Consider the following 458,998-nt stretch of genomic DNA (forward strand, 5'->3'; position numbering starts at 1 on the left):
GGTGGCCGCACTGTGGCTGCAGCATTGCTGCAAGTCGCCCGGCGACCGCACGGACGATCCCGACGAACCGCAGGGTCTGCCGGAATAGCGCAGGGATCTTCAGAATCGCCGAAGCGCGCCGACACGCGCAGTGACCTCGCACAGGTACAGTCGGCGCATGACCGTTCTGTCCCGCGGCGCGCAGAGTCGGCGCAGCGGCCGCAGGCCGGGGTGGCTGCTCTTGACGGTGTTGCTGGTCCTCGCCATTGCGGCGAGTTCCGCGTTGGTGTTCACCAACCGTGTCGAACTGCTCAAGCTCGCCGTCATCCTGGCGTTGTGGGCCGCCGTCGTCGCGGCCTTCGTCTCGGTCATCTATCGAAGGCAGAGCGACGCCGACCAGGCCAAGGTGCGCGACCTGAAGCTCGTGTACGACCTGCAGCTGGATCGCGAGATCTCGGCGCGCCGCGAGTACGAGCTGACCGTCGAGACACACCTGCGTCGCGAGATCTCGTCTGAACTGCGCCTGCAGTCCGCCGACGAGGTGGCCGCACTGCGCGCTGAACTGGCGGCGCTTCGGACCAATCTGGAGATCCTGTTCGACACCGACCTGGCGCACCGACCCGCCATCGAGACCGACCGCACGCGCGGTGAATGGCTGCGCGCACCGGAACCGGTCAAGGCCGACCGGGTGATCGCCAGCAGGGTCCCGCCCGCGGACGAGGACGACACCACCCGCACCGCCGAGAGTCCGATCATCGACGTGCCCGAGGAACCGCTGCTGCCGCCACAGCCGCCGGTGTCGGAGCCGCGGCCACGGCGGCGCCGCCGCGTCGAGGAGCCCGACTACCGGGGTTCGCACCGCCGGGCGTCGGAGGAGACCAGTTGGGTGATGCCCCCGGTGCCGGCCCAGCCGTCTGCGCCCACACCCCCACCACCGACCCAGACTTCAGCGCCGATACCTGCGCCACCGGCCCCGCCGCCTCCGCAACCCACCCCGCCGCCGCGGCAGGCCCCGCCCCCGCCGCCTCGCGTCCAGCGCTCCGAGCCGGTGCCTAGCCCGGAACCGCGGTTCGAGGCACCTCGGGGGCAGGAACCGCGGTTCGAGCCCGAATCCCGGCCGGAAGCACCCCGTTTCGAAGAGCCTCGGTTCGAACAGCCCCGGCCGGAAGCACCCCGTCTCGAAGAGCCCCGTTTCGAGCCCGCACCCCGGCATGCGCCCCCGCCGCCGCCGGTCGATCCCGACTGGCAGCCGCTCAACACCTGGATTCCCGGATCGCCGGCACCGGCGACCGCCAACGGTCACGGCGTCGAACCTGTGCAGACGCCCGTGCCGCCCGTTGTTCCGCCCGCACCGGCACCCGAAGTCCCCGAAGAACCGCGCGGTCGGCATTACCGTCCGGCCGACGCGCAGCCCCCGTCGTTCACCGAGTCCGAGCGCCGCGGCCGCCATTCCGTGCCGGGATCAGGGCCCGCCGTCCCCCCGGCACCGCCCGAGCCCACGCCGGCGGCCCGGCACCGCAACGCCGAGGACGACACCGAGGACACCCCGCCGCCGGCGGGTCAGTCGGCCGCGGAACTGCTGGCCCGCTTCCAGGCCACGCCCAGCGGCGGCGGACGACGCCGGCGCCGCGAGGACTGACTTACTAGGCGGGTTCCGGGGCTCGGGATGAGCCTCGGCTAGAGTCTTGGTGACCGTCCGGTACCTGCCCGGCAGGACTGGAACGAAAACCAGGACATTTTGCGAAGGAACGTCTGCGATGCTGCAGTCGGAATTTCCCGATGGATCAGAGGGCCACGTCGAGGGGCTGCGCCCAGCTCGGCTGAAGGTCGGCATCGTCTCGGCCGGCCGGGTCGGAACGGCGCTCGGCGTCGCGCTTGAGCGCGCCGAGCACGTCGTCGTCGCATGCAGCGCGATCTCGAATGCGTCCGTGCAGCGTGCCGCGCGCAGGCTGCCCGACACCCCGATCAGCCCGGTGCCCGAGGTGGCGGCCGCGTCCGAATTGCTGCTGCTGGCGGTTCCCGATGCTGAACTGCCCGCGCTGATTTCGGGGCTCGCGGCCACCGGCGAGGTCCGCCGCGGGACTATCGTCGCCCACACCTCGGGGGCGAACGGGATCGGTGTCCTAGCCCCGCTGACCGAACAGGGCTGCCTGCCCCTGGCCATCCATCCGGCCATGACGTTCACCGGGGCCGACGAGGACATCACTCGACTGTCCGAGGCGTGCTTCGGGGTCACGGCCGCCGACGAGATCGGGTACGCCATCGCCCAGTCGCTGGTGCTCGAGATCGGCGGTGAACCCGTGCGCGTGCGCGAGGACGCCCGAACGCTGTATCACGCGGCATTGGCGCACGCCAGCAATCACGTGGTGACCGTCATCGCCGACGCCTTGGAGGCCCTGCGCGCGGCCCTGGCCGGTCAGGAGCTCCTGGGACAGGAATTGGTGGTGGCCGAACCCGGCGGCGTCGCCGAACGGGTACTCGCGCCATTGGCGCGTGCGGCCCTGGAGAACACGCTGCAGCGCGGTCAGGCGGCCCTGACGGGCCCGGTTGCGCGCGGGGACGCCGCCGCCATCGCGGGACACTTGGCGGCCCTGCAGGAGGTCGACCCGTCCCTGGCCGAGGCCTATCGAACCGCGTCGTTGCGAACCGCGCAGCGCGCCCGGGCATCCGCGGAGGTTATCAAGGTGCTGACACGATGACGCTGGGCAAGCCGGCCTACACGCACGGCGAGTTGAACGTCTACACGACGCCCGCCGAGGTCTCGGCAGTGACGAGGGCGCTGCGCCGGACGGGTCGGCGGGTGATGCTCGTCCCGACGATGGGCGCGCTGCACGAGGGACACCTGAGCCTGGTGCGCGAGGCCAAGCGCGTGCCCGGCGCGGTGACCGTCGTGTCGATCTTCGTCAACCCGCTGCAGTTCGGGCCGGGAGAGGATCTGGACGCCTACCCGCGCACGCTGGAGTCGGATCTGGCGCTGCTGCGTGAAGAGGGCGTCGACATCGCGTTCACCCCGAACGCCGCGGCGATGTACCCCACGGGTCCGCGCACCACGGTGCACCCCGGAGTGCTGGGCGCCGACCTCGAGGGCGGTTCGCGTCCCACGCACTTCGCGGGGATGCTGACCGTGGTGCTCAAACTGCTGAACATCGTGTCCCCGGATCGGGCCTTCTTCGGCGAAAAGGATTACCAGCAGCTGGTTCTCATCCGCCAGATGGCCGACGACCTCAACCTGGACGTGCGGATCGTCGGCGTGCCGATCATGCGCGAGGAGGACGGCCTGGCGATGTCCTCGCGGAACCGCTACCTCAGCCCCGAGCACCGCGAACAGGCCAGTGCGCTGTCGGCGTCCCTGTTGGCGGGCAAGTTTGCCGCGGCCTCGGGCGGGGCCACCGCCGCGGTCGCCGCCGTACGCGCGGTCCTCGACGAGGTGCCGGACTTCGACGTCGACTACATCGAGGTCAGGGGTCCCTGGCTCGAGGCCGCGCCCGCCCACGGCAAGGGACGACTGCTGGTCGCCGCACGCCTGGGATCCACCCGCCTGCTGGACAACATCGCCATCGAACTGGGCGCAGCGGCCACCGATGGTTCCTACGCCGGCCGCGGCGAACACCAAGAAATGCCTTGGAGGAACTGATGTTACGGACGATGCTCAAGTCGAAGATCCACCGAGCCACGGTGACGCACGCCGATCTGCACTACGTCGGATCGGTCACCATCGACGCCGACTTGATGGACGCGGCCGACCTCCTCGAAGGCGAGCAGGTGACGATCGTCGACATCGACAACGGGGCTCGGCTCGTCACCTACGCCATCACGGGTGAACGCGGCAGCGGTGTCATCGGAATCAATGGGGCCGCAGCACATCTGGTTCATCCCGGAGATGTCGTCATCCTGATCGCCTACGGCACCATGGAGGACGCCGAGGCCAGGCGGTACCAGCCTCGCGTCGTTTTCGTCGACTCCGACAACCGTCAGATCGACCTCGGCGCGCACGCGTCCGATCCCGCCTACGTGCCCGACGACGCAGGCGAACTCCTCTCCCCGCGAGGGCTGCGCTAGTGCTGCTGGCCATCGACGTCCGCAACACGCACACCGTCGTCGGACTGATCTCCGGGACCGGCGACAACGCACGTGTGGTGCAGCAGTGGCGAATTCGCACAGAACCGGAGGTCACCGCCGACGAACTGGCGCTGACCATCGACGGGCTCATCGGTGAGGACTCGGAGCGCCTCACGGGTGCGGCCGCGCTGTCCACCGTGCCGTCGGTTCTGCACGAGGTCCGGGTCATGCTCGAGCAGTACTGGGAGTCGGTGCCGCACGTGCTGATCGAACCCGGCGTGCGAACCGGCATCCCGCTTTTGGTCGACAATCCGAAGGAGGTTGGTGCGGACCGAATCGTCAACGCACTGGCGGCCTTCCACAGATACGGCCAACCTGCCATCGTGGTCGATTTCGGGTCCTCGATCTGCGTCGATGTGGTTTCGGCGAAGGGGGAGTTCCTCGGTGGGGCCATCGCGCCCGGCGTGCAGGTGTCCTCCGATGCGGCGGCCGCCAGGTCGGCGGCGCTGCGCCGGGTTGAGCTGACCCGGCCCCGGTCGGTGGTCGGCAAGAACACCGTCGAGTGCATGCAGGCCGGGGCCGTGTTCGGGTTCGCGGGTCTTGTCGAAGGCGTGATCCGGCGCATCCGCGAGGACGTCGACGGGTTCGACGGCGACGACGTCGTCATCGTCGCGACCGGACACACCGCGCCACTTCTGTTGCCGGAGTTGCGGATTACGGCCCATCACGACCCGCACCTGACATTGGACGGTCTGCGGCTGGTCTTCGAGCGGAACCGGGACAACTCCCGGGGCAGGCTGCGGCAGGCCCGCTGAGGCTTTCAGAAGAACGTGCGGATCAACTGCACGACCCGGCGCTGCGAGTCCAGGACCGGGATCATCGGCCACTTGTCGAACACCGTGCACGGATGCGAGATGCCGAACTCCAGCCACTCGCCCAGCTCGACCGACTCGTCGGCCAGCCTCAGATAGGCGTGCTGGTCGTTGAGCTTGAACACCTGGGCACCCGGCAGGTCGCGAGGCTGTGGCAGATCCTGGTCGAACGAGACGTCGCGACGCCCCATCGACAGGAGGGCCAGATCGTCCTCGGGGCGGGAGCTGACCTGTGCCCACACGCTCAACGCGGGCCGCAGCGCCTGCTCGGCGTCGGCGCCGGCATCCGGACGGGTCAGCGGCGACGTCCGGCGGTACAGACCATCGTCATGGGTCAGGTAACACCCACTGCGCACGACCACCCGCACTGCGCGGTTCAGCGGCCAGTCGAGCGTCAGGACCTCGGCCACCAGGTCGAAGTGCGTGCTGCCGCCCGCGGTCACGACGATGTCGTCGGTCTCCACCAGGCCGGCCAGTCGCACCGTGGCCTCCCGCAGCGTGGACAGGTAGTCGAGGATGACCGCTCGGCCGGCCGGAGACACGTCATGGCCCAGTGCGGCTTCGTAACCGGCCACGCCGACCAGGCGCAGTTGGGGCGAGGCGGCCGCCGCAGCGGCGACGTCGTCGACCGTGTGCGGTTCGCGCGCACCGGTGCGTCCGCCGGTGGCGCCGACCTCGACGCAGACGTCCAGGGGGCGGGGCGCCCCCGCGCGTCGCAGTTCCTCAGACATCATTGCGACGCCGCGCACCGAGTCCACCCAGCACATCACCTCAAGCTCGGGGTCCGCCAGTGCCGTTGCCAGCCAACGCAGCCCGCCCGCCTCCAGGACCTGGTTCGCGATCACGAAGTTGCGCACTCCGAACGCCCGGTACACGCGCATCTGGCTGACGGTCGCGACGGTGATGGCCACCGCCCCGGCCTCGATCTGGGCAGCGGCCAACTGTGGCGCCATGTGGGTTTTGCCGTGCGGGGCCAACTCGACGCCGTGCTGCTGCAACCAGCGGCCCATGACGGCCAGGTTGTGCCGCAGTGCGTCGGCGCTGAGCACGCAGATCGACCCGAGCGGGGCCGCCTCGAACAACCCGGGGGTCTCGGCGCAGATCTCGGCCGGACTGCGCCCCGACCATGCCGCTGGGAGGCCCTTGAACCGCCAATCCACGGGCTGGTGATCGAGTGCGGTCAGCGCCGCCGCGTCGATGGTCGCGGCCATTGATTCAATCTAATCGGGCCTCGTCATTTAGGCTGGCCCGACGTGAGTGAGGCCGACCTTCCCGAACAGTTCCGCATCCGGCAGGCAAAGAGAGACCGCCTGCTGGCTCAAGGCCGTGATCCCTACCCCGTTGTGGTGCCGCGCACACACACGCTGGCAGAGGTTCGCGACGCCCATCCGGACCTGCCCGCGGACACCCAGACCGGTGAGGTCGTCGGGGTGGCCGGGCGGGTGGTCTTCTCCCGGAACTCGGGCAAACTCTGCTTTGCGACCCTGCAGGACGGCGACGGCACCCAACTTCAGGCGATGATCAGCCTCGCGGGCGTCGGCCAGGAGTCGCTGGACGCCTGGAAGGCCGACGTCGACCTCGGAGACATCGTGTTCGTCCACGGCGAAGTGATCAGTTCGCGTCGCGGTGAACTCTCGGTGCTCGCGGACTCGTGGCAGATGGCCGCCAAGGCCCTGCGCCCGCTGCCGGTCGCGCACAAGGAGATGAGCGAGGAGTCGCGGGTTCGGCAACGCTATGTGGATCTGATCGTGCGCCCCCAGGCCCGCGACGTCGCACGGCAGCGCATTGCGGTGGTCCGCGCGCTCCGCTCGGCATTGGAGCGCCGGGAATTCCTCGAAGTCGAGACTCCGATGCTGCAGACTCAGGCCGGCGGTGCCGCGGCGCGGCCCTTCGTGACACATTCCAATGCCCTCGACACCGATCTCTACCTGCGCATCGCCCCGGAACTGTTCCTGAAACGGTGTGTCGTCGGCGGGTTGGACAGGGTCTTCGAGTTGAATCGCAACTTCAGAAACGAAGGCGCGGATTCAACGCATTCTCCGGAATTCTCGATGCTGGAGACTTACCAGGCGTATGGCGACTACAACGATTCCGCGTTGGTCACCCGTGAAGTTATTCAAGAAGTCGCCGATGAGGCGATAGGCACACGGCAGGTGCCACTGCCGGATGGATCACTCTACGACCTCGACGGCGAATGGCAGTCGTTGGAAATGTATCCGTCTTTGTCGGAGGCCCTGGGCGAGGAGATCACCCCGGACACCTCCGCGCAGCGGTTGTGGGACATTGCGGGCCGGCTTGAGCTCGAAATCCCCAAGGACCGGGGCTTCGGGCACGGCAAGCTGGTCGAGGAACTCTGGGAGCACCTGGTCGGCGACAAGTTGTGGGCGCCCACGTTCGTCAAGGACTTCCCGGTCGAGACAACGCCGTTGACTCGTCAGCACCGCAGCATCAACGGTGTGACGGAGAAGTGGGACCTCTACGTCCGCGGGTTCGAGCTGGCCACCGGATACTCCGAGTTGATCGATCCCGTCGTGCAACGGGAACGGTTCGCTGCCCAGGCTCTCGCCGCCGCGGCCGGAGACGACGAGGCGATGGAACTCGACGAGGATTTCCTCGCGGCCATGGAATATGGGATGCCGCCGACCACTGGAACGGGAATGGGAGTGGACCGGTTGTTGATGGCACTGACTGGGTTGTCAATTCGCGAGACCGTTTTGTTTCCGATTGTCAAGCGCGCCAGATTGTCGACGGGAGAGTCCACGGATCCGTCGTGACCTGCGCGTTGTTGAACGCAAGGGGCTCGTGTGGCACATTGGTAAGCGGTGGGTCGGTTGCATACCGCAATTAACCCGAAATTCGCGTTTCCAGAAGGGTCGTTCAACTCATGGCGAGGAAAGTTACCGTCACCCTGGTCGATGATTTCGATGGTGAGGGTTCCGCTGATGAAACTGTTGAATTCGGGCTTGACGGCGTGACGTATGAGATCGACCTTTCGACCAAGAACGCTGCGAAATTGCGTGCTGATCTGAAGAAGTGGGTCGAGGCCAGCCGCCGGGTCGGCGGTCGCCGCCGTGGCCGCGCCAGCACGGGCCGCGGACGCGGCGCCATCGACCGCGAGCAGAGTGCGGCGATCCGTGAGTGGGCCCGTAAGAACGGTCACAACGTGTCGACTCGCGGACGCATCCCCGCCGACGTCATCGAGGCGTTCCACGCGGCCACCTGAGCCGCTTTCGGCCCTCCCGGTCCGGCTTTCGCTAGAGGCGAACTGAACAGGAAACGAATCCGTAGTTCCCGGCGTTGCTCTTATGCACTGCAGTTATCGCGAGTTCGGCTCGTGCCGGTCCGCGGTGGACCGGGCACCAAGGTAAAGCACCTCGGACCGTCGCCCACTACAGTGGAATGACAGGCAATGTGCTCTGCCCAGGCGAGAGTGCGGTTGCCCTATCAAGGAGAGCAGGTAACCACGGATGTTCGAACGATTTACCGACCGAGCACGTCGGGTCGTCGTCCTGGCTCAAGAAGAAGCCCGGATGCTGAACCACAACTACATCGGCACCGAGCACATCCTGCTGGGCCTCATTCATGAGGGTGAAGGCGTAGCGGCCAAGTCGCTCGAGTCACTGGGCATCTCGCTGGAAGGCGTGCGCAGCCAGGTCGAGGAGATCATCGGGCAGGGCCAGCAGGCCCCCTCGGGTCACATCCCCTTCACCCCCCGCGCCAAGAAGGTGCTCGAACTCAGCCTGCGTGAGGCGCTCCAGCTCGGCCACAACTACATCGGCACCGAGCACATCCTGCTCGGCCTGATCCGCGAGGGTGAGGGCGTCGCCGCGCAGGTTCTGGTCAAGCTCGGCGCTGAGCTGACACGCGTGCGCCAGCAGGTGATCCAGCTGCTGAGCGGCTACCAGGGCAAGGAGACGGCCGAGGCCGGCACGGGAGGCCGTGGCGGCGAGTCCGGCAACCCCTCGACCTCGCTGGTGCTCGACCAGTTCGGTCGCAACCTGACGGCCGCCGCGATGGAGGGCAAGCTCGATCCGGTCATCGGCCGAGAGAAAGAGATCGAGCGGGTCATGCAGGTGCTGAGCCGCCGCACCAAGAACAACCCGGTGCTGATCGGTGAGCCCGGCGTCGGCAAGACCGCCGTCGTCGAGGGTCTCGCGCAGGCCATCGTGCATGGGGACGTGCCGGAGACGCTCAAGGACAAGCAGCTCTACACGCTTGATCTGGGCTCGCTGGTCGCCGGCAGCCGCTACCGCGGTGACTTCGAGGAGCGCCTCAAGAAGGTGCTCAAGGAGATCAACACCCGCGGCGACATCATCCTGTTCATCGACGAGCTGCACACGCTCGTGGGTGCGGGTGCCGCCGAGGGCGCCATCGACGCGGCCTCGATCCTGAAGCCCAAGCTGGCCCGCGGCGAGCTGCAGACCATCGGCGCCACCACGCTCGACGAGTACCGCAAGTACATCGAGAAGGACGCCGCCCTGGAACGCCGATTCCAGCCGGTCCAGGTGGGTGAGCCCACCGTCGCGCACACCGTCGAGATCCTCAAGGGTCTGCGTGATCGGTACGAGGCGCACCACCGCGTCTCGATCACTGACGGCGCGATCGTCGCGGCCGCGACGCTGGCCGACCGCTACATCAACGACCGATTCCTGCCGGACAAGGCCATCGACCTGATCGACGAGGCCGGCGCCCGGATGCGAATCCGCCGGATGACCGCTCCGCCAGACCTGCGCGAGTTCGACGAGAAGATCGCCGACGCCCGTCGCGAGAAGGAGTCCGCGATCGACGCGCAGGACTTCGAGAAGGCCGCGAGCCTGCGGGATCGGGAGAAGCAGCTCGTCGCACAGCGGGCCGAGCGTGAGAAGCAGTGGCGCTCGGGCGATCTCGACGTGGTTGCCGAGGTCGACGACGAGCAGATCGCCGAGGTGCTGGGCAACTGGACCGGCATCCCCGTGTTCAAGCTGACCGAGGAGGAAACCACTCGGCTGCTGCGCATGGAGGACGAGCTGCACAAGCGGATCATCGGCCAAGAGGACGCCGTCAAGGCCGTCAGCAAGGCCATCCGCCGCACCCGCGCCGGTCTGAAGGACCCCAAGCGCCCCTCGGGCTCGTTCATCTTCGCCGGCCCGTCCGGTGTCGGTAAGACCGAGCTGTCCAAGGCGCTGGCCAACTTCCTGTTCGGCGACGACGACGCGCTCATCCAGATCGACATGGGCGAGTTCCACGACCGCTTCACCGCGTCGCGGCTGTTCGGTGCCCCTCCGGGGTACGTCGGCTACGAAGAGGGCGGCCAGCTCACCGAGAAGGTGCGCCGGAAGCCGTTCTCGGTCGTGTTGTTCGACGAGATCGAGAAGGCCCACCAGGAGATCTACAACACGCTGTTGCAGGTCCTCGAGGACGGCCGCCTGACCGACGGTCAGGGTCGCACCGTGGACTTCAAGAACACCGTGCTGATCTTCACGTCGAACCTGGGCACGTCGGACATCAGCAAGGCCGTCGGCCTCGGGTTCACCCAGGGTGGTGGTGAGAACAACTACGAGCGGATGAAGCTCAAGGTCAACGACGAGCTCAAGAAGCACTTCCGTCCGGAGTTCCTCAACCGCATCGACGACATCATCGTGTTCCACCAGTTGACGCAGGACGAGATCATCAAGATGGTCGACCTGATGGCGGGCCGCGTGTCCAAGCAGCTGGCGGCCAAGGACATGGAGATGGTGCTGAGCGACAAGGCCAAGTCCCTGTTGGCCAAGCGCGGGTTCGACCCGGTGCTCGGTGCCCGACCGCTGCGTCGGACCATCCAGCGCGAGATCGAGGACGCCCTGAGCGAGAAGATCCTGTTCGACGAGGTCGGACCGGGTCAGGTCGTCACGGTCGACGTCGAGAACTGGGACGGCGAGGGCGCAGGCGAGGATGCCCGGTTCACCTTCTCAGGTGCGCCGAAGGCCCCGGCTTCGACCGAAGCGGACCTGGCGGGCGCGGGTGCTTCCGGCACCCCGGCAGGCACAACCGCCGAATAGCGGATCGCTGACCGAACGGGCGGCCACCCTTCACGGGTGGTCGCCCGTTCGCGCGTTGGTGACGAAACACAGGTTGCGGTGCGACGGCGGGAACGACCAGCTTAAGATGCTCGGTGTAACCGACGGGCCGAGGAATCTGGTGAGAGTCCAGAACGGTCGCGCCACTGTCCACAGTCAGACCCTAAGTCCGTCACCCCCACCGAACCGGGACGCGAGATCCCCGAAAGGAACGCCATGACCTATCCACAGACGTCCAAGACTCGGGCCGGCGCCATCGACCTCTCGGCCACCAAGGCCGCCGTGTGGTTGACCGCGACGGTCCTGCTGGCTCTGCTGGCTATCTACTTCGTGGGCATGGACCAGGGGGCCACTTCGGTCTTCGGCAACAACACCTACGTGCATGAGTTCGTGCACGACGCCCGGCACCTTCTCGGCTTCCCCTGCCACTGATACGGGCAGCGGACAGGAGCCAATCGAATATGGAAAAGCACGTCATCTGGCGCGGCATTCTGGCCGGCGCCCTTGCCGGTGTGCTCGCATTCATCTGGTCGTGGGTGTTCATCGAACCCGTGATCGATAGGGCCATCGATTTTGAAGACGGTGTGGGCGCCGCGCATGAGGCGCTTGAGCATGCGCACGAACACGGTCACTCGCACGCCGAAGGTGGATTCGAGATCACCCGTACCGTGCAGTCGACCGTCGGGTTGGGCTTCGGTCTCCTGGCGTTCGGCGTCGCAATGGGTGCACTCTTGGCCGTCGTGTTCTGCGTGGTCTACAACCGCACCAACATGTCGGCTCGCGCGTTGGCCGCGCTGACAGCGGGCGGCATGCTGGTGTCGCTGTGGATTGTGCCGTCGTTGAAGTACCCGCCGAACCCGCCGGCCGTCAGCGCCGACGAGACCCTCAATCAGCGCACGCTGCTCTACGTGCTGATCGTGGGAGTATCGATCGCTCTGATGGTCGCCGCGGTGTTCTTCGGAAGGCGGTTGGCGCCCAAGCTGGGCACCTGGAACGCGGCCCTGGCCGCGGCCGGCGCATACATCGTGGCGGTGGCCGTGGTGTACCTCGTGCTCCCGGCCGTCGACGAGACCCCCGGGCCGTTGCTTGACGAGTCGGGCGCCATCGTGTTCCCGGGCTTCCCCGCTGACGACCTCTACGAGTTCCGGCTGTATTCGCTGGGCGCGCAGGTGGTTCTGTGGGCGACGATCGGGCTGGTGTTCGGGGTCCTGGTGTCCCGACTGCTCGAGAATAAGCGCGAGTCAGTCTCTGCGTGAGTGAAGTCGTCCGGCTGACACTGGTGTCGCATGCGATGACCGATGCCATGTCAGCCGGACGGTTTCCCACTGACGAACCACTGAGTGAACTCGGCAGCCGTCAGCTCTTCGACGTTGTTGTCGAGTCCCAGACCGCGCTCTGCGGCCCCGAGGTGCGTGCCCGGCAGACGGCTGCGGCACTGGGCTTGACCGCCACCCCCGAGCCTGGGCTCGCCGATCTCGACGTCGGCGCGTGGGCCGGATCGGCACTGGATGCGATCGACCCCGGTCAGCTGGCCGCCTGGTTGACCGATTCCTCCGCGTCGCCGCACGGCGGCGAGTCGATCGTCGCGCTCGTGCAGCGGGTCGGCCGCTGGATGGACTCGCTGGCGCCGACGCCGTCGAGGCTGGTGGCCGTCACGCATCCGGCGGTGATCCGGGCCGCGATCCTGATCGCGCTCGACGCGCCGCCGAAGTCCTTCTGGCGCATCGACATCGCGCCGGCGTCGCGGACTGTGCTGCACCGCCGCGGCCCCGGTTGGACGCTGCGCCTCTAGCCCTTCCCCGCGGCGCGCTGGGGTCCCCTTCCCCGCGAGCGCGCTGGGGTCCCCTTCCCCGCGAGCGGGCGCGTTGGTACGCCGACACGCCGCCGCAGCCGTACAAAGTGGGCCGCTCGTGGGCACCGAAGTGGACGCTCGCCGACGGGAAGTGGTCAGCCCACAGGGATCAGGTCGAACATCTGCTTGATGATCGACATCAGGTATCCACCAGTCTGGTTGCTGTGGAAGCGATCCCAGTTGGTCTGCAGGCTCAGCACCCACGGCTGGCCGGTGCGGTCGACGGCATACCAGCTGAAGGTCAGCTCGCCCGGCAGGTTGCCGGCCTTGGCGCCGATGTACGGCCACTTCTGCCGGTCCAGGTCGATGCCCGGAATCTCGGACATGATGTCCTTCACCGGAGCAGCCGCGCCCGTGGCGCCGGTCTGGAGTGCGGCGTGCACACGACAAATGTCCTCGGCGCTGCCGTACCACTCGGCGCCATACGCCGACGCCGGCTCGTGTGAGCGCAGCGGGTCGGGTTCATACGGCCGAGCCTTGGTCTCGCGCAACAGTTCCGCTCGCGCCTGCGGGCTGCCGTTCTTCCACTTGTCCCGCAGATCCGGCTCACCCCAGCCGATCGAGAACAGCTCGTGCATGGTCGGGAACGGGGTCATGCTGCCCGGATCGTGATGACCCGCGTCGGCCAGCGCCTGCTCGACGGCACGGGTGCCGACGTGATTGATGAGCAGATCGGTGGCCATGTTGTCGCTGTTGGCGATCATCTTGCCTGCGGCCGTCCGCACCGAGATCCTGCTGCCCTCGGGCATGGTGTCGAACGCCGAGGAGCCGACGGTCTTACCCTCCTCGGTGATGGTCAGCTCGTCGTCCCAGGAGACCTCGCCCGCGCGAACGGACTCGGCCACCGCGTAGAGCACGTAAAGCTTGAAGATCGAGGCCAGCGGCAGGGAGGCCGCGGTATTGCTGCCCGCCAACTGCTCGCACTGGCCGTCGACGATCTTGGAGACCCGGTACGAGTACCGCGCACCCGAGGTCTTCAACGCCGCGTCGACGTCGGCCCAAGTCCGGATCTGCGGAGTCTGGGTGGTGACGATGAACTTGTCCACCAGCGTCGAGTCGGAGGTGTGCAGTTCGATCTGCTGTTTGGCGCCGTAGGACGTGATGACGTGCAGTGTTGCGGTGCCCGCGCCGACGTCGACGCCCGTCAGCGTGTACGGCCGCTCCCACCACATGCCGTCCATCACGTGCGCGACGTAGTCGACGGCGTCCGGCACGGCAAGGGTCTTCACCCCGGGAGTCCCGATTGGCCAGTCGGAGTTCAGCATGTCCATCACCTGTTTGGCGCGGACACCCTGGGGTGTGTTGGTGGTGATGTGCACACCGGAGTTGCCGGCATGCGCCGTCGGCGTGTCAGCGGGCGCGCAGCTACCGACGACGGGGACAACCAGAACGGCACCAAGGGTCAGTGCCGCAGCCGTTCTAACTCTTCGCGTCAGGCCCTGCAACGTCCAACACAACCTCGAACTCGAGCAGCGATGCGCCGGTGGCCACGGGATTGGCGGCCTGACCCTTGTGCGCCTCGATGGCCGGTCCAGTGGCCCAGGCCTGGAAGGCCTCGTCGGACTCCCACTGCGTCACGACGAAATAGCGGGTCTCGCCATTCACCGGGCGCAGCAGCTGAAACCCGAGGAAGCCGGGCTGATTGTCGACGGCGTGTGCGCGGTGCGCGAACCGCTTCTCCAGCTCCGGACCTGCGTCGGCGGGAACTTCGATTGCATTGATCTTCACCACAGCCATGGGGTTAGGCTACCGGTTCTCATGTCGAGTGATCCTTTGACGTACCGAGGCGGGCGGGGCATCCCGTTGGTGCTGGTGCACGGATTGATGGGTCGTGGCAGCACGTGGTCGCGACAGTTGCCGTGGCTGACGCAGATGGGTGCGGTCTACACCTACGACGCGCCCTGGCACCGCGGACGCGACGTGCTCGACCCGCACCCGATCAGCACCGAGCGGTTCGTGGCCGACCTTGGAGAGGCGATCGAGCGATTCGGGCGTCCCGTCCCGTTGGTCGCGCACTCGATGGGTGGCCTGCATTCGTGGTGCCTGGCCGCTGAGCGGCCCGAACTGGTGGCCTCGGTGGTGGTCGAGGACATGGCGCCGGACTTCCGGGGCCGCACCACGGGTCCGTGGGAGCCGTGGGTGCACGCTCTGCCCGTCGAGTTCCCCAGCGCACAGGCGGTCTTCGACGCCTTCGGTCCGGTGGCCGGCCAGTACTTCCTCGACGCCTTCGACCGCACTCCGACCGGATGGCGCCTCCACGGACTCCCCGAGAAGTGGGTGGAGATCGCCGCGGAATGGGGCACCCGCGACTACTGGGAGCAGTGGCGCGCGGTCCAGGTGCCCGCGCTGCTCATCGAGGCCGGTGACTCGGTCGCACCGCCCGGGCAGATGGCCCGGATGCACGATATCGGGATCAACTCCACCTACGTCCGCGTGCCCGGCGCGGGGCATCTGGTGCACGACGACGCGCCCGATGCGTATCGAGTCGCGGTCCAGGAGTTCCTGAAGTCCCCGACGGGCTAGCGGTCAGCGGCGTTCGCCCAGGACGCCCGGGGACGGCCAGGACGGTGACTGCTCGAACCGGGTGCGGATGGCGTCGAGGTCATGGCCTACGCGCCGCGCGTCGGCGTTGTCCTCGAAGAGCGGCCCCACGAGAGGCGCCGCGAAGCGGAATTGGTCGAAGTGCATCCGCAGGTGGCCGTTGCGGTGTGAGACGGCGGCCAACGTCGCGACCAGGCCGAACGGTGCCAGCAGGACGGCCAACAGCAGGATCAGTGTCAGTGCAGTGCTCATGGCAGTAAGTCTTCAAAAAATAATATCCGGCCAACAGTGGCAGCACTGCCCTATTGCGATAAAATGCTGCCATGTTGCAAACGGTCTCGGCACTGGCTCTCGACCGCCTCGCGGTTTTCGAGTTCGGGGTCATCTGCGAGGTGTTCGGCATCGATCGCTCCAACGACGGCGTTCCGAACTTCAATTTCAAGGTGTGCGGACTGGAGGCTGGGAAGCCGATCCGCACCACGGTGGGCGCCACCCTGACGCCCGACTGCGGCCTCGAGGGGCTGCGCGGCGCCGACCTGGTCGCCGTGCCGGCGATCGCCGCCAAGGAGTATCCGCCGGAGGCACTGCAGGCCCTGCGGGATGCCGCCGACGCCGGGTCGATCATCCTCACGGTGTGCTCGGGCGCCTTTGTCGCGGGGGCGGCAGGCCTGCTCGACGGCCGACCGTGCACCACCCACTGGATGCACGCCGACGAGCTGGCGCGACGCTTTCCCACCGCGCGGGTGGATCGCAACGTGCTCTTCGTCGACGACGGCAACCTGATCACGAGCGCAGGTACGGCTGCCGGAATCGACGCCTGCCTGCATCTGGTGCGCCGTGAACTGGGCAGTGCGGTGACCAACGTGATCGCCCGCCGGATGGTCGTGCCACCGCAGCGAGACGGCGGCCAGCGTCAGTACATCGACCAGCCGATTCCCGTGCACTGCTCCGATGGCTTTGCGCCGCACCTGGATTGGATACTCGAAAACCTGCACCTACCGCATTCGGTGGCGAGCCTGGCTCAGAGGACCAACATGTCGGCCCGCACATTCGCGCGCCGCTTCGTGGAGGAGACAGGCACCACCCCGATGCAGTGGGTGACGGACCAGCGAGTGCTCTACGCGCGGCGGCTGCTAGAGGAGTCCACCCTGGACATCGACCAGATCGCCGACCGTGTCGGGTTCGGCACGGCAACCCTTCTGCGGCACCACTTCCGGCGCATCATCGGTGTCACGCCGTCGCGCTACCGGCGCAGCTTCGCCTGCGACGATGAGTGCGCCGACACCGCCTGATCAGTTCGGCGGTGCAGCGAAACCGCGTACGCGCCACCCTCGTACGGTGCGCGGTCCCAGGTGGCCCAGCGCGCCACCGCCTGCAGGCCCGCCGACTGCGCGTACTCGTCGTAATCTGCCAGTGAGACGCGGTCGGGCTTGATCTGAAACCCCGCCAGCAGCAGGCCACCTGGCATCAGGCGCGCACTCAGTTGTCTGAGCACCGTCGGCTCGGTGTGGGGTGCGACGAAGATCATCACGTTGCCCGCGAGCAGCACCAGATCGAACAGCTCGTCCAGGTGACCGTCCAGGCCGGCCAGATCGGCCTCCAACCAGGGCAGGTCCGGCGCCTTCTCGCGAGCCCCGGCCAGCATGCCCGGGTCGGCGTCGACGCCGACCGTGGAGAACCCGCGACGGGCCAATTCGATTGCCACCCGGCCGGTTCCGCAACCGGCGTCCAACACCCGACTGCCGCCGTACTCCCGCAGGAGGGACTCGACGAGGTCGGCTTCACCGTGCACGTTCTGGCCCGAGGCGGCCAGTGACCGCCAGCGCGCGTCATAGTCGTCGCCGCGGGGGGCGTCAGTGCCCTGCCAGCGTGTCATGCGCGAATCCTCCCCACGCTCCGCGTGCATCGTCGCCTTCGGTTCCCATTGCTCGGCTCCTCCTCACGCTCCGCAGGCTCCGCGTGCATCGTCGCCTTCGCCACAGAGGGCGAATCGACCGTCCTCCGTCTGCTCCACCAGCCCATCCACCAGCAGCGAATCCAAGGCGCGATCACGCTGGGCCGGATCGGTCAGCCACACCACATCCAGGGCATTCCGCTGCACCGGAGTTGTGCTGTCGCGCAGCACATCGAGCAGCCTGCCCCGGACCTGCCGGTCGGTGCCCGCGTATTTCTGCACCCGTTTGGGCACCGCCTCGCCCGCCGGGAAACCCGCCGACCGCCAAGCGCATGAACTCAGCGGACAGATGCCGCACCGCGGCGAGCGCGCGGTGCACACCACCGCGCCCAGTTCCATCAGAGCAGCCGAAAAGGTCGGTGTGCTCTCATCATTGGGCAGCAGGGCCGCGACGGCGGCCTCATCCCGGGTCGCGGACGGGGCGCCGGCGTCGGCCAGTCCCTGGACCGCGCGAGCCACCACCCGCCGCACATTGGTGTCGACCACGGGGACCCACTGGCCGTAGGCGAAACACGCGATCGCGCGGGCGGTGTAGCTGCCCACACCCGGCAGCGTCAGCAGCGTCTGCACATCGTCGGGGACGACGTCGCCGTGTTCGGTGGCGATCACCGCGGCGCACTCATGCAACCGCTTGGCGCGGCGCGGATAGCCGAGCTTGCCCCACGCTCGGAGAATGTCGGCCGGACTCGCCGCCGCGGTCGCCGACGGGGTCGGCCATCGGTCCACCCACTCCAGCCAGCGGGGGAGCACCCGGACCACAGGGGTCTGCTGCAGCATGAACTCGCTGACCAGGATCTGCCACGCGCTCACCGACGGATCACGCCAGGGAAGGTCGCGCCGTTCGCGTTCGTACCAGGCGACCAGTTCGGCAGAATTCATGCTCATCGCCACCGCACGACCTGTTGGGTGCAGAATGGCTGATATGCCGAACTCCAGTCCCGTGACCGCTTGGAAGGCACTCAGAGAGGGTAACGAGCGCTTCGTTGCGGGTAAGCCCGAGCACCCCAGCCAGAGCATCGAGTACCGAGCCAGCCTGGCTGCGGAGCAGAAACCGACCGCGGTGGTGTTCGGATGCGCCGACAGCCGAGTGGCCGCCGAGATCATTTTCGATCAGGGCCTCGGCGACATGTTCGTGGTGCGCACGGCGGGTCACGTCATCGACTCAGCGGTGCTCGGGTCGATCGAGTACGCGGTCGCGGTGCTGGACGTGCCGCTGATCGTCGTCCTCGGACACGACAGCTGCGGCGCGGTGAAGGCCACTCTGTCGGCGCTCGACGGGGGCGCCGTTCCCGGCGGATACGTGCGCGACGTCGTCGAGCGCGTGACCCCCTCGATCCTGCTGGGCCGCCGCGACGGCCTGGCTCGTGTCGACGAGTTCGAGGCGCGCCACGTCATCGAGACCGGCACCCAGTTGGTGGCCAGGTCGTCGCTGATCAAGGACCGCATCGACGGCGGAAGCCTGGCGATCGTCGGGCTCACCTACCACCTGGCTGACGGGAAGGTGGCGCTGCGCGCGAACCTGGGCGACATCGGAGAGGCGGCCCTCGAACCTGCCTGATCGCTCACAACCGCCGGTGGTTGTGAGCGCCAATACCGCGTGGTGGGCGGGCTAGGGCGGCGACACGCCGACGCAGGTCGAACACGTTGCACTGACCTGCCCTTACCGTGAGTAACGTGTTGGAACTGGAACCGCATGGCCCCCTGCCGCCGGAGATCTACCGGCGCCGCCGAGCGTTGGCGATCGGCGTTGCGGCTCTGGTCGTAGTGGTCGTCATCGCGATCGTGGTGCTGGTGGCAAGCAGTGGCGGGTCCCCTGAGACCAAGCCGGCCGGCAACTCCGAACCGAACACCGCGCAGGGGCCGCTGGCGGAGACGCCGACTCCCGAAGTGAAGACGCCCGTGGTGCCGCCCGCCGATGCCAGCCCCGCGCAGACACCCACGCCGACGGCTGCTGTTGAGCCCCCGCCGGTGCTCAAAGAGGGCGACGACTGCCCGGACTCCACGCTGGCGGTCAAGGGCATCACCAACGAGCCTCGCTACACCATCGGGGATCAGCCGAAATTCACCATGGTCGTGACCAACATCGGTCTGGTCGGCTGCCAGCGTGACGTGGGAGCCGCGGTGCTGTCGGCCTACGTGTACTCGCTGGAGAACAAGCGGCTGTGGTCCAACCTCGACTGCGCGCCGTCGAACGAGACCCTGGTCAAGACGTTCAACCCGGGTGAGCAGGTGACCACCGAGGTGACCTGGACGGGGATGGGCTCCGAACCGGAGTGCCCGCTGCCCCGTCAGCCGATCGGCCCCGGGACGTACAACCTTGTCGTGCAGTTGGGCAATCTGAGATCGGCCACCGTGCCGTTCATCCTCGCGGAACCATCGGCCGAGCCGCCCGCCGAGGCCCCCGCCGACGCGCCTGCGCCGCCACCGGGCGGCTAAGCCAAGCGGTCGGCGATCGTCGACTCGGCCAACTGCGACAGGCCCTCTCGGACGTGGCGGGCCCACATCGCGCCGATGCCCTCGACCGACTGCAGGTCGGTTGCGCTGGCCGCCAGCAGGCCCTGCAGTGAGCCGAAGTTGCGCACCAGCAGGTCGACGTGGGCGAACTGCAGCCGCGGAATCTCGGCCATCGCGCGGTAACCCCGCGAACTGAGCGCCGAGTCCTGCGCCTCGACCGTCGGGGGATAGCCGAACACCCTTGCCAGGGCAGTGAAGTCGAGCAGTTCGGTGTCCGACAGGGTGTCGAGTTCCTCGAGCGTGCCCGCGATCTGCGCCTTCGAGGGCGGGTCGGGGTTGGCGTGGTAGTCGCGCACGATGAGCTCCCGCGCGGTGTCGTTGCCGCCGAGCAGTTCCTCCAACTGCAGACGCAGCTGCCGGCCATCAGTGCCGAGTTCCACGACGTCGCTGTCGATTTCTAGCCCGATGCGACGGACCATCTCGAGCCGCTGCACCACCGTCATGACGTCGCGCAGCGTCACGAAGTCCTCGATCTCGGCGGCCGACAGCTGCCGGCTCACCTCGTCGAGGCGGGCCTTGTAGCGCTCCAGCGTCGCGATCGCCTGGTTGGCTCTCGACAGGATGGTTGCCGAATCGGCCACCACATGCCGCTCGCCCGCGACGTACACCGTCACGATGCTCATCGAATGGCTGACCGAGATCACCGGGAAACCGGTCTGGATCGCGGTGCGCTCCGCGGAGCGGTGCCGAGTACCGGACTCGTCGGTGGGGATCGACGGATCGGGAACCAACTGGACGTTGGCCCGTACGATGCGATCGCCCTCGGTCGACAGCACCACGGCGCCGTCCATCTTCGACAGTTCGCGCAACCGCGTCGGGGCGTAGCGGACATCGAGCGAGAAGCCACCGTCGCAGATGGCCTCGACGCTGTCGTCATAGCCCAGCATGATCAGGGCGCCCGTACGGCCGCGCAGGATGCGCTCCAGGCCGTCGCGCAGCGGTGTGCCGGGCGCCAGGCGTGCGACGGTCTCACGCAGCGTGGGACGCTGCGTGCTCGCGTTGTCGACTGGCCTCTTGGCTGGCGTCACGGTTAACCATTGTCCCCCGTGCCCGGACGCTTCGGGCGGCCGTCCACCACTTTGAGTTCAGGTCGCGGCGCGGGTGTGACCACAGTGGGCTTACGGCGGGGGTTGGTGGCGATGCTGAGCAGCTCCTGCAGCGCCGCCCCGATGGTGGCCACCTCGATGACCCGCATGCCCGACGGAGCCGCTTTCACACCGACGGGCACCAGTGCCGTGGTGAACCCGAGCCGGGCGGCCTCGGACAACCGCCGGTCGATGCCCGTAACCCGGCGCAGATCACCGGCCAGACCCACCTCGCCGATCACCACGGCCGACGACGGCAGGCACAGGTCGGCGAACGCCGACGCGATCGCGAGTGCCACGGCAAGGTCCGATGACGGGTCAGTGAGCCGCATGCCGCCCACGGTCGACAGGTAGATGTCACGTTCCCCGAGGCGAACCCCCGCGCGGTTCTCCAGGACGGCCGCGGTCATGGCCGCCCGGGACTGGTCCAGGCCGCTGACCGTTCGCCGCGGTGACGTGACGTTGGACAGCCCCACCAGCGCCTGGATTTCGCCGATCAGCGGGCGCTTGCCGTCGAGCGTGACCGTGACCGCGGTGCCGGAGACAGGTTCCGGCCGCTGGTCCATGAACAGCCCGGACGGGTCGGCCACGCACTCGATGCCGCTCTCCTGCAGCATGAAGCAGCCGACCTCGTCCGCAGCGCCGAACCGATTCTTGACCCCGCGCACCATCCGCAGTGAGCTGCTTCGGTCTCCCTCGAAGTGCAGCACGACGTCCACGAGGTGCTCAAGCGAGCGCGGACCAGCGATCGCGCCGTCCTTGGTGACGTGCCCGACGAGCACCATCGCCACCGCGGGTTTGCTCGCGGTCTTGGCGTAGCTGGTCAGGGCCGTCGTGATGGCCCGAACCTGGGTGACACCACCGGTGACGCCGTCGCTGTCGGCGCTCGACAACGTCTGCACCGAGTCGACGATCACCAGGGTGGGTTTGACCGCCTCGAGATGCGCCAGCACTGCGTCGAGATCGGATTCGGCCACCAGATACACCTCGTCGTGCGTGCATCCCGTGCGTTCGGCACGCATCCGGATCTGGCCGGCCGACTCCTCGCCGGACACGTAGAGGGCACGGCGGCCGGTCTCGGCCCAGCGGTGTGCCACCTCGAGCAGCAGCGTCGATTTCCCGACGCCGGGCTCACCGGCCAGCAGCGTGACGGAACCGGGCACGATGCCGCCACCTAGGACACGGTCGAGCTCACTGACGCCTGTGGCGTAATGCCGGGTCTGATCGGGTTCGATCGAACTGATGGACACCGCGGCCGACGACGGCGCGATGGCCCGATGCGCACGGCCGCCCATCGAGGACAGCACCGCGGCCTGTTCGACCGTTCCCCAGGTGCCGCACTCAGCGCAGCGGCCAACCCATTTCGCGGTGACGTGCTCGCACTCGGTGCAGCGGTACTGCGTCCGCGCCTTGGTTCCTGACCTGCCCACGCGGTGACGGTATCGGCCGGGTGTGACAGATCTGGTCAGGCTCGCGGATCAGTGAAGCGGGGCTTCCTGCCGCGGGGCGTTGCCCGCCGAGATCGGGACTGCGACGGTGTGCTCGCCGGCCTTCTCGAACTTGAAGGTGAAGTCGTAGGTCAGCCCGTTGCGGATCGGCTTGCTCAGCGCGACGGTGGCCTTCGCGACGTCGGCCTCTTCGATCTTGGACAGTTCCTCGACGCCGTCGGGCGAACCGATGACCAGGACGCCGTTGGCGGGCAGTTCCTTCTCGCCCGTGACGGTGACCTCGCCGATGTCGGTGGTGATGCCGACGAGTCGATCGGCGCGGTCGGGGGACAGGTTGGCCGCGGTGAAGACCAGGTCCACGTCCTGACCGGGTTCCAGCGCGTCACCCTTCTCGACAGCCTGGATGTGGATGTTGCGCAGCGCGACGTTGTCGAACGTTGCCAGGGTGCCGTTGACTGCGGGCTCCTGGGTGGCGACCTGCGACACCTGCCCAGCGCTACAGCCGACCACGGCCGACGCGATGAGCAGCGCGCAGGCGGCGACTCCGGTGCGCTTCCGGGTGCGCACGGTGAATGCCCGGGGGGCATCGAAAGAGATCACGGAAAGCCTCCTGCTCGCGAACGCCACAAGTTCGACTATGCAGAGTAGTAGGTGCTGCAACCGCGCGGTAGCCGAGGTCCACTGCGGCCCCGCTGAGCCGCCTCAGGTGTGCTCTGGCGCACGCCCAGCGGGGCCGAGCCACAGCCGAAATCACGCTTGATGGAACAGGTTCCAGCCCTGGTGTGCCCCCGCTCACATTGCATGGAATCGCAATGGTGTCAACCCCCTGCATTCATCCGCACGGCCCCTGACCTGCATCGTTGATCCGCGCCGGTTCGAGCACCGTGGTACCCTGAGGGAGTGAAAGGGGCTCGAAACTGATGATTTTTAAGGTCGGAGACACCGTCGTCTATCCACACCACGGTGCTGCGTTGATCGAGGCGATCGAAACCCGGACCATCAAAGGCGAGCAGAAGGAATATCTCGTCTTGAAGGTTGCCCAGGGCGATCTCACTGTTCGAGTTCCCGCTGATAACGCTGAGTATGTCGGCGTCCGCGATGTGGTGGGGCAGGAGGGTCTGGACAAGGTGTTCCAGGTCCTGCGCGCGCCGCACACGGAGGAGCCGACGAACTGGTCGCGCCGTTACAAGGCGAACCTCGAGAAGCTCGCTTCCGGGGACGTGAACAAGGTGGCCGAGGTCGTCCGCGACCTGTGGCGTCGTGACCAGGAGCGTGGTCTCTCGGCGGGCGAGAAGCGGATGCTGGCCAAGGCCCGGCAGATTCTGGTCGGCGAGCTGGCGCTGGCGGAGAACACCGACGACGCCAAGGCTGAGATCATCCTTGACGAGGTTCTGGCTGCCGCCTCCTAGCGTTTACGCAGATGGGGCGCACAATCGCCATCGTTCCCGCCGCGGGGTCGGGTCAGCGTCTTGGGGCAGGTATTCCCAAGGCGTTCGCCAAGCTGGCGGGCAAACCACTCGTCGAACTCGCGCTTGAGGGGCTCGCCGCTTCTGGTGTCGTGGACGGCGCCGTCGTAGCGGTGCCCGCCGAGCGCACCGACGAAGCCAAGTTGATTCTGGGTGGATCGAAGCTGCCGGTGACCGTGGTCGCCGGCGGCGACGACCGCACCGAATCGGTTCGCAATGCGCTGGCCGCCGCCGAGGACGCGGAGTTCGTCCTCATTCACGACGCGGCCCGCCCGCTCACTCCGCCCTCCCTGATCGCACGCGTCGTCGAGACACTGCGTGCGGGGCACAGTGCGGTGGTCCCAGTGCTCCCGCTGGTCGACACGGTGAAGGCCGTTGACGCCAACGGTGTCGTGCTGGGCACACCGGAGCGGGACGGACTGCGTGCAGTCCAGACCCCGCAGGGTTTCGCGACGGAGACGCTGGCCCGCGCGTATGCGCGAGCGGGTGAATCGGCGTTCACCGACGACGCATCGATTGTCGAGAACATCGGCGGTCAGGTGCAGACCGTCGCGGGGGACCCGTTGGCATTCAAAATCACCACGCCGCTGGATCTGCGGCTCGCTCAGGCAGTGCTGGCCGGTGACTGAGCTGCCCAGGGTCGGCCTGGGCACAGACGTGCATCCGATCGAGCCGGGCCGGCCATGTCATCTGCTGGGTCTGCTGTTCCCCGACGCAGACGGATGCGCGGGCCACTCCGACGGTGACGTCGCCGTGCACGCCCTGTGCGATGCGCTTTTATCCGCCGCGGGACTCGGAGACATCGGCGGCGTGTTCGGGGTCGGGGATCCGCGCTGGGCCGGAGTGACGGGGGCCGCGATGCTCACGCATGTCCGTGGACTGCTCGAGGAGAACGGCTTCCGGGTCGGCAACGCCGCGGTGCAGGTGATCGGCAACCGACCCAAGGTCGGGCCGCGACGCGTCGAGGCGCAGGAGACGCTGTCGGGCCTGCTGGGCGCCCCGGTGTCGGTGTCCGCAACCACCACCGACGGCCTGGGATTAACCGGCCGTGGTGAGGGTCTGGCGGCCGTTGCGACGGCCCTCGTGGTCACCGATGCCGATTCTGGCCGCTCAGGGCGGTAAGCTGGCCCGTCGTGACCGATCGCGTGGGCCATCCCGGGGGCCTGAGACTGCACGACACCATGACTGGTGCCGTGCGTGACTTCGTCCCGGTTCAAGCTGGTCACGCATCGATCTATCTGTGCGGTGCCACGGTGCAGGGCCTGCCGCACATCGGTCACGTCCGCAGCGGTGTCGCGTTCGACGTGCTGCGCCGCTGGCTGGTCGCCAAGGGCTACGACGTCGCGTTCATCCGCAATGTCACCGATATCGACGACAAGATCCTGAACAAGGCCGCCGCGGCGGGCCGGCCGTGGTGGGAGTGGGCCGCGACCCACGAGCGTGCCTTCACGGCCGCCTATGACGCCCTCGGGGTGCTTCCCCCGTCGGCCGAACCCCGCGCCACCGGGCACATCACGCAGATCGTCGAGTTGATCGAGCGACTCATCGACGGTGGACACGCCTACGCAGGTGGCGGCGACGTCTACTTCGACGTGCTGAGCTATCCGGAGTACGGCGCACTGTCCGGGCATCGCATCGACGACGTGCACCAGGGCGAGGGCGCTGCCACCGGCAAGCGTGACCAGCGCGACTTCACCCTGTGGAAGGGCGCCAAGCCTGGCGAACCGTCATGGCCCACCCCGTGGGGCCGGGGCCGGCCTGGTTGGCACTCCGAATGCGTCGCGATGGCGCACGAGTACCTCGGCGGAACCTTCGACATCCATTGCGGCGGAATGGATCTGGTGTTCCCGCACCATGAGAACGAGATCGCCCAGGCCAAGGCCGCGGGTGACGGGTTCGCGCAGTTCTGGCTGCACAACGGCTGGGTCACCATGGGTGGCGAGAAGATGAGCAAATCGCTGGGCAATGTGCTCGCGATTCCGGCTGTGCTGCAACGTGTTCGGGCCGCAGAACTGCGGTACTACCTGGGCAGCGCGCACTACCGGTCCATGCTGGAGTTCTCCGAGACCGCACTGCAGGACGCGGTGAAGGCCTACACCGGCATCGAAGAATTTCTGCACCGAGTGCGCACCCGCGTCGGTGGCGTCGTGCCCGGTGAGGTCACCGAGAAGTTCGCGGCGGCCCTCGACGACGATCTGTCGGTTCCGATCGCGCTTGCCGAGGTGCACACCATCCGCGCCGACGGCAACCGCGCCCTCGACGCCGGAGACCATGCCGGGGCCATGGCCCACGCATCGGCGATCCGCGCCATGATGGGCATCCTGGGCTGCGACCCCCTCGACGAACGCTGGGAGACCCGCGACGAGACGTCCGCGGCACTGGCCGCCGTCGATCATCTGGTGCACTGGGCACTGGAGGGTCGCGCGCAGGCGCGGGCCAACCGGGACTGGGCACAGGCCGACCAGATCCGCGATCGTCTCAAAGAGGCCGGGATAGACGTGACCGACACCGCTGACGGTCCACAGTGGTCACTGCTGGACGGAGATGCCAAGTAATGGCTGGAAATTCACAGCGTCGCGGCGCAATTCGCAAGGCTGGCACCAAGAAGGGCCCGACTGTGGGCTCAGGTGGAAACCGGCGTCGTGGAGTCGAGGGTCGGGGCGCGACACCGCCCGCCCACATGCGGCCCCACCACCCCGCCGCCAAGCGCGCCAACAAGGCCGCCCGGCAGCAGCAGGGTCGGCCGAAGAAGACGGACGACACCGAGATCGTCCTCGGCCGCAACCCGGTGGTGGAGTGCCTGCGCGCGGGTGTCCCCGCGACCGCGCTCTACGTGGCGTTGGGCACCGAGAACGACGAGCGCCTGACGGAGTCGGTGACCCGGGCCGCCGACGCGGGCATTCCGATCCTGGAGGTGGCCCGCGTCGACCTCGACCGGATGAGCACCAACGGACTGCATCAGGGCATCGCCCTGCAGGTGCCGCCGTACAACTATGCGCATCCCGACGACCTGCTTCGGGCCGCCGCCAACGACCATGAGCCCGCCCTGGTGGTGGCGCTGGACAACATCTCCGATCCGCGCAACCTGGGCGCGATCGTGCGGTCCGTCGCAGCCTTCGGTGGGCACGGAGTGCTCATCCCGCAGCGCCGGTCGGCTTCGGTCACCGCGGTGGCGTGGCGGACCAGTGCGGGTGCTGCGGCCCGTATTCCCGTCGCCCGCGCGACGAATCTCAACCGGTCGCTCAAGGATTGGGCCGACTCCGGGGTGCAGGTCGTGGGCCTCGACGCCGAGGGTGACACCAACCTCGACGATCTGGACGGCATCGGACCGGTGGTCGTCGTGGTCGGTTCGGAGGGTAAGGGCCTGTCCCGACTGGTCCGGCAGAACTGCGACGCGATCGTGTCGATTCCGATGGCCGGGGAGACCGAGTCGCTCAACGCGTCGGTGGCCGCAGGCGTGGTGCTTGCCGAGATCGCGCGCCAGCGTCGTCGCCGCTGATCGTCAGATTCCCAACACTCGCGTCCCAAACCACAGCGCGACGACGGCCAGAACCAGCGTCACCGGTACGGTGACCACCCCAAGCGCACTGAATTCCCTTGCGCTGGTGGGAACTTCTCTGCTCTGCAGCACGCGGCGCCACAGCAGATTGGCCAGCGATCCGACGTAGGTCAGGTTCGGGCCGATGTTGACCCCGATGAGCAGCGCCAGGATGGCCGCGGGGCCACTCGCGGTGACCAGCGGCAGCAGCACCAACACCGCGGGCAGATTGTTGACCAGGTTGGCCAGCACCGCCGCCGCGGCCGCGATCCCGAGCAGGGCCAGCAGGCTTGTGCCGTCGGGGATCAGCCGTCCCAGCCACGTCGCCAACCCGTTGTCCATGACGGCCTGCACCACGATGCCCAGCGCCAGGACGAAGACCAGGAACGGTACGTGCACCGAGCGCACCAGACCCGCGACGGTGCTGCGCCTGCGCGCGAGGCTGCGCACGGTCAGCACGGCGGCCCCCGCCAGCGCCGCCCACACCGGGTCCAGGCCGATCAGCGACGTCGCGGCGAAGCCGGCCAGCGTCAGGCCGAGCACCGCCAGGACGAACTTGGGCAGGTGCGGGACGTCCGCGGGCGCGACGACGGGGACGGGCACAAGCTCACGGGCGAAGAAGCGCCGGAACACGACGTACTCCGCGGCGATCGCCACGAGCCACGGCCCGGCCATCAGCAGCGTGAAGTCGGTGAACGACAACCCCGCCGCCGCGACCGCGGAGAAGGCCAACAGATTGGTCAGGTTGGACACCGGCAGCAGCAGCGACGCCGTGTTCGACAGGTGCGCGGTGGCGTAGGCGTGCGGTCGGACCGGCGCGTCCAGGGTGCGGGCGGTGACGAGCACCACCGGTGTCAGCAGCACGATCGTGGCGTCGAGCGACAGCACGGCCGTGGTCGCCGAGGCGAGGACGAACACCTGACCCAGCAGCGTGGCGGGCCTGCCCGCACTCGCGCGGGCCATCATCGCACCGAACGCCCGGAACAGGCCCTCGTCGTCGCACAGCTTGGCCAGCAGCAGGACTGCGGCCAGGAAGGCCACGACGGGGAACAGTCGCCGCACCTCGGCCGCCGCGGCATCGAGCGTCAGCGCGCCGACCAGGACCAGGACCGACGCCGCGGGCACCGCGACCGCGGCCTCGGGCCAGCCCTCGGGACGCGCGATCGCGAAGATCAGTACCAGGGCCAGCAGGGCGAACGACAGGATCAGGGTGAAGGTCAACTCCACGGATCCTCGCGTCGCCACACCGTCGGAAGGTGCAGCGCCACACCGTCGTGGGCCGCGAGGTCGCGCAGCACGCGCAGGGTGAAGTCCAGGTCGTCGGCTGCGTAGGGCAGTGCGCGCAGTGGTGCCGACAGGGGGCGGAAGAAGTCGTCCCAGTGGATGCCGATCACGGTCCTCGCGCCTACCGCGCGCACTGTCTCGGTCCAGTACTGCCGCAGGTAATCGGCGGACTGCAGGCCCAGTTGTCCCAGGCCGAGGTAGGCCACCTCGGCCCGGTGCCCGGCCAGCGCGCCCGCGACGAACCCCGCGCTGCCCTGCACCAGGCAGCGCCGCCCGGACGGGATGTGCGTGATGAGGGTGGACCAGGCCTCGCCGCACCGGTATGCGCCGACCTTGACCGGCGGTCGCACGAGTGCGGAGATGGTGCCGGGGTAGCGGTCGGGTGGGCAGTGGTGGGACTCGATCAGGGTCACCTCGAATGCGCCGAAGGTCATCGGTTCACCCGGCGTGCTGACGAGGATCTGCGCATCCGGCAGGCCGTGCCCGCGTCCGACGTTGGCCGTCGACTCGCCGCCGACCAGGACCGCGCTCATGCGTTCGGCGACCAGTGCCGAGTCCAGCACGTGGTCGTAGTGGCTGTGCACGGGCAGGACCGCGTCCAGGCGCTGCCTGGACAGGCGCGCCAGGCACCCGTCGACGCGGGGTGTGGACGGCGCGATCCGGCCCAGTCCGACTCGGGCCAACGACGGGCGGGAGAAGAACCCGTCGGTCAGCACGGCCGAGTCGCCGTCGTCGAACAGCAGGGTCGAGACGCCCAGCCAGGTGACCGCCAGCGCTGAGTCGGACGCGGCGGTGGACACCGTGAACATGTCGCCGTAGCGCGCCAGGTCTGGTCGGCCGGGTTTGAGGCGCATCAGCTGACGATAATCGCGGTCACCCGGCTCACGCGAAGGCACGCAACGTGATGCCCTCGGCCAGCAGGCGGTCGCGCACGGCCCGGGCGATCTGCACGGCGTCGGGTGAATCGCCGTGCACGCAGATCGATTCGGCCTCCACCGCAACGTCGGATCCGGCCACCGACCGCACCATGCCGGTGGCCACCATCGTGGCGACCCGTTCGGCGATCTCGACCGGGTCGTGCAGCACGGCACCGGGTTCTCGCCGCGACACCAGCTGGCCGTCGGGGCGGTAGGCGCGGTCGGCGAACACTTCGGCCACCGTTCGAAGACCCAGCCGCCGGCATTCGTCGAAGAACACCGATCCGGGCAGGCCGAGCACCGGCAGTGCCGGATCGACCGCATGTACGGCCTCGGCGACCGCGCGCGCCTGCTCCTGGTGCGTGACGATCGTGTTGTACAGCGCCCCATGGGGTTTGACGTAGGTGACGCGCGACCCCGCGATCCGGGCCAGGGCCTGCAGGGCGCCGATCTGATAAACCACCTCGGCGGTGAGGTCGGTGGGTTCGACGTCGATGAAGCGACGGCCGAACCCGTGAAGGTCGCGATACCCCACCTGGGCGCCGATCCCGATGCCACGGGTGGCCGCGGCCGCGCAGGTGCGCGCCAGCCCGGCGGGATCTCCAGCATGGAAACCGCACGCGATGTTCGCGCTCGTGACGACGTCGAGCATGGCCTCGTCGTCGGCCACCTGCCACACTCCAAAGCCCTCGCCGAGGTCGGCGTTCAGATCGACCGTGCGCATACCTCCAGCCTATTGCGGACGGCGGGGTTGAGGCCGATTGGCCGCGCTTGTTGAAAACGGTTATCGTTATCGGGTGAATCTCTCGCGCCCAATCTCCGCCCTCACCGTCGCCGCGCTCGCGCTCGGATTGACCTCGTGCTCTGACCAGCGACCGGCGGAGACCGAGGCCACGGGCGACACCGCATGCCCCACGACCCCGGTCAACGTCGTGGTCAGCGTCGACCAGTGGGGTGACATCGTGTCCCAACTCGGCGGTGCCTGCGCAAACGTGACGACCGTCGTGGCCGCGACGTCGGTCGACCCGCATGATTTCGAGCCCTCGCCGGCCGACGCGGCGAAGTTCCGCGACGCCCAACTCGTCGTCCTCAACGGTGGCCACTACGACGAGTGGGCCGCGAAACTCGCGCAGACTTCCGCTCCGACCGCTGCGGTCGTGAATGCGGTCGCCATCGAACACGCCGACCACTCCGATCATGCGGACCATTCCGATCATGCGGATCACCCCGCGGACGCGCATGCCTGGTATGACCCGGCCGCCGTGGTCGGCGTCGCCGATGCGGTCACCGCGAAACTCACCGAACTCGCGCCCGCGGCGCGGGACCACTTCGCTGATCGCCGAGCGGACTTCGCCGAGGCGCTGCGCCCCTACGAGGCCGCCATCGCGGCGATCAAGGCCGGTGCCTCGGGCCGCGGTTACGCAGCCACCGAGGGCGTCTTCAACCCGATGGGCCAGGCCCTCGGGCTGCAGAACCGCACCCCCGCGGGCTATCAGGCCGCGACGAACAACGACGGCGACCCAACGCCCGCCGATCTGGGTGCGTTCCTTACGCTGCTTGGCGACAAGGGTGTCGACGTGCTGATCTTCAACACCCAGACGGAGGGTTCGGTGCCCGCCCAACTGCGCGCCGCGGCCGAGGCGGCCGGAATCCCGGTGGTGAACGTGACCGAAACGGTGGCGCCCGGGTCGGATTCGTTCGAGGCTTGGCAGGTGGACCAACTCACCGCACTGGCCGAGGCCCTTGGTGTCTCACTCTGAGGCCGATCCCGACGTCACACCCGCGCTGTCCTTCGACGACGTCAGCGTCGTCCGCGGGGGTCGGCTGATCTGGTCGGAGGGCACGTTCGACGTGCCCGCCGGCGGCATCACCGCGGTCATCGGATCCAATGGGTCGGGCAAGACCACGCTGCTCAAGGTCGTGCTGGGCCTGACCCGGGTGGCCTCAGGCGAGGTCCGGGTACTGGGCCGGGCGCCCGGGCAGGCCACCGACCTCATCGGCTACGTACCGCAGAACTACGCCGCGGCCGCGGGCCACGCCATTCGCGCCACCGATGCGGTGATGCTCGGCCTGATCGGGAATCGCTGGGGCTTCGCGTGGCCGCGACCGGAGGAGCGGCACCGAGTGATGGAGACGCTGGCCGCCGTCGGGGCCAGCGACTTCGCCCGGCGCAGGCTGTCCGAACTGTCGGGCGGTCAGCGCCAGCGGGTGGCGATCGCGGAGGCACTGGTGAGCCGGCCCCGCCTGCTGATCCTCGATGAGCCGTTGACGGCCCTGGACCTGCGGCACCAGCGTGAGATCGTCACCCTGCTCGGCCGCATCCGCGACGAGTTCGGCGTGACGATCCTGGTGGTGGCCCACGACCTCAACCCGCTGCTCGGCGTCCTCGACAGTGCGATCTACCTCCTCGACGGCCACGCGCACTTCGCGCTCATGAACGAGGTCGTCGACGGCGAACTGCTCAGCCACCTGTACGGCACCTCGATCCAGGTCGTCCACACTCCGCAGGGCGACCTGTACATGCGGAGCGTGTGATGACCACTGAACTGATCGCGATGGGCTACCAGCACAACTGGTGGCAGATCCTGACCTCGGGTTTCATGCGCAACGCCCTGATCGGCGGCACGCTGGTCGCGCTGGCCGCGGGACTGATCGGCTACTTCATCGTGGTGCGCAACACCGCGTTCGCCGCACACGCATTGGCGCACATCGGATTTCCCGGTGCGACGGGAGCCGTACTGGTCGGCGTCCCGGTGACGCTGGGACTCGGGGTGTTCTGCATCGGCGGTGCGCTTGTGATCGGAGCGCTCGGCAAGAAGGCCGACGACCGTGAGATCGCCACCGGCACGGTCCTGGCCGCTGCCACCGGCCTGGGCCTGTTCTTCAGCTCATTGGCCACCAAGAGCACCAGCACCGTGACCAACGTGCTGTTCGGAAATCTGTTGGCCGTCACGCACGCGCAGTTGGTCACCTTCGGGGTGCTGGTGCTGGTGTTGGCGGTCGCCATCACCGCACTGTTCCGCCCTCTGCTGTTCTCCTCGGTCAACGCTGACGTCGCCGAGGCCAAAGGTGTGCCGGTGCGGGCACTGTCGGTGGTCTTCATGGCCCTGCTCGGTCTGGCCGTCACGATGGCGGTCCAGGCGGTCGGCACGCTGCTGCTGTTCGCGCTCGTGGTGACGCCCGCGGCGACCGCGATCATGCTGACCGCGCGCCCGATCGCGGCCATGGCGACCTCGACTGTGCTGTCGCTGCTGGCGGTCTGGGGTGGTCTGGTCGTCTCCGCGATCCTCAATCTGCCGCCGAGTTTCGCGATTGTCACGTTGGTCTGTGCGGTCTGGCTGGCCGTGTGGGCATTCAATCAGCGCGCCGCGGCGGTGCCGAAGGGCGACTCCCGCGCCCGGATGAACTAGCCTCCCAGAGCATGCCCAGAAGTCCCACGCCCCGGCGTCGGGCCACGCTGGCTTCTTTGGCCGCCGAACTGAAGGTTTCGCGCACCACGATCTCCAATGCGTACAACCGGCCAGACCAGTTGTCCCCCGATCTTCGCGAACGCATTCTGGCGACGGCCAAGCAGATGGGCTACGCCGGACCGGATCCCGTCGCGCGCTCACTGCGCACGCGCAAGGCGGGTGCGGTGGGCCTCGTCATCACCGAACCGCTGACGTACTCCTTCAGCGACCCCGCGGCCCTGAACTTCGTGGCGGGCCTGGCCGAGACCTGCGAGCAGGCCGGACAGGGGTTGCTGCTGGTGGCGGTCGGGCCAAGTCGCTCGGTCGAGGAGGGTTCGAGTGCGGTGCTGTCGGCGGGCGTCGACGGTTTCGTGGTCTACGCGGCCCCCGATGAGGACCCCTACCTGCAGTTGGTGCGGGAGCGCGGTCTGCCACTCGTGGTGGTGGACCAACCCAGTGACGTGCCCGGTGCCTCGTTCGTCGGCATCGCGGACCGCGCCGCGATGCGTGAACTCGCCGACTATGTGGTGGGTCTGGGGCATCGCGAGATCGGCCTGCTGACACTGCGTTTGGGCAACCGTGACGACGCCGATGCCGACGGGCGTGCGCAGGCCGCGCTGGTGTCTTCGGAGCGATTGCGGGACACGCCCTTTCGCGCGCAGTCCGAACGCATCGCGGGCGTGCGCGACGCGATGTCCGCGGCAGGGCTTGGCGACGACGCGCTGACCATTGTGGAGAGCTTCGAGCACGACGCCGTCTCCGGCGGCGCCGCAGCGGAATTGGCGTTGACCGCCAACCCCCGGATCACGGCGCTGATGTGCACGGCCGACGTGTTGGCGCTGGCGGCGATGGACCATCTGCGGGCGCGCGGCATCTACGTACCGGGTCAGATGACCGTCACCGGATTCGACGGGGTTCCCGAAGCCGTCAAACGAGGACTGACGACGGTGTCGCAACCCAGCCTGGAGAAGGGCAGGCGCGCAGGCAGTCTGCTGCACCAACCGCCCCGGTCGGGACTGCCGGTCGTCGACATTCTGCCGACCGAACTGATTCGTGGGCGGACGGCGGGCCCGCCCGGTTAATCGCCGCGGCGCAACTGCACCAGGAACTCGAGTGCCGCCGCGACGTCCTCGGGGGTCTCGACGCGGTGGGTGGCCAGGGTTTCGCCCGGGCCGACCTTGACGGCGACATCGCTGTCACGCAGGCGACGGAACGCCTTCTCGTCGGTCACGTCGTCCCCGAAGTACACCACCGCATCCGCGTCGGCGCCCTCCCGCAGGATGTCGATGGCCTCACCCTTGTCGGTTGTGATCACCGCGAACTCCAGGACGGCCTTGCCCGCGGTGGACTCGGCATTCCAGGACTTTCCGGCGGCGACCGCCGCGGCCAGCGCCGCCTCGCCGTCCTCGGGGGAGGCATTGCGCACATGAAGGGCCACGCTCGCGCGTTTGGGCTCGACGGTGACACCTGGGTGGCGGTCGGCGATCGCGGTCAACTCCGCGGTGATGGTCGCGAGCAGGCCCTCGTCGATCTCGTGGGCGAAGCCGTGCGCGAATTCGGCGCCGTGGCTGCCGACCAACTGCACGGTCTCAGACATCCCCGACAGTGCGGCCAGGTCGGTGAGGCCCCGGCCCGAGATCAGCGCAACCGTGATTCCCGGTTGTTCGGCGAGCGCGTGCAGCGCGTCGGCGGCGTGGGGCAGCGGACGGGCGTCGGCCGGATGGTTGACGATCGGCGCCAGCGTGCCGTCGAAGTCGGAGGTGACCAGCAGTCGCGGCAGGGCCGCCACAGTCCGCAGCGCGGACGTCAGATCCGCTGGCAGTGGACGCACCGGGTCAGGGGTTGGTCGCGCCGGACTCGACCCCAGCGCCGTCGCCGATCAGCAGGCGCACAGCAAGGTCCAGGCGCTTGCTGACGTCGGTGGCCGAGGCCCGCCGGGTGAGCCAGGCCAGCAGATTCGACAGCCACACGTCGGAGATCACGCGGGCGATGTGGTACTGGTCCTCGCTCGGTTCGCCGTCGGCCATGGCGCGGGCGAACATCGAGTCGATGATCTTCTCGACGTGGTCGACCTCACCGGCCGCGGAGGCGTCGGCGAAGACGTAGGCGCGTGTCATCGCCTCGGTCAGCAACGGGTTCCGCTGCATGGCGCGGTTCAGCTTGCTCACCATGAAGTTCAGTCGCTGGTAGGGCGTGCCGCCGGCGATCACCGTGCGGTCCGTCTTGGCGTCGATCCGCTCGAACTCCCGGCCCAGCGCCGACACCAGCAGGTGCACCTTGGACGGGAAGTAGCGGTAGAGCGTTCCGACGGCGACGTCGGCGCGGTCGGCCACGGCGCGCATCTGGACGGCCTCGTAACCGCCCTTGGAGGCGATGGCCATGGTGGCGTCGAGGATGCGCTTGCGCCGCTCGCGCTGGGCATCGGATCCGAGTTCGGACTCGGCGAGGACGGGCACGGTCATGACCTGACGCGGTTGTGTACCGGTGGTTGCTGACCGTGTGTTCGTCGCCATTCCGCCCTCGACTCCTCACCTTGGCGTGTCTGAGCGAAACGATACGCATGGTCGCCGCTAATCTCGTACCTCCGCCAATCCCCTGTGGCCGGAAACACGCCCGCTGAGCGTCCCCCGCCTCGTTTGCGCACATTCGACTTGACTGCCGAACACTGGCAATATTAGAACACGTTCTAGTGGGCCGCACCGGTCTTATTCCGCCGAACCGAGGACTGAGTGGTTTCCGTGACTTCCAACACCAGCATCTCCGAGGAGATCGCCGCCCGTGACCTGGTCCGCAGTTGGGCCTCGGGGTCCGGCGGCATCGCCGCCGCACGAGATGTCGAACAGGGTGAGCCCGGGGCCTGGCGGCCCGTCTACGAGGGCCTGGCCGAACTAGGGCTGTTCGGTGTCGCGGTCGACGAGGAGGCCGGCGGCGCAGGCGCGTCGGTGACCGACCTGTGCGCCATGCTCGACGAGGCCGCCTACGCCCTGGTGCCCGGCCCGGTCGCCTCCACCGCACTGGCCACACTGCTGCTCGACGACGCCGAGGCCCTCGGCGCGCTCATCTCCGGTGAGCGGGTCGCCGCGGTGGCGCTTGCCGCCGACGTGCGCCTCGACGGTGACACGGTGTCGGGTAGGGCCGACCACGTGCTCGGCGCCGAACCGGGTGCCCTGCTGCTGCTCCCGGCGGGGGACCAGTGGGTGCTGGTCGACGGTGCCGCGGCGGGCGTGACGATCTCGGCGTTGCCGGCCACCGACTTCTCCCGTCCGCTGGGGCGCGTCGATCTGGACTCGGCGCCGGCGAGCGTGTTGGCGGTGTCACCGCAGCGGGTGGCGGATCTGGCCGCGACGGTGCTGGCCGCCGAGGCCGCGGGCGTGGCGCGCTGGGCGCTGCACACCGCGGTCTCCTACGCCAAGGTCCGAGAGCAGTTCGGCAAGCCGATCGGCAGCTTCCAGGCCATCAAGCACATGTGCGCGGAGATGCTGCTGCGCTCCGAGCAGGCCTCGGTGGCCGCCGCGGATGCGGCCCGCGCCGCCGCGGAGTCGGCCGGATCCGACGACGACCAGCTGTCGATCGCCGCCGCGGTCGCCGCCGCCGCGGGCATTGCCGCGGCGGGCATTGCCGCGGCCAAGGCCAACGCCAAGGACTGCATCCAGGTGCTCGGTGGCATCGGCATCACCTGGGAGCACGACGCGCACCTTTACCTGCGTCGCGCTTATGGCATCGAGGCGGCGCTGGGCGGGCGGCGTCACTGGCTGCGCCGCGTGGCTCAGCTGACCGCCGACGGCGTGCGGCGCACCCTCGACATCGACCTCAGTTCCGTCGAGCAGTTGCGGCCCGAGATCGCCGCGACCGTGGCCGAGGTGGCCGCGCGCCCAGCCGAGGAGCGGCAGCGCGCGCTGGCCGACGCCGGGTTGCAGGCGCCGCACTGGCCGCGGCCGTACGGCCGGGACTCCTCGCCGGCCGAGCAGCTTCTCATCGATCAGGAACTCGAGGCCGGTGGCGTCGAGCGGCCGGATCTGGTCATCGGATGGTGGGCCGCACCCACGATCCTCGAGCACGGCAGTCCGGAGCAGGTGCAGCGGTTCGTGCCCGCGACGTTGCGCGGTGACGTCATCTGGTGCCAGCTGTTCAGCGAGCCGGGCGCGGGATCCGACCTGGCCGCGCTGCGCATGAAAGCCGTTCGCGCCGAAGGTGGTTGGCGACTCACCGGACAGAAGGTGTGGACCTCGGCCGCGCAGAAGGCGCACTGGGGTGTCTGCCTGGCGCGCACCAATCCCGACGTCGCCAAGCACAAGGGCATCACGTACTTCCTGATCGACATGACGTCACCGGGCATCGTGATCCGTCCGCTGCGTGAGATCACCGGCGATGAACTGTTCAACGAGGTGTTCTTCGACGACGTCTTCGTGCCCGACGAGATGGTGGTCGGCACGGTCGACGACGGCTGGCGCCTGGCCCGCACCACTCTGGCCAACGAGCGTGTCGCGATGGCGCAGGGCACGGCCCTGGGCAATCCGATGGAGGAACTGCTCGGCACGGTCCGCGACGGTGGACTCGACCCGGCCGATCTCGATCGCCTCGCCGAGTTGATCGTCTCGGCCCAGGTGGGGTCGCTGCTGGATCAGCGGATCGCCCAGCTCGCCGTCGGCGGTGGGGATCCGGGACCACAGGCCAGTGCGCGCAAGCTGATCGGGGTTCGGTACCGGCAGGGGCTGGCGGAGTTCCGGATGGAACTGTCCGAGGGTGCGGGCGCGGTCATCGGCCCGCGCGTGCACGACTTCCTCAACACCCGCTGCCTGACCATCGCGGGCGGTTCCGAGCAGATCCTGCTGAACCTGGCCGGCGAGCGCCTGCTCGGCCTGCCCCGCTGACCTGGTTCAGAACCGGGTGTGGCTGCAGGCGCTGGGTGACGTGAGGTTCACGCCGGAGTAGACCACCTGGATGTTCGTGCAGACGATGAAGTCGGAGTCGGTGGCCGGCCTGCCGGTGTTCCAGTCCGTGGGCACCGAACTGCCGGCGACGGTGAACCGCTCGAGTGGTCCGCCGCCGTAGTAGACGTTGGTGATCTCGACGTTGGTCGGCGAGCGGAACATCTTCGACAGGACACCGTCGTAGTTGCCGCCCTTGGTCTCTCGGGGGGCCCACGACGGAGAGCTGTAGTCGACCTCCTGCCAGACGTTGCGGGCCATGCTGCGCACGGTGACCGTCTGCCGCGCCCACAGGTCGTTGGGGAACGTGATCGGACCGTCGGGTGTCATCAGGTTGGCCCGCGCCGTGAAGTGGCACCGGTTCTCGCCGGGGATGCAGTCGGCGGTGGTGTGGACCTCGAGTTGGGTGATTCCGTCCACGGGGATGGACGCGTCGCCGCTGTCGAAGGCCGCGCCCGCCAGAGCGGGTTGGGTCATGGCGGCCAGCACCGCGAGTCCGCCGGTCAGCACTGCAAGTCGCCGCATGATCATCGAAAGTATCCCGTCAGCTATTCGTCGTAGGTCACTTCGACCGAATCGGACACCGGTGTGGCCTGGCAGCCCAGGATCAGGCCCTCCTCGAGGTCCGAGGGCTCCAGCACGTCGTTGATCTCCATATCGACCGCGCCGTTCTTCATCAGCACCGCGCACGCGCCGCAGTGGCCCTCGCGGCACGAGAACGGCGCGTCGAGGCCCTTGTCGAGCAGCACGTCGAGCAGCTTGGCCTTGCGCGGCCAGTTGATCTCGTGGGTCGTCCCGTCCAGGGTGACGACGGCAGTCGCCGGCCCCTGATCGTCGTCGTCGCTGTCGTCGATCACGACTTTGGCGAACGGGTCGCTGTCCAGCGACTTGAACACCTCGACGTGCACCTGGTCGGCGGGCACGGACAGCGAGCCCAGTGCGTCCTGTGCGGCGGCCATGAACGGGCCGGGGCCGCAGATGAACACCTGCCGGTCGGTGAAGGGTGCGGCCAGGCGGGCCAGTGCGGGTGCACTCGGCAGGCCCTGCACGGACTCCAGCCAGTGCACCACCGAAAGACGGTCGGGGTGCTTGGCGGTCAGTTCGCGCAGTGCGTCCGCGAAGATCACCGAGCCCTCGTCGCGGTTGGCGTAGATCAGCGTCACCTGACCGGAGCCCTCCGAGAGCGCCGACTTACAGATCGCCATCATCGGTGTGATGCCGCTGCCGCCCGCCACCAGGAGGAAGTCGGTGTCGAGGTCCTTCGGCACGAAGGTTCCCGAGGGCGCCAGCACGTGGATGCGCATGCCGGGATGGGCGTTGTCGCACAACCAGTTCGACGCGTAGCCGCCCGCCGTGCGCTTGACGGTGACCGCCAGCGCGTCGTCACTGAACGGGGACGTGCACAGCGAGTAGCAGCGGGCGACCGATCCCGTCCGGTCGGAGGGGATCCGCAGGGTCAGGAACTGCCCGGGGGAGTAGCGGAGTCGTTCAGCGGGGATCTCGGCACCGTCCGGCACCGCGAAGACCAGCGACCGTGCGTCGTCGGTCTCGGCGATGACGTCCGCCACCTGCAGTTCCAGCACGTGGCTGCCCAGAGGCTCGTCGGTCACCGGTACACCCTTTCTCAGTACTCGATCACTACACAACTAGAACAGGTTACAAAAACGAACCTCTGCAGGTCCAGCGGCTGTATGAGGACGCTGCTCGACACAAATCGTAACGTGTTCTAGTCTGGCTTCAGCATTTCTGATGTACGCGATCAGCCCGCCCGTGGGAGGCAATCCAGTGACGTCCATTCAACAGCTCGATGCGCAGACGGTGTTGGCCGGCATCGACGAACTTCTGCCGAAGCTGCGCGAGCGGGCTCAGGCCACCGAGGATCTGCGCCGTCTGCCCGACGAGAACGTGCAGGACCTCCAGGACGTCGGGTTCTTCCGACTGATCCAGCCCGAGCAGTGGGGCGGCCTGCAGTGCGACCCGACGGTCTTCTACGAAGCGGTTCGCCGGTTGGCCAGCGCCTGCGGTTCGACCGGGTGGGTGGCCGGCATCCTCGGCATCCACAACTGGCACCTGGCGCTGTTCGACCAGAAGGCCCAGGAGGACGTCTGGGGCGCGGACAGCACTGTCCGGGTGTCGTCGTCGTACGCACCGATGGGTGTGGGCGTGGTGACCGAGACCGGCGACGGTTACCTGGTCAACGGCGCTTGGAACTGGTCCTCGGGTTGTGACCACGCCAGTTGGGCGTTCCTCGGCGGGCCGGTCATCAAGGACGGCAAGCCGGTCGACTTCGGCAGCTTCCTGATCCCGCGGACGGACTACACGATCGACGACGTGTGGCATGTGGTGGGCCTGCGCGGTACCGGCAGCAACACCGTGGTGGTCAAGGACGTGTTCGTGCCCCGGCACCGCTTCCTGTCCTACCGCGCCATGAACGACGGCACCGCAGGCGGTTACCAGACCAACTCCGCGCCGGTCTACAAGATGCCGTGGGGCACAATCCATCCCACCACCATCTCGACCCCCATCGTGGGCATGGCCTATGGCGCGTACGACGCGCACGTCGAGCATCAGGGCAAGCGGGTGCGCGCGGCCTACGCCGGCGAGAAGGCCAAGGACGATCCGTTCGCCAAGATCCGCATCGCGGAAGCCGCGAGCGACATCGACGCGGCCTGGCGTCAGCTGATCGGCAACGTCGGCGACGAGTACGCGCTGCTGGTGGAGGGCAAGGAGATTCCGTTCGAGCTGCGGGCCCGCGCCCGCCGCGACCAGGTGCGCGCCACAGGCCGCGCCATCGCGTCCATCGACCGCCTGTTCGAGGCCGCGGGTGCCACCGCACTCATGAACGACGCTCCGGTGCAGCGGTTCTGGCGTGATGCGCATGCGGGTCGCGTGCACGCGGCCAACGATCCCGAGCGTGCGTACATGATCTTCGGCAACAACGAGTTCGGCCTGCCGCCGGCCGACACGATGGTCTGATGACGGACTTCGCCGTCGAAGCTGCCCAGCAGCAGGAGGTCACGTTCGAGTCGACGTCGCGGTTCGCGCAGGTGCGCGACGACATGCGGCTGCACTACCACGAGGCCGGCGATCCGTCGGCGCCGACGGTGGTGCTGCTGCACGGCGGCGGACCGGGCGCCTCGAGCTGGTCGAACTTCAGCCGCAACATCGGCGTGCTGGCCAGCCGGTTCCATGTGCTGGCCGTTGACCAGCCCGGGTACGGGCACTCGGACAAGCACACCGAGCACGAGCAGTACAACCGGTACAGTGCCACCGCGCTGCTGAACCTGTTCGATCACCTGGGCATCGAACGCGCCGCGCTGGTGGGCAATTCGCTCGGCGGTGGCACCGCTGTGCGTTTCGCGCTGGACAATCCGAAGCGCGCGGGCCGGCTGGTGCTGATGGGTCCGGGCGGGCTCTCGGTCAACCTGTTCGCGCCTGACCCCACCGAGGGCGTCAAGCTGCTGGGCAGGTTCGCCGCCGAACCCACGCGCGAGAACATCGAGAAGTTCCTGCGGATCATGGTCTTCGACCAGAGCCTGATCACGCCGGAACTGGTCGAGGAGCGCTTCCAGATCGCCAGCACACCGGAGTCGCTGGCCGCGACCAAGGCGATGGGCCGCTCGTTCGCCGGCGCGGACTTCGAGCTCGGCATGATGTGGCGCGACGCCTACAAGCTGCGTCAGCGCGTGCTGCTGATCTGGGGCCGCGAGGACCGGGTCAATCCGCTCGACGGGGCGCTTGTCGCGCTCAAACAGATTCCGCGTGTACAGCTGCACGTTTTCGGGCAGTGTGGACATTGGGCACAGCTGGAGAAGTTCGATGAGTTCAACAAGCTCACCATCGACTTCCTGGACGGACAGTAGGGAGGCACCGCGATGAGCATCCGGTCACTGGGTTATCTGCGCATCGAGGCCACCGACATGGCCGCGTGGCGCGAATACGGGCTGAAGGTCCTCGGCATGGTCGAGGGTTCGGGTACCACCGAGGGTGCGCTGTACCTGCGGATGGACGAGTTCCCCGCGCGCCTGGTCATCATCCCGGGCGATCACGACCGGCTGCTGCAGTCGGGCTGGGAGACCGCCAACGCCGGTGAGCTGCAGGAGATTCGGAATCGTCTCGACGCCGACGGCACGCCGTACAAGGAGGCCACCGCGGCCGAACTTGCGGACCGCCGCGTCGACGAGATGATCACGTTCGATGATCCGTCGGGCAACACCCTGGAGGTGTTCCACGGTGTCGCGCTCGAGCATCGCCGGCTGGTCAGCCCCTACGGGCACCGCTTCGTCACCGAGGAGCAGGGCCTGGGCCACGTGGTGCTGACCACGAAGGACGACGCCGAGTCCACCCGCTTCTACCGCGACGTGCTGGGCTTCAAACTGCGGGACTCGATGCGGCTGCCTCCGCAGTTGGTGGGACGGCCCGCTGACGGTCCGCCGGCCTGGCTGCGGTTCTTCGGGGTCAACCCGCGGCATCACAGCCTGGCGTTCATGCCCGGCGAGACGCCCAGCGGCATCGTCCACCTGATGGTCGAGGTCGAGAACAGCGACGACGTGGGCCTGTGCCTGGACCGCGCACTGCGGCGCAAGGTGCCGATGTCGGCCACGCTTGGTCGCCATGTCAACGACAAGATGCTGTCGTTCTACATGAAGACCCCCGGCGGCTTCGACGTCGAATTCGGCTGCGAGGGACTCGAAGTCGACGACCACGGCTGGATCGCGCGGGAGAGCACCGCGGTCAGCCTGTGGGGCCACGACTTCAGCATCGGGTTCAAGTAGGCGGGACTGAAGATGAGCGGTGCACCCGGTGCAGGCATCGACCCGCGCACATTTCGCACTGTGCTCGGTCAGTTCTGCACCGGCGTCACGATCATCACGACCGTGCACGAGGACAAGCCGGTGGGATTCGCCTGTCAGTCGTTTGCGGCGTTGTCACTGGACCCGCCCCTGGTGCTGTTCTGCCCCACGAAGGTGTCGCGATCGTGGACCGCGATCGAGGCCAGCGGGCGATTCTGCGTCAACATCCTGCATGAGAAGCAGAAGGACGTGTCGGCGCGGTTCGGGTCCAAGGAACCGGACAAGTTCGCGGGCATCGACTGGACACCGTCACCGCTCGGGTCGCCGGTGATCGACGGCACGCTGGCGCACATCGACTGCACGGTCGCTTCGGTGCACGACGGCGGTGATCACAACGTGGTCTTCGGGAAGGTGCACTCGCTGTCGGAGGTGCCCAAGAAGAAGCCGCGACCGCTGCTGTTCTATCGGGGTGAATACACCGGCATCGAACCGGACAAGAACACCCCGGCGCAGTGGCGCGACGATCTTGAGGCGTTCATCACCGCCACGACGCCCGACACCTGGCTCTGACCCCAACACAGGTTGCGCCGGAGCCCGCCACCCGTCGCCGAAAGTTGACTTGCTGACCCGTTTTCCCAGGAAGAGGCGCGAAGAGCCAACTCGGGGCGCAGAGAAAGGGCTAGACGCAGCCCATGGCGCACGCGTCAGCCGGCACCGAGTTCTCGGTGTCGATCGTGGCGGGCGGCTGATTCTGCGTGAGATCGAGGTCGTGATCCAACTCGGGCATCATCGGCAACATATTGCAGACGAAGCCCAAGGGGCCGCAGGGCGGCGGGCCGCCGGGATCCGCGCTGGCAGTGCCCGCGAATGCGACCGCAGCAGCGGTGCCGGTGGCGGCCGCAAATGTCGCTATCGCTGCTCGTCTCAACACAAGGAGTCACCCTAGTGGGTGGCCTCTACGCCAGCGGCCGTCCCGGCCAAATAACACGCGTGTGATTCATTCACATTGTGGATAATCCCTGTGGATAACTACAGGTGTGCGTCGATGAACTCCACGATCGCGGCCGCCACTTCGCGGTGCTCGATGTCGTTGAGCACGTCGTGGCGGGAATCCGTGAACTCACGCAGTTGCAACGCCTCGATCTGCTCGGCATAGGCGCGCACCGCGCCGACGGGGCCGATCGGGTCCCCACTGCCGTGGACCGCGAGCGTGGGGGTCGTCAACGTGGGCAATTCCGATCCCATGCGGTCCCAGGCAGCGTCGAGTTCGCGGCCCAGTGCGGCCCCGTCGGCGTCGACGAACGCCAGCGGATCATGTTGCAACGAGTCGAGATAGAACGGGTCCCGCGAGAGCCAGGACGGGTCGAGGTTGAAAGAGGTGTCTGCGTCGAGCATCTCGCGCAGCGGGACCAGCGGTGCACCGGAGATCACGCCCGCGCGATACCGATCCGGTTCCGCGAGCAGCCGAAACAGGGTCACCACCGATCCGAACGAATGCCCCTGCGCCACCAGCGGTAATCCAGGGTGTTCTCGGGCGACGTGCTCGGTCAGTTGATCGGCGAGCGCCGAACTCGCGGCGGCGGAGACGAAGTCGCCGCGCGCACCGGGACTCAGACCGTGGCCGTACTGATCAACGGCCCACAGGTCGAATCCGGCGGCGTTCAACGCGAAGCCGTAGCGGTGATACAGGCCTGTGTGCTCGCCGAAACCGTGCAGAAAGACGATTGCCGCGCGAGGTTCGGGCGCGGCCCAGTGTCGGTAGTAGACCGGACCGCGGTCGGTGTCGAAGACGGGCATGGCGTCGACTGCACCACGCGCGGACACTGTGCCGCAAGCATTCTGCGCATTCGCGTTGGGTCGTTGCCGGGCCAGGGAATGTGGGGAACACTCCGGAGCGCAGGCGATGCCAGCCGGCCATCATGTCCGAGATGTTTCCGACCCGGATGAGGTATTCCGGTGTCTCCCTTGGCTATCAGGTCACTGCGATCGCCGCGGGTTCGGTCGCTCCGAGCATCGCGACCGGGCTGCTCAAGAAGTACGACTCCTCGTATACCGCTGAGGTGATTCCTTGACGTGTGGGACCCCACGTGTGGACCACTGGGCAGCTGTCGGGAGCGGCGCGAGGCTCGGATTGTCCGCAGCGGAGGGCCTCCAGCTGGAGATTTGCGGGTTCGGCCACATCGGCAAGGGGTGTCCGAGGGCTATGAGCGGACGTCGCGAACGGAGCCCTCCACAGAAAAGGTCAACCGACTAACATTCTGCGCGACCCCCTTTGTGGAAGCCAATTGAGCCTACCCTAAAGTAGGTAAGGCAAACCTATTGTGACTAAGGTAAATTTCAGGTAATTTTCAGCCGTTCCTCAGTTAACCCCCTAACCACCAGGGAGATCTACGTGCAACATCCTGGCTTTTCCGCCATCGCCGCTACGCCGGTCGTGACCCGCAAGGACAAGCTCGCGCTTGCCACGGTCGCAGTGCTGGGCGCCAGCGCCATTGCCGTCACGCCGGTCGTGGCGCCGAACGCCACGACGGCTCTTCCGCAGGTCCAGAGCCATGCGTACGACCTGACGGCTGCGCTGAACGCCACCGCCTCGCCGCTGGAGATCTACGGCTCCGTTTTCAACGAAACGTTCAACAACCTGAGCCTTCTCGGCTCTGCGGTGGTGAACGACCCGGCCCCGCTGCTGAGCCAGGTGCTGGAGAACCAGAAGGGCTACCTGGAGAAGATCTTCGGGGCGTTCGGGTCCATCCCCACCAGCGTGGAGACCTGGTGGGAGGGCAGCAACGGCAAGGCCCGTCTGGACATGGCCAGGGTCGCGCTGGAAGCCGGCGACCTCGGCGAGGCCTACCGCTGGTTCAACCACTCCATGCTGTACGCGTTCAACGCAGCCTTCGGTCCGCTCATCGCACCGGGTGTCTTCCTGTCGGGCATCCCGCGCGGCGGGACCGAGTACTTCGCGGGCATCCCGGAGCAGATCGCGCAGAACTTCACGAACCTGGTCGCGGCCACCTTCACCCGTGCCGTCGTCGTCACCGGCCTGTTCCAGGGCGTGTTCGGCACCATCAGCGGCGCGGTGTTCGAGCTCACGCGCGTCGTAGGGGCGACGGTCGAAGCGATCAGCAAGGGCGACATCGTGGGCGCCCTCAACGCCGTGATCAACACCCCGGCGATCCTCGCCAACGCGGTGCTCAATGGCTTCGACTACGCCGATGAGGATCCGGAGACCGGCACCGGTGGCTACGCCGAGTGGCCGGCCCTGCTCACCTTCGCCGAGCCGGGCGAGACGGGCGCCGTCGCCGGTCTGTTCCAGACCCTGCTCATCAACATCCCCAAGCAGCTGGCCGCCGCCATCGCGCCGCCCGCCCCGACCACGACGACCGCCCTGGTCTCCGAGGTCCCAGCCGGCGTGCTCGACGCGCCCGCGCTCGAGACCGTGGACCCGGAGCCCACGGTGGAGCTCGACAAGGTTGAGCCGGCCGTCGAGAAGGCCGCACCGGTCGTTGAGCTCGTGAAGGTCGAATCCCCTGCGCCGGTCTCGACCGATGTCGAGGAGGGCACCGCTTCCGAGGGTGGCGCGGCCAGCCTCGAGGGTGACACCGAGGGCAAGACCACCGCGGCGGATCGAATCAAGGCCAAGATCAGCGAGGCCAAGGAGGCCCGCGAGGCTCGCGCCCAGGTCGTCAAGGAGCGGGTCGAGGCCGCCAAGGAGAAGGCTGCCGCCGCCCGTGAGGCTCGCGCCGAGAAGAGGGCCGGTGCCGCCAAGGAGAGCAAGTCGAGCGACTCGACCGACTCCGGCAGCAGCTCCAGCAGCTCCAGCGGCGGTTCGGATTCCGACTCCTGACGCATGATGCATCGAACGCGAACGCGCTGAGACGCATATGAGGCGGGCCCCCTTCGACACTGTCGAAGGGGGCCCGTTCGCATGTCAGGATCCCAAATCACCGCAGCCAGGCGCCTATTCGTTCGACTGCGGCGTCGATGTCGGAGGTCGGTCCGGCGAACGACAGGCGCACATACGATCCACCGCGAGTGGTGTCGAAGTCCACACCGGGAGCGATCGCGAGACCGGTGTCGGCCAGCAGGCGCTCGCAGAAGGACAGTGAGTCATCGGTGTACTTCGAGACGTCGGCGTAGACGTAGAACGCCCCGTCGGTGGGCGCCAACCTGTCGAGTCCGATGCCCCGCAGGCCGTCCAGCAGACGGGTCCGGTTGGCGCCGTAGTGCTCCAGATGGCCCTCGGCCTCGGCCACCGACTCCGGTGTGAACGCGGCGACGGCGGCCACCTGCGACAGCGTCGGCGGGCAGATGGTGAAGTTCCCGGTCAGGCAGTCCACGGTGCGCCGCAGCGACTCAGGCACCAGCAGCCAGCCCAGGCGCCACCCGGTCATGGCGAAATACTTCGAGAAGCTGTTGACCACGAACGCGTCGCGGGACGTGCTCCATGCGCAACTGGTCTGCGGCGCACCGGGATACACCAGCCCGTGGTAGACCTCATCGCTGATCAGCCGAATCCCGGACTCCGCGCACCAGGACGCGATCGCGGCCAGTTCGGCCGGCTCGATCACGGTCCCGGTGGGGTTGGCCGGACTTGCCACGATCACCCCGTCCAGCGGCCGTTCGGCATGAGCCTGCGCCAGCATCTCGGCCGTCGGCTGGAACCGCGTGTCGGGCCCGCACGGCAGTTCGACGACCTCGCATCCGAGCGCCGAGAGGATGTTGCGGTAGCACGGGTAGCCCGGGCTGGTGACCACGACGCGGTCCCCGACGTCGAAGCACGCGAGGAAGGCCAGCAGGAAACCACCCGAGGATCCAGTCGTGATCACGACGTCGTCGCGGTCGACGTTCACGCCGTGGTTGGCGGCGTAGGACGCCGCGATCGCATCACGCAGTTCCGGAATGCCCAATGCGACGGTGTAGCCGAGTTGATTGGCCTCCAAGGCGGCGGCCGCCGCGGCGCGGACGGGTTCGGTCGCCCCGACGCTGGGTTGGCCCGCCGACAGATTGACCAGGTCACCGTGGGTGCGTTGGCGTTCGGCGGCGGCCAGCCAGACGTCCATGACGTAGAACGGCGGGATGCCCGCCCGCAGCGCGGTCTTCACGCTACGAGGCTACGTCAGCGCCTCAGCCTCGAGATTGCGCAGGACCTCGGCCGGCTGGCCCAGCAGTTGCGCGGTGCCGTGCGCGCGCTTGAAGTACAGCTGGATGTCGTGCTCCCAGGTGATGGCGATGCCGCCGTGGATCTGGACGGCTTCTGCGACGACGTCGGTGAAGGCCTCCGACGCGGTGATGTGGGCCAGCGCCGCGGTGGTCGGGGTCAGGTCGGCCACGGCCTCCTCGACGACGGCCCCGGCGGTCTGCACCTTGACGTACAGGTCGGCCATCCGGTGCTTGAGGGCCTGGAAGCTGCCGATGGGCCGGCCGAACTGCACGCGTTCCTTGGCGTAGGCCACGGTCAGGTCCAGGCAGCGGGACGCCGCACCGACCGATTCGGCGGCGAGCAGCACGGCCGCGGTGTCGGCCAGCCCGGGATCGGCGCCCAGCGGTTCACTGCTGCTGGGGGCGAGCTTGGCCAGCCGACGGGTGCGATCCATCGTCGGGTGGGCCTCACCGCTGAACTCGGTCCACCGGATCAGGGCACCTTCGGCAACCCCGATGACCACGTCGGCGACGTCGCCATGGATGACGTAGTCGGGATCGAACGCGACCGCACCGATCGCGGCGCCGGCGGCCAGTTGTTCGAGGGTCTCGGTGTCGGGTTCGTCGGCGGCCAGCAGGGCCAACTCGACGAGCGTTGTGCCGAGCAGGGGAGTGGGGACCAGCGCACGGCCCAGTTCGGTGAACACCGCGGCGGCGTCGGCCAACTCGCCGCCCGCACCGCCGAACTCCTCCGGGACCACCAGGGCGGCGACGCCGACCTGTTCACACAGCATCTGCCAGAGCTTGGCGTCGTAGCCGAGCTCAGAGTCCATCGCCGCTCGAACCTGTTCGGGTCCAGCGTGTTTGGCGACGAGGTCGCGGACCGTCTGGGTGAGCAGGTTTCGTTCGTCAGACATCTACAGTGCCTCCAACAGCCGTCGACGGTGTGCGGTCGGGGTACCCCAGGCTGAGCGCAGCGCCTGCACGCGCAGCAGGAGCAGTCCCAGGTCATGTTCCTGGGTGAAGCCGATCGCCCCGTGTGTCTGCAGCGCCGACCGCGCGGCGAGCAGGCCGGCGTCGGCGGCGGCGACCTTGGCCGCGCTGACGTCACGCGCGGTGTCCGGCGTCCGGTCCGCCAGCGACAGTGCCGCACCGTAGACCAGCGGACGGGCCAGTTCGAGGGCGATGTGCACATCGGCGAGCTTGTGCTTGATGGCCTGATATGAGCCGATCACGCGGCCGAACTGCGTGCGCTGCTTGGCATATTCGACCGAGGCGTCCAACAGGGCTTGGCCCGCGCCCACCAACTGCGCGGCGACCGCCAGTGCGCCGAACTCGCTCGCCAGCGCGACGTCGGCGGCCCAACCGTCTCCGGTGGCCGTGACGTCGAACAGCTTCCGGCTCGGATCCACCGAATCGTGGGCCTCGCCTGCGCTGCCCTCCCGGACCTCCTGACCGTCGGACACCAGGATCAGGCCGGCGAAGTCTGCGTTGACTGCGCGTGGCTGTGCCGATGCGCTGACGGTGGCGACCAGTTCACCGGCGGCCAGCGCGGCGCTACGCTCGTCGGAGGACAGCAGGATCGGGGAGACCGCAACGGATTCGGTGACCGGTCCCGGGACGCACCAGTAGCCCAACCGTTCCAAAGCCACCACGAGGTCCACGGGGGATGCCCCGATGCCGTCGTGCTCCTCGGCGACGTTGAGCGCGGTCACACCGAGATCGGCCAGCGTCGACCACACCTTGCGGCCAGGTCCAGTGTCACCGTCGGCCCACGCTCGCACGGCCGCGGGCAGATCGGCGGCACCGAGGGCGGCGTCGATGCTGGACGCGAAGTCCCGCTGCTGATCATCCAGGTCGAATTTCATTTCGCTTTGGCCTCTCGGGGCAGTCCCAGCAGTCGCTCGGCGATGATGTTGCGCTGAATCTCGTTGGTGCCCGCATAGATCGGTCCGCCGAGCGCGAACAGGTGGGCGTCGCTCCAGGGGTCCGCGAGCTCACCGTCGGCACCCTGGAGATCCAGTGCGGTCTGGTGGATGTCGACGTCCAGGTCGGACCAGAACACTTTGGTCACCGAGGACTCCGCGCCCAGTTCGCCGCCTGCGGCCAGTCTGGTCACGGTGCCGAAGGTCTGCAGTCGGTAGGCCTGGGCCTTGATCCAGGCGTCGGCGACGCGGTCGGTGAAGATGTCACGAACCGCGCTGTCCGGCTGCTCTTTCCAGAGACGGACCAGCCGTTCCGCGGCGGCGGTGAACCGGGCGGGGCTGCGCAGCGACATGCCGCGCTCGTTGCTTGAGGTGCTCATCGCCGCGCGCCAACCCTCGCCCGCCACACCGATGACGTCCTCGTCGGGGACGAACACGTCGTCGAGGAAGATCTCGCCGAATCCGGTGTCACCGCCGAGTTGGGCGATGGGCCGCACCGTGATCCCGTCGGCCTTGAGGTCGAACATGAAGTACGTCAGGCCGTGGTGGCGCTGGGCGGTTGGGTCGGAGCGGAAGAGGCCGAAGGCGCGGTCGCCGAACGGGGCCCGCGAACTCCAGATCTTCTGCCCGTTGAGCTTCCAGCCGCCGTCCACCTTGGTGGCGGTGGAGCGGAGCGAGGCCAGGTCGCTGCCGGACTCGGGCTCGGACCAGGCCTGCGCCCAGATCTCTTCGCCGCTGGCCATTTTCGGCAGCACGCGGGCCAGCTGTTCCTCGGTGCCGTGGGCGAAGAGGGTGGGGGCCAACATCGAGGTGCCGTTCGCACTCGCCCGGCCGGGCGCACCGGCGTGGAAGTACTCCTCCTCGTAGGCCACCCACTGCAGCAGTGTGGCGTCGCGTCCGCCGTACTCCTTCGGCCAGGTGATCACCGAGAGTCCGGCGTCGAAGAGGATCTTGTCCCAGCGCCGGTGCTGCTCGAATCCCGCCGCGGTGTCATAGGACTCGGTGGGGAAGTCGGCGCGATGGCTCTCCAGGAAGTCGCGCACCTCGGTGCGGAACGCTGCCGTCTCGTCGTCGAAGTCGAGGTCCATCAGACCCTTTCCCTTAGCTGTGGTTTGACCACCTTGCCGCCGGGGTTGCGCGGCAGAGTGTCCAGGAACTCCACGAAACGTGGCACCTTGAAGTTGGCCAGGTGTTCACGCGTGTGCGCGATGACAGCCTGTTCGTCGAGGTCGGCGTCCGGAAGACGGACGATGAAAGCCTTGCCGACCTCGCCGAGTCGTTCGTCGGGGACGCCGATCACCGCGGCCTCGGCGACGCCCGGAAGGCGCGCCAGCACCTGTTCGATCTCGGCGGGATACACGTTGAACCCACCACAGATGTACATGTCCTTGAGTCTGTCCGTGATGCGCAGATTGCCGCATCCGTCCACGGTTCCGATGTCACCGGTGTGCAGCCAACCGTCCGCGTCGATGGTCGCTGCGGTGGCCTCGGGGTCATCGAGGTAGCCGAGCATCACATTGGGCCCACGCAGCAGCACCTCGCCGGTGGAGTCGATGCGCAGTTCGAAGTCGGCGATCGGGCGTCCACATGTCGTGGCCACCGTCACGGCGTCGTCCTCGGCGCGGCACATCGTGCCGAACCCGGCCGCCTCGGTCAGGCCATAAGCCGTCAACACCGTGTCGATGTCGAGTTCGGACTGCATGCGTTCGATCAGCACCACGGGGACAACGGCGGCGCCGGTCACCGCGAAACGCAGTGAACTCAGGTTGAATTCAGCGCGTTTGGGGTGGTCGAGCAGCGTCTGGTAGATGGTCGGCGGACCGGGCAGCACCGTGGCGTGGTGCTCGGCCACCGCCCGCATGGCCTGCTCGGGATTGAAGGTCAACTGCGGGATCAGCGTCGCCCCGGTCTGAAGGCAGGCAAGGATCCCAGCCTTGTAGCCGAAGTTGTGGAAGAACGGGTTGATGCACAGGTAGCGATCCCTGCTGGTGACCTGCCCGCAGGCCGCCCATGCCGCCGATCCGGCCAGCGATTGTCGGTGTGCGCACAGCACTCCCTTGCTGCGACCCGTGGTCCCGGAGGTGAACAGGATGTCCGAGACGTCGTCGGGGCGGACGGCGGCCGCGCGCGCGTCGGCGATGGCCAGTGCAGCGTCGTCGTCACCGGCGGCCACGAACTGGTCCCAGGTGCCGTCGTCGGTGTCGATCGGGACGCGCACGATGTGGCGCAGCTCCGGCAGTCGCGTGCGATCGAGATCGGCGGCGCGGTCCGCGCCGAGGAACACCCCCGACGCGATGAGCAGCGGTGCCTGCGTGCGGGCCAGGATGTCTTCTGCTTCAGCCGCGGTGTAGCGCGTGTTCAGCGGCACGACGACGGCGCCGGCCCAGTGCGTGGCAAGACATGCGACCACCCAGTGCCATGTGTTCGGTGACCAGATAGCGACCCGGTCTCCGGCGGCGACGCCGTGCTCCACCAGTGCGGCGGCTGCCCGACGCACCTCCTCGCGGAGTTCGGCGTAGGTGAGTGTGCGGTCAGCGGTGATCACGGCTTCGTGGTCGGGCAGTGTTCGGGAGATCCGGTCCAGCACCGCAGGCGTGGTCTGCGGGACGCTCGTCATCGGTGGCTCCTTACCCGTATTGCCTGCTCGTTCCGCGCGCGCCGGCGCTCTCCGGCGGGGATCGTCACCGGGCTAACAAAGCAAGTGCTTGGTAGGTTAGCCTACAGGGATGGAGGAGGTCCAGAAGTTCCGGGCAGAGGTCCGCGAGTGGCTTGCCGACAACTTGGTCGGTGAATTCGCCGCACTCAAAGGCCTCGGCGGACCCGGTCGTGAGCACGAGGCGTTCGAAGAACGGCGCGCCTGGAACCAGCATCTGGCCAAGGCGGGTCTGACCTGTCTGGGTTGGCCGACCGAACACGGCGGACGGGGCCTGTCGGTCGCGCACCGCGTCGCGTTCTACGAGGAGTACGCCCGCGCCGACGCGCCCGACAAGGTCAATCACTTCGGTGAGGAACTGCTCGGGCCGACGCTCATCGCCTTCGGCACGCCCGAGCAGCAGCAGCGGTTCCTGCCCCGCATCCTCGACGTCACCGAACTGTGGAGCCAGGGTTACTCCGAACCCGGCGCGGGCAGCGACCTCGCCAATGTGTCGACCACCGCCGAACTGGATGCGGCGGGTGAGCAGTGGCTCATCAATGGCCAGAAGGTGTGGACGTCGCTGGCGCACTGGGCGCAGTGGTGCTTCGTGGTGGCCCGCACCGAGAAGGGGTCCAAGCGGCATTCAGGGCTGTCCTACCTCCTGGTGCCTCTGGACCAACCCGGGGTCGAGGTCCGTCCGATCGTGCAGTTGACCGGTGACTCCGAGTTCAACGAGGTCTTCTTCGACGACGCGCGCACCGACGCCTCACTGGTGGTCGGCGAACCCGGCGACGGGTGGCGCGTGGCCATGGGCACCCTGACCTTCGAGCGGGGCGTCTCGACGCTGGGCCAGCAGATCCGTTATGCCCGTGAGCTCTCCGGCATCGTCGCACTGGCGCGCAGCAACGGCACCATCGACGACCCGCTGATCCGCGAGCGGCTGACCCGGGCCTGGGTCGGGCTGCGGTCCATGCGGTCGTATGCGCTGGCGACGATGGACGTGGAACGGCCTGGGCAGGACAACGTCTCGAAGCTGTTGTGGGCCAACTGGCATCGCGGCCTCGGGGAACTGGCCATGGACGTCGCGGGTAAGGAAGGTCTGGTGCTCAAGCAGGCCGGCGATTCGGTCGACTTCGACGAATGGCAGCGGCTTTACCTGTTCTCCCGCGCCGACACCATCTACGGCGGCTCCAACGAAATTCAGCGCAACATCATCGCCGAGCGTGTGCTCGGCCTGCCGAGGGAAGTCAAAGGATGACGCTTTCGATCGCACCCAAAGAGATCGACGGACACGGCCTGCTCACCGGAAAGGTCGTGGTGATCACCGCCGCGGCCGGCACCGGCATCGGGTCGGCGGCGGCCCGCCGCGCGCTCGCCGAGGGTGCGGACGTCCTGATCTCCGACTTCCACGAGCGCCGCCTGGGCGAGACCAGGGACGAACTCGCCGCACTGGGGCTTGGCCGGGTGGACTCCGTGGTCTGCGACGTGACGTCGTCGGAGGCCGTGGACGCGCTGATCGCGTCGGCCGCGGAGAAGATGGGCCGCATCGACGTCCTGATCAACAACGCCGGCCTCGGTGGGCAGACACCCGTGATCGACATGACCGACGACGAGTGGGACCGCGTCCTCAACGTCACGCTCACCTCGGTGATGCGCGCGACCCGCTCGGCGCTGCGCTACTTCCGCGACGCCGGTCACGGTGGCGTGATCATCAACAATGCCAGCGTATTGGGTTGGCGCGCACAGCATTCCCAGTCGCACTACGCCGCGGCCAAGGCCGGTGTGATGGCGTTGACCCGGTGCAGCGCGATCGAGGCGGTCGAATACGGCGTGCGGATCAACGCGGTGTCGCCGAGCATCGCGCGGCACAAGTTCCTGGAGAAGACCAGCTCGGCCGACCTCCTGGACCGGCTGGCCTCCGACGAGGCCTTCGGCCGCGCGGCCGAACCCTGGGAGATCGCAGCGACCATGGCCTTCCTGGCCAGCGACTACTCGAGCTACCTCACCGGTGAGGTCATCTCGGTGTCGTCGCAGCGTGCTTGACCTGCTGATCAGGCTCGATATCGGGTAGGGCGCGGCGGCACACTTCGGCGGCGTCTTCGTCGGACAGTCCGAACAGGCGCAGCACCCGTCGGGTGACGTCGTCGGCAGTGGCGGCGTCATCGCGTTCGGGCTGGCGAGTGAGCAGGTTTCCCATTCCCAGAAGGGCTCCACCTGCCAGCGCCAGCGCCAGGTCGGGATCGTCGAGATGGAAGCGGCCCGCGGCCAAGGCCAGCGCGATGTCGCGTTTGGCGCGAGGTGCCAGGCCGCGGTCCGAGGACAGCAGGTCCGTACCGTTGGCCAGTAGGATCCGGCTCTCCTGTGGGCGACGGCGAAAGAGTCGACCGGTCAGGCGAAAGCTCGCCGCGAAGGTCTCGGCGGGATCATCGATGGCGGCGGTCAACTGGTCCAGCAGCGCGCCGTGGGCGTCGAGAACCTCGGCGACCGCGGCCTCGAAAAGCTGTTCCTTGCTGTCGAAGTGGTTGTAGAAAGACCCCATCCCCACGTCGGCGGCCTGGGTGATGTCGAGGATCGGCACGGTGAGGTTGCCTGCGGCGATGAAGGACTGCGCAGCCTTGATCAGGGCGGCGCGGGTGCGCTGCTTGCGGCGCTGCAACCGATTGACGGAGGCGTCGGACAGTTCTGTCATGTCGTCTTTCGATCAGGTGCCGCCAACCTATCAGACGTCAGTACTGACGAAACCCTCAGAACTGCTTGACTGATCATATCGTCGGATGTGAGGATTCCGTCAGTAACGAGAGGCTGGCGATGAGCACCCTTCACGACCTGCACAGCGAGCACCCCTCGCGGCGCGGCGAGCACCCCGGGCGGGCCCGCAATCCGTTGATCAAGGTCGCGGACATCGCGTGGCTGGAGTTTGAGAAGCCCGACCTGACGCTGACAGAGGCCTTCGCGCGCGCCTTCGGATTTCAAGTGGCGCTGCGAACGCCGCATGAGTTACACCTGCGTGGAACTGACCCCGGCGGGCCATGCGTGATCCTCCGGCGGGCTCCACGGAGTCGCTTCGTGGGAACGGCGTTCCGTGCCCACGACGAGACTGACGTGCTGCGACTGGCCGCCAAGGCGGGTGCCCCGACGCGGGCACTGCCCGAATCCATCGGAGGGCTGTCGGTCGACCTCGTCGACCCGAGCGGAATTCCAGTGCATGTGGTGGCCGGGGTGGACCGCCTTCCAGCGTTGCCGCAGCAGGCGTCGCAGGTGTTCAACATCGGAAGCGAGAGGACCCGCGTCAACGCCACTCAACGGCCGCCGCGGGTCCCTGCGCGCATCCAACGTCTCGGCCACGTGGTGCTGCAGTCCACGACGTACCGGGCGACCCTGGACTGGTACTTGGAGCATCTCGGGATGATCGTCAGTGACTTCCTGTACTTACCCGGCCAGCGCGACCGCGGTCCGACGATGAGCTTCATCCGGTGTGACCGCGGGACGACACCCACCGACCACCACACGTTGGCGCTGGCGCTCGGACCGGGCAACCGCTACGTGCACTCCGCGTACCAGGTCACCGACCTCGACGCGCTGGCCGCGGGCGGTGAGTACCTGGCGGAGCGGGGATATCGGCGATCCTGGGGCATTGGCCGACACATCCAGGGCAGCCAGCTGTTCGACTACTGGCGCGACCCCGACGGCTTTCTGGTCGAGCACTTCGCCGACGGCGACCTCTTCGACAACACCGTCGAACCCGGCTGGGCGCCGTTCGCGGCGTCAGGGCTGTCGCAGTGGGGGCCACCGGTGTCCAAGGACTTCCTCGGCGTCGACCCGAAATCTGCTCGAGCTGAGGCGATTTCGATCCTCTCTGCGCTGCGTCAACGAAACGAATTCGATGTCCGTCGCCTCATCGGCCTACTGAAAGTACCCACCTCATGACCATCTCCGTCCTTCGTACCGCCGATGCCTGGTGGGTCAAGACGCCCACTGGTGCCGCCAAGATCGACACCACCGCCGCCACGACGGGCGAACTCATCGCCGACTCGGCCGCCGTCCATGCGGCAGCCGCACGCACCGAAACGGTCGCGCTCGACACCCTTGAACTGCTCTCCCCGGTGACCCGGCCGTGCCGTGTGGTGGCGCAGATGACCAACTTCGAATCCCATGTCAGAGACGCCGGTATGGACCCGCGGACGGTGCCGTTGACGTTCTTCCGGAAAGCTTCCGCGTCGATCAGCGGACCCTTCGACGATGTCGTCAAGCCCCGCCATGTGCAACTGCTCGATTATGAGGTGGAGATCGGACTGGTGATCGGCCGCAGCCTCCCGGTGGGCACGGCGGTGACCGACGCCAACCTCGCGGAATACGTTGCGGGACTAGTGATCACCAACGATGTCTCAGCGCGGGACATCCAGCTGCCGCAGACGCAGTTCTACGAGGCCAAGTCGTATCCCACGTTCACCCCCGTGGGGCCCGAACTGGTGCTGCTTGACTTCGACGAACTGGCGCGGTTCGGTGAGCTCCGGCTGCGGCTGAGTGTCAACGGCGAAGAGCGGCAGAACGCCTTGGTCGAGGGGGACATGCTGTACCGACCGCTGCAGGCGCTACAGGCGCTGAGCCGCTTCCAGGACCTCTCGGCTGGTGACCTCATCCTGACCGGCACGCCGGTTGGCACCGCTCTGAGTGCACCGCCCAAGCCCATCGAGATCATCGGCAACCTACTGCCCCCGGCGGTGAAGTGGAAGGCCTTCTTCAAGCGTCAGGCCAGCAACCCGAAGTACCTGCGGGATGGTGACCTGATCGAGGCCGGAGTCGCCACTGACGACGGAGCCATCGACCTCGGCACGCAACGGATGAGGGTGCGTCACACATGAGTGCGGACGGGGTCGACTACGCGCCGGTGGTGATCGTCGGCGCCGGTCCCACCGGAATCACGGCCGCCACCCTGTTGGCCCAGTACGGTGTGGCCACCGTGACCCTTGATCGGTGGTCGGAGGTGTATCCGCAGCCACGCGCGGTGCACGTCGACGACGAGGTATGCCGCATCTTGGCCCGCCTGGGGCTCGCCGAGTCCTTCGCCGCCGTATCCCGGCCGGCCCACGGTCTTCAACTGCGCGATCGCAGCCAGAGGGTGCTCGCCGAATTTCGGCGCGACACCAGACCCGGGCGGAATGGCTTCCCGCAGGCCAACATGTTCGACCAGCCCGTACTCGAGGCCCTGCTGCGGGCGAATCTGCAGCGGCATCCGCTGGCCGAACTGCGCGGCAATGTCGAGGTTGTTAATGTCGACGTTGCGCCACCGGGGCGGGCCCGGGTCACCTACCTCGACCGCAACACAGGGCGTGAACGGGACATCGAGGCGGACTACGTCCTCGGCTGTGACGGCGCCAACAGTGTGGTGCGGGCCCGGATCGGCGCTGCGATGAAGGATCTGTGCTTCAACCAGCGCTGGCTGGTCATCGACGTCGGCACCGCCGTGGATCTGCGGCAGTGGGATGGTGTGCACCAGATCTGCGATCCCCGGCGGGCCGGCACGTTCATGCGCATCGGCGCGACGAGGTACAGGTGGGAGTTCCGGCTGTTACCCGGCGAATCGGTCCAGGACTTCGCCACCCTCGACGCCCTGCGCCCCCTCCTTTCGCCTTGGATCGGTGCGGCAGCAGATTCGGATCTCGAACTGATCCGGGTGGCGGAATACACGTTCCGCGCGCAGGTCGCAGACAGATGGCGACGGGGAGCGGTGTTACTACTCGGCGACGCGGCGCACCTCACTCCGCCATTTGTGGGCCAGGGTATGGGTGCGGGTCTGCGGGACGCGATGAACCTGTGCTGGAAGCTGGCTGGAGTTCTCGCTGGGGATCTCACTGACTGCGTCCTGGACACCTACGAGCAGGAGCGGAAACCGCACACCACCTTCATGATCGGGATGGCGTTGGCCATCGGTTGGGCCATGACTGCGGGCGGTGACTTCGGTAGCGCGATCCGTCGCTTGGTGGTGCCCTGGCTGCATCGGCTGCCTGGTGTGCGCCGCCGCGTCGTGGACTCCACCACGCCTCAACTGCGTCGATCAGCCCTCGTCTGCCGTAAACCCCTGCGGCGCAGCCTTGTAGGTGGTCTGTGCCCGAATCCACCGCTACCCGAGGGGGGCTCGCTCGACGACGAACTCGGCCGCGGATTCAGTGTCGTCACCGCAGTCGCGCTCAGCGAGTCTGATCGGCGGATCGTCGAAGAACGTGGCGCTCGGGTTCACCACGCCACTGCGGGAAGTGTGACCGCCGACTGGCTTCGGCGGGGACGAGTGACGGCGGCAGTCGTGCGGCCAGATCGCACGGTCATGGTCGCCAGCCGCGACCTCGGTGTGGTGTGTGACCGGGTGCCCAGTTTCCACTGCGGAGCACGCCATCATGACAAGGGGCGCCTCCGCTGACCAGCCGCGCGTGACCTAACAAGTGCTTGGTTGGTAGGATTGCCCAATGGCGCCGGATACGCCCAGCCCTCCCGTCAGTCGACGCGACGAACTGCTCGCGCTGGCTGCGTCGATGATGGCTGAGCGAGGTCTGAAGGCCACCACGGTGCGGGATATCGCCGACGCCGCGGGCATTCTGTCCGGGAGTCTGTATCACCACTTCTCCTCGAAGGAGGAGATGGTCGACGAGGTGCTGCGCAGTTTCCTGGACTGGCTGTTCGCGCGCTACCAGGAGATCATCGACAGCGAGCCCAACCCCCTGGAGAGGCTCAAGGGCCTGTTCATGGCGTCGTTCGAGGCCATCGAGGACCGACACGCGCAGGTCGTCATCTATCAGGACGAGGCCAAGCGACTGTCGTCGCAACCCCGGTTCTCCTACGTCGACACCCGAAATCGCGAGCAGCGCAAGATGTGGGTCGACGTGCTCAACCAGGGCATCGCGGAGGGGTACTTCCGGCCCGACCTCGACGTCGATCTGGTCTACCGATTCATCCGTGACACCACCTGGGTGTCCGTGCGCTGGTATCAACCCGACCGTGGGCTGACGGCCGAACAGGTCGGACGACAATACCTGTCCATCGTCCTCGGTGGAATCACGAACAACTCTGCAGTGCAATCCAATTCGAAGGAGAAATCAGATGGCTGAGGCGTACGTCATCGACGCTGTGCGCACCGCGGTGGGTAAGCGCAACGGTTCGTTGGCCGGGGTGCACCCGGTGGACCTCGGGGCCCTCGGCTGGCGTGCGCTGCTCGACCGCGTCGACGTCGACCCGGCCGCGGTGAACGACGTGATCGCCGGCTGCCTGGACACCATCGGTGGTCAGGCCGGCAACATCGGCCGGCTGTCGTGGCTGGCCGCGGGCTTCCCCGAAGAGGTTCCCGGCGTCACCGTCGACCGGCAGTGCGGCTCCAGCCAGCAGGCCATCTCCTTTGGTGCGCAGGCGATCATGTCCGGCACCGCCGATCTGATCGTGGCCGGCGGCATGCAGAACATGAGCCAGATCCCGATCAGCTCGGCGATGACGGTGGCCGAACCGTTCGGTTTCACCTCGCCGACCAACGAGTCCAAGTCGTGGCTGCACCGCTACGGCGAACAGGAGATCTCGCAGTTCCGCGGCTCGGAACTGATCGCCGAGAAGTGGAACATCTCCCGCGAGGAGATGGAGCAGTTCGCGCTGACCAGCCACGAGCGGGCCTTCGCGGCGATCCGCGCCGGGCACTTCGACAACGAGATCGTGACGGTGGAGACCGAGAACGGACCGTTCCGGGTCGACGAGGGCCCGCGTGAGTCCTCGCTGGAGAAGATGGCCGGCCTCAAGACGCTGGTCGAGGGTGGCCGCATCACGGCAGCCATGGCCAGCCAGATCTCCGACGGCGCCAGCGCCGTGCTGCTGGCCTCCGAGCAGGCGGTCAAAGATCACGGCCTCAAGCCGCGCGCCCGCATCCACCACATCAGCGCCCGCGGCGCCGACCCGGTGTTCATGCTCACCGGTCCCATCCCGGCGACGCGCTACGCGCTGGAGAAGACGGGTCTGTCGATCGACGACATCGACACCGTCGAGATCAACGAAGCCTTTGCGCCCGTGGTGATCTCGTGGCTCAAGGAGATCAAGGCCGACCCCGAGAAGGTCAACCCCAGCGGCGGCGCGATCGCGCTCGGGCATCCCCTCGGTGCCACCGGGGCCAAGCTGTTCACGACCATGCTGAACACGCTGGAGCGCACCGGCGGCCGCTACGGTCTGCAGACCATGTGTGAGGGCGGCGGCACCGCCAACGTCACCATCATCGAACGCCTCTGATTTCTTTACCCGCGAGCGGGCTGGGGTCCCCGCTTGCGGGGCGTCTGTACGCAACACTCCGGTGAAATGCGTACAACTCCGGCCGCTCGTCGGGCTTTCGGGGCTAGTGCTCGTGCAGGATCACGCCGCGGATGTTGCGACCCGCCCGCATGTCCTCATACCCGAGGTTGACCTCGCCGAGCTTGTATTCGTGGGTGACGGCCTCATCGAGCAGCAGCTTGCCCTCGCGATACAGGTTGAGCAGCCGCGGGATGTCGGCGCGCGGGTTGGCCTCGCCATAGAGGCTGCCCAGCAGGCGTTTCTGGAACAACGTGAACATCGTCATCGACAGCGTCGGGGTCACATCGCCGATCGAAGCGATCGCGGTCATCACCACCGCGCCACCCTTGCGGATGATGTTGGCGGCCTCCTCGAGCATCGCGCCCTCGAGCAGGCCCATGGTCAGGATCACCGAGTCGGCCATCACGCCCCGGGTCAGGTCCGCCACCAGGGCCGTGGCTTCCGGCATCGAGGTGACGAAGTGCGTCGCCCCGAACTCAATTGCCTTGTCACGCTTGGACCCGACGATGTCGACGACAACGATGTGTTCGGCGCCGGCGAGTCGGGCGCCCTGGATCGCGCCGCTGCCGATGCCGCCGCAGCCGATCACGACGACGGTGTCACCCGGCCTGACGTCGGCGGTGTTGACCGCCGAACCCCAACCGGTGGTGATCCCGCAGCCGAGCAGGCAGGCCCGCGACAGCGGCAGGTCGTCCTCGATCTTGACCACCGACGCCTCGGGCACGGTGCCGTACTGCGAGAAGGTGCCCACCAGCGCGATCACGCCGATGTCCTGCCCCTTGGCGCGGCGTCGATAACTGCCGTCGAGTTGGGTGCCAGCCATGATGAAAGCGCCCAGATCGCAGAGGTTCTGGTGTCCGGTGGAACAGAACCGGCAACGTCCGCAAGCCGGCAGGAAGGACGCGACGACGTGGTCGCCGGGCTTGAGGCCCTGTACACCCGGGCCGACCTCCTGCACGATGCCCGCGCCTTCGTGCCCGCCGATCAGGGGCAGCGGTGCGGGCAGGTCACCCGTGCGGACGTGCTCATCGGAGTGACACAGGCCAGTGGCCTCCCACGACACCAGCACTTCGCCGTCCTTCGGCGGGTCCAGGTCGATCTCCTCGATGGTCCAGTCACCGCCGAACTCCCAGAGAATCGCAGCATTCGTCTTCATAGCCAACCTCCGGGTAGCGCGATGTTCTTGCGCCCCGAGTTTAGGAACGCGGCGGTAACCGCGGAGGCGGATTTGAACAACGCGGATTCGTCAAGTCAGGGCAGGGCCAGCACCAGGCCCGCCATGGCGATCAGCCAACTGGCGAAACTGCCGACCAGAAAGTACTCGGTGACCGCATCAATGCCGGAGCCGTTCTCCTCTTTGCGTTGGGCGTTCAGCTCAGGGAACCGGATGATGCCCTTGGCCGCGACCACCGCGGACGCCGCCCCGAGTTGCCCGCCCAGGCCCAGGCCGACGATGAGCAGGCGCTCCATGGGCCCGAGCAGCCTGCCGCCCTTGAGTCGGTCTGAAGGCTGAGGTTCACCGGCTGGCCGCACTGCGCCGACGGCGCCAAGAATCAAGCGCACCAACTGATTCGCCGTGACGAGTTGCAGCAGCACCACGCCGACGATCATCAGTGCGCGGTCCGGGTCGAGGTCGCCGACACCCACCCAGTGCAGCCAGCGGGCGATCAGCCCACCGACGGGCGACGTCCACCCGGCGAGGATGAGCGGCAGTCCAACGCCGAGGCCGAATGTCGTCAGCGCCGAACCCTGGTGAGTGCCCGTCCGTTCGGCACGGGCCGACAGGAGAACCCAGAGCACCGACAACACTGCGGTCGCGGTGAGTAGAACGATGTCCCCGAGACGCCACAACCCACCGAGCAGAGCACACGCCAGCACTGCGACGGGCCCCGTGGCCAACGGCACCCAACGCACGCCGGTGAGTCTGCGGCAGATGTCCGCGGCGCCGACGGCGATCAGGAACACCGCGAGTGTGCTCATCGGATCTCTCGAAGCTGCTCGGCAGCGGTCAGCAGCAGATCGAGACCGTCCCGGCCGGCGCGCTGTGACACCGCCGACGCGCTGATGTCCTCGCTCACCGCCAACTCCTTCTTGGATCGTCCCTCGCGCAGCCCCGTCAGGATTCGCAGGGATCGCTGGTCCAGCGATCCAAGCAGATGGTCCCGACACATCAGGGCGGCGTTGACGGCACCCGGGTCGGGACCGTCGGCGGGGGCCAGGCGGTAGGCCGTCCGGACGTGGGACAGGCCCGACTGCTGTTGGGCCGCTGCGGTCCATTCGATCGCTTCGCGCGCGGCCCACCATCCCGGACCGTCCTGGATCCCGGACTCCGCATCGAGTCGAGCGACGCCACCCCAGCCGATGCCGAATCGGATATCGACGTCGGGGGCGACAGCCAGGCGTATCCACAGTGCGGCGTCGATCGCGTGGCCGACCGTGTCGTAGCTGCCCTGGAACTCGTCGCCGACGGTCAGGGCGGGTGCGTCCACGGCGTGCTCGGTCACCGAGGTCAGGGCCAAGGCCGTCGACAGTCGCCGATGCAGTGCCTGACGGTCGGGGTGGCTGCGTGATCCGACGACATCGCCGATCAGCGGCGCCAGGACCAATGAAGTGCCAGCCTTCACTGAAGACATATGAAGATTATAGCTTCATTATGTCAAAATGAAGCCCTCTGCTTCAGTCGGAAATTTTGGCGGCCGCCGACCGCAGGTGACGGATCGCGTCGTCGACGATCGTGTCGATCAACTCAGCGCACGACGGCAAGTCATCGAGGATGCCCGCGACCTGGCCCGATGCCAGCACGCCCGCGTCTGTATTGCCCTCGACCAGACCCGCCTTGAGCAGCATCGGAGTGTTGGCCGCCATCACGACCTGCGACCAGGTCAGGTCCTTGCCGTGCCGCATCGCCAGACCGTCGCTGACCATCGAACGCCAGCTCATACCCGTCATCTTCTTGAACTTCTGCGCGTTGCCGATCGCGGCGCTGAACCCGCGCACACGAGATCCGCTCTCGAGCTTCTCGACCAGGCCGGTACGAAGCACCCGGTGCGGCATCCCGTCGACGCGGGTGGACACCACGGTGCCGTCCAGGCCGGACTCGAGGTATCGACGCTTCACGTCGTCGGGGACGGTGGAGTCCGACGTGAGGAGGAACCGCGTGCCCATCGCGACGCCTGCCGCGCCGTAGGACAACGCCGCGGCCAATCCGCGCCCGTCGAAGAACCCGCCCGCGGCCACGACCGGCATGCCGGTGTCGGCGACGGCGTCGAGCACCGAGGGCAGCAGCAGGGTGGTGGCGACCGGTCCGGTGTGGCCTCCGCCTTCACCGCCCTGAACGATCACGGCGTCGGCGCCCCAGCCGGCGACCTTCTTGGCGTGTTTGGCCGCACCCACAGACGGGATCACCACGACGCCGGCCTCTTTGAGCTTGGCGATGAGATCCGGTTTGGGAGCTAAGGCGAAGGAGGCGACTTTGACTCCTTCGCGGATCAGGAGGTCGACGCGCTCGTTGGCGTCGCCGGCGTCGGCACGGATGTTGATGCCGAAGGGTTTGTCGGTGGCCGCCTTGACCTTGCTCACGGCGGCCTGCAGTTCCGCGAGCGTCATCGTCGCCGACGCGAGGATGCCGAGTCCGCCCGCGTTCGACGTCGCCGACACAAGCCGTGCACCGGCCACCCAGCCCATGCCGGTCTGCACCACCGGATGTTCGATTCCGACGAGTTCAGTCAGCGCGGTCTTGAGCTTGGTCATGCGCGCACTTCTTTGTCGCGCAACGCCTTCGGATCGAGTTCGGCGATCAGCTCCTGCTCGCGCTCAGACGGAAGCCTTGTCGTTTCGGCCTCGTCGAGACCGTGCACCTCGAATGAGGTGTTCTCGGCGACCTGATCCGGCTCGACGCCGGGATGCAGGGACACCGCGCGCATGGTGTGGTCGGGCCCGTTGAAGTCGAACACGCCGAGGTTGGACACCACGCGGTGGATGTTCGCGAACCGGTAGGCCGGATTCTCCGAATCCACCTTGTCCCAGCCGATGCCGGACACGATGTCGACCGAGTCGCAGAACACACGCGTGGAATGGTTGCCCACAAAGTAGCTGGTGGCGTGGTTGATCGTGTTGCCCGGGGCGCCGCGCACGCCGAACATCTGCCGGGTGGGGTGCTGGATCGGGCCGAAGGCCGACAGGTTCTGATTGCCGAACCGGTCGATCTGGTTGGCGCCCATGACGACGTGGCGCCGCCCCCACGACAACGTCTCGAAGACCCGCCCGAACGGCATCCACCCCTCGATCGCGGCGGAGGCACCGATCGCCGGGGTGTCGGCGATCAGTCGGGCCTCACCGTCGGTGAGCACGATGTCGGGGGAGAAGGTCAACCGGGCCAGCCTGGCGCCGATCGACACGATGGTCGTCATCGGGCTGACCATGATCTCGCCCGCATCGCGGAACAGTTCGGCGCACGCGACGGTGCACACCTCAGCACGACTGGCGGAAATCACTTCGAAGCCTCCTGAGCAGCCTTGAAATCCCGGACAGCGGCCTGGTAGTCGGCCTCGCTGCCGGACAGGTAGGTCTTGACGAACTCGGCCCAGCCCGTCTCGGAACCGGCCGCCTCGGCGTAATGCCGCTGGAACTTCTCGTCGCGGCGGTAGTCGGGTTCGGCGGTGGTGAAGTGGGCACCGCCCGGCGCCTCGACCACGGTGTCGACCATCATCCGGTTGATCAGCAGTGCCTGTGGCGGAACGGCTTTCACCAGTTCCTCGGTGGAGACCACCTTCTCGACCGAAAGCACGCGCCGCTCGGCGGCCATCAGGAACAGATCGTCGAAGTACGGGTCGATCCCGGTGTAGGCCGCATTCCCGCGGACGTCACCGATGTTCAGGTGCGCGAACGCCACATCCAGGTTCAACGCGGGCATGGCGATCAGTTCCTCGTATCCGTCGCCGGTGGGGTAGGGCGAGCGCACGGTCTTGAGCTCGTCACCCCAGAAGCGCCGCACATCGCTGCCGAGGCCGGCACGGATCGGCAGGAACGGCAACCGCTGTGCGGCGGCCTGCAGCCCACAGCGCAGCATGCCCTCGTCCATCTCGCGCGCCTCGATCGCGCCCGACGTGCGGGCCTTGGCGAACCACGGGTCGTAGAACGGCGGCGAATCCAGTGAGACGAAGCCGTAGTACACGCGCTTGACCTTCCCGGCCGAGCACAGCAGGCCGAGATCCGGTCCGCCATAAGTGACTACGGTCAGGTCGGTGACGTCGGTGCGCAGCAGTGCCCGCACCAGGGCCATCGGCTTGCGTCGAGACCCCCAGCCGCCGATGCCGATCGTCATGCCGCTCTCGATCGAGGCGACTGCCTCATCGAGCGTCGTGCGTTTGTCCGTCATGCTTTGTCGCCCTTCGTGGTTCCGGCGAAGGCGTCGCGGTGCTCGTCGGAGACACCGGACAGGTTGAGTTCGAATGTGAAGCCCTGCTCCATGCGGTATCTCGCATTGACGGGCTGGACGTCGATGAAGTTCAGCGCCTCCTTGGCGGCACGGATCACGCGGGTGTCCTTGCTGGCGATGTCGCGGGCCACGCGCAGTGCGGACTCGTCGAGTTCGGAGCGCGGCACCACCTCGTGCACCGACCCGAAGTGGTGCAGGGTCGCGGCGTCCACGGTCGCGGCGGTGAAGAACAGTCGACGCATGAGGTGCTGGGGGACCAGGCGGGACAGGTGCGTGGCAGCGCCGAGGGCGCCTCGTTCCACCTCGGGCAGACCGAATTTGGCGTCATCGGACGCGACGATCACGTCAGCGTTTCCGACAAGACCGATGCCGCCTCCGACGCAGAAGCCGTTGACGGCGGCGACCACCGGGACCTCGCACTCGTAGACCGCCTTGAAGGCCGCGTAACAGCCGCGGTTGGCGTCGATGAGCGCGGTGAAGCCCTCGGTGTTCTGCATCTCCTTGATGTCCACACCCGCGTTGAAGCCACGGCCCTCGGCCCGCAGGATCACCACGTGGGTGCTGCGGTCGCGGCCCGCTGCGGTGATGGCGTCGGCGAGTTCGAACCAGCCGGCCGACGGGATGGCGTTGACCGGCGGGTAGTTGACGGTGACCGAGACGATGCCCGGTTCGACTGTCGTGGTGGTGATCGTCATCGAGTCACTTCCTGGAGGGGTCGCTACCTAAGCAAGCACTTGCTTGGTACGCTAGCACAGTGACTGACGCGGCTGGAATCAATCTGCAACTGGACGGTCGGGTGGTTCTGATCACCGGCGGCGTCCGCGGGGTCGGGGCCGGCATCAGCGCCGTCTTCGCCGGTCAGGGTGCCACCGTGGTGACGTGTGCACGTCGTCCGGTCGAGGGCCTGCCGTATGAATTCCACTCCTGCGACGTGCGCGACGACGATTCGGTCGCGGCGTTGATCGAGACCGTCGTGGCGACGCACGGCCGACTGGACGTCGTGGTGAACAATGCCGGCGGGTCGCCGTATGTGGCCGCATCCGAGGCGTCGGCCAAGTTCAGCACCAAGATCATCGAACTCAACCTGCTCGGTCCGCTCTCGGTTGCCCGGCACGCCAACGAGGTGATGCAGAAGCAGGACACCGGTGGGTCGATCATCAACATCTCGAGCGTCAGTGGTCGCAGGCCCACCCCCGGCACCGCGGCCTACGGTGCCGCCAAGGCCGGGGTGGACAGCCTCACCAGCACACTGGCCGTCGAATGGGCTCCCAAGGTCCGGGTGAACTCCGTCGTGGTCGGCATGGTCGAGACCGAGCAGTCCGAACTGTTCTACGGCGACGCCGACTCGATCGCCGCGATCTCCAAGAATGTGCCGCTCGGCAGGCTGGCCACGCCGGCCGACGTCGGTTGGGCCGCAGCATTTCTCGCCTCGGGCGCGGCGTCCTACATCAGCGGTGCATCCCTCGAGGTGCACGGTGGCGGCGAACCGCCGCACTACCTTGCGACGACAACCGCAGACATCAAGTAAGGAGACACACTCACATGGGACTTCTCGACGGCCGCGTGGTCATCGTCACGGGCGCCGGTGGCGGCATCGGGCGCGCGCACGCGCTCGCGTTCGCCGCTGAAGGTGCCCGAGTCGTGGTCAACGACATCGGCGTGGGCCTGGACGGGTCGCCCGCGGGCGGCGGCAGCGCCGCGCAGGGTGTTGTGGACGAGATCGTCGCTGCGGGTGGTGAAGCCGTCGCCAACGGTTCTAACGTCGCCGACTGGGGGCAGGCCGAGGCGTTGATTCAGACCGCGGTGGACACCTTCGGTGGATTGGACGTTCTGGTCAACAACGCAGGCATCGTGCGGGACCGGATGTTCGCCAACACCTCCGAGGAGGAGTTCGACGCCGTCACCGCTGTGCACCTCAAGGGGCACTTCGCCACCATGAAGCACGCCGCGGCCTACTGGCGCGCTCAGTCGAAGGCGGGCCACACCGTTGACGCCCGAATCATCAACACCAGTTCGGGCGCGGGCCTGCAGGGCAGCGTCGGACAGGCGAACTACAGCGCGGCCAAGGCCGGCATCGCGGCTCTGACTCTGGTGGCCGCGGCCGAGATGGGGCGCTACGGCGTCAGCGTCAACGCCATCGCGCCGTCGGCGCGCACCCGCATGACGGAGACGGTCTTCGCCGACATGATGGCGACGCAGGGTGCGGATTTCGATGCCATGGCGCCGGAGAATGTCTCGCCGCTCGTGGTGTGGCTCGGCAGCGTCGAATCTCGTGATGTCACCGGCCAGGTGTTCGAGGTCGAGGGCGGCAAGATCCGAGTGGCCGAGGGTTGGGCGCACGGCCCGCAGATCGACAAGGGTGCCCGCTGGGATCCGGCCGAACTGGGTCCGGTGGTCACCGATCTGCTGGCCAAGGCGAGGCCCGCGGTCCCCGTGTACGGCGCATAACTCGCTCGGCACTCCTCAACGACGAAGCCATCGGCCCCCTTGTCATCAAGGGGGCCGAGGCTTTTCTGCGACGCATAGGTCAGCAGGCGCGCTCTAGGTGATCATGCGATCATGTCAAGTGACCAACTTTGGGATTGGTGGAGAACAGGCCGTCCCAGGGGGTGGGTGCGGTCCGCTTGCACCCATCTCACCAGCAGAAATGGAGCACCAAGTTGTTTGAAGACCTCGCCAACAAAACAGCCCTGATCTCCGGCGGCGCCCGCGGGCAGGGCGCGTCCCATGCGCGCGAACTCGCTGCGCTCGGGGTCAACGTCGTGATCACCGACATCCGTGACGAGCTCGGCGCGGCCGTGGCCGAGGAGATCGTGAGCGCAGGCCAGAAGGCGACGTACCTCCACCTCGATGTTCGTTCGAGTGCGGACTGGGCGAGCGCGGTCGAGGCGGCGGAGAAGCAGTACGGTTCCGTGGACATCCTGGTCAACAACGCAGGTGTGGTGCAGTGCGCCCCCGTCGATCTGCTCAGCGACGAGGACTGGGACGAGGTCATCGGCATCAACCTGGCCGGCGTGTTCCGCGGTATGCGGGCGGTCATCCCGGCAATGCGGCGTGCTGGCGGCGGCGCGATCGTCAACATCTCGTCGGTGTTCGGCGTCAAGGGAACCTGGGGTTACGCCGGCTATGTCGCCAGCAAGGCGGGCGTTGCCGGAATCACCAAGTCCGCGGCGCTGACGTACGCCGCGGACAACATTCGTGTCAACGCCATCGCCCCCTCCTCCGTCGACACGCCGATGCTCGACGAAGAGAAGGTGATCATGGCCGAGAATCCGTACTTCGACTTCGACGAATGGATGGCCAGCCAGCCGATCCCACGGATCGCGCAGCCGCAGGAGGTCACCGACCTGCTGGTCTACCTGGTCTCAGACCGCTCCCGTTACTGCACCGGCGGCATCTACCCGATCGACGGCGGGATCCTCGCGGGCTGAGAGACTCACGCGAGCCGGAAAGGCAATCGGCCCCCTCGATGACGAGGGGGCCGACGCGCTTCGTGGTGGCTTACGTCCTCAGGCGGCGTCCCTGGCAGAGGCGTCGCCGCCGTTGCTGCCGGAGTTGGCCGTCTTGTCGAGGTTCCTGCTGATGCCGTCGCGCGCGTCCGTGAGCGACTGCTTGACGTTGTCGCGAATCTCGTTGACCGAGGCGCGAATCCGATCCCGCTGGGCGGTCCGCTTCGCGTCGGCCTCGGCCTTGCGCTCGGCGCGCTTGGCCGCGAACTCCGACCGTGCGGCATCCAACTCCTTGGCGATGCTGGTCCGGGCTTCTCTGGCAGTGGTCAGCGTATCCTCCACGGGCGCAGTCGATCTGGTGGTCAGGGTGGCTGCCGGCGACTGCGGGACGAAGTGCCTGCGGATCTCGTCGAGGGTGTCGGTGATCGAATCCTTGACGAACTTCACTGTCGCATCGCCGACGTCGCGGACGCCTTGGGCCGCGGTCTCGGCGATTGCCTTGCCGTCGAGATCGAACACCGGCTGGCGCATGTTGTAGAGCGCGGTCTGTGGGGCGACGATCAGATCCCGCACGTTGACCAGCATCTTGGTCAGGTAATTGGCCTCGCCGACCTCCTGCCCCGCCCAGCTCTTCAGCGTCCAGCCACCTTCGCCGTTCTTCTCAACCACGACGATGTCGGTGTTCTTCAGCGAGTGTGTGAAGAACAGACCCAGGTTGGGATTGTCGACGTTCATCAGGGTCCAGGCCATGATCGTCAGGCCGTGGGAGAAGGCCGCGGCGTTGATCTGGCCGTCGTTGTTGACGTCGCCGTCTTCGCCCATCTGCTCGAGTGCGGCGTCGACGCGGGCGTCGAACTCGTTGCCGTCCTCGGCGCCCGGGATGCGCAGGAACCGCAGGCCCAGGGCCCAGCCCAGGGGCATGAGACCGTAGACCACGCGGCCGATGCCGCTCACCTGCGAGGTGTTCTCGAAGATTCCGGCGTAGATCTCCTGGATTCCCGCCGGTGATTGCGGATCGAGAGGATTGAATCGGCCGATCATGACGGGGGTCTTACCCAGCTCGTCCGCCAGGGGAGCCGCGGTCTGCTGGGTGCGAATCATGGTGGAGACGTAGAGATTGTCGAAGGTCAGCGGATTGATGCCCTGTCCTTGGAGCTTGTCCGACACGGCTAGAGCCTGCTCCTGGCCCGTCGGAGTCAGTCCCGGGCCCGGAACGGTGGTGCTGATGTAGTCCGAGACGTTGCCCTCTGATTCGCCGTGCCTGATGAACGTCACGGTCATGGCACCTGCCGGGATTGCCGCCAGGACCACCAGGGTAATCGCCGTCAGCGTCGCCAATACGGCTGTACGGGCAGTGCGACGGCCCGGTTTCGGCTGGTCGTGCATCAATTCTCCATCCACTACGTCCCCCGATATGCGTCAGCTCACACAGGCCTGCTGGGTGTGCGCTGGATCACTGTACAAGATCGGAGAAGTGTCCTGTATCGGGGTGGTGAATCGGCGCCCATCGACCGGCTAAGTGGGAGGAGCTGCCACAAAAGAACGGTCCCCCTTGATGTTTCACCAAGGGGGACCGGAAAGCGGGATGTGACTCAGGCAGGATCGCAGATGACGATCGGAATCCTGCGGTCCGTGTAGGACCGGTAGTTGACGAAGTCGGGGTACATCGCGTCCAGCTTGGGCCAGTACTCGTCGCGTTCGGCGTCGGTGGCGTCGCGGGCCACAAGTTCGAGCTTGTCGCTCTTCGTCTGGAACGTGATGTTGGGGTTGGCCTGGAGGTTGAGGTACCACATCGGATTGGTGGCCCGGCCACCCTGGGATGCGACCAGGACGATGCGCCGGCCCTCCTGCAGGAACAGCAGTGGACTGTCGCGCGGTTCGCCGGACTTGCGTCCGATCGTGGTGAGGATTCCGACCTCGGCCCCGCGCAGGAACTTGTTCGCGAACTTGCCGTTGGTTTTCTTGAACAGGAAGGTCTGGATGCGTGACATCCATTTGATGGCCGTGCCTGTGGATTTCGCGTTCAGACGCTCGACCTGCTTGGCGCTGAGCGGGCGGGGTGTATCGGCCATGGCGAAACCTAACGTGTGATGAACGGGCGGACTTTCGCGCGGATGTGGTGGATCTGTGCCGCCTCGCCCGAGGCAGGGATCAAGAACACCTCGTCGACCCGCGCGCCCACCTTACGTCCGGCGAGCGACGGTTTGGTCTTCAATTCGAATTTCGCGCGCACCTCGTCACCGGACACCGTGAACTCCGGCGCGCTCACGGATTCGATCACCCGGTACTGCGGGCCGCCGTTCAGGCTGCGGCGTAGGTGACTCCCCGAGAATCCGGTCTTGACGCCGAACTCGATGCGTTCGCAACCGGGCGCGAACGGCACATCGTCTGCCTGGTGACTGGCCAGAGCTTCGATGTACGAGCGCGCCGCGGCAATGCGTTCGGCATCGGAAACGGCGGCGGACATGTCAGATCCGCTCGATGATGGTGCCGGTTGACAGGGCGCCGCCGGCGCACATCGTGATCAGCGCGGTGCTCTTATCGCTGCGCTCAAGCTCATGCAGGGCCGTGGTGATCAGGCGCGCACCCGTCGAACCGACCGGGTGGCCCAGCGCGATGGCGCCGCCGTTGACGTTGACCCGATCCATGTCGGCCTCATGCACCCGCGCCCACGACAGCACGACCGACGCGAAGGCCTCGTTGATCTCGACCAGGTCGATGTCGCCGATCTTCATGCCGGCCTTCTCGAGCACCTTGGCCGTCGACTGGACCGGGCCGTCGAGGTGGTAATACGTCTCGGCGCCGACGTTGGCCTGCGCGACGATGCGGGCGCGGGGCTTCAAGCCCAAGGCCTTGGCCTTGTCTTCGTCCATCCACAGCACCGCCGCGGCGCCGTCAGAGATCTGCGATGACGTGCCCGCGGTGTGCAGGCCGCCCTCGAACACCGGCTTGAGCGACGAGAGTCCCTCGAGGGTGGTGTCCCGCAGTCCCTGATCGCGGCTCACGGTGCCGAGTTCGGAGGTGGGCTGCTTGTTCTCGTCGAGCACGGGCGCTTCGAGGGGGGAGATCTCTCGATCGAAGCGGCCCTCGGCCCACGCCTGCTTGGCCTTGAGCTGGGACGCGAGCCCAAAGGCGTCGAGGTCGGCGCGGGTGATGCCGCGACGCGCGGCGATGCGCTCGGCGGCCTCGAACTGGTTGGGCATGTCGATGTCCCACGACGATGCGCGGATCAGCGATCGGTCCGGCCCGGCGTTCGCGCCCAGGCCGACCCGGCTCATGGCCTCGACGCCGCACGCGATGCCGATGTCGATCGCGCCCGTGGCGATCAGGCCGGCGATCAGGTGATTGGCCTGCTGCGCACTGCCGCACTGGCAGTCGATCGTCGTCGCACCGACGTGCTCCGGGAGACCCGCCGTCAGCCAGGCCACACGGGAGATGTTGTTGGACTGTTCGCCGTACTGGGTGACGCACCCGCCGATGACCTGTTCGACAGCGCCGGCGTCGATCCCGGCCTTCTCGACCACCGCTTTCTGGATCCCGCCCAGCAGTTCCGTGGCGTGCAGGCCCGACAACCAGCCGTTGCGCTTGCCGATCGGGCTGCGGGTGGCTTCGACGATGACAGGATTACCCATGACGTCAGGCTAGAACACGTTTCATTACTCTGACAAGCGACGATGCGACACTGCCTTTGATCTGCGGTCGAGCCGTGTTTCAATGGTCGCAATCGGAACTAGACCACGTCGTATCAGGTGGCATCGGCCGCAGAGACGGCCCTTTCACGCCACCAGCGGACACGAGGAGTGCACATGGCCAGCCCGAACATCCCCAGCGACTTCGACCCACTCGACGCCAACCTCAACCTTGAGCGCCTGCCGGTCGAGGAACTCGCCGAACTGCGTAAGTCTGAGCCTGTCCACTGGGTCGACGTGCCCGGCGGAACCGGCGGCTTCGGCGACCCGGGCTACTGGATCGTCACCAGGCATGCCGACGTCAAAGAGGTGTCCAAGAACAGCGAGGTCTTCGGCAGCTCGCCCGACGGTGCCATCCCGGTGTGGCCGCAGGAGATGACGCGCGAGGCCATCGACCTGCAGAAGGCCGTGCTGCTGAACATGGACGCCCCGCAGCACACCCGGCTGCGCAAGATCATCTCCCGTGGGTTCACCCCGCGCGCAGTCGGACGCATCGAGGACGAACTGCGGGCCCGCGCCCGCAGGATCGCCGAAACCGCCCTGGCTCAGGGCTCCGGCGACTTCGTCGAGCAGGTCGCCAGCGAACTGCCGCTGCAGGCCATCGCCGACCTGCTCGGGGTGCCGCAGGAGGACCGCGACAAGCTGTTCCGCTGGTCCAACGAGATGACGGCCGGCGAGGATCCCGAGTACGCCGACATCGATCCGGCCATGTCGTCGTTTGAGCTCATCACCTATGCCATGAAGATGGCCGAGGAACGGGCCAAGAACCCGACCGAGGACATCGTCACCAAGCTCATCGAGGCCGACATCGACGGTGAGAAGCTCTCCGACGACGAATTCGGCTTCTTCGTCATCATGCTGGCGGTCGCCGGTAATGAGACGACCCGCAACTCGACCACCCACGGCATGATCGCCTTCATGGAGAACCCGGACCAGTGGGAGCTCTACAAGAAGGAACGGCCGACCACCGCGGCCGACGAGATCGTCCGCTGGGCCACCCCGGTCTCGGCATTCCAGCGCACCGCCCTGGAGGACACTGAACTCGGTGGCGTGCAGATCAAGAAGGGGCAGCGTGTGGTGCTGTCCTACCGGTCGGCCAACTTCGACGAAGAGGTCTTCGAGGACCCGCACACCTTCAACATCCTGCGTGACCCGAATCCGCATGTCGGATTCGGTGGCACGGGCGCGCACTACTGCATCGGCGCCAACCTGGCCCGGATGACGATCAACCTGATCTTCAATGCGATCGCCGACGTGATGCCCGACCTCACGCCGATCGGGGACCCTGAGCGACTGAAGTCCGGCTGGCTCAACGGGATCAAGCACTGGCAGATGGATTACACGGGCAAGACTGCCGCCGCGCAGTAATCTCTGCACCGGCGAACGAATCAAGGAGGATTCGGGTGGATTTCACTCCAGACCCGGCGCAGCAGGCAGTCGCCGACGTGGTCACGTCTGTGTTGGGACGTGACAACACGTGGGAGGCCCTCGTCGACGGCGGCGTGACCGCCCTCGGGGCGCCCGAGCGCCTCGGTGGCGACGACGTCGGACTGCCCGGCGTGGCCACGGCGCTGACCGAGATCGGCAGGCACGGAACCGTCAGCCCTGCCCTGGCCACCCTCGGCCTCGGATTGATCCCGCTGTTGGATCTGGCCACCGAGCAGCAGCAGGACCGGTACCTGGCAAACGTCGCCAAGGGTGCCGTGTTGACCGCGGCCCTCAACGAACCGGGTGCCCCGCTGCCGGACGAGCCGGCGACCACCCTGAGCGGTGGACGGCTCAACGGCACCAAAATCGGTGTGCCGTATGCGGATAAAGCCCAATGGATTCTGGTCACCGCCGACACCGGTGTGGTGGTCGTCGCCGGGGATGCCGACGGACTGTCGATCACCAAGACGCCGACGTCCAACGGTTCCGACGAGTTCGTGCTCACCTTCACCGACGTCGCGGTGCCGGACGAGGACGTCCTCGCTGAGGCCACCCCCGCACGCGTCAACCAGTTGGCCCTGGCGGCCGTCGGCGCCTTCGCCGCGGGTCTGGTGGCCGGCGCGCTGCGCCTGACGGCGGACTACGTCGCCACCCGCGAGCAGTTCGGCAGGCCGCTGTCGACATTCCAGACGGTGGCCGCGCAACTGTCCGAGGTGTACATCGCGTCCCGCACGATCTCGCTGTTGTCGACCTCGACGGTGTGGCGGTTGTCCGAAGGACTTGACGCCGCTGAAGATCTGACCATCCTCGGGTACTGGCTCACCTCGCAGGCCGCGCCCGCGATGCGGCTGTGCCACCACCTGCACGGCGGTATGGGCATGGACATCACGTACCCGATGGACCGCTACTTCTCCTCTATCAAGGACCTGACCCGACTGCTGGGCGGCCCCGTTCATCGTCTCGATCTGGTGGGAGCCTGATGTTCATCGACCTGACGGCGGAGCAGCGCGCGCTGCAAGCCGAACTGCGGGAGTACTTCTCGACGCTCGTCACGCCCGAAGAGGCCAAGGCGATGGAGTCGGACCGGCACAACGAGGCCTACCGCACCGTCATCAAGCGCATGGGTTCCGACGGCAAGCTCGGTGTCGGGTGGCCCAAGGAGTACGGCGGCCTGGGCTTCGGCCCGATCGAGCAGCAGATCTTCATCAACGAGGCCAACCGCGCCGACATCCCGTTGCCGATGGTCACGCTGCAGACCGTGGGACCCACCCTGCAGGTGCACGGCACGGAGGAGCAGAAGAAGAAGTTCCTGCCCGGAATCCTCTCCGGTGAAGTCCATTTCGCAATCGGGTACTCCGAGCCAGAGGCCGGCACCGACCTGGCTTCCCTGCGCACCACGGCCGTCCGGCACGGTGACGAGTACATCGTCAACGGGCAGAAGATGTGGACCACAGGCGCGCATGACGCGGACTACATCTGGCTGGCCTGCCGCACGGACCCGAGTGCCGCCAAGCACAAGGGCATCTCGATCCTGATCGTGGACACCAAGGATCCCGGCTACTCATGGACTCCGATCATCCTGTCCGACGGTGCCCATCACACGAATGCGTCCTACTACAACGACGTTCGGGTGCCCGCCGACATGCTGGTCGGCGAGGAGAACGGCGGCTGGAGGCTCATCACCACGCAACTCAACCACGAGCGCGTCGGGCTGGGCCCCGCCGGCCGGATGGCCGGCATCTACGACCAGGTGCACGAATGGGCGGCCACGCCAGGCTCGAACGGTGTCACCCCCCTTGACCAGCCGGACGTGCAGCGCCTGCTGGGACAGATCAAGTCCATCTGGCGGATCAACGAACTGCTCAACTGGCAGGTCGCCGCGTCGGGGGAGACCATCGCCGTCGCAGACGCCGCGGCCACGAAAGTCTTCTCCACCGAGCGGATTCAGGAAGTCGGCCGACTCGCGGAGGAGATCGTCGGCGGGCACGGCAACCCGGCTGACCCACACACCGCCGAGCTGCTCGAATGGCTCGACAAGATGACCAAACGCAACCTCGTCATCACCTTCGGTGGCGGAGTCAACGAGGTCATGCGCGAGATGATCGCCGCCTCTGGGCTCAAGGTTCCGAGGGTGCCGCGGTGAGCGAGGATCTGCAGGCAGGGATCGAACGGGTCAAGGCCGACAACAGGAGTGAGCCGCGCGCCGGTCGAGACCCGGTGAATCAGCCGATGATTCACCACTGGGTCGACGCGATCGGCGACAGGAACCCCATCTACGTCGACCAGGAGGCCGCGAAGGCCGCTGGACATCCGGGCATCGTGGCACCGCCCGCGATGATCCAGGTGTGGACCATGGGCGGCCTCGGTCAGGGCCGCTCGGAGGATGATCCGCTGTCGCAGGCAATGAAGCTCTTCGACGACGCCGGGTTTGTCGGCGTGGTCGCCACCAACTGCGAGCAGACCTACCACCGGTACCTGCAACCGGGCGAAGAGCTCACGATCAACGCCGAGATCACCGACATCGTGGGTCCCAAGCAGACCGCGCTCGGGGAGAGCTATTTCATCAACCAGCTCATCACGTGGACGACGGCCGACGACGAGACCGTCGCCGAGATGAACTGGCGCATCATGAAGTTCAGGCCCCAGGAGGACAAGAAGCCCTCCGGCGGGCAGGAGCGCAGCGACCGGGGAATCAACTCGGTTCCGGAGGATCTCGATCCCGACAAGCTCATGCGCCCCTCGTCGTCGAGGGACTCGCAGTTCTTCTGGGACGGCGTGAACGCCCACGAACTGCGCATCCAGCGTCGCCCAGACGGCACGCTGCAGCACCCGCCGGTTCCTGCCGTCTGGCAGGACAAGGATCAGGCGATCGACTACGTCGTCGCCTCCGGGAACGGCACGGTGTTCAGCTACGTCGTGCACCATGCGCCGAAGGTGCCGGGTCGCAGCCTGCCGTTCGTCATCGCACTCGTCGAACTCGAGGAGGGTGTGCGGATGCTCGGCGAACTGCGCAACGTCGAGGCCGACAAGGTCTCGATCGGAATGCCGGTGCGCGCCACCTACATCGACTTCCCGGACAGTGATGTGAGTCCGGCCTGGACGCTGTACGCATGGGAGCCCAAGGCATGACCACGATCGAAGTCGGCACCACACTGCCCGAACTGGCCATTTACGGCGACCCGACGTTCATCGTCTCCACCGCGATCGCCACCCGCGACTACCAGGACGTGCACCACGACCGGGACAAGGCGCAGGCCAAGGGGTCCAAGGACATCTTCGTCAACATCCTCACCGACACCGGCCTGGTGCAGCGCTACCTGACCGACTGGGCGGGCGCGTCGGCGCGGATCAAGTCGATCGGTCTTCGCCTCGGTGTGCCTTGGTACGCCTACGACACCGTGACGTTCCGCGGGGAGGTCACGGCCGTCGACGCTGATCTGGTGACGGTCAAGGTGACCGGCTCGAACAGCCTTGGTGACCATGTCATCGCCACCGCCGCACTGACTTTGGGGGACAACTGATGCTCTCCGGCAAGGCTGCCATCGCCGGTATCGGGGCCACCGACTTCTCGAAGAACTCCGGGCGCAGCGAGTTGCGCCTGGCCGCCGAAGCCGTGCTCGACGCACTCGACGACGCGGGCCTGAAGCCGTCGGACGTCGACGGCCTGGTGACGTTCACGATGGACTCCAACCTGGAGACCGCCGTCGCGCGATCGACCGGCATCGGCGAACTGAAGTTCTTCAGCCAGATCGGTTACGGCGGAGGCGCCGCCGCGGCGACCGTGCAGCAGGCCGCGCTCGCGGTCGCCACCGGCGTGGCGGAGGTCGTCGTCGCCTACCGCGCGTTCAACGAACGCTCGGAGTTCCGCTTCGGCCAGGTGATGACGGGTCTGACGGTCAACGCGGACTCGCGCGGCGTGGAGTACAGCTGGTCGTACCCGCACGGGCTCAGCACGCCGGCGGCGTCGGTCGCGATGATCGCTCGGCGGTACATGCACGAATACGGCGCCACGAGTGCGGATTTCGGCGCGGTGTCGGTGGCGGATCGCAAGCATGCGGCCACCAACCCCAAGGCGCACTTCTACGGCAAGCCGATCACCATCGAGGACCACCAGAACTCGCGCTGGATCGCCGAACCGCTGCGCCTGCTCGACTGCTGCCAGGAGACCGACGGCGGGGTGGCGATCGTTGTCACCACCCCCGAGCGGGCCAAGGACCTCAGGCACCGACCGGCGATCATCGAGGCCGCCGCTCAGGGCGCCGGTACCGACCAGTTCACGATGTACTCCTACTACCGCGACGAACTGGGCCTGCCCGAGATGGGTCTCGTCGGCCGGCAGTTGTGGCAGCAGAGCGGACTTTCGCCTGCCGACATCCAAACTGCCGTCCTCTACGACCATTTCACGCCGTACACGCTGATCCAGCTCGAAGAGCTCGGCTTCTGCGGCAAGGGTGAGGCCAAGGACTTCATCGCCGGCGGTGCCATCGAGATCGGTGGTCGACTGCCGATCAACACCCATGGCGGCCAACTCGGTGAGGCCTACATCCACGGCATGAACGGCATCGCCGAAGGTGTGCGTCAGCTGCGTGGGACGTCGGTGAACCAAGTCGAGAACGTCGAGCATGTCCTTGTCACTGCGGGCACAGGGGTGCCGACGTCGGGTCTGATTCTGGGCTGACGTTCGCGGGTCCTCTTCTCGCCGAGCGTGAACCCAGCTTCACGCTCGGCGTCCAGAGTGCGTCCAGCTTCACGTTCGGCGGCGATGCCACGGGTGTGTCGGTGGGCGGCGGCACACTGCCGACATGACCGGACCCTTCATCGGCAGCACCGCCGTGGCGAGCGGCCAGATGTCGAAGTATCAACTGGCAAGTCGGTACGTCCGACTGTTCCCCGACGTGTACGTGCCTGCCGATCTCGCGGTGACGGCGTCGGTGCGGGCCATCGCAGCCTGGCTGTGGTCTGGCCAGATTGGAGTCGTCGCGGGATTCGCGGCGGCGGCACTGCACGGCAGCAGATGGGTGGACGCGGCACGGCCCGTCGACCTGATCCACGACAACCGGCATCGGCAGGCCGGAGTGGTCGTCCGTGGCGACCGCGTGGATGACGACGATGTCGCCGACATCGACGGCGTTTCGGTGACCACTCCCGCGCGCACCGCGCTCGATCTCTCATGCTGGTATCCGCGCTCCACCGCAGTGGCGGCCGTGGATGCGCTCGCGCGGGCCACCGATCTCAATGTCGCCGACGCGGAACTGCTCGCCGAACGGGCGACGGGGCGGCGAGGCATTCGCCGGGCCCGCAGGGTATTGAGACTGGTCGACGCGGGTGCCCAGTCGCCCAAGGAGACGTGGCTGCGCCTGCTGGTCCTCGACGCGGGATTTCCGCCCGTGCAGACGCAGATCCCGGTGTTCGACGAGTTCGGCGACGCCATCGCGTATCTCGACATGGGTTGGGAGGAGCTGAAGATCGCGCTCGAGTACGACGGTGACCACCACCGCACGTCGCGCTCGCAGTTCAGCTACGACCGGCGGCGCCTGGAGATGCTGCGCCGGCGGCATTGGGTCGTCGTCGTGGTCACGGCCGACGACAAACCCGAGGACATCCTGCGTCGGGTGCGCGACGCGATCGCGTCCCGTCGCGCCCGCGCAGTCCACGCCGCATAAAAAGACGCCGAGCGTGAAACCAGCTTCACGCTCACGCGCGAAAGTTCGGCTGGTTTCACGCTCGGCGCGAAAACGAACGGGAGCAGTGCGTCAGCGCGGCGTGAACTCCACGCCGGCCAGCACGATGGCATTGTCGCGACTGGGCGCGGTGACCGCCCCCACGTAGGCCCCGTCCTGCTTCCAGGCGTTGACCCGCAGGGTCTCGCCCGGGAACACGACGCCGGCCATCCGCGCGCCGTACGACGCCACCTCGGCCGCATCGCCGTCGAGGATCGCGTCCACCAGCGTCTTGCAGGTCATCCCGTAGGTGCACAGGCCGTGCAGGATCGGCTTGGGAAAGCCTGCAGCCGAGGCGAACTCGGGATCCGAATGCAGCGGGTTGCGATCGCCGCAGAGCCGGTACAGCAGCGCCTGCTGCGGAAGGGTGACGATGTCGAGTTCGAGGTCGGGCGCGCGATCGGGCAGCGCATCGGAGGTCGACGGTCCGCGGTCGCCGCCGAAGCCGCCCTCGCCGCGCGCGAAGATCGAGCGCTTCTGCGTCCACAGCAGCGTTCCGTCGGGAGCCGTCGCGGTGGTCTCCGACCAGATGACGGCCGCCTTGCCCTTATCCCAGATCTCGGTGAACTTCGTGACGGCGGTCGCGGTGCCCGACGGCGGGATGGGTCCGGGCGCCGAGATGCCCTCGCTGGCGTGCAGCACCCGGCTCAGCTCGATGTCGATGCCGGGGAAGTTGACCGCAGGCGGGTCGGTCATGTGGAAACTCTGCGCGACATTGCCGAAGGTGGGCAGCACCTGCGGGGTGTTGTCGACCAGGTAGCGCAGTTCCCGCGGGTCGAGCGGGTCGGCGCCTGCACCCAGGCCCAGGTGGTACAGCTGGATGTCGCTGCTGGTCCACGAGAACTCGACCGGATCGAGTTCCGCTCCGAGGGCTTCGTCGAGGTTGATGGGCATGTCAGGCCTTTCCGGCGATGTTCAACGCCGCGAGGTATCCGAAGGTCATCGCGGGTCCGATCGTCCCACCGGGGCCCGGGTAGGTGTGCCCCATGACCGGCGAGCTGACGTTACCCGCCGCGTAGAGGCCATCGATCACCGAGTTGTCGTCGCGGAGGGCGCGGCCATGCACGTCGGTGCGCACGCCACCCTTGGTGCCCAGGTCGCCCGGCACCATCTTGGCCGCGTAGTACGGGCCGTGGTTGATCTCGCCGAGGTTGGGATTGGGCTTGTTGGTCGGGTCGCCGTAGTACCGGTCGTAGGCGCTCTCGCCACGGTGGAAGTCTTCGTCGACACCGGCTCTCGCGAAGCCGTTGAACCGCTCGACCGTCGCCTTGAACTCGTCGGCGGGCAGGCCCGCCTTGACGGCCAGTTCGTCGAGGGTCGGGGCCGTGACGATCACTCCGGACTCCAGCCACTTCTTCGGGATCCGTTGCCCCGGCTGCAGTCCGGCGAAGATGTAGCGGTCGCGGTACTGCTGATCGAAGACCAGCCAGGCCGGGATGTTCTCACCGGGCCCCGAGCCCTGGCCGTACTGTCCGCCGTACATGTGGTGGCAGGCCTCGACGTAGGGCATCGACTCGTTCATGAAGCGCTTGCCCGACATGTTGACGATGATCGACCCGGGCGAGTTGCGCTCCGACAGAGCGAACCACGGCGCGTCGACCAGGGGGACGGTGGGCCCCCACCAGGCGTCCTCCATCAGTTCCAGTGCGGCACCCAGTTTCTCGGCGGCCAGGATTCCGTCGCCGGTGTTGGCCGCCGCACCCACGGTCCACTCGGTGGTGATGGGTGCACGCTGGTACTTGACCCGCATCTGCTCGTTGTGCTCGAAACCGCCGCTGGCCAGAATCACCCCGCGGCGAGCGCGAATCAACTCCGGCTCCGCAGATTCCGGAGCAGTGGTGTCGCGGACGTAGATGCCGCGCACCGCTCCGTCCTCGACGTAGAGGTCGGTCAGGGCGGTGTTGAGCCTGACCGGCACGCCAGCGTCCTGAAGGCCGATCCGCAGGGGTGCGATCAACGCGCGGCCCATCCCGACGAGGTTCTTGCCGGTGGCGTTGGCCCATACCGAGCGCACGCCCACCTTGAGGCTGCGCAGCACACCGCGCGGGTGGCGCTTGAGCTGATTGAGCCTGACGTAGTCCTGCTGCAGCACGACCATGTTCATCGGCACCTTGCCGTACGGCGGCTCCAGGCCCTTCTCGTCGGGGCCGAGCTTCTTGGCGTTGAACGGCTTGGGTTCCACGGACCGGCCGCTGGCCTTACCGCCCGGGGTCTCCGGGTAGTAGTCGGAGTAGCCGGGAACCCAGCACAGCTTCAGTGGTGAGTGCTTGAGAACGAAGTCCAGCATCTCGGGACCGCGTTCGAGATAGGTGTCGATCTTCTCGGCCGGCACCACGTCACCGATGATGGCGTGCAGATATCTGCGCGCATCCTCGGCGGTGTCCTTGACCCCGTCGCGCTTGAGGACCGGGTTGTTCGGGATCCAGACGCCACCACCTGACCGCGCAGTGGAACCTCCATAGTGCGGGGCCTTCTCAACGACTACCGTTGAGAGGCCCTGGTGGGCGGCGGTGAGTGCGGCGACCATACCGGCGCCGCCGCTGCCGACCACGACGACGTCGTACTCCTGAACAGTCATGTAGAACACGTTATAGAATTGCCCAGGCTGGGGACAACTGGCCCGGTCAAAGATGTGAGGGGAATTCACAGAAGATGCTCGATGCTCAGACGCGTGCCGAGTTGGCCGCAGCGCTCGCCGAGGCGGAGCGCTCCAAGGTCGCGATAGACCCGCTGACCGCGGGCAACCCGGATATCGACGTCGTCGACGCCTACGAGATCCAGCTGATCAACATCCGCCAGCGGGTCGCCGACGGCGCCAAGGTGGTCGGGCACAAAGTGGGCCTGTCCAGCGAGGCGATGCAGAAGATGATGAACGTGGATGAGCCCGACTACGGGCATCTCCTCGACGAGATGGAGGTCTACCAGGACGTCCCGGTCGAGGCGGGCAGGTTCCTGTATCCGCGGGTCGAGGTCGAGGTCGGCTTCATTCTGGCCGATGACCTGCCCGGCGAGGGCTGCACCGAGGACGACGTGCTGGCCGCCACGGCCGCGTTCGTGCCCTCGATCGAACTGATCGACACCCGCATCAAGAACTGGCAGATCAAACTGTGCGACACGATCGCCGACAACGCGTCGTCGGCGGGTTGGGTGCTGGGCGCCGAGCGAGTGTCGCCGAAAGACATCGACATCACCGCAATCGACGCCGTGCTCACGTGCAACGGCGAGGTGGTGGCCGAAGGCCGCAGCGATGCGGTGCTCGGAAATCCGGTCACCGCGGTGGCCTGGTTGGCCCGCAAGGTGGACAGTTTCGGCGTCCGTCTCAAAGCCGGTGACGTGGTTCTCCCGGGGTCCTGCACTCGTGCGATAGATGCACGTCCTGGCGACAATTTCGTCGCCGAGTTCACTGGTTTAGGTTCTGTCCGACTGAGTTTCGAGTAGGGGGCCGTTTATATGGCTGCGAAGGCATCTGTCGCGATCGTCGGATCCGGCAACATCAGTACCGATCTTCTGTACAAGCTTCTGCGCTCCGAGTGGCTTGAGCCGCGGTGGATGATCGGCATCGACCCGGAGTCCGAGGGGTTGGCGCGGGCCCGCAAGCTGGGTTTGGAGACCAGCCACGAGGGCGTGGACTGGCTTCTGGCGCAGAGTGAGCTGCCGGATCTGGTCTTCGAGGCCACCAGCGCGTATGTGCATCGGGATGCCGCACCCCGGTACGCCGAGGCGGGCATCCGGGCCATCGACCTGACGCCGGCCGCCGTGGGTCCGGGCGTGATCCCGCCGGCGAACCTGCGGGCTCATCTGGACGCCCCGAACGTCAACATGGTGACGTGCGGTGGGCAGGCGACGATTCCGATCGTCTACGCCGTCAGCCGTGTCGTCGACGTGCCGTATGCCGAGATCGTCGCGTCGGTGTCGTCGGCCTCGGCAGGCCCGGGCACGCGCGCCAACATCGACGAGTTCACCAAGACCACCAGCGCCGGCGTGCAGAACATCGGTGGGGCGGCCCGGGGCAAGGCGATCATCATCCTCAACCCGGCGGACCCGCCGATGATCATGCGCGACACGATCTTCGCCGCGATCCCCGAGGACGCCGACCACGCCGCGATCACCCAGTCCATCAAGGATGTCGTGGCCGAGGTGCAGACCTACGTGCCGGGATACCGGCTGCTCAACGAACCGCAGTTCGACGAACCGTCGGTGGTCAACGGCGGCAATCACGTCGTCACGACCTTCATCGAAGTGGAGGGTGCCGGTGACTACCTGCCGCCGTACGCTGGAAATCTGGACATCATGACCGCCGCGGCGACCAAGGTGGGCGAAGAAATAGCCAGGGAACGTGCTTCGATTTCGGAAGGGGCGCAGGCATGAGCGCCGACGGGGTTTACTTCAACCCGATGTGGGACGTCCGGATGACGGATACGTCTCTGCGTGACGGGTCGCATCACAAACGGCACCAGTTCACCAAGGATGAGATCGGTGCCATCGTGGCGGCCCTGGACACCGCGGGTGTGCCGGTCATCGAGGTCACCCACGGTGACGGCCTGGGCGGGTCGAGCTTCAACTACGGGTTCTCCAAGACCCCGGAGCAGGAGTTGATCAAGCTGGCGGCCGAGACCGCCAAGGAGGCCAAGATCGCCTTCCTGATGCTGCCCGGAGTGGGCACCAAGGAGGACATCAAGGAGGCCCAGAACAATGGCGGATCGATCTGCCGCATCGCGACGCACTGCACCGAGGCCGACGTCTCGATCCAGCACTTCGGGCTCGCCCGTGAGCTGGGCCTCGAGACCGTCGGGTTCCTGATGATGAGCCACACCATCTCGCCGGAGAAGCTGGCCAAGCAGGCCCGCATCATGGCCGACGCCGGCTGCCAGTGCGTCTATGTCGTGGACTCCGCGGGTGCGCTGGTGCTCGAAGGTGTCGCCGACCGGGTGTCGGCTCTGGTCGCCGAACTCGGTGACGACGCGCAGGTGGGCTTCCACGGTCACGAGAATCTCGGTCTGGGCGTGGCGAATTCGATCGAGGCCGTCCGTGCGGGAGCGAAGCAGATCGACGGATCGTGCCGTCGGTTCGGAGCAGGGGCGGGCAATGCACCGGTCGAGGCGTTGATCGGCGTGTTCGACAAGATCGGCGTCAAGACCGGCATCGACTTCTTCGACATCGCGGATGCCGCCGAAGAGGTCGTCGCCCCGGCGATGCCCGCCGAGTGCCTGCTCGACCGCAACGCGCTGATCATGGGGTACTCGGGTGTGTACTCGAGCTTCCTCAAGCACGCGATCCGCCAGTCCGAGCGCTATGGCGTGCCCGCGCACCAACTGCTGCACCGCGCGGGTCAGCGCAAGCTCATCGGCGGCCAGGAGGATCAGCTGATCGACATCGCGCTGGAGATCAAGCGCGAGCAGGACGAGGCCGCCGCCGCGCACTGAGCCCTCACCGCGTCAACATCCCGTCAGCGCGCATTGACGTACGGTTTCCGGCACGAAACCTGTACGTCAGTGCGCGCTCGGCGGTAGGGGGACGGTGCACGGTTCGCCATGTCCGAGTCACCCGGCAGGATGGGTCTCATGGCCACCCGTGAACACGCCCAGTCGATACTCGAACAACTGGCCGGTCCCACCGCGACACTGCGCGATGACCAGTGGAGTGCTATCGAGGCACTGGTGGTCCAGCGGCGTCAGGCCCTGGTCGTGCAGCGCACGGGATGGGGCAAATCTGCGGTGTACTTCATCGCGGCCAAACTGCTGCGCAGCGCGGGTCTGGGCCCCACAGTGATCGTGTCGCCCCTGCTTGCGCTGATGCGCAACCAGGTGGCCGCCGCCGAGCGTGCTGGCGTCCGGGCAGCCACGATCAACTCCGGCAACGTCACCGAGTGGGATGCGATCCATCAGCAGGTTGCCGACGGCGGACTCGATGTTCTGCTGGTCAGCCCGGAACGGTTGAACAACCCGGACTTCCGTGACAACGTGCTGCCCGCCCTGGCATCCGACGCCGGTCTCGTGGTGGTGGACGAGGCGCACTGTGTGTCGGACTGGGGCCATGACTTCCGTCCCGATTATCGACGCATCAGGACTCTGATCTCCGAATTGGGTTCCAACATACCGGTTCTCGCCACCACCGCGACGGCCAACGATCGCGTCGTCACCGACGTGGCGGCCCAACTTGGGGTGGGTGGTCGCGACACCCTGGTGCTGCGCGGCGGCCTGGACCGTGAGTCACTGCGGCTGTCGGTGGTCAAAGCGGGCAATCCAGCCCAGCGGTCGGCATGGCTTGCCGCCCAACTGGATTCACTGCCCGGGTCGGGCATCATCTACACACTCACGGTGGCGCAGGCGAACGACGTCGCGGCCCTGCTGGCCGAACAGGGACACAAGGTGGCGGCCTACACCGGGTCCACCGACACCACGGAACGCGAACAGCTCGAATCCGACCTGCTCGGCAACAGGGTTAAGGCGCTGGTCGAGACGTCTGCCCTCGGTATGGGCTTCGACAAGCCCGACCTCGGTTTCGTGGTGCACCTCGGCGCACCGTCGTCGCCCATCGCCTACTACCAGCAGGTGGGCCGCGCGGGTCGTGCCACCGACAGTGCCGAGGTGATTCTGCTTCCTGGGACCGAGGACCAGGACGTGTGGCGCTATTTTGCTTCGGTGGCGTTTCCGTCAGAAACCCTGGTGCGCAGTGTACTTCACGCCCTGGACACTGACAGGCCGCAGTCCACGCCGGCGCTGGAGAGTCAGGTTGACCTGAACCGGTCGAGGCTCGAGATGGTGCTCAAGGTGCTCGACGTCGATGGTGCGGTGCGCCGGGTCAAAGGCGGCTGGGTCGCCACGGGCGAACCCTGGACGTATGACGAGGAGCGGTACCGAGCGCTCGACGCGGCCCGCCGCCGCGAACAGCAGGCCATGCTCGACTATCAGAACACCGACGGCTGCCGGATGGCGTTTCTGCGCGGCCAACTCGACGACCCCGAGCTGGCACCTGGCGATCGGTGCGGGCGCTGCGACAACTGCACGGGTGCGCGCTACCAGGGTGCGGTCGATGAGGCGACGCTGGCCGCGACGGTCGAACGCCTGCAACGTCCCGGTGTCGAGGTGGCGCCCCGCAAGCAGTGGCCGACGGGGCTCGCGGCGCTGGGGCTGGAGTGGTCGGGGCGGATCACCGACGGGGCTGCCCCCGGCCGAGCCATCGGCAGGCTGACCGACCTGGGCTGGGGTGCGAGGCTGCGCAAGCTGCTGGCCGAACCCGACCGCGAGGTGCCCGACGACATCGTGCAGGCGGCGATCGCGGTGCTCAAGGCCTGGAACTGGTCCACCCGCCCGGTCGCGGTCATCGGACTGGATTCGCAGACCCATCCGCTGCTCATCTCGTCGACGGTGCAGCGCCTTGCGCAGGTGGGCAGGCTGGCTGATCTGGGCACGCTGCGCTATCGGCCGGACCGGCGACCGGTCACCGCGGCGAATTCGGCGTATCGGGTGGCGGCCTTGAACGGGTCCTGGGAGTGCCCTGACCTGGATGTTCACGGTCCGGTCCTGCTGGTCGACGATATGACGGACACCGGCTGGACACTGACGATGGCGGCCCGCCAACTGCGCCGGGCCGGGGTGCCGGAGGTGCTGCCGCTGGTGCTGGCCAGCACCAGCTGAGCCCTTCCGAGGTCAGCGTGTGCGGATCCGGGCCGGAACTGCGCTGCATCCGCACACGCGCCATCACGGAACCGACGCTGACCTGCGAGGTGTTTGGCGCTGCGGTGTTCGGGTAGGCGTGGAGTCGGGTCGGGGAAGTGGCTTGGACCAATCGAGTCACGAAACGACAAGGAGCATCCCATGCGAGCAACCAAGACGACTGTGTACCGCGGCCTGGCCGGCATCTTCGCCGGCGGCCTGCTCGGAGCAGCCGCCAGCGCCACCATCGCGCTGCCCGCGGCTGGTGCGGCCCCGGACACCACCGCGACAGACGCCAACTGCAACGCGAGTGCCGTTGCGACCACCGTGAGCTCGGTGTCGCAGTCGGTCGGCAACTACCTCGCCTCCAACCCGGAGGCGGATAAGGCGTTGACTGACATCGCGAAGCAGCCCGCCGACCAGGCGGAGACCGCGTATGAGGCGTATTTCGAGAAGAACCCGGCCGTGGCCGACGAACTGCGGATCATCCAGCAGCCGGTCCGTGACCTGAACGCGCAGTGCGACATTCAGGTGATGCCGTCGACGGCCATCGAGGCCCTCGAGTCGATCTGATGCCCGTGTGCCCCCACCCGCAGTGCGGGTGGGGGCACACTTGCGTCAATCCCTAGAGGACCGACGGGGTCGTCGTGAACACCGCGTTGTAGCCCGTGTCCTCGCCCGGTGTGGAGATTGTCTGCTTCGTTCCACCACCGTTTGACCAATTGCCGTATACCACTTGGCCGTTGATCGTCTGCGGTGACGGGATGTCGATCTCGCGCACCACACCGACGACCGCGGTCTCGGTGTAGGTGCCCTTATGCGGCACCCCGTCGATCGTGTAGACCGCGTCCGGGTTGTTGCTGCCGAACGTCAACTCCACCAGGTTCGGGTAGATGAACGTGCTCTTGGTGGTCGACAGGCCCTCACTGTCGGTGACGGTGAGCTTGATCTCGTAATAGGTGGTGTCGACGTTGTGATTACTGGTCGACAGGTACACCGAACCGTTGGGGCCGACGATGTTGTCCTGGTATGGGTGGACGTGATCGGCGTGATGGAAGATCACGGTCCACTTGTAGGCGCTGTCAGGAAGAGTGTCGTCCTCGGCGTCGGTCGCCGTGGCTCCGAACGTGACGGTCTGGCCCGCGTTGTACTTGCCGTCGCCGACGGACGTCGTGATGTCGACGTCGGGCGGGGTGTTGCCGACGTGAACGATCTGCGTTGCCGTGCCGGTCTTCTCACCATCGGTGACCGTCAGGATGACGGTGTACTTGTCCTTGGTGGTGTAGGTGTGCGTCGGGTTGGCATCGGTCGACGTGTTGCCGTCACCGAAGTCCCAGCTGTAGCTCAGCGGCTGGCCCTCAGGATCCTTCGACCCGCCTGACGAGAACTGGACTTCCAGGGGCGTCGCACCGTAGTTTGGCGTGGCCGTGATGACCGCGGTCGGAGCTCGGTTGCCGCCCGACGGCGTGATCTTGTACAGCTCACCGGGATAGATGTTGAGCTGGTACAGGCTCTCGTCGCTGCCGGGACCCTGCAGCAGCTGGATGGCCGTGCCTGCCTCGGAATCGAAAGTCTCCACGCTGAGCAGGTTGTGGTAGGTCGAATCGAAGGTCAGCACCTTGATCCAGTGCAGCGTGTAGTCCGCCACGAACACCTTGTTGGTGTACTCGTCGCCGATGGCTGATCCCGTGTAGACCATCACTCCGGTGATCGAGCCGGCGCGGGCGGGCTCAGGGGTGTGCGGGTAGGCCCAGATCGGGTCGACGTAGTTGCAGGAGTCGCAGTCGCTGACACCCTCGGCGCCGGGCCAACCGTAGTTCTTACCGGCCTCGACGAGATTCAGTTCCTCCCAGGCGAAGTCACCCACGTCGGCGACCAGCAGTTGGCCGGTCGGGGTGAACACCATTCGGAAGGGGTTGCGGAACCCGAGGGCATAGATCTCGCTGCGAGCGCCTTCCAGATCGACGAAGGGGTTGTCGTCGGGGATGGTGCCGTCGGGGTTGATCCGGAGGATCTTGCCGTACAGCTTGGTCATGTCCTGCGCGCTGCCGTTTTCGCTGTTGTCGCCGATGGCCCAGTAGATCTTGCCGTCAGGCCCGAACAGCACCGCGTTGCCGTGGTGCATAGCACCCGACCCGGGGATGACGATCAGGTCGAAGGGGGCATTCTCACCGGAGGTGACGAATGCGTCGTTGGCGATCGTGTACCGAGTGAGCTTGTCCTCCAACGCAGGAGTGGTGTACGCGACGTAGACGTAGCCGTTGTTCGCGTAATCCGGGTCCAACTCGATCGCGTTCAGTTCGCGACTGGGCGACGTCGGCACCATGCCGACCAGAATCGCCGAGCCCGGGTTGTTCGGGTCGACGATCTTCACCGCGCCGGCCTTCTCGGTGATGATGATCCGGCCGTCGGGCAGGAACCGGAAGTCGGTCGGCTGGTCGAGACCGGCGGCGATCACGATCCGCTCGAGATCCTCCGGGAGGGGGGAGTGCTCAGACGGGTTGGCGCACAGGATGACCTCCTGCAGCGCGATCGTGACACGGTCGGTCACCTCTTGAACGAATCGCGCGACCTGCGGGATCGCCATGATGCGGTCGAGCTCGCGGCGCACCCATCCGGCCACGGCTGCCAGCAGGGGGTTCTGGTCGACGGGCGGCAGGCCGCCGTTCCCGGCACCTTCGCCGCTGTTGCCGGTGACGCCGGAGATGACGTCGACGGCTTTCAGAACCAGCTTGCAGACACAGACCTTGAGATCCTCGAACGCCTTCGCCGCGGCCTCTTGGAAGGCCTTGGCCTGGGAGTTGATGTGGCTGATGGCATTGTTCAGGGCCGGCGGCAGTGCCGGTGACGTGGTCAGCGTCGCCAGGGCCGGAGCCACGGCACCTGAATCCAGTTCGTTCTCGACGGCCTGGTGCGCCTCTGGGGCCAACTGGCTGGTGAACCGCTCACGGGCAGCGGCCGCGGCGGCCTGAACGCGTTCTGCGAGGGTTCGACGGGCCTCAGGGGCGACGTCCGAGGTCGATCCACCGGGGACACTCGAGCCCGGGACGATGACGGGCGCCTCCGCGGGCACCTCGGGATCGGTGTCGCCGCCGATGACCGGGACTGACTCGGTGGGCGTGGCGCCGGAAGGCTGTGCGGCAGCCAGGGCCTTGGCGCGGATGGCGTCCAGCCGCTCGCGCAGCGCGGCCTTCAACTCGGCTCTCTTGAGTGCCGGCCTGGGTCCGGTGCCCGTCTGCGCGGGTGCGCCGGTCTCGCCGATGTCGGATTCCGGAGCTGCGGCCTCGGCCTGGGTGTTCTCGATCGCGCGCTGAAGGGGCGTCTTGGTCCACGGCGGCAGTGACGAGATCGAATCCGGCCGCAGTCGCGGTGACCGTCGTGGTGTCTCGCCTGCGGTGGAACCATTTGAACCCGAGCCGGCCGAGTCCGTCCTGGAGCCGGACACCGAACCACTGGTGCCGTCGTCGGCCCACGCCGCGCCGGGGTTGACGCCGACCGCCACACCGACGCCGAGGGCGACCGCGAGTCCGCCGACCCTGCCGATGAACTTGGCATAGCTTCCGGGGTCTCCGGAGTGCTGCTGCCGATGGATTGCCGACGCCATAGACCTGTCCTGCCGTTTGCCTTGATGTGGAAATTTCCGCATGCGAAAACTAGGTCATCATCCGGCGCCGTGCGGCATGATCTTGAACCAGCTAAGCCTCGGTATTTGAGCTTTCAAGCACTTCTACTACGGCTGCGGCGGTGTGGCAAACAAGCGGGCATTCGTCGCGACGGCCCACACGTCCCGATTCGCCCACGATGGCGTAGGTGAAGTTCCGCGAGGCCCGACCCGCGGGCGTAATCGCAGTTATGGCAAGGCTGACGGTGGATGAGGCCAAAATCGCGGTCGATCCGTGTGGCGTGATCCGGGCCCTGCACTGGCGTCAGAAGTTGTCTGCAATCCAGCTGGTGGTGAAGTCCTGCAGGATGGAGATGCTCTGGATCAGTGAACGGCCCATCAGGTTCTCGATCTGGCCGCCGATCAGAGGAACCTTGAACTCGACCGTGGCCTTGCACTTCATGCGGGAGCCGTCCGGCGTCGGCACGACTACAGCGGTGCCCGATCCTCCACCCGGTGCCCCATGGGAGACAGTGCTGATTCTGCCCCGAAACTCGCTGCCATTCACTGGGCTCCACGTCTCCTCCTGCACGACTCGCCACTCCCGGGGGAAGATCTTGGCGACGGGTCGAGGAAGGCCTTCCGGGCGCAGGTCATTGGCAACCACCGTGAGCACCAGGCCGTTGGAGTCCACGGCGAACTTCTCAAGTCTGGCGGTGCCGCCAAACTCTGCGATCCGCGCTAGCCAGTAGTCACGTGTAGCAAATGCGCCATAGATTTGCTCGATACTGGCCGCGGATTCCACTGAGAAGTCGAATGAACGTGGCACCACCCCAGGTTATGGCGAGATTTTTGAATCCGGCGTCGTTTGGCTTGAAAAGTGGCTAGGCTGTTTCACTGCAACATGGAAATTAGTAGCTGGAGGGGTTCCGAAAGCGGGGGTGGACCGAAGGCGGTCGCGGGGGATGCGGTCTGTTTTTCGGCGCTGTCGAGCGAGGTTTGCGGACCGGCTCCAGGCCTGATCTGGCGGGGGGCCGTGAGTGAGTTCAAATCCGTTTGATGATGACGATGGCAGTTTCTTCGTGCTGGTGAACAGCGAAGAACAACACAGTCTCTGGCCAGTCTTCGCCGAGATTCCCACTGGGTGGCGCGTCGTTCATGGTGCGGCCAGTCGGGCCGAATGCCTGGAGTGCATCGAAAACAGCTGGCCGGACATCCGGCCACGGAGTCTTCGCGAGCGACTCGCAGAGGCTTGATGTCCGGTCGATCGGTGATCGGCATCCGTGATTGCCCGGGGGGGCCTAGTTAATCCTGTGTGGGGGAACAATGGAGTTTGATGAACTGTCCCTGCCCATCACACACCCACAACTTGATATCTGGCTTGCGGGGGCTGCCGGCCACTCCGGTGCTGAGGAGTGGCAACTCGGTCTGTTTGCCAAGATCGAGGGTGCGGTTGAACGTTATGCCCTTGAGTGGTCGATAGGCAGAGTGCTGCAGGAGGCCGAACCGTTGCGTGCGGCCTTCGTCGAGGCCAATGGACAAATCTTCCAAAAGCCGCTCGATCACCCTGATTTCACGCTTCAGTTCTATGACCTGACTGATTCTCAAGACTCGGCGGAGAAAGCTCGCGAGATCGCGTCGTCCATCCAGCGAACCCCGATGCCTCTCGCCGGATCGTTGTTCAGATTTGCTCTGTTCCAGACGCGGGACGACGAGTACTTCCTGTTCGGCGCCTGCCACCACATCGTCCTGGATGGAACGGGTGTCGCGCTGATCGGTCAGCGGATCGCGTCGGTGTACTCGGCCATCGTCACTGGCGCTGCCGTTCCGCCAACGCTTTTCGGCACACTGGCTGACCTGGTCAGCTTGGAATCGGAATACGAGGCGTCACGCGAATACCTGGAGGATGAGGCCTACTGGACGGGCAACATCCCGGTAGATGGCGATCAGGACCTTCAACGTTCCCCGACTGTCGTCGACCCCAACTCGCATTGGCCCACTGAACCGGTGGCGTTGGACCAGACGGTCATGGAAATGGTCGAGAAATGTTGCGAGGTGTGGACTTTCCCTCGCTCCTCCGTCATTACGGCGGCATGTGCACTGTTGGCGCGAGGATACGACTGCAGGGGATCAAATGTGGTTCTCGAACTCCCGGTCACTCGACGTGTGCGCCCAGAATCGAAGACACTTCCCGGGATGGTCGCGGGGGTTGTGCCTCTGGTATTGGAGGCATCGCCCGAGGCATCGGTGTCTCGCTTCTGCGAGCATGTCGATCAACGCATGCGGGAAGCGTTGCAGCACCAAAGATTTCCGGTACAGGCACTTGAGCGAAAACTCAGACCACGGGGTGCGGGCCAACCACCGCAGAGGCTGAGCATCAATTTCCTTCCAGCCAGTTTCACGTTGGACTTCGGCGGCGTGCCGGCCACCGCCTCGTTGATAAACGTCGGCGTAGTGGGTGGATTCGGACTGGTCTTCTCCGACGTCGGTGGCGAGGTGCTGCTCAGCACGATGGGACAAGGACATCCGCTCTCGGATCTGACGACCGCCGAACTGGTGAATCGTTTGAACCGCGTGCTTGTCGCGATGACCGCTGACACATCGCAGCTGCTGTCGTCCCTCGATCTTCTTGACGTGCGTGAGCGGCGCAGCCTTGACGTATTCGGTCGTCGAGACGTGTTGGCGGGGTCGGTGTCGGAGTCGTCGATTCCGGCGGTGTTCGCGCAGCAGGTGCTCGTTTCTCCGAACGCGATCGCGGTTCGTTGCGACGGCCGGTCCTGGACGTATCAGGAGCTCGACGAGGCGTCGAATCGGATGGCGCACTTGTTGATTTCACATGGCGCAGGACCCGGAGAGTGCGTCGGGCTGGTGTTGGGGCGGTCGGCTGAGGCCATCGTGTCGATTCTGGCGGTGTTGAAGTCGGGGGCGGCGTACCTGCCGATCGATCCGGTGGTGCCGGATTCCCGGCTCGAGTTCATGCTCGCCGACGCCGCGCCGGTGGCAGTGGTGAGCGGCGCCGGGTCAGCCGACCGGCTGACCGGGTGCGGGGTGCTGGTGGTCGATGTGAGTGATCCCCACATCGACCACCAGTCCCGTACTGCACCGGTGGGATATCCGGCGCCGGACGACGTCGCGCACATCATTTACACCTCGGGGACGACGGGTGTGCCGAAGGGGGTGGCGGTCACGCATGGCAATGTGACGCGGTTGTTCGACGGGCTTGATGTGGGTGTGGAGATGGGCCCGGGGCAGGTGTGGGCGCAGTGTTCGTCGTTGGCGTTTGACTTTTCGGTGTGGGAGATCTGGGGTGCGCTGCTCCATGGTGGGCGGTTGGTGGTGGTTCCGGATTCGGTGACTCGGTCTGCCGATGAACTGCAGGCGTTGTTGGTGGCGGAGAAGGTGACGGTGCTCAGTCAGACGCCGTCGGCGGTGGGGGTGCTGTCTCCGGAGGGTTTGGCAGCGGCGTCGTTGATGGTTGCTGCTGAGCCGTGCCCGGGTGATGTGGTGGATCGGTGGGCGTCGGGTCGGGTGATGATCAATGGTTACGGTCCGACGGAGACGACGGTGTATGCCACGATCAGTGCTCCGTTGCAGGCGGGTTCGGGTGTGGTGCCGATCGGGTTCCCGGTGCCGGGGGTCGGCGTTGTTCGTGCTGGATGCGCGGTTGCATTCGGTGGCGGTGGGTGTGGTCGGTGAGTTGTATGTGGCTGGTCGTGGTGTGGGTGTCGGTTATGTGCGTCGGGCGGGGTTGACGGCGTCGCGGTTTGTGGCCTGCCCATTCGCGACGGGAGCTCGGATGTATCGGACCGGGGATTTGGTGTCCTGGGGTGCTGATGGGCAGTTGCGGTATCACGGTCGGGCTGATGAGCAGGTCAAGATCCGTGGGTATCGGATCGAGTTGGGTGAGATCCAGGCGGTTTTGGCGCAGTTGGAGGGTGTGGCGCAGTCGGTGGTGATCGTTCGGGAGGACCGTCCCGGCGACAAGCGCCTGGTGGGGTACATCACCGGAACCGCGGATCCAGTCGAAGTGCGAACCATGTTGTCGGACAGGTTGCCCGCCTACATGGTCCCTGCCGCGATCGTGCGTCTTGAGGTGTTGCCGTTGACGGTCAACGGCAAGCTCGACAAACGGGCGCTGCCGGCCCCGGAGTACAGCGACACCAGTGATCGCTACCGCGCGCCGAGCACACCCACCGAGGAGATCCTGGCCGGCATCTACGCCAACATCCTGGGACTGGACAAAGTCGGCGTCGACGACTCCTTCTTCGACCTCGGTGGCGACTCACTCTCCGCGATGCGGTTGATCGCTGCAATCAACACCACGCTTGACACCGGACTGGCCGTACGGACCCTCTTCGACGCACCCACCATCGCCGCACTCGCACCTAATATCGGGAACGGCAGCGCTCGTGCCCGGTTGGTGGCGAAGCCCCGGCAAACACTGATCCCGTTGTCCTACGCCCAGAGTCGACTCTGGTTCCTTAATCGGTTCGAGGGCGGTGTGGCCACCTACAACATGCCCACCGCATTCCGGATCAACGGTGCGCTGGACGTGGAAGCGTTGGCCGCCGCACTCGATGACGTGATCGCACGGCACGAGGCGCTGCGCACCGTCTTCCCGGATGTCGACGGAGTGCCGTCGCAGCACATTCTGCCTGCCGAGGAGGGCATGTGGCGGCGCGGTGGACCGGCGGTGAGATCGTGCTCGGAACGTGAGATCGCTGCTGAGTTGTTCGCGCTGTCAGAGCATCGATTTGACCTGTCGGTCGAGGTGCCGATCTATGCTCAGATCTTCGATGTGGGCCCAGCGGAATGCATTCTGGGTATTGTACTGCACCACATCGCGTTTGACGGATGGTCGCTGGCACCCATGGTGCGTGATGTCAGTCAGGCTTACGCTGCACGGTGCGCGGTCGGCGCTCCCGATTGGGCTCCACTGCCCGTGCAGTATGTCGATTACACGCTGTGGCAGCAGGATTGGCTGGGATCCGAAGATGATCCGGACAGTGTGATCGCCGCACAGTTGGCGTATTGGCGGCAGGAGTTGGCTGGTCTGCCTGAGGTGGTGTCGCTGCCGACGGATCGTCCGCGGCCCCCGGTGCCCAGGTACCGCGGTGACGAGGTGGAGATCCGGATCGATCCCCAGACTTGGTCAGCACTCAAAGTGGTGGCCGCTGAGCATAATGCGACGGCGTCGATGGTTCTGCAGGCCGTGATGGCTGTGGTGCTGCACCGCGCTGGTGTCGGTGACGATTTGGCGCTGGGTGCCCCGATCGCGGGGCGGGCGGACGTCGCACTCGATGAGTTGGTCGGGTTCTTTGTCAACACGTGGGTGCTGCGGGTGGGGATTGGCCCTCAGCAGAGTTTCAGTGAGGTGCTTGATCAGGTGCGGCACAAGGCGTTAGAGGCTTATGCGAATCAGGATGTGCCGTTTGAAATGCTTGTTGAGCGGTTGAATCCGGCGCGTTCGGCCTCTCATCACCCGCTGTTCCAGGTCGCGATGGTCTATCAGAACAATGTGCGCCCACAGGTGGTGCTTGACGGGGCGGGTGTCGAATCGGTGGCGGTGGGCACCCGCACCGCCAAGTTCGATCTCGACATCCAGCTGAGGGAGATGGCGGTCGAAAACTCCTCCGCTCCTTTCGCATTGCGGGAGATGTCGAGCCGGGGCAGTGGTGTGCCGATGTGTGCTGGTGTGGTGACCTATGCGACGGACCTGTTCGATCGGTCGACGGTTGAGCGGTTGGTGGGATGGTTTGGTCGTGTGGTCTCGGCGGTGGTGGCTGATCCGTCGGTGCGGGTCGGTGAGGTGGAGCTGCTTGCGGCCGGTGAGCGGGAACTGGTGCTGCAGAGATGGTCTGGTGCGGATGTTGCTGCGCCGGTGGGTCTCGCGGATGAGTTGTTGGCCGGTGCGGTGGCTGCTGCGCCGGATGCGCTGGCCCTGGTCGACGGTGATCGATCGTGGACGTATCGCGACCTTGATGAGGCATCGAACCGGCTTGCTCGCCGATTGATCGAGGAGGGGGTGGGTCCGGAGCGAGCGGTTGCGGTGGCGATGGATCGGTGTGCGGAGTTGGTGTTGGCGTGGTGGGCGGTGCTCAAGGCTGGTGGGGTGTATGTGCCGGTGGATCGGGGGCATCCGGCCGAACGCGTCGCGACGGTGCTTGATGCCGCCGGGGCGGTGTGTGTGACGTGTGGGGTTGAGGTGGTTGGTGGCGCCGGGGATCGTCCGGTGATGCGCATTGATGAGTTGGATCTTTCGGGGTGCAGCGCCGAACGGGTCACTGATGGTGATCGGTTGGCGCCGTTGATGGTTGATGGTGCTGCGTATGTGATCTTCACGTCGGGTTCGACTGGGACTCCGAAGGGAGTGGCGGTCAGCCATGCTGGTGTGTTGGGTGAGGCGGCTGCTCATCGTGGTGTGTTTGGGGTGGGTGCGGGTGCGCGGATCCTGATGGTGGCTTCCCCGACGTTCGATGCTTCGGTGTTTGAGTGGTTGTGGGCGACGGCGTCTGGGGCGACGTTGGTGGTGGCGGCGCCGGATTCGTATGCCGGTGAGGCGTTGACGGGGTTGGTGGAGCAGCAGCGGGTGGATGCGGCGTTGTTGACTCCGACGGTGTTGGCGACGTTGGATCGGGACCGGTTGGTGGGCCGGTTGTCGACGTTGGTCACCGGCGGTGAGGCCTGTCCCGCGGAGTTGGTGGCGGCCTGGGCGCCGGGTCGGGCGATGTTCAATGCGTATGGTCCGACCGAGGCGACGATCTGGGTCACCTGGAGTGCGTTGGTGGCTGGTGAGGCGGTGGGGATCGGTGTTCCGATCGCTGGCGTCACTGCGCTGGTGCTTGATGGGCGGCTCAATCCGGTGCCGGTGGGGGTGGTCGGTGAGTTGTATCTGGCTGGTCCTGGGGTGGCGCGGGGGTATGTGGGACGTCCGGATCTGACTGCGGATCGGTTTGTGGCCAATCCCTTTGGGGATTCGTGCGCGCGGATGTATCGCACGGGTGATCTGGTGCGGTGGACTTCGGTGGGTGGCCTGGAGTATTTGGGGCGTGCGGATGCCCAGATCAAGCTGCGGGGACAGCGGCTGGAGTTGGGGGAGATCGAGAACGTCCTGTTGGCCTGCCCGCAGGTGGCACGGGCTGCGGTGGCGGTGCACCGGGGTGAGGCTGCTGATCATCTGGTGGGCTATGTGGCGTTGGATCGCTCCAGTACGGCTGATCATGAGGCTGAGGCCGTTGATCAGTGGCAGCAGATCTATGACGAGTTGTATGACGCTGAGCTCGACGACGCTGCGGAGTTCGGCAGCGATTTCCGCGGGTGGAACAGCAGTTACACCGGTGAGCCGATTCCGTTGCCGCAGATGCAGGAATGGCGTTCCTGCGCTGTGCAGCGGATTGTGGAGCTGGGTCCGCAGCGGGTGCTCGAGATCGGTGTGGGCTCGGGTTTGGTGCTGGCTCAGGTGGCTCCTGGATGTGCGGAGTACTGGGGTACGGACTTCTCGGCGCCGACGATTCACAAACTGCGGGCAGCTGTGGCCGGGCAGCCCTGGGGCGACCGAGTGCGGTTGCAGACCCAACCGGCGCATGTCACGGATGGGTTGGCCCGGGTACTTCGACACCATCATCCTCAACTCGGTGGTGCAGTACTTCCCGAGCGCCGATTATCTGACCGAGGTGATCGACAAAGCTGTCGGTCTGTTGGCTCCTGGTGGGGCGCTGTTCGTCGGGGATGTGCGCAATCACAGTCTGCAGTCGGCATTTCAGACCGGTATCGCACTGGCTCGCGCCGACAGTGCTGATGCCGATGAGGTCCGGCAGCGGGTGCAGCACGCGATGCTTGGTGAACCCGAGTTGTTGCTGGCTCCGGAGTTCTTCACGACCTGGGTCGGTGAGCACACCGAGGTCGGGGGGATCGACATTCAGGTCAAGCGCGGGCAGGCCGACAACGAGTTGACTCGCTACCGCTACGACGTGACGATTCACAAGTCACCCACGCCGGTGTGTTCGGTGGGGGGTGCACCGGTGCTGGAGTGGGCCGAATGTGCCGGCCTTGAAGGGCTCTACGCCGAGTTGTCCTCCCAGAGCCCCGAGGTCGTCCGCGTCACCGGGATCCCGCATTATGCAGTGATCACCGAGGTCAGCCTCGATCAGTCCCTGGTCGAGGGACTGTCGGTCGCTGAAGCCCGCGACATCGCTTTCGCCAGGACGGACGCCGTCACGCCCGAACAGTCCCTGGTCGATGGACTGTCGGTCGCTGAAGCCCGCGACATCGCTTTCGCCAGGACGGACGCCGTCACTCCCGATCAGTCCCTGGTCGATGGACTGTCGGTCGCTGAAGCCCGCGACATCGCTTTCGCCGGGACGGACGCCGTCACGCCCGAACAGTTGTATCTACTCGGTGAGGGTGCGGGTTATCGGGTCGCGGTCACGTGGGGTGCTCGTCCCGGCACTGTGGACGCGGTCTTCATTGCTCCTGGCGTGCTGGGATCGGATCGTGTGCTGAGCGATGTCTATCTGCCTCAGGCCGATCTGCGGCAACGCGGTGCCTGTGCCAGCGCGCCGGACACCAACAGCAAGCTCAGCGAGTTGCGGCAGTGGCTGGCTGAGCGGTTGCCGGACTATATGGTCCCGACGCACATCATGGTGCTCGATGAGTTCCCGTTGAGCTCTTCGGGCAAGATTGATCGACGGGCGCTGCCCGCGCCGGTGTTGGTTGCCAAGGTGTTTCGGGCGCCGCAAACCCTGACTGAGAAGACCATCGCCGAGGCGTTCACCGAGGTGCTCGGGCTTGACCGGGTCGGTCTGGACGATGACTTCTTCGCCCTGGGCGGCGATTCGTTGATCGCGATCCGGGTGAGTGCGCGGTTGCAGGCCGCGTTGGGCGTGGAGGTTCCGGTGCGGTACCTGTTCGATGCGCCGACGGTCGGAGGGTTGGCCGTGCACCTCGACCTGAATCAGGCAGGTGTGGTCCGCCCGCCGCTGCAGGTGATGCCGCGACCCGCGCATATTCCGTTGTCGTTCGCCCAGCAGCGGTTGTGGTTCCTGGATCAATTGCAGGGCCCGTCGCCGATCTACAACATGGCGGTCGCGTTGAGGTTGAGTGGACCATTGGACACTGACGCGTTGGGTCTGGCCCTGGCTGATGTGGTGGGTCGTCATGAGAGCCTGCGCACGGTGTTCGGCTCAGTCGAGGGCGTTGCCGAACAGGTGGTGCTGCCGGTCGATGAGGCGGATTTCGGATGGCGGGTCGTGGAGGCGGGGGGCTGGTCGGTCGAGCAGCTTCACGAAGCCGTCGGGGCGGCGACCTGTCACAGTTTTGATCTCTCGTCTGAGATCCCCTTGCGGGCAACCCTGCTGCACACCGGCATCGATGAGCATGTGTTGGTGGCGGTGGTGCACCACATCGCAGCCGATGGTTGGTCGGTGGCGCCGTTGGTGGCTGACCTGGGTGCGGCATATGCGGCTCGATCCAGTGATCGGATGCCGGACTGGGCGCCGTTGCCGGTGCAGTACGTGGATTACTCGCTGTGGCAGAGGGAGTGGTTGGGCGAGGAGTCTGACCCCGACAGTGTGATCACGCGGCAGCTGTCCTATTGGGAGCAGGAGTTGGCGGGGCTGCCGGAGCGTTTGGAGTTGCCCACGGATCGGCCCTACCCACAGGTGGCCGACTACCAGGGTGCCAGTGTGGCGGTGGCGTGGCCGGCGCAGTTGCAGCAGCAGGTGACGCGGGTGGCGCGGGAGCACAATGCGACCAGTTCCATGGTGGTGCAGGCCGCACTGGCGGTGCTGTTGGGCAATCTCAGCGCGAGCACCGATGTGGCGATCGGCGTCGCGACCGCCGGGCGAGGTGAAGCGGCACTTGATGATCTGGTGGGCTTTTTCGTCAACACGCTGGTGTTGCGGGTGAACCTGGACGACGACCCCTCTGTGGCGGAGTTGCTGGGTCAGGTGCGGCGGCGCAGTCTGGCGGCGTTCGAGCATCAAGATGTGCCATTCGAAATGGTCGTAGAACGGCTCAACCCTACGCGCAGCCTCACCCACCACCCACTGATCCAGACCATGCTGACATGGCAGAACCTGTCCTGGGGTGGCGCTGGCACGGCCGCTGGACTCACTCTGGGTGACGTGCAGGCTGATCCCCTCGCGGCCGAAACACTATCTGCTCGTATGGATCTGGTGTTCACTCTCGGAGAGCGGTTCAACGAAGCCGGTTTGCCTGCCGGGATCGGTGGGTCGGTGGAGTTTCGCACTGACGTGTTCGATGCGGCCAGTGTTGAGGTGCTGGTTGGGCGGTTGGAGCGGGTGCTGGCGGCGATGTCTGCTGATCCGGCTCAGCCGGTGTCGGCGGTGGATGTCATTGACGGGGCCGAGCGCGCGCGTCTGAATGAGGTCGGCAATCGGTCAGTGTTGGCACGCTCATCGGTGGCCGCGACGTTGCCGGAGTTGTTCGTGCAGCAAGTCGCGTGTTCTCCGGATTCGGTGGCGTTGTCGTGTGGCGGTCGGTCATGGACGTATCGAGAGTTGGATGAATCGTCGAACCGATTGGCGCGCCTGCTGACTTCTTATGGCGCCGGCCCCGGCCAGTTTGTGGCACTGCTGTTTCCGCGATGTGCTGAGGCGATCGTGTCGATTCTTGCGGTGCTCAAATCGGGCGCGGCGTATGTGCCGATTGATCCGGCGTTGCCCGATGCGCGGGTGGGGTTCATGCTCGCCGATGCCTCACCGGTGGTGGCGGTCAGCACTGCGGGGTTGGCGCCTCGATTGACCGCGTCGACTGTGCCGGTGGTCAACGTCGCGGATCGGCGCATCGGCACGTTCCCCGTCGCTGCGCTGCCGATGCCGTCCGCCGACGATATCGCCTATCTGATCTACACCTCCGGGACCACGGGTGTGCCGAAGGGGGTGGCGATCACGCACGGCAACGTTACGCAGTTGATCACCTCGGTGGATCCGTCGCTGGTGGGACCGAATCAGATGCGTTCGCAGTGGCATTCGTATGTGTTCGACGTGTCGGTGTGGGACATCTTCGGTGCGCTGCTGCATGGCGGCCAGGTGTTGGTGGTCCCTGAGGAGGTTGCGGCGTCACCGGATCAGCTGCATGCACTGTTGGTCGCCGAGGGCGTCGATGTGCTCAGTCAGACGCCGTCGGCGCTGGCGATGCTGTCTGCTGACGGGTTGGAATCGACGGTGTCGGTCGTGGCCGGTGAGGCGTGCCCGCCGGAGGTGGTGGCTCGGTGGGCGGACTCGGGTCGGATGATGGTCAACGCCTACGGTCCGACCGAGACCACGGTGTACGCGGCCATCAGTGCGCCGTTGGAGCCGGGATCATCGGTGGTGCCGATCGGTGTCCCAGTTGCCGGAGCGGCGTTGTTCGTGCTGAATTCTCGTCTGCACCAGGTGCCGATCGGGGTGGTCGGTGAGTTGTATGTGGCTGGCCGCGGTGTCGGGTTGGGCTATCTACGTCGGGCGGGGTTGACCGGGTCGCGGTTTGTGGCGTGTCCGTTCGGTGGTGTGGGGTCTCGGATGTACCGGACTGGGGATCTGGTGCGCTGGGGCGCTGACGGGCAGTTGCAGTATCTGGGCCGCGCGGACGAACAGGTCAAGGTCCGCGGGTATCGGATCGAGTTGGGGGAGATCCAGTCGGCGCTGGCTGATCTCGACGGCGTGGATCAGGCTGTGGTGATCGCCCGAGAGGACCGTCCCGGTGACAAACGTCTGGTCGGGTACGTCGTGGGTGGTGCCGATCCGGCCCTGTTGCGTCATCGGCTTGCCGAGCGCCTTCCCGCGTATATGGTGCCGTCGGCGGTCGTGGTCCTCGAAGTCCTGCCGTTGACGGTCAACGGCAAGCTCGACAAACGAGCCCTGCCGGCCCCGGAGTACACCGACACCGACCGCTACCGGGCCCCGTCGAATCCGACTGAGGAGATCCTGGCCGGCATCTACGCCCGGATCCTCGATCTGGACCTCGTCGGCGCGGACGACTCCTTCTTCGACCTCGGCGGCGACTCGCTCTCCGCGATGCGATTGGTCGCTGCGATCAACACCACGCTTGACACCGGACTGGCCGTGCGCACGCTGTTCGACGCGCCCACCGTCGCCCAGCTCGCTCCGCGCATCGGTGAGGATTTCTTCGGGCGTGATCCGTTGACGGAACAGCCGCGCCCGCAGCATATTCCGCTGTCGTATGCCCAGCAGAGACTGTGGTTCCTGGAACAGATTCAGGGACCGTCACCCATCTACAACATGGCCGTGGCTCTCCAGTTGGCTGGCAACCTGGATACCGATTCCCTGGGGTGTGCGTTCGCGGATGTGGTTGGGCGTCACGAGAGTCTGCGCACGGTGTTCTCGGCGCCTGATGGTGTTCCTGAACAGGTGGTGTTGCCCACTGAGCGAGCAGATTTCGGGTGGCAGGTTGTCGATGCCAAGGGGTGGTCGGTTCAGCGGGTGACCGAGGCCGTGGAGGCTGAGATACGGCACTGCTTCGATCTGGCCGTAGAGATCCCCGTGCGGGCGAGGTTGTTCCGCGTCGGTGAGGACGAGCATGTGTTGGTGGCGGTGGTGCACCATATCGCCGCGGATGGCGTCTCGGTTGCACCGCTGGTGCGTGACCTGAGCGTGGCGTACACCGCTCGGTGTGGTGGTGGCGCCCCGGATTGGATGCCGCTGCCCGTGCAGTACGTCGATTACACGTTGTGGCAGCGTGATTGGCTCGGTGTTGAGTCTGACTCCGACAGTGAGGTCACTGGGCAGTTGGCGTACTGGGAGCAGGTATTGGCGGGCCTGCCGGAGCGGCTGGAGTTGCCGACGGATCGACCGTATCCGGCTGTCGCCGACTACCAGGGTGCCAGTGTGGCGGTGGCGTGGCCGGCGCAGTTGCAGCAGCAGGTGGCGCGGGTCGCGCGGGAGCACAATGCGACCAGCTTCATGGTGGTGCAGGCTGCCATCGCGGTACTGCTGGGCAATCTGAGTGCGAGCACCGATGTGGCGGTGGGCTTTGCGATCGCGGGTCGCAATGATCCGGCGCTCGATGATCTGGTGGGCTTCTTCGTCAACACGTTGGTGCTGCGGGTGGACCTGTCGGGTGATCCGAGTATTGCCGAGTTGTTGGGTCAGGTCCGGCAGCGCAGTCTGGCGGCATTCGAGCATCAGGATGTGCCGTTCGAGTTGTTGGTGGAGCGGCTCAATCCAACCCGCAGCCTGACCCACCATCCGCTTGTCCAAGTCATGCTGACATGGCAACGCGGTGTCGACGCTGCCGACGCTTTGAGACTCGGCGATGTCGAGGCGCGACCGCTTTCAGCAGACACCCACACCGCGCGAATGGATTTGGCGTTCTCATTGGAGGAGCGGTTCACCGCATCCGGTGAATATGCCGGAATCGGTGGAATGGTCGAGTTCCGCACCGATGTGTTCGATCCGGGCAGCATCGAGATGCTGGTCGAGCGCTTGGACCGGGTGTTGGGGGCCATGACTGCCGACCCGTCGCGGGCGCTGTCCACGGTGAGCGCGCTCGACGCCAGCGAGCAGTCATGGCTGGATCAGGTCGGGAACCGGGAGATCTTGACTCAGACGGTCGCGGACCAGTTGGTTCCGGGCTTGTTCGCGCAGCGTGTGGCGTGTGCACCGGATGCAGTTGCGATCAGCTTCGCAGGTCGGTCATGCACTTATCGAGAGTTGGATCAGGCGTCGAACCGGTTGGCGCACCTGTTGATCGAGCAGGGTGCTGGACCCGGCCAGTATGTGGCATTGCTGTTCAACCGGTGTCCTGAGGCGATCGTCGCGATGCTGGCGGTCCTCAAGACCGGGGCGGGCTATCTGGGTATCGACCCGGCGTTGCCGGATACCCGGGTTGAGTTCATGCTCATCGACGCTGCCCCCGCTGTGGCGGTGAGCAGTACTGGGTTGGCCGACAGGCTGGCCCAGTACGGGGTGCTGGTGGTCGATGCGGGTGATCCCCGCATCGACCGCCAGTCCGACACTGCACCGGCGGTGGACCTGACGACTGCCGACGAGATCGCGTATCTGATCTACACCTCGGGCACGACGGGTGTTCCGAAGGGGGTGGCGATCAGTCACCGCAACCTGGTGCATCTCGCGGCGTCGATGCCGCCAGGCCTGCCTCTGGATCAGGTGTGGACGCAGTGCCATTCGTATGCGTTTGACTTCTCGGTGTGGGAGATCTGGGCAGCGCTGCTCGGTGGTGGGCGCCTGGTGGTGGTGCCCGAAGAGGTGGCGGCCTCGCCGAAGGATCTTCAGGCTCTGATCGTTGAGGAGCGGATCAACGTATTGACGCAGACTCCCTCGGCGGCGGCAGCGCTCTCGCCGGATGAGCTGGGAGACGTGGCTCTGCTGCTCGGTGGTGAACCGTGTCCGCCGGAACTGGTCGATCGGTGGGCGGCTGGCCGCGTGGTGATGAATGCCTATGGCCCGACTGAGGCCACGGTGTATGCCGCAATCAGTGCCCCGCTGCGGGCGGGCCTCGAAGTGGTGCCGATCGGCGCGGCGGTGCCGACGGCGGCGTTGTTCGTACTCGATCAGTGGCTGCGTCCGGCTCCGGCCGGGGTGGTCGGTGAGTTGTATGTGGCCGGCCCCGGAGTCGGAGTCGGCTATCTGCGTCGGGCGGGTTTGACCGCAGCACGGTTCGTGGCCTGCCCATTCGCGCCGGGAGCACGGATGTATCGCACCGGGGACGTCGTGTCCTGGGGTGCTGACGGGCAGCTGCGATACCACGGGCGTGCTGATGAGCAGGTCAAGATCCGTGGTTACCGCCTTGAGCTCGGCGAAATCCAAACGGCTCTGCTGAAACTCGAGGGTGTGGAGCATGCGGTGGTGATCGTTCGGGAGGACCGTCCCGGCGACAAGCGCCTGGTCGGGTATATCACCGGCCCCGCGGATCCGACGCAGGTGCGCAGCCGGCTCGCGGATGGGCTGCCGGCATACATGGTGCCGGCGGCGGTGGTTGTGCTCGAGGCTTTGCCGTTGACGGTGAGCGGCAAACTCGACAGGCGGGCGTTGCCGGTCCCGGAGTACGTCGACACCGACCGTTACCGGGCTCCGTCGAATCCGACGGAGGAGATCCTGGCCGGCATCTACGCCAACATCCTGGGACTGGACAAAGTCGGCGTCGACGACTCCTTCTTCGACCTCGGCGGAGACTCCCTGTCCGCCATGCGCCTCATCGCCGCGATCAACAGCGGAATGGCCGCCGACTTGGCTGTGCGCACTCTGTTCGAAGCTCCGACGGTGGCTCAGCTGGCACCCCGACTCGGGGAAGGGTCTGGTGGACGTCCCCCACTGTCAGTTCAGCAGCGCCCAGAGCGCATCCCGTTGTCGTTCGCGCAGCAGCGGCTGTGGTTCCTCAATCGGTTCGAGGGCGGTGTGGCCACTTACAACATCCCGATCGCGTTGCGGATCAGTGGGCCGTTGGACATCGACGCGCTGGATACCGCGCTCGACGATGTGATCGCCCGGCACGAGTCACTGCGCACCGTGTTCCCCGACGCGGACGGGGCGGCGCTGCAACGGGTGCTGCCTGCGCAACCAGGGATGTGGCGACGCGGAGGGGCGGCGGTGACGTCTGTGCCGGAGGCCGATGTCGAAGCTCAACTGTTGGCGCTGGTTGGGTACAGATTTGATCTGTCGGCCGAGATTCCGATCTGGGTGAAGATCATGCAGGTGGACACCGAACAGTATGTGGTGGGGATTGCGGTGCACCACATCGCGTTTGACGGATGGTCGCTGGCACCCATGGTGCGTGATGTCAGTCAGGCTTACGCTGCACGGTGCGCGGTCGGCGCTCCCGATTGGGCTCCACTGCCCGTGCAGTATGTCGATTACACGCTGTGGCAGCAGGATTGGCTGGGATCCGAAGATGATCCGGACAGTGTGATCGCCGCACAGTTGGCGTATTGGCGGCAGGAGTTGGCTGGTCTGCCTGAGGTGGTGTCGCTGCCGACGGATCGTCCGCGGCCCCCGGTGCCCAGGTACCGCGGTGACGAGGTGGAGATCCGGATCGATCCCCAGACTTGGTCAGCACTCAAAGTGGTGGCCGCTGAGCATAATGCGACGGCGTCGATGGTTCTGCAGGCCGTGATGGCTGTGGTGCTGCACCGCGCTGGTGTCGGTGACGATTTGGCGCTGGGTGCCCCGATCGCGGGGCGGGCGGACGTCGCACTCGATGAGTTGGTCGGGTTCTTTGTCAACACGTGGGTGCTGCGGGTGGGGATTGGCCCTCAGCAGAGTTTCAGTGAGGTGCTTGATCAGGTGCGGCACAAGGCATTAGAGGCTTATGCGAATCAGGATGTGCCGTTTGAAATGCTTGTTGAGCGGTTGAATCCGGCGCGTTCGGCCTCTCATCACCCGCTGTTCCAGGTCGCGATGGTCTATCAGAACAATGTGCGTCCGGAGATGGTGCTTGACGGGGCGGGTGTCGAATCGGTGGCGGTGGGCACCCGCACCGCCAAGTTCGATCTCGACATCCAGCTGAGGGAGGTTCCTGCCGAAGAGTCGACGGCGATTGGTGTGCCGATGTGTGCTGGTGTGGTGACCTATGCGACGGACCTGTTCGATCGGTCGACGGTTGAGCGGTTGGTGGGATGGTTTGGTCGTGTGGTCTCGGCGGTGGTGGCTGATCCGTCGGTGCGGGTCGGTGAGGTGGAGCTGCTTGCGGCCGGTGAGCGGGAACTGGTGCTGCAGAGATGGTCTGGTGCGGATGTTGCTGCGCCGGTGGGTCTCGCGGATGAGTTGTTGGCCGGTGCGGTGGCTGCTGCGCCGGATGCGCTGGCCCTGGTCGACGGTGATCGATCGTGGACGTATCGCGACCTTGATGAGGCATCGAACCGGCTTGCTCGCCGATTGATCGAGGAGGGGGTGGGTCCGGAGCGAGCGGTTGCGGTGGCGATGGATCGGTGTGCGGAGTTGGTGTTGGCGTGGTGGGCGGTGCTCAAGGCTGGTGGGGTGTATGTGCCGGTGGATCGGGGGCATCCGGCCGAACGCGTCGCGACGGTGCTTGATGCCGCCGGGGCGGTGTGTGTGTTGACGTGTGGGGTTGAGGTGGTTGGTGGCGCCGGGGATCGTCCGGTGATGCGCATTGATGAGTTGGATCTTTCGGGGTGCAGCGCCGAACGGGTCACTGATGGTGATCGGTTGGCGCCGTTGATGGTTGATGGTGCTGCGTATGTGATCTTCACGTCGGGTTCGACTGGGACTCCGAAGGGAGTGGCGGTCAGCCATGCTGGTGTGTTGGGTGAGGCGGCTGCTCATCGTGGTGTGTTTGGGGTGGGTGCGGGTGCGCGGATCCTGATGGTGGCTTCCCCGACGTTCGATGCTTCGGTGTTTGAGTGGTTGTGGGCGACGGCGTCTGGGGCGACGTTGGTGGTGGCGGCGCCGGATTCGTATGCCGGTGAGGCGTTGACGGGTTGGTGGAGCAGCAGCGGGTGGATGCGGCGTTGTTGACTCCGACGGTGTTGGCGACGTTGGATCGGGACCGGTTGGTGGGCCGGTTGTCGACGTTGGTCACCGGCGGTGAGGCCTGTCCCGCGGAGTTGGTGGCGGCCTGGGCGCCGGGTCGGGCGATGTTCAATGCGTATGGTCCGACCGAGGCGACGATCTGGGTCACCTGGAGTGCGTTGGTGGCTGGTGAGGCGGTGGGGATCGGTGTTCCGATCGCTGGCGTCACTGCGCTGGTGCTTGATGGGCGGCTCAATCCGGTGCCGGTGGGGGTGGTCGGTGAGTTGTATCTGGCTGGTCCTGGGGTGGCGCGGGGGTATGTGGGACGTCCGGATCTGACTGCGGATCGGTTTGTGGCCAATCCCTTTGGGGATTCGTGCGCGCGGATGTATCGCACGGGTGATCTGGTGCGGTGGACTTCGGTGGGTGGCCTGGAGTATTTGGGGCGTGCGGATGCCCAGATCAAGCTGCGGGGACAGCGGCTGGAGTTGGGGGAGATCGAGAACGTCCTGTTGGCCTGCCCGCAGGTGGCACGGGCTGCGGTGGCGGTGCACCGGGGTGAGGCTGCTGATCATCTGGTGGGCTATGTGGCGTTGGATCGCTCCAGTACGGCTGATCATGAGGCTGAGGCCGTTGATCAGTGGCAGCAGATCTATGACGAGTTGTATGACGCTGAGCTCGACGACGCTGCGGAGTTCGGCAGCGATTTCCGCGGGTGGAACAGCAGTTACACCGGTGAGCCGATTCCGTTGCCGCAGATGCAGGAATGGCGTTCCTGCGCTGTGCAGCGGATTGTGGAGCTGGGTCCGCAGCGGGTGCTCGAGATCGGTGTGGGCTCGGGTTTGGTGCTGGCTCAGGTGGCTCCTGGATGTGCGGAGTACTGGGGTACGGACTTCTCGGCGCCGACGATTCACAAACTGCGGGCAGCTGTGGCCGGGCAGCCCTGGGGCGACCGAGTGCGGTTGCAGACCCAACCGGCGCATGTCACGGATGGGTTGGCCCCGGGGTACTTCGACACCATCATCCTCAACTCGGTGGTGCAGTACTTCCCGAGCGCCGATTATCTGACCGAGGTGATCGACAAAGCTGTCGGTCTGTTGGCTCCTGGTGGGGCGCTGTTCGTCGGGGATGTGCGCAATCACAGTCTGCAGTCGGCATTTCAGACCGGTATCGCACTGGCTCGCGCCGACAGTGCTGATGCCGATGAGGTCCGGCAGCGGGTGCAGCACGCGATGCTTGGTGAACCCGAGTTGTTGCTGGCTCCGGAGTTCTTCACGACCTGGGTCGGTGAGCACACCGAGGTCGGGGGGATCGACATTCAGGTCAAGCGCGGGCAGGCCGACAACGAGTTGACTCGCTACCGCTACGACGTGACGATTCACAAGTCACCCACGCCGGTGTGTTCGGTGGGGGGTGCACCGGTGCTGGAGTGGGCCGAATGTGCCGGCCTTGAAGGGCTCTACGCCGAGTTGTCCTCCCAGAGCCCCGAGGTCGTCCGCGTCACCGGGATCCCGCATTATGCAGTGATCACCGAGGTCAGCCTCGATCAGTCCCTGGTCGAGGGACTGTCGGTCGCTGAAGCCCGCGACATCGCTTTCGCCAGGACGGACGCCGTCACGCCCGAACAGTCCCTGGTCGATGGACTGTCGGTCGCTGAAGCCCGCGACATCGCTTTCGCCAGGACGGACGCCGTCACTCCCGATCAGTCCCTGGTCGATGGACTGTCGGTCGCTGAAGCCCGCGACATCGCTTTCGCCGGGACGGACGCCGTCACGGCCGAACAGTTGTATCTACTCGGTGAGGGTGCGGGTTATCGGGTCGCGGTCACGTGGGGTGCTCGTCCCGGCACTGTGGACGCGGTCTTCATTGCTCCTGGCGTGCTGGGATCGGATCGTGTGCTGAGCGATGTCTATCTGCCTCAGGCCGATCTGCGGCAACGCGGTGCCTGTGCCAGCGCGCCGGACACCAACAGCAAGCTCAGCGAGTTGCGGCAGTGGCTGGCTGAGCGGTTGCCGGACTATATGGTCCCGACGCACATCATGGTGCTCGATGAGTTCCCGTTGAGCTCTTCGGGCAAGATTGATCGACGGGCGCTGCCCGCGCCGGTGTTGGTTGCCAAGGTGTTTCGGGCGCCGCAAACCCTGACTGAGAAGACCATCGCCGAGGCGTTCACCGAGGTGCTCGGGCTTGACCGGGTCGGTCTGGACGATGACTTCTTCGCCCTGGGCGGCGATTCGTTGATCGCGATCCGGGTGAGTGCGCGGTTGCAGGCCGCGTTGGGCGTGGAGGTTCCGGTGCGGTACCTGTTCGATGCGCCGACGGTCGGAGGGTTGGCCGTGCACCTCGACCTGAATCAGGCAGGTGTGGTCCGCCCGCCGCTGCAGGTGATGCCGCGACCCGCGCATATTCCGTTGTCGTTCGCCCAGCAGCGGTTGTGGTTCCTGGATCAATTGCAGGGCCCGTCGCCGATCTACAACATGGCGGTCGCGTTGAGGTTGAGTGGACCATTGGACACTGACGCGTTGGGTCTGGCCCTGGCTGATGTGGTGGGTCGTCATGAGAGCCTGCGCACGGTGTTCGGCTCAGTCGAGGGCGTTGCCGAACAGGTGGTGCTGCCGGTCGATGAGGCGGATTTCGGATGGCGGGTCGTGGAGGCGGGGGGTTGGTCGGTCGAGCAGCTTCACGAAGCCGTCGGGGCGGCGACCTGTCACAGTTTTGATCTCTCGTCTGAGATCCCCTTGCGGGCAACCCTGCTGCACACCGGCATCGATGAGCATGTGTTGGTGGCGGTGGTGCACCACATCGCGGCCGATGGTTGGTCGGTGGCGCCGTTGGTGGCTGACCTGGGTGCGGCATATGCGGCTCGATCCAGTGATCGGATGCCGGACTGGGCGCCGTTGCCGGTGCAGTACGTGGATTACTCGCTGTGGCAGAGGGAGTGGTTGGGCGAGGAGTCTGACCCCGACAGTGTGATCACGCGGCAGCTGTCCTATTGGGAGCAGGAGTTGGCGGGGCTGCCGGAGCGTTTGGAGTTGCCCACGGATCGGCCTTACCCGCCGGTGGCCGATTATCGGGGTGCCAGTGTGGCGGTGGCGTGGCCGGCGCAGTTGCAGCAGCAGGTGACGCGGGTGGCGCGGGAGCACAATGCGACCAGTTCCATGGTGGTGCAGGCCGCACTGGCGGTGCTGTTGGGCAATCTCAGCGCGAGCACCGATGTGGCGATCGGCGTCGCGACCGCCGGGCGAGGTGAAGCGGCACTTGATGATCTGGTGGGCTTTTTCGTCAACACGTTGGTGTTGCGGGTGAACCTGGACGACGACCCCTCTGTGGCGGAGTTGCTGGGTCAGGTGCGGCGGCGCAGTCTGGCGGCGTTCGAGCATCAAGATGTGCCATTCGAAATGGTCGTAGAACGGCTCAACCCTACGCGCAGCCTCACCCACCACCCACTGATCCAGACCATGCTGACATGGCAGAACCTGCCCTGGCAGCACAGCGGTGATTCTGCCGCGGGCTTGGGCCTGGGCGATTTGCAGATCAGCCCACTGTCGGCCGAAACCCGCACCTCGCGAATGGATCTGGTGTTCTCGTTGGCCGAGCAGTTCGACGAGACCGGCGCACCCGCCGGGATTGGGGGAACCGTGGAGTTTCGTACGGATGTGTTCGACGCGAGAACCGTGGAACGGCTGACCGAGCGACTACGGCGGGTGCTGGTGGCGCTGTCCGCCGAGGGGGAGGGCGACCATGACCGCTGAGCAGGTCCGCCGGTTGTCGTCGATGAACCTCCTCGATGAGGAGGAACTCAGCGAACTCGACGAGTTCGGACATCGGGCGGTATTGACCCAGCCCGCGGACGAGGTGTCGATTCCCGAGATGTTCGCCGAACAGGTGGCCCGTGCTCCACAGTCGGTGGCGGTCAGTTTCGTGGACAGTTCGATGACCTACCTGGAGTTGGACGAGGCATCGAATCGGTTGGCGCACCTGCTGGTTGAGATGGGAGCGATCCCCGGTGAGTGTGTGGCGTTGCTGTTGGGGCGGTCGGCGCACGCAATCGTGGCGATCTTGGCGGTGCTCAAGACCGGCGCGGCGTATCTGCCGATCGATCCGGGGCTGCCGGATGTGCGTGTCGAGTTCATGCTCGCTGATGCCGCGCCTGTGGTGGCGGTGAGCAGTGCTGGGCTGGCTGACCGAGTGGCCCGGTGTGGGGTGCAGGTGGTCGATGTGGAGGACGGCCGTGTCGACGCGCAGTTGTGCGAGCCGGTGCCGGTGGGACCGCTGGCTGGGGATGTTGCGCACATCATTTACACCTCGGGGACGACGGGTGTGCCGAAGGGGGTGGCGGTCACGCATGGCAATGTGACGCGGTTGTTCGACGGGCTTGATGTGGGTGTGGAGATGGGCCCGGGGCAGGTGTGGGCGCAGTGTTCGTCGTTGGCGTTTGACTATTCGGTGTGGGAGATCTGGGGTGCGCTGCTCCATGGTGGGCGGTTGGTGGTGGTTCCGGATTCGGTGACTCGGTCTGCCGATGAACTGCAGGCGTTGTTGGTGGCGGAGAAGGTGACGGTGCTCAGTCAGACGCCGTCGGCGGTGGGGGTGCTGTCTCCGGAGGGTTTGGCAGCGGCGTCGTTGATGGTTGCTGCTGAGCCGTGCCCGGGTGATGTGGTGGATCGGTGGGCGTCGGGTCGGGTGATGATCAATGGTTACGGTCCGACGGAGACGACGGTGTATGCCACGATCAGTGCTCCGTTGCAGGCGGGTTCGGGTGTGGTGCCGATCGGGTTCCCGGTGCCGGGGGCGGCGTTGTTCGTGCTGGATGCGCGGTTGCATTCGGTGGCGGTGGGTGTGGTCGGTGAGTTGTATGTGGCTGGTCGTGGTGTGGGTGTCGGTTATGTGCGTCGGGCGGGGTTGACGGCGTCGCGGTTTGTGGCCTGCCCATTCGCGACGGGAGCTCGGATGTATCGGACCGGGGATTTGGTGTCCTGGGGTGCTGATGGGCAGTTGCGGTATCACGGTCGGGCTGATGAGCAGGTCAAGATCCGTGGGTATCGGATCGAGTTGGGTGAGATCCAGGCGGTTTTGGCGCAGTTGGAGGGTGTGGCGCAGTCGGCGGTGATCGCCCGGGAGGACCGTCCCGGCGACAAGCGCCTGGTGGGGTACATCACCGGGTCCGCGGATCCCGAGGAGTTGCGCCGCAGACTGGGTGAGCGGTTGCCCGCCTACATGGTTCCCGCCGCGATCGTGCGTCTTGAGGTGTTGCCGTTGACGGTCAACGGCAAGCTCGACAAACGAGCCCTGCCGGCCCCGGAGTACAGCGACACCAGTGATCGCTACCGGGCTCCGTCGAATCCGACGGAGGAGATCCTGGCCGGCATCTACGCCAACATCCTGGGACTGGACAAAGTCGGCGTCGATGACTCCTTCTTCGACCTCGGTGGCGACTCACTCTCCGCGATGCGGTTGATCGCTGCAATCAACACCACGCTTGACACCGGACTGGCCGTACGGGCCCTCTTCGACGCACCCACCATCGCCGCACTGGCGCCGCGCCTCGCTGAGGACTTCGTCGGGCGTGAGCCGTTGACGGAACAACCTCGCCCGCAGCATATTCCGCTGTCGTATGCCCAGCAGCGACTGTGGTTCCTGGAACAGATGCATGGTCCGTCGCCGATCTACAACATGCCCACCGCGTATCGGATCAACGGCGCGTTGGACGTGGAGGCGCTCGGAGCGGCGCTGGCTGATGTGGTTGGGCGCCACGAGAGTCTGCGCACGGTGTTCACCGCGGTCGACGGAGTGCCCGAACAGGTGGTGGTACCGGCTGAGCGGGCAGGCTTCGGGTGGCAGGTGGTGGACGCCGAGGGGTGGCCGGCTGTGCGGTTGGCCGAGGCCGTGGAGGCTGAGATACGGCACTGCTTCGATCTGGCCGTGGAGATCCCCGTGCGGGCGAGGTTGTTCCGGCGGGGCACCGACGAGTACGTGTTGGTGGCGGTGTTGCATCACATCGCCGCCGACGGTGCGTCGGTTGTTCCGCTGGTGCGTGACCTTGGGGCCGCCTATCTGGCTCGGTGCCGCGGGGGTGCCCCGGATTGGATGCCGCTTCCGGTGCATTACGCCGATTACACGTTGTGGCAGCGTGAGTGGCTCGGTGTTGAGTCTGACTCCGACAGCGTGATCGCTGGGCAACTGGCGTACTGGGAACAGGCGTTGGCGGGCCTGCCGGAGCGGCTGGAGTTGCCGACGGATCGACCGTATCCGGCGGTGGCCGACTACCAGGGTGCCAGTGTGGCGGTGGCGTGGCCGGCGCAGTTGCAGCAGCAGGTGGCGCGGGTGGCGCGGGAGCACAATGCGACCAGCTTCATGGTGGTGCAGGCTGCCATCGCGGTACTGCTGGGCAATCTGAGTGCGAGCACCGATGTGGCGGTGGGCTTTGCGATCGCGGGTCGCAACGATCCGACGCTCGATGATCTGGTGGGCTTCTTCGTCAACACGTTGGTGCTGCGGGTGGACCTGTCGGGTGATCCGAGTGTTGCCGAGTTGTTGGGTCAGGTCCGGCAGCGCAGTCTGGCGGCGTTCGAGCATCAGGATGTGCCGTTCGAGTTGTTGGTGGAGCGGCTCAATCCGACCCGCAGCCTGACCCATCACCCACTGGTCCAGGTCATGTTGGCCTGGCAGAACTTCGCCGGGAACCCTGCAGCCGAATCCCTCATCGGAGAGCTCAAGATCGACCCGCTGTCGGCCGATACCCGCACCGCACGAATGGATTTGGCGTTCTCATTGGAGGAGCGGTTCACTGCCTCCGGTGAGGATGCCGGTATCGGCGGGATTGTGGAGTTCCGCACTGATGTGTTCGACGCCGCCGGCATCGAGGCTCTGGTTGATCGGTTGCAGCGGGTGCTGGCGGCGATGACCGCTGATCCCTCGCAGGTGTTGTCGTCGGTTGGTCTGCTGGACGAGACCGAACAGTCCTGGCTGGACGAGGTCGGCAATCGAGCCGTTCTGGATCTGCCGGCGACTGCACCGTTGACGGTTCCGGGGGTGTTCGCCGAACAGGTGGCCCGGGCCCCAGAGGCCACAGCCGTCAGCTGTGGTGACCGGGTCATGACCTACCGTGGCCTGGACGAGGCGTCAAATCGGTTGGCGCACGCGCTGATCGACCAGGGCGCAGGACCAGGACAGTGCGTGGCACTGCTGTTCACCCGGTGCGCAGAAGCGATCGTGGCGATCCTGGGAGTGCTCAAGTCTGGGGCGGCCTACCTGCCCATCGACCCCCTGCATCCCGACGCGCGAATCAAGTTTATGCTCGAGGACGCGATGCCGATCGCCGCGATCACCAGGGCCGGACTGCGGTCGAGGTTCGACGGGTATGGCCTGACCGTCATCGATGTCGACGATCCCGACATGTCGCGCTGGCCGGAGACAGGCCTGCCGGAGCCCTTGTTCGACGATCTCGCCCACGTCATCTACACATCAGGCACCACTGGTGTCCCCAAAGGCGTCACGGTGACGCACTACAACGTCATCCAACTCTACGAATCCCTGGAGATCGGTCTGGAGCTCACACCGGACCAGGTGTGGACGCAGTTCCACTCCTACGCCTTTGACTTCTCTGTGTGGGAGATCTGGGGTGCCCTGCTGCACGGTGGACACCTTGTGGTGGTGCCTGAAGATGTGGCGGTCGCCCCGCAGAGTTTCCACGACCTTCTGGTCCGTCGGCGTGTGACCGTGCTGACCCAGACGCCGTCGGCGGCCGGGGTGCTCTCCACCGATCGGCTGGAATCGGCGGCATTGGTGATCGGCGCTGAGCCGTGCCCACCCGAACTGGTGGATCGATGGGCACCGGGACGAGTCATGGTGAACGTCTACGGACCGACAGAGACCACCATGTGGGCATCCAAGAGTCTGCCGTTGGCGCCCGGGTCCGGTGCCCCGCCCATCGGCTCGCCCATCACCGGAGCTGCATTCTTCGTACTGGACCAGTGGCTGCGCCAGGTGCCGCCCGGAGTGGTCGGTGAACTGTATCTGGCCGGCCGCGGGGTCGGGGTCGGTTACCTGCGGCGCCCAGGGCTGACATCCTCACGGTTCATGGCGTGCCCCTTCGGCGCCCCGGGCTCACGTATGTACCGGACAGGTGATCTCGTCCGCTGGGGCGTCGACGGCCAGCTGCAGTATCTGGGTCGAACTGATGAGCAGGTCAAGATTCGCGGCTACCGGATCGAGCTGGGCGAGATTCAATCAGCGCTGATGGATCTGCCCGGGGTGGTGCAGGCGGCCGTGATCGCCCGCGAGGACCGGCCGGGCGATAAGCGTCTCGTCGGCTACGTCGTGGGCACCGCGGATCCGATACAGGCTCGCGCTGCAGTGAGTTCGCGGTTGCCCGCCTACATGGTGCCGGCTGCAGTGCTGACGGTGCCCGCACTGCCTGTGACGCCGAACGGCAAACTCGACAAGCGCGCGCTCCCCGCCCCGGAATACGCCGATGTCGACCGATACCGGGCCCCGAGCACTCCCACCGAGGAGATTCTGACCGGTATCTACGAAGGCGTGCTGGGCCTCGACCGCGTCGGCGTCGACGACTCCTTCTTCGACCTCGGTGGCGACTCCCTCTCGGCGATGCGGGTGATCGCCGCAGTGAGCACCGGATTGAACGTCGACCTTGCAGTCCGCACGCTGTTTGATGCCCCGACCATCGCGCAGCTGGCACCTCGAATCGATGAGGGGCCCAAGGCCCTTCCACCACTCGTGCCGGTCGATCGCCCCGAGCTGATTCAGTTGTCGTACGCCCAGAGCCGGCTCTGGTTCCTCAGCCAGTTCGAAGGTGAGGTCGCCACCTACAACATGCCGACCGCATACCGGATCACCGGCAGATTGGATGTGGATGCACTCAGCGCTGCGCTCGTCGATGTCGTGGCGCGTCACGAGAGCCTGCGCACGGTGTTCGCCGCACCCGACGGGGTGCCACGACAAGTGGTGATACCCGTTGAGCGGGCCGACGTAGGGTGGCAGGTCATCGATGCCGGTGGCTGGTCAGCAGAGCGGCTGGGCGAGGCCGTCGCCGCAGCCATCGGCCACAACTTCGATCTGCAGTATCAGATCCCGCTGCGCACCTGGCTGTTCCGCATGAACCCCGAGGAACATGTCCTGGTGGCCGTGGTGCACCACATCGCCGCAGACGGCGCGTCGGTCGCCCCCCTGGTGCGTGATCTGGGTATGGCGTATGCAGCGCGGAGTGTCGGTCACGCGCCGACGTGGGCCCCGCTGCCGGTGCAGTACGTGGACTACGCGTTGTGGCAGCGCGAGTACCTCGGAGATCTGGCTGACGAAGACAGCCGCATCTCCTCCCAGGTGGCTTACTGGGAGCAGATGCTCGCGGGATTGCCTGAGCGGTTGGAGCTGCCGACCGACCGCCCATATCCGCCGGTGGCGGACTACCGCGGCGCCAGCGTCGTCGTGGATTGGCCCGCGCAGTTGCAGCAAGAGGTGGCCGAGGTGGCGCGACAACACAATGCCACCAGCTTCATGGTGATGCAGGCCGCGCTCGCGGTGCTGTTGTCGAACCTGACGACCAGCAGTGATGTGGCGGTGGGATTTCCGATAGCTGGTCGACGCGATGCGGCACTCGATGACCTGGTCGGGTTCTTTGTCAACACGCTGGTGCTGCGAGTCGACCTCGCCGAGGACCTCACCGTGGCAGAACTGCTTGGGCAGGTGCGCCAACGCAGTCTCGCCGCCTTTGAGCATCAGGACGTTCCGTTCGAAGTGTTGGTGGAGCGCCTCAATCCCGCCCGCAGCCTGACCCATCACCCGCTGATCCAGGTCATGTTCGCCTGGCAGAACTTCGCCTGGCAGAGCGACGGACCCACTGCCGCGCTCAGTCTGGGTGATGTCGAGGTGGAACCGCTGTGGGCTGAAACCCACACCGCCCGAATGGATATGGCGTTCTTTCTGCGTGAGCGGTGGACGCAGGACGGGCAGCCCGCAGGGATCGGCGGCACGGTGGAGTTCCGTACCGATGTGTTCGATGCGGCCAGCATCGAGACGCTGGTTGAACGGCTGCAACGTGTGCTGGCGGCAATGAGCGCAGACCCGGCACGAGCGTTGTCGTCGCTGGACGTGTTGGACGCCGCTGAGTTCGCGGACCTCGACGAGCTCGGCAACCGCGGCGTCCTCGCCCGGCCATGGGCCGGCCAGTCGATTCCGACGGTGTTCACGGAACAGGTCGTGCGTGATCCGCACGCGGTGGCGATTCGCTGCGACGGTCGTTCCATGACCTACCGCGAGTTGGATGACGCGTCCAACCGGTTGGCCCACCAGCTCGTCGACCATGGCGTGGGGCCCGGACAGTGTGCGGCGCTGCTGTTCAACCGGTGTGCAGAGGCGATCGTGGCGATCTTCGCGGTGCTCAAGACCGGCGCGGCCTACTTGCCGATCGACCCGGTGCACCCCGCTGCACGAATTCGATTCATGCTTAAGGATGCCGAGCCCAAGGTGGTGGTGACCAGCGCGGCGCTGCTTGATCGATTGGACGACCACGATGTGCCGGTCATCGCCGTCGAGAATCCCGCGGCAGCCGCCTACGAGTGTGGCGGCCTTCCGGCGCCGGCTCCAGATGACCTCGCCTACATCATCTACACCTCGGGGACGACCGGTACTCCGAAGGGAGTGGCGATCTCTCACCGCAACGTCACTCAGCTGTTGGACTCCCTTGACCCCAGGTTCACCACGCCCGATCAGGTGTGGACGCAGTGGCACTCCTACAGCTTCGACATCTCCGGGTGGGAGATCTTCAACGTACTTCTCCACGGCGGAAGACTGGTCATTGTTCCGGAGTCGGTTGCACTGTCGCCGAAGGAATTCCACGATCTTCTGGTCACCGAGCAGGTCCGCGTGCTGAGTCAGACACCATCTGCGGCCGGTGCGCTGTCGCCGGACGGGTTGGATTCGGTCGACCTGCTGGTCGGTGGTGAGGCATGTGCGCCTGACGTCGTGGACCGATGGGCGCCTGGCCGACTCATGGTCAACCAGTACGGGCCCACCGAGACCACGATGTGGGTGGCCATCAGCGCACCGCTGCAGCCGGGCTCAGGAGTCGTACCGATCGGCTACCCGATGCCCGGATCAGCGTTGTTCGTGTTGGACAGATGGCTGCGGCCGGCACCGGTGGGCGTCGTCGGCGAACTGTATGTCGCCGGTAGAGGCGTTGGTGTCGGGTACTGGCGGAGGCCGGGATTGACAGCCTCGCGATTTGTCGCCTGTCCGTTTGGAGATGCCGCAACATTCGGCACCCGGATGTATCGGACCGGAGACCTCGTCCGCTGGGGCGCTGATGCGCAGTTGCAGTATGTGGGACGCGCCGACGAGCAGGTCAAGATCCGAGGATTCCGCATCGAGTTGGGGGAGATCGAAGCGGAGTTGGCCGCCCACCCGCGGGTGGCGCAGGCGGCCGTCGTTGCTCGGAAACTCACCGCGACCGCTGGAAGTGTGGATTCCGGTGACAAGCTGCTGAGCGGCTACGTCGTGTTGGACTCCGAGATGAAGCTGGTTCGGGAGCCGGAGCGGGAAGCACAGATCGTCGAGCAGTGGCAGGACATATGGGGCGGCGTGTATTCGGGCGAATCCTCCGCGCCGACCACCGAGGGGACTGCGCCGCTGGGCGAGGATTTCGGCGGGTGGGTCAGCAGCTACACCGGCGAACCGATCCCCCTGGAGCAGATGCAGGAATGGCGGTCAGCCACGGTGGACCGGGTCCTGTCCCTTCAACCGCGGCGAGTGTTGGAGATCGGCGTCGGGTCGGGTCTGCTGTTGTCGAGGGTGGCGCCGGAATGTGTTGAGTACTGGGGCACAGACATCGCCGCGCCGACCATTCACAAGCTGCAGGCGGCGGTGGCCTCGCAGTCGTGGGCCGACCGGGTGCACCTGCAGGCACTCCCGGCGGATGTGACCGATGGGTTGCCGACGGGACATTTCGATGTGGTGATACTCAACTCGGTCATCCAGTACTTCCCCAGCGCCGGGTACCTGCTGGATGTTCTGGATACCGCGATGCGACTGCTGGCTCCCGGCGGCGCTGTCTTCATCGGGGACGTGCGCAACCTGTCTCTGCTGCGTTCCTTCACCACAGCAAAAGTGTGTTCCGCCTCCGCCGGAGACGACGAAACCGCGGGGTCAGTACGCGAGCGGGTGACCCGGGAGATGCTCGCCGAGCAGGAACTGCTCTTGGCTCCCGAATTCTTTGCACTGTTGCCGCAGCGGATCCCGACTGTCGCGGGTGTGGGCGTACAGCTGAAACAGATGACGGCGGTCAACGAACTCAGCAGCTACCGATACGACGCGGTGCTCCGGAAAGCACCGGCATCTGTGCACTCGAACGACGGGCCGCCGATGATGGCGTGGCAGACATTCGGGAGTCTCACCCGGTTGGGTGAACATCTGCGGTCGCAGCAGGCGTCGAGCCTGCGCATAACTGGAGTGCCGAACGCCGGAGTGTTGCCGGACCTGACGCTGGCGCAGGCTTTGATCGACAGTGCAAATGCGGTGCGACTCGGCGACGTGCGTGCAGGCCTACAGATGCCCGACGCGCTGTACCCGCACGAATTGCATTCCCTGGGTGCCGATCTCGGATATGTCACGGTGGTGACGTGCTCGACGGATCCCGATCTGATGGATGTCGTTTTCGCTCGCGTCGGCAACCCGGCACTGCTGGCGTCAGAACTGTGGCCGTCCGTGACACACGTGGGATCTCTGGCCGACTGCGTCAACGACCCGGCGGCGATCGATCGGATGACTGCGCTTCGGCGACATCTGGCGGAACGATTGCCCGAATACATGGTGCCGGTGTCCATCATGATCCTGGACGCCCTGCCGCTGACGGTCAACGGCAAACTCGATCGCCGTGCGCTGCCGACTCCAGAGTTCCACAGTGGAGTCGAATACCGGGCGCCGCGTAATCAGTGCGAGCGCGACCTGGCGGAGTTGTTCAGCGACGTACTCGGAGGCACACGCGTAGGCATCGATGATTCGTTCTTTGATCTGGGCGGTCATTCGCTGTCGGCGACACGACTGATCGCTCGGGTCCGAGCAGAGCGCGGCGTCGACGTACCGATTCGCGTGTTGTTCGAAGTGCCGACCGTGGCAGGGTTGGCGGACTGGATCGACACCCACGCAGCAGAACGTTCTGTGGCAGCGTTGACCCGGAGGCAACGGCCCGCAACCGTACCGTTGTCCTACGCCCAGCAACGGCTTTGGTTCCTCCACGAACTGCACGGCTCGTCACCGATCTACAACATGGCTGTGGCGTTGCAGTTGGACGGTGAGTTGGACGCTGATGCCCTGGGCGAGGCACTCACGGATGTGGTTGCGCGGCATGAGAGCCTGCGGACGGTCTTCTCCGCTCCCGAGGGGGTGCCGTGTCAGGTGGTGTTGCCCACCGATCAGGTGGACTTGGGATGGCGGGTTGTCGACGCCAGGCGGTGGTCGGCGGAGAGATTCGGAGAGGCGATCGGGGAGGAGGTTGGACATCACTTCGATTTGAAGACCGAGGTCCCACTCCATGCAGTACTGCTTCGCCGGGATTCGCACCACCACGTGCTTGTGGTGGTGGTGCATCACATTGCTGCCGACGGATGGTCAGTGGCGCCGCTGATTCGCGACTTGAGCACCGGCTATGCGGCGCGACATCGCCACGTGGCGCCAGAATGGACGCCGTTGCCGGTGCAGTATGTGGATTACGCACTGTGGCAACGGGATTGCCTGGGCGACTTGGCGGATTCGCAGAGCCGCATCGCTGCGCAGGTGGCGTATTGGGAGCAGGAACTGGCGGGGTTGCCGGACCAGTTGGAGTTGCCGACGGATCGGCCTTACCCGCCGGTGGCCGATTATCGGGGTGCCAGTGTTGAGGTGGCGTGGCCGGCGGAGCTGCAGCAGCAGGTGGCGCGGGTGGCGCGGGAGCACAATGCCACGAGTTTCATGGTGGTGCAGGCGGCCTTGGCGGTGTTGCTGGGCAGAGTGAGTGCCAGCAGTGACGTGCCGGTGGGTTTTGCCATTGCGGGGCGCAATGATCCGGCGCTGGATGATCTGGTGGGGTTCTTTGTCAACACTTTGGTGTTGCGGGTGGATCTGTCTGGTGATCCGACCGTGACGGAGTTGTTGGGACAGGTGCGGCAACGCAGCCTGGCGGCGTTCGAGCATCAGGATGTGCCGTTCGAGGTGTTGGTGGAACGCCTCAATCCGGCTCGCAGCCTGACCCATCACCCGCTGGTCCAAGTCATGCTGACCTGGCTCAATCTTCCCGGACTGGACACCGCTGGTGCCGAGTCCGAGGCGGTGGCGGGCGACGTGCGCGTCAGTCCCCTGAAGGCCGAAACACACACGGCACGTACTGATCTGGCCCTCTCGCTTGAGGAACGATTCAAGGTCGACGGCACGCCGGAGGGAATCACCGGATTGGTGGAGTTCCGCACCGATGTGTTCGACCCAGCCAGCATCGCAGTGTTGATCGAGCGTTTGGAACGGGTGCTTTCGGCGATGACCGCTGACCCGTCGCGAAGAGTGTCCTCGGTCGACGTGCTGGGTACGGGTGAGCGTGCGCGCTTGGATGAGTTTGGTTGTCGGGGGGTGTTGAGCCAGTCGGTTGTTGAGGTGTCGATTCCTGAAGTGTTTGCGCGGCAGGTGGTGCGGGCTCCGCATGCGGTGGCGGTGTCGTGTGCGGGTCGTTCGATGACTTATCGGGAGTTGGATGATTCGGCGAATCGCCTGGCGCGGTTGTTGATTGACTCCGGCGCTGGTCCAGGCCAGTGCGTGGCAATGCTGTTGGAACGGTCGGCTGAGGCGATTGTGGCGGTCCTGGCGGTGCTCAAGACCGGCGCGGCGTATCTGCCGATCGATCCGGGGCTGCCGGATGTGCGTGTCGAGTTCATGCTCGCTGATGCCGCGCCTGTGGTGGCGGTGAGCAGTGCTGGGCTGGCTGACCGAGTGGCCCGGTGTGGGGTGCAGGTGGTCGATGTGGAGGACGGCCGTGTCGACGCGCAGTTGTGCGAGCCGGTGCCGGTGGGACCGCTGGCTGGGGATGTTGCGCACATCATTTACACCTCGGGGACGACGGGTGTGCCGAAGGGGGTGGCGGTCACGCATGGCAATGTGACGCGGTTGTTCGACGGGCTTGATGTGGGTGTGGAGATGGGCCCGGGGCAGGTGTGGGCGCAGTGTTCGTCGTTGGCGTTTGACTTTTCGGTGTGGGAGATCTGGGGTGCGCTGCTCCATGGTGGGCGGTTGGTGGTGGTTCCGGATTCGGTGACTCGGTCTGCCGATGAACTGCAGGCGTTGTTGGTGGCGGAGAAGGTGACGGTGCTCAGTCAGACGCCGTCGGCGGTGGGGGTGCTGTCTCCGGAGGGTTTGGCAGCGGCGTCGTTGATGGTTGCTGCTGAGCCGTGCCCGGGTGATGTGGTGGATCGGTGGGCGTCGGGTCGGGTGATGATCAATGGTTACGGTCCGACGGAGACGACGGTGTATGCCATGATCAGTGCTCCGTTGCAGGCGGGTTCGGGTGTGGTGCCGATCGGGTTCCCGGTGCCGGGGGCGGCGTTGTTCGTGCTGGATGCGCGGTTGCATTCGGTGGCGGTGGGTGTGGTCGGTGAGTTGTATGTGGCTGGTCGTGGTGTGGGTGTCGGTTATGTGCGTCGGGCGGGGTTGACGGCGTCGCGGTTTGTGGCCTGCCCATTCGCGACGGGAGCTCGGATGTATCGGACCGGGGATTTGGTGTCCTGGGGTGCTGATGGGCAGTTGCGGTATCACGGTCGGGCTGATGAGCAGGTCAAGATCCGTGGGTATCGGATCGAGTTGGGTGAGATCCAGGCGGTTTTGGCGCAGTTGGAGGGTGTGGCGCAGTCGGTGGTGATCGTTCGGGAGGACCGTCCCGGCGACAAGCGCCTGGTGGGGTACATCACCGGAACCGCGGATCCAGTCGAAGTGCGAACCATGTTGTCGGACAGGTTGCCCGCCTACATGGTTCCCGCCGCGATCGTGCGTCTTGAGGTGTTGCCGTTGACGGTCAACGGCAAGCTCGACAAACGAGCCCTGCCGGCCCCGGAGTACAGCGACACCAGTGATCGCTACCGGGCTCCGTCGAATCCGACGGAGGAGATCCTGGCCGGCATCTACGGTCAGATTCTTGGCCTTGACCGCGTTGGGGTCGACGACTCGTTCTTCGACCTCGGCGGCGACTCACTCTCCGCCATGCAGACCGTGGCCAAGATCAATGCTGCCTTCGGCATCGACATCGCGGTGCGCACACTCTTCGAAGCACCGTCGATCCGGCTGTTGCACGAGCAGTTCGAGCGCGATGCCACCGGGCCCACCTGCGCGTCGGTGCACGGCCGAAACCCCAGCGAGTTGTACGCCAGCGACCTCACTTTGGACAAGTTCATCGACGAAGCGACGCTGGCTGCCGCTCCGGCCCTGCCCCGCGCAACCGCACAGGTGCGCACGGTCCTGCTGACGGGGGCAACCGGATTCCTGGGGCGGTACCTGGCCCTCGAATGGCTGGAGCGGATGGCGGAGGTCGGCGGCAAGGTGGTCTGCCTGGTACGAGCCGAGTCGGACAGGGCAGCACAGGCACGACTGCACAAGGTCTTCGACAGCGGGGATCTGCAACTGCTGCGGCACTTCGAGGAGATGGCCACCAACCATCTTGAGGTCCTCGCCGGAGACAAGAGTGACGTCGGACTGGGCCTGAAGCCGCAGACCTGGCGCCGTCTTGCCGACACCGTCGATCTGATCGTTGATCCCGCCGCACTGGTCAACGGTGTCCTGCCGTACAGCGAACTGTTCGGGCCCAACGTCGCGGGCACCGCCGAACTGATTCGGCTCGCAGTGACCACGAAACTCAAGTCGTACAGCTATGTGTCGACGGGCAACGTCGGTGACCAGATCGAGGTGTCGAAGTTCACCGAGTACGCCGACATCCGAGAGGTCTGCCCGGTTCGAAAGAACGAGCACAGCTACGTCAACGGCTACGGCAACAGTAAGTGGGCCGGCGAGGTGCTGCTGCGGGAGGCGTACGACCTCTGTGGACTTCCAGTGGGCGTGTTCCGGTGCGACATGATCCTTGCCGATACCAGCTACCAGGGCCAGCTCAATCTGACAGACATGTTCACCCGGATGGTGTTCAGCGTGGTGGCCACCGGGATCGCGCCACGCTCGTTCTTCCAGTTCGATGATCAGGGGAATCGGCAACGCTCGCACTTCGACGGGCTGCCCGTCGAGTTCATCGCCGAGGCGGTCGCCACGCTGGGAGCCGAGAACATCGACGACTTCGAGACTTACCACGTGATGAATCCCCACGAGGACGGGGTTGGTTTCGATGAGTGTGTGGATTGGCTGATCGAGGCCGGCTGCGAGATAGAACGCATTGACGACTTCGGTGACTGGCTGCGGCAGTTCGAAGTCGAACTGTGCGCCCTGCCGCATCGACAGCGCCAGCAGTCGGTTCTCGAGGTGCTGCAGTTCCAGCTGAAGTTGGCGGACCGCAACGACCTGAGGGCCCCTGAACCCATCAATGGTTCCTTCGGGCCGACGGAGAGATTCCGCGCGGCTGTCCGGAAGTTGAAGATCGGCCCGCGCCAAGACATCCCGCACATCACGGGCGCCATCCTCGCCAAGTACGTGTCCGACCTGCGGCTGCTGGGCCTGATCTAGGCACGGTTGAAGCTGGGTGCTCAGCGGTGCTGTGGGCCGAGAGTCTGCGACTGATACCACTTGGTGTTGAGGATCTTTCGGGGCGTCACCGCAACGCGTGACACCGCGGTGCTGAGGCTCGGCACCGCCCTCACATCCCAGGGGTCACAGACCGCCCATGCCCTGAAACACCAGCGAGGCTCCGACGACCGCCAGGATCGCAGCCATGAACCTGCGATGGTAAGCCAGGGCCCAATCGTGAAGTCGTTGCAACGCCGATTCCGTCCTCTCAGGGAAGGCCCGATTGCTGATGAGGATGATCTCCTCCACGGCGAGCACCCCGATGACAAACGCGGCCCCGGCTGCGAGTTGCACTCCGACCGCCGTCCCGGAAGCGACAATCAGCGCCAGAGCCAACAGGACTCCGTCCGCTGGCATCACCATGAGCCCGATGACAAACGAAATCCACGGTGACCCGGTGCGCCACGCCTGTCGTGCCTGACGCAGGAGCCGCCGGACCCACGAGTCGTCTTCGACCGCCTCCTCGGTCGCAGGGCGCACCAGCCTTGAAATCACCGGCAGGGTCGCTGGATCCAGAGTCCTAGTGGCAGTTCCTGTCTCCCTACGGTGCCGCCCGCCCGACACAGGAGCATCGTCACTGGGTGTCGTTGCCGTGGTGCCGCGCATCACCATCAGGATCGCGACCAACACCAGGAATGCACCGAACCCGATCATGGTGCGTTGAAACAGCGGACTGGGCGCCGAGTCGACAAGACCATTCGCGAAGGTCGGCGAGACATTGGTCAGGTGCAGCACGATCAGCGGAAAGAGCAGAAATACCAAGCCGGCCAGCAGGGTGCCGGCCCAATAGGCCAACAGATTCTGCATGGGCCGCGGTCGTGACAGCACAAGGAGTATGAGGCCGAGGCGTACTGGGTTGATGGTCAACACCAGTGCCAACACCAGTAATGGACCCCACATGGTCGATCAACTGACTTTCGCGCGCAGCGGCGGGCGATCGGGTGCGAACAGAATTCCGGATGATGACATGTGCCCCCCTCGAGTTGCGCCCAGCGGCGGGCAGGCGTGGCTGGCGTTCCCCAACGCGAACCGGGCACCTGAGCTGAAGTCGCTCGGCAGCTTCTCCAACCCCCAGCCGCAGCCAATGCGCAGTTACGATTCCCACGGTAGTTTCAGGCTGGCGAACTGTCTCGGAAACCAGTGGATTCGGCGGCGGCAGTTGGTCGAATGCGTCCCGTGCCGCGCGCCACCCTGTCACCCCAGGCGAGCACCAGTGGATCGCTTTGCCAACTCGGTGTCACGGCCACCGGCCATCTGGGCGAATACCTGTCAGTTCCCGAGCGCTACAGTTTGCTGCGATGCTCGGTTGGCGCGTCGGCAGCCTCGCGTGTGCCCAGACGACTCCATGTCTCGGCATCCGGTTCGGAACGTGCCATCGAGGCGCCGCCCCGATCCTGGGTTGCGTCAATGTGACGGTGGTCTGCAGATTCGGCAAACCTCGGGGGCGTCCCAGGTGGGGCGAGTAGAGTCCAGAGATCGGGGGAGGAGTAAACACATGAGATCACTGTTTTCGGTGGGGCTGGCCGCTGCGGTGGGCGGGGCGGGCCTATTGATGGGCGCCGGGATCGCCTCCGCGGCCCCAGATCTCGGTCCAGCCGTCAACACCACCTGCAACTATCCACAGGTGATGGCGGCGCTGAACTCCGCGGATCCGGCGGCTGCGGCACAGTTCAATGCGTCCGGGTCGGGCGCATATCTGGGCCAATTCCTGGCTGCCCCAGTGGGTGAGCGACAGATGATGGCCCAGATGATTGTCAACATGCCGGGAAACCAGCAGTACATCGGGTTGCTGCAACAGGTGTTCACCACCTGCAACAACTTCTGAGCGAGATCACGGACCAGTCCGCTTCGGTACGCCTCCGCCGAGTTGCTCGGTGATCGCGTCGGCAGTTGTCATGAGAGCCTGTGCGCGCTCGGTGATCTCGTTGTCGGTCAAGGCTTTACCGATGTGCAGCGAGACGACCATCACCTGACGCCTGTGGTGATCGAAGACCGGCGCGGAGATGACGCTGATGTCGTGTGAACCGTCAGGCGTGGCCTCGTCCCGCAGGTACACCCGTTCGCCGATATCGGACACCAACTCACCGAGCAGGGCGCGCAGTTCGTCCGGCAGTTCGGTCGACATACCCGCCATCAGCGCGTAGAGGCGCCGGCCGCCGGGCGTCAGTCGCTCCACCAGATACCCGGCGGTGCGGCAGGTTTCAATCACCCGGTGCAGCCGAGCGGTCTTGGTGCGCAGCGGCAGCGTCGGCTCCTTGGACAGCCATTCACGCAGCGCCTCGTCGTCCCACAACACGAACATCAGTCCGATCGGGGGCGCGAAGGGGTAGCTCTGTCCGACCTCGACGCCCGACCGGGCACCGGGAGGCGCCACCAGTTCGATCAGCGTGATGCGGTCATCGATGACCCCGGACAGCGCGGCGGTGGCGCCGAACCGCGCAGACAGCCGACTCAGTTCGTCACGTGCTCCGGGGCTCACACGCAGCGACTCCTGGGTCCGGTGCCCCAGCCTGATCAGGGCTGGGCCCAGGCGGTATGTCTTGTCGACGTCGTCGCGCAGCACATATCCCGCATCGGCCAGTGCGGTGACGATGCCCAGGCACGTCGGCTTGCTCAGGCCGAGGCGGCGGGCCAGTTCGGAGACGCCGAACCGCTGGTCAGGGTGGTCGGCGAGGAAGTTGAGGATCTGGACCACCCGTTCGGTGGGCGGCGACGTGCGGCCTGAGGACCCGGGGGTGGACACGGCGCCAGGCTACCCCAACGGTTCATATATGTACCGCAATGGTCGAAATATTGACTCCTATTGGAACGGGTTCTAGTTTCGAAGTGTGTACTCCAAGGCATTGACGGATGCGATCGCTGAGGCCGAGCACCTGGTGACGACGGCCCCGTTCATCGAATCGGACGCCGATCTCCTGGAAGGGCTGCAGTACCTGGCGGGTTGTATCGCCGGGTGCCTTCACCTGGCCTTCGACTACGAACGTGACCACCCCTTCTTCCAGTCGGGTACGGGCCCGTTCACCAAGATGGCGCTGGACAACCCGGACACGCTCTACTTCGGCACGCGGGTCCAGCCTGGCCACGAGTACGTCGTGACCGGTAAGCGCGGCAGCACCACGGACCTGAGTTTCCAACTCCTCGGAGGCGAGTACACCGACGACAACGTGCCGGCCAGTCAGGCTGCGTTCGACGACCGCGAACTCGACATCGCCGAGGACGGCACGTTCGAATGGCGTATCACGCCGAACTCCCCATCCCAGCTGTTGGTGCGGGAGGTCTACAACGACTGGTCGGCCCAGCGCGGCCACATCAGCATCGCCCGGACGGACACCGCGGGCACTGCGCCGGCTCAGCTCTCCCGCGAGCTCGTCGAGAAGAGGTATGCGGTCGCCGCCAAGCAGTTGGTGCAGCGGGTCAAGACCTGGTTGCAGTTCCCGCAGTGGTTCTACAACACCCTTCCGGTCAACACGATGGTCGCGCCTCGGCTCACGCCGGGCGGTCTGGCGACACAGTATTCGTCGGTGGGGCACTTCGACCTCAAGCCCGATGAGGCGATGATCATCACCGTTCCGGTGTCCGACGCGCCCTATATGGGATTCCAGCTGGGCAGCCTCTGGTACATCTCGCTGGACTACATCAACCACCAGACATCGCTGAACGGCACGCAGGCTCAAGCGGATCCGGACGGCAGGATCCGAATCGTGGTCTCGGACGCCAATCCCGGTGTGGCCAACTGGTGTGAAACGCTCGGGCACCGCAAGGGCTACCTGCAGTTCCGCTGGCAGCGCCTGTCCCGCGAGCTGACCGAGGCCGACGGCCCGACGGTCGAGGTGGTCGGCATCGACAAGGTCGCGGAGGTGCTGCCGCACTACGCGCACAACAAGATCTCCGGAGCGGACTGGCGCCAGCGGATTGCGCTGCGCCAGAAGCAGATCGCTGACAGGATGGTGGGCTGAAGATGACGGGTTCGTACGGACTTCTCGAAGGGAAGGTCGTGGTGATCAGCGGTGTCGGGCCTGCGCTGGGCACGACGCTGGCGCGGCGCTGCGCAGAGAACGGCGCCGACCTGGTGCTCGCCGCACGCACCGTGGAACGCCTCGAGGACGTGGCCAAACAGGTCACCGATCTGGGGCGACGGGCGATCTCGGTGGGAACCGACATCACCGACGACGCTCAGGTCGAGAACCTGGTGAAGGCCACCCTCGATGCGTACGGCAGGGTCGATGTGTTGATCAACAACGCATTTCGGGTGCCCTCGATGAAGCCGTTCGCCAACACCACCTACGAGCACATGCGCGACGCCATCGAACTGACCGTGTTCGGCGCACTTCGAATGGTCCAGGGCTTCACCCCGGCGTTGGCAGAGTCCAAGGGCGCGGTGGTCAACGTCAACTCGATGGTGGTGCGGCATTCGCAGGCCAAGTACGGCGCCTACAAGATGGCGAAGTCCGCACTGCTCGCGATGTCGCAGACCCTGGCCACCGAGTTGGGGGAACAGGGGATCCGGGTCAATTCCGTGCTGCCGGGCTACATCTGGGGCGGAACCCTGGAGTCCTACTTTTCGCATCAGGCCGGCAAGTACGGCACCTCGGTCGAGGAGATCTACAAGGCCGCCGCGGCCGCGTCCGACCTGAAACGCCTGCCCACCGAGGATGAGGTGGCTTCGGCGATCCTGTTCATGGCCAGCGACCTGTCCAGTGGAATAACCGGGCAGGCGCTCGACGTCAACTGTGGGGAGTTCAAGGCATGACGCGAGCGGGGAAACAGCGAGGACCGGAGCTTGTCGGAGTCGAGGCATGAGCCCCATACGCACCGATGTCGGTACGGTTGAGGATCTGCACGCCTCGGCGGTAAAAGCCTGCGGTCTCGACGATTTCGGCTCCGATGACGACAACTACCGGGAGGCCCTCGGGGTGCTCCTCGAGTCGTACGCCCGTGATGCGGAACTGACCGAGTTCGGCAGCAAGATGCAGCGGTTCTTCGCCCGCAACGCCCTGGTGGCGCGACTGCTGAGCGAGGCGTCGTGGAAGCAGCATCCGCAGCACGCGGACGTCGCCATCGAACGCCCCATCTTCGTCACCGGATTGCCGCGCACCGGCACCACGGCCCTGCACCGACTGCTGACCGCCGACCCGGACCACCAGGGCCTGGAACTGTGGCTCGCGGAGTTCCCGCAGCCACGCCCGCCACGCGAAAGCTGGCCGCAGAACCCGGTGTTCGCTGAACTCGATGCCCGCTTCAAGAAGGCCCACGAGGAGAACCCGGACTACACCGGTCTGCATTACATGACCGCCGACGAGGTCGAGGAATGCTGGCAGCTTCTGCGGCAGTCCCTGCACTCGGTGTCCTATGAGACGTTGGCTCATGTGCCCACCTACTCGCAGTGGCTGTCGCAGCAGGACTGGAGCCTGCCGTATCAGCGGCACCGCCGCAACCTGCAGCTGATCGGCCTCAACGAGCCCGAAAAGCGTTGGGTGCTCAAGAATCCCAGCCACCTGTTCGCCCTCGACGCTCTGATGGCCACCTATCCCGACGCGTTGGTCATCCAATGCCATCGCCCAGCCGAGACCATCATGGCCTCGATGTGCTCACTGGCCGCGCACACCACCGCGGGCTGGTCCACCAAGTTCGTCGGCGCTCAGATCGGAGCGGATTCGCTCGAGACCTGGTCACGCGGCTTGGAGAAGTTCGACGCCGAACGCGCGAAACACAATCCGGCGCAGTTCTGCGACATCGACTACTTCGACTTCGTCGGCGACCCAGTCTCCTGCGTCGAGGGCATCTACCGCCACTTCGGCCTCGACCTGACCGATGCCGCCCGGAAGGCCATACGGGATATGCACACCGAAAGCCAGGAGGGTCCGCGTGCCCCAAAGCACACCTACTCGCTGGACGACTACGGTCTGACCGCCGAACAGGTCAAGGAGCGCTTCGCAGGACTGTGACGTCCGTCAGGGCTGCAGGAACGGGTTGGTGCGGCGTTCCATCCCGATGGTCGTCGGGTCACCATGGCCGGGCAGCACCAGCGTGCGATCGTCGAGCACCAGCAGCTTCGAAATGATCGATCCCAGAAGGTGGTTGCCGCTGCCGCCGCCCAGATCGGTGCGCCCGACGGTGCCGCTGAAAAGCGTGTCGCCGGTGAACACGATGTCGGGGTGCCGTTCATCGGCGATGCGGAACGTCACCGATCCTGGGGTGTGCCCGGGAGTGTGATCGACATGCACCGGGATGCCGGCCACTGAGATTCGGTCCCCGTCGGCCATCTCGATGACCTGCTCGGGTTCGCGGCACAGGAGGCCGACGAGTCGCTGGGTGACAGCTGGGCCGACTCCTCGCAGTGGACTCCGCAGCATCGGGCGGTCCGCACCGTGGATGTAGCAGGGCACATTGTGTTGGTCGCTGAACCGTTGTGCGGTCCAGATGTGGTCGAGGTGACCATGGGTGACCAGCGTGGCGCGCGGGGCCAGGCGGTGTTCCCGCAGCAGTTGGCGGAGACGAGGCAGCGCACCGTCTCCGGGATCGATCACGAGAGCTTCGCGGTCGCCGCTGCGGAACACCACGTAGCAGTTGGTGGAGACCCAACCGGTGCGGAAGCTGACGATCTCCAGGGGTCCGACGCGTTGGTGGACTGTCACGGCCTGAATGGGTCAGCCGTCGCCGGGGGACGGCGCCGTGGACACCGCCTCGAGGCACCCTTCGGCGATCGCGTGCTTGATGCTGTCGCTCAACCGGGGGCAGGCCCGCAGCTGGGAACTCTGCTTGCCCTCGGCGCGGGCCTCGGCGAACACCGCACACCGCTGCGTGGCGTCGGAATTCCACTGCACGGCAGTGTGTTCGGGGCCCAGCTTCTTCACTGCGACGGTCGCGTGGCAGAACCGGCAGTCCACCGGCGTCAGGCCCGATGTGAGGTACCGGTCTCGGTCCGCCTGAGAGGCGGCACGGATCGCCGCGGCTCGGTCCGGGTCGGAGGCGTAATCGGGTGCCTTACGCCAACTCCCCGAACTCGGCCGCGACGGCTCGTGGTGCTCATCGTCGTCGTCGTGTCCGCCGTGCAGGAGCACCATCGATCGGGAGAGCCGATCGATGTCCGGTGCCTCCTTGCGCTGGTTCATCAGGACACTTCGGTCGGCTGCTCAGCTTCGAGTTCGGCCTTCCGGCGCAGGTTCTCCTCGACCTCCACGTGCCACTTCTCGTTGGCGGCGCTGGTGTCGACCTCCATCTCGAACCGGTCCGTCATATCCGGAGTGATGTCGGCGACGTCGACGTAGAACTGCTGGTACCAGCGGCGCATCTGATATACCGCGCCGTCCTCCTCGACCAGCAGAGGGTTGTCGATGCGCGTCTTGTGCTTCCAGATCTCGACGTCCTGCAGGAAGCCCTTGCTCACCCCGTCAGTGAACGCGTCCGCAAGCTTCTCGGTGGTGGCGTCGTCCAGGCCCTGCGGCTTCTCGACGATGACGCCCCACTGCAGAACGAAGCTGTCCTGGCTCACGGGGTAGTGGCAGTTGATCAGGATCGACTCGGCCTTGAAGTCGCCGTAGGTGTTGTGCAGCCAGTTGATCATGAACGACGGGCCGAAGTACGAGGCCTCGGAGTCCAGCTTGGCGTCGCCATACGCCGTGCCCATGTCATTGATGTCAGGCCGGCCGACATTGTGCAGGTACTGGCTGGCGATGTGGCCTTCGAAGACGTTCTTGAAGTACGTCGGCAGGCCGAAGTGGATGTAGAAGAAGTGCGCCATGTCGGTGACGTTGTCGATGATCTCGCGGCAGTTGCTGCCCTCGATCAACAGCGTGTTCCACTTCCAGTCGGTCCACTCGCCGCTGGCCCATTCCGGGATGTCCGGGATGCGGACCTCGGGCTGGGGCGGATTGCCCTCGTGGTCATGCCAGACGAACAGCAGGCCACCGCGCACATCGGTGTGCCACGCCCGGGTGCGCGCCAGTCGCGGCGTGCGCTTGGCGTAGGGCACCAGCTTGCACTTGCCGTCGCCACCCCAGCGCCAGTCGTGGAACGGGCAGGCGATCTCGTCACCCTTGATCGTGCCCTGCGAGAGATCTCCACCCATGTGGCGGCAGTACGCATCGAGGATCTTCAGTTCACCCGACGAATCCGCGAACACCACAAGCTTGGTGCCGAACGCGGTGATCGGGTGCGGCTTGCCATCCAGGAAATCCTTCACCGGGCCCAGGCAGTGCCAGCCCCGGGCGTACCGGTCCGGCAGCGCGCCGGTATCGATCTCGCGAATGCCGCCGCGGGCTGTTTCAGTCGTCACTTCGCGCCTCCAGTTGATGCCTTCTAACTAGAACACGTTACAGTTTTACCCGGTTTAAACGCAATGCAACCCAGGTCTAGCTGGAAAAACGGTGACTAAAGTCCCACCGGATTCAGCTTTGCTCGGCCAATCCCACCCGCAGGGCGATCTGCTGCATCCTGCCGATGCTGGTCACGAACTCGTCGGTGGTGGCGTCGCCGGTGGCGCTCTGGAACTCAAGACGCACCAGCGCGGGTCCCTGCGTGAAGAACAGCAGCGTGACGGCCTTCGCGCCGTCAGGTGCATCGCCCCGGATCACGGTGCCGTCCGTCCCCACCCGGGACGGCTGCGGCGTACCGCCGACGACCACCGAATCGACCGTGGTCAGGGCCTGTCGCAGCGTCGCGGTCGCGGTCGCGGGGTCGGGGTAGATCGCGAACGTCGCCGAGATGGCCCGGGTGTCGTCGGAGTTGACGAACAGCGCGCTGGCGCCCGGAAGGCCGCTGGGGTTCGGCGTCGACGACCGCGCCGCGAACGTGTCCTCCCCATCGGACAGGTCGTCGGCGGTCAGGAGAAGGGCGCTGTAGTCGACAGCGGCGTCGTCCTTCTTGGTGCTGGTCGTCGTCGGGGATGTGGTCGACGGGACGACGCTGGTCGACGGTGACAACTCGTTGAGATCCGAGGTGGTACTGCATCCGACGACGGACAGCGCCATGGTCACAGCGGTGACTGCGACGAGGCGACGGCGATTGATGAGGGGCATGGGAAATTTCGACACAGGGGAGAAGTCTTTGCGGTGGCAGGGCGCACTGAACGGACATGAAGAGTGGGGATCAACCCCACCGTACCTGGGTGCGGTCGCGGCGTTGAGCCGCGACGGGGCCGCCCGCCACGGCGGTCCCGCGAAGGTGCAGGTCATGCGAGACACCCGACCGTCGGGCCCTGGTGAAACTCTCCTGGACGCGGAGGCGCGCGACGCGGGCTCAGCGCCTCAGATCTTCCGTGCCGACGCGGTCGCGCGGTCGACTTCCCAGTACGCGCGCAGTGCGGTGAGCTTTCCGGCGTCGTTGACTCGGTACGTGAACACTCCCTCGGCGACGACGCGGTAGCCGGCGGTCTCGATCACGATGTGCCCGACGTTCGCCTCCTCGTCGCCGCACTGGTACGTCTTCTCAAAATGAAAAGTCAGGGCGCTCGGCGCGATGGCCATATCGTAGAAGCGCGAGATCGCGTCCAAGCCGCGGTGGCCCCTGCCCTCGGGATCGAAATGCGAGGGGCCGATCGGATCCTCGACGATCGCGTCGTCATCGAACAGCGCCAGCCATGCTTCCTTGTCGTGCGCGGTGGCCGCCGCACGGGAGCGTTCGCCGGCCAGGTGCACCGCGGATGCGGTCATGCCTGCCAGCCCGAGTGGATGTAGGTGTCGGCGAACCGCTTGAGCGAGTCCTTCTTCTTCTCCACCGGAGCATCGAAGCTCAGCCCGTCGAAGATCCAGGGGATGACGATGTTGTCGGTGACGCCGGCTTCGGCGAGTTCGCGATGACCGTCGACGCCGAACTTGTCGATGCACACGGCCTGATACTCGAACGGTTGGTCCGCGCGGCCGTACTCGGCGCGCAGCGCCTCCAGCTTGCCGATGGTCTCCGCGAGTTGGTCGCAGGTCATCATGGCGCTGGTCCATCCGTCGCCGACTCGGGCGGCCCGTTTGAGGGCCACGTCGGTGTGTCCACCGACATAGAACGGCACAGGTTCGCTCGGCGCCGGGCTCATCTGCAGTCGGTCGAAGTCGAAGAACCTGCCGTGGAATTCGACCATGCCGCCCGCGAGCACCAGCTTGATGATTTCGATCATCTCGTCGACACGGGCGCCGCGTTTGGCGTACGGCACGCCGCACCACTCGAACTCCTCAGGAGCCCATCCGATCCCGACGCCGAAACCGAACCGGTTGTTGGTGAGGTTGGCGACCGAGCCGACCTGACGCGCCAACAGCAGCGGATTGCGGGAACCCAACTTCAGGACGTTGGTGTAGAACCGCAGCGTCGACGTCACGGCACCCATCGCGCCCGCGGCGATCAGCGGATCCACCCAGGGGGTGTCTTCGTTCCACATCCGGGAGCCGTCGGCCGTGTAGGGGTAGTCGGTCGACTGCTCCTCCATGTAGAAGAGCGAGTCGGGCAGTGCGATGGCGTCGAACCCGACCTCCTCTGCGGTGCGGGCGATGTCAATCAGCTGATCGATGGGCCCCATCGCCACACTGCAGGTGTACTTCATCCGCGTCACGCCTTGTCGGCGGGCTTGTCGCTGGCGACCACCCACATCGAGAAGTACTGGGAGCCACCGCCGTAGGCGTGTCCGAGAGCTTTGCGCGCTCCGGCCACCTGGTGGTCTCCGGCCTTGCCCATCACCTGGATCGCCGACTCGGCGAACCGGATCATGCCCGACGCACCGATCGGGTTGGACGACAGCACGCCGCCGGACGGGTTGAACGGGATGCGCCCGCCGATCGCCGTCTCACCGGACTCGGTCAGCTTCCAGCCCTCGCCCTCCTGCGCGAAGCCGAGGTTCTCCAGCCACATCGGCTCGAACCACGAGAACGGCACATACACCTCGGCGACGTCGATCTCGTCGATGGGGCTGCTGATTCCGGCCGCGGCCCACAGCGCCTTCGCGGCGTCGCGTCCGGCCTGGGGATTGACCTGATCACGCCCGGCGTAGGCCAGGGGTTCGGTGCGCAGCGCCGTGGCGTGGATCCATGCGACGGGGTGGCCGTCGGCGACCCGGGCGTCGGCCGTTGCCTCGTCGCCGATCACCAGCGCGCAGGCGCCGTCGGACGACGGGCAGGTCTCGTCGAACCGGATGGGGTCCCACAGCATCTGCGAGGACATCACCTTCTCCAGCGTGATGTCGGGCTGATGCAGGTGTGCCAGCGGATTCTTCGCGCCGTTGAGGCGGTCCTTGACGGCGACCATGGCGCCGATGTGGTTCGGTGCCCCGGAACGCCGGATGTAGGCCCGCACGTGCGGTGCGAAGTAGCCGCCCGCGCCCGCGCCGACCGGCTTGGTGAACGGCACCGGAATGCTCAAGGCCCACATGGCATTCGACTCGGACTGCTTCTCCCAGGCCATCGCCAGCACGCGCCGGTACTTGCCGGACTGCACCAGACTGGCCGCCACGATGGCGGTGGACCCGCCGACGGATCCGGCGGTGTGTACCCGGATCAGGGGCTTGCCCGTCGCGCCCACGGCGTCGGCCAGGAACAGCTCGGGCATCATGACGCCCTCGAAGAAGTCCGGCGCCTTTCCGACCACCACAGCGTCGATGTCGGCCATGGTCTGGCCCGAGTCCGCCAGCGCGCGGTCGATGGCCTCACGCACCAGGCCGGCCATCGAGACGTCGGTGCGCTTGGCGACGTACTTGGTCTGTCCGGTGCCCAGCACCGCAGCTTTGCGACCCGCCATCAGTTCTTACCGTCCCTTCCCTCGAGCACGGCGACGAGATTCTGCTGGAGCGCCGGACCGCTGGTCGCATGCGCCAGCACGCGCTGGGCCGACCCGTTGAAGATGTGCTGTGCGGCGAAGCCGATTCGTTCGAGACCCGCGGAGAACATCGGGTTGGCGGCCAGAGGCCCGCCCGACGGGTTCACCTTCGTCGACCCGCTCAGCCCGATGGCCTCGGTGAGGATCAGGTGCTGGTGCGTGAACGGCGCGTGGATCTCCGCGACCTCGATCGAACCCGCGTCACCACCGGTGGCCGCAGCCGCAGCCGCGGCCGTCGACACCGACGTCGTCAGATCCCGCGCGCCCAGCACGGGTGTCTCGATCCGATGCTCGATCCCGGCGATCCAGGCGGGGTTCTCCCGCAGTTCGCGCGCACGATCTCCGGAGGCCAGCACGATCGCTGCGGCGCCGTCGGTGATCGGGGCGATGTCGTGGCGGCGCAGTGGGTCTGCGAAGAACGGCCGGGACAGCAGTTCGTCCACGCTGTTGGCGGACTTCTCCGAGTCGGTGCGGTCGGTGACCGCGAAGGAGTCGAGCGCGACCTGCGCCATCTGCTCGGCGGTCCACTTGCCTGCGTCGAGGCCGAACCGCGCCTGAAGACCCGCGATCGACACCGAGTCGGGCCACAGCGGTGCGACCGAATACGGATCGGTCTGCAGGGCGAGCACGCGGCGCAGGGTCCCGGCGCTGGACTTGCCGAACCCATACACGAGCGCGGTGTCGATCTCTCCGGTCAACAGCTTGATGTAGGCCTCGTACAGCGCCCAAGCGGCGTCCATCTCGACGTGGGACTCGTTGATCGGCGGCACTGCGCCGATCGAGTCGATCGCCGAGATGAACGAGAACGCGCGCCCGGCAAGGTAATCCGAGGATCCGGAGCACCAGAACCCGATGTCGGTCTGCTTGATCCCGAGTTCCTCATAGATCGAGGCGAAGCACGGCATGAGCATCTCGACACCGTTGGTGGTGCCGTCGGTGCGGCGGACGTGCGGGGCGTGGGCGAAACCCACGACGGCTACGTCTGGAAAGTCTTGCGTCACAGTGTCCCTTAGAGGTGATGCTTGTAGGTGTCGTAGTCGGCGTCGGGTTCGCCGGTCGGCCGGAAGTGATCGATGTTGTCGATGCCCAGGCCCCATTCCTCCTGCGGCCTCCACACCGCCTCCACGCGCATCCCCATCCGGACCTCGGCCGCGTCGATCTCGGTGACCAGGTGCAGGAACGGGATATCGGCGCCGTCGAGCAGCACGTAGGCCGCCACGTACGGCGGTTTGATGCGCTGTCCGGCGAACGGGATGTTGATGATCGCGAACGTGGTCACGGTGCCCTTGTCGGGCAGTTCGAGGAACTGGTCGAGTTCGCGACCCGTCGCCGGGTCGGCCTCCTTGGGCGGGAAATACACCTTGCCGTCGTCGCCCGTGCGGCCGCCCAGCAGCTTGCCCTGTTCGAGGGCGCGCAGGAACCTGCTCTCCGGGCGGGACGCGGTGTGCTGGATCTCGATCGTGCTGGGCACCACGAGCATGGTCACCGGATCGCGGTCGTCGCCGGTCTCGGGGACGTCCTCGGCCTGGTCGCCGAGCGCGAAGTACGCGATGTCGGTGATCGCGCCGACCGGCTCGTCGACCCAGTGCACGTGCACGCGCGCCCCGGTGCTGATGCCCGAAGGGCCAGCAGCTCCGACATCGACGGCGTGCAGCAGCGCGGTGTCGGCGCCGTCCAGCTTGATCAGGGCCCACGCGAATGCGCGGTCCAGCGGCTGGCCCTCGAGAGGCTCGGGCTGCCACGTCCACGACACCACGGTGCCGACGCTGGCCACCGGTACGATCTCGGTCAGCTGTTCGTAGGTGACGGGGTCGTATTCGGCCGGGGGGACGTGCACCCGGCCGTCGGATCCCCGGGTGCCCACGACGCGGCGCTCACGAAGTGCGGTGAAGAACTGGCTGAGGATCGGCCCGACCGAACGGGTGTAGTCGAAGGACAGTTTCAACGGTGCGGACAGCGGAGGCTCATGGTCCGCGATCTGCGCCGGGCTGCTCTGGCTGGCGGTCACAGCATCGAGTAGAACAGGTTCTAACCTTCGTTCGCAAGGACGGGTCGCAACACGAAAGGCAATCTCATGAAGCTGGGCCTGCAGTTGGGTTACTGGGGTGCGCACGCACCCTCCAATCACGCCGAACTGGTGGCGGCCGCCGAGGACGCCGGGTTCGACACCGTCTTCACCGCCGAGGCCTGGGGATCGGACGCCTACACGCCGCTGGCGTGGTGGGGCCGCGAGACCAGCCGGCTGCGTCTGGGCACGTCCGTCGTGCAGTTGTCGGCGCGCACGCCCACGGCCTGTGCGATGGCCGCGCTGACGCTGGACCACCTCTCGGGCGGGCGGCACATCCTGGGTCTGGGCGTCTCGGGCCCGCAGGTGGTGGAGGGCTGGTACGGCCAGAAGTTCCCGAAGCCGTTGGCCCGCACGCGTGAGTACATCGACATCATCCGCCAGGTCTGGGCCCGCGAAGCGCCCGTGACGAGCGCGGGTCCGCACTATCCGCTCCCGCTGTCGGGGGAGGGCACCACCGGTCTGGGCAAGGCGCTCAAGCCGATCACGCATCCGCTTCGCGCCGACATTCCGATCATGCTGGGCGCTGAGGGGCCCAAGAACGTGGCGTTGGCCGCGGAGATCTGCGACGGGTGGCTGCCGATCTTCTACTCGCCGCGGTTGGCGCCGATGTACAACGAATGGCTCGACGAGGGCTTCGCCCGCCCGGGCGCGCGTCGTTCGCGTGAGGACTTCGAGATCTGCGCGACGGCCCAGGTGGTCGTCACCGAGGACCGTCCGGCCGTGTTGGAGCTGATCAAGCCGCACCTGGCGCTCTACATGGGCGGTATGGGCGCCGAAGACACCAACTTCCACGCCGACGTCTACCGCCGGATGGGCTACTCCGAGGTGGTCGACGACGTCACCAAGCTCTTCCGGGCGGGCCGCAAGGACGAGGCGGCCAAGGTCATCCCCGACGAACTCGTCGACGACGCCGCGATCGTCGGCGATGTGGACTACGTCCGTAAGCAGATCGCCGCCTGGGAAGCCGCTGGAGTGACCATGATGGTGGTCGGGGCTCGCTCAACCGAGCAGATCCGCGACCTCGTCGCGTTGATGTAACGACAGACTGGACACTTGTTGCGCACTGTCTAGAACGCGTTCTAGATTGGCGTGATGCCGGACACATCGCAACACACGATCCAGGGCACCGTGCTGACGATGCCGGTGCGGATCCGCAGGGCCGACAACCACGTGGCGGTGTTCACCGTGCCGTTGGAGGCCGCGCAGAAGATGATCGATTACAGCGGGCTGGAGGCGTACCCGTTTCTGCCCGGCAAGGCCGTCGTGATGCTGATGCTGGTGCGCTACCACGACGGAGACCTCGGTAAGTACCACGAGTTCGGCACCGCCGTGATGGTCAATCCGCGCGGTGCGCGCCTCAAGGGACCCGCGGCGTTCGGGTCCGCGGCCGCGTTCATCCACCATCTGCCGGTGAATCAGGGGTTCACGCTCGAGGCCGGTCGGTCGATCTGGGGATTCCCGAAGATCATGGCCGACTTCACGGTGCGTGAGGACCGCGGGTTCGACTTCGACGTCTCGGAGAACGGCCAGCTGATCGCCGGGATCGAGTTTGGGGCCGGACTGCCGCTGCCGTCGCGGTTGACGTCCGCGCCGCGGACCATGACGCAGTACAGCCACCTCGACGGTGTCACGCGCGAAATCGTTTCGGAGATGCGTAATTCCGGTATGCGGGTGCGCCTCGGTGGAGCGCGGCTGCGGCTCGGCAGCCACCCCTACGCAGACGAACTCCGCGCGCTTGGCCTGCCCAAGCGCGCGTTCGCCACGCAATCGTCGGCCAACGTCGAGATGACCTTCGGCGACGCCACCGAGATCACGAGGGAGTCCAACAACTCATGACGGTAACCGTTCTCGATGTGGACCTGACCGACGGAAACTTCTATGCCAGCGGTGAGGCACGCGACGCCTACAAGTGGATGCGGGCCAACCAGCCGGTGTTCCGGGATCGCAACGGATTGGCCGCGGCCGCCAGCTATCAAGCCGTTCTCGACGCCGAGCGCAACCCCGAACTGTTCTCCAGCACAGGCGGTATCCGGCCGGATCAGCCCGGTATGCCCTACATGATCGACATGGACGACCCCGCGCACGTGCTGCGGCGCAAGCTGGTCAACGCCGGGTTCACCCGCAAGCGCGTCATGGACCGGTTGCCGTCGATCGAGCAGTTGTGCGACACCCTGATCGACGGGGTGATCGAACGGGGCGAATGCGACTATGTCCGCAGCATCGCCGCACCGCTGCCCATGGCCGTGATCGGAGACATGCTCGGGGTGCGGCCCGAGGAACGCGACATGCTGCTCAAGTGGTCCGACGATCTGGTGTGCGGGCTGAGTTCGCACCTCGACGAGTCGGCTGTGCAGTCGCTCATGGAGACCTTCGCGGCCTACACGGCGTTCACCATGGACGTCATCGCCAAGCGGCGCGCCGAGCCCACCGACGACCTCTTCTCGGTGCTGGTGAACTCTGAGGTCGAGGGTTCGCGGATGTCCGACGACGAGATCGTCATGGAGACCCTGCTGCTCCTGATCGGCGGCGACGAGACCACGCGGCACACCCTGTCCGGTGGCACCGAACAGCTTCTGCGGCACCGCGATCAGTGGGACAGCCTGGTGGCCGATCCGTCCCTGCTCCCCGGCGCGATCGAGGAGATGCTGCGCTGGACCTCGCCCGTGAAGAACATGTGCCGGACCCTGACCGCCGACACCGAGTTCCACGGCACGTCGCTGAAGGCCGGCGAGAAGATCATGCTGATGTTCGAGTCGGCGAACTTCGACGAGTCGGTGTTCGGTGATCCCGACGAGTTCCGCATCGATCGGAATCCGAACAGCCACTTGGCCTTCGGCTTCGGAACGCATTTCTGTCTGGGCAACCAGCTGGCCCGGCTGGAGCTGCGGATCATGCTCGAGCATGTGCTGCGGCGGATGCCGGACCTGCGGCTGGTCGATGAGGATCGCCTGCCGCTGCGGCCCGCGAACTTCGTCAGCGGGCTTGAGGAGATGCCGGTGGTCTTCACCCCGGGGGTTCTTTCTTAGCTCTCCCGTCGCCTTAGCTCTCCCGTCGCCACGGGTCGTCCCCGGCTGGCCCCCTCCCGTCGCTTGGCAACCCTCCCGGCGTCAAACTGTGCGAAATTGCAGGCCTTTCAACGAAAAAGCCTACAATTCCGCACATTTCACCACGTCTTGGGGCATCCCCGCGAGATCAGCGCCGCACCCACGCGATCGTAGAGCCACTCCACGCGGTTGTGCAGGATCCCGGCATTGACTCGGACGTCGATCCAGCCGAGCTCCGGCAGATACCCGTACCTCTCGATGTCCCTGCGGCGCTGCCGGGGGTCGGTCCAGTGGTGCGCACCGTCGAAGTCGACCCCCACCTGGTACTCACGCCAGCCCATGTCGAGGACCGCGAAGATCTCGCCGTGCTCATCGAGCACCACGATCTGCGTCTCCGGTTTGGGAAAGCCGCGCTGCACCAGCAGGTACCGAGTCAGCGACTCATAGGGTGACTCGGCGCCGCCGTCGACCAGCGGCAGGGTCGTACACAGTTTGCCCAAGCCCCATGCGCGGGGGTGCGCGGCGATCAGCGGTTCGATGTCCTCGGCCTTGACCTGCGTGGCGTTCATGAGGGCGTCGATCCGCTGCACAGCGGCGACCCCCTTGAGGCGACGGCCGAGGTCGAATACGGTGCGCTCTGGCGTGGTGAGTCGCATGCCGGCCCTCCGGGCGACCTCGCCCGGCAGCAGAGTGTCGGTGTGCACCACCAGTCCTGCGGGTGCGCGACGGTTGGTGTGTGCGAGTTCGGCGGGTTCGGATGCGTCGATCCACTTGGCGCCGTGCATCGCGGAGGCGGACAGGCCCGCGAGTACGCCTTTTCGGCGCGACCACTGCCACGCTGCTTCGGCTCGCAGTCATTGCGACGTCGCGGCCCACCCACACGCCCGGGTACACCGGCACGTGCCGTCGGTGCAGGCCGTCACGGTTGACAAGGCCAGCGGCCACGGCCTCGGAGGCGCGAAAGGGCCGATTGAACTGCTGCATGCCCGCACTGTGTCAGCCCCGGCGGAATCCGGCCGACCGCCATCCACAGGCGGGCAAAATGTGCGGAATTGCAGGCTTTTTCGACGAAAAGCCTGCAATTCCGCACAAGACTGGGGGTGGCAGGGAAAGCCCCTACTTCATCTTGAAGTTCGGCGCCCGCTTCTCCTTGAACGCCAACGGGCCCTCCTTGGCGTCATCGGACAGGAACACCGGGATGCCGTTGGCGGTGTCGGGCTTGAACGCCTCGTTCTCGTGCATGCCCTCGGTCTCGCGAATGGTCTTCAGGATCGCCTGCACGGCCAGCGGACCGTTGTTGTTGATCACCTCGGCGATCTCCAGCGCCTTGTCCAACGCCGAACCGTCGGGCACCACATAGCCGATCAGGCCGTACGACAGCGCCTCGGCCGCGGTGATGTGCCGTCCGGTGAGCAGCAGATCGCACGCGATCGTGTAGGGAATCTGACGCACCAGGCGCACCGCCGACCCGCCCATCGGGTACAGGCTCCACTTGGCTTCGGAGATGCCGAACTTGGCGCTCTCACCGGCGATGCGGATGTCGGTGCCCTGCAGGATCTCGGTGCCGCCTGCGATCGCCGGACCCTCGACGGCCGCGATCAGCGGCTTGGTCAGGCGCCGGCCCTTGAGCAGACCGTCGATGCGCGACGGGTCGTAGCTGCCGTCCTTGAACGAATCTCCCGGCGGCTTCTTGGTCGCGGACTTGAGGTCCATGCCCGCGCAGAAGTAGCCGCCGGCCCCGGTCAGGATGCAGGTCCGGATGTCCGGATCGTTGTCGACGCGGTCCCACGCCTCGACCATGATCGAGAGCATCTCAGTCGAGAGAGCGTTACGGGCCTCCGGCCGGTTCAACGTGACGATCAGGGTGTGTCCACGCTGTTCAACGAGGGCGTCGGGTCCTTTTTCAGGCTCGCTCACCGGGGCCCACCTTCCTGCATCATTGCCAGAAACTTGTCACGAAATGTAACACGTTCTAGTTTAGGGCCATGGCCTTGAACATCGCGGATCTCGCCGAGCATGCCATCGATGCCGTGCCGGACCGTGTCGCACTCATCTGCGGCGACCAGAAGCTGACCTATGCCGAACTCGAGGAGAAAGCCAACCGCCTGGCGCACTACCTCATCGACCAGGGCGTCAAGAAGGACGACAAAGTCGGCCTGTACTGCCGAAACCGCATCGAGATCGTCGTCGCGATGCTCGGCATCGTCAAAGCCGGCGCGATCCTCGTCAACGTCAACTTCCGCTACGTCGAGGGCGAGCTGAAGTACCTGTTCGAGAACTCCGACATGGTCGCGCTGGTGCATGAGCGGCGCTACGCCGACCGCGTGACCAACGTGCTCCCGGAGACTCCGAACATCAAGACCGTCCTGGTGGTCGAGGACGGCTCCGACGACGACTACCAGCGCTACGGCGGTGTCGAGTTCGAGGCCGCGCTGGCGCAGGCCTCGCCGGACCGCGACTTCGGCCCGCGCAGCGAGGACGACATCTACCTGCTCTACACCGGTGGCACCACGGGCTTCCCCAAGGGCGTCATGTGGCGCCATGAGGACATCTACCGAGTCCTGTTCGGCGGCACCGACTTTGCGACGGGCGAGCCGATCGCCGACGAGTACGGACTGGCCAAGCAGGCCAAGGAGAACGCGCCGATGGTGCGTCTGCCGATCCCGCCGATGATCCACGGTGCCACGCAGTCGGCCACCTGGATGGCGCTGTTCTCCGGCCAGACCGTCGTGCTCGCACCGGAGTTCGACGCCGATCAGGTGTGGCGGATGATCCACGAGCACAAGGTGAACCTGCTGTTCTTCACCGGTGACGCGATGGCCCGCCCGCTTCTGGACGCCCTTCTGGCACATCAGGACGCCGGTAACGAGTACGACCTGTCGTCGCTGTTCCTGCTCGCCAGCACGGCCGCGCTGTTCTCCACGAGCCTCAAGGAGAAGTTCCTCGAACTGCTGCCCAACCGCATCATCACCGACTCGATCGGATCGTCGGAGACGGGATTCGGCGGCACCAGCATCGTGGCCAAGGGCGAGTCGCACACCGGCGGTCCCCGTGTCACGATCGACAAGAACACCGTCGTGCTCGACGAGGACGGCAACGAGGTCAAGCCTGGTTCCGGGGTGCGCGGCATCATCGCCAAGCGCGGCCACATTCCCGTCGGCTACTACAAGGACGAGAAGAAGACCGCCGAGACGTTCCAGACGATCAACGGCGTGCGCTACGCGATCCCGGGCGACTACGCCGAGGTCGAGGCCGACGGCAGCGTGACGATGCTCGGCCGCGGATCGGTGTCGATCAACAGCGGCGGCGAGAAGATCTACCCCGAAGAGGTCGAGGCCGCGCTCAAGGGCCACCCCGACGTGTTCGACGCACTGGTCGTCGGCGTGCCCGACGAGCGGTTCGGCCAACATGTCGCCGCCGTCGTGCAACCGCGTGAGGGCACCCGCCCGACGCTCGCCGAACTCGATGCCTTCGCCCGTACTCAGATCGCGGGATACAAAGTGCCGCGCAGCCTTTGGCTGGTCGACGAGGTCAAGCGGTCACCCGCGGGCAAGCCCGACTACCGATGGGCCAAGGACACCACCGAGGAGCGGACCGCAGACGAAGTGCATGCCAACCACGTGGGAGCCAAAGCCTGATGAAAACAGAACTGACGGAAAGGTTCGGGATCGAATACCCGATCTTCGTCTTCACGCCGTCGGAGAAGGTCGCGGCCGCGGTCAGCAAGGCCGGTGGACTGGGCGTGCTCGGCTGCGTCCGGTTCAACGACGCGGACGACCTCGAAGAGGTCCTGCAGTGGATGGACGCCAACACCGACGGTAAGCCGTACGGCGTCGACATCGTGATGCCCGCCAAGGTGCCCACCGAGGGCACGGCCGTCGACATCAACAAGCTGGTCCCGCAGACTCACCGCGACTTCGTCGCCAAGACGCTCGCCGACCTCGGTGTGCCACCCCTGGCCGAGGACGAGGCCCGCAACGAGGGCGTCCTGGGCTGGCTGCACTCGGTGGCGCGCAGCCACGTCGACGTCGCGCTCAAGCACCCGATCAAGCTCATCGCCAACGCGCTGGGTTCACCGCCCAAGGACGTCATCGACCAGGCACACCAGGCCGGTGTCCCGGTGGCGGCGCTCGCGGGCAGCGCCAAACACGCTCTGCGCCATGTGGAGAACGGTGTCGACATCGTCGTCGCGCAGGGGCATGAGGCCGGCGGACACACTGGCGAGATCGGTTCCATGGTGCTGTGGCCCGAGATCGTCGACGCGCTCGACGGCAAGGCCCCCGTGCTGGCCGCGGGTGGCATCGGCACGGGCCGCCAGGTCGCCGCGGCGCTCGCGCTGGGCGCGCAGGGCGTCTGGATGGGCTCGGCGTTCCTGACGTCGGCCGAGTACGACCTGGGCGTGCGGTTGGACTCCGGTCGCTCGGTGGTGCAGGAGGCCATGCTCAACGCCACGTCGGCCGACACCGTGCGCCGTCGCATCTACACCGGCAAGCCCGCGCGCCTGCTCAAGAGTCGCTGGACCGACGCGTGGGACGCCGAGGGCGCACCCGAACCGCTGCCCATGCCGCTGCAGAACATCCTGGTCAGCGAGGCCCATCAGCGGATGAGCGAGTCGAAGGACCCGACCGCGGTGGCCATGCCGGTCGGACAGATCGTCGGCCGGATGAACGAGATTCGCCCCGTCGCCGACATCATCGCCGAACTGGTGAGCGGTTTCGAGGACGCCACCAAGCGCCTCGACGGCATCCGCGAGAGCTGACCCGCCTCCTGCGCTCCGCCGAGACTGCTGTGAATGCGAAATAACTCTCGGAATTTCGCATTCGCAGCAGTTTCGCGGCCAGGGGAGGGTGGTGAGGGGACAGGATGGGGACTGTGAACGGTGCCCAAGCCCTCCTCGCCAGTCTGCTGAACCACGACGTCGACGTCTGCTTCGCCAATCCGGGCACCTCGGAGATGCACTTCGTGGCCGCCCTCGACCGGGTGCCCGCGATGCGCGGTGTGCTCGGCCTCTTCGAGGGCGTGGCCACCGGCGCCGCCGACGGCTACGCGCGGATGGCCGACAAACCCGCGGCGGTCCTGCTGCATCTCGGCCCAGGACTCGGCAACGGCCTGGCCAACCTGCACAACGCGCGGCGCGCGCACGTCCCGATGGTCGTAGTCGTCGGAGACCACGCGACCCACCACAAGAAGTACGACGCACCACTGGAATCCGACATTGACGCAGTGGCGGGCACGGTTTCGGGCTGGGTCCGTCGAACGCAACGCGTCGCCGACGTCGGCGTCGACGCTGCGGCCGCCATCGAGGCCAGCCGCAATGGAGAGATCGCCACGCTGATCCTGCCCGCCGACGTGTCGTGGTCCGAGGGCGGCGACCCCGCAGAACCCGGCCCGGTCTCGTCGGATCCGCAGGTCGACACCGATGCCGTGCGCGCCGCCGCGAAGGCGCTTCGGTCTGGGGATCCCACAGTCATCCTGATCGGCGGCGACGCCACGCGCGCGTCAGGTCTGTCGGCCGCGGTGCGCATCGCCGAGCGCACCGGTGCCCGTGTGCTGTGCGAGACATTCCCGACGAGGCTGGAGCGCGGCGCGGGTGTGCCGGCCGTCGACCGGCTCGCCTACTTCGCCGAGGCTGCCGAGGCGCAACTGGCGGGCACACAGCATCTGATCCTGGCCGGCGCCCGATCGCCGGTGTCCTTCTTCGCCTATCCGGGTAAGCGCAGCGACCTGGTGCCCGACGGCTGCGCCCCGCTCACCCTGGCAGGCCACCGGGGCGCCGCCGAGGCACTCGAACTCCTCGCCGACGAACTCGCTCCAGACACCACCGCCGCCCTCGCGCCTGCGGCGCGCCCGGAGCTGCCGACGGGACCGTTGACCGCGGTGTCCGTGGCCGCGGCTGTGGGTGCGATGCTGCCGGAGGGGACGGTCATCGTCGACGAATCCAACACCGCGGGTGTGATGTTGGCGGCCAGCACTGCCGGGGCGCCGGCGCACGACGTGCTGACGCTGACCGGTGGCGCCATCGGCTACGGAATGCCCGCGGCCATCGGCGCCGCGATCGCCGCCCCGGACCGGCCCATCCTGTCGCTGCAGGCCGACGGTTCGGCGATGTACACGGTGTCGGCGCTGTGGACCCAGGCCCGGGAGAACCTGAACGTGACGACCGTGATCCTCAACAACGGCGCCTATGACATCCTGCGCATCGAACTGCAGCGCGTGGGCGCCGAGAATGCCGACACACCCGGCCCGCGCGCACTCGATCTTCTCGACTTGGGCCGTCCGGCAATTGATTTCGTCAAGATCGCCGAGGGCATGGGAGTCCCGGCCCGGCGCGTCACCACGGCCGAGGACCTGACCGCTGCGCTCGCCGAGGCCTTCGCCGAAACCGGACCGCACCTGATCGAGGCCGTCATCCCGTCGATCGTCGGGTGAAACCCAGCACCTGATTGACGCGATGGGCCGAAACTACTCGGCCTTCTGGACAAGCCTTGTTCTGGGCGCCACCGAGAAGCGCGTCATCTCCGTCGGGTGATCGGGTACACCGGGTCGGGACATGAGGTGGCCTCGGCCGCCAACTGTCGTTTGAGCACCTTGAAGGTTTCGGTGCGGGGCAGTGCGGAGCTGACCCTGACGAACGACGGCCACTGCTTGGGGCCGAGATCGGTCTGCGCACTGAGGAACTCGTGGAACTCGCCGATGTCGAAGGGTGCCCCGTCGGCCAGCACGAGGGCCGCCATCACCTGATCACCCACGGCCGGATCGGGGATCGGGTACACGGCCACTTCGGTCACCCCGGAGAACCGCAGCAGGATGCGTTCGATGGGCGCGGTGCCGAGGTTCTCGCCGTCTACGCGCATCCAATCACCAAGGCGGCCCGCGAAGTGGGCGAACCCGTTCTCGTCGCGGTAGGCCAGGTCGCCGCTGTGGTACACGCCGCCGCGAAGGCGCTCGGCCTCGGCGTCGGGATCGTTGTAGTAGCCGCGGAACTGGCCACGCCCCGTGGTGTTCACCAGTTCACCGACCAGGCCGGGCGGGCAGGGCTTCCCCGTGTCGACGTCGATGATGTCGACACCGTTAACCAGTGGGCCGAGCGCACCCTCCGGGGTGTCTGGTGTGCGCGCGATCGCGACGCCACCCTCGCTGGATCCGAAGCCGTCGACCACCTGGACTCCGAAGCGTTCGGCGAACCGGGTCAAATCACGCGGCGCACCCTCGTTGCCGTACGCGACGCGCAGGGGGTTGTCGGCGTCATCGGGTTGTGGCGGGGTCGCCAGAACGTAGGACAGCGGCTTGCCGACATAGTTGGCATACGTCGCACCGAAGCGACGAACATCGGGGAAGAACTGCGATGCGGAGAATCTGCGCCGCAGGGCAATTGACGCGCCAGCCGCCACGGCTGGACCCCAGCCGGCCATGATCGCGTTGGAGTGGAACAGCGGCATCGACAGGTAACAGGTGTCGGCCGGGCCCAGACCGAATCTCTCCGCCAGCATGATTCCGGGGAACGCCACCTTCTCGTGCGTGCACCGCACGGCCTTCGGGTCGCCGCTCGTGCCGGAGGTGAAGATCAGCATGAACAGGTCGTCAGGATCGGCGGTGCGGAACGTGACGTCGGCGTCTCGGTGGCGGGCGAGTTCGGCGGCGAACGCGTCGGATTCCACATCCACCGTGTCGATCCCGACACCCGCCTCGGGCGCGCTGCTGTCGGCGAGCACCAGTTGGCAGTCGGCCAAGTCGGCGTCACGCTGCAGTGCGGCACCGCGGCGGGTGGGGTTCAGGCCCACCGGCACGATGCCCGACAACGCTGCAGCGACCAGCACGGTGCTGAAGAACGGTGTGTTGCCGAGCAGCACTCCCACATGCGGGGGTTGGGCGGGGTCGAGTCGATCCCGCAGCGTCGCCGCAAGTGCGGCGCCGTCCCGAATGTGGTTGCGCCAACTGACGAACGAGGTGCCGGCCTGCGGATCGTCCCCGGAGTACACGCCGCGGTCGTCGACCTCGGCCAGTGCGGACAGCAGGCGTGAGACGGTCGGGTCAGCCACAGGTCAGACGGGTGTGTCGGCCAGGTCGCGGCCGATGGCCAGCAGTTGACCAGTCGCGCTGCCGAGCGCGAACTCGGTCTGCTTGGCGGCCAGGAAGTACCGGTGGATCGGGTGGTCCATGTCGATTCCCACGCCGCCGTGCACGTGCACTGCGGTGTGAGCGACCCGATGCCCGGCCTCGGCGGCCCAGAACGCGGCGGTCCGCACGTCGACGTCGGCAGGCAGGTCCTCCGAGAGTCGCCAGGCGGCCTGGGTGAGAGTCAGTCGCAGGCCCTTGATGTCGATGTAACCGTCGGCCAGGCGTGCGGACACGGCCTGGAAGCTGCCGATGGGACGGTCGAACTGTTCGCGCTCCCGGGCGTAGATCGAGGTGAGTTCGAGTGCGCGGTCCAAGACTCCGAGTTGGCGGGCCGACAGCGCGAGCAGGTGCCGGGTGGTCAGCCACGCCAGCACCGCGCCGCCCTGCTCGACGGAGCCCACCAGGCGGTCGGGCCCGACGGCCACGTCCTGCAGTTCCACATGACCGACGCTGCCGTGTCCTGTGGTGTCCAAGGTGGACACCGTGACCCCGGCATCGTCCTTGGTCACCACGAACACCGCTGTCCCCGAACCGGTCTCGGCGGGCACCAGGAACGCGTCGGCGAGGGGTGCGAACGCGACCTGGGTGCGGCTCCCGGTCAGGCGGTGGCCGGTACCGTCTTCAGCGGCCCGCACGGGCCCCTCGCCCATCACCCCGACGAGCGCGGGGGTCAACACTTTGGTTCCGGCGACCGCGGGTTTGCCCCAGTCCTCCTGCAGCGCCTGCGCACCGAATTCGGCCAGCGCGCCCGCCGCGACCACCACGGACTCGAGGTAGGGGACGGCGCCCAGTTGACGGCCCAGTGCCTCGAGCACCGCGGTCTGCTCCAGCACTCCGTAACCGCCTCCGCCGAGCACCTCCGGCGCTGCGGCCGACAGCACGTCGGCGTCGATCAGCTTGCTCCACAGTGTCTCGTCGAAACGCTGTGGGAGTCCGTCGAGTTCACGCTGGCGCTCAGGTGTGCACACCGACTCGGTGATGGTGCGGACCAGTCCGCCGAGGTCGCCGGACGCTTCAGTGGTTGAAAAATCCATGAAAGTTCCCGTCTCCCTCAGCGGTTCACGCGGGGCAGGCCGAGTGCGACCATGCCGATGATGTCTCGTTGGATCTCGTTGGTGCCGCCGCCGAAGGTGAGGATCAGGCACGACCGGTGCATGCGCTCGATGCGGCCGCGCAGGAGTGCTCCGGGCGAGTTGGGACGCAGTGTGGCGGCGGTGCCCAGCACCTCCATCAGCAGCCGGTAGGCCTCAGTCGCCAGTTCGGTGCCGAACACCTTGGCGGCCGAGGCGTCGGCCGGCGAGGGAGCGGTGTGCTCCGCAGAGGCGAGTTCCCAGTTGATCAGCTTGAGCACTTCGGCCTTGGCGTGCACCCGCGCCAGGTTCAGCTGCACCCACTCGGAGTCGATGAGCCGATTGCCGTGTGCGTCCTTGGTGTTCTGTGCCCAGTCGCGGACACCGTCCAGCGCAACGAAGATCGGCTGCGCCGACACCAGCGCGACGCGCTCGTGGTTCAACTGGTTCGTGACGAGCTTCCAGCCCGCGTTCTCCTCGCCCACGAGGTTGGTCACGGGCACGCGCACGTCCTGGTAGTAGGTGGCGCTGGTGTCGACACCGGACATGGTGTGCACCGGAGTCCAGGAGAAGCCCTCGGCCGTGGTGGGCACGATCAGCATCGAGATGCCGCGGTGCTTCTTGGCTTCGGGATTGGTGCGGACGGCCAGCCATACGTAGTCGGCGTAGGCGATCAGGCTGGTCCACATCTTCTGGCCATTGATGACGTAGTCGTCGCCGTCGCGGACGGCCGTCGTGCGCAGCGCCGCCAAGTCGGTGCCCGCGCCGGGCTCCGAGTATCCAATGGAGAAGTGCAGGTCACCCGCGGCGATCTTGGGCAGGAAGAACTTCTTCTGTTCGTCGGTGCCGTACGCCATGATCGTGGGCGCCACGCTGTTGATGGTCAGGAAGGGCACCGGCACATTGGCGATCGCGGCCTCGTCGTTGAAGATCAGCCCGTCCATCGGGGGACGAGCCTGTCCGCCGAACTCCTTGGGCCACGACAGGGTCAGCCAGCCGTCCTTGCCCATCTGGGCAACGGTCTCGCGATAGACGTTGCCGCGCCCGACTTCGCCGTCGTTGGAGGCCAGCGCCTCGGCCCGCTCCGGAGTCATGAGCTTGGTGAAGTAGGCGCGCAGCTCGCGGCGCAGCTCCTCCTGCTCTGGGGTGTAGCCGATCCGCATCGAACGTCCTCACTTCTCCGGTGCTGTTCTGCGATCTGTGCGGGACTCTGCTCGCCCCATGCACCAACCTCGTTGTAACACGTTCTAGTCTTGGGGTCCAGAACGGTGCAACACTGGCTTGACACGGCAGACGTCCTATTCTGTTGGCCAGCCCTGTCGGCGGCTGGTCCGTCGGCGCCGTGAAGTGCGGGAGGAGAGTGCTCATGCGAGTCGAAGTTGACCGCGATCGCTGTGAAGGCAACGCGGTATGCGTGGGAATCGCGCCAGACCTGTTCGACCTCGACGACGACGATTACGCCGTGATGAAGGTCGATGTCGTGCCCGCCGATCAGGAGGGCCTGGCCGAGCAGGCGATCGCCGAATGCCCCCGCGCCGCCCTGAACCGCCGAGACTAGAGGTATTCATAAGTGACATCGAATGTAAAGCAGGATCAGGGTGCCCTCGATCTGTCGGGGAAGGTCGCGGTCGTCACCGGCGCCGCGGCAGGCCTGGGTCGGGCTGAGGCCGTCGGCCTTGCCCGCGCCGGCGCGACGGTGGTGGTCAACGACATCGCCAAGGCACTCGACGCCTCCGACGTGATCGACGAGATCATCGCCGCGGGAGGCAAGGGTGTGGCCGTCGCCGGCGACATCAGTGCGCGCTCGACGGCCGACGAACTGGTCGCCACCGCCGACGGACTCGGCGGTCTGCACATCGTCGTGAACAACGCGGGCATCACCCGGGACCGGATGCTGTTCAACATGTCCGACGAGGACTTCGACTCGGTCATCGCGGTGCATCTGCGCGGTCACTTCCTGCTGACGCGCAACGCCGCGACCTACTGGCGGGACAAGGCCAAAGAGGGCGACGGGACCGTCTACGGACGTCTGGTCAACACGTCGTCTGAGGCGGGACTGGGTGGCCCGCCCGGTCAGGCCAACTACGGCGCAGCCAAGGCCGGCATCACGGCTCTCACGGTGTCGGCCGCCCGCGGGCTCGCCCGCTACGGCGTGCGGGCGAATGCGATCTGCCCTCGGGCGCGCACGCCCATGACCGCAGAGACGTTCGGGTCGGCTCCGGAACTGGCCGAGGGTGAGGTGGACAGCCTGTCACCCGAGCATGTCGTGACGCTGGTGCACTACCTGGCCTCTCCTGCGGCCGAGGCCGTCAACGGCCAGGTGTTCATCGTCTATGGGCCGTCGGTGGCGCTGGTGGCGCCGCCGGTAGTCGAGGAGAGGTTCGACGCCGAGGGCGGCGCGTGGGACCCCGCAGCGTTGGGTTCGGCCGTGGGCTCCTACTTTGCCGATCGGGATCCGTCGCGGATGTTTTCCGCAGTCGGGCTTCTCGATAATTGACGGCTCCTAAAGGGGTTGCGGGCGCCCGGCGAGACTAGAACACGTTCTAAGGTGATCTAGGTCACACATGCCTTGACCTGGACAGATATATCGTTCCTGTCTCATCTCTGCGTTCTTTGACACTGGGAACGTGTTCTAGTTTAATATGGGCGATCTCACAGGTTCGAAGGTCGAATCGGGTGAGAAAGCACCGCGAGCAGCAGTCAGCAAATACTTCGCCAAGGCAACAATTACGCGGCAAGAGTTCGTACATCTGCACTACGCCGGACGAGAAGGGGACCGAGGTTGATCGAACAGCTCGCGGTTCCGGCTCGGGCCGTGGGCGGCTTCTTCGAGATGTCGATCGACACCTTCCGGGCGATGTTCGCGCGACCCTTTCAGTTTCGCGAGTTCCTCGACCAGACCTGGATGATTGCCCGCGTCTCGCTGATCCCGACGCTGCTGGTCTCGATTCCGTTCACCGTGCTGGTCGCATTCACGCTGAACATCCTGTTGCGCGAGATCGGCGCCGCCGACCTGTCCGGCGCGGGCACCGCATTCGGCACCGTCACCCAGTTGGGCCCCGTGGTCACGGTGCTCGTGGTGGCCGGCGCCGGCGCGACGGCCATCTGTGCCGATCTGGGCGCCCGCACCATCCGCGAAGAGATCGACGCGTTGCGCGTGCTCGGCATCGATCCGATCCAGCGACTCGTCGTGCCCCGGGTGCTCGCCTCGACGTTCGTCGCGCTGCTCCTCAACGGCCTGGTGTGCGCAATCGGCATCGCCGGTGGCTACGTGTTCTCAGTCTTCCTGCAGGGCGTCAACCCCGGCGCATTCATCAACGGCCTCACCGTGCTCACCGGCCTGCCGGAACTGCTGCTCGCTGAGGTCAAGGCCCTGCTGTTCGGTGTGGTCGCCGGCCTCGTCGGCTGCTATCGCGGGCTGACCGTGCAGGGTGGCCCCAAGGGTGTGGGCGTGGCGGTCAACGAAACCGTGGTCTACGCCTTTATCTGCCTGTTCGTCATCAACGTCATCATGACCGCGATCGGCGTGAGGGTGTTGGAGCGATGAGCGGCTTCAGCAGTTACGACGCCACACTGCGCCTGCGCCGTTTCGTCGCGGGGCTGCCCCGGGTGGTCGACGGGTTCGGCGAGCAGGCGCTGTTCTACGGCGAGTCGGTGCGCTACATCCCGAACGCGCTGAGGAAGTACCGCCGCGAGACCGTCCGCCTCATCGCCGAGATGACCATGGGCACCGGCGCGCTGGCGATCATCGGTGGCACCGTGGGTGTCGCGGCGTTCCTGACGCTGGCCTCCGGTGGTGTCATCGCGGTGCAGGGTTACTCGTCGCTGGGCAACATCGGCATCGAGGCCCTGACCGGATTCCTCTCAGCGTTCCTGAACGTGCGTGTGGTTGCGCCGATCGTCGCCGGGATCGCCCTGGCCGCCACGATCGGTGCCGGAACCACGGCCCAGTTGGGCGCGATGCGAGTGGCCGAGGAGATCGACGCAGTCGAGTCGATGGCCGTGCACTCGGTGTCCTATCTGGTGTCCACGCGCCTGATGGCCGGCCTGATCGCGATCATCCCGCTGTACTCGCTGTCGGTGCTGGCGGCGTTCTTCGCGGCCCGGTTCACCACAGTCTTCATCAACGGTCAGTCGGCGGGCCTCTACGACCACTACTTCAACACCTTCCTGGTGCCCAGTGACCTGCTGTGGTCGTTCCTGCAGGCGATCGTGATGTCTATCGCGGTCATGCTCGTGCACACCTACTACGGCTACAACGCCTCCGGCGGACCGGTCGGCGTGGGCATCGCGGTCGGCAACGCGGTGCGCACCTCGTTGATCGTGGTCGTCGTCATCACGCTGTTCATCTCACTCGCCGTGTACGGCGGGTCCGGCAACTTCAACCTCTCCGGGTAGCGCGACATGGCAGAAGGCGAAGCGAAACGCACGCATGTGAGGGTGGCCGCGGCCATCCTCGGTTCGATCATCGCGGCTGCCGCGGTGTTCACCTACCTCGGCTACACCGCCGCGTTCACCTCGACCGACGCGATCACCGTGATCTCACCCCGCGCGGGCCTGGTCATGGAGCAGGACGCCAAGGTGAAATACCGCGGCATCCAGGTCGGCAAGGTCAAGAAGATCGAGTACGAGGGCGATCGCGCCAAGCTGACCCTCGCCGTCGACAGCAGCCAACTGCGCCACATCCCGGCCAACGCGGATGTGCAGATCGCCGGCAACACGGTGTTCGGCGCCAAGTCGGTCGAGTTCCTCACGCCCACGGACCCCGAAGGCCGGATGCAACCCGGCGCGAGGATCGACGACGCCAGCGTGCAACTCGAGGTCAACACGCTGTTCCAGACGCTCACCGACGTGCTCCACAAAATCGACCCGATCCACCTCAACGCCACCCTGACCGCACTCGGTGACGGGTTGCGCGGCAACGGTGACAACTTGGGTGCGGCGCTGGCCGGTCTGAACGGCTACCTGGACCAGATCAACCCCAAGCTGCCCACGCTGCAGTCCGACTTTCAGCAGGCCGCGGTCGTGGCCAACATCTACGCCGACGCCGCGCCAGATCTGGCGCGGGTGTTCGACAGCGCACCGGCGCTGAGTCAGACCATCATCGACGAGCAGGACAACCTCAACGCGACCCTGCTCGCGGCGACGGGGTTGGCCAACAACGCCCACGACACGCTTGCGCCCGCCGCCGAGGACTACATCGCGGCGATCCAGAGGGCCCGGGCCCCGGCCAAGGTGCTGGGCGACTACTCACCGGTGTTCGGCTGCCTGCTGGAGGCCATGGTGGACGCGGCCTCCAAGTTCGGCCCCATCATCGGTGGCACCCGACCGGGCCTGTTCGTGTCGTCGAACTTCCTGCCCGGCTCGCCTGCGTACACCTACCCGGAGAGCCTGCCGATCGTGAACGCCACCGGTGGCCCCAACTGCCGTGGCCTGCCTGATATCCCGAGCAAGCAGTTCGGTGGCTCCTGGTACCGGGCGCCGTTCCTGGTGACCGACAACGCCTACGTGCCCTTCCAGCCCAACACCGAGTTGCAGTTCGACGCACCGTCGACTCTGCAGTTCCTGTTCAACGGTGCCTTTGCCGAGCGAGATGACTTCTGATGGGCGAGAACGGAACCCTGGTCAAGGTCGGCGTGTTCACCACCGTCATGCTGCTGGTGGCCGCCAGCCTGGTGGTGGTGTTCGGCGAGTTCCGGTTCGCGGCGGGCAACACTTATCACGCGATCTTCGAGAACGCCTCCCGGCTCAAGAGCGGTCAGGACGTGCGCATCGCCGGTGTGCCGGTCGGCACGGTCAAGTCGATCAAGCTGGCCGAGGACAACACCGTCGACGTGACGTTCGACGTGAACAAGAAGTATCAGCTCTACACCTCGACTCGGGCGCTGATCCGTTACGAGAACCTGGTGGGGGATCGGTACCTCGAAATCACTTCCGGCCAAGGCGAACTGAGGAAGCTCCCCGGCGGCGGCACGATCGGCCTGGACAACACCGAGCCCGCACTCGACCTCGACGCGCTGCTGGGTGGCCTGCGTCCTGTGCTCAAGGGCCTGGACGGCAACAAGGTGAACGAGGTCAGCAACGCGGTCATCGAGATGCTCCAGGGCCAGGGTGGCGCGCTTGCCGAGACACTGTCGAGCACAAGTGCTTTCACCACCGACCTGGCCGCGCGTGACCAACTGATCGGTGACGTCATCAGCAACCTCAACACGGTGATCAAGACCGTCGACGACAAGGGTGCGCAGTTCGACAAGAGTGTCGATCAGCTGCAGCAGCTGATCACCGGCCTCGCGCAGAACGCGGATCCGATCGCCAACGCCATTCCGCCGCTCGCGGCGGCCGAGGCGGACCTCACCGACATGCTGGCCAAGAGTCGCCGGCCGGTCCAGGGTGTCATCGAGAATCTGCGTCCGCTGGCCGCAAAGCTCGACGAGCGCAAGCAGGACGTCAACGACACCCTCGACCCATTGGCCGAGAACTACCTGCGCCTCAACGCACTCGGCGCCTACGGCTCGTTCTTCAACATCTATTACTGCTCGGTCCGACTGAAGATCAACGGACCCGCGGGCAGTGACATCCTGATCCCGTTCGGCGGACCGCCGGACCCGTCTCAGGGGAGGTGCTCTCCTGCCAAGGACAACTGACGGGTCCAATCCCGTCCGGACCGGTGTCTTCGGCATCGTGGTGGTCGTGTGCCTGATCCTCGTGTCGTTCGGCTACACCAAGCTGCCGTTCTGGCCCCAGGGCAAGACCTACGAGGCCTACTTCAGCGATGCCGGCGGCATCTCGCCGGGCAACGACGTCAACATCTCCGGCATCAAGGTCGGTCATGTCGAATCGATCGGCCTGGCGGGCAACGCCGCAAAGGTCAGCTTCACGGTCGACCGCGGAATCCAGGTTGGGGACCAGACCCTGGTCGCCATCAAGACCGACACGGTGCTCGGGCAGAAGTCGCTCGACGTCAAACCGGCCGGTGGCGGCGAGGCGACCACAATCCCGTTGGGGCGCACCACGACCCCGTACACCCTTAACGCCGCCCTGCAGGACCTCGGCGCCAACACCGCGGCACTCGACAAGCCCCAGTTGGAGCAGGCGCTGCGCACGCTGACCGACTCGTTGCGTGAGGCGACACCGCAGTTGCGGGGTGCCCTCGACGGCATCGCCGACCTGTCGCGCAGCATCAACGCGCGCGACGAGGCCCTCGGTGAGCTGTTGGCGCACAGCAGGTCCGTCACCAACACGCTCGGACAGCGCGCCAAGCAGGTCAACCAGCTGATCGTCGACGGCAACCAACTCTTCGCCGCGCTCGACGAACGCCGCGCCGCACTGTCCTCGCTGATTGCCGGAATCGACGATGTGTCCCAGCAGATCTCGGGATTCGTCGCCGACAACCGCAAGGAGTTCGGTCCGGCGCTGACCAAGCTCAATCTGGTCCTGGACAACCTCAACAGCCGCCGTGAGCAGATCAGCCAGGCCCTCAAGCGCCTGCCCGGTTACGCCACCGCGCTCGGTGAGGTGGTGGGCTCGGCGCCCGGCTTCCAGATCAACCTGTACGGCCTGCCGCCGGCGACGATCTCAGAAGTCCTGCTGGACAGCTACTTCCAACCCGGCAAGCTTCCTGACAGCCTCTCCGACTACCTGAAGGGCATGATCGCCGAACGTCTCATCCTGAGGCCGAAGTCACCATGACCGATACCCAGACTGCCACGCCCTGGCACCGCAATCGTGGGCTGCTGATCGCCCTGGTCACCGCGTTGGTGGCCGCGCTGGCCGTCGGCCTGTACGTGCTGTGGCCGGGTCGGTCCACCTACAAGGTCATCGGCTACTTCTCGTCCGCGGTGGGTCTGTACCCGGGCGACGAGGTGCGGGTGGTCGGTGTCCCCGTCGGCACCATCGACTCGATCGAACCGCGGGTCTCCGACGTCAAGATCACGATGTCGGTCTCCGGCGACGTCGTGGTGCCCGCCGACGCTCAGGCCATCGTCGTGTCACCGAATCTGGTGGCGGCGCGCTTCATTCAGCTCACCCCGGCCTACGAGCCGGGCTCGAACGCCCAGGTGCTCGCCGACGGCGCGACCATCGGCCTGGACCGCACGGGTGTGCCGGTGGAGTGGGACGAGGTCAAAACCGAACTCTCCAAGCTGTCGGAGACACTGGGCCCCGAGCAGGGCAGCCTGCAGGGGCCACTGACCGAGTTCGTCGACCAGGCCGCCACCACGTTCGACGGGAACGGCGACTCGTTCCGAGACGTGCTGCGGGAGTTGTCGCAGACCGCGGGCCGACTCGGTGACTCGCGCACGGACCTGTTCGGGACGGTCAAGAACCTGCAGCTTCTGGTGAACGCGCTGTCGCAGAGCAACGAACAGATCGTGCAGTTCTCCAACCACGTGGCGTCGGTGTCTCAGGTGCTCGCCGCGAGCACCTCGGGCCTGGACTCCACCCTGGGCACCCTCAACCAGGCTCTGAGCGACGTGCGCGGGTTCCTCGACGAGAACAACGAGACGCTGATCGGTTCGGTCAACAAGCTGACCGAGCTGACGTCGCTGATGTCCAACCAGAGTGACGACCTCGAACAGATCCTGCACGTCACGCCGAACGGCCTGGCGAACTTCTACAACATCTACAACCCCGCGCAGGGCACCGTCGGCGGCGTGCTGTCTCTGCCGAACTTCGCCAACCCCGTGCAGTTCATCTGCGGTGGCACGTTCGACACCGGCGCCACCGCCAACGGCGACAACATCAAGCGCGCCGAGATCTGCAAGCAGCGGATGGGTCCGGTGCTGCGCCGGATCACGATGAACTTCCCGCCCCTGCTGTTCCACCCGATCAACAGCATCACGGCCTACAAGGGTCAGATCATCTACGACACCCCGGAGACCGAGGCCAAGGCCCAGACGCCGGTGCCCTACCTGCAATGGCAGCCCGCCCCGGGCGTGACACCGCCGGCGATCCCGCCGGGCGCGACGCTCGGTGACATGGTTCTGCCCCCGGCCGCCGATCCTGGCCAGATCTCACCCGGGCCGCCCTTCATCGTCGGCAGCGGACCCGCGCCGGGTCCCGCACCCGAGGCGCCGCCAGCGCCGGCGGCGGCACCGGGAGGTGGTGGCTGATGGTCACCGGAGGACGACGAACGAAGGCGGGGAACGTGGTCGCGTGGCGCAGGGGTGGACACCGGGCCGTTGTGCTGGGTGTCAGCGCGACTATGCTGGCGGGTTGCTCGTTCGGCGGGCTGAACTCGATCAACATGCCCGGCACCAAAGGGCATGGCCCAGGCTCGTATTCGGTCACTGTGGAGCTTCCCGACGTCGCGACCCTGCCGCAGAACTCGCCAGTGCTGGTCGACGACGTCACGGTGGGCAGCGTCTCGGGGATCGAAGCGGTCCAGCGCGCCGACGGGACGTTCTTCGCCGCGGTGAAGCTCTCGGTCGACTCGCACGTCGAACTTCCCGCCAACGCCATCGCGCGTGTCGCGCAGACGTCGCTGTTGGGTTCTCAGCACATCGAACTCGCGCCCCCGGTCGGGGAACCCGCCGAGGGAAGGCTGGTCGACGGCGCCAACATTCCGGAGAGCCGGGCCGGCCGCTATCCGACCACCGAAGAGGTGCTGTCGTCGCTGGGCTTCGTGGTCAACAAGGGCAATCTCGGTGCGCTGCAGGACATCACCGATGAGGCCTACGCCGCGGTGGCGGGCCGGGCCGGCAGTTTCGCGGGCCTGATGCCCAAGCTGGCTGAGCTGACCAACTCGCTGCAAATGCAGACCAACGACATCATTGCGGCGTTGGATGGTCTGAACCGCCTTTCGTCGACCCTGGCCAACAGCCGGGACAGCCTGGGGCGCACGCTCGAGACGCTGCCAGAGGCGCTCGAGGTGCTCAACCGCAACCGCGCCAACATCGTCGACGCCCTGACCGCGTTGGGGCGGGTGGGAACCGTCGCGGCCAACGTGCTGTCCAAGACCAAGGACGACTTCGCCGCGGACTTCAAGGATCTCTATCCGGTGATCCGGGCGTTCGCGGAGAACGCCGACAACCTGATCACGGGTTTGACGTTCATCCCGACCTTCCCCTTCGACCGCCGGTACATGCGCAACGCGGTCCGTGGCGACTATCTGAACGTGTACGCGACCTTCGACTTGACGCTGCGGCGCCTGGGCGAGTCGGTCTTCACCACATCGGGGCTCGATCCGAACATGAAGCATATGAGCGAGGTCCTCAATCCGCCGGACTTCCTGACCGGGCAGATGGCCAACCTCTCGGGTCAGGCCGCCGATCCGTTCAAGATCCCCGCAGGTGACGTTCCCGGTGAGAAGGGACCGCGCTGATGATCGATCGTCTCTCACGGATCCAGCTGTTGATCTTCTCGATCGTCACGGTGCTCACGGTCACCGCCATTGCGGTGTTCTACCTGCATCTGCCGGCCAAGGTGGGCATCGGCTCCTACAAGATCGACGCCAACTTCTCCGCAGGCGGCGGTATCTACGAGAACGCCAACGTCACCTACCGCGGCGTGACGATCGGGCGCGTCGAGTCGGTGGGGCTCACCGACAACGGCGTGGTCGCTCAGATGCGGCTCAACAGCAACACCCCGGTCCCCGACAACGTCACTGCGACGGTGAAGAGCGTCTCGGCCGTCGGTGAGCAGTACATCGACCTGGTGCCGCCGGAGGGTACGGAGGCCACGACCGAGAAACTGCGCAACGGCGCCAGCATCGGCCAGGACCGGACCGCGGTGGGCCAGGACATCTCGAGCCTGCTGCGGCAGGCCAACGCGCTGGTGGACAGCGTCAGCAACAGTCGACTGCAGGACGTCCTGCGGGAGGCGTTCAAGGCGTTCAACGGGTCCGGGCCGGAACTGGCCCGAATGATCCAGTCGACGCGACTGCTGATCGATGAGGCCAACGCCAGTGCCGGACAGACCACCCAGTTGATCGACCAGGCCGGCCCCTTCCTGCAGTCTCAGATCCGCGCGGGCGACGACATCAAGTCGCTGGCCGACGGCCTCGCGCGGGTCACGACACAGTTCAACAACGCTGATCCGCAGTTCCGCAGCGTGCTGGCCACCGCGCCGGGTGCGGCAGACGCGGCCAATACGGCGTTCAGCGGCATTCGCCCGGACTTCCCGATGCTTGCCGCCAACCTGGCCAACCTCGGTCGGGTCGGCGTGATCTATCACAAGTCGATCGAGCAGGCGCTGGTCATCTTCCCGGCCCTGATCGCGGCCCTGATCACGGTCGCCGGCGGCGTGCCGACCGATGAGGGCGGCAAGCTGGACTTCAAGATCGACCTCGGCGACCCGCCGCCGTGCCAGGTCGGCTTCCTACCGGCCACGACGATCCGTTCCCCGGCCGACGAGACGGTCCGGGAACTGCCCAACGACCTGTACTGCAAGACCGCGCAGAATGACCCGACGGTGGTGCGCGGCGCGCGCAACTACCCGTGCATGGAGGTGCCGGGTAAGCGGGCACCGACCGTGCAGCTGTGCCGCGACCCGAAGGGATTCGTCCCGATCGGCAGCAACCCGTGGCGCGGCCCGCCGATCCCGTACGGGACGCCGGTGCAGGACGGACGCAACATCACGCCGCCCAACAAGTTCCCGAACATCCCGCCGGCCGCCGACTACGACCCGGGTCCGCCCGTGGTGCAGCTGCCGCCGGGTGTGCCGCCGGGCCCCGGTCCGGCCCCGCACGCGCCGTTCCCGCTGCCGGTGCCGCCGAACGACAACGGCGCCCCGCCGCCGTGGCCGTTCTTCGCGCCCGAGGACCAGGTTGTGCCGCCGTACGCGCGCCAGCCCGCAGACGCGCCGCCGCCGGTGGCGCCGCCTGCGGATCCCGCGCCACCGGCCGACGCACAGCTGCCTGCTGAGGCCCCAGCGCCGCAGGCCAGTGGGCCCTCTTACGCCACGTATGATCAGAACGGCAAGTTCGTCGACCCCAACGGCGGTGGCACGGGTGTGCTGACCTCGGCCGCGGAGAATTACCGGCCCGCTGAGAGTTGGGTCGATCTGATGCTCGATCCGAGGCAGGTGTAATGACCGAATCTCCGACTTCGACGTCCGAGAAGACGCCGAAGCCGGCGAGACGCCGTGCCTCGCGCGCGGCGGGACCGGCGTCCCCGGACAGCGCGCCGGCGGTGGTCACCGCACGTGTGGACTCCGCGCAGTCGTCACCGGCGCAGGCCTCATCGTGGACTCGCGCCGCCGCGCCGCCGCCGCGCAGACAGCCCAACCGCCGAACGACCACACTGATCGCCGCAGTGGCGGCCCTCGTGCTGCTCGCCGCCTTCGGCGGGGTGGCCGCGGTGCTGTTCCACCAGAAGCAGGGGGCGGACGCGCTCGCCGAACGGGACCAGCGTTACGTCGACACCGCGTCGCAGACCGTGGTCAACATGTTCACCTACACGCCCGACACCATCGAGCAGAGCGTCAACCGCTTCGTCGACGGCACCAGCGGCCCGTTGCGGGACATGATCAGCCAGAACAACAACGTCGAGAACCTCAAGGCGCTCTTCCGCGACACCAACGCCACCTCCGAGGCGGTCGTCAACGGTGCGGCCCTCGAGGACATCGACGAGGACCGGAACAACGCCTCGGTGATGGTCGCGGTGCGGGTCACCGTGACCGACATCGACGGGGTGAACAAGCCGTCGCAGGCCTACCGTCTGCGCGTGATCGTGCATGAGGACGACAACGGCCGGATGACGGGTTACGACCTCAAGTACCCCGACGGGGGCAACTGATGAACAGATGGGCACGTCTGTCGGTGACCGCGCTGTCGGTGCTGGTCGTCGCGGCGATCGTGGGCCTCGGGGGCGTGGTCGGCTGGCTGTACTGGAACCGGGTCGAGACGACGGGCGCACAGGCCACCCAGTCGGAGCTGGAACGCGTTGCCGCCGAGCAGATCCCGCAGGTCTTCGGATACGACTACCAGACCGTCGAGCGCAGCCTCACCGACGCCTACAACCTGCTCACGCCGGAGTACCGCCGGGAGTTCGTCGACCGCGCGACCAAGGACATCATCCCGCAGGCCCGGGAGCGTCAGGTGATCAGCCAGGCCCGCGTCGTGGGCGTCGGTGTGCTTGAGGCGCAGCGCAATTCGGGCTCAGTGATGGTCTACCTGAACCGCACCGTGACCGATAAGTCCAAACAGCCCGCCTACGACGGCAGCCGCCTTCGCGTCGACTATCAGAAGGTCGACGGCAAGTGGCTGATTCAGTACATCCAGCCCATCTGAGCGCGTCCCAGAACGCCCTCGCGCTGGGGTTTGTGTTCTGGGCGAGGGCGTCCTTGGCCGCTGTTGTGGTTCAGTTCTTCGTGGCGGCCAGGGCGTCCAAGAACGCCCTCGCGCTGGGGTTTGTGTTCTGGGCGAGGGCGTCCTTGGCCGCTGTTGTGGATCAGTTCTTCGTGGCGGCCAGGGCGTCCAAGAACGCCCTCGCGCTGGGGTTTGTGTTCTGGGCGAGGGCGTCCTTGGCCGCTGTTGTGGTTCAGTTCTTCGTGGCGGCCAGAGCGTCCAAGAACGCCCTCGCCCAGCGGTCCACGTCGTGCACCAGCACCTGCCGCCGCAGCGCACGCATCCGCCGCCGGCCCTCTTCGGGTTCCTGGGTCAGGGCGTCCACGATGGTGTCCTTGACGCCGTCCAGATCGTGCGGGTTGACCAGGTAGGCCTGGCGGAGTTCGGCGGCGGCGCCGGTGAACTCCGAGAGCACCAACGCGCCACCGAGGTCGCTGCGGCAGGCCACATACTCCTTGGCCACCAGATTCATACCGTCGCGCAACGGCGTCACCAGCATGATGTCGGCCGCGACGAAGAATGCGATGAGCTCGTCTCGGGGGACTGGACGGTGCAGGTACTGCACGACGGGGTGGCCGACCTCGCCGAACTCACCGTTGAGGTGGCCGACCTGGCGCTCGATGTCGTCGCGCAGCACGCGGTAGGCCTCGACGCGTTCCCGACTCGGGGTGGCCAACTGGACCAGCACCGTGTCCTCGCGGTTCACGCGGCCCTCGGCGAGCAGTTCGGTGAACGCCTTGAGGCGGACATCGATGCCTTTGGTGTAGTCCAACCGGTCGACGCCGAGCAGGATCTTGCGGGGGTTGCCCAGTTCGGCCCGGATCGCCCGCGCACGCCGACGGATGTCGCGGTTGCGCGCCTTCTGGTCGAGTTCGTCGGAGTCAATCGAGATGGGGAAGGCCCCGACCTTGATGGTGCGGAAGCCCACCTGCACCTCACCGAACCGCGAGCGCACACCCACCGAGGCGCGCGAGGTGTTGGCGCCGATCAGTCGGCGTGCCAGGAACAGGAAGTTCTCCGCACCGCCAGGCAGATGGAAGCCGACCAGGTCGGCGCCGAGCAGGCCCTCGGTGATCTCGGTGCGCCACGGCATCTGCATGAACAATTCGACCGGCGGGAACGGGATGTGCAGGAAGAAGCCGATGACAAGATCGGGCCGCAGCATCCGCAGCATCTTGGGCACCAGCTGCAGCTGGTAGTCCTGGACCCAGATCGTGGCGCCCTGGGCGGCCTCCTTGGCGGTGGCCTCGGCGAACCGGCGGTTGACATCGACATACCGGTCCCACCACTCGCGGTGGTACACCGGCTTGACGATGACGTCGTGGTACAGCGGCCACAGCGTCGCGTTCGAGAAACCCTCGTAGTACTCGGCGACGTCCTGCGCACTCAGCCGGACCGGCTGCATCCGCAGGTCATCCTCGACGATGGGGTCGTCGATGACGTCGACGTCGTCCTCGGCCACGCCGGCCCAGCCGATCCAGGCGCCGCGACGCTTGCGCAGCAGGGGCTCAAGGGCCGTGACGAGGCCACCCGGACTGCGCTTCCATGTAACGCTGCCGTCCGGGTGGCGCTCCATGTCGATCGGCAGCCGGTTGGCCACCACCACGAAGTCAGACTCTCCGGATCGGGCGCGGTCACCGTCCCCGGCTGTCACCTACGCCTCGAGCTTTGACGGTCCAATGCCGAGCATCGCGAGGAAGACCCGACATTCATCGGCATCGGTGGCGTACGCGGCGACGACGCGTCGAGCCTGGCTGGCGGTGCTGTCAGCCAACGGCTCGACGTCGCCGAGGTCTGCAGGATCACTTTTTGCGGGCATCACTCAACCATAGGTGACACGCCAAAGTTTCCCACCAGGGAGAGGGCCGCACACCGGTCAGCGCGCGGCGTTCTCACCGCCGAGTTCGGCCTGGGCACCCGGGTGCAGGGTCTCGTTGCCGACCTGGCCCGGCGTGGGCGCGCCACCGGGCGAGCGCTCGAGGCACACGCCGGGGACGGAGCCCGGGCACGGCACGCCCTCGAGCTTGGGAGCGTTGGTCTCAGCCCCGACGTTGGGCGAACCGGTCGGGTAGAGGCCGCCGTGGACGTTGGGCGACACCGAGGAGATGCAGCGAAGGGTGAAGAGATCCTCGACCTCACCGGCGGGGCACGCCGCAACGGGCGTCGCTGCGGGCGAGCCGGGCACCAGGATGGCAGCGGCGGGTACGGCCGAGAGGGCAAGGGCGAAACTGCCCGCGACGACAACCCGTCGGGTACGACTGTTCAGGTTGAGCATTCTCACGCTTTCTGTGGGGTTCCAACTGAAACTGGCAGGACTCACGCAGGAAAGAATGGTAGTGGTCGCAGCGCCTGCTCGCGCGCCGCTTGGGCCGACTGGTGGGCCGCGGGGGACCCCAGAACGCCGCGGGCGGGCCTCGAATGGCCCAGGGGTTTACGTACCGGCGTGAAGTTGTAATGTGCATGGAATGGCCACGCCTGAGCAGACCGACGGTGAATCCACTGCGCCCAGCGCACCCGAGTTCGTCACTTACGAGACGGTCGACGAGGGCCGGATCGCGCGGGTCTGGTTGAACCGTCCCGCGGAGCACAACGCGCAGAACCGGACGCTGCTGGTGCAGCTCGACGAGGCCTTCCGCCGTGCCGAGGCGGACGACGACGTGCGGGTGATCATCCTGGGTGCCCGCGGCAAGAATTTCTCCGCGGGACACGACCTCGGGTCGGATGCCGCGCTGCGCGAACGTACGCCCGGTCCCGGCATGCACCCCAGCTTCGCGATCGACGGCGCCACCCGGCCGGGCATGGTCGAGAAGCTCTACCTGCAGGAATGGCACTACTACTTCGAGAACACCTTCCGGTGGCGGGATCTGCGCAAGATCACGATCGCCTCGGTGCAGGGCAACGCGATCTCGGCCGGGCTCATGCTGATCTGGGCCTGCGACCTGATCGTCGCGGCCGACAACGCGAAGTTCAGCGACGTCGTGGCGTCGCGGCTGGGTATGCCCGGTGTCGAGTACTTCGCCCACCCGTGGGAGTTCGGTCCGCGCAAGGCCAAGGAACTGCTGCTGACCGGTGATTCGATCGACGCCGACGAGGCCTACCGCCTCGGCATGGTCTCCAAGGTCTTCCCCGTCGCCGAGTTGGAGGACAAGACCCTCGAATTCGCCAAGCGCATCGCCGCCCGTCCCACCATGGCCACGCTGCTGATCAAGGACTCGGTCAACGCGGCCTCCGACGCGATGGGCTTCACCGAGGCTCTGCGTCATGCGTTCCACATTCATGAACTGGGGCACGCACATTGGGCGGCGCACAACGAGAACCGTTTCCCCGTCGCCCAGGTGCCCGATGTGGAGGACTGGCGCACCGCGCCGCGGACTCAGCCGGCGCGGCGCGATACGCCATAACCGTCCGGCCGCCGACGCGGTCGTGATTGCATTATTGGAACGTGTTCCAGTTTTCTTGAGGAGTCGGTGTGCAGTTGTCGTTTGAGGATCGGACCTACCTGGTCACCGGTGGTGGAAGCGGAATCGGCAGGGGTGTCGCGGAAGCGTTGTCCGCCGCAGGCGCCAACGTGATGATCATCGGTCGCAACGCCGACCGCTTGGCGGCCGCCGCCGACGAGATCACCGCGCAGGGCCCGGGAACGGTTCGCTACGAACCCGCCGACGTCACCAACGAGGACGAGGTGTCCCGCGCTGTCGAGGCCGCCACGGCTTGGACGGGCAGACTGCACGGCGTCGTACACAGCGCGGGCGGCAGCCACACCATCGGCCCGATCACACAGACCGACTCCGAACTGTGGCGCAGCACTGTGGATCTCAACGTCAACGGCACCATGTACGTGCTCAAGCACTCGGCGCGGGAGATGGTGCGGGGCGGCGGCGGATCCTTCGTCGGCATCTCCTCGATCGCGGCCAGCAACACCCATCGTTGGTTCGGGGCCTACGGACCAGCCAAGTCGGCCCTGGACGCTCTGCTCAAGCTCGCGGCCGACGAACTCGGGCCGTCATGGGTCCGCGTCAACGGCATTCGGCCCGGTTTGACCCGCACCGACATGGTCGGCCCGATCATGGAACTCCCGGCCACCCTGGAGGACTACCGGCAGTGCACTCCGCTGCCACGGGTGGGCGAGGTGTCCGACATCGCAAACGTCGCACTGTTCCTGCTCTCGGACGCCGCTGAATACGTCACCGGACAGGTGATCAATGTCGACGGCGGGCATGGGCTGCGCCGAGGTCCGGACATCTCGGGTCTGCTCGAACCCGCGTTCGGCGCCGACGGGTTACGCGGAGTCGTCTGACCCGGTGCCGGCGTCGCTGGCCGACAGGGTCGCGATGGCGGACCAGTCCAAATGTTCACCGCCATTGGCGATCAGGGTCAGGAACCGGTCCCGTAGCAGCCCGGCGATCGGCAGCGGCACCGCCAACTGCTCACCGGCCTCGAGCACCAGGCGGATGTCCTTCAGCCCCAGCGGCGCCGCGAATCCCGCCGGTTCGAACTGTTCGTCGGCGATCAGCCCGCCGTAGGTCTTGTACACCGGGGCGCCGAACAGGGTAGAGGTCAGGATGTCCACGTACTGGTGGGTCTCGACGCCGGCCTTGCCGACCAGAGCGATTGCCTCCCCGAGGGATTCGATCACCGAGGCGATCAAGAAGTTGCCGCTGAGCTTGATCAGGTTGGCCGCGGGAGGATCTTCGGCGACGACGAACGTGCGCTGTCCGATCGCGTCGAACAGTCCCTCGACGTCCGCGACGGCCGAGGGTGCGCCCGCCGCGACCACGAACAGTGTGGCGGCCGCGGCGGCCTCGGGTCGGCCGAAGACCGGGGCCGCGACGAAGCGCTGACCCGCGTCGGCGTGCGCCTGCGCCAGTTGCGCGCTCAGTCTGACGCTGATGGTGCTGCACGAGATGTGCACACCGGGCGAGGGCAGGCTGTCAAGGATGCCGTTGGCGAGATCGACGTCGCCGAACGTGACACCGCGCACCGCATCGTCGTCGGCGAGCATCGTGAACACGACATCGCCCCGACAGGCGTCGGCCACGGTGTCGGCGCGGTGCGCGCCCTGCTGTTCCAGGGCGTCCACCTTGTCGGGTGATCGGTTGTACGCAGTCACCTCGTGACCCGCGCGGAGCAGATTGGCGGCGATTCCTGCGCCCATGCGGCCCAGTCCGATGAATCCGATTCTCATCACTACACCCTCGCCCAGATCGGATGCCGCCGTCGCCGGAACGCGGTGTTGGGCACAAAAGTGCGAGAGAGTGGACACCATGGGGGAAATATGGGGTTCGTGGACCCGTCCACACAGGACAGGTTGGGTCGTGGGGTTGCTGGGCGGCCTGGTCGCAGTGCTGGCGGTGGGGTGCACTGACCGCGAACCGGATTCGCTGTTCGACGCCGCGGGCTACCACGTGCGCGGTGACACGGTCTTCCACCTCAAGGCGTTCCCCGGCAGCGCCGTCACCGTTGAGGGTGCGGACGCCGCCACGTTCGAGGCTCTGGACCGCACCTACGGCCGAGACAGCACACGGGTCTACTACGACGGCAACGCGCTGCCCGAGGCTGATCCGGGCAGCTTCGTGCTGCTGGACCGATCCGGCTTCGCCCGCGACGACAAGAACGTCCACCAGGCTGACCGGCTGCTCAGTGACGACCCCGACCACTTCGAATTTCTGGCTGGCGATATGGCCAAGGACCGCGCGGCGGTCTACTGGTCCGACGGCAGCATCCTGTCGAGAGACCCGAAGGGGTTCGCGATCGTCTCCGATGGCGACCACTACCTGTTCACCAAGGGCAGCGCCGACGTCCACGTCAACGGTGTGAAGATCGCCGATGCCAACCCTTCCAGCTTCCGGCTGCTCTCCGGGGCGTACTCGCGCGACGACCGGTCGATCTTCTACTTCACCGACCGAGTCGCCGAGGCGGCTCCCGCGAATTTTGAGGTGATCGACGGTCCCTATGCGACCGACGACCGACGGGTGTACTGGATGGGAAGGGTCATCGACGGAGCCGACCCGCTGTCGTTCCGTGTGCTCAACGTCGACTTCGAATGTGCGGGCGACACGCGGCGTGCCTATTACCGGCAGACACCGATCGACGACACCGATCCGGCGACCTTCCCGGACGGACTCGCCGTCTCCGGCTGCTCCGCGACGTCGATCTCGTTCGCGCCGTGAGTACTTCGAAAACGTGACAACCGACGGGGTGGTCTGTAAAGCTACCCCGATGCGGACCGCTGGTGACGACACGGCTGTGACCGATCCCGCCCATCAGTCAACACACACGCCACGGCACGCATGGACCGCCGTCATCCTGCTGGCCCTCGTGGGGACGCTGAACTACGCCGACCGCTTCCTGCCGGCCGTGCTCGCCGAACCGATCAAGAACGACCTTGCCTTGTCCGACACCGCAATCGGAGTCATCAACGGGTTCGGGTTCCTGATCGTCTACGCGATACTCGGCATCGTCATCGCGCGGGTCGCCGACCGCGGGGCATTCGGATTGGTGATCTCGTCCTGCCTGACGTTGTGGGGCGCGATGACCATGCTCGGCGGTTGGGTGCAGTCCGGCTTCCAACTGGCGCTGACTCGCGTCGGCGTCGCCATCGGCGAGGCGGGCAGCACCCCGGCCGCTCACGCGTATGTGGCGCGAAACTTCGCCCCACACAAGCGGGCAGCGCCGTTGGCCGTGATCACGCTGTCGATTCCGCTCGCCAGTGCGGCCAGCCTCATCGGCGGCGGTCTGCTGGCGCAGTCGCTGGGATGGCGGACGGCGTTCGTGGTCATGGGCGCGTTGAGCATCGCCGTGGCTCCGCTGGTCCTTCTCGTCCTGGGACGGAGGCAGGCGCTGCCCGCCCAAGCGCCCACCGAACGGGTCGTGTCGGGGCGTTGGTGGGATCTGTTGAGCAAGCCCAGTTATCGAGCCGTCGTGGCCGGAGCGGCGTGCATCTCGGTCGCCGGTTACGCCCTCACGACGTTCGCGCCTGCGTTCCTGATGCGCAGTCGCGGAATGTCTCTCGGCGAAGTGGCCTGGCAGTACGGCGTCGCCAGCGGCGTGACGGGCGTGCTTGGGCTTCTGGTCGTCGGCCGCCTCGCCGACCGGTTATCCGCGCGTGACCCGCGCTGGCTGCTGTGGCTCGTGGCGATCACGACCGCGGCCATGGTGCCGTTCTCACTCGCCGCACTGCTGGTCGACGATGCGGTAGTCACCGTGTGGTGCATCGCGCTGAGTTATGTCATCGGCACCGCCTACATGGCGCCGTCGATCGCCGCGATCCAGCGCCTGGTGCGTCCGGAGCAGCGGGCCACGGCCTCGGCGATCTTCCTTTTCTTCGGCGCGGTCGTGGGATCGCTCGGGCCGTTCCTGACCGGCATGATCAGCGATGCCCTGACCGCTGAACTGGGCAACATGGCGTTGGAGCGCGCGCTGTTTCTCGTGCCGGTGTTCCAGGTGATCTCCGTCGGCTGCTATCTGTGGGCGAACCGCCGGTTCGCGCAGGAGATCGTCGACATCCCTGAGGCGGTGGCCACGCCGGTGGGGTGACCCGACGGTTCCATCGGCCTCCTACCGTCCACCCATGGCGGCGACGATCCCACCGACATCGGTGATCTGCCAGGCGTTGTTGCCGTCGTCTTCGGTGTCGACCATGTGGCTGACGGTTCCGTCAGGTGATGGTGATAACACATCGGGCAGCGTGAGGGCACTGCCCGTGACCAGCGGTTGCCGCCCGTGCCGCGCCTGCCGTCGTCCCGGCGCGCAGGCATGAAGTCGAATCCGTCGGGTATACCGCGGATACTGATTCCAACCGGAAGGCCTTCATGACCGCAGCACGCTCGCAACTGGACCGTCGCGATCTGGCCGAGGCGCAGGGCATCATCGGCACCGTGGGCTCGGCCTTCTCGGCCCGGGTGGTGGGACAGGATCACCTTCGGGAGTCGATGTTGCTGGCCCTGCTGGCAGGCGGGCATCTGCTGCTCGAAAGCGTGCCCGGGTTGGCGAAGACCACCGCGGCGCGTGTGGTCGCGCAGTCCATCGACGGCAGCTTCCGCCGGATCCAGTGCACCCCGGATCTGCTGCCCAGCGACATCATCGGCACCCAGATCTACGAGGCCGCCACCAACTCGTTCGTCACCGTGCTCGGCCCCGTGCACGCCAACATCGTGCTGCTCGACGAGATCAACCGGTCCAGCGCCAAGACCCAGAGCGCGATGCTCGAGGCCATGGAGGAGCGCCAGACCACCGTCGCCGGCGTCGAACACCCGATCCCGGACCCATTCCTCGTGATCGCCACGCAGAACCCGGTGGATCAGGAGGGCACGTATCCGTTGTCCGAGGCGCAGACGGACCGGTTCATGCTCAAGGAGGTGGTGCGCTACCCCTCGGTGGAGGATGAGGTAGAGGTCATCGCCCGCATGGACGCCGGCCTGTACAACAAGGACCACAGCGTGCCGCCGGTGGTGGGCCTGCCGGAGATCCGGCGGGTGCAGATGCTCGCCGGCGCCGTCCACATGGATACCGACCTGGTCCGCTACGCCAGCAGCCTGGTCTCCGTGACGCGGACGCCCGAGCGTCATCTCCCGACCCATCTGGCGCGACTCATCGAGTACGGCGCGAGTCCCCGCGCCACCATCGCGTTCTGCCGGACCGCGCGGGCATTGGCGGTGTTGCGCGGTCGGGGGCACGTGATCCCCCAGGACATCGCACACCTGGCGCACCGCGTCCTGCGGCATCGGCTCATCCTCGGTTTCCAGGCCACGACCGAACGAGTCACGCCGGACACGATCGTCGACGCTGTGCTGCAAGCGGTCCGGGTTCCGTGAGGCCGCCGTGGGTAAGCATCTGGACGCCGCACGCGCACACTTCGGCCGCGACACCGGTGGATTTCTGGAGGGCGGACGGTATGCCCTGGTGCACACCCGCAGCCTGGAGTTCGACGACCTCCGGCCCTACGTGCCGGGTGACGACGTTCGTGACATCGATTGGAAGGCCACCGCACGGTCCGGGCACACCCTGATCAAGCGTTTCGTGTCGGAGAAGCACCACAAGATCCTGGTGATCGCCGACGCGGGCCGCGACACCGCGGGCCTGGCGCCCTCAGGTGAACTCCGGCGGGACGTGGCCATGCATGTGATCGGTGCGCTGGGGCTGATCACGCTGCGCCGCTCGGATCAGATCGGGATGGTGTTCGGCGACGCCCGCGGATGTGTCGACATCCCGTTGCGGCGCGGTGAGACGCATGTGGAGCGCATGCTGCATCGGTTCGTTCAGCACACCACGGAGGTCCCGGCGCGCAGCGACGTGCTCGAGCAGTTGGACTGGGTGGCAAGGCATCACCGGCATCCGATGCTGATCTTCGTGGTGTCCGACGAACCGGACGTCGGCGATCGACTCAGCGAGGTGTTGCGCCCCTTGGCGACGCTGCACGACGTGATGTGGGCGATGGTCAGCGATATGCCGGTCATCAGTTCGGTCGAGGATGATCAGGCCGGTTACGACGTGGCCGACGGACGCGTCGTCTTCAGTGGCGCAGAACTGGGCCCGGCTGTGCTGGATGCGTATCGCCGCGCCGAACTGGATCGGCGGCAGCGACTTTCGGAGTTCATGGCCGCACATGGCGTGCCGCACGCGCTGATCGGGGGCAGCCGCCAAATCCGGATGGCGCTGACCGAGATGACCGAGGTCTACGGCCGTGCCGGATGATCTGCTCCGCTACGTCAGCGGTCCGGCGCCGTTCTCGTGGTGGTGGTTGGTGGTGGCGGCCCTGCTGATCGCCGTGGTGATCGGCTGGTATTCGGCGGTGTTCGCACTGACCGCACCCGATCGGCGCGTCCGCGACCTCCCCGTCGTCGGGTCCGCCAAGATCGCCCTGGCTAAACGCCGGTATGTGCGTGCTGTCAAAGCGATTCGCGCGCGGCACCGTTCCGGAGACCTGGCCGGCGCGTCCGCGAGTGCCGCGATCAGCACGCAGTTGCGGGCGTTTCTGACCGACGCCACCGGGGTGCGCGCGCAGTACATGCAGGTCGCCGACATCGCCGCGAGTGACCTGCGTTCCGCCGCACCGCTGCTCGCCGACCTCAACGACGCACAGTTCAACGCCGCGTCCACGGTCGACGTCAACGCGACGGCGGATGCGGTCGAGGAGTTGATCCGGGCATGGAACTGACCTGGTGGCTGGTCGCGATCCTCGGCATGGTCGCGCTGGCGGTCTGCGTGGCGGGGGCCCTGCTGTGGCCATGGTCGGCAGCAAAGCGTGTGCTGCGCCCCCTGGCGAACGTGTCTCGTCTGACTCGTCTGCCGGAGTACCGCCGTGCCGTCCGCATGCGGACCATCGCCGCGATCGCGGCCGTCGCACTGCTGCTGGTGACCTTCGTCGCGGCGGTCGTCGCCGCCTCACGTCCCACCGGGGGACCCACCCTCTCTCCGTATTCCGACAGCGCCGCCCCCGAGGACATCATGGTGTGCGTCGGCGCACCGCCGACGGATCCGGCCATGGGGGAGGCCCTGCAGTTCTTCGCCGACGCCATCCCGACCTTCGGCACCGAACGCATCGGGCTGACTTCGGCCAACCGTCGAGTGGTGCCGTTGACTCGCGACTATCAGTACGCCGCAGCACAGTTCGCCGACTATGCGCGGCCCGTCGAACAGCAGGGTGATTCGCCCGCGTTCGTGCGCCCGGTGTCCTACGCCGATTACGCTGTGACTCTCCCGGACCTGCTGGGCCTCTGCTTGACGGGGTTCCCGCAGTTCGAGGAGCCCAGTGCGCAACGGCGTTCGCTGATCTACATCGGGCCCGGGGCCCTGTCCGATGCCGAACCGTCGCTTTTCTCCATTGGTGAGGTCACCGAATTGGCCTCGCACGCTGGTATACAGCTCAACTCCGTGGTGACCGGAGGCGACGACGCGGATGTCGCGGCCATGGCGGAGGCCACGGGAGGACGGACGTACCCCGCGGAAGACGGGGTGCCCGAACGCCTTGCCGACATCCGAAGTCATCTGCCCGGCGCATCGGTCGAGGCCGCCGCAGGACCCGTCCGCGCCACCGAGACGCCGGACGTGCCGTTGACGGTGGCGCTGATCGCGCTGCTCGCGTTGGCCCTGTGGCCGGTGGTGATGCACCGATGACCCTGCATCCGGTCTTGCCGCCCCTGATTCTGGCGCTCATCGCGGTGGCCCTGCTGACCGCGCGGGTGATCACGTTCCGGCGCCTGCGTCGTGACGGGCATTCGCGACTGGCGATGTGGCGTTGGGGCGCAGTCACTTCGGCCGCAGTGCTGTTGGTCCTTGCGGCGATGCGACCCGTGTTCGGTGACGACGGTGCGCCCCCGCGCGTCGCCGGTGAGACCGCCCCGAATGTGTTCGTCCTGCTCGACCGATCCGCGGGTATGGACATGCCTGCGGCCCGCGACGACATCGACGAACTCCTCGACCGCCATCCTGATGCCCGGTTCGCTCTGATCGGGTTCACGTCCCGGCCCTCGGTGGACTGGCCGCTTTCGGCCGACACCTGGAGCCTGCGCTCGATCGTGGCCGCGATGACCGCGTCGGGGTCCGATGCCGGCGATGTCGGGGCCGCAGCCAACCTGCTCCGATACCAGCTCATCAGTGCCGCGCAACAGTACCCGCGGGCCCGCAATCTGGTCTACTACCTGGGCGCCGGAGCATCCGAAACTGACATCCCACCAAGGAAATTCACCCTGCCAGAGGGAGAGGTCTCGGGTGGAGCGGTGGTGGGTTACACGCCGATGGGGGAGGCGTCCCTGCGGGCTGTCGCCGATCAGATCGGGGTGCCGTTCGTGCCCCGCTTCGACGGAGCCGCGCTGCCTGCCGACACCGGCCCGGCTCAGGAGGGGCAGACCACCCAGACCGCGGCGGGGGAGCGCTACGAGGTGTACTGGGCCTTGGCCGCGTTGGCCGGCGTGCTCGTGCTCGCAGAACTGTTCCTGGTGCTGCGCGACCTCCGCCGGACCAGGCTGCCCGTGGGCCAGGTGCCGCCATGACCCCCAGGCTGGTGTTGCGTCGCCGACTGCTGATCTTCTCGGCACCGGTCGCGGTTCTGCTGGTGGCCGTCGTGATCAAGCTGGTGTCGGTGGTGATCGCCGGGCAGTGGGCGGCTTCGGCTTTCGACGACCGGGACGCCGGGGGAGTGCGCGCCGCGGCGGGCGTGCTGGGCACAGTGAACATCATCGAACCCGCCCAGGCGCACAGCGCCGCGGGCGCCGCCGCGATGTTGGACAACAGACTCGGGGAAGCCGACACCCGGTTCACGCAGGCACTGTCTCTGGTTGGGGCCGAGGAGTCCTGCCCGGTTCGGATCAACCTGGCGCTGGTCCGTGAGACGCTCGGCGACCGCGCGTTCGCGGCGTTGGACGGCCATCAGGCCACCGAGCAGTACCTGCGAGCGTTGGAGGTCGTCGAGCAGGCACCCTCGGGCTGCTTCGCCGGGAACACCGACGACGATTCGGACCGGCAGGCCGTGCGCCAGAACGCAGTACCGAGATTGACCGCCAAACTCGAGGCGGCCCGGTCGGCGGTGCCGCCGCCCCCATCCCCGCCGCCGGCGGGTGCGCCCCCTCCGTCTCCGGCTTCAGGTTCCGACGAGGGGTCCACCGAGGAGGACACCCGTCTGCGCCTGGAACCGGGCGCAGGTGACCCGCTGGACAAGCTGGGGCAGATCCTGCGCGACGCCGCGAGCTGAGCCGTCAGCTCGCGACAGTGGACGCGCGGTTGCCGCTGCGATGTGGCTGGGCCAACCCGAGATGGTCCCGCAGTGTGGTGCCGGTGTAGTCGGAGCGGAACACGCCGCGCTCCTGAAGCAGGGGCACCACCTTGTCCACGAACGGGTCGAGACCGCCCGGCGTGACATGCGGCACCAGGATGAACCCGTCGCTCGCATCGGCCTGCACCAGGCGATTGATCGACTCAGCGACCGTCTCGGGTGATCCGACGAAGTTCTGTCGTCCAGTGACTTCGATGATCAGTTCACGGGTGGTCAGGTTCTCGGCCTCGGCCTTCGCGCGCCACTGGTTGGCCACCGCGATCGGATCGCGGTGCATCCGCACGCTGGCCCGGCCCCGCGCGATGGTGTTCTCCCCGACGACCGGGTCCACCGCCGGCAGCGGGCCGTCCGGGTCGTGGTCGGACAGGTCGCGGTTCCACAGTTGTTCGAGGAACTTGATCGCGGTCTGCGGGGACACCTGCGCCAACCGCACCTCATGCGCGAGGTCGGCGGCCTCGGCGTCGGTGTCGCCCAGCACGAATGTCGCGGCGGGCAGGATCAGCAGGTCGTCGTACCGGCGGCCGTACTTGGCCAGTCGGCCCTTGACGTCGTTGAAGAACGCCTGCCCCTCTTCGAGGGTGCCGTATCGGGAGAAGATCGCATCGGCCGCCGCGGCGGCGAACTCGCGTCCGCGGTCGGAGTCGCCGGCCTGGAAGATCACGGGGCGGCCCTGCGGGCTGCGCGGCACGTTGAACCGTCCGCTGATGTCGAAATGATCGTCTCGGTAGGAGAATTCGCCGGCCTGCGGATCGGTCAGGAATGTGCCGCTGTTCTTGTCGGCGGCGATCCCGTCGCCGTTCCATGAGTCGAACAGCGTGTGGGTGGCGGCCAGGAAACTCTCGGCCCGCTCATAGCGCTGGCTCTCGGGCAGGAACCCGCCGCGGCGGAAGTTCTCACCGGTGAACGCATCCCAGGACGTCACGACGTTCCAGGCCGCACGCCCCTCCGACAGATGGTCGAGCGACGCGAACTGGCGGGCCACCTCGTACGGTTCGTTGAACGTCGAGTTGATGGTGCCGGTCAAGCCGAGACGGTCGGTGACCGCGGCCAGTGCGGCCAGCACCGTGAAGGTGTCCGGTCGGCCGACGACGTCGAGGTCGTAGATCTGCCCGCCCTGTTCCCGCAGACGCAGGCCCTCGGCCAGAAACAGGAAGTCGAACTTTCCGCGTTCGGCGGTCTGGGCGAAGTGCACGAACGACGAGAAGTCGATGTGGCTGCCGGAGTTCGGGTCGCTCCACACCGTGGTGTTGTTCACGCCGGGGAAGTGGGCGGCCAGATGAATCTGCTTGACGGGCTTGGTCATGAGAGTCCTCAGGCGGTGGCGTAGCGGTTGGCCGGGCGGGGAAGGCCGAGTTGTTCGCGCAGCGTCGCGCCCGTGTACTCGGTGTGGAAGGCATTGCGCCGCTGGAGTTCCGGCACCAGATGCGCGGTGATCTGCAGCAGGTCGTACGGCAGGGTCGCGGGCCGCAGCCGGAATCCGGACAGGCCCGCGGACTGCCGGTCGGTGAGCAGGTCGGCGAGCTGGGCCGGTGTGCCGACGAAAACCTCGGCATCGCTGGAGTATTCGTCCCCGACGATGCCGTCGAGCCGCGCCTTCCGGGCCTGGGCCTCGGCGGGAGTGTCGGCGAGGAAGACCACCAGGTCGGCGAACACGCGGACCGGGTGCGGACCGCTGCGCAGCGCGGCGATCGCCTCGACGGCCTGTGCGGCCTCCGTGGTGTCGCGTGGCGTGATGAAGCCGACGTCGGTGCTGCCGGCCAGCAGCGGAAATCCGGAGGCGCGGTGGGACAGGGCGGCGACGATCGGCTGCGCCTGCGGCGGGCGGGGTGTGATGGACGGGCCCTTCACGGAGAACCTGGCACCCTGGAAGTCGATGTAGTGCAGCTTTTTCCGGTCGACGAACCGGCCCGTGGCGGCGTCGCGGATCTCGGCGTCGTCCTCCCAGCTGTCCCAGAGTCGCCGCAGTACCTCGACGTAGTCCGCCGCCTCGTCGAACAGTTCGGTCGCCAGGTCCTCGGAGCGGTCGGGGATGACGCGCCGGCCGAAGTGGCGGGCCGTCTGCGGGCTGGGCGCCACCTGGACGCGGACTCCGGCGCGGCCGAGGCTGACGTAGTCCAGCGTCGCGATCGCCTTGGACAGGTGGAACGGTTCGGTGTGGGTGACGACCGCCGTGGGCAGCAACCCGATCCGGCTGGTCCGCGGGGCCACGCGCGACGCGATCAGCACCGCGTCGAGGCGGCCGCGGACCCGGTCGGTGCGGGTGTCGGGGTGCAGTGGGTCGTCGGACTGCAGTGCCAGCGAGTCCTCGATCGTCACGAACGTCAGCAGCCCGCGCTCGGCCTCGGTGACCAGGTCGGTCCAGTAGTGCGGGCTCAGGAGGTCTGCGGGACGGGCGTCGGCCTCACGCCAGGAGGCCGGGTGCCAGCCCGTGCCGTCCAAGGCCACGGCCACGTGGAGGTGTTCGGTCACCGGTCGCCCTCACTTTCCTGCGCGGTTTCAGCGACAACGCCATGCTGGCGGCGCGGCATTCCCCCTCAGTGTTCTGCGGTGGCGGACTGCGGGGAAGCGATGGACGCAGCCTGATGCAAACTGGCGCGTTCAACCGGGATGGACGTGATGGCGAAGTGGGGCGTTTAGCCGGGGTGGAATGGGGAGAACCAGCGTCGGTATGGAACAGCAGGCCAGCCCGCCACCCCACCCGAAGGATGCGACCCAGGCGACCGAGGAGCAGCGGGAACTGCAGCGACAACTTGAGCACCAGGACGAGGACCCGGACGGGCCCGGTCTGCAGCAGAGCCGGCGGCAGGTCGCCGACGAGAACTAGGTGCTGCTTCCGCCCGACCCTGGCCCGGCCGAGGTGCGTCGGCCCTCCTGCCCGCCAGCCTGACGGCGAGACTTAAACGTCTGCGACGACCCTCGGCGTGTTTTCGCAGAGGTTTAAGTGTCGCGCGGGAGAGAGGGCGGGGGTGCGCCGGAATGCGGGGATACGGGCCGCGGTCAGCGTGGGAGAGTGCCCGGTCAGCGTGGAGCCCCCTGTCAGGATTGAACTGACGACCTTTCGCTTACAAGGCGAGTGCTCTACCACTGAGCTAAGGAGGCAGCGTCGCGGCGTGCCGCGAACGAAGGTAAGCGTAGCGGGTCAGGTGTCGTGGTCGATCACCCGTTGCGAGCTGACCGGACGCGGCGTGGGACGCCGGCTGCGGGTGCGGCCCGGCAGCGGGATGCGATCGGCGATGCTGCTCAGTGGGTTGACCACCTGGCTGAGCGCGATGACGGCCTCGCGCAGGGTCTCGATGGTCGGTGTCAGGGCCTCCAACCCGGGGGCCAGCCGGTTCAGGGTGTCGGCCACGTCGGCCAACTGCTCCAGCGGGCCGTTGCGGGCGGTGAGCTTCTCGATCACCCCGCCCTCGGCCAGCAGGCGGTCGGCCAGGCCGTCCTCGGCCAGCAGACGGTCGATCAGGCCGTCCTCAGCCAGCAGCTGATCCACCAGGCCGCCCGGCGCCAGTGCCCGCTCGAGGCCGCCGCCCTCGGCGGTCAGCTTGTCCAGCAGACCGTCCTTCGCCGTGACGCGGTCGATCAGGCCGCCGGGTCGCATGAGCCGGTCGATCGGGCCGTCGGGAGCCAGCGCCCGGGTCAGCGGCGCATCCTCAGCCAGCAGGTCGTCGGCCAATTTGGCCATCCGGTTCGCGCGGGCAACGGTGTCGTTGAGTCCACGCAGATTGGTGACGGCGGTGGCGGCGTCCTGCCCGGCCACCTCGCCCAGACCGCGTTTGGCCAGGCCCAACGCAGTCTGGGCGACGTCGAGACCGGCTTCGGTGGCGGCCAGCCCCACGCGCACCGGCGCTGCAGCCAGGTCGACCAGGGTCTTGCCGAGGTTCATGTCCGCCAGTGTATGGGCGTCGACAGGGGCGGACCGCGAGTATCGGCAATCCACAGCCGACACCAAACTCACAGGAAGTGCACAGCGGTCCGGTAGTGCCGTCGCAAGAAACTGCGAGGACATTTGAAGCTATGGGGGCAACAGCAAGCACAGAGACCAAGCCGGAAGCCCGCGTTCTGGTCGTCGACGACGAGGCCAACATCGTCGAACTTCTGTCGGTGAGCCTGAAGTTCCAGGGCTTCGAGGTCTACACCGCAGGCAGTGGACCCGCAGCGCTCGACACCGCCCGTGAAGTCAAACCGGATGCCGTCATCCTCGACGTGATGATGCCCGGGATGGACGGTTTCGGTGTGCTGCGCCGGATGCGCGCCGACGGCATCGACGCACCCGCGCTGTTCCTGACCGCCCGTGACACCCTGCAGGACAAGATCACCGGTCTGACGATCGGTGGCGACGACTACGTCACCAAGCCGTTCAGCCTCGAAGAGGTGGTGGCCCGACTGCGGGTCATCCTGCGCCGCACGCACAGAGACATCGAAGAACAGCTCACCTCCCGCCTGACCTTCTCCGACATCGAACTCGACGAGGACACCCACGAGGTCTGGAAGGCCGGTGAGCCGGTGTCCCTGTCGCCGACGGAGTTCACGCTGCTGCGGTATTTCGTCATCAACGCCGGCACCGTCCTGAGCAAGCCCAAGATCCTCGACCACGTGTGGCGCTACGACTTCGGCGGCGACGTCAATGTGGTCGAGTCCTACGTGTCCTACCTGCGGCGCAAGATCGACACCGGGGAGAAGCGCCTGCTGCATACATTGCGCGGAGTCGGATACGTCCTTCGGGAACCCCGCTGACTTGTCACGCGTGACAATGGACGGCATGAGGCCTCAGATCAGCCGGGGCGTGCCACTGCGTGTGTCGCTCGTGGCCGCGACGCTGCTGCTCGTGGCCTGCGGTCTGCTCGCCTCGGGCATCGCCGTCACCACAATCCTGAAGCACAGCCTGATGGTCCGCGTCGACCAGACGCTCATCGATGCCTCCACCGGGTGGGCGCAGGAACCACGGCCAGACGCGACGCCGGCCAACGAGAACCCCAACCCGACTCGGCCGCCGTCCAACTTCTACGTCCGCGGCGTCGGGGACAACGGTGAGGTGTGGATCGGCGGTCGCGACCATGCCGCGGAACCCAACCTGCCCTCGGACAATGACGTCGGTTCGGTGCCCACCACCGTCGACTCGGTCGACTCCCTCGCACAGTGGCGCGCGGTGTCGGTGCGCGGATCCCACGGCGAGCTGATCACCGTGGCCATCGAACTTTCCGACATGCAGTCCACGGTGCGGGCGCTGGTCTATGCCCAGGCTGGGATCGGCATCGCGGTGCTGGTGGTGCTCGGCATCGTGGGCTACGTCGTGGTGCACCGCAGCCTCCGGCCCCTCGACGAGGTGGAGGAGACGGCGGCGGCGATCGCCGACGGGGAACTCGATCGTCGTGTGCCGCAACGTGATCCGCGCACCGAGGTGGGTCGTCTCTCGGTCGCGCTGAACGGCATGCTGGCCCAGATTCAACGCGCGGTCGCGGCATCAGACGCGTCGGCCGAGCAGGCACGCACGTCCGAGGAGCGCATGCGCCGCTTCATCACCGACGCCAGCCACGAACTGCGTACGCCGCTGACCACCATCCGCGGCTTCGCCGAGTTGTACCGCCAGGGCGCGGCCCGCGATATCGAGATGCTGATGTCGCGGATCGAGAGCGAGTCTCGGCGGATGGGCCTGCTGGTCGAGGACCTGCTGCTGCTGGCCCGTTTGGACGCGCAACGTCCGCTCGAACAGCGCCGCGTGGATCTTCTGTTGCTCGCCACCGACGCGGTCCACGACGCGAAGTCGATCGCCCCCGACCGTCACATCACGTTGGAGGTGATCGACGGTCCCGGCACGCCCGAGGTGATCGGCGACGAGTCCAGGCTGCGGCAGGTGCTCGGGAATCTGGTGGCCAACGCGCTGCAGCACACCCCGGCCACGGCAGCGGTCAACGTGCGGGTCGGGACGGTCGGGGACGACGCCATCCTCGAGGTCGCCGACGAGGGGCCCGGGATGACGGCCGAGGATGCGCAACGGGCGTTCGAACGCTTCTACCGGACCGACACGTCCCGCACGCGATCCAGTGGCGGCACCGGACTGGGCCTGTCGATCGTTGACTCGCTGGTGCTGGCCCACGGTGGGACCGTGACCGTGGCGACGGCCCCGGGGGAGGGCAGCCGATTCCGGGTCAGCCTGCCCCGCATCGCCCAGGGCGAGGCCGCCCCTGAAGTCGTGGGGACCAGGCCAGCTGAGGCCGGGGGGACTAGGCCAGCTGAGCCAGCGCGGCCTTGATCTTGGCCTGAGCCTCGTCGAGGGACTCCGGTGACGGGTTGCGGTCCACTCCCGCGAAGCCGAAGTCGGTCAGCTGATAGGCCGGGAACACATGCACGTGCAGGTGGGGCACCTCCAGACCGGCGATGAGCAGGCCGGCGCGGGGCGCGTCGAATGCGCGGACCACAGCCTGCCCGATGCGCTGCGACACCGTCATCAGGCGCCCGTAGGTCGCGGAGTCGATGTCCTGCCACTGGTCGATCTCAGCGCGCGGCACCACCAGGGTGTGGCCCTGGGTCATGGGCTCGATCGTCAGGAAGGCGACGAACTCGTCGTCCTCGTAGACGAAACGGCCGGGAAGCTCGCGGTTGATGATCTTGGTGAACACGGTGGACATGGGTCACCAGCATAGGCCCACCGACTCTCTGGCGAGCAGACGCAGAATCGCCCAATTCCATCCGGAATTGGGCGATTCTGTTGGGGTTCCCTCGCGTGCAGGGTCCTGCTCGCAGAAGAGAGATCTACCGGTCGGCGTCGGTGTAGCGGATGACGCCGCGGATGTTGCGACCCTCCAGCATGTCCTTGTAGCCGTCGTTGATCTGCTCCAGCTTGTACTGGCGCGTGACCATGTCGTCGAGGTTGAGGCGGCCGGCCTTGTACATCGACAGCAGCAGCGGGATGTCGTGGTGCGGGTTGCCGCCGCCGAAGATGGTGCCCTGCAGGTTCTTCTGCAGCAGCGTCAGCATCGACAGGTTCAGCGTGACGTTGGTGTCCAGCATGCTGCCGACCGCGGTCACGACGGCCGTGCCGCCCTTCGAGGTCAGGTTCAGGTAGCTGTCGATGTCCGAACCCTTGAGTTCGCCGACCGTGATGATGGTCTTGCGGGCCATGCCGCCGGCGGTCACCTCGGCGATACCCGCCATGGCGGAGTCGATGTCGGGGTAGGCGTGGGTGGCACCGAACTTCAGCGCCTGATCACGCTTCCACTCGATCGGGTCGATGGCGAAGATGTTGCGGGCTCCGGCGTTGACCGCACCCTGCAGGGCGCCCATGCCGACACCGCCGATGCCGATGATCGCGACGTCCTCGCCCGGGCGGATGTCGCCGCTGCGGACGGCCGAACCGTAGCCGGTGGTGACACCGCAGCCGACGAGGCAGGCGACCTCGAACGGGATGGTCGGATCGATCTTCACGACCGAGCTCTTGTGCACGACCATGTACGGGCTGAAGGTGCCCAGCAGGGTCATGGGGAACACCGGGTCGCCGGAGGCGGTGTGGATGCGGTGCGTGCCGTCGGACACCGCGACACCGGCGAGCAGGCCCGCACCCAGGTCACACAGGTTGCGCAGGCCGGCCTGACACGACGGGCATTCGCCGCAGGACGGGATGAACGACAGCACGACGTGATCGCCGGGCTTGATGTTCTCCACACCGGGGCCGACCTCGGTCACGATGCCCGCGCCCTCATGCCCGCCGAGCACCGGGAAGCCGAACATCGGGATGTCACCGGTCACCAGATGGTGATCCGAGTGGCACATGCCCGAGGCCTCCATCTGGATCTTGACCTCATCCTTGACCGGGTCCCCGATCTCGATCTCCTCGATCGACCAGGGCTGATTGAACTCCCGGATGATGGCGCCTTTTGTCTTCATGATGCTCGCGTTCCTGCTTTCCTCGGAGAGCCGATCTCGTCTAGCTCCAGATACTAGTGACGAAGCTCTCACCTAAACTAGACGGGTGTCAAGTCTGTTGTTCGAAGCTCACCAGATGGGTGCTGGCGACGTTCCAATCGGGTAGTAGCCGGGCAGTTTCTCACCGGACAGGGCACGCTCAATGCGTTTCTGCATCGCGGGAGTCAGGTCGCCGGACTCAATGAGCTTCATGTAGCCCTTCTGTACGTGGCCGAAGTCGAAGAAGTCGCGCTGCCACTCGATGAGCAGAGCCCCGTCCTGGTCGGTGAGGCGGAACCAGCTTCCCCCGATGCCGTAGATCTCGGCGGTGCTGCCGTCGCTCTTGTTGGCGATCTGCTTCCAGAAGCCGACGATCTCGTTCTGCTTGTCATCGATGAGCGTCCGCTGATACTCGTAGTACCAGTTCTCCAGACCGAGCATCTCGAGGCCGAGGGCGATGTCGCGGATCTCGTCCTTGCCGATGCACATGACGTCCTCTTTGGGACCGATGTTCCAGCCGTAGGTGGCGTCGTCGGTGTAGAAGTCGGCCAGGTTCGTCCAGTCACCGGCCGCCTCGGCGTCCTTGTTGGCCTGCAGCCAACGCTGGACCCAGTCCTCCAGTTGTTCACGTGACGCCATTGTCATTCCTTTTCTGTGTACATTGGTCGGTCTCCTCACCTTCGCTCCTTCGTCGCTCAGGTTTTGTCGACCTCGGGTGTTCATTGGTCGGTCTCCTCACCTTCGCTCCTTCGTCGCTCAGGTTTTGTCGACCTCCGTAATTGACAGTGCTCGGGTGGGACACATCTCGACGGCCATCTCGACGGCCTCACGCAGTTCATCGGGCGGTTCGTTGTCGAGGATCTCGACGACGCCGCGTTTGGGCACGGAGAAGACGTCCGGTGCCTCCAGTTCGCACATCGCGTGGCCCTGGCACAGATCCTCGTCGAGTTCGATGCGATAGCAGCCCATGGCTCAGCCCTTGACGCGCCTGCGGTAGCGGACCTTGGCCGGCTGAGCCAGCTGCACCACCATCTTCGAATGGTCGTTCTGGTAGGTCTCCGATGGCTGCGACATCTCAAACTCGTACTCGCGCAACAGGACCGAGAAGATCGCCTTGATCTGCATCTGCGCGAACGCGGCGCCCACGCACCGGTGCTTGCCCGCACCGAACGGGATCCACGTCCACCGGTTGATCAGGTCCTCCTGACGCGGCTTCTCGTAGCGGTCGGGGTCGAAGGCGTCCGGGTCGGGGAAGTCCTCGGGGATGCGGTTGGAGATCGCTGGGGAGGCCGCCACCATCTGGCCCTTGTGGATCGGGTGCCCCGCGACTTCGAACTCGTCCTGGGCCACGCGCATCAGGATGATCAGCGGCGGGTGCAGGCGCAGAGTCTCCTTGAGCGCGTTGTCCAGGTTCGGAATCTGGCGCAGCGCATGGAAACTCACCTCCTGCCCGTCGGCGTAGAGGTCGTCGAGTTCCTGCTGGACCTTGGCGTAGAAGTCCGGGTGGCGCAGCAGTTCGATCAGCGTCCACGATGACGTGCCCGAACTCGTGTGGTGCCCGGCGAACATCAGAGAGATGAACATGCCGGTGACCTCGTTGGCGGTGAAGCGGGGATTGCCCTCCTCGTCCTTGATCGAGACCAGCACGTCGAGCAGGTCGCGATCCTCCTTGCCCTTGGGAGGATTGGCGATCCGGCCGTTCATGATCTCCTGCACCAACGCGACGAGCTTCACCCGCGACTCGTCGCGGATCCGGAAGCTCTCGATGTCGAGGTACGGGTCGACATAGCAGAGCGGGTCGGTGCCGCGTTCCAGTTGGTGGTAGTACTGGGCGAACCGGTTGTCGAGCTGTTCGCGGAACTTCAAGCCGATGAGGCAGGCCGTCGAGGTGTAGATCGTCAGTTCCGAGAAGAAGTCGAGAAGTTCGATCTCTCCTTCATCGCCCCAGTCGGCGATGATCTTCTTGACCTCGTTCTCGATGGTGGCCGCGTGCCCCTTCATCTGCTCGCCGCGAAGTGCGGTGTTGTGCAACATCTCCGCGCGGCGCTCGGGGTCGGCGTCGAACACCACGCCCTCCCCGAAGATCGGGGTCATGAAGGGGTAGGCCTCGGCCTGGTTGAGCTCGCTGTCGCTGGATCGGAAGAAGAACTCGTTGGCCTCCGCGCCGGACAGCAGCACCACCTGTTTGCCCGCAAGCTGGAACCACCCGACGTCGCCGCACTCTTCGCGGACGCGCTTCATCAGGCCGATCGGGTCGGTACGGAATTCCTCCAGGTGGCCGTGCTCTTCGTCCTCGCCACCGGAGACGCGGGGCACGATCGCGGTCGTCATGACGGCATTCCCTCCTCACCAAGTGCGAGTTTCTGACGGTCTTTGACTTCAGCCAGCGGGGCTTCGGGCTGTAGTTCGATATTCGCGATGTAGTGGCCGCGCGGGGTCTCGGCCACGAAGGCGATGGCCCGGGCCAGGTCGGCGGCGCGCATGAAGTAGTCGTGGCGGGCCTGCCCCCATTTGGCCCAGTCCTCCAGGGCGGGGCCGATCTTCTCGGCGGGCAGGCTCCATCCCATCGAGGTCATGGTGGGGCCGGGATGCACGATCGAAGCGCGCACCCCGGTGCCCTCGAGTTCCATCTGCAGGTTGGTCACCATGGCGACCAGACCGGCCTTGGCCGCGCCGTAGGCACCCATGTGCGGTCGCTGCCGCAGTGCCACATCGGATCCGACGAAGATCAGGTCACCGCGGCGACGTTCGATCATGCCGGGCAGCACCGCGGTGGCCATCCGGTTGGCACCGACCAGGTGGATCTGCAGCTGGTCGGTGAACTCATCGGTGCTCATCTCGTGCAACTTGCCGAAGTTGGTGTCGCCGGCGCCGGCGACCAGCACCTCGATCTCACCGAGTTCGGAGGTGGTCTGCTCGACGGCGGCCTTCACCGAATCGGGATCGGTGACATCGAGGTGCACCGCGATGGCTTCGCCGCCGTCGGCGCGGATCTTGTCGACGATCTCCTGGAGCTTCTCCACCCGACGGGCACCGAGCGCGACCGGAAACCCGTTGGCGGCGAGCTTGATCGCGGTCGCCTCGCCGATTCCGGACGATGCGCCGGCGACCAGTGCCGGCCGACGGTCGGGCAGGGGATCAAAACGGGGCATGAAACGGGGCCTTTCGGGCTCAGCGGAGCTGGACGGTGATCGGGAGGTGAGCGAATCCGCGCACGCTGCTGGAGTGGACGCGGACGGAATTCGCCTCGTCGACCTGGTATCCGCGGATTCGCTTGAACAGTTCGGTCAGAGCCACCCGGGCCTCCATCCTGGCCAGGTGCGCGCCGAGGCAGAAGTGCACACCGCTGCCGAAACTGACCAGCTTCGGCCCGATTTCGCGGTCGATGCGGTAGGCGTCGGGGTCATCAAAGGCCCGTTCGTCGCGGTTGGCGGAGCCGATCAGCAGAACGAGTACGTCTCCTGCGGGGACGGTGGTGTCGTAGAAAGTGATGTCTTCGACGACCGCGCGGGCCAGGATCTGGCTGGAGGCGTCGTAACGCAGCGTCTCCTCGACCCAGGGCGTGATGAGGCCGTGGTTGTCGAAGACCGGGGCCAGCTGATCCGGGTTCTTGTAACCCCAGTATGCGGCGTTGGCAAGCAGTTTCGTCGTCGTCTCGTTGCCGGCGACGACCATCAGGAACAGGAACGCCATGATCTCGTCGTCGGTCAGCTTGTCCCCGTTGATCTCGGCCTCCACGAGCGCGGACGTCAGATCGTCGGTGGGGCGCTTACGGCGCTGTTTGACCATGTCGGCGTAATAGACCAGCAGCTCGCCGGAGGCCTCGATGGCGGAGGTGGGAACGTCGGCGACGCCGTCCTCGCGGTGCATCACCGCATCGGCCTGCGCCCGGATCCGGACCCGATCCTCGTCGGGCACACCCATCAACTCCGAGATCACGTCCATCGGCAGCTTTCCGGCGAACTCGTCCACGTAGTCGAAGGACTCAGACTGCAGGGCGACGTCGAGGTGTTGGACCGCGATCTCGGTAACCCGGGCCTCGAGCTCGCGGATGCGTCGCGGGGTGAAGCCCTTGGACACCAGGGTGCGCAGGCGCAGATGGCCGGGATCATCGAGGGCCAGGAACGACATCACCCGATGGGCTTCGTCATTGCGTGAGATCGGATCCAGTGACACACCATGCTTGTTGGACAGGGTGACGCTGTTTCTGAAACCCGCAACCACGTCGGCATGCCGGGACAGCGCCCAGAACTTGAGCTCCTCGTTGTGATACAGCGGGGCCTCGTCGCGCAGACGCTTGTAGTAGGGGTACGGGTCCTCGTGGAAGTCGTAGCTGTACGGGTCGAGGATCGGTTTGTCGATCTGGATGGTCATCGAGCTCCTTGGGCCGGGAGGATCAGGCCGACCACGTAAGTCAGCTGATCGGTCGTCTGCTGGTAGGTGAAGGCGCCGCTGCCGGCCTGCACCAGCGCGCCGAAGAAAGCCATCTGCAGTGCGGCCACCGAGCGCGCGTCGGCGCCGGGGCCCATCGCCGAACTGATCCGCCGGTGGATCTCGACACCGATGCGGTCCCGCACCGTCAGCACCGCGGGGTCTCCGCCGGACATCAGCGCCGTCGTGCAGGCCGCGGCGACCTCGGGATCGTCGGCGACGACGAGGGCGAGGCTGCGCAGGGCGTTCTCAACGCGGGTGCGTTGGCTGTCGTTGACGTCGGTGAAATAGGGCACGCGTTTGATCAGGTCGAGGTACACCTCGGCGATCAGGTGGTTCTTCGACGAGAAGTAGGTGTAGGCCGTGGCCGGTGCGACCTGGGCCCGCTTGGCCACGGCGCGCACCGTCAGGTCGGCGTAGGAGGTCTCACGCAGCATCTCCCGCCCGGCGTCGAGGACCTTGCGAAAGGTCTCCTCCTGACGCCGATTGCGGGTGCTCTCCGGGGCTGCACCGGACGCAGCTAACGCGGAATCGCTGGACACATGTCCAACCTAGATCAGGCCTCGGTGTTGAGGCAAGATGTGGGTGCATATACGCAGTAAATCGGCATCTGCACCAGTCTGGGCGTCGCCGGTTCCGCTGTCGACCTTGCCCATTCCGGGGTGGTGAGGCTATGTTCGGACGGCGTACATCGGACACATGTCCAGATACACAGGTCCCCGCACCCGAGACCGTTGGAGTTGCTCATGGCATTACTGGCCGACAAGCGCAGTCACCTGCTGATCGACGGGAAACTGGCCGCCGGCAGTGCCGGTGAGTTCGACACCGTCAACCCCGCCACCGAGGAGGTGCTCGGCACCGCCGCCGACGCCGACGCCGAGGACATGGGCAGTGCGATCGAGGCGGCCCGGCGGGCGTTCGACGACACCGACTGGTCCCGCAACACTGAACTGCGGGTGCGCTGCCTACGCCAACTGCGCGCGGCGATGCAGGAGCACATCGAGGACCTGCGGGACCTGACCATCGCCGAGGTCGGTGCACCCAAGATGCTGACCTCCGGTGGCCAACTCGAGGGGCCGGTCGACGACCTGAAGTTCTGCGCCGAGACCGCCGAGAACTACCAGTGGACCACCGATCTGGGCTTCGCCACGCCCCAGGGGATGCCGACCAACCGCACCATCGCCCGCGAGGCGGTCGGGGTGGTCGGTGCCATCACGCCGTGGAATTTCCCGCACCAGATCAACCTGGCCAAGATCGGTCCCGCACTGGCCGCGGGCAACACCCTGGTGCTCAAGCCGGCCCCGGACACCCCGTGGGCCGCCGCGGTGCTCGGTGAGTTGATCGCCGAGCACACCGAATTTCCCGCCGGCGTGGTCAACATCGTCACCTCCAGCGACCACTCGGTGGGTGCGCTGCTGTCGAAAGACCCTCGGGTGGACATGGTTTCGTTCACAGGGTCGACGGCGACCGGGCGTGCGGTGATGACCGACGCCGCAGCGACCATCAAGAAGGTCTTCCTCGAACTCGGCGGCAAGTCCGCGTTCGTGGTGCTCGACGACGCCGATCTGGCCGGGGCCTGCTCGATGGCGGCGTTCACGGCCTCGATGCACGCTGGCCAGGGGTGCGCCATCACGACGCGCCTGGTGGTACCGCGCGCCTCCTATGACGCCGCAGTCGAGGCCGCCGCAGCGACGATGTCGGGTCTCAAGCCGGGTGACCCGACCAGCAAGCGCACCATCTGCGGGCCCGTGATCTCCGCGCGTCAGCGTGACCGCGTGCAGTCCTACCTCGACCTCGCTATCGAGGAGGGCGGCACGTTCGCGTGCGGCGGTGGTCGTCCCGCCGACCAGCCCAAGGGGTTCTTCATCGAGCCGACCGTCATTGCGGGCCTGGACAACTCGGCGCGGGTCGCACGCGAGGAGATCTTCGGTCCGGTGCTGACGGTGATCGCCCACGACGGCGACGACGACGCCGTCCGCATCGCCAACGACTCGCCCTACGGTCTGTCCGGCACAGTGTTCTCCTCCGACCCGGAGCGCGCCGCGGCGGTCGCTGCCCGCCTGCGGGTCGGCACGGTCAACATCAACGGCGGCGTCTGGTACGCCGCCGATGCGCCCTTCGGCGGCTACAAGCAGTCCGGGATCGGCCGCGAGATGGGTGTGGCCGGCTTCGAGGAGTACACCGAGATCAAGGTCATCGCCACCCTGGCGACCTGACACAAGCCCGAAAAATCTGCATTCAGACCACATTCGAGGAGACACACGTGGGACGTTTTGAGGACAAAGTCGGCATCGTGACCGGCGCCGGTGGCGGCATCGGCCAGGCGTATGCCGAGGCGCTCGCTCGCGAGGGTGCGGCGGTCGTGATCGCCGACATCAACCTCGAGGGCGCCGAGAAGGTCGCGGCCGGCATCAAGGCCGAGGGTGGGACGGCCCTGGCCGTGCCCGTCGACGTGTCGGATCCGGCCTCGGCCAAGGAGATGGCCGACCGCACCCTGGCGGAGTTCGGCGGCATCGACTACCTGGTGAACAACGCCGCGATCTTCGGCGGCATGAAGCTGGACTTCCTGGTGACCGTCGACCCTGAGTACTACCGGAAGTTCATGAGCGTCAACCTCGACGGTGCGCTGTGGTGCACGCGCGCGGTCTACAAGAAGATGGCCAAGCGCGGCGGCGGCGCGATCGTCAACCAGTCCTCGACCGCAGCCTGGCTGTACTCCAACTTCTACGGCCTGGCCAAGACCGGGATCAACGGCCTGACCCAGCAGTTGTCGCGTGAACTGGGCGGGCAGAACATCCGCATCAACGCGATCGCGCCCGGACCCATCGACACCGAGGCCAACCGCACCACCACTCCGCAGGAGATCGTCGCCGACATCGTCAAGGGCCTGCCGCTGTCGCGGATGGGCACCCCCGAGGATCTGGTGGGCATGTGCCTGTTCCTGCTCAGCGATGAGGCGTCGTGGATCACCGGGCAGATCTTCAATGTCGACGGCGGACAGATCATCCGCTCATGACACCGGAGCTGAAGCTGGGCTACATCGGATTGGGGAACCAGGGCGCACCGATGGCCAAGAGGCTGGTCGACTGGCCCGGCGGACTGGTCGTCTACGACGTCCGGATCGAGGCGATGACGCCGCTGGTCGAGCTCGGGGCGTCACTGGCCGATTCGGTGGCCGATGTGGCGAAAGCGGACGTCATCAGTGTCACCGTGCTCAACGATGCACAGGTGCGTGATGTAGTGGGCCAACTGGCCGAGCACGCGGCGCCCGGCACCGTCATCGCGATCCACTCGACGATCGAACCCGACACTGCGGCGCAGTTGGCCGAGCAGTTGCGCGCCAAAGATGTTCACATCGTGGATGCTCCGGTCAGCGGCGGCGCAGGTGCGGCGGACAAGGGTGAACTGGCGGTCATGGTGGGCGCCTCCGAGGAGGCCTACAACATCGTCAAACCGGTGTTCAAGAAGTGGGCGTCGCTGGTGGTGCGCGCCGGTGAGCCCGGCGCGGGCACCCGGATGAAGCTTGCCCGAAACATGCTGACGTTCATCGGCTTCGCCGCTGCGAACGAGGCGCAGTACCTGGCCGAGGCCGCGGGGATCGATCTGCAGAAGCTCGGCCGGGTGGTCCGGCACAGCGACGCGCAGAGCGGCGGCCCGGGCGCCATCATCCTGCGCGATGACATGGCACCGTTGACACCGGAGCACTGGCTGTTCGACATGTTCACCCACACCCGCGGTCTCGGTGAGAAGGACCTGCGCCTGGCGTTGGGTCTGGGGGAGACGCTCGACGTCGACCTGCCGCTGGCGCAGGTGGCATTGAAGAACCTGGCCGCAGGACTCGGCGTGCCGCACGACGCCGACGAACCGAGGAGTTGACAGACATGGACGAACGCCGCCGCAAGGGCCTCGAGAAGATGAACGAGGTCTACGGCTGGGAGATGCCCAACATCGAGGGTGATCCGTACTTCGACCTCACCGTCGACCACCTGTTCGGCGACATCTGGAACCGTCCGAGCCTGTCCATGCGGGAGAAGCGCATCATGACGCTGACCGCGGTCACCGCGGTCGGCCGTCAGGATCTCGCGGAGATCCAGGTCAACGCCGCGCTGCTGAACGGCGAACTGGACGAGACCGAGCTCAAGGACATCGCGGTCTTCCTCACGCAGTACCTCGGCTTCCCGCTGGGCTCGGGGCTCAACGGCACGGTCGACAAGGTGGCCAACAAGCGCCGCAAGGCCGCCGAGCGTGGCGAAGCCGAGGACAAGAAGGCCAATGTGAACGCCGCGGTCAAGATGAGCAGCGGGCGCACACTCGACGACAAGTGAGATGAGAAGCCCTGCACTTCGGGCCAGGGCCCTCGGACCGATAGGGTGACTGTCTGTGCACGTCCTCGTCATTGGTTCCGGTGCCCGTGAACACGCCCTGCTGCTCGCGCTGAAGCGAGACCCGCAGGTGGAGACCCTTTCGGTGGCCCCCGGCAACGCCGGTACCGCCGCGCTCGCCGATCAGCACGACGTCGACGTGACGTCGGCCGACGCCGTGGTCGCGCTGGCCCGCAAGGTGGGCGCCGACCTCGTCGTGATCGGCCCCGAGGTGCCGCTGGTGCTCGGGGTCGCCGACGCGGTCCGTGCCGCGGGCATCGCGTGCTTCGGGCCTTCGCAGGACGCCGCGCGCATCGAGGGCTCCAAGGCGTTCGCCAAGGACGTCATGTCCGCCGCCGGTGTGCGCACCGCGACCAGCGAGATCGTCGACAACCCGGGTCACCTCGATGCGGCGCTGGACCGGTTCGGCCCCGCCGCCGGGCAGCGGGCCTGGGTGGTCAAGGACGACGGCCTGGCCGCGGGCAAGGGCGTGGTGGTCACCGAGGATCGCGCGGTCGCCCGCGCGCACGCCGCCGGGCTTCTCGACGAGGGCCATCCGGTGCTGCTGGAATCCTTCCTCGACGGCCCAGAGGTGTCGCTGTTCTGCGTCGTCGACGGCGAGACTGTCGTCCCGCTGCTGCCCGCGCAGGATTTCAAGCGCGTCGGCGACAACGACTCCGGTCCCAACACGGGCGGCATGGGCGCCTACTCACCGCTGCCCTGGCTGCCCGAGGAGATCCTCACCCAGATCGTCGAAGAGATCGTCAAACCCGTTGCGGCCGAACTGGTCCAGCGCGGCAGCTCGTTCTCCGGCCTGCTGTACGCCGGCCTGGCGATCACGTCGGCCGGACCTTCCGTGGTCGAGTTCAACTGCCGATTCGGCGATCCCGAGACGCAGTCGGTGCTGGCACTGCTGGACTCCCCGCTGGGGCAGGTGCTGCACGCCGCAGCCACCGGCACGCTCGCCGACATCGCACCCCTGCAGTGGCGTCCGGGATCGGCCGTCACCGTCGTGATCGCCGCTGAGAACTATCCCGGTCGGCCCCGGGTGGGCGACGTCATCACGGGATCGGACACCGAGGGTGTGCTGCACGCTGGCACCGCACGGCGCGACGACGGCGCCGTCGTCTCCTCCGGTGGCCGCGTGCTTGCCGTGGTGGGCACCGGTGCCGACCTCGCCGCGGCCCGCTCCGACGCCTATGCCAGGGTGAATTCGGTTCGACTGCCGGGCAGTCATTTTCGCTCCGACATCGCGCTGCGTGCGGAGCGCGGCGAGATCACGGTCTAGGTTCCGCCGCAGCCGGGGTGCCCCTTCGCTCGCGCCGGTGTGAGGCAGCGCTACCGCGCGCGCCGCGATTGTGACCCCCCTTACAGCAAGCCTGCCGTATGACTTACAGTTGACCAATCCATTGGTGTGATCGACCCCACACCGGGTGAGGAGTCGACGTGGCGTCTGCGAACTTCGCGGGGAAACAGGCGATCGTCACGGGCGCCGGATCAGGCATCGGCGCGGCACTGTGTCGAGCCCTGGTGGCGCGCGGCGCGCATGTGCTGTGCACCGACGTCGACGTCGACGCCGCCGAGCGCACCGCGGGCGGCCTGGGTGCTCAGGCCCGCTCGGCCCGCGTCGACGTGACCGATGCCGCGGCTGTGCAGCAGGCGGTGGACGACGTGGTGTCCCGCGCCGGGCGGTTGGACCTGATGTTCAACAACGCCGGCATCACGTGGGCCGCCGACACCGAACTGCTGACACTCGAGCACTGGAACTCGATCATCGACGTCAACATCAGGGGAGTGGTGCACGGTGTTGCCGCGGCTTACCCGCAGATGGTCCGGCAGGGGCACGGGTTCATCGTCAACACCGCGTCGATGGCCGGCCTGGCCGCAGCGGGGCAGATCACCAGCTATGTGATGTCCAAGCACGCGGTGGTGGGCCTGTCGTTGGCGCTGCGCTCGGAGGCTGCCGCGCATCACATCGGGGTGTTGGCCGTGTGCCCGGCCGCTGTGGAGACCCCCATCCTCGACAAGGGTCTGATCACGGGCATCGACGGACGCGAGTTCTACCGAATGGGCCAGCGCAGCAGGCAGTTCTACGCTCCCGACCGGTTGGCGCGCGACACCCTGCGGGCCATCGAGCGCAACCGCGCGATTCTCGTCGCACCGCGCAAGGCCTACGCGGGATGGCTTCTGGCCCGCTACGCGCCCGGAGTCATGCAGCGGATGTCCATTCGGTTCGTGGCCAGGCAACGGGCCAGCCAGCAGGCGGTCGCACCCGCGGCCCACACGGAAGGGATGACAGCGTGACGGTTCCGGTGGCGATTCCGCGGTACCCCGACGAGGTGACCGCGGCCTGGCTCAACGGCGTGCTCGACACCGAGGCGGGGACGCGGGTCGAGGACGTTCAGGTGAAGGCGATCGGCACCGGGCAGACGGGTGCCACCTACCGCGTGAACGTCGACTACGCCGCCAACCCCACCGGACTGCCGGGCACCTTCGTGATCAAGCTCCCGGCGACCGACGACACCGTGCGGGACCGGGTGGTGCTGGGGTACCGCAGCGAGTGTGCCTTCTATGAGTCGGTCGTTGACCGGGTCACGGTCCCGACGCCGACCTGCTTTCACTGCGAGATCTCGGACGACGCAGCGGAATACGCGCTACTGCTCACCGACCAGTCACCCGCGGAGCAGGGTGATCAGATCAATGGCTGCAGCCTGGAACAGGCGCGTTCGGCGGCCGTCGCGATCGCGGGCCTGCACGGACCGACCTGGGCGCAGCAGGAGTGGCTGACCTTTCAGGGACTGGCGATGTCGCTTCTCGACGACGCGTCCAAGAAGGGACTCGGTGACGTCGCGGTGCTCAGCGCCGACATCACCATCGAGAAACTGGGCGACAAGCTCAGCGCGGAGGATCAGGCCACCTTCCGCGAGGCGATGGGTCTGGTGACGCCGTGGCTGCAGAACGACTTCGGCAGGTTCAGCCTCATCCACGGCGACTACCGCCTGGACAACCTGCTGTTTCATCCCGACGATGGCCGGATCTGGGTGGTCGACTGGCAGACCCTCGGCGTGGGCCTTCCCGCGCGCGACCTGGCCTACTTCGTGGCCACCAGCCTCGAACCGCAGGTCCGGGCCGAGGCCGAACGCGACCTGGTGGCCGCTTACCACCGCGCACTGCTCGACACCGGGGTCGTCGACTACGATCTCGAAACCTGTTGGCAAGACTATCGATACGGCATGCTGCAGGTGCTGCTCATCTCGGCGCTGGGTTTCGCCTTCGCGGTCGGCACGGACCGAGGTGACGACATGGTGGCCACGATGCTGCGGCGTGGGTGTGCCGCGGTCCGGGACCTCGGCACCATCGCGCAGATCCGGGTCGAAGCGGGGCCCTGACCGGGTCACCGGCCCGGTAACTCCGCGACGCTGTAGTTGTCGAGGGTTTGTGCGAGTGGACGCCTCGACAACTACAGCCTCGGCGACAAGGCGCATCTGACGATTGTCAGAATCTGCTGACAGATGTCAGAAGGCGGTGTTAGCGTCCGCGGAGGCAACCAAAGGAGTCGTCCGTGGCGTTGGCACAACCGCGCACCGCGATCATCGGTGCGGGTATCAGCGGCCTGACCGCAGGCAAGATGCTCAAGGACTATGGGGTGCCGTACACCACCTTCGAGTTGTCCGACCGCATCGGCGGCAACTGGGCGTTCGGCAACCCCAACGGTCACAGCAGCGCCTACCGTTCACTGCACATCGACACCTCCAAACACCGGTTGTCGTTCAAGGACTTTCCCGTCCCCGAGGACTTCCCGTCGTTCCCGCACCACACTCAGATCAAGAGCTACCTCGACGACTACGCGGCGGCCTTCGGCCTGCTGGAGAACATCGAGTTCAACAACGGTGTGGTGTCCGCGCGTCAGGTCGACGGCGGGTGGGAGATCGAAGACCAGGCCGGCGCGGTCCGCCAGTTCGACCTGCTCGTGGTCGGCAACGGTCACCACTGGGACGCGCGGCTGCCGGATTTTCCGGGGACGTTCACCGGAGAGACCATCCACTCGCATCACTACATCGACCCGCAGACGCCGCTGAACCTGACCGGCAAGCGGATCCTGGTGGTGGGCATCGGCAACAGCGCCGCGGACATCACCGTCGAGCTGTCGTCGAAATCGCTTCAGAACACCGTGACGCTCTCGACCCGGTCCAGCGCCTGGATCGTGCCGAAATACCTTGCCGGGCAACCCGGAGACAAGTTCTTCAAGACCAACCCGTACCTGCCGTTGTCGTGGCAGCGCAAGGCGGCGCAGTGGTTCGCGCCCGTCGTCGGTGCGGATCCGACCAAGTACGGCCTGCCGCCGGCCAACCACAAGCTGTTCGAGGCGCACCCCACGCAGTCGGTGGAACTGCCGCTTCGGCTGGGCTCCGGTGACGTCATCCCCAAGCCCAACGTCCGCCTGCTGGACGGGCAGACCGTGCACTTCGACGACGGCACCAGCGCCGAGTTCGACGCGATCGTCTACGCGACGGGGTACAACATCACGTTCCCGTTCTTCGATCCGGACTTCATCAGCGCCCCCGACAACCACATCCGGCTGTACAAGAGGATGTTCAAGCCCGGCGTGGACAACCTGGTGTTCATCGGCTTCGCGCAGTCGATTCCGACGCTGTTTCCCTTCGTGGAGTGCCAGTCGCGGCTGCTCGCGGCCTACGCCGTGGGCAGGTATGCGCTGCCGCCGGTGGGCGAGATGGAGCGCGTGATCGATGCCGATCAGCAACTGCACGCCGGGCACTGCGTGGACCGCCCACGCCACACCCAGCAGGTCGACTACTTCTACTACGAGCACGACATCCGCACCAGGGAACTGCCGGCCGGACTCAAGCGGGCGGGATGAGATCGCGCACCGACCGAAGGGTCCCGCAGCGCAGTGATCAACGCCGCGAGACGCTCCTCGATGAGCTCGAAACCTCGCTGCAGGAGCGGAGTTTCGACGACATCAATCTCGGCGAGGTCGCCGAGCGGGCCGGAGTGAGCAGGTCGGCGTTCTACTTCTACTTCGAGAACAAGGCGGCCGCCGTGGCCGCATTGATGGAACGGATGGTCGACGACACGTTCTTCGTCACCGACGTGTTCACCATGGCCGACCAGACCCCGGAGTCCCGCGTGCACATCATGCTCGACGGCCTGTTCGACACCTGGGAACGGCACCGGCACATGTTCGCGGCCATGCTGGAGGCCCGCGGGCGCAGCCTGCCGGTCCGCGAGTTCTGGGACGAGGCGCGACTGTCGTTCGTCGACGCCGTGGCACAGATGATCCGCTCGGAGCGCGCCGCCGGGTCAGCACCTGACGGGATCGATCCCGTGGTCCTGGCCACGATGCTTCTCGAGGTCAACGACCGCCTGTTGGAGCGTCTGACCTTCGGCGGGCCGCTGGATCGCAGTCAACTGGCAGAGGGGGCCGCCGCCATCTGGCTTGGCTCCGTCTACGGCATCACCGTCCAACACGGCCGCCAACTGTAGGAGAGCAACGGGTGACATCGCAGATGACCTTCACCGAGGTGAGCTTCGGCTCGGCCGGCGACACATGCAGCGCTTGGCATTTCGCGGGTGCCGGTTCCGGCTTCGAGGGGGCTCCCGGGCGGCCGGTGGTCGTCATGGCGCACGGGTTCGCCGGAACCAAGGACTCCGGTCTTCAGCCGTTCGCCGAACGTTTCGCGGCCGCCGGTCTGGACGTCTTGGCGTTCGACTATCGGGGCTTCGGCACCTCGGCAGGCCAACCTCGGCAGACGATCTCGATCGATCGTCAGGTACAGGACTTCCATTCCGCGGTCACGCATGCGCAGACGCTTGCGGACGTCGACCCCGCTCGGGTCGTGCTGTGGGGTTCGTCGCTCTCGGGTGGCCACGTCATCCGGGTCGGCGCCGAACGCGCCGACGTCGCGGCGGTGATCTCGATGACCCCGCTGACCGATGCGCTGGCCACGGGGCGGCTGATCATGAAGCAGTACTCGACGACCACGGCGCTGCGCTCCACGGCCAACGGTGCGGTGAACCGCGTCGCGGGCCGCTTCGGTCGTGCACCCATCATGATGCCCGTCGTGGCCGATCCCGGCGAGTCCGGCGCACTCGCGCTCGAGGGTGCGGTGGAGAGTTACCTGTCGATCGCGGGTCCGTCGTGGCGCAACGAGGTGGACGCGTCGGTGGGCCTGGAGCTGGCGAAGATCCGAACCAAGCCGTACGCCAAGCGGTTACGCGCCCCACTGCTGGTGCAGATCGCGGACTTCGACCGGTATGTGCCCGCCGACGCAGTCGCCAAGACCGCGGTGCATGGGCGTGCCCAGGTGCACCACTATCCGTGCGATCACTTCGACGTCTGGCCCGGGCACGACTGGTTCGAACGCGCGGCCGCCGATCAGGTCGCGTTCCTGCGCCGGGTGCTGTAGCCGGTCCGCGCCCTGCCCCGAGCCCTGCTCCCTTCTCCGCGAAACTGTAGTTACCGAGGACTTGTTCGAGTGGAGACCGCGGTAACTACAGTCTGGGCGCAGAAGAAGACCGTCGCGCCCAGATCAGAAGACTGTCGCGCCCAGATCCACCGCGATCCGCGCCGCGGTCACCAGACGGGATTCGTCGCTGGCCAGCCAGCACACCGCGTCGGCGATGTCCTCGGGTTCGGCGATCCAGTCCGGCAGGAACGGCGTGACCATCTGCATCAGGCCGGGGTTGGTCTCGTTGGCGCGGTTCAGCGCGGCCATCATGTCGCCGGTGCCCATCGGGGTGTTGACGGCGCCGGGATGCAGGCTGTTGACCCGGATCCTGTGCTTGCCGAGTTCGGCGGCGAAGGCGCGCGCCATCCCGGTCACGGCGTGCTTGCTGGCCGTGTAATGCACCATGAACGGCTGCATCTTGAGCCCGGCCGCCGAGCTGACCAGGATGATCGACCCGCCGCGGCCGCCGTCGATGATCTTCTGCGCACCGGCGATCACGGTGTTCCACGTGCCCGTGACGTTGATGTCCATGACGTCGCGGAAGGACTCCGGGGTGGTCTCGTTCCACGGTTCCGGCACGGTGATGCCGGCGTTGGCGACGATCACATCAAGCCGGCCGAACTCCGCCACGCCCTTGTCGACGACGTCGCGCAGTGCGTCGAGGTCACGGGTGTCGGCCTGGGCGGCCACGATGCCCTGACCCGTCTCCTCGACCAGGCGCACGGTTTCGGCGAGGTCGTCGGGGGTCGCGGAGTCGTACGGAACGCTCGGGGGCAACGGTCCGGCCAGGTCGACGGCGACGATGTTGGCGCCCTCCTTGGCCATCCGCACGGCGTGCGCGCGGCCCTGACCGCGTGCCGCACCGGTGATGAAGACGACCTTGTCCCGCATCCGTTCGCTCATGTGCTCCTCAATCGTGTTGCTGTGATGGTGATTCCACAAGGGATCACTGCTGCCGCGCAGCGGCCTTGACCAGATTGGACCCGATGATCAGGCGTTGAATCTCGCTGGTGCCCTCGTAGAGGCGCAGGAGACGGACGTCGCGGTAGATGCGCTCGACCGTCACACCGCGCATGTAGCCCGACCCGCCGTGAATCTGCACCGCGAGATCGGCGACAGTCCCGGCCATCTCGGTGCAGAACAGTTTGGCGACCGACGGCGCGATACGCCGGTCGGTCTCGTCGACCCACTGCCGGGCCGCGTCGCGGACCAGTGTGCGCCCGGCCATCACCTGGGTCTGCTGGTCGGCCAGCATGGCCTGCACCAGCTGGAATTTGCCGATCGGGGTGCCGCCCTGGGTGGCGGTGGCGGCATAGGTGACCGACTCGTCGAGCGCACGCTGCGCGGCGCCGACGGCCAGGGCCGCGATGTGGACGCGACCGCGGGCCAACGAGATCATCGCGGCGCGGTAGCCGATGTCCTCCGCGCCGCCGATGAGCGCGCTGTTCGGGACGCGGACGTCGTTGAACGTCACATCCGAGGTCCAGGCGCCTTCCTGGCCCATCTTCGCGTCCTTGGCGCCGACCTCGACGCCGGCGGTCTCGGCGGGCACCAGGAACACCGCGATGCCCGCGCCCTTGTCATCGGCCGGCCGGGTGCGTGCGAAGGTGATGAACAGGTTGGCCACGGGAGCGTTGGTGATGAACTGCTTCTGACCCGTGATCACCCAGTCGTCGCCGTCGCGGACGGCCTTGGTGCGCAAGCCCGACGGGTTGGACCCGGCGCCGGGTTCGGTCAGCGCGAAGGAGGCGACGACCTCGCCGGAGGCGATGCCCTCAAGCCAGCGGGCCTTCTGCTCGTCGGTGCCGAAGCCCACCAGGACCTGGCCGGCGATCCCGTTGTTGGTGCCGAACATCGACCGCAGCGCCAGCGAGGTGTAGCCCAACTCCATGGCCAACTCGACGTCCTGGGCCAGGTTGAGCCCGAGGCCACCCCATTCCTGGGGGATCGCGTACCCGAACAGGCCCATCTTCTTGGCCTGGTCACGGATGTCGTCGGGAACCTTGTCCTCGGTGAGGATCTCGCCCTCGCGGGGGACGACCGCCGTCCTGACGAAGTGTCGCGTCTGGGCCAGGATCTCCTGGAAGTCGTCGTCGCTGACTTCGCTGCTCATCGGCGCTCCTTCAGGAAATGGGAAATGGGTCGTGACGCCGACCGCCTATTTTGTAACATCATATATGAAATATGATGCTGAAATCGGGCCCGTCCGAGGCCGCCGACACGAAGGAGTTCTTCAGTGACACTGCTGGCTGGTCAGATTGCGGTCATCACGGGCGGTGCGCAGGGCCTGGGCCTGGCGATCGCGCAACGGTTCGTCGCCGAGGGCGCCAAGGTGGTCCTGGGCGACGTCAACCTGGAGGCGACCGAGGAGGTGGCCCGCAGCCTCGGCGGACCGGAGGTCGCGAAGGCCGTGCGCTGTGACGTGACCTCGTCCGACGAGGTGGAGGCCCTGGTCGCCGCGGCCGTCGACGGATTCGGCGGGTTGGACATCATGATCAACAACGCCGGCATCACGCGGGACGCCACGATGCGCAAGATGACCGAGGATCAGTTCGACCAGGTCATCGCGGTCCACCTGAAGGGGACCTGGAACGGTCTGCGCGCCGCCTCGGCGGTCATGCGCGAGAACAAGCGCGGCGCGATCGTCAACATGTCCTCGATCTCCGGCAAGGTCGGCATGATCGGGCAGACCAACTACTCCGCGGCCAAGGCGGGCATCGTCGGCATGACGAAGGCGGCCTCCAAGGAACTCGCCTACCTCGGCGTGCGGGTCAACGCGATTCAGCCCGGCCTGATCCGGTCCGCGATGACCGAGGCCATGCCGCAGCGCATCTGGGACTCGAAGGTCGCCGAGGTCCCGATGGGCCGCGCCGGTGAACCGGAAGAGATCGCCAACGTCGCGCTCTTCCTGGCCTCGGATCTGTCGTCGTACATGACCGGCACGGTCCTCGAGGTCACTGGAGGGCGGCACCTGTGAGCGTGAGTTCGACGAAGTGGCCAGATTCATTCGCACTTTCCCGCCCATGTGTGGGTTTGGGTGATCGGGGGCGGCATGCGTGAGACGGTGATCTGCGAACCGGTCCGCACCCCGATTGGCCGCTACGGCGGCATGTTCAAGTCGCTGACCGCCGTCGATCTCGGCGTTGCGGCGCTGCGTGGGCTGTTGCAGCGCACGGGAATCGCGCCCGAAGAGATCGATGACGTGATTCTCGGGCACTGCTACCCGAGCATGGAGGCGCCCGCGATCGGTCGCGTCGTCGCGCTCGACGCGGGCCTGCCGATCACGGTGCCCGGCATGCAGTTGGACCGCCGCTGCGGGTCGGGTCTGCAGTCCGTCGTCCAGGCCACCCTCCAAGTCGCCAGCGGCGGCAACGATCTGGTGGTCGCCGGTGGCGCGGAGTCCATGAGCAACGTGGTGTTTCACTCCACCGACATGCGCTGGGGCGGCGCCCGCACCGGCGTCAAGGTGCACGACGGCCTGTCCCGTGGCCGCACCACGGCCGGCGGTAGGGACTACCCCGTTCCGGGCGGCATGCTCGAGACCGCCGAGAACCTGCGCCGCCAGTATTCGATCTCGCGCGAGGAGCAGGACCAGTTGGCGGTCACCTCCCACCAGCGCGCCGTCGCCGCGCAGAAAGCGGGCATCCTGGCCGAGGAGATCGTCCCCGTGACGGTCACCTCCCGGGCGGGTGAGGAACTCATCGACACCGATGAGCATCCCCGCGCCGACACGTCCCTGGAGTCGCTGGCCAGGCTCAAACCCGTTCTGGGAAAGAATGATCCAGATGCCACCGTGACGGCCGGAAACTCCAGCGGCCAGAACGACGCGGCCTCGATGTGCATCGTGACCACGCCCGAGAAGGCCGCCGAACTGGGGCTGACGCCGCTGGTGCGCCTGGTGTCCTGGGGCGTGGCCGGGGTGGCGCCCAACATCATGGGCATCGGGCCGGTCCCGGCGACCGAGGTGGCGTTGCGCAACGCCGGCCTCACGTTGGCCGACATCGACCTTATCGAGCTCAACGAGGCCTTCGCGGCGCAGGCATTGGCCGTCACGAGGGAATGGGGTTTCACCGCCGCCGATTTCGAACGCACCAACGTGCACGGTTCGGGAATCTCGTTGGGCCACCCGGTGAGTGCCACCGGGGGACGCATGCTGGCGACGCTGGCGCGCGAACTTCACCGGCGCGACGCGCGGTACGGGCTGGAGACCATGTGCATCGGCGGCGGCCAGGGATTGGCTGCGGTGTTCGAGAGGGTGAGCTTGTGACACCAGCCGGCGACGATGCAGAGCTGGGGCCCCGCTTGCGGGGAGGTACGAGCGATGAGGAGGAGCGGCGCTTATGACACGTTTGGCGCAGACCCTGGGTCTGACCGAGTTCCAGACCGAGATCGTCTCGACGGTGCGGCAATTCGTCGACAAGGAGATCATCCCCGTCGCGCAGGACCTCGAGCATTCCGACACCTATCCCCAGGCCATCGTCGACCAGATGCGGGAGATGGGCCTGTTCGGCCTGATGATCCCCGAGGAGTACGGCGGCCTGGGTGAGTCCCTGCTCACCTACGCGTTGTGCGTCGAGGAACTGGCCCGCGGGTGGATGAGCATCTCCGGTGTCATCAACACGCACTTCATCGTGGCGTACATGATTCGGCAGCACGGCACCGACGAGCAGAAGCGGTACCACCTGACCAAGATGGCCACCGGTGAGTCCCGCGGCGCCTTCTCGATGTCCGAGCCCGAACTGGGTTCCGACGTCGCGGCCATCCGCACGCGCGCCAGGCGCGACGCCGACGGCGACTACACCATCGACGGCCAGAAGATGTGGCTCACCAACGGCGGCAGTTCGACCCTGGTCGCCGTCCTGGTCCGCACCGATGAGGGTGCCGACAAACCGCACCGCAACCTGACTGCGTTCCTGATCGAAAAGCCCTCCGGCTTCGGTGAAGTCGCGCCCGGTCTGATCATCCCCGGCAAGATCGACAAGATGGGCTACAAGGGCATCGACACCACGGAGATGATCTTCGACGGCCACCGGGCGGGCGCGGATCAGGTGCTCGGTGGGCAGCCCGGACAGGGCTTCTTCCAGATGATGGACGGCGTCGAGGTGGGCCGCGTCAACGTGTCGGCCCGCGCCTGCGGTGTCGGTATCCGCGCATTCGAGCTCGCGGCGCGGTATGCCCAGCAGCGCAGCACATTCGGCAAGCCCATCGCGGAGCACCAGGCGATCGCGTTCCAGTTGGCGGAGATGGCCACCAAGGTGGAGGCCGCTCACCTGATGATGGTCAACGCCGCGCGGCTGAAGGACTCCGGCGAACGCAACGACGTGGCCGCGGGGATGGCCAAGTACATGGCCAGTGAGTTCTGCGCTGAAGTCACCCAGCAGAGTTTCCGCATCCACGGCGGGTACGGCTACTCCAAGGAGTACGAGATCGAGCGACTCATGCGCGATGCGCCGTTCCTTCTCATCGGTGAGGGCACCAGCGAGATCCAGAAGCAGATCATCAGCAGGCGACTGCTCGCCGAGTACCAGATCTGACGCGATGACTGTCGGTGAGTTCGCCGCTCGTCCTCAACTGTCGGAGGACGTCGCGCGATTCGTGCGCACCAGGATCTTCGACGGCACGTACGCGGCGGGCCGATACATCCGGCTGGAGCAACTGGCAGCCGAGTTGGGCATCAGCGTGACGCCGGTGCGGGAGGCGCTCTTCGAACTGCGCGCCGAAGGTCTGCTGGCGCAGCAGCCCCGCCGCGGCTTCGTGGTGCTGCCCGTGACCCGGCGTGACATCACCGACGTGTCGGGCGTGCAGGCCCATATCGGCGGCGAGCTGGCGGCCCGTGCGGCGCTTGCGGTCAGCCCGGAGCAGTTGGCGGAGATCACGTCCATCCAGGACCGGTTGGAGGCCGCCTACGACGGCGACGACGCCGATCTGGTGGTACGCCTCAACCACGACTTCCACCGCGCGATCAACGTCGCGGCGGCGTCGCCGAAGCTGGCTCAGTTGATGTCGCAGATCACCCGGTACGCACCAGAAGCCGTGTTCCCCATGGTGTCCGGGTGGCCCGCCCGGTCGACGAAGGATCACCGCCGCGTCATCGCGGCGCTCGCCGCACACGATGAGGACAAGGCGCGCACCGCGATGTCGGAGCATCTGGCCGACGGCGCCGAACCGTTGATCGCGCACCTGCTGTCGTGCGGCGTGCTGCACCCGGAGCACTGAGCCAACGCTGGCTGTGTAACATACCGTAAGGCTTTCGGTTACCGAGGGGGAGGCAGCGCGATGGGCGTACTCGACGGCATCCGTGTGCTCGACTACGGCCGCTTCATCGCCGCCCCGTGGTGCACTGCACTGCTGGCCGACATGGGCGCCGATGTGCTGCGGATCGAGAAGCGCGAGGGCGGCGAGGACCGTTGGGTGCAGGCCGTCACCGAGACCGGGGAGGGCGGCACATTCCTGCAGTGCAACCGGAACAAGCGGTCGCTGACCCTGGACTCGACGACGGCTGAGGGCGCCGAGATCACCCGCAGGCTCGTGGAGCGTTCCGACATCGTCGTCGCGAACATGCCCGCTGCCGGCATGCGGGCCAGTGGCCTCGACTATGAGAGTCTGCGGGCCATCAAGCCCGACATCATCCTGGCCAGCGCGACGGCCTACGGCGAGGGCGGACCGTACAGCGGAAAGATCGGCTTCGACGGTGCCGGACAGGTGATGTCCGGCGCGGTGTACCGGCAGGGGTTGCCGGATCAGCCGATCCGAACTGTGGTGCCCTATGCCGACTTCGGTACGGCGCTGACGCTGACGATCGGCGTGATGATGGCGCTTTTCCACCGTGATCGCACCGGCGAGGGCCAGCATGTCGAGGGCGCGTTGCTGCCGACCGCGCTGATGCTGAGTAACGCGTTCCTGATCGAGCGTGATCTGCTCGGCGTCGACAAACCTCGGATGGGCAATCGCGGCACGTCAGTGGCCCCGTGCGATCTGTACCGCACCAAGGACGACGGCTGGGTGCTGCTGCAGACCGCGGGACAACCCATGTTCACCCGCTGGTGCCGGCTTGTCGGCCGCGAGGATCTGATCGACGACCCCCGCTTCGCCGACGATGACAAGCGTTGGGAGCAGAGCGATCTCCTCAACGAGATCATGGCGCAGTGGTGTTCAGACAAGACCAAGGCCGAGATCCTTGGACTCCTCGAATCCGCGAAACTTCCCGCCGCGCCGATGCACTCGACACAGGATGTGCTTGAGGACCCGCACATCGCGGCGATGGGATACCTGAAACGCATGGCCTTTCCGGGGACATCAAAGGACGTGCCGATCATCGAGACGCCGTTCCGGATGTCGGCCACCCCCGGCGAGATCCGCAGGCGGGCGCCGCTGCTGGGTGAGCACACCGACGAGGTGCTCGCCGAGATCGGCTACGACAGCGCCGAGATCGCTGCGTTGCGAGACCGCTCGATCGTCTGACCGCATCCAGTTTTGTGCGGAATTGCAGGGAATCTCGCGAAAAAGCCTGCAAAAACGCACAAATCAGGAGAAGAGTTCGCGCAGGCGCGTCATGTCGACCTTCCCGGAGGCCTTGCGCGGGACGGCGTCCTCGTCGTCCAGGAACCGCCAGACGCTCGGCACCTTGAATGAACTGATCCGGGCGCGTACGGCATCCGGCACGCCGGCCGCGATGCCGGGATCCTCGCAGATCACGGCGGCGGCAACGCGATTGCGCTGTGCGACTTGGACCTTGGTGACAAACGCGGCGCGGACGCCTGGGATGCCCCGCAGCGCGGCCTCGACCTCGCTGGGGTACACGGTCGCGCCGCTGACCTTGAACATGTCATCGGATCGGCCGTGCTGGAACAGGAAGCAGTCGGCGTCGAGGTGTCCGAGGTCGCCGGTCGGGTAGAAGCCGTCGGCCGTGAACACGTCGTGACGGTCTCGACGGCAGATGCCGCGCAGGATGTGCGGGCCCCGGATCTGGATCATGCCGGTCTCCCCGGTGGGCATCAGATCGCCTGTGTCCGGGTCGACGATGCGGACCTCCATGCCGGGGAAGGGCTGCCCACAACTGCCCCACGCCGTGCGCGGCATGTCCGTATCGGCCCGGAAACCACTGTAAGGGCCGAAGGATTCGGTCATCCCGAACAGGTTGGCGCGGGCGCCGGGTGGGGCGCGCAGTTCGGGCGGGAGCAGGGCCTCGAGGCTTCCGGGTCCCAGGCTGGACAGGTCCGCCCCCACCGAATCGGCCCGTCTGGCCAGCGCCTCGGCCTGATCGGACCATCCGCGGAACAGGGTCACGCGTTCGCGTTCGACCAGTGGCAGGGTGGTGTCCGGACTCGACACCGACTCGGTGATCAGGGTCGCGCCCGCAGCCAGGCTCGCCAGCACTCCGGCGCTGAACCCGCCGACCCAGAAGAACGGCATGGGCAGGTAGAGCCTGCTGACAGCCGTGACGCAGCGCGCCGCAAGTCCGGCCCGTACCGCACCCAGGGCGCTGCCGTGGCTGTGCAGGACGCCTTTCGGTGCACCACTGCTGCCGGAGGTGAAGATGACGACGAGTGGGTCGGCGGGGCGGACGGTGGCCGCCAGGGCGTCCACGAACTCGGCGGAGACTCGGGCTGCGGGCAAAGAGTCGAGTTGTGCGGCGTCCCAGACATGTTCCAGTGGGCCATGTTCCGTCGATGCGATCGTCTGTGCCTGGGTCAGGTGATGGCGCCCGCGGAACTGCTCGACGGTGATCAGGTGCTGCACCGACGCGGTGTGCACCTGCGCCGTGAGTTCTTCGGGGCGCAGCAGGGTGCTCAATGGCACGAGCACCGCGCCGACCCGGGTCACCGCGAACGCGGTCTGCACCCACGCCACGCTGTTGGGCGCGAGCAGACCCACGCGAGTGCCCTTGGTGACGCCTGCCTCGATGAGCCTGGCGGCCAGGTCCCGGGTCGACGTGTCGAGTTCGCGGTACGTCAGGCGGGTGTCGGGATCGACGACGCAGTCCTTGTCCGGGGTGTCGTCGGCGCGGTGACGCAGCAGCGCATCAACGGTGGTCGGTTCAGGCATCGAAGAGCCTTGCGAGGGCCGGCAGATCGAGCTTGCCGCTGGACCGGAGGGGAAGCTTCTCGGGCGGGCAGGTGACGAACCTGCGCGGCACTTTGTAGGCAGACAGGTCGGACCGCAGCACAGTGCGCACCGCGGTCTCGTCGAACACCTCGGGGCGGTCGGTCACAATCACCGCGGCCACGACCTGACCGCGCTCGGCATCGTCAATGCCCAGGACATGCACGGCCACGTCGCCGAGCACCGTCGAAAGTGCCCTCTGCAGGGCGGCTTCCACCTCAGGCGGTGCCACGTTGGCCCCTGCGGTCTTGATCATGGCGCCCGCCCGGCCGACGAAGTAGAAGTATCCGTCGGAGTCGGTGCGCACCAGATCCCCTGTGTGGAACCAGCCGTCGGGGTCGAAGCACTCCTCCCGGCTGAGCCCGTAGTAGCGGTCCATCATGTGAGGCCCGCGGATCAGGAGTTCGCCGACGGTGCCGGTGGGTACGGGCCGTCCGGTGTCCGGGTCGACCACCGTGACCTCGAATCCGGGTGCGGGGCGACCGAACGATCCCCGGCGTGATTCCGGTTGGTCGCTGACGTCGCCGTCGAGCAGCACCACGCTGCCGGCCTCGGTCATGCCGAGCATGCTGTGGCGCAGTTCGGGATCGGCGGGTCGGCAGTCGGCGGCCATCAGCGGATACAGGTTGCCGCGCCGCAGCGCCGACAGATCACGGTCCGCGAAGCTCGGGTGACGGGTGAGATGCGCGATGGTCCCGACGAAACCGTTGGTCACATTGGGCTTTTCGGCTTCCAGCAGGTCGAGCGTGGCACCCGCGTCGGTGGCGTTGGAGCAGAGCAGCGTCGCGCCGGCCGACAGCGTGGCCAGCAGGGAGAACGCGAACCCGCCGATCCAGAAGAACGGGGAGTTGCAGAAGAGCTTGTCGTCCCGGGACAGTCCGCGAATCTCGTTGAGAGCGGCCTGATGTCGCAGAATTCCGGCGTGGGTGTGCACCGTGCCCTTGGGTGCGGCAGTCGACCCCGAGGTGTAGATGATGGCCAGCGGATCGCAGCCGTCGACGTCGTCTTCGGCCGCCGCCAGGCGTTCGGCGCGGACGGACTCGCCCCGTCGGATCAGCCCGTCCACGTCGAGCACGATGTGCCGCAACACCGGCGTCGACGTGAGGTACAGCGGCGTCGCGGAGTCCATCTCGTCGATTGTGATGCCGAGGCCCTCGGCGATCCGGGCCCGATAGTCATGACCACGGAACTCAGTGGCGGACAGCATCACTGCGACGTCGCTGTGCACCAGTTGGGCGCGCAGTTCCGCGGCGGTGACGAACGTCGAGAACGGCACGACGACCGCCCCGATGCGCGCGGCGGCCAGCGCCATCACCACGAACTCGGCGCCGTTCGGGTAGAGCACTCCGACGTGGGTGCCCTTGCGGACGCCGAGTCCCCAGAGCCCGCGCGCCACGTCCGCGGAGCGAAGTTCGGCCTCGGCGTAGCTGATCCGGTCGCTGTCGCAGATGACGAAGGGGTGCTCGCCGCGCTCCTGCGCGGTGTCACGCAGCAGGCGGCCGACCGTGACCGAACTAGCCGCCATGGTTCTGCAACGCGGCGAAGTGACCCCGGACTGCGCCCAGATCCGGCTTGCCGGAAGGCGTGCGCGGAATACTCGGGACGATCGCGATAGCGCTCGGAACCTCGTAGCGGGCCAGACGTCCGCTGAGGAACTCGGTCAACTCCGCGGCATCGGTGCCCGCGCCGTCACGCAGTTCCACCATCGCCACCGGTGTCTCACCGAGGCGTTCGTCGGGGCGGCCCACCACAGCCGCCCCGAGCACAGCGGGATGTCGTTCGAGGGCGGCACGGACATCGTCGGGCATCACCTTGAATCCGCCGCGGATGATGGCCTGGTCGGCGCGGCCCACGATCCAGACGAACCCGTCGTCGTCGATGCGGGCGAGGTCGGTGGTGCGCATCCAGTCCGCCCCCGCCCCGAGTTGTGCCGGGATGACCTCGAGGAGGCCCACCTGGCCAGCGGGAAGTGGGGTGCCGTCGGCGTCGACCACCCGCAGTTGCGCGCCGGGGTTGGCGCGCCCGACGCTGCCGCGCTTGGCGTGCCAGTGCTGCTGGTGGTCGGCCAGGGTCCAACTGGCCACGCCGCCACCGAATTCGGTGGCCGCATAGGACGTCAGGACGGGGATGCCGAACTTTTCGGTGAAGGCGTCGGCGTCCTCGGCCGACAACGGGGCGGTGCCGGACGTGACGACCTTGATGCTGGCCAGGTCCTCGCGGGTGAGGTCCGAGTGCAGCACCATGCGCAGGGCCGCGGGCACCAGCGAGACAGCGCGGGGCCGATGCTCGCGGACCGCGTCGGCCCACATGTCGAGGTCGAACTTGGGCAGCAGCACGAACGGGCGTGCCTCGGCCAGGCACAGCAACACCCGGAACACCCCGCCGACGTGGACCAGCGGCGAGTTCACGATCGCCACGCCGCGGCGCAGTTCGGTGGGACTGGCGCAGGATTCGGGGTCGTGGCCGATGACGCTGCGTGCCAGCATGTCGTAGGTCAGGTCCACGCGCTTGGGTGGACCGGTGGTGCCGCTGGTCAGCATCCACACTGCGACGCCCGGGCGGCCCGGGTCCGGTCGGGGTTCCGTTGCGGGGACGACGTCCGGTGGGGCCGCGAGATCGCTGACCGTCACGAGTGTGGTGGTCGGCTTCAGCACATGCAGGCGGGCGAGGTCGTCGGGCAGGCCGACGACCACCGGAAGGTCCAGGCCAAGAAGATCCTCCCGGGTGCGTTCGTCCCCGCGGGCGGGGTTGATGACGACGACCGTCCCGCCCCCGGCCAGGACGCCCAGCAGCGCGGCCACATGCACGGGTTGGTTGCGCAGCATGATTCCGACGCGTGTCTGCGCGCCGCCCCGTTCGGTCACCAGGGCCGCGATGCGGGCCGCGATCGCGCCGACCTGGCCCCAGGTGAACCACTGACCCTGGAACTGGATCGCCGACGCGGCCGGGTCGAGCGCCAGGACGTCGGAGATGCGACGGCTCAACGCGTGCGACATCACCGGATCCGTGGGGTGACTTTGGGGACGGGCGACGCGGCAAGTTCGGCCTGACCCAACGGATTTCCCAATCGGGTGTAGATCAGGCCCTGATCGAGCGCCGCCCGGTAGGGCTTGTCGAGGGACTCCCACACCGCCTTGACCGTGCCCTGCGTCGCCGACGGCGGCTTGTTGGCGATGGTCGCCGCGATCTCGTGGGCGCGGGTCCACAGCTGCCCGGCCTCGACCACCTCGGTCACCAGCCCGATCTGCAACGCCGTCTCGGCGCTGATCCGCTCGTCGTTGCCCATCAACGCCATTCGCAGCGTGTGCGCCAGACCCACCCTGCGCATCAACCCGATCGGCTCCAGCGCCGACACCAGTCCGGCGGTGACATGAGAGTCGAAGAAGGTGGCGTCCTGCGAGCACACGACGACATCGGACTCGTTGAGGAAGTACAGCGCGCCCGCGGTGCACATGCCCTGCACCGCGCACACCACCGGCTTCCACATCTTCTGCCACTTGGGGCTGAGCAGTTCGCCGGGATCCTCGTGGTTCCACACGTTGTCGGGCTGACCGTAACTGGATTTGACGTCCAGTCCCGCGCTGAAGGCCCGGGTTCCGGCCGCACGCAGCACGACGGCGTTGGTGGCCTCGTCGAGTTTGACGATGCGCCAGACCGCGGCCATCTCCTCGCACATGGTGCGGTTGAACGTGTTCAACTGCTGGGGCCGGTTGAGGGTGATGGTCGCGACGTGACTCTCCCGGTCGAACTCCAGGAGGAGGGTCTCGAAGGGTTGTGCGGCCTCGGGGCTCATCGGCATCTCCAGTTCGGGGTGCGCTTCTCGACGAAGGCCAACGGGCCCTCTGCGGCGTCCTCGGTGCGCACCACGCGCTCCCGGAACGTCTCGGCCAGAATTTCGCCCTCGAGCAGGGGAAGGTCGAGGGTCTTGTGGATGGCCAACCGCGTTCCGCGGACCGCCAGGGGCGCATTCGAGTTGACGATGTCGGCGATCTCATGCGCCCGTTCGAGCAGGCGGTCATGCTCGACGATCTCGGTGATCATGCCCAGTTCGTAGGCGCGTTCCGCGGTCATCCGTTCGTGCTTACCCATCAAGGCCATCCGCAGCGCCACCGACCGGGGCAGCGCCCGGGCCAGTCGAACCATCTCCCGCGCCGCGACCAGGCCGATGCTGACGTGCGGGTCGAAGAACGTCGCCTTGTCCGAGGCGATCACGATGTCGCCGGTCGTGACCCAGTCCAGGCCTGCGCCGCAGCAGATTCCGTTGATGGCCGCCAGCACGGGTTTGGCCATTCTGCGGAACGGCGGGGTGCCCTCCTGCGGTGCCTCCCACTGGTCGTAGGTGGACAGATAGGGCCGTTCGTAGATGACCTTGCCGTCGTCGGGAATCTCCTTGACGTCGGCACCGGTGCAGAACGCGCGCCCAGTGCCGGTCACGACCATCAGCCAGATGTTGTCGTCGTTCTCGGCCTCGTCATAGGCCGCGCGCAGTTCGGTGACCATGTGCGGTGACAGCGCGTTGAGCGCCTCGGGGCGATTGAGGGTGATGGTGGCCTTATGGCCGTCCACCTCGTACTTGATGGTGTCGTATGCGGCGGATGCCGGCATGTGTGTTCCCTTCGATTGACTGGCGTCAGCGCCCGCGGAACTCGGGTGCCCTGCGCTCCCGGAAGGCCGCCAGGCCCTCCCTGAAATCCGATGCCCGACAGGCCAATTCCAGACTGGAGAGCTCCTGGTTCAAGGCATCGGACAGGGTGGAATGTGCGCCATGGGCGAGCGCCTGCTTGGTCAGTCCCAGGGCCACGGTGGGTCCGTTCGCCAGGCGCTGCAGCAGGTCCTCGGCGACAGCATCGACCTGGTCGGCGGGCGCCGCAGCGTGGATCAGGCCCCACTGAGCGGCCTCGTCACCGGTCACCTTCTCGCTCAACAGCAGCATCCGCCTGGCCCGTGCCACCCCGACGAGTCGGGGCAGCAGCCAGGTGGACCCGGAGTCCGGGCTGAACCCGCGCTCCAGGAATGGTTCCCACAGCGTGGCGTCCTCGGCGGCCACCGCGAAATCGGCGGCCAGGGCGAGGTTGCATCCCAATCCGACGGCCCATCCGCGGACCGCGCAGACCACCGGCAGCTGGATCGAGGCCACCAGTTCGATGACGCGGTGCGCGGTGTGGGGGATGCGGCGCACCAGATCACCGGTCCGTGGCCGGGCCCCCGCGTCATTGGTGGCGACCCAGTCGGCGCCGGTGCAGAAGTGCTCGCCGACGCCGGTGATCAGAATCGCCCGCAGGGAGTCGTCGTAGGCGGCCGAACTGAGCGTGGCGACCAGGGTGTCGATCATCGCGTGACTCAACGAGTTACGGCGGTCCGGTCGATTCAGCGTGATACGAAGGACCGACCCGTCTTGGGCGATCTCGATGGACCCCTCAGGCGCACCGCTCACCGTGTCGACCGTCCTTCGCGTAGATATGGATACCCATACAGTAGACGCTACGATTTCTATCCTGTACAAGTTAGCAAGGAAAGGTCGTCGACGGAACAGTCGACGGCGGGCGCGGGCGACGAATGAGGGGCGGGCACGGTGACCCAGTCGCGAATCAGGCAACCCCGGGTGGCCGAGATCGTCGCCGCGCGACTGCGGGAGGACATTCTGTCGGGCCGTCTCAAGCAGGGCGATGTCCTGCCCTCCCAGGAGAGCCTGTTCGGCGAGTTCGGCGTCAGCCCACCGGCATTGCGTGAGGCGATCCACCTGCTCGAAACCGACGGTCTGGTGTCGGTGCGCCGCGGCAACGTCGGCGGCGCGGTGGTGCACCAACCGAGCGCCGAGCGCACCGCGCATATGATCAGCATGGTGCTGCAGGCGCGGTCGGCGACCCCGGCCGACGTGAGCGGGGCACTGCTGCATCTGGAACCGATCTGCGCGGGCATGTGCGCGTCCCGCGAGGACCGGCACACCGAGGTGGTGCCATACCTGGAGCGCGAGATCGCCCGTCAGACAGAACAGTTCGACGATCCGACCAGCTACGTGCCCAATGCGCGCAGGTTCCACGAAGCCCTGGTGTCGCGCTGCGGCAATGAACCGATGATTCTGCTGATCGGGTCGCTGGAGCTGATCTGGTCGGCGCACGAGGCGGCGGTGTGGAGCGACGACACGGGCCCGCGTTCCTCGGACGGGGAGCGTGCCGCGTTGCAGACCCGCCGCGCGGCATTGCGTGACCATCAGCGCCTGCTCGACGCCATCCGCGACGGCAACTCCGCACGCGCCGTACGGATCGCCGGCGACCACCTGGCCGCGGCCCGCAGCAACACCCTGGCGTTCGGTACGGACAAGACCATCCAGGCCAGCCTGATCTCCAGTGCCGAGCAGTCGACGCGCGCAGGCGGGCAGTCACTGCTGCGCACGTCGAAGCTGAACCGAAAGGACACCCCATGACCGAGACCTCAGACGACCGCGTGCTCTTCGAAGTCGACCGCGACAAGCGCATCGCGACCATCACGCTCAACAACCCCACGCAGCGCAACTCCTACGACGCCAGCATGCGCGACAGCCTGGGCCGGGCCCTCGACGTCGTCGCCGAGGACGACGACCTGACGGTCGTGCTGTTGCGCGGCGCCGAGGGCGTCTTCAGCACCGGTGCGGATATGAACAACGCCTACGGGTGGTACGGCGACAAGAAACCCGAAGGCGCACAGGCCAAGTCGCGCCCCAGTCAGCGGCGCCGACTCACGGTGGACCGCAAGTCATTCAGCTTCTATCACAACCTGATGGGGTTCCCGAAGGTCACGGTCGGGGAGATCAGCGGCTATGCCCTGGGCGGTGGATTCGAGATGGCCCTGATGATGGACATCTCGGTGATCGGCCGCGACACCCGCATCGGCATGCCCGCCACCCGTTTCCTCGGGCCGGCGCTGGGCAGCCTGCACATGTTCTTCCACCGACTCGGTCCCGTGATGGCGCGGCGTCTGCTGCTCACCGGGGACATCGTGAAGGCCGGTGAGATCGAGCATCTCGGGATCTTCACCGAGACCGTCGCCCCCGAGTGGGTCGCGGCGCGCGCTCGCTACTGGGCCGAGAAGACCGCGAAGATGCCCGCCGACGGCGTCGTCATTGCCAAGGAGGCATTCCGGCTCGTCGAGCAGAGCCAGGCCTACCAGGGTGAAGAGGTGGCCAGCTACCTGTTCCACGCCTATGGAACGAATCTGCAGTTCTCGCCGGGGGAGTTCAACTTCGTCAAGACCCGCGCCCAGCACGGGACCAGGGAGGCCTTCCGGCTGCGCGACGAGCACTTCCACGTGCCCGAACCGGAGTGACGGCGGTGCTCAGGCCTTGGTGGTCTTCTTGGCCGGAGCCTTCTTGCCACCCTTGGCGATCTGCCGCTCGGCGTGGTCGAGGATGCAGTTGAGCGTGTACTCGAAGTTGGAGTCATCGGCCGCGATGATGTGATGACCCGCCGAGCTCACCTGCGCCAGCAGGGGAGTGTTCTCGGGATCGACCACCAGGTTGTCCTCAAGGGCCACGCCCCCGTCCTCGGCCGCCGCATTCTTCTCATACAGCCGTTGCAGCACCACGGATCCCCGCACGTGCACCGATATGGCGGAGTAGGTGTCGAAGGCGTCCTCCGGTGACAGCCCGGCCTCGACGAGGCTCGCGATGGACTTCTCCACCTCGAGTACGCCCAGTTGCGCGGCGCGCGGGCTCAGGGCCGATCTGATGAGGATGAGATCACACAGGATCGGGTTCCCCAGGAACGTCTTGCGCATGGTCCAGGCGTGGTTGTGCAGCGTCTCACGCCAGTCGTCGGCCTCGACGTAGGGCGTCGCGAACACATACTGGCGCAGGGCCCGGTCGGTCATCGCGTTCAGCAGGTCGTCCTTCTTGCGGAAGTACCAGTAGATACTGGTGACTCCCACGCCGAGATGCTTGCCGAGCAGCGGCATGCTCAGGTTGTCGATGCCGACCTGCTCGGCCAGTTCGAACGCGCCTTTGATGATGTCGTCGGGATTGATGGAGCCGCGCTCGCGTCGCTGCCGCTTCTCCGCGGTCGCCTGCTTTGCCACGAGGGGCACCTCCGTTGCGAGTAGAACTATTCGAATTTACCGTCAGCCAGTGCGGAGAATGGCCACTTCGTCCGCGTGTCGGGGGCTTGCGACGCCGTCGACTGTACCGGCGTCGACCGCCCGGGTGACACGTCGGGCAGCACCGTGAGACGTGTGCCACATCCAGCGGGTCCTCGAACGGAGAGGTTCCGGAACCTATATACCGTAACAAGTATAGTAATGATTTCCGCAGCTCTTTGGGGCTGAGCTGGCCTCGCCGGTGACGACGACTCGCTCGCGGCGCCACCCGTGGTTGCTGCGGACCGGTCCGAAGGGTAGCTGCGCGCATGGATCTGGGACTTGAAGGGGCCACCGCGGTCGTGGTCGGCGGCACTCGGGGGATGGGCCGTGCGTCGGCCCAGAGCCTGGCCGACGACGGAGCCCGTGTCGGCGTCATCGCGCGGTCTGCCGCTCAACTCGACGAGGTGCTCGAGGACTTGGGCCGGCGCGGCAGTCCGGAACCTTTCGGTGTGTCCGCCGACGTCACCGATCCCGACCAGATCGACGCTGCCTTCCGAGAGGTTGGCGAGTGCTTCGGCGGTCAGGTGAACATCCTCGTCAATGCCGTCGGCCCGAGCACCCGTGGCGGATTCGACGCGCTCACCGACGAGCAGTGGCATGAGGCGATCGAACTCGGGGCGATGTCGATGGTGCGTTGTGTGCGGGCCGCGCTGCCGCTGCTGCGGAGCGCCGAATGGGCCCGCATCGTCAACTTCTCGGCCAGTTCGACCAAGCGCCAGGGTGAATCGCTGGTGGCCTACACCGCGGCCAAGTCGATGATCGCCAGCGTGTCCAAGAACCTGTCACTGTCCTTGGCGCGCGAAGAGATCCTGGTCAACGTGATCTCGCCGGGCAGTGTGGCCTCCGAAGGTCTGCGGGGTTGGGCCAGGACGGTCGGCGTCGACGGCGACGACCCCTACCGGCTGATGGCCGCGATCAGTGAGCACTTCGGCCATCCGGCCCACCTGCCGCGCACGGGCCTGCCCGAGGAGATCGGGCCGGTGGTGGCGTTTCTGGCCTCCCGCCGCAACTCCTACATGACCGGTGCCAACGTCAACGTCGACGGTGGCACCGACTTCTGTTGAGCCCGAGCTGAAACCAACTGCGCGGAAGGGGGCTGACAGTGGCCACAGCTGTTGAGGCGCGCACGTGGGCGCCAGAAGCCCTGCGCGGCATCGGTGATTCGCTCTACACACCTTTCGCGGGTGTCGACGGCGACGACATCGACTGGGACGCATACCGAACCCTCGTGCGGCACTGTGTCGGTGGCCTGGAGCATTCCATGCTGTGGTGCACCAGCGGAGTGGGCGAGTTCTGGTCACTCACCATCGACGAGCGGAAGCGCTTGTTGGTGGTCGCGATCGAGGAGGGGCGCGCGCTCAACCCCGACCTCGTCGTGCAGGCCTGCACCGCGGCGACCTCGGCCAAGGACTGCCTGGACCTGACGCTGCGCGCGCAGCAGGCCGGTGCCGACATCGTCTACATCCAGACGCCCATGATGGAAACCCATGGCGGAGAGGGTGTTCTTCCCGGCCGCCACAGGCCCTGCTGCCGGAGGGCACCAAACGGCAGATCGAGGCTGCCTACCGACGTCTCGGGCTCGTCGCCAGCTGAATCCCTGCACCGAGATCGACACCAGGGTCGTGGTCTGAACGCAGTCACAGCCCTGACGTCGAACTCGCGGACCCCCGGAAACGCCAGCGTCGCGCCACCGCAAGCGGTGACGCGACGCTGGCTGCGTACGGTCAGTCCTCGGAGTTGCCGCCGGAGTTGTCATTCGACTCAGACTGCGAACCACCCGAGCCCTGGCCCTCGCCAGCGGCGCCGGTCGGCGTGGCGCCGGCGTTCTTCGACCGGTCGATGCCGAGGCCCTTCCGGATGTTCGAGCCCAGCTTCTCGACTGCGGCGCGCGCCTTCTCGGCGCGTTCCTGGCGCTGCTCGGCAGCGTCTGCGCGCACCTGGGTGATGCGCTCCTTGACGCTCAGGGTCGGTGCGGGCTTCTCCGGGTCGAGTTCGCCGGTGGGTGTCTTGGGCGTTTCGCCGGCTGGCGCTTCGGGTGCGTCGACTCCCCCGGACGGGGCGTCGGGCGCGCCCGGCAGCGAGATGTTGAGCACCTTGCGATCGACGGCGGGGTCCGTCGCGGAGTTCGACACCAACTTGGCGCCGGCATCAGTGCTGGTGATCGCGTTCGGAGCGGGTGCCGGCCGCGGGAAGGTGAGCGCCGTGGCGATCGCCTCGGGAATCTGGCGGAAGAAGAAGTCGACGGTGCCGGTGGGGGAGAAGAAGCCCGGGAAGTTCTGTCCGGGGCCAGGCGGGACTGATCCGTCGTCCAGGAATTTCGGCCTGAACCCGTTGAAGAACGCGTTTGTGATCTTGGCGGGAGCGTTGATCAGAGAACTGATTGCGGTCTCGTAGTCGTTGGCCTGCAGCGCCTTCGCGGCGTCATCGACGATCTCCAGCGTCTGGAAGAGGGCCGTGACGGCTGGGGCAAGAAGGGCTCTGCCGAGGTTGCCGACCACCGTCCGGGACAGCAGACCCGGGCCGTCGAGCTGACCGGCGTTGTTCGGAGTGGCCATCCACGAGGTGCCGAGAATGCGTGCCAGGGGTTCGATGCCGAGGGCGTCGAAGAAGTCGCCGGGAACCCGGAGTGCGTCCAGGAACTCGGCCCGGCCTCCCGACAGGACGTCCGCCAGGAACCATTCGTTGACTTCGCCGAAGGCTCCGATGATGTTGCCTTGGGCGAGCGCCGCCGCTGCCTGTTGGAGCACCGTCGGCAGTTCCGCCAGGGCCGCCTGCAGGGCTTCCCCTGAACCGTTGCCCGCCGCACCGATGCGATCCAGATAGCCGGGGATGTTCGCCAGTGCACCGAGCACGCGTGCTGGATTCGTGACGTTTCCGAGCACCGCGCCGAATTGGGCCTGCACCGCCGGGTTTGACAGGGCGGCCGTCAACTTGTTCCCGGCCAGTGAGATGGACTCCACCAGCGACGTCTGGGTCGGTGTCGTGGTCGCGATGGTCTGGAAGGTGTTCGCGAAAGTCTGCTGCCAGACCGTGAGCGGGTTGTCGAACGCCGACAGGTTCACAGCCTCCATCGAGGACGGCGACGCCACGTGCACTTCGGGCAGCGTCGGCGTGACCAGAGCCGGAGTGACGGCCACGGCGGCGGCGGTGGTCATGGCCACGCCGGCGGCGAGGAACTTTCCTCGGTGAGAACGCGCGGATGCGCGCCCGCTCTCCGTGATCGACGCGACGTTTCCAGCGATGTGCATTGGGCGAACCCCCTGTGAGAAACCTGTGAATGAGCTATGTGCCCGCTGAACGTAGCGAAATGAAGGCAAAATCACAATAGGTTCGCCTTGCCTTAGTAACCACAGCCTCACCTATCCAGGTCCGCGCGGTCGAATGCGGACCTCGGATCCGATGCCGTGGAGTCGCGGCGCCTCTGAGGCCCGAGGAAAGGTCATCGGACACTCCACCTGCGGGTTTGTGTACGACAGGCTCTTCCCGGCGTGCAGGAACGGCCCCTGTGGAACGCGCTACCGATAGGTGTACAGTATGCGCATACACCGGTGCTTACCGATCTGAGGAGGACCCTGGGTGACCGCTTCTGACCGTGTGATGGAGCCAGCGGAGCCTGCGGGGGCCGACCTCAACCCGGCCGTGCTCTATGAGGTTCGCGACTCCGGGGTGGCGGTCCTGACCTTCAACCGGCCCGAGCGGATGAACGCGTGGGGCAACGCGCTGTCGACGGGCTTCTATAGGCGCATCGAGGATGCCGAGGCGGATCCCCAGGTGCGCGTCATCGTCGTCACCGGCAGCGGTCGGGCCTTCTGCGCGGGTGCCGACATGGGCAACCTGGACTCCATCTCGTCGACCACCGTCGAGTCGGCGAACAAGACCGATATCAGCGCGATGGTCGCCGCCAAGCATCCGTACTTCCTCACCCAGCTGAGCAAGCCGGTGATCGTCGCGATCAACGGTGCGATCGCCGGGATGGGGTTGTCCCAGGCGCTGATGGCCGACATCCGGTTCGCCGCCGCCGGTGCGAAGTTCACCACCTCGTTCGCGCGGCGCGGCCTGATCGCCGAGTACGGAATCTCCTGGATTCTGCCGCGTCTGGTCGGCTGGGGTGCCGCGACCGAACTCCTGCTGTCGGGCCGCACGTTCTTCGCCGACGAGGCCGCCGAACTGGGCCTGGTCACCAAGGTGCTGCCGAAGGAAGAGCTCATGGCGCACGTCCTGGACTACGCCGACGAGATGGCTCGCAACTGTTCGCCGACGTCGTTGGCGGTGATGAAGAAGCAGCTGTACGCGGACGCCGACATGCACCTTGTCGAAACCAGCAACAAGGCCGAGAAGCTCATGCACGATTCGATGCAGCGGACCGATTTCATCGAGGGCATCACGGCGTTCTTCGAGAAACGCACCCCGAACTTTCCGCCTCTGGCGGGCGAAGCAGCAGCCGAGAATTGAGAGGACATCCGCGATGACAACGCTGGAGAGGCCAGTGCCGGCCAAACTCGATTATCAGGCGGTCGACGTCGACAACCATTACTACGAGCCGACCGACGCCTTCACGCGGCACCTGCCCAAGGAATTCCGAAGCCGCGGTGTGCAGATGGTGCAGGACGGCAAGCGCACGCTGGCGGTGTTCGGTGGCGTGGTCAACCATTTCATCCCCAACCCGACGTTCGACCCGATCATCGAGCCCGGATGTCTGGACCTGCTGTTCCGCGGCGAGATTCCCGAGGGGGTCAACCCGGCCTCGCTCATGAAGGTGGACCGGTTGGCCGACCATCCCGAGTACCAGAACCGTGATGCCCGGGTGAAGATCCTGGACCAGCAGAACCTCGAAACCGTGTTCATGCTCCCGACATTCGCGTGTGGCGTAGAGGAGGGACTCAAGCACGACATCCCGGCCACCATGGCCTCGATCCACGCGTTCAACCTGTGGCTCGACGAGGACTGGGGTTTAGACCGGCCGGACCATCGCATCCTCGCCGCGCCCATCATCTCGTTGGCCGACCCGGAGAAGGCCGTCGAGGAGGTCGAGTTCGTCCTGTCCCGCAACGCGAAGCTGGTGTGCGTGCGGCCCGCGCCGGTGCCGGGCGCCGTCAGGCCGCGCTCGCTCGGTGATCCGGCGCACGACCCGGTGTGGGCGCGACTGGCCGAAGCCGGCGTCCCGGTGGTCTTCCACCTGTCCGACTCCGGTTACATGGCGATCCCCGCGTTGTGGGGTGGCAGCGGTGTCTTCAAGGGATTCGGCAAGCGTGATCCGCTCGACATGGTGATCATGGACGACCGTGCCATCCACGACACCATCGCCGCGATGATCGTGCACCAGGTGTTCACCCGACATCCCAAGCTCAAGGTGGTGAGCATCGAGAACGGCTCGTACTTTGTGTACCGGCTGATCAAGCGGCTCAAGAAGTCCGCCAACAACGCGCCGTACCACTACAAAGAGGATCCGGTGGAGCAGTTGCGCAACAACGTCTGGATCGCGCCGTACTACGAAGACGATGTGAAGCTGCTCGCCGACACCATCGGCGTGGACAAGATCCTGTTCGGGTCGGATTGGCCGCACGGTGAGGGGTTGGCGGACCCGACGTCGTTCACCGCCGACATCCCTCAGTTCCCGGAGTTCAGCTACCAGGACACCCGGATGGTCATGCGCGACAACGCATTGACGCTCCTGAGCGCTCACAAGCCCGGCGCCTGAGTCCTGCCCATGGGTGAATGGACGCTCGGTGCGGTGCTCGACGCCATCGCCGACGTGGTGCCGGACCGCACGATGACGGTGTGCGGGTCGCGCCGCAGCACCTATGCCGAGACGGCGCAACGTACCCGCCAGCTGGCGAACTGGCTGGCGGACAAGGGCTTCGGCGCTCACCGTGAGCGCAGCGAGCTGAACAACTGGGAATGCGGCCAGGATCGAGTCGCGCTGGTCATGCATAACGACCTCTACCCGGACATGGTGCTGGCGTGCCTGAAGGCCCGGGTCGTCCCCGTGAACGTGAACTACAACTACACCCCACGTGAGGTCGCCGAACTCTTCGATTACCTGAAACCCCGAGGGGTCATCTACCACCGGGCGCTCGGAGCCAAGTTCGCCGACGTGCTGCCGAGGGGGGCCGAACTGCTGCTTTCGATCGACGACGGCAGCAGCCTGCCCGAACTGCCCGGCGCGGTCACCCTCGACGAGGCCGTCGCGGCCGGGTCCGACGAGGGCGTGATCGCGTCGTCTCCGGACGACCTGATCATGGTGTGCACCGGCGGCACCACGGGGCGCCCCAAGGGCGTGCTGTGGCGACAGGCCGACATGTACGTCGCGTCGATGAACGGCGCCGACCACGGACTCGTCAGCGAAATCCACGACAAGGTACAGAATCTCGGTGCCCCGTGGTTCGCCGTGTCACCGCTGATGCACGCCGCGGGCCTGTGGACCGCCTTCTCCGCGGTGCTCAACGGCCAGACCGTGGTCCTGCACGACACGTCCCGGCGGTTCAACCCCAGCGAGGTGCTGCAGACCGCGGAGCGTGAGAAGGTCGGGCTCATGACGATGGTCGGCGACGCCTACGCCGGCCCCATCGCCGAGGAACTCGGCAACCGCAGGTACGACCTGACGTCACTGTTCGCGATCGGGACAGGCGGGGCCGGAACCAATCTCAAGAACCAGCAGGCCCTGCTCGAGCACCTGCCGCAGATCACGCTGATCAACGGCTACGGATCCTCGGAGACCGGCAACATGGGCTTCGGCCACAACCAGCGCGGCAACCACACCGACACCTTCATGTTCCGTGAGGGCGGTCTGGTGCTGTCCGAGGACTACACCCGGTTCCTCGACCCCGGCGAGGAAGAGATCGGCTGGGTTGCCCGGACAGGACGAATTCCGTTGGGATACTTCGAGGATGCGGCGGGAACAGCGAAGACCTTCCCGGAGGTGGCGGGTGTCCGGGTGGTCATCTCGGGCGACCGCGCCTCCGTCGAGTCGGACGGGGCGCTTCGGCTCTACGGGCGTGACTCCCTGGTGGTCAACACCGGCGGTGAGAAGGTCTTCGTCGAAGAGGTCGAGGAGATCCTGCGGGCGCACTCCGATCTCGCCGACGCGCTGGTGGTCGGCAGGCCCAGCGAGCGGTGGGGTGAGGAGGTGGTCGCGCTGGTGTCGCTGCGCGACGGCGCATCCGTGACCGCCGACGACGTGTCCGCGGTGCTGGCCGACGTGTGCGCACAGCGTCTGGCCCGGTTCAAGGTGCCCAAACAGTTCATCGTCGTCGATCAGGTGCGCCGTCTCGGCAACGGAAAGGCCGACTACCGGTGGGCCAAAGAACAGGCAGTGCAGAACACGTCGGCCCTGGTGACATCCGAGCCGACCCGAATCGAGGGGTGAGATGACGCAGGGCGAACCGGGTGGACGGGTCATCGACTGTCTGGTCAACGTGCATTTCGGGGAGACCGAGGTGCAACCGCAGTTCATGACGAAGGTCCGCGACGACTACTTCAAGGGGCCGGCGTCGATGTTCGATCCCGTCGACCTCTCTGAGTTGATCGACGAGATGGACGAGCATGGCGTGAGCCGCGCGATCCTGATGGACAACCTGGCCAAGCCGTCGGTCACGGCCCGCAAGTTCGTCGAGGCCAAACCTGAACGCTTCGCCCTGGCCATGGGTGGGGTGAATCTGTTGCGTCCGGTCGCGTCGCTGCGGGAGCTCACCGCCATCGCCGCCGACCTGCCGGTGTCCTATGCGGTTGTCGGGCCGAGCTTCTGGGGTGACGGCCAGTATCCGCCGAGTGACGCGGTGTACTACCCGCTCTACGCCAAGTGCGCCGAACTGGGACTTCCGCTGTGCGTCAACACCGGAATCCCCGGCCCGCCCATTCCGGGTGAGGTGCAGAACCCCATCCACCTCGACCGGGTCTGCGTGCGTTTCCCGGAACTCAAGCTGTGCATGATCCACGGAGCTGATCCCTGGTGGGACATCGCGATCCGGATGCTGATCAAGTACCAGAACCTACGCCTGATGACCTCGGCGTGGTCCCCCAAGCGACTCCCCGAGGAACTGCTGCACTTCATGCGCACCCGTGGCGCAGGCAAGGTCATCTTCGCCTCCGACTGGCCGGTGCTGCGGCAGCACCGCGTGGTCCCCGAAGCCAAGGCCCTCGACCTTCCGCCCGAGGTGCTGGACAACTACCTCTACCGCAACGCCGAACAGTTCTTCTTCGAGAGCCAGGAGCAGTGACCCGGATGGACCGTTACGAATTGCGCAGGCTGGACTACAGCCTCAGCGAGGATCACAAGGATCTGCAGGCCGCCTACCGGCAGTTCTTCGACACACACTGCTCGATCGAAGTGGTGTGGGCGGCCGAGGAGTCCGGTTACGACAAGAGCCTGTGGGAGCGCTTGTGCGCGATGGGCGCAAGCACCATGGCCCTCGACGAGTCCGTCGGCGGTGACGGCGCGACACTGGTGGACCTCACGCTGGTGGCCGAGGAGTTGGGACGCGCCGTGGCGCCCGTACCGTGGATCGACCACGTGTGCGCGACCCGACTGTGGGCGCGGCTCGGTGGCGTCGACCCCGAGGCGGTCGAAGGCACCCAACTGCTCGGATTCGACTCCCGGGTGGAGGCGACGCCCGGCAGGCGCCTGATCGCCTCGGCCGCCGTGGCCGACCGCATCATCGTGCGCGACGGGGACGACGTCGTGGCCCTGAGCTATGACGCCCGTCCCGAACGCGTGGCCAACCTCGGTCGTCTGCCGATGGCGTGGGTGGACCCGGACAGCGCAGACCAGCGCACGGTGCTGGCGTCGGGTCCCGAGGCTGTCGCCGAATACGCACGAGCGCTGGATGAATGGCGCGTGCTGACCGCCGCGGCGCTGACCGGGCTCGTCGAGCAGACCATGACGATCGCGGCCGAGTTCGCCAAATCCCGCTACACACTCGGTGTTCCGATCGCCACGCTGCAGGCCATCTCGCATCCCCTGGCCAACATGGCGATCGTCGTTCAGGGTGGTCGTAACCTCGCGCACCGCGCCGCGTGGTTCCTCGACAACGAACCCACCGAGCGCCCCGAACTTGCCGGTTCGGCCTTCGTCTTCATGGCAGAGGAGGCGCCCAAGGCCGCGACCATGGCCGTTCACATCCAGGGTGGTCTCGGCGTGTCGACCGAGGCCGCCGCGACGGCGTACCTGGTGCGGGCCCGCGGTTGGGCATTGGCCGGCGGTGACCCAGCGGACACGGCCAAGCAGATCGGCCGCATCGTGGCAGACCGCGAAGCTCAGTCGGCGTAAAGGGATACAACACAATGGATTTCACACAGGTTGAGCTCAACGACGACGATCAGGCGTTCCGGGAGGAGGTGCGCGGATTCCTGGCCGAGCACGTCACCGACGAGGTTCGTCGTCGCGACCGGGAGACCGGTGACAACTTCGACGAGGGTGTGCACCTTGCGATCGGGGCAGCGGGTTACCTCGAGAAGGAGTGGAAGGCCGAGGGTGACGGCGGGTTCACGCGTGTCCGCCGCAGGATCTGGGAACTCGAGAAGCGCCGGGCCCACGTGCCCTGGGTGACGTGGGGCACCACGTCACTGGTGGCGCGGTCCGTGCTGGCCTTCGGCAAGCCCGAGCTGGTCGACGAGGTCATGCCCAAGGTGTTCAGCGGGCACGTCCGGATGTGTCTGGGCTACACCGAACCCGAGGGCGGATCCGACATCGCGACCTGTAAGACCCGCGCGGTGCGCGACGGCGGCCAGTGGATTATCAATGGCGCGAAGATGTTCACCACCGGCGCGCACAACTGCCAGTACGTCTTCCTGATCACCAACACCGACCCGCAGGCGCCGAAGCACAAGAGCCTCAGCATGTTCCTGGTGCCGTTGGACCTTCCGGGCATCGAGATCCAGGGCATCCGCACGGTCGACGGCGACCGCACCAACATCGTCTACTACAGCGATGTTCGCGTGGACGACAAGTATCTGCTGGGCGATGCCAACAACGGGTGGGCCGTCCTGCGCGGACCGTTGGACGCCGAGCACGGCGCGGTGGCCTCGGCGCCGGACGGTCTGCAGGACGTCGCGATCATGGCGCATCAGGCCGGCTTCATGTCCGCCGCACTTGACGCCGTGGCGGCGACCACCACGACACCGGACGGTGCGGGCAGGCGCCGGATCGACGACGACTCGGTGGCCTATCGCCTGGGACGAAGCGCGGCACGCCTGGAGGCCTCGCTGTCGACCCCGAGCATCTTCGGGCGGGTGTCGCAGGCGCAGACCATGCGCGACATCGGACCGGACCTCATGGACATCGCCGGGCCCGCGTCGGTGCTGCCCATCGAGACCGACGGGGCCGAAGATCACGGAACCTCGGAGTATCTGTACCGATTCGCTCCGCTGGCCGGCATCTACGGCGGCACGCTTGAGGTGTTCCGCAACATGATCGCGCAGCATGTGCTGGGTCTCGGCAAGCCGAACTACTCGCCACCGAAGGCCAAGGTGTCGTAGGGGTACCAGAAGCGCCGAGACTGCGGGGACTGCGAGAAATCATTAGAGATTTCGCAGTCCCCGCAGTCTCGATGTGCAGGGGTAGGGGGAGCGATCAGGCGATCGCGCCGGCCTCCTTGAGTTCGGCGATGCGATCCCAGTCGATGCCAAGCTCCATCAACACCAGTTCGGTGTGCTCGGAGGCCTGCGGCGCGCGCGTCGTCTCCAGCGGTTCGTGGTTGAACTGCACGGGCCCGCGGACCACCTTGAACGGTTCGCCGCCGTCGGACGCCTCGACCTCGACGACCATGTCGTTGGCGATGGCCTGCTCATCGGTGCCGAGGTCGACCAGGCTCTGGAACGGCGCCCACTGCCCGCGCATCGACTTCAGGTGCTGACGCCAGTATTCGAACGGCTTGCTGCTGATGGCCTCGGCGATCAGCTTGCTGGCGGCCTCGGCGTTCTGGATCAGCGGCATGACGTCGTTGAAGCGGGGATCGTCGTTGAGTTCGGGCAGGCCCAGATGCTCGAACGTGTCCCGGATGTAGCCCGTCGGGCTCACGATGCACAGGTTGATGGTGCCGCCGTCGGAGGTCATGTAGTTGGCCATGAGCGGGTTGACCGAACCGACGTCGCCGGGCATCAGCGACCGCATGGTCTCGCCGGTCTCCATGCCCTGGGTGACGCTGGCGCCCGCGGCCCACCACGCGGTGGACAGCAGCGACACGTCGATCTCGGCGGTCTCCCCGGTGCGTTCCCGGTGGAACAGTGCGGCCGAGATGCCGCCCGCGATGTTCATGCCGCCGATCGAGTCGCCGAATGCCGGAATGCCCTGCGACAGCGCGCCGCCGATGGCTTCGGGCGTCAACGCATGCCCGACGCCGCTGCGGGTCCAGAAGGCCGTGCCGTCGAAACCGCCGGTGTCCCGCTCGGGTCCCTTGTCGCCGTAGGCGCTGCCGCGGGCGTAGATGATGTTCGGGTTGACGGCGCGGATGTGCTCGACGTCGAACTTGTTCTTCTGCCGCTGCGAGGGCATGTAGTTGGTCAGGAAGACGTCCGCGGTCTTGGCGATCTCGTACAGGACCTCCTGCCCACCGGGGGTGGAGACGTCGATGCCGACACTGCGCTTGCCGCGGTTGGGGTGCTCGATGAGCGGATGGCGCTGCGGGTCGAGCTGGAACCCGCCCATGTTGATGAAGCCGCGTTGGGTGTCGCCGCGGACGGGGTGCTCGACCTTGATGACGTCGGCGCCCCAGTCGGCGAGGATTGCTCCCGCCGCAGGAACGAACGTGAACTGTGCGACTTCGAGGACCCGCACACCTTCCATCGGCTTGAGCACAACAACCCTCTCTTCGGTTTCGTCGGAGCCAACCGGTCAGCCCGGATGCCCGATGGTCTTGATCTCGAGGTACTCCTTGAAGCCCTCGTCGCCGTTACGACGTCCCAGCCCGCTCTGTTTGGTGCCGCCGAACGGACTGGTGATGCCGAAGTGGCTTCGACCATTGACCGTGACGTTACCGGTGCGCAGTCGTTGAGCGATACGAAATGCGCGTTGAGTGTCAACCCCGGTCACCTCGCCGGAGAGGCCGTAGATCGAGTTGTTGGCGATTGCCACAGCCTCGTCCTCGGTGTCGTAGGGGATGACGGTGAGCACGGGTCCGAAGATCTCCTCCTGCGCGATCTGCGAGTTGGGATCGACGTCGGCCAGCAGCGTGGGCGCGGTGAAGTACCCGACCGGCAGGTGTTCGGGGATGCCGCCGCCGGTGACCAACCGTGCCCCGGAGTCGACGCCGCTGCGGATCAGGCCCAGCACCTTCTGGCGCTGGGTCTCACTGATCTGCGGGCCCTGCAGCACGCTGGGATCCCACGGATCGCCCACCGAGGACGCCTCCATGCTGGCCTTGAGGATCTCGATGCCCTCGTCGTAGCGGCTGCGGGGCAACAGGATTCGGCTGGCCATGATGCAGGCCTGACCGGACATGACACAGGCGACCATGGCCGCCATCGGCAGGCACTTCTCGAATTTCGCGTCGTCGAGCACGACGTGGGCGGACTTGCCGCCGAGTTCCATCATGGTGCGCTTCACGGTCGGGGCCGCGGCCGCCAGGATGGCGCGCCCGGTCGCGGTGGATCCGGTGAAGGTGATCATGTCCACGCGTGGGTCGGCCGACAGTGCCGCGCCGACCTCGTTGGCGTTGGAGGTGACGACGTTGAGGACGCCGGCGGGGATGTCGGTCTCCTCAGCGACGATGCGCCCGTACTCGCTGCCCGACCAGGGGGTCAGCTGGGCGGGTTTGAGCACGACGGTGTTGCCCGCCATGAGCGCGGGCACGGTCTCGGCGATGTTGAGGTAGAACGGCACATTCCACGGTGTGATGGCGCCGACGACGCCGACCGGGTCATAGGCGATGGTGCGCCGCGCGGTGCCCATGGGCGCCTTGTGGACACCGGTGTCGACGAGGTACTCGAAGTCGCGGCCGTAGTCGGCCCAGTGCCTGACCTCTTCGATCGGGTCCTCGATCTGGCTGCCGGTGACGCTGAGGGGGCAGCCGACCTCGGTGACGACAATGCGCCGAAGGCGTTCCTTGTTGCGCTCCAGCGCAGCGTGCAACTGCGACATGCAGTGGTGGCGGAATCCGACGTCGCGCGACCACTCGGTCTCGTCGAACGCCCGCCGGGCCGCGGCGATGGCCCGGTCCATATCGTCCACGGTGCCGTCGGCGGCCTGTCCGACGACCTGCCCGTTGCCGGGATGCTCGACGTCGAACAGGGCACCGGAGTCGGTGTGCCGCAGTTCGCCGTCGATGAACATGCGCTGCTCACCGGCGAGAATGCCGGTGTCACTGGCGGTTTGGGTCATCTCAACGTCCCGGTGCGACCAGTTGGGGCGGGTGGACGGCGTCCGGGTCCGGGTTTGCGATGGGCAGACCCATGAACCGGCGGGCGTTGTCACCCATGAAGTCATAGGTGCGCCGGGTGTCCATGCCCTCGGCGTACTTCCAGAAACCCTTGGGTTCCGCCAAGCCCTCCGGATGCGGATAGTCCGAGCCGAACAGCACCTTGTCCCAACCGACGGTGTTGACGACGTCGGCCACGCAGCCCTCCCAGAAGGGGCTGACCCAGATGTTGCGGCGGAAGACGTCGTGCGGATGCTCGGGGAAGTTCTGTGGCATCTTCCTCTGCAGGTCCTCGAAGTCGTTGAACAGCGGGAAGATCCACGAACTGCCGTTCTCGACGCTGGCGATCCGCAGTTTCGGGAACCGGGTCAGGGTGCCGTGGCAGATCAGCGCCGTGATCATGTCCGAGATCTCGCGGTGGCCCAGCACCATCCAGCGGAATGCGCTCTGGGTCATGAAGTTCTGGGTGTGCGCCGGTTCCCACTTGTTGACGTACTCATCCAGCGGCGGGTAGCTGGCGTGCAGCACGATCGGCAGGCCTGCGGCCTCGACATCGCGCCAGAACGGGTCGAACTCCGGCAGGCCCGGTGAGCGCCAGCCGTGCAGGCCGTTGACCGGGCCGGGCTTGATCAGCGCCACCTTGGCGCCGTTGTCGAGGAGGTATTCGAGTTCACGCTGGGCGGCGTCGACCTCGGAGAGGTTGATGATCGGGGTCGAGAACACCCGGTCGGCGTAGTTGAAGCTCCAGTGTTCGAGGATCCACTGGTTGAGCGCGTGCACGATGGCCAGCGTGAGTTGTGGATCGTCGGCGCTGGAGTGCTCCACCAGCGAGCCCAGGGTGGGGTAGTTGAGCGCCTCGACGACACCCTGGCGGTCGAGTTCTGCGACGCGGTCCTCGGGATTGCGGGTGGCCGCGGGCGCCTCGATGGCCTTGCCCTGCATCTCCCGCAGGGTCAGACCCTCGACGTTCTCGCCGGCGAAGAACTTCTCGTGCGCGCCCGGTGCGGCGACCCGCTCGAAGGTGGGGTTTGGGATGAAGTCGGTGACCCGGTTGTTGATCACCACGCGGGTCTGCCTGCCGAATTGGGCGTACTGCACCGCGTGGCGATACCGCTCGGGGAGGAACTTGGTCAACGCCTCCGCGGTCTCGTACATGTGCTGGTCGGCATCGAAGATCGGTGCGTCCCGGAAGGATTCTGCGGCGTGGGTCATTGGGTCGCCTTCCTCTCGCGAGCAGACAGGAAATCGCGTGAAATCCAGTGAAATCGTGCGAGTTTCTGTCTGCTCGGCGTGGTCATCAGGTGGTCAGGACGGTCGCCGCGGCCGTGCCCGGCGCACCGTAGAGCTGGGTGAATCCGACCTTGGGGGAGCCGGGTACCTGACGGTCGCCGGCCTGGCCACGCAGCTGCCGGACGATCTCGTGGATCTGCCGGAGCCCGGACGCGCCGATGGGCTCGCCGTTGGCGATCAGTCCGCCGTCGGTGTTGATCGGCATCGAGCCGCCGATCTCGGTGGCGCCGTCGGCGAGCAGCTTCTCCTGGTCGCCGTCGGCGCAGAAGCCGCACTCGGCCATGTGGATGATCTCGGCACCCGCGTCGGTGTCCTGCAACTGGATGACGTCGACGTCCTCCGGGCTCACTCCGGCCCTCTCGAACGCCGCGCGTGCGGCGTACACCGTCGGGGCCACGTCCTCGTCGACGGGCGCGAAGGTGGTGTTGACCTCGTAGGCGCCGTAGCTGCGGGTGCGGACCTCCACAGCCTTGAGGTAGATGGGCTTGTCGATGTAGCGGTGGGCGATGTCGGCGCGGCACATCACGACCGCGGCCGCGCCCTCGTCGGGTGCGCAGAACATGTACTGCGTCAGCGGGTAGTTGAGCATGGGCGACGCGAGGATGTCAGCTTCTGATATCTCCTTGCGCCGGAACGCGTTCGGGTTCAGCACGCCGTTGCGGAAGTTCTTGTTGGCCACCTTCGCCAGGGTGGCCTGCGAGATCCCGTGGTCGTGCAGGTAGCGGTTGGCCTTCATCCCGAAGAACTGCGTGGTGAGGTACTGCCCGTTCTGGGCGTACCAGCGGGGCATCCCGACCAGTGCGGGGTCCTCGGTGAACGCGCCCTTGGGGTGCTTGTCGAGGCCGACCGCGATCCCGATGTCGTAGTCGCCGAGTCGGATGCCGTCGGCGCACGCCTTGGCGGCGCTGGCGGCCGTCGCGCACGCGTTGAACACATTGGTGAAGGGGATGCCGGTCAGGCCGACCATGCCGACGATGGCGTCCGGGTTGGCGACTGTCCAACTGCCGCCGGTGGCCGCCTGGACGTCACTCCATTCGATGCCCGCATCCGCGACCGCGGCGAGGATGGCGTCGACGCCCATCTGCATCGCGGTCTTGCCCTCGAACCGACCGAAGGGATGCAACCCGACGCCGATGATCGCCACTTCGTTCACTGGATGTCCCCTTCTGCAGGCCGTGGGCGGGGCCTGACGATATGGCTGTTCGACCGTCCAACGGTAACGATTACAGTATCTTATCTAGTGCCTCGTGACGACGGCAGGGAGGCGCGGTGCGGGTGAGCGTCGCGCTGGACTGACCGGGGATGGGGCCGAGGTCTCGCGCCCGCGCCCGACCAAGATACTGTAACCTTTACCGTTGAGCGCCCAGCATGGCGGGCGGTGGGAAGGGCTGGGAGGCTGCCGATGAGCACGCAGGAACTGGCCGCCGACGGCGCGGCGTGGGATCACCGCGCCGAACTGGAGACGCTGCTGCAGCACCAGCGTGCGGCGTTCGTCGCGCAGGGCCCACCGGACCTGGACGTTCGCCTGAACCGCATCGACCGGCTGTCGGCCCTCGTACTGGACAACACCGACGCCTTCGTCACGGCCATGGACGCCGACTTCGGTACGCGGTCCCGTGCGGCGTCGTTGTTCACCGAGGTTGTCGGAATCATCCCGGTCATCGAGCACACCAGACGCCATGTAGCGCAGTGGATGAAGTCCACCAAGCTGTTGCGCGCGGCCCGCGCGCTGGGATTGCGGGCCGATGTGCAGCCCACTCCACTCGGGGTGGTCGGCGTCATCGGCCCGTGGAACTTCCCGCTCAACCTTGTGGTGCTGCCCGCCGCGGCGGCCTTCGCCGCGGGCAACCGCGTCATGATCAAGATGTCGGAGATCACCCCGCGCACCGCCGAACTCATGAAGGACCTCGCGCCGAAGTACTTCGACTCGACCGAACTCGCGGTCGTCACGGGTGGACCAGAGGTGGCCGCCACCTTCAGCGCGCTGCCGTTCGACCACCTCTTTTTCACCGGGTCACCCGAGGTGGGCAAGCTGGTGCAGCAGGCCGCGGCGCAGAACCTCGTGCCGGTGACACTCGAACTCGGCGGTAAGAACCCCGTCGTCGTGGCACCCGATCAGGGACACGTCGACATCACGCGGGCCGCGGCCCGCATCGCCGCGGCCCGGATGGTCAACGGCGGTCAGGTGTGCGTGTGCCCCGACTACGTGCTCGTCCCCGACGGTGCCGTCGAGGTGTTCATCGACCAGGCGCGCCGCACGCTCGAGGGGATGTTCCCCAGCATTCTGGACAACGACGACTACTGCTCGTGCGTCAACGAACCGAACTTCGACCGGGTGCTGGCACTGCTCGACGACGCGCGGGCCAAGGGTGCCGACGTGGTGTCGGTGGCGCCGGCGGGTGAACCGCTTCCGGACCGCGCCACGCGAAAGATCGCGCCCACCATCGTGCGCGGGGTGACGGGGGACATGCGCATCGCGCACGAGGAGATCTTCGGCCCGGTCCTTGTGGTGCTGGGGTACTCGAATCTCGACGACGCCATCGCGTGCATCAACGAAAGGCCCGCGCCGCTGGTCGCCTACTGGTACGGGCCGGGCAATGACGATTTCCGGAACTTCGTGCAGCGCACCCGAAGTGGTGGAGTTGCGCGCAATGACTTCGCCGCGCAGATGATTCCGTCGGCGGCGCCGTTCGGTGGCGTGGGCCGCAGTGGGATGGGTGCCTATCACGGCAAGGCCGGGTTCGACGCCTTCAGCCATTACCGCACAGTGGTCGGATCGGATCTGCCGTTCAGCATCACAGGATCGGCGTCACCGCCGTTCCGCACACCGATGAAGCTCTATGCCGACGCGACACTGCGCTTGGCCCGCAACCGAACTCACCGCCGAATCGAGAGATCCCGATCAGCCAGAATCGCAGGAGTGCAGCAATGACCACGGCAACGGTGGTGTTCGACCCGTTCTCCGAGGAGTTCTTCACCAGCCCCTACGAGACGTACCGCAGGATGCGTGCGGAGGCGCCGGTCTACTACAGCGAGCAGTACGACTTCTACGCGTTGACCCGGCATGGCGATGTCGCGGCGGCGTTCAAGGACTACGAGACCTACTCGTCGGCCTATGGGGTGGATCTGGCGCAGGTCCGCAAAGGCCATGTCACCGAGCACGGTTCGATCATCGCGATGGATCCGCCCGCTCATCGCCGGATGCGCAGTCTGCTGAACAAGGTCTTCACGCCGCGGGCCATCGAGGCCAGGCGGGGCCTGGTCGAGGAGTGCGTCGGAAAGTTCCTGTCGAAGGTCGACCCCGACGGATTCGACTTCGTGCAGGACTTCTCGGCATTGTTCCCCGTCGACGTCATGACCGCCATGCAGGGTGTGCCCGACGAGGACCGTCAGCAGATCCGGTTGTGGATCGATGATTTCCTGCATCGCGAACCCGGCGAGGTCGAGATGAGCGAGGACGGCCTGAAGTCCGCGATCAACATGTCGGTCTACTACTACAAGCTCATCAAGGCGCGCCGCGACGATCTGGGCGAGGACCTCCTGAGCAGGCTGATCGAGGCCGAGATCGAACGTGACAACGGTGAGATGGAGCCGCTGAACAATCTTGAGATCACCGAGTTCGCAACGTTGTTGGGCGGTGCCGGCGCCGAGACCGTGACCAAGCTGCTGGGCAACGCTGCAGTGGTCTTCGGCCGGAATCCCGATCAGTGGCAGAAGCTGCTCGACGATCGCAGCAGGATCCCGGCGGCGGTCGAGGAGCTGCTCCGCTACGAGGCTCCGGCGCAGTACAACGTGCGCTGCTCGCTGCGAGAGGTGACGCTGCACGGCGTGACCATCCCGGCGGGCAAGCCGGTGTTCCTGGTGGGCGGATCGGCCAATCGCGATCCCGAGGCGTGGACCGATCCCGACCGCTTCGACGTCGACCGCGATCGCACCCAGGCACAGAACCTCGGCCTGGGATACGGCATCCACAGCTGCTTGGGTGCCGCCCTGGCCCGGATGGAGAGCGCGATCGCACTGGACCGCATTCTCGACTTCATGCCCCGCTTCGAGGTCGACTGGGAGGGATGCCGGCGGGTTAACATGCAGAATGTCGCGGGATGGAGCAACGTCCCGGTGCGGGTGCTGCGGTAGCGGGGCTCAGCCCTGCTCGGCCTGCTGCTTGGCCCAGCGATAGTCGGCCTTGCCTGCGGGACTGCGTTCGATCTTCGGTCTGAACACCACAGCTTTGGGCAGCTTGTACCGCGCGAGCGTCGCGGCGGCGTGGGTGATGAGTGTGTCGGCGTCGGCCCGAGCGTCAGGTTCCAGCGCTACGACCGCGACCACCTCCTGGCCCCAGCGTTCGCTGGATCGGCCGGCCACAAGCACGTCGGCGACCGCTGGGTGCGACGCCAGCGCAGTCTCCACCTCTTCGGCGAACACCTTCTCGCCACCGGTGTTGATGGTCACCGAATCTCGGCCCAACAGATGAATGGTGCCGTCGGCCAGCAGCTCGGCCCGGTCACCCGGAACCGAATAGCGGACACCCTCGATGACGGGGAAGGTCCGCGCGGTCTTCTCGGGATCGCCCTTGTAGCCCAAGGGAACTGGGCCGCGCTGGGCCAGCCATCCGTTGCCGTCGTGCCCGGGTTCCAGCACGGTGCTGAGATCCTCGGCGACGACGCACGTGTCGGGGCCGGGATTGAACGTCCCGGTGGACACCGCGCCGGTCGCCGACATGTGAGTCATCTGTGCGCCGGTCTCCGACGACCCGACTCCGTCGACGACGATGAGGCCGGGTTTGGCGTCGATCAGCCTCTGCTTGGCAGTGGGAGTCAGCAGCGCACCGCCATTGGCGATGACGTTCAGCGACGACGCGTCGGCGCCGTGTTCGATGGCCTCCGCCAGGGGGCGGGCCATCGCATCGCCCACGACCGTCACGACGCCCGCCTGGTGTTTCGCGATGTCGGCGAGCACCGCGTCGGCGTCGAATCGGTTGGCGTTCTCGGCGAACAGCACTGTCTGGCCCGTGGTCAGCGCGGTCATCACACCCCACTGTGCCGCGCCGTGCATCAACGGCGGCAGGATCATCAGCGTCATCCCGGGGTTCGACTGGGCCTTCTCGACGAGTTCCTCGATGGATTCGGCGGTGTGTCCGCTGTAGAGGTCGCGCCCACCGAAGGATGCGACGAAGATGTCGTGCTGGCGCCACAGCACGCCCTTGGGCATGCCGGTGGTGCCGCCGGTGTACAGCACGTACAGGTCGTCGGGGTCAGCCGGGGGAAGCTCCGCGCCGTTGCCGCCGGCCCGCAGCGCCTCCTCGTAATCGACTGCACCGTCGAGCAGTTCGTTACCTGACGCGTCGGCGATCTGGATCAGTACCCGCAGGTCCGGCAGGTCGGGCAGGATCTCGGCGACGCGCGGGGCGAACTCCGCGTGATACAGCAGGGCGGTCGCGCCGGCGTCGGCCAGCAGGTACTGGAGTTCGGTCCTCACGTAGCGGTAGTTGACGTTGAACGGCGCGACGCGCGCCCTGAACGCGCCCAGCATGCCCTCGACATACTCGGGGCCGTTGAAGGCGTAGATGCCCAGCAGATCCTGGCCCGTCTCGTGACCCGCGAGTTGGGCCCGCGGCGTGTGGCAGCCCAGACCCTGCGAGCGCAGAAACCTGGCGAGACGCGTTGAGCGGTCGACGACCTCGGCATGGGTGTACCGGCGGTCCCCCTGGATGATCAGGGTGCGATCGGGGAGGGCCGCGGCGACGGCGTCGGCCACTGCGGGGACGGTGAATTGCATCAGCACTCCTGCCAAGTCTGGATCAGGTCATCGGTCGTGGTCACGGTGGTCAGCAGCGACAGCGTGTTGTCGATGATCGCGGAGGCGTAGTCGCTCGGGATTCCTGCGACCGCATCCCGCGGCAGCACCACGCGGTATCCCGCGTTGACGGCGTCGAACACGAGGTTGGGGATCGCGACGTTCAGGGAGACACCAACTGCGACGATCGTCTGCACGCCGAGGTTGCGCAGCACCGCGTCGAGGTCGGTGCCGCCCATTGGGCCCAGGCCATGCCAGCGGCGCAGCACCAGATCGTCTGGCTCCGGGCCGAATTCGGGCAGCAGGCTCGCGCCCTCACTGCCCGGGGTGATGTCCACGTCGCGCCGTCCGACGGAGAACAGCCGGGCATTGTGGTTCGATCCCCGGCCGTCGGGGCGTCTCTGCACCAGGCAGTGCACCACGTCGACGCCAGCGGTGCGGGCCGCGGGCAGCAGGCGAGCGATGCTCGGGAGTGCCTCGCGGCGGGCTTCCTCGGCGAGCGCGGCCAGACCGGCCCGAGGCCCCACCACCGCACCCTGCAGTTCCTGGGTGACGACGGCGGTGTGGGCAGGCGCGACGAGTTCGGCCAGCGTCGGGCGGCTCACCGCTGGGTTCACGCGCGCACGGCGTCGACGGGCGGCACCTCGTAGAACCTCTGAGCCCACTTGCGCATGGCCATATAGGGTTTCGCGTCGATCTTGGCCAGAGGCGGGTTCTCGATGTACTTCTGGTGCTCCCAGATGTCGACGTCCTCCCACACCGTCTTGAGGAACTGACGCTCGACCTTCGCCCGCACCTCGGCCGGTGGGATGTCGGAGGTCTCGCCGGGAACCTTCGGCCACCAGATCGAATAGAACATGTCCGACACCTCGTCGTCGACGGGGGTGCACGCGAAGATCAACCGATGGTTCGACGAGCCCTCAAAAGCACTCATCGCGAAGCCCAGACCGCTGAAGTGGCTGTGGATCTTGAGCGCCATCCTGTCCGTGCCGGGGTGCCGGGCGTCGGGCCATCCGGTGAGGAACCGCCACTCCTCATCGACGTGCTCCCAGTGCAGGCACACCGGGGTGACGGACGCTCCATGCACGTACCGGAAATGTGAACTGTCCGGGCCGTTCTCGGCCACGATCTGCGGATGCACGTGGATGCCGTCGGCGCGGCTGGAGAACTCGGGATAAGGGCGGTAGTAGGCGTTCGGGTCCGTCTCGAACTGGGGGAACTTCAAGAAGATGTCCGGTAGTTCCCACTGCGGGGGCTCGCCGTCCGGCTGGTACCACATGAAGATGCAGCCGTACTGCTCCTGCACCGGGTAGGACCGGAGGCGCAGTCCGCGGTTCGGCTGGTCGGGCTGGTACGGGATGTAGGTGTTGTTGCCCTCCGGGCCCCAGCGCCACCCGTGGAACGGGCATTCGATGCAGTCGCCGACGACCTTGCCGCCGTGTCCGATGTGGGCGCCCAGATGCTTGCAGTGCGCCTCAAGGACGTGCAACTGACCGGACTCGTCGCGATAGGCGGCCAGGTCCTCACCGAAGTACTTGAGCGCCTTGACGGCTCCGACCTCGAATTCCGCCGACCAGCCGATCATGAACCACCCGGTGACTTTCCAGGTGAACGGCACCTTCATCTTTGCCGCCCTTTCTCGCCTCACAACGTTATGGAATACATTACAGTAGCGGTTTCGGGCGGGATGTTGAACCGGCGCGTTCTCCACCGTCGGCCACTGATCGCGCACAAGGAGGCGTCCTGCATGAGCGACATCCGATATGACGCGATCGTGATGGGCGCCGGGTTCTCCGGGCTTTACATGCTGCACCGCCTGCGGGAACTGGGGATCTCGGTGCTGGCGCTTGAGGCGGCCGAGGGTGTGGGGGGCACGTGGCTGTTCAACAGGTACCCCGGTGCGCGATGCGACATCGAGAGCATCGAGTACTCCTACAGCTTCTCCGACGAGATTCAGCAGGAGTGGGACTGGTCCGAGACCATGCCGGCTCAGCCGGAGATCGAGGCCTATCTGAACTTCGTCGCGGACAGGCTCGACCTGCGGCGCGACATCCGGTTCAACACCCGGGTCACGGCCATGACGTTCGACGCGGACGACGCGGCCTGGACGTTGAGCACCGACACGGGTGAGCGGTTCGTCGCCTCATTCGTGGTGGCCGCCACTGGAATCCTGTCGGTCCCGCTCGAACCCGACATTCCCGGTATGGACAGCTTTGACGGCGCCTCGCTGTACACCAGCTGCTGGCCGGAGTCCGGTCATCCGTTGGCCGGCAAGCGGGTTGGGGTGATCGGCACCGGATCCACCGGGGTGCAGTTGATTCCCGTCGTCGCACGGGAAGCCGGACACCTCACGGTCTTCCAGCGCTCGGCGGCCTTCACTCTGCCGTGGGACGTGCGCAGCCTGGATTCGGCGGAACTCGCCGAACTCAAGGCCGCATACCCCGAGATCCGCGCCGCCCAGCGGGAGCACCCCGTCGGGGCGGCGCGGTTGAGTGCCTTCTCCCTGCTGTTGGACATGCTGGTCCAGCCGCCGATCAAGTCGGCATCGCGGGAGGACCAGCTGCGGGCGATCGACGAACGAGGCGTCATGGGAGCGCTGAACTGGGGCGATATCTTCTTCGACATCGAGGCCAATCGGATGGCGGCCGCCCTCTACGGCGAGGCCGTGGCCCGGATCGTCAAGGATCCCGACACCGCCGCGGCGCTGGTGCCCAGCCACCCGTTCGGCTGTAAGCGGCCGATCATCGACCAGGGCTACTACGAGACGTACAACCGTGACAACGTCACGCTGGCGGATCTGCGCAGAGGTCCGATCCGCGAGATCACGCCCACCGGGATCGCCACCGAACAGCGCCACCACGACCTGGACGTCATCATCTACGCCACCGGTTTCGACGCCATGATCGGCGCGCTGAGCCGCATCGACGTCAAGGGACGCGACGGCAGGACGTTGCGCGAGGTCTGGGACGCCGAGGGGCCGACGTCGTATCTGGGCCTGCAGGTCGCCGGGTTCCCCAATCTGTTCATCGTCCAGGCGCCCGGAAGTCCCTCGGCCGCGACCAATTTCATCGCCGCTCTGGAGCAGCACGTCGAGTGGATCGGCGACACCATCGGCCATCTGCTGGCAGGGGGATACCGCACCATGGAGGCCACCTTGGACGCGCAGCGCGAGTGGATTGAGCACACCACGTCATTGGTGGAGCCGACGGTGCTGGCGCATCCGAGCTGCAACTCCTGGTACAACGGTGCCAACGTGCCCGGTAAGAAGCGCCGGTACATGGCCTACACCGCAGGCATTCCCGAGTACCGCCGTCGATGCGACGAGATCGCGGCGTCCGGCTACCCGGGCTTCGTGCTGGCGTGAGTGTGACCGGGATGCGGCCTCAGGAGCGGGTACGGCAGATCGCGCGGGAACTGTCCGGGGTGCTGCCGCGCTCGGTGGGCGCGCTCACCGGAGATGGTGACTGGTCGGCCTGGTCCCCGCGTGGCCTCCGCCAACTGGGCGAGGTGGCACTCGACGAGTTGGTGGTCACCGGGATGACGTTGACCGCGTCGCCTCCGGCGCTGCACAGCGAGGCCAGTGGCTACGCGGCGGTGGCCGACACGTTGTCCGGGCTCTCTGTTGCGGAGGCCTATCCCACTCCGGAAAAGTTGCAGGTCAAGAAGAGTCGACGGCGACTCGCCGGGCAGCTCGCCTTCGAGGAGATCACCTACGAGCACGACCCTCGGCTGCCGGACTGCCTGTCGCAGTACGGCGCCCCCGCCCCCGCGGTGTGCAACGTCGTGCGGCATCGCGGCGGATCTCGGCCCTGGCTGATCTGGGTGCACGGTGCCGGGCAGGGCGGGCTGTCCGACTTCGCGGTGGCCAGGATCGGCCGAATTCATCACCGCCTGGGCTACAACATCGCGATGCCGATCCAGCCCGGACACGGCATCAGGCGTCGATGGTTTCCGACCTACCCCGACACCGACCCGGTGTCCAACGTCGCGGGCATGATGCGCGCGGTCTCTGAGGTGCGGGCCGTGGTCAGATGGGTGCAACCGCAGGCCAGCACGACCGTGCTGTCGGGGCTGTCGCTGGGCAGTGGGGTCACCGCTCTGGTCGCGGCACTGGAGCCTGGACTGGACGGGGTCGCGCTGTACACACCGATCCTGGGACTCAACGGCATGATCGCCAACCATCTGCATCGCTGGGGCGGGGCGGCCGACGCCGTCAGCGCGGTGCTGGCCTCGGCGGAGGTGGCTGCGCTGACCGCGGTGATCGACCCGCTGGCCAACCCGCCGCTGGTGCCGCCAGAGCACCGGTTGATCGTCGGAGCCTGGAACGACCAGATGGCGATGCGTGCACCGGCATTGGCGATGCATGAGCGCTGGGGCGGCAGGCTGCACTGGCACGACGGCGGCCATGTGGGGCACCTGTTCTCGGGTCGAGTGCAGGCCGTGACCGAGGCGTTCCTCCGCGACGTGGCGAGCCAGGGGTGGTTCGAATGAGGACTGCGCGTGAAGTGGTGGAGTTGTACAACCTCGAATTGTGGAACAACCAGCGCTATGACCTGGTGGACGAGATCATCGCCGACACCATGGTCCGCCATGAGGTCGGGGAATCGCACACGCTGTCTCGCGCCGATGCCCGTAAGCGGGTCGAGGACATGTGGGAGCAGTTCGAGAGTCTCACGTTCGTACTGAACAGCGTGATCGCCGACGAGGACGGACAGCACGTCGCGATCGTCTACGACTCGACGATCAGCGCCAAGGACGGTTCCGAGTTCAAGATCGCCAGCATCGAGGTGTTCAAGGTGGTCGACGGGCGGATCACCGATGTGTGGAACTGCGGGTACGGCCAGGGAGTCTGGAGCTGACTCCGGGTTCCTGACAACTGGAGCCCCGAGTGCCGTTGAATGCCGTAGGGGGACTGACGAAGTGTGTGGAGAGGATCTGACGATGACCGATCGAGTGCTCGATGAGTTGGGCTACTACCTGCTGGCCGGTGCCGGCGGAGAGGGGCCCGCGACGCTCATGGACGAGGCGCGCCGGGGTGAAGAACTGGGCTTCGGCACAGCATTCATCTCGGAGCGCTGGAACGTCAAGGAGGCCTCGTCGTTGACCGGCGCGGCGTGTGCCGTCACATCGCGTATGCAGATCGCCACCGCCGCGACCAACCACAACACCCGGCACCCGCTGATCACCGGATCATGGGCGACCACCATGCACCGCCTCTCGCGCGGGCGTTTCACCCTGGGGATCGGGCGCGGGATTGCCGCGATATACAAGGCGTTCGGTATCTCGGCGGTGACCACCGCGCAGATGGAGGACTTCGCGCAGGTGATGCGGCGCCTGTGGCACGGCGAGCTGATCTTCAACCACGACGGGCCCATCGGGAAGTACCCGGTGCTGTTCCTGGATCCCGACTTCAATGAGGACATCAGGTTGGCCTTGGTGGCCTTCGGTCCCGAAACCCTCAAACTCGGCGGCCGGGCCTTCGACGACGTCATCCTGCACACCTACTTCACTCCCGAAACGCTGCAGCGGTGTGTCAAAACCGTCAAGGAGGCCGCCGAGCAGGCTGGCCGCGACCCCGACTCGGTGAAGGTCTGGTCCTGCTTCGCCACCGTCGGTGATCACCTGCCCGAGGAGCTTCGGCTGAAGAAGACCGTCGCCCGCCTGGCCACCTATCTGCAGGGATACGGAGACCTGCTGGTGTCGACCAACAATTGGGATCCGGCTGTGCTGGAACGCTTCCGGGCCGACTCAGTGGTGACCTCCATCCCCGGAGGCATCGACCACAAGGCGTCCGCCGAGCAGATCGAGCACATCGCGACACTGCTGCCCGACGAGTGGTTGGAGATCGCGGCCACCGGCAGCCCGCAGCAGTGCGCCGAGCGTGTGCGCAAGGAATTCGACTACGGCGCCGACGCGGTCATCATGCACGGCGCCACACCCGACGAACTGGAACCCATCGTGGCGGCGTATCGCGCCGTCGAGTGACGTGAGTGCGCGAAATTGCCGGGAATCTCGTCAGATCGCCTGCAATTTCGCACACCCGACGCGTCCTCGGTGCGGGCCGACGTTCTCGCATTGAGCACGTCGCTTGTTGCTGTTGCTGTTGCAGAGCGAGGCGGAGGTGGGGCCGATGGGTGTTCAGCAGGCGCGCCAACTGACGCGCGGGCCAGTCCAGCGGGTCGACGAGCTTCTCGCTGATGTGGTGCGGACGGTCGAGCACTTCCGACGGGCCTGAAAGGGTCTCACGAGCGTCCGGTTTTGTACGCCGACATCGGCGCGTCACCGTACAGACACGGCCCGTCGCCGAGAGCAAAGACGGCGTGTCACTGTACAGACACGGCCCGTCGCCGAAGTCAGACGCGGCGCCAGATCAGCGTGCTGTGCGTGGTGTTGCCGGTCTGGTCGGTCATCGAGGCCGAGAGCGTCAGGGTGTCACCGTCGATGCGGGCGTGCCGCACCTGGGGCGAGAGAAGAAGCTCCGGCATAGTCGACATCACCACGTCGTGGCGCACAGTGCCCGCGGCCTCGTCGACGTGGAAACGACCACCGTAGGCGATGTACTGCCCGATGTCGGACTCTCCGTCGCCGGGAGCCAACTGTGCCGACATGCAGCCGTCGGCGGTGTACAGGATGAGCCCGCGGGGCCTGCGGCCCAACGGCTCTCGGGTCCCGCCATCGTCGGTGGCGTGGAACGACTCCAGGGCCCAACCGCCCAGAAGCGCATCTCGTATGGTCATGGAACGCCTCGATTCAGGGCAGGATCGCGGTGCGCGTCACTGGTTCCGCGGGCACGGCCCGGCTGTGCATGGCCCGCACCAGCGTTGTCAGAAGTGCGTCTCGGGTTTCGCGGGGATCGATGAGTTCGTCGAAACTGAGTTTCGCAGCGGACCGGAACGACGCCTGCGTCTCGGCCTCGTGCAGCTTCTCCGACGCCTCAGCGTCCACCTTGGCCGCCCGGGTCAGCGCCGCTGCGCTCATGGCGCCCAGGGTCGAGCCCGGGTAGCCGAACGTGGCCACCTGATCGTCGAAACCCAACAGCGACATCACCATCGAGCCGAACCCGTAGGCCTTACGCAGGGTGAGGTGGAGTTTGAGCGTGCTGGCCATGGTCTGCGCGGCGAACATGCGTGCGCCCGCGCGCAGCACGCCGCTTCGTTCGGACCTGCTGCCCGGGAGCATGCCGGGATTGTCGGACAGGAAGACGATCGGCAGGTGGAACGAGTCCGCGACCATGATGAAGTGCGCGGCCTTGTCGGCGGCGTCGGCGTCGATGGACCCGGCCATCACCATCGGCTGATTGGCGACCACGGCCACCGGATGTCCGCCGAGATGTGCCAGTGCGCAGACGATTCCACGACCGAATCCAGGCTGCACCTCGAACCAGTCGGGGTCGTCGAACACCACGTCGATCACCTTGCGGATGTCATAGACGCGGCGATTGTCTCGCGGAATGATGTCGAGCAGTTCGGGTGTGGACCGCGGTCCAGTCGAGGCATCGGCAGGCCGGGTCGGCGGATAACTCCACGAGGTGGGTGGGAAGTAGGACAGATAACGCCGGATGTCGGCCAGCGCGGCCTCGTCGTCGGGAGCGACATTGTGGATGACGCCGCTGGATATCGCCACGTCGGGGCCGCCGAGGTCCTCCTTTGAAATATCCTCTCCGGTGGACTCTTTCACCACGGGCGGGCCCGCGGTGAAGATGGCCGCGCCCGCAGTCATGATGCGGAAGTCGCACACCGGCGCCACGAGCGCGCCGTGACCCGCCGACGGACCCAGGATGGCCGCCACCGTCGGGACTATGCCCGAACAGCGCGCCTGGGCGATCAGGTCGATGGGTGCGCGTCCGCCCCCATGCTTGCCGGGACGGAACCCGGCCCCCTCCAGCAGCATCACCAGCGGAATGCGGTTGCGCAGCGCCAGTTCGGCGATTCGGTGCCGTTTCGAGTTGCTGCCCGTGCCGATGGTGCCCGCCATCGTCGTGAAGTCCTCGGCACCGACCATGACAGGTGTTCCGTCGATCTCCCCGGACCCTGTGACGATGCCGTCCGCTGGGACGTCGCCCCCGACGAGGGTTCCGATCTCGCGGAAGCTGCCCGGGTCGAGAAGTGCGTCGATGCGGGCGCGGGCATCGAGTCTGCCCGCGCCGCGATGCTTGGCCAGGCGTTCGGGACCGCCCATGGCGTAGGAGCGTTCGCGACGGAGCTTCAGGTCGGCCAGCGTGTCTTTCCAGTCGGGCCGTTCCGCGTCTGCCATACGTCTCCTCGGGTGGTCGACGGCACGATCCTAACGCTCAACGCAGAAGCGTTGACCATACCGAATCACTTACTGTAGCTTCACCGGCATGGTCGGGACGTTGAAGATCGACCGCGGTATCCCCGGCCGGTTGGACGGCGCAGGCGCCTCGGCCCGAGCGCACGAAGAGGCCGGCTATGACGGCTGCTGGACGGGCGAGATCAACCACGATCCATTCCTGTCGATGCTGTTGGCCGCGGAGTACACGACGTCGATCGAGTTGGGCACCAGCATCGCGGTCGCGTTCGCCCGCACCCCGATGACGGTGGCGCAGTCCGCCTGGGATCTGCAGTCGTATTCACGGGGCCGATTCATCCTGGGCCTGGGCACACAGATCCAGCCGCACATCGAGAAACGGTTCTCGATGCCGTGGAGTCATCCGGTGCGCCGCATGGCGGAATTCATTGCGGCGCTGCGGGAGATCTGGCGGTGCTGGCACACCGGCGACAGGCTGAGCTTCTCCGGCGAGTTTTACACCCACAAGCTCATGACGCCGATGTTCACGCCGGAACCGTCAGACTTCCCGGATCCCAAGGTGTTCGTCGCGGCCGTTGGCGAGGCGATGACCGAGATGTGCGGGCGCACCGCCGACGGCCTGCTGGTGCACGCCTTCACGACGCGGCGCTACCTCGACGAGGTCACCATTCCCGCCCTTCAACGCGGGCTCGCGCGGGAGTCGCGGGACCGGGCCGACATCGAGGTCTCGAGTCCGGTGTTCGTGGTGACGGGACGCGACGAGGACGAGATGTCGACCTCCGCGGCGGCGTTCCGTAAGCAGATCGCGTTCTATGCGTCGACGCCGGCGTATCGCCGGGTGCTCGACCTGCACGGGTGGGGTGAGCTTCAGCCCGAATTGCGCCGGCTGTCCATCGAGGGCGAATGGGATGCGATGTCCGCGCTCATCGACGACGAGATTCTGGGCGCGTTCGCGGTGATGGCCCCCCTCGACCAGGTCGCGGCGGCCCTGGCTAAGCGGTGCGCCGGCGTGATCGACCGCGTGCTTCCCGGATTTCCCGCGGGCACACCGGAACCCGTGATCGCCACGGTGCTCGACGAGGTGCGCACCGCCCGCCGGCTGTTCCTGGACTTCGACGCGACCGCGCGCAGGGCCTATGCGGAGCGTGTGGAGGCCGCGACAGGCGTGCTCGACGAGGCTCAGCAGACCTGAGGTCCCAATACTGAAGGCATTACGGGAACTGCTACTGTGACTTCGAACAGTGACCGGTGTCACCGTGATGAGGCGGGAGCAGTGATGAGTAATCCGGTGGTCGAGTCCCCAGGGGCGATGCTGGCCGACCCGAAGGCCTACACCGACGAGGCCAGGCTGCATGCGGGTCTCGCGCAGCTTCGGGCCACGGCACCGGTGTCGTGGGTCGAGGTGGACAACTATGCGCCGTTCTGGGCCATCACCAAGCACGCCGACATCATGGAGATCGAGCGGGCCAACGACATCTTCACCAACGCGCCCCGCCCGGTGCTGGTCACCCGGGAGGGCGATGAACAGCAGGCCGCTGTCGGCGTCCGCACGCTGATCCACACCGACGATCCGCTGCATCGCGATCTGCGGGCGATCGGAGCCAACTGGTTTCGGCCCAAGGCCATGCGTGCGTTGAAGGACCGTGCTGATGAACTTGCCAAGAGGTTCGTCGACCAGATGATCGCGGTGGGCCCGGAATGCGACTTCGTGCAGCAGGTCGCGGCCAACTATCCGCTCTACATGATCATGAGCCTGCTCGGGGTTCCCGAGCAGGACTTCACCTCGATGTTGACCTGGACGCAGGAACTGTTCGGCAATGACGACGACGAGTTCCAGCGCGGTGAGACCAAAGAAGAACAGATGGTGTCGCTGCTTGAGATGTTCCAGTACTTCACCGAATTGACGGCATCGCGCCGGGCGGACCCCACCGACGACCTGGCCTCGACGATTGCGAACGCCACCATCAACGGTGAGCCGCTGTCCGACATCGACACGGTGTCCTACTACCTGATCGTCGCTGCCGCCGGGCATGACACCACCAGTGCCGCCATATCCGGGGGCATGCTGGCCCTGCTGGAACATCCCGCCGAGCTGGCCCGCCTGCAGAACGATCCCGGTCTGATGCCGCTGGCCGTGGAGGAGATGATCCGCTGGTCCACGCCGGTCAAGGAGTTCATGCGCACGGCGCAGCAGGACTACGAGATTCGTGGTGTGCGCATCGCCAAGGGCGAGTCGGTGCTGCTGTCCTACGTGTCGGGCAACCGGGACGAGGACGTCTTCGACGAACCGTTCACGTTCGACATCGGCCGAGACCCCAACAAGCACATCGCGTTTGGGTACGGCGTGCATTTCTGTCTGGGTGCGGCGCTGGCTCGGCTCGAGGTCAACAGCTTCTTCTCCGAGCTTCTGCCGCGGTTGAAGTCGGTGGAACTCGCAGGTACACCGCAGCAGATGGCGACGACGTTCGTCGGCGGCCTCAAGCACCTGCCTATCCGCTACGAGCTCTCCTGACACAAAGGCGGCCAACCCGGTTGGGTTGACCGCCTTTGTCGTCTGACCGTCAGCGCGGGGCCGAGTTGGCCTTCGCCGCCGCGGTGAGCGCATCGAGACTGTGCTTGTCGCCGCGACTCTCGTGATGGGAGAGGGCGCGGATGGACACATCGTGGCCTTCGACGCTGCCGCGCAGGGCGCCGACGGTGGCCTGGTCTTTGGGGATGTGTGTGAACGGGTCGAAGTGGTAGAGCCGCATGGCGTTCTCGTGGGTGATCTTGTTGATCTCGTCGTCGGTGACGTCATAGGTGTCAAACACCGCCATGAGCTCCTCGGGGGCGCCGGGCCACATCGAATCGCTGTGCGGGTAGTCCATCTCCCAGCAGATGTTGTCCACCCCGATCAGATGCCGGTTCTTCACCCCGACCGGATCAGAGATGAAACACGTCATGAAATGCTCCCGGAACACCTCCGAGGGCAGCTTCCCGCCGAAGTCCTGATGCGTCCACGTCGAATGCATCTCATAGGTGCGGTCCACCCGATCCAGGAAATACGGAATCCAGCCCGTCCCACCCTCACTCAACGCGATCTTGAGATCCGGGAACTCCTTGATCGGCGCCGACCACAACAGATCGGCGGCGGCTTGGACGATGTTCATCGGCTGCAGCGTGATCATCACGTCCATCGGCGCATCCGGGGCGGTGATCGCCAACTTGCCCGAGGACCCGATGTGCACGTTCATCACCGTGTCGGTCTCCACCAGCGCCTCCCACAACGGCCGCCAGTACTCCAGATCATGGAACGACGGATACCCCAAAGTGGAGGGGTTCTCGGTGAAGGTCAGCGAATGCACGCCCTTGCGGTTGACCCGGCGCACCTCATCGGCGCACAACTGCGGATCCCAGATCGCCGGGATCGCCATCGGAATGAACCGCCCCGGATGCGACCCGCACCACTCGTCGATGTGCCAGTCGTTGTAGGCCTGCACCAACGCCAACGAGAACTCCGCATCCTCGGTGGCGAACAACCGTGCCGCGAACCCGGGGAACGACGGGAAGTTCATCGTCGCCAATACCCCACCGGCACTCATGTCCTTGACCCGCTCGGCCGGGTCATAACAACCCGGGCGGATCTCATCGAGGCCCTGCGGTTCCAGCCCGTACTCCTCCTTCGGCCGGCCCGCCACCGCATTCAAGGCGACATTCGGAATCACCACATCCCGGAACTGCCAGGTGTCCGACCCGTCGGCGTTGTGCACCAACCGCGGCGCCTCATCGACATACTTGGCCGGCAGATGATTGGCGAACATGTCCGGCGGCTCAATGATGTGATCATCCACGCTGATCAGAATCATGTCGTCCTTGTGCACTGGCATCCTCCCGATAGGCATACGGTAGGCACCACGATACTGAGGAAGCGGTCAGGGCGAGGCCGAGTTCGGCGAAGTGAACGGCTGAATCAGGCGGTGAGCAGTGGCGCGAGCCAGGTCAGTTCGCCGGGCAATTGAGCGCTCCAGAAACCCCCGTCGTGCCCGCCCGGGGAGAACCCGCCCGCAGGCGGGGTGGCCAACTGGCCGATGAACTCCTGCGTCGCGCCGTAGAAGGGATCGCTGGTGCCACAGTCGATCCGGATCGGAATCGAATTCAACGCGGGCATGCCGAACACGTTGTTTGCGGCGAAGTCCTCGGGGCCGTCGAACGCGCCCGGGGCGGAGGCTCCGGACGACAGCCACAGTGCCGGACTGACGGCCACAATCGCGGCCGTGCGGGCCGGGCCCAACCGGCCGCCGAGCAGCAGGGCGCCGTAGCCGCCCATCGACCAGCCCAGAAACGCGACCCGCGACGTGTCCAGGCCCTGTGAATCCAGCATGGGGAGCAGTTCGTCGAGCACCATCGCGCCCGAATCCTCACCCGATGCCCGCCTGTGCCAGTAGCTTCCGCCCCCGTCAACGGCGACCACGGCGAACGGTGGCAGGCCCGCTTCGACGGCCTGGGCCAAGCCCTGCTCGACTCCGCCGGCCATCACCGCGGCGGCGTCGCTGCCTTTGCCATGCAGCGCGATCACCGGGCGAAGCGTGGACGTTTGGCCGGGCGGCCGCGCGATGGCCCAGTTGGTCGCGACACCGCCGCGGGCGGCGGACACGAACGATCCGGTGCTCATCGTGGGCGCCGCCAAAGGCGGACTCAGCGGGGCAACTGGGGCCAAAGGGGCTGGTGGTGCAACAGGAGTGGCGGTGGAGGGCTGTGTGCTCAGAACGCCGGATGCGGCATAGGCGCCCGCCGCGCCGGCGGCCGCACCCATCGCGAGACGCAGGACGGCGCGGCGGCTGAGGTCTGCCATACCGGCCATCCTGCCATCGCGCAGGGGTTTGCCCGAAAACGCCCAGCGTGCCCTGGTGACTGGCAGCATGCTCATTGTGACGGCAGCGGTGACTCCGAAAGGAGAACGTCGGCGGTGCGCTTTGGTCAGCGCCGCCGCCGATCTGCTGTCCGAAGGGGGATTCGAAGCAGTCCGGCACCGCGCCGTCGCCCGGCGTGCCGGCCTGCCGCTCGCATCGACCACCTACTACTTCTCCTCGCTGGACGACCTGATCGCCGCGGCGGTCGAGTTCATCGGCATGCGGGAGGCCGCGCAGCTGCGGACTCGCGTGGCCGGGTTGTCGAAGCGGCGCCGCGGTGCCGAGACGACGGCCGAGGTGCTCGTCGAACTGCTGGTCGATCACGAGGGCCTCGACACCGTCGCCTACGAGCAGTTGATCTCCCGCTATGAGCGGTACATCGCGTGCGCGCGCCAGCCCGCACTGCGAGACATCCAGCGCAGGATGCTGCAGCAGCGGACCGAGGCCGTGGGCGAGGCCGTCGAGCGTTCTGGACGCTCGGCGCGGCCCGAACTGATTTCAGCTCTGGTGTGCGCCGTCGATGGTGCCGTGGTGTCCGCGCTCATCGACGACTCGAGTTCGCCGCAGGAGACCGCACGGGCCACCCTCATCGACGTCATTGACGTGTTGGCGCCCTATGAGAGGCGCGCGCTGCCGGTGTGAGCCGAGTCCGGCACGGGTTGCTGGCGACTCGCCGGTTTGGGGCATTGATCCCGCATCGCGCGCGTCCGAGGCACATGATGGAGTCACCGCCAAGCCAGGGGAGGCAGCATGACGGAGCCCGAGACAGCGACCGAACAGCCCGCGCTCAAGCGGGTCATGGGTCCGGGGCTGCTGCTGCTGTTCATCGTCGGCGACATCCTCGGCACCGGTATCTACGCGCTGACGGGCGACGTGGCCGCGGAAGTGGGCGGGGCCGCGTGGCTGCCGTTCCTGGTGGCGTTCCTGATCGCGACCGTCACGGCCTTCAGCTACCTCGAACTGGTCACCAAATACCCTCAGGCCGCGGGTGCGGCGCTGTACGCGCACAAGGCTTTCGGCGTGCAGTTCGTGACGTTCCTGGTGGCGTTCATCGTGATGTGCTCGGGGATCACTTCGGCGTCGACCGCGTCGAGGTTCTTCGCGGCGAACTTCTTCGTGGCCTTCGACTTCGACTGGGGCAAAACGGGTGTCGTCGTCGTGGCCCTGGCGTTCATGGCCCTGCTGGCGATCGTGAACTTCCGCGGCGTCGGAGAGAGCGTCCGGCTCAACGTCGTGCTGACGATGGTCGAGATCACCGGTCTGCTGCTGGTGATCTTCGTCGGGTTGTGGGCGTTCACCGGGAGCGGCGCGGACGTCGACTTCTCCCGGGTGGTCGCATTCGAGACCACGTCCGAGAAGAACGTCTTCGTCGCCGTGACCACCGCGACGTCCCTGGCGTTCTTCGCCATGGTGGGCTTCGAGGACTCGGTCAACATGGCCGAGGAGACCAAGGACCCCGTCAAGATCTTCCCCAAAGTGCTGCTGACCGGTTTGGGCATAGCAGGTTTCGTCTACGTGCTCGTGGCTGTGGTCGCGGTGGCGCTGGTACCGGTCGGCACGTTGGAGGCCAGTGACACGCCCCTGGTCGAGGTCGTCAAGGCGGGCGCACCGGGCCTACCGATCGAGACGATCCTTCCCTTCATCTCGATGTTCGCCGTCGCCAACACCGCACTGATCAACATGCTCATGGCCAGTCGTCTCATCTACGGGATGGCGCGCCAGCATGTCCTGCCGGCGGCGTTCGGCGTGGTGCACCCGACGCGGCGGTCTCCGTGGGTCGCGATCATCTTCACCACGCTGGTCGCCTTCGGATTGATCTTCTACGTCACCGCTTTCGCCAACAGCAAGGCGATCTCGGTGCTGGGCGGCACCACGTCGCTGCTGCTGCTCACGGTGTTCGCGATGGTCAACATCGCGGTGCTGGTGCTGCGACGGGATGTGAAGGCTGTCGGGGGGAACTTCACCACGCCGACCGTGCTGCCGATCGTCGGATTCCTGACGTCGCTGTATCTGGTGACGCCGTTGTCGGGACGTCCTGCGCAGCAGTACATCCTGGCCGCGGTGCTGGTCGCGATCGGAATCGCGCTGTTCTTCCTCACGATGGCGATCAACAGGCAACTCGGCATCAAGTCCCCCGGCATCGTCGACCCCACCCATCTGGGGGAGGCGCCGGACTGACGCCCTAACGCGTCAACCCGGCCTCACGCAGTCGCTCGAGCCTGGCCTCCAGCAGTGCGACGCGATGGGCGTTCCCGGACAGTTCGAGGTAGCGGCGGCCGAACGCCGCCAGCAGGACGTCGTCCAGGCGCCGGACCGCGCCAGCCGGATACCGGTAGGCCAGCGCGGTGTTCACCGCGGCGCCGTCCACGTCGGCCAGGGCCGACTCAAGGTCGTCGAGTGAGTCGACGCCCAACTCCACCAGCAGCCCCGAGATCCAGCCGTAGTGGTCAGTGCGCGACCATCCGGCGTCGGGGAACCTGTTGCCCAGGTGTGTCGCCAGCACCGCGGTCGGGATACGCGGGTCGCTCGTCTCCTCGGCGACCCGGTCGGCGAGCGGCGCGGCGCGCAGGCGTTCCCGGATCGCGGAGAACTCCCGATCGGCCAGTTCCAGCAGACCCGCGGCCAGCGTGAAGCGGCGGTCGAGGTCGGGGGCGTCCTCCTCGGGGATGGACCCCTTGTATCGGACATCATGCTCGAACTCCGCCCACGCGTGCTGCAGGATCGTGCGGACCTGCACCGAGGCCGGCTGCTGCTCACCCTCGAGTGCGACGAGCAGATGCCGGCTGGCATAACCCCATCGGCCCTCGCTGGCCGTCTCCAAGCCCATGTCGCGATCGTCGAGCATGCGCATCTCCTCGCCGAGGAGATTGGCCACGGCTGTGACGTCATCGCGCAGGTAGGTGATGACCCGCAGCCCCACCTGATCGGTGATCTCGGACAGCGGATCGGTGTAGAGGCGACGGCCGTCGATGCTGCGCTCGGCCTTGGCCGCGAACGATGCGACGGTCTTGGTCCGCCCCGTGACGCTGACGTAGTTGATGCCGGCGTCGTCGAGCAGGGTGGAGACGTGCTCGAGGTAGCGCTGCGTGGTGTCCTTGAGCGTGGGAACCCGCTGCGCGTACTCCGCGATCGCGTCGAGCACGGCCGGAGGTGTGGCCTCGCGCGGGGCAGGCTCGAGGTCGGGCGGCAGGGTCGGGGTGACGATGTAGCCGGTCTGGCCGTCTCCGTAGGTCGTCACGTCCTCGGGGCGCATCGTCGCGTACATGGCCACGTACGCGCACACCACCGCGTCGACGGGATCCTCGGCGCGGCGCAGTTCGCTCTTGCGTTCGGCGGTTTCGACCGTCTCGCGCAGTTCGGCCCACTGCTCGTTGTCGGTCACCCGAAGCGGCGGATCCCGGCGCGCGAGGTGCTCGACGTGGTCCATCAGGAGCAGCAGTTCGGCGCGCAACTGTGCGACGCTGCGGCCGGGTTTGGCCTTGTACTTGAGCGTGCGGCCGAGCCGGAAGAGGGCGATCGTCGCCGGGTGGGGGTACACCTCGATGGCGCGCCGGTCCGACGTCGAATCGGGGTCGATGTCCAGTCCGAGGTCCTGGGCGATGCGGGCGCCGCGTGGGGTGCCCGCGAACTCCGGCTTGCTGGTGTTGGCCGGATGCGCACCGGCCTGGAACCGGCCGAAGTCCGCGTTCAACTGCTTCTCGCAGGGCCTCTGGCCCGTCGGGTTGACCACGATCAGCGGCGCGTCCACCGCGACCACGCACGGGCCGGACACGTAGGGCTGCAACGCGGCATGGATGCTGGCGTCGTCCTGGGCGGCGCCCAGACAGACCAGTCGCGCGGTTGCGCCGTCCACCACCGCGATCCCGGTGGGCTTGCGCTGTCCCCAGGCCAGATCCAGTCCGACGAAGTGCATCGGTCTACTCTGCACCACCGGGCCGATAGGCTGTGTATTCGTGAGTATTCCCAATGTCTTGGCGGCGCGCTATGCCAGCGCGGAAATGGTCGCCATCTGGTCGCCCGAAGCCAAGATCGTCGCCGAGCGTCGGCTGTGGCTCGCCGTTCTGCGAGCGCAGGCTGAACTGGGCATCGCGGTCCCGGATGGTGTCGTCGCCGACTACGAGCGCGTGCTGGAGAACGTCGACCTGGCGTCGATCGCCGCGCGCGAGCGGGTGACGCGCCACGACGTCAAGGCCCGAATCGAGGAGTTCAACGCGCTGGCCGGGCACGAGCACGTGCACAAGGGCATGACCAGCCGTGACCTCACCGAGAACGTCGAGCAGTTGCAGATCCGGCAGTCGCTGGAATTGGTGTTCGCCCACGGCGTCGCCGTCGCGGCCCGGCTGGCCGACCACGCCGTGACCTACCGGGATCAGGTGATGGCGGGGCGGTCCCACAACGTCGCGGCGCAGGCCACGACGCTGGGCAAGCGGTTCGCCTCGGCCGCGCAGGAGACGCTGATCGCACTGCAGCGGGTCCGCGAACTGCTCGACCGCTACCCGCTGCGCGGCATCAAGGGCCCGATGGGTACGGCGCAGGACATGCTCGACCTGTTCGACGGGGACTCCGCCCGGTTGGCTGAACTGGAGTCCCGTGTCGCAGGGTTCCTCGGGTTCTCGACGGTGTTCGACAGCGTCGGCCAGGTGTACCCCCGCTCGCTGGACCACGACGTGCTCTCGGCGCTGGTGCAGGTCGGTGCGGGCCCGTCGTCGTTCGCGCACACCGTGCGCCTGATGGCCGGCCATGAGCTGGTGACCGAGGGTTTCGCGCCGGGGCAGGTGGGCTCGTCGGCCATGCCGCACAAGATGAACACGCGCTCGTGCGAACGGGTCAACGGCCTGCAGGTGGTGCTGCGCGGCTACGCGTCGATGGCCGCCGAACTGGCTGGCGCGCAGTGGAACGAGGGCGACGTGTTCTGCTCGGTGGTGCGCCGCGTCGCGCTGCCGGACGCCTTCTTCGCCATCGACGGACAGACCGAGACGTTCCTGACCGTGCTCGACGAGTTCGGCGCCTACCCGGCCGTCATCCAGCGCGAGTTGGACCGGTACCTGCCGTTCCTGGCAACCACGCGGATCCTGATGGCCGCGGTGCGCGCGGGTGTGGGCCGGGAGACCGCCCACGAGGTGATCAAGGAGCACGCCGTGGCCGTCGCGCTGGCGATGCGCGAGCAGGGCCGCGAACCCGATCTCCTGGACCGGTTGGCCGCCGACTCGCGATTGCCGCTCGATCGTGCCGCCCTGGATGCCGCGCTGGCCGACAAGTCGGCGTTCACGGGTGCGGCCGCGGATCAGGTCGACGCCGTGGTGTCCAAAGTCGAAGAGTTGGTGCGCCAGCACCCCGAGGCCGCGAAGTACACCCCGGGCGCGATCCTCTAGTAGACGTGTTCACCGCGGAGATCGACCTCACCGATCTGGACAACTTCTCGGCCGGGTTCCCGCATGACCTGTTCGACCTGCACCGTCGCGCCGCGCCGGTGTTCTGGCACGAGGCAAGCGAGCACACGCCGGACGGCGAGGGGTTCTGGTCGGTGGCCACACACGCCGAAACCCTTGCGGTGCTGCGTGATCCGGTGACCTTCTCGTCCGTCACCGGCGGCGCACGGCCCTTCGGCGGCACCCTGCTGCAGGACCTGGCGGTGGCCGGTCAGGTGCTCAACATGATGGACGACCCGCGGCACGCCGAGGTCCGGCGGCTGGTCAGCTCCGGGCTGACGCCGCGGATGATCGCCCGGGTTGAGGACGACCTGCGCATGCGGACCCGCAGACTGCTCGACGACGTGGCGCCCGGCGAACCGCTGGACTTCCTGGTTGAGGTCGCCGCCGAACTGCCGATGCAGATGATCTGCATTCTGCTGGGAGTGCCCGAGTCGGAGCGGCACTGGCTGTTCGAGGCCATTGAACCGCAGTTCGACTTCGGCAGGGCCCGGAGCGCTTCGGTGGGGCAGTTGACCGCCGAGGAGGCCGGCTCTCGGATGTACACCTACGGCCAGGAGTTGATCGCCGCCAAGCGGGCCCAGCCGACCGACGACATGCTCTCGGTGGTGGCCAACGCCGTGGATCCCGAGTTGTCGGACCTGGAGCTCTACCTGTTCTTCAGCCTGCTGTTCAGTGCGGGCGCCGAAACCACCCGCAACGCCGTGGCGGGCGGCCTGCTGGCATTGATCGAGCATCCCGATCAGTACGCGCTGGTGCGCTCGGATCCCGGCCTGCTGCCGTCGGCGATCGAGGAGATGCTGCGCTGGACCTCGCCGTCACCATCGAAGCGTCGTACCGCCACCAGGGCGGTGTCGCTGGGCGGGTGTGCGATCGAGGCCGGGCAGAAGGTGCAGATCTGGGAGGGGTCGGCCAACCGCGATCCGCTGGTGTTCGACGAGCCCGAGCGGTTCGACGTGACCCGAAAGCCCAACCCGCACCTGGGTTTCGGCTACGGCGTGCACTACTGCCTCGGCGCGAATCTTGCGCGGTTGGAGCTGCGGGTGCTGTTCGACGAACTGCTCACGCGGTACTCGGCGGCGCGGCTGACCGGGCCCGTCGAATGGACTCGCAGCAATCGACACACCGGGATGCGGCACCTCTACGTCGCGTTCTCCGTGTGAGCGCCGAGATCGACACCAGGGCTGTGGAACCGCGCTCGCTCACAGCCCTGGTGTCGATCTCGGCGGCTCATGGCATGGGGTGGCGGCGCAGGCCCGCCGAGCGCAGTTCGAGGTTGGCCAGGCCGCGCACCGCGATCGGATCCTCCCGTCGCCACGCGCCGACAGGATCGACGCTCACCGCAGTCAGCTTGCGCAACGGGCGGTTCGCCAGCGCCCGCAGGGCCAGCAGCTGCTCGCCGGCCGGAGTCGCGGCCAGCGCGATCGCCGTCCACTTGCGTCGGAAGAACCGGATGCGCAGGTACAGCCACGGCCCCGCGACCGCGAGGATCGGCGTCGCGGCGACCGCGATCGCCAGCACCCAGGCCAGCCAGGTCGCGGTGCTGTTGAGGCTGCTGCCCGCGCCGGCCAGATCGAGCGCGGCCTCGCTCGCGGCGTTCAGCGGCTTGCTCAGGTCGTCGCCGATCCACGGGACGCCGTCGACGCTGCCGCCCGCGGACTTGAGGTTCTCCGAGATCCCGTTGGCGCCGTCCTCGACCTGGCGACCGACGCCCGCGATGGCGGAGACCGCGGCGTGCACCGCGACGCCGACCAGCACCCAGATGACGATCCAGCCGATCACCACGACGTCGCTGAGGAACTGCATCAGGAATCGGTGCGGTCGGGTGGCGTAGGGGACATACCGGGAAGTCATGCTCTCGATCCCAACACGTCGGGCTCGTCGCCGTGGGGCATCCCGATAGGCTGGGCCGATGCGACCGACCCTGTCCGACTATCAGCACCTGTCCAGCGGCAAGGTCCGCGAGCTCTACCGCATTGACGACGACACCCTGCTGTTCGTGGCCTCGGACCGGATATCCGCCTACGACTTCATCCTGGACTCGGAGATCCCTGACAAGGGCCGCATCCTCACCGCGATGAGCGTGTTCTTCTTCGACCTGATCGACGCGCCGAACCACCTCGCCGGCCCGCCCGACGACCCGCGCATCCCCGACGAAGTGCTGGGCCGCGCGCTCGTGGTGCAGAGCCTGGACATGGTCCCGGTGGAATGCGTCGCGCGCGGCTACCTGACCGGTTCGGGTCTGCTGGACTACCAGCGCACCGGCGAGGTGTGCGGCATCGCGCTGCCGACCGGGCTGGGTGAGGCCAGCAGGTTCGACGAGCCGATCTTCACCCCGGCGACCAAGGCCGAGATCGGTGAGCACGACGAGAACGTGGACTTCGCCGCCGTGGTCGGCCTCGTCGGTGCCGAGCGCGCCGAGCAGTTGCGGGACGAGACGCTGCGGATCTATAAGCAGGCCGCCGACCACGCGCTGACCAAGGGCGTCATCATCGCCGACACCAAGTTCGAGTTCGGCGTCGACGGCGACGGCGACCTGCGGTTGGCCGACGAGGTCTTCACGCCCGACTCGTCGCGGTACTGGCCCGCCGACACCTACAAGCAGGGTGTGGTGCAGCCCAGCTTCGACAAGCAGTTCGTGCGCAACTGGCTGACGTCGCCGGAGTCCGGATGGGACCGCTCGGGAGAGGCGCCGCCGCCACCGCTGCCACCGGAGATCGTCGAGGCCACCCGCGCGCGCTACATCGAAGCCTACGAACGGATCTCAGGACTGCGGTTCAACGACTGGATCGGACCGACCTCATGAGCGACGCACTGACCCCGCCGGTGGCCAACCGAGTCGACAGCCCTCGCGAGTTCCACGGCGACGTGTTCAACGACCCCTACGAGTGGCTGCGGGACAAGTCGTCTCCCGAGGTGATCAGCCACCTCGAAGCCGAGAACGCCTACGCCGATGCCGTGACCGCATCGCAGGAGCCCCTGCGGCAGAGGATCTTCGACGAGATCAAGGCCAGGACCAAGGAGACCGATCTCTCGGTCCCGACCCGTCGCGGCGACTACTGGTACTACGGCCGCAGCTTCGAGGGCAAGCAGTACGGCGTGCACTGCCGATGCCTGGTGCGGGATCCCAGCGACTGGAGTCCGCCGGTGTTCGATGAGCACACCGAGGTCCCCGGCGAAGAGGTGCTCCTCGACGAGAACGTCGAAGCCGACGGGCACGACTTCTTCTCCCTGGGGGCGGCGACCGTGAGCCCCGACGCCGAGATCCTGGCGTATTCGACCGACACCGTCGGCGACGAGCGGTACACGTTGCGGTTCAAGAACTTACGCACCGGAGAGATGTACCCCGACGAGATCACCGGCATCGGTGGCGGCGCGACCTGGGCGGCCGACAGTCGGACCATCTACTACACCACCGTCGACGAGGCGTGGCGGCCCGACACCGTCTGGCGGCACCGCCTCGGCAGCGGACTGCCCGGCGAGAAGGTCTATCACGAACCGGACGAACGGTTCTGGCTCGGCGTCGGGCGAACCCGCAGCGACGCCTACGTGATGATCGCGGCCGGGTCCAGCATCACCTCCGAGGTCTTCGTCGCCGACGCGTCCGACTCCGCCGCCGAGTTCACCAGCGTGCTGCCCCGCCGAGAAGGCGTGGAGTACTCGGTGGAGCATGCGGTCGTCGGTGGCCAGGACCGGTTCCTGATCCTGCACAACGACGGCGCGGTGAACTTCACCCTGGTCGAGGCGCCTGTCAGCGATCCGACCGACCAGCGCACCCTGATCCCGCATGACGACGAGGTGCGCATCGAGGGTGTCGACGCCTTCGCCGACCACCTCGTGGTCAGCTACCGCCGCGCCGCGCTGCCGCGAATCCAGTTGTGGCCCATCACCGCTGACGGCCAGTACGGCACCGTCGAGGAGATCGCGTTCGAGTCCGAGCTCATGTCCTCGGGCCTGGCGGCCAACCCCAACTGGGAGTCACCGCGCCTGCGGGTGGCCGCGACGTCGTTCGTCATCCCCGTGCGGATCTACGATCTGGACCTCGTCACCGGGGAACGGGTCCTGCTGCGCGAACAGCCTGTGCTCGGCGACTACCGGCCGGAGGACTACGAGGAACGCCGGGACTGGGCGACGGCACCCGACGGGGTCAAGATCCCGGTGTCGCTGGTGTACCGCAAGGGAATCGAATTCCCTGCCCCCACACTGATCTACGGCTACGGAGCATACGAAGCCTGCGAGGATCCCCGGTTCTCGATCGCGCGGCTTTCGCTGCTCGACCGGGGTGTGGCATTCGCGGTGGCGCACGTTCGCGGCGGCGGTGAACTCGGGCGGTTGTGGTACGAGCACGGCAAGTTGATGGAGAAGAAGAACACCTTCACCGACTTCATCGCCGCGGCCGAGCATCTGGTCGACGAGGGGGTCACACGACCTCAGAACCTGGTGGCCCTCGGGGGCAGCGCGGGCGGTCTGCTGATGGGCGCGGTCGCCAACATGGCACCGCACCTGTTCGCGGGCATCCTGGCGCAGGTTCCGTTCGTCGACCCGTTGACCAGCATCCTGGACCCGTCCCTGCCGCTGACCATCACCGAATGGGACGAATGGGGAGATCCGCTGCACAACAGCGACGTCTACGCCTACATGAAGTCCTACTCGCCGTATGAGAACGTCGCGGCCAAGGACTATCCGGCGATCCTGGCGATGACGTCACTGAACGACACCCGCGTGCTGTACGTCGAGCCGGCCAAATGGGTTGCCGCCCTGCGGTACACCAAGACCGACGACCATCCGGTCCTGCTCAAGACCCAGATGACCGCGGGGCATGGCGGCATCAGCGGTCGGTACGAGCGCTGGAAGGAGGTGGCCTTCCAGTACGCCTGGCTGCTGGCCACCGCCGATCCCGAACGCTACGGCGCCGGGCAGGTCGGCGACCTGCTCTCCTGACGCCGGGTGCTAGCGTCGCGCCATGAGCCTGAACGACATTGAGTTGACCACTCTCGACGGACGGGCGACCTCGCTCGCCGAGTACACCGATGGTGCCGTGCTGATCGTCAACGTGGCATCCAAGTGCGGCCTCACACCGCAGTACGCCGCGTTGGAGCAGTTGGCCCGCGACTACGGCGACCGGGGACTGACGGTGCTCGGGGTGCCGTGCAACCAGTTCATGGGGCAGGAGCCCGGCACGGCCGAGGAGATTCAGACGTTCTGCTCGACCACCTACGGCGTCACCTTCCCGCTGCTGGCCAAGACTGACGTCAACGGACCGGACCGGCACCCGCTGTACGCCGAACTGACGCAGACCGCCGACGCCGACGGCGAAGCCGGTGACGTGCAGTGGAACTTCGAGAAGTTCCTGCTGGCCCCGGGTGGGACCGTGGTCAACCGATTCCGGCCGCGCACGGTTCCGGATGCCCCCGAGGTCGTCGCCGCGGTCGAGAGCGTGCTGCCCCACTAGCCGAATCGCCACCTGCAGTCCGGGTGTTCGACACCGTCTGGACACCTCGGATTGCGATCCTGGTGGAGTGCCTGGGAAGTTGACGGTCTCCGTCTCGGCGATCGGTGCGCACACTCTGGACGCCGCGCACGCGTTCGCTGCCGAACTCGCCGCGCGCGGCGTGCCGGTGTCCCTTCTGGTGGCCCCCAGACTCAAGGACGGGTACCGCCTCGACGCCGACGCTGCCACGGTCGACTGGCTCCGTGTGCGCCGCGAATCCGGGGACAGCCTTGTACTGCACGGCTATGACGAAGCTGCGACGAAACGCCGCAGGGCCGAGTTCGCGGTGCTGCCCGCGCACGAGGCCAACCTGCGGTTGATGGCCGCCGACCGGGTGCTCGACCACCTCGGCCTACGGACCCGGCTGTTCGCCGCACCGCGCTGGTCAGTCTCGGATGGTGTGCGCAGTATGCTGCCGCGCAACGGATTCCGCCTTCTGATCGGCCCCGACAGCGTCACCGATCTGGTGCGCGGAACGGTCGAACGGGCCCGTGTGCTCGGCATCGGCGAGGCGTTTCTGGCCGAGGCGTGGTGGTGCCGCACTCTGGTGCTGTCGGCCGAGCGGACCGCACGCCGCGGTGGGACTGTGCGCCTGGCGGTCTCGGCGCGGCACCTGCGCAGGCCCGGGCCTCGTCAAGCCGCACTGGACGTCGTCGACCTGGCCCTGCTGCACGGTTGCCTGCCCACCGTCTACCAGTGGGACAGCCCACCGCGTCTGAATCGAGTCGCCTGACGCCGACTGGCCGCTAGCCTAGGCGGCATGGACGCTGACGTCATCGTGGTCGGGGCTGGTCTGGCAGGTCTGGTCGCCACCTGCGAACTGGTGGAACGGGGCCGACGAGTCCTGGTCGTCGATCAGGAGAACAGTGCCAACATCGGCGGTCAGGCGTTCTGGTCGTTCGGCGGGTTGTTCTTCGTCGACAGTCCCGAGCAGCGACGCATGGGCATCCACGACAGCCATGAGTTGGCGCTGCAGGACTGGTTGGGCACCGCGGCGTTCGACCGCCCCGAGGACCATTGGCCGCAACAGTGGGCGCACGCCTACGTCGACTTCGCCTCCGGGGAGAAGCGGACCTGGCTCAAGGAGCGCGGCCTGAAGATCTTCCCGTTGGTGGGGTGGGCCGAACGTGGGGGATACGACGCCCGCGGGCACGGGAACTCGGTGCCGCGATTCCACATCACGTGGGGTACGGGACCGGCGCTGGTCGACGTCTTCGCACGGCGGGTCAGGGAGCACTCCCTGGTGCGGTTCGCGCACCGCCATCAGGTCGACGAACTGATCGTCGAAGGTGGGGCGATCACCGGGGTGCGGGGGACTGTGCTGGAGCCCAGCTCTGCGGCCCGAGGCGTGGCGTCGTCGCGGAAAGCTGTCGGGGAATTCGAGTTCCGGGCCTCGGCGGTGATCGTCACGAGTGGGGGCATCGGGGGCAACCCGGAACTGGTGCGGAAGAATTGGCCGGCGCGGATGGGGCGTGTTCCCGAGCAGATGCTGGCCGGGGTGCCGGCCCACGTCGACGGGCGGATGATCGCGATCACCGAATCGGCGGGCGGGCGGGTGATCAACCGCGACCGGATGTGGCACTACACCGAGGGCATCACGAACTACGACCCGATCTGGCCCAACCACGGCATCCGCATCCTGCCTGGACCGTCGTCGCTGTGGCTGGACGCGACCGGCAGGCGACTGCCCGGCCCGCTGTACCCGGGATTCGACACCCTCGGCACGCTGGAGCACATCACCAAGACCGGTCAGGACTACACGTGGTTCATCCTCAACGCCCGGATCATCGCCAAGGAGTTCGGCCTGTCGGGGCAGGAGCAGAACCCCGACCTGACTGAACGCAGTGTGCGGCAACTGTTGTCCCGCGTGCGGTCTGGCGCTCCGGGCCCGGTGCAGGCCTTCGTCGATCGCGGCCCCGACTTCGTCCACCACACCACGTTGCGCGGCCTGGTGGAGGCGATGAACCGCCTGCCCGATGTGGTCGCGTTGGACTACGCCACGGTTGAGGCCGAGGTGACGGCGCGGGACCGCGAGGTGGCGAATTCGTTCAGCAAGGACGGGCAGATCACCGCGATCCACGGTGCACGGGCCTATCTGCCGGACCGGGTGTCACGGGTGGTGGCACCACATCGGCTGACCGATCCCAAGGCGGGTCCGATGATCGCGGTCAAGCTGCACATCCTGACGCGGAAGACGCTGGGCGGTTTGGAGACTGATCTCGATTCGCGCGTTCTTGGCAGCGCCGGCGATCCCGTGCCGGGGTTGTACGCCGCAGGTGAGGTTGCCGGCTTCGGCGGTGGTGGCGTGCACGGATATCGGGCGCTCGAGGGCACATTCCTGGGCGGGTGCATCTTCTCGGGGCGGGCCGCGGGCCGGGGTGCGGCGCGCGACATCGGCTAGCGGGGTTGGGGTGATCACCCCGGTCGCGCCGACGATTCTGTGCGGAATTGCATGCTTTCCAGCCGATTTAGCTGCAATTCCGCACATAACATGCGAGAAGGGGGTGAGGCGAGCAGGTGCCCGAGGCGAGAAGGGGTGGCCAGCTAGAACGTGATCCGCAACCGCTCCCAGCCACGCACCGTCGACGTCGGCGCCAACTGCGCGCTGTCGTAATCGATGCCCCACTCAGGCCAGCGGTTGAGCAGTTCATCGAGCGCGACCCGGCCTTCGAGCCTCGCCAGGTTGGCGCCCAGGCAGTAGTGCAGACCCTTGCCGAAGGTCACGTGGCTGATGTTGTCGCGGTTGATGTCGAAGCGGTCCGGATCGGCGTAGCGACGGGGGTCACGGTTGGCCGCCCCGAACAGCAGCAGCATCGCACTGCCCGCGGGGACGGTGGTGCCGTAGCACTCGAAATCGCGTGCCATGTAACGGGCCACGTGTGGGCCTGTCGGCTCGAAGCGCAGCGTCTCATCGATCGCGCGGTTGAGCAGTGAGCGGTCCTCGGCGATCTGCCGACGCTGGTCGGGGTGTTCGGCCAGCACCTTGGCCAGCCAACCGATCAGTCGTCCGGTGGTCTCATTGCCGGCACCCGCGACCACCTGCGTGTAGTGCAGCACCTCCTTGCGGGTCAGCTTGCGCTCGGTGCCGGTCTCGTCGGTGAACTCGACGTTGAGCAGGGCCGTCATCAGGTCGTCGGACGGATTCTTGGACCTCCACTCCACGTAGTCGGCGTAGATGCGGCCATCGGCGATCTTGTCGGCGCGAGCGACCTTCATCGGCGCCCCAGGCTTGGTCCGCAGGTTCGCGTCGTTGGCGTCGCGGACCGAGATCTGTTCGGACTCGGGGATTCCCAGCAGCATGCCGATCACCCGCATGGGCATCATCGAGGCCAGATCGGCGATGATGTCGAAGCCGTCGGTGCCGACGTGCGGATCCAGGCAGCCGATGCAGAACTGTCGGATCTGATCCTCGATCGCGGCCATCCGGCGCGGCGTGAACACCCGGGACATCAACCCGCGCAGCATCGTGTGGGTCGGCGGGTCCTCGAACATCATCACGCCCTTGGGCATGTCGAACTCGGATTTCACCAGTTCGAGGATGTCGCTCCGGGAGTTCGAGAACGTCTCCCAGTCGCCCAAGGCCTTCTCGACGTCGGAGTGCCGCGAGAGGGCCCAGAAGTCGTAGCGCTCGTTGTAGTAGAGCGGCGACTCCTCACGCAGCCGCGCGTAGGTCGGGTAGGGGTCGGCGACGATGCCGACGTCATAGGGGTCGTAATAGACTGCGGTGCTGGTCATTTCAGCAGGCTCCCGGCGTCGATAGGCAGCGTCACGCCGGTCACGTACCGGGCCTCGTCGGACGCCAGGAACAGCACCGCGTTGCTGATGTCCACCGGTTGCACCCACGGGATCGGCATGACGTGGAAGGACTGGCAGATGGGCGCGAGGTCGTCCGGGCCCGGGTTCTCCAGGTCGGGCCGAAACAGGCGGTAGGTCTCCTCGTTCATCAACAGTGGGGTGTTCACGTGGGTGGGGTGCACGGTGTTGACGCGGATCATGTGCTGCCCGAGTTCGACGGCCAGGGTGCGCATGATCCCGACGACGCCGTGCTTGGCCGCGACGTAGTGACCGACCTGCGGGTAGGCCTTGGTGCCGCCCACCGAACTGGTGATGATGATCGACCCGCCTCGGCCCGCGGCGATGAGGTGCGGGATCGCGGCCTTCGCGGTCTTCCAGACGCCCGTGAGGTTGACGTCGATGGTCTCCTGCCAGCGCGGTTCGGCCATCTTGTGCAGCTTGACGCCCGTGGTGCCGATGCCCGCGTTGGCGACCACGACGTCGAGTCCGCCCAACTGCTCGACGCCGCTGTCGACCGCGTCCGCCAGCGCCTCGAACTCGCGGACATCGACCTGCGCGGTGACCACGCGTCGGCCCAGATCCTTGATCAGGCCCGCGGTTTCGGCCAGATCCTCGACCGTGGCGGCCGGTGCGGTCGAGTCAGGGAAACCGCGACAGATGTCGACCGCGATGATGTCGGCGCCCTCCTCGGCCAGGCGTACCGCGTGGCTGCGGCCCTGCCCCCGGGCGGCCCCCGTCACCAGGGCGATCTTGCCGTCGACTCGTCCCGCCATTGCGCCTCCGAACGTCGTGCTGAGCAGTCGCACAACTTTAGCGGCGCGCGGGTGTCGCTAAAGCGAAATCGACTGTTCTTCGGTGAGCACCCGGAAATCGGTGTCGGTCATCTCGGACAGGCGGCCGTAGTAGATTCCGCGGGCCTCCGGCGCGACGATGCCCTGGTGGATCGGCACCGCGTGGGTGGGTGCGACGGCCCGGAGGAACTCGACGGCCTCGGAGATCTTCATCCACGGCGCCGCGGCGGGCGTGGCGAGCACGTCGACCGGTTCGTCGGGCACGAACAGGGCGTCGCCGGGGTGCATCAGGCGGGCGGGGTGCTCCCCGTCGCCGACGAGATAGGAGATGTTGTCGATGACGGGGATCTCGGGGTGGATCACCGCGTGGCGACCACCGACGCCGCGGATGGCGAGGCTCCCGACGGACAACTGGTCACCGACGTGGACGGCCTTCCACTCGCCCCCGAGTTGTGCCGCCGTCTGCGGGTCGGCGTACAGCGCGGCCTGGGGGTTGGCTTCGACGAGTGCCGGCAGGCGAGCCGGATCGGCGTGGTCGGGGTGCTGGTGGGTGATCAGGATGGCCGAGAGCCCGGTGATCCCCTCGAAGCCGTGCGAGAAGTTGCCCGGGTCGAACAGAATCGTCGTGTCGTCGAAGCTCGCCAGCAGGCACGAATGCCCGAAATGGGTCAGTTCCATGCGTACGATTGTGCGCGCAGCGGGCGTCCGGGTGGGGGAGGAACCGAGTGCTTCGTGTGTTCTTGGCCGGCGTGCTGGGTGCCGGGCTGATCGCGGTGCCGGCCGCGCGCTCCGACCCGCAGACCTGCCCCCCGACCTGCGACCGAATCCCCGCGGCGGCGTGGATCGAACCCTGGGCCATCCCGATGAACACCACGCACCACTGGCCCCGCCCGGCGCAGGTGGCCGTGCCGGTGCCCGCTCCGCGGTTCAAGTTCGAGGAGATCTGCGCCACGCCGCCACCGCGCGACGATCCCCGTTCCTTCGCGGTCGCCGCCCGTGCCGCGGTGGCCTCGCCGCCCGGTCGCTGGAATCTGCAGGCGCAGGTGCTGCACTGGCGCGGTGACACCGGGCAGGGCGGCGCGTGGGCGATGCAGGTCCACGACGCGGCCGTGGCCGCGTTGCGGTCGTGTCAGGTCAGCGCGCCGCAGTACTCGCCGACGCTCACCACCGCCGACGACGGCCGATTTGCCGCGGTGATCAGCGGCCCGCACGTCGTGCATCAGTACCTGATCGCCGATCCGTTCAACAGCAGCGTCAGCGAGCTTGTGCTCTGGACCACTCCGGGGCCCGACGTCGCGTGGCCCCTGGTGCCCGACGACCGTGTGCTCGATGCCCTCGAGGCGGCGCTGTGCGGGGCCTACCTGGCGTCGTGTGGGTAGAGTTGACCCGTCATTGACTGAGGAACGACAGGAGTCGCGCGTGGCCCGGGTGGTTGTGCACGTGATGCCCAAGGCCGAGATTCTCGACCCGCAGGGACAGGCGATTGTCGGCGCGCTGGGCCGGTTGGGCCACAACGGTGTGTCGGATGTCCGCCAAGGCAAGCGTTTTGAACTCGAGGTGGACGACAGCGTCGACGACGACACGCTCGCCGAGATCGCCGAGTCACTGCTGGCCAACACGGTCATCGAGGACTGGACGGTCACGCGGGAGGCGCAGTGACTCGCGTCGGTGTGATCACATTCCCCGGCACGCTCGACGACATCGACGCCGCGCGTGCGGCGCGGGCCGTGGGTGCCGAGTCGGTCAGCCTCTGGCACGCCGACGCCGACCTCAAGGGCGTCGATGCGGTGATCGTGCCCGGCGGGTTCTCCTACGGCGACTACCTGCGGGCCGGCGCGATCGCCCGGTTCGCCCCCGTGATGGGTGAGGTGGTGGCCGCGGCCAACCGCGGACTTCCGGTGCTGGGCATCTGCAACGGCTTCCAGGTGCTGTGCGAGGCCGGCCTGCTGCCCGGGGCACTGACCCGAAACATCGGTCTGCACTTCGTCTGTCGCGATGTGTGGCTGCGCGTGGATGCGACGTCGACGGCGTGGAGTTCGCGCTACGAACCCGGCGCCGAGATCCTGGTGCCGCTGAAGTCCGGCGAGGGCCGCTACGTCGCGAGCGACGCGGTGCTCGACGAACTCGAGGGCGAGGGCCGTGTGGTGTTCCGCTACGTGGAGAACCTCAACGGCTCGCAGCGCGACATCGCCGGCATCAGTTCGGCCAACGGTCGGGTGGTCGGTCTCATGCCGCACCCCGAGCACGCCACCGAGGCGCTGACCGGACCGTCGGACGACGGTCTGGGAATCTTCTACTCCGCGTTGGACGCTGTCCTGGCGGCCTGAGGCAGGTTCGCCCGGATCTCGATGTCGCGCGATTCGGCGGACTCGGGGTCGTCCGACGTCACACACACCCGCACCGCGCGCCCGTCGCCGTCGACGAAGTTCAGCGGGCCCCCGTCGGGTTGCAGGTGCTTGTCACCCCATTGAATGAGCGCCAGCAGGATCGGCAGCAGTTCCTCGCCGGCTGAGGTCAGCACGTACTCGTCGCGCACCCTGGCGCCGGGTTCCTGATACGGCGCGCGGGCGACGATGCCTGCCGCCTCGAGTTGCCGCAGCGCGCGGGAGACCGCGGGCGCGGATGCGCCGATCCGGTCGGTGAAGTCCTCGAACCGCCTGGTCCCGTAGAGACATTCCCGGACCACCAGGAAGGCCGTCTTGGTGCTCAGCAGGTCGAGCACCTTCGCGGCTGAACAGGCGTCGGTGCGCCACCGGCTGCGGTCCTGCAGGCGCCCCTCGAAGGTCATGGCCATCCACCCAGTGTAACTAACGCTTGCATTACTCAGGTGAACATGCCTAGCATGACCTGACTAACGTAGGAATTACTCAGATGGGAGCAGGGGCATGGTGGCTGTCGAAGACAGTGTGGTGGTGGTGACCGGAGGGCGGCGCGGACTGGGCGCCGCGATCGTCGACGAACTGCTGCGCCGCGGCGCACGCAAGGTGTACGCCACGGCGCGGGAGGACTATGTCGACGAAAGGCCGAACGTGGTCACCCGTCGACTCGAGGTGACGTCGGAGCGGTCGATCGCCGAACTGGCCGCCGCGGCAACCGACGCCGAGATCGTGATCAACAACGCGGGCATCCTGCTTCCCGGCGCACTGCTCACGGCCGAGATGAACGACGTCTCAACCACATTCGACGTCAACGTGTTCGGGCCGCTGCGGGTCACCCGGGCGTTCGCACCCATCCTGGCGAGCCATGGTGGCGGGGCGGTCGTCAACGTGCACTCGGTGCTGGCCTGGCTCGGCGGCAGCGGCGCCTACGGCGCGTCCAAGGCGGCGATCTGGTCGGTCACCAACTCACTGCGGACCGAACTCGCCGAACAGCGCACCCAGGTGCTCGGTGTGCACGCGGGTTTCATCGACACCGACATGGTCTCGGCGATCCCGCTGCCCAAGACCGCCCCGGCCGACGTCGCCCAACGCATCCTCGACGCCCTCGAGGCCGGCGCCAACGAGGTGCTCACCGACGACGCCACCGCACAGGCCAAGGCGGCCCTGTCCGGGCCCGTCGAGAACCTGACCTTCGCCCTGTCCCACTGACCGAGGAGACCCGACATGCCACTGTGGACCATCCACCACACCCCGGGTGTCTTCACCGACGCCGACAAGAAGGAACTGTCCGAACGCATCACCGACCGCTACGCCGAGGCCGGCCTGCCGCGGTTCTACGTCGTGACGGTCTTCAACGAGATCCCGCACGGCGACATGTATGTCGGCGGGGTCGCACCCACCGCCGGAGTTCGTGTGGTCATCGACCACATCGCGCGCCGTGCCGCCGACCAGGCGCACCGGCACGGGATCGCGCGCTGGGTCCACGCGATCCTGGACCCGTACCTGAGCCGGCATCCGGACCTGCACTCGGAGTTCCACATCGACGAGACCAGTGAGGACCTCTGGATGATCAACGGCCTGATCCCGCCACCGGCGCGCTCAGAGGCCGAGCAGCGCTGGGTGCGGGAGAACGCCGTCAGCCCGTACTAGGGGCTCAGCGCCACCGACGCCTCGGCGGTGTAGCACAGGAACGTCAGCGTCTCCTCCAGATACAGCTGCACCGTCTCGGCGTCGTGCGACAGGTAGCCGATGCTGACGTCGGTGCCCAACTGCAGGTCGAAATCGCCTCCGCGGGTGGACAACACGAACGCGCCGTCGATGGCGGGCGCCCAGATGATGTCACCGTCGACAAGCCTGTTGATGTGCTCACGGATCGGATAGCCGTGCGCGGTGGTCTCGCTGACCTGCGTGTAGATGTCGGCCGACAGCAGCACCGAGTATGGTCCGTCGACACCGGCCAACCGAAGCTCGCTCAGGGCTTGGGCGATGACGTCGGGGATCTCGCGCGGGTCCTCCGGGATCGCGAGGGCGGGGTTGGAACTGCACTTGCGGATGCCGCCGATCGAGGCCGCCTCGTATCCCTCGAAGATCGCGCGATCCTCGACGAACGCCAGCTTCTTCGCGGCATCCTTGACCGGATCCCAGTCCGAGTCCTGCGACCCGCGCTCGACGTCGTCGATGTCGATCCGCTTGACGGTGAACGGAACCCGCAACCGCACCAGTGGGCGGGCCTCACGCAGATGCGCGACCACACCGTCGGACGGCGAGGCGACATCGAGCAGATGGCCCGTGCTGATGCCCGCGGTCACGGGGCCGCCGGGCTCGCTGACGTCCACGACGCGTCGGCCCGCCACATGGCGTTTGAAGGTGCGTGTCGCCTCCAATTCGATCTCTGCCCAAGCGGCGTCGGTGACCGGAGCCAGTTCGCGGTACAGGTTGTTCATTGAGGTTGTCCTTTCAGGCTGCCGATCGCCAACGAGCCGTCGTGGCGGGGAAGCGTCTGCGGTGCCGAATCCTCTTCATTCGCCGCCTCATCGGGCACCGGCGGGGGGTCGTCGAGGAAGTCGATCGAGGGGACGAAGAACATCCCGCCGGTCTTCGCGGTCGAGAAGTCCAGGATGCGGTCGGTGTTGCCCGGCGGGTTGCCGATGAACATGTTGCGCAGCATCTTCTCGGTGACATCCGGGTCAGCGGAGTAGGCGATGTAGTACGTCCCGGAGTCGCCGTCGCCCAGCGTGCCGAACGGCATGTTGGCGCGCACGATGTCGAGTTCGTTGCCGTCCTCGTCCACCAGGGTGTTCAGGGCCACATGGGAATTGGCCGGCTTGACGGCGTCATCGAGTTCGATGTCCTCGAGCTTGGTCCGGCCGATCACGAGTTCCTGCTCGGTGACACTCAGCGCGTTCCACGCCGCCATGTCGTGCGTGTAGCGCTGCACGTGCACATAGCTTCCGCCGGGGAAGTCCGCGAAATCCGGGTGGCCCTCGCCGATCTGGACGGCCTCGACGGCGTCGGCCCCGTCCGGGTTCTCGGTGCCGTCGACGAAGCCCAGCAGATCCCGCTGCTCATAGAACTTGAACCCGTGCACCTCGTCGACCACGGTGACCGCACCGGACATGGAGTCGAGGATCCGTCCGCCCAGTTCGTAACAGACGTCCATGGATTCCGCCCGGATGTGGAAGAGCAGGTCCCCCGGAGTGGAGGGCGCCTGGTGGCGACCGCCGTCGAGTGCGACGAAGGGATGCAGCTTGGCCGGGCGCGGTCCGGCGAACAACCGGTCCCAGGCCGCAGAACCGATGCCGGCCACCACATTCAGGTGCGCCTGCGGGGTGCGGAAGCCGACCGCCCGCACCAGGCCGGAGATTCCGGTCAGCGCGTCATGCACCCGTGCCGCGGCGTCGTCGCCGTCGTCGATGGTCGCGACGAGGAAGATGGCGGCGGGGGTCAGTGGCGTGAGGATCGGTTGGGGTCTGCCGGTGGCCACCCGTTGACATTAATGCCCTCAGGCGCTCGACAATGTGCCGACTGCGCGGATTTGCCTGGTTTTCGGCCGAGAACGCGACAATTCCGCACACTCGGCGGCCGCTGAGAGGTGGCGGCAGGCGACAATGGCAGCCATGTCTGCCAGCGCATCGGGCCTCTGCGAGTTCATCGACGCCTCGCCGTCGCCGTTCCACGTCTGCCGCACGGTCGCCGCGGCCCTGAGCGACGCCGGGTACATCGAACTCGAGGAGACCGACGCCTGGCCGGACTCGGGCCGCTTCTTCACAGTGCGCGCCGGATCGCTGGTGGCCTGGGACAGCAGCGGGGCTCCCGGCGGCGCGTTCCGCGTGGTCGGCGGGCACACCGACAGCCCCAACCTGCGGGTCAAGCAGCACCCCGACCGCGCGGTCGCGGGGTGGCAGATGGTGGCGCTGCAGCCCTACGGCGGGGCCTGGCTGAACTCCTGGCTGGACCGCGAACTGGGGATCAGCGGACGGCTCTCGGTGCGGTCCGGGTCGGGGCTGCGGCATTCGCTCGTGCGCATCGACGACCCGGTGCTGCGCGTGCCCCAACTGGCGATCCACCTGTCGGAGGACCGCGCGGGAGTCAAGCTGGACCCGCAGCGACACGTCAACGCGGTGTGGGCGGTGGGTGAGAGACCCGGATCGTTCCTGAGTGTCGTCGCCGACGCCGCCGGGGTCGACGCCGACGACGTCCTGGGCTTCGACCTGATGACGCACGACCTGACGCCCTCGGCGGTGTGGGGACCCGGCGCGGAGTTCGTCAGCGCGCCCCGACTGGACAACCAGACCACCTGCTACGCGGGAGTGCAGGCCCTGCTGGACGCACCCGCCGGGGAGTACGTGCCCGTGCTGGCACTGTTCGACCACGAAGAGGTGGGTTCGACCTCCGACCACGGGGCCCAGTCCGACCTACTGATCACGACCCTGGAGCGCATCGTGCTGGCCGCGGGCGGCAGCCGCGAGGACTTCCTGCGACGCGTCGCGGGGTCGATGGTGGCCTCCGGCGACATGGCGCACGCCACGCATCCCAACTACCCGGACCGGCACGAGCCCGGCCATCTGATCGAGGTCAACGGCGGCCCGGTGCTCAAGGTGCAGCCCAACCTGCGCTACGCCACCGACGGTCGGACGGCCGCGGCCTTCGAGTTGGCGTGCCGTCAGGCCGGTGTGCCGCTGCAGCGCTACGAACACCGCGCCGACCTGCCCTGCGGTTCCACCATCGGGCCCATGACCTCGGCCCGCACCGGCATCCCCACGGTCGATGTCGGGGCCCCGCAGCTGGCCATGCACTCCGCGCGTGAGCTGATGGGCGCGCACGACGTCGCGACGTACGCGGCTGCGCTGCGGGCCTTCCTGGCGCCCGCCTGAAACGCATCGCGGTCTGTCGGAGCCTTGGACTAGCGTCGCGGGCATGACTCTGAGTGTGGCGATGGTGACAGTGGACACGCACGATCCCGACCGGCTCGCGGCGTGGTGGGCCGAGGCGGTGGGCGGCACCACGTCGCCCGTGATGCCGGGCGAGTTCGTCACGGTGACGCTGCCGGACGGCGGCAACCTGGGATTCCAGCGCGTCGACGACCCGACGCCGGGGAAGAACCGGGTGCACGTGGACTTCACCGATGACGACATCGACGCCGCGGTGGCGCGGTTGGTGTCCCTGGGGGCGGTGGAGAAGGCCCGACAGAGCTTCGGCGACGAGTTCGCATGGGTGGTGCTGGAGGATCCCGACGGCAACGCGTTCTGTGTGGCGGCGGGGCACTGACCTGCATCCGGCGCTGCCGAAGCGGGGAGAAACGCCCTGCTCGCCAGCGCTTACTAGACTGTCTGCGTGACCAGCCCCGAAGTTGACACCGTCGAACGTGCCGCCGCCAGCCCCGACCAGCCGCAGCCGTTCCGTGAACTGGGGCTCAAGGACGACGAGTACGAGCGCATCCGCGAGATCCTCGGCCGTCGTCCCACCGACGCCGAACTCGCGATGTACTCGGTGATGTGGAGCGAGCACTGCTCCTACAAGTCCTCCAAGGTGCACCTGCGCTACTTCGGTGAGACCACCACGGACGAGATGCGCGCGGGCATGCTGGCCGGCATCGGCGAGAACGCCGGCGTGGTCGACATCGGCGACGGCTGGGCCGTGACGTTCAAGGTCGAGTCGCACAACCACCCGTCCTACGTCGAGCCCTACCAGGGCGCGGCCACCGGCGTCGGCGGCATCGTGCGCGACATCATGGCGATGGGCGCGCGCCCGGTGGCGGTGATGGACCAGCTGCGGTTCGGCGCGGCCGACGCTCCCGACACCCGTCGGGTGGTCGACGGTGTGGTCCGCGGCGTCGGTGGTTACGGCAACTCCCTGGGCCTGCCGAACATCGGCGGCGAGACCGTCTTCGATGCGAGCTACGCGGGCAACCCTCTGGTCAACGCGCTGTGCCTTGGTGTGCTGCGCAAGGAGGATCTGCATCTGGCGTTCGCGTCGGGCACCGGCAACAAGATCATCCTGTTCGGCGCGCGCACCGGCCTCGACGGCATCGGTGGCGTCAGCGTGCTGGCCTCGGACACCTTCTCGGGCGACGAGTCGGGATCGGGACGCAAGAAGCTCCCGTCAGTGCAGGTCGGTGACCCGTTCATGGAGAAGGTGCTCATCGAGTGCTGCCTCGAGCTGTACGCCGCCGACCTGGTGGTCGGCATCCAGGACCTGGGTGGAGCCGGATTGTCCTGCGCCACTTCCGAACTCGCATCGGCGGGCGACGGCGGCATGGCCATCGAGCTGGACAAGGTGCCGCTGCGCGCGGCCAACATGACGCCGGCCGAGGTGCTCTCCAGTGAGTCCCAGGAGCGCATGTGCGCCGTGGTGACTCCGGAGAACGTCGAGAAGTTCATGGCCGTCTGTCGCAAGTGGGATGTGCTGGCCACCGTGATCGGTGAGGTCACCGACGGCGACCGCCTTGTCATCACGTGGAACGGCGACACCGTCGTCGATGTGCCCCCGCGCACCGTCGCGCACGAGGGTCCCGTCTATGAGCGTCCCGTTCAGCGTCCGGAAAGCCAGGACGCCCTGATCGCCGACAGTTCCAAGACCCTGCCGCGGCCCAGTACGGGTGACGAACTTCGTGAGACCCTGCTGGCGCTGCTGGGCAGCCCGCACCTGTGCAGTCGGGCCTTCATCACCGAGCAGTACGACCGCTACGTGCGGGGCAACACCGTCCTTGCCGAACATGCCGACGGCGGCGTGCTGCGCATCGACGAGGAGACCGGGCGCGGTGTCGCGGTATCGACAGACGCCTCCGGGCGCTACACCCAACTCGACCCGTACACCGGCGCGCAGTTGGCGCTCGCCGAGGCGTACCGCAACGTCGCCGTCACCGGGGCGACCCCGGTCGCGGTGACCAACTGTCTGAACTTCGGCTCCCCCGAAGACCCGGGTGTGATGTGGCAGTTCTCGCAGGCCGTCCGCGGTCTCGCCGACGGCTGTGCGGCGCTGGGGATTCCGGTCACCGGCGGCAACGTCAGCTTCTACAACCAGACCGGGTCCACCGCGATCCTGCCGACACCCGTCGTGGGTGTGCTCGGGGTCATCGACGACGTCACCCGGCGGATCCCGACCGGGTTCGGCACCGAACCCGGGGAGACGGTCTTCGTCCTCGGCGACACCCGCGACGAGTTCGACGGGTCGATCTGGGCGCAGGTCACCGCCGACCACCTGGGTGGCGTGCCGCCGAAGGTGGATCTGGCCCGCGAGCAACTGCTGGCCGAGGTGTTGACCGCGGCGTCGCGTGACGGCCTGATCTCGGCCGCCCACGACCTGTCGGAGGGCGGCCTGATCCAGGCGGTCGTCGAGTCCGCGATCGCAGGCGAAACCGGTTTCCGCCTGCTGCTTCCCGAGGGCGCCGATCCATTCGTCACGCTGTTCTCCGAATCGGCCGGGCGGGTCCTGGTCGCGGTGCCGCGCACCGAGGAGAGCAGATTCCGGGCGATGTGCGAAGCGCGCGACCTGCCGGCCACCCGGATCGGCGTGGTCGACCAGGGATCCGACGATGACGGGCCCGCGATCGAGGTGCAGGGGCTGTTCACAGTGTCACTCGACGAGGTCCGCGCGACGTGGGAGGGCGTGCTCCCGAAACTGTTCGGGTGACCTTGACGCCATGACCGCGACGGGCGAGCGCACGGCTCCGCACCCGCTCCTGCTGTGGGCGTGGGGCCTGCTTCGCCTCGACTTCGTCGGTGTCGTGTTCGGTGCGCTGTTCTTCTGCCTGTCGATGACTCCGTCGCTGCTGCCGCGCAGTTGGGAGTTCGCCGGGCTGATCGGCGGCGTCAACGCCGCAATCGGCTACGGGGTCGGCGTCCTCGTCGGAAAGATTGTCCGGCACTTCGCGTTACGCAATCGCGATTGGTGGCCTCCGTCGAAGACGGTGCTGTGGCGGCTCAAGATCGTCAGCGTGGTCACCGCGATCGGTGCGAGCCTGCTCATGGTGGCGCCCGCCGCGGCCTGGCAGCGTCAGGTGGCGGCGGTGATGGGCATGGAGGGCCCGGCGACGCTGGGGTACTACCGCACCCTGCTGCTGGCACTCGCGGTCGGCGGTGCGCTGATCGCGGCCTCGCGCGTGATCCTGGACCTGATCAGACTGGTCGCACGATTCCTGAAGCGGCGTTGGCAGATCAACGACGAGGTCGCGCTGTTCATCGGCACCGCGGTGGTGGTGATGCTGGTGGTCATGCTGATCAACGGTGTGCTCTACCGCGGGTTCCTGGCCGGAGCTTCTCGGGTCTTCCAACCGCAGAACGCCGCCACCCGAGAAGGTGTCGTGGCGCCGACCCAACCCGAAAGGTCGGGCAGCCCAGAATCATTCGCGCCGTGGGACACGCTCGGCTTCCAGGGCCGCAACTTCGTCGCGACCGGTCCCAGCGTCGAGGAACTGACCCGCGTCAACGGCAGGCCCGCCAAGGAGCCGATCCGGGTCTACGCGGGCCTGCAGACCGCCGACACCGACGAGGGCCGGCTTGCGGTGCTGCTCAGCGAACTTCAGCGGACCCGGGCGTTCGAGCGCAAGGCCCTGATCATCGTGCCCACCACCGGAACCGGATGGGTCAATCCCGTCGCCGCGCGCTCGGTCGAGATGCTCTACAACGGCGACACCGCGATCGTCGCTCTGCAGTACTCCTATCTGCCCAGTTGGATCTCGTTCGTCGGTGACCAGGAGAAGTCCGTCACTTCAGGACGCATGCTGATCGACGCCGTGCAGGGACGGTGGGCCACGCTGCCGCCGGATCGCCGGCCCAAACTCATGCTGTACGGCGAGAGCCTGGGTTCGATGGCGGGCCAGGGGGCGTTCGGATTCCTGCCCGACGTGTCGCTGATGGGTTTCGACTCGGTGCTCTGGGTCGGACCGCCGCAGGCCAGCACGCTGTGGCGCGCACTCATCGAACGGCGTGACCCTGGCACCACGGAGGTCTCACCGCGTTACGACAACGGGCGCACGGTGCGCTTCTCGCAGGGGGCCGACGCGGAGGAGATCGCCCGCGACACCGCGGACCCGTGGGAGGGGACGCGCGTGCTCTTCCTGCAGCACGCGTCCGATCCGATCGTGTGGTGGTCACCGGACCTGATGTTCTCGCGGCCCGACTGGCTCATCGAACCGCCGGGCCGGGACCGCACCGCAGCCATGCGGTGGTATCCCTTCGTGACGTTCTCTCAGGTGGGCGCCGACATCTTCAACGCAGCGGGAGTGCCTGGGGGACATGGCCACAACTACGGGCATTACGTGCTCGACGGCTGGGTGGCGGTAGCGCCGCCCGACGGGTGGACCCCCGCCGACACCGAGCGCATTCGGAACGCCCTGGACAAGGCCGCGGCCGAGGACGGGCCGGAGACCTGATGTCCGGCGATCAGCGCGGCGCAAAGGCTGCCGCGGTGGGCCTGGGTACGGCGCTGGTCGTGTGGAGCACGACGGCCGGTCTGCAGATTCCGGGCCGGCGCCATCCGCTGATCCAGGCCGCGCTCGGCACGGCGCTGGCGCTGAGCGTGCATGCGCCTCTTGGGGTGCGTGGCGCAGCGCTGCGCAGCGGTGTGCGCTGGGGCGCGCTGGGTGCCGCTGTCGTGACCGCCGGTGTCGCCGCGACCACTGCGGTCCCGATCATCCAGGCCGGGATGGCGGCGCGCGATCTGCCGACGCCGCAGTGGAAATGGCTGGTTTACGAGATTCCGCTCGGCACAGTGTGGTCGGAGGAGTCCGCCTACCGGGCCGCGCTGGGCACGCTGGCAGAGGTCGGGTTCGGCCCACGGGCGGGCAGACTGCTGCAGGCCACGGCGTTCGGCCTGTCGCACGTCGTCGATGCGCGCGGTGCGGGGGAACCGGTGCTGGGCACCGTCCTGGTGACGGGGGTGGCCGGATGGGTGTTCGGGTGGTTGGCGCACCGATCGGGCAGCGTCGTCGCGTCGGCGTTGACTCATCTGGCGATCAACGAGGCGGGCGCCGTCGCCGCCGGATGGGTGCAGCGCCGGGCGGTCTGACTTCAGACGTCACGGCTGTCGAATTGCAGCAGATGCGGTTCGGTCTCCAAGTCGTCGATGCCGAAACTGATGATCCGCCGCGGCGTGATTCGGATGATCGCGGTGTCCAGCGCGTCGCCGTTGGGTTCCACAGTGGGGGAGCGGGTTTCGGCCTGCTCGGCGGTGCCGCGGATCTCCAGGCAGCGCACCCGCCACGGGTCGCGCGAGGCGATATCGTCGACGACGAACGCCACGGCGCTGTGGTGCTCGAGGTTTCGGTACTTGCGGCTTTTCGACATGCTGTACCCGTGGATGTCGATGGTGCCCAACTCGGCGTTGTAGGTGAAGCCGACCGGACTGTTCTGCAGTGTGCCGTCGGGGGCGATCGTCGCCAATCGGCCCAGCGCGACGTTCGCCATGTAGTCGATCTCGTGCTGTTTGAAGGTCATAATCGCCACGCTATGACCTGAACTTTGGTTGAGGTCAATGGGTCACGGATTGATGGTGTACTCGCCGACCTGGCGGCCCCACACGTAATCGACGAACATCGGTTGTCCGAGTTCGAGGTGGTTGTAGGGCGCGATGCTCGCCCCGGTGTCCACGACGAGATAGGGCGCAGGCCAGAGTTCTCGGGTGATGGACTGCCAGCAACCCGGCCGCCCGCCCGGCCCGCCTTGGGCGTTGATCCTCGGCAGGTTGTCGGGGTAGATGTAGGGCGGTTCGGCGCCGTTGACCCCGCCCCCGCTGACGCTGCTCAACGAGTAGCCGTTCGAGCCGAGAGCGCCTGCGACGCGGGGAGCCACCTGCGCGTAGTTGCGGATCGTGCAGAACAGGGACGGGCTGTGCCGGTCCAGCACGGTGGACGTGGAGACGAGGTCGGCGGCCGAGCGCAGCAGGTAGGGGGCGGTGTGGTCGAACACGTCGGCGGCCGTGCTGCCGAACCCGATCGAGGCCAGCAGGGCCGCATCGAGCGCCCCGCGCAGTCGATGCACCGAACCCGCGGTGGTGGCCGCGTCGGCCAGGGCGTCCCACAACTGCGGTCCGGAGGCCGTGTAGACATCGGCCAATTCAGCCAATCGGACGGTGTCGTAACGAAGTTGGGGCAGTCGAGGGATCACGGCGTCGAAAGCCTGATTGGCCGACGCCCAGGTCTGCGGCCAGGGGGACCGTTGACCGGTCAGGGCGTCGGCGAGCGCCGACAGTGTGGTGTTGAGCCGCACCGGATCGACCTGCTCGGCGATCGACATGATGGTCTCGAACAGTGTGTTGAACTCGGTGGTCACAGCACTGACGCGGATCACCTCTGTGGGCGAGATCGGTTGCGGTGAAGGATCTTCCGGCGAGGTGAACGACACATACTTGTTGCCGAAGACCGTCGTGGCGGTGATGTCCACGCGAGCGTTGGACGGCACGATGCGGGCGTAGCGGGGCACCACGGCGAGGGTCAGCTGGGCCATGGTGTTGCCCTCGACGTCAACGGCGTCCACCGCGGAGACCCGGCCGATGTCCACGCCATTGAGGGTGACCTTCGCGCCCGGATCCATCACCAGTCCGGCGCGGTCGGCATGCAGACGCAACTGGGTCGTGGGTGTGAACGCACCGCGAAACTGGCCGTAGGTGATTCCGACGGCCCCCACCATCAGCAACAACAGCACCGCGCCCGCTGCCCGGCGCCGAGCCCCGTCCATCGTCTGAGAACCTAGGGTATGGCCGCCCGTCGCACCGCTGATCCGGCAAAGACGCGCGCCGCGGTGGCGGCACTGGCCCCGTGGCTGCGCGACGAGAACACAACCGCGCCGGCGCGCACCGAACTCGCCGAGGCCGTGCGCCTGACCGCGCGAACCCTGGCCGCGGACGCCCCTGGAGCGTCCGTCGAGGTCCGCGTCCCGCCGTTCGTGGCGGTGCAGTGCATCGAAGGCCCGCGGCACACGCGGGGCACCCCGCCGAACGTCGTGGAGACCGACGCCCGCACCTGGCTGGGTCTGGTGACGGGGCTGCTGACGGTCGACGACGCGGTCGCGACGGGCCGGTTGACGCTCTCGGGTGCGCGTGCGGGCGAGGTGGCCGCCTGGCTCCCGTTGCTCCCGGGTGTGCTCAGCGGAAGTACGGATACTCCTGCACCCAGTTGAACCCTCGGTTGAGCAGGGTGAAGTCGGTGGGGTCGGTGCGGAGGAGATTGATCCGAACGGGCCGGCCGGCCAGTTCACCCTCCAGGCGCAGCCCGTCGCCGCCATCCCGCGTGAACGCGAACGTCGCGGCGGTCTCCGGCGCGGTGATCGTGAGGGTGTGCGCCTGTGGGTCCACTTCGGCCGGAACCGTCACCAGCCTGCCGTCGACGCGCTGAATGGTCGCCGCGCCAGCGGTGTCGATGGCCAGACGTCCCCAGCGGTGCTCGTCGGTGGCCAGCGGTGGGACCGCCGCGCCGTCGCGCTCGAACTCGGTGACGTTCCAGATCCCGTGCAGCGGTGGTTCCGGGCTGCCGCCGCCGTACTCGCGCCACGCGGTCCAACTGGTGAACGCCGATCCCACGAGCATCCATGCGCCGAGCAGCACCTGCGCCGTCACCGCGATGTGGTTGGCCCGGCCGGAGTCGAACAGCGCCGGCTGCGTCGGCGGTTCGGTGGCCCGGTGCAGCACCAGGAAGTCGACCAGCCGGCGGATCTGCGGAGCCAGCAGCACCAGGGCCAGCGCCAGCAGGTGAAACGACAGGATCTTCACCGGGACGTCGAACGTCATGTTCAAGACGAACACCTGGCCCATGCAGGCCGCGCTGACCAGCGCTCCCAGCGTCGCGGTGCGCGGTGCGAACAGCAGCAGGCCGCCCAGCACCTCGGCCGCACCGAGCAGCATCTCGTACGGGTGGGACGAGCCGACCTGCAGCCAGAGCACCGACGCTGGGCTGAAATCGCCGTAGGGCTGGAGCAGCGCGCTCAGTGGTGGCGCGGGCATCTGGGTCGGGATCAGCTTGGCCATGCCGTAGAACAGCATCTGCCCGCCCAGGCACAGCCGCAGAAAGGTCAGGAACCATGCCTGCAGGCGCGGGTACGCACGCCTGCGCCGGTCCAGGACGCTCCACACCGCGGTCGCCACCACCGCCACCACCAGCAGGCAGAACGCCATCACCCAGATCGCGGCCTGGTCACCGCTGCCCGAATCGAGGTGCAGTTCGGCCTCGACACCGAAGACCGTGCGGCCGACCCAGCCGAAGACTGGCGCCAGCGTCGCCATCTGCCAGAGGACGGCACCGTCGGGCAGCCAGTGCGAGATCGGGCCGGTGAATGCGTAGGAGATCTGGGCGAAGAGCAGGCAGAACAGTCCGAAGTAAACGACACAGAAGCGGAACGCGAGGCGCGTGATTGGGTGCCAGGAGGGTGCGGCGCCGTCGTCATCGGTCGTGATCTGCTTCACGTCGTCGGTGTCGACCGCACTCACTGCGCCCCCTCGGTTCGGTTTCGGTGGTCGCCAGCCGATGCTACCCGGAGGGCTGATGCGAACCGGGTCTCAGTTCTCTGAATGCGCTGTGCAGCAAGGTATCTGGTGGGATTCGCCTGCGTGCGGCGTCGTATTCGTGGCGGACTGTGTCATATTCACGGCGATGTGAGATTGGCCACCGAGGGCACGCATCGGGCGCAAATTTGGTTGCACGTGGACGTCGCGGTCGTGAACTGGCCGTAGACTTGAGCCTTGTCACCAACCCCCTCGTCAGGGAGCAGCCCGCAAACGTGACCGAACAACCGATCGACCTCGAGAATTCCCCCCGTGAAGAATGCGGCGTGTTCGGAGTCTGGGCACCCAGCGAGGATGTCGCCAAGCTGACCTATTACGGCCTCTATGCGCTGCAGCATCGCGGCCAGGAGGCCGCAGGCATTGCGGTGGCCGACGGCACGCAGGTTCTGGTCTTCAAGGATCTCGGCCTGGTCAGCCAGGTATTCGATGAGCAGACTCTGGCCGCCATGCAGGGCCATGTCGCCATCGGGCACTGTCGCTACTCGACCACGGGTTCGACCACCTGGGAGAACGCGCAACCGGTGTTCCGCAACACCACCGCGGGCACCGGCGTCGCACTCGGGCACAACGGCAACCTCGTCAACACCACAGAGCTGGCCGCACGCGCTCGCGAGGCGGGCGTGATGGGAAGCGCCGGCACCCCGTCGGCGACCACCGACTCCGACATCCTCGGCGCGCTGCTCGCGCACGGCGCCGCGGATTCGAGCCTCGAACAGGCCGCCCTGGAACTGCTGCCGACCGTCCGTGGCGCGTTCTGCCTGACCTTCATGGACGAGAACACCCTGTACGCGGCGCGCGACCCCTACGGCGTGCGCCCGCTGTCGCTGGGACGCCTGGATCGCGGCTGGGTGGTGGCCTCGGAGACCGCGGCACTCGACATCGTCGGTGCGTCCTTTGTCCGCGACATCGAACCCGGTGAACTGCTGGCCATCGACGCCGACGGCGTTCGGTCCACCCGCTTCGCCAACCCCACCCCCAAAGGCTGCGTCTTCGAGTACGTCTACCTCGCCCGCCCCGACAGCACGCTGGTCGGGCGGTCGGTGCACTCCACCCGCGTGGACATCGGCCGGCGCCTGGCCCGCGAGATGCCGGTCGACGCCGACCTGGTGATCGGGGTCCCGGAATCCGGCACCCCGGCCGCCGTGGGCTACGCGCAGGAGTCGGGCATCCCGTTCGGACAGGGCCTGATGAAGAACGCCTACGTCGGGCGCACGTTCATCCAGCCCTCGCAGACCATTCGCCAACTGGGCATCCGGCTCAAGCTCAATCCGCTGCGCGAGATGATCCGCGGCAAGCGGCTCGTGGTGGTGGACGACTCGATCGTGCGTGGCAACACCCAGCGCGCCCTGATCCGGATGCTGCGTGAGGCGGGTGCCGTCGAGGTGCACGTCCGCATCGCCTCCCCGCCGGTGAAATGGCCCTGCTTCTACGGCATCGACTTCGCCTCACCGGCCGAACTGATCGCCAACGCGGCCAACGCCGAGGGCACTCAGGACGACATGATCGACGCCGTGCGGCACGCGATCGGCTCCGACTCGTTGGGCTACATCTCGCTGGACGGCATGATCAGCGCCACCGAGCAGCCCGCAACCCGCCTGTGCTGCGCCTGCTTCGACGGCGTCTACCCGATCGAACTTCCCAGTGAGACTGCGTTGGGCAAGAACGTCATCGAACACATGCTCTCGAATGCCGCACGCACCGGCGGAGCGCCGGTTAGCGTTGGGCAATCCGACAACGACAACGCTTCTGCACTGCGGCGCCCGTAACCCGGCGGGTAGCCGCGGTTGTCCTCACCGCGCTGCTGGCCGGTGGTTGTGGGCTGGGGCGCCCCAACGACGCCGTCAGTGGTGAGTACCTGACCGTCGGCACCACCGACAAGGTCGCGACGTTGGATCCGGCGGGGTCCTACGACAACGGGTCCTTCCAGGTGATGAACCAGGTCTACGGGTTCCTGATGAACTTCGTGCCCGGCACGGGTGAACTCAAGACCGACCTCGCCGAGCACTGTGAGTTCTCCGCGCCGACGGTCTACACCTGCGTGCTGAAGCCAAACCTCAAGTTCGCCAACGGCAACGAGCTGACATCCTCGGACGTGAAGTTCTCGTTCGACCGCGAGAACGTCATCAACGACCCCAACGGTCCGCAGTCGCTGCTGGCCAACCTCGCTCACATCGCGACCCCGGACCCGCTCACGGTGGCGTTCACGTTGAAGCTGCCCAACGACCAGACGTTTCCTCAGGTGCTCGCGACCAACGCCGGGCCGGTGGTCGACGAAGAGGTGTTCCCGCCGGATGGGCTGTTGGACGACAACGCGATCGCTGAGGCTGAACCCTTCGCCGGGCCGTTCACCATGACGACCCACCGCAAGAATGAACTCATCGGACTCAAGGCCAACACCGAATACCGCGGCCTGCTGGGCGAGCCGAAAACCCAACTGGTGGGCCTGAAGTACTACGCCAACAGCGACAACCTGAAACTCGACATCGCCAACCGTGCCATCGACGTGGCGTGGCGCAGCCTGTCTCCCACCGACATCGAGGGCCTGCGCAGAAACCCGAACCTCGTGGTGCACGAAGGTCCCGGCGGTGAACTGCGCTACATCGGGTTCAACATGGTGACCATGCCGGGATCCACCCCGGAGCAGAAGCTCGCCGTCCGTCAGGCGGTCGCATCGTCGATCAACCGCGAGGCGCTGTCCCGAGATGTCTACAAGGGCACCTACTCACCGGCGTATTCCGTTGTGCCGGAGAGCATCGCGGGCGCCAACGAAGCGTTCAAGGACATCTACGGCGAGAAACCCGACGTGGCCAAGGCGCGGCAGTACCTGGAACGCGCCGGTCTCCCCATCCCGGTTCGGCTCAACCTGCAGTACAACCCCGACCACTACGGCGTCTCCTCGTCGGAGGAGTACGCGGCGATCAAAGGCCAGTTGGATGCCACGGGCCTGTTCGACGTGAACCTGCAGTCCACCGAATGGGTCACCTACACCAAGGAGCGCGTCGCCGACGCGTACCCCCTGTACCAGCTCGGCTGGTTTCCCGACTTCCCGGACGCCGACAACTACCTGACCCCGTTCTTTCTGCCGGACAACTTCGTGGGCAACCACTTCGAGGACGATGAGATCACGAAGTTGATCACGGAGGAGGCCACCGAAGCCGACCCGGGGCGACGCACGGCGATGATCGGGCGGATCCAGGATCTGATGGCAAGCAGCCACATCTCCACTCTTCCGCTGCTCACCGGGAAGCAGATTGCTGTGGCGGGCAAGGACATCGACGGTGTGCTGCTCGACAAGTCGTTCAAGTTCCAGTTCACGCCGCTGAGGAAAGTCTCATGACCGTCACCGTGGACACCGGTCCCAGCGCGGCCCCGGACCCGGCGACTCGCCGCGGTGGGCAGTCCCGGTTCGGCGCGTTGTCGCGCTACCTCGGGGTGCGGGCCCTGCTGATCATCCCGACCGCGTGGTTCCTGGTGACACTGGTGTTCTTCCTGATGCGCGGCATCGGTGACCCGATCACCGCGGCGGCGGGCGGACGCCTGACCCCGGCGCAGATCGCCGAACGCAAGGCCGAAGCCGGATTCGATCGTCCGCTGCTGACGCAGTACTGGGAGTACATCGCGGGCCTGTTCCGCGGTGACTTCGGCACCACGCTGACGGACCGCAGGCCGATCACCGACATCCTGTTGGTCAACGGCGCCGCCACTCTGGAGCTGGCGTTCTGGTCGCTGCTGATCGCCTTGGCTCTGGGAATTCCCTTGGGGCTCTTCGCCGCCACCCACCGGGATCGGTGGGCCGACGTGAGCCTGCGGCTGCTCGCGGTGCTTTTCTACGCCGCTCCGGTGTTCTTCGTCGGCATGCTGGGAAAGCTGCTGTTCTCGGTCAAGCTCGGCTGGCTGCCCGCATCGGGGCGGTCGAGCGCCTCCACGGAGATCGCGCTGTCGGAGGTGCGACCGCAGACCAACATCATGATCGTCGACGCGATCCTCTACGGCGACTCGACCTACATCATCGACGTGCTGTTGCACGCGATCCTGCCGGCGCTGGCGCTCGGACTGCTGACGGCCGGGGTGTTCCTGCGGTTGGTTCGCGTCAACATGCTCCAGACGCTGCGGTCCGGATACGTCGACGCCGCCAAGGCCCGCGGCCTGTCCCCGGGCGTGGTCACCCGCAGGCACGCGTTCCGCAACGCGCTGGTGCCAGTGGTGACCGTGATGGGCATGCAGGTCGCGCTACTGCTCGGCGGCGCGGTGCTCACCGAGACCACGTTCGAGTGGAACGGCCTGGGACTGCAGTTGGCGCATTATCTTTCGGCGCGGGACTTCGTTGCGGTACAGGGCATCGTGACCATCATCGCGCTGATCGTCGCGGTGATGAGTTTCGTGATCGACCTGGCGGTGGCGTTGATCGACCCGAGAGTGCGGTTCTAGTCATGACACAGGCGGCCGGAATCGAGACCATCGTCGTCGGGATCCCCAAGCGGCGGTCCTTCCCGGGCCTGGGCCTGCTGCGGTCGACGCACGGGCTGCAGCGCGCGACGCTCATCGCGGGCCTCGTGCTGGTGGCGGCCTTCATCCTGATCGCGATCTTCGCGCCGCTGCTCGCGCGTTACGGATTCGCCCAGACCGGCGCCGACGGCGTCGAATTCGCCCGCCAGCAGGCCCCTTCGGCGGAACACTGGTTCGGCACCTCGGTGCGAGGCGAGGACGTGTACTCCCGCGTGATCTACGGTGCCCGCACAGCGCTGATGGTGATCGTGCTGTCCCTGGTGATCTCGTTGGTGGTCGGGGTGGTGCTGGGCCTGGTGTCCGGCTACCTGTCGGGATGGCTGGACCGGGTTCTGGTCCTGGTGATGGACGCGCTGTATGCCATGCCTTCGCTGCTGCTGGCGATCGTGGTGTCGGTGGTGCTGGCGGCCGGGCAGTCGGGCACCGTGGGCGGCATCCTGTCCGCGTCGGTGGCCATCATGGCGGTCTTCGTACCGCAGTACTTCCGCGTGGTGCGGAACGCGACCGTGGCGATCAAGGGCGAACCGTTCGTCGACGCGGCGCGTGTGACGGGTGCCAGTACGTCGCGAATCCTGTTCCGGCACATTCTGTCCAACGTGACGTCCTCGCTGCCGGTGATCATCACGCTCAACGGGGCCGAGGCGATCCTGACGCTGGCAGGCCTGGGCTTCCTCGGTTTCGGGATCGAGCCGACCCAGGCCGCCGAATGGGGATACGACCTCAACAAGGCGCTGTCAGACATCTCCAACGGCATCTGGTGGACGGCCGTGTTCCCCGGCGCGGCCATCGTGCTGGTGGTGCTCGGCATGACCCTGGTCGGTGAGAGCGTCAACGAGGCTCTGAACCCGCTGCTGCGCACCCGCCGGTCGGAGGGCAGATGACCGAAACCACTCAGTCCGCACCGGCGCTGTCGTTCCAGAGACTGTCGGTCAGCTTTGCGACCGACGCAGGTTCCGTCCGCGCCGTCGACGAGGTGTCGTTCGACGTCCAACCCGGCGAAGTGCTTGCGGTGGTGGGGGAGTCGGGCTCGGGGAAGTCAGTGTCATCGCGGGCCGCGATCGGTCTGCTGCCCGACACCGCTCGGGTCAGTGGCACCGTGCTGCTGGGGGACCGCGACGTCGCCACGCTGTCGGACAAACAGTTCACGGCGTTGCGCGGCAAGGACATCGCGATGGTGTTCCAGGAACCGGGCGCCGCACTGGATCCGCTGTTCACGGTGGGCTACCAGGTCAGTGAGGCCGTACGTGCGCACTCGGACATGAATCGCCGGGAGGCCCGGGAACGCGCGATCGAACTGCTGCGCCTGGTCCGTCTGCCCGACCCCGAACATCGCTACGACTACTACCCGCACCAGTTGTCCGGCGGCCAGAAACAGCGCGTGGTGATCGCCACCGCGATCGCATGCGACCCCGCCGTGATCATCGCCGACGAGCCGACCACGGCCCTTGACGTCACGGTGCAGGCCGAGATCCTCGAACTGCTGCGCGACCTGCGTGACCGGATGGGCAGTGCGATAGTCCTGATCACCCACAACATGGGCGTGGTGGCCGACCTGGCCGACCGGGTGGTGGTGATGAACGCCGGCAGGGTGGTCGAGATCGCCTCGGTGGAGAAGCTTTTCGACGAACCGGAGGCCGATTACACGCGCACGCTGCTCGACGCCGTGCCCCATCTGGGGCAGGGGCACACCGGGAAGGCCGCGACGGACGAGGACGCCCCGGTGGTGCTGGAGGTCAGCGGACTGACCGTGCAGTTCCCCGGCCCAATCGGCGGCGCGCCGTTCAAAGCAGTCGATAACGTCAGCCTGACGGTGGCGCGCGGGCGAACCCTGGGTCTGGTGGGTGAATCGGGTTCGGGCAAGTCGACGATCGGCCGCTGTGTCGCGGCGCTGCAGAAGCCGACGTCGGGCACGGTCACGATCCTCGGTCAGGAGATCACGGGTCTGAGCCAGCGCGCACTGCGGCCCGTGCGAGGCAGGTTCGGGTTCGTCTTCCAGGACCCCGCGACGTCACTGAATCCTCGCCTGCGCGTGGGTGACTGCGTCGCCGAACCCCTGTTGGTGCACAAGGTCGCCAAGGGCGAGAAGCTGCGGACGCGGGTGACCGAACTGCTCGATGCGGTAAGGCTGCCCAAGGACACCGCTGAGCGCTACCCGCACGAACTCTCCGGCGGCCAGCGTCAGCGCGCCAACCTGGCCCGGGCCCTGGCGCTTGGACCGGACCTGCTGGTCGCCGACGAACCGACCAGCGCACTCGACGTGTCCGTGCAGGCCTCGGTGCTGGACCTCTTCGAGGAACTGCAGCGGGAGTGGCAGTTCGCCTGCCTGTTCATCAGCCACGACCTCGCGGTCGTCGACCGACTGGCCGATGAGATCGCGGTGCTGCGCGACGGGGTGCTGCAGGAGGTCGGCACCCCCGACGCCATCCTGCGCAACCCGCAGACCGAGTACACCAGGCGACTGGTGGCCGCCGTGCCGGTGCCCGACCCGGCCGAGCAGCGCCGACGACGCGAGGCGTCGGCCGGGTTGTTCGACTGACTCAGTGGGTTTTCACCGACGGCTCACCCGACGCGAGCAGCGCCGAGATGCGTCGGTGCAGCAGGCGGCGCCGGAACGGCCACACCGTGGCGGCGTAGACCTGCCCCAGTAGCCCGCGGGGGACCAGGACGCTGCGGTGTCCCACCGCGGCGCGTCCGCCCTCGCCGGAGGCCGTGCTCAGTTCGAGCCGCACCTGTCCCATCGGCTGGCGGGCGCCGAGCACCAGCGTGCCCTCGGGCCCGTTCGCGACGGTTCGCCAGCCGCGTCCGACGCCCTGGCTCACCCGGCGCAACGCGGACGTGGTGTCGGTTCGGGTGGCGGTCGAGTGGGTCGCGACCCGCGCGTGCGCGCCCGACCATGTGGGATCACTGGGCAGCGGGTCGGCGGGGTCGGCCGACCACGCCGGTTCGAGGTCCGCGCGGGTCTGCTGGGCGAGCGCGCGCTCGACCGCGTCGCGGTAGCCGGTGAGCCCGCCGGGCCGCGGCGGGATCACGGCGTCGATGTCGTGCTCATCGCAGACCGCGTCACAGTGCAGTGACTCCACCAGCGGACGCGCCAACCCCGACGGGATGGGCGTGACCAACCCGACCCACCAACTGGCGATCGTCGGCGTCAGCCACGGCAGCACCAGGATCCGGCGCCGCCGCAGCCGGGCCACCTCCGCGTAGACCTGCATCATGTCGCCGTACCGCAGCACGTCGGGGCCGCCGACGTCCCACGCGCGGGTCTGTGGGAACGGGGCCGTCGCGGACTGCGCCAGATAGTGCAGTACGTCGCTCACCGAGATGGGCTGAATCTTGTTGTGCACCCATTTCGGTGTCGTCATCACCGGCAGTCGGTCGGTGAGGTGGCGAATCATCTCGAACGACGCCGATCCCGCGCCGACCACGACGCCGGCCTGCAGCACCACGGTCTCCACGCCTGAGGCCATCAGCGTCTCGCCGACCAGCGTGCGGGACTCCAGATGCGGCGACAGATTCGCATCGCAGGGATGCAGGCCACCCAGATAGACGATGCGGGCGACGCCCATCTCCTTCGCGGCCGCCGCGACGTTGCCTGCCGCCGTCCGCTCGGCGTCCGCGAAGTCCGAAGCCGTGCCCATCGAGTGGACCAGGTAGTACAGGACGTCGACGCCGTCGAAGGCCTCCCGCAGCGACTCGGGCTCGGCGAGATCTCCACGCACCACCTCCACGTCGTCGCGCCACGGCACCGCCGAGAGCTTGTCGGGGTTGCGCACCAGCGTGCGCACCTGATGGCCCTCGGCGAGCAGCACCGGCGTCAACCGGCTGCCGATGTAGCCGGTGGCACCGGTGACCAGACAGCGAGACAGAGCCGTCTCCTTCCCTTCGTCGACCCATATGTGATTCGGAGCCGCGCCGCGTTCGGATTGCCCGAACCAGCGCGCAGGAAACGATCGCGTGGGGTCCGCGTGGCCTCGGTGTCAAGGTCCGGCTGTCGAGCCACCGCGCCGACCGGTAGATTGAGGCGCGATGACCGATCGTGCTGAAGACCCCGTTGTTCCTGCCATCTCGTACGCGTCGGCCGGGGTCGACATCGAAGCGGGCGATCGTGCTGTGGAACTGTTCAAGCCGCTCGCGGCGAAGGCGACCCGGCCCGAGGTCCGTGGTGGCCTCGGCGGCTTCGCGGGCCTGTTCGCCCTGCGCAGTGGCTACCGTGAGCCCCTTTTGGCCTCGTCGACGGACGGCGTGGGCACCAAGCTCGCCGTCGCACAGGCCATGGACAAACACGACACCGTCGGCCTCGACCTGGTCGCGATGGTGGTCGACGACCTCGTGGTCTGTGGTGCCGAGCCGCTGTTCCTGCAGGACTACATCGCCGTGGGCCGCACGGTCCCCGAGCGGGTGCAGGCCATCGTGGCCGGCATCGCCGAGGGATGTGTGCAGGCCGGGTGTGCTCTGCTGGGCGGCGAGACGGCCGAACATCCCGGGCTGATGGAGCCCGACCACTACGACATCTCCGCCACGGGCGTCGGCGTCGTCGAGGCCGACAACGTGCTGGGCCCCGACCGCGTCCGTCCCGGCGACGTGATCATCGCGATGGGGTCCTCAGGCCTGCACTCCAACGGCTATTCACTGGCCCGCAAGGTGCTGCTCGAGATTGACCGGATGAACCTGGCCGGCCACGTCGAGGAGTTCGGCCGCACGCTCGGTGAAGAACTCCTGGAGCCAACCCGGATCTACGCCAAGGACTGCCTGGCCCTGGCGGCCGAGACTCAGGTCCGCACGTTCTGCCACGTCACCGGCGGCGGGCTCGCGGGCAACCTGGAACGCGTCATGCCTCCGGGCCTGGTGGCCGAGCTTGATCGCGGCACCTGGACGCCCGCACCGGTGTTCGGGATGATCGCGCAGCGCGGACGGATCGAGCGCGCCGAGATGGAGAAGACGTTCAACATGGGCGTCGGCATGGTGGCCGTCGTCGCGCCGGAGGACACCGACCGCGCGTTGGCCATCCTGACCGCCCGCCATCTGAACTGCTGGACGCTCGGCACTGTCAACAAGGGCACCAAGGACGGCGAGCGCGCCACGCTGGTGGGCCGCCACCCGCGGTTCTAGACACCCGCAGTTCTAGACACCCGCTGTGCTCGGCATCCGCGGTCGGTCAACACCCGCTGTGCTCGGCATCCGCGGGTCGGTCAATCTGCGCGCGGGGTTCTAAGCGAAAGTGAACCGGACGTCAGCACCCAGTCGGCTGGACCGACCGACCGTGGTGCGCTGAGGTGCCGAGGGGTGTGGAAACGGGACAGTTAGCGGCGCCAGCTGTCCTCGTCATCCCTCCAAGAATCGTCGGCTAACCCGTCGTCGAGCGCGTTGTTACCGCTCTCCGACCCGGCCAGCTCGCGCTGAAGCCGCTCAAAATCGGTTTGTGGAGAGCTGTACTTAAGCTCTCGTGCAACCTTGGTCTGCTTTGCCTTAGCCCGGCCGCGGCCCATGGGGGAACCCCCTCGCGCAATAACGGAGCGGCCCGAAATCAGGCGGCTCCGATCTGTGTCTGTTTATTGTCCTGCGACCACTTTACCGTGCCCTGTGGTCGTCCGCTGGCAGGCCCGGGCGCGGCGGGCGTCACACCTGGTCCTCACTGGCCCCGCGAACGCCCCTGAAGCTGGTTGATGGCCGCCCGACCGGCCCCGATGCCGTCGGCCGGGGGCAGGGAGTCGGCGTCGATGGCGGCCGCCACCTCGACGTCACCGCCGGTGGTCAGAGGTGTCTCGGCCGGAAGTCCCCGTTTGAGCAGTGCCAGGGCGATCGCACCCTCGTCGACGTGGTCGACCACGGTGCCCAGCCGTCCGACCGCGCGTCCGCCCGCAAGCAGGGGATCGCCGGTTGCCGGACGATCGGCTTCCCCGTCGAGGTGGAGCAGGGCCAGCATCCGCGGCGGCTTGCCGAGGTTGTGCACGCGGGCCACCGTCTCCTGTCCGCGGTAGCACCCCTTGTCCAGGTGCACGGCGCCCGTCCCGGGGCCGCCGATCCAGCCGACCTCGTGCGGGATGGTCCGTTCGTCGGTGTCGACGCCGAGTCTGGGGCGTACGGCGGCCACGCGGTGCGCCTCGTAGGCCCACACACCCGCCGGGCGCACCCCGGCGTCGCCCAGACGGGCCAGCCAGTCCGCTTTGGCCTCCCGAGGGACCAGCAGATCGATCTCCGGGGGTCCGTCCGGCGTGCTGGGCATCCGACGGACGAAGCCGCCGTCGGCCAGCGGGGTCGCGAACATCACGTCGGGCAGGGCGGGGATCCCAAGGGCCGCCAGCACGTCGGCGTCGGCCAGCCTGGGACCGATCAGCGACAGCACCGCGAAGTCGGCGGCGGCGGGCTTCACGTCGGCCCAGAACACCATCTTCGTAAGGAAGTTCAGCAGCGGTTGCGCCCGCCAGGGCTCGGTGTCCAGGTGGGTCACCCCGCCGAGCTCAGTCTGGATCCAGTGGTCTTCGACGCGTCCCTGACCGTCCAGGCTCAGGTTCTGCGTGCTGGCCCCGTCGGGCAGTGCGGCCACGTCCTGGCTGGAGATGGTGTGCAGCCAACTCTGCCGTTCGGGGCCGGTGAGCGTGAGGACGCCGCGATGCGAGCGGTCGATCACCACCGCCTCGTGCGCCGCGGCGCGCTGCTCGCCCAGCGGATCGCCGAAATGCCACACGGCGCCCGAGTCGGGACCGTCTTCAGGTGCGGGGACAGCTGACACAGGTCAACTCTACGGACCACCGCCTAGGCTGTGTGCCCATGGCGGTGGTGGTGACTCTCGACGGCGAAGTGCGCGATCCCGACGTGCCCCTGCTGCACGCCGACGATCTGGCCGCGGTGCGCGGGGACGGCGTGTTCGAGACGCTGCTGGTGCGCGAAGGCCGGCCCTGCCTTGCCGAGGCGCACCTGGCGCGCCTGGCGAACTCGGCCGCCATGCTCGACCTGCCCGCGCCCGATCTGGTGGCGTGGCGGGCGGCCATCGACAAGGCCGCTGTCGAATGGTCGGCGCAGACGCAGGATGAGGGGGCACTGCGACTGGTCTACTCGCGCGGTCGCGAAAGCCTGTCCCTGCCGACGGCCTATGTGACTGTGAATCCCCTGGCGAAGCGCGTGTACGCCGCGCGGCGCGCGGGGGTGAAGGCCGTGCTGCTCGACCGGGGGCTGCCCGTCGCGGGAACCGACTCGATGCCCTGGCTGCTGGCGGGCGCCAAGACGCTGTCGTACGCCGTGAACATGGCCGCACTGCGGCACGCGGCGACGCTGGGTGCCGACGAGGTGATCTTCGTCAGCTCCGACGGCTACATCCTCGAAGGACCGCGATCGACCGTGGTGATCGCCACCGACATCGACGGCAAGCCCGGGTTCCTGACACCGCCGCCGTGGTATCCGATCCTGCGAGGCACCACCCAGCAGGCGTTGTTCGAGGTGGCTCGCGCCGAGGGGTATGACTGCGACCTGCAGCCCCTTCGCCCCGCTGATCTGTTTGCGGCCCAAGGTGTTTGGCTGATCTCGGCGATCACGCTCGGGGCTCGGGTGCATACCCTGGACGGCCAGTCGCTGCCGAGTTCGGGGCTGGCCCGCGAGTTCGCGGGCATGGTCGACCGGGCCATCACCGCTGCGCGCTGAGCGAACGAAAATCCCTTGTACCTCCGGGACTGCGCGAGTACGGTCGGCCGTACACAGGGAAGGAGGTGGTCCGACAAATTGAGTGACGTATGGACATGTGAGGTGGCTGCCCGCTAGCAGCACCAGGCGAGGAAATTCACCTGCGCGCGCTGGCGAATTCCAAGCAGCCACCCGGCCCCCGAGCCCTCGGTCTGTCCAAACCGGAACACGGCTCGGGGGCCGCTCCATGTCTGGGCTCAGTCTCACGACGGGGGTGGGCGCCAGAGACCGGCGGAGTGCCCCCTTGTCCGCGCTCCTATGCGCGAGATCTGCGTCGTGGTCGTGGAAGCCGCCGATTCCGGGGCTCAGGCAGCCATCACGTCGATCTCGCCGATGGCGCCCGGAATCTACGGAGCGGCGGGGCCGGGGCCCAGCGGGCTGCAGGCCTGCATGGCCTTGTCCCAAGTGGCCGGGTCCACACCCGGCGGGGGTCCGGCGGGCGACACCGCGGACTCGTCGATCCCATGCTCATGCAGGCAGTGCGCCAGCGACCCGTGTTCGGACGTGTCTGGGGCGTGACTTGTCTCGGTGGGATCGGCCGGGGTCGGTTCGGACCCACACCCCACGAGCGTCAGCGCAGCGGCGACCCAGCCCGCCGCGAACACACGGGTACGACATGACTGCACAGATATCTCCCTGGTCAGCGCCGGCTCAGCCGACGTATCGAGACAGGCGGGCCGACAGGTGCGGCACCAGACCGCCGTCGGCGTCGACCCGTTCCTCGACGTAGGCCAGGTCGCCGCCGTCGATGATGCCGTACAAACGCTTGGCGCCGCCGACCAGGACCCCGGACTTGCTGCGCGCCAGCGCATCGGTCACCAGTTCCCACGAGGACTGGTTGAGGGGACGGCCGTAGAACAGTTCGATGTAACCCGTGGAATGCGCGAGCAGAAGTTCGATGGCCTGCGACTCGCTGGGGTCGTTCGAGTCGGCGACGAAGCGCCAGTAGCCGGTTTCGCGAAGCGCATGCTCCCGGTAGCCGCCCTCGTCGTCCAGGTGCCAGGACCGGGCTTCCCAGTTCAGGTAGTCGGCACCGTCATGAGAGACGACGATCTGCTGTCCGAAGCGGTAGTCGCCGTGCGGACCTCGGCCCTCGCCCTCACCGCGCCACACGCCGATCAACGGCAGCAGCGCGAGCAGCGCATCGTGCAGATCCGCGCCTTCCCGAAGGTTGGCGGTGTCGGCAGGTGCCGGAAGGTCGTCGAAGACCGGGATGTTGCGCGCCGAGGTGGCCTTGGCGCGTTCGGCCGCAGCGGCGACCGCGCGGTCACCTGAACCAGGGGTCGCGCGGACACCTGAGTCGGGAGTCGCGCGGTCCTCTGAGTCAGCGCGGTCGCCTGAGTCGGGGGTCGCGCCGGGCACGGCGTCGCTGCCGGGCATCAGCCGGTCAGGACTCGTCCGAGATCAGCCGGTACAGCGCGTACAACGCGAACCACGTGATGACCGCGGCGGCCGCGACGAGCATGAATTCGAAGAACAGAACCACAGCGGTGAGTCTAGTTCGTGACGTCTGCGCCAGTCGCGCCGGTCCCCGCTCACGAGTGCGAAATTGCTCACTCGCGGCGGGAACCGGCTTCAAGCGACTAAGCGACCTTGACGTCAACCTCGTGGATGCCGGCGCCGGTGGGGGCCACCACGACATCGCCGTTGCCGACCTTCGACAGGGCCCGCACGCGCCAGGTGCCCGGCGCGGCGAAGAACCGGAAGTCACCGGTGGCAGACGCGACGACCTCAGCGGTGAACTCGTCGGAGGAGTCGAGCAGCCGGACGAACGCGCCGCCCACGGTCTGACCGGCGTCGTCGACCACGCGACCGGTGATCACGGTCTCCTTCTCCAGGTCGACACCTGCGGGCACTGCCTGTCCTTGCTTAGGGGCTGAGCACATGTTTCTTAACTTCCCAACTCGATCGGGGCACCCACCAGGGAGCCGTATTCCGTCCAACTGCCGTCGTAGTTCTTGACGTTCTGGTGGCCCAGAAGTTCCTGCAGCACGAACCAGGTGTGCGACGAGCGCTCACCGATGCGGCAGTACGCGATGGTCTCCTTCTTGCCGTCCAGGCCGGCCTCGGCGTAGAGCTTGGCCAGATCCTCGTCCGACTTGAAGGTGCCGTCCTCGTTGGCCGCCTTGCTCCACGGCACGTTGATGGCCGTCGGGATGTGGCCGGCGCGCTGGCTCTGCTCCTGCGGCAGGTGGGCCGGGGCCAGGATCTTGCCGGAGAACTCGTCGGGAGAGCGCACGTCGACCAGGTTCTTCTCGCCGATGGCCTTGATGACCTCGTCGCGGAACGCACGAATGCTGTTGTCGGGTTCCTTGGCGGAGTAGCTGGTCTGCGGGCGCGAGACGGCATCGGCGGTCAAGGGGCGACCGTCGAGTTCCCACTTCTTGCGACCGCCGTCGAGGAGCTTGACGTTCTCGTGGCCGTAGAGCTTGAAGTACCAGTACGCGTACGCCGCGAACCAGTTGTTGTTGCCGCCGTAGAGAATCACGGTGTCGTCGTTGCTGATGCCGCGCTCGGACAACAGCTTCGAGAACTGCGCGGCGTCGACGAAGTCGCGCTTGACGGGGTCCTGCAGGTCGGTCTTCCAGTCCAACCGGACGGCGCCGGCGATGTGGCCGGTGTCGTAGGCGCTGGTGTCTTCATCGACCTCGACGAAGACAGTGTTCGGCGCCTCGAGATTGCTCTCGGCCCAGTCGGTGGAGACCAGGACATCGGAGCGTGCCATGAAGTGGGTCCTTTCGATTGCGGTGCGTGGGGTTGTTAAGCGGTGACTCGTGTCCGCCGCAGACGAGCGACGAACGGGTAGATCTGGCAGCCGAGGCAGATGCCGAAGGCCGCATTGAGAAACGCCGCGAACAGTGCGAACGCGGTGGCAGTGAGGCCGAGCGGGGCGCTGCCCAGGGCGAAACCGGCGGTGCCGACGACCGCGAAGACGAACCCGACCAACTGGGCGAACTTCAGCGGCGGGATCGGCTCACGTTCGGTCACCGGTCCCAGACGGGGCGCCACCAGGCTGGCGAAGATGCGGCCGAAGGGGTGCCTGCGCGGTCCGAGCGAGGCGCCGACGGCGAAGACCACGGCCTGCACACCCAGCAGCGTCGCCGCGGCCGCCGTGCTGAACGAGGAGATGAGCAGCGTGGCGATCAGGACGGTTGTCGTCACCCAGGCGACGAACCTGGGGCCTCTGACATCGACCTGATCGGGTGTGTTGACGTTCGACATAAAGGTGCTCCTGCTGTGTTGTCTTTGGACTGGGCGCGAACAGGCCACAGAGGCTGCTCGCGGGGTGCGCGCGAAGAGCGCGCAGCGACTCAGCGGCAACAACAACAGCAACAGCCCGCGACGCGGCACAGATCAACTGCGCGGCGCTTGGTGAGCGAAAGCTCAATGCGGGCTGACACGCCGGACAGCTTACCCAATGAGACCGTGATCAGGCCAATAGCGGTTCGAGCGCTGACCGCAGGTCACCGGCATTGGGGACCCCGGTGGTCCGGTAGCGCGGGTGGCCGTCGCGATCGAAAATGATCGTTGTCGGCAGTGACAGCACCGAAAGCCGCCGTGCGGCCTCCGGATTGTCGTCCATATCGATCTCCACATGGGCGACCGACGGCAGTTCGGCGCACACCGTGTCGACGACCCGGCGGACGGCGGCGCAGGGTCCGCACCACGTCGCGCTGAAGTGCAGAACCGTCGGCCCGGTGTCGGACAGGCCCAACCCGGTCGTGTCGACGTTGGCGGCCTTGGCGGCATCACGCAGCATCCCCGAACGCAGCGTGATCAACCGTCCGACGAGATATCCGAGGGCCAGAACGGCGATCACGATGACGATCGTGAGGCCAGCAGATGTGTTCATGATTGTGTGAACTCCGCCAGCGTGATGGTCAATCCCTCGGTGATCCCCTCAATGATCACATCCGATCCGCGGGCACCCTGGCTGGTCGGTGCGACGCCGAACGGCAGGCGCTGGTCGGGCAGGCGGGCCGCGAACGCTGCCAGCACTGCGTCGCGGTTCTCCTCGGGCACCTCCTGATCGGCGGTGCCGGGGCCGGTGAGCACCTCCGTCGGCGTGAACACCAGCGTCGTGCGTTCCGGACCCTCGATCGAGAGGTCCACCGAGACGCTGACCCGCTCTTCCAAGCCGGCCGACTTCGGCGTCGCGGTGAACACCAGGCCCTGGCTGCCCGAGATGCCGGATTCGGTGGTGCCGCCCGTCGCATCGTTGGATTCGCGGGTCGGTGCCTCCACCATCAGGTCCTTGAGTCCCATGAACGCCCCGAGGTGGGCGGAGTCGATGATGATGCGACTCTCAATCTTGCCGATCGGAAGCGGCGCTTCCGGCCTGACCAGCCACGATGCGTCCGTCAACCCGACCGAGTGCATCGTGGCCTCAAGTGAGGCGCGGCCGACGTGCCGGTGCTCGACGTCGTTCGCCTTGATCTCGACCTCGTCGTAGTGGTGACGCATGGCCTGCGGACTGAACGGAAACCCCAGGATGGCCACCGACGGATCCCACTGCAGATGCGCGGCGTTGCGAACCGCGCGGGACAGGCGGTACTCGGCGAGGATCGCAGCTCCGAAGTCCACGGCAATCGCCGCGAGCACGACGGTCAGCACGGCCACAGCGCTCCGGGTCACGAATCTCCGCACGCCGCCATTGTGTCCTACCTGCGCCTCATGGCCGTTCAACAGGGCTGATCGACGGGCGTCAGGTTATCGTTATACGAACCTGGTCGGTAACGACGATGTGTCGGCCATGAATCTAGGGGATCACCCCTGGTCTCTGGAGGCCCTGTTGGAGCTACTGCTACTCACCGTCGACCCACATCCGGAGTCCGTACTTCCGTCGCTGGCTCTGCTGGCCCACAACGTCCGCTCCGCCCCGACCGAAGTGTCCTCGCTGCTCGAGGCCGGAACCGCTGATGTGGCGATCGTCGATGCGCGCACCGATCTCGCGGCCGCCCGCGGCCTCTGTCGACTGCTGGGGACCACCAACACCGGCGTTCCGGTGGTGGCCGTGGTCAACGAGGGCGGCCTGGTCGCCGTGAACGTCGAATGGGGTCTCGACGAGATCCTGCTTCCCAGCACCGGACCCGCCGAGATCGACGCCCGTCTGCGCCTGCTGGTGGGCCGACGCGGCGGTGTGGCGAGCCAGGAGAGTGCGGGCAAGGTCACCCTCGGCGAGTTGGTGATCGACGAGGGCACTTACACCGCCCGCCTGCGGGGTCGCCCGCTCGACCTGACCTACAAAGAGTTCGAACTGCTCAAGTACCTCGCGCAGCATGCCGGCCGGGTGTTCACCCGCGCGCAACTGCTGCAGGAGGTCTGGGGCTATGACTTCTTCGGCGGCACCCGCACCGTCGACGTCCACGTCCGGCGACTGCGCGCGAAGCTCGGCCCCGAATACGAGTCGCTCATCGGCACGGTCCGCAACGTCGGCTACAAGGCCGTCCGGCCCACCCGTGGGCGACCGCCGGTCGCCGATCCCGGTGCTGAGGAGGTCGAGTTCGCCGAACTCGACCAGGACGATCTCATCGCCGACGACGACGCCCTGGCCGCGGATTCCGACGCCTTCGCCGATCCGCTGCACAGCCAGTGACCGAGCTGTCCTGGCGTACCGCACTGACCTCCGAAGAGCAGCTTGCAGTCGCCGAGATTATCAGGGCCGCAACGGAATTCGATGATGTTGTGCCTGTCGGCGAGCAGGTCATCCGGGAACTCGGGCATCAGCGCACCGAGCATCTGCTCGCGCGCGACGACACCGGCGCGCAGATCGGGTACCTCAACCTCACACCCGAGATGGCCGAACTCGTCGTGCATCCGTCCGCGCGCAGGCGCGGTGTGGGTGCTGACCTGATCCGCGCTGCCCTGCAGCGGTCGGACAAGATCCGGTTCTGGGCCCACGGCACGTTGCCCGCCGCCGAGGCCACCGCCCGCGCGGCCGGCCTGGTCGCGGTGCGTCGACTGTTGCAGATGCGGCGCCCCCTGGGTGACCTGCCCGCGGTCGACGACGCCCCGGACACCGAGATCCGCACGTACGCAGGGCCTTCCGACGACGCCGAACTGCTGCGGGTCAACAACGCGGCCTTCTCCTGGCATCCCGAACAGGGCGGATGGACCGAGGCCGACATCGCCGAACGTCGCGACGAGTCGTGGTTCGATCCTGAGGGCCTGTTCCTGGCGTTCGACGCCGGCACCGATCATCTGGTGGGCTTCCACTGGACCAAGGTGCACAAGGATCCGGAGGGCCTCGGCGAGGTCTACGTCGTGGGCGTGGACCCAGAGGCGCAGGGTCGCGGGCTGGGCCGCATCCTGACCGCGGTCGGCATGCGTCACCTCGCGCAGCGCCTGTCGTCGTACCCGGACCCCGTCGTGATGCTCTACGTCGAGTCCGACAACACCGCGGCGGTCCGCACGTATGACCGTTTGGGCTTCACGGTGCACAGCGTCGACACCGCCTACGCACGCGATTAGAGGCTCACAGCCTGCCGCCATCCGGCGTTCACGCAGCTGTTCACTCCACGTTCACCCGCCATCGGGGTTCTGTCCATCACCAGCGCATACGTTGCCGATGAATGGCAACAGCAGGCACTTGTGGCACACAGAAAGTGGGTTCGGTGAAGCGCAACACCATGGGCAGGTCTGTCCTGACTGCGATCTCGGCGACGGCCGTCGCGGGTCTGGCCCTCACGGCATGCGGCAGCGACAACAACACTCCCGCGGGCACGACGGCGACCGGCACGGCGTTGGGTGCGGCCAACTGCGAGGGCAAGAACACCCTCACCGGTGAGGGTTCGACGGCGCAGCAGAACGCCATCGCACTGTTCAACCAGGCGTGGGGGCAGGCCTGCCCGGGCAAGAACCTCGCCTACAACCCCACGGGGTCGGGCGCCGGGCGCGAGCAGTTCATCGCCAAGAACGTCGACTTCGCGGGTTCGGACTCGGCCCTCAAGGACGAGCAGGTCCAACAGGCCGCCGCACGCTGCGGCGACAACCCGGCGTGGAACCTGCCGCTGGTGTTCGGCCCCATCGCCCTGGCCTTCAACGTCGACGGCGTCGACAGGCTCGCGGTCAACGCCGACCTGTTGGCCAAGATCTTCGGTGGCCAGATCACCAGGTGGAACGACCCCGCGATCGCGGCCCTCAACGAGGGCGCGACACTGCCCGACACCCCGATCACGCCGATCTTCCGTTCGGACTCCTCAGGCACCACCGACAACTTCCAGAAGTATCTGGAGACCGCGGCTCCGGAGAGTTGGACCAAGGGAGCGGGCAGCGAGTTCCAGGGTGGTGCCGGCGAGGGCGCGCAGAAGTCGGCGGGCGTCGTGCAGGCCGTGCAGTCCACCCCCGGATCGATCGGTTACGTCGAGAAGGGTTTCGCCGAGCAGGCGGGGGTGCCGTTCGCCCAGATCGACACTGGCAGCGGCGCCGTCGAACTGACCGACGAGTCGGCCGCCAAGGCGATCGACGCGGCCACGTTCGCCGGCGAAGGCCACGATCTGGTGCTCGACCTGGCGTCGCTGTACGGCACCACGGAACCCGGCGCCTATCCGCTGGTCCTGGCCACCTACAACATCGTGTGCTCCAAGGGGTACGACCCCGACACCGCCGCGGCGGTGCGTTCCTTCATGACGGTGGCCGCCAACCAGGGCCAGAGCGGCCTGTCCGCTGCGGGCTACGTTCCGCTGCCGGATAAGTTCAAGGAACGCCTCACCGCGGCAATCGACGCCATTGCGTAGTACCCCCTGCGAATCGGCACGGATGCGGTGAGGATGTATGACCAGATCTACTAGTGACAGGATCGGCGATGGTGTTGCTGTGACGACTCCTAATCCGGCCGATGCAGGCTCCGGAGAGGTCATCGCTTCACCGTTCCCCGAGCCCGAGCCGATCTCGACCGACCCCGGCCGTGGTGCCAGGGTTCGCCTGGGTGACCGAGTCTTCCGCTGGCTGGCGGAGGGCTCGGGCATCCTCATCATCGCGCTGATCGCCGCCATCGGCCTGTTCCTGTTGTGGCGGGCCATCCCGGCGTTGTCCCGCAACGAGGCCAACTTCTTCCTGTACGGCGGAAACTGGGTCACCACCGACACGTCGGCGATGAAATTCGGCATCCTGGATCTGCTTCAGGTGACGGTGTTCGTGTCGGTGTTCGCGTTGATCCTGGCCATGCCGGTGGCGCTGGGAATCGCGGTCTTCCTGACGCAGTACGCACCGCGACGCGTCGCCGGTCCGCTGGCCTATCTCGTGGACCTGCTGGCTGCTGTGCCGTCGATCATCTACGGCGTGTGGGGTCTGTACGTGCTGGCCCCGGTGCTGCAGCCCTTTGCGCTGTGGCTCAACGAATACCTGGGCTGGCTGTTCCTGTTCGCCACGGGCAACGCCTCGGTGGCCGGCGGTGGAACCATCTTCACGGCGGGCATCGTGCTCGCGGTGATGATCCTGCCGATCATCACGGCCGTCACCCGTGAGGTGTTCGTGCAGACTCCGCGTGGGCAGATCGAGGCCGCGCTCGCGCTCGGCGCCACCCGGTGGGAGGTGGTCCGGACGACGGTGCTGCCGTTCGGCATGTCCGGGTACATCAGCGGGGCGATGCTGGGGCTGGGCCGAGCGCTCGGCGAGACCATCGCGCTGCTGATCATCCTGCGCGGCACCCAGAAGGCGTTCGGGTGGTCGCTGTTCGACGCCGGCTACACGTTCGCGAGCAAGATCGCCGCGGCCGCTTCGGAATTCAACGACCAGTACAAGGCAGGCGCTTACATCGCGGCAGGTCTGGTGCTGTTCATCCTGACATTTGTGGTGAACTCACTGGCCCGCGCGGCGGTCGCTGGGAAGGGCAAGTCATGACCAGTTCCGTATTGGACCAACCGGTCAAGGCCCGCACCTTCCAGGGCGTGAGCACGCGCCGCCGGATCACCGACAACGTGGCCACGGTTCTGGTGTCGCTGTCGGTGCTGGTGGCCCTGGTGCCGCTGGTGTGGGTGCTCTACTCGGTGGTTTCCAAGGGCATCGGGGCGGTCACCTCGAGCACGTGGTGGTTCAACTCCCAGTCCGGTATGACGGCGTTCGCCGCGGGCGGCGGCGCGTACCACGCGATCGTGGGCACGCTGCTGCAGGGGCTGGTCTGCGCGGTCATCTCGATCCCGGTCGGGGTGTTCGTCGGGATCTACCTCGTCGAGTACGGCGGCGGCACGCGGATGGGCAGAATCACCACGTTCATGGTCGACATCCTCACGGGCGTCCCCTCGATCGTGGCCGCGCTGTTCATCTACGCGCTGTGGGTTGCCACGTTCGGATTTCAGCGGTCGGGGTTCGCGGTGTCGCTGGCCCTGGTCCTGCTGATGATCCCGGTGATCGTGCGCTCCACCGAGGAGATGCTGCGCATCGTTCCGATGGACCTGCGTGAGGCCAGTTATGCGCTGGGCGTGCCGAAGTGGAAGACCATCGTGCGCATCGTCATTCCCACGGCGCTGTCGGGAATCGTCACCGGCATCATGCTGGCTCTCGCTCGTGTGATGGGGGAGACCGCACCGCTGCTGATCCTGGTGGGTTATGCGCAGGCCATCAACTTCGACATGTTCGGCGGTTTCATGGGTTCGCTGCCGGGCATGATGTACGACCAGACCTCGGCAGGCGCGGGCGCCAATCCGGTGCCCACCGACCGCCTCTGGGGCGCGGCACTGACCCTGATCGTGCTGATCGCCATTCTCAACATCGCGGCCCGCTTCGTCGCGAAATTCTTTGCACCGAAGAAGGTTTAGGAGTCCGTCATGGCAAAACGTCTGGACCTCAAGGACGTCAACATCTATTACGGGTCGTTCCACGCCGTCGCCGACGTCTCGCTGTCGGTGCCGCCGCGCAGCGTCACCGCGTTCATCGGCCCGTCCGGGTGTGGCAAGTCCACGGTGCTGCGCACCCTGAACCGCATGCACGAGGTCATCCCCGGCGCCCGAGTCCAGGGGTCGGTGCTGCTCGACGGCGACGACATCTACGCATCCGGAGTCGATCCGGTCGGCGTGCGCAAGACCATCGGGATGGTCTTCCAGCGGCCGAATCCTTTCCCCACCATGTCGATCCGCGACAACGTGGTCGCAGGTCTGAAGTTGCAGGGGGTGCGCAACCGCAAGACGCTCGACGAGACCGCGGAGCGGTCACTGCGCGGCGCCAACCTGTGGAATGAGGTCAAGGACCGCCTCGACAAGCCGGGCGGCGGGCTGTCCGGCGGTCAGCAGCAGCGCCTGTGCATCGCCCGCGCCATCGCGGTGCAACCCGACGTGCTGCTCATGGATGAACCGTGTTCGGCGCTGGATCCGATCTCGACGCTGGCGATCGAGGATCTGATCGCCCAGTTGAAGCTCGACTTCACCATCGTGATCGTCACCCACAACATGCAGCAGGCCGCGCGCGTCAGCGATCAGACCGCGTTCTTCAACCTCGAGGCCACCGGAAAACCGGGCCGGCTCATCGAGATCGACGACACCGAGAAGATCTTCTCCAACCCCACCCAGAAGGCCACCGAGGACTACATCTCCGGCCGCTTCGGCTGAGTGTCGCCGCGAACGACAGTGGGCCCCTGCTTCCGCAGGGGCCCACTGTCGTGGGGTGGATCAGTGCGCCTTGTACAGGTCGTGCTCCAAGGTGGGATAGCTGCCGGTGACCTGGAAGATGACCCGCCGGGCCACCTCGACGGCATGGTCGGCGAAGCGTTCGTAGAACCGGCCGAGCAGCGTCACGTCGACGGCCGCGGCCACGCCGTGCTTCCACTCCCGGTCCATCAGCACCGAGAAGAGGTGACGGTGCAGATCGTCCATCGCATCGTCCTCTTCGCGGATGCTGGCGGCCTTCTGCGGGTCTCGCGACAGGACCACCTCCTGGGCGCTGTTGCCCAGTTCGACCGCCAACCGGCCCATCTCGGCGAAGTAGCCGTTGACCTCTTCGGGAAGGGCGTGCAGCGGATGACGCCGACGGGCGATCTTGGCCACGTGCAGCGCGAGCGCGCCCATGCGGTCGATGTCGGCGACCATCTGGATCGAGCTGACGATCGCGCGCAGGTCGCCTGCCACGGGGGCCTGCAGCGCCAGCAGCACGAACGCGCTCTCCTCGGCGGTCTCGCTCATCGCCGTGATCTGGTCGTGGTCGGTGATCACCTGCTCCGCGAGAACCAGGTCAGCTTGCAGCAGCGCCTGAGTGGCGCGCTCCATGGCACGTCCGGAGAGTCCGCACATCTCTCCAAGTTGGGCCGTCAGGGCTTCAAGCTGCTCGTGGTAAGCGGTCCGCATGGCTTCCAGCCTACGGTGCGGCCACGGCATTAGACACGATGTGCAGGGTGAACGGCCGATGAATGGCGGGCCGCTACTCGCAGCTGATGTCGGCCCCGTTGGTGACGGTCAGGTCCTCCGGCAGGTGCGTGGGAGTGGACTTGACCCGGTGCACGACGGTCACGGTCCGCTGCGATCCGCTGGGCGGGGGAGGGCTGACGGCGGAGTAGTCGGACCCGAGCACGACCTGGACCTCATCGCCCAGGCCGGTGACCCGCTCGATGCGCGGAGTGCCCAGCGAGGCCGCCACGGTGGCCGCGGCCTGCTCATTTCCGGGCGAGTACTGCACCGTCGTCTCGGTGAGGGCCTCGGGGTAGTCGTCGGGAGTGTCGACGTTATAGCCGTAGCTCTGGAGGTCGTTGCTCGCCGTCGAACCCAGTCCGCTGGTGTCGGTCGAATTCGACACGTGCACGCTGATCTCCTGCGGCTCGGTCGTGATCGCGCTGACCTCTTCGGTGGTCGCGGCCATCTCCTGGACCGGGTCCTCGCCGTCCGCGTTGAGCTCGGAGGTGGCGTCGGTGGTCGTCGTCGCCTCGGTGGTCTCCGTCGTCTCCGCGGCGGTCACCGGGGTGGTCGTCGCGTTCTGGTCGTTCTCACCGGGCAGGGGGTCGTCGTTGATGATCGCGTCGAACAGCGCGCGGATGTCCTCGGTGCGGGGCTGCTCGTTGCCCCACTCGTCGGCGTACCCGGTGGTGGGAACGGTGACAAAGGTGATCCGGCCCGCCGACACGCCCTGCAGTGACTGACCGAGCTCCACGAGGTCCTTGGTGGTCAGGTTGTCGACCGAGCTGTCGTTGATGAACATGTTGACGACGTTGTTGAGCTTGCTGAGCGAGAAGAAGGTCTCCTTGGAGATCAACGACCGCAGCAGCGACGACAGGAACAACTGCTGGCGCTTGATGCGGCCGTAGTCACCGTTGACCTCGGTGGTGACCTGCCGGGCCCGCACATAGTTCAGTGCCGTGGTGCCATCGACCATCTGCCGGCCGGCAACCGGCAGCACCATCCCGAGTTCGTAGTCCTCCAACGGCGTGGTGCTGCACACCTCGACGCCGCCGAGGGCGTCGACCATCTTGGCGAAGCCGGCGAAATCCACGGCCATGAACCGGTTGATCGACAGCCCCGAGATCTTCTGAATCACCTTGACCAGGCACTTGGGCCCGCCGAAAGCGTAGGCGGAGTTCAGCTTCGACTCGGTGTAGACCTCTTCGGGCCCGTAGGTCTCGGTGGTCTCGTCGTAGACGGGGCCGTACTGGCCGGTCGCGGCGTTCCAGGCCTCGCACTGCTGCGGGGTGATGGCCAGGTCACGGGGGAACGACACCGCGACGACGCGCTTACGGTCGGCCGGGATGTTGACCAGGATCACGCTGTCCGACCGTGCGCCGTCGGCGTCCGACGTGCTTCCCGCGCCCATGTCGCTGTTCTGACCGTAGCGGCTGTCGACGCCGACGATCAGGAAGTTCTCATCGCCGAACTGGGCGTTGGGGTCCACGATGTCGCGAGAGTTCAGGTCCAGTGCCGCGACGTTGTTGAGTCGATTGTTCTTCGCCGTCGTCCACTGCCAGGCGCCGCCGGTCAGCACCAGCGCGAGCACCGCGAACATCGCGGCGAGCGAACGGCCCGCCAGCAGGATCGATCGGCGGCCACGCGGCGCGCTCGGCTTCGTCTTCGGCGTGACCGGGGCGTTGTCGGAGAGATCGGGCAGCGGCTCCGCGCCTGCGACCGGGAGGATCGCGGTGGCCGGTTCGTCCTCGACGTCCCGGCGCCGTCGGGGGGCGAGCGCGAACTCGGGGAGTTCGGCCTCGTAGGCCGACACCGTGGGGATGGTCGGCGGGTCGTCCTGATCGTCGAGGTGGCGGGACCTCCCGGCGCTGGACGCTGGTGCGTCGTCCGCATCGTCGTCCGCATCGTCGTCCGCGGGCGTCTGCAGAATCCTGGGGATGTCGCCGGTGACCCTGGCGATCAGGTCGGCGACCGTGATTCCGTCGGTGTGGTTGCCGGTGGGAACGGGTTCCGGTGCGTCGGACGCATCCGATGCGCGTTCCCACGGCGCGGCGTCTGGCTTGGGCCGCGGAGTTCGGGTAAGCCACTGGTTGTCACTGTGCGGGTCGGGCGCACGGTGCTGGCCAGGAGTGGCGCTGTCGCCGTCACTCATGTCCGTATCCGGCCTCCGAATTTCCGTGAGGTCTCACTCAGCGTGCGCGGGCAGCGCCCAATGGGTGCCTGTCGACGCTGACAAACACAAACGTTCCTTATGTCTTTAGCAGTCCAGACCCGCCGCGCGCCACCGGAGCGAACTGGAACAGGTTCACATCGTACTGAGACAACCTGAGACGTCCGATGTCGAGAACGTCTCGATTCAGCCACCGGAGTGCATAGCGTCAGCCCCCTCGGGCACCGTGCAGTCATCGGGGTCATCGAGCCATCCCTCGGGCAGCGAGACCTTGGACGGTGAGCCCTGACGGCCGCGAGGACCGCTGCCCACCTCGGGGAACGGTGCCGACGCCTCAAGGTTGCCCAGCAGTCGGTCGAGTTCGTCCAACGTCTTCACCAGCGCCAGAGCGCGCCGCACATCGGAGCCCGCCGGGAAGCCGTGCAGGTACCAGGCGACGTGCTTGCGGATGTCCCGCATGCCCTTGTCCTCGCCGAAGTGGTCGGCCAGCAGCACGGCATGGCGACGGATGATGTCGGCCACCGCACCGAGGTTGGGTGGGGTGGGCGCAGGCGCTCCCGTGAACGCCGCCGATAACTCGGCGAACAGCCACGGCCGCCCCAGGCAGCCTCGGCCGATCACCACGCCGTCGCAGCCCGTGGCGGCCATCATGGCCAGCGCGTCGCTGGCGTCGAAGATGTCGCCGTTGCCCAACACGGGGATGCTGCGGACGTGCTGTTTGAGCGCTGCGATGCGATCCCAGTCGGCAGCCCCGGAGTAGCGCTGCGCGGCGGTTCGGGCGTGCAGCGCCACGGCCGCGGCGCCCTCCTGCTCAGCGATGCGGCCCGCGTCGAGGAAGGTCAGGTGTTCATCGTCGATGCCCACCCGGAACTTCACCGTCACGGGGATCGTGGTGCCTTCGGTGGCGCGCACCGCGGCCGCCACGATCTGGCCGAACAGCTTTCGCTTGTACGGCAGTGCGGCACCGCCGCCGCGGCGGGTGACTTTGGGGACGGGGCAGCCGAAGTTCATGTCGATGTGGTCGGCGAGGCCCTCGTCAGCAATCATCTTCGCCGCCGCATAGGTGTTTGCCGGGTCGACCGTGTACAGCTGCAGCGACCGGGGTGACTCCTCCGGCGCGAACGTCGTCATGTGCATGGTCACCGGGTGCCGCTCGACGAGCGCGCGGGCGGTCACCATCTCGCAGACGTACAGCCCGCTGACGGTCCCGACCATCTCCTGCTCGAGCTGTCGGCAGAGGGTGCGGAATGCGACATTTGTCACACCGGCCATCGGGGCCAGCACGACGGGGCTGGGCAATGCGAACGGACCGATCCGCAGTGCGGATCGGTCCGAAGGCTGTGCCGCCTGGAGGCGGTCGGTCAGGAGGCCGCTGATGATGTCGACACCAACAGGTTCTTCATGGCCTTCTTCTCGGCCACCTTGCGCTCACGCTCGAGGCGACGCTGCTTGGCGACCTCGAACTTCACGCAGGTGTCCTCGAGCTCCTTGATCAGCTCGCCGAGTTCGTCGCGCAGTCGCGCGCCCTCACCGGAGAAGTCCTCGCGCTCGAAGATGCGCCACTTCTTCAGCACCGGCATCACGACATCGTCGAGGTGGATGCGCGGGTCGTAGACACCGCCGACGGCGATGATGACGGCCTTGCGGCGGAAGTCCGGCACGGTGTACCCGGGCATCTTGAAGTTGGTCAGCACGCGGTGCAGTGAGGTCATCGCCTGGTTGGGGGCGATGTCCAGACCCGCGGCGCTGACGTCGCGGTAGAAGATCATGTGCAGGTTCTCGTCGGCCGACACGCGCTGCAGCAGCTGGTCGGCGACGGGGTCCTTGCAGGCCTTACCGGTGTTGCGGTGCGACACACGGGTGGCCAGCTCCTGGAACGACACGTACATCACCGAGTCGAACAGGCTCTCGGCGAACAGGTCGCCCTGCTGGTTCTGGCCCGGCGAGAAGCCGCGGGTCACCTGCTCCATGCGGGTGATCTCAAGCTCGACCGGGTCGACCGCGCGGGTGGCCAGCAGGTAGTCGCGCAGGGCGATGCCGTGCCGGTTCTCCTCAGCCGTCCAGCGGTTGACCCAGAAGCCCCACGGTCCGTCCATCGAGAAGTTCATCGCGATCTCGCGGTGATACGACGGCAGGTTGTCCTCGGTCAACAGGTTCTGCACCATTGCGGTGCGGGCCACCTCGTCGAGCTTGGACTCGTCGGGGTCCCAGTCCTGGCCGCCGAGGGCGTAGAAGTTCTTGCCGTCCGACCAGGGGATGTAGTCGTGCGGGTTCCAGTCCTTCGTCATCTTCATATGACGGTTGATCTGCTGCTCGACGACAGGCTCGAGCTCGTGAAGAAGTTGCAGGTCGGTCAGGTCTTGCGACACGACACCTCCCATTTATGTGTACCGCGTGGTTGCAGTCAATATATCTGTGTACCGGAGTATCAAACAAGTTCACCCCCGGCATGTCGGCATTGATGCATGGCGCTTCAGGCGCTGTTGGCCCCCATGAGCAGAAGCTCGACGCAGTAGTCGATGAACTGTTCCCTGCTGGCCGCGAGGCGTCCGTTGAGGTAGGCCGAGAACAATGCAGTCAGGCCTCCGATCAGGCTCGTCGCGGTCATGGCCTGCACCACCGGATCGGTGATCGTGGTGAGTTTGCGCTGGAGCAGGTCGATGAAGTTCGGCATCCACTCCGAACCGCAGCGGCTCAGCACCGGTTCGGCCTCCGGAGCCAGCAGCAGGGCACGGCCCCGGACTGGGTCATCGACCATGAGGGCGACGAACTTCTCGACAGCTTCGCGTGCCGACGTGGCGGGCGCGAGTGCGCCCATGGCCTGGGTGCACACCTCGGCGTACGCCGCGCGCACGAAGTCGTCGCGGTCCTCGAAGCTCTCGTAGAAATAGCGTTCGGTGAGTCCGGCGTGTCTGCAGACCGCTCGCACCGTGATGGCCGGTCCGGCGACACCGCCGAGGAGTTGGACGCCCGCGGCGATCAGGGCGTCGCGGCGGCGGGCAGGCCGGTCTCGAAGGGGAACGCCGGCCCAGCGGCTGCTGCGTTGACCGGACGTCACGTCACTCCTAGTATTCACATTGACAACACTTGTAGTCAGATTGTCTGCATCGACTGATCGGAAATTGCGTGACTCAAGATACGACTGACCTCGACCCCGTTGCCAGTACTGAGTTGGCGACAGGCTGCCCGATGTCGGCCACCGGGTACGAAACGCCCCCGACCCCGCTGGGTCCCGACTCTCTGACGTGGAAGTACTTCGGCGACTGGCGCGGCATGCTGCAGGGTCCCTGGGCTGGGTCGATGCAGAACATGCATCCTCAGTTGGGCGCGGCCGTCGAGGAGCATTCGATCTTCTTCCAGGAGCGCTGGCCGCGCCTGCTGCGGTCGTTGTATCCGATCGGCGGCGTGGTGTTCGACACCGACCGCGCCCCGATGACCGGCGCACAGGTGCGCGACTATCACGTCGACATCAAGGGTGTCGACGCTGCGGGGCGCCGCTATCACGCGCTCAATCCCGACGTCTTCTACTGGGCGCACTCGACGTTCTTCGTCGGCACGATCATCGTCGCCGACCGTCTGTGCGGCGGTATCACCGAGGACGAGAAGCGTCAGCTGTTCGAGGAGCACGTCCAGTGGTACTCGATGTACGGCATGAGCATGCGTCCGGTGCCTAAGACATGGGAGGAGTTCCAGGCCTACTGGGACCACATGTGCACCGAGGTTCTTGAGGACAACAAGGCCGCGCGCGACGTGCTGGACCTGACCGAACTGCCCGCGCCGCCATTCGCGGCGTGGATTCCCGACTGGCTGTGGAAAGCGCAACTGAAGCTGCTGGCGCCGTTCTTCGTCTGGTTCACCGTCGGCCTGTACCACCCCGCAGTGCGAAAGCGCATGGGCTACAGCTGGTCGCGGCGTGACGAGTGGCTGCATCGCCGGTTCGGCCAAGCCGTGAACCTCGTGTTCACCCTGCTGCCCAAGCGCAGGCGTATGCATCCCCGGCCCCGCGCCGGATGGGACCGCGCGACCGGCCGCATCCCCGCCGACACGCCGCTGCCCGAGACGCCCGCGCGCAACCTGCCGCCAATCGGGCACCGCGACAACGGCATGCACTACTGCCCCAAGGTGTAGCCCGGCGCGTTGAACGGGCGGCGTCACCCTCTCGTGATCTGATGGGAGCACCGGTGAGTGCAGGGGGTGAGACGAATGACCGCGATGACTGTTGCGTGGGTTTTCGGCCCGTTCCTTGCCCTCGCCTACGCCGTCCTCGTCCTTCGCGGGGCGACGCTCCTGGGCCGGTTCTGGGAGCGCCGTCATCCGTCTGGCGGCCGTCGCTGACCGACGAGACACGGTGACGCACGGTTGGCATCCGGCGAACGGGCCTACGACTACGGTGGAACCCATGTTCGCCCCCGAACTGCTCGGCGGCCGCTACGAGCTGCGGGGAGTCCTCGGGCGTGGCGGCATGGCCGAGGTTCGCGAGGGCTGGGACACCCAGACGGGACAGTCCGTGGCGATCAAGCTGCTCTACCCGGGCTTCGACAACAATCCGGATTACCTGCGCAGATTCTGGTCTGAGGCGCAGTCGGCGGCGGCGCTGCGCCACCCCAACATCGTCACGGTCTACGGCAGCGGCGAACACAACGGCCTGCCATTCATCGTGATGGAACGGCTCCCCGGCAACAGCCTGGCGGACCTGATCGCCCACGGCCCGGTGCCGCCGGACTACGTCCGCAGGATGCTCATCGACGTGTTGTCGGCGCTGTCGACGGCGCACGCGGCCGGCGTCATGCACCGTGACATCAAGCCCGCGAACATCCTCTTCACGCAGACCGGGGACGCTCAGGTGGCCGACTTCGGATTGGCCAAAGGCCCCGACACGCACCGCACCGACACGGGCCAGATCATGGGCACCATGGCCTATATGAGCCCCGAGCGGCTCGCGGGCAATCCCGCGACCGTGGCCGACGATCTGTACGCGGTCGGCGTGGTCGGCTGGGAGGCGCTGACCGGACGCCGGGCGTTCCCCGAGGAGAACCTGGTGGCGCTGGCCAAGGCCATCACCGAGCAGCCACCGCCGCCGGTGTCGGTGCTGCGGCCCGACGTGCCGGTGCAGCTGGCCGCGATCGTCGACCGCGCGATGGCTCGCGACGCGTCGCTGCGCTTCCCAAGCGCCGAGGTGATGCGCGCCGAATTGGCCGACGTGTACGGCGATCCCGTCACCGGACCGATCCCCGTGCCGCAGGCGCCGCAGGCCATGCCGGTCTCGCCGTGGCATCCGATCACCGCGCCGGTGCCGCTGCTCGCGCCGAGGCGTCGCTCGGGCCGGCTCGTGCTGTTGTTGGCGGTGCTGCTGATCGCGCTCATCGTGGGAGTGGTCGCGTTCGTGCTGGGGGCCTCGACGCAGCGCTCCGTCGACATGGGCCGGGCCTCAGTGGCGCCGGTCGATGTCCTCGACGTAGCCGCGGCCGGTGACGTCTTGGCCCCACCAGGCGGCGGTGGCTGATCCGCTGACGAACCCGGCGCCCTGGTACAGCTAGCCAGTCGCGGGCTTGCCATGGCGGGCATCTGCCTCCGCCATCAACAGTGCCTCCGCCTCCCCACGCGGGCAACCCGAACGCAGCAACATGGTCAGCACGACGCGGGCTTTGATACCGGTCAGCTGGCCCGACGGGATGCAGCCGCGCTCAATGAGGTCGAGTTCGGCTCCCGGTGAGGCGTAGGTGTTCTCGAGTACGGCGCCGGCCCTCCCGGTGAGGCGTAGACGACGGGGATGACGCGTGCGACCTCGCCGAGCGCCGCGGCGGTGGCAGTCATGCGGCGTCTTTCTTCCGTAGTTTGTCGGGCGTGATCACCGATTGAGCATTTGTGATCACATCGTGGCGGAATCTGATCACAAACTCCGAGATGGCGCGCGCTGGATGGGGCAGATCACACCGACACGGGTATCGCCGGTGTCGGTGCAGTGCGCACGGCGCGGCGAATTGTTTGCTGCTGGACTGCTCGGCGATGTCGAACCAGTGCAGCGGGGTTGGTGTGGCCTGCCGCAGGCGGGTGGGTGGCGATCAGTGGCACAGGATCAGGTGTTCGCGCAGATCGCAGACCTGCGACGCACGAGCTGATTCACCCGAAGTGTCGCCTATCACAACGGAATTGCCCCGGCTGCGGTACCGGTACGACGCTCGTATCCTCACCGGGACCAGGGACCGCAGTCGCGCATCCGATGTGGCCGCCGAGCCCAGCGGAGTGCGGCGGTGGGCCCAGTGCGCCGCGCCGATCTTCGGGTTGCTGTCGGCGTGCAGGAGCTGGGCGCCGACAGAGGTACCTCACGGGAGGAACGAAGGATGTACGTGCGAAGGGTGGCTGCCTGCGTGTTGGCTCTTGCCGCCGCGGGAATGATCGCCACGGCTCACGAGGCCTCGGCCGGGACCGTGTTCACCATCGGCGGGACCGGTTCAGCGCTGCTCGGCGATCAGGGGCCGTGGCCACTGCCCTACACGCACGGAGCCCCCCAGGTGAATATCGGGTATCCGTCGTCGCCGGTGCACATGGACTGGTCCGTGTCGATGGGCGCTGACATGTTGCAGGCGGAGATGGAGTCGACGCCGGGCCACAAGACGACCGTCGGTGTTTCGCAGGGCGGTTTGGTGATCGCCGAGACGAAACGGCGACTGATGGAGCTTGCGGCGGACGACCGACCCGCCGCCGACGAGCTGACGTTCATTGCTGTTGGGGACCCGTCGAATCCGCACGGTGGGCTGTTTCGTCACCTGGAGCGGGGGTACGTGCTGCCGCTGCTCGGAGTGACGGTCGAGGGGGCACCCGAGACGCCGTGGGACACGATCTACATCACCCGCGAGTACGACGGGTTCGCCGACTTCCCCGACCGGGTCGGCAACGTCGTGGCGGTGGCGAACGCGCTGCTGGGCATTGTGTATGTGCACGCGCAGATGACCTATCCGGAGGTGGATCTCGCCACGGTGCCCGCCGAGGATGTGACGACCTCAACGAACAGTCTCGGCGGTGTCACCACCTCGTACCTGGTGCGCACTGAGCGACTGCCGCTGGTGCAGCCGCTCCGGGACCTCGGGATGTCTGAGGAGGACGTCAAAAGAATTGAGGCACAACTCAAGCCGATCGTAGACGCTGGGTACGTCCGCAACGATGTCCCGCGCACGCCCGCACCAGTTGTCGAATCAGCACCTGCCGTCGAGTCCACGCCCGAGCCTGACCGAGCCGCGCACGCTGACCCCGTCGCCGCGTCGACCGAGCCCAGGCGCAAGCTGCCACGCATCGCCCGCCTCGACCGCATCGCCTCCGATGAGGTGGCATCGAAGCGAAAGCGCATCAGCGCGTCGGGGGTTGGGCGCAGGGATGATGCCCGTACCAGGCAGTCAGTGTCCACACCTACGTCGGCAGAGGCCGACGGCGGTGGCAGGGCGGATAGGTCGCGAACCGGCCGTGACGGGGGAGTCGGCGCCGACAGAGGCGACGAGTAACCACCCGCCGCCCCGTTTCTGTGTGGTGCTCCAGGGCTCGAACCTGGGGCCTCGGATGAAAAGCCCGCTGGCTGACGAGTGCGCTGATTTGTCGTGTCCTCCGCCAAGGTGCATCTGGAGCCGCTAATCTGCGCGAACACGCTCGCTCCACCGAAAGTGGGGTACAGGTCCTCACCTGTTGCGGCCCCGCCGTGGGGCTTTCGCGAAAGGGTGGGCACTTGGGTAAACATCGGGCGAAGCGGAAGGCCCCGGCATGGTTTGCCGGCGGCGTGCTGGGCGCGGGAGCCCTTGCGCTTGCCGGACCCGCCGGCATCGCTTGGGCGGGGCCTGGCGCCGACAACGTGACGTCACCGTTGGACAGCGGCGTGCAGTGTGTCACCGGCGCGGTCGGAATCGGCTGTGACGCACCCGGCAGTCTGAGCGGCCGCAGCGGCGACGTACCAACGCCTTTCGCGCTGGCAACTGCGCTCGATGTCCCGCAGTCCTGTGGATTGATCTGCAATGGTGCCGCCGGTACTGCCGACAACCCCAACGGGCAGAACGGTGGCTGGCTGTTCGGCAACGGCGGAAACGGTTGGAACAGCACCATCGATGGGATGGACGGCGGCAACGGCGGCAAGGGCGGAATCATCGGCAACGGCGGTGCGGGCGGCAGCGGCGGCGTGGGCGCCCACGGCGGTGGCGGCGGCAACGCCGGAATGATCGGCATCGGCGGCAGTGGCGGCAGCGGCGGCGCGGGGGCCGTGGGGGTATCCGCCGTGACTCCAGCTGCGGGGACGGCCGCCGGCGGCAGTACCGGCTTCAGTGGGCGCAACGTGGGCGGCCCCGGCGGCCCCGGGAGCGCGGGGACCCTTGGCCAGATCGGTGGTGATGGCGGGCCGGGCGGTAGCGGCAACGGCGCCGGCGCAATTCTTGAGAACACCGATGCCAGCGGTGGGATCGGCGGTACGGGTGGTGTCGGAGGTGTGGGCATCGACGTCGGCCCGGCCGGCAACGGTGGCACTGCCGGCAACGGTGGACGCGGCGGCAATGGCGGGGTGCTGTTCGGCGCCGGCGGCGCCGGGGGTGCCGGCGGCCAAGGTGGCCAGGGCGGGTCCGGTGGCGCGGGTGCGGCCGGTGGGTTTGGCGGCGAGGGCGGCTACGCCGAAGCGCGTTCGACGTTGCCGGCCGACGCATACGCCGGCACCGGTGGAACCGGCGGTGTCGGGGGTACCGGTGGCACCGGCGGGACGGGCGGCGCCGGAGGTGCCGGCGGCGACGGCGGGAGCGGCGGACTGTTCAGCTCCGGCGGCGCGGCGGGCGCGGGCGGGGCCGGTGGGCAAGGCGGTTCGGGCGGCGTCGGGGGTGACGGTGGTTCCGGCGGCGAGGGCGGAGACGCCTTTTCGATCGCCGTCGGTTCGGGTGAGCGAGCGTACGGCGGCAACGGGGGTGTCGGGGGCGGCGGCGCCGTCGGCGGTTCCGGCGGCAACGGCGGGTCCGGTGGGTCCGCGGGCGCGGCGGGTTCAGGCAAACTATTCGGTAAGAAAGGTTCTGCCGCTGCCGATGGTGTGGGCGGCACCGGCGGAACGGGCGGTGCGGGCGGTGCGGGCGGCACCGGAGGTTCCGGCGGGACCGCCCGTTCGGGCGGGGATGGCCACGCCACGCCGGGTGCATCGGGCGGCACTGGCACGAGGGGCGGCTACGGCAGCACGGGCAACTCGGGTGCTCGCGGCAACAGCGGGGCCGCCGAGACCGCCCGTTCGGGCGGGGATCGCGCCTCCACGCCGGGCGTTTCGAAACGCGGCGGCACGAGGGGCAGCCACGACACCAGCGCCAACTCGAGTCGGCGCGGCGGTTTGTGAGAGGCGTCGCGTACTTGGTGCCCCCACCAGGGCTCGAACCTGGGACCTGCGGATTAAAAGTCCGTAGCTCTACCAACTGAGCTATAGGGGCGCGAGGGAACAGAATAGCCGAAACCCCAAGCCTGTCGGCATGGGCGGGTGCGCCCGACGCCGACTGTGCGGATTTGTCGCTCGCACCGCCGAAATCGCGACCGGTCCGCGCACTCGTCGGCAGGGTTCGGTGCACGCCGTCGAGACCCCCGAAACAGCCCGTATGCATCTGGTTTGGGAATTCTCCGTGCGGTGCCCTAAGCTATCGAAGCTCCCAACGGAAGCGTTGACGAGTACCCCGGAGGAATTCGGATTAGGCCCCCATCGTCTAGTGGCCTAGGACGCCGCCCTTTCACGGCGGTAGCACGGGTTCGAATCCCGTTGGGGGTACGCAACGTGGAAACACGGAGCACAGCAGGAAAGCAAGGCCCTGTGGCGCAGTTGGTTAGCGCGCCGCCCTGTCACGGCGGAGGTCGCGGGTTCGAGTCCCGTCAGGGTCGCCAGAACGGCGAGGCATTCGGTTGCACACCGACCTGGTGCCTTCCGGCCAGGTAGCTCAGTTGGTACGAGCGTCCGCCTGAAAAGCGGAAGGTCGCCGGTTCGATCCCGGCCCTGGCCACCACTGTTTACCTGCATCGACACGGGTCTTGCACTCGGTTGTCAGTTTGATTCGTCCGGTTCTTGTCCGGTCTTCGGTAGATGAATCTCGGTCGCATGAAGTTGATCGAGGTTGGTTGCGACCTGGTCCAGCTCGTCGGCATAGAGGTCGCTGTAGATGTTCGCGGTCACGGTCGGCGTGGAGTGCCCCATGGTCTTCTGGACGTAGCGAAGGTCGGCACCGGATTTTCGAGCCAGGCTGGCGTAGGTGTGGCGGAGACCATGGATGGTTAGTGGCGCCAGGTCGGTCTTCTTGAGGGCTTTGTTCCAGTGCGTGTGGCGACGCCAGTTGTTGGAGCGCAGCATCGCGCCATTGGGTGACGTGACTGCGGGCTCATCAGGTTCCCGGCCGGTGATGCGCCCTTTGAAGATGTCGGCGACGACTTGGGGGAGCGGGACGGTTCGGATGCCGGCGCGGGTCTTGGGCGGCCCGATGACGATGCGGCCTTCGACCTCCGGTGCGGCCCGTCGGACGTAGAGGCGACGGGCGGTCAGATCGATGTCCTTGACCCGGAGGCCGACGAGTTCGGACCAGCGTAGGCCGGTGTAGGCCAGGATGGTCACGACATCGCCCTGATCCCCGCACGCTGTAGCGAGCGTCTGGACTTCCTGTGCGGTCAGGTATCGGTGCCGTTCCCGCTCGGGTATGCGGCCCGCGGAGACGCCGAGGGCCGGGTTGCGGTGGATCCGGCCGTCCTGGTGGGCGACGTCGAGAATCGACCGCAGGAGGCGCAGCGTGGAAACCTTCGCCCACGGGCCAACCGTCAAGCCGTCAACGAACGCCTGGACGTCGGCGCGGGTGATCTCGTCGACGGGCACGTGACCAAAGCGGGGTTTGATGCGCAGTTCCCAGTGCTGGGTGTAGCCGCTCCAGGTCTTGGGCGACACCGCCGGCTTCTTGGAGTCGGAGAACTGCGTCCAGATCCTGCTGAGGGGCGTCCGGCCCAGGCGAGGATCGAACCGCCGTGCGCCCAGCGCCGCTTCATTGTCACGTTCGGACTTGAAGGCCTTCGCCTCGCGCAGCGTCGGGAAGGTCGCGGACGTTTCCACCCAGCCGGATGGGGCGTCCGGGTCACGGATCAGGTAGCGGACTTGGTAGCGGGGCTCCCCGACGGCGTTGAGCCGTTTACGGATGCCGCGCGGAGTGTTGCCGGCCATTACCGACGCACCTGCTTGAGCCAGGACCGGACTTCGGCCGCGTCCCAGCGACGGACCCGCTCCGACAAGGTGTAGCAGGGCGGCCCGATCTGCTCGCCCGTCGTCTCGCGGAGCGCAGCCCACCGGTTGAGCGTCGCGGCAGAGACGCCCAGCAGCGCTGACACCTGATCTGCGGTCAGCAGCTCTGGAAAGCCGCCGGTGGACACGAGCGTTTCCCGGAGACCGTGAATCACCATGACGTCACCTCGCTGCTTGGATTGAGTCGAACCAGTCATTCACTGCGCTGCCCCTCCTGCGGTCCTTGACCTTCCGTATTGCTGTGCAGTGGAGCGGATCTGGTCGTCAGACCAGTAGTCGGATCGGACCTTGGTCGTGTGGCCGTCCTCGGCGATGACGTAGCCGGTGCCGGGTCTGTCGGGGCTGATTCGGTGCGCGGGCGCTTTGTCGGCCATGCCGTCACCGAGGACCATCGTGACTTCCTCGCGGGATCGCAGTCGAAGCGCAATGGTCTGGGTAAACAGGCCTCGCATCGGTAGGACCTCCTTGCGAGGGTCTTGCAGGAACGCGGCGACCACGATGCCCAGTGCTCGACCCTTGGTGAGAATCCGTGACAACGAGGCGGCGGCTTCTTTCCGCAGAGCTGGGTCGCTCATGTAGGCGGTCAGCCCGGCCAGCTCGTCGATCAGCAGCACGACCAGCGGTGAGGCCTTGGTCGGACGGTGCTCGCGTGTGCCGCCGGCCATCTCCTTGCCCCGCTTGTCCATCAGCATCTCCAGCCCAGCAAGGGTTGCCACGGCGTCGGCCTCGGTGGTCGCGATCTTGGTGAATAGCCCTGCACCGATTGATAATTCGATGCCGTACTTCAGGTCGATACCGATGAGATGAACTACTCCGGCGGCGGCGGCAGGACCAAGCCCGCAGGCCATGCCCCAGAAGACGGAACCTTTGCCTGCACCCGAGCAGCCCACGGTAAGGATGTGTCGGCCGCTCAAGGGAAGGATCCAATCGGAACCGTCCTCGCGCCGTCCGAGCGTCACCCGTGTTGTTGTCACCGTCATTGGCGACGCTGCGTGACGTACCGTCGACAACTGCTCCCGCTTGATCAGCTCGATGCGCAGCGTCCCCGGCGAGACGACAACCGCCCGCGCCGAATGTGCGCCGGTAGCATCACGGATCGCAGGGACTGCGCGCTCCAGGTCTTCCACGGTCTGTCCCATCCTTGCCCGCACCGTGAGCCGCAGGGTGGTCTGAGACACCTCTGTTCCCAACAGCTTTGGATGAAACCAGCGGGTCAAAGTGACCTGGTGCCCTTCTTTGTCGCGACGCGTCACCTGTTCGGAGGCGGACAAGCCGCAGCGCTTGCAGAGCCTGCGCCAGGAGATGTACGCCCACAGTCGCCAGCTCAGGAGTGTGGCCGGTGTTGCGAACCGTTCGTCGAAAGTCTCAGGTGAGTGCAGTCGCCCGTAGATGAGGACGGCGGCACTGACTCCCACGATGATCACCGCCCACAGGCCGAGAGTGGTCAGGAAATTCACGGCGTGATCGAGCCGGAACGGGGTGTCAGGATCGAGCTGCGCGTACGGATCGGGATTCATGCCGACTCCCGGTTCGTCGCTACGCTCGTGGACGGCTTGCCCGGTGCTCTCATGTCGGAGGCTCGAAACGACCAGGCGATCCGGGAGAAGTCACCCGATTTCTCAACGTATGGCAGCGCCATGAGCCCGTCGAAAACCACTGGGGTAAAGGGTGTCCCGCTGGAATTGGCGGGCGCGGAGGGCTGCGTCGGTGATGCGAACTTGACCGTCACCGTTCGGCTGCGCTTCGGTGCTGCGGGATCACCGTCGAGCACTTCGACCTGCCACATCGGCAAGCCGGTATCGCGATCCCTTGCCTGCACGCGGTTGTCGCCGGAGGACTTGTCGAAGTCGATCATCGGCGGTATCTCGGATACGAGGAACGCCCCGAGTGAGAACACCTGGTCGTGGCCGATCTGGAGCCATTTGGGGATGGACATTGCTGAGCCTTTCGAGTGGATTGGACTAGATGACTATTCAACCTAGTCGTCTAGAGGAGTAAGTCAAGCGTTCTGGCGCACTTGGTCGTTTTGCGACGTTTCAGCGCGCGGAGAAGTCGTATTCCAGCAGGTAGGCCGATGCCACCTTCACCGTGTCGCACACTTCAACAGCCACGTCGTTGGTGTCGTAGGCCGTCCGAACCACGGTGAGAACCGGCGCCCCTGGTGGAAGTTGCAAGGCGCGGCGTTCGTCGGGGGTGGGCATTCGGGCGCCCACCTCCTCGGTGAATCGGGCCAGGGTGTGGCCGGCCTCTTCGAGGCGCGCGTAAATGCCGCCTGGCCCGGTCTCGGTCTGCTCGATCTTGGTGCCTTTGGCGAAGGTGGCAGGAATGTAGGAGGTCGCCGTTTCGATTGGTTTGCCATCGGCGAGGTAGCGTCGTGAACGAACCACGACTTCATCATCAGAAGTCAGTCGAAGGCGTTCGGCGACAATCGAATCCGGCGTCTCGCGGGACACGGTGATGTTGTCGACCTGAGGTGTATAGCCGGACTTCTCCGCTTCCACGGTGAATGCGGCCTTGCCGCTGGCGCGATGTTGCCGCGCGAAGCGATCGGAGGCGAGTCGGCGAATTGGGGGAGCTGGCCGCACAAACACACCGCGACCGTGCTCGGAGATCACCAGGCCTTCGGCGCGCAGTTCCTGGACTGCCTGGCGGACTGTCATCCGCGCGACGCCGAAATGCTCGATCAGCTCGGCCTCGGAGGGGAGACGTCCGCCAGCTTCTAGCTGGCCAGAGCTGATGGAGTCACGCAACATGCTGGCGATCTGCCGATACGGCGGCTTATCGTCCGCTCGGTCGATCTGGCCAAGTTGCAGCACCTGAGAGCCTTCCCATACATGTCTAGGCGACTAGTCTAGGGGAAACGACACGTCCCCTGTTGCTAATGGAGTCGTCCGCGGAGGAGTCTTGCGCATGGCAGCCACACCAAAACACTCGGTCAGCGTCGCTGGCGTCGTGATCCGCGACGATGGTCGGGTCTTGGTCATCAAGCGCGATGACAACGGGCACTGGGAGGCTCCGGGCGGCGTGCTCGAACTCGACGAATCCTTTGAGGCCGGTGTTCAGCGCGAGGTGCTGGAAGAGACTGGACTTGAGGTCACGGTCGAGCGGCTCACTGGTGTCTACAAGAACCTGACCCACGGAATCGTCGCGTTGGTGTACCGGTGTCGGATCGCCGGGGGAGAAACTCGGGTGACCGAAGAGGCACGTGAAATTTGTTGGATGACTGACGAAGAGGTGCAGGCTGCGATGTCACCCGCCTTCGCCGTACGTGTGCTTGACGCACTAGCTAACTCAGGCCCGCGGTCACGTGCGCACGACGGCGTCGACCTTGTCTAGGTACCGAATCGTATGTTCCCTTTAGTGCCGCGCCTGTTCCATTGGGCACTAACGAAGAACAGATTGTCGGTGGCGCCCCGTCTGAGAGTTACCCCGGCCCTGAGAGCGGGATTCGACAGGTCGACCTACCTCCTGGAATACGCGGTAGCGGATGGCTCAGCCGGAGTTCGCACTCGTGACGCGTCCGCTGATGCGCATCGATGCAAAAGGGTGGTGCTGTGGTTTCGTCACCGCGAGTTGCGGACGAGAACCGATCGGCTTGTTTTAGACGGCAGAACTTCTATTGTTTTACATTATCTCAACTGCTAGTACTGTAGCAACTTAATAGCCGTCAACGGCAGGAATGAGAGGCGATGAATCCGACTAGTCGCGCGAAGTTGGGGGCCTACTTGATGGTAGGAGTCATCTCGTTAATGTTGTTTATTACGGGTACGCAAATGCCGAGCTTAGCAATGCGAGTGATATCTTCCGCGCCATTGGGTGTGACAATACTTTTCGCCGCTTACGATCGTTGGATTTGGCGTTGGCCGGGTTTGGTCCGATTGGCCGGACGCCCGTCGTTAGTCGGAACTTGGTACGGAGCGCTCACCTCGTACCGCTTTGACACTGAGTCCCGACAGCCAGTCGAATCTACGATCGATGTCGCTCTCGCAATCACTCAGACATTCACGAGTACGTCGGTCCGTCTTATGACTGCGCAGAGCGCCTCGCGCTCGGTTACGGCAGATTTCACCAAACGCGCCGAGGAGCCTGACTGCTATACCCTTTACTACACCTACGAGAACACCCCTAGAATCGAACATCGCGACCAGTTGGCCGTCCATCGCGGCACCACAGCCGCTACCGTCTACGGCCCACTGCCGAAACAATTGGAAGCTGAGTACTGGACCAACCGAGATACGAAGGGCAGCATCACGGCTCGTCGCATTTCTAATCGCCGCGCTACGACATTTCAGGAAGCGTGTCAGCTGGAAGCACGGCGCGACGCGGAGGCTAGGAGAGGTGGATGACTGATTGGGAGAATTGGCTGCGCAGCGCAGCGAAACGTCCGAGTGATCATGAGACGTCCAAGCGCGACCGCACAGAGCGCGAGATACGGGATGCACTAGCGAACTATGAGCCGCTTCGTGGCAAGCCTTACAGGGTTTATGCAAAGGGGTCTTATGTTAATAACACGAATGTAAGGCTGAACTTCGATGTGGACATCGCCGTTGAGTATTACGGATATTTCTACTACGATCTCGATTTCGAATTGAAGGGACAGGACAAGTCCGTCGTTGGCATCGTCGACTCTGAGGACCCGTATACGCGCGAAGAATTCAAGGCGGATATTAACGCGGCTTTGCAGCATGCGTTTGGCCGCAATGCGATTTCTGAAGGAGATATCGCTTATCGCGTACGTGAGAATCGGACGACCCTACCTGCGGACGTCGTTCCCTGCTGGGAGTATCGTCGGTACGACGCAATCAATATTTGCCATGTGGGCTCACGTGTGTATCCGACTTCTGGTGGATATAAAGACAACTATCCTGCTATCCAATTGCAGAATGGACGAGCGAAGACACGAGCTACGAACCGGCGGTACAAACGTATGGTGCGAGCACTAAAAAAGCTGCAGACCGTCCTCGCTGAAGCCGACTTGATCGACCATGAAATTCCATCTTATCTTGTCGAATGCATCGTTTACAATGTACCCAATGCGGAGTTTAATCACTCAACCTATCTAGCAGATATGAAGAGCGTCCTTGCTTTTGTCTTCAACGGCACCCTTTCAGGAGGGGGTTCGCCCGATTGGCACGAGGTCCACGAATTACGTTACCTGTTCCGAGGATCCGACTGGGATCGCACGGCGGTCCACGCGTTGTCCGACGCGGCATGGGAATACATCGGTTTCGAGTAATGTGCACCCGTACTTAGTGCCGCGCCTCCACTTCGATTGCGACCAACTGGCACCGGTACGCGTGACACCATTGCACCATGGCGCGCAAGACGATCGAACAGTTCATGTGGGCGTACCAACATATCTTCCGCCGATCGGTGAACTGGGCTCTGAGTCAATCGCTCAACCTAATCGGTGTAGATGCGGCTGAGCCCGAGGTATTTCTCATCGGGACTCTAGTCGACGGCGGCACCCGCCACCCGCTTTGCATCGAGCCCGAGGACGGTCCTATCGTGCCGGCGGATTTCGGTCAGCTCGATGAGCGCGCGTTAACCTTGTATCGCGAGAGTCCCGACAGTCGAATGGCTTTCGGAGATTCACGTCATCACGCGTTGAAGCACAGGGAGTTCCTCGATCGCGCGTACGGCGCTGCGATAAAAGAGGTGTTGGACGTTAAGCTCGCCCTGGACTTTACTGTCAGCTTGCCGACACGTGTCGAAGAGCACCGTGTATTTACTGCTGTCGGCCTGCCGCACTGGGTATTTGACGGCGCGCCACAGTTAACCCATGAGGCAGAGGACAACTATCGCCCCATCACACGCTCGTTGGTTCATGGCGTTGTCGCGGAGGCCCTTAGACAGTGCAGTCTGTCGCTGTATCTTCCCGATCCGTCAGCTATACATGCTGCGCCCCTGGATATCTCGAAGGCCGCCGCCAAGGCCCTAACCGAGTCCGCCGCAAGACTTGCAGGCACCGTAACGGGTGGACAACTGTTCGAAGGATTGAACCGCCTTGCCACCACGCCGTACGAGCGTCGAGTAGGTGTGGGGTCGCTACTGCTCACAGCGCAGACTGTTCAGCACGTGGACTGTTCGTTGAGATTTCGAAAACCTGTACACGTGAACGAAACTCGAGCCCTTCGAAAGCTCTTGGAGACGAGCAGTCGCAACGGCGAGTCATTGCTGACGGACGGTGAAGTCGCTTTCGGACTCGGTCGCCGCAAAGCCAACTACCCGGAGTCGTCGCAATCCGTGTTCCAGCTGGTCGTTGCCGGAAACGGGGCCTGGGAGCTTCTCCACGGTGAGGCGCGCCTCACTGCCGTCGAATTTGGCGAGCCGAGGCTCCCCGTCCAGCAGCTTAGGCCCGAACGGCTCAATGACATGTGCAGCCGCCTCTTCGAGGCCCCTGACAGCCATGCCTTATGGGGGCTGGCGCGCGCCGCGAGCGAAGCCGAGCATGGGACGATGCTTGTCATATCTGACTCTGCTGCTGACGAGGCAACACGGCTCGGAAGTCAAGCCTTTCTTGTCGAACCGACGCAGCTGTCGGCCGCGGGCATCCGACAGGTCACCGCGATCGACGGTGGCGTCCTCGTCGATCCAAGTGGAACGTGTTACGCCATCGGAGTGATCCTTGATGGGATGGCGACAACTCGGGGTGATCGTTCCCGGGGATCGCGTTACAACTCGGCGGTTAGGTACCTAGCATCCGCAAAAGCCCGCGGCGCACACACGGTCATCCTGCTGGTGTCCGAAGATGGGATGATCAACCTATTGCCCGAAATGCCGCCACGTATTTCCCGCTCGGAGCGCGACGCACTAGTGCTCGACTTGCGCGAGGCGGCGGCGCTGGAGCCTGTAAACGCTGAGCGGTTCTACAACGCGTACCGACGTGTAGAGGCAAAGGCGTTTTACCTGTCGCAAGAACAAGTCGATGAGGTCAACTGGCTGATGACGGACCACTGGAAACGGCGTATGGCGGCGGGCGGTGGCATACGCCTTCATGAAAATCCGCTCAGGGTGGATCCGGAGATGAACGAGGAGTACCTCCTTGAATAGCCCTGATTCACGTCGGCCCAGTATGGCGTCACAGCGCACCTGCGCGGTCCCTCCTACGCGCGCGCGGCGATAAGTGCGGCAAGACCCAAGGCTGGTTACGGCTAACTGCTGTAGACGTGGCTTGCTCTAAACTTCGCTTGTCGCTGAACCACTTCTGGTGGCTGAGCGAAGGTGGGGTCAGTTCGTGTAGTTAAAGGGCTGCAGGCCAGCAACTCTCATCAGAGTCATTCGTGCTCCGTAAAACTTACGAAGTACCTGGGCCAAGTCACGGGCTGCATCTGTCAACTGCGAGTGGGATGCGGGGTCGCCCAGCGTGGACAGCGGGGTAAGTCCCTTGGTGTGGTGGGGTTTCGGGGCTGAAGCCGACCAGGCTGGACCATGTCCGGTGTGTCATTAGGGCTTCGGGGTGGGCCATCGCGTAGTGGTCATTGAGTTACCGACCAAAGTGACTCAAGCAAAGGACACACCACGCGATGACCCAGGACCATTCTGCCCTGCTGGCCCAGCTCGATGCGCTCCGCTCCGCTGATGTCGGGGCGGTATTCGCCGAGTTGATCCGCGCCGGCCTGCAGGCGTTGATCGAGGCCGAGGCCACCGAGGCGATCGGCGCCGGCCGCTACCAACGCACCGATGGACGCAGCACTCACCGCAACGGGCATCGACCCAAGACGGTGTCGACCACCGCTGGCGACATCGAGATCCAGATCCCCAAGCTGCGGGCCGGCTCGTTCTTCCCGTCGCTGCTGGAACGGCGCCGCCGCATCGACAAAGCCCTGCACGCGGTGATCATGGAGGCCTACGTGCACGGCGTCTCCACCCGCAGCGTCGATGACCTCGTTACCGCGATGGGTGTCGGTTCGGGTGTCTCGAAGTCGGAGGTCTCGCGCATCTGCGCCGGCCTGGACCGCGAGATCGAAGCTTTCCGTACCCGCAGTCTGACCCACACGTCGTTTCCCTACGTGTTCTGTGACGCCACATTCTGCAAGGTGCGTGTCGGGGCGCATGTGGTCTCCCAAGCCCTGGTGGTGGCCACCGGGGTCTCCATCGAGGGCACCCGCGAGGTGCTGGGCACCGCCGTCGGTGACAGCGAATCCTTTGAGTTCTGGCGCGAGTTCCTCGCCTCGCTCAAAGCCCGCGGCCTGAGCGGCGTGCATCTGGTGATCTCCGATGCCCACGCCGGTCTCAAGGCTGCCGTGGTCCAGCAGTTCGCCGGATCGTCGTGGCAGCGGTGCCGGGTGCACTTCATGCGCAATCTGCACGGCGTGGTGGCCGCCAAACACGCCCCCGCGGTGACCGCGGCGGTCAAGACGATCTTCGCTCACACCGACCCCGCCGACGTTGCCGCCCAGTGGGACCAGGTCGCTGACACGCTGTCGTCGAGCTTTCCGAAAGTGGCGGCGATGATGGATGAGGCCAAGACCGACGTGCTGGCGTTCACCGCGTTCCCGCGCACCCATTGGCAGAAGATCTGGTCGAACAATCCGATCGAGCGGCTCAACAAGGAGATCAAACGCCGCGCCGATGTCGTGGAGATCTTCCCCAACCCCGCGGCGTTCCTGCGCCTGGCCACCGCTGTGGTCATCGAAGCCCACGACGAATGGCAGGTCACCCGCCGCTACCTGTCAGAGGTCTCCATGGCCGAACTGCGCAAAGTCATCGCCACCAAACAGCAAGCAGCCCAACCCGTCGCCGAACCACGTCAAATCGCCTAGCATTCACCATGACTCGTTGATCACTACGCGTGAACCCACGCCGATCCGAAGTCCACCACCCCAAGGGGCACTATCCGACGCTACGACTGCCGAATCGGCTCTAGCAACGCCCAAAGCTTTTCGATCTGAAGTTCTTAGGGTGTACGCATCAGCCGAAAATGCAGGGCGAGGAGCTATGTCGCGGTGATCTCGGTTTCGATCGGGACCTGCAGCTGCGTAGCGATCGGGGTGTAAAGGTCTATGCCCTGTTCCGCTGTTCTCAACGACAGAAGGAGCGCGTACCGGACTGGAAGATCCTTCCGATCGCTCCGGCCGTTGTTCTTCCACCAACCGCCGACTGGGAATACAGCGACTGAGTTGCAGCGCGCCAGCTCACTCCCGGATCCAGTCCACTCGTCCTGGTGGAGCGACCCGAGGTTGCGTTGCTGCTCCCCAAGAAGCCATCGGTCAGTCGTCGTTCCTCCGCCGGCTCCTCCGTCTTCCTGTACCTGCGCATCGCGGTTGATTCGGTTGATGAACTCCTGACGGGTCTCGACTGGGCCCTGGAGGTCGAAACGTAGCGAATGTGAAGGGTAGGCGTACCGGTTGCGCCAGCCTCGACGCGAAGCTGATGGCTCGATGAAGTAGGAAAGGGTGATTCGCAGCCGCACATCTGCGGCGCCGAGTTCTTCAAGGGCCTCGCGTGGCCATGGCAACGTGTGGAGCCGGAATCGTCTCATTTGGAAGGCGGTGCCTTCGAACGGGACGAACTGGTCTTGAGTGACCAGAGTGACCGCCCGTCGCGAAGAGTTCAGCACTGCGTCCTCTGTCGGCACCCCCCAGCCGTAACGCCGCAATTGTTCGAGGCGCTTCTTCTTGCCCTGAGGCGGCTGGATCCGCTGATTCATCGCCGGTGTCCATTCCGCCTCGTGAGTCAACAACCCCCGGATCGACTCAGGCCAGTAGTCGGGGTATCTGCCCATCGCCAGCGCTGCGAGCCGCGCTGCTTGGGCCGTGGCGGCACTGGTTGCATTCGCGGACGTCAGTGCGATGTCGCTTGCATTTCCGGTGGAGCGCAAGGCGAGGATCGGGAGCTTGTCCTCGAACATCTGCGCGCCATCGGTGAGAACGTTTCCTCCTTCCATGCAGATATCCGGCTTGATCGGTGCCTTCTGGTGTCTGAACAGCATTGATGTCCGACTGTGTGGCGACAATTCGCCCGCTTCGGCAAGCGGTTTCCAACCGGCATATTGGGGATGCTGGGGAGTTTTCGTTAGATCCGTATACGCCCCAACTGTCAACGCATTCCACGCCTGTGCAGGATCTTCGATCGCAGACAGATCCGAGTTGTCCAGGTGGTCGGGGCGGTAGGTATCCACATTTCCCGCCGCGACGACGATTAGCCGTGATGCATCGGCGTCCGGCAGTGAGATGAGCCGGAACTGGTCACCGTCACGATCGGAATCAGTGCCAACGGCCAAAGCATCGATCGCAGCCGACCACAAAGTGGGTTCGCCGGGGTTATCCGGCTCGGTGCTGAGGGTCAGCGCGAATACCCGCGGGCGATTGGCGGCAATTTCTGGCAGTGCCACGGCCTGCACAGTCGCACTGCCGTAGTCGATCGGATCCAAGGCTGCTTCGTCCGTGCCGGGCTCCATGCGTACCGATTCGAGGCGATGGCGCAACCGGATAGGGTCACCATTCTGCAGGGCATCATCGAGGTCTCCGAACAGCGCGATACCGGCCATTGATGTGCCGTGCCCGTAGGGATTCACGTCCGTACCCGAAGTGCCGATGACCGTGTGCAAGTCGGCCTCGTCGAGAGATGGTGACAGAAGCACGTGCCGGCGAAACACCCCAGTGTCAAGATGGCAGACCGCCGGTGCATCATCTTCAGCGGCAGTCACGCGCTCAGCGAGTTCGAGGACGTATTCTCCCTGCTCAGGGGCTGAGAGATCCTCGATTGTCTCGATGAACTCGGGCCGTCGGATCTCCGCTAGGGGCACCGCAGTGAACGGCAACGGCTGGAGTTCGGCCCAACTCGCTTCGATCCAAAAGACAGCGCGGTCGCGGAATCTGAACGAACGCGACTGTAATCGGAGTTCGTGTACCGCAGCGTAGCCGTGGAGAGTGTCGACGTGTTCGCTAGCAGTGTCCAGCCAGAGTTCCCACCAATGCCGACCCCGTTGAGGAGGCTCGCCCTCTGAAGTCCAGAGGTCATCCAGAACTGCAGAACGGATGCGGGAGATGTTGGCTACCAGGTCTTGGTTCTTGGGCTGGCCTGTTCTTGTGTTCTCCGCGAGATAGTCCTCGAACAGCTTCATGAATGCTGGGCGGTGTTTGTCCGACACCCACACCGTCGCTCGCTCGGGCTGGGAATCAGTTGCCGGCCGCACCGACAGAAGCAGCCACCTTGGCTGCTTCGGCATCTTCGTATGTCTGGTTAGGCTGTTGAGGGAATCTAGTTTCAGCGGGTACGCAGCGCCTTCCCCCTCAAGCACGATGGTCGTGCCCTGCGCCCTGAGCTCATCGTCAGTGAACTCGGTGGCCATCCGTGCGGCCTCAGAGGCTGTGAACGACTCATCGAGTTCACCATTGAGCACCGCCCCATGGGTAGCGCGATCCACCTTGCGTCGTTTGCTGGGGCCGCCGCCTCCGTTCATGTAACGACTGAAGTCCTCAGAAGCCGCGTATCCCTGAACGTAGAGGTGGTCGTACTGTTCTCCCCCGGCAGTCGAGCTATCCCCTTCAGCCAAGGGTGGCCGCTCGACGAGCCTTCAGCGCCACGATGATGTCCTCTCGCTCCACCTGCGACTCACCACGCATCAGCACAGCTTTGGCCGCCGATTCTGCGGCTTTGACGAGATCAGCATGGCTCAGCCCGTCGGTATATTCGCCGAGTTTGTTCAAATCTGTTTTCGCCGCCAGTGAGCCAAGGCGTCCCCGCATAACCGTGACCGCTTGACGCGCATCGGGCAGCGTGTAGACGAGGACCATATCGAAACGGCGGAACAAGGCCTTGTCCAGGATGGCGCGGTGATTTGTTGCCGCGATAACGATCGACTCCGGGCTTGAATTCTCAAGGAAGACCAGAAATGAGTTGAGTATCCGGCGGGCCTCGCCCACATCGTTCCCCGAACGATCAGCGCCTAACGCATCGAACTCGTCGAATAGGTAGACCGCACGCTCAGCCGCTACGGCATCGAACACGACACGCAACTTCGCAGCAGTCTCACCCATGAACTTGCTAAGTAGGCCATCGAGGCGCACGGTGTACATCGGCAAAGAGAGTTCGGTCGCAAGCACCGATGCTGTCATCGTCTTGCCCGTTCCGGGCGGACCTTCCAGAAGCAGACGATGCGACGGCGCGAACCCATGTTCGAGAAGATTTTTCCTCTGACGCTGCTCTGCAAGGATCTGTTTGATCTGGGCAATGCGCTCGGTCGGGGCAACCAGTTCTCGCAGTTTGACTTGCGGATGCGAGACTTCGACGAGCTCAGCGAGGTCGCCGCGGACACGGGGAAGCGCGGTAACGTTCGCCAAAGGCTTTCGTTCGCGCGACGAGTCCACGGCCTTCTTGATGTTCTCGGCAAGTACGTGATGCCCCTGCCGGGCTTCGCGCGCCGCGATCTGAAGTGCCACGGAGTAGAAGGCTGCATCGTCGCCTGCCGCATGATTTCGAACCATCGCGGTGATGTGCTCACCGAGCCCAGCCATTTCGCCTCCCTCCGTCGCCGCTGATTAACGTGTCTCTGATGGTACGGTCCCACCCGCATCCGACACTTGACGTCGGACGATTCGGGGTAGTCGGGTTCTCGACGGGCCTCCACCTGCCCTTACTCTCTCAAGTGACGTCTTTGCTTCCAATTCGGCAGGCTCAGCCGATGTTCGCCCCCGCTGCAAGCTGCGACGCAAAGGTCGGACCGTGGTTGACGAGTGCATACCCACCAGCGAGGCCGCCTCGGCTGCAAATCGTCCGTCGTCGCCGCGCCTGCCGGTGAACCACGGCGCCGCTTCGATGACCCTTGCGTGGGACCAGACGGATAGCCGTGCGCGGCACTACGGCGGTAGGGAAGCGGCTGGATGAGTCGCCGTACACCGCTTGGCTACGTGACCACCGCCGCATGATCCGGCGGGCAGCGAGGTACGCGTCCTGGGTCACCTCCACGACGGTGACGGCTTTCTTGAGCCCGTACACGCCCCAGAACCGGCCCGGTCCTCGACCCAGCTGCCGCCACAGCTCGGGCACGATGTGCTGATATTCCTTGTCGCCGTCGACGTTTGGTGAGGAATGCTTACTGAAGTAGATCGCCAGCCGCTTCGGGTCGCAGGCCTTCAGTCCGTTACGTATGTCGATGCCAGTCCCGGCGAGCCGGTGCCGGGCCTTCTGCTCAGCGTCGGGGTGGTCGACGACCTGTGCCCACGTCTCGGACAACCATTGAGCGAGCCCCGGCCCGAGCGGCCTGGCGAGATCGGTGGCGCCATCCATAGATGAATGTGTGGAGCGCCGCGTCGCTGAAACTCCAGCTTCCAGATGTAACGGGCGGGTTCACCGTACTCACGTTGGAAGCGCTTGCGCCACAACACCATATGCCGCTTCACGCTAGCTCCATCGGGTGCGACCACTTCCCAGTCGCCAGGGTAGGTGAGCGTGACCATGGCCGGAACGCGGCCGGATTCGACGAGTGGGCTGTAGTCGAGTTCAGCAAAGGTGCGGCACATCGAGGATCGCGATTTCCGGGACCACTCGGTGATGACAGCACCGGTCCCCGGCTGGTCGCGTTCCGTAGGACTCCGTCGTGTCATAGACACGACGGCCCGATGATCGTCCCCGGCAGCGAGATCGTCCTTGACTCGAAGCTCGGCATCGTCAACGTCACGTTGATGATGGCTAACGGCCCGTTCGGCGGTCTTCTCGGCACGAACAGGATTGGTCCAACTGAGTCGCACAACACCAGGGCCTACAGTGATGCGAAACCGTCCGGATTCCGGCTCCACCCCGCGACGGGCAGGGCCAGACGCCCACGGTGGTGCCGGTTCGAACAGCGCTGCGGCTGCGGTGACCATCTCGGGCGTCGGGAACCGCAGCCCCAATGCGTCGATCGCGCGCAGCTCGCCCGTCGAGATCCCGTCGTGCACCGACTCGCGGACATTTTCGGCACATATAACAAGCCCGCCGGCCGCGGCCGGGTTGAGGCCGGGTGCCGCGGTCGATGTCCGGCCGACCGCTGGCGCTCTCCCGCCCTGCGGCCTGGCGGCCTCGGGCGCTCGCGACCTCCCGTCCACCGAGGCACCTGCGGAACCGAGCCCGAACGGCGGTTCATCTGGTGCCGATGAACCGCCCTCCGATGGAGTCGAGTCGGTGGCTGATGATGCGATGCTGGGCATCGGGGTGCCTGCTCCCCGGAGCCGCTGAGTCCGCCCACAACGCATGCGGCGGCACGACCGCTCCTGGTCAGGAGCGCAAGCACCGTGTCCGGTTTATGTCCGTTCGTCGGACAGACCTGATGCGTCAGCGCAGCTCAATGCGGCGCATACGACGCACAGAATCAAATAAACCGCAGGTCAGTGGCTATCCCGTCCGCCTGAAAAGCGGAAGGTCGCCGGTTCGATCCCGGCCCTGGCCACCTTTAAAGCCACCTGCTGACAGGTGGTTTTCCTCGTTTCTGGGGCGCCCCTGTCCAGGCCATCCGCCACATAGTCACCCGGCTTCCTTATTGACTTGACTAGGCCTCAAGGCGACACCGATGTGTCGGGTCTGCGGACCCGCTCCGCGTCCTTCTTTTTCTTCTCCTTCTCCGGGGCCAACTATAGTTGTGTTACTCTAACTTTAGTTGGAGAGGGCACCGATCATGCAGCTGAACAGGCCGTTCGCCACGGTGACGCCGACCCTCGACGGCGACGTGCTCGCCGTCCTGGCGAGTGCAGACGTCCCTTTCACGATCGGCCAGGTCCGGCGCATCCTGACCCATGCGTCGGGGGAGGGCATCCGCAAGGTCCTCAACCGCCTCACCTCACAGGGCGTGGTGCAGCACGACGAGGTGGGCCGGACTCACACCTACCGCCTCAACACCGAGCACCTCGCGGCCGAGCCCATCATGGCGCTGTCGCGGCTGAACTCCACGTTCCTCAGTCGCCTCGAACAGCATCTGGACAGGTGGGGGTCGACGCTGCGCTACGCCGCGGTGTTTGGATCCGCCGCGACTGGGCGCATGAGGCTCGACAGCGACATCGACTTGTTCCTGGTGCGCGCCGCTGGCTCGGGCGACGACGTGGACGACGTGTGGGAGCAGCGGTTGACCGAACTCGCCCGACTGGTCACCGCGTGGACCGGCAATGACGGCCGCATCGTCGAGTACACCGAGGGTGAGTTCCACGCTGCGGCCGCCGCCGGTGAGCCTCTGTTCGATGACGTGTCGAAGCAGGGCCTGACCGTCGCGGGGACAAGGGCTTGGTTCAACGCGCAGCTCCGCTCGGCAAGGAGGTCCTGATGGCGGGGCAACGCAACTGTGACTCCGTGGTCACCGCGGGGCGCCTGTCCAAGGCGAATGAGTTCTTCGCCGCCGCGGAACATCTCGGGGAGGAGATGCCCAACGCCGCCGGGGACCTGTACGTGGACGCGGGTATCGCCGCCTCGGACGTCATCTGCTGCGTGCGCCTCGGCGTGCACTCCAACACCGGCAACCACAGCGAGGCCGTTGCATTGCTCAAGCGGGCGGACGGCGGATCCGAGCGGCACCTGAACACCCTGCTCAACTTGAAGAGCAAGGCTGCCTACACGCATCAGGACGTGACCGCCGCGGAGTTGAAGAAGATGAACCGCGCGGCGGAGCAGTTGGTCGAGGCGGCCAGGCAAGCAGTGGCCGCTCGGGGGTAGTTCGGGGCATTGCGCCGCCGTTCTTGCGGAAGGTCGCCGGTTCGATCCCGGCCTGGCCACCTCACTGGATTCACCCTCTCTTTCTGCCGTCCGCAGTCGGATATCCCGCGGACACACATCCGCGCCTCCCCTTATGAATTCGCGCAATCGGCCGTCGTTAGACGAGTTCTGTTTGCTGCGCTCCTCCACGGCAGGCGCCGATTGTGAATGGCCTGAAACCGTGAAACCCTGAAATGCATTGTGCTGCAGTGGATTCTGTGCTGAAACGATGCGCTGGCGCCAGGCGGCGGACCACGGTTATCTGCCCCCAGTGTCTAGCAGATGACGTCATCAGCAAACAGATTGGGCGGGTTGGCAAATTTGTCGGCCACCGGCGCCTTTCCGAGCGGCGCGTGTGGGAATGCTGTTATTAGCAAACGGAGGTGGCCCGGGCGCGCACAGTGAATGATTGCACACTGGGAAAAATATCCCCCTGCGTGTAAATCGCATCTCACCTGCGGATAGTGCTCCTTCTTAGGTCATGTGACCAACCCTTTCGCCCTGATGGTGTGTCCGAGAAGCCTGACAACATCGGTTGACTTACGCGTCACAGCTATGTTCACTGACAGGCGGACTCGTTCCCTACTCCGGAGTCAGTCCGCGAGTGGGTCGCCGTGGAGAGGAATGCAGGCAACATGTTCAGCTACGACGCGCTGAGGGGGCGTGAACGCAGGGAACTGGTCGAGTTGGCTGCCGAACACACAGGTCGCCTCGACGAGAAGGATGTGGATGGCAAGACGGTCGTGCACTGCGCGGTCGACGCCAACGACGTCGAGGTGGTCGAGGTCCTGCTGGAGTCCGGCGCGGCCATGGAGGCTCGGGACCGCTGGGGCAATACGGCCCTGTGGCGAGCGGTCTACCAACTGCCCGAGAGCGTGGACATGGTGACCGCGCTCCTGGACGCCGGCGCGGACCCCGATGCGGCCAACAACCACGGCGCCACACCCCGACAGTTGGCCGCCAAATACGCCGACGAGTATCCGGCGTTGGGGGAGTTGGTGCGGCGGATGGGCGAATCCGTCGATGTCGGCGACGAGGTCGCCTGATGACGGCCGCCGCGGGAACCACATCCGGCGAGGCGTTGCGCGGACTGATCATCACCGCGCTGGCGGACCGCAGTGAGCCCATCTCGACCAGCGAGCTGCGGCGCAGCCTCGCCGCACAGTTCAACGTCTACGTCATGACCGAGACGATGTACCGAGGCCTCGCCATTCTCGAGCGCCGGGGTCAGGTCGCCAAGCTCGACAACGACGGCCGCCGAGCCAGGTGGGTGTTGCGCGCCGACACCGCGCTGTCCGAACAGGACGTCGTGCCCGCCGTGTCGACGGCACATGCCGCCAGACCACTGCGCAACGCGAGCGACTGCGTCAAACTCGTCGGCCTCGACGGGACCCTGCTGCACATGAACCAGCGCGGCTGCCAGACGCTGGGCCTGCCGCTCGACGAGACCGATTTCGGGATGCCCTGGTTGGAGCTGTTGCCGTCGAGTATCCGCGGCGCGGGGATGCGGGCCCTGCAGACCGCCGCGGGCGGCACCCGCACCGAGTTCATCGGGAAGACCGTCGGTGCCTTCGGCGAGCCCACCTTCTGGCAGAACTCCCTGACTCCGGTCGCCGACGACGACGGACGCGCGGGCGAAATCCTGTGCCTGTCCCGCGACGTCACCGACGCGATCGCCGATCGCGCCACGCGGCGGCTGGGCGCGGCGAAACCCGCCGCTTCGGGGAGCCGCCGTCGTGCTCCTTCGCTTCCGGGCGGGAAGCCCATGATCGAGTTGGCGGGGACATTCCAACAGCGGCTCAACGCGCTCTTCGCGGGCGTGCAGGCGCCGGATCGCGGCGGCTACAGCAACAGCGAGGTGGTCACCGGGCTGGCGGCCAGGGGTGTGCACATCTCGGGTCCCTACCTGTCGCAGCTTCGGGCGGGTCTGCGTGAGCGGCCGTCGGAGTCGATATCGGGGGCGCTGTGCGACTTCTTCGGCGTGCGCGCGGTCTATCTGGCGGCGGAGTATCGGATCAGCGACCTGCCCTACCTGACGCGGTTGATCAGCGACCTCAGATGGCTCGCGTTGGCGCACGACCCCGACGTGCGGCGGCTCACCAGCCTGGTGCTCGATCTCGGTGAGAACCATCGTGAGGAGCTCTTCGGGCATCTCGCTGGACGCGCCGTCGACACGGACATCGCGCAGACGCCCTGACCGGATCCGCGTGGCAAAGCGCGGCGGCGCGTCCTCAAAAGGTGGCCCCTGTGCGACCGTTCCAACTGAACATGCAACAGTAACCCCATGCAGTTCTGGTCCGGCACGGCCTTCCTCCCGACGCGCGACCTGCTCGGCATCGCGCCCCTGCTCGATGAAGCCGGGTTCACCGGCATGTTCACCTCCGACCACCTGATCTACCCGCGACAGCTGAACACGCCCTACCCGCTGACGGGGGACAAGCCGCCGTGGCCGCCAGAGACGGAATGGCCGGACTCCTGGGTGACCATCGGCGCTCTGGCCGCCGTCACCACCCGACTGCGGTTCTCCAACGCGGTGTACATCGTCGGTGCGCGACCGCTCGTGGAGGTCGCGAAACAGGTCGCGACCGCCGCGACGCTGTCCGACGGCAGGGTGGAGCTCGCCATCGGAACCGGTTGGATGCGTGAGGAATTCGAGCTGCTGGGCCAGGACTTCGACAACCGCGGCCCGCGCACCACCGAGATGATCCACGCGCTGCGTGCACTGTGGAAGGGCGGTTGGGTGTCCTGGCAGGGCGAGTACTACTCGGTGCCGGAGATGATGATCGAACCGCATCCACCCGCCCCCGTGCACATCCTGTGCGGCGGCGACTCCGACGTCGCGCTGCGGCGGGCTGCCGAGCACTGCGACGGGTGGGTGGGCCTGGCGTACAAGTGGGACGACGCCGTCTCCGTCGTCGAGCGTCTGCAGAAGTTCAGAACGCAGATCGGCCGCGGGGAGGAGCCCTTCGAGATCGTGCTGTCGCTGCTGCACGCACCGTCGGTGGACCTTTACCGGCGGGCAGAGGACATCGGCATCACCGGCGTGATGTGTGCGCCGTGGCGGGGGGACCGCTACCGCGAGGGAATCGAGAAGTTCGCCGAGGACATCCTGGCAAAGGTTTGACGACACCGTAATCGGGCAACAGTTGAAGCGTCCAACTACATCTGGAGGATCTGATGAACCGCTTCATGGCGATGGTGATCTCGGGCTTCGCGGCCGCGGCTGTGATGACAGGCTGCTCATCGACAGTCATCAACCAGGGCGGCGACACCAAGTGCAAGGACTTCACCTCCGCCGAGGAGAAGACCCAGAACGAGGCCATCACCAAGATGCTCAAGGACGAGGGCAAGAACGAACCGTCCAACATCGAGCTCACCGCCACCCGGACCGCAGTGCAGACCTACTGCCAGACTGTCGGCACCCCGGACGCCACCATCAGTCAGGCCCCGCACCTGTAGACAACGAGACCGGCCGTCATCTCCTGGATGGGGAGATGGCGGCCGGTTTCGTTGTGGGTGGAGTCAGGACGCGTCAGTGTCGGTCGCCGGTCCACTTTGTGTCGCGCCGCCCTCATCGGACCAGTCGGTGCGGTCGCCGTCGGCCTTGGCGGGATCGCTGTCGCCCTTCGCAGGGTCGCTTTCCACGTCGTCGTTGTCCTGCGTCGGTTGAGTCATGCCGACGGACTACCCCGTACCGGGTGATCTCACTCCGCTACCGTGGCCACATGCACGCATTCCGCGCCGCCGTGGAGGCCGGCGACTTCGACGCCCTGCCTGCGCTGCTCGCCGAGGACGTGGTGTTCCGCAGCCCGATCGCGCACAAGCCCTACCACGGTCGCGACACTGTCGCGGTGATCCTGACCGCGGTCGAGAAGGTGTTCAAGGATCTGCGCTACGAACGCGAGATCGGTGCACCGGACGCGGCGGACCGTGCGCTGGTCTTCACCGCCAAGGTCGGCGATCTCGACATCAACGGCTGCGATTTCCTCCACACCGGGCCGGACGGCCTGATCGACGAGTTCACGGTCATGCTGCGCCCCCTCAAAGCCGTCAACGCCTTCGCCGAGCAGATGTCGGTGGAGTTCGCCAAGGCGATGGAACAGGCCGGCAGGTAGTCGCACGCCACAACGCGTAGTTCGCTACGCGTGATCCTCCCGCCCGCACCCGGAACGCTGATGGTGTCAGCACGGCACGGGAGGCGGCCATGGCGAAGATCGGCAACGACCGAATGATCGTGCGGGGTGAGCGGCGGACAGACAACAGTTGGCTGTTCACGATCTGCTACACCGCGCACTTCGCGGAGTCCGACCTCGGCCTGCGCTTCGACGACGCCATCGACATCCGGTGCGTGCACCGCGACGGCGGCCAGTCGCCGCACTACGCCCCGCCGGTGTCGTTCAGGGCGACCGGAACCAGGGTGTTCCGCAAGAAGCGTGTCGTGGTGCGAGGCGAGGACTACGACGCCCGCGCGGGTCTGGACGCGGTGTGTGCGTGGATTCGACTCCACCATGAGGCCCCGGTGCAGACTCAGGGTGTCATCGACGACGAGCAGCCCACCCCACCGCTGGTGCCCAGTGGCGGTGCGCACCACGCGACACCGCGTCGTGCGACGGCTCAGTCACTGCGCTGCTGAAGCTGCTGCACCCAGTCGCGGGGGACGCGTCCACGCGGGCCGGGTGCGGTCTGGTCGGCCGGACGTGACTGTGGCGGCGCCAGTTCCGGACCCGCGTCGTAATCGTCGGTGTCGTAGTTCCAGAACCAGGCCTCGCCCGGCTCGAAGGACCGGATGACCGGGTGGCCGGTGGCCCGCCAGTGTGCCGTCGCATGGCGCATCAGCGAATCGTCGCAGCAGCCGATGTGTCCGCACGCCGCGCAACGGCGCAGATGGAACCACCAACCGCCGGCCGTCTCGCATTCCGCGCACCCGGTACCACTCGGTGTGGCCGACGGATCGATGTGGGCGCCCATGTGCCGACACTACTGCTGCCCAAAGCGTCCGGGTCCACGATCTGTTTCGCTAGGGTTTGCCAATGGCTGTCAAAGATTCGCGTGAAGTGGTGATCGAGGCGACTCCCCAGGAGATCCTGGACGTGATCGCCGATGTCGAGGCGACGCCGACCTGGTCCCCGCAGTTCCAGAAGTCCGAGATCATCGACACGTACGACGACGGTCGCCCGCGCCAGGCCAAGATGACGGTCAAGGCCGCCGGCCTCACCGACGTTCAGGTCATCGAGTACACCTGGACCGACTCCAGCGTGAGTTGGACGCTGGTCTCGGCGGGACAGTTGAAGGCACAGGACGCGACCTACACGTTGACCCCCGACGGCGACAAGACCAAGGTCCGGTTCGACATGGTCGTCGACCCGTCGGTGCCGATCCCCGGCTTCCTGCTCAAACGCACCCTCAAGGGCGGCATGGAAACGGCCACCGACGGGCTGCGCAAGCAGGTACTCAAGGTCAAGAAGAGCTGACGCCGCTGCGGCGGGTCGATGGCACTGCGCGGTCACCGTCGCTACGTTTGAAGCATGGCCGTCCGGGCGTCACGAGAAGCCGTGTTCGACGCCTCGCCGCAGGCGATCCTGGACACGCTCGCCGACATGGACGCACTGCCGTCGTGGTCGAAGCTGCACCGTGACGTCACCGTGCTGGACCGTCACCCCGATGGCCGCCCGCACCACGTGCAGGCGACCATGCGCCTCATGGGCGTCACCGACCGGGAACTCCTTGAGTACCACTGGGGCGAGGACTGGGTGGTCTGGGATGCCAAGGACACGTTCCAGCAGCGCGGGCAGCACGCCGAGTACAACCTGACGCCCGAGGGTGAGATGACGCGCGTGCGGTTCGACATCACCGTGGACCCGTCGGCGCCGGTGCCCAGGTTCCTGCTCAAGCGGGCCAAGTCGATCGTGCTCGACACCGCGATCGATCGACTGCGTAGTCGCGTGACGCGCAACCGCGGCTGACTCGTCGTAAGGTGCGCAGATGCCCCACCCGCATCGGCGTTCCCCGCTGCTCGAAAGGCTTGCGGCCGACCGCGATGCCGGCCAGTCCGACACGGTCCTGACGGAGCTGCGCCGGGTGATTCTCGAAGGCGCGGTACCGCCCGGCACACCGATTCCGCCCGCCGACGTGGCGGAGATCCTCGGCGTCAGCCACATTCCAGTGCGTGAGGCCCTCAAGACGCTGATCGGTGAGGGGCTGGTGGCGCACCGCCAGAACGGCGGCTACTCCGTCGCACAGTTGACCGCGCAGGAGTTGGGCGAGATGTACATCGTGCGTGAGTCGTTGGAGTCCGCGGCCCTGGCCACCGCGGTGCGGCGTGCCACCGACGCCGACCACCACGCCATCAGCGTGCTCAATGATGCATTGGCGCAGGCAGTCTCGGAAAACGACGCGGTCACCTACCATCGTCTGAGCCGACGGTTCCATATGGCGTTGACCCGGCCGTCGGGCATGCACAGGCTGCTGCACATGCTGGAGGTGGCGTGGAACATCACCGAACCCGTGCAGCCCATGGTCCATGTCAGTCGCGCCGACCGCGCGCGGTTGCATGCCGACCACGGTGACATGCTGACGGCCTTTCTAGCCCGCGATGCCGACCGCCTGCTCGCGGTGTCGGAGGAGCATGCGCGTCGCCTCAACGAGGTGATCTCCACGCTGCCCTCGGACTCAGGACTGCTGGCTCCCGAAGATATATTTCGGCCGCAATAGCGGCATATCGCCGACGAAATACGGCGGCAACACCTTCTCCATAGCGTCGCAGCATTCCTGACCTCACTTTCGGAGGAGCGCCGTGACCGAGATTGCAGCACAACAAGAGACGCGGGACCTCCCGCCCGGCGCCACAGCCGGCGCTGACGACATGATCGAGGCCGCGGGCCATCCCATCGGCGGCGGCGTCATCAAGCCGGGTTACGACCCGCGCCTGACCAACGAGGACCTCGCCCCACTGGGCAAACAGAGTTGGTCCTCCTACAACATCTTCGCCTTCTGGATGTCGGACGTGCACAGCGTCGGCGGCTACGTGACGGCGGGCAGCCTGTTCGCACTGGGCCTGGCCAGTTGGCAGGTCCTGGTCGCGCTGCTGGTGGGCATCGTGATCGTCAACTACTTCTGCAACCTGGTCGCCAAACCCAGCCAGGCCGCCGGCGTGCCGTACCCGGTGATCTGCCGGACGGTGTTCGGCGTGCTGGGCGCTAACATCCCGGCGATCATCCGCGGTCTGATCGCGGTGGCGTGGTACGGAATTCAGACCTACCTGGCCTCGGCAGCGCTGGATGTGGTGTTGCTCAAGCTGTTCCCGGGCCTGATGCCCTACGCGCAGGTGGAGCAGTACGGCTTCGCGGGACTGTCGCTGTTGGGCTGGGGCAGCTTCCTGCTGCTGTGGGTGTTGCAGGCCTGTGTGTTCTGGCGCGGCATGGAGTCCATCCGCAAGTTCATCGACTTCTGCGGTCCCGCGGTCTACGTCGTGATGTTCATCCTCTGCGGCTATCTGATCTACAGAGCGGGCTGGGGTGCCATCGATCTCAACCTCGGTGAGGTCACCTACACCGGATGGTCGTCGCTGCCCGTCATGCTCGGCGCGATCGCGCTGGTGGTGTCCTACTTCTCCGGTCCGATGCTTAACTTCGGCGACTTCTCGCGGTACGGCAAGTCGTTCGAGGCCGTCAAGCGCGGCAACTTCCTCGGCCTGCCGGTCAACTTCCTGGTGTTCTCGATTCTGGTGGTCGTCACCGCGTCGCTGACGGTGCCGGTGTTCGGCGAACTGATCACCGACCCGGTGGAGACCGTGGCCCGCATCGACAGCACGTTCGCAATCGTCCTGGGCGCGTTGACGTTCTCGATCGCCACCATCGGCATCAACATCGTCGCCAACTTCATCAGCCCCGCATTCGACTTCTCGAACGTCAGCCCGCAGCGGATCAGTTGGCGTGCAGGCGGCATGATCGCAGCGGTCGGTTCCGTGCTGATCACGCCGTGGAACCTCTACGCCAACCCCGAAGTCATCCACTACACGCTCGAGACCCTGGGCGCGTTCATCGGACCGCTGTTCGGCGTCCTGATCGCGGACTACTACCTGGTGCGGAAGCAGAAGGTGGTGGTCGACGACCTGTTCACCATGAACGAGGACGGAAAGTACTGGTACACCAAGGGTTACAACATGGTCGCGGTGCTCGCCACCGCGGTCGGTGCGATCCTCGCGGTCATTCCGGTACTGCTGGGCGGCACGGTGCCCGGCATGTCCACCGCGGCGCAGTACAGCTGGTTCATCGGGTGCGGCGTGGCCTTCGGCCTGTACTACCTGCTGGCCACGCGGGACAAGCTGGTTGCAGAATCGGTGTCGTGAAACGCATCTGGGTCGTCAATCCGAACACGACCGAGACCATGACGGCCGGGATCGCCCACTGTGCGCAGGCAGTGGCCGGTCCCGGCACCGTGGTCGTCGGTGTCACCTCTCCGTTCGGCCCACCGTCGATCGAGAGCCACTACGACGAGGCGATGAGCGTGCCGGGACTGCTCGACGTGGTGGCGCGCGGCGAGCAGGAGGGCGTCGACGGGTACGTCATCGCCTGCTTCGGTGATCCCGGTCTGGACGCGGCGCGTGAGGTGGCGCGCGGCCCGGTCGTGGGCATCGCCGAGGCCGCGATGCACACCGCCAGTCATCTGGGCCGCGGGTTCAGCGTGGTCACCACGCTGGGACGCACCATCGGGCGGGCGGCTGAACTGTCCGAACGGTATGGCATGGACCGGTTCTGCCGGGGCATCCATGCATGCGAGATCCCGGTGCTCGACCTCGAGACCGACCCGATGGCACGCAAGATCGTCACCGAGGCGTGCCGGGACGCGGTGGAGTCCGACGGTTCCGACGCCGTGGTGCTCGGCTGTGCGGGCATGGCCGAGATGTGCGCCCAGATCGCCGACGACATCGGCGTGCCCGTCGTCGACGGCGTCACGGCGGCCACGCTGACGGTGCAGTCCCTGGTGACGATGGGGCTGGGTACGGGCAAGCGCGGCGAGTACGCCCCGCCGCCACCCAAGCGCTACAGGGAACGCTGACTCGCCGGGTGCACCGAGCGCCAGTGTTCGGCGATCTCGATGCGCCGCGCGACCCACACCCGGTCATGGGCCTGCACGTGGTCCAGGAATCGCTGCAGTGCCGCGGCCCGCGCGGGCCGTCCCACCAACCGGCAGTGCAGGCCCACCGACAGCATCTTCGGCTGTCCGGCAAGGCCTTCGGCGTACAGGACGTCGAAGGCGTCGCGCAGGTGCGCGAAGAACTCCTCGCCGTTGGCGAACCCGGCCGGCGAGGCGAACCGCATGTCGTTGGTGTCCAACGTGTACGGCACCACAAGATGGTCGGTGTCGCGCACGCGGACCCAGTAGGGCAGGTCGTCGGCGTACGAGTCCGAGTCGTAGACGAATCCGCCGTGCTCGACGACGAGATCGCGGGTGCGTGGTGAGTCCCGGCCGGTGTACCAGCCCAGCGGTGCCGCGCCCGTGAGTTCGCGCAGGATCGTGACGGCCTCGGCCATGTGGGCGCGTTCGGTGTCGACGTCGCATCCCTGATAGGACTTCCACCGCAGGCCGTGGCAGGCGATCTCGTGGCCGAGCTCCTGAAACGCCGCCACCGCTTCGGGATTGCGCTGCATGGCCCGTGCGACGGCGAAGATCGTCAGCGGCAGGTCGCGCTGCTCGAAGATCCGCAGCACGCGCCACAGACCGGCGCGTGACCCGTACTCGTAGAGCGACTCCATGCTCATGTGCCGGTCGGGAAAGGCCTCGGCGGGCGTCATCTCCGACAGGAACGTCTCCGACGCCGGATCCCCGTCCAGCACGCTGTTCTCGGCGCCCTCCTCGTAGTTGAGCACGAACTGCACCGCGATCGCGGCGCCGCCCGGCCATTGCGGATCCGGCGGATGCGGGCCGTACCCGACCATGTCCCGCGGGTAGGCGCTCACACGAGGTCTCCGAACAGCCGCAGCCGGGCCAGGCCACCGTCGGGATAGATGTCCAGCCGCGCCTCGTGCACCGCGGCGTCGGAGTTCACCAGCAGGCGATGCCGTGTGTCGGGCTGTAAGTCGGTGCGCGGCAGCAGTTCCACCCACTCGCCGTCGTCGGTCAGGCCACTCAGCGCCGCGGCGCCCGGACTGTTGCCCAGGAAATACGACGTGTCGATCTCGGCCAGTCGGATCCGCCCGCGGCCCGCCAACTGGATGCGCACCCAGTCGTTGGCGTCGTCACGGCGGCGGGCGGTCTCCCACCCGTCACCCATGACCTTGGCGACGCCGGGAAAGATCAGGTTCTGCGGCGAACTGTAGAACCGGTTGGAGCAGTCCAGCACCAGGCCGCCGTTCTCCAGCGCCGTCAGATCCAGCGGGCCCAGACCCAGCAGCGCGGGATCGGGCCGACCCTCGCCGTGCACGCGCAGTCGCGCGACGCCGCCGTCGGGGAAGATCCGAAGGCGCACATGCGTGTAACGCTTCTGGGAGAACACCTCGAAGGGATTTCGGCTGTCGCCGTAGATCTTCGCGCGTTCGACGATCGGCTCCCACCCGGGATGGGCGATCAGGTCCTCGACCGGGGGATAGCCGTCCACCTCGAGCGCGTCGAGGGAGGCCTCCGGCGGGAAGTTCCCCTTGAACCACGCGGTGTCGATCACCACGCCGTGGATCACACCGGGGACACCGAGACGCACGATGGCCTCGTCATAGCCGGGTTCGCGGCGCCGTCGCGTCTCCCATCCGTCGTAGATCTGACCGCGATGGCCGAAGGTCGCGGGTTGGTACTTCGACGGCCCCGGCTTGATCAGGTTCTCCTTCTCGGCGAAGGAGTCGTCGTTGGCCCACAGCACCGCACCTCCCGCCGTGCGCAGCGCCAGGTCGGGGAACCAGCTGAAATCGGGTGGCGAGTCGGTCATGAATGTTTGCGTTCCTTCAGGTTTCGTAGGGTGGACAGGTCGGCGTCGGGCGCGAGTGTGAGCACGTCGTCGGACGTGAACGCCCCGACCGACAGCCCGCGCAGGACCACCGTCGCCAGCGCCTCCGCGGTGGCCGGTTCGTCGACGATCGCACCGCCCCGGCGATCAAGATAGGCCTGTAGTCGCGGTGCCGCGGCGTCGAGGGCCGCACGGAAGAACGTCCCGGTGGCCAGCCAGCGCGTCACCAGATGGCCCGGGTGCATATCCCAGCCCTGGTAGTACCCGCGCTGCAGCGATCGGGTGACCAGGCCGTGGTGGCGGACCAGTGCCGCGCGCACCTGCTGGCCGGTGCCCTCCGGCATGACCTGAGTCGACCCGTCGGCGACGCGCACCCCGGTCTGCGCCGCGGCCGTCATCATCACGGCCTTGGCGTGGTCGGCGATGGGGTGGTCGAGGGCCTGCTGTTGTGGTGAGATTCCGCACGCGGCGCTGTAATCGTATGTGCCGTAGTGCAGTCCAAGGCAGCGTCCTTGGCTGGCGTGCAGGGCGCGGGCCACCGTCGCGGCGCCGTCAGCACCCAGGATGGCCTGCGGGCTCTCAATCTGCAGCTCGAACCGCAGTGCCCCGTCCGGCAGGCCGTGGGCCTGCTCAAGCGCTTCGCACACCCAGACAGCCGCGGTGGCCTGTTGTGTGACACGAAGTTTCGGGACCGTGAACACGAAACCGTCCGGCACACCGCCCGCACCGTCGAGCACCAACTCCAGCGTGCGGATCGCCCGTCGACGTTCGGCCGTGGTTAGTCCCTTGATCCGGACCCCGCTGGTCGGCAGGCCCAGCGCGGCCAGCGTGCGACCCGCCTCGAGCGCGTCGCGGTCCTCGTCGGCGTCGGGGCGCCACCCGTAGCCGTCCTCGAAGTCGAGGCGCAGATCCTGGATCGGGGCCGTGGTAAGGCGTGCCCGCACGTCGTCGACGGCGGCCTCGTCGGCCAACTCCACCAGAAGGTCGCGATGCTGGTCGAGCAGGGCGAGGGCCGCGGCACCCCAGCGGTGAGGGGTGTCGGCGCCCGCGCCGGCCGCGCTGAGGTAGACGGTGTGCACTGGTTGGCCGTCGTCGCCGCCGCCTGGATAGTGCGATGCGAGTTCGGCATCGACCTCGGAAAGAAGATCGTCGATGCGGGCCAGCAGCGCCGGCGCGATCGGGTTGCCGGGTTCTGCCATCTGCCCATCGTCACAGAAGTTGTGGTTCGGTGCGTCTCGACAGGCGCGCAGAAGATGCGATCGCCCTGATTGCTGGGGAAGCTGTCGGCGCCGCTTGTGGTTGGCACAGTCATGCCCACTGGAATCTTTCTCTCCCCGCTGCCCAATGTCGCCAATGTGGTCGACGACGTGATCGACCAGGCCCGCCGGGCCTACGACCTCGGCGTCCGCCAGATCTGGCTGGCCCAGCAGTTGGACACCGATGCGATCACGCTCGCGGCTGTCGTCGGCGCCGCGGTCCCCGGACTCGGCGTCGGCACGTCCGTGGTGCCGATCAACCCTCGCCACCCGCTCATCGTCGCGTCGCTCGCGCAGACCGCGCAGGCCGCGACGCACGGCCACTTCAGCCTCGGCCTGGGTCTGGGTGCGCACGCCATCGAGCAGCGCACCTTCGGCATCGACCCGGCGGGCACGGTCGCACGCCTGCGCGAACACCTGCAGGTGCTGCGTGCGGTGTTCGACGGTGACGATGTCGACGTGCGCGGCGAGCACATCACGGCCGTGCCGGAGTGGCCCGTGCAGGTGGCGGGCGGACACCCGGTGCCGCTGTATGTCGCCGCGATGGGGCCCAAGGCGCTGCAGATCACCGGGGAGCTGGCCGACGGCACACTGCCGTATCTGGCAGGCCCCCGGACGATCAAGGACTTCATCGTGCCGACGATCACGGACGCGGCCACGAAGGCCGGGCGGCCCACCCCGCGCGTCATCGCCGCCGCACCCGTTCTGGTGACCGACGATCGCGATGCCGGACTGGCGGCGGCCCGGGCCGCGCTGAGCTTCTACGACACCATCCCGTCGTATCAGAAGGTCGTCGCGCGGGAGGGCCTGACGTCGGCGGCGGATCTGGCGATCGTCGGATCGCACGACGAGGTGCTCGAGAAGCTGTCGGCCTACCGCGACGCGGGGGCCAGTGACGTCGTCATCTCACCGCTCAAACGGGACAATCCAGTTGAGCTAGAGGCTCTTTGGCGCGTCGCGGCCGCCCTTTAGCACCTCGAGGCGGTTGATCGCCTCGTCCAGGGTGTCGTCGCGTTTGCAGAATGCGAAGCGCACCAGATGGTTCCATTCGGCGAAGTGCGGCCCGTTCGGATCGCAGAACGCCGACAGTGGAATCGCGGCCACCCCCGCGGTGTGCGGCAGTTGCCTGCAGAACTCGGTGCTGTCGTCGTAGCCCAGCGGTCGAGGGTCGGCACACAGGAAGTAGGTGCCCGCGCTCTCGTGCACGTCGAACCCGATGTCGGTCAGGGCGGTGCTGAGCCTGTCCCGTTTGAGCTGCAGCGAGTCACGCAGCCCCCGTACCCACTGGTCTTCGGTGTTGAGCGCATGCGCCACGGCCGGTTGGAACGGCGCACCCCCGACGTAGCTGAGGTACTGCTTGGCGGCGCGCACCCCAGCGATGAGATGCGGTGCACCGCAGGCCCATCCGATCTTCCAACCCGTGCAGTTGAACATCTTGGCAGCGCTCGAGATGGTCACGGTGCGCTCGGCCATGCCCGGATACGAGGCCAGCGGCAGGTGGGTGGTGTCGAACACCAGGTGCTCGTACACCTCGTCGGTGATGACCAGCAGGTCCTTCTCGACGGCCAGCGCCGCAAGTGCTGAGAGCTCTTGGTGGTTCAGCACCGTGCCGCTGGGGTTGTGCGGGGAGTTGACGACGATGGCTTTGGTGCGCGGGCCGACCGTGGCCCGCAGCGCGTCGATGTCGAGGGCGAAACCGCGGCCGTTCGGGACCAGCGGCACCGTCACGCGGTGACAGCCGGCCATGGCGACCACGGGGGAGTAGGAGTCGTAGAACGGTTCGATGAGCACGACCTCTGAGCCGGGCTCGACCAGGCCGATGATGCTGGCCGCGATGGCCTCGGTGGCGCCGACGGTCACCAGCACCTCGGTGTTCGGGTCGTATTCGACGCCGTAGTGCCTGCTGCGCTGCGCGGCGATGGCCTCCCGCAACGGCGCGATACCCAGGCCGGGTGGGTACTGGTTGACGCCCTCGGCGATCGCGTTCTCGGCGATTTTGAGCATCGAGGGCGGGCCGTCCTCGTCGGGGAAGCCCTGGCCGAGGTTGACCGCCCCGATCCGGGCGGCCAGCGCCGACATCTCGGCGAAGATCGTCACCGCATACGGCTGCAACCGCGTCACCGTCATGGTTGCCCACCCTAGTGGCCGACTCCATTGGCGCGAGCAGACATGAACTCGCACGCTGTGGCCGCGATTCGTGCGAGAACATGTCTGCTCGCGGAGGTAGGTGTGCGACTGCCGGCTGGCGGGATCCCGGCCCTGCTCGCACGGCAGGGTCCGCGCGAATCTCAGTCAGTTAGGGATGATTCTGATTTCAGCCACAACTCCGCCGCAATAGGTCATGCAAAATGGCCACGTCTGGGCACAGACTGTTAAAATGCGTTCTGCCAATTGTCTCACTCGGGCTTGTTCGAGGGGGAGAGTCGGCGGTCTGGAAGCGGCCCGTGAGAAATCTCCCAACCAACGGGTTGGGGGAGCCTGCTAGGCTGGCCGCTCAGAGGACTACCCTCCGCGCAGGACTGCGGTCGACGCAGGTCTGCGATAACCAACCTGAACAGGACCTGGAGTATCTACATGTCCGAAGAAGCCTTCATCTACGAGGCCATCCGCACGCCGCGCGGTAAGCAGCGTGGCGGGTCGCTCACCGAGGTCAGGCCGCTGAGCCTGGTCGTCGGCCTCATCGAAGAGATCCGCAGCCGGTTCCCCGGCCTGGACGAGACCCTGATCAGCGACGTCGTCCTGGGCTGCGTCTCACCCGTCGGAGATCAGGGCGGCGACATCGCCCGCACCGCGGTGCTCGCGGCCGGCCTGCCCGACACCACCGGTGGCGTGCAGCTCAACCGCTTCTGCGCCTCGGGCCTGGAAGCCGTCAACATCGCCGCACAGAAGGTCCGCTCCGGCTGGGACGACCTGGTGCTGGCCGGTGGCGTCGAGGTGATGAGCCGCGTCCCGATGGGCTCCGACGGTGGCGCGATGTTCTCCGACACCGCCTTCACCTATGACAACTACATCGCCCCGCAGGGCATCGGCGCCGACCTGATCGCCACCATGGAGGGCTTCTCCCGCGAGGACGTCGACACCTACGCGCTGCGCAGCCAAGAGCGTGCCGCGGCAGCGTGGTCGGGCGGCTACTTCGCCAAGTCCGTCGTCCCGGTCAAGGATCAGAACGGCCTCGTCATTCTCGACCAGGACGAGCACATGCGTCCCGGAACCACCCTCGAGGGCCTGGCCAAGCTGAAGCCCGCCTTCGAGGGAATCGGCGCGATGGGCGGCTTCGACGACGTGGCGCTGCAGAAGTACCACTGGGTCGAGAAGATCAACCACGTCCACCACGGCGGCAACAGCTCGGGCATCGTCGACGGTGCCGCGCTGCTGCTGATCGGCTCCGAGAAGGCAGGCGCCTCGCAGGGTCTGACCCCGCGCGCCCGCGTCGTGGCCACCGCCACCAGCGGTGCCGACGGAACCATCATGCTGACCGGCCCGACGCCCGCCACCCAGAAGGTGCTGGACCGCGCGGGTCTGACGGTCGACGACATCGACCTGTTCGAGCTCAACGAGGCGTTCGCCTCGGTGGTGCTGAAGTTCCAGAAGGACCTCAACATCCCCGACGAGAAGCTCAACGTCAACGGTGGCGCCATCGCGATGGGCCACCCGCTGGGCGCCACCGGCGCCATGATCACCGGAACCATGGTCGACGAGCTCGAGCGGCGCGGCGCCAAGCGTGCGCTGATCACGCTCTGCGTCGGCGGCGGCATGGGCGTGGCCACCATCATCGAGCGCGTGTAGGAAAGAGCAGAAACATGGCAGAGAACACCATCAAGTGGGACAAGGATGCCGACGGCATCGTCACGCTGACGCTGGACGACCCGACCGGCTCGGCCAACGTGATGAACGAGCACTACAAGGAGTCGATGCACAACGCCGTCGAACGACTTGTGGCGGAGAAGGATTCGATCACCGGCGTGGTGATCGCCAGCGCGAAGAAGACCTTCTTCGCCGGCGGTGACCTCAAGGGCATGCTGACCGTCGGCCCCGAGGACGCCGCTGAGTCGTTCGCCGAGGTCGAGTTCATCAAGGCCGACCTGCGCGCGCTCGAGACCCTCGGCGTGCCGGTCGTCTCCGCGATCAACGGTGCGGCCCTCGGCGGCGGCCTGGAGATCGCCCTTGCGACGCATCACCGCATCGCGGCTGATGTCCGCGGCGTGGTCATCGGCCTGCCCGAGGTCACCCTGGGCCTGCTGCCCGGCGGAGGCGGCGTGGCCCGCACCGTGCGCATGTTCGGCATCCAGAAGGCCTTCATGGAGGTCCTGAGCCAGGGCACCCGCTTCTCGCCGGCCAAGGCCAAGGAGATCGGCCTGGTCGACGAACTGGTCGGCAGCGTCGAGGAGCTCATTCCCGCCGCCAAGGCGTGGATCAAGGCCAACCCCGAGTCGCACACCCAGCCGTGGGACGCCAAGGGCTACAAGATGCCCGGCGGCACCCCGTCCAGCCCCGCGCTGGCCGCGGTCCTGCCGTCGTTCCCGGCGCTGCTGCGCAAGCAGCTCAAGGGTGCGCCGATGCCCGCACCGCGTGCCATCCTGGCCGCGGCCATCGAGGGTGCGCAGGTCGACTTCGACACCGCCACCCGCATCGAGAGCCGCTACTTCGTCAGCCTGGTCACGAGCCAGACCGCCAAGAACATGATCCAGGCGTTCTTCCTGGACATGCAGGCCATCAACGGCGGCGCCTCGCGTCCCGACGGCATCGCCAAGCAGGAGATCAAGAAGATCGGCGTGCTGGGCGCGGGCATGATGGGCGCCGGTATCGCCTACGTGTCGGCCAAGGCCGGTTATGACGTCGTGCTCAAGGACGTCACGATCGAGGCCGCCCAGAAGGGCAAGGCGTACTCCGAGGGCATCGAGGCCAAGGCGCTCAAGCGCGGCAAGACCACCGAAGAACGCGCTGCTGCATTGCTTTCCAGGATCCACCCGACCGCCGATGCCGCTGATCTGGCGGGCGTCGACTTCGTGATCGAGGCCGTCTTCGAGAACACCGAACTCAAGCACAAGGTGTTCCAGGAGATCGAGGACATCGTCGAGCCGAACGCGTTGCTGGGCTCGAACACCTCCACCCTGCCGATCACCGGTCTGGCGACCGGCGTGAAGCGCCAGGAGGACTTCATCGGGATCCACTTCTTCTCACCCGTCGACAAGATGCCGCTGGTGGAGATCATCAAGGGCGAGAAGACTTCCGACGAGGCGCTGGCCCGGGTGTTCGACTACACCCTGGCCATCAAGAAGACCCCGATCGTGGTCAACGACAGCCGTGGCTTCTTCACCTCGCGTGTCATCGGCACCTTCGTCAACGAGGCGCTGGCCATGCTGGGCGAGGGTGTCCCCGCCACCACCATCGAGCAGGCGGGCGCGCAGGCCGGGTACCCGGCTGCGCCGCTGCAGCTTTCGGATGAGCTCAACCTCGAGCTCATGCAGAAGATCGCCACCGAGACCCGCAAGGCGACCGAGGCGGCGGGCGGCACCCACGTGGCGCACCCGGCCGAAGAGGTCGTCAACAAGATGATCGAGATCGGTCGTCCGTCGCGGCTCAAGGGCGCCGGGTTCTACGAGTACGTCGACGGCAAGCGGGTCGGCCTGTGGCCGGGCCTGGCGGAGACCTTCAACTCCGGCTCGACCGAGATCCCGCTGCAGGACGCCATCGACCGCATGCTGTTCGCCGAGGCTCTGGAAACCCAGAAGTGCATCGACGAGGGCGTGCTGACCTCGACGGCCGACGCGAACATCGGTTCGATCCTGGGCATCGGCTTCCCGCCGTACACCGGGGGCAGCGCGCAGTTCATCGTGGGCTACCAGGGTGAACTGGGCGTCGGCAAGGAGGCCTTCGTGGCCCGCGCCAAGCAGTTGGCCGAGCGCTACGGCGACCGCTTCAACCCGCCGGCATCGCTGACCAGCTAGTCCGTCCAGCGCGAAGCCCCCGGAATCACAACGATTCCGGGGGCTTCGTCGTCTCTCGATGAGTTCAGGCGGTCTGCCGGGTCTGTACAGGTATGCGGAATGAAGATCTCTGGGCAGTCCTCGACAGCGACGTGGCCACCGGCCGAGTGCCCGGGTATGCCGCGGCCATCCGTCGAGGGGGCCTCGACGAGGTGTACGTCTCGGGCCGGACCTCGTTCGGCGCGGCCGCCTCACCCATCGTGCGAGACACCCCGTTTCGGATCTCGTCGCTGAGCAAGCCGCTCGGCGCCGCGCTCACGCTGGCCCTGATGGACGACGGGGTGCTGCGCCTGGATGACGAAATCCGTTGCTGGCTGCCAGAACTTGCCGATCCGGTCGTACTGGGCCGGGTGGACGGTGCCCTGTCGGACACCGAACCCGCCAACCGGCCCATCACCGTCGCGCACCTGCTGACCATGACCGCCGGGTGGGGTGTGGTGTTCGAACCCTGCCCGCTGCAGTCCGCGATCGACGAGCGCGAGATCGGATCTGGCCCGGTGCCGCCGCAGCTGACCGGCGACGAGTTCATCCGGCGTTTGGCGGAGGTGCCGCTGGCCTTTCATCCCGGCACCGGGTGGCTCTATGACATGCCGTTCAAGGTGCTCAGCGTGCTGCTCGCCCGTGCAACTGAGATGACATTGGCGGAGTTGCTGGCCGACCGGATCACCGGGCCGCTCGGCTTGGCGGACACCGGATTCTGGGTCGAGCAGGCCGACCGGCTGCCGACTCCGTATCGGCCGACCGACGACGGTGTCGAGGCGATCGATTTACCGGCTGGTGCATTCCTGCGACCGCCGCCATTCGAGGATCTCAGCTGCGGATTGGTCTCCTCCGCAACCGATCTGCTGCGCTTCTTCTCGGCGATGGCAGATGGCGGCGGTTCTGTTCTGCGACCCGAAACGGTGCGTCTGATGACCACGGACCAGCTCACCGCCGAGCAGCGCAGGCAGGGCCTGGACATCCTCGGCCCAGGGGTGTCCTGGGGTATGGGCGTGGGTGTTGACGTGGAGTCGGCACGGCCATGGATGCGCCCCGGGCGATGGGGCTGGATCGGCGGCAGCGGGACCACGGGGCACGTGGATCCCGACGGCTCGGTGGCGGTGTTGTTGACCCAACGCGAGCTGGCCGGTGCTCAGGAGGGATTCGACGAGTTCTGGGCGACGAACGCCGCGTGCGCGGACAGGGCACAATAACCCGCGTGACCGAGAGCTTTACCGAAAGGTTCGCGGCTGGTTTGGCGAGCTATGGTGCGGCGCCGTGCATCGAGTTCGAGCGACGGTGGCATTCCGGAGACGAGGTTGCTGAGTACGGCCGCCGGATCGGGGTCTGCCTGGACCGGGCCGGTGTCGCGCGGGACGCTCCGATCGGACTGGTGGTGCGCAACCGCTACCCACACGCCGCCGCGACGATCGGCATGATCGCCGCGGGTCGTCCGGTCGCGATGATCTATTCTTTCCAGTCGCCCGAGGCGATCGCCGCCGACATCGCGCGGCTCGACGCCGCGGCAGTCCTCGCCGACGTCGAGGACTGGACGGACCCGGTGGTGCAGGCCGTGCGCCGCACCGGAGGTGCGGGTGTGGCGCTGTCCCCGGACGGACCGACGGGCGTGACCTCACTCGAGCGTGCCGACAGCACACGGCCACGGGCTGTCCTCGACGGGGCGCTGGCCATCCTCACCAGCGGAACAACCGGTCCGCCAAAGCATTTCGTGATCCGTTCCGAAGTCCTCGAACACACGGTGTACAGCGTGACCGGAGGGCAGGCCGACGCCGACGAGCCGCCGGAGATGTCCTACTGGCCACTCGGCGGAATCGGCGGGGTGTGTCAGCTGGTCACGGGCGTCTACGTCGGCAAGCGCATGGTGCTGCTGGAGCGGTTCAGCGTTGACGAGTGGGTGCGCGTGGTCAAGCGGTACGGTCTGCAGCGCGTCGGCGTGCAACCCGCCGTGGTGCGGATGCTGCTCGACGCCGACGTGCCTGCGGAGGAACTGTCGTCACTGCAGTACGTCATGAGCGCATCGGGACCGCTGGATGTCGCGACCCGCGACGCATTCGAGGCGAAGTATGGCATTCCGGTGCTCACCGCTTACGGCGCAACCGAATTCGCGGGCTCGGTGTGCTCGTGGACTCCCGATCTGTATCGCGAGTTCGGGGCGCACAAGCGGGAGAGTTCGGGGCGCGCCCTGCCGGGAGTGCGGGTGCGAATCGTCGACGCCGACTCGGGTTCGGAACTTCCTGTCGGCGCGCGAGGGATTCTGGAGGCCAAGGTCCCTCTGCTCGGGCCAGACTGGGTGCACACCACCGACGTCGCCTCGATCGACGAGGACGGCTTCATCACGCTGCACGGACGAGCCGACGGTGCGATCAACCGCGGCGGGTTCAAGATCCTGCCGGAAACTGTTCGGAATGCACTGATCTCGCATCCCTGTGTGCGCGATGCCGGCGTGGTGGGGGTTCCGGATCAGCGGCTGGGGCAGGTGCCCTTCGCCGCCGTCGAACCCGTTCCGGGCACGTACCCGGAGGAGGTTGAGCTGATCGCGTATGTCCGGGCCGCGCTGCCCCGCCACCATGTGCCGGTCGCGATCGTCGTCGTCGACGAGCTGCCCCGCACGCCGTCGCTGAAGGTGAGCATCCCCGCGGTGGCGGCGCTGTACGCCGCGACGGAGTGAGTCAGAGCGCGCCGAGGTCCGCGGAGTACCAGCGCTGCGGCTGCAGGCGGATCGCCACCTGCGCGCCGAGTTCCCGGCGCGCGAACTCCAGGTAGTTGTCGGCGGCCGCGCCCGACAGGTACCGGCGCGTCATCTCCTCCAACTGCGCGTCGGTGCCGGGTTCGATCCGGCTCACCGCGCCGTCGACCGTGACGTACCGGACGGTGGGTTCAGCGCGCTGGACCATCAGCGTGAAGAATCCCGTCGCCTCGATCAGGCGCGCCTTGTGGGAGGCGGGTCCGGTGAGGATCCACGGTTCGCCGCCGGGGGAGTACTGATACCAGATCGGCACGGTGAGTGGACCGTGGTTGTCGCCCGCGGCGACGGACAGTGCCGCGATGTGCGGCTCGGCCAGAAACTGTTCGCGTTCTTCTTGGGAAAGAGCCATGAATCCACGCTACGTCCGTGGGACGCTCCGAACGACCTCCTTGCCGACCTGGCCGACGGGACTACAGTCGCATCCATGCGCTTCGGACTGTTCATCCCGCAAGGTTGGCGACTCGATCTGGTTGGCATTGAACCGGCGAAGCAGTGGGAGGTGATGCGTTCCCTCGCGCAGTACGCCGACGACGGATCCGCGTGGGACTCGCTGTGGGTCTACGACCACTTCCACACCGTGCCGGTGCCCACGGCCGAGGCCACCCACGAGGCGTGGTCGCTGATGTCGGCCTACGCCGCCACCACTTCCCGCATCAAGCTGGGCCAGATGTGTACGGCCATGAGCTACCGCAACCCGGCGTACCTGGCCAAGGTGGCCGCGACGGCCGACCTCATCTCCGGCGGCCGGATCCAGATGGGCATCGGTGGCGGTTGGTATGAGCACGAATGGCGGGCCTACGGATACGGATTCCCGTCCGCGGGGGTGCGGTTGGCGCGCCTCGACGAGGGCGTCCAGATCATGCGCGACGCGTGGCGTGACGGCGTGGTGAGCTTCGACGGCAAGCATTATCAGGTCAATGGTGCCATCGTGCAGCCGAAGCCGCTGCAGGACAATGGCATTCCGCTCTGGATCGCCGGCGGTGGGGAGAAGGTCACGCTGCGGATCGCGGCGAAGTATGCGCAGTACACGAACTTCACCTCGGAGCCGGAGGGCTTCGCCCACAAGTCCCGCGTGCTGGCCGACCACTGTGGCGATGTCGGCACCGACTTCGACGCGATCGTGCGGTCGGTGAACATCAACGCCGTCGTCGGCACGTCTGCGGCCGATGTCAAGGATCGGCTGGGCCGCGTGCGGTCGCGGATCACCGACCTGGCGGGCGAACCGGCGGCCGACGCGATGATCGGCTCGATGAATTCCCCGCAGTCCGGCGCCGGCACCCCGGAGCAGCTCGTCGAGACCCTGACCAACCTGCGCGACCTGGGCTGCGAGTACGTCATCTGCTACTTCCCGGAGGCGGCCTACGACCGCTCAGGGATCGAACTGTTTGAGCGCGAGGTCATGCCCGCGCTGCAGTAGGCCTCCTTTTCTCCCGCGAGCGTGCGGGTCGCCGGCCGACACGCCGTCATCCAGCCCGTTTCTGCGCACGCTCGCAATGGGGAGAATGGGGTTTCCACTTTTCGTTAATGCTGTTGTACGATTCCGCAAGCGCATTATTGGTCACGACTGCGGAGGATCGTCCATGCCCCAAAAGGCGCTCGCGCCCGAAATCTCCACCTGGCCCGAAGAGAACCCGCAGCTGATCGGTAGTCAGTGCGGCACCTGCTCGGCCACGGTGTTCCCGGTCCAGGACCACTGCCCCAAGTGCAGCGGTGCCGATATGTCCAACGTGTTGCTGCCGCGGCGCGGCACGGTGATCGCGTGGACCACCCAGGGCTTCGCCCCGGGCGCACCGTACGCGGGCCCCACGGGCAAGGAGTTCGTGCCGTTCGGCGTGGGCCTGGTCCAACTCGGCGACGTGATTCGCGTCGAGGGCCGACTGACCGAGAACGACCCCGCCAAGCTGCAGTTCGGCCAAGAGGTCGAGCTCACGATGATCCCGTTCACGACAGACGACGAGGGCAACGAAGTCGTCACGTTCGCGTTCCAGCCGGTCTGAGGAGGCACCTGCAATGTCCAATGACGTCGCGATCATCGGCGTGGGGTTGCACCCCTTCGGCCGTTTCGACAAGCCCGCAGTTCAGATGGGCGCCGAGGCTATTCGCCTGGCGCTCAAGGACGCCGGTGTCGAGTGGAAGGACATCCAGTTCGGCTTCGGTGGAAGCTACGAGGTGTCCAACCCCGACTCGGTGACCCGCCTCGTCGGCCTGACTGGCATCACGTTCACCAATGTGTTCAACGCGTGCGCCACCTCGGCCAGCGCGATCCAGCAGACCGCTGACACCATCCGCCTCGGCAAGTACGACATCGGCGTCGCGGTGGGTCTGGACAAGCATCCGCGCGGTGCCTTCACCGACGACCCGGCCAAGCTCGCGCTCCCGCAGTGGTACGCCGAGAACGGGCAGTTCGTCACCACCAAGTTCTTCGGGATGAAGGCCAACAAGTACATCCACGACCACAACATCAGCCAGGAGACCCTGGCGCGCGTGGCCAACAAGAACTTCCGCAACGGCGCGAAGAATCCGAATGCGTTCCGTCGCAAGGAGATCTCGGTCGAGGAGATCCTGAACTCGCCGGCGCTGAACTACCCGTTGACGCAGTACATGTTCTGCGCACCCGATGAGGGCGCGGCAGCGGTCATCATGTGCCGCGCTGACATCGCGCACAAGTTCACCGACAAGCCGGTGTTCGTCAAGGCCTCGGAGATCCGGACCCGCACATTCGGTGCGTACGAGGTGCACGCCACGTCGGCTCCGCTGGACGAGGATCCGTCGCCCACGGTGTACGCCGCCAAGGCCGCCTACGAGATCGCAGGCATCGGGCCCGAGGACGTCGACATCGCCCAGTTGCAGGACACCGACGCCGGTGCCGAGGTCATCCACATGGCCGAGACCGGGCTGTGCGCCGACGGTGAGCAGGAGAAGCTGCTGGCCGACGGGGCCACCGAGATCCACGGCTCGATCCCGATCAACACCGACGGCGGCCTGATCGCCAACGGTGAGCCGATCGGCGCCTCGGGTCTGCGGCAGATGCACGAACTGGTGCGCCAGCTTCGTGGTGAGGCCGGCGACCGTCAGGTGCCCGGTTCGCCGCGCGTCGGCCTGGCGCAGGTGTACGGCGCGCCCGGCACCGCATCGGCGACCATCCTCAGCCTGTAGTTCTTCCCCCGCGAGCGGGACCCCAACCGTGTTTGGCGTACCAACGCGCGCGCTCGTCGGACACTGAGCGGACGCTCGCCGCGATGAGTTCTGCGCGCGGCCCCGGTCAGTCTGGGTATGACGACAAAAATCACGCCCTGCTTGTGGTTCGACAAAAACCTCGAAGAGGCCGCTGAGTTCTATGCGTCGGTGTTCCCGAACTCGTCGGTCGGGGAGTTCACCCGCTACACCGACGCCAATCCCGACGTCGCTGGTGAGGTCGCCTACGGACGGTTTGTGCTCGACGGCAACGAGTTCATTGGGATCAACGGTGGCCCGATCTTCCAGTTCACCGAGGCGGTGTCGTTCGAGGTGCGTTGTGCCGACCAGGACGAGGTGGACTACTACTGGTCCAAATTGACCGACGGCGGCCAGGAGTCTCAGTGCGGCTGGCTCAAGGACCGTTTCGGGCTGAGTTGGCAGATCGTGCCGGAGCGGCTCTACGAACTGGTCGAGGATCCGAACCCGGCGAGGGCGACTGCGGCGAATGCGGCGATGTACAAGATGCACAAGATCGTGGTGGCCGAGTTGGAGGCTGCGGTCGCCGGGGTGTGACGCCCTGCCCGCCCTGATGCCGGATGAGGGTCCGCTTTGGTCCGCCCGCGACGGCTGGGGTCCCCCGCGTGCAGGGGCGTCCCCGTACAGACCCGCCGCTCGCGGGGAGAAGCAAGCGCGCTCGCGGGGACAGCTCAGCGGTGGGCGAGCACGTTGACGACCTTGCCCGACGCGTCGGCGAAGAAGAACCGCCGGACGCCCCACTCCTCATCGCTGAGTGGGTGGACGATCTGCAGCCCCGCCGACACCGCCGACTCATGCGCGGCGTCCAATGCCTCAAGACTGTCGACCTCGACCGAGACCACCGGATTGACCTGTGCGGTGGCATCTTTGGTCATCAGGCTGAGCTGGTGCCGGTGCTGATCGTCGGCGAGGGTGACGATCCAGCCGTGGTCCATGACCACCTTGAGTCGCAGCATGTCGGCGTACTGCGCGGTGGCCGCGGGCAGGTCGTCGACGGTGAGGACGGGCACCACCCGACGGACCGTCATATGGCGGGACCGAGCAGGTCGTCGGCGTCCTTGATGATGTAGCCGTACCCCTGCTCGGCGAGGAAGCGCTGCCGGTGCGCCGCGTACTCGGCGTCGAGGGTGTCGCGCGAGACCACTGAGTAGAAGATGGCCCCGCCGCCGTCGGCCTTGGGGCGCAGGAGCCGGCCCAGGCGCTGGGCCTCCTCCTGACGCGAACCGAACGTGCCCGAAACCTGCACCGCCACAGAAGCTTCGGGAAGGTCGATGGAGAAGTTGGCGACCTTGGAGACCACCAGGGTGCGGACCTCACCGCTGCGGAACGCGTCGAACAACGCCTCACGTTCGGCGTTCTTGGTGGACCCCTGGATGACCGGCGCGTCCAACTCGGCGCCGAGCTCCTCCAACTGATCCAGGTAGGCGCCGATGACGAGAGTGGGTTCGTTGGGGTGGTGGTCCAGGATGGACTTCACCACTGCGATCTTGGAATGTGCTGTGGAGCAAAGCTTGTAGCGTTCCTCGGGTTCCGCGATGGCGTAGAGCATCCGCTCGTTCTCGGTGAGCGTGACACGCACCTCGATGCACTCCGCCGGGGCGATCCAGCCCTGGGCCTCGATGTCCTTCCACGGCGCGTCGTAGCGCTTGGGCCCGATCAGGCTGAACACGTCGCCCTCCCGGCCGTCCTCGCGAATCAGCGTGGCGGTCAGGCCCAGGCGGCGGCGGGACTGCAGGTCGGCCGTCATCCGGAACACCGGCGCGGGCAGCAGGTGCACCTCGTCGTAGATGATCAGGCCCCAGTCACGGCTGTCGAACAGTTCGAGGTGCTTGTACTCGCCCTTGGTGCGACGGGTGATGACCTGGTAGGTCGCGATCGTGACCGGGCGAATCTCCTTGCGCTCGCCCGAGTACTCGCCGATCTCCTCCTCGGTGAGCGAGGTCCGGGCGATCAACTCGCGTTTCCACTGCCGACCCGCCACGGTGTTGGTGACCAGGATCAGCGTCGTCGCTCCGGCCTTGGCCATGGCGGCGGCACCGACCAGGGTCTTGCCCGCACCGCAGGGCAGCACCACGACGCCGGAACCGCCGGCCCAGAACGAGTCGGTCGCCATCTGCTGGTAGTCCCGAAGCTCCCAGCCGTCCTGGTCCAGTTCGATCGGATGGGCCTCGCCGTTGACGTAACCCGCGAGGTCCTCCGCGGGCCATCCGATCTTGAGCAGCATCTGCTTGACCCGGCCGCGCTCGGAGGGGTGCACGATGACGGTGTCGTCGTCGATGCGGGCGCCCAGCATCGGCGCGATCTTCTTGTTGCGCAGCACCTCTTCGAGCACCGCACGGTCGAAGCTCACCAGCGTCAGTCCGTGCACCGGGCTCTTGACCAACTGCAGGCGCCCGTAGCGCGCCATGGTGTCGACGATGTCGACCAGCAGCGGTTGCGGCACGGGATAGCGGGAGAAGGACACCAGGGCGTCGACGACCTGCTCGGCGTCGTGGCCGGCCGCGCGGGCGTTCCACAGTGCCAGCGGAGTTATCCGATAGGTGTGCACGTGTTCGGGGGCACGTTCGAGTTCGGCGAACGGCGCGATGGCCGCACGGGCATCGTTGGCCTGCTCATGGTCAACTTCAAGCAGCACCGTCTTGTCGGACTGCACGATCAGGGGTCCGTCAGTCATCTACGCCCCTCCTCTTCATCGTCATTGCGGCGCGCAGCACCGCCGTCGGCGACGTCGGGTATCGGCGTCGCTCTCCATCGCTGCGCACCGTGATCAACGCGCAGGCATCAGTCCATTATTCAGTCTTCGGCCGACACGACCGACGTCACACGGTGGACAGCAAAGTCGCGGACCCGCCCGGCCGCCGAGTCGAACGCGATCAGTTGACCGCCTCGGACGTTGATCGGCGCGACCTTGCGCTGCGTGGACACCCCCGCAGCGTCGGTGTATCCGAGCAGCACCGTGGTCTGCTGCATCGCGGCCTGCTGGAGCAGGGTGATCGTTCGGGCCGGATCGAGCCGACCGCCCGCCGCGGTCGGCAAACTCACCACGCGGCGCAGAACCTCCACGATCGCGGCCAGGTTGTCCCGATTGGGTGTACTCGGCAGCGGACGGAAGAACCGCCGACTGGTGGGTGCGGGCACCCGGGCGCCCCGCGAACGCAGGTCGACGACGGTCCCGGAGGCGTCCTCGGCGGCCGGGGCCAGACCCGCCGACCGCAGGGCGGCCAGGACGTCGGCGATGGGAGCCTGGCTGACCGCGACGGTGGGCGCCAGCAGGCGCAGTTCGAGCGCGGCGACGGCCGGGGACGAGACGGCCTGGGTCAGCAGCGTCGGATCCTCACACCGCACGAACGACGACGCCATGCCGACCCGCAGTTGGCCGTGCCTGCGCGCCACGTCGTCGATCAGGTACGTCAGGCCCTGCGGCACCGGGGTCTTGGAGTGCCTGCTGAAGAACGCGTGCAGTTCGCCAGCCGTACGCCCAGTGTCGAGCGCATTGCGCACCGATGCCTCGCTGATGCGGTAAACCATTGCCGCCCCTGCGGATTCGACCGCCGCGACGGCGCCCAACTCATCGGCGAGGTCGCGGTCCAGGGGGCCGGGCACGATGACGGTCAGATCGGCCTGCAGCAGGAAGTGGTCGATCGGCGCGGGCAGCACCTTGTCCATCGCGGCCGCCGTCGCCTCCGGATCGTGGCGCAGCAAGGTCCGGGCCGGCGTGGTCAGCGCACCGCGGCCCAGCAGGCCCAGCGCGTGCGCCTCCTCGAGCAGTTGGGCGACGGGTTCGGGCTGCAGGCGCGCCGCCCAGCGGGGCCTGCGCCACACCATCGCCGCCGAGGCAGTGGCGGCGTCGACGGCGGTTGCGGGCTTGAACTCGGCCAGCGTGGACAGCAGCAGCCGGCGGTCCAGCGGCGCCGCCGTGGAGTACAACGAATCCGACAGCGCCGCATAGGGTTTGCCGTCCGGTCCGCGGTGCCCGATCAGGCTGGGCCGGGCAGGCAGGTCGAGCCAGGTGGTCGCGAGCAGCTGCCATCGCAGCGCTGTCGGTGTCTCGATGAACCGATCGGCGGCCACGGTCGGCGCCCAGTACGGGCCGCCGCTTCCGTCCTCGGGTTCGGGGTCGGGCAGGCCGCTGGCGATGAGCCCGGCCGCCGAGGCGATCTCCAGGACCAGGCCCAGTCGCGGTTCGCCGATGCCGGTGAGTTTGGTGAGCCGGCGCATGTCGCGGATGCCGAGCCCACCGCTGCGCAGTTCGGGAATGGCGGTGGTGCCCAGCGTCTCGATCAGCACCTCGACCTCGCGCAGCAGGTCGAGGATCGCACCGGCGCCCACGGCGTCGACGTCCTTGACTGACAACGCCGGGGTGGGCTCGGGAAGTGGAGCGGTGAACGCCGAGGGACCGGGCTGTTCGCCGCGCAGCAGTTGGCCGACCTGGCGCGGCAGGATCACGGTGTCGCTGTCGAGTTGCCGCAGCAGTCCGGTCGCGAGCAGTCGCTGCACCGGCCGGTCCGACGGCGTGCCAGGGGCCGCATCGCGCGTGCGCCCGACCGGGGACCCCTCGAGGAGCCGGTCCAGCAGTTCGCGCTGGGGCCCGTCGAGCGCGGCGATGCGCGCGCTGACGTCCTCCGGCGCCAGCGTGGGGTCCTCCAGCACGACCTGGCCGGGATACCAGGGCAGGCCCGCGGCGGCCTCGGCCGCCACGCGCACCGATCCGTCGCCCCACGCGAGCGCGCGGTCCCGCAGGTCTTCGAGCGCGGCCAGGACGGCCCCCTCGGGCGCGCGGTCGCCGATCAGCGCGACCAGCTTGGTGACCGGCACGGGTTCGGTTTCGGCGTGCAGGACGAGCAGCGCGTCGAGCACGGCCAGGCGGAGAAAGTCCAGGTCATCGGTGGCAGCCTTGACCGATTGGCGCGCCTGGGCGCGGGCGGCCAGCGCCGCGATGCTGCCCGGCGGCGGTTGGGCCAGATCCGGCCGCAGCTCCAGCAGCCGGACGAGCCGCTCGTCCGACGAGTCCGCCAACCAGGCGCCCAAAGGGACGCCCGGGGAGTGTTCGGTCATCGGTGACCAGGGTAAAGCAGCCACCGCGGCGCGCCAGTCGACCATCACCTGTCAGAATGACTCTCGTGGCTGACAACGCTGAGAACAACAAGGGCCGCTACGTCGATCCGGGCTGGCCGACCACCGATCCCGACGACCACGCGGTGAGCGAACTCGTCTCCGACCGCACCGGGTCACTGTCGCCGTTCGGCGACATCACCTTCCCGCTGCCGTCCGACGACCTGCCGTATGTCCATCCCGTCACCGTAGTCAACAGGTAACGGTGGTTCGGGGCTCCGACTCCCAGCCGCTGTCACACCTCGACGAGCGGGGCGCGGCCCACATGGTCGACGTCTCGGACAAAGACGTCACCAAGCGCACCGCCGTCGCCTCGGGTGTGCTTCACACCACCGCCGAGGTCGTCGAACTGATCTCGGCTGGCGGGCTGCCCAAGGGCGACGCGCTGGCCACCGCGAGGGTGGCCGGCATCCTGGCCGCCAAGCGCACCAGTGACCTGATCCCGCTGTGTCATCACTTGGCGCTCACCGGTGTCGACATCCAGTTCGACGTCGACGGCGCGGCCGTGCTCGTCACCGCGACGGTCCGGACGACGGATCGGACCGGTGTGGAGATGGAGGCGCTCACCGCCGTCAGCGTTGCCGCGTTGACGCTGTACGACATGATCAAGGCGGTGGATCCCGCCGCCCGCATCGACGACGTCAAGGTACTCAGCAAGGTCGGCGGTCGTACGGGAGAATGGCGTAGGTGACCCGCACTGGCCGAATCATCATCGCTTCCACCCGGGCCTCTGCCGGGGTCTACGACGACCGCAGCGGGCCGCTGATCGCGGAATGGTTTGCCCAGCAGGGTTTTTGCACCCCCGAGGTCGTGGTGGTGCCCGACGGTGATCCGGTCGGACGGGCGCTGCGCATCGCGGTGGCCGACGGAGTGGACCTGGTGATCACCTCTGGCGGTACCGGCATCTCGCCGACCGACGAGACCCCCAAGCAGACCAAGCCGCTGCTGGACTTCGAACTGCCCGGCCTCGCCGAGGCCATCCGGCGCTCGGGGCTTCCCAAGGTGCCGACGGCGATCCTGTCGCGCGGGCTGGCCGGGGTGGCGGGGCAGACCCTGATCGTCAACCTGCCGGGCTCTCCCGGCGGCGTGCGCGACGGCCTGGCGGTGCTCACCGACGTCGTCCACCACGCGATCGACCAACTCGCGGGCAAGGACCATCCACGATGACCGCTGTACTGCGCGCTGCGCTGACCGCAGAGCCCATCCTGCTCGTCGAGCACGAGCAGTTGGTGGCCGACGTCGCCGCGGGTGCGGTGGTTGGTTTCGCCGGTGTGGTGCGCAACCATGACGGCGGCAAAGAGGTGATCCGCCTGGAGTATTCGGCGCATCCGTTGGCCGAGCAGACTATGGCTGATGTCCTGGCCGAGGTGGCCGCCGAATCAGTCGGTGTGCGCGCGATCGCCGCGAGTCATCGGATCGGGGTCCTGCAACTCGGTGACGCGGCGTTGGTCGCGGCCGTGGCCGCCGATCACCGCAAGGCCGCGTTCGAGGCCTGCGCGCTGCTCGTGGACACCGTGAAGGCCCGCCTGCCGGTCTGGAAGCACCAGTTCTTCGCCGACGGCACCGAAGAGTGGGTCAATTCGGCCTGACAGCCCCGAACAACGTCGAAGGCCGGTCTGTTTCACAGACCGGCCTTCGACGTTTCTGAGGAGACTCAGGCGGGCGGCAGAACCGGGGCGCCCGGAGCGGGCTCGACCGGCGCGGGCGCGACCGGCGCGGGCGCGACCGGAGCGGGACCCGCAACCGGAGAATTGGCCGGCGGCTGCGAGGTCATGGGCCGCTGCGCCAGGGCCAGCAGCATGTCGCCGCCGCTGATCTCCTGGGTCTGCACGGCGTGCCACAGTTCCCGCAGGTAGGACACGTTCGGGCCCTGCTGGGGCCCGACGGGAACCTCCGTTGCGCCCGGCGGAAGGTTCTCCGGGCTCGGCAGGTGCGGGACCTCGGCGGGAATGGTCGGAAGCTGGCCGCTCACCAGCTGATTGGCCGCGTCCATCGCCGGTGCGGGCAGGGGGACGTCGTTGAGCGGGGCCAGCGGGTCGGCCGCGGGTGCGGCGACGGGGGCCGGCGGCTGCGCGGGCGGAACCGGCACGGCCGGATCGGCCGGAGTCAGCGGCACGTGCAGCGACCAAACCTGCGGCTGCGGGCCTGCGGCCGGATCGGCGGGCGTCCAGTCGGCCGGGTCCACCACGGGTGCGGCCGGGGCGGGCACCTCGAGGGAGGCCTGCTCGATGACGGCGCCCTCGGGCGGCAGAGGCGCGTCGACGGGGGCCGGTGCCTCCGGTGCGGGCGCGACGAACGAGGCGTCCTGGATCACGGGCTCGACGGGCGGCAGCGCCTCTTCGGGCGCGGGCGGTACGAAGTCGACGGGAACGGCCACGGGCTCGGGGGCCGGCGGCAGAGCCTCGGGGGCCGGCTCGACAACGTCGACCGGGGGAGCCTCGGGCGCCGGGGGCAGTGCCTCGGGTGCCGGGGGAAGCACGTCGACCGGGGGAGCCTCGGGCGCCGGGGGCAGTGCCTCGGGTGCCGGGGGAAGCACGTCGACCGGGGGAGCCTCGGGGGCGGGCGGCAGTGCCTCGGGTGCCGGGGGAAGCACGTCGACCGGGGGAGCCTCGGGGGCCGGGGGCAGAACCTCAGGCGCGGGCGGCGGGCCCTCGGGGGCGGGTGCCTCGAACGCGACAGGCTGACCGGTGACGCCCTCGGCGTCGATCGGTGCGTCCAGCGCCGCAGGCTCGGCGACCACGTTGCGCGGGGTGGCGGAGGACAGGCCGCGGCCGCAGACCGGCCACGCACCCTTGCCCTGGCTGGCCAGAACACGCTCAGCGATGGCGATCTGCTGGTCCTTGGTGGCCAGGTGGGCGGACGGGGCGAACTCGCCGCCGCCGTGGCCCTTCCACGTGCCGGGGGCGAACTGCAGGCCGCCCTGGTAGCCGTTGCCGGTGTTGATCGCCCAGTTGCCGCCGGACTCGCAGCGGGCCACGGTGTCCCATTCGCCGTCGGTGGCGGCGCCAGCCTGGCCGGCGAGGGCAAGACCGCTGCCCCCGATCACAGCGCCGGTGAAGGCGATCTTCGCGACGTTCTTACTCGATTGGGTGGGCTTGCGATGCCGTCCACTCATAAGTCGGTGAAGTCCTCTCGTCATGCGCCTGCGAGGTCAGCTGTCGGGTTCGGGCTGGAGAGGTTGCCCGGCCGGCTCCGCGATCCGGTGGTCCGGAATGCGATGTCGGCTTCACCCCAAGGAGTCGCGTGCGACTCCAGGTCCGATTCGGTGGACCGGTTGGGTCCCCCGCCTCCATCCGTGGTGGTGGTCGGATCCTCTGCCCAACGGATGGAGCTCGGCGCGATAGGAAGAGGAAGGCCTGCCGCTGGGTAAAGCTCGGCTGGCTTGAGAAACGACGGTAACGGGTATGGGGCCTGCCGTCACCTTTTGCGTGGAACGGCGTTTCCGCAGGTGGCAAACCTTAAGAGGGCTCTAAATGCCCAAGAGACTTCGCTGTTCTCCCAGGTCAGTTTTGACACCTCTGGACACGGGCCATTCCGTTACCCGTTCGTTATGTGATATAAATCACTATCATCCGCCGGCGAACGGCGGTAACACGTCGAGGGTCTCTCCCGAGTGCAGTGAGCTGCTCAAATCGCGCACAGCCATGCCGTCTCGCAAATACGAGCAGCGCTGCAGCACCCGAGCCAGATCAGGGTTGCGTGCGCCCAGACGCTCGACCACCTCGGCCACGGTGGTGCCGGGGGGTGTGCTGAGCACCTCCTGCTCGACGCCGGCGGCGGCACTGGCGGCCGCAAAATACCGCACCGTCACGGTCACGCCGAGGTGAGTGTCGGTCATCTCATCCGCCGATCGCGCTCATCGGGCGGTTCGGTTGCACAAAGTCCGGGTCGTTGATGCCGTGGCCTGCGGCTTTCTGCCACATGGTCTGCCGCCAGGACGCCTCGATCTCGGCGTCGTCGGCCCCACGGCGCAGCAGCGCGCGCAGATCGGTCTCCGACGTGGCGAACAGGCAGTTGCGCACCTGGCCGTCGGCGGTCAACCGGGTGCGGTCGCAGGCTGCGCAGAACGCCTTGGTCACCGAAGCGATGACGCCGACGGTCGCGTCGCCGCCGTTGACCCGCCACAGTTGGGCCGGCGCCGACCCGCGGGGCGCCGTATCCGGCGTCAGCGTGAAGTGTCCGCGGAGTGTGGACAGGATGTCGTCGGCCGTCAGCACCTGATCCCGGCGCCAGTGATGCTCGGCGTCCAGCGGCATCTGCTCGATCACACGTAACTGATACCCGTGCTCAAGGCAGAACGTCAGCAGGTCGACGACGTCCTCGCGGCCGGTCGCCGGATCGAGCACGGCGTTGACCTTGATCGGGCCCAGGCCGGCGCGCTGCGCCGCGGCCAAGCCGTCGATGACGTCATCGAGACGGTCCCGTCGGGTGATCGCCGCGAAGCGCGCCGCGTCGACGGTGTCGAGCGAGACGTTCACCCGGTTCAGGCCCGCGTCGACGAGCGCCTGCGCGCGCCGTGCCAGGCCCAGGCCATTGGTGGTCAGCGCGATCTCTGGGCGCGGTCGCAGTGCCGCGGTGGCCGCCACCACCTCCTCCAGGTGCTTGACCACCAGGGGTTCGCCGCCGGTGAAGCGGACGTTGGTGATGCCCAGTCGGGTCACCGCGATGCGCAGCAGTCGGATCAGTTCGGCGGGGGACAACAACTCCTCGCCGGGCAGCCAGTCCAGCCCCTCGGCGGGCATGCAGTAGGTGCAGCGCAGATTGCAGCGGTCCGTCAGCGACACCCGAAGGTCGGTGGCGATGCGCCCGAATGTGTCGACCAACGGGCCGGCCGCGGGGGCCGGACTGGTCACGCGGGACACGGTCGGCAGGCCGAGGGCCGTCACGGTCATGTCGGCAGTCCGATCCGATCCTGGCGGGCCGAGTCCACCGGGACGATGTCCTTGCCCAACGGAACCAGCGAGATCGGGATCATCTTCAGATCGGCCAGCGCCAGCGGGATTCCGATGATCGTCACGGCCATGGCCACGGCGCTCACCAGGTGGCCGAGCGCGAGCCACCAGCCGAACAGGATGATCCAGATGACGTTGCCGACCAGTGCTCCCGGACGGGTGCCGGGCTTGTCGACGATGGTGCGGCCGAAGGGCCACAACGCGTACGACGCGATCCTCAGCGCCGCGAAGCCGAAGGGGATGGTGACGATGAGGACGAAGCAGATCACCGCGGCCAGCAGGTAACCAAGCGCCAGCCAGAGGCCGCCGAAGACCAACCAGATGATGTTGAGAACCAGCCGCATGTCACCTCCAGGGGTATCGCCAGACTACCCAGAGAACTGGGATGCTGGCGCGGGGGCCGCCCGAGTAGGATCAACCTGACTACGCGCCCTGCGCAGGCGGGGCGCTTCGTTTTGTATTGGATAGGTCGGCCTCGCCGACCCGTAGGACAAGCAGGTGAGAGACCAGTGCCTACCGGCAGGGTGAAGTGGTATGACACCGAGAAGGGTTTCGGCTTCCTGTCTCAGGAGGATGGGGAGGACGTCTACGTCCGCTCATCTGCGCTGCCCGCTGGGGTCGAGGGTCTCAAGGCGGGGCAGAAGGTCGAGTTCGGTGTCGCCGCCGGACGGCGCGGCCCACAGGCGCTGAGCCTGAAGCTCATTGACCCGCCGCCCAGCCTGACGCGCACCCGCCGCGAGTCCGCGGGCCCGGCCGAGCACAAGCACACCCCCGACGAACTGCACGGCATGGTCGAGGACATGATCACCCTCCTGGAGGGGACGGTCCAGCCCGAGCTGCGCAAGGGCCGCTACCCCGATCGCAAGGTCGCCCGCCGGGTGTCCGAGGTGGTCAAGGCCGTCGCGCGCGAACTCGACGCCTGACCCCCGCGGGGCGGGCATGCTGTAGTGCATGGCCTCTCCGTCTGATGCCCCTGCGGGCGCGTCCTACGTCGCCACGGGCGGCGAGTTCACCCGCGACACCGACTACATCACCACCCGGATCACGGCCGACGGTCGCGACGGCTACCCGGTTGAGGCCGGACGCTATCGGCTGATCGTGGCCAGGGCGTGCCCGTGGGCCAACCGCGCGATCATCGTGCGACGGCTGCTGGGCCTCGAAGATGTTCTGTCCATAGGGTTCTGCGGGCCGACGCATGACCAGCGCAGCTGGACCTTCGACCTCGATCCCGGCGGCGTGGATCCGGTGCTGGGCATCCCGCGCCTGCGGGACGCCTACCTCAAGCGGTTCCCGGACTACCCGAAGGGCATCACGGTGCCGGCCATCGTCGACGTCCCGACGGGGCAGGTCGTCACCAACGACTTCGCGCAGATCACGCTGGATCTGTCCACGCAGTGGTCGGCGCACCACCGGCCCGGTGCACCGCAGCTGTACCCCGAGCCGCTGCGGGCCGAGATCGACGAGGTGGCCAAGCGGATCTACACCGAGGTCAACAACGGTGTGTACCGGTGCGGGTTCGCCGGCAGCCAGGCCGCCTACGAGGCCGCGTTCGACCGGTTGTTCACCGCGTTGGACTCGGTCTCCGAGCGGTTGTCGACCCAGCGCTACCTCGTCGGCGACACCATCACCGAGGCCGATGTGCGGCTGTTCACCACCCTGGCCCGGTTCGACCCCGTCTACCACGGCCACTTCAAGTGCAATCGGCAGAAGCTCGCGGAGATGCCCGTGCTGTGGGCGTATGCCCGCGACCTGTTCCAGACGCCGGGCTTCGGCGATACCGTCGACTTCGAGCAGATCAAGGCGCACTACTACATCGTGCATTCGGACATCAATCCCAGCCAGATCGTGCCGAAGGGGCCGGATCTCGCGAACTGGCTCACCCCCCACGGCCGGGAAGTGTTGGGCGGCAGGCCCTTCGGTGACGGCACCCCGCCCGGGCCGACGCGCGAGGGGGAGCGGGTCCCGGCTGAACTTCTGCGCTGAGACGCCCACCCTGGGCGGGAAGGTGCGGGTGCCCGCCGCCGTCAGCGCGGTCGGGGCGGAAAGTAGCCTGGACGCATGGCTCTGTTAGGTGCACACGTCGACTCCGCGGATCCGTTGGCCCACGCCGAGGCCGACGGGGCCGAGGCCGTCCAGTTCTTCCTCGGCGATCCGCAGGGCTGGAAGAAACCCGTCGAGCACCCCCACGCCGACGCACTCCGCGCCAGCGATGTGGCGATCTACATCCACTCGCCGTACGTCATCAACGTCGCCTCGACCAACAACCGCATCCGGATCCCCAGTCGCAAGATCCTGCACCAGCATGCCGACGCCGCGGCCGCCATCGGCGCCAAGGGCCTGGTGGTGCACGGCGGTCACGTCACCGCCAAGGACGATCCGGCGACGGGAATCGAGAACTGGCGCAAGCTGTTCGAGCGCGCTGAGGAGCAGGGCGGCTTCCCGCTGCCGATCCTGATCGAGAACACCGCGGGCGGCGACAACGCGATGGCCCGCCGCTTCGACCGGTTGGCGATGCTGTGGGATGCGGTGGGGCAGTACGGCCCCGGTTTCGTCCTGGACACGTGCCACGCGTGGGCCGGCGGCGAGGAGTTGGCCGACATCGTCGACCGGGTCAAGGCCATCACGGGTCGCATCGACCTGGTGCACGCCAACAACTCTCGCGACGGGTTCGACTCGGGAGCCGACCGGCACGCCAACTTCGATGCGGGCACCTTCGACTCGGATCTGATCGCCGCGGTGTGCCGCGACGCCGGATGCGACGTGATCATCGAAACCCCGTCCGACGGCCACGTCGCCGACCTGGAGTTCCTGCGGAGGAGCCTGGCTTAGTCGGCGGCCTTCGGTTGGCGCTGCTCCCAGACGGTGCGCACCGACCATTCGGCGTGCGAGGCCGGCATCTCCTCGCCGTCCACCACGACCAGCGTCGGTAACTCCACGGCCATGCCGAAGAGCCGACCGTGCTGCGGGTCGACGGTCGGGACGGTGACCGCAAGGCGGTCACCGGTCATGACCTGCAGCGACTGCTCGCCGTCCTCGTAGGCCAGCGTCAACCACCACGGCGCCTTCCCGATGGCCGACGGGACCGACAACTGCACGGGGTTCCGGTGGTCGACCGGGAGCTCACCCAGTTCGGTGCCGGGGTCACAGTCGTTGAGGTTCAACGGATTGCAGTACCGGTACGGCTTGACCCGGACCAGCTCGCCATGTGAGTAGACGCTGATCTCAGGCAGCTCATGGCCGCCGCCGCGGGCCAGCGCCCACGCGCCGACACCGGCCCCGGCCGAGGCCAGCACGACGGCCAGGCTGCTGACCACCGCCACAGTTCTTTTCACTCGCGCGTCACCGCCTGGGATCGGGGATGGGGGTCACGGGTGCGTGGCCCCTCCTGCTCGACCATCACGGGGCGGTTGCCACCGAGGCCGGGAATCAAGGACTGGCCGTGGAAGCTCAGCACCGTCTGAGCCAGGCCGGGGATCAGTAGGGCGGTGATCGCGGTGAACCCCACCCACAGTTCGGTGTAGACCAGCACGCCGATCGCGCCGCCGAACACCCAGGCCAACTGCAGCAGCGACTCCGAGCGGCCGAATGCCGAGGCTCGCGACTTCTCGGGCAGATCGTCCTGCAGGGACGCATCCAGGGAGGCCTTGGCGATCGCGCTCGATCCCGAGGTGACCAGAGTGGCGAACGCCGCCACGAACAGGTTGCCGGTCAGCGCGGTCGCCAGCGCGACCGTCGTCACGGCCAGCGCGCAGCGCACCACCAGCACCGAGGGGCGGCCCAGCTTCAGGCGGGCCGCGGTGAAGTTGCCCGCGAAGTTGCCGACGGCGGCGGCCACGCCGATCAGGCCGAGGATGGCCAACTGTTCCAGGCCACTGGCGTCGTGCGACTTGGCCACGAACGCGGGGTAGAGGAACAGGAACCCGACCATCGCCTTGATGGTGCAGTTTCCCCACAGCGACGTGATGATGTTGCGCCCCAGAGGCTGTCGGGGGGCGGCCTTCCGGCCGGTGTCGTGGTCGTGCCGCCGGCGCAGGGTGTCGGAGTCGGACGCGTCGTGGTAACTCAGCGTGGTCGGCACCTCACCCGCCGTCACCTCGACCCAGCGTGGGATCTGCATCGAAAGCCAGGCGCCGGCCAGCGTCACCGCGATGATCACGAACAACGCCCCCGGCAGTCCAAAGAGCCGGGTCATCGCGTACTCGACGCCCGCCGCGATCCCGCCGCCCGCGATGGTTCCGCCGAGCAGGCCGAACACCGTGAGCCGGGAGTTGACGCGAACAAGGTCGATGGACGGCGGCATGACGCGCGGGGTCACCGCGCTGCGCAGCACCGAGAAGGACTTGGACAGCACCATCATTCCCAGGGCACACGGGTAGAGCACCCAGGACGGGAAGCTGCCGGTGGCGCCGTCGTAGTTGGCGATCAGGACGATGGCCAACACTGTGCGCAGCCCGAACGAGGACGCGAGCGCGACCCGTCGGCCGTGCTGAAGGCGGTCCAGCGCCGGGCCGATCAGGGGTGCGATCACCGCGAAGGGTGCGATGGTGATCAACAGGTACAGCGCGACCTTGCTCTTGCTCTCGGCCGTGGCGGCCGCGAAGAACAGGGTGTTGGCCAGTGCGACACCCATCGCGGCATCGACGGCGAAGTTGGCCATCACGGGCCACGTCAGCGCGGTGAGTCCGGACTTGTCGGCGCCGTCGGCGGTGGCGGCCCGGTGTACCAGGCCGTAGATCCGGGACCCCATCTCGCGACTGCGCATCGCCGCGGCACGGGTGACGGTGATGCGGGTGCCCGCCTCGGCGTCCCCGCCGACGCGGCCGTCCTGGGGTGGCGGAACGTCGCGGTCGGACCTGCGGTCGTTGTTCAGGGGAGGCAGGTAGCGGTTGGCGCTGGCGCCGGGATCCGGCGGGTAGTTGGCCATGCCAGGGTGCTCTCTCGTACCCGGGCGACGAGACTGCGGGGTCGGGCGTGACGACCACTCACTGGGTTCATCTCGACGGCGCCCGGACACGACGACAATTCTTCCCTATACCCGCGCACCGGCGCGCTCAGGTGACCGGTGTGGCTGTCGCTTCTGAGCTGAGGCAGTATTGACACCGATGGAAAGCGCCACCGATTACACCGAACAGCCGACTGACGAGTCCCCAGCAACCGTGAGTCAGGCCGGCACCGACGTGCCCGATGAGCTCTCGGCGCTCCTTCTGGGAGCCGTCGATCTGGCTCGTGCCGCTGTCGAGGAGTTGAGCGCTGGCTCGGTCGGCGAGTATCTCGGCGCCAGTCACGAGGACTCCACGTCGGCCACGCATCGGTTCCTGGCCGAACTGACCGGTTACCGCGGATGGCAGTGGGCGGTGGTCGTCGCGGCCTATCCCGGGGCGTCGCACGCCACCGTCAGCGAGGTCGTGTTGGTTCCGGGTCCGACGGCGCTGCTGGCGCCCGAGTGGGTGCCGTGGGAGCAGCGGGTCAGGCCCGGCGACCTCAGCCCCGGCGATCTCCTGGCGCCGCCCGCCGAGGACCCGCGCCTGGTGCCCGGCTTCATGCTCAACGGTGATCCCGACGAGAACCGGGTCGCCGCGGAACTCGGTATCGGCCGCCGTCAGGTCATGAGCGCGTGGGGTCGGGACGACGCCGCGCAGCGCTGGCATGACAGTGACTTCGGTCCGGAGTCGGCGATGGCGCGCTCCACCAAGCGGGCCTGCCGCGACTGCGGTTTCCTGCTGCCGCTGGCCGGTTCGCTGGGCACGATGTTCGGTGTCTGCGGCAACGCGATGGCGGCCGACGGTCACGTGGTCGACTTCGGCTACGGCTGTGGCGCGCATTCGGACACCCCGGCCCCGGCCGGTGCGGGTTCGCCCCTGTTCGATCCGTACGACGACGGTGTGCTCGACGTCGCGGCCAATCCGGTGCCGCAGGCGGCTGCCGAAGCGCCCGAGGCTGAGGACGTGACCGAGGAACCGCTCGCCGAGGAAACCGCTGCCGAAGTGTTGGTCGTGGAACAAGCTGCCGAGGAGCCGGTCGCGGACGAGCCCGCCGCCGAGGGATCGGTGGCTCAAGAAGCCACGGAAGAGCCTGCCGAAGAGCCGGTCGCGGAAGACGCCGCTGCAGAAGAGCCGAAGGCCGAAGAGGTCACGGCCGAAGAGCCTGCCGCCGAGGAACCTGCTACGGAGACGGCCGAAGCACCCGCCGAGGACTAGAAGCCGTCGAGTCCGGTCTGGGCGCCGCGGGCACCGCGCCGCGCGGCGCTGCGCTGCCAGAGGAAGATTGACGTTCCGACCACCCCGGTCCCCAGCCCCGCGATACACACCGGCCGCCAGGTCTCCAGGTCTGCGACGGTGAACGCTGCGATCGTCGCGAGGAGCCACAGCAGTGCCCCGACGGCGATCACGGGCCACGGTTCGAGCCAGGCCCGAGGAAGCGCCGGCGGTTCGGGTGCAGGGCCTCGCTGGTCCGGTTCCGGGGCGTCTGCGGGCACACCACCACGGTAGTCGACCTGGATCAGTGGGGTAGACAGTCGTCTAATTGGCCCCTGGGTAAACAGTGCTGTCGTATTGTTCACTGTGTGAAAGACGTGGAGAGTCGGCTCGCCGGTGACCTCTCGCTTGCCGTGATCCGGCTGTCGAGGCAATTGCGGTTCCGTCGTCCCGACTCGCCGGTGTCGCTGTCGCAGCTTTCTGCACTCGCGACGCTGCAGAAAGAGGGCGCTATGACGCCCGGCGCCTTGGCGATTCGGGAACGTGTGCGGCCGCCGTCGATGACTCGCGTGATCGCCGCGCTCGGGGACATGGGACTGGTGGTGCGCACGCCGCACCCCGTCGACGGCCGGCAGGTGCTGGTGTCGGCCTCCGACGCCGGCGTCGGTCTGCTCGAAGCCGAGCGGCGCGCCAGTCAGGAGTGGCTGCAGCGCAGGCTCGCGACTCTGAATCCCGACGAGCGCGCGACACTGCTTCGCGCGGCTGATCTGATGTCGGCGCTTGTCGACGAAAGCGCGTGACCGCCAACGTCATTGACGTCGATGATCCTCACGACCCGCGGTTGGACGACTTCCGCGACCTGAACTCGGTGGACCGTCGACCAGACCTGCCCAGCGGTCGCGGCCTGGTGATCGCCGAAGGTGTGTTGGTGGTGCAGCGCATGCTCGCCTCCCGGTTCACCCCGCACGCGATGCTGGGCACCGAGCGCCGACTGGCGGAACTCTCCGCTGACCTCGACGGCGTGGCCGCGCCGTACTACCGCGCGAGCGCGGAGGTGATGGCCGACGTGATCGGGTTCCACCTGAATCGCGGGGTGTTGGCCGCCGCGCGTCGGCCAGAGATGCTGACGCTTGAAGAGGTCATCGACGGTGCCCGCACGATCGCCGTGCTCGAGGGCGTCAACGACCACGAGAACCTCGGTTCGATCTTCCGCAACGCTGCGGGACTCGCGGTCGACGCGGTGATCTTCGGTGCCGGATGCGCGGACCCCTTGTACCGTCGCGCGGTGCGCGTCTCGATGGGCCACGCGCTGCTGGTGCCCTTCGCTCGGGCGCAGAACTGGCCGCAGGATCTGAATATTCTGCGCGACAACGGTTTCGAGATCATCGCCATGACACCGGATCCGCGGGCGCTGACGTTGGCGGAGGCACTGGACGTCCGGCGCGACCATCGCGTGGCGTTCATGGTCGGGGCCGAGGGGCCGGGGCTGACCGAGACCGTCATGCGGGCCAGCGACGCGCGCGTGCGCATCCCGATGTCACGCGGCACGGACTCCCTCAACGTCGCCACGGCCGCCGCGTTGGCGTTCTACGAGCGGGCCAGGGACAACGGCTAGATTCGTAGCCGTGACGTTGCGCAGAGAGTCGGAGCCGACGCCGTGGGGCACTGGGCTCACCGTGGCCGCGTTCACGGCCGCGGTCGTCGGTGCGTTGATCGTGGTGTTGGGCCTCGGGCTGATCCGCGTGCATCCGCTGCTCGCGGTGGGCCTGAACCTCGTCGCGGTGGGCGGTCTGGCGCCGACGGTCTGGGGGTGGCGTCGCCTGCCGGTGGCTCGGTGGTTCGTGTTGGGTTCCGGCGTCGGGGTCGCGGGCGGGTGGGTCGTGCTGCTCGCTATGGCCTCATCCGGTCTGGCCTGAGGTCAGCGACCGCTCAGCGGTCGCCGCTGGAGCGCACGCCGAGCAGGACGTCCTCCCAGCCCGGCACCTCGGGCTTGGCGCGCTTGGCGCGGGCCTGACGCTTCTTCGGGGCGGGTGCGGGCGCGGGTGCGGGTTCGGCCTGCGGAGCGGGCGCCGGGGTGTGTGCCGCCGGTGCCGGAGTGTGTGCGACGGGTGCGGTGGGCTCGTCGAAGTCCAGTTGGGCCACCGGCGCCAGCGGGCGCAGCGGTCGGGCGACCCTGGGGTCCACCAGTTCGTGGGCCGCGTCGTCGACGGGTGTGACGGTGCCGCCGTGCGCACCCGGCGCGAACCAGAAGTGCGCGACGTTGTCGGACCGGCCGGCCTGCCAGGCCAACTGCACGGTCCAGCGGCCGTCCTCGTTGCGCCAGGCGTCCCAGGTCGTGGCGTCGGGGTTGAGCCCCCGGGACACCAGGGCCATGGTCACCGACTCCAGCAGGGTCAGCACCGCGGGCCCGTCCGAGAGCACCGGGTGGGCCGCGGTGGCCAACTCGGCGGCACGGGACCGCTCCAAGAGCACGGGGTGGGCGAAGCGCTCGATGCGCGACGGGTCCGCCCCCGAGTACTCGGCGAGCTGTTCGACGGACGCACCCGCACGGATGCGGGCCTGAATCTCCTTGGGACGCAGCACGCTTCTGACCTCGAGTTCGATCTCCGTCTGTCCCGCGCTGGCGGCGTCGCCGCGGACAGCCGCACGAAGACGCTCGTCGACCCGCAGGCGGAACTTCTCGGTGCGCCCTGTGACGTCGTCCTCGCAGATGATGTGTCTGCCGTCGACGTCGAGTCCGACCACCTTCAGATCCCGCATGTCGACCTCCTTGGGGCCACCGTGCCAGGCCCGCCTCAAGCGGACCCTACTGCAGCGGGCACCCGATTATGGGGTGACACGCTGGCCGGATAACGAACGGATTACGGCAGTGGTGTCAGAGGCGTTCGACGACCCAGTCGATGCACGTGGTCAGCGCCGTGACGTCCTCGGGATCGACGGCCGGGAACATCGCCACGCGAAGCTGGTTGCGGCCCAGCTTGCGGTACGGCTCGGTGTCGACGATGCCGTTGGCGCGCAGGATCTTTGCCACCGCGGCGGCGTCGACGTCGTCGTTGAAGTCGATCGTGCCGACGACCTGCGAGCGCAGTGCCGGATCGGCGACGAACGGCGTCGCGAACGACGAGGCCTCGGCCCAGGCGTAGAGGCGCGATGCGGAGTCGGCGGTGCGCTTGACGGCCCAGTCCAGGCCGCCGTTGCCGTTGAGCCAGTTCAACTGCTCGTCCATCAGCACCAGCGTCGCGATCGCGGGCGTGTTGTAGGTCTGGTTCTTGAGGCTGTTGTCGACCGCGATCGGCAGGGACAGGAACTCCGGAACCCACCGGCCCGACGCGGCGATCGCCTCGACGCGGGCCAGCGCGGCCGGCGACATGACCGCGAACCACAGGCCGCCGTCGCTGGCGAAGTTCTTCTGCGGCGCGAAGTAGTAGGTGTCGACGTCGTTGATGTCGACCGGCAGGCCGCCGGCGCCCGAGGTGGCGTCGATGACGACGAGCTTGCCGTCGGAGCCCTCGGGGCGGGTGACGGGCACCGCGACGCCGGTCGAGGTCTCGTTGTGGGCCCAGGCGATCACGTCCACCGACGGGTCGGACTGCGGCGTCGGGGCGCTGCCCGCGTCGGCCTTGACGACGATCGGGTCGCCGACGAACGGGTTCTTGGCGACCGCGGAGGCGAACTTCGCACTGAACTCGCCGTAGGTGAGGTGCAGCGACTTCGATTCGACCAGGCCGAACGCCGCGGCGTCCCAGAACGCGGTGGACCCGCCGTTGCCCAGGATGACCTCATAGCCGTCGGGCACCGAGAACAGTTGCCGCACGCCGTCGCGGACGTGGCCGACCAGGTTCTTCACCGGGGCCTGTCGATGCGAGGTGCCGAAGAGTTCCGCGCCGCGGCTGACCAGTGCCTGCACCTGTTCGGGGCGGACTTTCGACGGGCCGCACCCGAAGCGTCCGTCGGTGGGCTTGAGGTCGGCGGGGATCGTGAGCTGGTCAGCCATGCCATCAAGGGTAATGAGCGGCGCATCCGGGCAGAATGCGGGTTGTGTCGGGGTGACGGCGACCACTCGGCGGCTGACCCGTGCCGGTTGAATCGCCAGGAAACCGGGTATGGAATCTGTGCGATACCTGCGGTACCGTGGTTGGACATCAGACGTACGGATGTAAACCTCTAGGGAGGCTTTCACGATGGCACGTACGCAAGCCCGCACGAAGACGATCCGACGCTGGCGGCGCAACATGGAAGTCGGCGACGACAAGGCCTACGTCGACATGCTCACCACCCTGTCCGAGGGGTCGGTGCGGCGGAACTTCAATCCATACACCGACATCGACTGGGATTCGCCCGAGTTCGCGGTCATCCCCGACGACCCGCGCTGGGTGCTGCCGGGAACCGACCCGCTGGGCCGGCACCCCTGGTACCAGGCGCAACCGCTCGACAAACAGATCGCGATCGGCATGTGGCGTCAGGCCAACGTCGCCAAGGTCGGTCTGCATTTCGAGTCGATCCTCATCCGCGGTCTGATGAACTACGCGTTCTGGGTGCCCAACGGCTCCCCGGAGTACCGCTACTGCCTGCACGAATCGGTCGAAGAGTGCAACCACACGATGATGTTCCAGGAGATGGTCAACCGGATCGGCGCCGACGTGCCGGGTATGCCGCGCATGCTGAAGTGGCTCGCGGCGTTGATCCCGCTGGCCGCCGGACCGGTGCCGATCATGTTCTTCTTCGGTGTGCTGGCCGGTGAGGAACCCATCGACCACACCCAGAAGGCCGTGCTCCGCGAGGGCCGCTCACTGCATCCGATCATGGAACGCGTGATGGCCATCCACGTCGCCGAGGAGGCGCGGCACATCTCGTTCGCTCATGAGTACCTGCGCAAGCGGGTGCCCGGCATGCGGGCGCGCAAGCGGATCTGGCTGTCCCTGCACGTACCGATCATCATGCGAGTGCTGTGCTCGGCGATCCTGAAGCCGCCGCGCAGCTTCTGGAAGGAATTCGACATCCCGAAGTCGGTCAAGCGTGAAGTCTTCTTCCGTTCGCCCGAGTCGCGGCAGATGCTGTCCGATGTGTTCGCGGACGTGCGCATGCTGTGCCACGACACCGGCCTGATGAATCCGGCGGCCAAGCTGATCTGGCGGATCTGCAGGATCGACGGGGCGCCGTCGCGCTACCGCAGCGAACCGCAGCGTGCGCACCTGCCGTCGGCCGCGCCCGAGGCCGTCGCGCGGGTCGCCGAGACGATTCCCGCCTAGCCCGGAGCGCCGATGCCTCACGTCATCACCCAGTCGTGCTGCAGCGACGGGTCCTGCGTCTTCGCGTGCCCGGTGAACTGCATCCACCCCACCCCGGATGAGCCGGGGTTCGCCACGGCCGAGATGCTCTACATCGATCCCGCGGCGTGCGTTGACTGCGGCGCCTGCGTCAGCGCCTGCCCGGTGGGCGCGATCGCACCGGAGACGCAGTTGGCCCCCGAACAGCTTCCGTTCGTCGAACTCAACGCGGCCTTCTATCCCGAGCGACGTCCGGGGGAGAAGGTGCCGCCGACCTCCAAGCTCGCCACGGTGTTGCCCGCGGTGGAAGTCCGCCGCGGTGACACGCCGCTGACCGTGGCGGTCGTCGGGTCGGGGCCGGCCGCGATGTACGCGGCGGACGAACTGCTGACCCAGCCCGGGGTGCGGGTCAACGTCTTCGAGAAGCTGCCGACGCCCTACGGCCTGGTGCGTGCGGGCGTGGCGCCCGACCACCAGAGCACCAAGCGGGTGACCCGGTTGTTCGACCGGATCGCCGCGCACAAGAGGTTCACCTTCTTCCTCAACGTCGAGGTCGGCGCGCACCTGTCGCACGCCGAACTGCTCGAGCATCACCACGCCGTGCTCTACGCCGTCGGCACGCCGAACGACCGTCGCCTCGACATCGCCGGTGCCGACCTGCCCGGCGTGGGCACGGCCACCGAGATGGTGGCGTGGATCAACGGACACCCCGACTTCACCGACCTGCCCGTCGACCTGAGCCATGAGCGCGTGATCCTGATCGGCAACGGCAACGTCGCACTCGACGTGGCGCGGGTGCTCACGGCTGACCCCGACGAGCTGGCGAAGACCGACATCTCCGACCACGCGCTCGCCGCACTGCGCGCCTCCAACGTCCGCGAGGTGGTCATCGCGGCGCGACGAGGTCCGGCACAGTCGGCGTTCACACTCCCCGAACTCATCGGGCTCACGGCCAAGTCCGAGGTGGTCCTCGACGCGTCCGACCACGAACTCGTGCAGCGGGATCTGGCCCGCGACCAGGATGCGTTGACCCGCAACAAGCTTGAGGTGTTGGCCAAACTCGGCAGCGCCGACGGGCCCGCCACGCGCCCGCGCATCCGGCTGGCTTACCAGCTGACGCCGTCGCGGATCGACGGTGAGCAGCGCGCCACCGGTGTGGAGTTCACCGTCACCGACACAGAACAGACCCGCCGTATCGATGCGGGCCTGGTGCTGACGTCGATCGGCTACCGCGGCACGCCGATCCGCGATCTCCCGTTCGACGACACCGCCGCGGTGGTGCCCAACGACGGCGGCCGGGTCGTCGCCCCCGAGACCGGGCGACCGGTCGTCGGCGCCTACGTCGCGGGGTGGATCAAGCGCGGGCCGACGGGGTTCATCGGCACCAACAAGTCCTGTGCGCTGCAGACCGTGCAGCAGTTGGTGACCGACTACAACGCCGGTCTGTTGCGAGATCCGGTGCGGCGCAACGGGGAACTCGCCAAACTCGTCGCCGCGCGTCAACCCGACGTGGTCGACGCCGCGGGCTGGCGGGCCATCGACGCCGCCGAGGTCGCGCGGGGTGGGGGCCTGCGACCCCGGGACAAGTTCACCGCGGTGCCCGACATGCTCGCCGCGGCCCGATCTGCGCCCAAACCGACGATTCGGCAGCGCATCCTGAGCACGCTGACCGCCAGCGGGCACTGACGTACGCTCCGCGGGCTGGCAACCGTACGTGGCTGCGCGCTCGGCGGTGAGTCAGGCGCGCGCCACCCACCGACCGTCGTCGACGCTGACCCGGATCGGATGCGCGAACGCTGCGGAGATGTACTCGGAGGTGATCACCGCGCCTGCTGCGCCATATCCTCGGCCATCGCGCCGTAGTCGACCTCGCGGACGGACTCGGCCAGCGACCACTGGTGTCCGAACGGGTCACGCAGGACGCCGTACCGATCACCCCAGAACTGATCCTCCAACGGGGCGACCACGGTCGCGCCGGCCTCGACGGCCCGCTTGAACCGGGCGTCGACGTCCGGGCCGTGCAGGTGGATCGTCACCGACGCTCCGCCGAGCGCGCTCGGGGTCGAGGACTTGCCGTCGTTGTACTCCGGGAAGTCGTCGTTGAGGAACACCGGGGCGCCGTTGATCCGCACGCAGGCGTGGATGATCTTGCCTTCGGGATGCAGCAGCCTGATCTCCTCGGTGGCGCCGAACGCGTGGGCGTAGAAGTCGATGGCGGCTGCGGCGTCCTCGACGACGAGGTGTGGCACCAGCATGGGGGTGTTGTCGATGGCCATGGCGATCTCCTCAGATGAGTGCGGATGTCACCGGTATGGACCGGACACGGCCGCAGAACTCATCGCGCTCAGACCACCGAGTATCGCGGCGGCAGCGCCGAGCGCCCCGTGAGCGACCGCAGCACCGTCGGGCCGTCCCCGAGCGCCACCGCGATCTGCGCAGCCAACGCCGTCGCCGCCGCCAGCACCTCCGCGGGCGGGGCGAACTCGACGCGGGCGGCCTCGGCGATGTCCAGCCCGTGCACAGCCATCTCGAAGACTCGGGTCGGCAGATAACTGCTCAGCCGGATACCCACCCCGCCGATCACCGTGATCAGCGGGTCGCCGGCCGCGTCGATGTCGTTCAGGGCCTGCTCAACCAGGGCGTCGATGGTGGCCACCGGATCCGCGCCAAGGACCTGCCCAGCCTGCCTGCCGCGTTCGACGATCTGCGCCGGGTCCATACTGGCCGACGCGGCCCGGACGTGGACGTAGTAGCCCGCAGCATCCGCGATGTCCTCGTGGTCGGCGCGCGTCTTCAGGTATTCGCTCACCGTGATCAGCGAGCGCGACGTGTGCCCGACCAGCGACCGCAGATCCCAGTCGCCCAGTCCGGGGCCGGTCCAGGCGGAGTCGGGGACGCGTCGCACCAACTGTGCGAAAGCATGTGCCGCGGAGGCGAACACCTCGGCCGGTGGGGCCGTCACCGGGCGCTGCCGACGGTGTCCCAGCCCTCGACGTCCTGCGGACGCCGCGGCGCCGGACCGACGTAGACGGCCGCGGGACGGACGAGTCGGCCCAGGCGTTTCTGCTCGAGGATGTGGGCGCACCATCCGGCGGTGCGGCCACAGGTGAACATCGCGGGCATCATCTTCGGAGGCACCCCGGCGAAATCAAGGATGACCGCGGCCCAGAACTCGACATTGGTCTCGATCGCCCGGTCGGGCCTGCGCTCTCGCAGTTCGGTCAGTGCGGCCTGCTCCAAGGCGGCCGCCACCTCGTAGCGCGGTGCGCCCAACCGCTTGGCCGTCGCGCGCAGCACGCGGGCACGAGGGTCCTCGGCACGGTAGACCCGGTGCCCGAATCCCATCAGCTTCTCGTTGCGGTCCAGGATGCCCTTGACGACGGCACGCGCGTCGTCGGTGCGCTCGACCTCTTCGATCATCGGCAGCACACGGGCGGGCGCGCCGCCGTGCAGGGGGCCGCTCATGGCGCCCACAGCGCCGGACAGGGCCGCGGCGACATCCGCGCCCGTCGACGCGATCACGCGCGCGGTGAACGTCGAGGCGTTCATCCCGTGCTCGGCGGCCGTCACCCAGTACGCGTCGATGGCCTCGACGTGCCGCGGGTCCGGTTCGCCCTGCCATCGGGTCATGAATCGCGCAGTCACGGTGCGACATTCATCGATCACCCGCTGCGGGACGGCGGGGTGGTGGATGCCGCGCGCCGACTGCGCCACATAGGACAGGGCCATCACCGAGGCCCGGGCCAACTGGTCGCGTGCGGTGGCGTCGTCGATGTCGAGCAGCGGCGCGTATCCCCAGATCGGGGCCAGCATCGCCAGGCCGGCCTGGACGTCGACGCGGACGTCACCGGAGTGGATGGGCAGCGGGAACGGTTCGGCGGGGGTCAGGCTACGACCGAAAGCGCCGTCGACCAGGAGCGCCCACACGTCGCCGAACGTGACGCGGTCAGCGACCAGATCCTCGATGTCGACACCGCGGTATCGAAGTGCACCGCCGTCTTTGTCGGGTTCGGCGATCTCGGTCTCGAATGCGACGACGCCCTCCAGTCCGGGGACGAAATCCTCAGGCACCGTAGTCATGTGCTGATTCTCGCACCAGGGTCCACCGCAGCAGCGGGCAATGGGGGTTCGGGCGTAGCTTAAGGCGGTGTCTGAATCGTGGGATGGGCTTCTGACGTCGATGCGTGTGGAGTACGGCTCGGTGGAAAAGGACGGCAGCGTCGACCTGGACACCGACTGGCTCGGCCCCGACCCGGCAACCGGCTGGCTGGAGCTTCTGCGCACCTGGCTCGCCGAGGCCCAGGGGGCGGGTGTGGCCGAACCCAACGCGATGGTGGTGGCCACGGTGCACGAGGGAAGGCCCGTCACCCGCACGGTGTTGTGCAAGGGCGTGGACGAGACCGGGATCAGCTTCTTCACCAACTACGACTCCGCCAAGGGCGCCGACCTGGCGGTCACGCCGTACGCGTCTGCGACGTTCCCCTGGTACCAGCTGGGGCGGCAGATCCATGTCCGCGGGGCCGTCACCAAGGTGAGCGCCGAGGAGACGGCCGACTACTGGTCGAAACGGCCACGCGGGTCTCAACTGGGCGCGTGGGCGTCGGCGCAGTCGCAGCCCATCGAGTCCCGTGCCGCGCTGCTGAGCCAGTTGGCCGACGTCACCGCACGGTTCGCCGACGACGCCGAGGTGCCCGTGCCGCCGCACTGGGGTGGCTACCGCATCGCACCTGAGGTGGTCGAGTTCTGGCAGGGCCGGGAGAACCGGATTCACAACCGGATCAGGATCACGGGCGGGCGCGTGCAGCGCCTGCAACCGTGAGGCGATTCTTCGCCGACACCACACCCCTGAAACAGCCCGACTTCCGTCGGCTGTGGTGGGCCGGGGTTCCGACCGTGATCGGCGCGAACCTGACGATCTTCGCGGTCCCGGTGCAGCTGTACGTGCTGACCGAGAACTCGGCGTACGTCGGGCTGGCCGGTGCGTTCGCGTTGGTGCCGCTGATCGTGTTCGGGCTGTGGGGCGGTGCGTGGGCCGACGCGATGGACAAGCGCGTGCTGCTGATCATCGCGTCCTGCGGGCTGGCGGGTGCTTCGGTGCTGCTGTGGCTGCAGGCCGCGCTGGGGCTGGACAACGTGTGGCTTGTGCTGTGCCTGCTGGCGGTTCAGCAGGCGTTCTACGCGATCAACTCACCCACGCGGGCCGCCGCCATTCCCCGGATGGTTCCGGACGAGCAGTTGGCCGCGGCCAACTCGCTGAACATGACGGTGACGCAGTTCGGCGCCATCGTGGGTCCGCTGCTTGCCGGACTGATGCTGGCGTGGGTGGACCTGTCGACGCTCTATCTCGTCGATGCGATCACGTGCCTGGCGCCGATTTGGGCGACATGGCGGCTGACGTCCATGCCGCCGACGGAGACGGCCGAGGGCGGGTCCCGCTGGGGTTTCGGCGCGGTGTGGGAGGGCTTCCGGTACCTGGCCGGCAACACCGTCGTGCTGATGTCGTTCGTGGTCGACCTCATCGCGATGATCTTCGGCATGCCGCGGGCGCTGTTCCCGCAGATCGCCCATGAGAGCTTCGGCGGTCCGGTCGACGGCGGCACAACGATGGCGCTGCTGGCCGCAGCGATGTCGATCGGTGCCGTGGCGGGCGGCGTCTTCTCGGGTTGGCTCCCCCGAGTGCGACGGCAGGGGCTCGCGGTGGTGGTGTCGATCGTCGTCTGGGGCGTCGCGATGATCGGGTTCGGCCTGGCATGCGGACTGGCCGGGGGACAGGCCGGCGCACTCCTGATGGTCGCGATCGTCTTCCTGGCGGTCGGTGGTGCGGCCGACATGGTGTCGGCGGCGTTCCGGTCGACGATCCTGCAGCAGGCCGCCTCCGACGAACTCCGGGGCCGCCTGCAGGGTGTCTTCCTCGTCGTGGTGGCCGGGGGACCCCGCGTCGCCGACGTGCTGCACGGTTCGGCGGCGGTGGCCGTCGGCACGGCCGCGGCGGCGGCCGGGGGCGGCGCGCTGGTCGTGATCGGCTTGGTGGTCGCCTCGCTCGCGGTCCCGGCCTTCATCCGCTACCGCGTCAGTGTGGGACTGCCACGCCAAACGCCGGAGACCGACAAAATATGACGGCTGCGAAATGCCCATCGCGGCACTTTGCAGCCATCGCGGCGCCGGCGCCTCTAGCATGCAGCGTGTGGGGAACGCCGCTGGCAGTCTTGGGCTTCGGGAACGAAAGAAACAACGAACGCGCGCGACATTGATCGACGCTGCCGTTCGGCTGTGCCTTGAGCAGGGCTACGGCAACACCACCGTCGAGCAGATCGCGGCCGCGGCGGACGTGTCGCCGCGCACCTTCAGCCGGTACTTCGCCACCAAGGACGCCGTCGTCATGACGCTGCTCGAGGATTTCGTACAGGCCGTGTCCGACGAGCTCGACCGGATTCCCGCCGACGTGCCCGCGCTGGAGGCGCTCAAACGCGCACACATCGGCGTGCTGAACACCGTGCCGTCCGGCGACGTCGAGGGCCTGACGTCGGAGCGCATCGTGCTGATGCTGCGCATCGTCAACTCGACACCCGGCCTCAAGGCCGCCGCCGCCGATTTCCGGCCGCAGGCGACCGCGTTCGTCATGGCAAAGCGGCTCGGTGTCAGCATCGAGGATCGTCGTCTGCACCTGGTGATGACGGTCTGGGCGTCGATCATCCTCACGGCCTGCGGAGACCTCGTCGACGACCGCGACGGGCAGGAACTGGGGCCCGAGCTGATGGTCGAGCGCATCTCGGGGACGTTCGCCGAGTTCACCGAGTTGACCGCGGAACTGCCGCGGAACTGACTCGCGGCGCCCGCCGAACGGTCATTCCGGGGTCGAGAGCAACCCCCCGCAGGCGTAGCGTCAGCGCAGCGACTACCTTTCCTAGGTACAGACAGCACTTGCGGCTGCCGACAAGCGCAGAAGGGGTTCTTGTGGCCGACGATTCAACCCGTGAAACCGCGACTCTGAAGTACCCGGGTGGGGAACTCGACCTGGACATCGTCCCCGCGACGGAGGGTTCCGACGGGATCGCACTGGGGTCGTTGCTCTCCAAGACCGGGTACACGACGTTCGACGGCGGCTTCGTCAACACCGCGTCGACCAAGTCGGCCATCACCTACATCGACGGCGATGCCGGCATCCTGCGCTACCGCGGCTATCCGATCGAGCAGTTGGCCGAGAAGTCGACCTTCATCGAGGTCAGCTACCTGCTGATCTACGGTGAGTTGCCGACCAAGGACCAGCTGGAGAAGTTCACCACCCAGATTCAGCGCCACACGCTGCTGCACGAGGACCTCAAGCGGTTCTTCGACGGCTTCCCGCGCAACGCGCACCCGATGCCCGTGCTCTCCAGCGCGGTCAACGCTCTTTCCGCGTATTACCAGGATTCGCTGGACCCGCTGGACAACAAGCAGGTCGAGCTGTCGACCATCCGCCTGCTGGCCAAGCTGCCGACGATCGCGGCGTACGCCTACAAGAAGTCCGAGGGGCAGCCGTTCCTGTACCCGGACAACTCGCTGACGCTGGTGGAGAACTTCCTGCGGATGACGTTCGGCTTCCCGGCCGAGCCCTACGAGGTCGATCCCGAGATCGTCCGCGCGCTCGACATGCTGCTGATCCTGCACGCCGACCACGAGCAGAACTGCTCGACGTCGACGGTGCGCCTGGTCGGCTCGTCGCAGGCCAACCTGTTCACGTCGATCTCCGGTGGCATCAACGCCCTCTGGGGCCCGCTGCACGGCGGTGCCAACCAGGCCGTGCTCGAGATGCTCGAGAAGATCCGCCAGGGTGACGACGACGTCGCGACCTTCGTCAAGAAGGTCAAGAACCGCGAGGACGGCGTCAAGCTCATGGGCTTCGGTCACCGGGTCTACAAGAACTACGACCCGCGGGCGCGCATCGTCAAGGAGCAGGCCGACAAGATCCTGGGCAAGCTCGGCGGCGACGACGAACTGCTGGACATCGCCAAGCAGCTCGAGGAGATCGCGCTGACCGACGACTTCTTCGTCGAGCGCAAGCTCTACCCGAACGTCGACTACTACACCGGCGTGATCTACCGGGCGATGGGCTTCCCGACCCGCATGTTCACGGTGTTGTTCGCGCTGGGCCGCCTGCCGGGTTGGATCGCGCACTGGCGGGAGATGCACTCCGAGCCCAACAAGATCGGCCGTCCGCGCCAGATCTACACGGGCTACACCGAGCGCGACTACGCCGCCATCAGCACCCGCTGACCTCGCTGCTCTTTCTCGCCCATAACAACGTTTGGGCGAGAAAGTGTGAGTGATTAGCGTCGTTTCGTCGATATCGGCGGGGGTTGGTCCTTGCCAAGCCAACAGTTGTAGTTTCACAATCGTTGTGTGAATGCAACGATCGGTGAGCTCAGCCGCGGCCGGAAGATGGTGATCCTGGCCTCCTGCTGCCTGAGCCTGCTGATCGTGTCGATGGACATGACGATCGTGAATGTCGCGATCCCGTCCATTCGGGCCGACTTCGACGCATCCGCGGCGCATCTGCAGTGGGTCATCGACATCTACACGCTGGTGCTCGCGTCCCTGCTGCTGTTGTCCGGTGCCGCAGGCGACCGCTGGGGCAGACGACGGGTCTTCCAGATCGGTCTGACGGTCTTCGCGTTCGGTTCGCTGCTGTGCTCCCTGGCCCCGAGCATCGAAATGCTGATTGCGGCGCGCTTCGTGCAGGCCGTGGGCGGGTCGATGCTCAATCCGGTGGCGATGTCGATCATCACCCAGGTCTTCACCGATAGGGCCGAACGGGCCCGCGCGATCGGCATCTGGGGCGGGGTGGTCGGCATTTCGATGGCGCTGGGGCCCATCGTCGGCGGGGCGCTGATCGAGTACGTCGGGTGGCGATCGGTGTTCTGGATCAACCTGCCCATCTGCGCACTGGCGATCGTGCTGACCGCGGTGTTCGTGCCCGCGAGCAGATCGTCGACCGTGCGCGACTGGGACCCCATCGGCCAACTGCTGGGTATGGCAACGCTTTTCGGGATGGTCTACGTCCTGATCGAAGGGCCCAGTCACGGTTGGCAGGCGCCGATGACGGTGACGGCCGGCGCCGTCGCCGTGCTCGCCGCCGCGGGTTTTCTGTACTGGGAGGGGCGCCATCACGACCCGTTCATCGACCTCCGTTTCTTCCGCAGCATCCCGTTCGCCTCGGCGACGGTCATCGGGATCTGTGCGTTCGCGGCCTACGGCGCCTTCCTGTTCATGATGTCGCTGTATCTGCAGGGGCACCTGGGTTACACGGCCATGCACACGGGCCTGCTGTACCTGCCGCTGGCGGTCGGCGCGCTGATCTTCTCACCGCTGTCAGGCCGGCTCGTGGCCAGATTCGGCAGCCGCCCTTCACTTCTCGTCGCGGGCACTCTGATCACCGGTGCGACGGTGCTGATGTCGCTGATGACGGCCCACACCCAGACCTGGCAGCTCATCGTGATCTTCGCGGTGTTCGGCGTCGGCTTCAGCATGGTCAACGCACCGATCACCACGGCCGCTGTCAGCGGGATGCCGCTGGACCGGGCAGGGGCGGCCTCAGCCGTCGCGTCGACCAGCAGGCAGGTGGGCGTCAGTCTTGGCGTGGCCCTGTGCGGTTCGGTTGCCGGTCTCGCGATCGCCTCGCCCACAACGAATTTCACCGCCGAATCCCGCCCGCTGTGGGTGATCTGCGCGCTGCTTGGCCTGGTGGTCATCGTCCTGGGCCTCGTCTCGACGTCCCCGCGGGCGCTGCGGTCGGCCGACCGTCTGGCGCCGCTCATCGCCGGACCGCCCGAGCGCCAGAGGAGGGTCGATGCCGGACACCGCTGACGCCGTCTGGCTTGAGATGTCCAAGTTCGTGATCGACAACAAGGACACCTGGAAAAGGGCCGTTGTGGAGCGAACCGGGCTGCCATTCAGCCGAATTCGCATCCTGCGCCGTCTCGTCCGGGAACCGTTGACCGTCAAACAGATCGCGCAGGCCGCCACGGTGGACGCCCCCGCGGCGACGGTGGCGGTCAACGATCTCGAGGAGCGCGGCCTGGTGGTGCGCGAAGTGGACCCCTCGAACCGGCGGTGCAAGGTGGTGTCGCTGACTGGGGAGGGGCGCGCCATGGTGCAGGTCATCGAGGGCATCGACGACCCGGCGCCCGCATCGCTTCGCGCCCTGGACGGCAGCGAACTCACCGCCCTGCGGGACCTGCTCGCGAAACTGCGGGCCTAACCGGGCAGGACGGCCATCGCGGCGTTGTGCCCGCCGATCCCCGACACCGCCCCGCCCCGCAGCGCACCGGAACCGCACATCAGGATGCGCTCGTGCGCGGTGGCCACACCCCAACGCCGCGCCGCGGTGTCCAGTTGATCGTCGTCGCCGGCGAACGGCCAACTGAGCGCGCCGTGGAAGATGTTGCCTGCCGTCATCCCCAGCGTGGCCTCGAGGTCGGCGGTGGTCTTGGCCTCGATGCACGGCTGGCCCTCGCCGTCGAGCATCACCACATCCTGAACAGGTTCGGCAAGAACCGAATTCAACGATCGCAGCACGGCGTCGGTGAGGCGGGTGCGGATGTCGTCGGGATCAGTGCCGACGGTGAGTCCGTGCGGGGTGTGCAGGCCGAACACCGTCAGGGTCTGCGCTCCGGAGGCGCGCAGTTCGGGGGACAGGATGGAGGGGTCGGCCAGCGAATGGCAGTAGATCTCGCACGGAAGAGGATCCGGGATGGCACCGCCGACGGCCTGCTGGTGGGCGGCGTCGAGTTGGGACCAGGTCTCGTTGATGTGGAACGTCCCGCCGAAAGCCTGCTCGGGTGTCACAGAGTCGTCGCGCAGTCGGGGCAGCCTGCGCAACATCAGGTTGACCTTGACCTGGGCGCCGGGCGCGGTGACCGGGACCGCTTCGCCGACAAGTTGCGCAAGCACCGCCGGTGTCACGTTCGCCAGCACATGACCCGCGGCGACGACGTGCTCGCGGCCGTCCTGCCGGTAGCGCACCTCGCCGTCCGGGGTGATCGCGAAAACCTCTGCCCCGGTGACGATGTCGGCGCCGAAGCGGGTGGCGGAAGCGGCCAGTGCGCTGGTGACCGCGCCCATGCCTCCGATCGGCACATCCCAGTCGCCGGTACCGCCGCCCAGCAGGTGGTAGAGCAGGCAGATGTTCTGTCGCAGGCTCGGTTCGCACGTGCGCGCGAATGTTCCGATCAGAGCGTCGGTGGCGACCACGCCCCGAACCACGTCGTTCTCCACCGCAGCCGTGATGGCGTCGGCGATCGGGTGCTCCGTCACCATGTCCCAGGCAAGCGCGGCATCGTTGTCGCCGCTGTCGAGGATCAACTGCCGGGCCTGCGTGCGAGTGCGCAGCGGTTCCAGCAGAGTGGGCCACAGACGTTCGGTGACGATCCCTGCGCGGCGGTAGAACTGGGCGAACCCGGCGGCATCGGCCTCTGCCCCAATAGCCGCGAACGCCGCAGAATCGGGCTCGATCCCGATCAGCAGGCCTGTGCGGCCCTCGGTGGACGGATCGGGGGTGTAGGACGAGTAGCGCCTGCGGGCCAGTTGCAGCGGTGCGCCGAGATCGTCGATGATCTGCCGCGGCAGCAGGCTGACCAGGTACGAGTACCGCGACAAGTGCGCGTCGACTCCCGGGAACGCCTGCGCCGACACCGCGGCCCCGCCGACCTGTGGCTGCCGTTCCAGCACTCGCACCCGTCGACCCGCCCGCGCCAGGTACGCCGCGGCGACCAGCCCGTTGTGGCCGCCGCCGACGACGGCGACGTCGATGGTCTCAGTCATCGCTTCAGTTCTGGTAACGCTCGACTTCGTCGCCGGGGCGCACGCTGGCATCGCCGGGATCCCCTCCGCTGGAGCGGAGCGCGCGACGCTGGCGCAGCAGGTCCCAGCACTGGTCGAGGGCGATCTCGATGTTCCGCAGGCGGTCGTGTTCCTCGGATTCGGTGATCTCGCTCTTCTGCAGGCGCGACCGGAGAGCCTTCTCTTCGGCCACCAATTCGTGAATGCGGGACAGGGTGTCTCTGTCGTCGGATTGGTGCTGTGCAGCCATCTTGCAAGTGTGCCCGATCGAGAGGCCGCGGACTAAGGTCATTGCAATGACGAACAAACCTGAGATCGAGTTCCCCGACGGCCCCGCGCCGGCAGAACTGGTCATCGAAGACCTGGTGGTGGGCGAGGGCGCGGAGGCGGTGCCGGGTGGCACGGTCGAGGTTCATTACGTCGGCGTCGAATATGACACCGGCGAGGAATTCGACAGCTCGTGGGATCGCGGGCAGAGCATCGAGTTCCCGTTGCGCGGGCTGATCCAGGGCTGGCAGGACGGCATTCCCGGAATGAAGGTCGGTGGACGGCGCAAGCTGACCATTCCGCCCGCACAGGCATACGGCCCCGCGGGCGGCGGGCACCGGTTGTCCGGCAAGACGCTGATATTCGTGATCGACCTGCTCGGCACGCGCTAACAGCAAACTGCTTTTCCTCGACGACGGCCGGGGCGGTGATATCCGCCTCGGCCGTCGCTGGCTATTCAGTCAGGGTTTGTGGATCCCGTCCTTCCTGGATGCCGGTGTTCTAGGCTAAAAGTCGTTCACGTGAGCTAACCGAATGCACGACGATGGAGGTCCAATGTCGGATCCCGAAGAAACGCGCACTGTCACAGGGTGGCGAACGGCATCCAGGCTCTACCGTCAGTCCCCGGGAATCGGGTGGTTATTGGCGCTTTTGGCCATTCCGCTGTTGCTCGGACTTCTGGGCTGGGGCCTGCTTGATAAGTCCGCCCAGGACACCGAGGTGTCGCTGCCGAGTACAGCGCCGTCGGTCACAGTCCCACCGGCGAGTGCACCCGAGGTGACGGTGCCGGCCGTGGCCTCAGCGCTGTCGATTCTGCGCAATGGCAATGACATCACCCTCACTGGCGACCTGCCCGATGAGGCCGCCAAGAATGGACTGCTCGATTCACTCCGCGGTGTTTTCGGCCCGGATGTGAATCTGATCGATCAGTTGAACATCAAGGCCGGCGTCGACGCTCCGGACCTCTCCGGTCTGGGCGCGGTGTTCAAGGCTGCGGTCGACATCCCAGACTTCAACTGGAAGCTCGACGGCGACACCATCACCTTGACGGGCACGGCGCCGACCGAAGAGGTCAAGGCGGCAGTCGAGGCGGCCGCCACGTCCGCGTGGCCGAACGTCAAGATCGACAACCAGATTCGCGTCGGTGCTCCGGGTGCCCCCGGTGCAGCCACGCCTGCTCCGGCTTCGCCCGCGCCGGCGCCCGCCGGTGAATGCGCGAACCTGCAGGCCGACATCACCGCGGCACTCAACGCGCCGATCAACTTCCAGACCGACGGTTTCACGCTGACGCCGGGCAGCCAGCAGATGCTGAAGCAGGTGGCGCAGAAGATCACGGCGTGCCCCGAGGTTCGGATCAAGGTCGACGGCTACACCGACAGCAGCGGCAACGACGCCATCAACGTCCCGCTGAGCGGCAACCGCGCCAAGGCCGTGGCGGACTACCTGGTGTCGCAGGGCGTCGGGACCGATCTTGTGACCTCACAGGGACACGGTTCGGCCAACCCGATCGCCAGCAACGACACGGCCGAGGGCAAGGCCAAGAACCGTCGCGTCGAGATCACGGTCAGCTGAGGAGGATTCGACATGGACTTCGTCATTCAATGGCTCTGGTACCTGTTGGCGTTCCTGGTCGGCTCTCTTGTCGCCTGGCTGATCGCCGTCGTCACGATTCGGCGCACCAGCGAGGAGGAGGCGTTCGCCGACCTGCCCGGTTCGCGTCAGATAGGAGAAACACGATGAGCGACGTGAACTGGTGGCTGATGGCCTTGGCGTTCGTGCTCGGCGTGCTGTTGACGCTCGCCTTCATGATCCGCCGGGTCACCCGTGAGGTGCCGATTTACGCCCCGCTGGGTCGCGGCCCGAAGGGTGACGTGGGCGCGCCCACGGTGGATACGTCGGGTGCATCCGAAGCCTCGGGCGCCTCCGGTGCCAAGGCCGCGGGCCTGGCCGCAGGTGCCGGTGCTGGCGTCGCGGGGGCTGCTGCCGCAGCGAAGGCGACCGGGGGCACCGGTGACGTGGAGATCGCCGACGAGGCGCCATTCGGTGCCGGGTCGGTGCGCCTGGCGTCGGGAAGTGCGACGGGCCCGTCGGGGTACACGATCAAGGGCAACGAGGACTCGATGCTCTACCACACCACCGAAAGCCCGTCGTATGAGCAGACCGTCGCCGAGGTCTGGTTCCAGAAGGTCGAGGACGCCGAACGCGCGGGCTTCCAGCGCTGGGATATCCGCAGCCAGGGCAATAAGTAGAACGCCCGCAAAATGTGCGGAATTGCAGGCTATTCGTCGAAAAAGCCTGCAGTTCCGCACAAAACGCTGCGGTGTGACCGCGCTACTGCGTCCTGAGCACAAACCCCACGCCGCGCACGGTGTGCAGCAGACGCGGCGCACCACCGGCCTCAAGCTTGCGCCGCAGGTACCCGATGAACACGTCGACGACGTTGGTGTCGGCCGCGAAGTCGTAGCCCCACACCAGTTCGAGCAGTTGAGCCCGTGAGAGCACCGCGGTCTTGTGCTCAGCGAGCACGGCCAGAAGATCGAACTCACGCTTGGTCAGGTCGACGTCGACACCGTTGACGCGGGCACGGCGGCCCGGGATGTCGACCTCGAGCGGACCGACCGCGATGGTCTCGGACGAGAACGTCGCGGTGGCGCCGCGTCGGCGCAGCAGCGCCCGCACCCGCGCGACGAGTTCGGCAAGTACGAACGGCTTGACGAGGTAGTCGTCGGCTCCGGCTTCCAGGCCGGCGACCCGGTCGTCCACCGAACTGCGGGCCGACAGCACGCAGACCGGCACGTCGTTGTCCATGGCCCGCAGCGCGGTCACCACGCTGACGCCGTCGAGCACGGGCATGTTGATGTCGAGCACGATCGCATCCGGCCGGGTCTCGGTGGCGCTGCGCAGTGCTTCGGCGCCGTCGACCGCGGTCGAGACCTCGAAACCGGAGAGTCGCAGACCGCGCTCAAGGGACGCCAGCACGTCGGCATCGTCATCGACGACCAAGACCCGAGGGGAACCTGCACCACTGTCCATGTCGCCAATCTTGCCTGATCGCTGCCCGCGAACGTGGGAAGCGGTTGACCTCATCAATGGTTGAGGTCTTAGCGTGGCCGTCATGGATCCACGCCAAGCGACGGCCAACCCGGCCTTCAGGACGTATCGCCGCAGGTCGACGGCGATCGGCTGGCGCGGTGAATTTCGGTTGCCCGACGTGCGAGCATCGGAATCAGGGGTCCGGCCATGGCGTTGATGTCGCACGGGTCGGGTAAGTGTGAGAGCACGCATCTGCAATTGAGGAGCGATGAGCCGTTGGCAGCGTCGATAGCACCGCCGCCCGCCCGGATCAGGGGCAGTTCCGACCTGATCCGGCTGCTGCCGTACCTGCTGCCGTACCGGGCCCGCTGGATCACGATGATCGTGGTCGCGCTGGTCAGCCTGGGCGCCACGATCGCGATCCCGCTGATGACCAGGGCCGTCATCGACGGCCCTGTGCGTCATCAGGACCAGCAGGGGCTGTGGATTCTGGGCGCCGCCGCGCTGGGGGTCGGCATCACCGAAGCGGTCCTGTGGTTCATCCGGCGCTGGCTGGTGGCGCGCGCCACGATGGGCGTGGAGGCCGACATCCGCAAGGATCTCTACGCGCGCCTGCAGATCCTGCCGATGTCCTTCCACGGCCGCTGGGAGTCCGGCCAACTGCTGTCCCGCGTCATGAACGACCTGGCGACCATCCGTCGCTTCCTGTCGTTCGGGCTGGTGTTCCTCCTGCTCAACGTCATCCAGATCACCGTGGTGACGGGCATCCTGCTGGCGATGTACTGGCCGCTGGGCGTCGTCGTGGTGGTGTCGATCGTGCCGATCACGTTGACCGTGCTGCATTTCGAGCGGCAGTTCACCCGGTTGTCCCGGCAGGCCCAAGATCAGTCCGGCGTGGTGGCCACCCACGTCGAGGAGGCCGCACTGGGCGTGCGGGTGGTGAAGTCATTCGGCCGCGAGGAGTACGTGTTCGACAGGTTCGACACCGAGGCCACAGCGCTCTACGACCTTCAGGTCCGCAAGGTCGGGGTGTCGGCGCGGTTCTGGACCCTGCTCGAGGTCATCCCCAACCTGACGCTGATCGTGGTGCTCGGATTCGGGGCGTACGCCGCCGGCCACGGCCTGGTGACGATGGGAACCCTGGTCGCGTTCATCACGATGATGCTGTCGCTGGTGTGGCCGATCGCGTCGCTGGGGTTTCTGCTGTCGATGATGCAGGAGTCGATGACGGCGTCCAACCGCATCGCGGAGATCTTCGACGCGCCTCGCGAGATCGAGGACGGACCGATCGCGGACCCGCCGCGGGCCGGCCGGCTGGAACTCGTCGATGTCGGGTTCCGGTTCCCTGGTGCCGCCGAGAGTGCCCTGCGGCACGTCAACCTCACGATCGAACCGGGCGAAACGGTGGCCCTGGTCGGTGCGACCGGGTCGGGCAAGTCCGTCCTGGTGGCGCTGTTGTCCCGCTTGTATGACGTCACCGAGGGCCGAATCCTGCTGGACGGCATCGACATCCGCGACATGACGCTGTCCGCGCTTCGCGGCGCGGTGGCCACGGCGTTCGAAGACCCGACGCTGTTCTCGATGTCGGTGGCCGAGAACCTGCGCCTGGGCCGGTCCGAAGCCAGCGATGAGGACCTCGCCCGCGCCATCGACATCGCCGCGGCCGACTTCGTCTACGACCTGCCCTACGGCCTGGACACCCGGATCGGCGAGCAGGGCATGAGCCTGTCCGGCGGTCAGCGTCAGCGCCTGGCACTGGCCCGGGCCATCCTGGCCGACCCCAAGGTCCTGGTCCTCGACGACACCCTGTCCGCGCTGGACGTGCACACCGAGGCCGAGGTCACCGAGGCCCTGCATCGGGTGCTGGGCGGGGTCACGGGAATCGTTGTCGCGCATCGGGCTTCGACGGTCCTGCTGGCCGACCGGGTCGCGCTGCTGGCCGACGGGCGCATCACCCATGTCGGCACTCACACCCAACTGTTGGCGGAGGTCCCGGAGTACCGGGACCTGCTGGCCGCCGACGACGGGCTCAACGACGACCTCGAATGCGCCACCACCTGGGAGGCCGACGAGGAGTGGAATCGGTTGGGCCGCACATACACCGAACAGAGTCGGGACGAGGAGGTGAGCGATGAGCGAGACAGTCTGGCGCGGCCGGCTGGACGAGAAGGCCGACGATGACCTGCCGATCGACGAGGCGCTGCCGCGGCGGCGCGAGGCACGCGATCTGCTCTACTCACTGCTGACGCCGTTCCGGGCCACCGTCGCGGTGCTGGCCGTGATCGTCGTGGTGGAGAACGCTGCCCGGCTCTCAGTGCCGCTGCTGGTGCAACGCGGTATCGACCGCGGCATCCCACCGATCGCCGAGGGCGGACCGGCGCGCGAACTCATGATGATCGTGGCCGCGCTGTGCGTGGTGGTGTGCGTGCAGGCCGTCAGCCGGATGGTGTTCCTCAAGCGCTCCGGTCAGGTGGGGCAGAAGGTGCTGCTCGAACTGCGGCGCCGCGTGTTCCGCCACTTCGGCCGCCTCGACGTGGCGTTCCACGACCGCTACACCTCCGGTCGCGTGGTCAGCCGCTCGACCAACGACATCGAAGCCATCCAGGAGATGCTGCAGACCGGGTTCGACAGCCTGATCACCGCCGTGCTGACCCTCGGCGGCACCGCGGTCCTGCTGATCGTGCTGGACTGGCGCCTGGGCCTGGTGTGCCTGGTGGCCTTCCCCATCCTGGTTGCGCTCGCGGCCTGGTTCCGCACCGAATCGGCCAAGACCTACCGTGAGGTGCGCGAGAGCGCCGCCCTGGTGATCGTGCAGTTCGTCGAGACCATGACCGGCATCAAGGCCGTGCAGGCCTACCGGCGCGAGGGCCGCAACCAGGAGATCTTCGACGACGTCGCCGACCGCTACCGCGACATCAACGAGAAGACGTTCAAGCTGGTCGCGATCTTCATGCCCGGCGTCAAACTGGTCGGCAACATCACCACGGGCGTGGTGCTGCTCTACGGCGGCTACCGAGTGCTGCACGGCGAAATGACGATCGGCACGCTCACCGCCTTCCTGCTGTATCTGCGGATGTTCTTCGAGCCCATGCAGGAGATCACGCAGTTCTTCAACACCTTCCAGTCCGCCTCCTCGGCACTGGAGAAGCTGGCCGGCGTACTCGCCCAGAAGCCCGCGATCGCCGATCCCGAGCACCCGGAGACGCTCACGACGGTGCGCGGCCAGGTCGAACTCGACCACGTGGGGTTCTCCTACGTGCCCAATCGGCCCGTGCTGCCCGACCTCGACCTCGTGGTGCCCGCGGGTCAGACCGTCGCATTGGTGGGCACCACCGGGGCCGGCAAAACCACCATCGCGAAGCTGATCGCGCGGTTCTACGACCCGACGTCCGGGGTGGTCCGACTCGACGGGATCGACCTGCGGAACCTCCCTCAGGACGAACTGCGCCGCCACGTCGTCATGGTCACGCAGGAGAACTTCATGTTCTCGGGCACTGTCGCCGACAACATCCGCTTCGGCCGCCCCGAGGCCACCGACGCCGAGGTGATCGCCGCGGCCGAGGCCGTCGGAGCCGACCGGTTCATCGCGGCCCTGCCCGACGGCTACGAGACCGACGTGGCCAAGCGCGGTGGTCGGCTGTCGGCCGGACAGCGCCAACTGGTGGCGTTCGCGCGCGCGTTCCTGGCCGATCCTGCGGTGCTGATCCTCGACGAGGCGACGTCCTCACTCGACATCCCCAGCGAGCGGATGGTGCAGCGCGCCTTGAAGACCGTGCTGGCCGATCGCACGGCCCTGGTGATCGCCCACCGGCTTTCGACGGTTGAGATCGCCGACCGTGTGCTGGTGCTTGAGCATGGCCGGATCCTCGAGGACGGCCCACCCGCCGAACTGGTCCGCGGCGACGGGCATTACGCCGCACTGCATGAGGCCTGGGTGCGGTCGCTGGTCTAGGGAATCAGGCGCGCGCGCCGGGCCCGACTGACAGCCTCATGCCGCGTGCTGGTGCCGAGCTTGGCCGCCGCGCTGCGCAGGTAGCTCTTGACGGTCTCGGGCTTGAGCGAGAGGCGTTGGGCGGCTTCCTTGTTGGTGCAGCCCAGCGCCACCTGGGACAGGACGTCGAGTTCCCGTGACGTCAGAGGGACACTGCCCGGCGGATGTTCGGCGGTCAGCAAGTCGGCCAGCCGGCGAAGCTGCCCCTGCAGTGGCGCCGGGGCATCGACGGCAAGGCGGCGAAGTTCGGCGTGCACCTCCCGCACCTGCTCGGGGCGTGCCGCGCCGTCACCGAACTGGGCGGTCTGCGCGTCACGCAACCGAAGCCTGCGGTCGACCTCGTCGCGGATGGTCAGTTCATGGCTCAGTCGGCGCGCCGAGGACAGCATCGCGGCCGCGGTGCGGTCGCCGATCGGTGCCGCGTCGCGGTGGGCGCCGTAGAGCACGGCGCGGGGCCTGCCGTCGACCAGGACGGGCACCGCGAGGATCGAGGTGATGCCCTCGGTGAGCACCGGTTCGTCGTAGTCGTGGGTGATCGCCGAGGCGCGCCGGTAGTCGGGCACCGACAGCGGGCGCCGCGCCACCACGGTCGCCCCGCCGAGTCCGGCGCTGGGCCGCACCGCCAGCCCGCGCATCGCGGCCGTGCGCGTGCCGAGGAACTCGGTCAGCAGCAGGGTGTCCCCGTGCACCTCGCCGCCGAAGGTCAGCGGCAGACCGGTCTCGGTGGCCACCGACCGCAGTTCGGCACGCAGAGCGTCGGCGTCGCGCGGACGCAGCAACCGTTCGACGGGCATCGGATCTACCCTCTTTCGGGGGTGGCGGTGGGGCGGGTGTGACGTAGATCCTATTCCCCATGGGATCGAATACAGATCGCTATCGCAGCGCGCGCGATCAGCTCGTCACTGTTCTCACCGACTACGACAAAGCGGTCGCCACATTCGAGTGGCCCCGTCTGGAGGGCACGTTCAACTGGGCGACCGACTGGTTCGACGTGATCGCCCGCGAGCCCGGTACCGCCGAACGCCTGGCGCTGTGGATCCTCGAAGAGGACGGCAGCGAAACCAAGGTCACGTTCGCGCAGATGGCGAGCCGTTCCGACCAGCTCGCCACGTGGCTGCGCGCCCTCGGCGTAGGCAGGGGCGACCGGGTGATCCTGATGCTGGGCAACCAGGTCGAACTGTGGGAGTCGATGCTCGCGGTCGCCAAACTGGGCGCCGTCGTGATGCCCACGACGGGAGCGCTGGGTCCGGCCGACCTGGCCGACCGGATCAGCCGGGGCGCGGCGCGGTTTGTGATCGCCGACATCGTCGACGCGCCGAAGTTCGACGACGTCGAGGGTGACTACGGACGCATCGTGGTCGGGGGCGACCTGCCGGGGTGGCGGTCCTACGCCGAGTCGGCGGACGTCGAATCCGAGGGCCCGTTCCAGCCGGGCACCGCGGTCGACGACCCTCTGCTCGTGTACTTCACCTCCGGCACCACCAGCCGTCCCAAACTGGTCGAGCACTCCCAGACGAGCTATCCCGTCGGGCATATGTCGACGATGGCCTGGATCGGCGTCCAGCCCGGGGACACCCACCTGGCGATCAGCAGCCCCGGATGGGCCAAGCACGCGTGGAGTTGTTTCTTCGCGCCGTGGATCGCCGAGGCCACGATCTTCGTCTACAACTACGCGCGTTTCGATGCCGCGGCGCTGCTGGACCAGCTCCGCAGGGCCGACGTCAACACGTTCTGTGCTCCTCCGACGGTGTGGCGCATGCTGATTCAGGCCGACCTCGGTGAGCGGCCTGCGGGTCTGCGCGAAATCCTCGGTGCCGGTGAGCCACTCAACCCCGAGGTGATCGGCACCGTCGAGCGGGCCTGGGGGCTGACCATCCGCGACGGGTTCGGCCAGACCGAGACCACGCTGCAGATCGGCAACACCCCGGGACAGCCGGTCAAGGCCGGATCGATGGGCCGGCCGATGCCGGGCGTGCCGGTGATCCTCGTCGACCCGCTGAGCGGTGAGCTCGCCGACGAGGGTGAGATCTGCCTGGACCTCAGCCAGGCTCCGCTCAACCTGATGACGGGTTATCTGGGCGATCCCGAGCGCAACCGGGAGGTGATGGCCGGCGGTCACTACCACACCGGTGACGTCGCCAGCCGTGACGAGGACGGCTACATCACCTACATCGGACGCACCGACGACGTGTTCAAGTCTTCGGACTACAAGGTGTCGCCCTTTGAACTGGAGAGCGTGCTCATCGAGCACCCGGCTGTGGTCGAGGCAGCGGTGGTCCCGCAACCCGACGACACCCGCCTGGCGATTCCGAAGGCCTATGTGACGTTGGCCGAGGGCTGGGCCGACGGCGCCGAGACGGCCCGCGCGATCCTCGAGTACTCGCGCGATCACCTGGCGCCGTACTTGAAGGTGCGTCGCGTCGAGTTCGCCGAGCTGCCGAAGACCGTGTCCGGCAAGATCCGCCGGGTCGAACTGCGCAGACGTGAAGAGGATGCGCACCGGGACGGCACCCCGATCGCCACCGAATACCGCTACGAGGACCTGCTCCGATGAACGCTGTGTCCGAGTCCTACGCCGCGGGCCCCACCGATCGCCCGATTCTCGAGGAGACGGTGGGGGCCAACTTCGAACGTGTCGCGGCTGAGCACCCCGACACCGAAGCCCTTGTCGACGTGGCCGGTGGGCGTCGCTGGACCTACGCCGAACTCGACGACGACATCAACACCACGGCAAAGGCGTTGATGGCCCTCGGCATTCAGCGCGGTGACCGGGTCGGCATCTGGGCGCCGAACGGTCCTGAGTGGGTCATCGTGCAGTTCGCCACGGCGAAGATCGGCGCCATTCTGGTCACGGTCAACCCGGCCTACCGCACCAGCGAACTGGCCTACGTGCTGGGCCAGTCCGGCGTGCGGACGCTGATCTCGGCGGCCGGGTTTCGCGACGCCGACTTCGTGGCAATGGTGGCCGAGGTCAGATCCGACGCGTCCGAGTTGGTCGACGTGGTGTTTCTGGGCACCGACGACTGGTCGAACCTGCGGGCGCGCGCCGACGAGGTCAGTGAGGACCAACTGCGGGCCCGGATGGCGAGCCTGTCGAACCACGATCCGATCAACATCCAGTACACGTCCGGGACAACGGGTTTCCCCAAAGGGGCCACGCTGTCGCACCGCAACATCCTCAACAACGGCTACTTCGTCACTGACCTGATCAAGCTCGACGTGGGGGACCGGTTGTGCATCCCCGTGCCGTTCTACCACTGCTTCGGCATGGTCATGGGCAATCTCGGCTGCACGACCCACGGTGCCACAATCGTGATTCCCGGCCCCGGTTTCGACCCCGGATACACCCTGCATGCGGTCCAGAAAGAAAGGTGCACAGGGGTTTACGGCGTCCCGACGATGTTCATCGCGATGCAGTCGCACCCGTCGTTCGAGAACTTCGATCTGTCCTCGCTGCGGACCGGCATCATGGCGGGCGCGGTGTGCCCAGTCGAGGTGATGAAGCGCTGCGTCGGCGATATGCACATGTCCGAGGTGGCCATCGCCTATGGCATGACCGAGACATCCCCGGTGTCGTGTCAGACCCGCATCGACGACGATCTGGAACGCCGGACCGCCACCATCGGTCGTGCGCACCCGCACGTGGAGATCAAGATCGTCGACCCGGACACCGGTGTCGTCGTGCCGCGAGGCGAACCGGGCGAATTCTGCACCCGCGGTTACTCGGTGATGCTGGGCTACTGGAATGACGAGGCCAAGACGCGCGACGCCGTCGACGCCGACGGGTGGATGCATACCGGGGATCTGGCGGTCATGCGCGAGGACGGCTACTGCACGGTGGTCGGGCGGATCAAGGACATGGTGATCCGCGGCGGCGAGAACATCTATCCGCGTGAGATCGAGGAGTTCCTCTACGCCCACCCCGACGTCGAGGACGCGCAGGTGATCGGTGTTCCCGACGAGAAGTACGGCGAGGAGATCTGCGCCTGGATCCGGATGCGACCGGGGCGTGCCGCGCTCACCGTGGAGTCCTTGCGGGAGTACGCCTCCGCCAAGTTGGCGCACTACAAGATTCCGCGCTACGTGCACGTGGTCGACGAGTTCCCGATGACGGTCACGGGCAAGGTGCGCAAGGTCGAGATGCGCGAGGAGACCGCGCGGATCCTTGGACTCTGACGGTCAGGGCAGTCCCAGCAGGCGGTAGCGCCGCAGCCTGGCCGCCATTCGGTTGGCGTCCGGTGTGTCGGACAGGCGCGCGACCTCGAACCCGATCGCCTGCGCCAAGCGTCTCGTGAACTCCATAGGTTCATCGGCCGCGTCGGGGTGCTCGGGCACGATCACGTCGACGATGCCGTTGCGCAACAGGTCCGCTGACCGAACGCCTTGGGCGGCAGCCAGTTCCGGGGCGTGTGCGGTGTCGCGGAAGACGATCGCACTGGCGCCCTCCGGCGGCAGTGGGGCCAGCCAGCCGTGCAGTGCGGCCAGCACACGATCGGCGGGCACCATCGCCAGCGCGGGACCGCCGCTGCCCTGACCCATCAACACCGAGACCGTCGGGACGTCCAGGGTCACCAATTCGGAGAGGCAGCGGGCGATCTCGCCGGCCAGACCGCCCTCTTCGGCCTCCTCCGACAGCGCTGGGCCCGCGGTGTCGATGACGAGCACGAGTGGCAGCTTCAGGCCCGCGGCCAGCGCCATCCCGCGGCGGGCCTCACGCAGCGCGGCGGGGCCGACCGTGCCGCCGACCACGCGCTGCTGACCCAGCACGACCACCGGTTGGCCGCCGAAGCGCGCGAGCGCCAGCAGCGTCGTCGCACCCTCACCGGCCCCGGTGCCGGACAGCAGGACTCGCTCGGTGGCGCCGTGGCGCAGCAGATGTCCCACGCCGGGCCGGTCGGGTCGCCGCGAGGCCTCAACGGAATCCCAGGCGGGCACGTCGGGGATCGGTTCGTCCGCAAGCGGTGTGGGCGGGGGACCCGGAGGGTCGGCGACGACCTTCAGCGCCCAGTCCAGCGTGCGGCGCAAGCCGTCCAGCGGCACGACACCGTCGATCACGCCGTGGTGGCGCAGGTTCTCGGCGGTCTGCACACCGGACGGGAACGGCTCCCCGTAGAGGTGCTCGTAGACCCGCGGGCCCAGGAACCCGATCAGGGCCTTCGGTTCGGCGATCGTGATGTGCCCCAGTGACCCCCACGACGCGAAGACGCCGCCGGTCGTCGGGTGGCGCAGATAGACCAGGTAGGGCAGGTGGGCGCGCTTGTGCAGGGTGACCGCGGCGGCGATCTTGACCATCTGCAGGAACGCGACGGTGCCCTCCTGCATGCGGGTGCCGCCGGAACTCGGTGACGCCAGCAGCGGTAGATGCAGTTCGGTGGCCCGTTCGACGGCCGCGGTGATGCGCTCGGCGGCGGCCACGCCGATGGACCCGGCCAGGAAATCGAACTCGCAGGCCACGACGGCCACGCGCCGGCCGAACACCGTGCCCTCGCCGGTGACCACGGACTCGTCGAGTCCCGTCGCGGCCCTGGCCGCCGCCAGTTCGTCGGCGTACTGCGCTGACATCGAGACCGCGATCGGCGGGGCGTCCCAGCTGACGAAGGATCCCGGGTCGAGCACCGTGTCGCGAAGTTGGAGGGCGCTGATGCGGCTCACGGGACGAGGGTAGTCGGGGCCTTCTCGGCTTGAGACTGGAGCCGGGGGGTGTCTCTGTTGCCGCGCGTCATCAGTTGGTGACGCCCGAGGAGCCTTGCTGTGCCCCGGTCGCCGCGTCATCAGTTGGTGACGCCGTGGGGAGGAGGGGTGTGGGGGAGAGGAGCGGAGAGGTGGGTGTGTCCCGGTTGCCGCGCGTCACCACTTGTTGACAGCTGCACACGACATCGAAGCTCAGAACCCATATCTGTCGGAGGCTTACCGCACGCTCACCCCATGGCCGAAAAACCATGGTGGGAGACCGACCCGACCATCCTCGAAATCCGGCGGAGATCGGACGAGGAATTGCAGCGACTGGCCGACGCGGCGAGACCGATCGATGACTCCCCGGACCCCGTCCTGCACGAGATCTGGTCCGGTGCGTGCGTCCGCGGCCTGCGTATGGCCAGGGAGAAGCTGGCGGCGGCCCGCGAGGACTACGAGGAGGCCGTGCTCAAAGCCCGGAGGGCGGGCCTGTCGTGGGGCGAGATCGGCGCTGTGCTGGGTGTCTCCCGCCAACAGCTGCATCGCAGATTCCGCGACCGTGACTAGGGTGGGCCCATGATCGGTATCACCCGCGACGACCATGTCATGACGATCGAGTTGCAGCGCCCGGAGCGCCGCAACGCACTCAACAGCGAACTCGTGGACGGCCTGCGTGAGGCCATCCAGCACGCCGGCGAACAGGACATCAGGGCCATCGTCCTGACCGGGCAGGGCACGGTGTTCTGCGCCGGTGCTGACCTGTCCGGCGATGTGTTTGCCGCCGACTTCCCCGACAAAGCGCTGGCGCTGAACCTCGCGATCGACAGGGTGCCCTTCCCCGTCATCGCCGCCATCAATGGCCCGGCCATCGGTGCGGGCCTGCAGTTGGCCATGGTCAGCGACCTGCGGGTGGTGGCACCCGACGCCTTCTTCCAGTTCCCGATCGCCAAGTACGGGCTGGCATTGGACAACTGGAGCATCCGGCGCCTGGCCACCCTTGTGGGTCACGGTCGGGCGCGCGGCATGCTGCTGGGCGCCGAGCGGCTGTCGGCCGACGTGGCGTACCAGACCGGGCTAGCCAACCGCATCGGCACGCTGGAGGACGCGCAGGCCTGGGCCGCCGAGATCGCCGGCTTCGCACCGCTGTCGTTGAAGCACTCCAAGCGCGTCCTCAACGACGACGGCGCCTACTCGCAGGACTGGCCGCCGCTGCACAAGGAGATGTTCGACAAGGCCTGGGCCAGTAAAGACGTGATCGAGGCGCAGGTGGCTCGCATCGAGAAGAGACCCCCCAACTTCGTAGGCGCGTGATGCTCCGCCAGGCCATCCGAGTAGTCGGGGGAACCGCCGCTCTCGCGACGGGTGGCTGGGTGCTGCGTGCCCTGCAGGGCGCCCCGGCCGCGCTCGGCGCCGGACCCGTCGAGATCGCGGGCGTGGCGGGCGGATCGCCCAACTACCGCGAGGGTGTGTTCCACAACCTCGAACCCGCATCGCCGGTCGAACTGACCCGCCAGGAGCAGTGGCGCCTGGTCCACGACATGTTCGGCGGCACGTCGCAGCGCCCCGAGGGCACCATTCCGCTCGTGACGCCCGAGACGGGAAAGCCCGCGGCCGACCTGGCCGTCACCTGGTTCGGACACTCGTCGGCCGTCATCGAGGTCGACGGGTATCGCATCCTCGCCGACCCGGTGTGGAGCGAACGCTGCTCACCGTCGAAGGTCGTCGGCCCCCAGCGACTGCATCCGGTGCCCGCTCCGCTGGAGGCACTGCCCGCGATTGATGCGGTGATCATCAGCCACGACCACTACGACCACTTGGACATCAGCACCGCGCAGCACCTGGCGGGCAGCCAGAACGCGCTGTTCTTCGTGCCGCTGGGCATCGGTGTGCACCTGCGTGGCTGGGGCATCCCGCACGACCGCATCGTCGAACTCGACTGGGGACAGGCCCAGCAGCTCGGTGAGCTGCAGATCGTGTGCACCCCGGCGCGGCACTTCTCGGGCCGGTTCCTGACCCGCAACGCCACGCTGTGGTCGTCGTGGGCCGTCATCGGGCCTCGGCACCGCGCGTTCTTCGGCGGGGACACGGGCTACACCACGAGCTTCGCCGACATCGGCGCCGAATACGGCCCATTCGACCTGACGCTCATGCCCGTCGGCGCCTACCACCCGGGCTGGCCCGACATCCACATGAACCCCGAGGACGCGGTGCGCGCCCACCGTGACGTCACCGACGCGGGCAGTGGGCTGTTCATCCCGATTCACTGGGCCACCTTCCGGCTTGCGCCGCACCCGTGGTCCGAACCGATCGAGCGGATGCTCATCGCGGCCCGCGACGCGCAGGTCGCTGCGGCGGTGCCGCGCCCTGGACAGCGCGTGGATGCGACGGCCCTGATCAGCCCGCCCGACGACGACGTGTGGTGGCAGATCTGACCCCGCCGCCCGCGGCTGGCCTCGGCGAGCAGGTCTAGCCAGCGCGTACCGGGGTGGCCGCTCCCGCGGTCGGCTACCGTTTGCGTCTGTGAAACGAGCCGCGGCCCTTGCCGCACTGGTGGTGTTGCTGGCTGGCTGCCAGTCGCCCAAACGCGACGCCTCTCCGACCCTGTCTGATGTCCCGCCGCCACTGGTTCCGGCGATGGAACTGCCCGCCGCGGCCGTCGACAACGCGGTCGCCCAACTCGACCGGATCGCCGACGAGTTGATGCAGTCCTCGGGCATCCCCGGCATGGCCGTCGCGGTCGTGCACGAGGGCAAGACGGTGTACTCCAAGGGGTTCGGACTCAAAGATGTCCACGCCGGGGACAAGTTGGAGAACCGTGTGCGGTCCGACACGGTGTTCCAACTGGCATCGCTGTCGAAGTCGCTGGCCGCCACGACCGTCGCCGCGCAGGTCGGTGCGGGGTCCGTCGGCTGGGACACGCCGCTGGTCACCCACCTGCCGTGGTTTGCGTTGTCCGACCCCGCGGTGACCAAGATGGTCACGGTCGGCGACATGTTCTCGCACCGGTCGGGCCTGCCCGATCACGCGGGCGACAAACTCGAGGACCTTGGCTACGACCGTCGGTACGTGCTGGAACGCCTGCGCGACCTGCCGTTGGCGCCGTTCCGGGTCTCCTACGCCTACACCAACTTCGGGCTGACCGCCGCGGGGGAGGCCGTCGCCGCGGCAGCCGGCCAGCCGTGGGAGCAGTTGGCCGAGGACGTCCTCTACCAGCCGCTGGGCATGTCGTCGACGAGTTCACGGTTCGCCGACTTCGAAGCGCGGAAGGACAAGGCGCTGGGGCACATCCGCATCGACGACGGGTACGAGCCGCTTTACAAGCGGGACGCCGATCCCGAAGCACCCGCGGGCGGGGTGAGTTCGTCGGTCACCGACCTGACCAAGTGGCTCGCGCTGATCCTGGCCGACGGCCGACACGGCGACGATCAACTGATCCCGGCCGAGGCGCTGCTGCCCGCCGAGACGCCGCAGATCGTGTCGGGTCCGCCGTCGGAGCCGGCCATGCGGACCGGGTTCTACGGATACGGCTTCAACGTCGGCACCACGTCGGCCGCGCGCACTCAACTGAGCCATTCGGGGGCGTTCGAACTGGGCGCGGGCACCAACTTCCTGATCATCCCGTCCGCCGACGTGGCGATCGTCGCCCTGACCAACGCCACCCCGACCGGCGTCCCGGAGACGCTCACCGCGGAGTTCGCCGACCTCGTGCAGTTCGGCGAGGTCCGCGAGGACTGGCGCACGCTCTACAAGAACGCGTTCGCGGAGATCGACGCCCCCGTCGGATCCCTGGTCGGTAAGCCGCGACCGACGGCGCCGACCGCGGCACCGCCGGCGGCAGACCTCGTCGGGGACTACCGGAACGACTTCTGGGGCACGGCCACCGTCAGCGAACGCGACGGAGTGCTGACGCTGGCGTTGGGCCCCAACGCCGAACCGTGGCCACTGACCCACTGGGACGGGGGCGTCTTCACCTTCAGTTTCGTGAGTGAGAACTCACCGCCCGGCAGCATTTCCAAGGCTACGTTCGACGGTGACAAGCTCACGTTGGAGTACTTCGACACCGAGGGCAAGGGAACCTTTACGCGATGACATCTGAAGCGGCGGCGGTCGCACCCCTGTCGGGTCTGACCGATGCCGAGGTGGCCGCTCGGGTCGCCGCGGGCCAGACCAACGACGTGCCCACCAGGGCCGCCCGCAGCGTGTCCGAGATCGTCCGGGCCAACGTGTTCACGCGCATCAACGCCATCCTCGGGGTGCTGTTCGTGATCGTCGCGTCCACCGGATCACTCATCAACGGCCTATTCGGACTGCTGATCATCGCCAACAGCGCCATCGGCATCATCCAGGAGATCCGGGCCAAGCAGACGCTGGACAAACTCGCGATCGTGGGGCAGGCCAAGCCGACGGTGCGCCGCCAGTCCGGGACGTCCCCGCTGCCGCCCAACGAGGTTGTGCTCGACGACGTGATCGAGATCGGCCCCGGCGATCAGATCGTGGTTGATGGCGTGATCCTGGAGGAGGCCAACCTCGAGGTCGACGAGTCCCTGCTCACCGGTGAGGCCGATCCGATCGCCAAGGACGCCGGCGACGCCGTGATGTCGGGCAGTTTCGTGGTGGCCGGCACCGGCGCCTACCGCGCCACCAAGGTTGGGCGCGAGGCCTACGCGGCCAAGCTCGCCGAAGAGGCCAGCAAGTTCACGCTCGTGAAATCCGAACTGCGCAGCGGCATCAACAAGATCCTGCGGTTCATCACCTACCTGCTGTGGCCCGCCGGTCTGCTGACGATCTACACCCAACTCTTCACCACCGACGCCGGTTGGCGGGAGTCGGTGCTGCGCATGGTCGGTGCACTGGTGCCGATGGTCCCCGAGGGCCTGGTGCTCATGACCTCGATCGCGTTCGCGGTGGGCGTGATTCGGTTGGGGCGCAGGCAGTGTCTGGTCAACGAACTGCCCGCGATCGAGGGTCTCGCCCGCGTCGACGTCGTGTGCGCGGACAAGACCGGCACGCTGACCGAGAACGGGATGCGGCTCTCGGAGCTCAAACAGCTTGGCGACGAAGATGTCTCGGAGGTGCTGGCCGCGCTGGCCGCCGATGACCCGCGGCCCAACGCCTCGATGCAGGCCATCGCCGAGGCCTACGGCGACTCGCCCGGGTGGACCGCCACCGCGACGGCACCGTTCAAGTCGGCCACCAAATGGAGTGGCACGTCCTACGGCGAACACGGCAACTGGGTGATCGGCGCCCCCGACGTGCTGCTGGACCCGTCGTCGGCGGCTGCGGAGGATGCCGAGCGCATCGGCGCGCAGGGTCTGCGGGTGCTCATGCTGGGCTCGTCGGACCGGTCGGTCGACGCCCCCGACGCGCCCGGTATGGTCACCCCGGCCGCCCTGGTCGTGCTGGAGCAGAAGGTCCGTCCCGACGCCCGTGAAACGCTGGAATACTTTGCCGATCAACAGGTCTCGGTCAAGGTCATCTCTGGCGACAACGCGGTGTCGGTGGGTGCGGTGGCGGGTTCGCTGGGTCTGCACGGCGAGACGATGGACGCCCGCCGACTGCCCGAGGACACCGGCGAACTGGCCGACACCCTGGAGGAGTACACGACCTTCGGCCGAGTCCGCCCGGACCAGAAGCGCACCATGGTGCACGCCCTGCAATCGCGTGGGCACACCGTGGCCATGACCGGCGACGGCGTCAATGACGTGCTGGCGCTCAAGGATGCCGACATCGGCGTGGCGATGGGGTCGGGCAGCGCCGCCTCGCGGGCCGTGGCCCAGATCGTGTTGTTGGACAACAAGTTCGCCACCCTGCCGTATGTGGTGGGCGAGGGCCGTCGCGTCATCGGCAACATCGAACGAGTCTCCAACCTGTTCCTGACCAAGACCGTGTACTCGGTGTTCCTTGCACTGCTGGTCGGCTTGGTGGGTTTGGGGTCCAAGCTGTTCGGCGGCGACCCCCTGCTGTTCCCGTTCCAGCCCATTCACGTGACCATCGCGGCCTGGTTCACCATCGGCATTCCCGCGTTCATCCTGTCGCTGGCGCCCAATAACGAACGCGCCCACACCGGGTTCGTGAAGCGCGTGATGCTGGCCGCGCTGCCGTCGGGTCTGGTGGTCGGTGTCGCGACGTTCATCTCGTATCTGGCCGCCTACGACGGGCAGTACGCGCCGGCGGTGGCGCAGACCCAGGCCTCGACCGGAGCGCTCATCACACTGCTCATCAGCGCCTGGTGGGTGCTGGCCACAGTGGCCCGCCCCTACGAGTGGTGGCGAGTGCTGCTCGTGGTGTGTTCGGCGCTGGCCTACATCGTGATTTTTTCTCTGCCGCTGGCTCGTGAGTGGTTCATGCTCGACCCGTCGAATATGGCCGTGACCTCCAGGGCTGTGCTCATCGGCCTGGTGGCGGCGGGCCTCATCGAGGCGCTGTGGTGGCTGCAGGGCCGCATCCTGGGCGAGCCGAGGCGGTTGTGGCGAACTTCCTGAGCCGCCAGAATTGCCGAGGGCACGAACGCTGTCCGTGACGAGAGGTGGGGCAATGTCATTCCTGGACAAGGCAAAGGACCTGATCGGCAAGAACACCGAGAAGGTTGAGCAGGCCATCGACAAGGCCGGCGACTTCGTCGACGACAAGACCGGGGGCAAACACTCCGCCACCGTCGACAAGGTGCAGGACGCGGCCAAGAACGCCGCAGAGAAGCTCAAGGACACCCCCGGCAACGACAAGCCGCCCGCCTGACACAATCGCCCTATGGCGAAGCTGTCTCTGTCCGTGGACGTGCCGCTCCCACCCGAGAAGGCGTGGGAGTACGCGTCGGATCTCTCCCGCTTCAAGGAGTGGCTGACCATCCACCGGGTCTGGCGCAGCCCACTGCCCGAGACCCTGGAGAAGGGCACGACGCTCGACTCGATCGTCGAGGTCAAGGGCATGGCCAACCGGGTCAAGTGGACGATCGTGAACTACAAACCGCCGCAGTCGATGACCCTCAACGGGGACGGCCGCGGTGGCGTGAAGATCAAGCTGATCGCCAAGATCAAGCCCGCGGACGACGGGTCGTCGGTGGTCACCTTCGACACGCACCTGGGCGGTCCGGCGCTGTTCGGCCCGATCGGCATGGTGGTCGCGGGCGCGCTCAAGGGCGACATCCGCGAGTCGCTGAACAACTTCGTGAAGGTCTTCGCGAGCTGACCTTTCTTTTCCCGCGAGCGTGCGGGTTGGTACGCAACACGCCGCCCCAACCCGTGCAGAAGCGGCCTCTCGCGCACGTGTGAGGGGCCGCTCGCGGGCAAAACCTCAGGGCAGCGGCACCCGCCACACCAACCGCGCCCCGCCGTCCGGCGTCGCGCCCAGGTGAAGTTCACCGCCGCATTCGGTGGCCCGCACCGCCAGGTTGGCCAGGCCGCTGGGGGTGGTGTGCTCGGGATACCCGTCCCCGTTGTCGACCACGGTGACGGTGAGGTTGTCGTCGACGGCGACGGTGACGGTCACCGTCGATGCGCTGGCATGCCGCACGACGTTGCTCACGGCCTCGCGCACCACGGCCTCGGCGTGGTCGGCCAGCGTCGCCTCGACGACCGACAACGGCCCGCTGACGTGTAGGTTCGGCCGCACCGGGGAATTGGCCGTCATCTGGGCGACGGCCTGTTCGAGCCGTTGCCGAAACCGTGTCACGCTGCCGCCGTGCAGATCGAAGATCGCGGTGCGGATCTCCTGCACCACGTCCTGCAGGTCGTCCAGCGCGGTCGAGATGCGTCGCGCCGTGCCCTCGTCGGTGGTGCGGGCGCCCTGCAGCGACAGGCCCACCGCGAAAAGCCGCTGGATGACGTGGTCGTGCAGATCGCGCGCGATGCGATCCCGGTCCGACAGCACGTCGAGTTCGCGCATCCGTCGTTGCACCGATGCCAGGTGCAGCGCCAGCCCGGCCTGGTCGGCGAACGCGGCCATCATCGGAAGCTGCTCGTCGGTGCATGCGGCGCCGTCGCCGGCCACGCACACGAGCACGCCCGACACCGCGTTGGGCTCGCGCATCGGCAGCACCAGCGCCGTCCCGCCGTTGTCGCCGAGATCGCTGAAAGCCTTGACGCGCAGCGGTTTCTGCATGGAGAACACCTGCCCGACGACGCTGTCCTCCACGTCGACGGAGCGCCCGAGCAGGTCGTCGCGGGTGGCCGCGGTGACGGTCAACTCCCCGGGTTGATCCCCGGGCACCAACAGCGCGCTGTACGAACCATGGATCAGGTTGAGCGCCTCGTCGACGATCTGGCGGTGCACCTGCGCGGGCTCATCACCGGCCAGCAGGTTGGTGCTGATGTCGCGGGTGGCTTCGATCCACTCCTGGCGGGTGCGCGCGGACTGATACAGCCGGGCGTTCTCGATCGCGATGCCCGCGGCGGCCGCCAGGGCCTGCACCAACACCTCGTCGTCCGCGGTGAACTCGGCCGCCCCGGTCTTCTCGGTCAGGTACAGGTTGCCGAACACCTGCTCGCGGATGCGGACCGGTACGCCCAGAAAGCTGTGCATCGGGGGATGGTGCGGCGGAAAACCCACGGCCGCCGGGTGCTGGGAAAGGTCGGGGATCCGGACGGGTTCGGTGGTGCTGAACAGCAGGCCCAGCACGCCCTTGCCCGACGGCAGGGGGCCGATTCGGTGCCGCGTGGCGTCGTCGATGCCTTCGTAGAGGAACCGCTCGAGCAGGTGTTCCGACCCCGTGGGCGCTGCGACACCGAGCGCGCCGTAGCGAGCCCCGACGAGGTTCATCGCGGTGTCGACGATGGTCTGCAGGGCCTGCTCGAGGTCCAACTCCGAGGTGACCGCGAGCATCGCGTCGACCAGGCCGTCACGAACCCGGACGTCGGACTGCTCACTCACGGTTCTGCCGAAGCTCGGCGGCCAGCAGCGCGGCCTGCGTGCGGCGATGCATACCGAGTTTGGCCAACAGCCGCGACACGTAGTTCTTGACGGTCTTCTCCGCCAAGAACATCCGCTCGCCGATCTCGCGGTTGGTCAGGCCCTCGCCCAGCAGTTCCAGCAGCGTGCGTTCGGTGGCGGACAGGTCGTGCAGGCGATCGTCCTCGGTGTCGTCGGCCTTGGTGTTCTCCCGCAGCTTGGACATCAGTGCGGCGGCAGCCCTGTTGTCCAGCAACGACTTTCCGGAACCGACCTCCTTGATGGCCTGTGCAAGCTCCATTCCGCGGATGTCCTTGACGACGTAACCGCTGGCGCCGGCCAGGATCGCGTCGAGCATCGACTGCTCGTCGGTGAACGACGTCAGGATCAGGCAGCGCAGTTCGTCGTGCGCGGCGAGCAGGTCGCGGCACAGGTCGATGCCGTTGCCGTCGGGCAGGCGCACGTCGAGGACCGCGACGTCCGGGCGGGCCGCCGGGATCCGCGACTTCGCCTCGGCCACCGACCCGGCTTCACCGACCACCGTCAGGTCGGGGTCGCCGCTGAGCAGATCGACGAGGCCGCGCCGAACCACCTCGTGGTCGTCGACCAGAAAAACCGAGATCACCGACCCAGATTAGTGCCAGTGCGTGCCGCCGTCGGCCGGGGGACTTTGGTCCCGGATCTCGGGGCATGTCGGCGCGCCGGTTGGGGACCTGCCCATCTGCTGTCGGGCGCCTCGTCGGAGCAGGGTCGAACACGACACGGCAGGCAGTGATCGAAGGGATCGCCATGACAGACACGAGCGCGTTGCAGGACCGCTTCCGGATGAGCCTGCCGGAGACTCGCACCACCCTCGGCCGGGTGGATGCGTGGTGGCGGGCCGCCACCCACCTGGCGCACCGGCTTCCCGGGGGAAGTCGGCCAGCGGTGGCGGCCGCCACGCTCACCTACGCGCACCTGAATCGGATGATCGTGCGCCGTGACGAGCGGATCCGCTTCATCCTCGGAGTGACCGAGGCGGCGCCGGCCCTGGCCGCCGTCGCGCAGATGGAGGGGACGACGACCCCCGGCCGCCTGTGCAAGGCCGCGGCGGATTCCTGCGGTCACAACTTCACGCTGGCCCACGCGATCGGCGCGGTGCTCGGGGAGCCCGGCCTGACCGTCGCGGCGATGGTCGGAGAGGACGAGGCGGTGTCGGCCTGGCCGATCCGCGCGCTGCACGACCCGACCCGTGACGGTGCGGTGCTGCCGATCCTGTACCGGCCGACGATGGATCGCGACGAACTGCGCCGCGTGTTCCGGCCGCGGGGTTGGGAGCCGATCGAGATCGGTGAGGTGGGCTGCATCTCGCACGGCGCGCACTCGGCCGAACTGCACCGGTGCTTCGCCGCGGCGCTGTATGTGGCCCTCGACGAGATCGCCGCGCTCACGGCCGCCGCGGCGGCGGGCGACGCACAACCGCAGGCGCACTGGCCGATGCTGGTGTTGCGCCTGCCCGCCAGCTGGCCACCCGCCGCGGAATCCGATGAGGTCGCCGCGAACTGGTTTGACGCCGACGGCCGTCCGATCCCTGAGATCGCGCAGGCCGCGCCGTCCGGAGATCTGCGGATGAGCGCCGAATGGTGAGGTCAATGGCCTAGGCTCAGCACGTGATTCGTCTGCTGCTGCACGCCCTGGTGTTCCTCGGGTCGTCGACGATCGGGCTGCTGGTCGCGAACTGGCTGGTGCCCGGAGTGGAAGTGCACCTGTCCGGATTCCTGGTCGCGGTCCTGATCTTCGCGGTCGCACAGGCGATCCTGGCGCCGTTCTTCCTGAAGATGGCCAGCCGGTACGCGTCGGCGTTCCTGGGCGGCATCGGCCTGGTGTCCACGCTGGCGGCGCTGATCCTGGCGTCGGTCTTGACCGACGGGCTGACCATCCGGGGCATCGGATCCTGGGTCGCCGGCACCGTCGTGGTGTGGGTGGTGACGGCCATTGCGACGCTGCTGCTGCCGGCGTTGGTGCTCAAGAAGAAGAAGGCGTCCGCCGCCTAACCGTGCATCGTGAAGTCGGCGAAGTCGAAGCCCGGCACCACGACACAACTCACCAGCACGGGTTCGTTGCCCGCCGGTCGTGCCCGCTGCCACTGCCGCGGCGGCACCAGGACCTGCGGGCTCTCACCCGCCGCGAGGTCGCTTCCGAGCAGAATCTCTGTCGCACTGTCCTTTTCGGGCCCGATCTCGAGCACCAACGGCCCCCCGCGATGGAAGAACCAGAGTTCCGCGCTGCGCACCGTGTGCCAGGCTGACTGCTGCCCAGGCATCAGCAGGAACAGGATTGCGGTGCCCGCACTGCGCCCTCCGGTGTAGTCCGTGGGCAGCGCGGTCGGCGGGATGGTCAGATCGCTGCGCCATGTCTCCCGGTACCAACCCCCTTCGGGGTGGGGTCCCAGTCCGAGGTCCTGCGCCCAATCCGGGAGTTCAGTCATCGCCACAGCGTAGAGAAAACCGGTTGCCGCCGGGTCACAACCGCGGCTACCGTGGCCGGCGTGGATGACTCCAAGGCTCCGACCGCGCGCTGAGAGCCTCTTCAGGTTCAGCGCATTCCGTTCGCTGAAACGCCTGGAGGCAACATGTCCGTCATTCTCACTGAACTCGGCTTCACCTGGCCCGACGGGGCCGTCGCACTGCACGGGATCACCGGCACGTTCGGCCCTGGCGCCACGGGCCTCGTCGGTGACAACGGTTCGGGTAAGTCGACGCTGCTGCGTCTGATCGCCGGCGACCTCACCCCCACCTCGGGCAGCATCGGGATCGACGGCGACGTCGGATACCTGCACCAGAACCTGACATTGCACGTCGAGGACACCGCCGCCGACCTGCTCGGTATCTCGAAACTCCTTGCTGCGCTGCGGGCGATCGAGGCCGGACAGACCGCCGAGGTGCTGTTCGACACCGTGGGCGACGACTGGGACGTCGAAGCCCGGGCCCGTGCGCTGCTGGACGAGATCGGTGTGGGCTCAGTGACTCTGGACCGCCGGGTAGGGGAGATGTCGGGTGGGGAGGCGATGCTGGTCGCGCTTGCAGGAGTCCGGTTGCGGCGCACCGCGGTGACGCTGCTCGACGAGCCCACCAACAACCTCGACCGCGCGGCCCGCGCTGCGGTGTACGCGATGGTCGAGCGGTGGCCGGGCGTCGTGATCGTGGTCAGCCACGACACGACGCTGCTGGACCAGCTGTCGAACACCGCCGACATCCATGCCGGCCGGCTGACGGTGTTCGGCGGGCCGTACCAACAGTGGCGCGCGCACCTGCAGGCCGAGCAGGACGCGGCCGTGCAGGCCGCGCGCACCGCCGAACAGGCGGTCAAGGTGGAGAAGCGTCACAGGGTCGAAGCCGAGACCACACTGGCCCGCCGGCTTCGGACGGCGCAGCGCACCCGCGACAGCGTGCCGCGGATCGTCGCGAACATGCGCGCATCGGCGGCGCAGGTGTCGGCGGGCAGGCTGCGCAGCGGTCACGACGACCGGTTGCAGGCCGCCCGGCAGGCCGCCGACGACGCCTCGGCCCGGGTGCGGATCGACGAGCACATCCGGGTCGAACTGCCGGATCCGCAACTTCCCGCGGGCCGGCAGTTGGCCGCGGTCGAGGGCGGCGACGGCACGCTGTACGTCACGGGTCCCGAGCGCATCGCGCTCATCGGTCCCAACGGTGTCGGCAAGACGACGTTCCTCGAAGATCTCATGCGCTCGGACGCCCTGCGCACCGACCGGGTGGGCTTTCTGCCGCAGCGACTCGACGGGCTTGACGACGCGGCGACCGTTCTTGAGACGGTGTGGTCCGCGGCGCCCGACATCGATGCCGAGACCATCCGGGGCCAACTGGCCCGGTTCCTGCTGCGCGGTGACAGCGTGCACCGCACGGTGGGAGGGCTGTCTGGAGGGGAGCGGTTCCGGGTGGCGTTGGCCCGGCTGCTTTTGGCCGAACCGCCGTCGCAGCTGGTGATCCTCGACGAGCCGACCAACAATCTCGACGTCACCAGCGTCGATCAGTTGGTCGACGCGCTCACCGCCTACCGCGGCGCCCTGCTGGTGGTCAGCCACGACGACGCGTTCCTGGCGCGCCTCGGCATCGATCGACTCTGGGAGATGTCGGAGGCCGGGCGGATCCGTGAAACGGATAGGGTCGAACCATGATCCGTATCCGTCCCGGGTGGCTGGTGGCGCTGTGCGCGGGCGTGCTCGCCGTCAGTGTCTGGCTGCCGTGGCTCACGACGTCGGCCAACGGCGGCGGTCGTGTGAGCGCCATCGGCGGTGCCGTCGGCAGCCTGGACCTGCCGCCGAGGTTCGGGGTGGGGCAGCTGATCGTGCTGTTGACCTCGACCCTGGCGGTCGCGGCCGCGATGGCCGCGCGGGGGCTGTCCCAGAAGTGGGCGGCCGTTGTCGCCCTCGCGATTTCGGTGGCCGTGACGGCGTTGACGGTGCTCTACCACCACCTGTTCGTCGGGGGCGATGTGGTCGCCGGCTACGGGTTCTACATCGGTCTGTGCAGTGCCGTTGCCGCGGTGGGGTTTTCGGTCTGGACCCTGATCCAGGCCCTGTCGGCCGGGCGTCGACGGTGACGCGGTTCGTCGAACCGGTCCGCCTGCAGGGGCAGCGGTGGGTGTCGTTGGAGCCGCTGCTCACCGACCACGTCCCGGAGATCGCGACGGCCGCGGCCGACGGTGACAGCGGCAGCCTGTGGTTCACCGCGGCCCCCGGCGAGCGCACCGCCGACGCATGGGTGCAGCGCATGCTCGACCTGCAGGCCGACGGGCACGGCCTGACCTTCGTGGTGCGTCGGCTGTCGGACGGCGCTCTCGTAGGCTCGTCGAGCTATCTCAACGTCGACCCGCCCAACCGCAGGCTCGAGATCGGCGCCACGTGGTACTCGGGTTCGGCCCGCCGCACCGGGGTGAACGCCGAGACCAAGCTCCTGATGCTGCGGCACGCCTTCGAGCAGTTGGACTGTGTGGCAGTCGAATTCCGCACCCACTTCTTCAACCGGACCAGCCGCGCAGCCATCGAGCGACTCGGCGCCAAACAGGATGGCATCCTGCGCAGTCATCAACTGCTGGCCGACGGGTCGCGCCGCGACACCGTGGTGTATTCGATTCTGGACATCGAGTGGCCCGCGGCGCGCAACAACCTGCAGTTCCGCCTGGACCGCCACAGCGACTAGGTCGTGACGGTCTCGACCAGCACGTCGTCACCCGACAGCGCTTTCGCGCACTGATCGCAGGCCACCCGCGCGGTGAACCGCTCACCGCAGGCCCGGTGCGTCAGCACCACCGCGGGCCCCTCCGGTGCGTGGAACCAGTGCTGACCCCACTCCAGCGCCGTGACGAGCACGCCGAAGAACGCCCGGCCCTTATCCGTCAGCAGGTACTCGTCCGACCCCGACAGCACACCGTTGGCGACGAAGGCGCGCAGACGGGCCGAGACGGACGCCGGTGGTGCGCCCAATTGTCTTTGGAAGTCACCGAATCGGCTGGCCCCCAAAAAGGCTGCGATGAGGATGGCCGCCGACCACCGGTTCCCGAACACGCTCATGGTCTCCGGATACAGGCCCGGCGGTCCCGTCGCACCGCCCCTGCGGCGCGTGACGGTGATGGGCGTGGACCGCTCCCAGGAACCACTCGGTCCCCACCGCAACTTGACGTCGGTGTCGGTGCTGGGTGCGGTGCACGCGCCACACGTCAGCAGCGGCGTGAACAGCGCCCCGCACGTGTCGTGCCGCATGGCTGGCAACTGGGCGACGTGGTCGGGCACCCAGCGCCGCTCCCAGTCCCAGATCAGCAGCATCATGGGCCACAGGGCGCGCCCACGCGGCGTTAGCAGGTACTCGGTGCGCGGCGGATTCACCTGGTACTCACGCTGTTCGAGCATCGCCTCGCCGGTCAAGCCCCGCAGTCGCGTGGTCAGCACCGCGTTCGAGATCGGCAGCCTGGCCAGGTACTCGCCGAACCGCGTCGCGCCCAGCAGCGACTGCTGCACGATCAGCAGATTCCACTCGTCGCCGAGCAGTCCGAGCATGCGACTGACGGCGTTGGGCGCACCCGCCTCGAGTTCGGTGCGGACGTGGCCCAGCGTGCTCACTCACATACCGATCGCCGCGGCCGCGGAGTCGTCGGTGCGCCACCGGCGCAGTTCGCCGCCGGCCACCCACGTCGAATGCGTTCCGCTGGAGACCCGTTCGGGCAGCGCCAGCTTGCACACCGGACCGTCGGCCACGCGTGCGGCGTCGAACACCAGGCAGTAGGAGGCGTCGGTGTTCATGTCGGTGGTGATGGTGACCAGGTAGCCGTCGTCCTCGGCGGCCGAGCCGACTCGCGGCGCCATCGCGGTTTCGCTGCCGTACACGCCCTCACCGAACGAGAAACGTTCCTCGGCACCGGTTTTCAGGTCATGTCGCATCAGGCCGTCGAACAGGAACCAACCCGGCTTGCCGGTGGCGGCCCACGCGTAGCGGTAGTCGCGGCCGGTGTGGGCGCCGTTGATCATGCCGAACTCGCTGATCGAGTCGGTCAGTCGCTCCTCGCGGGTCTCGCCCGTGACCAGGTTGAATCGCCACCGGTGCAGTCGGGTCTGCAGACGGTCGAGCGCCAGGAACCGGAACATCTTCTGCCACTTGTCGTCGGTGTCGACGTCCACCGGGGCCGGATCGTCCTCGAAGAACCCGTCGAGCACGATCTCGTCGCCGTCCTCGTAGGCGTTGGTGAAGTGCAGCACGAACGTCGGGTCGGCCTCGAACCACTTGACGTCCCCCGCCCCGCCGCGGCGCGGCACCACGGCGAACCGCGACGGCATGTCGGGGTGGAAGCCCGGCAGGTGGATGTTGGCCTCCAACAGCTTGGGATCCCAGAACAGCGGGAAGTCGTTGAAGATGGCGTAGTTCTCGGTGAACGCCATGTCGTGCGGCAGGCGTGGGCCGGGCAGTTCGATGTCGGCGGTGTGCACCACGGTGTTGGTCTCGTCGACCACGCCGTAGCGCAGGTAGGGCGCCTGCTTGGAGTAGCTGAAGTACAGCAGTTCACCGGTGCGATCGTCGACCTTGGGGTGCGCCGACACGCCCCAGTCTGAGGGGAACCCGCCGTTCCATTCCTCCTTGCCCAGCGTCTCGGCTGTGTACGGGTTCAGCCGGTACAGGTCGCCGCACTGCCAGAAACTGGTGAGCGCGACGCCGCGGTGCACGACGACGTCGGTGCTGGAGGCATCCTTCATCAGAGTCCTTGCGCCCCAACCATAGTCGCGCTTGGCGGCCTGGATGGGCTCGGCAACGCCCGGCCACAGTGCGCCGCCGGCCTCGTTCTCTTCGAGGAACCCATCGGTGCGCACGAACCGGTTGCGGTAGAACGCCTTCCCGTCGCGGAAGCCCACCACGTGCAGCATCCCGTCACCGTCGAACGGGTGGTAGAAGGTCAGCGAAGGATGCAGGGGGTTCTCGGTGTTGCGCAGGTACACGCCGTCGAGGTCGCGGGGGATCTCACCCTCGAGCACCGTCAGATCGTCGGCCTGCCACTCGGTGTTCTGCGGTCGCCACGGCCCGGCGCGGTACGGGTGATCGTCGTCCTCGGGCAGTGTCGACAGAAGCTTGCCGATCACATCGGTGTTCATCTCAGTTCTCTCCTTGGGACACTACGAAACTCACGGTCGTGGCGGTGCTGCCGCCGATGTTCAGGGTCGCGAAACTGCTGGCGTCTTCGACTTGGTAGTCACCCGCCGTGCCGCTGACCTGGCGGCTCGCGTCCAGCAGCATGCGGATACCGGTCGCGCCCACGGGGTGTCCGCCGCCGATCAGTCCGCCGCTGGGGTTGATCGGCAGTCGTCCGCCGATCTCGATCTCGCCGCTCTCGATCGCCTTCCAGGATTCACCGGGTCCGGTCAGGCCGATGTGGTCGATCGCCAGGTACTCGCTGGGCGTGAAGCAGTCGTGCACCTCGAAGCCGCCGAGGTCGTCAAGGGTGACACGGGCGCGGGTCAGCGCGTCCTGCACCGCGTCGCGCACATGCGGAAGCACGTGGGGATCGTCGGCCGAGCGCGTGAGCTTCTGCTGAAGCCCAAGGCCGACGGTGCGATGCCCCCACCCTTCGATGCGGGCCATCGGACGGGCCGACGGGTGGTCGCGCAGCCAGGCGTCGGTGACAAGGACGATGCCGGCGCCGCCGTCGGTCATCTGGCTGCAGTCCAGGCGCCGGATCCGGCCCTCGGTGACGGGGTTGTTGACGTCATCGGCGGTGATCGGGTCGGGGACCACCCAGTCCCGCGTCTGAGCCAGCGGGTTATTGCGCGCATTGGCGAAGTTGAGCGTGGCGATCGCGCGCAGGTGCTGCTCATCGAGGCCATAGCGGCGGTCGTACTCGTCGGCGACCAGGCTGAACATGTACGGCCACATGTAGCTGCAGTCCTGGCCCTCGTGCCCGGTCCAGGCGGCCGCACCGAGATTCGCCGCGCCCACGTCGCCCGGCACGGTCTTCTCCAACTCGACGCCCACGACCAGAGCGATGCCGTAGTTGCCTGCCCGCAGATCGGCGATGGCTGCGAGGGTCGCGACGCTGCCCGAGGCGCAGGCGGCCTCGTGCCGGGTCGCGGGCAGGCCCCACAGGTCGTCGTGCACGGTGGCTGGCATCGCGCCGAGGTGGCCCTGGCTCGCGAACATCTCGCCGAACGCATTCGCGACGTGGATGACCTCGATGTCGGCGGCGTCCACTCGTGATCGCTGCAGCGTGTGCTCGACGATCTCGGAGGTCAGTCCGGCGAAGTCGACGCCTTCGCGACTGAGGTTTCTGGCGAAGTCGCTCTGGTACCCGCCGAGTACCCACACACCCGTCATGCGGTGCGACGGTACTACAACTAACAGAGTGACTCTAGGGGTGTGCCGGATCCCCCGGGGGTTCGGCCCCGCCGGCACTCGGTCTGAACCGGCGGAACCTGGTGGGTGCCCAGGTCGACCTGGACACCCACGTTCTGTCGGCATGCCCACTCGTATGAATGGCAAACGTCGATACCTGGGTTCGCGGTTTGTGTAAGAGTTCTGTGCTGTGGGGAGCGACTCGAGCGATGAACTGGCCGGCCGGATGGCGACGCTGGCCCGTGACCTGGCGGTGCCTCTCGGCGTCGACGAGGTGCTGTTGAACGTCACTAACACCGTGCTCGAGATGATCCCGGGTGCCGAGATCGCGGGCTGCCTGCTGTTCACCAAGGCCGGCAAGTACGAGACGCAGGCCGCCACGTCGGATCTGATGTACGAGTTGGACGCCCTGCAGGTGTCCTACGACGAGGGGCCCTGCGTCGAGGCCGCCGTCGATGAACTCATCGTCCGCACCGACGATTTCGCCGACGAGCAGCGTTGGCCCCGGTACTCCGCCGAGATGGTCAAGCGCGGTCTGCGCAGCGGTCTGTCGTTCAAGCTCTACACCAGCCAGCGCAACGCTGGTGCGCTGAACATCTTCAGTTCGCGACCGCATGCCTTCACCAGCGAGGACGAAGCGGTCGGCCAGGTGTTCGCGGCCCATGCCGCGGCCGCGATCATCGCCAGCAGGCAGGGCGAACAGCTTCAGTCGGCACTGAGCAGCCGAGATGTCATCGGTCAGGCCAAGGGCATCATCATGGAGCGGTTCAACGTCGACTCGGTGCGGGCGTTCGAGATGCTGCGGCAGTTGTCGCAGTCGGCCAACGTCAAGCTTGTCGAGATCGCGCAGCAGGTCATCGACACCAGGGCGAGCTGAGCCGTCACCGCTGACGCGTCTCCGGCACCGCCGTCACCGCCGACGCGTCTCCGGCACCGCCGAGATTGCCTTCAGGGCTGTGCTCCGTGGCGTTCCACGACCCTCACGGCAATCTCGCGGGCAATCTCGCGCGCAGATCTCAGAGCGCGTCGGTGATCTCGTTCTTCAACGCCTCGGCCTGCGTGCCGAACACGGCCTGCACGTTGTTGCCCACCTCGATGACGCCCGCAGCGCCCAGCGCCTTCAACCGGTCCTGATCCACCTTGGTGGGGTCGGCCACCTCCATCCGCAGGCGCGTGATGCAGGCGTCGACGTTGACCAGGTTCTCCCGCCCGCCAAAGGCCGCGATCACCTGCTCGGCCCTGCTGTCGGCGACCACCGCGGTCGCGGACTCGCCGCCGTCGCCGAGATTGGCCCGCTGCTGCGCCTCGAACTCGGCGTCGGGTTCACGGCCGGGGGTGCGCAGATTCCACCGCGTGATCGCGAACCGGAAGATCAGGTAATAGACGACGAAGAACACCGCGCCCATCGCGATCAGCAGGGGGATGTTCTTGGCGGCGGGCGCGGTGCCGTACAGCAGCAGGTCGATGAGTCCGGCGGAGAACGAGAAGCCGAGGTGGATGTCGAGCAGATACGCGATGGCAAGTGACAGTCCGGTCAGCAGAGCGTGAATCACGTAGAGCGGGAACGCCACGAACATGAACGCGAACTCGAGGGGTTCGGTCACGCCCGTCAGGAAGGCCGTCAGGGCGGCCGCCGACAGGATGCCGACCGCGAGCTTGCGCTGTCGCCGGTTGGCCACCTGGATCATCGCCAGCGCCGCGGCGGGCAGGCCGAACATCAGGATCGGGTAGAAGCCCGAGGTCAGCAGGCCTGCGGTCGGGTCACCGGAGGCGAATCGGGTGAGTTCGCCGGTGACCGCGGACCCGTCGGGTGCCTGGTAGTCGCCGTAGATGAACCACACGTACGAGTTGAGGATGTGGTGCAGGCCCATCGGGATCAGCATGCGGTTGGCGAAGCCGTAGACGAACGCGCCCAACGCGCCGGCCCCGCCGATGAAGGAACCCAATCCGGTGAGGAGCATGTCGAACAACGGGTAGCAGTAGCTCATCACGAACGCGATGAACAGCGACGCCAGGGACACCGCGATGGGCACGAACCTGCGGCCGCCGAAGAAGCCGAGGTAGGAGGGCAGTTCGATGGTGTGGTACCGGTCGAACAGCGCTGCGGTCACCAGGCCGATCACGATGCCGCCGAACACGCTGTAGTTGATCATCGCCTGATCGCCGGCCTTGTCGACCTCACCGGCCAGCACAATCGGGGACATGGTGGTGAAGACCGCTTCCATCACCAGGTAGCCGACGACGGCGGCCAGCGCCGTGGAACCGTCTGCCTTCCTTGCGAATCCGATGGCGACGCCGACGGCGAACAGCAGCGGAAGATTCGTGAACAGCGCGCCGCCGGCAGCGCTCATGGCGTCGAAGAACGGCCCGATGACGGGCGTGTCGATGCGGCCCAGCAGGTCGTCCTGCCCGAGGCGCAGCAGGATGCCCGCCGCGGGCAGCACTGCGATGGGCAGCATCAGGCTCTTGCCGAGCCTCTGCAGCACTGCGAAACCGGGAATGTGTAGACCCGATTTCTTCGACGCCCCTTGCGATTTGACGGTGTCGCTCATGTCGAGTGACCTTTCTTTCGCAGTCTTGCGCGCCAACCCTAGCCCGAGTGCATATCCTGAGGCAGGGGATCAGACAAAGGGGTGGCCCATGAGCAGGACGCCGGTGCTCGCCGCGGTCGCGGGGAAGGTGGTGGCGCTGCGTGACGTCGCCGATCCGGTGTTCTCCCAGGGCATGGTCGGGTACGGGGCCGCGATTGATCCGCCGCATGAGGTGGTCGACGCGGTCGCACCGGTCGGTGGGACGCTGCTCAAGCTGATGCCGCACGCCTACGTGATTCTCACCGGCGACGGAGTCGGGGTGCTGGTCCACCTGGGCCTGGACACCGTGCGTCTGGAGGGTGCGGGCTTCACCACGCACGCCACGCAGGGTGACACCGTCACCGCCGGGCAGGCCATCACCACCTACGACGTCCCGTCCGTCGCCGCCGCGGGTATGAATCCCGTTGTACCCGTTGTCATCATGGACGAGCGGGAGCCCACCAACATCGATGTCGCGGTCGGCGCGGGGGAATCGGTGACACCGCACCAGACCCTGTTCACCGCGGAGAGGTGAGGCGGCGGCCGTGGAGGTGGTGATCCTGCCGGACCCGGCCGCGATCGCGTCGCTCGCGGCAGACGCAGTGGGCGCACTGTTGGCCGGGCGCCCGACCGCGGTGCTCGGGCTCGCGACGGGGTCCTCGCCGGTGGCGATCTACGACGAGTTGGCGGCCCGGTATGCCGCGGGCACTCTCAGCTTCGCCGCGGCCCGCGCGTTCACGCTCGACGAGTACGTCGGGCTTCCGGCCGACCATCCCGAGACCTACCGAAACGTGATCGACGCGGTGTTCGTGTCGCGGGTGGATTTCGCGCCCGGTGCCGTGCAGGGGCCAGACGGTCTCGCCGCCGACATTCCCGCCGCGTGCGCGGCCTATGAGGCGGCGATCGCCGACGCCGGTGGCGTGGACCTGCAGATCCTGGGCATCGGAACCGACGGGCACATCGGATTCAACGAACCCGGTTCGTCGTTGGCCTCGCGTACCCGGATCAAGACGCTGGCGCGGCAGACCCGGATCGACAACGCCCGGTTCTTCGACGACGACATCGACGCCGTCCCCACGCACTGTCTGACGCAGGGCCTGGCGACGATCATGGACGCGCGGCACGTCGTGCTCGTGGCCATCGGAGAAAACAAGGCCGAGGCCGTGGAGCACCTTGTCGAGGGGCCGGTCAGCGCGAGATGGCCAGCGACCATCCTGCAGCACCATCGGCATGTGACGGTGCTGCTCGACGAGGATGCCGCGCACCGACTGCAGTTGGCCGACTACTACCGCGAGGCCTATCGCGGCAAGCCGAAGTGGCAGGGGATCTGACGTGTTGATCACCGCGGACGCCGTCGCGACAGGGTGGAAGTTGTTGCGGCCGGGATGGATTGAAGTCTCCGCCAACGGAACGGTGGCAGCCCTGGGTGAGGGGACAGCCCCAGGACCCGGCGGCGTCGACCTCGGTGCGGTGACGGTCGTGCCCGGCTTCGTCGACACCCACGTGCACGGTGGGGGAGGGGCGAGCTTCGCCGACGGCGGCGCTGAGGGTGGCCCCGCCGACACGGCGACGGCCGTGAGGTTTCACCGCAGGTATGGCACCACCACGCTGGTGGCGTCGCTGGTGTCGGCCGGTCCCGACGAAATGCTGCGCGGCGTGGCCGAACTCGCCGACGAAGCCCGTGCCGGGCTGATCGCAGGGGTGCACCTGGAGGGTCCGTGGCTGGCGGTGAAACGTTGTGGGGCGCATGATCCCGCCGTCCTGCGCGACCCTGACCCGGAAGAGGTGGCGCGCCTGCTGAAGGCGGGTGGGGGCACCGTTCGGATGGTGACGGTGGCTCCGGAACGCGACGGTGCCCTGGCGGCCATCGAGCGCATCGTCGACGCCGGCGCCGTGGCCGCGGTCGGGCACACCGAGGCCACCTACGACCAGACCCACGCCGCGATCAGCGCGGGCGTCACCGTGGGAACGCACCTGTTCAACGCGATGCGACCGATTCATCACCGCGAACCCGGGCCGATCATCGCGCTGGTCGAGGATCCGCGGGTCACCGTCGAACTCATCGCCGACGGCGTGCACGTCCTGCCGCCGTTGTACCGCCACATCTCCGACAGTGTGGGACCCAAACGGGTCACGCTGGTGACCGACGCGATGGCCGCGGCCGGCATGGCCGACGGCGCGTACCGATTGGGCCCGCTCGCGGTGGATGTTCGCGGCGGGGTGGCCCATGTGGCGGGTTCTCAGACGATCGCTGGCGGAACCGCCACCATGGACCAGCTGTTCCGCTTTGCGGTGACGCACTGCGGTCTGGCCGGCGACGAGGCCCTGCTCCTCGCGGTGCGCCAGACGTCGATCAATCCGGCGCGTGCGTTGGGGCTACCCGGTCATGGGTTGGTAGTCGGTGCTGACGCTGACCTGGTGGCGCTCGACGCCGACCTCAAGGTGGCGCGAGTGCTTCACCGCGGCAGATGGGTGACCTGACGGTCAGTGCCAGTGGCCGTGCTTCCAGTGGCCCTTGCCCTTACCGCGTGGGCCGTCGTCGTAGACGATCTGGACGCCGGGAACTTCGATGCATGCGCTGGCGTAGCCGTAAGGCCCGGTGACGCACAGGTCAGGATTTGCAGACGCTGGGGCGGGACCCGCGAGGGCAAAGCAAAGGGGTCCCGCTGCGATCATTGCTGTTCCCGTTGCACGGCGAATCAGCTTCTGCGAGTTCACAATAACCTCCGGCTCAAGTCCCCCGACTGAATCGGAAACAGTTCAAGTCCACCATACGTGACGGTGCCGACGACCACGAACCGAGTTTCGCGTGGGCGCGTCAAAGGTCAGAGCCGGTGCATCTCGCGGGCCATCGCGGCGTGCTCGAACACGCGGTCGCGCTGCACGGGGTAGTACCGCCGTTTCCGCTGCTGTCGGCGGTCCGGCGCCGACTTCCACATGGCCCTTTCGGCCGCTCGAATCTCGTCCCACCACCGGCGCAGCAGCCCTGGGAGGGCATGCGTCAGCAGTGCGGGCTTCCCAGTGAGTAGGATTTGGTTCATAATTAGGAAGTTACTACATACTATTTCTGAAGTAAAGACGAAGGGTTATTAAACTCATGGGCATGGCGAAGAGGTCGTATCAGCAGTACTGCGGCATCGCCGCGGCCCTTGACCTGCTCGGGGAGCGCTGGACGCTGCTGATCGTGCGTGACCTGCTGATTGGCCCGAAGCGGTTCACTGACCTGCTCGAGGGCCTCCCGGGCGTGGGTACAGGCCTGCTCAGTCAGCGCCTGCGTGAACTCGAGGAGTCCGGCGTGATCGAGAAGGCCGCACTCCCGCCGCCGGCGGCCTCGACGGTCTACCGCCTCACGCCTGACGGAGAGGGTCTTCGTCCCGCGATGCTGAGCCTGCTGCGCTGGGGATCCCGTCGACTGGGGGAACCGGACCCGGAGCAGCGCATCGACCTCGAGTCGCTGGCTCTGGGCTTCGCCGCGCATTTCGATCCGGACGCGGCCCACGGTGTCGAGGGCGACTACCAGCTGGTGGTCGACGGTCGGCCATTCGGTCTGCGAATCGCCAACCGGCACATCGATGTTCGCGCCGAGACTGTGGAACGTCCGCGTGCGGTTATCACGACGGATACGGCGACCTTGATGGCGATGAACAACCAGGCGCTCACGTTCGGCGAGGCGCTCGAGAAGAACCAGCTGACCGTGTCTGAGGAGGGCGCTGAGGCGGCCTGGCAGTTGATGCGCGCGTTGGCGTTCTGACCTGCGTTTTACGCGCTATCGGCAGATGTGACGCTTGGAGGCGGTCCAGGCCGCGGCGGCCTGCTCTTTGGTGAGCTTGAGGCCTGTGTTGGCGACATCGCTGGGCAACTTCTTCACGACATCGACGTCGTTGGTCGTCGCGCCGTTGGCGACGGCCTGGGCGCGCAGGCTGCACACCGACCGCGCCCACAACTCCAGCGTGGCGTGCCCTTTCTCCGGGATCCCCGCGGCGGTGAGGTCCGCGTAGAACGCGGTGCGATGCACGGGGGACTTAGTCGGTTCTGCGACGATGAACTGCGGTGGTGGCGAATCCATTGACGTCGGCGGTAATTCAATGACTTCGATGGATGAGCGATATGGGCTGCAACCGGCAATGAATAGTGTTGCGGCGGCCGCCAAGATCAACCTTGCGCGGAACATGAATCCCCCTTCCCCCTTGGGCCAGTTTAGTTTTGAGCCCGTCAATATGCTGGGGAACGGCAGTTCCGTGCGTTGACCGGTTCGGTCTGGCAGCACTCGATGGCGTCTCGCCGGAGAAGTGTGTTGTGCAGACTGGCGGCCACGCTCAAATCCCTCGCGCCGTGCCAGGGATCAGCCGAATCAACTGTCAAGCATCAGCTGAAACACTGTCGCCCATCAACCGAAGACGAAATGCCACGTACGCATCAACCGAAGTAATACAACCAAAAAGTGCCCCCGGCAGGATTCGAACCTGCGACACCGGCTTTAGGAGAGCCGTGCTCTATCCCCTGAGCTACGGGGGCGCGCTGGCACAGCGTACCGTCTGCCCGGCCGCCGATCCGAACGGGCACTGCAGGCGCTGGGGAGCCCGGACCGGCGTCAGCGCAGTTCGGCGATCACCTTCGCGAAGAACGCGTCGTCCTTGCTCTGGATCGAGAACGACGAGATGCCGTCCTCGGCGCGCAACTGGCGCAATCGGTCGGCCACGTCGCGCGGTGTCCCCGACAGCACGCCGGGCAGCGCCAGCAATCGCTCGTCGCTCAGCCCCGGAGCATATTGCCTGGTCATCGACAGATCCGGCATCCCGGAGTTGTCCGACGGCATCGCCGTGATCGCGAGGTCGAGCACCAGATCGGCGAACCGCTCCCCGGCGGCCGTGCGCACCAGGTCGATGCGGTCGGTGCCGGTCAGGCCCACGATGTCGGCATGCCGGGCGGCCACCGTCAGCACCTTGTCGCCGCTGCCGGCGATCAGCAGGCGGATGTCGGGGTGGTGCCGACACAGGTGCTCGGCGACGTGCTCGAGGTGCGCGACGCGTGCCCCGGCGCTGGGGAACGGGATCTCGGCGGCCTCGAACTCCTCGCGGACATAGCCCGCGCCCAGGCCGAGGTCGAGCCGACCGTCGCTGAGCGCGTGCACGCCGGCGGCGTCGCGGGCCAGCAGTGCGGGGGAGTAGAACGCCGCGTTCATCACGTACGTGCCGAGCCTGATGGACGACGTCGACTGCGCGACCGCGGCCAGCACCGGGAACGGCGCGGGCGCTCCCAGGTGATCGGGGATGTTCAGCACGTCGAACCCGAGATCCTCATAGCGCCAGGCGGTTTCCTGAAGCTGAGCGCGTGAGCGGGCTGAACGGATACCTACCGCGAAACGAAAGTCACTGGCCATCACGGCCGAATGCTACGCGGGGCCGAGGTTTGGCGATGCGGCAATTGGTGAACCCTGAGCCCATGAGCACAGGAGACAAGTTCAAGAACAAGATCGACGACGTTTCGGGTAAGGCCAAAGAGAAGCTGGGTCAGGCCAGCGGCGACCGCAGCACCGAGAACGAAGGCAAGCTCGACCAGGCCAAGGCCAACATCAAAGATGCTGGCGAGAAGGTGAAAGACGCCTTCAAGCACTGACGGTGTGCCCACTGTCGGGGTAGAGGAGGAGTTCCTGCTCGTCGACCCCGACAGTGGCCAACCGGTACCCCACAACACCGACGTCGCGCACGCTGCCAGCGAGCGCGGCGTCGATCTTCAGCTTGAGCTGACGACGTGCCAGGTCGAGACCGCCACCGGAGTGCTCACGGACCGCGACGACCTGCACGCTGAGATCACCCGGCTGCGCCACGCTGCCGCCCAGGCTGCGCGGCAGTGCGGTGCCCAACTCCTCGCGGTGGCGCTGCCACCGACGATCCCGCGCCACTTCCCGATCACCGACACCCCCAGGTACCACCAGATCGCGGACCGGTTCGGCATGATCGCCCACGAGCAGGGCATCAGCGGATGCCACGTGCACGTCGAGGTGCCCGACCGCGACGCCGCGGTGCGGGTCTGCATGTGGCTTCGGCCGTGGCTGCCGCTGCTGCTGGCGCTGTCGGCGAACTCGGCGATCTACCGGGAAGCCGACAGTGGTTACGCCAGTTGGCGCAGCATCCTGTGGCAGCGCTGGCCCAGCGCCGGGCCGCCGCCCGCCGCAAACTCCGCCGAGGAGTACGACGCGCTGGTCGCGCAGATGGAGGAGTCCGGGGCCATGCTCGACGACGGCATGGTCTATTGGGACGCCCGACCGTCGGCGAAGTTCCCGACCGTCGAGATCCGCGCCGCCGACGTCCCGGCGACCGCGGCCGAGACTGTGCTGCTCGCGATCCTGGCCCGAGCCTGCGTGATGACGGCTTGTGCGCACATCGAACAGGGCAGGCCGGCGCCAGAGATCTCCGAACACGTTCTGCGCGCGGCCTATTGGCGTTGCGCGCGCGACGGCCTGGAGGGCAGGACGCCGGCGATGCTGACCGCATTCGTCGAGGAACTGCGGCCGGCGTTGGAGCAGGCCGGTGACTTCGACTATGCGCAGGCGGAGCTGAAACGCATTGTGCAGGACGGCAACGGCGCGATGCGGCAGCGACGGGCGTGGCGGCGGCGTGGCGACATCCGCGATGTGCTGAAGGCCGCGGCGCAGGCCACACTCGCCTGATCCCGCCGGCGCGAAATTGCATTCAGGGTCGTGATCCTCGGCCTGCAACAGCCCTGAGTGCAATCTCGCGGGCTGAACCAGAACCAGAACCAGAATCAGATCAGCGGCAACTCCGCGAAGACCTCACCCGTCGGCGATGTCGAACCCACTCCCGGCTCCACCGTGAACGCCAAAACAGTCGAGTTCCCCAGGTCAGGCACCACGGCCGTGGTCGACGGTGACACCGTGGCCGAATCCATCGTGCCGGCCGAGGTCGCACCGCCGGAGCCGACCAGCCACATCTGATAGACCGTGCCCTCCTGCGGAGGCGTGACGTCGTTCATCACCAGCACGCCGGCATTGCGTTCGTGCGAGAAGACGAACGTGGCCCTGCCGCCGGTCGGGATGGGGCCTGAGACGGTCTGCACGTCGGGGGCGGCGAAGATCTGCTGGGCCGTCATCGGCTGCGGAGTTCCCCGCAGGACCGCGCTGACACCGACCACACCCAAACCGATCGCGACCACCGCCGCGGCGGCCAGCACCGCTGTGCGCCAACGCCGTTCGGGACGGCCACTGTCGATGAGCCGGACGGGATCCTCGGACGCCGCGGCGAGGATGCGGCCCCGCAATTGCGGTGGTGGTTCCACCGCGGTCGTCGCCGCCACGCGGGCCATGGCTTCTCGGACGGCCCGCACCTCGTCGAAGAACTCGTCGGCGCGCTCGGAGCCGACCAGGGCGGCCTCGATGCGGTCGCGTTCATCGTCGGGCAGTGCGTGCAGTGCATACGGCACTGCAGCGGTCAGGATGTCTTCTGTGCTCGTCATCGTGGTCCCAGGCAGTTGCGCAGGCTGCGCAGTGCGTCTCGCATGCGCGATTTGATGGTCGCCAGGTTGGCCGACAACCGGTCGGACACCTGCACGTAGGTCAACCCGTCGTAGTAGGCGAGTTCGACGCATTCGCGTTGCAGATCGGTCAGGCTGTCCAGGCAGGTCACGACCTGCCTGCGCTCGTCGCGCACCAGCACCGACTCGCTGACGGCATCGACCGGTGGCTCCACCGTGGCCGCGCCGTACCGCGCCTCCCGCTTGCCGCCGGCCTCCTCGCTGCGCACGCGGTCGACCGCGCGGCGATGGGCCAGCGTGAGCAGCCAGGCCAGTGCCGACCCGGACGCGGGGTCGTAGCTGTCGGCGCTGCGCCAGACCTGCAGATAAACCTCCTGCGTGGTCTCCTCGGCGTAGCCGGGGTCCCGCAGGACTCGGGTGATCAGTCCGAACACCCGAGACTTTGTGTCGTCATAGAACGCGGCGAACGCCTCGGCGTCGCGTCGCGCCACCCGGCGCAGCAGTGCGTCCAGGTCACCTGTCACGTCTGAGAGCCTAGCGGGCTGTGAGGCACACGTGGTCATTTAGCCGCGCTTCGGTGGTCGGGGCACAAAAAATGCAGTGCGCGAACAGTATTCGTCGAACCCAGGGCGTCCGGCCATGACCTTCTCGGCCAGTCGCGCGCCGGTGGCGTACACCAGGAAATAGGTCATCAGCGCCGGTGAGAACACCGTGAGAAGCGCCAGGGGGCCGGTGATCGTGATCAACCAGATGCCCCACCAGACACTGGCGTCGCCGAAATAGTTCGGGTGGCGGGTCCACGCCCACAGGCCGCGGTCCATGATCCGGCCCTTGTTGGCGGGGTCGGCCTTGAACTTCTTGAGCTGATGGTCGCCGAGTGCCTCGAACACCACCCCGACGACCCACAGTGCGAGGCCCACGGCCGCGACCGGCCACAGTGCACGCGGTGTCGGTCCGGCGGTCGCCGACACCTGCAACGGCAGCGACACAAACCATGCCGAGACGCCCTGGATGAGGTACACCCGGCGCAGCACGTTGCGCGCCGAATAGTCCTCCCGCAACAGTGCCCGGTAGCGCGGATCCTCACCCTTTCCGGCGGTCTTGCTGTGGATGTGGATCGCCAGACGCAGACCCCAGATCGAGACCAGGGCCAGCAGCAGGATCCGCCGAACCGGGTCACCGTCCCCCAGCACCGCGGCGACGGCCGCCACGGCGACGAACCCCAGGCCCCACGCGACGTCGACGACGTTGGCGCGGTTGATGCGCCGACTGATCGCGAACGTCACCCCGAACACGACGACGATCGCCGCGAGCGAGGCACCCGACACCACCAGAAAGTTCACCACCGGCCTCCAGTCGCCGCAAACGTCCACTGATACACGTCGAGGTACCCCGAGCGGAACCCCGCCTCGGAGTACGCCAGGTACAGCTCCCACATGCGGTGGAACACCTCGTCGAATCCGTGTGCCGCCACGGCGTCCCGGCGTTGTGTGAACCGTTCGCGCCACAGGCGCAGGGTCTCGGCGTAATGCGGACGCAGCGAGCACATGTCGACCGTGCGCAGCGAGGTGTCGCGTTCCGTGATGGACAAGATGGCCTCGGTGGACGGCAGCAGACCGCCCGGGAAGATGTACTTCTGAATCCAGGTGTGCGTGTTGCGGCTGGCCAGCATGCGGGAGTGCGGCATGGTGATCGCCTGGATCGCGACCCGCCCGCCGGGTGCCACGAGGGCGTCGAGGGTGCGAAAGTAGGTGGGCCAGAACTGATATCCGACGGCCTCGATCATCTCGACCGAGATCACCGCGTCGTAGCAGCCCGTGACGTCGCGGTAGTCGCAGAGTTCGATCGAGACCCTGTCGGACAGCCCGGCCGCCGCGACGCGCTGCCGGGCCAGGTGCTGCTGTTCGGCCGACAGCGTCACCGATGTCACGTGCGCGCCGCGGGCCGCCGCGCGCAGGCTGAGTTCACCCCAGCCGGTGCCGATCTCAAGCACTCTGCTGCCCGACGTGACACGCGCGGTGTCGAGCAGTCGGTCGATCTTGCGGTGCTGTGCGGTGGCCAGATCACCCCACTGCGCGGGCAGCGATTCGAACAGCGCGCTCGAGTACGTCATGGTCTCGTCGAGGAACTCGGCGAACAGGTCGTTGGACAGGTCATAGTGCTCGGCGACGTTGCGGCGGGCGTGGTCGCGGCTGTTGTGGTGGGTCTTGGGTTGGCGCACCAGGGCGATGGGCCGCATCCGCTGCAACGACCGCGGCACCAGGTCCGCGACCGACGTCGCGAAGACCGTGAGCACGCCGGCAAGATCGTCTGACGTCCACTCGCCGGCCATATAGGACTCGCCGAACCCGATCAGGCCGCTGCGGCCCACGCGGCGCACCAACCGGTCCGGGTGCAGCAGGCGCAGCGTCGGCAGCGTCGGGTCCGCCGCGCCGATCACGGATCCGTCGGGGTACAGCAGGCGAAGCGGCAACCTGCGTGCCGCGCGCTGCAGCAGGTCGTCGGCGACGCGCCCCGACAACGCCGCGACAGGTCCCGCCGGGACGGTGGCCACGCCCGGCCAGCGGTCGGGGTCGATCGCGGGTTTCGCGGTGCTCGAGAGGTCGATGGTCACGACTGTTGGGCCCTTTCGCGGACGGAAGATGGACGCGGGACGATGGGTACGTGGCGAAGCCAGAGGGTGACGCCTTGAATTCGGATTCCCCACGCGCCCAACAGTGGAGCCAGCGGAGCGGTGATCTGAAGCCAGGCGATGCGCGCGGTGCTGGCCGCGCGGCGCTCTCCGCGCATCGAGGCGACGAACGCGGGTTGGCCGGCGCGGTGCAGCGACACCGTGAGATCCAGGGTTTCGGCGGGCCGGGGCGCGTGGACAAGGTAGTGGCCGTCGACGCCGTTGAACGGCGAGACGTACATGCGTTTGGGCACCACCACGCCGTCGTGGTCGGCGGGAAGCAGGTAGGCATGCCGCTGCCCATAGGTGTTGTGCACTTCGGCGATCACGGCGCGCAGGCGCCCCGCACGGTCGTGGCACCAGAACACGCTCAGCGGATTGAAGACATATCCAAGGACTCGGGCCTGCAGCAGCGCCGTCACCTGCCCGCCGTCGAGGTCGACGCCGTGCTCGGCCAGAAACGCGTCGACGCGGCCACGCAGACTGTCGGGGCCGGACTGGAAGTGGTCGGAGGCCTCGAAGCGCGCGAAAGGCCGCAGCCACCAGGGCAGTTCGGGCTGCCGGTCAATGTCGATGTACCAGCTGTAGCTGCGATGCTCGAAGTGATGATGCACCGGGGCGCGGCGAAGATGCGCGATCCGGGTGCGGTAGATCGCCGGCGTGCTCACAACCGGCTCCCCATGCGCTGCAGGGCCGCGGCGGCCCGCACCCCGGACGCGGCACCGTCCTCGTGGAATCCCCACCCGTGGTATGCGCCCGCGAACGCCACCCGTTCATCGTTGAGTGACGGCAGCCGACCTTGTGCGGCAACCGATTCCAGGGTGTACTGCGGATGGTGGTAGGTCATCTCGGCAAGCACGGTGTCGGGGCTGATCGGTGCGTCCTCGCCCAGGGTCACGTGGAACCGCCGCGGGCCGGACAGTCCCATGAGCCGGCTCACGTCATAGGTGACGATGACCTCGTCGCGCCGGTCGGTCAGAAGATAGTTCCAGGACGCCCGTGCGCGTGGGTGCCTCGGCAACACCGACTCGTCGGTGTGCAGCGTGGCGTGGTTGGTCGAATAGCCGATTGCGCCGAGCACGGCCCTTTCCCATTCCGTGGGCTGATCCAGCAGTGCCAGGGCCTGATCGGGATGGGTCGCGATGACGGCGGCATCGAACTCCTCGGCGCCGAATTGTGCGGTCTGGATCTGTACGCCGAACGTCGTGCGGCGCAACGACTGCACGGGGGTCCCGCGGCGGACCTCGTGCAGGCGGGCCGCGATCGCCTCAACGTAGGTGGCCGACCCGCCGACGACGGTGCGCCAGGTGGGGGACCCGAACACCGTGAGCATGCCGTGGTGCTCGAGGAATACGAACAGGTACTGGGCCGGGTAGTCCAGCGCGGAGTCGGGAGCGCACGACCACACCGCGGCCACCAGGGGCGTCATGAAGTACTCGGTGAAGAACTCCGAAAAGCTGTGCTCTTCCAGGAAGGCGCGCAGTGTCACGTCGGAGGCGGGGCCTTCGTGCAGCAGCGTGCTTGCGGCTCGGTGGAACCGTTTGACCTCGGCCAGCATCCCCAGGTAGCGCCAGCGCACGAGGTTCGACGGCGCGGGGAACAGCCCGCCGAGACCCCGTGCGCCTGCATATTCCAGGCCGGCGGCGTCGGCCCGGACCGACATCGACATGTCGGTGTCGTGGGTGCGCACCTCGAGTTCGTCGAAGATGCGGCAGAGCGTGGGATAGGTGCGTGTGTTGTGCACCAGGAATGCGGAGTCGACGGCCTCGATGACGCCGTCGCCGCGATCGAGGTGGTGCGTGTGCGCGTGCCCGCCGAGACGGTCGTCGCCCTCGAACAGCGTCACGCGATCATGACGGGACAGCGTGTATGCGGCCGTCAGGCCCGCGACCCCACTTCCGATGACGGCGATGGATCGTCCGGTGTTCACATCAGGTGTTCGGAGCCGCGACGCGGATGGATCGGTCGGTGTGAGTGTGTTGGCTCACACCCAGGTCGAGGCGGCGGACGCCAGTCCCTCGACGAGTCGCGACGTCACGACCGGGAGGCCGTCGTCGGCGGCCACCGGGCTCAGCGGGCTGATGCCCCGCACTCGCGGCGACAGTTCGAGTTGGGCCCCGCCGCCGCGCGCGCGGTTGACGGGGTTGTCCGGATGCAGGCCGCGCAGTTCGCGCGGGATCTCCTCGAGGTCGGTGATCACGCGATAGCCCGGCAGGTCCAGGTGGTCGGCGACGTGCGCCGCGAGGTCCCGATTGCCGCCGCCGGCGAGCAGATGGGTGCTCTGCCCCATGCGGCCGTACCCGTGCACCGACACGACGACGTCGACGTGGTCGAGGAACTCCGCGAGCCGAACCGATTCGGCCGGGTCGAACCGCGCCGACGCCAGGTGGTGCGGATAGTCGGTCGGGTGCCGCACGGTGTAGAACGAGGCTCCGGCGGCCTCGGCCGCGCGCTCGGCGATCACATCGGTCATGCGCTCCAGGTCGCCGCCGTGGATCGCCATGAAGCCGAACCGTGATCGCAGCACGTGCTCCTCGTGGACGTGAGGATCGCTCAGCAGGTCCGAAAGCGTCTGTGGCCCTGATGAATCCGGCGCGGGACGATGCGGCCACCCGGCCGGGTCCCAGCGGTGCAGGAAGTCGATCCAACGCTGCGGCAGGTCGTGGTGGCGCGCGGCGTCGATGATGCGTTCCAGATAGCCGGGCCGTGGCGGGCCGGGTTCGACGCGGTGGTCGACGTAGACCCAGACGTCGGCGGGCCCGGTCGGAACGTGCACGGTCAACCGGTCCCGGCGGTAGCGCACCGGCACCCCCTCGGCGCGGTCAAGGGCCGCCAGGTCGGCCTCCGAGATGTCCCACACAATGCCGTGTACCTGCGACCCGCGGAACGGCTCGATGGTGGCCACTCCGCGTTCGTTGATCAGCCAGTCATGGTCGGCCAGCACCGCGGGCCTGGGGTCCTTCGCGTCCGGGCATCGGGCCGTCATCTGTTGCACGGACAGGTTGGACCCGTACGCGAAGTAGCGATGGACGGCCGAGAGGATGCGCTAACCCCTCACCGTCAACCAGATGAGCACCACATTCAGCAGGGTAATCACGCCCGCGACCAGCCACCCGAGGGTTGTGGTGACGCGGTGGTTGACGTCGGCGCCCATCACCGACGAACTGCTGGTCAGACGTATCAGTGGGATCAGCGCGAACGGGATGCCGAACGACAGCACCACCTGGGACAGCACCAGGGCGCGGCTGGGATCGAAGCCGACACCCAGGATGATCAGCGCCGGGATCAGCGTGATGAGGCGCCGCGCGAAGATCGGGATCGACACCTTCAGCAGGCCCTGCATGATCATCGCGCCGGCGTAGGCGCCCACCGACGTCGAGGCCAGACCCGACGCCAGCAGGCCGATCGCGAAGAACAGCGCGACCGTCGGTCCGAGGGTGTCGCGGACCGCGGCATGCGCGCCCTCGATCGAGTCGGTGTCCTCGCGGCCCTGCAGATTGGTCGCGGCCACCAGCAGCATCGCGATGTTGACCGATCCGGCGACCAGCATCGCCAGGGTGACGTCCCACCGCGTCGCCGACAGCAGGCGCCGCCGCAGTGGGCCGGGTTCGGGGTGCCCGTGCCGGTCGCGGGCCAGCCCGCTGTGCAGGTACACCGCGTGCGGCATCACGGTGGCGCCCAGCATGGCCGTCGCCAACAGCACGCTCTCGGCACCGTCGAAGCGGGGGATCAGGCCCGAGGCGACCGACGCCGCGGGCGGTGTCTCGACGAACAGGCTGGTGAGGAACCCGATCGCGATGACCAACAGCAGACCCGAGATTACGTGCTCGAACATCCGTTGGCCGCGCCGGTCCTGCACGAACAGCAGGGCCATCGACACCGCGCCGGTGATCAGGCCACCGACCACCAGCGGAAGGTCGAACAGCAGGTACAGGGCGATCGCCCCGCCGACGACCTCGGCCAGATCCGTGGCCATCGCCACCAGTTCGGCCTGCAGCCAGTACCCGATGCGCGAGCGGCGACGGGTGTGGTCGGCGACGGCCTCGGGCAGCGAGCGCCCGGTGACCAGACCGATCTTCGCGGACAGGTACTGCACCAGGCCCGCCATGATGTTGGCGAGCACGATCACCCACAGCAGCATGAAGCCGTACTGCGCGCCGGCGCTGACGTTCGCCGCGACGTTGCCGGGGTCGACGTAGGCGATCGCGGCAACGAACGCGGGACCCAGCAGATACCAGCTGAACCGCGACGAGGTCTGTTGAGGGAGCCCCACGTGCCCACTCTAAATCCGGGTGGGCGAATCAGAAAGTTAGGGTGCCCGAAAACTCAGGATGTCCCCGCGTGTTGGGCGCGGGGTCATCCTCGGGGGCGGGTCAGAAAACCATCCCGGCGCCGAAGAACGGGTCGCCGTACCAAGGCATGGCGTACACCGAGGGACGAGAGTCGATCTGAACGTTGCCTGGTGACGAGCACACGGTGTTCTGGCCGCCCTGGATGCCGCCGCTGCCGCCGGTGGCCTCGCACGTGGGCGCAGCGACCGCGGCGGGCGCCGCTGCGATGGCAACCGCGGCACCTCCAGCCACCAGGGCGGGGACGATGAAACGCAGCACGCGCATGGGAAGTCCTTTCGTTCGGACAGAGCTTTTCCAGTGTATATCTCAGTGTTGTCAGAGGTCGGGGATGGGAAGGTCAAGGTTGGGAAAGGTGATCCCGCCGTCGACTTCGAGCGTCTTGCCGGTGAGATAACTGCCCGCCGGCGACGCGAGATACACCGCCGCCGCAGCGATGTCGGCGGGATCGCCCAGACGCCGCATCGGCGTGGCCCGCTCCATCGGCTCGCGGAGATCATCGTTGGAGGCCACGACATCCAGCGCCGAGGTCAGGATCGAGCCGGGAGCGATGGCATTGACCCGAATGCGCGGGCACAGATCGAGCGCGGCCAGCCGGGTGTACTGCGCCAGCGCACCTTTGGCGGTCCCGTACGCCGCGAACCCGCGCCCCGCCACCCGGCCCATGGTCGAGGTGATGTTGATGATGCTGCCGCCGCCGGAGTGTTCGAGCATCAGCGGGACGGCGGCCGTCGTCAGGGCATGCGCGGTCAGCACATTGAACGTGAACGCATCCCGCAGGTCCTTGGTCGAGGTGTTCAGCAGCGGAGCCGGCATCGTGCCCCCGACGTTGTTGACCACGACGTCGAGGCGTCCGAACGCCTCGACCGCGGCCTCGGCCAGCGCCGCGGTGGCCTCGGGGTGCGCCAGGTCGCCGACGACGACGTGCGCGCGCCGGCCCAGGGCCCGGATCTGGTCGGCGACCGTGTCGAGTTCGGCCTGGGTGCGTGACGCCACCACCACGTCGGCGCCCACTTCGGCGAATGCCACCGCAATGGCCGCGCCGAGGCCGCGGCCCGCACCGGTGACGACGGCAACCTGATTGTCGAGTCTGAATCTGTCGAGGATCATCGCGCGTCACGCTAGCAAGGCCGGGTAGGTTCACGAACGTGATTCCGGATGGCGCAGATCTCGATCGCGACATTGCGGCCGAGGCGCTCACCGAGCATGCGGTGGCGCCGGGGTCGCCACTGGAGTTGTTGAATCGCTCGGAGAATTCCACCTATCTGCTGACAGACGCCGCGACGGGGGAGCGGTCGGTGGTCCGCGTGCACCGCGGCGGCTACCACGAGCACCGTCAGATCGAATCCGAACTGATGTGGCTGGACGCGCTCAGTGCGGACGGTGTGGTCGCCGTACCGAGACCGTTGGAGGCCGCCGACGGCAGCCGGGTGGTGACGGTCGACGTCGACGGCGCACCGCGCCACGTCGTCAGATTCGAGTGGGTCGCCGGGTCGCATCCGGAGGAGGACGCGCTGGGCGCGGCCGACTTTCATGAGCTCGGCCGGATCACCGCCGTGTTGCACGGGCATTCACGCGAGTGGCCGAAGCCCAGCGGGTTCGACCGGTTCGCCTGGAATTGGCACACCTGCCTGGGCGAGGCGCCGCGGTGGGGCCGCTGGCAGGATTCGGCCGGGGTCGGTGCGGGCGAGCGCACGGTCCTCGACCGGGCACAATCGCTTCTGCGAGACCGCTTGAGCGAGTATGGATCCGGCCACGACCGATTCGGGCTGGTGCACGCCGACCTCCGGTTGGCCAACCTGCTCGTCGACGACGGCAACCTCACGGTGATCGACTTCGACGACAGCGGATTCAGTTGGTTCTTCTACGACTTCGCGGCCGCCGTGTCGTTCATCGAGGATGATCCGGCGCTGCCGCAATGGCAGGACGCCTGGCTGACCGGTTACCGCACCGTGGCGCCCGTGAACCCCGCCGACGAGGAGATGCTGGCGTCGTTGGTGCTGGTGCGACGGCTGATGCTGTTGGCGTGGATGGGCACGCACGACCATGCGCTGGAGGCGCAGACCAAGCTGGCCAGCTACGCCAAGGGCAGCTGTGATCTGGCGGAGGGCTATCTGCGCTCGGGTGGCCGCACGCTCGGGTGAACTTTTGGGGCGTTTCGCGCGTACCCACCTATGTGGACCCTCGAAGCCATACCTTTGACGACATGATCGGATCGGACCCTGGTCCCGGACTTGTCGCCGCGACCGTGGAGTTCCCACCCCACCGCCACAGCCAGGACGAAGTCGTCTCTGCGCTCACCACTTTCGCCGGTGAGGAGTTCACCCGGTTCGCGCGCAACAGCGGCGTCGACGCCCGCAATCTGGCGCTGCCACTGGCGCGGTACGGACAGTTGAGCGGATTCACCGAAGCCAATGACGTGTTCGTCGACGTGGCGGTCGCCCTGGCCGAGCAGGCCCTGGAGAACGCGCTGTCGAAGGCCCGGATCAGACCGGACGAGGTCGACGTCATCTTCTCGACCACGGTCACGGGTCTGGCGGTGCCGACCATCGACGCCAGGCTGGCCGCCCGTGTCGGCCTGCGTGCGGATGTCAAACGCGTCCCCCTGTTCGGTCTGGGATGTGTCGCCGGCGCTGCCGGGGTCGCGCGGATGCACGACTACCTGCGCGCGTTCCCGGACCAGATTGCCGTCCTGGTGGCGGTGGAACTCTGTTCGCTGACCATCCAGCGTGACGACCACTCCATGGCGAACCTGGTGGCGTCGAGCCTCTTCGGCGACGGCGCCGCGGCGGTCGTGGCCGCGGGTGCACAGCGGGGCGCGCCGGGTCCGCAGGTGCTGGCGACCCGGAGCCGGCTCTATCCCGACAGTGAGAGCGTGATGGGCTGGGAGATCGGCACTTCCGGCTTCAAGATCGTGTTGTCGGCCGGGATCCCGGACATCGCCGAGAAGTATCTCGGTGAGGACGTGAATCTGTTCCTGGCCGAATTCGGCCTCACCCCTTCCGATATCGACACCTGGGTGTGTCATCCCGGTGGACCCAAGGTCATCGAGGCCGTGCAGGATGTGCTCGAATTGCCCGCGACCGCGCTGGACCGCACGCGGGAATCGTTGCGTGAGCACGGCAACCTGTCCTCGGTGTCGGTGCTCGACGTGCTGCGCGCCAACCTGGCCGACCCACCACCACCGGGATCGCTGGGCATGATGGTCGCCATGGGCCCCGGCTTCTGCTCCGAACTGGTGCTGCTGCGTTGGTGAACCTCTACTACGTGCTGATCGCGGCCGTCGGCGTCGAGCGACTGGCCGAACTCGTCGTGTCCAAACGCAATGCGCGCTGGGCATTCGAACGCGGCGCCACGGAGTTCGGGCGCCGGCACTATCCGGTGATGGTGGTCCTGCACACGTCCCTGTTGGTGGGCTGCGTGCTCGAGGTGTGGCTGGCGGACCGGCCGTTCCTGCCCTGGCTGGGTTGGCCGATGCTGGCGCTCGTGCTGGCCGCGCAGGTGCTGCGGTGGTGGTGCATCGCGACACTCGGGCCGCGGTGGAACACGCTGGTGATCGTGCTGCCCGGGGAACCCCTGGTGCGGCGCGGGCCCTACCGCTGGATTCACCACCCGAACTATGTGGCCGTGGTGGTCGAGGGCATTGCCCTGCCCCTGGTCCACACCGCCTGGGTGACGGCGCTGTGCTTCACCGTGGCCAACGCGGTGCTGCTCGCCGTCCGGATCCGGGTGGAGAACGCCGCGCTGGGTTACACCGATGCCCGGGTTTGACGCCGACATCCTGGTGGTGGGCGGCGGTCCCGGGGGCCTGGCCACGGCACTGCACGCGCGGGCGCGCGGGCTGTCGGTGATCGTCGCCGAACCCCGGCACTCTCCGATCGACAAGGCCTGCGGTGAGGGCCTGATGCCCGGCGGTCTGCGGGTCCTTGCCGACCTCGGTGTCGATCCGGCCGGGATGCCGTTTCGGGGCATCGCCTACGTCGACCGTGACCGTCGGGTCGAGGCGCGGTTCTCGGGCGGTCCCGGTCGTGGGGTGCGCCGGACCACGCTGCACGCGGCGCTGACCGCGCGTGCGCAAGAGGTTGGCACCGAATGGATTTCGGCCAAGGTCGGGGCGGTGAGCCAGGACGCCGACGGCGTCTCCGCGGCCGGCGTGCGGGCCCGCTACCTCGTCGGTGCGGACGGACTGCATTCCGCGGTGCGCCGTGGGGTCGGCATCGGGGTCAGCGTCGGCCGGCCCCGCCGGGTCGGGCTGAGGTCCCACTACCGTGTGCCCGCGTGGTCGGAGTTCGTCGAGGTGCACTGGTCACCGTACGGCGAGGCCTACGTGACTCCGGTCGAACCGGATCTGGTGGGGGTGGCGATTCTGAGCAGTCACCGCCATGACCTGTCCTGGTTTCCGTGGCTCGAACGCAGGCTGGACGGGGCCGCGCAGGATCGCGAGCGTGGCGCCGGACCGCTGCGCCAGGTCGTGGCACGCCGCGTCGCGGGACGCGTGCTGCTGGTGGGCGACGCCGCCGGTTACGAGGACGCGCTGACCGGCGAGGGCATGAGCCTGGCGGTCAAACAGGCCGGCGCGGCCGTGGCGGCGATTGCGGCGGAGCGTCCCGCCGACTACGAGCGGGACTGGCACCGCATCACCCGGCGGTACCGCTGGCTCACCCGGGCCCTGGTGGTGGGAACGACGCCCGCGGTGGGGCGACGGGTGGTGGTGCCGGCCTCGTCGGCGCTGCCGTTCGTGTTCCGCAGGGCGGTCAACACGCTGGCGACATAGCGGTGCTCAGTCCCGCAGCAGGCCGATCAGTACGGTTTCGGCGTCGCGCAGTGGCTGCACCGAGCGCGCCGCGCGGGCCTGCAGCAGCGCGCCCTCGATCGCGCTGACCACCACCGACGCCTTGACATCGGCGGTCTCGACGGGCGCGCCCGAGTCCACCAGCGCCGCGCTGATCCGGCCACGCAGGGCCGCGAATGCATCGGCCGCTGCCGCGGTGATCGCTGGTTCGTCAGGACTCGCGAGTGCCGCCGCGGCGATCGGGCAACCTGTGCCGAAGTCGGCGGCCTCCAACTCGGCGATCCAGCGTGCGATCATCCCCGACACGATGCCCGCGGGGTCAGTGGTGGCGGCAAGGCGGTCGATCCGGGCCGCGACAATGGCGCCCGCGGTCTCGGTGGCTGTGACCATGAGGTCTTCCTTGCCGCCGGGGAAGTGTTGATAGATCGAATTGCGGGCCGCGGAACTGCGCTTCAGCAGATCCGACAGTCCCGTCGCGTGCACACCGCGTTCCTGCACCATGGTGATCGCGGTGCTGATCAACCGGTCGCGGGGTCCGAGCTTGGTCATTTCTTCGATGCAGCTTTCTTGGCCGGGGCCTTCTTCGCCGCGGTCTGCTTGGCCGGTGCCTTCTTAGCCGCGGTCTTCTTCGCGGGTGCTTTCTTGGCGGGCTTGTCGTCGGAGTCGTCGTGAGAGTCGTCGTCGGAGTCGTCGCCGGTCTGTCCACGTCGCCTCTTGACACTCGCCTCGAGTTTGGCCAGCAGATCCGACACGTCGTCGGACTCGTCGAGTTCGGTGGGCTGCTCCTCGACCGTGAAGGCTTCTCCACCTTCAAGTTTGGCCTCGACCAACTCGCGCAACTGCTCCTGGTAATCGTCGCGGAACTGGTCGGGATTGAAGTCCTCGGACATCGAATCCACAACCTGGCCGGCCATCTTCAGCTCGGCCGGTTTGACCTCGACCTTGGTGTCGAGCACCGGGAAATCGGGATCGCGGATCTCATCGGGCCACAGCAGCGTGTGGATCACCATGACCTCGCGCTTGGAGAAGTCCTTGACCCGCAACGCCGCAAGCCGCGTCTTGTTGCGCAACGCGAAATGCACGATGGCCACGCGGTCGGTGTCCATCAGCGTCTTGGCCAACAGCACGTACGACTTCGACGACTTGGAGTCCGGTTCGAGAAAGTAGCTGCGGTCGTACAGGATCGGGTCCAGCTGGCTGGCTGGAATGAACTCCAGCACCTCGATTTCGCGACTGCGCTCCTCGGGGAGTGTGGCGATGTCCTCGTCGGTGATGACGACGCTCTGCCCGTCGTCGGATTCGAAGGCGCGTGCGATCTCTTTGTATTCGACGACTTCGCCGCACACTTCGCAGACCCGCTTGTACCGGATCCGGCCGTTGTCCTTGGCGTGCACCTGATGGAACTTCAGGTCGTGATCCTCGGTGGCGCTGTAGACCTTGACCGGCACATTGACCAGGCCGAAGGCAATCGAACCCTTCCAAATGGATCGCATCTTCCCAGTATGGACCAACGAGTCCACCAGGTTAGGGGGTTAGCGCGTCCTGTCCCGGGTCCAGGCCGATCGGGGTCTGGGGATTGGCGCCCGGATTGTGGTCGTGGGTGAACACCTGCGACGGCGCTGTTCTGCAGTTGCTGTCCATGGGCGTCTGATCACCCGAGCACCACGGCACGTGGTCGTCGGGATCCGCCGACGCGGGTGCCGCCAGGACGACGGCGGTCGCGGCGACCACCAACCAGGGCGTCCAGCGCGCGTTAGCCATGGTCAAACGCTAGCAAGGTATACGTTTGGCAGGTATGGGTTCCAAGGAGCCGCAGGTCAAGCTCACCAACGCGGACAAGGTGCTGTATCCCGACACCGGGACCACCAAGGGTGAGGTCTTCGACTACTACACGGCGATCGCCGACGTCATGCTGCCGCACATCGTCGGCCGGCCCACCACCCGCAAGCGTTGGCCCAACGGCGTCGGAAAGGCCGACTTCTTCGAGAAGCAGTTGGCCTCCTCGGCGCCGGACTGGCTCAGCCGCGGAAGCGTGACCCACAGCAGTGGCACTACGACGTATCCGATCATCGACACCCCGGCCGGGTTGGCCTGGATCGCGCAGCAGGCCGCTCTTGAGGTGCATGTGCCGCAGTGGCGATTCGTCGACGGCAAGCCGGGGCCCGCGACGCGCCTGGTGTTCGACCTCGACCCCGGTCCCGACGTCCCGATGAAGCAGGTGTGTGACGTCGCCCGTGCGGTGCGTGAACTCATGGACGATCTCGGGCTGCGCACCTTTCCGGTGACCAGCGGCAGCAAGGGGGTGCACCTGTACGTGCCGTTGGACGAGCCCGTCAGTTCACGCGGGGCGGTGGTGCTGGCCAAGCGGGTCGCCCAGCAGTTGGAGCAGTCGATGCCCAAGCAGGTCACGGCGACCATGACCAAGAGCCTGCGGGCCGGAAAGGTCTTCGTGGACTGGAGTCAGAACTCCGGGTCGAAGACCACGATCGCGCCTTACTCGCTGCGCGGGCGCGCGCAGCCCACGGTCGCCGCGCCGCGCAGGTGGGAGGAACTCGACGACCCGGCTCTGGGGCAACTCGGGTATGACGAAGTCCTTGAGCGCGTGGCTCGGGATGGGGATCTGCTCGACGGACTGGACCCGCCGATGGCCGCGTCCGATCGGTTGAGCACCTACCGGTCGATGCGCGACGCCGGCAAGACCCCCGAGCCGGTCCCGAAGGCCAGACCCGCTGTGGGCAAGGACAATACGTTCGTCATCCAGGAACACCACGCGCGGCGCCTGCACTACGATTTCCGGCTGGAACGCGGCGGGGTGCTGGTGTCCTGGGCGATTCCGAAGAACCTGCCGGAGACGCCGTCGGTCAACCATCTGGCGGTGCACACCGAGGATCACCCGTTGGAGTACGCGACGTTTGAGGGTGATATTCCCAAGGGGGAGTACGGCGGCGGCAAGGTCATCGTCTGGGATTCGGGCACATACGACGTCGAGAAGTTCGTGGACCCGGATGACGACGGAAAGGAAAAGGGTGAGGTGATCGTCACCCTGCACGGCGAGAAGGTGACTGGGCGTTACGCGCTGATCCAGACCGACGGCAAGAACTGGCTGGCCCATCGCACCAAGGAGCAGCCCAAGCCGGCGCCCACGGATCTGGCGCCGATGCTGGCGACCCACGGGTCCGTCACGAAACTCAAGGCCTCGCAATGGGCTTTCGAAGGAAAGTGGGACGGCTACCGCCTGCTGTTCGACGCCGACCACGGGGAACTGCAACTGCGATCGCGCAGCGGGCGCGACGTCACGGGTGAGTACCCGCAGTTGGCGGCGATCGCCGCGGACCTCTCCGAGCACCATGTCCTGCTCGACGGCGAGGTGGTCGCCCTGGACTCGTCGGGGGTGCCGAGTTTCGGGGAGATGCAGAACCGCGCCCGCGCCACGCGCATCGAGTTCTGGGCGTTCGACCTGCTGTACCTCGACGGGCGGTCGCTGCTCAACGTCAAGTACCGCGACCGGCGAAAGCTGCTGGAGACACTGGCCACTGACACCGATCTCATTGTCCCCGAACAGCTTCCCGGTGACGGCGCTGAGGCGTTGGCCCACTCGGCAGAACAACGCTGGGAGGGCGTGGTCGCCAAGAAATGGGACTCGACGTATCAGCCCGGGCGGCGGTCGGCGTCCTGGGTCAAGGACAAGAACTGGAACACCCAGGAGGTGGTCATCGGCGGGTGGCGAGTCGGTGAGGGAGGCCGATCCGGCGGTATCGGCGCGCTGCTGATGGGAGTACCGGCTGACCCAGAAAGGGGAGGTCTGGACTTCGTCGGCCGGGTCGGCACCGGATTCAGCGACAAGGAGCTGACCAAGCTCAAGAAGCTGCTGACGCCACTGCGCACCGACGAGACCCCGTTCAACCGGAAGCTGACCGGACCCGACGCGCGGGGCGTCACCTTCGTCGAGCCGACCCTGGTCGGCGAGGTGCGCTATGGCGAGCGGACCTCCGATGGTCGGTTGCGGCATCCGTCGTGGCGTGGGCTGCGGCCGGACAAGTCGCCCGACGAGGTCGAGTGGGAATCATTGCAGTAGGTGCAACATTGCGTCGCCATCTCAGGACGACGTAATCGCAGGCGGCCTGATTAGTCCGAACGTGAACGGTGTTCGGTCACGAAACGACGGATTGAATCATTGACCTCGTCGGGAAATTCGGCCGGCAAAGCGTGTGAGGCTTTGGGCCACAGGTGATATCGCCAGGCGGGAACCACCGATCGCATCCGCGCGATTCCCTTCCCGGAATTGTGAACCGTGTTGCCCGCCAGAAGAACCTGCACTGGAATATCGACTGAACGCAGCACGTGATCGCTGATCAAACGCGATGGCGGAGTTCGCACAGGTGGTGCGAACTCCGCAAATCCGGCCCCGAATAACTCCGCAAGCGCGTGATGACCAGTTATCCAGGCCGCAGCGCGTCGAGCTCGCGCGGAACTGGGGCGTCCTTGAAGCGCAAGACTTACCCAGAACTTTGCAGACAGGCGTGCCACCGTACCGGCCGGATCAACCAGCGTCACAGTCGCCAAACGATGGGGTGCCCGTGCCGCTGTGTGTGTGGCCAGCCAACCGCCGTAGGAATGCCCAACCAGATGGACACCTTGCAGCCCCAGCCCCTCCAATACCGCGTCGATGCAACGCGCGGAGTCTGCCGGGGTGAACATCAACCGAGAACAGGGCGTAAGTCGCATCCTGTATCTCCGTCAGGTCGAGGGGGAGTAGTTCAGTGGGCGAGGGAGTTCGCCATCTCCGCGAGCCCGTCGGCCAGGGTGACGGACGGGGTGTAGCGGAGTTCGCTTCTTGCAGCGGTGATGTCATAACTGCGGTCACGACCCATGAACGTGGTGATCCAATTCGTCAGCATCGGTGGCTCAGGCCGGTGCAACAGGCGTGCCCCCGCATCGAGGAGTGCTCCCAGGGGAGCCGCCAACGCGAACGGCACACTGCGGGCCGCGCTCACGTCGACACCGCGGGTCGCCAGTAGCGGGGTGAAGAGATCGCGGGCCGGCATGGGCGTGCCGTCGGTGACGTAGTACGCGCGACCGGGACGGCCACGGGTGAGTGCGAGTCGGACGGCCTCGGTGAGGTTGTCGACGTGGATGAAGTCGACCGTGTGCCTGCCGTTGTCGATCCAGCTGAACTGGCCGGCTTCCACCGAGGCGACGAATTGGTCCAGGGTGGACATGCCCGCACCCCAAATGAACGGCGGCCGAAGGGCCACCGTCGTCATCGTCGGTGTGACCGCGTTGAGCAGGGTGCGCTCGGTGGCGAGCTTGATGCGGCTGTAGGCGATATTGGGCCGACCTTCATCGGTGTGCTCGTCGACGACCGGCGCGCGCTGGGTGCCGCTGGCCACGCTGGCGGCGCTGATCAGGACGAACCTTGTCACTCCAGACGAGGCGGCGATCTGGTGCAGGGCAACGCTGGGCTCGAGGTTTGTCCGGCGGAAGACGTCGTCGGGACCCCAGAACGCCATGTAGGCAGCGCCATGCACGACGGCGTCGACCCCGTGCAGTGCCGACGTCCACTGCGGCGGCGGATCACAGTTGACCAGGTCCGACAGGTCGCCGAGAACTGGCTCGGCCCCGGCCCTGCGGACGAGGTCGGCGGCGCTGTCCGTGCGGGCGAGTGCCCGCACCTCGTGCCCCGCGCCGACCAGTCGCCTGATCAGGTGCTGCCCGACGAATCCACTGCCACCCGTGACGAAAAGTCTCATCTGCTTCTCCATTCATTCCATATCAAATCATTTGAGATCAAACTATATGAGCGCTGATAGTATTTCGTCAACGTGAAAGAGAAGACGGGTGGACGCGCTGCGTCAGGTGCATCGGCGCAGCGCGCGGGGCGCCTCGCCGATGCGTTCGGACGCGCGGGCAAGTCGGTGGTGCGGGCCTTCGACGACCGCCTGGGGGAACACGGCGTTTCGACTCCGAGATCCAAACTGCTCGCCGAAGTGGCTCGGATGCAGCCGGTCCGGCTCGCGGATCTGGCCCGCGAGGTGGGAATCAGCCAGGGTACGGCGTCCACGCTGGTGGAGGCACTTGTTCGCGACGGACTGGTCGCCCGCGGTGTCGACGACAACGACCGGCGCGCGATCCGCCTGACGACCACGCCCGCAGGGGAGACGCAGGCGCGAAACTGGCTCCGCGACTACGTCGTCGTCGCGGGGGAGATCTTCAGCTGCCTCACCACCGAGGAGCAACGCGAGCTGACCCGACTGCTCGATCGGATCACCGAGTCCCTGGACCCTCCGGCTTAGCTGAGCGGAGATACGCCAGGCCGGGCGAGGAGTGCAGGGACGCATCTGCTGCGGATCAGTCCGTTCGTCACCTGGTCTGCCCTCTCAGCTCACGCCGAGAGGACACTCCGAGCTTGGCGAAGATCTTGCTCATGTGCCATTCGACTGTGCGCGGGCTGATGAACAGGTGGCCGGCGATCTCGGCATTGGTGTAGCCATCGCCCGCCAATCGGGCGATATAGCTTTCCTGTGCCGTCAATGTCACTGTCGATCTGTCGGCCGGCTCCGTTCGCAGCGGCTCGCCCGCGGCTTGGAGTTCGCGGCGCGTCCGCTCGGCGAAGCCGTCGGCCCCCATCTCGGTGAACACCTCGTGAGCGATGCGCAGCTCCTTGCGGGCGTCGGTTCGGCGATTCTGACGCCGCAACCACTCGCCGTAGACGAGGTGCGTGCGAGCGTGGTAGACGACGACGGGACTGCGCTGGAGGTTCGCTATGGCTACTTCGTAGTCGGCTTCGGCGGTGGGACCATCATCAATGAGGGCCCTGGATCGGGCTGCGAGACCCAGTGCACTGTCAGTTCCACTGGCCGCTGCCCGCTCAGCAAGTTCGGCAAGCGCAGCTTCGGCCGCGCTTCGGTGGCCGCTGCGGGTGGCTGCCTCAACCATCTCGACGAGGATGTAGCCGCGCAGTGCGATGTCGTCGTACTCCAATGCCGAGCTACATGCGGCGAATGCCTTGTCATATTGACGAAGTCCGGTGTGGAGGATCGTCGCTGAGAAGTGGGCCACGCCGATGGCGCTACCCTCGCCGCGTTCGGTTGCTTCTTCGATCGTCGCTTGCACCATCTCGCCGCACAGCCGCTCCTGTCCGCGGTATGCGGCGAGATACGCCTCGATGGAGCGGTGGGGCGGCGTGCCCGTCGCTTCGGATATCGACCTGGACTGTTCGAGCAGCGCAGCGGCCCGCGCGAAGTCACCTGAGTTGACACACGCGCCCGAGTTGGTCATAAGAACGCTAGGAAGGAGCGTCAATTCGCCCGCTGCGGTAAGTAGCTCAAGCTGGCGTCGGCTTAGCGCGTTATAGGTGTCTTCATCGAATCGGTCTAGCAAGACGCGTTGAGCGATGGCGTGCCAGCGCGGATCGGCAGTGCCCGCCTCATCGTCTTTCAGGTACGCGGCGATGGCGCGTTTCAGCAGCGGGGCTGCGGCGACGTATCCGTCGGTGAGTCTGGCTACTGTCCCGTCCAGCAATAGGTCGACCGCTCGGGGCGGTCCTGACACGGTTGGGGCGTTGCGCGCCGACTCCGCCACGGCCACCGCAGCGGAGAAACGGCCGACGATCGCGGCCGCCATCAGCGCTTCGAGATAGGTCTCTCGCGCAAGCGCGGGATCCAGCTCGCGCAGTCGTTCGGCTGCCGCCAGCAGTAACGGAGGTGCATCGCTGCCACGGTTGGTGGCGTAGGCGATCTTAGCTCGCACCAGATCAGCTCGCGCACTGAGTAGTTCGTCGTCAGCTCCTGCCACCGCCTCCAGCAGCCGGGCTGCGGCCGCCGGGTCACCTGCGTCCAGCTTGGACAGGGCGGCGGCCAGTGCGCGCTCGGCACGACGGACAGGGTTCGGCGTCAGTTCAACGGCATACGCCAGAAAAGCGGCGGCCGCGGCCGAGCCTCCGCGGCGCCTGGCCCGCTCGGCCGATCGTTCGAGGTCTATGGCGACGGCCTCGTCCGGTGCGTTCGTGGCGTGGGCGCGGTGCCAGACACGATGTTCATCCGCGCCGGCCTCGGGAATCGCCTCGGCCAAAGCGGCGTGTGCTTGCCGCCGCTCCGAAGGGGTGGCACTGCCGTAGACCGCTGAGCGGACCAGAGGATGCCGGAAACGCAGTCTGGTGTCCACGGTGACCAAGCCGCACTGCTCCGCCGGAACACTGGCGTCCGCGTCGATCCCGAGCCGCGCCGCGGCGGCCGCCAACCATGTCGGCTCGCCGGTCGGTTCTGCGGCTGCGATGAGCAGCAGCGTGCGGGTCTGCGGCGGCAGTTCACCCAGCCGCTGTCCGTATGTGTGCTCGATCCGAGCAGCCAGCGGTCTGGCGGACGCCAGCCCGTATCCGCCGGCAAGCCGCGCCGGGGGCAGCGCACGATTCAGTTCGAGCAGCGCCAGCGGATTCCCGTCCGCTTCGGCGAGGATGTTCTCGCGGACGGATTCGTCGAGTCGGACCGGCAGCGTCGCCGAGAGCAGGGCGCGCGCGTCGGCATCGGCGAGGCCGGTGAGGTGCATCTCGGGCAGGGCGGAGAGCTCCGGATCGAACTGCGTGCCGCGGGCCGCGAAGACCATCATGACGGGGTCGGCGGCGAGCCGGCGCCCGGCGAACGCGAGCGCTTGGAGTGAGGCTCGATCAACCCATTGCGCGTCGTCGATGAGGCACATCGTGGGCTGCTCGGCCCCGGCGTCGGCGAGCAGCGACAGCACCGCCAACCCCACCAGGAGGCGATCCGGTGCCGCACCGTCACGGAGGCCGAGTGCTACCTGGAGTGCGTTCTTCTGCGGGTCGGGCAACCGGTCTATATGACTGAGCAACGGGGCACTCAGTTGCTGAACGCCGGCGTAGGCGAGCTCCATCTCTGATTCGGTGCCGCTGAGTGTGATGACGCGCAGATCTGCGGCGTGGTCACGGACATCCTGTAGCAGGGCGGTTTTGCCGATGCCCGCCTCGCCCCGAAGGACCAGAACCGCGCTGCCGCCACCACGGACGCGCTCCAGCAGGTCGGCGAGCTTCTGCTGTTCGACGCGCCGTCCCACCAGCGTGCCGCGTCCAACGTCGCCGACCATTCGGTGATCCTGACATGGCGTCCCGCTCGGGGCAGCCGAAGTGCCCCGCCACGTGGTGTCCCGCGCGGCCACGGGTCTTCGATGACCCGTGGTTGATACGGGGTGGCGATCGCTTTCCGTGGGGTGTGATTTGCCATACGGGTCCGCAGTAATACACGCGAAGGGGTGTGAAGATGGCCGAATCCAAGTCCGTCCACGAGGTGACTTACGACCTGCTCCGGGCACTGGGGTTGACCACGGTGTTCGGCAATCCCGGGTCCACCGAGCAGACCTTCCTGCAGAACTTCCCGGACGACTTCACCTACATCCTGGGGTTGCAGGAAGCGTCGGTGCTGGCGATGGCTGACGGCTTCGCGCAGTCCACCGGCAGGCCCGCACTGGTCAATCTGCACACCGCAGCCGGTACCGGGAATGCGATGGGCAGCCTCGTCGCCGCTTATCGTGCGAATACGCCGTTGATCGTGACGGCCGGTCAGCAGACGCGCGAAATGTCGTTGTGTGACCCGTACCTGAACAACCCCGACTCGACGGTCATGCCGCAGCCGTGGGTGAAATGGGCCTACGAACCTGCGCGCGCCGAGGATGTGCCCGCGGCATTCATGCGGGCCTACGCGGTCGCGATGCAGCCGCCAGCGGGTCCGGTGTTCTTGTCCATACCGCTCGATGACTGGAACAAGCCGGCGCTGGGACCCGCCGTGGTCAGGACGGTCAGCCAGCGTGTCGAGCCAGATAGTGAGCGCCTGCGCGAGTTCGCTTCGCGGATCAGCCGGGCGCAGCGTCCGCTGTTGGTCCTCGGGCCCGAAGTCGATCGCGCCGGCGCCTGGGACGCCGGTGTTGCGTTCGCAGAGAAGCTGCGCGCGCCGGTGCGGGGCGGCCCCTTGGCGCCGCGGTGCTCGTTTCCGGAGGATCACCCCCTGTACGCGGGTCCCCTTCCCCTGACGATCGCCGGTGTCAATCAGGCCGTCACGGGCTACGACCTCGTCATCGTCATCGGCGCGCAGGTGTTCAGTTACTACCCCTATGTCGCGGGCGACTACCTGCCCGAAGGGACCGACCTGCTGCAGATCACCGTCGATCCGCATCTCGCCGCGGTCGCGCCGGTGGGCGACAGCCTGGTCGGTGACATGAACACCGCCTTGGAACAGCTCCTGGATCTCGTGCAGGTACCGTCCGACCGACAGGCACCGCCGGGACTGACCAGAGATTTCAGCGGCGATCTCCCCGTCGCATCCGCGCCGCTGCTGCCCAACGACGTGTACGCGGTGCTGAGCAGGGTCAAACCGGATGACGCGGCCGTCGTCATGGAGTCCACCTCCACTCTGGCGGACCTCATTCAGTGGTGGCCCACCCGGCGCCCGGGCAGCTTCTTTGCCACCGGCAGCGGAGGCATCGGCTGGGGCGTCCCCGCGGCGGTGGGCATTGCGCTCGGCGACCGGGCTCGCGGCGTGAGGCGGACCATCGTCGCCTCTATCGGCGACGGCTCGTTCCAGTACTCGATCCAGGCCATCTGGACCGCTGCGCAGCACAAGCTTCCGATCGTGTTCGTGGTGCAGCGCAACGGCGAATACTGCGTCCTGAAGTCCTTCGCACTGCTCGAAGAGACGCCCAATGTCCCCGGCCTCGACCTCCCGGGTCTGGGCATAGCGGCATTGGCAACCGGTTTCGGGTGCCGGACGGCCACTGTGGGCAGCACAGAAGACCTTGCCCAGGAGTTCAAAGCGGCCCTGGAGGCCGATGGGCCCACCGTTCTCGTCGTACCCACCCAGTCGCACCTACCGGTCCTGGGCTGAACGATGCCGGTCTACACGTGCACCACGGTGCAGTCGACATTGAGCGCCGAGACGAAGGCTGATCTGGCCGCGGAGGTCACCAGGATTCATTCGATGATCAATCACGTGCCCGGTTCGTACGTGAACGTCGTGTTCCACGAACTGCCCGCCGACGCCGTTTTCACCGACGGGCAGCCTGGACGACCGCTCCTGATCAACGGGTGGGTCCGCACCGGCCATCCGGAAGCGCAGAGCAGCCAACTCGTCGCCGAGGTCGCTGCCGCGGCCTCCCGCGTGACCGGCATCCCCGCGAAGCGGATTCTCGTCGTCCTCCAGAACAGCCCGGCGCATCTGGCCATCGAAGGTGGTCGGGTGCTGCCGGCCCCTGGCGAAGAAGAAGCGTGGTTACGAGAAAGTGCAGCTGAAGGAAAGGAAGCCGACTGAAATGTCCACTCCCACTAAGCATCGTCCGACCCCGGACAGTGTCGCCATCAGCCGGTTCGCCACCGCGGCCGCGGCCCATGGCGACGTCACCACCGATGAAGGCGTACTCATCGAACGCGGCCGCGACTACTGGGGCGTCGGGGGAGTTGCGGGCCTGCTGCTGCGCCCGCACGGCCGCGACGACATCGCTGCGATCATGCGACTGGCCGCCGAACACGGCGTCGCAATTGTGCCACGCGGCGGAGCGTCGAACTGCTCAGGCGGGATGATGCCGGCCGCAGGCCGTGTCCTGCTGGATCTCACCGGTCTGAATCAGATCCTCGATATCGATGTCGACAATCGCCGCGCCCGCGTCGAAGCCGGCGTCATAAACTCCGACCTGCAAGCGGCACTGGCTCCGCACGGATTGTGTTTCTCACCCGATCCGGTCTCGGCGCACCTGGCCACCGTCGCAGGGAACATCATCGAAAACGCCGGTGGTCCACACGCGCTGAAGTACGGAGTCACCTACAACCACGTCCTGAGCGTCAACGTCGTTCTGCCCGACGGATCGACCGCCACGTTCAGCGCCGACGACGAAGGTCCCGACCTGCTCGGCGTGTTCATCGGATCGGAGGGCACGCTCGGCATCATCACCGAGGCAACGGTCGCACTGCGCCCGAT

At 67.0% G+C, this 458,998-nt stretch carries 423 protein-coding genes, 7 tRNA genes, 5 pseudogenes and 1 riboswitch (2 of these 436 only partly in view); of the genes and pseudogenes, 252 read left to right on the forward strand and 183 right to left on the reverse strand.

Going from position 1 to position 458,998, the window contains the following annotated elements; genetic code table 11:
* From G6N34_RS00255 to G6N34_RS00280, 6 genes are all read left to right on the forward strand, one after another.
* Positions 1-88, forward strand: the 3' end of a protein-coding gene (locus G6N34_RS00255) for a DUF3180 domain-containing protein (RefSeq protein WP_085152345.1). The gene continues 398 nt to the left of window position 1, outside the view; only the last 88 of its 486 coding nucleotides appear in the window; its start codon lies beyond the left edge, outside the window; the stop codon is at positions 86-88.
* Positions 89-157: 69 nt separating this feature from the next.
* On the forward strand, positions 158-1,618 hold the full coding sequence (locus G6N34_RS00260) for a DUF6779 domain-containing protein (protein ID WP_170311420.1): 1,461 nt from the start codon (positions 158-160) through the stop codon (positions 1,616-1,618).
* Between the two features lie 118 nt (positions 1,619-1,736).
* The gene (locus G6N34_RS00265; protein ID WP_085155649.1) at positions 1,737-2,678 is read left to right on the forward strand and encodes a Rossmann-like and DUF2520 domain-containing protein; all 942 of its coding nucleotides are present in this window, start codon (positions 1,737-1,739) and stop codon (positions 2,676-2,678) included.
* Positions 2,675-3,613, forward strand: coding sequence for a pantoate--beta-alanine ligase (gene panC, locus G6N34_RS00270; RefSeq protein WP_085155651.1), 939 nt, complete (start codon positions 2,675-2,677; stop codon positions 3,611-3,613). The genes G6N34_RS00265 and panC overlap by 4 nt, the downstream gene beginning before the upstream one ends.
* A complete protein-coding gene (panD, locus tag G6N34_RS00275) occupies positions 3,613-4,038 on the forward strand; it encodes an aspartate 1-decarboxylase (RefSeq protein WP_085155653.1) in 426 nt (141 codons plus the stop codon). Before panC ends, panD begins: the two co-directional genes overlap by 1 nt.
* Positions 4,038-4,853 carry a type III pantothenate kinase gene (locus G6N34_RS00280; RefSeq protein ID WP_085155655.1) on the forward strand — a complete coding sequence of 272 codons (816 nt, stop codon included), beginning with the start codon at positions 4,038-4,040 and terminating at the stop codon, positions 4,851-4,853. Before panD ends, G6N34_RS00280 begins: the two co-directional genes overlap by 1 nt.
* Before the next feature lie 5 nt (positions 4,854-4,858).
* Here G6N34_RS00280 and G6N34_RS00285 read toward each other — a convergent pair whose 3' ends face one another.
* Positions 4,859-6,121, reverse strand: coding sequence for an alanine racemase (locus G6N34_RS00285; RefSeq protein ID WP_085155657.1), 1,263 nt, complete (start codon positions 6,119-6,121; stop codon positions 4,859-4,861).
* 42 nt (positions 6,122-6,163) lie between these two features.
* Between G6N34_RS00285 and lysS the strand changes: the two genes are divergently transcribed.
* From lysS to G6N34_RS00315, 6 genes are all read left to right on the forward strand, one after another.
* Positions 6,164-7,684, forward strand: a complete 1,521-nt coding sequence (gene lysS, locus G6N34_RS00290) for a lysine--tRNA ligase (protein WP_234813078.1) — start codon at positions 6,164-6,166, stop codon at positions 7,682-7,684.
* Positions 7,685-7,794: 110 nt separating this feature from the next.
* Complete coding sequence (gene lsr2, locus G6N34_RS00295) at positions 7,795-8,133, forward strand: histone-like nucleoid-structuring protein Lsr2 (protein WP_068251776.1); 339 nt, start codon at positions 7,795-7,797, stop codon at positions 8,131-8,133.
* Positions 8,134-8,377: 244 nt separating this feature from the next.
* Positions 8,378-10,927: an ATP-dependent protease ATP-binding subunit ClpC gene (gene clpC1, locus G6N34_RS00300; protein WP_085155661.1), complete on the forward strand. Its 2,550-nt coding sequence runs from the start codon at positions 8,378-8,380 to the stop codon at positions 10,925-10,927.
* 234 nt (positions 10,928-11,161) lie between these two features.
* Complete coding sequence (locus G6N34_RS00305) at positions 11,162-11,377, forward strand: CbtB domain-containing protein (RefSeq protein ID WP_085155663.1); 216 nt, start codon at positions 11,162-11,164, stop codon at positions 11,375-11,377.
* Positions 11,378-11,406: 29 nt separating this feature from the next.
* A complete protein-coding gene (locus tag G6N34_RS00310; RefSeq protein ID WP_085155665.1) occupies positions 11,407-12,201 on the forward strand; it encodes a CbtA family protein in 795 nt (264 codons plus the stop codon).
* Positions 12,198-12,737 carry a histidine phosphatase family protein gene (locus tag G6N34_RS00315; protein WP_085155667.1) on the forward strand — a complete coding sequence of 180 codons (540 nt, stop codon included), beginning with the start codon at positions 12,198-12,200 and terminating at the stop codon, positions 12,735-12,737. Before G6N34_RS00310 ends, G6N34_RS00315 begins: the two co-directional genes overlap by 4 nt.
* 155 nt (positions 12,738-12,892) lie before the next feature.
* Here the strand turns inward: G6N34_RS00315 and G6N34_RS00320 are convergent, their stop codons facing one another.
* Both G6N34_RS00320 and mhuD read right to left on the reverse strand, forming a co-directional pair.
* A complete protein-coding gene (locus G6N34_RS00320; RefSeq protein ID WP_085155669.1) occupies positions 12,893-14,242 on the reverse strand; it encodes a serine hydrolase in 1,350 nt (449 codons plus the stop codon).
* The gene (gene mhuD / locus G6N34_RS00325) at positions 14,217-14,534 is read right to left on the reverse strand and encodes a mycobilin-forming heme oxygenase MhuD (RefSeq protein ID WP_085155671.1); all 318 of its coding nucleotides are present in this window, start codon (positions 14,532-14,534) and stop codon (positions 14,217-14,219) included. Before mhuD ends, G6N34_RS00320 begins: the two co-directional genes overlap by 26 nt.
* A 21-nt stretch (positions 14,535-14,555) precedes the next feature.
* Here mhuD and G6N34_RS00330 point away from each other — a divergent pair, with 21 nt between their 5' ends.
* Positions 14,556-15,320: an alpha/beta fold hydrolase gene (locus G6N34_RS00330; RefSeq protein WP_085155673.1), complete on the forward strand. Its 765-nt coding sequence runs from the start codon at positions 14,556-14,558 to the stop codon at positions 15,318-15,320.
* 3 nt (positions 15,321-15,323) lie between these two features.
* Here the strand turns inward: G6N34_RS00330 and G6N34_RS00335 are convergent, their stop codons facing one another.
* Entirely contained in the window at positions 15,324-15,590 is a 267-nt protein-coding gene (locus tag G6N34_RS00335; protein ID WP_085155675.1) for a hypothetical protein, read from the reverse strand.
* A gap of 71 nt (positions 15,591-15,661) precedes the next feature.
* On the opposite strand from G6N34_RS00335, the gene G6N34_RS00340 reads away from it, so the two are divergent.
* A complete protein-coding gene (locus G6N34_RS00340) occupies positions 15,662-16,630 on the forward strand; it encodes a helix-turn-helix domain-containing protein (RefSeq protein ID WP_085155677.1) in 969 nt (322 codons plus the stop codon).
* On the opposite strand, the gene G6N34_RS00345 is transcribed toward G6N34_RS00340, so the two are convergent.
* Positions 16,582-17,214 (reverse strand): class I SAM-dependent methyltransferase, encoded by a 633-nt coding sequence (locus G6N34_RS00345; RefSeq protein WP_085155679.1) that lies wholly within the window; start codon positions 17,212-17,214, stop codon positions 16,582-16,584. The two genes, G6N34_RS00340 and G6N34_RS00345, sit on opposite strands and share 49 nt — an antisense overlap.
* Positions 17,215-17,277: 63 nt before the next feature.
* Positions 17,278-18,177, reverse strand: a complete 900-nt coding sequence (locus G6N34_RS00350; protein ID WP_085155834.1) for an iron-sulfur binding domain-containing protein — start codon at positions 18,175-18,177, stop codon at positions 17,278-17,280.
* Positions 18,178-18,214: 37 nt separating this feature from the next.
* Here G6N34_RS00350 and G6N34_RS00355 point away from each other — a divergent pair, with 37 nt between their 5' ends.
* Together G6N34_RS00355 and G6N34_RS00360 are read left to right on the forward strand one after the other, a co-directional pair.
* Positions 18,215-18,850, forward strand: coding sequence for a carbonic anhydrase (locus G6N34_RS00355; protein ID WP_085155681.1), 636 nt, complete (start codon positions 18,215-18,217; stop codon positions 18,848-18,850).
* Between the two features lie 116 nt (positions 18,851-18,966).
* Entirely contained in the window at positions 18,967-19,728 is a 762-nt protein-coding gene (locus tag G6N34_RS00360) for a hypothetical protein (RefSeq protein WP_179965711.1), read from the forward strand.
* Here G6N34_RS00360 and disA read toward each other — a convergent pair.
* From disA to G6N34_RS00375, 3 genes are read right to left on the reverse strand one after another with little or no spacing between them, the layout of a single operon-like run.
* On the reverse strand, positions 19,725-20,834 hold the full coding sequence (disA, locus tag G6N34_RS00365) for a DNA integrity scanning diadenylate cyclase DisA (RefSeq protein ID WP_085155683.1): 1,110 nt from the start codon (positions 20,832-20,834) through the stop codon (positions 19,725-19,727). The two genes, G6N34_RS00360 and disA, sit on opposite strands and share 4 nt — an antisense overlap.
* Before the next feature lie 2 nt (positions 20,835-20,836).
* Positions 20,837-22,321 carry a DNA repair protein RadA gene (radA, locus tag G6N34_RS00370; protein ID WP_085155685.1) on the reverse strand — a complete coding sequence of 495 codons (1,485 nt, stop codon included), beginning with the start codon at positions 22,319-22,321 and terminating at the stop codon, positions 20,837-20,839.
* 48 nt (positions 22,322-22,369) lie between these two features.
* Positions 22,370-22,939: a copper chaperone PCu(A)C domain-containing protein gene (locus G6N34_RS00375; protein WP_234813079.1), complete on the reverse strand. Its 570-nt coding sequence runs from the start codon at positions 22,937-22,939 to the stop codon at positions 22,370-22,372.
* 320 nt (positions 22,940-23,259) lie between these two features.
* On the opposite strand from G6N34_RS00375, the gene carD reads away from it, so the two are divergent.
* The 5 genes from carD to rlmB are packed head-to-tail and all read left to right on the forward strand — an operon-like array spanning position 23,260 to position 27,304.
* Positions 23,260-23,748, forward strand: a complete 489-nt coding sequence (carD, locus tag G6N34_RS00380; protein ID WP_078021125.1) for an RNA polymerase-binding transcription factor CarD — start codon at positions 23,260-23,262, stop codon at positions 23,746-23,748.
* A gap of 11 nt (positions 23,749-23,759) precedes the next feature.
* A complete protein-coding gene (ispD, locus tag G6N34_RS00385; RefSeq protein WP_085155687.1) occupies positions 23,760-24,434 on the forward strand; it encodes a 2-C-methyl-D-erythritol 4-phosphate cytidylyltransferase in 675 nt (224 codons plus the stop codon).
* Between the two features lies 1 nt (position 24,435).
* Positions 24,436-24,927, forward strand: coding sequence for a 2-C-methyl-D-erythritol 2,4-cyclodiphosphate synthase (gene ispF, locus G6N34_RS00390; protein WP_085155842.1), 492 nt, complete (start codon positions 24,436-24,438; stop codon positions 24,925-24,927).
* A 23-nt stretch (positions 24,928-24,950) separates the two neighbouring features.
* Positions 24,951-26,360, forward strand: a complete 1,410-nt coding sequence (gene cysS / locus G6N34_RS00395; protein ID WP_264017074.1) for a cysteine--tRNA ligase — start codon at positions 24,951-24,953, stop codon at positions 26,358-26,360.
* A complete protein-coding gene (rlmB, locus tag G6N34_RS00400; protein WP_085155691.1) occupies positions 26,360-27,304 on the forward strand; it encodes a 23S rRNA (guanosine(2251)-2'-O)-methyltransferase RlmB in 945 nt (314 codons plus the stop codon). The genes cysS and rlmB overlap by 1 nt, the downstream gene beginning before the upstream one ends.
* Positions 27,305-27,307: 3 nt before the next feature.
* On the opposite strand, the gene G6N34_RS00405 is transcribed toward rlmB, so the two are convergent.
* The 3 genes from G6N34_RS00405 to G6N34_RS00415 are packed head-to-tail and all read right to left on the reverse strand — an operon-like array spanning position 27,308 to position 30,268.
* Positions 27,308-28,552: an SLC13 family permease gene (locus G6N34_RS00405; RefSeq protein WP_085155844.1), complete on the reverse strand. Its 1,245-nt coding sequence runs from the start codon at positions 28,550-28,552 to the stop codon at positions 27,308-27,310.
* Between the two features lie 8 nt (positions 28,553-28,560).
* Positions 28,561-29,481, reverse strand: a complete 921-nt coding sequence (locus tag G6N34_RS00410) for an MBL fold metallo-hydrolase (RefSeq protein ID WP_085155693.1) — start codon at positions 29,479-29,481, stop codon at positions 28,561-28,563.
* Positions 29,482-29,509: 28 nt separating this feature from the next.
* Entirely contained in the window at positions 29,510-30,268 is a 759-nt protein-coding gene (locus G6N34_RS00415; RefSeq protein WP_085155695.1) for a LamB/YcsF family protein, read from the reverse strand.
* A 127-nt stretch (positions 30,269-30,395) separates the two neighbouring features.
* On the opposite strand from G6N34_RS00415, the gene G6N34_RS00420 reads away from it, so the two are divergent.
* From G6N34_RS00420 to G6N34_RS00435, 4 genes are read left to right on the forward strand one after another with little or no spacing between them, the layout of a single operon-like run.
* Positions 30,396-31,304: a metal ABC transporter solute-binding protein, Zn/Mn family gene (locus G6N34_RS00420; protein WP_085155847.1), complete on the forward strand. Its 909-nt coding sequence runs from the start codon at positions 30,396-30,398 to the stop codon at positions 31,302-31,304.
* Positions 31,291-32,079: a metal ABC transporter ATP-binding protein gene (locus tag G6N34_RS00425; protein WP_085155697.1), complete on the forward strand. Its 789-nt coding sequence runs from the start codon at positions 31,291-31,293 to the stop codon at positions 32,077-32,079. Before G6N34_RS00420 ends, G6N34_RS00425 begins: the two co-directional genes overlap by 14 nt.
* Positions 32,079-32,954, forward strand: coding sequence for a metal ABC transporter permease (locus G6N34_RS00430; RefSeq protein WP_085155699.1), 876 nt, complete (start codon positions 32,079-32,081; stop codon positions 32,952-32,954). Before G6N34_RS00425 ends, G6N34_RS00430 begins: the two co-directional genes overlap by 1 nt.
* Positions 32,955-32,965: 11 nt before the next feature.
* Positions 32,966-34,075 (forward strand): Rv3575c family transcriptional regulator, encoded by a 1,110-nt coding sequence (locus tag G6N34_RS00435; protein ID WP_085155701.1) that lies wholly within the window; start codon positions 32,966-32,968, stop codon positions 34,073-34,075.
* On the opposite strand, the gene otsB is transcribed toward G6N34_RS00435, so the two are convergent.
* Complete coding sequence (gene otsB, locus G6N34_RS00440) at positions 34,072-34,824, reverse strand: trehalose-phosphatase (protein ID WP_109788657.1); 753 nt, start codon at positions 34,822-34,824, stop codon at positions 34,072-34,074. The two genes, G6N34_RS00435 and otsB, sit on opposite strands and share 4 nt — an antisense overlap.
* A 4-nt stretch (positions 34,825-34,828) precedes the next feature.
* A complete protein-coding gene (gene kstR, locus G6N34_RS00445; RefSeq protein WP_085155703.1) occupies positions 34,829-35,506 on the reverse strand; it encodes a cholesterol catabolism transcriptional regulator KstR in 678 nt (225 codons plus the stop codon).
* A gap of 225 nt (positions 35,507-35,731) precedes the next feature.
* On the opposite strand from kstR, the gene G6N34_RS00450 reads away from it, so the two are divergent.
* Entirely contained in the window at positions 35,732-37,864 is a 2,133-nt protein-coding gene (locus G6N34_RS00450) for an acyl-CoA dehydrogenase family protein (protein ID WP_235680623.1), read from the forward strand.
* A gap of 6 nt (positions 37,865-37,870) precedes the next feature.
* Here G6N34_RS00450 and G6N34_RS00455 read toward each other — a convergent pair whose 3' ends face one another.
* Positions 37,871-38,446 (reverse strand): hypothetical protein, encoded by a 576-nt coding sequence (locus tag G6N34_RS00455; protein WP_085155853.1) that lies wholly within the window; start codon positions 38,444-38,446, stop codon positions 37,871-37,873.
* Between the two features lie 23 nt (positions 38,447-38,469).
* On the reverse strand, positions 38,470-39,531 hold the full coding sequence (locus G6N34_RS00460; RefSeq protein ID WP_085155707.1) for a ferredoxin--NADP reductase: 1,062 nt from the start codon (positions 39,529-39,531) through the stop codon (positions 38,470-38,472).
* 175 nt (positions 39,532-39,706) lie between these two features.
* On the opposite strand from G6N34_RS00460, the gene hsaA reads away from it, so the two are divergent.
* Genes hsaA through hsaB form a run of 4 tightly spaced genes read left to right on the forward strand, consistent with a single transcriptional unit; the run spans position 39,707 to position 43,284 of the window.
* On the forward strand, positions 39,707-40,897 hold the full coding sequence (gene hsaA, locus G6N34_RS00465; protein ID WP_085155856.1) for a 3-hydroxy-9,10-secoandrosta-1,3,5(10)-triene-9,17-dione monooxygenase oxygenase subunit: 1,191 nt from the start codon (positions 39,707-39,709) through the stop codon (positions 40,895-40,897).
* Positions 40,897-41,784: a 4,5:9,10-diseco-3-hydroxy-5,9,17-trioxoandrosta-1(10),2-diene-4-oate hydrolase gene (gene hsaD, locus G6N34_RS00470; protein WP_085155709.1), complete on the forward strand. Its 888-nt coding sequence runs from the start codon at positions 40,897-40,899 to the stop codon at positions 41,782-41,784. The genes hsaA and hsaD overlap by 1 nt, the downstream gene beginning before the upstream one ends.
* 12 nt (positions 41,785-41,796) lie before the next feature.
* A complete protein-coding gene (gene hsaC / locus G6N34_RS00475; RefSeq protein WP_085155711.1) occupies positions 41,797-42,696 on the forward strand; it encodes an iron-dependent extradiol dioxygenase HsaC in 900 nt (299 codons plus the stop codon).
* A gap of 12 nt (positions 42,697-42,708) precedes the next feature.
* Entirely contained in the window at positions 42,709-43,284 is a 576-nt protein-coding gene (hsaB, locus tag G6N34_RS00480) for a 3-hydroxy-9,10-secoandrosta-1,3,5(10)-triene-9,17-dione monooxygenase reductase subunit (protein WP_085155714.1), read from the forward strand.
* Between the two features lie 109 nt (positions 43,285-43,393).
* Here hsaB and G6N34_RS00485 read toward each other — a convergent pair whose 3' ends face one another.
* Both G6N34_RS00485 and G6N34_RS00490 read right to left on the reverse strand, forming a co-directional pair.
* Positions 43,394-43,645 carry a hypothetical protein gene (locus G6N34_RS00485; RefSeq protein ID WP_085155717.1) on the reverse strand — a complete coding sequence of 84 codons (252 nt, stop codon included), beginning with the start codon at positions 43,643-43,645 and terminating at the stop codon, positions 43,394-43,396.
* 98 nt (positions 43,646-43,743) lie between these two features.
* A complete protein-coding gene (locus G6N34_RS00490; protein WP_085155719.1) occupies positions 43,744-44,511 on the reverse strand; it encodes an alpha/beta fold hydrolase in 768 nt (255 codons plus the stop codon).
* Positions 44,512-44,621: 110 nt separating this feature from the next.
* On the opposite strand from G6N34_RS00490, the pseudogene G6N34_RS00495 reads away from it, so the two are divergent.
* Positions 44,622-44,762, forward strand: a pseudogene (locus tag G6N34_RS00495) (MFS transporter); the annotation flags it as partial.
* Positions 44,763-45,106: 344 nt separating this feature from the next.
* Complete coding sequence (locus G6N34_RS00500) at positions 45,107-46,555, forward strand: hypothetical protein (RefSeq protein WP_234813081.1); 1,449 nt, start codon at positions 45,107-45,109, stop codon at positions 46,553-46,555.
* A 97-nt stretch (positions 46,556-46,652) separates the two neighbouring features.
* On the opposite strand, the gene G6N34_RS00505 is transcribed toward G6N34_RS00500, so the two are convergent.
* Genes G6N34_RS00505 through fadD3 form a run of 5 tightly spaced genes read right to left on the reverse strand, consistent with a single transcriptional unit; the run spans position 46,653 to position 52,392 of the window.
* Positions 46,653-47,771: a pyridoxal phosphate-dependent aminotransferase gene (locus G6N34_RS00505; RefSeq protein WP_085155863.1), complete on the reverse strand. Its 1,119-nt coding sequence runs from the start codon at positions 47,769-47,771 to the stop codon at positions 46,653-46,655.
* Positions 47,772-47,822: 51 nt separating this feature from the next.
* Positions 47,823-48,767, reverse strand: a complete 945-nt coding sequence (ipdE2, locus tag G6N34_RS00510) for an acyl-CoA dehydrogenase IpdE2 (protein ID WP_085155722.1) — start codon at positions 48,765-48,767, stop codon at positions 47,823-47,825.
* Positions 48,768-49,718 carry an acyl-CoA dehydrogenase family protein gene (locus G6N34_RS00515; protein ID WP_085155725.1) on the reverse strand — a complete coding sequence of 317 codons (951 nt, stop codon included), beginning with the start codon at positions 49,716-49,718 and terminating at the stop codon, positions 48,768-48,770.
* Entirely contained in the window at positions 49,715-50,863 is a 1,149-nt protein-coding gene (locus G6N34_RS00520; RefSeq protein WP_085155728.1) for an acyl-CoA dehydrogenase family protein, read from the reverse strand. Before G6N34_RS00520 ends, G6N34_RS00515 begins: the two co-directional genes overlap by 4 nt.
* The gene (fadD3, locus tag G6N34_RS00525; protein ID WP_085155730.1) at positions 50,863-52,392 is read right to left on the reverse strand and encodes a 3-((3aS,4S,7aS)-7a-methyl-1,5-dioxo-octahydro-1H-inden-4-yl)propanoate--CoA ligase FadD3; all 1,530 of its coding nucleotides are present in this window, start codon (positions 52,390-52,392) and stop codon (positions 50,863-50,865) included. The genes G6N34_RS00520 and fadD3 overlap by 1 nt, the downstream gene beginning before the upstream one ends.
* Before the next feature lie 109 nt (positions 52,393-52,501).
* Here fadD3 and ipdE1 point away from each other — a divergent pair, with 109 nt between their 5' ends.
* Positions 52,502-53,668, forward strand: coding sequence for an acyl-CoA dehydrogenase IpdE1 (gene ipdE1 / locus G6N34_RS00530; protein WP_085155733.1), 1,167 nt, complete (start codon positions 52,502-52,504; stop codon positions 53,666-53,668).
* The gene (ipdF, locus tag G6N34_RS00535) at positions 53,665-54,453 is read left to right on the forward strand and encodes a (5R,7aS)-5-hydroxy-7a-methyl-1-oxo-2,3,5,6,7,7a-hexahydro-1H-indene-carboxyl-CoA reductase (RefSeq protein WP_085155736.1); all 789 of its coding nucleotides are present in this window, start codon (positions 53,665-53,667) and stop codon (positions 54,451-54,453) included. Before ipdE1 ends, ipdF begins: the two co-directional genes overlap by 4 nt.
* Here the strand turns inward: ipdF and G6N34_RS00540 are convergent.
* The gene (locus G6N34_RS00540; protein WP_085155739.1) at positions 54,425-55,099 is read right to left on the reverse strand and encodes a TetR/AcrR family transcriptional regulator; all 675 of its coding nucleotides are present in this window, start codon (positions 55,097-55,099) and stop codon (positions 54,425-54,427) included. The two genes, ipdF and G6N34_RS00540, sit on opposite strands and share 29 nt — an antisense overlap.
* A 119-nt stretch (positions 55,100-55,218) precedes the next feature.
* On the opposite strand from G6N34_RS00540, the gene G6N34_RS00545 reads away from it, so the two are divergent.
* Genes G6N34_RS00545 through fadA6 form a run of 5 tightly spaced genes read left to right on the forward strand, consistent with a single transcriptional unit; the run spans position 55,219 to position 60,663 of the window.
* Positions 55,219-56,337: a VOC family protein gene (locus tag G6N34_RS00545; RefSeq protein WP_085155741.1), complete on the forward strand. Its 1,119-nt coding sequence runs from the start codon at positions 55,219-55,221 to the stop codon at positions 56,335-56,337.
* Positions 56,334-57,272 (forward strand): fumarylacetoacetate hydrolase family protein, encoded by a 939-nt coding sequence (locus G6N34_RS00550; protein WP_085155744.1) that lies wholly within the window; start codon positions 56,334-56,336, stop codon positions 57,270-57,272. The genes G6N34_RS00545 and G6N34_RS00550 overlap by 4 nt, the downstream gene beginning before the upstream one ends.
* Positions 57,269-58,825, forward strand: a complete 1,557-nt coding sequence (mhpA, locus tag G6N34_RS00555; protein ID WP_085155747.1) for a bifunctional 3-(3-hydroxy-phenyl)propionate/3-hydroxycinnamic acid hydroxylase MhpA — start codon at positions 57,269-57,271, stop codon at positions 58,823-58,825. Before G6N34_RS00550 ends, mhpA begins: the two co-directional genes overlap by 4 nt.
* 46 nt (positions 58,826-58,871) lie before the next feature.
* Positions 58,872-59,510 carry a TetR family transcriptional regulator KstR2 gene (gene kstR2 / locus G6N34_RS00560; protein ID WP_085155750.1) on the forward strand — a complete coding sequence of 213 codons (639 nt, stop codon included), beginning with the start codon at positions 58,872-58,874 and terminating at the stop codon, positions 59,508-59,510.
* Complete coding sequence (fadA6, locus tag G6N34_RS00565) at positions 59,503-60,663, forward strand: steroid 3-ketoacyl-CoA thiolase FadA6 (protein ID WP_085155753.1); 1,161 nt, start codon at positions 59,503-59,505, stop codon at positions 60,661-60,663. The genes kstR2 and fadA6 overlap by 8 nt, the downstream gene beginning before the upstream one ends.
* 103 nt (positions 60,664-60,766) lie before the next feature.
* Here fadA6 and G6N34_RS00570 read toward each other — a convergent pair whose 3' ends face one another.
* The 7 genes from G6N34_RS00570 to echA20 form a co-directional block, all read right to left on the reverse strand.
* Entirely contained in the window at positions 60,767-61,879 is a 1,113-nt protein-coding gene (locus G6N34_RS00570; RefSeq protein WP_085155756.1) for an NDMA-dependent alcohol dehydrogenase, read from the reverse strand.
* Between the two features lie 95 nt (positions 61,880-61,974).
* The gene (locus G6N34_RS00575) at positions 61,975-62,703 is read right to left on the reverse strand and encodes a hypothetical protein (RefSeq protein WP_085155758.1); all 729 of its coding nucleotides are present in this window, start codon (positions 62,701-62,703) and stop codon (positions 61,975-61,977) included.
* Positions 62,700-63,356 (reverse strand): SatD family protein, encoded by a 657-nt coding sequence (locus G6N34_RS00580; RefSeq protein WP_085155761.1) that lies wholly within the window; start codon positions 63,354-63,356, stop codon positions 62,700-62,702. Before G6N34_RS00580 ends, G6N34_RS00575 begins: the two co-directional genes overlap by 4 nt.
* Before the next feature lie 43 nt (positions 63,357-63,399).
* Positions 63,400-64,473 (reverse strand): (3aS,4S,5R,7aS)-5-hydroxy-7a-methyl-1-oxo-octahydro-1H-indene-4-carboxyl-CoA dehydrogenase, encoded by a 1,074-nt coding sequence (ipdC, locus tag G6N34_RS00585; RefSeq protein ID WP_085155764.1) that lies wholly within the window; start codon positions 64,471-64,473, stop codon positions 63,400-63,402.
* Positions 64,470-65,216, reverse strand: a complete 747-nt coding sequence (gene ipdB / locus G6N34_RS00590) for a cholesterol ring-cleaving hydrolase subunit IpdB (RefSeq protein ID WP_085155767.1) — start codon at positions 65,214-65,216, stop codon at positions 64,470-64,472. Before ipdB ends, ipdC begins: the two co-directional genes overlap by 4 nt.
* Complete coding sequence (gene ipdA / locus G6N34_RS00595; RefSeq protein ID WP_085155770.1) at positions 65,213-66,100, reverse strand: cholesterol ring-cleaving hydrolase subunit IpdA; 888 nt, start codon at positions 66,098-66,100, stop codon at positions 65,213-65,215. Before ipdA ends, ipdB begins: the two co-directional genes overlap by 4 nt.
* Positions 66,097-66,855, reverse strand: a complete 759-nt coding sequence (gene echA20 / locus G6N34_RS00600) for a (7aS)-7a-methyl-1,5-dioxo-2,3,5,6,7,7a-hexahydro-1H-indene-carboxyl-CoA hydrolase (protein WP_085155773.1) — start codon at positions 66,853-66,855, stop codon at positions 66,097-66,099. The genes ipdA and echA20 overlap by 4 nt, the downstream gene beginning before the upstream one ends.
* Positions 66,856-66,914: 59 nt before the next feature.
* Between echA20 and G6N34_RS00605 the strand changes: the two genes are divergently transcribed.
* The 3 genes from G6N34_RS00605 to G6N34_RS00615 all read left to right on the forward strand — a co-directional run bounded on the left by G6N34_RS00605 (position 66,915) and on the right by G6N34_RS00615 (position 69,591).
* On the forward strand, positions 66,915-67,688 hold the full coding sequence (locus G6N34_RS00605) for an SDR family oxidoreductase (RefSeq protein WP_085155776.1): 774 nt from the start codon (positions 66,915-66,917) through the stop codon (positions 67,686-67,688).
* A gap of 14 nt (positions 67,689-67,702) precedes the next feature.
* Complete coding sequence (locus tag G6N34_RS00610; RefSeq protein WP_085155779.1) at positions 67,703-68,608, forward strand: SDR family oxidoreductase; 906 nt, start codon at positions 67,703-67,705, stop codon at positions 68,606-68,608.
* A gap of 212 nt (positions 68,609-68,820) precedes the next feature.
* Entirely contained in the window at positions 68,821-69,591 is a 771-nt protein-coding gene (locus tag G6N34_RS00615) for an SDR family NAD(P)-dependent oxidoreductase (RefSeq protein WP_085155866.1), read from the forward strand.
* A gap of 78 nt (positions 69,592-69,669) precedes the next feature.
* Here G6N34_RS00615 and G6N34_RS00620 read toward each other — a convergent pair whose 3' ends face one another.
* The 4 genes from G6N34_RS00620 to G6N34_RS00635 all read right to left on the reverse strand — a co-directional run bounded on the left by G6N34_RS00620 (position 69,670) and on the right by G6N34_RS00635 (position 73,241).
* Entirely contained in the window at positions 69,670-70,995 is a 1,326-nt protein-coding gene (locus tag G6N34_RS00620; RefSeq protein ID WP_085155782.1) for a histidine phosphatase family protein, read from the reverse strand.
* A gap of 206 nt (positions 70,996-71,201) precedes the next feature.
* Positions 71,202-71,681, reverse strand: a complete 480-nt coding sequence (locus G6N34_RS00625; RefSeq protein ID WP_085155785.1) for a nitroreductase family deazaflavin-dependent oxidoreductase — start codon at positions 71,679-71,681, stop codon at positions 71,202-71,204.
* A gap of 8 nt (positions 71,682-71,689) precedes the next feature.
* Positions 71,690-72,076 carry a DUF8021 domain-containing protein gene (locus G6N34_RS00630; protein ID WP_085155788.1) on the reverse strand — a complete coding sequence of 129 codons (387 nt, stop codon included), beginning with the start codon at positions 72,074-72,076 and terminating at the stop codon, positions 71,690-71,692.
* A gap of 1 nt (position 72,077) precedes the next feature.
* Complete coding sequence (locus tag G6N34_RS00635; RefSeq protein WP_085155790.1) at positions 72,078-73,241, reverse strand: steroid 3-ketoacyl-CoA thiolase; 1,164 nt, start codon at positions 73,239-73,241, stop codon at positions 72,078-72,080.
* A gap of 174 nt (positions 73,242-73,415) precedes the next feature.
* On the opposite strand from G6N34_RS00635, the gene G6N34_RS00640 reads away from it, so the two are divergent.
* The 7 genes from G6N34_RS00640 to G6N34_RS00670 all read left to right on the forward strand — a co-directional run bounded on the left by G6N34_RS00640 (position 73,416) and on the right by G6N34_RS00670 (position 80,389).
* Positions 73,416-74,666 carry a cytochrome P450 gene (locus G6N34_RS00640; protein WP_085155793.1) on the forward strand — a complete coding sequence of 417 codons (1,251 nt, stop codon included), beginning with the start codon at positions 73,416-73,418 and terminating at the stop codon, positions 74,664-74,666.
* Positions 74,667-74,701: 35 nt separating this feature from the next.
* Complete coding sequence (locus G6N34_RS00645) at positions 74,702-75,706, forward strand: acyl-CoA dehydrogenase family protein (protein ID WP_085155796.1); 1,005 nt, start codon at positions 74,702-74,704, stop codon at positions 75,704-75,706.
* On the forward strand, positions 75,706-76,869 hold the full coding sequence (fadE29, locus tag G6N34_RS00650) for an acyl-CoA dehydrogenase FadE29 (protein ID WP_085155798.1): 1,164 nt from the start codon (positions 75,706-75,708) through the stop codon (positions 76,867-76,869). The genes G6N34_RS00645 and fadE29 overlap by 1 nt, the downstream gene beginning before the upstream one ends.
* Complete coding sequence (locus tag G6N34_RS00655) at positions 76,866-77,855, forward strand: bifunctional MaoC family dehydratase N-terminal/OB-fold nucleic acid binding domain-containing protein (protein ID WP_085155801.1); 990 nt, start codon at positions 76,866-76,868, stop codon at positions 77,853-77,855. The genes fadE29 and G6N34_RS00655 overlap by 4 nt, the downstream gene beginning before the upstream one ends.
* A complete protein-coding gene (locus G6N34_RS00660) occupies positions 77,837-78,247 on the forward strand; it encodes a MaoC family dehydratase (protein WP_085155804.1) in 411 nt (136 codons plus the stop codon). The genes G6N34_RS00655 and G6N34_RS00660 overlap by 19 nt, the downstream gene beginning before the upstream one ends.
* The gene (locus G6N34_RS00665) at positions 78,247-79,404 is read left to right on the forward strand and encodes a 17-hydroxy-3-oxo-4-pregnene-20-carboxyl-CoA lyase (RefSeq protein ID WP_085155807.1); all 1,158 of its coding nucleotides are present in this window, start codon (positions 78,247-78,249) and stop codon (positions 79,402-79,404) included. Before G6N34_RS00660 ends, G6N34_RS00665 begins: the two co-directional genes overlap by 1 nt.
* 124 nt (positions 79,405-79,528) lie before the next feature.
* The gene (locus G6N34_RS00670) at positions 79,529-80,389 is read left to right on the forward strand and encodes a type IV toxin-antitoxin system AbiEi family antitoxin (RefSeq protein ID WP_085155810.1); all 861 of its coding nucleotides are present in this window, start codon (positions 79,529-79,531) and stop codon (positions 80,387-80,389) included.
* A gap of 90 nt (positions 80,390-80,479) precedes the next feature.
* Here G6N34_RS00670 and G6N34_RS00675 read toward each other — a convergent pair whose 3' ends face one another.
* Both G6N34_RS00675 and kstD read right to left on the reverse strand, forming a co-directional pair.
* A complete protein-coding gene (locus G6N34_RS00675; protein WP_085155813.1) occupies positions 80,480-81,340 on the reverse strand; it encodes an enoyl-CoA hydratase ChsH3 in 861 nt (286 codons plus the stop codon).
* A gap of 1 nt (position 81,341) precedes the next feature.
* The gene (kstD, locus tag G6N34_RS00680) at positions 81,342-83,024 is read right to left on the reverse strand and encodes a 3-oxosteroid 1-dehydrogenase (RefSeq protein WP_085155869.1); all 1,683 of its coding nucleotides are present in this window, start codon (positions 83,022-83,024) and stop codon (positions 81,342-81,344) included.
* 74 nt (positions 83,025-83,098) lie between these two features.
* Between kstD and G6N34_RS00685 the strand changes: the two genes are divergently transcribed.
* From G6N34_RS00685 to G6N34_RS00705, 5 genes are all read left to right on the forward strand, one after another.
* Positions 83,099-83,884 carry a 2-keto-4-pentenoate hydratase gene (locus G6N34_RS00685; RefSeq protein ID WP_085155816.1) on the forward strand — a complete coding sequence of 262 codons (786 nt, stop codon included), beginning with the start codon at positions 83,099-83,101 and terminating at the stop codon, positions 83,882-83,884.
* 12 nt (positions 83,885-83,896) lie between these two features.
* On the forward strand, positions 83,897-84,814 hold the full coding sequence (locus G6N34_RS00690; protein ID WP_085155819.1) for an acetaldehyde dehydrogenase (acetylating): 918 nt from the start codon (positions 83,897-83,899) through the stop codon (positions 84,812-84,814).
* On the forward strand, positions 84,811-85,869 hold the full coding sequence (dmpG, locus tag G6N34_RS00695; protein ID WP_085155821.1) for a 4-hydroxy-2-oxovalerate aldolase: 1,059 nt from the start codon (positions 84,811-84,813) through the stop codon (positions 85,867-85,869). Before G6N34_RS00690 ends, dmpG begins: the two co-directional genes overlap by 4 nt.
* A 138-nt stretch (positions 85,870-86,007) precedes the next feature.
* Complete coding sequence (locus G6N34_RS00700) at positions 86,008-88,083, forward strand: RecQ family ATP-dependent DNA helicase (protein ID WP_085155824.1); 2,076 nt, start codon at positions 86,008-86,010, stop codon at positions 88,081-88,083.
* Positions 88,084-88,263: 180 nt separating this feature from the next.
* Positions 88,264-88,674: a heme-binding protein gene (locus tag G6N34_RS00705; protein WP_085155826.1), complete on the forward strand. Its 411-nt coding sequence runs from the start codon at positions 88,264-88,266 to the stop codon at positions 88,672-88,674.
* A gap of 52 nt (positions 88,675-88,726) precedes the next feature.
* On the opposite strand, the gene G6N34_RS00710 is transcribed toward G6N34_RS00705, so the two are convergent.
* Positions 88,727-91,705 carry a PQQ-dependent sugar dehydrogenase gene (locus G6N34_RS00710; protein WP_109788659.1) on the reverse strand — a complete coding sequence of 993 codons (2,979 nt, stop codon included), beginning with the start codon at positions 91,703-91,705 and terminating at the stop codon, positions 88,727-88,729.
* Positions 91,706-92,027: 322 nt separating this feature from the next.
* Positions 92,028-92,531 (reverse strand): DUF2505 domain-containing protein, encoded by a 504-nt coding sequence (locus G6N34_RS00715; protein WP_085155872.1) that lies wholly within the window; start codon positions 92,529-92,531, stop codon positions 92,028-92,030.
* Between the two features lie 211 nt (positions 92,532-92,742).
* Here G6N34_RS00715 and G6N34_RS00720 point away from each other — a divergent pair, with 211 nt between their 5' ends.
* From G6N34_RS00720 to G6N34_RS00735, 6 genes and pseudogenes are all read left to right on the forward strand, one after another.
* On the forward strand, positions 92,743-92,958 hold the full coding sequence (locus G6N34_RS00720) for an MbtH family protein (protein ID WP_085155831.1): 216 nt from the start codon (positions 92,743-92,745) through the stop codon (positions 92,956-92,958).
* Between the two features lie 70 nt (positions 92,959-93,028).
* Positions 93,029-93,988 (forward strand): annotated as a pseudogene (locus G6N34_RS28545) (condensation domain-containing protein); the annotation flags it as partial.
* A 261-nt stretch (positions 93,989-94,249) separates the two neighbouring features.
* A pseudogene (locus tag G6N34_RS28405) lies at positions 94,250-99,155 on the forward strand (amino acid adenylation domain-containing protein); the annotation flags it as partial.
* Positions 99,156-99,294: 139 nt separating this feature from the next.
* Positions 99,295-109,155: a non-ribosomal peptide synthetase gene (locus G6N34_RS00730; protein ID WP_268948629.1), complete on the forward strand. Its 9,861-nt coding sequence runs from the start codon at positions 99,295-99,297 to the stop codon at positions 109,153-109,155.
* Positions 109,122-112,901 (forward strand): condensation domain-containing protein, encoded by a 3,780-nt coding sequence (locus tag G6N34_RS27830; protein WP_235680624.1) that lies wholly within the window; start codon positions 109,122-109,124, stop codon positions 112,899-112,901. The genes G6N34_RS00730 and G6N34_RS27830 overlap by 34 nt, the downstream gene beginning before the upstream one ends.
* On the forward strand, positions 112,891-126,834 hold the full coding sequence (locus G6N34_RS00735) for a non-ribosomal peptide synthetase (RefSeq protein WP_163645282.1): 13,944 nt from the start codon (positions 112,891-112,893) through the stop codon (positions 126,832-126,834). Before G6N34_RS27830 ends, G6N34_RS00735 begins: the two co-directional genes overlap by 11 nt.
* Before the next feature lie 144 nt (positions 126,835-126,978).
* On the opposite strand, the gene G6N34_RS00740 is transcribed toward G6N34_RS00735, so the two are convergent.
* On the reverse strand, positions 126,979-127,776 hold the full coding sequence (locus G6N34_RS00740) for a GAP family protein (protein ID WP_234812981.1): 798 nt from the start codon (positions 127,774-127,776) through the stop codon (positions 126,979-126,981).
* A 613-nt stretch (positions 127,777-128,389) separates the two neighbouring features.
* Between G6N34_RS00740 and G6N34_RS00745 the strand changes: the two genes are divergently transcribed.
* On the forward strand, positions 128,390-128,719 hold the full coding sequence (locus G6N34_RS00745; protein WP_085153613.1) for a hemophore-related protein: 330 nt from the start codon (positions 128,390-128,392) through the stop codon (positions 128,717-128,719).
* 6 nt (positions 128,720-128,725) lie between these two features.
* Here G6N34_RS00745 and G6N34_RS00750 read toward each other — a convergent pair whose 3' ends face one another.
* A complete protein-coding gene (locus G6N34_RS00750; protein ID WP_085153611.1) occupies positions 128,726-129,637 on the reverse strand; it encodes an IclR family transcriptional regulator in 912 nt (303 codons plus the stop codon).
* Positions 129,638-129,722: 85 nt separating this feature from the next.
* Between G6N34_RS00750 and G6N34_RS00755 the strand changes: the two genes are divergently transcribed.
* Genes G6N34_RS00755 through G6N34_RS00765 form a run of 3 tightly spaced genes read left to right on the forward strand, consistent with a single transcriptional unit; the run spans position 129,723 to position 132,839 of the window.
* Positions 129,723-130,850 (forward strand): hypothetical protein, encoded by a 1,128-nt coding sequence (locus G6N34_RS00755; RefSeq protein ID WP_085153610.1) that lies wholly within the window; start codon positions 129,723-129,725, stop codon positions 130,848-130,850.
* Between the two features lie 2 nt (positions 130,851-130,852).
* Positions 130,853-131,644 (forward strand): SDR family oxidoreductase, encoded by a 792-nt coding sequence (locus G6N34_RS00760; protein WP_085153609.1) that lies wholly within the window; start codon positions 130,853-130,855, stop codon positions 131,642-131,644.
* A 46-nt stretch (positions 131,645-131,690) separates the two neighbouring features.
* Positions 131,691-132,839 (forward strand): sulfotransferase family protein, encoded by a 1,149-nt coding sequence (locus tag G6N34_RS00765; RefSeq protein WP_085153607.1) that lies wholly within the window; start codon positions 131,691-131,693, stop codon positions 132,837-132,839.
* A gap of 6 nt (positions 132,840-132,845) precedes the next feature.
* On the opposite strand, the gene G6N34_RS00770 is transcribed toward G6N34_RS00765, so the two are convergent.
* The 9 genes from G6N34_RS00770 to G6N34_RS00810 form a co-directional block, all read right to left on the reverse strand.
* The gene (locus G6N34_RS00770; RefSeq protein ID WP_085153633.1) at positions 132,846-133,502 is read right to left on the reverse strand and encodes an MBL fold metallo-hydrolase; all 657 of its coding nucleotides are present in this window, start codon (positions 133,500-133,502) and stop codon (positions 132,846-132,848) included.
* A gap of 39 nt (positions 133,503-133,541) precedes the next feature.
* On the reverse strand, positions 133,542-134,006 hold the full coding sequence (locus tag G6N34_RS00775; RefSeq protein WP_085153606.1) for a hypothetical protein: 465 nt from the start codon (positions 134,004-134,006) through the stop codon (positions 133,542-133,544).
* Positions 134,006-135,169, reverse strand: coding sequence for a 3-ketosteroid-9-alpha-monooxygenase, oxygenase component (locus G6N34_RS00780; RefSeq protein ID WP_085153604.1), 1,164 nt, complete (start codon positions 135,167-135,169; stop codon positions 134,006-134,008). The genes G6N34_RS00775 and G6N34_RS00780 overlap by 1 nt, the downstream gene beginning before the upstream one ends.
* 112 nt (positions 135,170-135,281) lie before the next feature.
* Positions 135,282-135,911 (reverse strand): hypothetical protein, encoded by a 630-nt coding sequence (locus G6N34_RS00785; RefSeq protein WP_407663199.1) that lies wholly within the window; start codon positions 135,909-135,911, stop codon positions 135,282-135,284.
* Positions 135,912-136,139: 228 nt separating this feature from the next.
* Positions 136,140-136,544, reverse strand: a complete 405-nt coding sequence (locus tag G6N34_RS00790) for a nuclear transport factor 2 family protein (RefSeq protein WP_085153602.1) — start codon at positions 136,542-136,544, stop codon at positions 136,140-136,142.
* The gene (locus tag G6N34_RS00795) at positions 136,541-137,419 is read right to left on the reverse strand and encodes a TIGR03619 family F420-dependent LLM class oxidoreductase (RefSeq protein ID WP_085153600.1); all 879 of its coding nucleotides are present in this window, start codon (positions 137,417-137,419) and stop codon (positions 136,541-136,543) included. The genes G6N34_RS00790 and G6N34_RS00795 overlap by 4 nt, the downstream gene beginning before the upstream one ends.
* A 5-nt stretch (positions 137,420-137,424) precedes the next feature.
* Positions 137,425-138,606, reverse strand: a complete 1,182-nt coding sequence (locus tag G6N34_RS00800; RefSeq protein WP_085153598.1) for a thiolase family protein — start codon at positions 138,604-138,606, stop codon at positions 137,425-137,427.
* A complete protein-coding gene (locus G6N34_RS00805) occupies positions 138,606-139,685 on the reverse strand; it encodes a thiolase family protein (RefSeq protein ID WP_234812979.1) in 1,080 nt (359 codons plus the stop codon). Before G6N34_RS00805 ends, G6N34_RS00800 begins: the two co-directional genes overlap by 1 nt.
* 8 nt (positions 139,686-139,693) lie before the next feature.
* Positions 139,694-140,692 (reverse strand): Zn-ribbon domain-containing OB-fold protein, encoded by a 999-nt coding sequence (locus G6N34_RS00810; protein WP_085153594.1) that lies wholly within the window; start codon positions 140,690-140,692, stop codon positions 139,694-139,696.
* A 66-nt stretch (positions 140,693-140,758) separates the two neighbouring features.
* On the opposite strand from G6N34_RS00810, the gene G6N34_RS00815 reads away from it, so the two are divergent.
* Genes G6N34_RS00815 through G6N34_RS00825 form a run of 3 tightly spaced genes read left to right on the forward strand, consistent with a single transcriptional unit; the run spans position 140,759 to position 143,778 of the window.
* Positions 140,759-141,790, forward strand: coding sequence for an LLM class F420-dependent oxidoreductase (locus G6N34_RS00815; RefSeq protein ID WP_085153592.1), 1,032 nt, complete (start codon positions 140,759-140,761; stop codon positions 141,788-141,790).
* A gap of 54 nt (positions 141,791-141,844) precedes the next feature.
* Positions 141,845-142,588: an acetoacetate decarboxylase family protein gene (locus G6N34_RS00820; RefSeq protein WP_085153590.1), complete on the forward strand. Its 744-nt coding sequence runs from the start codon at positions 141,845-141,847 to the stop codon at positions 142,586-142,588.
* Entirely contained in the window at positions 142,585-143,778 is a 1,194-nt protein-coding gene (locus G6N34_RS00825) for a cytochrome P450 (RefSeq protein WP_085153588.1), read from the forward strand. Before G6N34_RS00820 ends, G6N34_RS00825 begins: the two co-directional genes overlap by 4 nt.
* 137 nt (positions 143,779-143,915) lie before the next feature.
* On the opposite strand, the gene G6N34_RS00830 is transcribed toward G6N34_RS00825, so the two are convergent.
* Together G6N34_RS00830 and G6N34_RS00835 are read right to left on the reverse strand one after the other, a co-directional pair.
* The gene (locus tag G6N34_RS00830; RefSeq protein ID WP_234812978.1) at positions 143,916-144,581 is read right to left on the reverse strand and encodes a type IV toxin-antitoxin system AbiEi family antitoxin; all 666 of its coding nucleotides are present in this window, start codon (positions 144,579-144,581) and stop codon (positions 143,916-143,918) included.
* A gap of 331 nt (positions 144,582-144,912) precedes the next feature.
* Positions 144,913-145,713 (reverse strand): crotonase/enoyl-CoA hydratase family protein, encoded by an 801-nt coding sequence (locus tag G6N34_RS00835; protein ID WP_085153586.1) that lies wholly within the window; start codon positions 145,711-145,713, stop codon positions 144,913-144,915.
* Positions 145,714-145,781: 68 nt separating this feature from the next.
* Between G6N34_RS00835 and G6N34_RS00840 the strand changes: the two genes are divergently transcribed.
* The 3 genes from G6N34_RS00840 to G6N34_RS00850 all read left to right on the forward strand — a co-directional run bounded on the left by G6N34_RS00840 (position 145,782) and on the right by G6N34_RS00850 (position 150,225).
* On the forward strand, positions 145,782-147,434 hold the full coding sequence (locus G6N34_RS00840) for a medium/long-chain-fatty-acid--CoA/3-oxocholest-4-en-26-oate--CoA ligase (RefSeq protein WP_085153584.1): 1,653 nt from the start codon (positions 145,782-145,784) through the stop codon (positions 147,432-147,434).
* The gene (locus G6N34_RS00845) at positions 147,434-148,555 is read left to right on the forward strand and encodes an NAD(P)H-dependent flavin oxidoreductase (protein ID WP_085153582.1); all 1,122 of its coding nucleotides are present in this window, start codon (positions 147,434-147,436) and stop codon (positions 148,553-148,555) included. Before G6N34_RS00840 ends, G6N34_RS00845 begins: the two co-directional genes overlap by 1 nt.
* A gap of 113 nt (positions 148,556-148,668) precedes the next feature.
* Entirely contained in the window at positions 148,669-150,225 is a 1,557-nt protein-coding gene (locus tag G6N34_RS00850) for an acetolactate synthase large subunit (protein ID WP_085153580.1), read from the forward strand.
* Between the two features lie 83 nt (positions 150,226-150,308).
* Here G6N34_RS00850 and fadD17 read toward each other — a convergent pair whose 3' ends face one another.
* From fadD17 to G6N34_RS00865, 3 genes are read right to left on the reverse strand one after another with little or no spacing between them, the layout of a single operon-like run.
* The gene (gene fadD17 / locus G6N34_RS00855; protein ID WP_085153578.1) at positions 150,309-151,835 is read right to left on the reverse strand and encodes a long-chain-fatty-acid--CoA ligase FadD17; all 1,527 of its coding nucleotides are present in this window, start codon (positions 151,833-151,835) and stop codon (positions 150,309-150,311) included.
* A 3-nt stretch (positions 151,836-151,838) separates the two neighbouring features.
* Complete coding sequence (locus tag G6N34_RS00860; protein WP_085153576.1) at positions 151,839-152,948, reverse strand: acyl-CoA dehydrogenase family protein; 1,110 nt, start codon at positions 152,946-152,948, stop codon at positions 151,839-151,841.
* A gap of 17 nt (positions 152,949-152,965) precedes the next feature.
* The gene (locus tag G6N34_RS00865) at positions 152,966-154,147 is read right to left on the reverse strand and encodes an acyl-CoA dehydrogenase family protein (RefSeq protein WP_085153574.1); all 1,182 of its coding nucleotides are present in this window, start codon (positions 154,145-154,147) and stop codon (positions 152,966-152,968) included.
* Positions 154,148-154,350: 203 nt separating this feature from the next.
* On the opposite strand from G6N34_RS00865, the gene G6N34_RS00870 reads away from it, so the two are divergent.
* From G6N34_RS00870 to G6N34_RS00925, 12 genes are all read left to right on the forward strand, one after another.
* Positions 154,351-154,542, forward strand: a complete 192-nt coding sequence (locus G6N34_RS00870) for a ferredoxin (protein ID WP_085153572.1) — start codon at positions 154,351-154,353, stop codon at positions 154,540-154,542.
* Between the two features lie 12 nt (positions 154,543-154,554).
* Positions 154,555-155,481 carry a 3-oxoacyl-ACP reductase gene (locus G6N34_RS00875; protein WP_085153570.1) on the forward strand — a complete coding sequence of 309 codons (927 nt, stop codon included), beginning with the start codon at positions 154,555-154,557 and terminating at the stop codon, positions 155,479-155,481.
* A gap of 285 nt (positions 155,482-155,766) precedes the next feature.
* On the forward strand, positions 155,767-156,531 hold the full coding sequence (locus G6N34_RS00880; protein WP_085153568.1) for an MlaE family ABC transporter permease: 765 nt from the start codon (positions 155,767-155,769) through the stop codon (positions 156,529-156,531).
* Entirely contained in the window at positions 156,528-157,382 is an 855-nt protein-coding gene (locus G6N34_RS00885; protein ID WP_085153566.1) for an MlaE family ABC transporter permease, read from the forward strand. The genes G6N34_RS00880 and G6N34_RS00885 overlap by 4 nt, the downstream gene beginning before the upstream one ends.
* A 6-nt stretch (positions 157,383-157,388) precedes the next feature.
* Positions 157,389-158,588: an MCE family protein gene (locus G6N34_RS00890; RefSeq protein WP_085153564.1), complete on the forward strand. Its 1,200-nt coding sequence runs from the start codon at positions 157,389-157,391 to the stop codon at positions 158,586-158,588.
* A complete protein-coding gene (locus G6N34_RS00895; protein WP_085153562.1) occupies positions 158,588-159,628 on the forward strand; it encodes an MCE family protein in 1,041 nt (346 codons plus the stop codon). Before G6N34_RS00890 ends, G6N34_RS00895 begins: the two co-directional genes overlap by 1 nt.
* Positions 159,612-160,673 (forward strand): MCE family protein, encoded by a 1,062-nt coding sequence (locus G6N34_RS00900; RefSeq protein WP_085153560.1) that lies wholly within the window; start codon positions 159,612-159,614, stop codon positions 160,671-160,673. Before G6N34_RS00895 ends, G6N34_RS00900 begins: the two co-directional genes overlap by 17 nt.
* Positions 160,670-162,094: an MCE family protein gene (locus tag G6N34_RS00905; protein ID WP_085153558.1), complete on the forward strand. Its 1,425-nt coding sequence runs from the start codon at positions 160,670-160,672 to the stop codon at positions 162,092-162,094. The genes G6N34_RS00900 and G6N34_RS00905 overlap by 4 nt, the downstream gene beginning before the upstream one ends.
* Before the next feature lie 92 nt (positions 162,095-162,186).
* On the forward strand, positions 162,187-163,305 hold the full coding sequence (locus tag G6N34_RS00910) for an MCE family protein (protein WP_109788574.1): 1,119 nt from the start codon (positions 162,187-162,189) through the stop codon (positions 163,303-163,305).
* Complete coding sequence (locus tag G6N34_RS00915; protein ID WP_085153553.1) at positions 163,305-165,011, forward strand: MCE family protein; 1,707 nt, start codon at positions 163,305-163,307, stop codon at positions 165,009-165,011. Before G6N34_RS00910 ends, G6N34_RS00915 begins: the two co-directional genes overlap by 1 nt.
* Positions 165,011-165,718 (forward strand): Rv1363c family protein, encoded by a 708-nt coding sequence (locus G6N34_RS00920; protein WP_085153551.1) that lies wholly within the window; start codon positions 165,011-165,013, stop codon positions 165,716-165,718. The genes G6N34_RS00915 and G6N34_RS00920 overlap by 1 nt, the downstream gene beginning before the upstream one ends.
* Complete coding sequence (locus G6N34_RS00925; RefSeq protein WP_085153549.1) at positions 165,718-166,212, forward strand: mammalian cell entry protein; 495 nt, start codon at positions 165,718-165,720, stop codon at positions 166,210-166,212. The genes G6N34_RS00920 and G6N34_RS00925 overlap by 1 nt, the downstream gene beginning before the upstream one ends.
* A 250-nt stretch (positions 166,213-166,462) precedes the next feature.
* Here the strand turns inward: G6N34_RS00925 and G6N34_RS00930 are convergent, their stop codons facing one another.
* Genes G6N34_RS00930 through G6N34_RS00935 form a run of 3 tightly spaced genes read right to left on the reverse strand, consistent with a single transcriptional unit; the run spans position 166,463 to position 168,544 of the window.
* The gene (locus G6N34_RS00930) at positions 166,463-167,923 is read right to left on the reverse strand and encodes an alpha,alpha-trehalose-phosphate synthase (UDP-forming) (RefSeq protein WP_085153547.1); all 1,461 of its coding nucleotides are present in this window, start codon (positions 167,921-167,923) and stop codon (positions 166,463-166,465) included.
* Positions 167,924-168,088, reverse strand: a complete 165-nt coding sequence (locus tag G6N34_RS27550; protein ID WP_109788573.1) for a hypothetical protein — start codon at positions 168,086-168,088, stop codon at positions 167,924-167,926.
* A gap of 57 nt (positions 168,089-168,145) precedes the next feature.
* Positions 168,146-168,544 (reverse strand): hypothetical protein, encoded by a 399-nt coding sequence (locus G6N34_RS00935; protein ID WP_085153545.1) that lies wholly within the window; start codon positions 168,542-168,544, stop codon positions 168,146-168,148.
* 190 nt (positions 168,545-168,734) lie between these two features.
* On the opposite strand from G6N34_RS00935, the gene G6N34_RS00940 reads away from it, so the two are divergent.
* Positions 168,735-169,670: an enoyl-CoA hydratase gene (locus tag G6N34_RS00940; protein WP_085153543.1), complete on the forward strand. Its 936-nt coding sequence runs from the start codon at positions 168,735-168,737 to the stop codon at positions 169,668-169,670.
* A gap of 68 nt (positions 169,671-169,738) precedes the next feature.
* Positions 169,739-170,566 carry an SDR family oxidoreductase gene (locus G6N34_RS00945; RefSeq protein WP_085153541.1) on the forward strand — a complete coding sequence of 276 codons (828 nt, stop codon included), beginning with the start codon at positions 169,739-169,741 and terminating at the stop codon, positions 170,564-170,566.
* Here G6N34_RS00945 and G6N34_RS00950 read toward each other — a convergent pair.
* On the reverse strand, positions 170,549-171,454 hold the full coding sequence (locus G6N34_RS00950; protein ID WP_085153539.1) for an NAD(P)-dependent oxidoreductase: 906 nt from the start codon (positions 171,452-171,454) through the stop codon (positions 170,549-170,551). The two genes, G6N34_RS00945 and G6N34_RS00950, sit on opposite strands and share 18 nt — an antisense overlap.
* A 130-nt stretch (positions 171,455-171,584) precedes the next feature.
* On the opposite strand from G6N34_RS00950, the gene G6N34_RS00955 reads away from it, so the two are divergent.
* The 8 genes from G6N34_RS00955 (at position 171,585) to G6N34_RS00990 (ending at position 178,957) form a co-directional block, all read left to right on the forward strand.
* Positions 171,585-172,439 (forward strand): DKNYY domain-containing protein, encoded by an 855-nt coding sequence (locus G6N34_RS00955; RefSeq protein ID WP_234812977.1) that lies wholly within the window; start codon positions 171,585-171,587, stop codon positions 172,437-172,439.
* A gap of 49 nt (positions 172,440-172,488) precedes the next feature.
* Positions 172,489-173,805, forward strand: a complete 1,317-nt coding sequence (locus G6N34_RS00960; RefSeq protein WP_085153537.1) for a spinster family MFS transporter — start codon at positions 172,489-172,491, stop codon at positions 173,803-173,805.
* Positions 173,806-174,080: 275 nt separating this feature from the next.
* Complete coding sequence (locus tag G6N34_RS00965) at positions 174,081-175,082, forward strand: AAA family ATPase (protein ID WP_085153535.1); 1,002 nt, start codon at positions 174,081-174,083, stop codon at positions 175,080-175,082.
* A 7-nt stretch (positions 175,083-175,089) separates the two neighbouring features.
* The gene (locus tag G6N34_RS00970) at positions 175,090-175,962 is read left to right on the forward strand and encodes a DUF58 domain-containing protein (protein WP_085153533.1); all 873 of its coding nucleotides are present in this window, start codon (positions 175,090-175,092) and stop codon (positions 175,960-175,962) included.
* A complete protein-coding gene (locus tag G6N34_RS00975) occupies positions 175,952-176,425 on the forward strand; it encodes a hypothetical protein (protein ID WP_085153531.1) in 474 nt (157 codons plus the stop codon). The genes G6N34_RS00970 and G6N34_RS00975 overlap by 11 nt, the downstream gene beginning before the upstream one ends.
* Positions 176,416-177,384: a vWA domain-containing protein gene (locus tag G6N34_RS00980; RefSeq protein ID WP_085153529.1), complete on the forward strand. Its 969-nt coding sequence runs from the start codon at positions 176,416-176,418 to the stop codon at positions 177,382-177,384. Before G6N34_RS00975 ends, G6N34_RS00980 begins: the two co-directional genes overlap by 10 nt.
* Positions 177,381-178,259, forward strand: a complete 879-nt coding sequence (locus G6N34_RS00985) for a vWA domain-containing protein (protein WP_085153629.1) — start codon at positions 177,381-177,383, stop codon at positions 178,257-178,259. Before G6N34_RS00980 ends, G6N34_RS00985 begins: the two co-directional genes overlap by 4 nt.
* Entirely contained in the window at positions 178,256-178,957 is a 702-nt protein-coding gene (locus G6N34_RS00990; protein ID WP_109788572.1) for a hypothetical protein, read from the forward strand. The genes G6N34_RS00985 and G6N34_RS00990 overlap by 4 nt, the downstream gene beginning before the upstream one ends.
* Before the next feature lie 4 nt (positions 178,958-178,961).
* Here G6N34_RS00990 and G6N34_RS00995 read toward each other — a convergent pair whose 3' ends face one another.
* Together G6N34_RS00995 and G6N34_RS01000 are read right to left on the reverse strand one after the other, a co-directional pair.
* Entirely contained in the window at positions 178,962-180,341 is a 1,380-nt protein-coding gene (locus tag G6N34_RS00995) for an NtaA/DmoA family FMN-dependent monooxygenase (protein WP_085153527.1), read from the reverse strand.
* Between the two features lie 8 nt (positions 180,342-180,349).
* Positions 180,350-181,507, reverse strand: a complete 1,158-nt coding sequence (locus tag G6N34_RS01000) for an LLM class flavin-dependent oxidoreductase (RefSeq protein WP_220097365.1) — start codon at positions 181,505-181,507, stop codon at positions 180,350-180,352.
* 178 nt (positions 181,508-181,685) lie between these two features.
* On the opposite strand from G6N34_RS01000, the gene G6N34_RS01005 reads away from it, so the two are divergent.
* Positions 181,686-181,862 (forward strand): hypothetical protein, encoded by a 177-nt coding sequence (locus G6N34_RS01005; RefSeq protein ID WP_163645260.1) that lies wholly within the window; start codon positions 181,686-181,688, stop codon positions 181,860-181,862.
* Positions 181,863-182,062: 200 nt separating this feature from the next.
* On the opposite strand, the gene G6N34_RS01010 is transcribed toward G6N34_RS01005, so the two are convergent.
* Together G6N34_RS01010 and G6N34_RS01015 are read right to left on the reverse strand one after the other, a co-directional pair.
* A tRNA-Thr gene (locus G6N34_RS01010) sits at positions 182,063-182,137 on the reverse strand.
* 40 nt (positions 182,138-182,177) lie between these two features.
* Positions 182,178-182,918, reverse strand: coding sequence for a hypothetical protein (locus tag G6N34_RS01015; RefSeq protein ID WP_085153525.1), 741 nt, complete (start codon positions 182,916-182,918; stop codon positions 182,178-182,180).
* Positions 182,919-183,049: 131 nt separating this feature from the next.
* Between G6N34_RS01015 and G6N34_RS01020 the strand changes: the two genes are divergently transcribed.
* Both G6N34_RS01020 and G6N34_RS01025 read left to right on the forward strand, forming a co-directional pair.
* The gene (locus G6N34_RS01020) at positions 183,050-183,769 is read left to right on the forward strand and encodes a response regulator transcription factor (RefSeq protein WP_085153523.1); all 720 of its coding nucleotides are present in this window, start codon (positions 183,050-183,052) and stop codon (positions 183,767-183,769) included.
* A 25-nt stretch (positions 183,770-183,794) separates the two neighbouring features.
* The gene (locus tag G6N34_RS01025) at positions 183,795-185,285 is read left to right on the forward strand and encodes a sensor histidine kinase (RefSeq protein WP_085153624.1); all 1,491 of its coding nucleotides are present in this window, start codon (positions 183,795-183,797) and stop codon (positions 185,283-185,285) included.
* On the opposite strand, the gene G6N34_RS01030 is transcribed toward G6N34_RS01025, so the two are convergent.
* From G6N34_RS01030 to G6N34_RS01065, 8 genes are all read right to left on the reverse strand, one after another.
* Entirely contained in the window at positions 185,257-185,661 is a 405-nt protein-coding gene (locus G6N34_RS01030; RefSeq protein WP_085153521.1) for an HIT family protein, read from the reverse strand. The two genes, G6N34_RS01025 and G6N34_RS01030, sit on opposite strands and share 29 nt — an antisense overlap.
* A 124-nt stretch (positions 185,662-185,785) precedes the next feature.
* Positions 185,786-186,916, reverse strand: a complete 1,131-nt coding sequence (locus tag G6N34_RS01035) for an NDMA-dependent alcohol dehydrogenase (RefSeq protein WP_085153519.1) — start codon at positions 186,914-186,916, stop codon at positions 185,786-185,788.
* Between the two features lie 108 nt (positions 186,917-187,024).
* Positions 187,025-187,573, reverse strand: a complete 549-nt coding sequence (locus tag G6N34_RS01040; RefSeq protein WP_085153518.1) for a nuclear transport factor 2-like protein — start codon at positions 187,571-187,573, stop codon at positions 187,025-187,027.
* A gap of 117 nt (positions 187,574-187,690) precedes the next feature.
* A complete protein-coding gene (locus G6N34_RS01045) occupies positions 187,691-187,903 on the reverse strand; it encodes a ferredoxin (RefSeq protein WP_085153516.1) in 213 nt (70 codons plus the stop codon).
* A gap of 3 nt (positions 187,904-187,906) precedes the next feature.
* Positions 187,907-189,265 (reverse strand): lanosterol 14-alpha demethylase, encoded by a 1,359-nt coding sequence (locus G6N34_RS01050; protein WP_085153514.1) that lies wholly within the window; start codon positions 189,263-189,265, stop codon positions 187,907-187,909.
* A complete protein-coding gene (locus G6N34_RS01055; RefSeq protein WP_085153512.1) occupies positions 189,262-190,086 on the reverse strand; it encodes an SDR family oxidoreductase in 825 nt (274 codons plus the stop codon). The genes G6N34_RS01050 and G6N34_RS01055 overlap by 4 nt, the downstream gene beginning before the upstream one ends.
* A gap of 19 nt (positions 190,087-190,105) precedes the next feature.
* Positions 190,106-191,308, reverse strand: a complete 1,203-nt coding sequence (locus G6N34_RS01060; protein ID WP_085153510.1) for a cytochrome P450 — start codon at positions 191,306-191,308, stop codon at positions 190,106-190,108.
* A complete protein-coding gene (locus G6N34_RS01065; RefSeq protein WP_085153508.1) occupies positions 191,305-191,907 on the reverse strand; it encodes a TetR/AcrR family transcriptional regulator in 603 nt (200 codons plus the stop codon). The genes G6N34_RS01060 and G6N34_RS01065 overlap by 4 nt, the downstream gene beginning before the upstream one ends.
* Positions 191,908-192,111: 204 nt before the next feature.
* Between G6N34_RS01065 and G6N34_RS01070 the strand changes: the two genes are divergently transcribed.
* From G6N34_RS01070 to G6N34_RS01115, 10 genes are all read left to right on the forward strand, one after another.
* The gene (locus tag G6N34_RS01070; protein ID WP_085153506.1) at positions 192,112-193,581 is read left to right on the forward strand and encodes an aldehyde dehydrogenase; all 1,470 of its coding nucleotides are present in this window, start codon (positions 192,112-192,114) and stop codon (positions 193,579-193,581) included.
* A 47-nt stretch (positions 193,582-193,628) separates the two neighbouring features.
* Entirely contained in the window at positions 193,629-194,381 is a 753-nt protein-coding gene (locus G6N34_RS01075; RefSeq protein ID WP_085153504.1) for an SDR family oxidoreductase, read from the forward strand.
* Positions 194,378-195,241 carry an NAD(P)-dependent oxidoreductase gene (locus tag G6N34_RS01080; RefSeq protein ID WP_085153502.1) on the forward strand — a complete coding sequence of 288 codons (864 nt, stop codon included), beginning with the start codon at positions 194,378-194,380 and terminating at the stop codon, positions 195,239-195,241. Before G6N34_RS01075 ends, G6N34_RS01080 begins: the two co-directional genes overlap by 4 nt.
* 5 nt (positions 195,242-195,246) lie before the next feature.
* Positions 195,247-195,690, forward strand: a complete 444-nt coding sequence (locus G6N34_RS01085; RefSeq protein ID WP_085153500.1) for a carboxymuconolactone decarboxylase family protein — start codon at positions 195,247-195,249, stop codon at positions 195,688-195,690.
* Positions 195,691-195,745: 55 nt separating this feature from the next.
* Positions 195,746-197,014: a phosphoribosylamine--glycine ligase gene (gene purD / locus G6N34_RS01090; protein ID WP_085153498.1), complete on the forward strand. Its 1,269-nt coding sequence runs from the start codon at positions 195,746-195,748 to the stop codon at positions 197,012-197,014.
* 158 nt (positions 197,015-197,172) lie between these two features.
* Positions 197,173-198,030: an SDR family oxidoreductase gene (locus G6N34_RS01095; RefSeq protein WP_085153496.1), complete on the forward strand. Its 858-nt coding sequence runs from the start codon at positions 197,173-197,175 to the stop codon at positions 198,028-198,030.
* Complete coding sequence (locus G6N34_RS01100) at positions 198,027-199,115, forward strand: phosphotransferase family protein (protein ID WP_165763666.1); 1,089 nt, start codon at positions 198,027-198,029, stop codon at positions 199,113-199,115. Before G6N34_RS01095 ends, G6N34_RS01100 begins: the two co-directional genes overlap by 4 nt.
* A gap of 173 nt (positions 199,116-199,288) precedes the next feature.
* Entirely contained in the window at positions 199,289-200,605 is a 1,317-nt protein-coding gene (locus G6N34_RS01105; RefSeq protein ID WP_085153492.1) for a flavin-containing monooxygenase, read from the forward strand.
* Entirely contained in the window at positions 200,602-201,231 is a 630-nt protein-coding gene (locus tag G6N34_RS01110) for a TetR/AcrR family transcriptional regulator (protein ID WP_085153490.1), read from the forward strand. Before G6N34_RS01105 ends, G6N34_RS01110 begins: the two co-directional genes overlap by 4 nt.
* Positions 201,232-201,254: 23 nt before the next feature.
* Positions 201,255-202,154 carry an alpha/beta hydrolase gene (locus G6N34_RS01115; RefSeq protein WP_085153488.1) on the forward strand — a complete coding sequence of 300 codons (900 nt, stop codon included), beginning with the start codon at positions 201,255-201,257 and terminating at the stop codon, positions 202,152-202,154.
* Between the two features lie 123 nt (positions 202,155-202,277).
* Here G6N34_RS01115 and G6N34_RS01120 read toward each other — a convergent pair whose 3' ends face one another.
* Both G6N34_RS01120 and G6N34_RS01125 read right to left on the reverse strand, forming a co-directional pair.
* Positions 202,278-203,099, reverse strand: a complete 822-nt coding sequence (locus tag G6N34_RS01120; RefSeq protein ID WP_085153623.1) for a mycofactocin-coupled SDR family oxidoreductase — start codon at positions 203,097-203,099, stop codon at positions 202,278-202,280.
* Positions 203,100-203,142: 43 nt separating this feature from the next.
* Complete coding sequence (locus G6N34_RS01125) at positions 203,143-204,309, reverse strand: acyl-CoA dehydrogenase family protein (RefSeq protein ID WP_085153486.1); 1,167 nt, start codon at positions 204,307-204,309, stop codon at positions 203,143-203,145.
* 123 nt (positions 204,310-204,432) lie between these two features.
* Here G6N34_RS01125 and fabG point away from each other — a divergent pair, with 123 nt between their 5' ends.
* The 5 genes from fabG to G6N34_RS01150 all read left to right on the forward strand — a co-directional run bounded on the left by fabG (position 204,433) and on the right by G6N34_RS01150 (position 209,657).
* Positions 204,433-205,173 carry a 3-oxoacyl-ACP reductase FabG gene (fabG, locus tag G6N34_RS01130; RefSeq protein WP_179965713.1) on the forward strand — a complete coding sequence of 247 codons (741 nt, stop codon included), beginning with the start codon at positions 204,433-204,435 and terminating at the stop codon, positions 205,171-205,173.
* A 75-nt stretch (positions 205,174-205,248) separates the two neighbouring features.
* Positions 205,249-206,463, forward strand: coding sequence for an acetyl-CoA C-acetyltransferase (locus G6N34_RS01135; protein WP_085153619.1), 1,215 nt, complete (start codon positions 205,249-205,251; stop codon positions 206,461-206,463).
* A 73-nt stretch (positions 206,464-206,536) separates the two neighbouring features.
* Positions 206,537-207,730, forward strand: a complete 1,194-nt coding sequence (locus G6N34_RS01140; RefSeq protein ID WP_085153484.1) for an acyl-CoA dehydrogenase family protein — start codon at positions 206,537-206,539, stop codon at positions 207,728-207,730.
* Positions 207,731-207,734: 4 nt separating this feature from the next.
* Positions 207,735-208,412 (forward strand): GntR family transcriptional regulator, encoded by a 678-nt coding sequence (locus G6N34_RS01145; RefSeq protein ID WP_085153482.1) that lies wholly within the window; start codon positions 207,735-207,737, stop codon positions 208,410-208,412.
* A 60-nt stretch (positions 208,413-208,472) separates the two neighbouring features.
* Complete coding sequence (locus G6N34_RS01150) at positions 208,473-209,657, forward strand: CaiB/BaiF CoA transferase family protein (RefSeq protein ID WP_085153480.1); 1,185 nt, start codon at positions 208,473-208,475, stop codon at positions 209,655-209,657.
* Positions 209,658-209,720: 63 nt separating this feature from the next.
* On the opposite strand, the gene G6N34_RS01155 is transcribed toward G6N34_RS01150, so the two are convergent.
* Genes G6N34_RS01155 through G6N34_RS01180 form a run of 6 tightly spaced genes read right to left on the reverse strand, consistent with a single transcriptional unit; the run spans position 209,721 to position 216,732 of the window.
* On the reverse strand, positions 209,721-211,241 hold the full coding sequence (locus G6N34_RS01155) for a class I adenylate-forming enzyme family protein (protein WP_085153478.1): 1,521 nt from the start codon (positions 211,239-211,241) through the stop codon (positions 209,721-209,723).
* Positions 211,234-212,823 (reverse strand): class I adenylate-forming enzyme family protein, encoded by a 1,590-nt coding sequence (locus G6N34_RS01160; RefSeq protein WP_085153476.1) that lies wholly within the window; start codon positions 212,821-212,823, stop codon positions 211,234-211,236. Before G6N34_RS01160 ends, G6N34_RS01155 begins: the two co-directional genes overlap by 8 nt.
* A complete protein-coding gene (locus G6N34_RS01165) occupies positions 212,813-214,294 on the reverse strand; it encodes a class I adenylate-forming enzyme family protein (RefSeq protein ID WP_085153474.1) in 1,482 nt (493 codons plus the stop codon). Before G6N34_RS01165 ends, G6N34_RS01160 begins: the two co-directional genes overlap by 11 nt.
* On the reverse strand, positions 214,294-215,097 hold the full coding sequence (locus G6N34_RS01170; protein WP_085153472.1) for an enoyl-CoA hydratase/isomerase family protein: 804 nt from the start codon (positions 215,095-215,097) through the stop codon (positions 214,294-214,296). Before G6N34_RS01170 ends, G6N34_RS01165 begins: the two co-directional genes overlap by 1 nt.
* A complete protein-coding gene (locus G6N34_RS01175) occupies positions 215,088-215,903 on the reverse strand; it encodes an enoyl-CoA hydratase/isomerase family protein (RefSeq protein ID WP_085153470.1) in 816 nt (271 codons plus the stop codon). The genes G6N34_RS01170 and G6N34_RS01175 overlap by 10 nt, the downstream gene beginning before the upstream one ends.
* A gap of 25 nt (positions 215,904-215,928) precedes the next feature.
* Positions 215,929-216,732, reverse strand: coding sequence for an enoyl-CoA hydratase-related protein (locus G6N34_RS01180; protein WP_085153468.1), 804 nt, complete (start codon positions 216,730-216,732; stop codon positions 215,929-215,931).
* Positions 216,733-216,870: 138 nt separating this feature from the next.
* On the opposite strand from G6N34_RS01180, the gene G6N34_RS01185 reads away from it, so the two are divergent.
* Together G6N34_RS01185 and G6N34_RS01190 are read left to right on the forward strand one after the other, a co-directional pair.
* Entirely contained in the window at positions 216,871-217,722 is an 852-nt protein-coding gene (locus G6N34_RS01185) for a FadR/GntR family transcriptional regulator (protein WP_085153466.1), read from the forward strand.
* Complete coding sequence (locus tag G6N34_RS01190) at positions 217,719-218,600, forward strand: enoyl-CoA hydratase/isomerase family protein (RefSeq protein ID WP_085153464.1); 882 nt, start codon at positions 217,719-217,721, stop codon at positions 218,598-218,600. Before G6N34_RS01185 ends, G6N34_RS01190 begins: the two co-directional genes overlap by 4 nt.
* A gap of 9 nt (positions 218,601-218,609) precedes the next feature.
* Here the strand turns inward: G6N34_RS01190 and G6N34_RS01195 are convergent, their stop codons facing one another.
* The gene (locus G6N34_RS01195) at positions 218,610-219,347 is read right to left on the reverse strand and encodes a TetR/AcrR family transcriptional regulator (RefSeq protein ID WP_085153462.1); all 738 of its coding nucleotides are present in this window, start codon (positions 219,345-219,347) and stop codon (positions 218,610-218,612) included.
* A 326-nt stretch (positions 219,348-219,673) separates the two neighbouring features.
* Between G6N34_RS01195 and G6N34_RS01200 the strand changes: the two genes are divergently transcribed.
* Together G6N34_RS01200 and G6N34_RS01205 are read left to right on the forward strand one after the other, a co-directional pair.
* The gene (locus G6N34_RS01200; RefSeq protein WP_085153460.1) at positions 219,674-220,471 is read left to right on the forward strand and encodes an SDR family NAD(P)-dependent oxidoreductase; all 798 of its coding nucleotides are present in this window, start codon (positions 219,674-219,676) and stop codon (positions 220,469-220,471) included.
* Positions 220,472-220,509: 38 nt separating this feature from the next.
* Positions 220,510-220,914 (forward strand): annotated as a pseudogene (locus G6N34_RS01205) (dihydrodipicolinate synthase family protein); the annotation flags it as partial.
* A gap of 217 nt (positions 220,915-221,131) precedes the next feature.
* Here G6N34_RS01205 and G6N34_RS01210 read toward each other — a convergent pair.
* Positions 221,132-222,655 carry a hypothetical protein gene (locus G6N34_RS01210; protein ID WP_085153458.1) on the reverse strand — a complete coding sequence of 508 codons (1,524 nt, stop codon included), beginning with the start codon at positions 222,653-222,655 and terminating at the stop codon, positions 221,132-221,134.
* Positions 222,656-222,983: 328 nt separating this feature from the next.
* On the opposite strand from G6N34_RS01210, the gene G6N34_RS01215 reads away from it, so the two are divergent.
* Genes G6N34_RS01215 through G6N34_RS01240 form a run of 6 tightly spaced genes read left to right on the forward strand, consistent with a single transcriptional unit; the run spans position 222,984 to position 229,880 of the window.
* Positions 222,984-223,859: an enoyl-CoA hydratase gene (locus G6N34_RS01215; RefSeq protein ID WP_234812976.1), complete on the forward strand. Its 876-nt coding sequence runs from the start codon at positions 222,984-222,986 to the stop codon at positions 223,857-223,859.
* A gap of 13 nt (positions 223,860-223,872) precedes the next feature.
* Complete coding sequence (locus G6N34_RS01220) at positions 223,873-225,105, forward strand: amidohydrolase family protein (RefSeq protein WP_085153454.1); 1,233 nt, start codon at positions 223,873-223,875, stop codon at positions 225,103-225,105.
* A gap of 9 nt (positions 225,106-225,114) precedes the next feature.
* Positions 225,115-226,773, forward strand: coding sequence for an acyl-CoA synthetase (locus tag G6N34_RS01225; RefSeq protein WP_085153452.1), 1,659 nt, complete (start codon positions 225,115-225,117; stop codon positions 226,771-226,773).
* A gap of 1 nt (position 226,774) precedes the next feature.
* Complete coding sequence (locus G6N34_RS01230) at positions 226,775-227,623, forward strand: amidohydrolase family protein (protein WP_085153450.1); 849 nt, start codon at positions 226,775-226,777, stop codon at positions 227,621-227,623.
* 5 nt (positions 227,624-227,628) lie between these two features.
* Positions 227,629-228,672 carry an acyl-CoA dehydrogenase family protein gene (locus G6N34_RS01235; RefSeq protein WP_085153448.1) on the forward strand — a complete coding sequence of 348 codons (1,044 nt, stop codon included), beginning with the start codon at positions 227,629-227,631 and terminating at the stop codon, positions 228,670-228,672.
* A gap of 14 nt (positions 228,673-228,686) precedes the next feature.
* Entirely contained in the window at positions 228,687-229,880 is a 1,194-nt protein-coding gene (locus G6N34_RS01240) for an acyl-CoA dehydrogenase family protein (protein WP_085153446.1), read from the forward strand.
* 94 nt (positions 229,881-229,974) lie between these two features.
* Here the strand turns inward: G6N34_RS01240 and G6N34_RS01245 are convergent, their stop codons facing one another.
* The 4 genes from G6N34_RS01245 to G6N34_RS01260 form a co-directional block, all read right to left on the reverse strand.
* Positions 229,975-231,186, reverse strand: a complete 1,212-nt coding sequence (locus G6N34_RS01245; protein WP_085153617.1) for a CaiB/BaiF CoA transferase family protein — start codon at positions 231,184-231,186, stop codon at positions 229,975-229,977.
* Between the two features lie 48 nt (positions 231,187-231,234).
* On the reverse strand, positions 231,235-232,719 hold the full coding sequence (locus G6N34_RS01250; protein WP_085153444.1) for an aldehyde dehydrogenase family protein: 1,485 nt from the start codon (positions 232,717-232,719) through the stop codon (positions 231,235-231,237).
* Between the two features lies 1 nt (position 232,720).
* Positions 232,721-233,968 carry an amidohydrolase family protein gene (locus G6N34_RS01255; protein WP_085153442.1) on the reverse strand — a complete coding sequence of 416 codons (1,248 nt, stop codon included), beginning with the start codon at positions 233,966-233,968 and terminating at the stop codon, positions 232,721-232,723.
* An 85-nt stretch (positions 233,969-234,053) separates the two neighbouring features.
* Entirely contained in the window at positions 234,054-235,199 is a 1,146-nt protein-coding gene (locus G6N34_RS01260) for a thiolase family protein (RefSeq protein ID WP_085153440.1), read from the reverse strand.
* A gap of 249 nt (positions 235,200-235,448) precedes the next feature.
* Here G6N34_RS01260 and G6N34_RS01265 point away from each other — a divergent pair, with 249 nt between their 5' ends.
* Both G6N34_RS01265 and G6N34_RS01270 read left to right on the forward strand, forming a co-directional pair.
* Positions 235,449-236,978, forward strand: coding sequence for an aldehyde dehydrogenase family protein (locus tag G6N34_RS01265; RefSeq protein WP_085153438.1), 1,530 nt, complete (start codon positions 235,449-235,451; stop codon positions 236,976-236,978).
* The gene (locus tag G6N34_RS01270; RefSeq protein ID WP_085153435.1) at positions 236,975-238,180 is read left to right on the forward strand and encodes a cytochrome P450; all 1,206 of its coding nucleotides are present in this window, start codon (positions 236,975-236,977) and stop codon (positions 238,178-238,180) included. The genes G6N34_RS01265 and G6N34_RS01270 overlap by 4 nt, the downstream gene beginning before the upstream one ends.
* A 6-nt stretch (positions 238,181-238,186) precedes the next feature.
* Here the strand turns inward: G6N34_RS01270 and G6N34_RS01275 are convergent, their stop codons facing one another.
* From G6N34_RS01275 to G6N34_RS01285, 3 genes are read right to left on the reverse strand one after another with little or no spacing between them, the layout of a single operon-like run.
* Positions 238,187-239,821 (reverse strand): medium-chain acyl-CoA ligase Mig, encoded by a 1,635-nt coding sequence (locus G6N34_RS01275; RefSeq protein ID WP_085153616.1) that lies wholly within the window; start codon positions 239,819-239,821, stop codon positions 238,187-238,189.
* Positions 239,821-240,456 (reverse strand): cysteine hydrolase family protein, encoded by a 636-nt coding sequence (locus G6N34_RS01280; protein ID WP_234812975.1) that lies wholly within the window; start codon positions 240,454-240,456, stop codon positions 239,821-239,823. Before G6N34_RS01280 ends, G6N34_RS01275 begins: the two co-directional genes overlap by 1 nt.
* Complete coding sequence (locus G6N34_RS01285) at positions 240,453-241,463, reverse strand: Rieske 2Fe-2S domain-containing protein (RefSeq protein ID WP_085153431.1); 1,011 nt, start codon at positions 241,461-241,463, stop codon at positions 240,453-240,455. Before G6N34_RS01285 ends, G6N34_RS01280 begins: the two co-directional genes overlap by 4 nt.
* Before the next feature lie 123 nt (positions 241,464-241,586).
* Between G6N34_RS01285 and G6N34_RS01290 the strand changes: the two genes are divergently transcribed.
* The 4 genes from G6N34_RS01290 to G6N34_RS01305 all read left to right on the forward strand — a co-directional run bounded on the left by G6N34_RS01290 (position 241,587) and on the right by G6N34_RS01305 (position 245,824).
* A complete protein-coding gene (locus G6N34_RS01290) occupies positions 241,587-243,203 on the forward strand; it encodes a flavin-containing monooxygenase (protein WP_085153429.1) in 1,617 nt (538 codons plus the stop codon).
* 11 nt (positions 243,204-243,214) lie between these two features.
* Positions 243,215-244,330 carry an alpha/beta fold hydrolase gene (locus G6N34_RS01295; protein ID WP_085153427.1) on the forward strand — a complete coding sequence of 372 codons (1,116 nt, stop codon included), beginning with the start codon at positions 243,215-243,217 and terminating at the stop codon, positions 244,328-244,330.
* Positions 244,327-244,698: an ester cyclase gene (locus G6N34_RS01300; protein WP_085153425.1), complete on the forward strand. Its 372-nt coding sequence runs from the start codon at positions 244,327-244,329 to the stop codon at positions 244,696-244,698. The genes G6N34_RS01295 and G6N34_RS01300 overlap by 4 nt, the downstream gene beginning before the upstream one ends.
* An 82-nt stretch (positions 244,699-244,780) precedes the next feature.
* On the forward strand, positions 244,781-245,824 hold the full coding sequence (locus G6N34_RS01305) for a TIGR03857 family LLM class F420-dependent oxidoreductase (RefSeq protein WP_085153422.1): 1,044 nt from the start codon (positions 244,781-244,783) through the stop codon (positions 245,822-245,824).
* Positions 245,825-246,192: 368 nt separating this feature from the next.
* Here the strand turns inward: G6N34_RS01305 and G6N34_RS01310 are convergent, their stop codons facing one another.
* Both G6N34_RS01310 and G6N34_RS01315 read right to left on the reverse strand, forming a co-directional pair.
* The gene (locus G6N34_RS01310) at positions 246,193-246,576 is read right to left on the reverse strand and encodes a lipocalin-like domain-containing protein (RefSeq protein ID WP_085153420.1); all 384 of its coding nucleotides are present in this window, start codon (positions 246,574-246,576) and stop codon (positions 246,193-246,195) included.
* Positions 246,577-246,589: 13 nt separating this feature from the next.
* Positions 246,590-248,092, reverse strand: coding sequence for an acyl-CoA carboxylase subunit beta (locus G6N34_RS01315; protein ID WP_085153418.1), 1,503 nt, complete (start codon positions 248,090-248,092; stop codon positions 246,590-246,592).
* An 88-nt stretch (positions 248,093-248,180) separates the two neighbouring features.
* Between G6N34_RS01315 and G6N34_RS01320 the strand changes: the two genes are divergently transcribed.
* Positions 248,181-249,299: an LLM class F420-dependent oxidoreductase gene (locus G6N34_RS01320; protein ID WP_085153416.1), complete on the forward strand. Its 1,119-nt coding sequence runs from the start codon at positions 248,181-248,183 to the stop codon at positions 249,297-249,299.
* A gap of 84 nt (positions 249,300-249,383) precedes the next feature.
* The gene (locus G6N34_RS01325) at positions 249,384-250,619 is read left to right on the forward strand and encodes a cytochrome P450 (protein ID WP_085153414.1); all 1,236 of its coding nucleotides are present in this window, start codon (positions 249,384-249,386) and stop codon (positions 250,617-250,619) included.
* Positions 250,620-250,668: 49 nt separating this feature from the next.
* Here G6N34_RS01325 and G6N34_RS01330 read toward each other — a convergent pair whose 3' ends face one another.
* Positions 250,669-251,967: an amidohydrolase family protein gene (locus tag G6N34_RS01330; RefSeq protein ID WP_163645595.1), complete on the reverse strand. Its 1,299-nt coding sequence runs from the start codon at positions 251,965-251,967 to the stop codon at positions 250,669-250,671.
* A gap of 89 nt (positions 251,968-252,056) precedes the next feature.
* Positions 252,057-252,947: an alpha/beta hydrolase-fold protein gene (locus G6N34_RS01335; RefSeq protein WP_085156477.1), complete on the reverse strand. Its 891-nt coding sequence runs from the start codon at positions 252,945-252,947 to the stop codon at positions 252,057-252,059.
* A 58-nt stretch (positions 252,948-253,005) separates the two neighbouring features.
* On the opposite strand from G6N34_RS01335, the gene G6N34_RS01340 reads away from it, so the two are divergent.
* A complete protein-coding gene (locus tag G6N34_RS01340; protein WP_085156450.1) occupies positions 253,006-253,638 on the forward strand; it encodes a TetR/AcrR family transcriptional regulator in 633 nt (210 codons plus the stop codon).
* 108 nt (positions 253,639-253,746) lie between these two features.
* Positions 253,747-255,174, forward strand: coding sequence for an APC family permease (locus G6N34_RS01345; RefSeq protein WP_085156447.1), 1,428 nt, complete (start codon positions 253,747-253,749; stop codon positions 255,172-255,174).
* A 4-nt stretch (positions 255,175-255,178) separates the two neighbouring features.
* Here G6N34_RS01345 and relZ read toward each other — a convergent pair whose 3' ends face one another.
* Positions 255,179-256,909, reverse strand: coding sequence for a bifunctional ribonuclease/(p)ppGpp synthase (gene relZ, locus G6N34_RS01350; protein ID WP_085156445.1), 1,731 nt, complete (start codon positions 256,907-256,909; stop codon positions 255,179-255,181).
* A 40-nt stretch (positions 256,910-256,949) separates the two neighbouring features.
* Here relZ and purB point away from each other — a divergent pair, with 40 nt between their 5' ends.
* Entirely contained in the window at positions 256,950-258,368 is a 1,419-nt protein-coding gene (gene purB / locus G6N34_RS01355) for an adenylosuccinate lyase (protein ID WP_085156442.1), read from the forward strand.
* Positions 258,369-258,373: 5 nt separating this feature from the next.
* Positions 258,374-259,588: a cytochrome P450 gene (locus G6N34_RS01360; RefSeq protein WP_163645285.1), complete on the forward strand. Its 1,215-nt coding sequence runs from the start codon at positions 258,374-258,376 to the stop codon at positions 259,586-259,588.
* Positions 259,589-259,655: 67 nt separating this feature from the next.
* Here the strand turns inward: G6N34_RS01360 and G6N34_RS01365 are convergent, their stop codons facing one another.
* The gene (locus G6N34_RS01365) at positions 259,656-260,279 is read right to left on the reverse strand and encodes a hypothetical protein (RefSeq protein WP_085156439.1); all 624 of its coding nucleotides are present in this window, start codon (positions 260,277-260,279) and stop codon (positions 259,656-259,658) included.
* Between the two features lie 58 nt (positions 260,280-260,337).
* On the opposite strand from G6N34_RS01365, the gene G6N34_RS01370 reads away from it, so the two are divergent.
* From G6N34_RS01370 to G6N34_RS01390, 5 genes are all read left to right on the forward strand, one after another.
* The gene (locus tag G6N34_RS01370; RefSeq protein ID WP_085156437.1) at positions 260,338-261,231 is read left to right on the forward strand and encodes a phosphoribosylaminoimidazolesuccinocarboxamide synthase; all 894 of its coding nucleotides are present in this window, start codon (positions 260,338-260,340) and stop codon (positions 261,229-261,231) included.
* On the forward strand, positions 261,228-263,366 hold the full coding sequence (locus G6N34_RS01375; protein ID WP_085156434.1) for a S9 family peptidase: 2,139 nt from the start codon (positions 261,228-261,230) through the stop codon (positions 263,364-263,366). Before G6N34_RS01370 ends, G6N34_RS01375 begins: the two co-directional genes overlap by 4 nt.
* Before the next feature lie 22 nt (positions 263,367-263,388).
* On the forward strand, positions 263,389-263,877 hold the full coding sequence (locus G6N34_RS01380) for a glutathione peroxidase (protein ID WP_085156431.1): 489 nt from the start codon (positions 263,389-263,391) through the stop codon (positions 263,875-263,877).
* Between the two features lie 67 nt (positions 263,878-263,944).
* Complete coding sequence (locus tag G6N34_RS01385) at positions 263,945-264,649, forward strand: DUF2334 domain-containing protein (RefSeq protein WP_085156428.1); 705 nt, start codon at positions 263,945-263,947, stop codon at positions 264,647-264,649.
* 27 nt (positions 264,650-264,676) lie between these two features.
* Complete coding sequence (locus G6N34_RS01390) at positions 264,677-266,317, forward strand: FAD-binding dehydrogenase (RefSeq protein WP_085156425.1); 1,641 nt, start codon at positions 264,677-264,679, stop codon at positions 266,315-266,317.
* 143 nt (positions 266,318-266,460) lie between these two features.
* On the opposite strand, the gene G6N34_RS01395 is transcribed toward G6N34_RS01390, so the two are convergent.
* Genes G6N34_RS01395 through G6N34_RS01405 form a run of 3 tightly spaced genes read right to left on the reverse strand, consistent with a single transcriptional unit; the run spans position 266,461 to position 269,180 of the window.
* Positions 266,461-267,651 carry a cytochrome P450 gene (locus G6N34_RS01395; protein ID WP_085156422.1) on the reverse strand — a complete coding sequence of 397 codons (1,191 nt, stop codon included), beginning with the start codon at positions 267,649-267,651 and terminating at the stop codon, positions 266,461-266,463.
* Entirely contained in the window at positions 267,648-268,484 is an 837-nt protein-coding gene (locus tag G6N34_RS01400) for a mycofactocin-coupled SDR family oxidoreductase (protein WP_085156471.1), read from the reverse strand. The genes G6N34_RS01395 and G6N34_RS01400 overlap by 4 nt, the downstream gene beginning before the upstream one ends.
* 57 nt (positions 268,485-268,541) lie before the next feature.
* Positions 268,542-269,180 carry an MBL fold metallo-hydrolase gene (locus tag G6N34_RS01405; protein ID WP_085156418.1) on the reverse strand — a complete coding sequence of 213 codons (639 nt, stop codon included), beginning with the start codon at positions 269,178-269,180 and terminating at the stop codon, positions 268,542-268,544.
* Positions 269,181-269,227: 47 nt separating this feature from the next.
* Here G6N34_RS01405 and G6N34_RS01410 point away from each other — a divergent pair, with 47 nt between their 5' ends.
* From G6N34_RS01410 to purQ, 3 genes are read left to right on the forward strand one after another with little or no spacing between them, the layout of a single operon-like run.
* Positions 269,228-269,881, forward strand: a complete 654-nt coding sequence (locus G6N34_RS01410; protein ID WP_179965714.1) for an ATPase — start codon at positions 269,228-269,230, stop codon at positions 269,879-269,881.
* Positions 269,882-269,921: 40 nt separating this feature from the next.
* Positions 269,922-270,161 carry a phosphoribosylformylglycinamidine synthase subunit PurS gene (purS, locus tag G6N34_RS01415; RefSeq protein WP_068252512.1) on the forward strand — a complete coding sequence of 80 codons (240 nt, stop codon included), beginning with the start codon at positions 269,922-269,924 and terminating at the stop codon, positions 270,159-270,161.
* Positions 270,158-270,829: a phosphoribosylformylglycinamidine synthase subunit PurQ gene (gene purQ / locus G6N34_RS01420; protein ID WP_109788682.1), complete on the forward strand. Its 672-nt coding sequence runs from the start codon at positions 270,158-270,160 to the stop codon at positions 270,827-270,829. Before purS ends, purQ begins: the two co-directional genes overlap by 4 nt.
* Here the strand turns inward: purQ and G6N34_RS01425 are convergent.
* On the reverse strand, positions 270,796-271,290 hold the full coding sequence (locus tag G6N34_RS01425) for a winged helix-turn-helix transcriptional regulator (RefSeq protein ID WP_197746700.1): 495 nt from the start codon (positions 271,288-271,290) through the stop codon (positions 270,796-270,798). The two genes, purQ and G6N34_RS01425, sit on opposite strands and share 34 nt — an antisense overlap.
* A gap of 97 nt (positions 271,291-271,387) precedes the next feature.
* Between G6N34_RS01425 and G6N34_RS01430 the strand changes: the two genes are divergently transcribed.
* Positions 271,388-272,089: an SDR family oxidoreductase gene (locus G6N34_RS01430; RefSeq protein ID WP_085156406.1), complete on the forward strand. Its 702-nt coding sequence runs from the start codon at positions 271,388-271,390 to the stop codon at positions 272,087-272,089.
* A 15-nt stretch (positions 272,090-272,104) separates the two neighbouring features.
* Positions 272,105-272,530 (forward strand): tautomerase family protein, encoded by a 426-nt coding sequence (locus G6N34_RS01435; protein WP_085156403.1) that lies wholly within the window; start codon positions 272,105-272,107, stop codon positions 272,528-272,530.
* Here G6N34_RS01435 and G6N34_RS01440 read toward each other — a convergent pair.
* A complete protein-coding gene (locus tag G6N34_RS01440) occupies positions 272,527-273,324 on the reverse strand; it encodes a family 1 encapsulin nanocompartment shell protein (protein ID WP_085156401.1) in 798 nt (265 codons plus the stop codon). The two genes, G6N34_RS01435 and G6N34_RS01440, sit on opposite strands and share 4 nt — an antisense overlap.
* Positions 273,321-274,364 carry a Dyp-type peroxidase gene (locus tag G6N34_RS01445; protein WP_085156398.1) on the reverse strand — a complete coding sequence of 348 codons (1,044 nt, stop codon included), beginning with the start codon at positions 274,362-274,364 and terminating at the stop codon, positions 273,321-273,323. The genes G6N34_RS01440 and G6N34_RS01445 overlap by 4 nt, the downstream gene beginning before the upstream one ends.
* A 133-nt stretch (positions 274,365-274,497) precedes the next feature.
* On the opposite strand from G6N34_RS01445, the gene G6N34_RS01450 reads away from it, so the two are divergent.
* The 5 genes from G6N34_RS01450 (at position 274,498) to G6N34_RS01470 (ending at position 280,888) form a co-directional block, all read left to right on the forward strand.
* Positions 274,498-275,754 (forward strand): M18 family aminopeptidase, encoded by a 1,257-nt coding sequence (locus G6N34_RS01450; RefSeq protein ID WP_085156468.1) that lies wholly within the window; start codon positions 274,498-274,500, stop codon positions 275,752-275,754.
* A gap of 43 nt (positions 275,755-275,797) precedes the next feature.
* Positions 275,798-276,148 carry a VOC family protein gene (locus tag G6N34_RS01455; protein WP_085156395.1) on the forward strand — a complete coding sequence of 117 codons (351 nt, stop codon included), beginning with the start codon at positions 275,798-275,800 and terminating at the stop codon, positions 276,146-276,148.
* Between the two features lie 66 nt (positions 276,149-276,214).
* Positions 276,215-278,512: a phosphoribosylformylglycinamidine synthase subunit PurL gene (gene purL, locus G6N34_RS01460; protein ID WP_085156392.1), complete on the forward strand. Its 2,298-nt coding sequence runs from the start codon at positions 276,215-276,217 to the stop codon at positions 278,510-278,512.
* 10 nt (positions 278,513-278,522) lie between these two features.
* A complete protein-coding gene (locus tag G6N34_RS01465) occupies positions 278,523-280,253 on the forward strand; it encodes an alpha/beta hydrolase (protein WP_085156389.1) in 1,731 nt (576 codons plus the stop codon).
* Positions 280,253-280,888: an Rv0804 family intramembrane glutamic endopeptidase gene (locus G6N34_RS01470; RefSeq protein ID WP_085156386.1), complete on the forward strand. Its 636-nt coding sequence runs from the start codon at positions 280,253-280,255 to the stop codon at positions 280,886-280,888. The genes G6N34_RS01465 and G6N34_RS01470 overlap by 1 nt, the downstream gene beginning before the upstream one ends.
* Before the next feature lie 2 nt (positions 280,889-280,890).
* Here the strand turns inward: G6N34_RS01470 and G6N34_RS01475 are convergent, their stop codons facing one another.
* Both G6N34_RS01475 and G6N34_RS01480 read right to left on the reverse strand, forming a co-directional pair.
* Positions 280,891-281,316, reverse strand: coding sequence for a PPOX class F420-dependent oxidoreductase (locus G6N34_RS01475; protein ID WP_085156383.1), 426 nt, complete (start codon positions 281,314-281,316; stop codon positions 280,891-280,893).
* A 42-nt stretch (positions 281,317-281,358) separates the two neighbouring features.
* Positions 281,359-282,555 (reverse strand): MCE family protein, encoded by a 1,197-nt coding sequence (locus G6N34_RS01480; protein ID WP_085156380.1) that lies wholly within the window; start codon positions 282,553-282,555, stop codon positions 281,359-281,361.
* An 18-nt stretch (positions 282,556-282,573) separates the two neighbouring features.
* Here G6N34_RS01480 and G6N34_RS01485 point away from each other — a divergent pair, with 18 nt between their 5' ends.
* A complete protein-coding gene (locus tag G6N34_RS01485; RefSeq protein WP_085156378.1) occupies positions 282,574-282,996 on the forward strand; it encodes a sterol carrier family protein in 423 nt (140 codons plus the stop codon).
* Here G6N34_RS01485 and G6N34_RS01490 read toward each other — a convergent pair.
* Complete coding sequence (locus G6N34_RS01490; protein WP_308213255.1) at positions 282,962-284,299, reverse strand: DoxX family protein; 1,338 nt, start codon at positions 284,297-284,299, stop codon at positions 282,962-282,964. The two genes, G6N34_RS01485 and G6N34_RS01490, sit on opposite strands and share 35 nt — an antisense overlap.
* 290 nt (positions 284,300-284,589) lie before the next feature.
* On the opposite strand from G6N34_RS01490, the gene purF reads away from it, so the two are divergent.
* The 5 genes from purF (at position 284,590) to G6N34_RS01515 (ending at position 291,416) form a co-directional block, all read left to right on the forward strand.
* Positions 284,590-286,140: an amidophosphoribosyltransferase gene (gene purF, locus G6N34_RS01495; protein ID WP_085156376.1), complete on the forward strand. Its 1,551-nt coding sequence runs from the start codon at positions 284,590-284,592 to the stop codon at positions 286,138-286,140.
* Positions 286,141-286,193: 53 nt separating this feature from the next.
* On the forward strand, positions 286,194-287,711 hold the full coding sequence (locus tag G6N34_RS01500) for an ABC transporter substrate-binding protein (protein ID WP_085156373.1): 1,518 nt from the start codon (positions 286,194-286,196) through the stop codon (positions 287,709-287,711).
* A 134-nt stretch (positions 287,712-287,845) separates the two neighbouring features.
* A complete protein-coding gene (locus G6N34_RS01505) occupies positions 287,846-288,802 on the forward strand; it encodes an ABC transporter permease (RefSeq protein ID WP_234813098.1) in 957 nt (318 codons plus the stop codon).
* 2 nt (positions 288,803-288,804) lie between these two features.
* On the forward strand, positions 288,805-289,761 hold the full coding sequence (locus G6N34_RS01510; protein ID WP_085156369.1) for an ABC transporter permease: 957 nt from the start codon (positions 288,805-288,807) through the stop codon (positions 289,759-289,761).
* Complete coding sequence (locus G6N34_RS01515; RefSeq protein ID WP_085156366.1) at positions 289,758-291,416, forward strand: ABC transporter ATP-binding protein; 1,659 nt, start codon at positions 289,758-289,760, stop codon at positions 291,414-291,416. The genes G6N34_RS01510 and G6N34_RS01515 overlap by 4 nt, the downstream gene beginning before the upstream one ends.
* 1 nt (position 291,417) lies before the next feature.
* Here the strand turns inward: G6N34_RS01515 and G6N34_RS01520 are convergent, their stop codons facing one another.
* Positions 291,418-292,776: an NAD(P)H-binding protein gene (locus G6N34_RS01520; RefSeq protein WP_085156364.1), complete on the reverse strand. Its 1,359-nt coding sequence runs from the start codon at positions 292,774-292,776 to the stop codon at positions 291,418-291,420.
* Between the two features lie 130 nt (positions 292,777-292,906).
* Between G6N34_RS01520 and purM the strand changes: the two genes are divergently transcribed.
* Positions 292,907-293,989 (forward strand): phosphoribosylformylglycinamidine cyclo-ligase, encoded by a 1,083-nt coding sequence (purM, locus tag G6N34_RS01525; protein WP_085156361.1) that lies wholly within the window; start codon positions 292,907-292,909, stop codon positions 293,987-293,989.
* 191 nt (positions 293,990-294,180) lie between these two features.
* Here purM and G6N34_RS01530 read toward each other — a convergent pair whose 3' ends face one another.
* Together G6N34_RS01530 and ygfZ are read right to left on the reverse strand one after the other, a co-directional pair.
* A complete protein-coding gene (locus G6N34_RS01530) occupies positions 294,181-294,366 on the reverse strand; it encodes a DUF3073 domain-containing protein (RefSeq protein ID WP_085156359.1) in 186 nt (61 codons plus the stop codon).
* A 143-nt stretch (positions 294,367-294,509) separates the two neighbouring features.
* A complete protein-coding gene (gene ygfZ, locus G6N34_RS01535; protein ID WP_085156356.1) occupies positions 294,510-295,610 on the reverse strand; it encodes a CAF17-like 4Fe-4S cluster assembly/insertion protein YgfZ in 1,101 nt (366 codons plus the stop codon).
* Between the two features lie 44 nt (positions 295,611-295,654).
* Here ygfZ and G6N34_RS01540 point away from each other — a divergent pair, with 44 nt between their 5' ends.
* Positions 295,655-296,515, forward strand: a complete 861-nt coding sequence (locus G6N34_RS01540; protein WP_085156462.1) for an aminodeoxychorismate lyase — start codon at positions 295,655-295,657, stop codon at positions 296,513-296,515.
* 386 nt (positions 296,516-296,901) lie between these two features.
* Here the strand turns inward: G6N34_RS01540 and G6N34_RS01545 are convergent, their stop codons facing one another.
* From G6N34_RS01545 to lmeA, 8 genes are all read right to left on the reverse strand, one after another.
* Positions 296,902-297,180, reverse strand: coding sequence for a hypothetical protein (locus tag G6N34_RS01545; protein WP_234813096.1), 279 nt, complete (start codon positions 297,178-297,180; stop codon positions 296,902-296,904).
* A gap of 25 nt (positions 297,181-297,205) precedes the next feature.
* A complete protein-coding gene (locus tag G6N34_RS01550) occupies positions 297,206-297,934 on the reverse strand; it encodes a heme-binding beta-barrel domain-containing protein (protein WP_085156350.1) in 729 nt (242 codons plus the stop codon).
* Positions 297,935-298,137: 203 nt separating this feature from the next.
* Positions 298,138-298,440 carry a DUF1416 domain-containing protein gene (locus G6N34_RS01555; protein WP_085156347.1) on the reverse strand — a complete coding sequence of 101 codons (303 nt, stop codon included), beginning with the start codon at positions 298,438-298,440 and terminating at the stop codon, positions 298,138-298,140.
* 5 nt (positions 298,441-298,445) lie between these two features.
* The gene (locus tag G6N34_RS01560; protein ID WP_085156344.1) at positions 298,446-299,279 is read right to left on the reverse strand and encodes a sulfurtransferase; all 834 of its coding nucleotides are present in this window, start codon (positions 299,277-299,279) and stop codon (positions 298,446-298,448) included.
* 35 nt (positions 299,280-299,314) lie between these two features.
* Entirely contained in the window at positions 299,315-299,776 is a 462-nt protein-coding gene (locus G6N34_RS01565; protein WP_085156341.1) for a DUF4395 domain-containing protein, read from the reverse strand.
* Between the two features lie 89 nt (positions 299,777-299,865).
* On the reverse strand, positions 299,866-299,955 hold the full coding sequence (locus G6N34_RS28410) for an Ms5788A family Cys-rich leader peptide (RefSeq protein WP_407663200.1): 90 nt from the start codon (positions 299,953-299,955) through the stop codon (positions 299,866-299,868).
* A 29-nt stretch (positions 299,956-299,984) separates the two neighbouring features.
* Entirely contained in the window at positions 299,985-300,407 is a 423-nt protein-coding gene (locus G6N34_RS01570) for a thioredoxin family protein (protein WP_085156338.1), read from the reverse strand.
* Positions 300,404-301,201, reverse strand: coding sequence for a mannan chain length control protein LmeA (lmeA, locus tag G6N34_RS01575; protein WP_085156335.1), 798 nt, complete (start codon positions 301,199-301,201; stop codon positions 300,404-300,406). The genes G6N34_RS01570 and lmeA overlap by 4 nt, the downstream gene beginning before the upstream one ends.
* A gap of 145 nt (positions 301,202-301,346) precedes the next feature.
* On the opposite strand from lmeA, the gene G6N34_RS01580 reads away from it, so the two are divergent.
* From G6N34_RS01580 to pstB, 6 genes are all read left to right on the forward strand, one after another.
* Entirely contained in the window at positions 301,347-302,150 is an 804-nt protein-coding gene (locus tag G6N34_RS01580; protein WP_085156459.1) for a winged helix-turn-helix transcriptional regulator, read from the forward strand.
* Positions 302,147-303,025 carry a mycothiol synthase gene (mshD, locus tag G6N34_RS01585; protein WP_085156332.1) on the forward strand — a complete coding sequence of 293 codons (879 nt, stop codon included), beginning with the start codon at positions 302,147-302,149 and terminating at the stop codon, positions 303,023-303,025. Before G6N34_RS01580 ends, mshD begins: the two co-directional genes overlap by 4 nt.
* 158 nt (positions 303,026-303,183) lie before the next feature.
* Positions 303,184-304,290: a phosphate ABC transporter substrate-binding protein PstS gene (gene pstS / locus G6N34_RS01590; protein WP_276061886.1), complete on the forward strand. Its 1,107-nt coding sequence runs from the start codon at positions 303,184-303,186 to the stop codon at positions 304,288-304,290.
* Between the two features lie 37 nt (positions 304,291-304,327).
* On the forward strand, positions 304,328-305,395 hold the full coding sequence (pstC, locus tag G6N34_RS01595) for a phosphate ABC transporter permease subunit PstC (protein WP_085156330.1): 1,068 nt from the start codon (positions 304,328-304,330) through the stop codon (positions 305,393-305,395).
* Positions 305,392-306,309, forward strand: coding sequence for a phosphate ABC transporter permease PstA (pstA, locus tag G6N34_RS01600; protein ID WP_085156327.1), 918 nt, complete (start codon positions 305,392-305,394; stop codon positions 306,307-306,309). Before pstC ends, pstA begins: the two co-directional genes overlap by 4 nt.
* 9 nt (positions 306,310-306,318) lie before the next feature.
* Positions 306,319-307,095, forward strand: a complete 777-nt coding sequence (gene pstB / locus G6N34_RS01605) for a phosphate ABC transporter ATP-binding protein PstB (protein WP_085156324.1) — start codon at positions 306,319-306,321, stop codon at positions 307,093-307,095.
* A 60-nt stretch (positions 307,096-307,155) separates the two neighbouring features.
* Here pstB and phoU read toward each other — a convergent pair whose 3' ends face one another.
* From phoU to G6N34_RS01630, 5 genes are all read right to left on the reverse strand, one after another.
* Positions 307,156-307,827, reverse strand: coding sequence for a phosphate signaling complex protein PhoU (phoU, locus tag G6N34_RS01610; protein WP_085156322.1), 672 nt, complete (start codon positions 307,825-307,827; stop codon positions 307,156-307,158).
* A gap of 73 nt (positions 307,828-307,900) precedes the next feature.
* Positions 307,901-310,021: an LCP family protein gene (locus tag G6N34_RS01615; protein ID WP_085156319.1), complete on the reverse strand. Its 2,121-nt coding sequence runs from the start codon at positions 310,019-310,021 to the stop codon at positions 307,901-307,903.
* A gap of 204 nt (positions 310,022-310,225) precedes the next feature.
* Positions 310,226-311,404 (reverse strand): tRNA dihydrouridine synthase DusB, encoded by a 1,179-nt coding sequence (gene dusB / locus G6N34_RS01620; protein WP_264017094.1) that lies wholly within the window; start codon positions 311,402-311,404, stop codon positions 310,226-310,228.
* A complete protein-coding gene (locus G6N34_RS01625; protein WP_165763680.1) occupies positions 311,401-312,408 on the reverse strand; it encodes an acyl-ACP desaturase in 1,008 nt (335 codons plus the stop codon). The genes dusB and G6N34_RS01625 overlap by 4 nt, the downstream gene beginning before the upstream one ends.
* A gap of 104 nt (positions 312,409-312,512) precedes the next feature.
* A complete protein-coding gene (locus G6N34_RS01630; protein WP_085156310.1) occupies positions 312,513-313,097 on the reverse strand; it encodes a TetR/AcrR family transcriptional regulator in 585 nt (194 codons plus the stop codon).
* Between the two features lie 56 nt (positions 313,098-313,153).
* On the opposite strand from G6N34_RS01630, the gene G6N34_RS01635 reads away from it, so the two are divergent.
* The 5 genes from G6N34_RS01635 (at position 313,154) to G6N34_RS01650 (ending at position 319,376) form a co-directional block, all read left to right on the forward strand.
* The gene (locus G6N34_RS01635) at positions 313,154-314,167 is read left to right on the forward strand and encodes an oxygenase MpaB family protein (protein WP_407663254.1); all 1,014 of its coding nucleotides are present in this window, start codon (positions 313,154-313,156) and stop codon (positions 314,165-314,167) included.
* Between the two features lie 75 nt (positions 314,168-314,242).
* Complete coding sequence (locus tag G6N34_RS28215; RefSeq protein WP_264017084.1) at positions 314,243-314,374, forward strand: hypothetical protein; 132 nt, start codon at positions 314,243-314,245, stop codon at positions 314,372-314,374.
* Positions 314,375-314,438: 64 nt separating this feature from the next.
* A complete protein-coding gene (locus G6N34_RS01640) occupies positions 314,439-315,542 on the forward strand; it encodes a serine/threonine-protein kinase (protein WP_085156453.1) in 1,104 nt (367 codons plus the stop codon).
* A gap of 838 nt (positions 315,543-316,380) precedes the next feature.
* Positions 316,381-317,535, forward strand: coding sequence for a PE-PPE domain-containing protein (locus tag G6N34_RS01645; protein ID WP_085156301.1), 1,155 nt, complete (start codon positions 316,381-316,383; stop codon positions 317,533-317,535).
* Between the two features lie 218 nt (positions 317,536-317,753).
* Positions 317,754-319,376: a PGRS repeat-containing protein gene (locus G6N34_RS01650; protein ID WP_163645287.1), complete on the forward strand. Its 1,623-nt coding sequence runs from the start codon at positions 317,754-317,756 to the stop codon at positions 319,374-319,376.
* A gap of 15 nt (positions 319,377-319,391) precedes the next feature.
* Here the strand turns inward: G6N34_RS01650 and G6N34_RS01655 are convergent.
* A tRNA-Lys gene (locus G6N34_RS01655) sits at positions 319,392-319,467 on the reverse strand.
* A gap of 256 nt (positions 319,468-319,723) precedes the next feature.
* Here G6N34_RS01655 and G6N34_RS01660 point away from each other — a divergent pair.
* The 3 genes from G6N34_RS01660 to G6N34_RS01670 all read left to right on the forward strand — a co-directional run bounded on the left by G6N34_RS01660 (position 319,724) and on the right by G6N34_RS01670 (position 320,028).
* Positions 319,724-319,796 (forward strand) — tRNA-Glu (locus tag G6N34_RS01660).
* Positions 319,797-319,832: 36 nt separating this feature from the next.
* A tRNA-Asp gene (locus G6N34_RS01665) sits at positions 319,833-319,909 on the forward strand.
* A gap of 42 nt (positions 319,910-319,951) precedes the next feature.
* Positions 319,952-320,028, forward strand: a tRNA-Phe gene (locus G6N34_RS01670).
* Positions 320,029-320,066: 38 nt separating this feature from the next.
* On the opposite strand, the gene G6N34_RS01675 is transcribed toward G6N34_RS01670, so the two are convergent.
* The 5 genes from G6N34_RS01675 to G6N34_RS01695 form a co-directional block, all read right to left on the reverse strand.
* Positions 320,067-321,221 (reverse strand): tyrosine-type recombinase/integrase, encoded by a 1,155-nt coding sequence (locus G6N34_RS01675; RefSeq protein WP_085156292.1) that lies wholly within the window; start codon positions 321,219-321,221, stop codon positions 320,067-320,069.
* Positions 321,221-321,457 (reverse strand): helix-turn-helix transcriptional regulator, encoded by a 237-nt coding sequence (locus G6N34_RS01680; protein ID WP_085156289.1) that lies wholly within the window; start codon positions 321,455-321,457, stop codon positions 321,221-321,223. Before G6N34_RS01680 ends, G6N34_RS01675 begins: the two co-directional genes overlap by 1 nt.
* 39 nt (positions 321,458-321,496) lie before the next feature.
* Complete coding sequence (locus tag G6N34_RS01685) at positions 321,497-322,816, reverse strand: FtsK/SpoIIIE domain-containing protein (RefSeq protein ID WP_085156286.1); 1,320 nt, start codon at positions 322,814-322,816, stop codon at positions 321,497-321,499.
* Complete coding sequence (locus G6N34_RS01690) at positions 322,813-323,235, reverse strand: plasmid replication, integration and excision activator (RefSeq protein ID WP_085156283.1); 423 nt, start codon at positions 323,233-323,235, stop codon at positions 322,813-322,815. The genes G6N34_RS01685 and G6N34_RS01690 overlap by 4 nt, the downstream gene beginning before the upstream one ends.
* Positions 323,236-323,335: 100 nt before the next feature.
* Positions 323,336-324,115 (reverse strand): GntR family transcriptional regulator, encoded by a 780-nt coding sequence (locus G6N34_RS01695; protein WP_085156280.1) that lies wholly within the window; start codon positions 324,113-324,115, stop codon positions 323,336-323,338.
* 94 nt (positions 324,116-324,209) lie between these two features.
* On the opposite strand from G6N34_RS01695, the gene G6N34_RS01700 reads away from it, so the two are divergent.
* The 5 genes from G6N34_RS01700 to G6N34_RS01720 all read left to right on the forward strand — a co-directional run bounded on the left by G6N34_RS01700 (position 324,210) and on the right by G6N34_RS01720 (position 330,064).
* Complete coding sequence (locus G6N34_RS01700) at positions 324,210-324,635, forward strand: NUDIX hydrolase (RefSeq protein WP_085156277.1); 426 nt, start codon at positions 324,210-324,212, stop codon at positions 324,633-324,635.
* A gap of 452 nt (positions 324,636-325,087) precedes the next feature.
* The gene (locus G6N34_RS28415) at positions 325,088-325,645 is read left to right on the forward strand and encodes a Cap15 family cyclic dinucleotide receptor domain-containing protein (protein WP_456320153.1); all 558 of its coding nucleotides are present in this window, start codon (positions 325,088-325,090) and stop codon (positions 325,643-325,645) included.
* A complete protein-coding gene (locus G6N34_RS01710; protein ID WP_133057821.1) occupies positions 325,642-326,535 on the forward strand; it encodes a nucleotidyltransferase-like protein in 894 nt (297 codons plus the stop codon). The genes G6N34_RS28415 and G6N34_RS01710 overlap by 4 nt, the downstream gene beginning before the upstream one ends.
* A gap of 77 nt (positions 326,536-326,612) precedes the next feature.
* Positions 326,613-328,352: an anti-phage protein gene (locus G6N34_RS01715; protein ID WP_085156274.1), complete on the forward strand. Its 1,740-nt coding sequence runs from the start codon at positions 326,613-326,615 to the stop codon at positions 328,350-328,352.
* Positions 328,353-328,825: 473 nt separating this feature from the next.
* Positions 328,826-330,064, forward strand: coding sequence for an IS256 family transposase (locus tag G6N34_RS01720; RefSeq protein ID WP_085150668.1), 1,239 nt, complete (start codon positions 328,826-328,828; stop codon positions 330,062-330,064).
* A 173-nt stretch (positions 330,065-330,237) separates the two neighbouring features.
* On the opposite strand, the gene G6N34_RS01725 is transcribed toward G6N34_RS01720, so the two are convergent.
* From G6N34_RS01725 to G6N34_RS28550, 4 genes and pseudogenes are all read right to left on the reverse strand, one after another.
* Positions 330,238-332,799: a S8 family peptidase gene (locus G6N34_RS01725; protein ID WP_197746678.1), complete on the reverse strand. Its 2,562-nt coding sequence runs from the start codon at positions 332,797-332,799 to the stop codon at positions 330,238-330,240.
* Positions 332,792-333,760 (reverse strand): AAA family ATPase, encoded by a 969-nt coding sequence (locus tag G6N34_RS01730; RefSeq protein WP_085150173.1) that lies wholly within the window; start codon positions 333,758-333,760, stop codon positions 332,792-332,794. The genes G6N34_RS01725 and G6N34_RS01730 overlap by 8 nt, the downstream gene beginning before the upstream one ends.
* A gap of 160 nt (positions 333,761-333,920) precedes the next feature.
* On the reverse strand, positions 333,921-334,532 hold the full coding sequence (locus G6N34_RS27835; RefSeq protein ID WP_234812796.1) for a hypothetical protein: 612 nt from the start codon (positions 334,530-334,532) through the stop codon (positions 333,921-333,923).
* A gap of 50 nt (positions 334,533-334,582) precedes the next feature.
* Positions 334,583-335,476: pseudogene (locus G6N34_RS28550) on the reverse strand (rolling circle replication-associated protein); the annotation flags it as partial.
* Between the two features lie 129 nt (positions 335,477-335,605).
* Here G6N34_RS28550 and G6N34_RS01740 point away from each other — a divergent pair.
* From G6N34_RS01740 to G6N34_RS01770, 7 genes are all read left to right on the forward strand, one after another.
* Positions 335,606-335,670 (forward strand) — tRNA-Phe (locus G6N34_RS01740).
* Between the two features lie 225 nt (positions 335,671-335,895).
* A complete protein-coding gene (locus tag G6N34_RS01745) occupies positions 335,896-336,534 on the forward strand; it encodes a nucleotidyltransferase domain-containing protein (RefSeq protein WP_085150175.1) in 639 nt (212 codons plus the stop codon).
* A complete protein-coding gene (locus G6N34_RS01750; RefSeq protein ID WP_085150177.1) occupies positions 336,534-336,920 on the forward strand; it encodes a hypothetical protein in 387 nt (128 codons plus the stop codon). The genes G6N34_RS01745 and G6N34_RS01750 overlap by 1 nt, the downstream gene beginning before the upstream one ends.
* Before the next feature lie 674 nt (positions 336,921-337,594).
* On the forward strand, positions 337,595-338,005 hold the full coding sequence (locus tag G6N34_RS01755) for an ankyrin repeat domain-containing protein (protein ID WP_085150179.1): 411 nt from the start codon (positions 337,595-337,597) through the stop codon (positions 338,003-338,005).
* Positions 338,005-339,156, forward strand: coding sequence for a PAS domain-containing protein (locus G6N34_RS01760; RefSeq protein WP_085150181.1), 1,152 nt, complete (start codon positions 338,005-338,007; stop codon positions 339,154-339,156). The genes G6N34_RS01755 and G6N34_RS01760 overlap by 1 nt, the downstream gene beginning before the upstream one ends.
* Before the next feature lie 87 nt (positions 339,157-339,243).
* Entirely contained in the window at positions 339,244-340,083 is an 840-nt protein-coding gene (locus tag G6N34_RS01765; RefSeq protein ID WP_085150183.1) for a TIGR03619 family F420-dependent LLM class oxidoreductase, read from the forward strand.
* Positions 340,084-340,136: 53 nt separating this feature from the next.
* Positions 340,137-340,418 (forward strand): hypothetical protein, encoded by a 282-nt coding sequence (locus G6N34_RS01770; protein ID WP_085150185.1) that lies wholly within the window; start codon positions 340,137-340,139, stop codon positions 340,416-340,418.
* Positions 340,419-340,481: 63 nt separating this feature from the next.
* On the opposite strand, the gene G6N34_RS27555 is transcribed toward G6N34_RS01770, so the two are convergent.
* Positions 340,482-340,634 carry a hypothetical protein gene (locus G6N34_RS27555; protein WP_165763640.1) on the reverse strand — a complete coding sequence of 51 codons (153 nt, stop codon included), beginning with the start codon at positions 340,632-340,634 and terminating at the stop codon, positions 340,482-340,484.
* A gap of 50 nt (positions 340,635-340,684) precedes the next feature.
* Here G6N34_RS27555 and G6N34_RS01775 point away from each other — a divergent pair, with 50 nt between their 5' ends.
* Both G6N34_RS01775 and G6N34_RS01780 read left to right on the forward strand, forming a co-directional pair.
* Positions 340,685-341,074, forward strand: a complete 390-nt coding sequence (locus tag G6N34_RS01775; protein WP_085150187.1) for a nuclear transport factor 2 family protein — start codon at positions 340,685-340,687, stop codon at positions 341,072-341,074.
* Between the two features lie 89 nt (positions 341,075-341,163).
* Positions 341,164-341,592, forward strand: a complete 429-nt coding sequence (locus G6N34_RS01780) for a hypothetical protein (RefSeq protein ID WP_085150189.1) — start codon at positions 341,164-341,166, stop codon at positions 341,590-341,592.
* On the opposite strand, the gene G6N34_RS01785 is transcribed toward G6N34_RS01780, so the two are convergent.
* Entirely contained in the window at positions 341,574-341,927 is a 354-nt protein-coding gene (locus tag G6N34_RS01785; RefSeq protein ID WP_085150191.1) for a UBP-type zinc finger domain-containing protein, read from the reverse strand. The genes G6N34_RS01780 and G6N34_RS01785 overlap by 19 nt on opposite strands.
* A 62-nt stretch (positions 341,928-341,989) precedes the next feature.
* On the opposite strand from G6N34_RS01785, the gene G6N34_RS01790 reads away from it, so the two are divergent.
* The 5 genes from G6N34_RS01790 to G6N34_RS01810 all read left to right on the forward strand — a co-directional run bounded on the left by G6N34_RS01790 (position 341,990) and on the right by G6N34_RS01810 (position 346,016).
* Positions 341,990-342,430: an SRPBCC family protein gene (locus G6N34_RS01790; protein ID WP_085150193.1), complete on the forward strand. Its 441-nt coding sequence runs from the start codon at positions 341,990-341,992 to the stop codon at positions 342,428-342,430.
* Between the two features lie 54 nt (positions 342,431-342,484).
* Complete coding sequence (locus G6N34_RS01795; RefSeq protein WP_085150195.1) at positions 342,485-342,922, forward strand: SRPBCC family protein; 438 nt, start codon at positions 342,485-342,487, stop codon at positions 342,920-342,922.
* A 19-nt stretch (positions 342,923-342,941) separates the two neighbouring features.
* Entirely contained in the window at positions 342,942-343,670 is a 729-nt protein-coding gene (locus tag G6N34_RS01800; protein WP_085150197.1) for a GntR family transcriptional regulator, read from the forward strand.
* A 151-nt stretch (positions 343,671-343,821) separates the two neighbouring features.
* Positions 343,822-345,306: an NCS1 family nucleobase:cation symporter-1 gene (locus tag G6N34_RS01805; RefSeq protein WP_234812797.1), complete on the forward strand. Its 1,485-nt coding sequence runs from the start codon at positions 343,822-343,824 to the stop codon at positions 345,304-345,306.
* Positions 345,303-346,016 carry an aspartate/glutamate racemase family protein gene (locus G6N34_RS01810; protein WP_085150199.1) on the forward strand — a complete coding sequence of 238 codons (714 nt, stop codon included), beginning with the start codon at positions 345,303-345,305 and terminating at the stop codon, positions 346,014-346,016. Before G6N34_RS01805 ends, G6N34_RS01810 begins: the two co-directional genes overlap by 4 nt.
* Here the strand turns inward: G6N34_RS01810 and puuE are convergent.
* Genes puuE through G6N34_RS01825 form a run of 3 tightly spaced genes read right to left on the reverse strand, consistent with a single transcriptional unit; the run spans position 346,001 to position 349,094 of the window.
* Positions 346,001-346,897 carry an allantoinase PuuE gene (gene puuE, locus G6N34_RS01815; protein ID WP_085150241.1) on the reverse strand — a complete coding sequence of 299 codons (897 nt, stop codon included), beginning with the start codon at positions 346,895-346,897 and terminating at the stop codon, positions 346,001-346,003. The two genes, G6N34_RS01810 and puuE, sit on opposite strands and share 16 nt — an antisense overlap.
* 17 nt (positions 346,898-346,914) lie before the next feature.
* A complete protein-coding gene (alc, locus tag G6N34_RS01820; RefSeq protein ID WP_085150201.1) occupies positions 346,915-347,877 on the reverse strand; it encodes an allantoicase in 963 nt (320 codons plus the stop codon).
* A complete protein-coding gene (locus tag G6N34_RS01825) occupies positions 347,874-349,094 on the reverse strand; it encodes a DUF6986 family protein (RefSeq protein ID WP_085150203.1) in 1,221 nt (406 codons plus the stop codon). The genes alc and G6N34_RS01825 overlap by 4 nt, the downstream gene beginning before the upstream one ends.
* Positions 349,095-349,205: 111 nt before the next feature.
* On the opposite strand from G6N34_RS01825, the gene G6N34_RS01830 reads away from it, so the two are divergent.
* Entirely contained in the window at positions 349,206-350,123 is a 918-nt protein-coding gene (locus G6N34_RS01830) for an LLM class F420-dependent oxidoreductase (RefSeq protein WP_085150205.1), read from the forward strand.
* Here G6N34_RS01830 and G6N34_RS01835 read toward each other — a convergent pair.
* Complete coding sequence (locus G6N34_RS01835) at positions 350,088-351,278, reverse strand: pyridoxal phosphate-dependent aminotransferase (protein WP_085150207.1); 1,191 nt, start codon at positions 351,276-351,278, stop codon at positions 350,088-350,090. The two genes, G6N34_RS01830 and G6N34_RS01835, sit on opposite strands and share 36 nt — an antisense overlap.
* Before the next feature lie 447 nt (positions 351,279-351,725).
* Here G6N34_RS01835 and G6N34_RS01840 point away from each other — a divergent pair, with 447 nt between their 5' ends.
* The 4 genes from G6N34_RS01840 (at position 351,726) to G6N34_RS01855 (ending at position 357,806) form a co-directional block, all read left to right on the forward strand.
* Positions 351,726-352,937: an acetyl-CoA C-acetyltransferase gene (locus tag G6N34_RS01840; RefSeq protein ID WP_085150209.1), complete on the forward strand. Its 1,212-nt coding sequence runs from the start codon at positions 351,726-351,728 to the stop codon at positions 352,935-352,937.
* Positions 352,938-352,951: 14 nt separating this feature from the next.
* Entirely contained in the window at positions 352,952-355,099 is a 2,148-nt protein-coding gene (locus G6N34_RS01845) for a 3-hydroxyacyl-CoA dehydrogenase NAD-binding domain-containing protein (protein ID WP_085150211.1), read from the forward strand.
* A gap of 92 nt (positions 355,100-355,191) precedes the next feature.
* Positions 355,192-356,331 carry a serine hydrolase domain-containing protein gene (locus G6N34_RS01850; RefSeq protein WP_085150213.1) on the forward strand — a complete coding sequence of 380 codons (1,140 nt, stop codon included), beginning with the start codon at positions 355,192-355,194 and terminating at the stop codon, positions 356,329-356,331.
* 5 nt (positions 356,332-356,336) lie between these two features.
* On the forward strand, positions 356,337-357,806 hold the full coding sequence (locus G6N34_RS01855; protein ID WP_085150215.1) for a class I adenylate-forming enzyme family protein: 1,470 nt from the start codon (positions 356,337-356,339) through the stop codon (positions 357,804-357,806).
* 1 nt (position 357,807) lies between these two features.
* Here the strand turns inward: G6N34_RS01855 and G6N34_RS01860 are convergent, their stop codons facing one another.
* Entirely contained in the window at positions 357,808-358,233 is a 426-nt protein-coding gene (locus tag G6N34_RS01860) for a pyridoxamine 5'-phosphate oxidase family protein (protein WP_085150217.1), read from the reverse strand.
* Positions 358,234-358,308: 75 nt separating this feature from the next.
* Between G6N34_RS01860 and G6N34_RS01865 the strand changes: the two genes are divergently transcribed.
* The 4 genes from G6N34_RS01865 (at position 358,309) to G6N34_RS01880 (ending at position 361,634) form a co-directional block, all read left to right on the forward strand.
* Entirely contained in the window at positions 358,309-359,301 is a 993-nt protein-coding gene (locus G6N34_RS01865; RefSeq protein WP_085150219.1) for an LLM class F420-dependent oxidoreductase, read from the forward strand.
* 163 nt (positions 359,302-359,464) lie between these two features.
* Positions 359,465-359,881, forward strand: coding sequence for a Zn-ribbon domain-containing OB-fold protein (locus G6N34_RS01870; RefSeq protein WP_085150221.1), 417 nt, complete (start codon positions 359,465-359,467; stop codon positions 359,879-359,881).
* A gap of 13 nt (positions 359,882-359,894) precedes the next feature.
* A complete protein-coding gene (locus G6N34_RS01875) occupies positions 359,895-361,040 on the forward strand; it encodes a thiolase family protein (RefSeq protein ID WP_085150223.1) in 1,146 nt (381 codons plus the stop codon).
* 117 nt (positions 361,041-361,157) lie between these two features.
* Positions 361,158-361,634 carry a VOC family protein gene (locus tag G6N34_RS01880; RefSeq protein ID WP_085150225.1) on the forward strand — a complete coding sequence of 159 codons (477 nt, stop codon included), beginning with the start codon at positions 361,158-361,160 and terminating at the stop codon, positions 361,632-361,634.
* A 134-nt stretch (positions 361,635-361,768) separates the two neighbouring features.
* Here G6N34_RS01880 and G6N34_RS01885 read toward each other — a convergent pair whose 3' ends face one another.
* From G6N34_RS01885 to G6N34_RS01895, 3 genes are all read right to left on the reverse strand, one after another.
* Positions 361,769-362,125 carry a VOC family protein gene (locus G6N34_RS01885; protein ID WP_085150227.1) on the reverse strand — a complete coding sequence of 119 codons (357 nt, stop codon included), beginning with the start codon at positions 362,123-362,125 and terminating at the stop codon, positions 361,769-361,771.
* Entirely contained in the window at positions 362,122-363,771 is a 1,650-nt protein-coding gene (locus G6N34_RS01890; protein ID WP_085150229.1) for a DNA repair helicase XPB, read from the reverse strand. The genes G6N34_RS01885 and G6N34_RS01890 overlap by 4 nt, the downstream gene beginning before the upstream one ends.
* A 119-nt stretch (positions 363,772-363,890) precedes the next feature.
* Complete coding sequence (locus tag G6N34_RS01895) at positions 363,891-366,152, reverse strand: helicase-associated domain-containing protein (protein ID WP_085150243.1); 2,262 nt, start codon at positions 366,150-366,152, stop codon at positions 363,891-363,893.
* A 56-nt stretch (positions 366,153-366,208) separates the two neighbouring features.
* On the opposite strand from G6N34_RS01895, the gene G6N34_RS27690 reads away from it, so the two are divergent.
* The 4 genes from G6N34_RS27690 to G6N34_RS01915 are packed head-to-tail and all read left to right on the forward strand — an operon-like array spanning position 366,209 to position 367,798.
* Positions 366,209-366,412 (forward strand): hypothetical protein, encoded by a 204-nt coding sequence (locus G6N34_RS27690; protein WP_276061203.1) that lies wholly within the window; start codon positions 366,209-366,211, stop codon positions 366,410-366,412.
* A 2-nt stretch (positions 366,413-366,414) separates the two neighbouring features.
* Entirely contained in the window at positions 366,415-366,900 is a 486-nt protein-coding gene (gene moaC / locus G6N34_RS01905; RefSeq protein WP_264016544.1) for a cyclic pyranopterin monophosphate synthase MoaC, read from the forward strand.
* Entirely contained in the window at positions 366,897-367,376 is a 480-nt protein-coding gene (locus G6N34_RS01910; RefSeq protein WP_085150233.1) for a MogA/MoaB family molybdenum cofactor biosynthesis protein, read from the forward strand. Before moaC ends, G6N34_RS01910 begins: the two co-directional genes overlap by 4 nt.
* Positions 367,373-367,798, forward strand: coding sequence for a molybdenum cofactor biosynthesis protein MoaE (locus G6N34_RS01915; protein WP_085150235.1), 426 nt, complete (start codon positions 367,373-367,375; stop codon positions 367,796-367,798). The genes G6N34_RS01910 and G6N34_RS01915 overlap by 4 nt, the downstream gene beginning before the upstream one ends.
* A gap of 65 nt (positions 367,799-367,863) precedes the next feature.
* On the opposite strand, the gene G6N34_RS01920 is transcribed toward G6N34_RS01915, so the two are convergent.
* From G6N34_RS01920 to G6N34_RS01935, 4 genes are all read right to left on the reverse strand, one after another.
* Positions 367,864-369,324, reverse strand: coding sequence for a transglycosylase family protein (locus tag G6N34_RS01920; protein WP_163645291.1), 1,461 nt, complete (start codon positions 369,322-369,324; stop codon positions 367,864-367,866).
* A gap of 9 nt (positions 369,325-369,333) precedes the next feature.
* Positions 369,334-369,557: riboswitch (cyclic di-AMP (ydaO/yuaA leader) on the reverse strand.
* A gap of 220 nt (positions 369,558-369,777) precedes the next feature.
* On the reverse strand, positions 369,778-370,047 hold the full coding sequence (locus tag G6N34_RS01925; RefSeq protein WP_085155395.1) for a MoaD/ThiS family protein: 270 nt from the start codon (positions 370,045-370,047) through the stop codon (positions 369,778-369,780).
* Between the two features lies 1 nt (position 370,048).
* Positions 370,049-371,101 (reverse strand): GTP 3',8-cyclase MoaA, encoded by a 1,053-nt coding sequence (moaA, locus tag G6N34_RS01930; RefSeq protein ID WP_085155393.1) that lies wholly within the window; start codon positions 371,099-371,101, stop codon positions 370,049-370,051.
* Positions 371,098-371,505: a YccF domain-containing protein gene (locus G6N34_RS01935; RefSeq protein WP_085155391.1), complete on the reverse strand. Its 408-nt coding sequence runs from the start codon at positions 371,503-371,505 to the stop codon at positions 371,098-371,100. Before G6N34_RS01935 ends, moaA begins: the two co-directional genes overlap by 4 nt.
* Positions 371,506-371,670: 165 nt before the next feature.
* Between G6N34_RS01935 and G6N34_RS01940 the strand changes: the two genes are divergently transcribed.
* The 3 genes from G6N34_RS01940 (at position 371,671) to G6N34_RS01950 (ending at position 373,990) form a co-directional block, all read left to right on the forward strand.
* A complete protein-coding gene (locus G6N34_RS01940; protein ID WP_085155389.1) occupies positions 371,671-372,084 on the forward strand; it encodes a cold-shock protein in 414 nt (137 codons plus the stop codon).
* Positions 372,085-372,112: 28 nt separating this feature from the next.
* A complete protein-coding gene (locus G6N34_RS01945) occupies positions 372,113-373,144 on the forward strand; it encodes a glutathione S-transferase family protein (RefSeq protein WP_085155387.1) in 1,032 nt (343 codons plus the stop codon).
* Between the two features lie 75 nt (positions 373,145-373,219).
* A complete protein-coding gene (locus tag G6N34_RS01950; RefSeq protein ID WP_085155385.1) occupies positions 373,220-373,990 on the forward strand; it encodes a deoxyribonuclease IV in 771 nt (256 codons plus the stop codon).
* Here the strand turns inward: G6N34_RS01950 and G6N34_RS01955 are convergent.
* Both G6N34_RS01955 and G6N34_RS01960 read right to left on the reverse strand, forming a co-directional pair.
* Positions 373,987-374,493 carry a DUF2771 domain-containing protein gene (locus tag G6N34_RS01955; RefSeq protein ID WP_085155383.1) on the reverse strand — a complete coding sequence of 169 codons (507 nt, stop codon included), beginning with the start codon at positions 374,491-374,493 and terminating at the stop codon, positions 373,987-373,989. The two genes, G6N34_RS01950 and G6N34_RS01955, sit on opposite strands and share 4 nt — an antisense overlap.
* Positions 374,490-376,175, reverse strand: a complete 1,686-nt coding sequence (locus G6N34_RS01960; protein ID WP_085155381.1) for an MFS transporter — start codon at positions 376,173-376,175, stop codon at positions 374,490-374,492. The genes G6N34_RS01955 and G6N34_RS01960 overlap by 4 nt, the downstream gene beginning before the upstream one ends.
* 88 nt (positions 376,176-376,263) lie before the next feature.
* Here G6N34_RS01960 and G6N34_RS01965 point away from each other — a divergent pair, with 88 nt between their 5' ends.
* Positions 376,264-377,358, forward strand: coding sequence for a DUF3027 domain-containing protein (locus G6N34_RS01965; protein ID WP_085155379.1), 1,095 nt, complete (start codon positions 376,264-376,266; stop codon positions 377,356-377,358).
* Here G6N34_RS01965 and G6N34_RS01970 read toward each other — a convergent pair.
* Positions 377,355-377,636, reverse strand: coding sequence for a DUF2530 domain-containing protein (locus G6N34_RS01970; protein WP_085155377.1), 282 nt, complete (start codon positions 377,634-377,636; stop codon positions 377,355-377,357). The genes G6N34_RS01965 and G6N34_RS01970 overlap by 4 nt on opposite strands.
* Before the next feature lie 87 nt (positions 377,637-377,723).
* Between G6N34_RS01970 and G6N34_RS01975 the strand changes: the two genes are divergently transcribed.
* From G6N34_RS01975 to G6N34_RS01985, 3 genes are read left to right on the forward strand one after another with little or no spacing between them, the layout of a single operon-like run.
* The gene (locus G6N34_RS01975; protein WP_085155375.1) at positions 377,724-378,155 is read left to right on the forward strand and encodes an Rv0880 family HTH-type transcriptional regulator; all 432 of its coding nucleotides are present in this window, start codon (positions 377,724-377,726) and stop codon (positions 378,153-378,155) included.
* On the forward strand, positions 378,152-378,970 hold the full coding sequence (locus G6N34_RS01980; RefSeq protein ID WP_085155373.1) for a TrmH family RNA methyltransferase: 819 nt from the start codon (positions 378,152-378,154) through the stop codon (positions 378,968-378,970). The genes G6N34_RS01975 and G6N34_RS01980 overlap by 4 nt, the downstream gene beginning before the upstream one ends.
* A 10-nt stretch (positions 378,971-378,980) precedes the next feature.
* Positions 378,981-379,271: a DUF2537 domain-containing protein gene (locus G6N34_RS01985; RefSeq protein WP_179965715.1), complete on the forward strand. Its 291-nt coding sequence runs from the start codon at positions 378,981-378,983 to the stop codon at positions 379,269-379,271.
* Positions 379,272-379,284: 13 nt separating this feature from the next.
* Here G6N34_RS01985 and sepH read toward each other — a convergent pair whose 3' ends face one another.
* Both sepH and serC read right to left on the reverse strand, forming a co-directional pair.
* Entirely contained in the window at positions 379,285-380,115 is an 831-nt protein-coding gene (sepH, locus tag G6N34_RS01990; RefSeq protein ID WP_085155371.1) for a septation protein SepH, read from the reverse strand.
* A 115-nt stretch (positions 380,116-380,230) separates the two neighbouring features.
* Complete coding sequence (gene serC / locus G6N34_RS01995) at positions 380,231-381,349, reverse strand: phosphoserine transaminase (RefSeq protein WP_085155369.1); 1,119 nt, start codon at positions 381,347-381,349, stop codon at positions 380,231-380,233.
* 187 nt (positions 381,350-381,536) lie between these two features.
* Between serC and G6N34_RS02000 the strand changes: the two genes are divergently transcribed.
* Together G6N34_RS02000 and G6N34_RS02005 are read left to right on the forward strand one after the other, a co-directional pair.
* Positions 381,537-382,604, forward strand: coding sequence for an AurF N-oxygenase family protein (locus G6N34_RS02000; RefSeq protein WP_085155367.1), 1,068 nt, complete (start codon positions 381,537-381,539; stop codon positions 382,602-382,604).
* A 12-nt stretch (positions 382,605-382,616) separates the two neighbouring features.
* Complete coding sequence (locus G6N34_RS02005) at positions 382,617-384,308, forward strand: 4Fe-4S binding protein (protein WP_085155365.1); 1,692 nt, start codon at positions 382,617-382,619, stop codon at positions 384,306-384,308.
* Positions 384,309-384,442: 134 nt separating this feature from the next.
* On the opposite strand, the gene G6N34_RS02010 is transcribed toward G6N34_RS02005, so the two are convergent.
* The 3 genes from G6N34_RS02010 to G6N34_RS02020 form a co-directional block, all read right to left on the reverse strand.
* Positions 384,443-384,898 (reverse strand): VOC family protein, encoded by a 456-nt coding sequence (locus G6N34_RS02010; RefSeq protein ID WP_085155363.1) that lies wholly within the window; start codon positions 384,896-384,898, stop codon positions 384,443-384,445.
* A gap of 68 nt (positions 384,899-384,966) precedes the next feature.
* The gene (locus G6N34_RS02015; RefSeq protein WP_085155361.1) at positions 384,967-385,584 is read right to left on the reverse strand and encodes a maleylpyruvate isomerase N-terminal domain-containing protein; all 618 of its coding nucleotides are present in this window, start codon (positions 385,582-385,584) and stop codon (positions 384,967-384,969) included.
* A complete protein-coding gene (locus tag G6N34_RS02020; RefSeq protein ID WP_085155359.1) occupies positions 385,581-386,702 on the reverse strand; it encodes a citrate synthase 2 in 1,122 nt (373 codons plus the stop codon). The genes G6N34_RS02015 and G6N34_RS02020 overlap by 4 nt, the downstream gene beginning before the upstream one ends.
* Positions 386,703-386,802: 100 nt before the next feature.
* Between G6N34_RS02020 and pdxH the strand changes: the two genes are divergently transcribed.
* From pdxH to G6N34_RS02050, 6 genes are all read left to right on the forward strand, one after another.
* Complete coding sequence (gene pdxH / locus G6N34_RS02025) at positions 386,803-387,441, forward strand: pyridoxamine 5'-phosphate oxidase (protein WP_085155357.1); 639 nt, start codon at positions 386,803-386,805, stop codon at positions 387,439-387,441.
* Positions 387,438-388,739 (forward strand): MFS transporter, encoded by a 1,302-nt coding sequence (locus G6N34_RS02030; RefSeq protein WP_085155355.1) that lies wholly within the window; start codon positions 387,438-387,440, stop codon positions 388,737-388,739. Before pdxH ends, G6N34_RS02030 begins: the two co-directional genes overlap by 4 nt.
* Before the next feature lie 130 nt (positions 388,740-388,869).
* The gene (locus tag G6N34_RS02035; protein ID WP_234813069.1) at positions 388,870-389,445 is read left to right on the forward strand and encodes a TetR family transcriptional regulator; all 576 of its coding nucleotides are present in this window, start codon (positions 388,870-388,872) and stop codon (positions 389,443-389,445) included.
* Between the two features lie 131 nt (positions 389,446-389,576).
* Complete coding sequence (locus G6N34_RS02040; protein WP_085155352.1) at positions 389,577-390,875, forward strand: citrate synthase; 1,299 nt, start codon at positions 389,577-389,579, stop codon at positions 390,873-390,875.
* 126 nt (positions 390,876-391,001) lie between these two features.
* Positions 391,002-392,465 (forward strand): MFS transporter, encoded by a 1,464-nt coding sequence (locus tag G6N34_RS02045; protein WP_109788645.1) that lies wholly within the window; start codon positions 391,002-391,004, stop codon positions 392,463-392,465.
* Positions 392,449-392,859 (forward strand): MarR family winged helix-turn-helix transcriptional regulator, encoded by a 411-nt coding sequence (locus G6N34_RS02050; RefSeq protein WP_085155350.1) that lies wholly within the window; start codon positions 392,449-392,451, stop codon positions 392,857-392,859. The genes G6N34_RS02045 and G6N34_RS02050 overlap by 17 nt, the downstream gene beginning before the upstream one ends.
* Here the strand turns inward: G6N34_RS02050 and G6N34_RS02055 are convergent.
* Both G6N34_RS02055 and G6N34_RS02060 read right to left on the reverse strand, forming a co-directional pair.
* On the reverse strand, positions 392,856-394,421 hold the full coding sequence (locus tag G6N34_RS02055) for a phytoene desaturase family protein (protein ID WP_085155349.1): 1,566 nt from the start codon (positions 394,419-394,421) through the stop codon (positions 392,856-392,858). The two genes, G6N34_RS02050 and G6N34_RS02055, sit on opposite strands and share 4 nt — an antisense overlap.
* 4 nt (positions 394,422-394,425) lie before the next feature.
* Positions 394,426-394,689, reverse strand: a complete 264-nt coding sequence (locus G6N34_RS02060; protein ID WP_085155347.1) for a DUF2630 family protein — start codon at positions 394,687-394,689, stop codon at positions 394,426-394,428.
* A 46-nt stretch (positions 394,690-394,735) separates the two neighbouring features.
* Here G6N34_RS02060 and G6N34_RS02065 point away from each other — a divergent pair, with 46 nt between their 5' ends.
* From G6N34_RS02065 to arfC, 4 genes are all read left to right on the forward strand, one after another.
* A complete protein-coding gene (locus G6N34_RS02065; protein ID WP_085155345.1) occupies positions 394,736-395,098 on the forward strand; it encodes an FKBP-type peptidyl-prolyl cis-trans isomerase in 363 nt (120 codons plus the stop codon).
* 163 nt (positions 395,099-395,261) lie between these two features.
* On the forward strand, positions 395,262-396,278 hold the full coding sequence (gene arfA / locus G6N34_RS02070) for a channel-forming protein ArfA/OmpATb (RefSeq protein ID WP_085155343.1): 1,017 nt from the start codon (positions 395,262-395,264) through the stop codon (positions 396,276-396,278).
* Between the two features lie 12 nt (positions 396,279-396,290).
* Entirely contained in the window at positions 396,291-396,446 is a 156-nt protein-coding gene (gene arfB, locus G6N34_RS27560; RefSeq protein WP_165763673.1) for a channel accessory protein ArfB, read from the forward strand.
* The gene (arfC, locus tag G6N34_RS02075) at positions 396,443-396,955 is read left to right on the forward strand and encodes a channel accessory protein ArfC, sunset domain variant (RefSeq protein ID WP_085155342.1); all 513 of its coding nucleotides are present in this window, start codon (positions 396,443-396,445) and stop codon (positions 396,953-396,955) included. Before arfB ends, arfC begins: the two co-directional genes overlap by 4 nt.
* 82 nt (positions 396,956-397,037) lie before the next feature.
* On the opposite strand, the gene prrA is transcribed toward arfC, so the two are convergent.
* Positions 397,038-397,748 (reverse strand): two-component system response regulator PrrA, encoded by a 711-nt coding sequence (gene prrA, locus G6N34_RS02080; protein WP_163645601.1) that lies wholly within the window; start codon positions 397,746-397,748, stop codon positions 397,038-397,040.
* A gap of 207 nt (positions 397,749-397,955) precedes the next feature.
* Here prrA and G6N34_RS02085 point away from each other — a divergent pair, with 207 nt between their 5' ends.
* A complete protein-coding gene (locus tag G6N34_RS02085) occupies positions 397,956-399,920 on the forward strand; it encodes an ABC transporter ATP-binding protein (RefSeq protein WP_085155463.1) in 1,965 nt (654 codons plus the stop codon).
* The gene (locus G6N34_RS02090; protein ID WP_085155338.1) at positions 399,871-401,691 is read left to right on the forward strand and encodes an ABC transporter ATP-binding protein; all 1,821 of its coding nucleotides are present in this window, start codon (positions 399,871-399,873) and stop codon (positions 401,689-401,691) included. Before G6N34_RS02085 ends, G6N34_RS02090 begins: the two co-directional genes overlap by 50 nt.
* Here G6N34_RS02090 and G6N34_RS02095 read toward each other — a convergent pair.
* Positions 401,688-402,524, reverse strand: a complete 837-nt coding sequence (locus tag G6N34_RS02095) for a helix-turn-helix transcriptional regulator (protein WP_085155336.1) — start codon at positions 402,522-402,524, stop codon at positions 401,688-401,690. The genes G6N34_RS02090 and G6N34_RS02095 overlap by 4 nt on opposite strands.
* 59 nt (positions 402,525-402,583) lie before the next feature.
* Between G6N34_RS02095 and G6N34_RS02100 the strand changes: the two genes are divergently transcribed.
* Complete coding sequence (locus G6N34_RS02100) at positions 402,584-404,284, forward strand: AMP-binding protein (protein ID WP_085155334.1); 1,701 nt, start codon at positions 402,584-402,586, stop codon at positions 404,282-404,284.
* Positions 404,281-405,906 carry an AMP-binding protein gene (locus tag G6N34_RS02105; protein ID WP_085155332.1) on the forward strand — a complete coding sequence of 542 codons (1,626 nt, stop codon included), beginning with the start codon at positions 404,281-404,283 and terminating at the stop codon, positions 405,904-405,906. Before G6N34_RS02100 ends, G6N34_RS02105 begins: the two co-directional genes overlap by 4 nt.
* 3 nt (positions 405,907-405,909) lie before the next feature.
* Here the strand turns inward: G6N34_RS02105 and G6N34_RS02110 are convergent, their stop codons facing one another.
* Positions 405,910-407,382, reverse strand: a complete 1,473-nt coding sequence (locus tag G6N34_RS02110) for a carboxyl transferase domain-containing protein (protein ID WP_085155330.1) — start codon at positions 407,380-407,382, stop codon at positions 405,910-405,912.
* 273 nt (positions 407,383-407,655) lie between these two features.
* Here G6N34_RS02110 and G6N34_RS02115 point away from each other — a divergent pair, with 273 nt between their 5' ends.
* The 7 genes from G6N34_RS02115 to G6N34_RS02145 all read left to right on the forward strand — a co-directional run bounded on the left by G6N34_RS02115 (position 407,656) and on the right by G6N34_RS02145 (position 414,588).
* A complete protein-coding gene (locus G6N34_RS02115) occupies positions 407,656-407,970 on the forward strand; it encodes a hypothetical protein (protein WP_234813067.1) in 315 nt (104 codons plus the stop codon).
* Positions 407,971-407,979: 9 nt separating this feature from the next.
* Positions 407,980-408,714, forward strand: coding sequence for an enoyl-CoA hydratase (locus tag G6N34_RS02120; protein WP_085155328.1), 735 nt, complete (start codon positions 407,980-407,982; stop codon positions 408,712-408,714).
* The gene (locus tag G6N34_RS02125) at positions 408,714-409,835 is read left to right on the forward strand and encodes an MBL fold metallo-hydrolase (protein ID WP_085155326.1); all 1,122 of its coding nucleotides are present in this window, start codon (positions 408,714-408,716) and stop codon (positions 409,833-409,835) included. Before G6N34_RS02120 ends, G6N34_RS02125 begins: the two co-directional genes overlap by 1 nt.
* Before the next feature lie 88 nt (positions 409,836-409,923).
* Positions 409,924-411,492, forward strand: coding sequence for a serine hydrolase (locus G6N34_RS02130; RefSeq protein WP_085155325.1), 1,569 nt, complete (start codon positions 409,924-409,926; stop codon positions 411,490-411,492).
* On the forward strand, positions 411,489-413,885 hold the full coding sequence (locus G6N34_RS02135) for a cation-translocating P-type ATPase (RefSeq protein ID WP_085155323.1): 2,397 nt from the start codon (positions 411,489-411,491) through the stop codon (positions 413,883-413,885). The genes G6N34_RS02130 and G6N34_RS02135 overlap by 4 nt, the downstream gene beginning before the upstream one ends.
* A gap of 52 nt (positions 413,886-413,937) precedes the next feature.
* The gene (locus tag G6N34_RS02140) at positions 413,938-414,138 is read left to right on the forward strand and encodes an antitoxin (RefSeq protein ID WP_085155322.1); all 201 of its coding nucleotides are present in this window, start codon (positions 413,938-413,940) and stop codon (positions 414,136-414,138) included.
* A 12-nt stretch (positions 414,139-414,150) separates the two neighbouring features.
* Positions 414,151-414,588 (forward strand): type II toxin-antitoxin system Rv0910 family toxin, encoded by a 438-nt coding sequence (locus G6N34_RS02145; RefSeq protein ID WP_085155320.1) that lies wholly within the window; start codon positions 414,151-414,153, stop codon positions 414,586-414,588.
* Positions 414,589-414,693: 105 nt separating this feature from the next.
* Here G6N34_RS02145 and G6N34_RS02150 read toward each other — a convergent pair whose 3' ends face one another.
* Together G6N34_RS02150 and G6N34_RS02155 are read right to left on the reverse strand one after the other, a co-directional pair.
* Entirely contained in the window at positions 414,694-416,268 is a 1,575-nt protein-coding gene (locus G6N34_RS02150; RefSeq protein WP_234813066.1) for a sensor histidine kinase, read from the reverse strand.
* On the reverse strand, positions 416,261-416,911 hold the full coding sequence (locus tag G6N34_RS02155) for a response regulator transcription factor (RefSeq protein ID WP_085155318.1): 651 nt from the start codon (positions 416,909-416,911) through the stop codon (positions 416,261-416,263). The genes G6N34_RS02150 and G6N34_RS02155 overlap by 8 nt, the downstream gene beginning before the upstream one ends.
* 164 nt (positions 416,912-417,075) lie before the next feature.
* On the opposite strand from G6N34_RS02155, the gene G6N34_RS02160 reads away from it, so the two are divergent.
* Together G6N34_RS02160 and G6N34_RS02165 are read left to right on the forward strand one after the other, a co-directional pair.
* Positions 417,076-417,912, forward strand: a complete 837-nt coding sequence (locus tag G6N34_RS02160) for a phosphoketolase family protein (protein ID WP_163645293.1) — start codon at positions 417,076-417,078, stop codon at positions 417,910-417,912.
* 23 nt (positions 417,913-417,935) lie between these two features.
* Positions 417,936-418,319, forward strand: a complete 384-nt coding sequence (locus G6N34_RS02165) for a phage holin family protein (protein ID WP_085155314.1) — start codon at positions 417,936-417,938, stop codon at positions 418,317-418,319.
* Here G6N34_RS02165 and G6N34_RS02170 read toward each other — a convergent pair.
* Positions 418,316-418,753 carry a cupin domain-containing protein gene (locus G6N34_RS02170; RefSeq protein WP_085155312.1) on the reverse strand — a complete coding sequence of 146 codons (438 nt, stop codon included), beginning with the start codon at positions 418,751-418,753 and terminating at the stop codon, positions 418,316-418,318. The genes G6N34_RS02165 and G6N34_RS02170 overlap by 4 nt on opposite strands.
* Positions 418,754-418,897: 144 nt before the next feature.
* On the opposite strand from G6N34_RS02170, the gene G6N34_RS02175 reads away from it, so the two are divergent.
* The 3 genes from G6N34_RS02175 to G6N34_RS02185 are packed head-to-tail and all read left to right on the forward strand — an operon-like array spanning position 418,898 to position 421,484.
* Positions 418,898-420,460: an ABC-F family ATP-binding cassette domain-containing protein gene (locus tag G6N34_RS02175; protein ID WP_085155310.1), complete on the forward strand. Its 1,563-nt coding sequence runs from the start codon at positions 418,898-418,900 to the stop codon at positions 420,458-420,460.
* Positions 420,457-420,885 (forward strand): hypothetical protein, encoded by a 429-nt coding sequence (locus G6N34_RS02180; protein ID WP_085155308.1) that lies wholly within the window; start codon positions 420,457-420,459, stop codon positions 420,883-420,885. Before G6N34_RS02175 ends, G6N34_RS02180 begins: the two co-directional genes overlap by 4 nt.
* On the forward strand, positions 420,882-421,484 hold the full coding sequence (locus tag G6N34_RS02185; protein WP_085155306.1) for a GNAT family N-acetyltransferase: 603 nt from the start codon (positions 420,882-420,884) through the stop codon (positions 421,482-421,484). The genes G6N34_RS02180 and G6N34_RS02185 overlap by 4 nt, the downstream gene beginning before the upstream one ends.
* Here G6N34_RS02185 and G6N34_RS02190 read toward each other — a convergent pair.
* The 3 genes from G6N34_RS02190 to G6N34_RS02200 all read right to left on the reverse strand — a co-directional run bounded on the left by G6N34_RS02190 (position 421,481) and on the right by G6N34_RS02200 (position 425,135).
* Positions 421,481-422,338 carry a winged helix-turn-helix transcriptional regulator gene (locus G6N34_RS02190; protein WP_085155457.1) on the reverse strand — a complete coding sequence of 286 codons (858 nt, stop codon included), beginning with the start codon at positions 422,336-422,338 and terminating at the stop codon, positions 421,481-421,483. The genes G6N34_RS02185 and G6N34_RS02190 overlap by 4 nt on opposite strands.
* A 63-nt stretch (positions 422,339-422,401) precedes the next feature.
* A complete protein-coding gene (locus G6N34_RS02195; protein WP_085155305.1) occupies positions 422,402-423,919 on the reverse strand; it encodes a carotenoid oxygenase family protein in 1,518 nt (505 codons plus the stop codon).
* 1 nt (position 423,920) lies between these two features.
* Positions 423,921-425,135 carry an acetyl-CoA acetyltransferase gene (locus G6N34_RS02200; RefSeq protein ID WP_085155303.1) on the reverse strand — a complete coding sequence of 405 codons (1,215 nt, stop codon included), beginning with the start codon at positions 425,133-425,135 and terminating at the stop codon, positions 423,921-423,923.
* Between the two features lie 208 nt (positions 425,136-425,343).
* Between G6N34_RS02200 and G6N34_RS02205 the strand changes: the two genes are divergently transcribed.
* On the forward strand, positions 425,344-426,030 hold the full coding sequence (locus tag G6N34_RS02205; protein ID WP_407663201.1) for a GAF and ANTAR domain-containing protein: 687 nt from the start codon (positions 425,344-425,346) through the stop codon (positions 426,028-426,030).
* Positions 426,031-426,169: 139 nt separating this feature from the next.
* Here the strand turns inward: G6N34_RS02205 and G6N34_RS02210 are convergent, their stop codons facing one another.
* Positions 426,170-427,705 (reverse strand): PTS transporter subunit EIIC, encoded by a 1,536-nt coding sequence (locus G6N34_RS02210; protein WP_085155301.1) that lies wholly within the window; start codon positions 427,703-427,705, stop codon positions 426,170-426,172.
* A gap of 88 nt (positions 427,706-427,793) precedes the next feature.
* On the opposite strand from G6N34_RS02210, the gene G6N34_RS02215 reads away from it, so the two are divergent.
* The 3 genes from G6N34_RS02215 to nagA are packed head-to-tail and all read left to right on the forward strand — an operon-like array spanning position 427,794 to position 430,204.
* The gene (locus tag G6N34_RS02215) at positions 427,794-428,258 is read left to right on the forward strand and encodes a PTS sugar transporter subunit IIA (protein ID WP_085155299.1); all 465 of its coding nucleotides are present in this window, start codon (positions 427,794-427,796) and stop codon (positions 428,256-428,258) included.
* A 10-nt stretch (positions 428,259-428,268) separates the two neighbouring features.
* Positions 428,269-429,054 (forward strand): glucosamine-6-phosphate deaminase, encoded by a 786-nt coding sequence (nagB, locus tag G6N34_RS02220; protein ID WP_085155297.1) that lies wholly within the window; start codon positions 428,269-428,271, stop codon positions 429,052-429,054.
* Between the two features lies 1 nt (position 429,055).
* Positions 429,056-430,204: an N-acetylglucosamine-6-phosphate deacetylase gene (gene nagA, locus G6N34_RS02225; RefSeq protein WP_085155296.1), complete on the forward strand. Its 1,149-nt coding sequence runs from the start codon at positions 429,056-429,058 to the stop codon at positions 430,202-430,204.
* A gap of 344 nt (positions 430,205-430,548) precedes the next feature.
* Here nagA and G6N34_RS02230 read toward each other — a convergent pair whose 3' ends face one another.
* Positions 430,549-430,764, reverse strand: a complete 216-nt coding sequence (locus G6N34_RS02230; RefSeq protein ID WP_085155293.1) for a hypothetical protein — start codon at positions 430,762-430,764, stop codon at positions 430,549-430,551.
* Positions 430,765-430,826: 62 nt separating this feature from the next.
* On the opposite strand from G6N34_RS02230, the gene G6N34_RS02235 reads away from it, so the two are divergent.
* A complete protein-coding gene (locus tag G6N34_RS02235; protein WP_163645295.1) occupies positions 430,827-431,474 on the forward strand; it encodes a winged helix-turn-helix transcriptional regulator in 648 nt (215 codons plus the stop codon).
* A gap of 15 nt (positions 431,475-431,489) precedes the next feature.
* Here G6N34_RS02235 and G6N34_RS02240 read toward each other — a convergent pair whose 3' ends face one another.
* The 3 genes from G6N34_RS02240 to G6N34_RS02250 all read right to left on the reverse strand — a co-directional run bounded on the left by G6N34_RS02240 (position 431,490) and on the right by G6N34_RS02250 (position 433,103).
* The gene (locus G6N34_RS02240) at positions 431,490-431,789 is read right to left on the reverse strand and encodes a hypothetical protein (protein WP_085155290.1); all 300 of its coding nucleotides are present in this window, start codon (positions 431,787-431,789) and stop codon (positions 431,490-431,492) included.
* A gap of 376 nt (positions 431,790-432,165) precedes the next feature.
* Positions 432,166-432,238, reverse strand: a tRNA-Arg gene (locus G6N34_RS02245).
* Between the two features lie 76 nt (positions 432,239-432,314).
* The gene (locus G6N34_RS02250; protein WP_085155288.1) at positions 432,315-433,103 is read right to left on the reverse strand and encodes a TIGR03621 family F420-dependent LLM class oxidoreductase; all 789 of its coding nucleotides are present in this window, start codon (positions 433,101-433,103) and stop codon (positions 432,315-432,317) included.
* Between the two features lie 62 nt (positions 433,104-433,165).
* Between G6N34_RS02250 and G6N34_RS02255 the strand changes: the two genes are divergently transcribed.
* Together G6N34_RS02255 and G6N34_RS02260 are read left to right on the forward strand one after the other, a co-directional pair.
* Positions 433,166-433,339, forward strand: coding sequence for a CsbD family protein (locus G6N34_RS02255; RefSeq protein ID WP_085155287.1), 174 nt, complete (start codon positions 433,166-433,168; stop codon positions 433,337-433,339).
* 4 nt (positions 433,340-433,343) lie between these two features.
* On the forward strand, positions 433,344-434,393 hold the full coding sequence (locus G6N34_RS02260; RefSeq protein WP_085155285.1) for a glutamate--cysteine ligase: 1,050 nt from the start codon (positions 433,344-433,346) through the stop codon (positions 434,391-434,393).
* A gap of 95 nt (positions 434,394-434,488) precedes the next feature.
* Here G6N34_RS02260 and G6N34_RS02265 read toward each other — a convergent pair whose 3' ends face one another.
* From G6N34_RS02265 to G6N34_RS02310, 10 genes are all read right to left on the reverse strand, one after another.
* Complete coding sequence (locus tag G6N34_RS02265; protein WP_085155284.1) at positions 434,489-435,196, reverse strand: anti-sigma factor; 708 nt, start codon at positions 435,194-435,196, stop codon at positions 434,489-434,491.
* Complete coding sequence (locus tag G6N34_RS02270) at positions 435,193-435,777, reverse strand: sigma-70 family RNA polymerase sigma factor (RefSeq protein WP_085155282.1); 585 nt, start codon at positions 435,775-435,777, stop codon at positions 435,193-435,195. Before G6N34_RS02270 ends, G6N34_RS02265 begins: the two co-directional genes overlap by 4 nt.
* On the reverse strand, positions 435,778-436,557 hold the full coding sequence (locus tag G6N34_RS02275; RefSeq protein WP_179965716.1) for a DUF1295 domain-containing protein: 780 nt from the start codon (positions 436,555-436,557) through the stop codon (positions 435,778-435,780).
* On the reverse strand, positions 436,554-437,828 hold the full coding sequence (locus G6N34_RS02280) for a class I SAM-dependent methyltransferase (protein WP_085155281.1): 1,275 nt from the start codon (positions 437,826-437,828) through the stop codon (positions 436,554-436,556). Before G6N34_RS02280 ends, G6N34_RS02275 begins: the two co-directional genes overlap by 4 nt.
* Positions 437,825-438,553 carry a DUF1365 domain-containing protein gene (locus G6N34_RS02285; protein WP_085155279.1) on the reverse strand — a complete coding sequence of 243 codons (729 nt, stop codon included), beginning with the start codon at positions 438,551-438,553 and terminating at the stop codon, positions 437,825-437,827. Before G6N34_RS02285 ends, G6N34_RS02280 begins: the two co-directional genes overlap by 4 nt.
* Positions 438,550-439,815: an NAD(P)/FAD-dependent oxidoreductase gene (locus tag G6N34_RS02290; protein ID WP_234813065.1), complete on the reverse strand. Its 1,266-nt coding sequence runs from the start codon at positions 439,813-439,815 to the stop codon at positions 438,550-438,552. The genes G6N34_RS02285 and G6N34_RS02290 overlap by 4 nt, the downstream gene beginning before the upstream one ends.
* 54 nt (positions 439,816-439,869) lie before the next feature.
* Positions 439,870-440,928, reverse strand: coding sequence for a poly-gamma-glutamate hydrolase family protein (locus tag G6N34_RS02295; RefSeq protein WP_264016575.1), 1,059 nt, complete (start codon positions 440,926-440,928; stop codon positions 439,870-439,872).
* A 3-nt stretch (positions 440,929-440,931) separates the two neighbouring features.
* On the reverse strand, positions 440,932-442,158 hold the full coding sequence (locus G6N34_RS02300) for an Nramp family divalent metal transporter (RefSeq protein WP_085155276.1): 1,227 nt from the start codon (positions 442,156-442,158) through the stop codon (positions 440,932-440,934).
* A 100-nt stretch (positions 442,159-442,258) separates the two neighbouring features.
* A complete protein-coding gene (locus G6N34_RS02305; protein ID WP_085155274.1) occupies positions 442,259-442,501 on the reverse strand; it encodes a hypothetical protein in 243 nt (80 codons plus the stop codon).
* A 51-nt stretch (positions 442,502-442,552) separates the two neighbouring features.
* Complete coding sequence (locus G6N34_RS02310; protein WP_085155272.1) at positions 442,553-443,344, reverse strand: SDR family oxidoreductase; 792 nt, start codon at positions 443,342-443,344, stop codon at positions 442,553-442,555.
* Between the two features lie 38 nt (positions 443,345-443,382).
* Here G6N34_RS02310 and G6N34_RS02315 point away from each other — a divergent pair, with 38 nt between their 5' ends.
* The 4 genes from G6N34_RS02315 (at position 443,383) to G6N34_RS02330 (ending at position 447,008) form a co-directional block, all read left to right on the forward strand.
* Complete coding sequence (locus tag G6N34_RS02315; protein WP_234813064.1) at positions 443,383-444,378, forward strand: phosphotransferase enzyme family protein; 996 nt, start codon at positions 443,383-443,385, stop codon at positions 444,376-444,378.
* Positions 444,379-444,440: 62 nt separating this feature from the next.
* A complete protein-coding gene (locus G6N34_RS02320; protein WP_085155270.1) occupies positions 444,441-445,490 on the forward strand; it encodes a type III polyketide synthase in 1,050 nt (349 codons plus the stop codon).
* Positions 445,484-446,005 carry an isoprenylcysteine carboxyl methyltransferase family protein gene (locus G6N34_RS02325; protein WP_085155268.1) on the forward strand — a complete coding sequence of 174 codons (522 nt, stop codon included), beginning with the start codon at positions 445,484-445,486 and terminating at the stop codon, positions 446,003-446,005. Before G6N34_RS02320 ends, G6N34_RS02325 begins: the two co-directional genes overlap by 7 nt.
* Positions 445,992-447,008, forward strand: coding sequence for an NAD(P)/FAD-dependent oxidoreductase (locus G6N34_RS02330; protein ID WP_085155266.1), 1,017 nt, complete (start codon positions 445,992-445,994; stop codon positions 447,006-447,008). Before G6N34_RS02325 ends, G6N34_RS02330 begins: the two co-directional genes overlap by 14 nt.
* A gap of 6 nt (positions 447,009-447,014) precedes the next feature.
* On the opposite strand, the gene G6N34_RS02335 is transcribed toward G6N34_RS02330, so the two are convergent.
* The 3 genes from G6N34_RS02335 to G6N34_RS02345 are packed head-to-tail and all read right to left on the reverse strand — an operon-like array spanning position 447,015 to position 448,787.
* Positions 447,015-447,575 carry a TetR/AcrR family transcriptional regulator gene (locus G6N34_RS02335; protein ID WP_085155264.1) on the reverse strand — a complete coding sequence of 187 codons (561 nt, stop codon included), beginning with the start codon at positions 447,573-447,575 and terminating at the stop codon, positions 447,015-447,017.
* Positions 447,572-448,519 carry a non-homologous end joining protein Ku gene (gene ku / locus G6N34_RS02340; protein ID WP_085155262.1) on the reverse strand — a complete coding sequence of 316 codons (948 nt, stop codon included), beginning with the start codon at positions 448,517-448,519 and terminating at the stop codon, positions 447,572-447,574. Before ku ends, G6N34_RS02335 begins: the two co-directional genes overlap by 4 nt.
* 31 nt (positions 448,520-448,550) lie before the next feature.
* Entirely contained in the window at positions 448,551-448,787 is a 237-nt protein-coding gene (locus tag G6N34_RS02345) for a hypothetical protein (protein WP_085155260.1), read from the reverse strand.
* A gap of 34 nt (positions 448,788-448,821) precedes the next feature.
* Between G6N34_RS02345 and G6N34_RS02350 the strand changes: the two genes are divergently transcribed.
* Positions 448,822-451,101, forward strand: a complete 2,280-nt coding sequence (locus G6N34_RS02350; RefSeq protein WP_085155258.1) for an ATP-dependent DNA ligase — start codon at positions 448,822-448,824, stop codon at positions 451,099-451,101.
* A 50-nt stretch (positions 451,102-451,151) separates the two neighbouring features.
* Here G6N34_RS02350 and G6N34_RS02355 read toward each other — a convergent pair whose 3' ends face one another.
* Together G6N34_RS02355 and G6N34_RS02360 are read right to left on the reverse strand one after the other, a co-directional pair.
* A complete protein-coding gene (locus tag G6N34_RS02355) occupies positions 451,152-451,751 on the reverse strand; it encodes an alpha/beta fold hydrolase (protein WP_085155257.1) in 600 nt (199 codons plus the stop codon).
* A gap of 32 nt (positions 451,752-451,783) precedes the next feature.
* Positions 451,784-452,776 (reverse strand): NAD-dependent epimerase/dehydratase family protein, encoded by a 993-nt coding sequence (locus G6N34_RS02360; RefSeq protein ID WP_085155447.1) that lies wholly within the window; start codon positions 452,774-452,776, stop codon positions 451,784-451,786.
* Positions 452,777-452,848: 72 nt separating this feature from the next.
* Between G6N34_RS02360 and G6N34_RS02365 the strand changes: the two genes are divergently transcribed.
* Entirely contained in the window at positions 452,849-453,319 is a 471-nt protein-coding gene (locus G6N34_RS02365; protein ID WP_085155255.1) for a MarR family winged helix-turn-helix transcriptional regulator, read from the forward strand.
* Positions 453,320-453,386: 67 nt separating this feature from the next.
* On the opposite strand, the gene G6N34_RS02370 is transcribed toward G6N34_RS02365, so the two are convergent.
* A complete protein-coding gene (locus G6N34_RS02370) occupies positions 453,387-456,122 on the reverse strand; it encodes a helix-turn-helix transcriptional regulator (protein WP_085155253.1) in 2,736 nt (911 codons plus the stop codon).
* Between the two features lie 173 nt (positions 456,123-456,295).
* On the opposite strand from G6N34_RS02370, the gene mdlC reads away from it, so the two are divergent.
* The 3 genes in view from mdlC to G6N34_RS02385 are tightly spaced (at most 3 nt apart) and all read left to right on the forward strand, a layout consistent with a single transcriptional unit that may run on beyond the window.
* Complete coding sequence (gene mdlC, locus G6N34_RS02375; RefSeq protein ID WP_085155251.1) at positions 456,296-457,912, forward strand: benzoylformate decarboxylase; 1,617 nt, start codon at positions 456,296-456,298, stop codon at positions 457,910-457,912.
* Positions 457,913-457,915: 3 nt separating this feature from the next.
* Positions 457,916-458,335, forward strand: coding sequence for a tautomerase family protein (locus G6N34_RS02380; RefSeq protein ID WP_085155249.1), 420 nt, complete (start codon positions 457,916-457,918; stop codon positions 458,333-458,335).
* A 1-nt stretch (position 458,336) separates the two neighbouring features.
* On the forward strand, positions 458,337-458,998 hold the 5' portion of the coding sequence (locus G6N34_RS02385; protein ID WP_085155247.1) for an FAD-linked oxidase C-terminal domain-containing protein. The gene runs 1,207 nt beyond the window's last position; only the first 662 of its 1,869 coding nucleotides appear in the window; it begins with the start codon at positions 458,337-458,339; its stop codon lies beyond the right edge, outside the window.

The sequence above is a fragment of the Mycolicibacterium confluentis genome (genome assembly GCF_010729895.1).
In the GTDB taxonomy this organism is placed as follows: domain Bacteria; phylum Actinomycetota; class Actinomycetes; order Mycobacteriales; family Mycobacteriaceae; genus Mycobacterium; species Mycobacterium confluentis.

Coding starts and splice junctions, on each gene's coding strand:
- G6N34_RS01020 (WP_085153523.1), top strand. CDS start 183,050: ATGGGGGCAACAGCAAGCACAGAGACCAAGCCGGAAGCCCGCGTTCTG.
- G6N34_RS01270 (WP_085153435.1), top strand. CDS start 236,975: ATGACCACGGCAACGGTGGTGTTCGACCCGTTCTCCGAGGAGTTCTTC.
- G6N34_RS00870 (WP_085153572.1), top strand. CDS start 154,351: ATGCGAGTCGAAGTTGACCGCGATCGCTGTGAAGGCAACGCGGTATGC.
- G6N34_RS01840 (WP_085150209.1), top strand. CDS start 351,726: ATGTCCGAAGAAGCCTTCATCTACGAGGCCATCCGCACGCCGCGCGGT.
- G6N34_RS01885 (WP_085150227.1), bottom strand. CDS start 362,125: ATGACGGTCCGTCGGGTGGTGCCCGTCCTCACCGTCGACGACCTGCCC.
- G6N34_RS01615 (WP_085156319.1), bottom strand. CDS start 310,021: ATGAGTGACGGCGACAGCGCCACTCCTGGCCAGCACCGTGCGCCCGAC.
- G6N34_RS02175 (WP_085155310.1), top strand. CDS start 418,898: ATGTCCGTCATTCTCACTGAACTCGGCTTCACCTGGCCCGACGGGGCC.
- G6N34_RS00990 (WP_109788572.1), top strand. CDS start 178,256: ATGACCCCCAGGCTGGTGTTGCGTCGCCGACTGCTGATCTTCTCGGCA.
- G6N34_RS01135 (WP_085153619.1), top strand. CDS start 205,249: ATGCGTGAGACGGTGATCTGCGAACCGGTCCGCACCCCGATTGGCCGC.
- G6N34_RS01550 (WP_085156350.1), bottom strand. CDS start 297,934: ATGCCCGGCAGCGACGCCGTGCCCGGCGCGACCCCCGACTCAGGCGAC.
- G6N34_RS01475 (WP_085156383.1), bottom strand. CDS start 281,316: ATGACCTTCAAACAGCACGAGATCGACTACATGGCGAACGTCGCGCTG.
- G6N34_RS01730 (WP_085150173.1), bottom strand. CDS start 333,760: ATGGCTGGGCTCGGTGAGCACATCACCGCGATGGTTCGAAATCATGCG.
- G6N34_RS01295 (WP_085153427.1), top strand. CDS start 243,215: ATGCGGCCTCAGGAGCGGGTACGGCAGATCGCGCGGGAACTGTCCGGG.
- G6N34_RS02115 (WP_234813067.1), top strand. CDS start 407,656: ATGGCCGAAAAACCATGGTGGGAGACCGACCCGACCATCCTCGAAATC.
- G6N34_RS01080 (WP_085153502.1), top strand. CDS start 194,378: ATGACACCGGAGCTGAAGCTGGGCTACATCGGATTGGGGAACCAGGGC.
- G6N34_RS01805 (WP_234812797.1), top strand. CDS start 343,822: ATGATCGAGGCCGCGGGCCATCCCATCGGCGGCGGCGTCATCAAGCCG.
- G6N34_RS01365 (WP_085156439.1), bottom strand. CDS start 260,279: ATGACTTCCCGGTATGTCCCCTACGCCACCCGACCGCACCGATTCCTG.
- G6N34_RS00730 (WP_268948629.1), top strand. CDS start 99,295: ATGGGTTGGCCCGGGTACTTCGACACCATCATCCTCAACTCGGTGGTG.
- panD (WP_085155653.1), top strand. CDS start 3,613: ATGTTACGGACGATGCTCAAGTCGAAGATCCACCGAGCCACGGTGACG.
- G6N34_RS02125 (WP_085155326.1), top strand. CDS start 408,714: ATGCTCCGCCAGGCCATCCGAGTAGTCGGGGGAACCGCCGCTCTCGCG.
- G6N34_RS00620 (WP_085155782.1), bottom strand. CDS start 70,995: ATGCACGACCAGCCGAAACCGGGCCGTCGCACTGCCCGTACAGCCGTA.
- G6N34_RS02020 (WP_085155359.1), bottom strand. CDS start 386,702: ATGACTACGGTGCCTGAGGATTTCGTCCCCGGACTGGAGGGCGTCGTC.
- G6N34_RS01320 (WP_085153416.1), top strand. CDS start 248,181: ATGGTCGGGACGTTGAAGATCGACCGCGGTATCCCCGGCCGGTTGGAC.
- G6N34_RS01560 (WP_085156344.1), bottom strand. CDS start 299,279: ATGGCACGCTCCGATGTCCTGGTCTCCACCGACTGGGCCGAGAGCAAT.
- G6N34_RS01005 (WP_163645260.1), top strand. CDS start 181,686: ATGGGGAGAACCAGCGTCGGTATGGAACAGCAGGCCAGCCCGCCACCC.
- G6N34_RS01690 (WP_085156283.1), bottom strand. CDS start 323,235: ATGTCCATCCCCAAATGGCTCCAGATCGGCCACGACCAGGTGTTCTCA.
- G6N34_RS01015 (WP_085153525.1), bottom strand. CDS start 182,918: ATGAACCTCGGCAAGACCCTGGTCGACCTGGCTGCAGCGCCGGTGCGC.
- G6N34_RS01925 (WP_085155395.1), bottom strand. CDS start 370,047: ATGACCGACACTCACCTCGGCGTGACCGTGACGGTGCGGTATTTTGCG.
- G6N34_RS02250 (WP_085155288.1), bottom strand. CDS start 433,103: ATGGCCAGTGACTTTCGTTTCGCGGTAGGTATCCGTTCAGCCCGCTCA.
- G6N34_RS01265 (WP_085153438.1), top strand. CDS start 235,449: ATGAGCACGCAGGAACTGGCCGCCGACGGCGCGGCGTGGGATCACCGC.
- G6N34_RS02190 (WP_085155457.1), bottom strand. CDS start 422,338: ATGCTCGGACTGCTCGGCGACGAGTGGAATCTGCTGATCGTGCAGCAG.
- G6N34_RS01915 (WP_085150235.1), top strand. CDS start 367,373: ATGACCGCTGTACTGCGCGCTGCGCTGACCGCAGAGCCCATCCTGCTC.
- G6N34_RS01300 (WP_085153425.1), top strand. CDS start 244,327: ATGAGGACTGCGCGTGAAGTGGTGGAGTTGTACAACCTCGAATTGTGG.
- G6N34_RS01480 (WP_085156380.1), bottom strand. CDS start 282,555: ATGGACGGGGCTCGGCGCCGGGCAGCGGGCGCGGTGCTGTTGTTGCTG.
- G6N34_RS01340 (WP_085156450.1), top strand. CDS start 253,006: ATGCTCATTGTGACGGCAGCGGTGACTCCGAAAGGAGAACGTCGGCGG.
- G6N34_RS27835 (WP_234812796.1), bottom strand. CDS start 334,532: ATGGATGGCGCCACCGATCTCGCCAGGCCGCTCGGGCCGGGGCTCGCT.
- G6N34_RS00660 (WP_085155804.1), top strand. CDS start 77,837: ATGGGAGCCCAAGGCATGACCACGATCGAAGTCGGCACCACACTGCCC.
- G6N34_RS01680 (WP_085156289.1), bottom strand. CDS start 321,457: ATGGTGATTCACGGTCTCCGGGAAACGCTCGTGTCCACCGGCGGCTTT.
- dmpG (WP_085155821.1), top strand. CDS start 84,811: ATGAGCGCCGACGGGGTTTACTTCAACCCGATGTGGGACGTCCGGATG.
- G6N34_RS00745 (WP_085153613.1), top strand. CDS start 128,390: ATGAGATCACTGTTTTCGGTGGGGCTGGCCGCTGCGGTGGGCGGGGCG.
- G6N34_RS02305 (WP_085155274.1), bottom strand. CDS start 442,501: ATGCGCGTGCTGCGTTTCATCGTCCCCGCCCTGGTGGCTGGAGGTGCC.
- G6N34_RS02065 (WP_085155345.1), top strand. CDS start 394,736: ATGACGAACAAACCTGAGATCGAGTTCCCCGACGGCCCCGCGCCGGCA.
- G6N34_RS02270 (WP_085155282.1), bottom strand. CDS start 435,777: ATGACCACGTGTGCCTCACAGCCCGCTAGGCTCTCAGACGTGACAGGT.
- G6N34_RS01030 (WP_085153521.1), bottom strand. CDS start 185,661: ATGTCCACCGTGTTCACCAAGATCATCAACCGCGAGCTTCCCGGCCGT.
- G6N34_RS00580 (WP_085155761.1), bottom strand. CDS start 63,356: ATGTCTTCAGTGAAGGCTGGCACTTCATTGGTCCTGGCGCCGCTGATC.
- ipdA (WP_085155770.1), bottom strand. CDS start 66,100: ATGACGGACAAACGCACGACGCTCGATGAGGCAGTCGCCTCGATCGAG.
- G6N34_RS01070 (WP_085153506.1), top strand. CDS start 192,112: ATGGCATTACTGGCCGACAAGCGCAGTCACCTGCTGATCGACGGGAAA.
- G6N34_RS01275 (WP_085153616.1), bottom strand. CDS start 239,821: ATGCAATTCACCGTCCCCGCAGTGGCCGACGCCGTCGCCGCGGCCCTC.
- G6N34_RS00960 (WP_085153537.1), top strand. CDS start 172,489: ATGCGGACCGCTGGTGACGACACGGCTGTGACCGATCCCGCCCATCAG.
- G6N34_RS01165 (WP_085153474.1), bottom strand. CDS start 214,294: ATGTCGCACGCGTTGAGCCGTCGCATCTCCGACGTCCTGGCGCTCGAC.
- G6N34_RS01965 (WP_085155379.1), top strand. CDS start 376,264: ATGGAAAGCGCCACCGATTACACCGAACAGCCGACTGACGAGTCCCCA.
- G6N34_RS01200 (WP_085153460.1), top strand. CDS start 219,674: ATGGATCTGGGACTTGAAGGGGCCACCGCGGTCGTGGTCGGCGGCACT.
- G6N34_RS02140 (WP_085155322.1), top strand. CDS start 413,938: ATGTCATTCCTGGACAAGGCAAAGGACCTGATCGGCAAGAACACCGAG.
- G6N34_RS00305 (WP_085155663.1), top strand. CDS start 11,162: ATGACCTATCCACAGACGTCCAAGACTCGGGCCGGCGCCATCGACCTC.
- purM (WP_085156361.1), top strand. CDS start 292,907: ATGACCGATCGTGCTGAAGACCCCGTTGTTCCTGCCATCTCGTACGCG.
- sepH (WP_085155371.1), bottom strand. CDS start 380,115: ATGCGGGATCTGAAGGTGGTCGGACTCGACGTCGACGGCAGACACATC.
- G6N34_RS01870 (WP_085150221.1), top strand. CDS start 359,465: ATGCCCCAAAAGGCGCTCGCGCCCGAAATCTCCACCTGGCCCGAAGAG.
- G6N34_RS01720 (WP_085150668.1), top strand. CDS start 328,826: ATGACCCAGGACCATTCTGCCCTGCTGGCCCAGCTCGATGCGCTCCGC.
- G6N34_RS01315 (WP_085153418.1), bottom strand. CDS start 248,092: ATGGCAGACGCGGAACGGCCCGACTGGAAAGACACGCTGGCCGACCTG.
- G6N34_RS02370 (WP_085155253.1), bottom strand. CDS start 456,122: ATGGTCGGCGACGTTGGACGCGGCACGCTGGTGGGACGGCGCGTCGAA.
- G6N34_RS01370 (WP_085156437.1), top strand. CDS start 260,338: ATGCGACCGACCCTGTCCGACTATCAGCACCTGTCCAGCGGCAAGGTC.
- G6N34_RS01750 (WP_085150177.1), top strand. CDS start 336,534: ATGGCGGGGCAACGCAACTGTGACTCCGTGGTCACCGCGGGGCGCCTG.
- G6N34_RS01325 (WP_085153414.1), top strand. CDS start 249,384: ATGAGTAATCCGGTGGTCGAGTCCCCAGGGGCGATGCTGGCCGACCCG.
- fadE29 (WP_085155798.1), top strand. CDS start 75,706: ATGTTCATCGACCTGACGGCGGAGCAGCGCGCGCTGCAAGCCGAACTG.
- G6N34_RS28215 (WP_264017084.1), top strand. CDS start 314,243: ATGACCGCGATGACTGTTGCGTGGGTTTTCGGCCCGTTCCTTGCCCTC.
- G6N34_RS01055 (WP_085153512.1), bottom strand. CDS start 190,086: ATGCCCCGTTTTGATCCCCTGCCCGACCGTCGGCCGGCACTGGTCGCC.
- G6N34_RS28415 (WP_456320153.1), top strand. CDS start 325,088: ATGCGAGTGATATCTTCCGCGCCATTGGGTGTGACAATACTTTTCGCC.
- G6N34_RS02000 (WP_085155367.1), top strand. CDS start 381,537: ATGGCACGTACGCAAGCCCGCACGAAGACGATCCGACGCTGGCGGCGC.
- G6N34_RS01830 (WP_085150205.1), top strand. CDS start 349,206: ATGCCCACTGGAATCTTTCTCTCCCCGCTGCCCAATGTCGCCAATGTG.
- G6N34_RS01865 (WP_085150219.1), top strand. CDS start 358,309: ATGCGCTTCGGACTGTTCATCCCGCAAGGTTGGCGACTCGATCTGGTT.
- G6N34_RS00940 (WP_085153543.1), top strand. CDS start 168,735: ATGGCCACGCCTGAGCAGACCGACGGTGAATCCACTGCGCCCAGCGCA.
- G6N34_RS01485 (WP_085156378.1), top strand. CDS start 282,574: ATGGCCGCCCGTCGCACCGCTGATCCGGCAAAGACGCGCGCCGCGGTG.
- G6N34_RS00335 (WP_085155675.1), bottom strand. CDS start 15,590: ATGAGCACTGCACTGACACTGATCCTGCTGTTGGCCGTCCTGCTGGCA.
- G6N34_RS00905 (WP_085153558.1), top strand. CDS start 160,670: ATGACCGATACCCAGACTGCCACGCCCTGGCACCGCAATCGTGGGCTG.
- hsaD (WP_085155709.1), top strand. CDS start 40,897: ATGACGGACTTCGCCGTCGAAGCTGCCCAGCAGCAGGAGGTCACGTTC.
- G6N34_RS00760 (WP_085153609.1), top strand. CDS start 130,853: ATGACGGGTTCGTACGGACTTCTCGAAGGGAAGGTCGTGGTGATCAGC.
- G6N34_RS00765 (WP_085153607.1), top strand. CDS start 131,691: ATGAGCCCCATACGCACCGATGTCGGTACGGTTGAGGATCTGCACGCC.
- G6N34_RS00800 (WP_085153598.1), bottom strand. CDS start 138,606: ATGGCGGGTCGCAAAGCTGCGGTGCTGGGCACCGGACAGACCAAGTAC.
- G6N34_RS01700 (WP_085156277.1), top strand. CDS start 324,210: ATGGCAGCCACACCAAAACACTCGGTCAGCGTCGCTGGCGTCGTGATC.
- G6N34_RS02235 (WP_163645295.1), top strand. CDS start 430,827: ATGGCGAAGAGGTCGTATCAGCAGTACTGCGGCATCGCCGCGGCCCTT.
- G6N34_RS00640 (WP_085155793.1), top strand. CDS start 73,416: ATGGCCAGCCCGAACATCCCCAGCGACTTCGACCCACTCGACGCCAAC.
- G6N34_RS01515 (WP_085156366.1), top strand. CDS start 289,758: ATGACCGAAACCACTCAGTCCGCACCGGCGCTGTCGTTCCAGAGACTG.
- G6N34_RS01775 (WP_085150187.1), top strand. CDS start 340,685: ATGCACGCATTCCGCGCCGCCGTGGAGGCCGGCGACTTCGACGCCCTG.
- G6N34_RS00665 (WP_085155807.1), top strand. CDS start 78,247: ATGCTCTCCGGCAAGGCTGCCATCGCCGGTATCGGGGCCACCGACTTC.
- G6N34_RS01770 (WP_085150185.1), top strand. CDS start 340,137: ATGAACCGCTTCATGGCGATGGTGATCTCGGGCTTCGCGGCCGCGGCT.
- G6N34_RS27555 (WP_165763640.1), bottom strand. CDS start 340,634: ATGACTCAACCGACGCAGGACAACGACGACGTGGAAAGCGACCCTGCG.
- G6N34_RS00415 (WP_085155695.1), bottom strand. CDS start 30,268: ATGCGCACGGTCGATCTGAACGCCGACCTCGGCGAGGGCTTTGGAGTG.
- G6N34_RS01435 (WP_085156403.1), top strand. CDS start 272,105: ATGCCACTGTGGACCATCCACCACACCCCGGGTGTCTTCACCGACGCC.
- G6N34_RS00540 (WP_085155739.1), bottom strand. CDS start 55,099: ATGACAGAACTGTCCGACGCCTCCGTCAATCGGTTGCAGCGCCGCAAG.
- G6N34_RS00840 (WP_085153584.1), top strand. CDS start 145,782: ATGGCCTTGAACATCGCGGATCTCGCCGAGCATGCCATCGATGCCGTG.
- ipdE2 (WP_085155722.1), bottom strand. CDS start 48,767: ATGTCTGACGAACGAAACCTGCTCACCCAGACGGTCCGCGACCTCGTC.
- G6N34_RS27690 (WP_276061203.1), top strand. CDS start 366,209: ATGACTCTCGTGGCTGACAACGCTGAGAACAACAAGGGCCGCTACGTC.
- G6N34_RS00915 (WP_085153553.1), top strand. CDS start 163,305: ATGATCGATCGTCTCTCACGGATCCAGCTGTTGATCTTCTCGATCGTC.
- G6N34_RS01145 (WP_085153482.1), top strand. CDS start 207,735: ATGACTGTCGGTGAGTTCGCCGCTCGTCCTCAACTGTCGGAGGACGTC.
- G6N34_RS02265 (WP_085155284.1), bottom strand. CDS start 435,196: ATGACGAGCACAGAAGACATCCTGACCGCTGCAGTGCCGTATGCACTG.
- G6N34_RS01140 (WP_085153484.1), top strand. CDS start 206,537: ATGACACGTTTGGCGCAGACCCTGGGTCTGACCGAGTTCCAGACCGAG.
- fadD3 (WP_085155730.1), bottom strand. CDS start 52,392: ATGACGAGCGTCCCGCAGACCACGCCTGCGGTGCTGGACCGGATCTCC.
- kstR2 (WP_085155750.1), top strand. CDS start 58,872: ATGGCGCCGGATACGCCCAGCCCTCCCGTCAGTCGACGCGACGAACTG.
- G6N34_RS02215 (WP_085155299.1), top strand. CDS start 427,794: ATGAGCAGGACGCCGGTGCTCGCCGCGGTCGCGGGGAAGGTGGTGGCG.
- G6N34_RS01685 (WP_085156286.1), bottom strand. CDS start 322,816: ATGAATCCCGATCCGTACGCGCAGCTCGATCCTGACACCCCGTTCCGG.
- G6N34_RS02160 (WP_163645293.1), top strand. CDS start 417,076: ATGACAGACACGAGCGCGTTGCAGGACCGCTTCCGGATGAGCCTGCCG.
- G6N34_RS01120 (WP_085153623.1), bottom strand. CDS start 203,099: ATGAGCGAACGGATGCGGGACAAGGTCGTCTTCATCACCGGTGCGGCA.
- G6N34_RS02335 (WP_085155264.1), bottom strand. CDS start 447,575: ATGACCAAGCTCGGACCCCGCGACCGGTTGATCAGCACCGCGATCACC.
- G6N34_RS00675 (WP_085155813.1), bottom strand. CDS start 81,340: ATGCCCATCAACCTCGACGAAGCCCTCGGAGCGGAACTCGATCCGGTC.
- G6N34_RS00985 (WP_085153629.1), top strand. CDS start 177,381: ATGACCCTGCATCCGGTCTTGCCGCCCCTGATTCTGGCGCTCATCGCG.
- G6N34_RS01440 (WP_085156401.1), bottom strand. CDS start 273,324: ATGAACAACCTGTACCGCGAACTGGCTCCGGTCACCGACGCCGCTTGG.
- G6N34_RS02105 (WP_085155332.1), top strand. CDS start 404,281: ATGAACGCTGTGTCCGAGTCCTACGCCGCGGGCCCCACCGATCGCCCG.
- G6N34_RS00965 (WP_085153535.1), top strand. CDS start 174,081: ATGACCGCAGCACGCTCGCAACTGGACCGTCGCGATCTGGCCGAGGCG.
- G6N34_RS01225 (WP_085153452.1), top strand. CDS start 225,115: ATGGGTGAATGGACGCTCGGTGCGGTGCTCGACGCCATCGCCGACGTG.
- kstR (WP_085155703.1), bottom strand. CDS start 35,506: ATGGCGACGAACACACGGTCAGCAACCACCGGTACACAACCGCGTCAG.
- pstC (WP_085156330.1), top strand. CDS start 304,328: ATGACCAGATCTACTAGTGACAGGATCGGCGATGGTGTTGCTGTGACG.
- panC (WP_085155651.1), top strand. CDS start 2,675: ATGACGCTGGGCAAGCCGGCCTACACGCACGGCGAGTTGAACGTCTAC.
- relZ (WP_085156445.1), bottom strand. CDS start 256,909: ATGCACTTCGTCGGACTGGATCTGGCCTGGGGACAGCGCAAGCCCACC.
- G6N34_RS02345 (WP_085155260.1), bottom strand. CDS start 448,787: ATGGCTAACGCGCGCTGGACGCCCTGGTTGGTGGTCGCCGCGACCGCC.
- G6N34_RS02330 (WP_085155266.1), top strand. CDS start 445,992: ATGCCCGGGTTTGACGCCGACATCCTGGTGGTGGGCGGCGGTCCCGGG.
- echA20 (WP_085155773.1), bottom strand. CDS start 66,855: ATGACGATCACCACCACGACAGTCGAACCGGGCATCGTCTCGGTCACC.
- G6N34_RS01250 (WP_085153444.1), bottom strand. CDS start 232,719: ATGACCCAAACCGCCAGTGACACCGGCATTCTCGCCGGTGAGCAGCGC.
- G6N34_RS00685 (WP_085155816.1), top strand. CDS start 83,099: ATGCTCGATGCTCAGACGCGTGCCGAGTTGGCCGCAGCGCTCGCCGAG.
- G6N34_RS00265 (WP_085155649.1), top strand. CDS start 1,737: ATGCTGCAGTCGGAATTTCCCGATGGATCAGAGGGCCACGTCGAGGGG.
- G6N34_RS01745 (WP_085150175.1), top strand. CDS start 335,896: ATGCAGCTGAACAGGCCGTTCGCCACGGTGACGCCGACCCTCGACGGC.
- G6N34_RS01115 (WP_085153488.1), top strand. CDS start 201,255: ATGACCTTCACCGAGGTGAGCTTCGGCTCGGCCGGCGACACATGCAGC.
- G6N34_RS01125 (WP_085153486.1), bottom strand. CDS start 204,309: ATGAGCAGCGAAGTCAGCGACGACGACTTCCAGGAGATCCTGGCCCAG.
- G6N34_RS02055 (WP_085155349.1), bottom strand. CDS start 394,421: ATGACTGAGACCATCGACGTCGCCGTCGTCGGCGGCGGCCACAACGGG.
- hsaB (WP_085155714.1), top strand. CDS start 42,709: ATGAGCGGTGCACCCGGTGCAGGCATCGACCCGCGCACATTTCGCACT.
- G6N34_RS01785 (WP_085150191.1), bottom strand. CDS start 341,927: ATGGGCGCCCACATCGATCCGTCGGCCACACCGAGTGGTACCGGGTGC.
- arfC (WP_085155342.1), top strand. CDS start 396,443: ATGAGCGACGTGAACTGGTGGCTGATGGCCTTGGCGTTCGTGCTCGGC.
- G6N34_RS00435 (WP_085155701.1), top strand. CDS start 32,966: ATGCCCAGAAGTCCCACGCCCCGGCGTCGGGCCACGCTGGCTTCTTTG.
- G6N34_RS01050 (WP_085153514.1), bottom strand. CDS start 189,265: ATGACGACCGCGATCGTGCCCCGCGTCTCCGGTGGCGAGGACGAAGAG.
- G6N34_RS00920 (WP_085153551.1), top strand. CDS start 165,011: ATGACCGAATCTCCGACTTCGACGTCCGAGAAGACGCCGAAGCCGGCG.
- G6N34_RS00610 (WP_085155779.1), top strand. CDS start 67,703: ATGGGACTTCTCGACGGCCGCGTGGTCATCGTCACGGGCGCCGGTGGC.
- G6N34_RS02100 (WP_085155334.1), top strand. CDS start 402,584: ATGGGATCGAATACAGATCGCTATCGCAGCGCGCGCGATCAGCTCGTC.
- phoU (WP_085156322.1), bottom strand. CDS start 307,827: ATGCGGACCGCTTACCACGAGCAGCTTGAAGCCCTGACGGCCCAACTT.
- G6N34_RS00635 (WP_085155790.1), bottom strand. CDS start 73,241: ATGGGTAATCCTGTCATCGTCGAAGCCACCCGCAGCCCGATCGGCAAG.
- G6N34_RS02005 (WP_085155365.1), top strand. CDS start 382,617: ATGCCTCACGTCATCACCCAGTCGTGCTGCAGCGACGGGTCCTGCGTC.
- G6N34_RS00340 (WP_085155677.1), top strand. CDS start 15,662: ATGTTGCAAACGGTCTCGGCACTGGCTCTCGACCGCCTCGCGGTTTTC.
- G6N34_RS01335 (WP_085156477.1), bottom strand. CDS start 252,947: ATGGCCGGTATGGCAGACCTCAGCCGCCGCGCCGTCCTGCGTCTCGCG.
- G6N34_RS01220 (WP_085153454.1), top strand. CDS start 223,873: ATGACAACGCTGGAGAGGCCAGTGCCGGCCAAACTCGATTATCAGGCG.
- G6N34_RS02240 (WP_085155290.1), bottom strand. CDS start 431,789: ATGGATTCGCCACCACCGCAGTTCATCGTCGCAGAACCGACTAAGTCC.
- G6N34_RS01310 (WP_085153420.1), bottom strand. CDS start 246,576: ATGACCATACGAGATGCGCTTCTGGGCGGTTGGGCCCTGGAGTCGTTC.
- alc (WP_085150201.1), bottom strand. CDS start 347,877: ATGACCGACTCGCCACCCGATTTCAGCTGGTTCCCCGACCTGGCGCTG.
- G6N34_RS01230 (WP_085153450.1), top strand. CDS start 226,775: ATGACGCAGGGCGAACCGGGTGGACGGGTCATCGACTGTCTGGTCAAC.
- G6N34_RS02360 (WP_085155447.1), bottom strand. CDS start 452,776: ATGAGACTTTTCGTCACGGGTGGCAGTGGATTCGTCGGGCAGCACCTG.
- G6N34_RS01530 (WP_085156359.1), bottom strand. CDS start 294,366: ATGGGCCGCGGCCGGGCTAAGGCAAAGCAGACCAAGGTTGCACGAGAG.
- G6N34_RS01045 (WP_085153516.1), bottom strand. CDS start 187,903: ATGGGCTGCTATCGCATCGAACTCGACGAGGATCTGTGCCAGGGCCAC.
- G6N34_RS01305 (WP_085153422.1), top strand. CDS start 244,781: ATGACCGATCGAGTGCTCGATGAGTTGGGCTACTACCTGCTGGCCGGT.
- G6N34_RS00260 (WP_170311420.1), top strand. CDS start 158: ATGACCGTTCTGTCCCGCGGCGCGCAGAGTCGGCGCAGCGGCCGCAGG.
- G6N34_RS01780 (WP_085150189.1), top strand. CDS start 341,164: ATGGCGAAGATCGGCAACGACCGAATGATCGTGCGGGGTGAGCGGCGG.
- ku (WP_085155262.1), bottom strand. CDS start 448,519: ATGCGATCCATTTGGAAGGGTTCGATTGCCTTCGGCCTGGTCAATGTG.
- G6N34_RS02320 (WP_085155270.1), top strand. CDS start 444,441: ATGATCGGATCGGACCCTGGTCCCGGACTTGTCGCCGCGACCGTGGAG.
- G6N34_RS01675 (WP_085156292.1), bottom strand. CDS start 321,221: ATGGCCGGCAACACTCCGCGCGGCATCCGTAAACGGCTCAACGCCGTC.
- G6N34_RS01060 (WP_085153510.1), bottom strand. CDS start 191,308: ATGACCATCCAGATCGACAAACCGATCCTCGACCCGTACAGCTACGAC.
- G6N34_RS01190 (WP_085153464.1), top strand. CDS start 217,719: ATGACCGAGACCTCAGACGACCGCGTGCTCTTCGAAGTCGACCGCGAC.
- G6N34_RS02210 (WP_085155301.1), bottom strand. CDS start 427,705: ATGAGCGACACCGTCAAATCGCAAGGGGCGTCGAAGAAATCGGGTCTA.
- G6N34_RS00625 (WP_085155785.1), bottom strand. CDS start 71,681: ATGGCCGATACACCCCGCCCGCTCAGCGCCAAGCAGGTCGAGCGTCTG.
- G6N34_RS01470 (WP_085156386.1), top strand. CDS start 280,253: ATGTCCGGCGATCAGCGCGGCGCAAAGGCTGCCGCGGTGGGCCTGGGT.
- kstD (WP_085155869.1), bottom strand. CDS start 83,024: ATGACTGTTCAGGAGTACGACGTCGTCGTGGTCGGCAGCGGCGGCGCC.
- fadA6 (WP_085155753.1), top strand. CDS start 59,503: ATGGCTGAGGCGTACGTCATCGACGCTGTGCGCACCGCGGTGGGTAAG.
- G6N34_RS01875 (WP_085150223.1), top strand. CDS start 359,895: ATGTCCAATGACGTCGCGATCATCGGCGTGGGGTTGCACCCCTTCGGC.
- G6N34_RS02170 (WP_085155312.1), bottom strand. CDS start 418,753: ATGACTGAACTCCCGGATTGGGCGCAGGACCTCGGACTGGGACCCCAC.
- G6N34_RS01790 (WP_085150193.1), top strand. CDS start 341,990: ATGGCTGTCAAAGATTCGCGTGAAGTGGTGATCGAGGCGACTCCCCAG.
- G6N34_RS01715 (WP_085156274.1), top strand. CDS start 326,613: ATGGCGCGCAAGACGATCGAACAGTTCATGTGGGCGTACCAACATATC.
- G6N34_RS01835 (WP_085150207.1), bottom strand. CDS start 351,278: ATGACGGTGACGCGGTTGCAGCCGTATGCGGTGACGATCTTCGCCGAG.
- G6N34_RS01400 (WP_085156471.1), bottom strand. CDS start 268,484: ATGGCGGGACGAGTCGACGGCAAGATCGCCCTGGTGACGGGGGCCGCC.
- G6N34_RS02010 (WP_085155363.1), bottom strand. CDS start 384,898: ATGGCCATCGACAACACCCCCATGCTGGTGCCACACCTCGTCGTCGAG.
- carD (WP_078021125.1), top strand. CDS start 23,260: ATGATTTTTAAGGTCGGAGACACCGTCGTCTATCCACACCACGGTGCT.
- G6N34_RS00570 (WP_085155756.1), bottom strand. CDS start 61,879: ATGAAGACGAATGCTGCGATTCTCTGGGAGTTCGGCGGTGACTGGACC.
- G6N34_RS02060 (WP_085155347.1), bottom strand. CDS start 394,689: ATGGCTGCACAGCACCAATCCGACGACAGAGACACCCTGTCCCGCATT.
- G6N34_RS01860 (WP_085150217.1), bottom strand. CDS start 358,233: ATGGCTCTTTCCCAAGAAGAACGCGAACAGTTTCTGGCCGAGCCGCAC.
- lsr2 (WP_068251776.1), top strand. CDS start 7,795: ATGGCGAGGAAAGTTACCGTCACCCTGGTCGATGATTTCGATGGTGAG.
- G6N34_RS01430 (WP_085156406.1), top strand. CDS start 271,388: ATGGTGGCTGTCGAAGACAGTGTGGTGGTGGTGACCGGAGGGCGGCGC.
- G6N34_RS01555 (WP_085156347.1), bottom strand. CDS start 298,440: ATGTGCTCAGCCCCTAAGCAAGGACAGGCAGTGCCCGCAGGTGTCGAC.
- G6N34_RS01450 (WP_085156468.1), top strand. CDS start 274,498: ATGTCTGCCAGCGCATCGGGCCTCTGCGAGTTCATCGACGCCTCGCCG.
- G6N34_RS02180 (WP_085155308.1), top strand. CDS start 420,457: ATGATCCGTATCCGTCCCGGGTGGCTGGTGGCGCTGTGCGCGGGCGTG.
- G6N34_RS00795 (WP_085153600.1), bottom strand. CDS start 137,419: ATGAAGTACACCTGCAGTGTGGCGATGGGGCCCATCGATCAGCTGATT.
- G6N34_RS01290 (WP_085153429.1), top strand. CDS start 241,587: ATGAGCGACATCCGATATGACGCGATCGTGATGGGCGCCGGGTTCTCC.
- ipdC (WP_085155764.1), bottom strand. CDS start 64,473: ATGACCAAGCTCAAGACCGCGCTGACTGAACTCGTCGGAATCGAACAT.
- mdlC (WP_085155251.1), top strand. CDS start 456,296: ATGGCCGAATCCAAGTCCGTCCACGAGGTGACTTACGACCTGCTCCGG.
- G6N34_RS00775 (WP_085153606.1), bottom strand. CDS start 134,006: ATGAACCAGCGCAAGGAGGCACCGGACATCGATCGGCTCTCCCGATCG.
- G6N34_RS01510 (WP_085156369.1), top strand. CDS start 288,805: ATGACACAGGCGGCCGGAATCGAGACCATCGTCGTCGGGATCCCCAAG.
- G6N34_RS01110 (WP_085153490.1), top strand. CDS start 200,602: ATGAGATCGCGCACCGACCGAAGGGTCCCGCAGCGCAGTGATCAACGC.
- mhpA (WP_085155747.1), top strand. CDS start 57,269: ATGAGTGCGGACGGGGTCGACTACGCGCCGGTGGTGATCGTCGGCGCC.
- G6N34_RS01035 (WP_085153519.1), bottom strand. CDS start 186,916: ATGAAGACAAAAGGCGCCATCATCCGGGAGTTCAATCAGCCCTGGTCG.
- G6N34_RS00630 (WP_085155788.1), bottom strand. CDS start 72,076: ATGTCCGCCGCCGTTTCCGATGCCGAACGCATTGCCGCGGCGCGCTCG.
- G6N34_RS01405 (WP_085156418.1), bottom strand. CDS start 269,180: ATGGAACTGACCCATTTCGGGCATTCGTGCCTGCTGGCGAGCTTCGAC.
- G6N34_RS01375 (WP_085156434.1), top strand. CDS start 261,228: ATGAGCGACGCACTGACCCCGCCGGTGGCCAACCGAGTCGACAGCCCT.
- G6N34_RS00860 (WP_085153576.1), bottom strand. CDS start 152,948: ATGGATTTTTCAACCACTGAAGCGTCCGGCGACCTCGGCGGACTGGTC.
- G6N34_RS02145 (WP_085155320.1), top strand. CDS start 414,151: ATGGCGAAGCTGTCTCTGTCCGTGGACGTGCCGCTCCCACCCGAGAAG.
- G6N34_RS00865 (WP_085153574.1), bottom strand. CDS start 154,147: ATGCGGATCGGCTACACCCCAGAGCAGGAGGAGCTGCGCCGCGAGCTG.
- G6N34_RS01950 (WP_085155385.1), top strand. CDS start 373,220: ATGGCTCTGTTAGGTGCACACGTCGACTCCGCGGATCCGTTGGCCCAC.
- G6N34_RS01390 (WP_085156425.1), top strand. CDS start 264,677: ATGGACGCTGACGTCATCGTGGTCGGGGCTGGTCTGGCAGGTCTGGTC.
- G6N34_RS00700 (WP_085155824.1), top strand. CDS start 86,008: ATGGCCACCCGTGAACACGCCCAGTCGATACTCGAACAACTGGCCGGT.
- G6N34_RS01795 (WP_085150195.1), top strand. CDS start 342,485: ATGGCCGTCCGGGCGTCACGAGAAGCCGTGTTCGACGCCTCGCCGCAG.
- G6N34_RS01255 (WP_085153442.1), bottom strand. CDS start 233,968: ATGACCCACGCCGCAGAATCCTTCCGGGACGCACCGATCTTCGATGCC.
- G6N34_RS00830 (WP_234812978.1), bottom strand. CDS start 144,581: ATGCACGGCGCCAAGTGGATCGACGCATCCGAACCCGCCGAACTCGCA.
- G6N34_RS00815 (WP_085153592.1), top strand. CDS start 140,759: ATGAAGCTGGGCCTGCAGTTGGGTTACTGGGGTGCGCACGCACCCTCC.
- G6N34_RS00980 (WP_085153529.1), top strand. CDS start 176,416: ATGGAACTGACCTGGTGGCTGGTCGCGATCCTCGGCATGGTCGCGCTG.
- clpC1 (WP_085155661.1), top strand. CDS start 8,378: ATGTTCGAACGATTTACCGACCGAGCACGTCGGGTCGTCGTCCTGGCT.
- G6N34_RS00935 (WP_085153545.1), bottom strand. CDS start 168,544: ATGCTCAACCTGAACAGTCGTACCCGACGGGTTGTCGTCGCGGGCAGT.
- G6N34_RS02095 (WP_085155336.1), bottom strand. CDS start 402,524: ATGCCCGTCGAACGGTTGCTGCGTCCGCGCGACGCCGACGCTCTGCGT.
- G6N34_RS02085 (WP_085155463.1), top strand. CDS start 397,956: ATGTCGCACGGGTCGGGTAAGTGTGAGAGCACGCATCTGCAATTGAGG.
- G6N34_RS01085 (WP_085153500.1), top strand. CDS start 195,247: ATGGACGAACGCCGCCGCAAGGGCCTCGAGAAGATGAACGAGGTCTAC.
- G6N34_RS00350 (WP_085155834.1), bottom strand. CDS start 18,177: ATGAGCATGAATTCTGCCGAACTGGTCGCCTGGTACGAACGCGAACGG.
- G6N34_RS01765 (WP_085150183.1), top strand. CDS start 339,244: ATGCAGTTCTGGTCCGGCACGGCCTTCCTCCCGACGCGCGACCTGCTC.
- G6N34_RS00825 (WP_085153588.1), top strand. CDS start 142,585: ATGACGGTAACCGTTCTCGATGTGGACCTGACCGACGGAAACTTCTAT.
- G6N34_RS01345 (WP_085156447.1), top strand. CDS start 253,747: ATGACGGAGCCCGAGACAGCGACCGAACAGCCCGCGCTCAAGCGGGTC.
- G6N34_RS01395 (WP_085156422.1), bottom strand. CDS start 267,651: ATGACCAGCACCGCAGTCTATTACGACCCCTATGACGTCGGCATCGTC.
- G6N34_RS01880 (WP_085150225.1), top strand. CDS start 361,158: ATGACGACAAAAATCACGCCCTGCTTGTGGTTCGACAAAAACCTCGAA.
- G6N34_RS02120 (WP_085155328.1), top strand. CDS start 407,980: ATGATCGGTATCACCCGCGACGACCATGTCATGACGATCGAGTTGCAG.
- G6N34_RS00950 (WP_085153539.1), bottom strand. CDS start 171,454: ATGAGAATCGGATTCATCGGACTGGGCCGCATGGGCGCAGGAATCGCC.
- G6N34_RS01920 (WP_163645291.1), bottom strand. CDS start 369,324: ATGAGTGGACGGCATCGCAAGCCCACCCAATCGAGTAAGAACGTCGCG.
- G6N34_RS00890 (WP_085153564.1), top strand. CDS start 157,389: ATGGCAGAAGGCGAAGCGAAACGCACGCATGTGAGGGTGGCCGCGGCC.
- G6N34_RS00790 (WP_085153602.1), bottom strand. CDS start 136,544: ATGACCGCATCCGCGGTGCACCTGGCCGGCGAACGCTCCCGTGCGGCG.
- G6N34_RS00505 (WP_085155863.1), bottom strand. CDS start 47,771: ATGGACGTCTGGCTGGCCGCCGCCGAACGCCAACGCACCCACGGTGAC.
- hsaC (WP_085155711.1), top strand. CDS start 41,797: ATGAGCATCCGGTCACTGGGTTATCTGCGCATCGAGGCCACCGACATG.
- G6N34_RS01425 (WP_197746700.1), bottom strand. CDS start 271,290: ATGACCTTCGAGGGGCGCCTGCAGGACCGCAGCCGGTGGCGCACCGAC.
- G6N34_RS27550 (WP_109788573.1), bottom strand. CDS start 168,088: ATGCCCGCAAAAAGTGATCCTGCAGACCTCGGCGACGTCGAGCCGTTG.
- G6N34_RS00285 (WP_085155657.1), bottom strand. CDS start 6,121: ATGGCCGCGACCATCGACGCGGCGGCGCTGACCGCACTCGATCACCAG.
- G6N34_RS00820 (WP_085153590.1), top strand. CDS start 141,845: ATGCCGGACACATCGCAACACACGATCCAGGGCACCGTGCTGACGATG.
- G6N34_RS00910 (WP_109788574.1), top strand. CDS start 162,187: ATGCTGGCGGGTTGCTCGTTCGGCGGGCTGAACTCGATCAACATGCCC.
- G6N34_RS02255 (WP_085155287.1), top strand. CDS start 433,166: ATGAGCACAGGAGACAAGTTCAAGAACAAGATCGACGACGTTTCGGGT.
- G6N34_RS01040 (WP_085153518.1), bottom strand. CDS start 187,573: ATGGCGTCACGTGAACAACTGGAGGACTGGGTCCAGCGTTGGCTGCAG.
- G6N34_RS02350 (WP_085155258.1), top strand. CDS start 448,822: ATGGGTTCCAAGGAGCCGCAGGTCAAGCTCACCAACGCGGACAAGGTG.
- G6N34_RS01945 (WP_085155387.1), top strand. CDS start 372,113: ATGGCCTCTCCGTCTGATGCCCCTGCGGGCGCGTCCTACGTCGCCACG.
- G6N34_RS01285 (WP_085153431.1), bottom strand. CDS start 241,463: ATGAAGGTGCCGTTCACCTGGAAAGTCACCGGGTGGTTCATGATCGGC.
- G6N34_RS00490 (WP_085155719.1), bottom strand. CDS start 44,511: ATGCCCGTCTTCGACACCGACCGCGGTCCGGTCTACTACCGACACTGG.
- G6N34_RS00690 (WP_085155819.1), top strand. CDS start 83,897: ATGGCTGCGAAGGCATCTGTCGCGATCGTCGGATCCGGCAACATCAGT.
- G6N34_RS01150 (WP_085153480.1), top strand. CDS start 208,473: ATGGGCGTACTCGACGGCATCCGTGTGCTCGACTACGGCCGCTTCATC.
- G6N34_RS01245 (WP_085153617.1), bottom strand. CDS start 231,186: ATGGAAGGTGTGCGGGTCCTCGAAGTCGCACAGTTCACGTTCGTTCCT.
- G6N34_RS00355 (WP_085155681.1), top strand. CDS start 18,215: ATGCCGAACTCCAGTCCCGTGACCGCTTGGAAGGCACTCAGAGAGGGT.
- G6N34_RS00330 (WP_085155673.1), top strand. CDS start 14,556: ATGTCGAGTGATCCTTTGACGTACCGAGGCGGGCGGGGCATCCCGTTG.
- G6N34_RS02230 (WP_085155293.1), bottom strand. CDS start 430,764: ATGAACCAAATCCTACTCACTGGGAAGCCCGCACTGCTGACGCATGCC.
- G6N34_RS02355 (WP_085155257.1), bottom strand. CDS start 451,751: ATGCGACTTACGCCCTGTTCTCGGTTGATGTTCACCCCGGCAGACTCC.
- G6N34_RS01170 (WP_085153472.1), bottom strand. CDS start 215,097: ATGCCGATGAGCCCCGAGGCCGCACAACCCTTCGAGACCCTCCTCCTG.
- G6N34_RS01235 (WP_085153448.1), top strand. CDS start 227,629: ATGGACCGTTACGAATTGCGCAGGCTGGACTACAGCCTCAGCGAGGAT.
- ipdE1 (WP_085155733.1), top strand. CDS start 52,502: ATGGAGGAGGTCCAGAAGTTCCGGGCAGAGGTCCGCGAGTGGCTTGCC.
- G6N34_RS01710 (WP_133057821.1), top strand. CDS start 325,642: ATGACTGATTGGGAGAATTGGCTGCGCAGCGCAGCGAAACGTCCGAGT.
- G6N34_RS00455 (WP_085155853.1), bottom strand. CDS start 38,446: ATGCGGCGACTTGCAGTGCTGACCGGCGGACTCGCGGTGCTGGCCGCC.
- puuE (WP_085150241.1), bottom strand. CDS start 346,897: ATGGTCGGGTACGGCCCGCATCCGCCGGATCCGCAATGGCCGGGCGGC.
- G6N34_RS00735 (WP_163645282.1), top strand. CDS start 112,891: ATGACCGCTGAGCAGGTCCGCCGGTTGTCGTCGATGAACCTCCTCGAT.
- G6N34_RS01380 (WP_085156431.1), top strand. CDS start 263,389: ATGAGCCTGAACGACATTGAGTTGACCACTCTCGACGGACGGGCGACC.
- G6N34_RS02090 (WP_085155338.1), top strand. CDS start 399,871: ATGAGCGAGACAGTCTGGCGCGGCCGGCTGGACGAGAAGGCCGACGAT.
- G6N34_RS01640 (WP_085156453.1), top strand. CDS start 314,439: ATGTTCGCCCCCGAACTGCTCGGCGGCCGCTACGAGCTGCGGGGAGTC.
- G6N34_RS00925 (WP_085153549.1), top strand. CDS start 165,718: ATGAACAGATGGGCACGTCTGTCGGTGACCGCGCTGTCGGTGCTGGTC.
- G6N34_RS00705 (WP_085155826.1), top strand. CDS start 88,264: ATGCGAGCAACCAAGACGACTGTGTACCGCGGCCTGGCCGGCATCTTC.
- G6N34_RS02050 (WP_085155350.1), top strand. CDS start 392,449: ATGCCGGACACCGCTGACGCCGTCTGGCTTGAGATGTCCAAGTTCGTG.
- G6N34_RS02310 (WP_085155272.1), bottom strand. CDS start 443,344: ATGATCCTCGACAGATTCAGACTCGACAATCAGGTTGCCGTCGTCACC.
- pstS (WP_276061886.1), top strand. CDS start 303,184: ATGGGCAGGTCTGTCCTGACTGCGATCTCGGCGACGGCCGTCGCGGGT.
- G6N34_RS01570 (WP_085156338.1), bottom strand. CDS start 300,407: ATGAACACATCTGCTGGCCTCACGATCGTCATCGTGATCGCCGTTCTG.
- G6N34_RS01890 (WP_085150229.1), bottom strand. CDS start 363,771: ATGACTGACGGACCCCTGATCGTGCAGTCCGACAAGACGGTGCTGCTT.
- rlmB (WP_085155691.1), top strand. CDS start 26,360: ATGGCTGGAAATTCACAGCGTCGCGGCGCAATTCGCAAGGCTGGCACC.
- G6N34_RS00995 (WP_085153527.1), bottom strand. CDS start 180,341: ATGACCAAGCCCGTCAAGCAGATTCATCTGGCCGCCCACTTCCCCGGC.
- G6N34_RS00885 (WP_085153566.1), top strand. CDS start 156,528: ATGAGCGGCTTCAGCAGTTACGACGCCACACTGCGCCTGCGCCGTTTC.
- G6N34_RS00345 (WP_085155679.1), bottom strand. CDS start 17,214: ATGACACGCTGGCAGGGCACTGACGCCCCCCGCGGCGACGACTATGAC.
- G6N34_RS01895 (WP_085150243.1), bottom strand. CDS start 366,152: ATGACCGAACACTCCCCGGGCGTCCCTTTGGGCGCCTGGTTGGCGGAC.
- G6N34_RS02380 (WP_085155249.1), top strand. CDS start 457,916: ATGCCGGTCTACACGTGCACCACGGTGCAGTCGACATTGAGCGCCGAG.
- arfA (WP_085155343.1), top strand. CDS start 395,262: ATGTCGGATCCCGAAGAAACGCGCACTGTCACAGGGTGGCGAACGGCA.
- G6N34_RS00845 (WP_085153582.1), top strand. CDS start 147,434: ATGAAAACAGAACTGACGGAAAGGTTCGGGATCGAATACCCGATCTTC.
- G6N34_RS01210 (WP_085153458.1), bottom strand. CDS start 222,655: ATGCACATCGCTGGAAACGTCGCGTCGATCACGGAGAGCGGGCGCGCA.
- G6N34_RS01755 (WP_085150179.1), top strand. CDS start 337,595: ATGTTCAGCTACGACGCGCTGAGGGGGCGTGAACGCAGGGAACTGGTC.
- G6N34_RS00895 (WP_085153562.1), top strand. CDS start 158,588: ATGGGCGAGAACGGAACCCTGGTCAAGGTCGGCGTGTTCACCACCGTC.
- G6N34_RS00410 (WP_085155693.1), bottom strand. CDS start 29,481: ATGCGCCTCAAACCCGGCCGACCAGACCTGGCGCGCTACGGCGACATG.
- G6N34_RS01800 (WP_085150197.1), top strand. CDS start 342,942: ATGCCCCACCCGCATCGGCGTTCCCCGCTGCTCGAAAGGCTTGCGGCC.
- pstB (WP_085156324.1), top strand. CDS start 306,319: ATGGCAAAACGTCTGGACCTCAAGGACGTCAACATCTATTACGGGTCG.
- G6N34_RS00310 (WP_085155665.1), top strand. CDS start 11,407: ATGGAAAAGCACGTCATCTGGCGCGGCATTCTGGCCGGCGCCCTTGCC.
- G6N34_RS00670 (WP_085155810.1), top strand. CDS start 79,529: ATGACCGGACCCTTCATCGGCAGCACCGCCGTGGCGAGCGGCCAGATG.
- ipdF (WP_085155736.1), top strand. CDS start 53,665: ATGACGCTTTCGATCGCACCCAAAGAGATCGACGGACACGGCCTGCTC.
- G6N34_RS01175 (WP_085153470.1), bottom strand. CDS start 215,903: ATGCCGGCATCCGCCGCATACGACACCATCAAGTACGAGGTGGACGGC.
- ispD (WP_085155687.1), top strand. CDS start 23,760: ATGGGGCGCACAATCGCCATCGTTCCCGCCGCGGGGTCGGGTCAGCGT.
- G6N34_RS01455 (WP_085156395.1), top strand. CDS start 275,798: ATGACTCTGAGTGTGGCGATGGTGACAGTGGACACGCACGATCCCGAC.
- G6N34_RS01155 (WP_085153478.1), bottom strand. CDS start 211,241: ATGCCTGAACCGACCACCGTTGATGCGCTGCTGCGTCACCGCGCCGAC.
- moaA (WP_085155393.1), bottom strand. CDS start 371,101: ATGACCGTGACGGCCCTCGGCCTGCCGACCGTGTCCCGCGTGACCAGT.
- arfB (WP_165763673.1), top strand. CDS start 396,291: ATGGACTTCGTCATTCAATGGCTCTGGTACCTGTTGGCGTTCCTGGTC.
- G6N34_RS00515 (WP_085155725.1), bottom strand. CDS start 49,718: ATGAAATTCGACCTGGATGATCAGCAGCGGGACTTCGCGTCCAGCATC.
- G6N34_RS01465 (WP_085156389.1), top strand. CDS start 278,523: ATGACCGCGACGGGCGAGCGCACGGCTCCGCACCCGCTCCTGCTGTGG.
- G6N34_RS02195 (WP_085155305.1), bottom strand. CDS start 423,919: ATGAACACCGATGTGATCGGCAAGCTTCTGTCGACACTGCCCGAGGAC.
- pdxH (WP_085155357.1), top strand. CDS start 386,803: ATGCGTGTGGAGTACGGCTCGGTGGAAAAGGACGGCAGCGTCGACCTG.
- G6N34_RS00785 (WP_407663199.1), bottom strand. CDS start 135,911: ATGCCCCTCATCAATCGCCGTCGCCTCGTCGCAGTCACCGCTGTGACC.
- G6N34_RS00520 (WP_085155728.1), bottom strand. CDS start 50,863: ATGGACCTCGACTTCGACGACGAGACGGCAGCGTTCCGCACCGAGGTG.
- G6N34_RS00545 (WP_085155741.1), top strand. CDS start 55,219: ATGAGCACCCTTCACGACCTGCACAGCGAGCACCCCTCGCGGCGCGGC.
- G6N34_RS01760 (WP_085150181.1), top strand. CDS start 338,005: ATGACGGCCGCCGCGGGAACCACATCCGGCGAGGCGTTGCGCGGACTG.
- G6N34_RS02200 (WP_085155303.1), bottom strand. CDS start 425,135: ATGACGGGTGTGTGGGTACTCGGCGGGTACCAGAGCGACTTCGCCAGA.
- G6N34_RS00710 (WP_109788659.1), bottom strand. CDS start 91,705: ATGGCGTCGGCAATCCATCGGCAGCAGCACTCCGGAGACCCCGGAAGC.
- G6N34_RS01240 (WP_085153446.1), top strand. CDS start 228,687: ATGGATTTCACACAGGTTGAGCTCAACGACGACGATCAGGCGTTCCGG.
- G6N34_RS01645 (WP_085156301.1), top strand. CDS start 316,381: ATGTACGTGCGAAGGGTGGCTGCCTGCGTGTTGGCTCTTGCCGCCGCG.
- G6N34_RS01845 (WP_085150211.1), top strand. CDS start 352,952: ATGGCAGAGAACACCATCAAGTGGGACAAGGATGCCGACGGCATCGTC.
- mhuD (WP_085155671.1), bottom strand. CDS start 14,534: ATGGCTGTGGTGAAGATCAATGCAATCGAAGTTCCCGCCGACGCAGGT.
- G6N34_RS01025 (WP_085153624.1), top strand. CDS start 183,795: ATGAGGCCTCAGATCAGCCGGGGCGTGCCACTGCGTGTGTCGCTCGTG.
- G6N34_RS01160 (WP_085153476.1), bottom strand. CDS start 212,823: ATGGCGGCTAGTTCGGTCACGGTCGGCCGCCTGCTGCGTGACACCGCG.
- serC (WP_085155369.1), bottom strand. CDS start 381,349: ATGGCTGACCAGCTCACGATCCCCGCCGACCTCAAGCCCACCGACGGA.
- G6N34_RS00550 (WP_085155744.1), top strand. CDS start 56,334: ATGACCATCTCCGTCCTTCGTACCGCCGATGCCTGGTGGGTCAAGACG.
- G6N34_RS01565 (WP_085156341.1), bottom strand. CDS start 299,776: ATGTCGAACGTCAACACACCCGATCAGGTCGATGTCAGAGGCCCCAGG.
- G6N34_RS00430 (WP_085155699.1), top strand. CDS start 32,079: ATGACCACTGAACTGATCGCGATGGGCTACCAGCACAACTGGTGGCAG.
- G6N34_RS02135 (WP_085155323.1), top strand. CDS start 411,489: ATGACATCTGAAGCGGCGGCGGTCGCACCCCTGTCGGGTCTGACCGAT.
- G6N34_RS00575 (WP_085155758.1), bottom strand. CDS start 62,703: ATGAGCACACTCGCGGTGTTCCTGATCGCCGTCGGCGCCGCGGACATC.
- G6N34_RS01850 (WP_085150213.1), top strand. CDS start 355,192: ATGCGGAATGAAGATCTCTGGGCAGTCCTCGACAGCGACGTGGCCACC.
- G6N34_RS01825 (WP_085150203.1), bottom strand. CDS start 349,094: ATGGCAGAACCCGGCAACCCGATCGCGCCGGCGCTGCTGGCCCGCATC.
- pstA (WP_085156327.1), top strand. CDS start 305,392: ATGACCAGTTCCGTATTGGACCAACCGGTCAAGGCCCGCACCTTCCAG.
- G6N34_RS01935 (WP_085155391.1), bottom strand. CDS start 371,505: ATGCGGCTGGTTCTCAACATCATCTGGTTGGTCTTCGGCGGCCTCTGG.